This window comes from Streptomyces sp. NBC_00354 (assembly GCF_036106915.1).
Lineage (GTDB): Bacteria > Actinomycetota > Actinomycetes > Streptomycetales > Streptomycetaceae > Streptomyces.
This window is the reverse complement of sequence record NZ_CP107983.1, coordinates 3893573-4343508: the sequence shown is the minus strand read 5'-3', so window position 1 is coordinate 4343508 and position 449936 is coordinate 3893573. Positions and strand designations below refer to the sequence as shown.

At 71.4% G+C, this 449936-nt stretch carries 440 protein-coding genes, 3 tRNA genes and 7 pseudogenes (1 of these 450 cut by a window edge); 193 read left to right on the top strand and 257 right to left on the bottom strand.

Going from position 1 to position 449936, the window contains the following annotated elements:
• The first annotated feature begins 62 nt into the window (after positions 1-62).
• Both OHT74_RS19695 and OHT74_RS19690 read left to right on the top strand, forming a co-directional pair.
• On the top strand, positions 63-590 hold the full coding sequence (locus OHT74_RS19695; RefSeq protein ID WP_266672870.1) for a peptidylprolyl isomerase: 528 nt from the start codon (positions 63-65) through the stop codon (positions 588-590).
• 132 nt (positions 591-722) lie between these two features.
• Entirely contained in the window at positions 723-1598 is an 876-nt protein-coding gene (locus OHT74_RS19690; RefSeq protein WP_328620936.1) for a rhomboid family intramembrane serine protease, read from the top strand.
• A 142-nt stretch (positions 1599-1740) separates the two neighbouring features.
• On the opposite strand, the gene crgA is transcribed toward OHT74_RS19690, so the two are convergent.
• Positions 1741-1995, bottom strand: a complete 255-nt coding sequence (gene crgA, locus OHT74_RS19685; RefSeq protein WP_030153143.1) for a cell division protein CrgA — start codon at positions 1993-1995, stop codon at positions 1741-1743.
• Positions 1996-2086: 91 nt separating this feature from the next.
• On the opposite strand from crgA, the gene OHT74_RS19680 reads away from it, so the two are divergent.
• From OHT74_RS19680 to OHT74_RS19655, 6 genes are all read left to right on the top strand, one after another.
• Positions 2087-2875, top strand: coding sequence for a DUF881 domain-containing protein (locus OHT74_RS19680; protein WP_266665721.1), 789 nt, complete (start codon positions 2087-2089; stop codon positions 2873-2875).
• A complete protein-coding gene (locus tag OHT74_RS19675; protein WP_328620935.1) occupies positions 2847-3617 on the top strand; it encodes a class E sortase in 771 nt (256 codons plus the stop codon). The genes OHT74_RS19680 and OHT74_RS19675 overlap by 29 nt, the downstream gene beginning before the upstream one ends.
• 91 nt (positions 3618-3708) lie before the next feature.
• On the top strand, positions 3709-3885 hold the full coding sequence (locus OHT74_RS19670) for a hypothetical protein (protein WP_328620934.1): 177 nt from the start codon (positions 3709-3711) through the stop codon (positions 3883-3885).
• Positions 3882-4520 (top strand): aminodeoxychorismate/anthranilate synthase component II, encoded by a 639-nt coding sequence (locus OHT74_RS19665; RefSeq protein ID WP_328620933.1) that lies wholly within the window; start codon positions 3882-3884, stop codon positions 4518-4520. Before OHT74_RS19670 ends, OHT74_RS19665 begins: the two co-directional genes overlap by 4 nt.
• Complete coding sequence (locus OHT74_RS19660) at positions 4517-5326, top strand: class E sortase (RefSeq protein ID WP_443047442.1); 810 nt, start codon at positions 4517-4519, stop codon at positions 5324-5326. Before OHT74_RS19665 ends, OHT74_RS19660 begins: the two co-directional genes overlap by 4 nt.
• 13 nt (positions 5327-5339) lie before the next feature.
• Positions 5340-6059 (top strand): class E sortase, encoded by a 720-nt coding sequence (locus tag OHT74_RS19655; RefSeq protein ID WP_266665719.1) that lies wholly within the window; start codon positions 5340-5342, stop codon positions 6057-6059.
• Between the two features lie 100 nt (positions 6060-6159).
• Here OHT74_RS19655 and pknB read toward each other — a convergent pair whose 3' ends face one another.
• From pknB to OHT74_RS19625, 6 genes are all read right to left on the bottom strand, one after another.
• Positions 6160-8190 (bottom strand): Stk1 family PASTA domain-containing Ser/Thr kinase, encoded by a 2031-nt coding sequence (gene pknB / locus OHT74_RS19650; RefSeq protein ID WP_266665718.1) that lies wholly within the window; start codon positions 8188-8190, stop codon positions 6160-6162.
• A 213-nt stretch (positions 8191-8403) separates the two neighbouring features.
• Positions 8404-9873, bottom strand: coding sequence for a peptidoglycan D,D-transpeptidase FtsI family protein (locus tag OHT74_RS19645; protein WP_266665717.1), 1470 nt, complete (start codon positions 9871-9873; stop codon positions 8404-8406).
• Positions 9870-11294: an FtsW/RodA/SpoVE family cell cycle protein gene (locus OHT74_RS19640; protein WP_266665716.1), complete on the bottom strand. Its 1425-nt coding sequence runs from the start codon at positions 11292-11294 to the stop codon at positions 9870-9872. Before OHT74_RS19640 ends, OHT74_RS19645 begins: the two co-directional genes overlap by 4 nt.
• Before the next feature lie 34 nt (positions 11295-11328).
• A complete protein-coding gene (locus OHT74_RS19635) occupies positions 11329-12789 on the bottom strand; it encodes a PP2C family protein-serine/threonine phosphatase (RefSeq protein WP_266995794.1) in 1461 nt (486 codons plus the stop codon).
• A gap of 144 nt (positions 12790-12933) precedes the next feature.
• Entirely contained in the window at positions 12934-13440 is a 507-nt protein-coding gene (locus OHT74_RS19630) for an FHA domain-containing protein FhaB/FipA (RefSeq protein ID WP_266627537.1), read from the bottom strand.
• 10 nt (positions 13441-13450) lie between these two features.
• Positions 13451-14266, bottom strand: a complete 816-nt coding sequence (locus OHT74_RS19625) for an FhaA domain-containing protein (protein ID WP_266665714.1) — start codon at positions 14264-14266, stop codon at positions 13451-13453.
• 293 nt (positions 14267-14559) lie between these two features.
• Here OHT74_RS19625 and OHT74_RS19620 point away from each other — a divergent pair.
• From OHT74_RS19620 to OHT74_RS19595, 6 genes are all read left to right on the top strand, one after another.
• A tRNA-Leu gene (locus OHT74_RS19620) sits at positions 14560-14642 on the top strand.
• Positions 14643-14904: 262 nt separating this feature from the next.
• The gene (locus OHT74_RS19615; protein ID WP_443047711.1) at positions 14905-16572 is read left to right on the top strand and encodes a sensor histidine kinase; all 1668 of its coding nucleotides are present in this window, start codon (positions 14905-14907) and stop codon (positions 16570-16572) included.
• Positions 16573-16580: 8 nt separating this feature from the next.
• On the top strand, positions 16581-17240 hold the full coding sequence (locus OHT74_RS19610; protein ID WP_323139570.1) for a response regulator transcription factor: 660 nt from the start codon (positions 16581-16583) through the stop codon (positions 17238-17240).
• Between the two features lie 73 nt (positions 17241-17313).
• The gene (locus OHT74_RS19605; protein WP_328620931.1) at positions 17314-18783 is read left to right on the top strand and encodes a DUF2252 domain-containing protein; all 1470 of its coding nucleotides are present in this window, start codon (positions 17314-17316) and stop codon (positions 18781-18783) included.
• 85 nt (positions 18784-18868) lie between these two features.
• Complete coding sequence (locus OHT74_RS19600; RefSeq protein WP_266665712.1) at positions 18869-19675, top strand: hypothetical protein; 807 nt, start codon at positions 18869-18871, stop codon at positions 19673-19675.
• Between the two features lie 36 nt (positions 19676-19711).
• The gene (locus tag OHT74_RS19595; protein ID WP_266665711.1) at positions 19712-20056 is read left to right on the top strand and encodes a rhodanese-like domain-containing protein; all 345 of its coding nucleotides are present in this window, start codon (positions 19712-19714) and stop codon (positions 20054-20056) included.
• An 18-nt stretch (positions 20057-20074) separates the two neighbouring features.
• On the opposite strand, the gene OHT74_RS19590 is transcribed toward OHT74_RS19595, so the two are convergent.
• From OHT74_RS19590 to paaA, 6 genes are all read right to left on the bottom strand, one after another.
• A complete protein-coding gene (locus OHT74_RS19590) occupies positions 20075-21217 on the bottom strand; it encodes an acyl-CoA dehydrogenase family protein (protein ID WP_328620930.1) in 1143 nt (380 codons plus the stop codon).
• A 111-nt stretch (positions 21218-21328) separates the two neighbouring features.
• Positions 21329-22456: a 2Fe-2S iron-sulfur cluster-binding protein gene (locus tag OHT74_RS19585; RefSeq protein WP_266665709.1), complete on the bottom strand. Its 1128-nt coding sequence runs from the start codon at positions 22454-22456 to the stop codon at positions 21329-21331.
• Complete coding sequence (gene paaD, locus OHT74_RS19580) at positions 22457-23002, bottom strand: 1,2-phenylacetyl-CoA epoxidase subunit PaaD (protein WP_399250720.1); 546 nt, start codon at positions 23000-23002, stop codon at positions 22457-22459.
• The gene (paaC, locus tag OHT74_RS19575; protein WP_328620929.1) at positions 22996-23736 is read right to left on the bottom strand and encodes a 1,2-phenylacetyl-CoA epoxidase subunit PaaC; all 741 of its coding nucleotides are present in this window, start codon (positions 23734-23736) and stop codon (positions 22996-22998) included. Before paaC ends, paaD begins: the two co-directional genes overlap by 7 nt.
• Positions 23733-24017, bottom strand: coding sequence for a 1,2-phenylacetyl-CoA epoxidase subunit PaaB (gene paaB / locus OHT74_RS19570; RefSeq protein WP_030292728.1), 285 nt, complete (start codon positions 24015-24017; stop codon positions 23733-23735). The genes paaC and paaB overlap by 4 nt, the downstream gene beginning before the upstream one ends.
• A complete protein-coding gene (gene paaA / locus OHT74_RS19565) occupies positions 24014-25042 on the bottom strand; it encodes a 1,2-phenylacetyl-CoA epoxidase subunit PaaA (protein WP_328620928.1) in 1029 nt (342 codons plus the stop codon). Before paaA ends, paaB begins: the two co-directional genes overlap by 4 nt.
• A 249-nt stretch (positions 25043-25291) precedes the next feature.
• On the opposite strand from paaA, the gene OHT74_RS19560 reads away from it, so the two are divergent.
• The 3 genes from OHT74_RS19560 to OHT74_RS19550 all read left to right on the top strand — a co-directional run bounded on the left by OHT74_RS19560 (position 25292) and on the right by OHT74_RS19550 (position 28024).
• A complete protein-coding gene (locus OHT74_RS19560; protein WP_443047440.1) occupies positions 25292-25966 on the top strand; it encodes a DUF5819 family protein in 675 nt (224 codons plus the stop codon).
• Positions 25963-27138: an HTTM domain-containing protein gene (locus OHT74_RS19555; protein ID WP_328623348.1), complete on the top strand. Its 1176-nt coding sequence runs from the start codon at positions 25963-25965 to the stop codon at positions 27136-27138. The genes OHT74_RS19560 and OHT74_RS19555 overlap by 4 nt, the downstream gene beginning before the upstream one ends.
• 124 nt (positions 27139-27262) lie before the next feature.
• On the top strand, positions 27263-28024 hold the full coding sequence (locus tag OHT74_RS19550) for a TrmH family RNA methyltransferase (protein ID WP_266665705.1): 762 nt from the start codon (positions 27263-27265) through the stop codon (positions 28022-28024).
• On the opposite strand, the gene paaN is transcribed toward OHT74_RS19550, so the two are convergent.
• Positions 28021-29703, bottom strand: a complete 1683-nt coding sequence (gene paaN / locus OHT74_RS19545) for a phenylacetic acid degradation protein PaaN (protein WP_328620926.1) — start codon at positions 29701-29703, stop codon at positions 28021-28023. The two genes, OHT74_RS19550 and paaN, sit on opposite strands and share 4 nt — an antisense overlap.
• Positions 29704-29870: 167 nt before the next feature.
• Here paaN and OHT74_RS19540 point away from each other — a divergent pair, with 167 nt between their 5' ends.
• From OHT74_RS19540 to OHT74_RS19530, 3 genes are all read left to right on the top strand, one after another.
• Positions 29871-31370: a 3-hydroxyacyl-CoA dehydrogenase gene (locus OHT74_RS19540; RefSeq protein ID WP_266665703.1), complete on the top strand. Its 1500-nt coding sequence runs from the start codon at positions 29871-29873 to the stop codon at positions 31368-31370.
• On the top strand, positions 31367-31960 hold the full coding sequence (locus OHT74_RS19535; protein ID WP_266665702.1) for a TetR/AcrR family transcriptional regulator: 594 nt from the start codon (positions 31367-31369) through the stop codon (positions 31958-31960). The genes OHT74_RS19540 and OHT74_RS19535 overlap by 4 nt, the downstream gene beginning before the upstream one ends.
• Positions 31961-32074: 114 nt before the next feature.
• Positions 32075-33760, top strand: a complete 1686-nt coding sequence (locus OHT74_RS19530) for a PKD domain-containing protein (protein WP_328620925.1) — start codon at positions 32075-32077, stop codon at positions 33758-33760.
• A gap of 80 nt (positions 33761-33840) precedes the next feature.
• On the opposite strand, the gene OHT74_RS19525 is transcribed toward OHT74_RS19530, so the two are convergent.
• On the bottom strand, positions 33841-34395 hold the full coding sequence (locus tag OHT74_RS19525; protein WP_266995814.1) for an Lrp/AsnC family transcriptional regulator: 555 nt from the start codon (positions 34393-34395) through the stop codon (positions 33841-33843).
• A gap of 202 nt (positions 34396-34597) precedes the next feature.
• Here OHT74_RS19525 and pdhA (OHT74_RS19520) point away from each other — a divergent pair, with 202 nt between their 5' ends.
• The 3 genes from pdhA (OHT74_RS19520) to OHT74_RS19510 are packed head-to-tail and all read left to right on the top strand — an operon-like array spanning position 34598 to position 38009.
• On the top strand, positions 34598-35734 hold the full coding sequence (gene pdhA / locus OHT74_RS19520; RefSeq protein ID WP_266665699.1) for a pyruvate dehydrogenase (acetyl-transferring) E1 component subunit alpha: 1137 nt from the start codon (positions 34598-34600) through the stop codon (positions 35732-35734).
• Positions 35731-36729 carry an alpha-ketoacid dehydrogenase subunit beta gene (locus tag OHT74_RS19515; RefSeq protein WP_030292747.1) on the top strand — a complete coding sequence of 333 codons (999 nt, stop codon included), beginning with the start codon at positions 35731-35733 and terminating at the stop codon, positions 36727-36729. The genes pdhA (OHT74_RS19520) and OHT74_RS19515 overlap by 4 nt, the downstream gene beginning before the upstream one ends.
• Positions 36729-38009, top strand: coding sequence for a dihydrolipoamide acetyltransferase family protein (locus OHT74_RS19510; protein ID WP_328620924.1), 1281 nt, complete (start codon positions 36729-36731; stop codon positions 38007-38009). The genes OHT74_RS19515 and OHT74_RS19510 overlap by 1 nt, the downstream gene beginning before the upstream one ends.
• Positions 38010-38159: 150 nt before the next feature.
• Here the strand turns inward: OHT74_RS19510 and OHT74_RS19505 are convergent, their stop codons facing one another.
• From OHT74_RS19505 to OHT74_RS19460, 10 genes are all read right to left on the bottom strand, one after another.
• Complete coding sequence (locus OHT74_RS19505) at positions 38160-39137, bottom strand: NAD(P)H-quinone oxidoreductase (protein ID WP_328620923.1); 978 nt, start codon at positions 39135-39137, stop codon at positions 38160-38162.
• Between the two features lie 57 nt (positions 39138-39194).
• Entirely contained in the window at positions 39195-40295 is a 1101-nt protein-coding gene (locus OHT74_RS19500; protein WP_266665696.1) for a potassium channel family protein, read from the bottom strand.
• Positions 40283-41596 (bottom strand): molybdopterin molybdotransferase MoeA, encoded by a 1314-nt coding sequence (locus tag OHT74_RS19495; RefSeq protein WP_266665695.1) that lies wholly within the window; start codon positions 41594-41596, stop codon positions 40283-40285. The genes OHT74_RS19500 and OHT74_RS19495 overlap by 13 nt, the downstream gene beginning before the upstream one ends.
• A complete protein-coding gene (locus tag OHT74_RS19490; RefSeq protein WP_328620922.1) occupies positions 41593-42462 on the bottom strand; it encodes an NTP transferase domain-containing protein in 870 nt (289 codons plus the stop codon). The genes OHT74_RS19495 and OHT74_RS19490 overlap by 4 nt, the downstream gene beginning before the upstream one ends.
• Positions 42463-42571: 109 nt before the next feature.
• Positions 42572-43105 (bottom strand): bacterial proteasome activator family protein, encoded by a 534-nt coding sequence (locus OHT74_RS19485; RefSeq protein ID WP_030292759.1) that lies wholly within the window; start codon positions 43103-43105, stop codon positions 42572-42574.
• 93 nt (positions 43106-43198) lie between these two features.
• The gene (locus OHT74_RS19480; RefSeq protein ID WP_328620921.1) at positions 43199-46018 is read right to left on the bottom strand and encodes an FtsX-like permease family protein; all 2820 of its coding nucleotides are present in this window, start codon (positions 46016-46018) and stop codon (positions 43199-43201) included.
• The gene (locus OHT74_RS19475) at positions 46015-46794 is read right to left on the bottom strand and encodes an ABC transporter ATP-binding protein (RefSeq protein WP_266665692.1); all 780 of its coding nucleotides are present in this window, start codon (positions 46792-46794) and stop codon (positions 46015-46017) included. The genes OHT74_RS19480 and OHT74_RS19475 overlap by 4 nt, the downstream gene beginning before the upstream one ends.
• Before the next feature lie 29 nt (positions 46795-46823).
• Positions 46824-47471 carry a PadR family transcriptional regulator gene (locus tag OHT74_RS19470; RefSeq protein ID WP_266665691.1) on the bottom strand — a complete coding sequence of 216 codons (648 nt, stop codon included), beginning with the start codon at positions 47469-47471 and terminating at the stop codon, positions 46824-46826.
• Between the two features lie 96 nt (positions 47472-47567).
• On the bottom strand, positions 47568-48167 hold the full coding sequence (locus tag OHT74_RS19465) for a hypothetical protein (protein ID WP_328620920.1): 600 nt from the start codon (positions 48165-48167) through the stop codon (positions 47568-47570).
• Positions 48168-48293: 126 nt separating this feature from the next.
• Positions 48294-49982: a protein kinase domain-containing protein gene (locus tag OHT74_RS19460; protein WP_328620919.1), complete on the bottom strand. Its 1689-nt coding sequence runs from the start codon at positions 49980-49982 to the stop codon at positions 48294-48296.
• A gap of 261 nt (positions 49983-50243) precedes the next feature.
• Here OHT74_RS19460 and OHT74_RS19455 point away from each other — a divergent pair, with 261 nt between their 5' ends.
• Positions 50244-51794: a protein kinase domain-containing protein gene (locus OHT74_RS19455; RefSeq protein WP_443047439.1), complete on the top strand. Its 1551-nt coding sequence runs from the start codon at positions 50244-50246 to the stop codon at positions 51792-51794.
• Between the two features lie 73 nt (positions 51795-51867).
• Here OHT74_RS19455 and OHT74_RS19450 read toward each other — a convergent pair whose 3' ends face one another.
• Entirely contained in the window at positions 51868-52284 is a 417-nt protein-coding gene (locus OHT74_RS19450) for a pyridoxamine 5'-phosphate oxidase family protein (RefSeq protein ID WP_328620918.1), read from the bottom strand.
• 89 nt (positions 52285-52373) lie between these two features.
• Complete coding sequence (locus OHT74_RS19445) at positions 52374-53036, bottom strand: response regulator (RefSeq protein ID WP_266665686.1); 663 nt, start codon at positions 53034-53036, stop codon at positions 52374-52376.
• A gap of 325 nt (positions 53037-53361) precedes the next feature.
• On the opposite strand from OHT74_RS19445, the gene pdhA (OHT74_RS19440) reads away from it, so the two are divergent.
• The 4 genes from pdhA (OHT74_RS19440) (at position 53362) to OHT74_RS19425 (ending at position 58081) form a co-directional block, all read left to right on the top strand.
• Positions 53362-54585: a pyruvate dehydrogenase (acetyl-transferring) E1 component subunit alpha gene (gene pdhA, locus OHT74_RS19440; protein ID WP_266665685.1), complete on the top strand. Its 1224-nt coding sequence runs from the start codon at positions 53362-53364 to the stop codon at positions 54583-54585.
• Positions 54585-55565, top strand: a complete 981-nt coding sequence (locus tag OHT74_RS19435) for an alpha-ketoacid dehydrogenase subunit beta (protein ID WP_266665684.1) — start codon at positions 54585-54587, stop codon at positions 55563-55565. The genes pdhA (OHT74_RS19440) and OHT74_RS19435 overlap by 1 nt, the downstream gene beginning before the upstream one ends.
• Before the next feature lie 12 nt (positions 55566-55577).
• Positions 55578-57023 carry a dihydrolipoamide acetyltransferase family protein gene (locus OHT74_RS19430; RefSeq protein ID WP_328620917.1) on the top strand — a complete coding sequence of 482 codons (1446 nt, stop codon included), beginning with the start codon at positions 55578-55580 and terminating at the stop codon, positions 57021-57023.
• 122 nt (positions 57024-57145) lie between these two features.
• A complete protein-coding gene (locus OHT74_RS19425; protein WP_266999502.1) occupies positions 57146-58081 on the top strand; it encodes a GNAT family N-acetyltransferase in 936 nt (311 codons plus the stop codon).
• On the opposite strand, the gene OHT74_RS19420 is transcribed toward OHT74_RS19425, so the two are convergent.
• Positions 58069-59337 (bottom strand): hypothetical protein, encoded by a 1269-nt coding sequence (locus tag OHT74_RS19420; protein ID WP_328620916.1) that lies wholly within the window; start codon positions 59335-59337, stop codon positions 58069-58071. The two genes, OHT74_RS19425 and OHT74_RS19420, sit on opposite strands and share 13 nt — an antisense overlap.
• A 192-nt stretch (positions 59338-59529) precedes the next feature.
• Between OHT74_RS19420 and OHT74_RS19415 the strand changes: the two genes are divergently transcribed.
• Positions 59530-60294 (top strand): hypothetical protein, encoded by a 765-nt coding sequence (locus OHT74_RS19415; protein ID WP_328620915.1) that lies wholly within the window; start codon positions 59530-59532, stop codon positions 60292-60294.
• Positions 60295-60300: 6 nt separating this feature from the next.
• Here the strand turns inward: OHT74_RS19415 and OHT74_RS19410 are convergent, their stop codons facing one another.
• Together OHT74_RS19410 and OHT74_RS19405 are read right to left on the bottom strand one after the other, a co-directional pair.
• Positions 60301-60717, bottom strand: coding sequence for a PPOX class F420-dependent oxidoreductase (locus OHT74_RS19410; RefSeq protein WP_266665680.1), 417 nt, complete (start codon positions 60715-60717; stop codon positions 60301-60303).
• An 80-nt stretch (positions 60718-60797) separates the two neighbouring features.
• Positions 60798-60995 carry a hypothetical protein gene (locus OHT74_RS19405; protein WP_328620914.1) on the bottom strand — a complete coding sequence of 66 codons (198 nt, stop codon included), beginning with the start codon at positions 60993-60995 and terminating at the stop codon, positions 60798-60800.
• Positions 60996-61096: 101 nt separating this feature from the next.
• Between OHT74_RS19405 and OHT74_RS19400 the strand changes: the two genes are divergently transcribed.
• A complete protein-coding gene (locus tag OHT74_RS19400) occupies positions 61097-62509 on the top strand; it encodes a hypothetical protein (RefSeq protein WP_328620913.1) in 1413 nt (470 codons plus the stop codon).
• A 45-nt stretch (positions 62510-62554) separates the two neighbouring features.
• Here OHT74_RS19400 and OHT74_RS19395 read toward each other — a convergent pair whose 3' ends face one another.
• Both OHT74_RS19395 and OHT74_RS19390 read right to left on the bottom strand, forming a co-directional pair.
• Positions 62555-63757, bottom strand: coding sequence for a DUF1266 domain-containing protein (locus tag OHT74_RS19395; protein WP_328620912.1), 1203 nt, complete (start codon positions 63755-63757; stop codon positions 62555-62557).
• An 11-nt stretch (positions 63758-63768) separates the two neighbouring features.
• Positions 63769-64173, bottom strand: coding sequence for an ATP-binding protein (locus OHT74_RS19390; protein WP_328620911.1), 405 nt, complete (start codon positions 64171-64173; stop codon positions 63769-63771).
• A gap of 213 nt (positions 64174-64386) precedes the next feature.
• Between OHT74_RS19390 and OHT74_RS19385 the strand changes: the two genes are divergently transcribed.
• The 3 genes from OHT74_RS19385 (at position 64387) to OHT74_RS19375 (ending at position 66936) form a co-directional block, all read left to right on the top strand.
• Positions 64387-65274 (top strand): helix-turn-helix domain-containing protein, encoded by an 888-nt coding sequence (locus OHT74_RS19385; protein WP_328620910.1) that lies wholly within the window; start codon positions 64387-64389, stop codon positions 65272-65274.
• A complete protein-coding gene (locus tag OHT74_RS19380) occupies positions 65271-65441 on the top strand; it encodes a DUF397 domain-containing protein (RefSeq protein ID WP_328620909.1) in 171 nt (56 codons plus the stop codon). Before OHT74_RS19385 ends, OHT74_RS19380 begins: the two co-directional genes overlap by 4 nt.
• 340 nt (positions 65442-65781) lie before the next feature.
• Positions 65782-66936 (top strand): IS701 family transposase, encoded by a 1155-nt coding sequence (locus tag OHT74_RS19375; RefSeq protein WP_266665674.1) that lies wholly within the window; start codon positions 65782-65784, stop codon positions 66934-66936.
• Positions 66937-66988: 52 nt separating this feature from the next.
• On the opposite strand, the gene OHT74_RS19370 is transcribed toward OHT74_RS19375, so the two are convergent.
• Positions 66989-68920, bottom strand: a complete 1932-nt coding sequence (locus OHT74_RS19370) for a helix-turn-helix domain-containing protein (RefSeq protein ID WP_328620908.1) — start codon at positions 68918-68920, stop codon at positions 66989-66991.
• A gap of 295 nt (positions 68921-69215) precedes the next feature.
• Between OHT74_RS19370 and OHT74_RS19365 the strand changes: the two genes are divergently transcribed.
• A complete protein-coding gene (locus tag OHT74_RS19365) occupies positions 69216-69956 on the top strand; it encodes a class I SAM-dependent methyltransferase (RefSeq protein WP_266665672.1) in 741 nt (246 codons plus the stop codon).
• A gap of 23 nt (positions 69957-69979) precedes the next feature.
• The gene (gene pabB, locus OHT74_RS19360; protein ID WP_328620907.1) at positions 69980-72142 is read left to right on the top strand and encodes an aminodeoxychorismate synthase component I; all 2163 of its coding nucleotides are present in this window, start codon (positions 69980-69982) and stop codon (positions 72140-72142) included.
• Here the strand turns inward: pabB and OHT74_RS19355 are convergent.
• Positions 72069-73058: a transaldolase family protein gene (locus OHT74_RS19355; RefSeq protein WP_328620906.1), complete on the bottom strand. Its 990-nt coding sequence runs from the start codon at positions 73056-73058 to the stop codon at positions 72069-72071. The two genes, pabB and OHT74_RS19355, sit on opposite strands and share 74 nt — an antisense overlap.
• A gap of 338 nt (positions 73059-73396) precedes the next feature.
• On the opposite strand from OHT74_RS19355, the gene OHT74_RS19350 reads away from it, so the two are divergent.
• Genes OHT74_RS19350 through OHT74_RS19330 form a run of 5 tightly spaced genes read left to right on the top strand, consistent with a single transcriptional unit; the run spans position 73397 to position 78297 of the window.
• Positions 73397-74566: a 3-deoxy-7-phosphoheptulonate synthase gene (locus tag OHT74_RS19350; protein ID WP_266665669.1), complete on the top strand. Its 1170-nt coding sequence runs from the start codon at positions 73397-73399 to the stop codon at positions 74564-74566.
• 30 nt (positions 74567-74596) lie between these two features.
• Entirely contained in the window at positions 74597-75367 is a 771-nt protein-coding gene (locus OHT74_RS19345) for a 2,3-dihydro-2,3-dihydroxybenzoate dehydrogenase (protein ID WP_266665668.1), read from the top strand.
• A gap of 58 nt (positions 75368-75425) precedes the next feature.
• Positions 75426-76106, top strand: coding sequence for an isochorismatase family protein (locus OHT74_RS19340; RefSeq protein WP_266665667.1), 681 nt, complete (start codon positions 75426-75428; stop codon positions 76104-76106).
• On the top strand, positions 76103-77986 hold the full coding sequence (locus OHT74_RS19335; protein ID WP_328620905.1) for an anthranilate synthase family protein: 1884 nt from the start codon (positions 76103-76105) through the stop codon (positions 77984-77986). Before OHT74_RS19340 ends, OHT74_RS19335 begins: the two co-directional genes overlap by 4 nt.
• Before the next feature lie 2 nt (positions 77987-77988).
• Positions 77989-78297, top strand: coding sequence for a hypothetical protein (locus tag OHT74_RS19330; protein ID WP_266999504.1), 309 nt, complete (start codon positions 77989-77991; stop codon positions 78295-78297).
• Between the two features lie 64 nt (positions 78298-78361).
• Here the strand turns inward: OHT74_RS19330 and OHT74_RS19325 are convergent, their stop codons facing one another.
• Entirely contained in the window at positions 78362-78841 is a 480-nt protein-coding gene (locus tag OHT74_RS19325; protein ID WP_266665665.1) for an AtaL-like protein, read from the bottom strand.
• Positions 78842-79063: 222 nt separating this feature from the next.
• Between OHT74_RS19325 and OHT74_RS19320 the strand changes: the two genes are divergently transcribed.
• The 4 genes from OHT74_RS19320 to OHT74_RS19305 are packed head-to-tail and all read left to right on the top strand — an operon-like array spanning position 79064 to position 82715.
• Complete coding sequence (locus tag OHT74_RS19320; protein ID WP_266665664.1) at positions 79064-79765, top strand: SDR family oxidoreductase; 702 nt, start codon at positions 79064-79066, stop codon at positions 79763-79765.
• Between the two features lie 16 nt (positions 79766-79781).
• A complete protein-coding gene (locus OHT74_RS19315) occupies positions 79782-80234 on the top strand; it encodes a transketolase-like TK C-terminal-containing protein (protein ID WP_328620904.1) in 453 nt (150 codons plus the stop codon).
• Complete coding sequence (aroA, locus tag OHT74_RS19310) at positions 80231-81496, top strand: 3-phosphoshikimate 1-carboxyvinyltransferase (RefSeq protein WP_328620903.1); 1266 nt, start codon at positions 80231-80233, stop codon at positions 81494-81496. Before OHT74_RS19315 ends, aroA begins: the two co-directional genes overlap by 4 nt.
• A gap of 25 nt (positions 81497-81521) precedes the next feature.
• The gene (locus OHT74_RS19305) at positions 81522-82715 is read left to right on the top strand and encodes a 3-hydroxybenzoate 6-monooxygenase (RefSeq protein ID WP_266665661.1); all 1194 of its coding nucleotides are present in this window, start codon (positions 81522-81524) and stop codon (positions 82713-82715) included.
• Here the strand turns inward: OHT74_RS19305 and OHT74_RS19300 are convergent.
• From OHT74_RS19300 to OHT74_RS19290, 3 genes are all read right to left on the bottom strand, one after another.
• The gene (locus tag OHT74_RS19300) at positions 82699-84033 is read right to left on the bottom strand and encodes a hypothetical protein (protein ID WP_328620902.1); all 1335 of its coding nucleotides are present in this window, start codon (positions 84031-84033) and stop codon (positions 82699-82701) included. The two genes, OHT74_RS19305 and OHT74_RS19300, sit on opposite strands and share 17 nt — an antisense overlap.
• A 44-nt stretch (positions 84034-84077) precedes the next feature.
• A complete protein-coding gene (locus tag OHT74_RS19295) occupies positions 84078-85313 on the bottom strand; it encodes a hypothetical protein (RefSeq protein WP_328620901.1) in 1236 nt (411 codons plus the stop codon).
• A 133-nt stretch (positions 85314-85446) separates the two neighbouring features.
• Positions 85447-86388 carry an NADP-dependent oxidoreductase gene (locus OHT74_RS19290; RefSeq protein WP_328620900.1) on the bottom strand — a complete coding sequence of 314 codons (942 nt, stop codon included), beginning with the start codon at positions 86386-86388 and terminating at the stop codon, positions 85447-85449.
• A 118-nt stretch (positions 86389-86506) separates the two neighbouring features.
• Here OHT74_RS19290 and OHT74_RS19285 point away from each other — a divergent pair, with 118 nt between their 5' ends.
• Both OHT74_RS19285 and OHT74_RS19280 read left to right on the top strand, forming a co-directional pair.
• On the top strand, positions 86507-87511 hold the full coding sequence (locus OHT74_RS19285; RefSeq protein WP_328620899.1) for an aldo/keto reductase: 1005 nt from the start codon (positions 86507-86509) through the stop codon (positions 87509-87511).
• Positions 87512-87513: 2 nt separating this feature from the next.
• Positions 87514-88368: an arylamine N-acetyltransferase family protein gene (locus OHT74_RS19280; protein ID WP_328620898.1), complete on the top strand. Its 855-nt coding sequence runs from the start codon at positions 87514-87516 to the stop codon at positions 88366-88368.
• A gap of 217 nt (positions 88369-88585) precedes the next feature.
• Here the strand turns inward: OHT74_RS19280 and OHT74_RS19275 are convergent, their stop codons facing one another.
• The 5 genes from OHT74_RS19275 to OHT74_RS19255 form a co-directional block, all read right to left on the bottom strand.
• Entirely contained in the window at positions 88586-89071 is a 486-nt protein-coding gene (locus OHT74_RS19275; RefSeq protein WP_266665655.1) for a hypothetical protein, read from the bottom strand.
• Between the two features lie 187 nt (positions 89072-89258).
• Positions 89259-90101 (bottom strand): arylamine N-acetyltransferase family protein, encoded by an 843-nt coding sequence (locus tag OHT74_RS19270; protein ID WP_266995873.1) that lies wholly within the window; start codon positions 90099-90101, stop codon positions 89259-89261.
• The gene (locus OHT74_RS19265) at positions 90098-91501 is read right to left on the bottom strand and encodes an FAD-binding oxidoreductase (RefSeq protein ID WP_266665653.1); all 1404 of its coding nucleotides are present in this window, start codon (positions 91499-91501) and stop codon (positions 90098-90100) included. Before OHT74_RS19265 ends, OHT74_RS19270 begins: the two co-directional genes overlap by 4 nt.
• Positions 91502-91530: 29 nt before the next feature.
• Positions 91531-92745 carry an MFS transporter gene (locus tag OHT74_RS19260; protein ID WP_266665652.1) on the bottom strand — a complete coding sequence of 405 codons (1215 nt, stop codon included), beginning with the start codon at positions 92743-92745 and terminating at the stop codon, positions 91531-91533.
• 75 nt (positions 92746-92820) lie between these two features.
• Positions 92821-94500 (bottom strand): carboxylesterase family protein, encoded by a 1680-nt coding sequence (locus OHT74_RS19255; RefSeq protein WP_328620897.1) that lies wholly within the window; start codon positions 94498-94500, stop codon positions 92821-92823.
• Positions 94501-94751: 251 nt separating this feature from the next.
• On the opposite strand from OHT74_RS19255, the gene OHT74_RS19250 reads away from it, so the two are divergent.
• The 4 genes from OHT74_RS19250 to OHT74_RS19235 all read left to right on the top strand — a co-directional run bounded on the left by OHT74_RS19250 (position 94752) and on the right by OHT74_RS19235 (position 99502).
• Complete coding sequence (locus tag OHT74_RS19250; protein WP_328620896.1) at positions 94752-95543, top strand: arylamine N-acetyltransferase family protein; 792 nt, start codon at positions 94752-94754, stop codon at positions 95541-95543.
• A gap of 107 nt (positions 95544-95650) precedes the next feature.
• Positions 95651-96754, top strand: a complete 1104-nt coding sequence (locus OHT74_RS19245) for an AMP-binding protein (protein WP_266665649.1) — start codon at positions 95651-95653, stop codon at positions 96752-96754.
• Entirely contained in the window at positions 96754-98154 is a 1401-nt protein-coding gene (locus tag OHT74_RS19240; RefSeq protein ID WP_328620895.1) for an aldehyde dehydrogenase family protein, read from the top strand. Before OHT74_RS19245 ends, OHT74_RS19240 begins: the two co-directional genes overlap by 1 nt.
• Positions 98155-98287: 133 nt before the next feature.
• On the top strand, positions 98288-99502 hold the full coding sequence (locus OHT74_RS19235) for an acyltransferase family protein (protein WP_328620894.1): 1215 nt from the start codon (positions 98288-98290) through the stop codon (positions 99500-99502).
• 128 nt (positions 99503-99630) lie between these two features.
• Here OHT74_RS19235 and OHT74_RS19230 read toward each other — a convergent pair whose 3' ends face one another.
• The 9 genes from OHT74_RS19230 to OHT74_RS19190 form a co-directional block, all read right to left on the bottom strand.
• A complete protein-coding gene (locus OHT74_RS19230) occupies positions 99631-100851 on the bottom strand; it encodes an NAD(P)/FAD-dependent oxidoreductase (RefSeq protein ID WP_328620893.1) in 1221 nt (406 codons plus the stop codon).
• Positions 100848-102239, bottom strand: coding sequence for an FAD-dependent oxidoreductase (locus tag OHT74_RS19225; RefSeq protein WP_328620892.1), 1392 nt, complete (start codon positions 102237-102239; stop codon positions 100848-100850). The genes OHT74_RS19230 and OHT74_RS19225 overlap by 4 nt, the downstream gene beginning before the upstream one ends.
• A complete protein-coding gene (locus OHT74_RS19220) occupies positions 102236-104365 on the bottom strand; it encodes a molybdopterin oxidoreductase family protein (protein WP_328620891.1) in 2130 nt (709 codons plus the stop codon). Before OHT74_RS19220 ends, OHT74_RS19225 begins: the two co-directional genes overlap by 4 nt.
• Positions 104358-105749 carry a nitrate/nitrite transporter gene (locus tag OHT74_RS19215; RefSeq protein WP_328620890.1) on the bottom strand — a complete coding sequence of 464 codons (1392 nt, stop codon included), beginning with the start codon at positions 105747-105749 and terminating at the stop codon, positions 104358-104360. The genes OHT74_RS19220 and OHT74_RS19215 overlap by 8 nt, the downstream gene beginning before the upstream one ends.
• Positions 105750-105839: 90 nt before the next feature.
• Entirely contained in the window at positions 105840-107291 is a 1452-nt protein-coding gene (pcaB, locus tag OHT74_RS19210) for a 3-carboxy-cis,cis-muconate cycloisomerase (protein ID WP_328623347.1), read from the bottom strand.
• Positions 107292-107302: 11 nt separating this feature from the next.
• On the bottom strand, positions 107303-109300 hold the full coding sequence (locus tag OHT74_RS19205; protein WP_328620889.1) for an FAD/NAD(P)-binding protein: 1998 nt from the start codon (positions 109298-109300) through the stop codon (positions 107303-107305).
• Positions 109297-110502: an FAD-dependent oxidoreductase gene (locus OHT74_RS19200; RefSeq protein WP_328620888.1), complete on the bottom strand. Its 1206-nt coding sequence runs from the start codon at positions 110500-110502 to the stop codon at positions 109297-109299. The genes OHT74_RS19205 and OHT74_RS19200 overlap by 4 nt, the downstream gene beginning before the upstream one ends.
• A complete protein-coding gene (locus tag OHT74_RS19195) occupies positions 110502-112124 on the bottom strand; it encodes a class I adenylate-forming enzyme family protein (RefSeq protein ID WP_328620887.1) in 1623 nt (540 codons plus the stop codon). The genes OHT74_RS19200 and OHT74_RS19195 overlap by 1 nt, the downstream gene beginning before the upstream one ends.
• Positions 112125-112194: 70 nt before the next feature.
• Positions 112195-112746: an SRPBCC family protein gene (locus OHT74_RS19190; RefSeq protein WP_328620886.1), complete on the bottom strand. Its 552-nt coding sequence runs from the start codon at positions 112744-112746 to the stop codon at positions 112195-112197.
• A 183-nt stretch (positions 112747-112929) separates the two neighbouring features.
• Between OHT74_RS19190 and OHT74_RS19185 the strand changes: the two genes are divergently transcribed.
• From OHT74_RS19185 to OHT74_RS19175, 3 genes are all read left to right on the top strand, one after another.
• On the top strand, positions 112930-113589 hold the full coding sequence (locus tag OHT74_RS19185; RefSeq protein WP_266665637.1) for a TetR/AcrR family transcriptional regulator: 660 nt from the start codon (positions 112930-112932) through the stop codon (positions 113587-113589).
• 332 nt (positions 113590-113921) lie between these two features.
• Positions 113922-114476: a DUF6232 family protein gene (locus OHT74_RS19180; protein WP_328620885.1), complete on the top strand. Its 555-nt coding sequence runs from the start codon at positions 113922-113924 to the stop codon at positions 114474-114476.
• Positions 114473-114829 carry a hypothetical protein gene (locus OHT74_RS19175; protein WP_266665635.1) on the top strand — a complete coding sequence of 119 codons (357 nt, stop codon included), beginning with the start codon at positions 114473-114475 and terminating at the stop codon, positions 114827-114829. Before OHT74_RS19180 ends, OHT74_RS19175 begins: the two co-directional genes overlap by 4 nt.
• 134 nt (positions 114830-114963) lie before the next feature.
• On the opposite strand, the gene OHT74_RS19170 is transcribed toward OHT74_RS19175, so the two are convergent.
• Both OHT74_RS19170 and OHT74_RS19165 read right to left on the bottom strand, forming a co-directional pair.
• A complete protein-coding gene (locus OHT74_RS19170; protein WP_328620884.1) occupies positions 114964-115152 on the bottom strand; it encodes a hypothetical protein in 189 nt (62 codons plus the stop codon).
• 111 nt (positions 115153-115263) lie between these two features.
• On the bottom strand, positions 115264-116154 hold the full coding sequence (locus OHT74_RS19165; protein WP_266665633.1) for a pirin family protein: 891 nt from the start codon (positions 116152-116154) through the stop codon (positions 115264-115266).
• A gap of 273 nt (positions 116155-116427) precedes the next feature.
• Here OHT74_RS19165 and OHT74_RS19160 point away from each other — a divergent pair, with 273 nt between their 5' ends.
• The 6 genes from OHT74_RS19160 to OHT74_RS19135 all read left to right on the top strand — a co-directional run bounded on the left by OHT74_RS19160 (position 116428) and on the right by OHT74_RS19135 (position 123693).
• Positions 116428-117006 carry an NADPH-dependent FMN reductase gene (locus tag OHT74_RS19160; protein ID WP_266665632.1) on the top strand — a complete coding sequence of 193 codons (579 nt, stop codon included), beginning with the start codon at positions 116428-116430 and terminating at the stop codon, positions 117004-117006.
• Between the two features lie 278 nt (positions 117007-117284).
• The gene (locus OHT74_RS19155) at positions 117285-118268 is read left to right on the top strand and encodes an NADPH:quinone reductase (RefSeq protein ID WP_328620883.1); all 984 of its coding nucleotides are present in this window, start codon (positions 117285-117287) and stop codon (positions 118266-118268) included.
• A 90-nt stretch (positions 118269-118358) separates the two neighbouring features.
• Positions 118359-119903 carry an MFS transporter gene (locus tag OHT74_RS19150; RefSeq protein ID WP_328620882.1) on the top strand — a complete coding sequence of 515 codons (1545 nt, stop codon included), beginning with the start codon at positions 118359-118361 and terminating at the stop codon, positions 119901-119903.
• A gap of 282 nt (positions 119904-120185) precedes the next feature.
• Positions 120186-121220, top strand: a complete 1035-nt coding sequence (locus OHT74_RS19145) for a hypothetical protein (protein ID WP_328620881.1) — start codon at positions 120186-120188, stop codon at positions 121218-121220.
• A gap of 175 nt (positions 121221-121395) precedes the next feature.
• Positions 121396-123336 (top strand): C1 family peptidase, encoded by a 1941-nt coding sequence (locus tag OHT74_RS19140; RefSeq protein ID WP_328620880.1) that lies wholly within the window; start codon positions 121396-121398, stop codon positions 123334-123336.
• Positions 123337-123354: 18 nt separating this feature from the next.
• Positions 123355-123693: a protease inhibitor I42 family protein gene (locus OHT74_RS19135; protein ID WP_328620879.1), complete on the top strand. Its 339-nt coding sequence runs from the start codon at positions 123355-123357 to the stop codon at positions 123691-123693.
• Here OHT74_RS19135 and OHT74_RS19130 read toward each other — a convergent pair.
• Complete coding sequence (locus OHT74_RS19130; protein ID WP_328620878.1) at positions 123671-124855, bottom strand: DUF418 domain-containing protein; 1185 nt, start codon at positions 124853-124855, stop codon at positions 123671-123673. The genes OHT74_RS19135 and OHT74_RS19130 overlap by 23 nt on opposite strands.
• A 145-nt stretch (positions 124856-125000) precedes the next feature.
• Here OHT74_RS19130 and OHT74_RS19125 point away from each other — a divergent pair, with 145 nt between their 5' ends.
• Positions 125001-125666, top strand: coding sequence for a GntR family transcriptional regulator (locus OHT74_RS19125; RefSeq protein WP_266665625.1), 666 nt, complete (start codon positions 125001-125003; stop codon positions 125664-125666).
• Positions 125663-126964, top strand: coding sequence for an MFS transporter (locus tag OHT74_RS19120; protein WP_266665624.1), 1302 nt, complete (start codon positions 125663-125665; stop codon positions 126962-126964). Before OHT74_RS19125 ends, OHT74_RS19120 begins: the two co-directional genes overlap by 4 nt.
• 153 nt (positions 126965-127117) lie before the next feature.
• Here the strand turns inward: OHT74_RS19120 and OHT74_RS19115 are convergent, their stop codons facing one another.
• The gene (locus OHT74_RS19115) at positions 127118-128149 is read right to left on the bottom strand and encodes a helix-turn-helix domain-containing protein (protein WP_328620877.1); all 1032 of its coding nucleotides are present in this window, start codon (positions 128147-128149) and stop codon (positions 127118-127120) included.
• 181 nt (positions 128150-128330) lie between these two features.
• The gene (locus OHT74_RS19110; protein ID WP_266995926.1) at positions 128331-129161 is read right to left on the bottom strand and encodes a maleylpyruvate isomerase family mycothiol-dependent enzyme; all 831 of its coding nucleotides are present in this window, start codon (positions 129159-129161) and stop codon (positions 128331-128333) included.
• A 149-nt stretch (positions 129162-129310) separates the two neighbouring features.
• Between OHT74_RS19110 and OHT74_RS19105 the strand changes: the two genes are divergently transcribed.
• The 3 genes from OHT74_RS19105 to OHT74_RS19095 all read left to right on the top strand — a co-directional run bounded on the left by OHT74_RS19105 (position 129311) and on the right by OHT74_RS19095 (position 131702).
• Positions 129311-130090: a carbon-nitrogen family hydrolase gene (locus tag OHT74_RS19105; RefSeq protein ID WP_266665621.1), complete on the top strand. Its 780-nt coding sequence runs from the start codon at positions 129311-129313 to the stop codon at positions 130088-130090.
• Between the two features lie 258 nt (positions 130091-130348).
• On the top strand, positions 130349-131152 hold the full coding sequence (locus OHT74_RS19100) for a hypothetical protein (protein WP_328620876.1): 804 nt from the start codon (positions 130349-130351) through the stop codon (positions 131150-131152).
• Positions 131153-131180: 28 nt separating this feature from the next.
• Complete coding sequence (locus tag OHT74_RS19095; protein ID WP_266665619.1) at positions 131181-131702, top strand: DUF4240 domain-containing protein; 522 nt, start codon at positions 131181-131183, stop codon at positions 131700-131702.
• Here OHT74_RS19095 and OHT74_RS19090 read toward each other — a convergent pair.
• The gene (locus OHT74_RS19090) at positions 131699-132277 is read right to left on the bottom strand and encodes a Uma2 family endonuclease (protein WP_328620875.1); all 579 of its coding nucleotides are present in this window, start codon (positions 132275-132277) and stop codon (positions 131699-131701) included. The genes OHT74_RS19095 and OHT74_RS19090 overlap by 4 nt on opposite strands.
• A 127-nt stretch (positions 132278-132404) precedes the next feature.
• On the opposite strand from OHT74_RS19090, the gene OHT74_RS19085 reads away from it, so the two are divergent.
• The gene (locus OHT74_RS19085) at positions 132405-134243 is read left to right on the top strand and encodes an NHL domain-containing thioredoxin family protein (protein ID WP_328620874.1); all 1839 of its coding nucleotides are present in this window, start codon (positions 132405-132407) and stop codon (positions 134241-134243) included.
• 44 nt (positions 134244-134287) lie between these two features.
• On the opposite strand, the gene OHT74_RS19080 is transcribed toward OHT74_RS19085, so the two are convergent.
• From OHT74_RS19080 to OHT74_RS19065, 4 genes are all read right to left on the bottom strand, one after another.
• On the bottom strand, positions 134288-134692 hold the full coding sequence (locus OHT74_RS19080; RefSeq protein ID WP_328620873.1) for a hypothetical protein: 405 nt from the start codon (positions 134690-134692) through the stop codon (positions 134288-134290).
• Positions 134693-134755: 63 nt separating this feature from the next.
• A complete protein-coding gene (locus tag OHT74_RS19075) occupies positions 134756-136048 on the bottom strand; it encodes a M18 family aminopeptidase (protein WP_266665616.1) in 1293 nt (430 codons plus the stop codon).
• 101 nt (positions 136049-136149) lie between these two features.
• Complete coding sequence (locus tag OHT74_RS19070) at positions 136150-136899, bottom strand: hypothetical protein (RefSeq protein ID WP_266995937.1); 750 nt, start codon at positions 136897-136899, stop codon at positions 136150-136152.
• Between the two features lie 153 nt (positions 136900-137052).
• Positions 137053-138879, bottom strand: coding sequence for an acyl-CoA dehydrogenase (locus tag OHT74_RS19065; RefSeq protein ID WP_266665614.1), 1827 nt, complete (start codon positions 138877-138879; stop codon positions 137053-137055).
• A gap of 285 nt (positions 138880-139164) precedes the next feature.
• Here OHT74_RS19065 and OHT74_RS19060 point away from each other — a divergent pair, with 285 nt between their 5' ends.
• Together OHT74_RS19060 and OHT74_RS19055 are read left to right on the top strand one after the other, a co-directional pair.
• Complete coding sequence (locus OHT74_RS19060; RefSeq protein WP_266665613.1) at positions 139165-139629, top strand: SseB family protein; 465 nt, start codon at positions 139165-139167, stop codon at positions 139627-139629.
• Positions 139630-139754: 125 nt separating this feature from the next.
• Positions 139755-140741: a pirin family protein gene (locus OHT74_RS19055; protein WP_266665612.1), complete on the top strand. Its 987-nt coding sequence runs from the start codon at positions 139755-139757 to the stop codon at positions 140739-140741.
• Between the two features lie 28 nt (positions 140742-140769).
• On the opposite strand, the gene OHT74_RS19050 is transcribed toward OHT74_RS19055, so the two are convergent.
• The 8 genes from OHT74_RS19050 to OHT74_RS19015 form a co-directional block, all read right to left on the bottom strand.
• On the bottom strand, positions 140770-142038 hold the full coding sequence (locus OHT74_RS19050; RefSeq protein WP_328620872.1) for an ABC transporter permease: 1269 nt from the start codon (positions 142036-142038) through the stop codon (positions 140770-140772).
• Positions 142039-142055: 17 nt separating this feature from the next.
• Positions 142056-142811, bottom strand: coding sequence for an ABC transporter ATP-binding protein (locus OHT74_RS19045; RefSeq protein WP_266665610.1), 756 nt, complete (start codon positions 142809-142811; stop codon positions 142056-142058).
• Positions 142808-144328 carry a peptidoglycan-binding protein gene (locus OHT74_RS19040; protein ID WP_328620871.1) on the bottom strand — a complete coding sequence of 507 codons (1521 nt, stop codon included), beginning with the start codon at positions 144326-144328 and terminating at the stop codon, positions 142808-142810. The genes OHT74_RS19045 and OHT74_RS19040 overlap by 4 nt, the downstream gene beginning before the upstream one ends.
• A 19-nt stretch (positions 144329-144347) precedes the next feature.
• Complete coding sequence (locus tag OHT74_RS19035; protein WP_328620870.1) at positions 144348-144896, bottom strand: hypothetical protein; 549 nt, start codon at positions 144894-144896, stop codon at positions 144348-144350.
• Entirely contained in the window at positions 144893-145864 is a 972-nt protein-coding gene (locus OHT74_RS19030; RefSeq protein WP_328620869.1) for a hypothetical protein, read from the bottom strand. Before OHT74_RS19030 ends, OHT74_RS19035 begins: the two co-directional genes overlap by 4 nt.
• A gap of 67 nt (positions 145865-145931) precedes the next feature.
• Positions 145932-146237 carry a hypothetical protein gene (locus tag OHT74_RS19025; protein WP_266665606.1) on the bottom strand — a complete coding sequence of 102 codons (306 nt, stop codon included), beginning with the start codon at positions 146235-146237 and terminating at the stop codon, positions 145932-145934.
• 310 nt (positions 146238-146547) lie between these two features.
• Positions 146548-147627, bottom strand: coding sequence for an AI-2E family transporter (locus OHT74_RS19020; protein WP_266672855.1), 1080 nt, complete (start codon positions 147625-147627; stop codon positions 146548-146550).
• A 113-nt stretch (positions 147628-147740) separates the two neighbouring features.
• Positions 147741-149897 (bottom strand): SpoIIE family protein phosphatase, encoded by a 2157-nt coding sequence (locus OHT74_RS19015; protein ID WP_328623346.1) that lies wholly within the window; start codon positions 149895-149897, stop codon positions 147741-147743.
• A 135-nt stretch (positions 149898-150032) separates the two neighbouring features.
• Between OHT74_RS19015 and aspS the strand changes: the two genes are divergently transcribed.
• Positions 150033-151850 carry an aspartate--tRNA ligase gene (gene aspS, locus OHT74_RS19010; protein ID WP_266665605.1) on the top strand — a complete coding sequence of 606 codons (1818 nt, stop codon included), beginning with the start codon at positions 150033-150035 and terminating at the stop codon, positions 151848-151850.
• Positions 151851-151924: 74 nt separating this feature from the next.
• On the opposite strand, the gene OHT74_RS19005 is transcribed toward aspS, so the two are convergent.
• Complete coding sequence (locus tag OHT74_RS19005) at positions 151925-153541, bottom strand: VWA domain-containing protein (protein WP_328620868.1); 1617 nt, start codon at positions 153539-153541, stop codon at positions 151925-151927.
• A gap of 293 nt (positions 153542-153834) precedes the next feature.
• Between OHT74_RS19005 and OHT74_RS19000 the strand changes: the two genes are divergently transcribed.
• Positions 153835-155937: a PhoX family protein gene (locus OHT74_RS19000; RefSeq protein ID WP_328620867.1), complete on the top strand. Its 2103-nt coding sequence runs from the start codon at positions 153835-153837 to the stop codon at positions 155935-155937.
• A 108-nt stretch (positions 155938-156045) separates the two neighbouring features.
• Here the strand turns inward: OHT74_RS19000 and OHT74_RS18995 are convergent, their stop codons facing one another.
• The 4 genes from OHT74_RS18995 to OHT74_RS18980 form a co-directional block, all read right to left on the bottom strand.
• Complete coding sequence (locus tag OHT74_RS18995) at positions 156046-157320, bottom strand: sensor histidine kinase (RefSeq protein WP_443047437.1); 1275 nt, start codon at positions 157318-157320, stop codon at positions 156046-156048.
• Between the two features lie 24 nt (positions 157321-157344).
• Positions 157345-158064 carry a hypothetical protein gene (locus OHT74_RS18990; RefSeq protein ID WP_328620865.1) on the bottom strand — a complete coding sequence of 240 codons (720 nt, stop codon included), beginning with the start codon at positions 158062-158064 and terminating at the stop codon, positions 157345-157347.
• A 92-nt stretch (positions 158065-158156) separates the two neighbouring features.
• On the bottom strand, positions 158157-160154 hold the full coding sequence (locus tag OHT74_RS18985) for an FUSC family protein (RefSeq protein ID WP_328620864.1): 1998 nt from the start codon (positions 160152-160154) through the stop codon (positions 158157-158159).
• Positions 160155-160263: 109 nt separating this feature from the next.
• Positions 160264-161091 carry a hypothetical protein gene (locus tag OHT74_RS18980; RefSeq protein WP_266665599.1) on the bottom strand — a complete coding sequence of 276 codons (828 nt, stop codon included), beginning with the start codon at positions 161089-161091 and terminating at the stop codon, positions 160264-160266.
• Positions 161092-161238: 147 nt separating this feature from the next.
• Here OHT74_RS18980 and OHT74_RS18975 point away from each other — a divergent pair, with 147 nt between their 5' ends.
• From OHT74_RS18975 to OHT74_RS18965, 3 genes are all read left to right on the top strand, one after another.
• Positions 161239-161778, top strand: coding sequence for an RrF2 family transcriptional regulator (locus OHT74_RS18975; protein ID WP_328620863.1), 540 nt, complete (start codon positions 161239-161241; stop codon positions 161776-161778).
• A 14-nt stretch (positions 161779-161792) separates the two neighbouring features.
• Complete coding sequence (locus tag OHT74_RS18970; RefSeq protein WP_328620862.1) at positions 161793-162191, top strand: RidA family protein; 399 nt, start codon at positions 161793-161795, stop codon at positions 162189-162191.
• A 76-nt stretch (positions 162192-162267) separates the two neighbouring features.
• Positions 162268-162675, top strand: coding sequence for a hypothetical protein (locus OHT74_RS18965; RefSeq protein WP_328620861.1), 408 nt, complete (start codon positions 162268-162270; stop codon positions 162673-162675).
• A gap of 62 nt (positions 162676-162737) precedes the next feature.
• Here OHT74_RS18965 and OHT74_RS18960 read toward each other — a convergent pair whose 3' ends face one another.
• The 7 genes from OHT74_RS18960 to OHT74_RS18930 form a co-directional block, all read right to left on the bottom strand.
• Positions 162738-162920 carry a hypothetical protein gene (locus OHT74_RS18960; RefSeq protein ID WP_266995957.1) on the bottom strand — a complete coding sequence of 61 codons (183 nt, stop codon included), beginning with the start codon at positions 162918-162920 and terminating at the stop codon, positions 162738-162740.
• A 58-nt stretch (positions 162921-162978) separates the two neighbouring features.
• Positions 162979-163353: a hypothetical protein gene (locus OHT74_RS18955; RefSeq protein ID WP_328620860.1), complete on the bottom strand. Its 375-nt coding sequence runs from the start codon at positions 163351-163353 to the stop codon at positions 162979-162981.
• Positions 163354-163509: 156 nt separating this feature from the next.
• Positions 163510-164091 carry a class F sortase gene (locus OHT74_RS18950; protein WP_266665593.1) on the bottom strand — a complete coding sequence of 194 codons (582 nt, stop codon included), beginning with the start codon at positions 164089-164091 and terminating at the stop codon, positions 163510-163512.
• A 246-nt stretch (positions 164092-164337) separates the two neighbouring features.
• A complete protein-coding gene (locus tag OHT74_RS18945; protein WP_328620859.1) occupies positions 164338-164982 on the bottom strand; it encodes a hypothetical protein in 645 nt (214 codons plus the stop codon).
• Between the two features lie 48 nt (positions 164983-165030).
• Positions 165031-165276: a hypothetical protein gene (locus tag OHT74_RS18940; protein ID WP_266665591.1), complete on the bottom strand. Its 246-nt coding sequence runs from the start codon at positions 165274-165276 to the stop codon at positions 165031-165033.
• A 21-nt stretch (positions 165277-165297) separates the two neighbouring features.
• A complete protein-coding gene (locus tag OHT74_RS18935) occupies positions 165298-166053 on the bottom strand; it encodes a CbtA family protein (protein WP_266665590.1) in 756 nt (251 codons plus the stop codon).
• A gap of 30 nt (positions 166054-166083) precedes the next feature.
• A complete protein-coding gene (locus tag OHT74_RS18930) occupies positions 166084-166296 on the bottom strand; it encodes a CbtB domain-containing protein (protein ID WP_030152990.1) in 213 nt (70 codons plus the stop codon).
• A gap of 190 nt (positions 166297-166486) precedes the next feature.
• Here OHT74_RS18930 and OHT74_RS18925 point away from each other — a divergent pair, with 190 nt between their 5' ends.
• On the top strand, positions 166487-166939 hold the full coding sequence (locus OHT74_RS18925; RefSeq protein WP_266665589.1) for a histidine phosphatase family protein: 453 nt from the start codon (positions 166487-166489) through the stop codon (positions 166937-166939).
• A 105-nt stretch (positions 166940-167044) separates the two neighbouring features.
• On the opposite strand, the gene pucL is transcribed toward OHT74_RS18925, so the two are convergent.
• Both pucL and OHT74_RS18915 read right to left on the bottom strand, forming a co-directional pair.
• Positions 167045-167962, bottom strand: a complete 918-nt coding sequence (gene pucL / locus OHT74_RS18920; protein WP_328620858.1) for a factor-independent urate hydroxylase — start codon at positions 167960-167962, stop codon at positions 167045-167047.
• A gap of 255 nt (positions 167963-168217) precedes the next feature.
• Positions 168218-169570 (bottom strand): aspartate aminotransferase family protein, encoded by a 1353-nt coding sequence (locus tag OHT74_RS18915; protein WP_266995966.1) that lies wholly within the window; start codon positions 169568-169570, stop codon positions 168218-168220.
• 446 nt (positions 169571-170016) lie between these two features.
• On the opposite strand from OHT74_RS18915, the gene OHT74_RS18910 reads away from it, so the two are divergent.
• The 3 genes from OHT74_RS18910 to OHT74_RS18900 all read left to right on the top strand — a co-directional run bounded on the left by OHT74_RS18910 (position 170017) and on the right by OHT74_RS18900 (position 173834).
• Positions 170017-170913: a sigma-70 family RNA polymerase sigma factor gene (locus OHT74_RS18910; RefSeq protein WP_328620857.1), complete on the top strand. Its 897-nt coding sequence runs from the start codon at positions 170017-170019 to the stop codon at positions 170911-170913.
• A gap of 379 nt (positions 170914-171292) precedes the next feature.
• Positions 171293-172801, top strand: a complete 1509-nt coding sequence (locus OHT74_RS18905) for an APC family permease (RefSeq protein ID WP_328620856.1) — start codon at positions 171293-171295, stop codon at positions 172799-172801.
• 76 nt (positions 172802-172877) lie between these two features.
• Positions 172878-173834 (top strand): hypothetical protein, encoded by a 957-nt coding sequence (locus OHT74_RS18900; protein ID WP_323139567.1) that lies wholly within the window; start codon positions 172878-172880, stop codon positions 173832-173834.
• A gap of 66 nt (positions 173835-173900) precedes the next feature.
• Here the strand turns inward: OHT74_RS18900 and OHT74_RS18895 are convergent, their stop codons facing one another.
• The 8 genes from OHT74_RS18895 to OHT74_RS18860 form a co-directional block, all read right to left on the bottom strand.
• A complete protein-coding gene (locus tag OHT74_RS18895; RefSeq protein WP_328620855.1) occupies positions 173901-175712 on the bottom strand; it encodes a GmrSD restriction endonuclease domain-containing protein in 1812 nt (603 codons plus the stop codon).
• Positions 175713-175843: 131 nt separating this feature from the next.
• The gene (locus tag OHT74_RS18890; RefSeq protein WP_266665584.1) at positions 175844-176320 is read right to left on the bottom strand and encodes an iron chaperone; all 477 of its coding nucleotides are present in this window, start codon (positions 176318-176320) and stop codon (positions 175844-175846) included.
• Between the two features lie 96 nt (positions 176321-176416).
• Entirely contained in the window at positions 176417-176869 is a 453-nt protein-coding gene (locus OHT74_RS18885) for a pyridoxamine 5'-phosphate oxidase family protein (RefSeq protein ID WP_266665583.1), read from the bottom strand.
• 101 nt (positions 176870-176970) lie between these two features.
• Positions 176971-177594, bottom strand: coding sequence for a glyoxalase (locus tag OHT74_RS18880; RefSeq protein WP_328620854.1), 624 nt, complete (start codon positions 177592-177594; stop codon positions 176971-176973).
• Positions 177595-177599: 5 nt separating this feature from the next.
• Positions 177600-178046 (bottom strand): helix-turn-helix transcriptional regulator, encoded by a 447-nt coding sequence (locus OHT74_RS18875; protein WP_266665581.1) that lies wholly within the window; start codon positions 178044-178046, stop codon positions 177600-177602.
• Between the two features lie 179 nt (positions 178047-178225).
• Positions 178226-178636: a VOC family protein gene (locus tag OHT74_RS18870; RefSeq protein WP_266627282.1), complete on the bottom strand. Its 411-nt coding sequence runs from the start codon at positions 178634-178636 to the stop codon at positions 178226-178228.
• A 52-nt stretch (positions 178637-178688) separates the two neighbouring features.
• The gene (locus OHT74_RS18865) at positions 178689-179177 is read right to left on the bottom strand and encodes a DUF5990 family protein (RefSeq protein ID WP_328620853.1); all 489 of its coding nucleotides are present in this window, start codon (positions 179175-179177) and stop codon (positions 178689-178691) included.
• Positions 179178-179209: 32 nt separating this feature from the next.
• Positions 179210-180208 (bottom strand): alkylmercury lyase family protein, encoded by a 999-nt coding sequence (locus OHT74_RS18860; RefSeq protein ID WP_328620852.1) that lies wholly within the window; start codon positions 180206-180208, stop codon positions 179210-179212.
• Between the two features lie 111 nt (positions 180209-180319).
• Between OHT74_RS18860 and OHT74_RS18855 the strand changes: the two genes are divergently transcribed.
• The gene (locus OHT74_RS18855; protein ID WP_328620851.1) at positions 180320-180766 is read left to right on the top strand and encodes a heavy metal-responsive transcriptional regulator; all 447 of its coding nucleotides are present in this window, start codon (positions 180320-180322) and stop codon (positions 180764-180766) included.
• Between the two features lie 13 nt (positions 180767-180779).
• On the opposite strand, the gene OHT74_RS18850 is transcribed toward OHT74_RS18855, so the two are convergent.
• From OHT74_RS18850 to OHT74_RS18840, 3 genes are all read right to left on the bottom strand, one after another.
• Entirely contained in the window at positions 180780-181745 is a 966-nt protein-coding gene (locus tag OHT74_RS18850; RefSeq protein WP_266665577.1) for an NAD(P)H-dependent flavin oxidoreductase, read from the bottom strand.
• Positions 181746-181868: 123 nt separating this feature from the next.
• Positions 181869-182030, bottom strand: coding sequence for a hypothetical protein (locus OHT74_RS18845; protein ID WP_328620850.1), 162 nt, complete (start codon positions 182028-182030; stop codon positions 181869-181871).
• A gap of 32 nt (positions 182031-182062) precedes the next feature.
• Complete coding sequence (locus tag OHT74_RS18840) at positions 182063-183016, bottom strand: alpha/beta fold hydrolase (RefSeq protein ID WP_266995986.1); 954 nt, start codon at positions 183014-183016, stop codon at positions 182063-182065.
• Positions 183017-183144: 128 nt separating this feature from the next.
• On the opposite strand from OHT74_RS18840, the gene OHT74_RS18835 reads away from it, so the two are divergent.
• Both OHT74_RS18835 and OHT74_RS18830 read left to right on the top strand, forming a co-directional pair.
• Positions 183145-183780, top strand: a complete 636-nt coding sequence (locus OHT74_RS18835) for a TetR/AcrR family transcriptional regulator (protein WP_328620849.1) — start codon at positions 183145-183147, stop codon at positions 183778-183780.
• A 249-nt stretch (positions 183781-184029) separates the two neighbouring features.
• Positions 184030-185298 carry an ATP-binding protein gene (locus tag OHT74_RS18830; protein ID WP_328620848.1) on the top strand — a complete coding sequence of 423 codons (1269 nt, stop codon included), beginning with the start codon at positions 184030-184032 and terminating at the stop codon, positions 185296-185298.
• Here OHT74_RS18830 and OHT74_RS18825 read toward each other — a convergent pair.
• The 4 genes from OHT74_RS18825 to OHT74_RS18810 form a co-directional block, all read right to left on the bottom strand.
• Entirely contained in the window at positions 185295-185567 is a 273-nt protein-coding gene (locus OHT74_RS18825) for a hypothetical protein (protein WP_328620847.1), read from the bottom strand. The genes OHT74_RS18830 and OHT74_RS18825 overlap by 4 nt on opposite strands.
• A 50-nt stretch (positions 185568-185617) precedes the next feature.
• Positions 185618-185884: a hypothetical protein gene (locus OHT74_RS18820; protein ID WP_266665572.1), complete on the bottom strand. Its 267-nt coding sequence runs from the start codon at positions 185882-185884 to the stop codon at positions 185618-185620.
• 95 nt (positions 185885-185979) lie between these two features.
• Entirely contained in the window at positions 185980-186168 is a 189-nt protein-coding gene (locus OHT74_RS18815; protein ID WP_328620846.1) for a hypothetical protein, read from the bottom strand.
• A 5-nt stretch (positions 186169-186173) separates the two neighbouring features.
• Complete coding sequence (locus tag OHT74_RS18810; RefSeq protein ID WP_266665570.1) at positions 186174-186749, bottom strand: DUF5994 family protein; 576 nt, start codon at positions 186747-186749, stop codon at positions 186174-186176.
• Positions 186750-187042: 293 nt separating this feature from the next.
• Here OHT74_RS18810 and OHT74_RS18805 point away from each other — a divergent pair.
• Positions 187043-187293, top strand: a pseudogene (locus OHT74_RS18805) (DUF5994 family protein); the annotation flags it as partial.
• A 107-nt stretch (positions 187294-187400) separates the two neighbouring features.
• Here OHT74_RS18805 and OHT74_RS18800 read toward each other — a convergent pair.
• Entirely contained in the window at positions 187401-187598 is a 198-nt protein-coding gene (locus OHT74_RS18800) for a hypothetical protein (protein ID WP_328620845.1), read from the bottom strand.
• A 119-nt stretch (positions 187599-187717) separates the two neighbouring features.
• Between OHT74_RS18800 and OHT74_RS18795 the strand changes: the two genes are divergently transcribed.
• Positions 187718-188527 carry a hypothetical protein gene (locus OHT74_RS18795; protein ID WP_328620844.1) on the top strand — a complete coding sequence of 270 codons (810 nt, stop codon included), beginning with the start codon at positions 187718-187720 and terminating at the stop codon, positions 188525-188527.
• A gap of 24 nt (positions 188528-188551) precedes the next feature.
• On the opposite strand, the gene metK is transcribed toward OHT74_RS18795, so the two are convergent.
• Entirely contained in the window at positions 188552-189760 is a 1209-nt protein-coding gene (gene metK / locus OHT74_RS18790) for a methionine adenosyltransferase (protein ID WP_328620843.1), read from the bottom strand.
• A gap of 533 nt (positions 189761-190293) precedes the next feature.
• On the opposite strand from metK, the gene OHT74_RS18785 reads away from it, so the two are divergent.
• From OHT74_RS18785 to OHT74_RS18745, 9 genes are all read left to right on the top strand, one after another.
• Positions 190294-191070 (top strand): IclR family transcriptional regulator, encoded by a 777-nt coding sequence (locus tag OHT74_RS18785; RefSeq protein ID WP_328620842.1) that lies wholly within the window; start codon positions 190294-190296, stop codon positions 191068-191070.
• Positions 191058-191822, top strand: a complete 765-nt coding sequence (locus OHT74_RS18780; protein ID WP_266665567.1) for an IclR family transcriptional regulator — start codon at positions 191058-191060, stop codon at positions 191820-191822. Before OHT74_RS18785 ends, OHT74_RS18780 begins: the two co-directional genes overlap by 13 nt.
• A 295-nt stretch (positions 191823-192117) precedes the next feature.
• Positions 192118-192996 (top strand): class I SAM-dependent methyltransferase, encoded by an 879-nt coding sequence (locus tag OHT74_RS18775; RefSeq protein WP_266665566.1) that lies wholly within the window; start codon positions 192118-192120, stop codon positions 192994-192996.
• The gene (locus OHT74_RS18770) at positions 192993-194231 is read left to right on the top strand and encodes an ATP-grasp domain-containing protein (protein WP_328620841.1); all 1239 of its coding nucleotides are present in this window, start codon (positions 192993-192995) and stop codon (positions 194229-194231) included. The genes OHT74_RS18775 and OHT74_RS18770 overlap by 4 nt, the downstream gene beginning before the upstream one ends.
• Positions 194204-195442, top strand: coding sequence for an ATP-grasp domain-containing protein (locus tag OHT74_RS18765; protein WP_266665564.1), 1239 nt, complete (start codon positions 194204-194206; stop codon positions 195440-195442). The genes OHT74_RS18770 and OHT74_RS18765 overlap by 28 nt, the downstream gene beginning before the upstream one ends.
• 4 nt (positions 195443-195446) lie before the next feature.
• On the top strand, positions 195447-197273 hold the full coding sequence (gene asnB / locus OHT74_RS18760; RefSeq protein ID WP_266665563.1) for an asparagine synthase (glutamine-hydrolyzing): 1827 nt from the start codon (positions 195447-195449) through the stop codon (positions 197271-197273).
• The gene (locus OHT74_RS18755) at positions 197270-198307 is read left to right on the top strand and encodes a PrpF domain-containing protein (protein ID WP_266665562.1); all 1038 of its coding nucleotides are present in this window, start codon (positions 197270-197272) and stop codon (positions 198305-198307) included. The genes asnB (OHT74_RS18760) and OHT74_RS18755 overlap by 4 nt, the downstream gene beginning before the upstream one ends.
• Complete coding sequence (locus tag OHT74_RS18750) at positions 198286-200841, top strand: acyl-CoA dehydrogenase family protein (RefSeq protein WP_328620840.1); 2556 nt, start codon at positions 198286-198288, stop codon at positions 200839-200841. The genes OHT74_RS18755 and OHT74_RS18750 overlap by 22 nt, the downstream gene beginning before the upstream one ends.
• A complete protein-coding gene (locus OHT74_RS18745) occupies positions 200841-202094 on the top strand; it encodes an MFS transporter (RefSeq protein ID WP_328620839.1) in 1254 nt (417 codons plus the stop codon). Before OHT74_RS18750 ends, OHT74_RS18745 begins: the two co-directional genes overlap by 1 nt.
• Positions 202095-202628: 534 nt before the next feature.
• On the opposite strand, the gene OHT74_RS18740 is transcribed toward OHT74_RS18745, so the two are convergent.
• Positions 202629-203279 carry a LysE family translocator gene (locus tag OHT74_RS18740; protein WP_328620838.1) on the bottom strand — a complete coding sequence of 217 codons (651 nt, stop codon included), beginning with the start codon at positions 203277-203279 and terminating at the stop codon, positions 202629-202631.
• Between the two features lie 77 nt (positions 203280-203356).
• Here OHT74_RS18740 and OHT74_RS18735 point away from each other — a divergent pair, with 77 nt between their 5' ends.
• Positions 203357-204316, top strand: a complete 960-nt coding sequence (locus tag OHT74_RS18735) for a LysR family transcriptional regulator (RefSeq protein ID WP_328620837.1) — start codon at positions 203357-203359, stop codon at positions 204314-204316.
• Positions 204317-204918: 602 nt separating this feature from the next.
• Here the strand turns inward: OHT74_RS18735 and OHT74_RS18730 are convergent.
• A complete protein-coding gene (locus OHT74_RS18730) occupies positions 204919-206694 on the bottom strand; it encodes a hypothetical protein (protein ID WP_328620836.1) in 1776 nt (591 codons plus the stop codon).
• Between the two features lie 316 nt (positions 206695-207010).
• Here OHT74_RS18730 and OHT74_RS42150 point away from each other — a divergent pair.
• From OHT74_RS42150 to OHT74_RS18715, 3 genes and pseudogenes are all read left to right on the top strand, one after another.
• Positions 207011-207229, top strand: a pseudogene (locus OHT74_RS42150) (IS982 family transposase); the annotation flags it as partial.
• Between the two features lie 350 nt (positions 207230-207579).
• The gene (locus tag OHT74_RS18720) at positions 207580-213726 is read left to right on the top strand and encodes a DNRLRE domain-containing protein (RefSeq protein ID WP_328623345.1); all 6147 of its coding nucleotides are present in this window, start codon (positions 207580-207582) and stop codon (positions 213724-213726) included.
• Positions 213727-213811: 85 nt separating this feature from the next.
• Complete coding sequence (locus OHT74_RS18715; protein ID WP_266665547.1) at positions 213812-214252, top strand: hypothetical protein; 441 nt, start codon at positions 213812-213814, stop codon at positions 214250-214252.
• 1160 nt (positions 214253-215412) lie between these two features.
• Here OHT74_RS18715 and OHT74_RS18710 read toward each other — a convergent pair.
• A complete protein-coding gene (locus OHT74_RS18710; protein ID WP_189738544.1) occupies positions 215413-215751 on the bottom strand; it encodes a MerR family transcriptional regulator in 339 nt (112 codons plus the stop codon).
• A gap of 996 nt (positions 215752-216747) precedes the next feature.
• Between OHT74_RS18710 and OHT74_RS18705 the strand changes: the two are divergent.
• Together OHT74_RS18705 and OHT74_RS18700 are read left to right on the top strand one after the other, a co-directional pair.
• Positions 216748-216897: pseudogene (locus tag OHT74_RS18705) on the top strand (PRC-barrel domain-containing protein); the annotation flags it as partial.
• Positions 216898-217058: 161 nt separating this feature from the next.
• Positions 217059-217418, top strand: coding sequence for a hypothetical protein (locus OHT74_RS18700; RefSeq protein ID WP_328620834.1), 360 nt, complete (start codon positions 217059-217061; stop codon positions 217416-217418).
• 108 nt (positions 217419-217526) lie between these two features.
• Here the strand turns inward: OHT74_RS18700 and OHT74_RS18695 are convergent, their stop codons facing one another.
• The 5 genes from OHT74_RS18695 to OHT74_RS18675 form a co-directional block, all read right to left on the bottom strand.
• Positions 217527-217838 carry an SCO5918 family protein gene (locus tag OHT74_RS18695; protein ID WP_328620833.1) on the bottom strand — a complete coding sequence of 104 codons (312 nt, stop codon included), beginning with the start codon at positions 217836-217838 and terminating at the stop codon, positions 217527-217529.
• Between the two features lie 41 nt (positions 217839-217879).
• Entirely contained in the window at positions 217880-218284 is a 405-nt protein-coding gene (locus OHT74_RS18690; protein WP_328620832.1) for a CBS domain-containing protein, read from the bottom strand.
• A 46-nt stretch (positions 218285-218330) separates the two neighbouring features.
• A complete protein-coding gene (locus OHT74_RS18685) occupies positions 218331-219845 on the bottom strand; it encodes a DEAD/DEAH box helicase (RefSeq protein ID WP_328620831.1) in 1515 nt (504 codons plus the stop codon).
• A gap of 312 nt (positions 219846-220157) precedes the next feature.
• A complete protein-coding gene (locus tag OHT74_RS18680) occupies positions 220158-220361 on the bottom strand; it encodes a cold-shock protein (RefSeq protein ID WP_031143202.1) in 204 nt (67 codons plus the stop codon).
• 491 nt (positions 220362-220852) lie between these two features.
• On the bottom strand, positions 220853-221116 hold the full coding sequence (locus OHT74_RS18675) for a hypothetical protein (RefSeq protein WP_266996048.1): 264 nt from the start codon (positions 221114-221116) through the stop codon (positions 220853-220855).
• 120 nt (positions 221117-221236) lie between these two features.
• Here OHT74_RS18675 and OHT74_RS18670 point away from each other — a divergent pair, with 120 nt between their 5' ends.
• Positions 221237-221407 carry a hypothetical protein gene (locus tag OHT74_RS18670; RefSeq protein WP_266944027.1) on the top strand — a complete coding sequence of 57 codons (171 nt, stop codon included), beginning with the start codon at positions 221237-221239 and terminating at the stop codon, positions 221405-221407.
• Positions 221408-221678: 271 nt separating this feature from the next.
• Here OHT74_RS18670 and OHT74_RS18665 read toward each other — a convergent pair.
• Positions 221679-221749: transfer RNA gene (locus tag OHT74_RS18665), tRNA-Gly, on the bottom strand.
• A 481-nt stretch (positions 221750-222230) separates the two neighbouring features.
• Between OHT74_RS18665 and dcd the strand changes: the two genes are divergently transcribed.
• Genes dcd through OHT74_RS18650 form a run of 3 tightly spaced genes read left to right on the top strand, consistent with a single transcriptional unit; the run spans position 222231 to position 223744 of the window.
• Positions 222231-222818: a dCTP deaminase gene (gene dcd / locus OHT74_RS18660; RefSeq protein ID WP_266996052.1), complete on the top strand. Its 588-nt coding sequence runs from the start codon at positions 222231-222233 to the stop codon at positions 222816-222818.
• The gene (locus OHT74_RS18655) at positions 222815-223207 is read left to right on the top strand and encodes a phosphoribosyltransferase (RefSeq protein ID WP_328620830.1); all 393 of its coding nucleotides are present in this window, start codon (positions 222815-222817) and stop codon (positions 223205-223207) included. Before dcd ends, OHT74_RS18655 begins: the two co-directional genes overlap by 4 nt.
• Before the next feature lie 39 nt (positions 223208-223246).
• The gene (locus tag OHT74_RS18650; protein ID WP_328620829.1) at positions 223247-223744 is read left to right on the top strand and encodes a phosphoribosyltransferase; all 498 of its coding nucleotides are present in this window, start codon (positions 223247-223249) and stop codon (positions 223742-223744) included.
• Positions 223745-223837: 93 nt separating this feature from the next.
• On the opposite strand, the gene OHT74_RS18645 is transcribed toward OHT74_RS18650, so the two are convergent.
• The 7 genes from OHT74_RS18645 to OHT74_RS18615 all read right to left on the bottom strand — a co-directional run bounded on the left by OHT74_RS18645 (position 223838) and on the right by OHT74_RS18615 (position 228464).
• Positions 223838-224638 (bottom strand): aminoglycoside phosphotransferase, encoded by an 801-nt coding sequence (locus OHT74_RS18645; protein WP_328623344.1) that lies wholly within the window; start codon positions 224636-224638, stop codon positions 223838-223840.
• Positions 224639-224720: 82 nt separating this feature from the next.
• Entirely contained in the window at positions 224721-224852 is a 132-nt protein-coding gene (locus OHT74_RS18640; protein ID WP_328620828.1) for a hypothetical protein, read from the bottom strand.
• 14 nt (positions 224853-224866) lie between these two features.
• A complete protein-coding gene (locus OHT74_RS18635; RefSeq protein WP_328620827.1) occupies positions 224867-225982 on the bottom strand; it encodes a radical SAM protein in 1116 nt (371 codons plus the stop codon).
• Positions 225963-226778 carry a hypothetical protein gene (locus tag OHT74_RS18630; protein ID WP_328620826.1) on the bottom strand — a complete coding sequence of 272 codons (816 nt, stop codon included), beginning with the start codon at positions 226776-226778 and terminating at the stop codon, positions 225963-225965. The genes OHT74_RS18635 and OHT74_RS18630 overlap by 20 nt, the downstream gene beginning before the upstream one ends.
• A complete protein-coding gene (locus OHT74_RS18625) occupies positions 226775-227182 on the bottom strand; it encodes a hypothetical protein (protein WP_328620825.1) in 408 nt (135 codons plus the stop codon). Before OHT74_RS18625 ends, OHT74_RS18630 begins: the two co-directional genes overlap by 4 nt.
• Positions 227183-227404: 222 nt before the next feature.
• Positions 227405-227605 (bottom strand): DUF397 domain-containing protein, encoded by a 201-nt coding sequence (locus tag OHT74_RS18620; RefSeq protein WP_328620824.1) that lies wholly within the window; start codon positions 227603-227605, stop codon positions 227405-227407.
• Positions 227606-227615: 10 nt separating this feature from the next.
• Positions 227616-228464 (bottom strand): helix-turn-helix domain-containing protein, encoded by an 849-nt coding sequence (locus OHT74_RS18615; protein ID WP_328620823.1) that lies wholly within the window; start codon positions 228462-228464, stop codon positions 227616-227618.
• Positions 228465-228711: 247 nt separating this feature from the next.
• Between OHT74_RS18615 and OHT74_RS18610 the strand changes: the two genes are divergently transcribed.
• Complete coding sequence (locus tag OHT74_RS18610) at positions 228712-229149, top strand: ATP-binding protein (protein WP_328620822.1); 438 nt, start codon at positions 228712-228714, stop codon at positions 229147-229149.
• Positions 229146-229346, top strand: a complete 201-nt coding sequence (locus OHT74_RS18605; RefSeq protein ID WP_328620821.1) for a hypothetical protein — start codon at positions 229146-229148, stop codon at positions 229344-229346. The genes OHT74_RS18610 and OHT74_RS18605 overlap by 4 nt, the downstream gene beginning before the upstream one ends.
• Positions 229347-229814: 468 nt before the next feature.
• Here the strand turns inward: OHT74_RS18605 and OHT74_RS18600 are convergent, their stop codons facing one another.
• From OHT74_RS18600 to OHT74_RS18420, 37 genes are all read right to left on the bottom strand, one after another.
• Positions 229815-230069 carry a hypothetical protein gene (locus OHT74_RS18600; protein WP_215021421.1) on the bottom strand — a complete coding sequence of 85 codons (255 nt, stop codon included), beginning with the start codon at positions 230067-230069 and terminating at the stop codon, positions 229815-229817.
• Positions 230066-230323 (bottom strand): hypothetical protein, encoded by a 258-nt coding sequence (locus OHT74_RS18595; RefSeq protein ID WP_328620820.1) that lies wholly within the window; start codon positions 230321-230323, stop codon positions 230066-230068. Before OHT74_RS18595 ends, OHT74_RS18600 begins: the two co-directional genes overlap by 4 nt.
• Positions 230324-230391: 68 nt before the next feature.
• On the bottom strand, positions 230392-231198 hold the full coding sequence (locus tag OHT74_RS18590; RefSeq protein ID WP_328620819.1) for a peptidoglycan-binding protein: 807 nt from the start codon (positions 231196-231198) through the stop codon (positions 230392-230394).
• Between the two features lie 49 nt (positions 231199-231247).
• Positions 231248-231493, bottom strand: a complete 246-nt coding sequence (locus tag OHT74_RS18585) for a hypothetical protein (protein ID WP_328620818.1) — start codon at positions 231491-231493, stop codon at positions 231248-231250.
• Positions 231494-231513: 20 nt separating this feature from the next.
• A complete protein-coding gene (locus tag OHT74_RS18580; protein WP_328620817.1) occupies positions 231514-233118 on the bottom strand; it encodes a phage tail protein in 1605 nt (534 codons plus the stop codon).
• A gap of 36 nt (positions 233119-233154) precedes the next feature.
• A complete protein-coding gene (locus tag OHT74_RS18575; RefSeq protein WP_328620816.1) occupies positions 233155-234003 on the bottom strand; it encodes a hypothetical protein in 849 nt (282 codons plus the stop codon).
• A complete protein-coding gene (locus tag OHT74_RS18570; RefSeq protein WP_328620815.1) occupies positions 234003-235109 on the bottom strand; it encodes a hypothetical protein in 1107 nt (368 codons plus the stop codon). The genes OHT74_RS18575 and OHT74_RS18570 overlap by 1 nt, the downstream gene beginning before the upstream one ends.
• Positions 235110-235120: 11 nt before the next feature.
• Positions 235121-236029, bottom strand: a complete 909-nt coding sequence (locus tag OHT74_RS18565; protein WP_328620814.1) for a hypothetical protein — start codon at positions 236027-236029, stop codon at positions 235121-235123.
• An 85-nt stretch (positions 236030-236114) separates the two neighbouring features.
• Positions 236115-237023: a phage distal tail protein gene (locus OHT74_RS18560; RefSeq protein WP_328623343.1), complete on the bottom strand. Its 909-nt coding sequence runs from the start codon at positions 237021-237023 to the stop codon at positions 236115-236117.
• The gene (locus tag OHT74_RS18555) at positions 237023-239437 is read right to left on the bottom strand and encodes a phage tail tape measure protein (RefSeq protein WP_328623342.1); all 2415 of its coding nucleotides are present in this window, start codon (positions 239435-239437) and stop codon (positions 237023-237025) included. Before OHT74_RS18555 ends, OHT74_RS18560 begins: the two co-directional genes overlap by 1 nt.
• A 233-nt stretch (positions 239438-239670) precedes the next feature.
• Positions 239671-240159, bottom strand: coding sequence for a DUF7426 family protein (locus OHT74_RS18550; protein ID WP_328620813.1), 489 nt, complete (start codon positions 240157-240159; stop codon positions 239671-239673).
• Positions 240159-240680 carry a phage tail tube protein gene (locus OHT74_RS18545; RefSeq protein WP_328620812.1) on the bottom strand — a complete coding sequence of 174 codons (522 nt, stop codon included), beginning with the start codon at positions 240678-240680 and terminating at the stop codon, positions 240159-240161. Before OHT74_RS18545 ends, OHT74_RS18550 begins: the two co-directional genes overlap by 1 nt.
• A gap of 8 nt (positions 240681-240688) precedes the next feature.
• Complete coding sequence (locus tag OHT74_RS18540) at positions 240689-241120, bottom strand: minor capsid protein (protein WP_328620811.1); 432 nt, start codon at positions 241118-241120, stop codon at positions 240689-240691.
• Positions 241117-241464, bottom strand: coding sequence for a hypothetical protein (locus OHT74_RS18535; protein WP_328620810.1), 348 nt, complete (start codon positions 241462-241464; stop codon positions 241117-241119). Before OHT74_RS18535 ends, OHT74_RS18540 begins: the two co-directional genes overlap by 4 nt.
• On the bottom strand, positions 241461-241781 hold the full coding sequence (locus tag OHT74_RS18530; RefSeq protein ID WP_328620809.1) for a hypothetical protein: 321 nt from the start codon (positions 241779-241781) through the stop codon (positions 241461-241463). Before OHT74_RS18530 ends, OHT74_RS18535 begins: the two co-directional genes overlap by 4 nt.
• The gene (locus OHT74_RS18525) at positions 241775-242173 is read right to left on the bottom strand and encodes a hypothetical protein (RefSeq protein ID WP_328620808.1); all 399 of its coding nucleotides are present in this window, start codon (positions 242171-242173) and stop codon (positions 241775-241777) included. The genes OHT74_RS18530 and OHT74_RS18525 overlap by 7 nt, the downstream gene beginning before the upstream one ends.
• A 2-nt stretch (positions 242174-242175) precedes the next feature.
• Positions 242176-242424 carry a hypothetical protein gene (locus OHT74_RS18520; RefSeq protein WP_328620807.1) on the bottom strand — a complete coding sequence of 83 codons (249 nt, stop codon included), beginning with the start codon at positions 242422-242424 and terminating at the stop codon, positions 242176-242178.
• Positions 242424-243434: a major capsid protein gene (locus OHT74_RS18515; protein WP_328620806.1), complete on the bottom strand. Its 1011-nt coding sequence runs from the start codon at positions 243432-243434 to the stop codon at positions 242424-242426. Before OHT74_RS18515 ends, OHT74_RS18520 begins: the two co-directional genes overlap by 1 nt.
• 18 nt (positions 243435-243452) lie before the next feature.
• The gene (locus tag OHT74_RS18510) at positions 243453-244052 is read right to left on the bottom strand and encodes a hypothetical protein (protein WP_328620805.1); all 600 of its coding nucleotides are present in this window, start codon (positions 244050-244052) and stop codon (positions 243453-243455) included.
• Between the two features lie 80 nt (positions 244053-244132).
• The gene (locus tag OHT74_RS18505) at positions 244133-244303 is read right to left on the bottom strand and encodes a ribosome modulation factor (protein WP_328620804.1); all 171 of its coding nucleotides are present in this window, start codon (positions 244301-244303) and stop codon (positions 244133-244135) included.
• Between the two features lie 9 nt (positions 244304-244312).
• Positions 244313-246568, bottom strand: a complete 2256-nt coding sequence (locus tag OHT74_RS18500; protein WP_328620803.1) for a phage minor capsid protein — start codon at positions 246566-246568, stop codon at positions 244313-244315.
• 17 nt (positions 246569-246585) lie between these two features.
• Entirely contained in the window at positions 246586-248061 is a 1476-nt protein-coding gene (locus OHT74_RS18495; protein ID WP_328620802.1) for a phage portal protein, read from the bottom strand.
• Positions 248048-248497, bottom strand: a complete 450-nt coding sequence (locus tag OHT74_RS18490; protein ID WP_328620801.1) for an HNH endonuclease signature motif containing protein — start codon at positions 248495-248497, stop codon at positions 248048-248050. Before OHT74_RS18490 ends, OHT74_RS18495 begins: the two co-directional genes overlap by 14 nt.
• Positions 248498-248565: 68 nt before the next feature.
• Entirely contained in the window at positions 248566-249798 is a 1233-nt protein-coding gene (locus OHT74_RS18485) for a PBSX family phage terminase large subunit (protein ID WP_328620800.1), read from the bottom strand.
• The gene (locus OHT74_RS18480) at positions 249798-250247 is read right to left on the bottom strand and encodes a helix-turn-helix domain-containing protein (RefSeq protein ID WP_328620799.1); all 450 of its coding nucleotides are present in this window, start codon (positions 250245-250247) and stop codon (positions 249798-249800) included. The genes OHT74_RS18485 and OHT74_RS18480 overlap by 1 nt, the downstream gene beginning before the upstream one ends.
• A 65-nt stretch (positions 250248-250312) precedes the next feature.
• A complete protein-coding gene (locus OHT74_RS18475) occupies positions 250313-251128 on the bottom strand; it encodes a sulfite exporter TauE/SafE family protein (protein ID WP_328620798.1) in 816 nt (271 codons plus the stop codon).
• 196 nt (positions 251129-251324) lie between these two features.
• A complete protein-coding gene (locus OHT74_RS18470) occupies positions 251325-252104 on the bottom strand; it encodes a hypothetical protein (RefSeq protein ID WP_328620797.1) in 780 nt (259 codons plus the stop codon).
• Complete coding sequence (locus OHT74_RS18465; RefSeq protein ID WP_328620796.1) at positions 252101-252466, bottom strand: hypothetical protein; 366 nt, start codon at positions 252464-252466, stop codon at positions 252101-252103. The genes OHT74_RS18470 and OHT74_RS18465 overlap by 4 nt, the downstream gene beginning before the upstream one ends.
• Entirely contained in the window at positions 252463-252654 is a 192-nt protein-coding gene (locus OHT74_RS18460) for a hypothetical protein (RefSeq protein WP_328620795.1), read from the bottom strand. Before OHT74_RS18460 ends, OHT74_RS18465 begins: the two co-directional genes overlap by 4 nt.
• Positions 252651-252893, bottom strand: coding sequence for a hypothetical protein (locus OHT74_RS18455; RefSeq protein WP_328620794.1), 243 nt, complete (start codon positions 252891-252893; stop codon positions 252651-252653). Before OHT74_RS18455 ends, OHT74_RS18460 begins: the two co-directional genes overlap by 4 nt.
• Positions 252890-253702: a zinc finger domain-containing protein gene (locus OHT74_RS18450; protein WP_328620793.1), complete on the bottom strand. Its 813-nt coding sequence runs from the start codon at positions 253700-253702 to the stop codon at positions 252890-252892. The genes OHT74_RS18455 and OHT74_RS18450 overlap by 4 nt, the downstream gene beginning before the upstream one ends.
• Positions 253699-254025, bottom strand: a complete 327-nt coding sequence (locus OHT74_RS18445) for a hypothetical protein (protein WP_328620792.1) — start codon at positions 254023-254025, stop codon at positions 253699-253701. Before OHT74_RS18445 ends, OHT74_RS18450 begins: the two co-directional genes overlap by 4 nt.
• A gap of 780 nt (positions 254026-254805) precedes the next feature.
• Positions 254806-255888 carry a DNA cytosine methyltransferase gene (locus tag OHT74_RS18440; RefSeq protein WP_328623341.1) on the bottom strand — a complete coding sequence of 361 codons (1083 nt, stop codon included), beginning with the start codon at positions 255886-255888 and terminating at the stop codon, positions 254806-254808.
• Positions 255888-256802, bottom strand: a complete 915-nt coding sequence (locus tag OHT74_RS18435) for a recombinase RecT (protein WP_328620791.1) — start codon at positions 256800-256802, stop codon at positions 255888-255890. Before OHT74_RS18435 ends, OHT74_RS18440 begins: the two co-directional genes overlap by 1 nt.
• The gene (locus OHT74_RS18430; protein ID WP_328620790.1) at positions 256799-257857 is read right to left on the bottom strand and encodes a YqaJ viral recombinase family nuclease; all 1059 of its coding nucleotides are present in this window, start codon (positions 257855-257857) and stop codon (positions 256799-256801) included. The genes OHT74_RS18435 and OHT74_RS18430 overlap by 4 nt, the downstream gene beginning before the upstream one ends.
• On the bottom strand, positions 257854-258129 hold the full coding sequence (locus OHT74_RS18425) for a hypothetical protein (RefSeq protein WP_328620789.1): 276 nt from the start codon (positions 258127-258129) through the stop codon (positions 257854-257856). Before OHT74_RS18425 ends, OHT74_RS18430 begins: the two co-directional genes overlap by 4 nt.
• A 14-nt stretch (positions 258130-258143) precedes the next feature.
• On the bottom strand, positions 258144-258272 hold the full coding sequence (locus tag OHT74_RS18420; protein WP_328620788.1) for a hypothetical protein: 129 nt from the start codon (positions 258270-258272) through the stop codon (positions 258144-258146).
• A 206-nt stretch (positions 258273-258478) separates the two neighbouring features.
• On the opposite strand from OHT74_RS18420, the gene OHT74_RS18415 reads away from it, so the two are divergent.
• The gene (locus tag OHT74_RS18415; protein WP_033214554.1) at positions 258479-258925 is read left to right on the top strand and encodes a helix-turn-helix domain-containing protein; all 447 of its coding nucleotides are present in this window, start codon (positions 258479-258481) and stop codon (positions 258923-258925) included.
• Positions 258926-259313: 388 nt separating this feature from the next.
• Here the strand turns inward: OHT74_RS18415 and OHT74_RS18410 are convergent, their stop codons facing one another.
• Positions 259314-261059 carry a recombinase family protein gene (locus OHT74_RS18410; protein ID WP_328620787.1) on the bottom strand — a complete coding sequence of 582 codons (1746 nt, stop codon included), beginning with the start codon at positions 261057-261059 and terminating at the stop codon, positions 259314-259316.
• Between the two features lie 35 nt (positions 261060-261094).
• On the opposite strand from OHT74_RS18410, the pseudogene OHT74_RS18405 reads away from it, so the two are divergent.
• Positions 261095-261388 (top strand): annotated as a pseudogene (locus OHT74_RS18405) (phosphoribosyltransferase); the annotation flags it as partial.
• A 69-nt stretch (positions 261389-261457) separates the two neighbouring features.
• Here the strand turns inward: OHT74_RS18405 and OHT74_RS18400 are convergent.
• Positions 261458-262381 carry a Yip1 family protein gene (locus OHT74_RS18400; protein ID WP_266665526.1) on the bottom strand — a complete coding sequence of 308 codons (924 nt, stop codon included), beginning with the start codon at positions 262379-262381 and terminating at the stop codon, positions 261458-261460.
• 267 nt (positions 262382-262648) lie between these two features.
• Between OHT74_RS18400 and OHT74_RS18395 the strand changes: the two genes are divergently transcribed.
• Positions 262649-263644, top strand: coding sequence for a hypothetical protein (locus tag OHT74_RS18395; RefSeq protein ID WP_328620786.1), 996 nt, complete (start codon positions 262649-262651; stop codon positions 263642-263644).
• Positions 263645-264296: 652 nt separating this feature from the next.
• Here OHT74_RS18395 and OHT74_RS18390 read toward each other — a convergent pair.
• Both OHT74_RS18390 and OHT74_RS18385 read right to left on the bottom strand, forming a co-directional pair.
• A pseudogene (locus OHT74_RS18390) lies at positions 264297-266504 on the bottom strand (heterodisulfide reductase-related iron-sulfur binding cluster); the annotation flags it as partial.
• Positions 266505-266614: 110 nt separating this feature from the next.
• On the bottom strand, positions 266615-267238 hold the full coding sequence (locus OHT74_RS18385) for a sugar transferase (protein WP_328620785.1): 624 nt from the start codon (positions 267236-267238) through the stop codon (positions 266615-266617).
• Between the two features lie 430 nt (positions 267239-267668).
• On the opposite strand from OHT74_RS18385, the gene dnaK reads away from it, so the two are divergent.
• Genes dnaK through OHT74_RS18365 form a run of 4 tightly spaced genes read left to right on the top strand, consistent with a single transcriptional unit; the run spans position 267669 to position 271883 of the window.
• Positions 267669-269513 carry a molecular chaperone DnaK gene (gene dnaK, locus OHT74_RS18380; RefSeq protein ID WP_266665520.1) on the top strand — a complete coding sequence of 615 codons (1845 nt, stop codon included), beginning with the start codon at positions 267669-267671 and terminating at the stop codon, positions 269511-269513.
• Complete coding sequence (grpE, locus tag OHT74_RS18375; RefSeq protein WP_266665518.1) at positions 269513-270190, top strand: nucleotide exchange factor GrpE; 678 nt, start codon at positions 269513-269515, stop codon at positions 270188-270190. The genes dnaK and grpE overlap by 1 nt, the downstream gene beginning before the upstream one ends.
• 39 nt (positions 270191-270229) lie before the next feature.
• Positions 270230-271411 (top strand): molecular chaperone DnaJ, encoded by a 1182-nt coding sequence (dnaJ, locus tag OHT74_RS18370; RefSeq protein WP_328620784.1) that lies wholly within the window; start codon positions 270230-270232, stop codon positions 271409-271411.
• A gap of 1 nt (position 271412) precedes the next feature.
• Positions 271413-271883 (top strand): heat shock protein transcriptional repressor HspR, encoded by a 471-nt coding sequence (locus OHT74_RS18365; RefSeq protein WP_266665514.1) that lies wholly within the window; start codon positions 271413-271415, stop codon positions 271881-271883.
• Between the two features lie 97 nt (positions 271884-271980).
• Here the strand turns inward: OHT74_RS18365 and OHT74_RS18360 are convergent, their stop codons facing one another.
• The gene (locus tag OHT74_RS18360; RefSeq protein ID WP_078987796.1) at positions 271981-272994 is read right to left on the bottom strand and encodes a helix-turn-helix transcriptional regulator; all 1014 of its coding nucleotides are present in this window, start codon (positions 272992-272994) and stop codon (positions 271981-271983) included.
• Positions 272995-273096: 102 nt separating this feature from the next.
• Here OHT74_RS18360 and OHT74_RS18355 point away from each other — a divergent pair, with 102 nt between their 5' ends.
• Together OHT74_RS18355 and OHT74_RS18350 are read left to right on the top strand one after the other, a co-directional pair.
• Positions 273097-273324 (top strand): hypothetical protein, encoded by a 228-nt coding sequence (locus OHT74_RS18355; RefSeq protein ID WP_266665510.1) that lies wholly within the window; start codon positions 273097-273099, stop codon positions 273322-273324.
• The gene (locus OHT74_RS18350) at positions 273321-273635 is read left to right on the top strand and encodes a hypothetical protein (protein WP_030152895.1); all 315 of its coding nucleotides are present in this window, start codon (positions 273321-273323) and stop codon (positions 273633-273635) included. The genes OHT74_RS18355 and OHT74_RS18350 overlap by 4 nt, the downstream gene beginning before the upstream one ends.
• Positions 273636-273777: 142 nt before the next feature.
• Here the strand turns inward: OHT74_RS18350 and OHT74_RS18345 are convergent, their stop codons facing one another.
• Positions 273778-274191: a pyridoxamine 5'-phosphate oxidase family protein gene (locus OHT74_RS18345; protein WP_266665506.1), complete on the bottom strand. Its 414-nt coding sequence runs from the start codon at positions 274189-274191 to the stop codon at positions 273778-273780.
• A gap of 144 nt (positions 274192-274335) precedes the next feature.
• Here OHT74_RS18345 and clpB point away from each other — a divergent pair, with 144 nt between their 5' ends.
• Positions 274336-276936: an ATP-dependent chaperone ClpB gene (clpB, locus tag OHT74_RS18340; protein WP_266665504.1), complete on the top strand. Its 2601-nt coding sequence runs from the start codon at positions 274336-274338 to the stop codon at positions 276934-276936.
• Positions 276937-277147: 211 nt separating this feature from the next.
• Positions 277148-277690 carry a YbjN domain-containing protein gene (locus OHT74_RS18335; protein WP_266627182.1) on the top strand — a complete coding sequence of 181 codons (543 nt, stop codon included), beginning with the start codon at positions 277148-277150 and terminating at the stop codon, positions 277688-277690.
• Between the two features lie 13 nt (positions 277691-277703).
• On the opposite strand, the gene OHT74_RS18330 is transcribed toward OHT74_RS18335, so the two are convergent.
• Together OHT74_RS18330 and OHT74_RS18325 are read right to left on the bottom strand one after the other, a co-directional pair.
• Positions 277704-278912 carry a hypothetical protein gene (locus tag OHT74_RS18330; protein WP_328620783.1) on the bottom strand — a complete coding sequence of 403 codons (1209 nt, stop codon included), beginning with the start codon at positions 278910-278912 and terminating at the stop codon, positions 277704-277706.
• A 95-nt stretch (positions 278913-279007) separates the two neighbouring features.
• Complete coding sequence (locus tag OHT74_RS18325; RefSeq protein WP_328620782.1) at positions 279008-280198, bottom strand: pyridoxal phosphate-dependent aminotransferase; 1191 nt, start codon at positions 280196-280198, stop codon at positions 279008-279010.
• Between the two features lie 121 nt (positions 280199-280319).
• Here OHT74_RS18325 and OHT74_RS18320 point away from each other — a divergent pair, with 121 nt between their 5' ends.
• The 7 genes from OHT74_RS18320 (at position 280320) to fbaA (ending at position 286800) form a co-directional block, all read left to right on the top strand.
• The gene (locus OHT74_RS18320; protein ID WP_328620781.1) at positions 280320-280559 is read left to right on the top strand and encodes a hypothetical protein; all 240 of its coding nucleotides are present in this window, start codon (positions 280320-280322) and stop codon (positions 280557-280559) included.
• A gap of 333 nt (positions 280560-280892) precedes the next feature.
• The gene (locus OHT74_RS18315) at positions 280893-281435 is read left to right on the top strand and encodes a DUF2617 family protein (RefSeq protein WP_266665498.1); all 543 of its coding nucleotides are present in this window, start codon (positions 280893-280895) and stop codon (positions 281433-281435) included.
• Between the two features lie 139 nt (positions 281436-281574).
• Positions 281575-283215 (top strand): polyamine aminopropyltransferase, encoded by a 1641-nt coding sequence (locus tag OHT74_RS18310; RefSeq protein ID WP_328620780.1) that lies wholly within the window; start codon positions 281575-281577, stop codon positions 283213-283215.
• 47 nt (positions 283216-283262) lie between these two features.
• Positions 283263-284147: an SRPBCC family protein gene (locus OHT74_RS18305; protein ID WP_328620779.1), complete on the top strand. Its 885-nt coding sequence runs from the start codon at positions 283263-283265 to the stop codon at positions 284145-284147.
• A 35-nt stretch (positions 284148-284182) separates the two neighbouring features.
• Positions 284183-284992 (top strand): aldose epimerase family protein, encoded by an 810-nt coding sequence (locus OHT74_RS18300; protein ID WP_266996073.1) that lies wholly within the window; start codon positions 284183-284185, stop codon positions 284990-284992.
• Between the two features lie 10 nt (positions 284993-285002).
• Positions 285003-285542 (top strand): orotate phosphoribosyltransferase, encoded by a 540-nt coding sequence (gene pyrE, locus OHT74_RS18295; RefSeq protein WP_266665490.1) that lies wholly within the window; start codon positions 285003-285005, stop codon positions 285540-285542.
• 235 nt (positions 285543-285777) lie between these two features.
• Positions 285778-286800 carry a class II fructose-bisphosphate aldolase gene (fbaA, locus tag OHT74_RS18290; RefSeq protein ID WP_266665488.1) on the top strand — a complete coding sequence of 341 codons (1023 nt, stop codon included), beginning with the start codon at positions 285778-285780 and terminating at the stop codon, positions 286798-286800.
• Between the two features lie 103 nt (positions 286801-286903).
• Here the strand turns inward: fbaA and OHT74_RS18285 are convergent, their stop codons facing one another.
• Positions 286904-288136 (bottom strand): IS701 family transposase, encoded by a 1233-nt coding sequence (locus OHT74_RS18285; RefSeq protein WP_266665486.1) that lies wholly within the window; start codon positions 288134-288136, stop codon positions 286904-286906.
• Between the two features lie 198 nt (positions 288137-288334).
• On the opposite strand from OHT74_RS18285, the gene OHT74_RS18280 reads away from it, so the two are divergent.
• The 4 genes from OHT74_RS18280 to OHT74_RS18265 all read left to right on the top strand — a co-directional run bounded on the left by OHT74_RS18280 (position 288335) and on the right by OHT74_RS18265 (position 292043).
• The gene (locus tag OHT74_RS18280) at positions 288335-288748 is read left to right on the top strand and encodes a DUF3151 domain-containing protein (protein ID WP_266665484.1); all 414 of its coding nucleotides are present in this window, start codon (positions 288335-288337) and stop codon (positions 288746-288748) included.
• 202 nt (positions 288749-288950) lie between these two features.
• The gene (locus tag OHT74_RS18275; RefSeq protein ID WP_030299170.1) at positions 288951-289796 is read left to right on the top strand and encodes a tryptophan 2,3-dioxygenase family protein; all 846 of its coding nucleotides are present in this window, start codon (positions 288951-288953) and stop codon (positions 289794-289796) included.
• On the top strand, positions 289789-290991 hold the full coding sequence (gene kynU, locus OHT74_RS18270) for a kynureninase (protein ID WP_328620778.1): 1203 nt from the start codon (positions 289789-289791) through the stop codon (positions 290989-290991). The genes OHT74_RS18275 and kynU overlap by 8 nt, the downstream gene beginning before the upstream one ends.
• Before the next feature lie 167 nt (positions 290992-291158).
• Positions 291159-292043, top strand: a complete 885-nt coding sequence (locus OHT74_RS18265; protein ID WP_328620777.1) for an alpha/beta hydrolase family protein — start codon at positions 291159-291161, stop codon at positions 292041-292043.
• On the opposite strand, the gene OHT74_RS18260 is transcribed toward OHT74_RS18265, so the two are convergent.
• A complete protein-coding gene (locus OHT74_RS18260; RefSeq protein WP_266665478.1) occupies positions 291968-292444 on the bottom strand; it encodes a hypothetical protein in 477 nt (158 codons plus the stop codon). The two genes, OHT74_RS18265 and OHT74_RS18260, sit on opposite strands and share 76 nt — an antisense overlap.
• Positions 292445-292568: 124 nt before the next feature.
• On the opposite strand from OHT74_RS18260, the gene OHT74_RS18255 reads away from it, so the two are divergent.
• Entirely contained in the window at positions 292569-293426 is an 858-nt protein-coding gene (locus OHT74_RS18255; RefSeq protein ID WP_328623340.1) for a helix-turn-helix domain-containing protein, read from the top strand.
• Entirely contained in the window at positions 293423-293665 is a 243-nt protein-coding gene (locus OHT74_RS18250; protein ID WP_328620776.1) for a DUF397 domain-containing protein, read from the top strand. The genes OHT74_RS18255 and OHT74_RS18250 overlap by 4 nt, the downstream gene beginning before the upstream one ends.
• 291 nt (positions 293666-293956) lie before the next feature.
• On the opposite strand, the gene wrbA is transcribed toward OHT74_RS18250, so the two are convergent.
• Complete coding sequence (gene wrbA / locus OHT74_RS18245; RefSeq protein ID WP_328620775.1) at positions 293957-294568, bottom strand: NAD(P)H:quinone oxidoreductase; 612 nt, start codon at positions 294566-294568, stop codon at positions 293957-293959.
• 100 nt (positions 294569-294668) lie between these two features.
• Here wrbA and OHT74_RS18240 point away from each other — a divergent pair, with 100 nt between their 5' ends.
• The 3 genes from OHT74_RS18240 to OHT74_RS18230 all read left to right on the top strand — a co-directional run bounded on the left by OHT74_RS18240 (position 294669) and on the right by OHT74_RS18230 (position 298652).
• Complete coding sequence (locus OHT74_RS18240; protein WP_328620774.1) at positions 294669-295283, top strand: TetR/AcrR family transcriptional regulator; 615 nt, start codon at positions 294669-294671, stop codon at positions 295281-295283.
• 102 nt (positions 295284-295385) lie between these two features.
• The gene (locus tag OHT74_RS18235) at positions 295386-297053 is read left to right on the top strand and encodes a PKD domain-containing protein (protein WP_328620773.1); all 1668 of its coding nucleotides are present in this window, start codon (positions 295386-295388) and stop codon (positions 297051-297053) included.
• Between the two features lie 105 nt (positions 297054-297158).
• Positions 297159-298652: a PKD domain-containing protein gene (locus tag OHT74_RS18230; RefSeq protein ID WP_328620772.1), complete on the top strand. Its 1494-nt coding sequence runs from the start codon at positions 297159-297161 to the stop codon at positions 298650-298652.
• 72 nt (positions 298653-298724) lie between these two features.
• On the opposite strand, the gene OHT74_RS18225 is transcribed toward OHT74_RS18230, so the two are convergent.
• Both OHT74_RS18225 and OHT74_RS18220 read right to left on the bottom strand, forming a co-directional pair.
• On the bottom strand, positions 298725-299222 hold the full coding sequence (locus OHT74_RS18225) for a DUF4232 domain-containing protein (RefSeq protein ID WP_328620771.1): 498 nt from the start codon (positions 299220-299222) through the stop codon (positions 298725-298727).
• A gap of 239 nt (positions 299223-299461) precedes the next feature.
• Entirely contained in the window at positions 299462-300745 is a 1284-nt protein-coding gene (locus tag OHT74_RS18220; RefSeq protein ID WP_266627135.1) for an adenylosuccinate synthase, read from the bottom strand.
• Positions 300746-300929: 184 nt separating this feature from the next.
• On the opposite strand from OHT74_RS18220, the gene OHT74_RS18215 reads away from it, so the two are divergent.
• On the top strand, positions 300930-301724 hold the full coding sequence (locus tag OHT74_RS18215; protein ID WP_443047710.1) for a diacylglycerol kinase: 795 nt from the start codon (positions 300930-300932) through the stop codon (positions 301722-301724).
• A 61-nt stretch (positions 301725-301785) separates the two neighbouring features.
• Here the strand turns inward: OHT74_RS18215 and OHT74_RS18210 are convergent, their stop codons facing one another.
• On the bottom strand, positions 301786-302292 hold the full coding sequence (locus OHT74_RS18210; RefSeq protein ID WP_328623339.1) for a GbsR/MarR family transcriptional regulator: 507 nt from the start codon (positions 302290-302292) through the stop codon (positions 301786-301788).
• Positions 302293-302367: 75 nt separating this feature from the next.
• On the opposite strand from OHT74_RS18210, the gene OHT74_RS18205 reads away from it, so the two are divergent.
• Both OHT74_RS18205 and OHT74_RS18200 read left to right on the top strand, forming a co-directional pair.
• A complete protein-coding gene (locus tag OHT74_RS18205; RefSeq protein ID WP_328620770.1) occupies positions 302368-303384 on the top strand; it encodes an ABC transporter ATP-binding protein in 1017 nt (338 codons plus the stop codon).
• Complete coding sequence (locus OHT74_RS18200; protein WP_328620769.1) at positions 303381-304955, top strand: ABC transporter permease; 1575 nt, start codon at positions 303381-303383, stop codon at positions 304953-304955. The genes OHT74_RS18205 and OHT74_RS18200 overlap by 4 nt, the downstream gene beginning before the upstream one ends.
• A gap of 204 nt (positions 304956-305159) precedes the next feature.
• On the opposite strand, the gene OHT74_RS18195 is transcribed toward OHT74_RS18200, so the two are convergent.
• The 7 genes from OHT74_RS18195 to OHT74_RS18165 all read right to left on the bottom strand — a co-directional run bounded on the left by OHT74_RS18195 (position 305160) and on the right by OHT74_RS18165 (position 312744).
• A complete protein-coding gene (locus OHT74_RS18195) occupies positions 305160-306356 on the bottom strand; it encodes a cytochrome P450 (protein ID WP_266665463.1) in 1197 nt (398 codons plus the stop codon).
• A gap of 76 nt (positions 306357-306432) precedes the next feature.
• Positions 306433-307092, bottom strand: a complete 660-nt coding sequence (locus tag OHT74_RS18190; protein ID WP_266665461.1) for a response regulator — start codon at positions 307090-307092, stop codon at positions 306433-306435.
• Complete coding sequence (locus OHT74_RS18185; RefSeq protein WP_328620768.1) at positions 307089-308450, bottom strand: sensor histidine kinase; 1362 nt, start codon at positions 308448-308450, stop codon at positions 307089-307091. Before OHT74_RS18185 ends, OHT74_RS18190 begins: the two co-directional genes overlap by 4 nt.
• Before the next feature lie 87 nt (positions 308451-308537).
• The gene (locus OHT74_RS18180) at positions 308538-309218 is read right to left on the bottom strand and encodes a response regulator (protein WP_266996099.1); all 681 of its coding nucleotides are present in this window, start codon (positions 309216-309218) and stop codon (positions 308538-308540) included.
• Positions 309215-310516, bottom strand: coding sequence for a sensor histidine kinase (locus OHT74_RS18175; RefSeq protein ID WP_328620767.1), 1302 nt, complete (start codon positions 310514-310516; stop codon positions 309215-309217). Before OHT74_RS18175 ends, OHT74_RS18180 begins: the two co-directional genes overlap by 4 nt.
• 10 nt (positions 310517-310526) lie before the next feature.
• Positions 310527-311738, bottom strand: a complete 1212-nt coding sequence (locus OHT74_RS18170) for an acyltransferase family protein (RefSeq protein ID WP_328620766.1) — start codon at positions 311736-311738, stop codon at positions 310527-310529.
• Positions 311731-312744 (bottom strand): alpha/beta hydrolase, encoded by a 1014-nt coding sequence (locus OHT74_RS18165; RefSeq protein ID WP_266665452.1) that lies wholly within the window; start codon positions 312742-312744, stop codon positions 311731-311733. Before OHT74_RS18165 ends, OHT74_RS18170 begins: the two co-directional genes overlap by 8 nt.
• Positions 312745-312974: 230 nt before the next feature.
• Between OHT74_RS18165 and OHT74_RS18160 the strand changes: the two genes are divergently transcribed.
• Positions 312975-313490 carry an HIT family protein gene (locus OHT74_RS18160; RefSeq protein ID WP_328620765.1) on the top strand — a complete coding sequence of 172 codons (516 nt, stop codon included), beginning with the start codon at positions 312975-312977 and terminating at the stop codon, positions 313488-313490.
• A gap of 39 nt (positions 313491-313529) precedes the next feature.
• Here OHT74_RS18160 and OHT74_RS18155 read toward each other — a convergent pair whose 3' ends face one another.
• The 3 genes from OHT74_RS18155 to OHT74_RS18145 form a co-directional block, all read right to left on the bottom strand.
• Positions 313530-313931: a nuclear transport factor 2 family protein gene (locus tag OHT74_RS18155; RefSeq protein WP_328620764.1), complete on the bottom strand. Its 402-nt coding sequence runs from the start codon at positions 313929-313931 to the stop codon at positions 313530-313532.
• Between the two features lie 100 nt (positions 313932-314031).
• On the bottom strand, positions 314032-314508 hold the full coding sequence (locus tag OHT74_RS18150) for a MarR family winged helix-turn-helix transcriptional regulator (RefSeq protein WP_266665447.1): 477 nt from the start codon (positions 314506-314508) through the stop codon (positions 314032-314034).
• On the bottom strand, positions 314501-315130 hold the full coding sequence (locus OHT74_RS18145) for a DJ-1/PfpI family protein (protein WP_266665446.1): 630 nt from the start codon (positions 315128-315130) through the stop codon (positions 314501-314503). The genes OHT74_RS18150 and OHT74_RS18145 overlap by 8 nt, the downstream gene beginning before the upstream one ends.
• A gap of 189 nt (positions 315131-315319) precedes the next feature.
• Between OHT74_RS18145 and OHT74_RS18140 the strand changes: the two genes are divergently transcribed.
• From OHT74_RS18140 to OHT74_RS18125, 4 genes are all read left to right on the top strand, one after another.
• Complete coding sequence (locus OHT74_RS18140) at positions 315320-316702, top strand: aspartate aminotransferase family protein (RefSeq protein WP_266665444.1); 1383 nt, start codon at positions 315320-315322, stop codon at positions 316700-316702.
• A 108-nt stretch (positions 316703-316810) separates the two neighbouring features.
• The gene (locus OHT74_RS18135; RefSeq protein WP_266665442.1) at positions 316811-317491 is read left to right on the top strand and encodes a GntR family transcriptional regulator; all 681 of its coding nucleotides are present in this window, start codon (positions 316811-316813) and stop codon (positions 317489-317491) included.
• Entirely contained in the window at positions 317488-320016 is a 2529-nt protein-coding gene (locus OHT74_RS18130) for a glycosyltransferase (protein WP_328620763.1), read from the top strand. Before OHT74_RS18135 ends, OHT74_RS18130 begins: the two co-directional genes overlap by 4 nt.
• A gap of 153 nt (positions 320017-320169) precedes the next feature.
• Positions 320170-320820: a hypothetical protein gene (locus OHT74_RS18125; protein WP_133897356.1), complete on the top strand. Its 651-nt coding sequence runs from the start codon at positions 320170-320172 to the stop codon at positions 320818-320820.
• A gap of 216 nt (positions 320821-321036) precedes the next feature.
• Here the strand turns inward: OHT74_RS18125 and OHT74_RS18120 are convergent, their stop codons facing one another.
• Complete coding sequence (locus OHT74_RS18120; RefSeq protein WP_266665436.1) at positions 321037-321801, bottom strand: SLATT domain-containing protein; 765 nt, start codon at positions 321799-321801, stop codon at positions 321037-321039.
• A gap of 255 nt (positions 321802-322056) precedes the next feature.
• Here OHT74_RS18120 and OHT74_RS18115 point away from each other — a divergent pair, with 255 nt between their 5' ends.
• The 7 genes from OHT74_RS18115 (at position 322057) to OHT74_RS18085 (ending at position 328214) form a co-directional block, all read left to right on the top strand.
• On the top strand, positions 322057-322401 hold the full coding sequence (locus OHT74_RS18115; RefSeq protein ID WP_266665434.1) for a YbaB/EbfC family nucleoid-associated protein: 345 nt from the start codon (positions 322057-322059) through the stop codon (positions 322399-322401).
• A 39-nt stretch (positions 322402-322440) separates the two neighbouring features.
• Positions 322441-323040 carry a recombination mediator RecR gene (gene recR, locus OHT74_RS18110; protein WP_030152816.1) on the top strand — a complete coding sequence of 200 codons (600 nt, stop codon included), beginning with the start codon at positions 322441-322443 and terminating at the stop codon, positions 323038-323040.
• The gene (locus OHT74_RS18105; RefSeq protein WP_266665432.1) at positions 323033-323689 is read left to right on the top strand and encodes a DUF5063 domain-containing protein; all 657 of its coding nucleotides are present in this window, start codon (positions 323033-323035) and stop codon (positions 323687-323689) included. The genes recR and OHT74_RS18105 overlap by 8 nt, the downstream gene beginning before the upstream one ends.
• Before the next feature lie 150 nt (positions 323690-323839).
• On the top strand, positions 323840-325114 hold the full coding sequence (locus OHT74_RS18100; protein ID WP_266665430.1) for an aspartate kinase: 1275 nt from the start codon (positions 323840-323842) through the stop codon (positions 325112-325114).
• On the top strand, positions 325111-326187 hold the full coding sequence (locus OHT74_RS18095) for an aspartate-semialdehyde dehydrogenase (protein ID WP_266665427.1): 1077 nt from the start codon (positions 325111-325113) through the stop codon (positions 326185-326187). Before OHT74_RS18100 ends, OHT74_RS18095 begins: the two co-directional genes overlap by 4 nt.
• A gap of 171 nt (positions 326188-326358) precedes the next feature.
• The gene (locus tag OHT74_RS18090) at positions 326359-327123 is read left to right on the top strand and encodes a SigE family RNA polymerase sigma factor (RefSeq protein ID WP_443047429.1); all 765 of its coding nucleotides are present in this window, start codon (positions 326359-326361) and stop codon (positions 327121-327123) included.
• Complete coding sequence (locus OHT74_RS18085) at positions 327120-328214, top strand: hypothetical protein (RefSeq protein WP_266665425.1); 1095 nt, start codon at positions 327120-327122, stop codon at positions 328212-328214. The genes OHT74_RS18090 and OHT74_RS18085 overlap by 4 nt, the downstream gene beginning before the upstream one ends.
• Here OHT74_RS18085 and OHT74_RS18080 read toward each other — a convergent pair.
• Together OHT74_RS18080 and OHT74_RS18075 are read right to left on the bottom strand one after the other, a co-directional pair.
• The gene (locus OHT74_RS18080; protein WP_328620762.1) at positions 328186-328998 is read right to left on the bottom strand and encodes an SURF1 family protein; all 813 of its coding nucleotides are present in this window, start codon (positions 328996-328998) and stop codon (positions 328186-328188) included. The two genes, OHT74_RS18085 and OHT74_RS18080, sit on opposite strands and share 29 nt — an antisense overlap.
• 78 nt (positions 328999-329076) lie before the next feature.
• Positions 329077-330894 (bottom strand): prolyl oligopeptidase family serine peptidase, encoded by a 1818-nt coding sequence (locus tag OHT74_RS18075; protein WP_443047428.1) that lies wholly within the window; start codon positions 330892-330894, stop codon positions 329077-329079.
• A gap of 102 nt (positions 330895-330996) precedes the next feature.
• Between OHT74_RS18075 and OHT74_RS18070 the strand changes: the two genes are divergently transcribed.
• The 17 genes from OHT74_RS18070 (at position 330997) to OHT74_RS17990 (ending at position 349738) form a co-directional block, all read left to right on the top strand.
• Complete coding sequence (locus tag OHT74_RS18070; protein WP_159047224.1) at positions 330997-331161, top strand: hypothetical protein; 165 nt, start codon at positions 330997-330999, stop codon at positions 331159-331161.
• A gap of 89 nt (positions 331162-331250) precedes the next feature.
• Positions 331251-331418 (top strand): hypothetical protein, encoded by a 168-nt coding sequence (locus OHT74_RS18065; RefSeq protein WP_328620761.1) that lies wholly within the window; start codon positions 331251-331253, stop codon positions 331416-331418.
• Between the two features lie 79 nt (positions 331419-331497).
• Positions 331498-332793 (top strand): cytosine deaminase, encoded by a 1296-nt coding sequence (gene codA, locus OHT74_RS18060; protein WP_328620760.1) that lies wholly within the window; start codon positions 331498-331500, stop codon positions 332791-332793.
• 11 nt (positions 332794-332804) lie between these two features.
• The gene (locus OHT74_RS18055; protein WP_328620759.1) at positions 332805-333395 is read left to right on the top strand and encodes an HD domain-containing protein; all 591 of its coding nucleotides are present in this window, start codon (positions 332805-332807) and stop codon (positions 333393-333395) included.
• A gap of 9 nt (positions 333396-333404) precedes the next feature.
• Entirely contained in the window at positions 333405-333926 is a 522-nt protein-coding gene (locus tag OHT74_RS18050) for a DUF5956 family protein (RefSeq protein WP_328620758.1), read from the top strand.
• A gap of 548 nt (positions 333927-334474) precedes the next feature.
• Complete coding sequence (locus tag OHT74_RS18045; RefSeq protein WP_266665416.1) at positions 334475-335257, top strand: hypothetical protein; 783 nt, start codon at positions 334475-334477, stop codon at positions 335255-335257.
• Positions 335257-335580, top strand: a complete 324-nt coding sequence (locus tag OHT74_RS18040) for a PqqD family protein (RefSeq protein WP_328620757.1) — start codon at positions 335257-335259, stop codon at positions 335578-335580. Before OHT74_RS18045 ends, OHT74_RS18040 begins: the two co-directional genes overlap by 1 nt.
• Positions 335581-335644: 64 nt before the next feature.
• On the top strand, positions 335645-337696 hold the full coding sequence (locus OHT74_RS18035; RefSeq protein ID WP_328620756.1) for an AfsR/SARP family transcriptional regulator: 2052 nt from the start codon (positions 335645-335647) through the stop codon (positions 337694-337696).
• 125 nt (positions 337697-337821) lie between these two features.
• Positions 337822-339129 carry an adenylosuccinate lyase gene (gene purB / locus OHT74_RS18030; protein ID WP_266665410.1) on the top strand — a complete coding sequence of 436 codons (1308 nt, stop codon included), beginning with the start codon at positions 337822-337824 and terminating at the stop codon, positions 339127-339129.
• Positions 339116-339520, top strand: a complete 405-nt coding sequence (locus tag OHT74_RS18025; RefSeq protein WP_266665408.1) for a GNAT family N-acetyltransferase — start codon at positions 339116-339118, stop codon at positions 339518-339520. The genes purB and OHT74_RS18025 overlap by 14 nt, the downstream gene beginning before the upstream one ends.
• Before the next feature lie 66 nt (positions 339521-339586).
• A complete protein-coding gene (locus tag OHT74_RS18020; protein ID WP_328620755.1) occupies positions 339587-341371 on the top strand; it encodes a hypothetical protein in 1785 nt (594 codons plus the stop codon).
• A complete protein-coding gene (locus OHT74_RS18015) occupies positions 341361-342818 on the top strand; it encodes an amidase (RefSeq protein WP_266665404.1) in 1458 nt (485 codons plus the stop codon). The genes OHT74_RS18020 and OHT74_RS18015 overlap by 11 nt, the downstream gene beginning before the upstream one ends.
• Positions 342815-344386 (top strand): glutamine synthetase family protein, encoded by a 1572-nt coding sequence (locus OHT74_RS18010; protein ID WP_266665402.1) that lies wholly within the window; start codon positions 342815-342817, stop codon positions 344384-344386. Before OHT74_RS18015 ends, OHT74_RS18010 begins: the two co-directional genes overlap by 4 nt.
• Complete coding sequence (locus OHT74_RS18005) at positions 344364-346283, top strand: FAD/NAD(P)-binding protein (protein WP_328620754.1); 1920 nt, start codon at positions 344364-344366, stop codon at positions 346281-346283. Before OHT74_RS18010 ends, OHT74_RS18005 begins: the two co-directional genes overlap by 23 nt.
• On the top strand, positions 346283-347791 hold the full coding sequence (locus OHT74_RS18000; protein WP_328620753.1) for a lyase family protein: 1509 nt from the start codon (positions 346283-346285) through the stop codon (positions 347789-347791). The genes OHT74_RS18005 and OHT74_RS18000 overlap by 1 nt, the downstream gene beginning before the upstream one ends.
• Before the next feature lie 49 nt (positions 347792-347840).
• A complete protein-coding gene (locus OHT74_RS17995; protein WP_266665396.1) occupies positions 347841-348515 on the top strand; it encodes a thymidylate kinase in 675 nt (224 codons plus the stop codon).
• On the top strand, positions 348515-349738 hold the full coding sequence (locus OHT74_RS17990; protein WP_266996145.1) for an MFS transporter: 1224 nt from the start codon (positions 348515-348517) through the stop codon (positions 349736-349738). The genes OHT74_RS17995 and OHT74_RS17990 overlap by 1 nt, the downstream gene beginning before the upstream one ends.
• Before the next feature lie 203 nt (positions 349739-349941).
• Here the strand turns inward: OHT74_RS17990 and OHT74_RS17985 are convergent, their stop codons facing one another.
• From OHT74_RS17985 to OHT74_RS17930, 12 genes are all read right to left on the bottom strand, one after another.
• Complete coding sequence (locus OHT74_RS17985; protein ID WP_328620752.1) at positions 349942-351120, bottom strand: GNAT family N-acetyltransferase; 1179 nt, start codon at positions 351118-351120, stop codon at positions 349942-349944.
• 82 nt (positions 351121-351202) lie between these two features.
• Complete coding sequence (locus tag OHT74_RS17980) at positions 351203-352252, bottom strand: methyltransferase (protein WP_266665390.1); 1050 nt, start codon at positions 352250-352252, stop codon at positions 351203-351205.
• Positions 352249-353154: a TauD/TfdA family dioxygenase gene (locus tag OHT74_RS17975; protein ID WP_328620751.1), complete on the bottom strand. Its 906-nt coding sequence runs from the start codon at positions 353152-353154 to the stop codon at positions 352249-352251. The genes OHT74_RS17980 and OHT74_RS17975 overlap by 4 nt, the downstream gene beginning before the upstream one ends.
• Entirely contained in the window at positions 353155-354498 is a 1344-nt protein-coding gene (locus OHT74_RS17970; RefSeq protein ID WP_328620750.1) for a biotin carboxylase N-terminal domain-containing protein, read from the bottom strand.
• 19 nt (positions 354499-354517) lie between these two features.
• Complete coding sequence (locus tag OHT74_RS17965; protein WP_266665384.1) at positions 354518-355279, bottom strand: metallophosphoesterase; 762 nt, start codon at positions 355277-355279, stop codon at positions 354518-354520.
• Positions 355276-356388, bottom strand: coding sequence for a phosphonopyruvate decarboxylase (gene aepY / locus OHT74_RS17960; protein WP_328620749.1), 1113 nt, complete (start codon positions 356386-356388; stop codon positions 355276-355278). Before aepY ends, OHT74_RS17965 begins: the two co-directional genes overlap by 4 nt.
• Positions 356385-357212 carry an isocitrate lyase/phosphoenolpyruvate mutase family protein gene (locus OHT74_RS17955; RefSeq protein WP_266665380.1) on the bottom strand — a complete coding sequence of 276 codons (828 nt, stop codon included), beginning with the start codon at positions 357210-357212 and terminating at the stop codon, positions 356385-356387. The genes aepY and OHT74_RS17955 overlap by 4 nt, the downstream gene beginning before the upstream one ends.
• Positions 357213-357238: 26 nt before the next feature.
• Complete coding sequence (locus OHT74_RS17950; protein ID WP_266665378.1) at positions 357239-357940, bottom strand: class I SAM-dependent methyltransferase; 702 nt, start codon at positions 357938-357940, stop codon at positions 357239-357241.
• A gap of 95 nt (positions 357941-358035) precedes the next feature.
• Positions 358036-360219 (bottom strand): asparagine synthase (glutamine-hydrolyzing), encoded by a 2184-nt coding sequence (gene asnB / locus OHT74_RS17945; RefSeq protein WP_328620748.1) that lies wholly within the window; start codon positions 360217-360219, stop codon positions 358036-358038.
• A gap of 350 nt (positions 360220-360569) precedes the next feature.
• Complete coding sequence (locus OHT74_RS17940) at positions 360570-361166, bottom strand: DUF4352 domain-containing protein (protein ID WP_328620747.1); 597 nt, start codon at positions 361164-361166, stop codon at positions 360570-360572.
• A gap of 233 nt (positions 361167-361399) precedes the next feature.
• Positions 361400-361473, bottom strand: a tRNA-Pro gene (locus OHT74_RS17935).
• Between the two features lie 164 nt (positions 361474-361637).
• A complete protein-coding gene (locus OHT74_RS17930) occupies positions 361638-362576 on the bottom strand; it encodes a metallophosphoesterase (protein ID WP_266665324.1) in 939 nt (312 codons plus the stop codon).
• 67 nt (positions 362577-362643) lie between these two features.
• On the opposite strand from OHT74_RS17930, the gene OHT74_RS17925 reads away from it, so the two are divergent.
• Complete coding sequence (locus OHT74_RS17925) at positions 362644-363105, top strand: GatB/YqeY domain-containing protein (RefSeq protein WP_266627006.1); 462 nt, start codon at positions 362644-362646, stop codon at positions 363103-363105.
• A 75-nt stretch (positions 363106-363180) separates the two neighbouring features.
• Here the strand turns inward: OHT74_RS17925 and OHT74_RS17920 are convergent, their stop codons facing one another.
• On the bottom strand, positions 363181-365475 hold the full coding sequence (locus tag OHT74_RS17920; protein ID WP_328620746.1) for a transglycosylase domain-containing protein: 2295 nt from the start codon (positions 365473-365475) through the stop codon (positions 363181-363183).
• A gap of 397 nt (positions 365476-365872) precedes the next feature.
• Between OHT74_RS17920 and OHT74_RS17915 the strand changes: the two genes are divergently transcribed.
• Positions 365873-366223, top strand: a complete 351-nt coding sequence (locus OHT74_RS17915; RefSeq protein ID WP_030299276.1) for a WhiB family transcriptional regulator — start codon at positions 365873-365875, stop codon at positions 366221-366223.
• 63 nt (positions 366224-366286) lie between these two features.
• On the opposite strand, the gene OHT74_RS17910 is transcribed toward OHT74_RS17915, so the two are convergent.
• Together OHT74_RS17910 and OHT74_RS17905 are read right to left on the bottom strand one after the other, a co-directional pair.
• Complete coding sequence (locus OHT74_RS17910; RefSeq protein ID WP_443047427.1) at positions 366287-367630, bottom strand: ArsA family ATPase; 1344 nt, start codon at positions 367628-367630, stop codon at positions 366287-366289.
• A 47-nt stretch (positions 367631-367677) separates the two neighbouring features.
• Positions 367678-368658 (bottom strand): ArsA family ATPase, encoded by a 981-nt coding sequence (locus tag OHT74_RS17905; protein ID WP_266665316.1) that lies wholly within the window; start codon positions 368656-368658, stop codon positions 367678-367680.
• A 99-nt stretch (positions 368659-368757) separates the two neighbouring features.
• Between OHT74_RS17905 and OHT74_RS17900 the strand changes: the two genes are divergently transcribed.
• The 5 genes from OHT74_RS17900 (at position 368758) to OHT74_RS17880 (ending at position 371599) form a co-directional block, all read left to right on the top strand.
• On the top strand, positions 368758-368919 hold the full coding sequence (locus tag OHT74_RS17900) for a DUF4177 domain-containing protein (RefSeq protein ID WP_007264966.1): 162 nt from the start codon (positions 368758-368760) through the stop codon (positions 368917-368919).
• Positions 368916-369389 (top strand): RidA family protein, encoded by a 474-nt coding sequence (locus OHT74_RS17895; protein WP_266665314.1) that lies wholly within the window; start codon positions 368916-368918, stop codon positions 369387-369389. Before OHT74_RS17900 ends, OHT74_RS17895 begins: the two co-directional genes overlap by 4 nt.
• A gap of 268 nt (positions 369390-369657) precedes the next feature.
• Positions 369658-370470, top strand: coding sequence for an NUDIX hydrolase (locus tag OHT74_RS17890; RefSeq protein ID WP_266672835.1), 813 nt, complete (start codon positions 369658-369660; stop codon positions 370468-370470).
• Positions 370467-371312, top strand: a complete 846-nt coding sequence (locus OHT74_RS17885; RefSeq protein ID WP_266665313.1) for an MBL fold metallo-hydrolase — start codon at positions 370467-370469, stop codon at positions 371310-371312. Before OHT74_RS17890 ends, OHT74_RS17885 begins: the two co-directional genes overlap by 4 nt.
• Positions 371309-371599, top strand: coding sequence for a hypothetical protein (locus OHT74_RS17880; RefSeq protein WP_266665311.1), 291 nt, complete (start codon positions 371309-371311; stop codon positions 371597-371599). Before OHT74_RS17885 ends, OHT74_RS17880 begins: the two co-directional genes overlap by 4 nt.
• 8 nt (positions 371600-371607) lie before the next feature.
• On the opposite strand, the gene OHT74_RS17875 is transcribed toward OHT74_RS17880, so the two are convergent.
• Together OHT74_RS17875 and OHT74_RS17870 are read right to left on the bottom strand one after the other, a co-directional pair.
• The gene (locus OHT74_RS17875; RefSeq protein WP_328620744.1) at positions 371608-372408 is read right to left on the bottom strand and encodes a nucleotidyltransferase domain-containing protein; all 801 of its coding nucleotides are present in this window, start codon (positions 372406-372408) and stop codon (positions 371608-371610) included.
• A gap of 118 nt (positions 372409-372526) precedes the next feature.
• Positions 372527-373201 (bottom strand): Crp/Fnr family transcriptional regulator, encoded by a 675-nt coding sequence (locus OHT74_RS17870; RefSeq protein ID WP_003981529.1) that lies wholly within the window; start codon positions 373199-373201, stop codon positions 372527-372529.
• 353 nt (positions 373202-373554) lie between these two features.
• Here OHT74_RS17870 and nth point away from each other — a divergent pair, with 353 nt between their 5' ends.
• From nth to OHT74_RS17855, 3 genes are all read left to right on the top strand, one after another.
• The gene (nth, locus tag OHT74_RS17865; protein WP_389590642.1) at positions 373555-374322 is read left to right on the top strand and encodes an endonuclease III; all 768 of its coding nucleotides are present in this window, start codon (positions 373555-373557) and stop codon (positions 374320-374322) included.
• 162 nt (positions 374323-374484) lie between these two features.
• On the top strand, positions 374485-375282 hold the full coding sequence (locus OHT74_RS17860) for an NUDIX hydrolase (protein WP_328620743.1): 798 nt from the start codon (positions 374485-374487) through the stop codon (positions 375280-375282).
• Between the two features lie 13 nt (positions 375283-375295).
• Complete coding sequence (locus tag OHT74_RS17855) at positions 375296-376498, top strand: MarP family serine protease (RefSeq protein ID WP_266665303.1); 1203 nt, start codon at positions 375296-375298, stop codon at positions 376496-376498.
• Between the two features lie 356 nt (positions 376499-376854).
• Here the strand turns inward: OHT74_RS17855 and OHT74_RS17850 are convergent, their stop codons facing one another.
• The 5 genes from OHT74_RS17850 to OHT74_RS17830 form a co-directional block, all read right to left on the bottom strand.
• Positions 376855-377814: an alpha/beta fold hydrolase gene (locus tag OHT74_RS17850; RefSeq protein ID WP_266626991.1), complete on the bottom strand. Its 960-nt coding sequence runs from the start codon at positions 377812-377814 to the stop codon at positions 376855-376857.
• Positions 377811-378269: a phage holin family protein gene (locus OHT74_RS17845; protein WP_266665300.1), complete on the bottom strand. Its 459-nt coding sequence runs from the start codon at positions 378267-378269 to the stop codon at positions 377811-377813. The genes OHT74_RS17850 and OHT74_RS17845 overlap by 4 nt, the downstream gene beginning before the upstream one ends.
• Before the next feature lie 96 nt (positions 378270-378365).
• Positions 378366-379832, bottom strand: a complete 1467-nt coding sequence (gene nhaA, locus OHT74_RS17840; RefSeq protein ID WP_443047426.1) for a Na+/H+ antiporter NhaA — start codon at positions 379830-379832, stop codon at positions 378366-378368.
• A gap of 180 nt (positions 379833-380012) precedes the next feature.
• Complete coding sequence (acs, locus tag OHT74_RS17835) at positions 380013-382010, bottom strand: acetate--CoA ligase (protein WP_266665296.1); 1998 nt, start codon at positions 382008-382010, stop codon at positions 380013-380015.
• Positions 382011-382233: 223 nt separating this feature from the next.
• Positions 382234-384783 carry a SulP family inorganic anion transporter gene (locus OHT74_RS17830; protein WP_328620742.1) on the bottom strand — a complete coding sequence of 850 codons (2550 nt, stop codon included), beginning with the start codon at positions 384781-384783 and terminating at the stop codon, positions 382234-382236.
• A 232-nt stretch (positions 384784-385015) separates the two neighbouring features.
• Between OHT74_RS17830 and OHT74_RS17825 the strand changes: the two genes are divergently transcribed.
• Positions 385016-386329: a hypothetical protein gene (locus OHT74_RS17825; protein WP_266665292.1), complete on the top strand. Its 1314-nt coding sequence runs from the start codon at positions 385016-385018 to the stop codon at positions 386327-386329.
• Here the strand turns inward: OHT74_RS17825 and OHT74_RS17820 are convergent.
• Positions 386283-387323: an ATP-binding protein gene (locus tag OHT74_RS17820; RefSeq protein ID WP_328620741.1), complete on the bottom strand. Its 1041-nt coding sequence runs from the start codon at positions 387321-387323 to the stop codon at positions 386283-386285. The genes OHT74_RS17825 and OHT74_RS17820 overlap by 47 nt on opposite strands.
• Before the next feature lie 109 nt (positions 387324-387432).
• Here OHT74_RS17820 and OHT74_RS17815 point away from each other — a divergent pair, with 109 nt between their 5' ends.
• The gene (locus tag OHT74_RS17815) at positions 387433-388254 is read left to right on the top strand and encodes an oxidoreductase (protein ID WP_328620740.1); all 822 of its coding nucleotides are present in this window, start codon (positions 387433-387435) and stop codon (positions 388252-388254) included.
• A gap of 1222 nt (positions 388255-389476) precedes the next feature.
• Here the strand turns inward: OHT74_RS17815 and OHT74_RS17810 are convergent.
• A complete protein-coding gene (locus OHT74_RS17810) occupies positions 389477-390313 on the bottom strand; it encodes an HAD family hydrolase (protein WP_328623338.1) in 837 nt (278 codons plus the stop codon).
• Between the two features lie 573 nt (positions 390314-390886).
• On the opposite strand from OHT74_RS17810, the gene ssd reads away from it, so the two are divergent.
• Positions 390887-392029: a septum site-determining protein Ssd gene (ssd, locus tag OHT74_RS17805; RefSeq protein WP_266665286.1), complete on the top strand. Its 1143-nt coding sequence runs from the start codon at positions 390887-390889 to the stop codon at positions 392027-392029.
• A pseudogene (locus tag OHT74_RS17800) lies at positions 392026-392608 on the top strand (ATPase, T2SS/T4P/T4SS family); the annotation flags it as partial. The gene ssd and the pseudogene OHT74_RS17800, both read left to right, overlap by 4 nt.
• A 181-nt stretch (positions 392609-392789) precedes the next feature.
• Here the strand turns inward: OHT74_RS17800 and OHT74_RS17795 are convergent.
• From OHT74_RS17795 to OHT74_RS17780, 4 genes are all read right to left on the bottom strand, one after another.
• Positions 392790-393149, bottom strand: coding sequence for a hypothetical protein (locus tag OHT74_RS17795; protein WP_328620739.1), 360 nt, complete (start codon positions 393147-393149; stop codon positions 392790-392792).
• Between the two features lie 419 nt (positions 393150-393568).
• Positions 393569-393775, bottom strand: a complete 207-nt coding sequence (locus OHT74_RS17790) for a hypothetical protein (protein ID WP_328620738.1) — start codon at positions 393773-393775, stop codon at positions 393569-393571.
• Positions 393775-393981, bottom strand: coding sequence for a hypothetical protein (locus OHT74_RS17785; protein WP_328620737.1), 207 nt, complete (start codon positions 393979-393981; stop codon positions 393775-393777). The genes OHT74_RS17790 and OHT74_RS17785 overlap by 1 nt, the downstream gene beginning before the upstream one ends.
• Entirely contained in the window at positions 393974-394117 is a 144-nt protein-coding gene (locus tag OHT74_RS17780; protein WP_328620736.1) for a hypothetical protein, read from the bottom strand. Before OHT74_RS17780 ends, OHT74_RS17785 begins: the two co-directional genes overlap by 8 nt.
• Positions 394118-394295: 178 nt before the next feature.
• On the opposite strand from OHT74_RS17780, the gene OHT74_RS17775 reads away from it, so the two are divergent.
• Complete coding sequence (locus OHT74_RS17775; RefSeq protein WP_328620735.1) at positions 394296-395639, top strand: hypothetical protein; 1344 nt, start codon at positions 394296-394298, stop codon at positions 395637-395639.
• Between the two features lie 150 nt (positions 395640-395789).
• Here the strand turns inward: OHT74_RS17775 and OHT74_RS17770 are convergent, their stop codons facing one another.
• The 46 genes from OHT74_RS17770 to OHT74_RS17545 all read right to left on the bottom strand — a co-directional run bounded on the left by OHT74_RS17770 (position 395790) and on the right by OHT74_RS17545 (position 425492).
• Complete coding sequence (locus OHT74_RS17770) at positions 395790-397304, bottom strand: hypothetical protein (RefSeq protein ID WP_328620734.1); 1515 nt, start codon at positions 397302-397304, stop codon at positions 395790-395792.
• A gap of 617 nt (positions 397305-397921) precedes the next feature.
• Positions 397922-398269 carry a hypothetical protein gene (locus tag OHT74_RS17765; protein WP_328620733.1) on the bottom strand — a complete coding sequence of 116 codons (348 nt, stop codon included), beginning with the start codon at positions 398267-398269 and terminating at the stop codon, positions 397922-397924.
• Between the two features lie 13 nt (positions 398270-398282).
• Positions 398283-398549, bottom strand: coding sequence for a hypothetical protein (locus tag OHT74_RS17760; protein WP_328620732.1), 267 nt, complete (start codon positions 398547-398549; stop codon positions 398283-398285).
• Between the two features lie 3 nt (positions 398550-398552).
• The gene (locus OHT74_RS17755) at positions 398553-399389 is read right to left on the bottom strand and encodes an N-acetylmuramoyl-L-alanine amidase (protein WP_328620731.1); all 837 of its coding nucleotides are present in this window, start codon (positions 399387-399389) and stop codon (positions 398553-398555) included.
• A 63-nt stretch (positions 399390-399452) separates the two neighbouring features.
• On the bottom strand, positions 399453-399893 hold the full coding sequence (locus OHT74_RS17750) for a hypothetical protein (RefSeq protein ID WP_328620730.1): 441 nt from the start codon (positions 399891-399893) through the stop codon (positions 399453-399455).
• A 9-nt stretch (positions 399894-399902) separates the two neighbouring features.
• Positions 399903-402632, bottom strand: a complete 2730-nt coding sequence (locus tag OHT74_RS17745; protein WP_328620729.1) for a hypothetical protein — start codon at positions 402630-402632, stop codon at positions 399903-399905.
• A 15-nt stretch (positions 402633-402647) separates the two neighbouring features.
• Positions 402648-404978 carry a phage tail tape measure protein gene (locus OHT74_RS17740; RefSeq protein WP_328620728.1) on the bottom strand — a complete coding sequence of 777 codons (2331 nt, stop codon included), beginning with the start codon at positions 404976-404978 and terminating at the stop codon, positions 402648-402650.
• A 153-nt stretch (positions 404979-405131) separates the two neighbouring features.
• Positions 405132-405545 carry a hypothetical protein gene (locus OHT74_RS17735; protein WP_328620727.1) on the bottom strand — a complete coding sequence of 138 codons (414 nt, stop codon included), beginning with the start codon at positions 405543-405545 and terminating at the stop codon, positions 405132-405134.
• 9 nt (positions 405546-405554) lie between these two features.
• Positions 405555-406061 (bottom strand): hypothetical protein, encoded by a 507-nt coding sequence (locus OHT74_RS17730; protein ID WP_328620726.1) that lies wholly within the window; start codon positions 406059-406061, stop codon positions 405555-405557.
• The gene (locus OHT74_RS17725; protein WP_328620725.1) at positions 406061-406471 is read right to left on the bottom strand and encodes a hypothetical protein; all 411 of its coding nucleotides are present in this window, start codon (positions 406469-406471) and stop codon (positions 406061-406063) included. The genes OHT74_RS17730 and OHT74_RS17725 overlap by 1 nt, the downstream gene beginning before the upstream one ends.
• A 6-nt stretch (positions 406472-406477) precedes the next feature.
• Positions 406478-407212, bottom strand: a complete 735-nt coding sequence (locus OHT74_RS17720; protein WP_328620724.1) for a hypothetical protein — start codon at positions 407210-407212, stop codon at positions 406478-406480.
• Positions 407213-407216: 4 nt separating this feature from the next.
• Positions 407217-407666, bottom strand: coding sequence for a hypothetical protein (locus OHT74_RS17715; protein WP_328620723.1), 450 nt, complete (start codon positions 407664-407666; stop codon positions 407217-407219).
• A 9-nt stretch (positions 407667-407675) separates the two neighbouring features.
• Complete coding sequence (locus tag OHT74_RS17710; protein ID WP_328620722.1) at positions 407676-408269, bottom strand: phage gp6-like head-tail connector protein; 594 nt, start codon at positions 408267-408269, stop codon at positions 407676-407678.
• A gap of 9 nt (positions 408270-408278) precedes the next feature.
• A complete protein-coding gene (locus OHT74_RS17705) occupies positions 408279-408572 on the bottom strand; it encodes a hypothetical protein (RefSeq protein ID WP_328620721.1) in 294 nt (97 codons plus the stop codon).
• Positions 408573-408588: 16 nt separating this feature from the next.
• Positions 408589-408987 carry a hypothetical protein gene (locus tag OHT74_RS17700; protein WP_328620720.1) on the bottom strand — a complete coding sequence of 133 codons (399 nt, stop codon included), beginning with the start codon at positions 408985-408987 and terminating at the stop codon, positions 408589-408591.
• Between the two features lie 65 nt (positions 408988-409052).
• Positions 409053-410318, bottom strand: a complete 1266-nt coding sequence (locus OHT74_RS17695; RefSeq protein ID WP_328620719.1) for a phage major capsid protein — start codon at positions 410316-410318, stop codon at positions 409053-409055.
• Positions 410319-410529: 211 nt separating this feature from the next.
• Positions 410530-411201 (bottom strand): HK97 family phage prohead protease, encoded by a 672-nt coding sequence (locus OHT74_RS17690; RefSeq protein ID WP_328620718.1) that lies wholly within the window; start codon positions 411199-411201, stop codon positions 410530-410532.
• A gap of 10 nt (positions 411202-411211) precedes the next feature.
• A complete protein-coding gene (locus tag OHT74_RS17685; RefSeq protein WP_328620717.1) occupies positions 411212-412486 on the bottom strand; it encodes a phage portal protein in 1275 nt (424 codons plus the stop codon).
• A gap of 13 nt (positions 412487-412499) precedes the next feature.
• Positions 412500-414053: a terminase large subunit domain-containing protein gene (locus OHT74_RS17680; RefSeq protein ID WP_328620716.1), complete on the bottom strand. Its 1554-nt coding sequence runs from the start codon at positions 414051-414053 to the stop codon at positions 412500-412502.
• Positions 414010-414294: a hypothetical protein gene (locus tag OHT74_RS17675; protein ID WP_328620715.1), complete on the bottom strand. Its 285-nt coding sequence runs from the start codon at positions 414292-414294 to the stop codon at positions 414010-414012. The genes OHT74_RS17680 and OHT74_RS17675 overlap by 44 nt, the downstream gene beginning before the upstream one ends.
• Before the next feature lie 162 nt (positions 414295-414456).
• Positions 414457-414735: an HNH endonuclease gene (locus OHT74_RS17670; protein ID WP_328620714.1), complete on the bottom strand. Its 279-nt coding sequence runs from the start codon at positions 414733-414735 to the stop codon at positions 414457-414459.
• A 94-nt stretch (positions 414736-414829) separates the two neighbouring features.
• Positions 414830-415273: a DUF732 domain-containing protein gene (locus OHT74_RS17665; RefSeq protein WP_328620713.1), complete on the bottom strand. Its 444-nt coding sequence runs from the start codon at positions 415271-415273 to the stop codon at positions 414830-414832.
• A 149-nt stretch (positions 415274-415422) separates the two neighbouring features.
• Positions 415423-415602: a hypothetical protein gene (locus tag OHT74_RS17660; protein ID WP_328620712.1), complete on the bottom strand. Its 180-nt coding sequence runs from the start codon at positions 415600-415602 to the stop codon at positions 415423-415425.
• Between the two features lie 14 nt (positions 415603-415616).
• The gene (locus OHT74_RS17655; RefSeq protein WP_328620711.1) at positions 415617-415874 is read right to left on the bottom strand and encodes a hypothetical protein; all 258 of its coding nucleotides are present in this window, start codon (positions 415872-415874) and stop codon (positions 415617-415619) included.
• A gap of 219 nt (positions 415875-416093) precedes the next feature.
• Positions 416094-416738 (bottom strand): hypothetical protein, encoded by a 645-nt coding sequence (locus OHT74_RS17650; RefSeq protein WP_328620710.1) that lies wholly within the window; start codon positions 416736-416738, stop codon positions 416094-416096.
• Position 416739: 1 nt separating this feature from the next.
• Positions 416740-417039, bottom strand: a complete 300-nt coding sequence (locus tag OHT74_RS17645; protein WP_328620709.1) for a hypothetical protein — start codon at positions 417037-417039, stop codon at positions 416740-416742.
• 11 nt (positions 417040-417050) lie between these two features.
• Positions 417051-417215 carry a hypothetical protein gene (locus OHT74_RS17640; protein WP_328620708.1) on the bottom strand — a complete coding sequence of 55 codons (165 nt, stop codon included), beginning with the start codon at positions 417213-417215 and terminating at the stop codon, positions 417051-417053.
• A gap of 49 nt (positions 417216-417264) precedes the next feature.
• Positions 417265-417645, bottom strand: a complete 381-nt coding sequence (locus tag OHT74_RS17635; RefSeq protein ID WP_328620707.1) for a hypothetical protein — start codon at positions 417643-417645, stop codon at positions 417265-417267.
• A complete protein-coding gene (locus tag OHT74_RS17630) occupies positions 417642-418004 on the bottom strand; it encodes a DUF6907 domain-containing protein (protein WP_328620706.1) in 363 nt (120 codons plus the stop codon). Before OHT74_RS17630 ends, OHT74_RS17635 begins: the two co-directional genes overlap by 4 nt.
• Positions 418001-418279, bottom strand: a complete 279-nt coding sequence (locus OHT74_RS17625) for a hypothetical protein (RefSeq protein ID WP_328620705.1) — start codon at positions 418277-418279, stop codon at positions 418001-418003. Before OHT74_RS17625 ends, OHT74_RS17630 begins: the two co-directional genes overlap by 4 nt.
• On the bottom strand, positions 418276-418434 hold the full coding sequence (locus tag OHT74_RS17620; RefSeq protein ID WP_328620704.1) for a hypothetical protein: 159 nt from the start codon (positions 418432-418434) through the stop codon (positions 418276-418278). Before OHT74_RS17620 ends, OHT74_RS17625 begins: the two co-directional genes overlap by 4 nt.
• Before the next feature lie 108 nt (positions 418435-418542).
• Entirely contained in the window at positions 418543-418776 is a 234-nt protein-coding gene (locus OHT74_RS17615) for a hypothetical protein (protein WP_328620703.1), read from the bottom strand.
• Positions 418777-418823: 47 nt separating this feature from the next.
• Positions 418824-418994: a hypothetical protein gene (locus tag OHT74_RS17610; RefSeq protein ID WP_328620702.1), complete on the bottom strand. Its 171-nt coding sequence runs from the start codon at positions 418992-418994 to the stop codon at positions 418824-418826.
• A complete protein-coding gene (locus OHT74_RS17605; protein ID WP_328620701.1) occupies positions 418976-419635 on the bottom strand; it encodes a hypothetical protein in 660 nt (219 codons plus the stop codon). The genes OHT74_RS17610 and OHT74_RS17605 overlap by 19 nt, the downstream gene beginning before the upstream one ends.
• Entirely contained in the window at positions 419632-419829 is a 198-nt protein-coding gene (locus OHT74_RS17600; protein WP_328620700.1) for a hypothetical protein, read from the bottom strand. The genes OHT74_RS17605 and OHT74_RS17600 overlap by 4 nt, the downstream gene beginning before the upstream one ends.
• A gap of 31 nt (positions 419830-419860) precedes the next feature.
• Positions 419861-420385 (bottom strand): single-stranded DNA-binding protein, encoded by a 525-nt coding sequence (locus OHT74_RS17595; protein WP_328620699.1) that lies wholly within the window; start codon positions 420383-420385, stop codon positions 419861-419863.
• Positions 420386-420436: 51 nt separating this feature from the next.
• Complete coding sequence (locus OHT74_RS17590) at positions 420437-420775, bottom strand: hypothetical protein (protein ID WP_328620698.1); 339 nt, start codon at positions 420773-420775, stop codon at positions 420437-420439.
• Positions 420772-420954, bottom strand: a complete 183-nt coding sequence (locus OHT74_RS17585) for a hypothetical protein (protein ID WP_328620697.1) — start codon at positions 420952-420954, stop codon at positions 420772-420774. Before OHT74_RS17585 ends, OHT74_RS17590 begins: the two co-directional genes overlap by 4 nt.
• Complete coding sequence (locus tag OHT74_RS17580) at positions 420951-421457, bottom strand: hypothetical protein (protein WP_328620696.1); 507 nt, start codon at positions 421455-421457, stop codon at positions 420951-420953. The genes OHT74_RS17585 and OHT74_RS17580 overlap by 4 nt, the downstream gene beginning before the upstream one ends.
• A 220-nt stretch (positions 421458-421677) precedes the next feature.
• Entirely contained in the window at positions 421678-422889 is a 1212-nt protein-coding gene (locus OHT74_RS17575; RefSeq protein WP_328620695.1) for an AAA family ATPase, read from the bottom strand.
• Positions 422886-423794, bottom strand: coding sequence for a bifunctional DNA primase/polymerase (locus OHT74_RS17570; protein ID WP_328620694.1), 909 nt, complete (start codon positions 423792-423794; stop codon positions 422886-422888). The genes OHT74_RS17575 and OHT74_RS17570 overlap by 4 nt, the downstream gene beginning before the upstream one ends.
• A gap of 73 nt (positions 423795-423867) precedes the next feature.
• Positions 423868-424134, bottom strand: coding sequence for a hypothetical protein (locus tag OHT74_RS17565; RefSeq protein WP_328620693.1), 267 nt, complete (start codon positions 424132-424134; stop codon positions 423868-423870).
• Positions 424131-424319, bottom strand: coding sequence for a hypothetical protein (locus tag OHT74_RS17560; protein ID WP_328620692.1), 189 nt, complete (start codon positions 424317-424319; stop codon positions 424131-424133). The genes OHT74_RS17565 and OHT74_RS17560 overlap by 4 nt, the downstream gene beginning before the upstream one ends.
• A complete protein-coding gene (locus tag OHT74_RS17555; protein WP_328620691.1) occupies positions 424316-424537 on the bottom strand; it encodes a hypothetical protein in 222 nt (73 codons plus the stop codon). Before OHT74_RS17555 ends, OHT74_RS17560 begins: the two co-directional genes overlap by 4 nt.
• Positions 424534-425184, bottom strand: a complete 651-nt coding sequence (locus OHT74_RS17550; protein ID WP_328620690.1) for a DUF6907 domain-containing protein — start codon at positions 425182-425184, stop codon at positions 424534-424536. The genes OHT74_RS17555 and OHT74_RS17550 overlap by 4 nt, the downstream gene beginning before the upstream one ends.
• Positions 425185-425207: 23 nt before the next feature.
• Positions 425208-425492: a helix-turn-helix domain-containing protein gene (locus tag OHT74_RS17545; RefSeq protein WP_328620689.1), complete on the bottom strand. Its 285-nt coding sequence runs from the start codon at positions 425490-425492 to the stop codon at positions 425208-425210.
• Positions 425493-425630: 138 nt separating this feature from the next.
• Between OHT74_RS17545 and OHT74_RS17540 the strand changes: the two genes are divergently transcribed.
• On the top strand, positions 425631-426590 hold the full coding sequence (locus OHT74_RS17540; protein ID WP_328620688.1) for a helix-turn-helix domain-containing protein: 960 nt from the start codon (positions 425631-425633) through the stop codon (positions 426588-426590).
• On the opposite strand, the gene OHT74_RS17535 is transcribed toward OHT74_RS17540, so the two are convergent.
• A complete protein-coding gene (locus tag OHT74_RS17535; RefSeq protein ID WP_328620687.1) occupies positions 426591-428090 on the bottom strand; it encodes a recombinase family protein in 1500 nt (499 codons plus the stop codon). It abuts the gene before it with no gap.
• A 36-nt stretch (positions 428091-428126) separates the two neighbouring features.
• Between OHT74_RS17535 and OHT74_RS17530 the strand changes: the two are divergent.
• The 6 genes and pseudogenes from OHT74_RS17530 to OHT74_RS17505 all read left to right on the top strand — a co-directional run.
• Positions 428127-428705, top strand: a pseudogene (locus OHT74_RS17530) (CpaF family protein); the annotation flags it as partial.
• Entirely contained in the window at positions 428702-429586 is an 885-nt protein-coding gene (locus OHT74_RS17525) for a type II secretion system F family protein (RefSeq protein ID WP_328620686.1), read from the top strand. The pseudogene OHT74_RS17530 and the gene OHT74_RS17525, both read left to right, overlap by 4 nt.
• The gene (locus OHT74_RS17520) at positions 429586-430362 is read left to right on the top strand and encodes a type II secretion system F family protein (protein WP_328620685.1); all 777 of its coding nucleotides are present in this window, start codon (positions 429586-429588) and stop codon (positions 430360-430362) included. The genes OHT74_RS17525 and OHT74_RS17520 overlap by 1 nt, the downstream gene beginning before the upstream one ends.
• A gap of 85 nt (positions 430363-430447) precedes the next feature.
• Positions 430448-430645 (top strand): DUF4244 domain-containing protein, encoded by a 198-nt coding sequence (locus tag OHT74_RS17515; RefSeq protein ID WP_030299318.1) that lies wholly within the window; start codon positions 430448-430450, stop codon positions 430643-430645.
• Entirely contained in the window at positions 430632-431009 is a 378-nt protein-coding gene (locus OHT74_RS17510) for a TadE family type IV pilus minor pilin (RefSeq protein WP_266665277.1), read from the top strand. The genes OHT74_RS17515 and OHT74_RS17510 overlap by 14 nt, the downstream gene beginning before the upstream one ends.
• Positions 431006-431371, top strand: a complete 366-nt coding sequence (locus OHT74_RS17505; RefSeq protein WP_328620684.1) for an Rv3654c family TadE-like protein — start codon at positions 431006-431008, stop codon at positions 431369-431371. The genes OHT74_RS17510 and OHT74_RS17505 overlap by 4 nt, the downstream gene beginning before the upstream one ends.
• 189 nt (positions 431372-431560) lie before the next feature.
• Here OHT74_RS17505 and OHT74_RS17500 read toward each other — a convergent pair whose 3' ends face one another.
• A complete protein-coding gene (locus OHT74_RS17500; RefSeq protein ID WP_266665273.1) occupies positions 431561-434014 on the bottom strand; it encodes a DEAD/DEAH box helicase in 2454 nt (817 codons plus the stop codon).
• A gap of 81 nt (positions 434015-434095) precedes the next feature.
• Between OHT74_RS17500 and bldG the strand changes: the two genes are divergently transcribed.
• The 10 genes from bldG to OHT74_RS17450 all read left to right on the top strand — a co-directional run.
• Positions 434096-434437 (top strand): anti-sigma factor antagonist BldG, encoded by a 342-nt coding sequence (gene bldG, locus OHT74_RS17495; protein ID WP_030152678.1) that lies wholly within the window; start codon positions 434096-434098, stop codon positions 434435-434437.
• Between the two features lie 117 nt (positions 434438-434554).
• Positions 434555-434995 carry an ATP-binding protein gene (locus OHT74_RS17490; protein WP_266665270.1) on the top strand — a complete coding sequence of 147 codons (441 nt, stop codon included), beginning with the start codon at positions 434555-434557 and terminating at the stop codon, positions 434993-434995.
• A 320-nt stretch (positions 434996-435315) separates the two neighbouring features.
• On the top strand, positions 435316-437721 hold the full coding sequence (locus tag OHT74_RS17485) for a sodium-translocating pyrophosphatase (RefSeq protein ID WP_328620683.1): 2406 nt from the start codon (positions 435316-435318) through the stop codon (positions 437719-437721).
• A 184-nt stretch (positions 437722-437905) separates the two neighbouring features.
• Complete coding sequence (locus tag OHT74_RS17480; protein ID WP_266665266.1) at positions 437906-438472, top strand: small secreted protein; 567 nt, start codon at positions 437906-437908, stop codon at positions 438470-438472.
• A 196-nt stretch (positions 438473-438668) separates the two neighbouring features.
• Positions 438669-440174 (top strand): class I SAM-dependent methyltransferase, encoded by a 1506-nt coding sequence (locus OHT74_RS17475; RefSeq protein WP_266665264.1) that lies wholly within the window; start codon positions 438669-438671, stop codon positions 440172-440174.
• Positions 440175-440376: 202 nt separating this feature from the next.
• Entirely contained in the window at positions 440377-440574 is a 198-nt protein-coding gene (locus OHT74_RS17470) for a hypothetical protein (RefSeq protein WP_266665262.1), read from the top strand.
• A 313-nt stretch (positions 440575-440887) separates the two neighbouring features.
• Positions 440888-443710, top strand: coding sequence for a type I DNA topoisomerase (gene topA / locus OHT74_RS17465; RefSeq protein ID WP_266665260.1), 2823 nt, complete (start codon positions 440888-440890; stop codon positions 443708-443710).
• Positions 443711-443897: 187 nt separating this feature from the next.
• Positions 443898-447158 (top strand): dTMP kinase, encoded by a 3261-nt coding sequence (gene tmk / locus OHT74_RS17460; protein WP_328620682.1) that lies wholly within the window; start codon positions 443898-443900, stop codon positions 447156-447158.
• Positions 447159-447259: 101 nt separating this feature from the next.
• Positions 447260-448471 (top strand): DNA polymerase III subunit delta', encoded by a 1212-nt coding sequence (locus tag OHT74_RS17455; RefSeq protein ID WP_328620681.1) that lies wholly within the window; start codon positions 447260-447262, stop codon positions 448469-448471.
• A gap of 186 nt (positions 448472-448657) precedes the next feature.
• A protein-coding gene (locus OHT74_RS17450; protein ID WP_266996223.1) for an alpha/beta hydrolase crosses the window boundary here: on the top strand, positions 448658-449936 show its 5' portion. 290 nt of this gene lie beyond the right edge of the window; the window shows 1279 of its 1569 coding nt (coding positions 1-1279); it begins with the start codon at positions 448658-448660; its stop codon lies off the right edge, out of view.

Sequence of the window (449936 nt, the reverse complement as noted above, 5' to 3'; positions counted from 1 at the left end):
TGCCGTGCAGCCCTCCGTGGGAGGATCTGGAACCGACAGTGATGACTATGGAAGGCAGATCCGTGGCCGAGAAGCTCTACGCCACCCTGAAGACCAACCACGGCGACATCGAGATCGAGCTGCTGGCGAACTTCGCCCCGAAGACGGTCAAGAACTTCGTGGAGCTGGCCACGGGCGCCCGCGAATGGACCCGTCCCACCGACGGCCAGAAGACCACCGATCCGCTGTACGACGGCACCGTCTTCCACCGCGTCATCAGCGGTTTCATGATCCAGGGCGGCGACCCGCTCGGCAACGGCACCGGCGGCCCGGGCTACCAGTTCGCCGACGAGTTCCACCCGGACCTGGCCTTCACCAAGCCGTACCTGCTGGCCATGGCCAACGCCGGCCCGGGCACCAACGGGTCCCAGTTCTTCATCACCGTCGCCCCCACTGCCTGGCTGACCCGCAAGCACACCATCTTCGGCGAGGTCACCGACAAGGCCAGCCAGAAGACCGTCGACGACATTGCCGGCCTGCGGACGAACCCGCGCACCGAGCGCCCCCTCGACGACGTGATCATCCAGTCCGTCGTCGTCGAGAAGCGCTGACCGCACGGCCCCGGCTGCCGCAGCGGCCCCGGCGGCCGCGCCCCGGGAACCTTTCCGCCCCGCCCGTCCGTACTGGATGTGTACCGGACCGGCGGGGTGCACCCCCTGCCCCGCCGCTGATCGAGGGGACCGATGGACACCGACCGTCTGCCGGGCTGCTACCGCCACCCGGACCGCGACACGGGGATCCGCTGCACGCGCTGCGAGCGGCCCATCTGCCCCGAGTGCATGATCAGCGCCTCGGTCGGCTTCCAGTGCCCCGAATGCGTCCGTGACGGCTCCGGCACCGGCCACGGCCCGGCCGTGAACGCGCCGCGCACCGTGGCGGGCGGGGTGGTGGCCGCCGATCCCCACCTCGTCACCAAGATCCTCATCGGGATCAACCTCGCGCTGTTCCTGGTGGGGCAGCTCGCTCCGGCGGTCGTCGTCCAGCTGGAGCTGCTCGGGCGGTACGTCGAGTACTTCGGCGGCCCCGTCGAGGGCGTCTCCACGGGCCAGTACCACCGGCTGCTGACCTCGGTGTTCCTGCACGTGGAGTGGTGGCACATCGGGGGCAACATGCTGGCCCTGTGGGTGATCGGCGGCCCGCTGGAGGCGGCTCTGGGCCGGGTCCGCTACCTCGCCGTGTTCCTGCTGTCGGGGCTGGGCGGAAGCGCCCTCGTCTATCTGCTGACGGCGCCGAACACCCCGACCATCGGCGCCTCCGGCGCGATCTTCGGCCTGCTCGGCGCGACCGTCGTGCTGGTGCGCCGGCTGCGCTACGAGATGCGGCCGGTGATCACCATGGTCGTGCTCATGCTGGTGCTGACCTTCGTGCCCTTCGGCGGCAGCCTGTCCGTGTCCTGGCAGGCCCACATCGGCGGCCTGGTGACCGGCCTGCTGGTCGGTCTGGGCATGGTGGGACCGGCCGCCGGCAGGAAGCGCACGCTCGTCCAGTGGGGGACCTGTGCAGCGGCATTCCTGCTGGCAGCGGCGGTGGTCCTGATCCGTACGGCCGAACTCACCTGATCACACCGGCGTCAACACTCCACAGGGTTATCCACAGATCTTCTGTCTTTTCCTCAGGTGTGGATGACGCTGTGGATAACTCATGGGGAGAGCTTGTCGGACCCGGTGCGCCTGTGCTTGCCGGCGCTCGGACCGGGCCCGGTTACTTCCACTGAGTGGAGACGCCGAACCCCGCCGCGATGAAGCCGAAACCGACCACGATGTTCCAGTTGCCCAGTGCCTCGATCGGCAGCTGGGTCTCGGTCACGTAGAAGACGACGATCCACGCGAGACCGATCAGGAAGAACGCCAGCATGACCGGGGCGACCCAGCTGCGGTTGGTCAGCCTGATGGTCTGCGCCTGCTTCGCCGGCGGCGGCGTGTAGTCGTCCTTCTTGCGGATACGTGACTTCGGCACGAGGGGCTCTCCTGTCGATGCGCTGGGGACCTTGCCTGCCCCGGGCGTCCGTTAGCGTAGTGGACCTGTGGCGTTGAAGGAGAAGGGTACGTTGAGCAATTCCGACGACTCCTCCGCGGGTCCCCGTCGCCGGGCCAGACCGGTCCGGCTGCTGACGGCCGCCGTTTTCGCTCTGGCCGGCCTCATCTTCGTCACCAGCTTCAACACCTCCAAGGGTACGAACATCCGGACGGACGCCTCGCTCCTCAAGCTCTCGGACCTCATCCACGAGCGCAGCCAGAACAATGCGCTGCTCGAGCAGAGCACCGCGGCCGTCCGCAGCCGGGTGGACGCCCTCGCAGAGCGTGACGACGGCAGCACCAAGGCCGAGGACGCCAAACTGGCCGCCCTGCGTGTCGCCTCCGGCACCGAGCCGCTGTCCGGCAAGGGACTCACGGTCACCCTGAACGACGCCCCGCCGAACGCCACGGCCCGCATCCCCAACGTGCCCGAACCGCAGCCCAACGACCTGGTGATCCACCAGCAGGACCTCCAGGCCGTGGTGAACGCCCTGTGGCAGGGCGGCGCCCAGGGCATCCAGGTCATGGACCAGCGGCTGATCTCCACCAGCGCGGTGCGCTGCGTGGGCAACACGCTGATCCTCCAGGGCCGGGTCTACTCGCCCCCGTACAAGGTGACGGCGGTCGGCGACCCGGCCGCGCTGCGCAAGGCGCTCGCGTCCTCCCCGGCCCTGCAGAACTACCAGCTGTACGTGTCGGCGTACGGGCTCGGCTGGAAAGTGGACGAGCACAAGGAGCTGACACTCCCCGGGTACTCCGGCACAGTGGACCTCCACTATGCGAAGCCGCTGGATGCCTCTTCCGCGACCAGTACGCCGTGACGTCGTACTGCGCCTGGTGGTGCGGACCTTCAGCGAGGTGTGCCTGACGGCGGGCACGCTGATCGTGCTCTTCGTCGCGTACGTCCTGCTGTGGACCGGGGTCAAGGCCGACCGGGCCATGGACGGGGAAATGGCCCGGATGCGCGACCGCTGGGCCTCGGCCGCCGCCCCCGCGGCCGCCGCACCCGCCCCGGCCGTGAGCCCGGCCGCCCCGCAGCCCGCGCCGTCCCGGCCCGCGCAGGACGGGCCCGCGCAGGACGGGCCCGGATACGCACCGGGCCAGGCCTTCGCCGAGATGTACATCCCGCGCTTCGGCCCGGACTGGAACAAGCCGGTCCTGGAGGGCACCGGTACGGAACTGCTGAAGAAGGGCCTCGGCCACTACGCGGGCACGGCCCGCCTCGGCGGCACCGGGAACTTCTCGGTGGCGGGCCACCGGCGGACCTACGGCGACCCCTTCAAGGACTTCCCCGAGCTGCGCCCCGGCGACGCCGTGATCCTCAAGGACGCGGCGGCCTGGTACACGTACACGGTCCGCAGCGAGCCGCTGCGCACGCTGCCCACCGACGTCGGGGTGGTCGACCCGGTGCCGCGCAGGTCGCCGTTCACGGGCCCCGGGCGGTACCTGACGCTGACGACCTGCGATCCGGAATGGGGCCACAGCCACCGGCTGGTCGTGTGGGCGGAGCTGACCCAGACCCGGACGGTCGCCCAGGGCCGCCCGGAGGGTTTGCCGAGCTGACCCACCGGGCCGGGCCGCTGCCTTTAGTCTGTTTGCGTACCGCCCCCGCGGTGCGGTGGGTTGTTCGTGGACGGATAAGGAAACAGACGGCATGTACGGCTGGATCTGGCGGCATCTGCCGGGCAACGCGTGGATTCGCACGCTGATCTCCCTCGTACTGGTCTTCGCGGTGGTCTTCGTGCTGTTCCAGTACGTCTTCCCGTGGGCCGAGCCGCTCCTCCCGTTCAACGACGTAACGGTGGACGAGGGATCGGGAGCCACTCCGTGAGCGCGCGCATTCTGGTGGTCGACAACTACGACAGCTTTGTCTTCAACCTGGTCCAGTACCTGTACCAGCTCGGCGCCGAGTGCGAGGTGCTGCGCAACGACGAGGTCGAGCTCGCCCACGCGCAGGACGGCTTCGACGGCGTGCTGCTGTCGCCCGGGCCCGGAACGCCGGAGCAGGCGGGCGTCTGCATCGACATGGTCCGCCACTGCGCCGACACCGGGGTCCCGGTCTTCGGCGTGTGCCTGGGCATGCAGTCCATGGCCGTGGCGTACGGCGGCGTCGTGGACCGGGCGCCCGAGCTGCTGCACGGGAAGACCTCGCCGGTGGTGCACGGGGGCCTCGGCGTCTTCGAGGGGCTGCCTTCGCCGTTCACCGCGACCCGCTACCACTCGCTCGCGGCCGAGCCGGGGACCCTGCCGGACGTGCTGGAGGTCACCGCGCGCACCGAGGACGGGATCATCATGGGGCTGCGGCACCGGGAGCGCGACGTCGAGGGCGTGCAGTTCCACCCCGAGTCGGTGCTGACCGAGTGGGGCCACCGGATGCTCGCGAACTGGCTGGTGCGCTGCGGGGACGCGGGGGCCGTCGAGCGCTCGGTGGGGCTGGCCCCGGTGGTGGGCAAGGCCGTCGCGTGACCGCGGTCGCGCCGTCCGCGCCCACGCAGGGCCGGGCCGCGCGGCGCAGGGCAGCTCAGGAGGCCGCGAAGCGCTCGCGGAGGCGGGGCGGACGGCGGCGCAGGCGGCCCGTGTCGGGCGGCCCGGTGGTCGCCCTGAGCCGGCTCGCCGGGGAGCTGTTCATCACGCTGGGCGTGGTGATGCTGCTGTTCGTCGCCTACCAGCTCTGGTACACGAACGTGCTGGCGGAGCGTACGGCGAACGGGGCGGCGGGCTCGCTGCGCCAGACCTGGGAGCGGGACCCGGGCGGGGCCGCCGCGCCGCCCGTCTCGGCGTTCGAGCCGGGGCAGGGGTTCGCGATCCTGTACATCCCGAAGCTGGACGTGAAGGTGCCGGTGGCGGAGGGGATCAGCAAGCCGAAGGTGCTCGACAAGGGGATGGTCGGGCACTACGCGGACGGCGCGCTGAAGACGGCGATGCCGGCCGACCAGCAGGGAAATTTCGCACTGGCGGGCCACCGCAACACCCATGGCGAACCGTTCCGCTACATCAACCGCCTGGTGCCGGGCGACCCGGTCGTGGTCGAGACGCGGGACGCGTACTACACGTACGAGATCACCTCGGCACTGGCGCAGACACCGCCGACGAACGTGTCGGTGATCAGACCGGTGCCGGAGGGGTCGGGTTTCACCTCCCCGGGCCGGTACATCACGCTGACGACCTGCACCCCGGAGTTCACGAGCACCTACCGGATGATCGTATGGGGCAGGATGACCGGTGAACGCCCGCGCAGCCAGGGTGCTCCGCCCGCGCTGACCAGCCCGTAAGGACGAACAAGCAGTGTCACGTGCCGCACCGCCGCCCCACCAGAGCCGCAGTGTGCTCGCCGGGTTCCTGAGCCTGCTGGGCGAGTTCCTGATCACCGTGGGCCTGGTGCTGGGCCTGTTCGTCGCGTACTCGCTGTGGTGGACGAACGTCCTCGCGGACCGGCAGGCCTCGGCGCGCGGCGACGACGTCCGCCGGCAGTGGCAGAGCGCCCCGGGGGCGAACGCGCCCGCGGCGCCGGGGGCGCTGGACACCATGGACGGCATCGGCTTCCTGCACGTGCCGGCGATGAAGAACGGCGAGGTCCTGGTCAAGCGGGGCACGGCGCCGGACGTCCTCAACGACGGCGTGGCCGGGTACTACACCGACCCGGTCAAGGCGGCCCTGCCGTGGGAGCCGTCGGGGAACTTCTCGCTGGCGGCGCACCGGGACGGGCACGGGGCGAAGTTCCACAACATCGACAAGGTGAAGAACGGTGACGCGGTCGTCTTCGAGACGCGGGACACTTGGTACGTGTACAAGGTCTTCGCGGAGCTGCGCCAGACCTCGAAGTACGACGTGGACGCGATCTCGGCGGTCCCGAAGGAGTCGGGGCGGACGGCTCCGGGCCGTTTCATCACCCTGACGACCTGCACGCCGGTGTACACGTCGAAGTTCCGGTACATCGTGTGGGGCGAGCTGGTGCGCACGGAGAAGGTGGACGCGAAGCGCACGCTCCCGGCGGAGCTGCGCTGACCCGGGCCTGACCTCACGTGGACACGGGAAAGCCCCTGTGAGCGGCTCTGAGGCCGCTCACAGGGGCTTTCGTGCGTCTCCGCGCGGAACGGGCCGTCGGCTAGCGCCGGCCGCCCGTCAGGCCGCCGAAGAACGTCCCGCCGTTGTTGTTGCCGCCGTCCTGCTGGCCGGCCATCGTCTGGACGTTGATGACCCGGCCCGCCTCGACGGGCGTGCCCGCCGGCGGATCGGTCTGCATGACGATCGCCTTGTCGTCCGTCGGACCCGCGATGACCTGGAGGGTCAGACCCCGGCTCGCGAGGTCCGCCTTGGCCTGGGCGACGGTCTTGGTGATCAGCTGCGGGACCTGGGTCTGCTGTCCGGCCTTGGCGATCTGGACGTTGACCGCCGTGCCCACGGCGAGCTGTTCGCCCGCCTGGAACTGCTGCTGGACGATCGTCTTCGGCGGGGCACCGGGAGAGTCGACCTCCGTCACGCTGCCCAGCTTGAGCTTGGCGTCGTTCAGAGCCTTGACCGCTGCCTCCCTGGTCTTCCCGAGGAGGTCCGGCATCTCGGACTTCGACTGCTCCTTGGCGACGGTCAGCGTGACGGTCGAACCCTTCGCGGCCTTGCCGCCGCTCTTCGGGGTCTGGTCCAGGACGGTGCCGGCGGTCCGGTCGGACTCCTGGGTCTTCTTCTCGACGGCGAAGCCCTTGTCCTTGAGCGCCTTCTCCGCGTCCTCGAACTTCACGTTGAGGACGTCGGGCACGGCCACCTCCCCGGGGCCCGAGGAGACCTTGACCTTGACCGTCGAGCCCTTGGCGACCTTGGTGTCGGGCTCCGGGTTCTGCGAACAGATGTTGCCCTTGGGCTGGTTGTCGCAGGCCTCGTCGGCTTCCTTCTCGACCTTGAGGCCGACGTTGTCGCCGGTCTTCTGCGCCTGCTCGAGGGTCACGCCGATGAGCTTGGGCACGCTGGGCCGGTTGTCGGCGCCGCCGCTGAAGAGGGAGCGGCCGATGAGGATGGCGCCGACCAGGACGAGGATGCCGGCCGTGACCAGCAGGATCGTCGAGGCCTTGCTCTTCTTCTGCTGGCGGCGGCCGTGACCGCCCTGGTCGTAGCCGCCCTGGCCCTGGTCCCCGTAGCCGTAGCCGCCCTCGCCCGGGGGCATCGGCGGGAGCATGGAGGTCTGGCCGGAGTCGGCGGCGCGCAGGGCGGTAGTGGGCTGGTCGTAGCCCTGGTGTCCGTAGCCGTGGCCCTGGTCGGGGTAGCCGTACCCGGGGGCGCCCATGGCGGCGGCCGCGGCCACGGGCTGGCCCTCGAGGCAGGCCTCGATGTCGGCACGCATCTCGTCGGCGGACTGGTAGCGGTAGTCGGGGTCCTTGACCAGCGCCTTCAACACGATCGCGTCCATCTCGGGCGTGATCTCGGGGTCGAAGTTCGACGGCGGCTGGGGTTCCTCCCGTACGTGCTGGTACGCGACGGCGACCGGGGAGTCGCCGATGAACGGCGGCCGGACGCTGAGGAGTTCGTACAGCAGGCAGCCCGCGGAGTAGAGGTCGGAGCGCGCGTCGACCTGCTCGCCCTTGGCCTGCTCCGGGGAGAGGTACTGGGCGGTGCCGATGACGGCCGCGGTCTGCGTCATGGTCATGCCGGAGTCGCCCATGGCACGGGCGATGCCGAAGTCCATGACCTTGACCTGGCCGGTGCGGGTGAGCATCACGTTGGCGGGCTTGATGTCGCGGTGGACGATGCCGGCGCGGTGCGAGTACTCGAGGGCCTGGAGGATGCCGATGGTCATTTCCAGGGTGCGCTCGGGCAGCAGCTTGCGGCCGGAGTGCAGGAGCTCACGCAGGGTGGAACCGTCGACGTACTCCATCACGATGTACGGGATGGAGATGTTGTCGACGTAGTCCTCGCCGGTGTCGTAGACGGCGACGATCGCCGGGTGGTTCAGCGACGCGGCCGACTGGGCCTCGCGCCGGAACCGGGCCTGGAAGGACGGGTCGCGGGCGAGATCGGCGCGCAAGGTCTTGACGGCGACGGTACGGCCGAGCCGGGTGTCGTGGGCGAGGTAGACCTCGGCCATGCCACCGCGGCCGAGCACGTGGCTCAGCTCGTACCGGCCGCCGAGGCGACGCGGCTCTTCCATAACGTTGCAGCCCTCTCCGTCAGTCCCGACCGCACCCGTGTGTGGTCCGGCGGTGTGCTGTTCGCGCAAAGGCTACCGGCCGATCGTCGGTGATCGGTTCGTGACCACAGGCTGATACCGGACCGGTACCGTACGCTCGGATCCGGGCGGGAACAGTGATGTGGATCACTCCAGTTCGGCTCTTGCGCCCCTGTCGGCCTTTGCGCTCCCCCGTCAGCCCTGGTTCTTCAGGACGGCTTCCATGACGGCCTTCGCGACCGGGGCGGCGAGGCCGCCACCGCTGATGTCCTCGCGGTCGGCCTCGCTGTCCTCGATGACGACGGCGACGGCGACCGGGGAGCCCTTGTCGGTCTTGGCGTAGGAGATGAACCAGGCGTAGGGGCGCTTGGCGTTCTTCTCGCCGTGCTGGGCGGTGCCGGTCTTGCCGCCGACGGTGACGCCCTTGATCTTGGCCTTGCCGCCGGTGCCGTTCTCGTTCTCGACGACGTTGACCATCATCGCCTGGAGCTTCTGCGCGTTGGCGGGGGAGAGCGGGCGGCTCATCTCCTGCGGTTCGTGCTTCTCGATGACGTCGAGGTTGGGGGCGGTGAGCATGTCGACCATGTACGGCTTCATCAGCTTGCCGTCGTTGGCGACGGCCGCGGCGACCATCGCCATCTGGAGCGGGGTGGCGGCGGTGTTGTACTGGCCGATCGCGGAGAGCGAGTTGCTCGGCCGGTCCATGTTCTTGTCGTAGACGCTGGCGAACGCCCGGACCGGGGTGTCGATCTTGTCGTTGTTGAAGCCGAACTTCTGCGCGGTCTCCAGCATCTTGTCCTTCGTCACCTTGTCGGCGACGTTGGCGAAGACCGAGTTGCAGGACACCTGGAGCGCGAAGTTGAGGGGCGCCTTCTCGCAGCCCTTGGCGTGGTTGACCATCGGGGTCTTGGTCGTCGGCAGCAGGAACGGCTCGGGGGTGTCCGTCGGCGCGTTGATGTCGGTGACGACGCCGTGCTCCAGCGCGGCCGCGGCGGTGACGACCTTGAAGGTCGAGCCGGGCGGGTAGGTCTCGCGCAGGGCGCGGTTGACGAGCTTCTTCTCCGCGCTGTCCTTCAGCTCGACCCAGGCCTTCTCGTCGGTCTTGGAGTTGCCGGCGAAGCTGGACGGGTCGTACGAGGGGGTGCTGACCAGGGCCAGGATGGCGCCGGTGCGCGGGTCGATCGCGGCGACGGCGCCCGTCCTCTTGCCGAGCTGGTCGAAGGCGGCCTGCTGGGCCTCCGGCATCAGCGTGGTGACGACGTTGCCGCCGGCCTTCTTCTCGCCGGTGAACATGCCGATCGTGCGGTCGAAGAACAGCCGGTCGTCGTTGCCGGTGAGGATCTTGTCCTCGAGGGACTCGAGCTGGGTGGAGCCGAAGGCCTGGGAGGCGTACCCGGTCACCGGCGCCCAGAGCGCTCCGTCGGTGTAGGTCCGCTTGTACTTGTAGTCGCTGCCGTCGGTGGTGTCGGACCCGGTGATGGCCTTGCCGCCCGCGACGATGATGTTGCCGCGCTGGGTGGCGTACTGGGCGATCTGGACCCGGCGGTTCTCCTTGCGGGTGCTGAGTTCTTCGGCCTGGACGTACTGGAGCCAGTTGGTCCGGATCAGCAGGGCGAGGACGAGCAGCCCGCAGAAGATCGAGATGCGGCGCAGGGGCTTGTTCATGACGGGCGGACCACCTGGGTCATCTCGGAGTCGGGGGACGGCGCCGGGGCCGGGGCGGGGCGGCGTGCGGTGTCGCTGATCCGGATGAGGATCCCGATGAGCGCCCAGTTCGCGAGGACGGACGAACCGCCGGATGCAAGGAAGGGCATGGTCATGCCGGTCAGGGGGATGAGGCCCATGACGCCGCCGGCGACCACGAAGATCTGCAGGGCGAAGGCGCCGGAGAGGCCGATGGCGAAGAGCTTGCCGAAGGGGTCGCGGGCGGCGAGGGCGGTGCGCACGCCGCGCTCGATGATCAGGCCGTAGAGCAGGAGGAAGGCCATGACGCCCGCGAGGCCGAGCTCCTCGCCGACCGTGGAGAAGATGAAGTCGGAGTTGGCGGCGAATCCGATGAGGTCGGAGTTGCCCTGGCCCCAGCCGGTGCCGAGGACCCCGCCGGAGCCGAAGCTCATGATCGACTGGCCGACCTGCTCGCACGCGCCCGACTTGGAGTAGCAGGCGAAGGGGTCGAGCCAGGCGGTGACACGGACCTTGACGTGGCTGGCGGTCGCGCCGACGACGGCGGCGCCGGCCACGCTCATGACCAGGCCGATGACGATCCAGCTGGTGCGCTCGGTGGCCACGTACAGCATGATCACGAACATGCCGAAGAAGAGCAGGGAGGTGCCGAGGTCGTTCTCGAAGACGAGGACGAGCAGGCTCATCGCCCAGATCATCAGGATGGGGCCGAGGTCGCGGCCGCGCGGCAGGTAGAGGCCCATGAAGCGGCGGCTGGCCAGGGCGAGCGCATCGCGCTTCACCATCAGGTAGCCGGCGAAGAAGATCGCGATGACGATCTTCGCGAACTCACCGGGCTGGATGGAGAAGCCGCCGACGCTGATCCAGATCTTCGCGCCGAAGACGTCGGCGCCGAGGCCCGGGACGACCGGCAGGATCAGCAGGACCAGCGAGGCGGCCATGGAGATGTACGTGAAGCGCTGCAGAGTGCGGTGGTCCTTGAGCAGCAGCAGTACGCCGGCGAACAGGGCGATGGCCACCGCGGTGTACATCATCTGGCGGGGGGCCGACTCGGAGAAGTGGCCGAAGCTGCGCTTGGCCAGGTTCTGCAGCCGCTCGGACTGGTCGAGCCGCCAGATCAGGACGCAGCCGAGCCCGTTGAGCAGTGTCGCGATCGGCAGCAGCAGCGGGTCCGCGTACTTCGCGTAGCGGCGCACCACGAAGTGCGCGATGCCGGCGAGGACGGCGAGGCCGCCCCCGTACGCGACCATGCCGGGAGGCAGCTTGCCGTGGATCGCCAGGCCCACGTTGGCGTAGGCGAAGATCGGGATGACCACGGCGAAAACGAGCAGCAGGAGCTCGGTGTTCCGCCGGCTCGGCAGCTCGATGGCGCCGATGGTGGTCGTGTTGGTGACAACGCTCATGGTGTGGCAGGCCCCCTGTGCCCGCGGGTGTCTACTACTGCTTGCCGCAGAGGCCGACCAGCGACTGCTCCGTGGGAGTCAGGCTGGGGCCGGGTGCTGGTGGGTTCTGCGCTTCCGCGGCGCGGCGCTCCTCGTCCTTCTTGCAGGCGGTGACCTGGGCGCCGAGTTCGTCGATCTTCTGACGGGCGCCGTCGAGGCTGGTCTCGGTGATGGTGGCCTCGACCAGCTTGCGCTTGAAGGGCGGAAGGTACTTCAGTTCGATGTCGGCGCGGTCGGTCTCCACCTTGGAGAGCTCCAGCGGGCCGAGGTTCTGGCTGATGCCGCGGAACAGTGCGACGTGCTCGCCCTTGACGCCGATGTAGAACTGGGTCTGGGTCCAGCGGTGGGCGGCGTAGAGGCCGCCTCCGACGACACCCGCGACGATCAGCAGGATCAGGGTGCGGGTTGTCCACTTGCGCCCTTTGCTGCGGCGCCGGCGGGGGTGGTCGTACGTGTCGTCGTAGCGGGAGTCGTCGTCGTACGGATCGGGTTCGCCGAAGCTGCCGTACGCGCCGCCGCCCTGGCTCTGGTCGGGGTATCCGTAGCCGGGGGCCTCGCCGCTGCCGGGGGGCCCGAAGGCACCGGCCGGCGGGGGGGCCTGGCGGCCCAGGCCGGAGGCGCGGCCCGCCGGGGTCTGCATGGCGTTGCCGTCGAAGAGCTGGTGCTGGTTCTCGGCGACCGCGCCGACGACGACCGGGGTGTCGCTCAGCTGGGCGGCGAGGGTGTCGCCGCTGTCGGTGTCGAGGACGTCCGCGACGATGCAGGTGATGTTGTCCGGTCCGCCGCCGCGCAGGGCGAGCTGGATCAGGGCCTGCACGGTCTCGTGGGGGCCGTGGTAGCCGGCGAGCGTCTCTTCCAGCGTCTGGTGCGAGACGACGCCGGACAGGCCGTCGGAGCAGATGAGGTAGCGGTCGCCGGTGCGGACCTCGCGGATCGAGAGGTCGGGCTCGACGGTGTCACCGCTGCCGAGCGCCCGCATGAGGAGCGAGCGCTGCGGGTGGGTGGTGGCTTCCTCTTCGGTGATGCGGCCCTCGTCGACGAGGCGCTGTACCCAGGTGTGGTCCTGGGTGATCTGCGTGAGGACGCCGTCGCGGAGCAGGTAGGCGCGGGAGTCGCCGACGTGGACGAGTCCGAGGCGCTGGCCGGTCCACAGGAGCGCGGTCAGGGTGGTGCCCATGCCCTCGAGCTGGGCGTCCTCCTCGACCATGACGCGCAGCTGGTCGTTCGCGCGCTGCACCGCAGTGGCGAGCGAAGTGAGGATGTCGGAGCCCGGGACGTCGTCGTCGAGCTGCACGAGCGAGGAGATCACCTCGGAGCTCGCGACCTCGCCGGCGGCCTGGCCGCCCATGCCGTCGGCGACGGCGAGGAGACGGGGCCCGGCATAGCCGGAGTCCTCGTTGCCCTCGCGGATCATGCCCTTGTGGGATCCGGCGGCGAACCGCAGGGACAGACTCATGCGCACCTGCCCAGTCGACGCTTCCTCCGGGTACAACCGGTCTCGAGCCACACTGCCCACCCTCCGGTCGGGAGCGCGCTCGGGTCCGTGTCCTGGGTGGGCCGGACTGCCGCGGCTCGCTCGCTCCGCTCGCTCATTCTCGTACTACTTCCGCAGCTCGATGACGGTCTTGCCGATGCGGATCGGGGCGCCCGGCGGAATGGGCGTCGGGGTGGTCAGCCGGGTCCGGTCGAGATACGTGCCGTTGGTGGACCCGAGATCCTCGACGATCCACTGGCCGTCACGGTCGGGGTAGATCCTGGCATGGCGGCTGGAGGCGTAGTCGTCGTCCAGCACGATCGTGGAGTCATGTGCCCGGCCGAGCGTGATCGTCTGGCCCGCCAGGGCAACGGTGGTGCCCGTGAGGGTGCCCTCCGAGACGACGAGCTTGGTAGGCGCTCCGCGGCGCTGGCGCTGCTGCGGCGGCGCGGCGGTCTGCCGGCCTCCGGCCTGCGCCGGCGCTCCGGACGCGGCGCTGCCGCGGCGCGAGCCGCGCTGCGTGACGCGCGTACCGAAGAGGTCGCTGCGGATGACCTGGACGGCCACGATGACGAACAGCCACAGAACGGCCAGGAAACCCAACCGCATGACCGTCAGGGTCAGCTCTGACATTGCCCCCGCTTCACCCTTCGGCTTGCCGGTAAATGATGGTGGTACTGCCCACGACGATCCGCGAGCCGTCGCGGAGCGTAGCGCGGGTGGTGTGCTGCCCGTCCACCACGATGCCGTTGGTGGACCCGAGATCCTGGATCGTCGAGGGCGTTCCGGTCCGGATCTCACAGTGCCGGCGCGAGACGCCGGGGTCGTCGATCCGCACGTCGGCTTCGGTGCTTCGGCCGAGTACGAGCGTGGGGCGCGAGATCTGGTGGCGGGTGCCGTTGATCTCGATCCAGTGGCGCCTGGTGCCGCCCGCGGTCGGTACGGGGGCCGGCCCGCCGGCGCCCGGCCGGCGCGCGCCAGGACCGCCCGGGGGCGGTCCTGCCGGCATCGGCGGTGCGGCGACCGGAGGGTAGCCGTAGCCGCCCTGCTGGTTCGGGGGGGCCGACGGCTGCGCCTGGGAGGTGCTGGAGGCGAGCGTACGGCTGCGGACCCGGTAGAGCCCGGTGTCGAGGTCGTCGGCCTTCTCCAGCTGGACCTTGATCGGGCCCATGAAGCTGTAGCGCTGCTGCTTGGCGTAGTCGCGGACGAGGCCCGCGAGCTCGTCGCCGAGCTGCCCGGAGTAGGGGCTCAGGCGTTCGTAGTCGCCGACGCTGAGCTCGACGATGAAGTCGTTGGGGACAACGGTCCGCTCGCGGTTCCAGATCGTCGCGTTGTTGTCGCACTCGCGCTGGAGCGCGCCGGCGATCTCGACGGGCTGGACCTCGGACTTGAACACCTTGGCGAAGGTGCCGTTCACCAGACCTTCGAGTCGCTGCTCGAACCGCTTCAGGACTCCCATGGGGCACCTCCTCCGTCGTTGTCGCCCTGTACTGCTTACTGATCGTATCCACGCGTGGCGGATTCGGCTGGTTCCCCCTGGGTCCCATGCGCAGGAGTGTTGGTCCTCACAAGCGATCGTAGGGGTGCTCGGGGAACAGTGTCCCGCACCGGACGTGCGGTGCGGGAGGGGCATTCGGAGCCGGGTCGACGGGGGCGGGGAAAGCGATGTGAATCCACCCCGTCCGACGTGCTAATGTTTCGACGTCGCCAGGGGAACGGACCGAAAAGGGAAGATCCACTGGGGAGCTGCTCGGGCGAGTGGCGGAACGGCAGACGCGCTGGCTTCAGGTGCCAGTGTCCTTCGGGACGTGGGGGTTCAAATCCCCCCTCGCCCACATCGACGAAACGGTCGTCATCGCGAAAGCGATGGCGGCCGTTTCGCTTTTCCCGGGCCCTGGTGGGGTGTTGATGTCGAGCGGGTCGTCCTTGCGGACCGCCGGCGGGCCGATTCCGGGCCGTGTGCCGGGAGTTGGGGGTCGTGACCGCAGCGGCCGCGGTGTCGGCCTTACGACTTTCGTCACGCAGGGCGCGACGAAAGAGGGCGGCCGGGCGGGAGTGCGGGTGTCTAGGGTCGGTCGCGTGGATGCGACGGCGAGGATGCGGGCGGGCTGGGACTGGCTGACGGGCCCCGAGCCGTGGACCCGGCGGATGCTGGCGGGCGACCTGGTGATCGCCGGGCTGATCGCGCTGCTCGGCCTGGGGGTCGAGGAACTCGACAACGGCAGCGTGCAGCGGATGATCGGCAGCGCCGCGGCTGTGGTGCTGCTCACGCTGCTGCGGCGCCGCCTGCCGGCGGCGACCCTGGTCGTGGCGGCGGCGGTGTCCCCGTTCCTGCCCGGCTCGTTCCTGGTCATGATCCTGCTGGGCTGGTCGGCGGGGCGCAGGATCGTCGGGGTGGGGCGGGCGCTGATCGCGTTCACCCTGGCTTTCCTCGCCTCGGTCGGCTTCGGAGTGTTTCAGGCGTGGTCCGACAAGCGGCCCCTCCTGGTGATGGTCTTCTCCACGCTGATGTTCCTCGCGATGACGGTGATGCCGGGTCTGGCCAGCCGCTACTGGTCGCAGCGCCGGACCCTGCTGCAGGCGCTCCAGGAGCGCAACGGGCAGCTGATGCGGGAGCGCGCGATGGTCGCCGGGCAGGCCCGGCTGCGCGAGCGCCAGCGGATCGCCCAGGACATGCACGACAGCCTGGGCCATCAGCTGGCGCTGATCTCCGTGCACACCGGCGCCCTGGAGGTGGATCCGCAGCTCACCGACCGCCAGCGCGAGACCGTGGGGGTGCTGCGGCAGGCCTCGGTCGCGGCGATGCACGAGCTGCGCGAGGTGGTCGGGATCATGCGGGACGGCGTCGAGGCGCCGGTGCCCGTCGAGGAGGCCCAGCGCGCGGCGCGCGGGGTGGCCGGGATCGCCGGGATCGTGGAGGCGGCGCGGAGCGCGGGGACCGACGTACGGATGACCTCGGCGGGGCGGCCGAGGCCGCTGGTCGCGGCGTGCGACCACGCGGCGTACCGGATCGTGCAGGAGGCGCTGACCAACGCGTACAAGCACGCTCCGGGGGCGCCGATCTCGGTGGAACTGCGGTACGAGGACGACTCGCTGGTGGTGGAGATCGCCAACGGGCCCGCGGCAGGGCCGGGCACGGGCGAGGTGGTGTCGGGCGGGCAGGGGCTGACGGGGCTGCGCGAAAGGGCCCGGCTGGTCGGCGGGATGGTGCACGCGGGCACGACCGACGGCGGCGGGTTCCGGGTGGCCGGGGTGCTGCCGTACGGGACGGAGCCGGCGGGCGTGGAGGACATCGCCGACGACTTCGGGCAGCAGGCACAGGCGCAGGCTCTGGGGCTCGCGGGTGCGCCGCCGATGGACTGGGCGGCGGTGGACCGGGAGCTGGCCGTACGGAGCCGCAGCCGGTCCGGGGGCATCGCGATGGGCTGCGGGATCGCCTTCGCGGCGGTGGTGCTGCTGGTGATCGTGCTCGGGGCCGGGGTGGTGCTGCTGCTGGGCACGGCGGGCAGCGCGATGATCAGCCGGGACGACTACGACAGGGTGCAGGTGGGTGAGCCAGAGGAGGCGGTCCGCAGCCGGCTCCCCGACGGCGAGAGCTTCCTCACCGACGGCCTGGACCGGAAGGGACCGGAGCGGCCGGAGGGCGCTCAGTGTCTGGCACTGCTGTCGTCGGACGGCTCGGGGCTGTCCACCGATACCGTTTTCCGGTTCTGCTTCAAGGACGGCAAGCTCGTCGACAAGCAGGCGTACGAGGTCGAGCAGTAGGAGCGCGGGTGACAGCCAAGGTGATCAGAGTGGTGATCGCTGACGACGAGCCGCTGATCCGGGCCGGGATCAGGATGATCCTGACCTCGGCTGCGGACATCGAGGTCGTCGCGGAGGCGGCGAACGGCCGTGAGGCCGTGGACCTGGCCCGTGCGCACACGCCGGACGTGATGCTGCTGGACATCCAGATGCCGGTGATGGACGGCCTGACCGCGCTCGGCGAGCTCGGGCGGGCGGCACCGGAGGTCCGGGCGCTGATCCTGACCACCTTCGGGGAGAAGGAGAACGTGCTGCGGGCCCTCGGCTCGGGCGGCGCGGGGTTCCTGCTGAAGGATTCGGCGCCGGGCGAGCTGATCGGCGCGGTGCGGGCGGCCGCGGCCGGGGACGCGTACCTCTCGCCGGGGGCGACCCGGCACGTGGTCGACCAGCTGGCCTCGGGGCGGGCCGCGGGGCGCGGCGAGGAGGCCCGGCGGCGGGTGGCGGAGCTGAGCGAGCGCGAGCGCGGGGTGCTGGCGCTGCTGGGCGAGGGGCTGTCCAACGCGGACGCGGGCCGGCGGCTGCACATGAGCGAGGCGACGGTGAAGACGTACGTGAGCCGCATCCTGGCGAAGCTGGGCTGCGAGAACCGGGTTCAGGCCGCCCTGCTGGCCAGGGACGCCGGGCTCTAGATACGGTCGGGCCGAATTGATGATGTCGGACGGGACGGTCCGACGAGTACGGGTACGGGCGGGGGCGGCGCGGATGGTGGCGGTACCGGAGCAGCGGGTTGCGGAGCCGGACGGGACGACGGGCGGTGCGCCCGGCGGGCGGATACCCGTGGTCGGGGGGTTCGCCCCGCGGGCCGTGGTGGGCTCGCCCAAGGAGGCCGGCAGGGCGCTGCGCACGCGGGTGCCGCGCTCGGCGCACGCGCACTTCGAGGCGCCGGCCGGGCGGCCGGACGCGGTGCAGGCGGTCGAGCAGTCCAACGTCGGGCGGGTTCCCGACCTGGCGCCGATCCGGGTGGGCCGGATGGCCGCGAACCCCTTCGCGTTCCTGCGCGGATCGGCCGGGCTGATGGCGCACGACCTGTCCGGCGGCCCGGTGACCGGGGTCGGTGCGCAGATCTGCGGCGATGCCCATGCGGCGAATTTCGGCCTGTACGGGGATGCGCGCGGCCGGCTCGTCATCGACCTGAACGACTTCGACGAGACCGTGTTCGGCCCGTGGGAGTGGGACCTGAAGAGGCTGGCGACCTCGCTGGTCCTGGCCGGGCGGGTGGCCGGCGCGGACGAGGACACCTGCCGGGCCGCGGCGCACGACACCGTGGGCGCGTACCGCCGCACCATGCGGCTGCTGGCCAAGCTGCCGGCGCTGGACGCCTGGAACGCCATCGCCGACGAGGAGCTCGTCTCCCACACCGACGCCCGCGACCTGCTGGGCACACTGGAGCGGGTCTCGGAGAAGGCCCGCAACAACACCTCGGCGCGGTTCGCCGCCAAGTCCACCGAGGCCTGCCCCGACGGCGGGCGGCCCCGCGGCGGAGCCGCTGACCGACGCTTCGTTGACGCCCTGCCGGTGCTGCGCCGGGTCGGCGACGCCGAGGCGGCGGCCGTGGCGGCCTCGCTGGGTCCGTACCTGAAGACCCTCCAGGGGGACCGGCTGCCGCTGCTGGCCCGCTACGCCATCCACGACGTGGCCTTCCGGGTGGTCGGCACCGGGAGCGTCGGCACCCGCTCGTACGTGGTGCTGCTGCTGGACCACCGGGGTGAGCCGCTGGTGCTCCAGGTCAAGGAGGCGCGGCCGTCCGTGCTGCTGCCGTACCTGCCCGCGCTGGGCTTCGAGTCCGCGGTCGAGGAGCACGAGGGCCGCCGGGTGGTGGCCGGGCAGAAGCGGATGCAGGTGGTCTCCGACATCCTGCTGGGCTGGACCACGGTGGAGGGGCGGCCGTACCAGGTGCGGCAGTTCCGCAACCGCAAGGGCAGCGTGGACCCGGCGGCGCTGGCGGCCGACCTGATCGACGACTACGGCCGCATGACCGGCGCCCTGCTGGCCCGCGCGCACGCGCACAGCGCCGATCCGCGGCTGCTGGCCGGGTACTGCGGCAAGAACGACGAGCTGGACGAGGCGATGGCCACCTTCGCGGTGGCGTACGCCGACCGGAGCGAGGCCGACCACGCGCACCTGCTGGCGGCGGTGCGGTCCGGGCGGATCGCGGCGGAGGCCGGGGTCTGAGCGGGTCACGGGCACGGGGTCACGGTCCCGGGTCGATGTTCCACGTGAAACATCGACCCGGCCCGACCGGCCTTAGGGTGGCCGGGTGAGCGAGCAGCAGACTGAAGAGACCGGCGACGAGCGTCCCGAGGCGCGCCTTGAACGGGCCGTGCGGGCCGCCGAGCAGGCGCTGATCGAGTTCGAGATCGCCGTGGAGACCTTCCGGGTGGAGGTGGAGAACTTCTCCCGCCTGCACCACCAGAAGCTCGGCCCGATGTACTCGAGGCTCGACGAGCTGGATGCGCTGATCGCCGAGGCGAAGGCGGCGCGCAGCGGCGATGCCGAGGATCTGCGACGGGCCCGGGAGGCCCGCGCGCTGGTGATGCCGATGCCGGGCGTGGACGAGCTGTTCCACGACTGGATGGGCTCGGAGGGCATCTCCGACGACGCGTCCGCGATGCTCACCGACCGCCCGGTGCGGCCCCCGGAGCGGGTGCGGCCGACGGAGGAGGTACGCCGGCTCTTCCGCGAGCTCGTCCGCCAGGCGCACCCGGATCTCGCCCGGGACGAGGCCGAGCGGGAGCGGCGCGATGCGTTCATCGTGCGGGTCAACGCGGCGTACGCGCGGGGCGAGGAGCAGGTGCTGCGCGAGCTGGCCGAGGAGTGGGCGGCGGGTCCCGTGCCGGAGGCCGTGCGGCAGCTGAACGAGAGCGAAGAGCTGTACGCCCGGCTGGAGTGGCTGGCGCGGCGCAAGGAGCTGCTGTCGGTGCTGGCGCGGGAGCTGGAGGACAGCGCGATCGGGTCGATGCTGCGGATGGCGCCGGAGGATCCGGACCGGCTGCTGGAGGAGATCGCGGAGCAGTTGCTGGCCCAGGTCTCCGAGCGGGAGTCGGAGCTGGCGGAGTTTGGATAGGTTGGGAGTCAGATCTGCGATGAGAGAAGGCGACGTATGAACTTCGGACCGCTTCCCTCGGTGGACGCCGCCGCGGTGCCCTCCGAAGGCTTTGTCCTCGACGTCCGTGAGGACGACGAATGGGCTGCCGGACACGTGGAAGGCGCCCTGCACATCCCGATGAGCGACTTCGTGGCCCGCTTCGGTGAGCTGACGGAGGCCGTCGACGACGGCCGCCGCGTGCACGTGATGTGCCGGGTCGGCGGGCGCTCCGCGCAGGTCACCCAGTACCTGGTGCGCCAGGGCCTGGACGCCGTGAACATCGACGGCGGCATGCAGGCCTGGGACGGCGCCGGGCGCCCGATGGTGACCGACAGCGGGAACCCGGCCTTCGTGCTCTAGCGCGCCGGGCGTCGGCCGTCAGGCGAGGGCGTGGGCGGCCAGCAGGTCGCCCAGCGCCTCCTCGTGCGCGGCGGCCGGGCCCAGCTGTAGCTCCAGCTGCTTGGCCCACGCGTGGTAGCGGTGCAGCGGGTAGTCGGTGTCGGCGCCGAAGCCGCCGTGCAGGTGCTGCGCCGTCTGCACGACCCGGCGTACACCCTCCGAGGCCCAGATCTTGGCGACGGCGACGTCCCCGGCGCTCGGCAGCGGGCCGCCGGCTCCGCCGGTCGCCGCGTCGAGCCGCCAGGCGGCCTGCCAGAGGGTGACCTCCATGGCGCGCAGGTCGATGTAGCGGTCGGCGGCCTGGACGGCGACGGCCTGGAAGGTGGCCACCGGGAAACCGAACTGCTCGCGCTTGCTGGTGTATTGGCTGGTCATCGAGAGGACGCCCTCGCCGAGTCCGAGCGCCAGGGCGCAGGTTCCGGTGGCGAGGAGCTGGCGGAGCCGCTCCCAGGCCCCCGGGTTGTCGATCAGGTGCGTCGCGGGCACCCGTACGCCGTCCAGGGCGAGTTCGGCGAGCCGTTCCCCGCTGGTGGAGACCTGCTCGGCCAAGGTGAGGCCCTCGGCGGCGCGCGGGACGAGCGCGAGCACGGCCTCGCCCTCGCCGGTGTGGGCCGGTACGGCGATCCAGTCGGCGCCGTGCGCCCACGGGACGGCCGTCTGGACCCCGTCGAGGGTCCACTGCGTGCCCTCGCGGCGGGCGGTGACGGCGAGTTCCGCGGGATCGTGGCCGCTGCGCCCGTGGGCGGCGGAGGTGAGGACGAGCGTGCCCCGCCCGGCGTCGGGCAGCAGGGCGGCGGCCAGTCCGGGGCTGCCGTGGGCCTGGACGGCCATGGCGGTGGCGCAGTGCTCCAGCAGCGGAACCCGGGCCAGCACCTTCGCCGCCTCGCGCAGCACGAGGCACAGGGCGATCGCGTCGAGGCCTGCCCCGCCGTGCTCCTCGGCGAGGACCAGGCTCAGCAGGTCCGACGCGGCGAGCTTGGCCCACAGCGGCCGGTCGAAGTCCTCGGCGACGGCCCCCGGGGTCAGCGCGGGGCTGGGCACGCCGTCCGGGGCGACGTCCGCGAAGACGGCCTTCGCCGCCTCGACGGCGGCCTGCTGCTCCTCGGTGAAGGTGAAGTCCACTGCCTGTCCTCCCGCGCGCACCGGATCCCGGTCAGGCCCGGTCCGGACCTGACGGTGCGTCAAGATAGAGCACGCGGTGGAAAATGCACAGGGAAGGAAATGGACGGCGCCTCAGCGGTCGAAGTCGATCTCCACTTCCTCGGTCACCGCGTGCGACTGGCAGGCCAGCACGAAACCGGCCTCCGTCTCCTCCGCCTCCAGCGCGAAGTTCCGGTCCATCCGGACCTCGCCCGTGACCAGGAACGCCCGGCAGGTGCCGCAGACCCCGCCCTTGCAGGCGTACGGGGCGTCCGCGCGGTTGCGCAGCACGGCGTCCAGCAGGGACTCGCCGTCCTGCACCGGCCAGGTCCCGGAGCGGCCGTCGAGCCGGGCCGTGACCCGTACGTGGGAAGGAGCCGCGGCCGGAGCCGGCGGTGCCGTGTCCTCGACGTGGAAGATCTCCTCGTGGATCCGGGTCCGGACGACGCCGAGCGTGCCCAGCGCCCGCTCCGCGCCCACGACCAGGCCGTACGGGCCGCACAGGAACCAGCCCGTGACGTCCGCGACCGGCAGCAGCGCGGGCAGCAGGGCCTTCAGCCGCTCCTCGTCGAGGCGGCCGGACGGCAGCCCGGCCTCCTGCTCCTCCCGGGACAGGACCGTCACCAGCTGGAAGCGGTCCGGGAAACGGTCCTTGAGGTCGGCGACCTCGTCCAGGAACATCGTCGACGCCGCCGTACGGTCGCTGCGGACCAGGCAGAACCGGGCGTCGGGCCGCGCCGCCAGCAGCGAGGCGGCGATCGACAGCACCGGGGTGATCCCGCTGCCGCCGACGATCGCCGCGTAGTGCCCGGCGGCCGGCGCGGCGGCCGGCGCCAGGACGAACCGCCCGGCCGGGACCATCACGTCCAGCACGTCCCCGGCGGCGATCTCCTTGTGCGCGAACGTGGAGAACTCGCCGCCCTCCACCAGCCGCACGCCCACCCGCAGCGCCGCCGGGCCGGGGCCCGCGGGGTCCGGGGCGGGGGAGCAGATCGAGTACGTACGGCGGATCTCTTCGCCCTCGGGGGTGCTGCGGCGCAGCGTGAGGTGCTGGCCGGGGGCGTGCAGGTACTCGCCGCGCAGCTCCTCGGGGACGCGCAGGGTCAGCGCCACGGAGTCGTCGGTGAGCCGGTCGACCGCCGCCACCGTCAGCGGGTGGAAGGCGCCGTGGCGCGCGGGGCGCCCGGAGCCCGACGTGGGCGACGGCGTGGACGCGGCCATCTACAGCTCCTTGAAGTGGTCGAACGGTTCACGGCAGGCGGTGCAGCGGCGCAGCGCCTTGCATGCGGTGGAGGAGAACCGGCTGAGCAGCTCGGTGTCGGTCGATCCGCAGTTCGGGCAGCGGACCGAGAGGGTGACCGGGACCGGCCCGCCGGCCGCGTGCGGCCTCGGCGGGGCGATGCCGAACTCGGCGAGCTTGCGCCGGCCCTCGGCGCTGATGTCGTCGGTCGACCAGGCCGGGGCCAGGACGGTGCGCACCTGCACGTCCGGGATGCCGTGGCCGGTCAGGACCCGCTCGATGTCGGCGGACATGGCCTCGATGGCGGGGCAGCCGGTGTAGGTCGGGGTGAGGGTGACCTCGACGTGCCCGTCCTCGTGCATCCGCACGCCGCGCATGACGCCGAGCTCGGCGAGGGTGAGTACGGGCAGCTCGGGGTCGGGCACGGAGCCGGCGAGCTCGGCCAGCTCCGCCTCCAGGCGGGTCATGGCCTCGGGGGCCTCGGGCCCGCCCGTCGGGGCCGGGGCGCGGGGCGTGTCCGTCACCATGACGCCCCCGGATGGCTGCGGTGCAGGTGCTGCATCTCGGCGAGCAGCCTGCCGAACGACTCGGTGTGCAGGCCCTGCCGGCCGGCGCCGGCCACCCAGGCGCCGGTGCGCGGGCCTTCGGGGAGCGCGAGCCCGGCCCGCTCCAGTACGCCGCCCACGGCGGCCAGCCAGCGGCCTTCCAGGGCGGCCCAGTCGACGCCGTCGATGCCGTCCACCGGCTGGAACATCTCGCCGGTGAACTTCCACAGCGCGTCCAGGGCGGCCTGCATGCGGGCCTTGCTCTCCTGCGTGCCGTCGCCGAGCCGCAGGGTCCACTGCTCGGCGTGGTCGCGGTGGTAGGCGGTCTCCTTGACGGCCTTGGCCGCGAGCGGGGCGAACGGGCCGTCGCCGACGGCCAGTTCCGCGTACAGCTCGTGCTGGTGGAAGGAGAAGAAGAGCTGGCGCGCGATGGTGTGGGCGAAGTCCCCGTTGGGCTGCTCGACCAGCTGGAGGTTGCGGAAGGACCGCTCCTCGCGCAGGAAGGCGAGCTCGTCCTCGTCCCCGGCCAGGGACAGCAGGATGCGCGCCTGGCCGAGCAGGTCGAGCGCGATGTTCGCGAGGGCGACCTCCTCCTCCAGGACGGGGGCGTGCCCCGCCCACTCGCCGAGGCGGTGGGAGAGGATCAGGGCGTCGTCCCCCAGCGCGAGGGCTGCCGACCGGACGATATCGGGCTGAACGGCATCGGTGCTGGTCACAGGTGGTGCACCCCCTCGGGGATCTCGTAGAAGGTCGGGTGCCGGTACGGCTTGTCGGCCGACGGGGCGAAGAACGGGTCCCGCTCGTCCGGCGAGGACGCGGTGATCTCGGTGGAGGGCACCACCCAGATCGAGATGCCCTCGCCGCGCCGCGTGTAGAGGTCGCGGGCATTGCGCAGGGCCATCTCCGCGTCGGGCGCGTGCAGGCTGCCCGCGTGCGTGTGCGAGAGGCCGCGGCGCGAGCGCACGAACACCTCCCACAGTGGCCAGTTCTGCGTCATACCCCTGCCTCCTCGTTCGTTGCCGTGCTCTGTACAGCGGTGTGTGGGGTCCGGGCGGTGTGCTTCTCCGCGTACGCCGCGGCCGCCTCGCGGACCCAGGCGCCTTCCTCGTGCGCCCGGCGCCGCTGGCCGATCCGCTCTTCGTTGCACGGGCCGTTGCCCTTGAGCACGTCCCAGAACTCGGCCCAGTCGATCGCACCGAAGTCGTGGTGCCCGCGCTCCTCGTTCCACTTCAGGTCCGGGTCGGGCAGGGTCAGGCCCAGCGCCTCGGCCTGCGGAACGGCGATGTCCACGAAGCGCTGGCGCAGCTCGTCGTTGGAGTGCCGCTTGATCCGCCATGCCATGGACTGCGCGGAGTGTGCCGACTCGTCGTCCGGCGGGCCGAACATCATCAGCGAGGGCCACCACCAGCGGTTCACGGCGTCCTGCGCCATCGCGTGCTGCGCCTCCGTGCCCTTGGAGAGGGCCATGAGGAGCTCGAAGCCCTGGCGCTGGTGGAAGGACTCCTCCTTGCAGATCCGGACCATCGCGCGGGCGTACGGTCCGTACGAGCAGCGGCAGATCGGCACCTGGTTGGTGATCGCCGCGCCGTCCACGAGCCAGCCGATCGCGCCGACATCGGCCCAGGTCAGCGTGGGGTAGTTGAAGATCGATGAGTACTTCTGCTTGCCGGAGTGCAGCTTGTCGAGCAGCTCGTCGCGGCTGGTGCCGAGGGTTTCGGCGGCGCTGTACAGGTAGAGGCCGTGGCCGGCCTCGTCCTGGACCTTGGCCATCAGGATCGCCTTGCGGCGCAGCGAGGGCGCACGGGTGATCCAGTTGGCCTCGGGCTGCATGCCGATGATCTCGGAGTGGGCGTGCTGGGCCATCTGGCGGACGAGCGAGGCGCGGTACGCCTCGGGCATCCAGTCGCGCGGCTCGACGCGCTCGTCGGCCGCCACGGCGGCATCGAAGGCCGCCGCGAGCTGTGCCCCGAGGTCAGCCCCGAGGCCTGAGTCCTGCCCCGTTTCCGGGGTCACTGCCACCATCCCGGCTCCCTGCCAGAGATTGTTGACCGCCCGACCGACCGATCGTTCGGTTCGTACTCTTCAATGGTGGGTCGGCGGCCCGTAGGGTGTCAACCTCTGAGGTCAACCCTGTGGACGCCGGACGATCGGGGCGGGATGGATTCGAACGCGCGCGAGCCCGCGGAAGATGCTGTTCCGCCGGTCGTTCCGCCGGTCGATCGCCTGGCTGTTCCGTCGGCGCGCCCGCCGGTCGATACGGAGGCCGAAACGGTGGCCGATACGGCGGCCGAGGCTCCGGGCGAGGTGCCGGCCGGTCCGGTGGCGCCCCGGGCGCCCGGGATCGCCGGCCTGTCCGCCCCGTACCGGGTCGTCACGGCCCTCGCCCTGGCGGCCGTGGGCCTCACCGCCTGCGGGCACTTGGCGCTGGTCTTCCTGCACGTCGCCCCGTCCAACACGGTGAGCAAGCAGCACGCGCAGACGGTCGACGACTGGATCTACCCCGAGTTCGAGCAGAACTGGAAGCTCTTCGCCCCCAACCCGCTCCAGCAGAACATCGCGGTGGAGGTACGGGCGGAGGTGCGCACGGCAGCCGGCGGCGAGCCGGTCGCGAGCGGCTGGCGCGACCTGTCGGCGGAGGACGGCGCGGCCATCCGGCACAGCCTGCTGCCGAGCCACGTGCGGCAGAACGAGCTGCGCCGGGCCTGGGACTTCTTCACCGGCTCCCACGACGAGGACGACAAACCGATCGGCGAGCGCGGGGAGCTGTCGGAGCAGTACCTGAGGCGGATCGCGCTGGACCGGCTCGCGGACGACGGGGTCGTCGCGGGCGAGATCGTACGGATCCAGCTGCGCTCGGCGACGCGGGCGGTGGCGGCGCCGCCGTGGAGCGACGAGAAGACCGACACCCAGACCTACTACCGGGAGCTGCCGTGGTGGACGGTGTGAGGCGGGCGCGCGCCGCCGCCGGCCGGGCGGTCGCACAGGTCACCGGGCGGTCGCTGGGCCCGTACCAGAGCGCCGTCGTCCGCATCGGCTTCTCCGCGACCTGGCTGTTCTTCCTGCTGAGGGAGTTCCCGAACCGGCACGAGCTGTACGGGCCGGACGGGCCCTGGAGCTTCGGGCTGGCGGAGCGGCTGATCGACTCGAACCACGCCTTCACGGTGCTGATGTGGTCGGACTCGACGCTGTGGTTCGAGATCGTCTACGCGGTGTCGGTGCTGTCGAGCGTGCTGCTGATGCTGGGCTGGCGGACGCGCGCGATGTCCGTGGTGTTCATGGCCGGGGTGCTGTCGCTGCAGAACCGCAGCGTGTTCATGGGCGACGGCGGGGACAACGTCATCCACCTGATGGCGATGTACCTGGTGCTGACGCGGTGCGCACAGGTGTGGTCGCTGGACGCGCGGCGCGCGCGGCTGCGGGGGTCGGCCTCGGCGGGGGCGGCCGGGCCGGTGCTGTGGGGTGTGCTGGGCGCGGTGTTCGCGTACGGGGCGGTGGCGGCGCGGTTCAGCTACGGCTGGCTGGCGGCCTTCGCGGCGCTGTGGGTGGTCTGCGCGGTGTGGTGGATGGTGGACCGGTACGAGCCGGAGGGCGAGGGGCGGGCGGTCCTCGACGTCCTGGCGAACCTGGTGCACAACGCGGGGCTGCTGGTGATCATGGCGGAGGTCTGCCTGATCTACGCGACGGCCGGCTGGTACAAGATCCAGGGGTCGCGGTGGCAGGACGGGACCGCGCTGTACTACCCGCTCGGGCTGGACTACTTCGCGCCGTGGCCGGGGCTGTCGTCGGTGGTGGCGGGGAGCGGGACGCTCGTGATGCTGCTGTCGTACGGGACGGTGGCGGTGCAGGTGGCGTTCCCGTTCACGGTGTTCAACCGGCGGATCAAGAACGTGCTGCTGGGGGTGATGATGCTGGAGCATGCCGGGATTGCGGTGCTGCTGGGGTTGCCGTTCTTCTCGCTGGCGATGATCGCCGCCGATGCGGTGTTCCTGCCGACGGGCTTTTTGGTGTGGCTCGGGGCCAGGACCTCCGGGCTGGTGGGGGCGGCGGGGTCTGCGCCGGTTCCGGCGCAGGCCGGGCGGGCCCTTGCACCGGCGGAGCCGAGCGCCGGCGTGCAATGACCGGACGGGCTGAACGTTTCAGCCCGTCCGGCGTTCGAGGACGGGGTCCGGGCAGCGCCCGGGGAACGGGCGAAGGGCGGGCAGGGGACAGAACCCCCAGGCCACGGCCCGTACGCTCGTCGGTATGACTGAGCAGCACGGGCGCCCCGACGAGACCGCACGGCAGTGGCGGGAGGCCGCCGAGCGGGGGGACCTCGTACTCCTCGACGGGTTCCACGCGCTGAAGCACGCCCTGCGGTTCGGGGCCGATGTGCGGGTCGTTGTCGCCGACGATCCGGATGCCGTGCGGGTGCTCGCCGGCGAGCTGGCTCCGGATGTGGCGGGCGAGGTCGGGCGGCTGGTGCGGAAGGCGGAGCTGCGGACGCTGCTGCCCCGGGTCCACCCCACCGGGGTCGCGGCGCTGGCGGTACGGCCCGACCGGGCCGAAGGGCGGGCCCGGCTCGAGCGGCAGCCCCGGACCGCGCCCGTCGTCGTGCTCGACAACCCGCGCAACCTCGGCAACGTCGGCGCCGTGGTCCGGCTCGCCGCGGGCTTCGGCGCCACCGGCGTGGTGACCCGCGGCGACCTCGACCCCTGGCACCCGAACGTGGTCCGGGCCGGGGCCGGGCTGCACTACGCCACCACCGTGGACCGGGTGGAGATCGACACCCTGCCCGCCGGGCCGCTGTACGCGCTCGACCCGGAGGGCGAGGACATCCGTGCCCTCACCCTCCCGGACGACGCCCTGCTCGCCTTCGGCTCGGAACGCCACGGAATCTCGCCCGAGCTGCGTGACCGGGCCGATCATCTGGTGTCCCTGCCGATGCGGCCGCAGGTCTCCAGCTACAACCTGGCCACCAGCGTGGCCATGACCCTCTTCCACTGGGGCGGACCCCGCGAGGACTAGGCCTGGCGGCGGATCTCCACCATGCGGAAGCGGTTCGAGACGAAGGCTCCGTCGCACAGGGCCGCGTTCGCCGCCGGGTTGCCGCCCGAGCCGTGGAAGTCCGAGAAGGCCGCGGTCTGGTTGACGTAGACCCCGCCCGTCAGGTTCAGCGACAGCTGCGCCGACTCCTCGAGGCAGACCTCCTCGATGGCCCGCTCGGTGTCCGCGGACGTCGTGTACGCGCCGACCGTCATCGCGCCCTTGTCCCGCACCGTGCGGCGCAGGAGGTCCAGGGCGTCCGCCGTGGAGTCCACGGCGACCGCGAACGACACCGGACCGAAGCACTCCGAGAGGTACGGGGCCTCCGGGTCGGGCTTGGACGCGTCCAGCTTCACCATCACCGGGGTACGGACCACCGCGTCCGGGAACTCCGGGTTCACCACCTCGCGGGAGGCCAGCGCCACCTCGCCGAGGCCGGCCGCCGCCTCCAGGCGGGTCTTGACGTCCGGGTTGACCAGGGCGCCGAGCAGCGCGTTGGCCCGGGCGTCGTCGCCCAGCAGGCCGCCGACCGAGGCCGCGAGGTCGGCGACGAGCTCGTCGTACGACTTGTGGCCGGCGTCCGTCTCGATGCCGTCCCGCGGGATCAGCAGGTTCTGCGGGGTGGTGCACATCTGGCCGCTGTACAGGGAGAGGGAGAACGCCAGGTTGGACAGCATTCCCTTGTAGTCGGAGGTCGAGTCGACGACGACCGTGTTGACGCCGGCCTTCTCCGTGTAGACCTGCGCCTGGCGGGCGTTGGTCTCCAGCCAGTCGCCGAACTCGGTCGAGCCGGTGTAGTCGATCAGCCTGATCTCGGGGCGGACGGCCAGGGTCTTGGCGATGCCTTCGCCCGGGCGCTCCACGGCCAGCGCCACCAGGTTCGGGTCGAAGCCCGCCTCGGCGAGGACCTCGCGGGCCACCTTCACCGTCAGCGCCAGCGGGAGCACGGCGCGCGGGTGCGGCTTGACCAGCACCGCGTTGCCCGTGGCCAGGGAGGCGAACAGGCCCGGGTAGCCGTTCCACGTCGGGAACGTGTTGCAGCCGATCATCAGGGAGATGCCGCGCGGGACGGCCGTGAAGGTCTTGCCGAGCTCCAGCGGGTCCTTCTTGCCCTGCGGCTTCGACCAGTCGGCCTGGCTGGGGACGCGGGTCTGCTCCTCGTACGCGTAGGCCACCGCCTCCAGGCCGCGGTCCTGTGCGTGCGGGCCGCCCGCCTGGAACGCCATCATGAAGGCCTGGCCGCTGGTGTGCATGACCGCGTGCGCGAACTCGTGCGTCCGCGCGCCGATCCGGGCCAGGATCTCGATGCAGACCAGGGCGCGCACCTCGGGACCGGCGTCCCGCCAGGCGCCCATGCCGGCCTTCATCGCGGGCAGCAGTACGTCGGGGTCGACGTGCGGGTACTCGACGCCCAGCTCGGGGCCGAAGGGGGACACCTCGGCGCCCGTCCAGCCGTCCGTGCCGGGCTGGCCCAGGTCGAGCCGGGTGCCGCGGACGGCCTCGAAGGCGGCCAGCCCGTCGGCCGGCGCGGTCTCCCCGTAGGCCTTGGGGTGCTCCGGATGCGGGGACCAGTAGGCGCGGCTGCGGATGGCCGCCAGGGCCTGGTCCAGGGTGGACCGGTGTTTGTCGGACAGCTGGGGGACGGTGAGCTCGGCGGCCATCAGGGACCAACTCCTCGTTGAGCCGGGCAAGATCAGGCTGGGTCGCAGACTGAGATCAGGCAGGGGCGGGTGAAGAAGAGCAGACTGGAGTTAGAGTAACCGAACGATCGGTCGGGACAAGAGGGCCCGGCAGGCCTGTGGATAACCCGGTGCGGGAGGATCAGGACATGACAGCAATCGAGCGGTCCCGCACTGTGGCGGTCGTCGGCGCCGGCACCATGGGGCAGGGCATCGCCCAGGTCGCCCTTCTCGCAGGTCACCGGGTGCTGATCTACGACATCAATGCCGAGCTCGCCGCCGGCGGCGTGGGCATCGTCCAGGACCGCGTCGACCGCATGGCCGCGAAGGGCCGTCTCGACCCCGCCGAGGCCGAGGACGCGATCGGCCGGATCGATGCGGCCTCCGCCCTCGCCGACCTCGCCGGCGCCGCACTCGTGATCGAGGCCGTCGTCGAGGACGCCGCCGTCAAGCGCGCGCTCTTCGAAGCACTCGAAGAGGTGGTCGCCCCGGACGCCCTGCTGGCCACGAACACCTCCTCCCTCTCCGTGACCGAGCTCGCCGCCGGCCTCGCGCACCCCGGCCGCTTCCTCGGCCTGCACTTCTTCAACCCGGCCCCGCTGCTCCCGCTCGTCGAGGTGGTCAGCGGTTTCGCGACCGACCCGGCCGCCGCCGAGCGCGCGTACCGCACCGTGCTGGGCTGGGGGAAGACGCCGGTCCGCTGCGCCGACACCCCCGGCTTCATCGTCAACCGGATCGCCCGCCCCTTCTACGCCGAGGCCTTCGCGGTGTACGAGGAGCAGGGCGCCGACCCCGCCACCATCGACGCCGTGCTCCGCGAGTGCGGCGGCTTCAAGATGGGCCCGTTCCAGCTGACCGACCTGATCGGGCAGGACGTCAACGAGGCCGTCACCCGCTCCGTGTGGGAGTCCTTCTTCCGGAGCCCCAAGTTCACCCCGTCCCTCGCGCAGCGCCGGCTGGTCCAGTCGGGCCGCCTGGGCCGCAAGTCGGGGCACGGCTGGTTCCCGTACGGCCCGGACGCCCAGCCCCAGGCCCCGCACACCGCCGGTCCCGAGGACGCCCCGGAGAAGGTCACCGTGGTCGGCGACCTCGGTCCCGCCGCCGGGCTCCTCGAGCTGCTGGAGGAGGCCGGGATCGCGGTCACGTCCACCGAGCACGGGGGCCCGTACATCCAGCTGCCCGGCGAGGGCCAGCTGGTGCTCGCGGACGGCAAGACCGCGATCGAGTTCGCCGACGTCGTCTACTTCGACCTCGCACTCGACTACCGCGGCGCCACCCGGATCGCGCTGTCCGCCGGCGAGGACACCAGCGAGCGGACCCTCGCCGAGGCGGTCGGCCTGTTCCAGAAGCTCGGCAAGCAGGTCTCCGTCATCGGCGACGTGCCCGGCATGATCGTGGCGCGCACGGTCGCGATGCTGATCGACCTGACCGCCGACGCCGTCGCGCGCGGCGCGGCCACCGCCGAGGACATCGACACGGCGATGCGGCTCGGCGTCAACTACCCGCTGGGCCCGTCCGAATGGCACGACCGGCTCGGCCGCGACTGGGCGTACGACCTGCTGCACCACCTCGACGAGCGCTGTCCCGGCGGCCGCTACGCGCCCTCGCTGGCGCTGTTCAAGCTCGGCTACGCGGAGGATGCCGAATGACCACCGTCAGGCGGGACACGTACACCCCCGAGACGCTCCTGTCGGTCGCCGTCCAGGTCTTCAACGAGCGGGGCTACGACGGCACCTCCATGGAGCACCTCTCCAAGGCGGCGGGCATCTCGAAGTCCTCGATCTACCACCACGTGGCGGGCAAGGAGGAGCTCCTGCGCCGGGCCGTCAGCCGCGCGCTCGACGGGCTCTTCGCCGTCCTGGAGGAGCCGGGCGCGGTACGCGGCCGGGCGGTCGAGCGGGTCGAGTACGTCACGCGGCGCACGGTCGAGGTGCTGGTCGCCGAGCTCCCGTACGTGACGCTGCTGCTGCGGGTCCGGGGCAACACCAGGACCGAGCGCTGGGCCCTGGAGCGCCGCCGCGAGTTCGACCACCAGGTCGCGGAGCTCCTCAGTGCCGCCGCGGCCGACGGGGACCTGCGCGCGGACGTGGACATCCGGCTGGCCACCCGCCTGCTGTTCGGCATGGTGAACTCCCTGGTGGAGTGGTACCGCCCGCACCCCGGCACCACCGCGGACCAACTGGCCGACGCGGTCGTCCACATGGCGCTGGACGGCCTGCGGACCATACGCGGTCGGTGACCGGCCATGATCCGTTCGATCTGGCCGCATATTTTCTGATCGATCGCCGTGCGGGTCTGTACGATGAGCACGCTTTCGAACATGTTCAAGCAGTAATAGAAAATGGGGGGGCCGGTGCGCAGTCGCCGTCTCGTAGTTTCCGCTGCCGTCGTCGTCGCGGCCAGCGTTGGTTTCATCCCGGGCATGGCCCAGGCGGCCGGTCCGGCCGCGGGTCCGTCCGCACCGGTGGCCAAGGGGGTGCCCGCTCCCGGAGCGGACCTGGTCAAGCTCGGTGCATCCGAAGTCAAGAAGTTCCACAGCCCCGCGGAGCACTCGGTCCGCAAGGCCCTGCCGGCGGCCAAGGGCAAGACGGCCGCAACCGCCCAGAGCGCCGAGGCCGCCGCCGGCAACCCGGACCTGGGCCTCGTCCTCGACGCGCAGAGCACGTCCGCGCACGGCATCGAACTGCGGGCCCAGGTCCTCAGCTCTCCGGGCGCCACGCTCCGCGTCACCTACAACTGGGGCGACGGCACGACCGACGGCGTCGACGCCTTCCCCGGCCAGGAAGTGTCGCTCAAGCACAGCTACGCCGAGCTCGGCGAGTACAACGTCAAGGTCACCGTCACGGACGCCGTGAACCAGGCCGAGGTCGTCAACGAGCTCCCGCTGTCGACGGTCGGCTCGGACTTCACCCCGTACGCCCCGACCCGTCTCCTGGACACCCGGACCGGCACCGGCGCCCCGATGGGCATGGTCCAGGCGTACTCCTCGGCCAAGGTGAAGATCGCCGGCAACGGCAAGATCCCGGCGGGCGTCACGGCCGTGGCCCTGAACGTCACCGTCACCAACGCCGCCAACCCCGGGCACGTCACGGCCTTCCCCGGCGGCACCACGCGTCCGACCACCTCGAACCTCAACTTCGAGGCCCGCCAGACCGTCCCGAACATGGTGGTCGTGCCGGTTGGCAAGGACGGCACCGTCGAGCTCTACAACGGCAGCTGGACGCAGGTCGACCTTATCGCCGACATCACGGGCTACTTCACCCGCACCGCGGCCAGCGGCTACACGCCGATGACCCCGGTCCGCGCCGTGGACACCCGCTCCGGCCAGGGCGCGCCCCAGGGCCAGGTCCCGGGCCGCGGCACGATCGGCGTGCAGCTCGGCGGCTGGTACGTGCCCGCCAACGCCACCGCCGTGGCGCTGAACGTGACCGCCACCAACCCGCGCGAGGACGGCCACCTGACGGCGTACCCGAGCGGCCAGCAGGCCCCGAACACCTCGAACGTGAACTTCGCGGCCAAGCAGACCGTCGCCAACTCGGTGATCGTCCCGGTCGGTCCCGACGGCAAGGTCAACGTCTTCAACGGCGCCTGGGCGGGCACCGACGTCATCGTCGACGTCGTCGGCTACTACAGCCCCGACAGCTCGGGCTCTTTCATGGCGATCGCCCCGAACCGGAGGTTCGACACCCGGACCTGGGACGGGCCGATGCACCCCCGCGGCTACATCTGGTCGGCCATCTCCCACGGCGAGCAGGGCATCTCGGGCTACGTCCTGAACGCCACGGTGACCAACACCAAGGACGCCGGCTTCCTCTCGGTCGCCCCGGACACGAACACGCCGGACCAGTACAAGAACCACACCGAGGCGCAGCAGACGCGTCCCACCGCGTCGGCGATGAACTGGACGGCGGGCAAGACCGTCGCGAACCTGGTCCAGGCGAGCTCCGGCGGGGTCAACGGAGTCGTCGACTTCTGGAACCAGAGCTGGGACACCACCGACCTGATCGTCGACATCTTCGGCTACTACGAGACCAAGTGATCTAGCCCCGGCGCTCGTGCACACCGCCCCGGGAACGGCCCTCCAGGCCGTTCCCGGGGCGCTGCCGTTTCTCCCGCCGGCTACTCCTCGGAGATCGCCGGGCCGCCGATCGGGCCGGCGTCGAGCAGGTCGGTCTCCTCGAAGACCAGCAGCGTGCGCGTCGAGAGGACCTCCGGGATGGACTGGAGGCGGGTCAGCACCAGCTCGCGCAGGGTGCGGTTGTCCGGCGTGTGGACCAGGAGCAGGACGTCGAAATCGCCGCTGACCAGGGCGATGTGTGCCGCGCCCGGAAGTTCGCGGAGCTTCTCGCGGACCGTGCGCCAGGAGTTCTGGACGATCTTCAGGGTGATGTACGCGGAGGCGCCCTGGCCCGCTCTTTCGTGGTTGACGCGGGCCGTGAACCCGCGGATCACCCCGTCGTCGATCAGCCGGTTGATCCGGGCGTAGGCGTTCGCCCGTGACACGTGGACCTGCTCGGCCACCGACCGTATGGACGCGCGGCCGTCCGCCTGGAGCAGCCGCATGATCGAACGGTCGATGGGATCCAGGGCGCGGGGCGGGGCCTGTGGGGCGGAAGGTGCACCTCCCGGTGGGACCGGTGCGGAACCCGCTGCGGCCATTTGTTCATCCGGCATTGCCCACTGCCTCCCTCTCCTGGACGTCCTGCACCCATCCCAGGGCCCCGGCGCCACTTTGTCCACAGCCTGGAGCCGCCTGTAGCCAAATTGCGCCATCGACCGAACAATCGGTTGGTGAGGCGCCTCACAATCCCCCGGCTACCGCGGGGGGTACCCCCCGGGCGCCCAGACGACTTCCCACGAGGAGGTGTACGCCGCCATGACGGTCCAAGAGCTGCCCGGTGCCGGTGCGTCCTACCGATCCACCCCGCCGCCCGCCTGGAGGCCCCGTACGGATGCCGCCCCGCTGCTCCCGGACCCCGAGCCGTACCGGGTGCTGGGCACGCCGGCCGCCGAGAAGCTCGATCCCGAGCTGATGCGCCGCTGCTACGCCGAGCTGGTGCGCGGCCGCCGCTACAACGCCCAGGCCACCGCCCTCACCAAGCAGGGCCGGCTCGCCGTCTACCCCTCCACCGTCGGCCAGGAGGCCTGCGAGATCGCGGCCGCGCTGGTCCTGGAGGAGCAGGACTGGCTGTTCCCGAGCTACCGCGACACCCTCGCGGCCGTGGCGCGCGGACTCGACCCCGTCCAGGCGCTGACCCTGCTGCGCGGCGACTGGCACACCGGCTACGACCCGCGCGAGCACCGGATCGCCCCGCTGAGCACCCCGCTCGCCACCCAGCTGCCGCACGCGGTCGGCCTGGCGCACGCGGCCCGGCTGCGCGGCGACGACGTGGTCGCCCTCGCCCTGGTGGGCGACGGCGGCACCAGCGAGGGCGATTTCCACGAAGCCCTGAACTTCGCGGCCGTCTGGCAGGCCCCGGTGGTCTTCCTCGTGCAGAACAACGGCTTCGCCATATCCGTCCCGCTCGCCAAGCAGACCGCCGCCCCCACCCTGGCCCACAAGGCCGTCGGGTACGGGATGCCCGGCCGCCTCGTCGACGGCAACGACATCGCCGCCGTGCACGAGGTGCTGTCCGAGGCGGTCCGGCGGGCCCGGGCCGGCGGCGGACCGACGCTGATCGAGGCGGTCACGTACCGCATCGAGGCCCACACGAACGCCGACGACGCGACCCGCTACCGCGGTGACGCAGAGGTCGAGGCGTGGAAGGCCCACGACCCGGTGCAGCTGCTGGAGCGCGAGCTGACCGCGCGCGGGCTGCTGGACGAGGCGGGCATCCAGGAGGCCAAGGACGCCGCCGAGGCGATGGCCGCGACCCTGCGCGAGCGGATGAACGCCGAGCCCGTGCTCGACCCGATGGACCTGTTCGAAAACGTCTACGCGGAGCAGACCGGCCGGCTCCGCGAGCAGGCGGAGATGCTGCGCGCCGAGCTCGACGCGGAGGAGCAGTCGTGACCACGGTGGCCGTGAAGCCGGCGACGATGGCGCAGGCCCTGGGACGGGCCATGCGCGACGCGATGGCGGAGGACCCGACGGTCCACGTCATGGGCGAGGACGTCGGGACGCTGGGCGGGGTCTTCCGGATCACGGACGGCCTCGCGAAGGAGTTCGGCGAGGACCGCTGCACGGACACCCCCCTCGCGGAGGCCGGGATCCTGGGCGCCGCGGTGGGCATGGCCATGTACGGGCTGCGGCCGGTCGTGGAGATGCAGTTCGACGCGTTCGCGTACCCGGCGTTCGAACAGCTGATCTCGCACGTGGCGAAGATGCGCAACCGCACGCGCGGCGCGATGCCGCTGCCGATCACCATCCGGGTGCCGTACGGCGGCGGGATCGGCGGTGTGGAGCACCACAGCGACTCCTCCGAGGCGTACTACGTGGCCACTCCCGGTCTGCACGTGGTGACCCCGGCGACCGTCGAGGACGCGTACGGGCTGCTGCGCGCGTCGATCGCGAGCGACGACCCGGTGGTCTTCCTGGAGCCGAAGCGGCTGTACTGGTCGAAGGCGCAGTGGAACCCCGAGACGCCGGCGGCCGTGCCGGGGATCGGGAAGGCACTCGTCCGGCGTACCGGCACGAGCGCCACGCTGATCACGTACGGGCCCTCGCTGCCGGTCTGCCTGGAGGCGGCCGAGGCGGCGCGCGAGGAGGGCTGGGACCTGGAGGTCGTGGACCTGCGCTCGCTGGTCCCGTTCGACGAGGACACGGTCGTGGCGTCCGTACGCCGCACCGGGCGCGCGGTGGTGGTCCACGAGGCCAACGGCTTCGGCGGACCGGGCGCGGAGCTCGTCGCCCGTATCCAGGAGAAGTGCTTCCACCACCTGGAGGCGCCCGTGCTGCGGGTGACGGGCTTCGACATCCCGTACCCGCCGCCGATGCTGGAGAAGCACCATCTGCCCGGTGTGGACCGGATCCTGGACACCGTGGCCCGCCTGCAGTGGGAGAACTGATGCCGCAGGTAATGGAGTTCAAGCTCCCCGATCTCGGGGAGGGACTGACCGAGGCCGAGATCGTCCGCTGGCTGGTGGCGGTGGGCGACGTCGTCGCCATCGACCAGCCGGTGGTCGAGGTCGAGACGGCCAAGGCGATGGTGGAGGTGCCGTGCCCGTACGGCGGTGTGGTCACCGCCAGGTTCGGGGAGGAGGGCACGGAACTCCCCGTCGGAGCACCGCTGATCACGGTGGCGGTGGGTGCGGGCGCGGACGAGGTGGTGGAGCCCGAGGACTCCGGCTCGGGCAACGTCCTGGTCGGCTACGGGACGGACCACTCGCGCACGGCGCGTCGGAGGCGGGTGCGACCTGGCTCCGCAGCGCCGGCCGTCGCCGCTGCTCCCGCACCCGCTCCCGCTCCCATTGCGACCGGTCCCGTCGCGGTGATCTCGCCGCTGGTGCGCAAGCTGGCGCGGGACCACGGGATCGACCTGCGCGCGCTGCGCGGGTCCGGGCCCGAGGGCCTGATCCTGCGCGCGGACGTCGAGGCGGCGCTCCGCGCGCCGGAGCCGGCTGCCGTCCCTGCTTCCGCCCCCGTGGCGGCCGCGGTGAGCGGTGAGCGGATTCCGCTGAAGGGCCTGCGGGGCGTGGTGGCCGAGAAGCTGTCGCGCAGCCGCCGGGAGATCCCGGACGCCACGTGCTGGGTCGACGCCGATGCGACCGAGCTGATGGCGGCGCGGGCCGCGATGAACGCCGTGGGCGGGCCGAAGATCTCGGTGCTCGCGCTGCTGGCCCGGATCTGCACGGCCGCGCTGGCGAAGTTCCCGGAGCTCAACTCGACCGTGGATCTGGCGGCGAACGAGATCGTGCGGCTGCCGTCCGTGCACCTGGGCTTCGCGGCGCAGACGGAGCGCGGCCTGGTCGTTCCGGTGGTCCGGGACGCGCAGACGCGCGGCGCCGAGTCCCTGTCGGCGGAGTTCGCCCGCCTCACCGAGGTGGCCCGGGCCGGGAAGCTGGCTCCGGCCGACCTGACGGGTGGGACGTTCACCCTGAACAACTACGGGGTGTTCGGCGTGGACGGCTCCACGCCGATCATCAACCACCCGGAGGCCGCGATGCTCGGCGTCGGCCGGATCGTGGCGAAGCCGTGGGTGCACGAGGGTGAGCTGGCGGTCCGGAAGGTCGTTCAGCTGTCGCTGACCTTCGACCACCGCGTCTGCGACGGCGGCACGGCCGGTGGGTTCCTGCGGTACGTGGCCGACTGCGTGGAGTCCCCGGCGGTGCTTCTGCGTTCGCTGTAACGGGGGCCCCGCGGGGGCTTGTCCCCTACCTGCCCTTCCCCCGTTCCTGGGGCTCCGCCCCGGACCCGGCGTTTGAGGACCGGGTCCGGACTGAGCCCGGTGAACGGGAGAAGGGCGGGGCGGGGAGAGAGCTCCGCGCAGCGGGACCCGTCAGGTGGTCAGGAGCAGCTTGCCCACGTGCGTGCTCGATTCCATCGTGCGGTGGGCCTCGGCGGCGTCCCGCATGGGGAACGTGGCATGGACCACCGGGCGGACACGGTCCGCAGCAACCAGCGGCCATACATGCTCCCGTACGGCCGCGACGATGGCCGCCTTCTCCGCCGCCGGCCGCGCCCGCAGGGAAGTGGCCGTGATCGCCGCCCGCTTCGCCAGCAGCGCGCCCAGGTTGAGCTCGGCCTTCACCCCGCCCTGGAGCCCGATCACCGCGAGCCGGCCGTTCACGGCCAGGGCGTCCAGGTTCCGCGCCAGATACTTCGCGCCCATGATGTCCAGGATCACGTCCGCGCCGGCGCCGCCCGTCGCGGCCCGCAGCTCCGCCACGAAGTCCTGCTCGCGGTAGTCGATCAGGATGTCCGCGCCCAGGTCCTTGCAGCGGGCCAGCTTCTCCGGGCCGCCGGCCGTCACCGCGACCGTCGCGCCGACCGCCTTCGCCAGCTGGATCGCCATCGTGCCGATGCCGCTGGAGCCGCCGTGCACCAGCACCGTCTCGCCGGGTCGAAGCCCCGCCACCATGAACACGTTCGACCACACGGTGCAGACCACCTCGGGCAGCGCCGCCGCCGTCACCAGGTCCACGCCGGCCGGGACCGGCAGCAGCTGGCCCGCCGGGACGGCGACCCGCTCCGCGTACCCGCCGCCGCCGAGCAGCGCGCACACCTCGTCGCCCACCGCCCAGCCGGACACCCCCGGCCCGACGGCGGCGATCCGCCCCGAGCACTCCAGTCCGGGGTAGCGGGAGGCGCCGGGCGGGGGATCGTAGAACTCCTGGCGCTGGAGGATGTCGGCGCGGTTCACGGCGCTCGCCGCGACGTCGACGAGGACCTCGCCCTCGCCGGCCACCGGATCGGGTACCTCGGCCCAGACGAGGGCCTCGGGGCCGCCGGGCTGTTCGATGGTGATCGCATGCATGGCCCGGAGAGTACGCCAACCCGGCGCCCCGTCGGCCAAGCGGCCTCGGGACAGCCCTTAGTCGGCGGGTCCCCTCGTCATCGGAGGCGAGGCGAGCGGAGCCGCGCGCACGATGGTGATGAGACGGTCCGTCAGCTGGAGCGGACTCGCGTGCGGGTCGTCGTACGCGAGCAGCCGGTGCCCGCGCAGCACGCTCACCACCAGGTCCTCCGTCTCCCGTACGCCCTTGCCGGCCTCGGCCTTCCTCACGGGCCGTTCCACCAGGTCCAGCCCGCTGCCCTGGTGGATCAGGTCCTCCATCACCGTGCCGGCGCTCGGGCTCAGCACCGAGAGCCCCAGCAGCCGGCCGGCCGCGCTCGCGCTCGTGATGACCGCGTCCGCACCCGACTGGCGCAGCAGCGGCGCGTTCTCCTCCTCGCGGACCGCCGCGACGATCTTCGCGCCGCGGTTCATCTGCCGAGCCGTCAGCGTGACCAGCACGGCGGTGTCGTCGCGCTGCGTGGCGATGACGATCTGACGGGCCTTCTGGAGCTCGGCACGGAGCAGTACATCGGAGCGGGTGGCGTCCCCTACGACTCCGGTGAAGCCCTCCGCGTTGGCCGTGTCGATCACCTTGGCGCTCGGGTCCACGATGACGACCTGCTCCTTCGGGAGGCCGGTGGCCAGCAGCGTCTGCAGGGCAGAGCGGCCCTTGGTGCCGAAGCCGACGACGACCGTGTGCTCACGCAAGTTCTTCCTCCAGCGGCTCAGCCGCCACTCTTCGCGGGTCTTCTCGGTCAGGACTTCCAGTGTGGTTCCGACCAGGATGATCAGGAAGAGCACGCGCAGGGGCGTGATGAGCAGGATGTTGGTCAGCCGCGCGCTGTCGCTGTACGGGACGATGTCGCCGTAGCCGGTCGTCGACAGGGTCACCGTGGCGTAGTAGACGCAGTCGAGGAAGTCGACCGTCTCGTTGGCGTTGTCGTGGTACCCGTCGCGGTCGAGCCACACGATCAGGACCGTCAGGAACAGCACGAACAAGGCCATCAACAGGCGTTTGCCGACCTGCCGGAGCGGTTTCTCCACCACGCGCTTGGGCAGTTTGATACGCCGTGAGGCGAGTTTCTCGTCTGCGCCACGGGCCATTGCGTCCTGGCCGTGGAGTTTCACGTGAAACATCCTCCCGAGACCCACGGCAGATCCAGGATCTCGAGGTCCTGCCCGTCGTGCGCTCCGTGCGGCGGTACGACGGCCAGCCCGTCGGCGGCGGCCACCCCGCGCAGCATCGCGGGGCCGTTGTAGCGCAGCGGTACGGCGTGCTCGTCGGTCAGCAGGACGGGCACGAGCCGGGTGTCGTACGGGTGGCCGGGTACGTCGCCCTGCACCGGGACCGTGTACCGGGGCCGCTGGCGGCGGCCGGCGAGGGCGCGCAGCAGCGGTTCGGCGAGGGTCAGCAGCCCGGAGACGGCGGCGAGCGGGTTGCCGGGAAGGCCGACCAGGTGGCGGACCGGGTCCTGGCCGCAGGCCCTGTCACCGAGCCGGGCCAGCAGCATGGGGTGCCCGGGGCGTACGGCGACCCCGTCGACCAGCAGCTCGGCGCCGGCCTCGTGCAGGACGGGGTGGACGTGGTCGACGGGGCCGGAGGCGGTCCCGCCGGTGGTGAGGACCAGGTCGGCGTCGGAGCACGTGATGGCGTCCAGCAGGGCCTTGGCGCCGGCCGGGTCGTCGCCGAGCTGCCGGGTGGCGGTGACCTCGGCGCCGAGCCGGGTGAGCCAGGGGCCGAGCATGGGGCTGAGGGCGTCCCGGATCAGCCCGTCGTGCGGGCGGCCTTCGGTGAGCAGTTCGTCGCCGAGCACCAGGATCTCGACGCGGGGCCGGGGCCGGGTGGTGAGTTCGTCGTACCCGGCGGCCGCGGCGAGCCCCAGGACGGCCGGGGTCACGAGGGAGCCGGCGGGCAGCAGCAGATCGCCGGAGCGGCACTCCTGGCCGCGCGGGCGGATGTCCTGGCCGGTGAGGACGGCCCGGTCGGCGTGCAGCTGGGTGCCGGACTCGCGGGAGTGCTCGCTGCGGATCACGGCGGTGGTGTCGGCGGGGATCCGGGCGCCGGTGGCGATGCGTACCGCCTCGCCGTCGGCCAGCGGCTCGGGGCGGTCGGAGCCGGCCAGCACCCCGCCGCCGGGGCGGACGGTCCAGGGGCCGGGGCCGGCGACGGCCCAGCCGTCCATGGCGGAGGTGTCGAAGGACGGCAGATCGGTGAGGGCGTCCAGGGACTGGGCCAGCACCTCGCCCAGCGAGTCGGCGAGGGGGACCCGGTGGGTGCGGGGCCGGACGCCGGAGCCGGCGCGGGCGGCGGCCTCCCGGGCCTGCGGCCAGGCGGCGGCGCGGTGGGCGCCGGCCGCACCGGACCGGGGATCGCGGCTGACCAGGGCCAGGGCCTCGTCGAGGGCCCGGAGGGCGTGGTCGGCGTCGGTGGGGGTCATCCTGAGCCGTTCTGTTCGGCCTCGGCCTCGGCTTCGGCGGCCCAGCGCAGGGCCAGGTCGGCTGCCTTGCGGGAGGCCTCGGCGACGGCGGTGGCGGGGTCGGTGCCGGTGGCTTCGGCCTGGGCGGCCGCGTAGCCGACCAGGAAGGTGGTCAGGGGGGCGGCGGGCCGGGCGACACCGTGTGCGGCGTCGCGGGCGAGGTCGAGCAGGGTCTTGGTGTCGACGGCGAGGTCGATTCCCAGCTCGGTCTTGACGGCGGTGATCCATTGGTCCAGCACGCTTCCATGCTCCCTGATCCTGGCGCGGGCAGATGCGAGATCGTCCCAGGTGTCGCAGTCGAAGGAGGCGAGTGGCGCAGTGTCCGTCACCTTTGCCAGATCCAGCTCGGCGGTGAGGGCGCGCAGGGGGAGGCCGGAGAGGCTGCCGTGCTCGGTCGCCAGGAGGGCGATCTCGCGGCGCAGGGGTTCGGCGCGGTAGGCGGCGACGAGCGGCTGGTCGCGGCCGGTGGGGTCGCGCAGGAGGGCGCCGTCGCCTCCGGCGGCGGGGGCGTGGAGGAGGGCGTGGACCGTGGCCCGGTCGAGGAACGGGAGGTCGGCGGAGAGTACGAGGACCAGCTCGGCGGTGGTCTGGCGCAGACCGGCGTCGAGGGCGGCGACGGGGCCGGCGCCGGGCGGGTCCTCCCGGGTCCAGTGGACCGGGCGGGAGGTGGGGCGGCGGCCGCCGACGACGACGGTGGTGGTGGCGTCCGTGCAGGCGTCCAGGACGCGGTCCAGGAGGGCGCGGCCGCCCACGTGGAGGGCGGGTTTGTCCGCGCCGCCGAGTCGTCTTGCGGCGCCGCCGGCCAGGACGATCGCGTCGTAGGTCATACCCATGAGTATGCGCGGGCCATGTCCCCGGTGGGGAGACGTACTTACCGGAGGCAAAACGCCGGCGGGGCCGGAAGCGCGCACGCTTCCAGCCCCGCCACGCCGTTGCTTACAGGTACGGGCCCGAGCGGATGGCGCCGTGGGCGTCTTCCTCGTCCGTCGGGGCGCCCGGCGGGAGGGCGCGGCGCATCTGTTCCAGCTGGGCCCGCGCTGCCATCTGCTGCGCGAACAGGGCCGTCTGGATGCCGTGGAACAGGCCTTCCAGCCAGCCCACCAACTGGGCCTGCGCAATGCGCAGTTCCGCCTCGGAGGGGATCGCTTCCTCCGTGAACGGGAGCGACAGGCGCTCCAGTTCCTCGACCAGTTCAGGAGCCAGACCGTCCTCCAGCTCCTTCACGGACGCTGCATGGATGTCCTTGAGACGGACCCGGCTGGCCTCGTCCAGAGGTGCGGCGCGGACCTCTTCCAGAAGTTGCTTGATCATGCTGCCGATCCGCATGACCTTGGCGGGCTGTTCGACCATCTCCGTCACCGGGACCTCGCGCGACTCGTCATCGGCGCCGCCGACCGGCATCCCGTCCTGTCCCACGATCAGGCCGTGCGGGGGGCTGTCCTGCGACCGTTCACTCCTCGGCATCTCCATGCCGTCATTCTCTCGCACACCGTCGTACTCACACGGTGTGCCCCCGTACGGGCGTGATCCACCCTGTACGGGGGCGTGAACGCACAGTGACCGTCAGCCCGCCGCGCGCCGGGCCATGGCGCCGCTGGACTTGGTGACCAGGGCCGCCAGCAGGGCCGCGCCCAGCGGGACCACGACGAGCAGCCCGCCGAGGGTCTCCCACGGCACCGCGATCGGCACGTACAGCACGTCCCTCGCGTCGCCGGCCATCTCCAGGAGGTGTTCCGACTCCCGCCGCTGGACGAGCCGCAGGCCGACCGCCGGCAGGATGCCCGCCACCGAACCCAGGACCACGCCCATCAGGGCCACGACCCCGCACTGGAAGCCGCTGAGCGTCCGCCGCACCCGCGGCGGTGCACCGACCGCCGCCAGGGTCTTCAGATCGGCCTCGGCATCGGCCTGCGCGAGACCGGTGGCGATGCCCGCCGCGCCGATCGTGACCAGGCCCGCGAAGACGGTGAGGGCCAGCATCGTGATGTCGGCCTCGGCCTGGTAGCCGGCCTCGATGGTGACGGGGGCCTCCACACCGATCTGGTCGATCCGCCCGGCCACCCGCTGCTTCTGGCGGCTGGTGGCCGTGCCGTCCAGGGTGAAGTACGAGGCGAACGGCACGGTGGTCAGCCCGGCGCCCTTGGCCGCGGCGGGCGGCAGGATGAGCTCCAGGCCGTACCCCTCCGTGGTGTCGGACGCCTGGTGGACGGCGAAGACCTTGTCCTGCCCCTTCGGATCGACCCCCGGCTCGAAGGCGTCGTTCTTGTTGTCGATCAGCCGTACGGTGACCTTGCCCTCCTTGATGTTGCGCTTGTCGAAGGAGACGCCCTTGCCCTCCTTCAGGGCGGACGCCGCGCCCGGATCGGTGACCGCGAGCGCCGTCAGCAGCTTCTCGTCGGCGACGACCACGACGAACTGCGCGGAGTGGCGGTTGTACTGGCACCGCGGGTCCTTGCGCAGCGCCTTCTTCTCCGCCTGGCTGAACGCGTCTGGATCCTTGGCCTCGTAGAGCGGGCAGCGCTGCTCCTTGGGCCGCATGATCTCGGCCCGGCCGCAGCCATCGCGGCCGGTGAACTTCTCGCAGCCGGGCTTGCCGTACGAGATGTAGTCCACGTCCGCCCGTACGGCCAGCGGGAGTTCCTGCGCCACCGCCTCGCGGACGGCGCCCATGTCCTTGCTGCGGCCGAGCTCGTGGATGGTCACCATTCCCGCGCCGTCCGGGAGTGCGGCGATGTACTCGTGGCGGGCCTGCAGCTCCATGCTGTGCTGGTACGTGGCCACCGCGACGGTGCCGGCGACGGCGGCCAGGACGGCTGCCACGGCGGGGGCCGTGCGGCCCCGGTTGCGTACGGCGTCGCGCAGGGCGAGCCGCGGAGACAGCGGCAGCCAGCGCCCGAGCCGCCCGAACAGGCCGACCAGCACCGGGGTGAGGGCGACGATGCCCAGCTCGGCGATGGCGCTGCCGCCCGCCACGACGGTGGCGCCCATCGCGGAGGCCGTGCCGTAGAGGGCGATCGCGGCGCCGGTGGCGAGGGCGATCAGACCGAGGACGGGCAGCACCCGGTTGGCCCGGCGGACGCCGCGACGGCCGGTCAGCGAGGCCAGCACGGTCTGCCGGGAAGCGGTGACGGCCGGGACGATCGCGGCCAGCAGGCCGGTGACGACGGCGAGCAGGGCGATGCCGAGGATTTCCAGCGGGCGGAACGTGAATCCGCCGAAGCGCGCGCCGAGATTCTCCTCCAGCACCGGCCGCAGCCCCAGGGTGAGGGCGACACCGAGGACCGTGCCGGTGACGGCGGCCGCGGCGCCGATGACGAGGCCGCCGGAGAGCACGATGGCCCGGATGTGGCGCCGGTCGCCGCCGTTGGCGCCGACCAGGCCGAGCTGGCGGCGCGAGCGCCGGGCGCCGACCGCGAAGGCGGGTCCGGCCAGCAGGCAGATCTCCAGCATCGCGAGGCCGACGACGGTGGCCAGGACGGCCAGTTCGGTGATCGGGAGATCCTTGTCCCCGTAGTAGTAGCCCAGCTCCCTCTGCTGGACGATGTACGGCACCTCGGATTCGGCCGGCGGGTCGAGGTGCACGGCGCGGGAGACGACCTGCACGCTCTTCGCGTTGAGCTCCTTGACCATGTTCCACGTGAAACCATCGCCGCCGACCTTGACCAGGTAGGTGTCGGTGGCGACCACCCCGGGGACCCCGGCGGCCTGGAAGGCCTTGTCGAGCGGGGTCAGCAGGGTGCCGGGCAGGGCGAGGACCTCGGTCTTCTTGAGCTCGGACGGCAGCTCGTACGCGCCCACGATCCGGTACCAGGCGTCCGAACCGCGTGCGCGGAACTCGGAGCCCACGAAGAAGCCGGAGTCCTTCAGGAAGGCGGTCGTGGCGACGACCTCGCCCGCCTCCTGCGGCAGCCGCCCCCGCTTCATCTCGATCATGCCCTTGACCAGCGGGCTGGCCGCGTCGATCTCCCGCAGGTCGGCTTCCATCAGGCCGTACCGGGTGCGGATCTTGGAGTGCGCGGTGCTGTCCTTGAGGGACTGTGCGCCTGCCGGGATCACCGAGGTCAGCAGGTTCGGATTCGACTCCGCGCCGGGGACGTACTTGTCGTAGCCGCCGACGGGCGTCGAGTTCCTGCCCTCGACGTCCTGGTAGACGGGCCCGTTGAGGTTCGAATCGCTCAGCCGGGCGTCCGCCGTACCGATCTGACGGGACACCGTCTGTTCGGGGGAGAGCTGGGCGCTGCGCGTGGTGAGGTCTGCGGCGCTCACACCGACGATCGGCAGGGCGATCATCGCGAGGACGAGGGCGCTGCGTCCCTTGGCCCGCCAGGCGTCGCGGCGGGCGATCCGGATGGCCGCGATCCATGCGTGGTACGAGGATCTCACCGGCCGGCCGCCTGCCCCGAGAGCAGCGAATCGGCCTGGCTGCGCAGGGTCTCGTCGACCACGCTGCCGTCGCGCAGGAAGACCACGCGGTCCGCCCAGGCGGCGAACCGCGGTTCGTGGGTGACGAGGATGCCGGCGGCGCCCGCGTCGCAGCGCGAACGCAGCAGGGCGAGGACGGATTCGCCGGTCTCGGAGTCGAGGGCGCCGGTGGGCTCGTCCGCGAGGACCAGGCGGCGGTCGCCGACGAGGGCGCGGGCGATGGCCACGCGCTGCTGCTGGCCGCCTGACATCTCGTCGGGGAACCGGTCGGCGAGCTGCCCGAGGCCCATCTCCTCCAGGGCGGCCAGGGCCGAGACACGGGCCTTGCGGGCGGAGGTCCCGTCGAGTTCACGCGGCAGGGCCACGTTCTCGGCGGCGGTGAGGGCCGGGATCAGGTTGTAGTCCTGGAAGACGTACCCGATGCTGCGGCGGCGCAGCGCGGCCAGCTGCTTGCGGCTCGCGGTGGTGATGTCGGTGCCCTCGACGATGACATGGCCGCTGGTGGGCGTGTCGAGGCCGCCGGCCAGGGTGAGCAGCGTGGACTTGCCGGAGCCGGAGGGGCCCATGACGGCGACGAGTTCGCCGGGGTACACGGCCAGGTCGATCCCGCGCAGGGCGTGCACCTCGGTGGCGCCGCTGCCGTGCGTACGGGTGAGCTTGTCGAGCTGCAGCACGGGATGAGCGGGCCGTGCGGGCGGTACGGGCTGTATGTGGGGCGCGGACTGCTGGTCAGGCATGGGAGGTCCCCCCTGGGACGGTGATGGCGTCAGCTCCGCGGCGTGCGGGAGGCGCGGGGCTGGGGTGCGGTGACGGCGGCGTCGTCGGTTTCGGCGGCCTGCGGCGGTTCGGGCTCGGCTCTCCGGTCGGCCGGCAGGGAGAGCCGTACGAGCCGTGATTCCGAGTGGTCGAGCCAGCGGGCTTCGGCCTCGGTCTGGAAGATCAGCTGTTCCAGGACCAGCAGCCAGGCCACGTCGTCGCGTTCGCGGGACTTCCCGCTGTCGATCGCGACGAGCGCCTGCGCCTTGAGCCGGGTGTAGTCCTGCATCGCCTTGATCGTGGCGTGCCGCTGGGCCTGGATGACGGCGCGGATGTCCACGCCGGGGGCGCCCACGGCCATGGCGAGCTTGATGGACAGCTCGTCGCGGGGCGGGTTGGTGCGGTCGACGGGGCGCTCGTACCACTGGTGCAGTTCGGCGCGTCCGGAATCGGTGATGGCGTAGAGGGTGTGCCCGGCGGAGTCCTCGCCGCCGGGTGCGACGAGGCCGTCGCGTTCCAGCCGGGCGAGGGTGGTGTACACCTGCCCGACGTTGAGCGGCCAGGTGGAGCCGGTGCGGGATTCGAACTCGGTACGCAGCTGAGAGCCGTACCGAGGACCCCTTTCCAGCAGGGCGAGAAGGCCGTGGCGGATCGACATACTCAGTATGTATACCGAGTATGCCGACCGCCGCAACCGTCCTGAGGAGTAGGCCGGAAGGGGGAGGAGGGGCCTCGCGTCCCACCCGGGGCGGGGTCAGATGCCCTTGCGCAGCCGCATCCCGAGGTAGCCCAGACCCAGCCCCATCAGGGCGAATCCGGTGCCGAGCGGCAGTATGTGCGCGGCCAGGTCGGCGGCGCGCTCGTTCGGCCCGGTGCCGAGCGCGGTGACCGTGGACGGCGGGCTGGGCGGTACCGGGGGCACCGGGGGCACCGGCTGGACCGGCTTCGGGCCGGCCGGCCGGTGGTACGGGCGCACCGGGAGGGGGCGGGCGGCCAGCACGGTGTCCGGGTTCGCGGGCTCGGCCGCCGGCCGCCCGGGCCGCTCCCGCCCGACCCCGGCGGCGCTGCCGGCGAGCTCCTCGTACGCCTCGTGGGGTACGTCGGCCACCGGGTCGGTGCCGGCGGTGTCGCCGGTGTCGCCGGTGTCGTCCGGATCGGCCTTCGGGGCCTTGCCGGGAGCCCGGGCGGAGGAGTCCGCAGCGGCCGGCGCGAGCGGGCGTACGGCCGCGGCGAGGCCGGCGGGGGACGACGCGGCGGCGGACGAGGCCGACGAGGCGGACGCGGCGGGGGACAGCGTGGCGGCGGCCACTGCGGCCCCGGCCAGCCAGCGCTGTGCGCGGAGGCGTTGAGTCACGGGGGCCCCTCCCGTCCCGAGCGCCGAGATGTTGTGCTCAGGTTGCCACGGTGGAACAAAACGGGCATCCCGGGCGCCCCGTAGGGTTCGCCCGGGATGTCGTCCGGTTGATCCTTGTTGCCCCGACTACTCCGGATTGCCGGTCGACACGGTCAGCGTGTACTCCGTGCCTTCCTTGTCGATCTTGTCGCCGGGCCGCGGGTTCTGGTCGAGCACGGTGTCCTTGCCGTACACGGCCTCGTCCTTCTCGACGATCTTGTACTTGCCGCCGGAGGCCTGGATGCACTCCTTGACCGAGAGCAGGTTCTTGTAGCGCAGGTCGGGCGCCGTGTACTTGGTGGCGTCGCTGTAGTGCTTGCTCGGCTCCTTGCACTTGGACGACTCGATCGTGCGCGAGAGGTCCGGTCCCTTGAAGCCGGCCTTGGCCGAGGCGGACGTGGAGGCCCCGGGCGACGCGGAACTGCCGTCGGCCTTGTCCTTGTCGCCGTCGCCGTTCATCGAGATCGCGGCGATCAGACCGCCGACGGCCAGCACCGCCACCGCGATGGCGCCCACGATCACCGGCATGTTCCGCTTGTCGCCGCTCCCGGAGCCCCCGCCGGCCGGGGCCGCGGTGGTCGCCGGCGAGATCGTGAACGGCGGCGGGGTCTGCGGCGCGTAGTGCTGCTGCTGGTGCGAGACCGGCTGCTGCTGGGGCGGGTACGCGTAGCCGCCCTGCCCGTGCGGCTGCGCCACCGGCGGCGGGGTCGGCGCGTACGGGGACGGCGCCGGAGTCGGCGCGTACGGCTGCTGCACCGACTGGGCCGGGGGCGTCTGGAACCCGGAGTCCACCGGCGGGAACACGGCCGAGCCCACACCCGCGCCGCTGGCTCCGGTGTGCGAGCCCGGGACGATGACCGGGGCACCGGTCTGGCCGGCCGACAGCACCCGCGCGAGCTCGTCGCGCATGGCGGCGGCCGTGGGGAAGCGCTCGTTCGGGTTCTTCTTCAGGGCGCGCGCCACCAGGGCGTCCATCGCCGGGGTGACGGAGCGGTTGATGGAGGACGGGGCGACCGGCTCCTCCTGTACGTGCGCGTACGCGATGGCCAGCGGCGAGTCCGCGTCGAACGGGATCCGGCCCGTCAGCAGCTGGAAGAGCATGATGCCGACCGAGTACAGGTCGGAGCGGGCGTCCACGCCGCGCCCCAGCGCCTGCTCGGGCGACAGGTACTGCGGGGTGCCGACGACCATGCCGGTCTGCGTCATCGAGGTGACTCCGGACTGCATGGCCCGGGCGATGCCGAAGTCCATCACCTTGACGATGCCGCGCTTGGTCATCATCACGTTGCCGGGCTTGATGTCGCGGTGGACGAGGCCCATCTCGTGGCTGACCTCCAGCGCGGCCAGCACGTCGGCCGTCACCTTCAGCGCCTTGTCCGCGGGCATCGCCCCGTACTGGCGGATGTCCGTCTCGAGCACGGAGCCGAGCGGCTGGCCCTCCACGTACTCCATCACGATGTACGGCATCACCGCGGCGTCGCCGGCCCCGCGGTTGCTGAACGTCACTTCGCCTTCGCCCGTATCGAAGACTGAGACGATGTTCGTGTGCGACAGTTTCGCAACAGCCTGTGCCTCACGGCGGAAGCGCTCGCGGAACGACTGTTCACGGCCGAGATCGCTGTGCAGGGTCTTGATGGCGACCTGCCGGTCGAGCGCCGAGTCGTACGCCAAGTACACGGACGCCATACCGCCCGCACCCAGCAAGTCCCTTAGCTGGTAACGGCCACCGGCCAGAGAGCCGCCCGCGTACTGGCCCTGAGTGCCGTCCTGGCTCATGACTGTTGCTTCCCCTCGGGATGTGTCCCTACGCCTCTGGCTGAGCGCATGTCGGGCCCAGTCTGCCGGAGGGCAAGCACACGTCAAGCCGGGTGCCCGTTCCGTGACCACGGGTCACGGCGCGCCATTGTCCGAACGGCGACCTGTTCCGAGGCTGTAGCGTTCATCGGAGCACCCGAAAAGGACCTACCGCTGAGCGGCGGCCGAGAGAGACGACGGCGAGGACTGATGGCACCCGAACCCGAGGGAAACGGCGCCGGGATGGCCGATGGTCCTGAGCATTGGGGAGCCGGCGGCCTGGTCGGCGACGGCCGCTACCGGCTCACCCACCGCCTGGGGCGCGGCGGCATGGCGGAGGTGTTCGCCGCCGAGGACGTACGCCTGGGCCGGACCGTCGCCGTGAAGCTGCTGCGCGCCGACCTCGCCGAGGACCCGGTCTCCAAGGCCCGCTTCACGCGTGAGGCGCAGTCGGTCGCCGGGCTCAACCACCACGCCGTCGTCGCCGTGTACGACTCCGGCGAGGACAAGGTCGGCCCCAGCACCGTCCCGTACATCGTCATGGAGCTGGTCGAGGGCCGCACCATCCGCGACCTGCTGATCAGCGCCGAGGCCCCGGGTCCCGAGCAGGCGCTCATCATCACCTCGGGCGTGCTGGAAGCCCTCGCGTACTCGCACCAGCACGGCATCGTGCACCGCGACATCAAGCCCGCGAACGTCATCATCACCGAGACCGGCGCGGTCAAGGTGATGGACTTCGGCATCGCCCGCGCCCTGCACGGCGCCCAGTCGACGATGACGCAGACCGGCATGGTCATGGGCACCCCGCAGTACCTCTCCCCCGAGCAGGCGCTCGGCAAGGCGGTGGACCACCGCTCCGACCTGTACGCGACCGGCTGTCTGCTGTACGAACTGCTCGCGCTGCGTCCCCCGTTCACCGGCGAGACCCCGCTGTCGGTGGTCTACCAGCACGTGCAGGACGCGCCGGTCCCGCCCTCGCAGCTGCCGGAGGGCCACCACATTCCGCAGGAGCTCGACGGCCTCGTCATGCGCTCCCTCGCGAAGGACCCGGACGACCGGTTCCAGAGCGCCGAGGAGATGCGCGGGCTGGTCCAGTACGCGCTGCAGATGCTGCACGACCAGGGGCCGAACACGGGCACCTGGAACACCGGCCCGGTCAGCATGGCCCTGCCGCACGGGCGCGGCGGCGCGGCGCAGACCACGGCGATGCCGCTGGGCCCGGCCGGCGGCCAGCAGAATTACCCGGCGCACGCCATGACCTCGCAGTTCCAGCAGCCGATGGTGCCGCCGCTGAACCCGGACGACGGCTCGGCCTTCCCCGGCGGGGGCGGGTACGACAACCACGGCCACGGCGGTGGACCGGGCGGCCAGGGCGGCTACGACGGCTACGACGACCGCGGCAGCAGCCGGTGGAAGCTGTGGCTGTTCGCGGTGCTGGCGATCGTCGCGATCGCGGGCGGCGTGGCGTACGCCGTCAGCTCCGTGTCGGACAAGAACAAGGACGACAGCGTTCCGTCCACCGTCCAGAGTTCCTCGAGCGGCCAGCAGACGACCCCGTCCCCGCAGCAGAGCACGCCGTCGCACGACACGCAGCCCTCGCGCTCGTCGGAGGAGTCCGTGCCGCAGCCGAGCCGCAGCAAGTTCACGCCGAGCTTCAGCCCGTCGACGTCGCCTTCGACCAGCCCGTCGACGTCGGCGTCGAGCAGTCCGTCGAAGTCGGCGTCGAAGTCGCCGCCGCCGTCGAAGAGCGTGAGCCCGCCGGTGGACCCGCCGAATCCGGTTGACGAACCTTAGGCGTTACGAGTGAACGGGCCCGGCGGAATTCGATTCCGCCGGGCCCGTTCGCGTTGATCGGTGAATGCGCAGCTCAGAGGGCGTGCTGGTACTCCCGGTCCGGATTTCCGGCCAGCGCGTGCACGGTGACGAACTGGGGCTCGATGCGCATGTAGACGGGGTCGAAGACCGCGCCGTCCACGAAATGCGGGACCGGTCCGAACAACTCGAGTTCAGGGGCGGTCGGCTCGACGATCCGGGCCGTTCCCGTGAACTGCACGGACCACAAGCCGCGGTCCCGGGAATTGAAGTTGTCGGCGCCATAGGCCACCACGCTGCCGTTGCACGCCTGGTGATAGCCGAAGCCGGCGTGCATTCTCAGGACCACCTCGCCGTCCACCACGACGTGGCGGGCGAGGGCGAGGAAGGGGAGCGCGCGCAGGCTGGTGGCCACCCTGCCGTACGGCACCCGGCGCAGCAGTTCGATGGCGTGGAGTTCCTCCGGTGACATGCGTCCACTCTCCGGTGCGGATGCTCCGCCGGAAAAGAGGAAGGCGCCCCGACGATCTGGGACGTTGGTCCCGAGTGGACGGACCGGGGTCAGGCCCGCTTCTCGGCCTGCAGCCGGGCCACGTACGCGGCGGCCTGGGAGCGGCGCTCCATGCCCAGCTTGGACAGCAGGCTGGAGACGTAGTTCTTGATGGTCTTCTCGGCCAGGTGCAGGCGCTCGCCGATGACGCGGTTGGTCAGGCCCTCGCCGATCAGGTCGAGGATCTTCCGCTCCTGCTCGGTGAGGTTGGCCAGGCGGTCGTCGCCCCTGCCGTTCTTGCCGTCGCGCAGCCGCTCCAGCACGCGCGCGGTGGCGACCGGGTCCAGCAGCGACTTGCCGGCCGCGACGTCCCGTACGGCGCTCAGCAGCTCATTGCCGCGGATCGCCTTGAGCACGTAGCCCGAGGCCCCGGCCATGATCGCGTCGAACAGTGCCTCGTCGTCGGCGAACGAGGTCAGCATCAGGCACTTGATGTCCTCGTCCTGGGAGCGGACCTCACGGCAGACCTCCACCCCGCTGCCGTCCGGCAGGCGCACGTCGAGGACGGCCACGTCGGGCCGGGTGGCGGGGATACGGACCAAGGCGTCCGCGGCGGTGCCCGCCTCGCCGACGATCTCGATGTCCTCTTCGACCGAAAGGAGCTCATGGACCCCGCGACGTACCACTTCGTGGTCGTCCAGGAGGAATACCTTGATTTTTCCGTCTTCGCGCACGAACTCAGTTTCACACACTCACCCCTTCCCTGACGTCGTTACCCGGGATAACGTGCCGTTGTTCCGGCCCCCTGCAAGGCTGTGACCAGTGGTTGTTCCCCGCACTGCGGATTTACTTGGAAATCCAAGCAAAAACGCAGGTCAAGTGGGGTTTCGCGGATATGCGGCGCACTGGGTAACGTGCATTGCGCAGGGCACTTGCCGGGGCACCTGTCACGCTCGAATCCGCACACGACGCGCACCCACCCCGTGCGCTGGTACGGATCCGGGTGAGCCGCACTGGACCCCGGAGAACCCGGGAGCCGGACCGACGGAGGAGCAACACGTGACCGTGGAGAGCACTGCCGCGCGCAAGCCGCGACGCAGCAGCGGCACCAAGCGGGCGGCAGGCGCGGAGAGCGCCGCCAAGGCCCCCGCTGCCAAGGCTGTCGCCACCGCGCAGAACGCCGAGCCCCAGCTCGTACAGCTGCTGACGCCCGAAGGGGAACGGGTCAGCGCCGCAGACAATCCCGATGCTGCGGAGTTCCTGTCCTTCGTCGAGGACATCACCACCGAGGACCTGCGCGGGCTCTACCGCGACATGGTCCTGACCCGCCGTTTCGACGGCGAGGCGACGGCCCTGCAGCGTCAGGGCGAGCTGGGTCTGTGGGCCTCGCTGCTCGGCCAGGAGGCCGCGCAGATCGGCTCCGGCCGGGCGCTGCGCGACGACGACTACGTCTTCCCGACCTACCGCGAGCACGGTGTGGCCTGGTGCCGTGGTGTCGACCCGACGAACCTGCTCGGCATGTTCCGCGGTGTGAACCACGGTGGCTGGGACCCCACGATCAACAACTTCCACCTGTACACGATCGTCATCGGCTCGCAGACGCTGCACGCGACCGGTTACGCGATGGGTGTGGCCAAGGACGGCGCCGACTCGGCGGTCATCGCCTACTTCGGCGACGGCGCGTCCAGCCAGGGCGACGTGGCCGAGGCGTTCACCTTCTCGGCCGTCTACAACTCCCCCGTGGTGTTCTTCTGCCAGAACAACCAGTGGGCGATCTCCGAGCCGACCGAGCGCCAGATGCGCGTGCCGCTGTACCAGCGCGCCCAGGGCTTCGGCTTCCCGGGCGTCCGCGTCGACGGCAACGACGTCCTGGCCTGCCTGGCGGTCACCCGCTGGGCGCTGGAGCGGGCGCGCCGCGGCGAGGGCCCGACCCTGGTCGAGGCGTTCACGTACCGCATGGGTGCGCACACCACCTCCGACGACCCGACGAAGTACCGCCGGGACGAGGAGACGCAGGCCTGGGAGGCGAAGGACCCGATCCTGCGCCTGAAGACGTACCTGCTGGCGAGCGGCGGGGCGGACGAGGCCTTCTTCGAGGCCCTGGAGGCCGAGAGCGAGACGCTGGGCAAGCGGGTGCGCGAGGTCGTGCGCGCCATGCCCGACCCGGACACCATGGCGATCTTCGAGAACGTCTACGCGGACGGGCACGCGCTCGTCGACGAGGAGCGCGCCCAGTTCGCCGCCTACCTCGCTTCCTTCGAGTCGGCCGAGGAGGGTCACTGATGGCTGCCCTGAAGATGTCGATCGCGAAGGCGCTCAACGAGTCCCTGCGCAAGGCCCTGGAGACGGACCCGAAGGTCCTGATCATGGGCGAGGACGTGGGCAAGCTGGGCGGTGTCTTCCGGATCACCGACGGCCTGCAGAAGGACTTCGGCGAGGAGCGGGTCATCGACACCCCGCTCGCCGAGTCCGGCATCGTCGGCACGGCGATCGGCCTGGCGCTGCGCGGCTACCGCCCCGTGGTGGAGATCCAGTTCGACGGGTTCGTCTTCCCCGCGTACGACCAGATCGTCACGCAGCTCGCCAAGATGCACGCGCGTTCGCTGGGCAAGGTCAAGATGCCCGTCGTCGTCCGCATCCCGTACGCGGGCGGCATCGGCGCGGTGGAGCACCACTCCGAGTCCCCCGAGACGCTGTTCGCGCACGTCCCGGGCCTGAAGGTGGTCTCCCCGTCGAACGCGAGCGACGCGTACTGGATGCTCCAGCAGGCGATCCTCAGCGACGACCCGGTGATCTTCTTCGAGCCGAAGCGGCGCTACTGGGACAAGGGCGAGGTCGACACCGACGCCATCCCCGGCGAGCTGCACAAGGCGCGCGTGGCGCGCGACGGCTCCGACATCACCCTGGCCGCCTACGGCCCGATGGTGAAGGTCTGCCTGGAGGCGGCGGCCGCGGCGGCCGAGGAGGGCAAGTCGGTGGAGGTCGTGGACCTGCGCTCGATGTCCCCGATCGACTTCGACGGGCTGCAGGCCTCCGTGGAGAAGACCCGCCGGCTCGTGGTCGTCCACGAGGCCCCGGTGTTCCTGGGCACGGGCGCGGAGATCGCCGCCCGCATCACGGAGCGGTGCTTCTACCACCTGGAGGCTCCGGTGCTGCGCGTGGGCGGTTTCCACGCCCCGTACCCGCCGGCCCGCCTGGAGGACGAGTACCTGCCGGGCCTGGACAGGGTGCTCGACGCCGTCGACCGCTCGCTGGCGTACTGAGGAGCCACGTTCATGACCATCCGCGAATTCAAGATGCCCGACGTGGGCGAGGGCCTCACCGAGGCCGAGATCCTCAAGTGGTACGTCCAGCCTGGTGACACGGTCACCGACGGCCAGGTCGTGTGCGAGGTCGAGACGGCGAAGGCGGCCGTGGAGCTGCCGATCCCGTTCGACGGGGTCGTGCACGCGCTGCTCTTCGAGGAGGGCACCACGGTCGACGTCGGCCAGGTGATCATCTCCGTGCAGACGGGTCCGGCCGAGGCGGAGGCCCCGGCCGCTGCGGTGGCCGCCCCGGCTGCGGCCGCGGCTCCCGCCGAGGCGCCGGCCGCTGCGGCCCGTCAGCCGGTCCTGGTGGGCTACGGCGTCTCCGAGGCCTCGACGAAGCGCCGTCCGCGCAAGGCGGCGCCCGGCGCGTCCGCCGCGGCGGCGCCCGTCGCGCCGGCCGCGCCCGCCGCCGCACAGAACGGCACCGCCGCCGCGGCCGCCGGGCTGAACGGCAACGGCCACGCCGGCGGGGAGCGCCCGCTGGCGAAGCCGCCGGTGCGCAAGCTCGCCAAGGACCTCGGGATCGACCTGGCCTCCGTGGCGCCCACCGGGGAGGGCGGGGTCGTGACCCGCGAGGACGTGCACGCCGCCGCCGCGGCTGCGATCGCCCCGCAGGCCGCGGTCGCGCAGGCTCCGGCCGCCGCTGCCGCCGTGCCCGCCCAGGCCCAGGTCCAGGCCGTGGCTCCCGCCTCGGTTCCCGGCGGGGCTACGGCCCGCGAGACCCGGATCCCGGTCAAGGGCGTCCGCAAGGTCACCGCGCAGGCCATGGTCGGCTCCGCGTTCACCGCGCCGCACGTCACCGAGTTCATCACCTTCGACGTGACCCGCACGATGAAGCTGGTCCAGGAGCTCAAGGACGACCCGGACCTCGCCGGTCTGCGGATCAACCCGCTGCTCCTGATCGCCAAGGCCGTCCTCGTGGCCGTCCGCCGCAACCCGGACGTCAACGCGTCCTGGGACGAGGCGGCCCAGGAGATCGTGCTCAAGCACTACGTCAACCTGGGCATCGCGGCGGCCACCCCCCGCGGCCTGATCGTCCCGAACATCAAGGACGCCCACGCCAAGACGCTGCCCGAGCTGTCGGCGGCCCTGTCCGAGCTGGTCACCACGGCCCGCGACGGCAAGACCTCCCCGGCCGACATGCAGAACGGCACCATCACCATCACCAACGTCGGCGTCTTCGGCGTCGACACCGGTACGCCCATCCTGAACCCCGGCGAGTCCGCGATCCTCGCGGTCGGCGCGATCAAGCTCCAGCCGTGGGTCCACAAGGGCAAGGTGAAGCCGCGCCACGTCACCACGCTGGCGCTGTCGTTCGACCACCGGCTCATCGACGGCGAGCTCGGCTCCCGCTTCCTGGCGGACATCGCGGCCGTCCTGGAGCACCCGCGCAGGCTCATCACCTGGTCGTAGCGGCACCTGCTCACAGGCGCGCATCCGAAGGCCCCCTCGCCACCGCACTGCGAGGGGGCCTTCGGCGTACCGGAAAAGTCTTGGCCAGGGGCTCTGCCCGGTGTGATCATCAGGCCGTGACCGTGACCTACCGCGCTGCCATCGCAGACCCCACCGACATCGACCGCGCCGTCGCCTACCCGGCCGACGGGCCCGTCGAAGCCCTGTCCGCCGACAAGATCCGCGAGGAGCTCGCCGAGAACCGGTTCCGTCCCGAATGGATCTGGTGCGCCGAGGACGAGAACGGCGAGATCCTGGCCCGCGCACTGTGGTGGGGCCGCGCCGACAGCGAGCGCCCCATCGCGCTCGACTGCCTCCAGGTACGGGAATCCGTCGCCGACCCGGCGGGCGTCGCCGCTGCCCTGCTGGCCGCCGGGCACGAGGCCTTCGGGAACCTGCCGCTCTACAACGTCTCGCTGCCCGGCGACTGGCGGACCCGCCCCGACCTGGTCGAGGCCGTCGCCTGGCGCCAGGAGGCCGCGTACGAGGCGGGGCTGACCCGGGAGATCGAGCGGCTGCGCTACGAGTGGAGCCCGGCCGCCGGGACCGCGGAGCCCACGGGGCGCCTGGTGTTCCGCGAGGGCACCGACGAGGAGTTCCTCGAGGCCTTCGTCCGGCTCTCGGCCGGCAGCCTGGATCTGCACACACAGAACGAACTGCGCTCGATGGACGCCGAGCAGCTGGCCCGCGAGGACGTCGAGTTCTACCTCGACTGCCCCGGCGAGCGCTCCTGGTGGCGCCTGGCCGACCTCCCGGACGGCACCCTCGCGGGCATGGCCATCCCCTCCGCGACCCCGTACCACCGCAACGTCGGCTACCTGGGAGTCGTACCGGAGCAGCGCGGACGGGGCCTGATCGACGAGGTCCTCGCGGAGATCACCCGCTTCCACGCGGCCGCGGGCGCCGAGCGCATCACCGCGACCACGGACACCGTCAACGTGCCCATGGCCGCGGCGTTCGACCGCGCCGGCTACGAGGTCACGGAGATCCGCCTGGTGCTGGAGGCTCAGGAGGTGTAGTACCCCTGCACGTCGACGACCAGGTCGGTGCGGCCGTGCGGGTTGTACAGCTCGATGTAGCCGTCCGCGCTGACCGGGACGATCGTCATGGAGGCGACGTCCGTGCGGGTCCGGTAGTTCAGGTTGGACGTGCTCGGCGCGGGGGTGCCGGCGGCGTGGGCCGTGATGTGGCCGTCCTCGGTGGCGTTGGTCGAGGTCAGGTTGACGACCACGGCCGCGACGTTCGCGGGGACGCCGTTCAGCCCGGTCACCTTGACGCGGGTGCTGGAGCCCGGGCCGGCCTTGCCGGCCGGGGCGCCCTGGCCGATGCGGGTGTCCAGGACGCGGGTCGGGCTGGCGGGGACGAACAGGCCGCTGGTGCCGGCCTCGCCGTCGGGCACGTGGCGCTTGAACCGGCCGATGTAGTCGACGATCAGGTCGACCTCGCCGGCGTTGTTGTACAGGCCGAGGCCGCCGCGGCCCACGTCCATGTACGAGATGTTGGTGACGGTCTGGCCGGGCCCGAAGTTGAGGTCGGAGGTGTTCCAGACCTGCTGCCCGGCCGGGTAGACGGTGACGTGGCTGGCCTCGGTCGGCGCGGTGGCCGTGACCTGGAGGGCGAGCTCGGTGTCGGGCTGGGACGGGTCCATGACCGACGAGACGTCCGCGGCGAGCGCGTTCTGCTCGCCGGCGCCCACGCGGCCCTGGCGGTCGCCGATGGCGGTGCGGGTGTCGAGCAGTCGCTTGGGCGTGCCGATCGTGAACGTGGCCCCCGGGTAGGCGCCGTTGGCGCCCTTGGCGGTGTAGAAGCCCTGGAGGTCGACGACCAGGTGGGCGCTGCCGACGTGGTTGTAGAGGTCGACCACCCCGTTGGCGCCGACCTGCACGGTCACGCGGTTGGTGGTGACGGTCCGGCCCGCGGTGAAGTTGAGGCTGGAGACGACGGGCCTGGCCTGGCCGTCCGGGTAGGCGGTGACGAAGCTGTCGACGGTCGGGTCGACGACGGTCACGTTCATGACTACGGCGGTCGGGACGGCGCCGCTGCCCAGACGGAACGCATTGGCTATGTCGATCTTGGTGACGCTGTCCGTGCCCACCTTGCCGGACGGGGCTCCGTTGCCGACCCGGGTGTCGACGAGGCGGTAGTTGGACACGGAGAAGTAGGTGCTCTCGACCCCCACCTGCGGACCGCTCGCCGCAGCGGCGGTACCGATGGGCAGCAGGGTGCTGCCGGCCAGAACGATGGCGGCCAGCGCCGCGGCGCCGGATGCGCGCATGAGTTTCCCCCCAGGAAAATGGTGATCACGTGATCATGTGATCGCGCCAGCCATCTCATCACATGGCCTGTCTCCACGGGGTGATTTGACCTGGGAGCCGTCCCTGGGGCGGTGGGCGGTGGGCGGTGGGCGGTGGGCGGGGGGGCGGGGGCCGGTGAGAGGTAGCCTCCCGCCCGGGGAAGGGGGGCCGGGGTGGCCATCGCCGAGTTGCAGGTGTACTCCGTCGAGGAGGCCGACGTCACGGGCGGCGTGTGCGTGGTCCGCTGCCTCGGCGGGGTCGCGCGCGCCGGACAGGTCTACGCCGCCGGGGAACTGCGGCTCGGCCTGCGGCGGATCGAGCGGTACGGGCGCTCCGTGGCCTTCTTCGACGCGGGGCACGTGGCCAGGGTCCACCTCACGGGCGCTCTCGTCGCGCTGCTCACCCGGGGTCAGGTGCTGACCGCGGTCCCGCCCGGGGGGCATGCGCTCGAGGACATCGAGGCCTGGCTGGCCACCGACCCGCCGCTGCAGGACGAGCCGCATCCGCTGACGCTGCGGACCCTGGCCGTGGGCCGGATGCAGGGGGACTGGCTGCCCGAGGAGACGCGGCTGCGCTGGGGCCGGGTGGCGCTGGCCGCGACCTACCGCAAGGCGGAGTGGGCGGGGTCGCACGAGCTGGACCGCGCGGTCGAGGTGGCCGCCGTACGGGGCTACCTGATCCGGCAGTTCGGCCCGGGCCGCGGCGGCGACCCGGTATCCCTTTGCCGCGACGCGCTGGCGGTGATCGACCTGACCCCGGCCGAGGCGGCCGCGGAGGCCCGCATCTGGCGGGACCTGCCGCGACCCCGCATCCGGCACCTGCGGCGCATCAAGCTCCTGCTGCCCTGGACGGCCCTCGCACGACACCACCTCCCGGACGGAGACCCCCTCGCGGAGGCGGTGGACGCCTGGTCGGAGGTCAGGGCGCTGCTGCCCTAGCCGGCTCTAACCGGCCTTGGCGGCGTTGCCGAGCACCTTGGTCGGGGTGATGCGCACGACGACGCGGACGTTCTCGGACGGTGCCTCGGCGTACTCCTTGCCGGCGCCCGGCCCCAGGTACTGCTCCGAGATGCGGATGGCGACCTCGCGGCCCGCGTCCTCGGCGAGGGTGGCCGTCCCGCGGATCTCGACGTAGAGGAAGGGGTTGGCGGTGTCGAAGACGGTCAGCCCGACGCGCCCGTCACGCGCGATGTTCCGCTCCTTGCGGCGGCCCTGCTCGGTGGACACAAGCACATCGGCCCCGTCCCGGGCCACCCAGACCACCGAACTCTGAGGACTGCCGTCGGGGTTGAGGGTGGAGAGCACCGCCGGGTGCGGGGAGTCCAGCAGGCCGCGTACGGTCTCGTTCAACTCAATCGTCATGCGGGCGAGGCTAGTTGGGGGCTGCCGAGTCCGTACAGGAATGCGCTCCGACTGGGCGAAGTCGGGGCGGGGTGCCCCTGTCAGTCGATGGGTTCGCCGTCGTGTTCGCCGTCGATGCACGTCCACAGGCCCGTTGCGGAGTTGTACTCCACAGTGCCCTTGCTGGCGAGACATGTGGGCGCATCGACAGCGGGCGCGGCGGCTTGTGCGGCAGGGCTCATGACGCCGAGAACGGCCAGGATGACGGCGGCGGCGAAGCCGAGAAGTCGTGTATGCATGGGGACCTCCTGTGAGGCGGGCCATGGGTCATGACGTTACTCCGATCGGGTGCGGGCGCACTCCAGAGGCGTTCACCGGCATACGGCGGCAGACTGGTGTCATGGCGAGCACATCCGTGGTGGCCGTAGATCGACCGAATGGCCTCGGCTGGCGGCACGTCACCGTCGACGGCAAGGACGCGGGGAATGTCCGCTCCATCAAGGAGCTGGGAAGACTCATAGACCGCGCCGGCCTGGAATCCGGATACGACATCCATTGGATCGGCGGGGACTGCACGGTCTGGCCGGACAACCCGCGTTACCGGTATACCGTCGGCGGTCTGATGGCACTCGGCCTCTTGGCGACAGCGGGCATGCTCTTCTTGATCGGCATGATGGACATCTTCGGCGCCCTCACCTACTCCGGACGCATCACTGGAATAATATTCCTTCTTGCCGCCGCGCTGGAAATCGTTGCCGCACTGGCCGCTGTTGACTATTGGCACAAGCGCAAAGTGGCCCATTCCGGGATGATCACTTTGATCGGCGCGTTGGGCTCTATTGCCGTCGGCTCGTTCATGCTGCTCATGCAGTTGATCGAGGGAGGGACATACACGTGGTACGTGCCGCTTTGGGTGATTTTCACCATGCTGTCCGTGGGGGCTCTGGTCATACTCGTCCGCGACCGGGTGTGGAAGGCGATTCCCCATCCGAAGCGCATAGTGGCCGGGGTGATCATCTCCAGCCTCCTTGCCATCCCCAACGTGACGTATACGCAAATATATCTCCCCTACGCGACATCGCCGGTCGTGAACAGTGCAGCCACCTTCGGGAAACCGAGTCTGAACGAGGGGGAGACGAAGATGTATCTGCCGGTTCATCTGTCGGTGAAGAACGCAGGCCAGATTCCCGTCTACATCCTCGGCAGTATCTACTGGGTCCACGGCTGGATCCCGGCCAAGAAGAAGCCGCACTTCGAACTGATCCGTGACGGTGAGTTCATGATGCCGCCGGGGCGGACATTGAATCCGGGTGAGGAATTCTCGGAGGACGAGGTCGCCGAGATCGCGGTCAATGAGTCGCATGAGTCGAAATACGAGAAAGTAAAGGTCGAGGCCGAGCTGTACGCGATCAGGAAGGACCGGATGGTGATAGTTGGCAACTATGAGCGCTCTGGCAAGAATCTGAGGCAGCTCATAGAGGAAGGGGAGGAAAGGGATCCTCGGGGGCCGGACCAGGCGGACCAGCCGGGCCAGGCGGATCAGCACTACTTCAGGTATCAGACCGACATCTCGAACAGCAATGAGATCCTCAATGCAACTCGAGGCCGTCAGCGTATAACTCTGTGGTATGTGCACAAAAAGGACTGGCCGTACATTTATGTGGTTGTGGAGCCGCCTGGCTTGAAGGTTGATTTTGACCTGAGGGACCCTAATCGAAACAAGAAAGCCATTGATCGGTACGGTCTGCAACAGGTGCGCGGCTCAATGCAGCAGAAACCCCTCGCGGAACTTACGGACATGGCCGAGCACTAGCCCTCCGCCTATGAATCGCCCACGCCTACGAAGTGATGAAGTACCCTAGTTCCACGGGATGTTGAGCCAGGGGCTCGACGGTTCGGTGGTCAGCGTCAGGTGCGTGGCCAGGGAGCCGGCGTACCACTCCCCGAACTCCTCCTCGTCGAAGTGCAGGCACCGGCCCAGCAAGTAGCCGGCGGAGAACTCCGCCCAGGAGCGGTACGTGTCACCGGCCGCCTCCCCGGCGCGGAGCACCGCGCGCTCCGCCTCCTCCAGCGTGCCATAGCGCGTGCCGAGGCCCCAGCGGGCCATCTGGGAGGCCCGGCCGATGTCCCAGCCCTCGACGGAACGTACGTAACCCCCCTCGGGGAGCAGTCCGTCGGCCCGGAAGCGCTGCTCGTACCGGGCGATGCGCCCGATGAGGCGCTGTACGCCGGCGACCTCGCCCTCGACCTCCGCGGTGGGGCGCGGCTGCGCGACCGTGACCCCGTCGGGGGTGAGCTGCGGTTCGGCGGCCTGTTCGGCGCTGCGGCGCAGGCTGGCCTCGGCGGCGTGCCGCCAGTGCTCGACGTCGACGGGCCCGGCGAAGTCGGAGGCGAGGATCCGGCGGATGCGCAGGACGAACTCCCAGACGGGGCTGACGATCTCGGCGTTCAGCATGCGGTGCAGGACGTCGAGCCAGTCCTCGCGGGTGGTGATGCCCCAGGACTTGCGGAGGCGTTCGCGCTCGCGGTTGTAGCCGCTGCCGTGGTAGGCGAGTGCGTTCCAGAACTCCCCGTTGCTCACCGCGAGATGGGCGCCCACGGCCAGTCCGCGGGCGACGGGCCCGTGCAGGGGCCCGCCGGTGTGCAGGGCGTGCACGGCGCCGGGCGCCAGGCCCCAGGTGGTCGCGGCGTCCCAGTGGGCGCGCCAGCGGGCGAGGTCGGCCGGGCCGGTGGTGAGGTAGGCCTCGGCGGGGCTGCCGGGGTTCACGGCGAGGTACGGGGGGTCGCGGTGGTCCCAGGCGTTGGCGAACCAGGCCAGGCTCTGACGTACGAAGGCGGTCTCGGGAGTGGGGACGGGCAGCATCCCGCGGGTGTAGACGGGGAGGGTGTGGCCGACCGGGTGGAAGCGGGCCTGGGTGGGCTCGGCGTCGATCTGGGTGCGGGGCTGGGGGAGGAACAGCTCGGCGCGGGCGAGTACGTCGAGGTACCGGCCCCACTCGCCGGCGCTCTTGGCCTCGTACAGTTCTCTCTCGACGGCGCTCGGCGCGATCCAGGTCCCCATACGAGCCAACCCTAACGGGGCCCACCGACGCAGAGCTCGGCCCATACCGTCTTGCCGATGACCCTCTCGGAGTCCCCCCACCGCTCCGCGACGGCGCCCACGATCTGCAACCCCCTGCCGTACTGCTCATCGTCGGCCGCCGCTCGCAGTTCGGGCCGCCGCTCGCCTTTCGGATCGGTGACCGCGATGCGGAGCACTGCTCCTGTGAGCTGTACCTCGACCCGTAGGTACCGGTCCCGCAGCGAGCCGTGCAGCAGCGCGTTGGTGGTGAGCTCGCTGGTCAGCAGCGCCGCATCCGATGCCAGCTGGGGCAGCCCCCACGCCACCGCGAGCCAAGCGGCTCGCCGCCGGGCCGCGGGCACCGAGTCCTGCCGGGGCGGGTAGTTCCGCACGTCGCATCGCGTCGGCTCGTCCATGTGTACGTGCACCTCCGATGGGCGGTGGCTCCGCCGTGCGGGCAGCACGGTGCACTTCCGCCAACTGAGCTTGGGCAGTGAGCAGTTCGTCACCGACGGTAGGGGTTGCCGAACTTTTTGCGCAAGCTCTTCCGGAGATATCTATCCCCAGGTGGTAGTTGTGCCGAGCGAGTGGCGCGGGAAGACTGCTTCCGGTACATGGAGGTGGTTCAAGTGGCGGCAAGTCAGACAGCGTTGGGCAACCGGGTCTCTACGGTGCTGGCACGACGGCTGGGTGGTGAGCTGCTTCGCCTCCGGGACGCGGCGGGCCTGACTCAGCCGCAGGCGGCGCAGGTGCTCAGCGCGACGGCGGCGAAGGTCGCCAAGATGGAACGCGGCTGGGTCCCGTTCAGGGACCCGGATGTCGTGGCTCTGTGCAAGCTCTATGGGGAGACGGACGAGGCAGTTGTCGGCGGTCTGCTCGCTTTGGCCAAGCTGGATCGCGAGCGTCGGAAGGCCAAGGGCTGGTGGCAGCACTCACCTGATGCCGGTTCGATGGCGGAGTACATTGCGATGGAGGACGTCGCGACCAAAGTGCGCACCTGGCAGCTGTCCCTGATCCCCGGCCTGCTCCAGACCGCCGACTACGCCCGTGCCCTCGCCGTGAGCGACGAGTTCTGGCAGGACCCGGACGACATCGAGCGCGTCGTCGCCATCCGTGTGAAGCGTCAGAACCGGCTGTGGAGTGACGTGCCGCTCCAGGTCCATGCGGTGATCTGGGAGGGGGCACTGCGACAGGAGGTCGGCGGCGTCGCAGTGATGAGTGCGCAGCTTGCCCACTTGCTGCAACTGGCCGACATGCCGAACGTTCACGTGCAGGTGCTGCCGTTCCGTGCAGGTGGGCATCCGTGCATCGTCGGGCCCTTCAATGTCATCTCGTTCGCGGAGGCGGACGCAATGGACGTCGTCCACGTCGATGTCATCGGATCCACGGTCTGGGTCGAGAGCCGTGAGCAGAGTGCCGAGTACAGCCGGTACTTCGACCGCACGGCCAGGATGAGCCTGGCTCCTCGTGACTCCATCGATCTGATCGACAACATTCGTAAAGGGTTTCAGGCATGACGCAGTTCGAGTTCGTGAAGTCCAGCTACAGCGCTTCCAGCGGGGAATGCGTCGAGGTGGCCACGAACGTGGCCGGGACCGTCGCCGTCCGGGACAGCAAGCGGGCCGACGGGGCGGTCGTCGAGATCACCGACCTGGCCTGGGCGTCCTTCGCTCGCACGCTGTGATCTGAGCTGCCCAGTGGTGGGCCGGTCACCACGCCAGGGCCGTGGCGTGGTGGGGCGGGCACCTCTGGCGGCGTATGCCCCGGGCGTGGGGCGGGTGGGGTGGGTGGTCCACCTCGGCTCCAGCGGGGCTCGACCCGGCTGCGAATCGTTGCTGCCCTGGCCAAAGGGTTGTGGTGCGCTGCATCGAATGATGATTCGGGTTCGCCTGGTTCTTTCGGGCTGATGGTCCGCCGTGCATGCCGGGCCGAATGTGTGTGACGGGTCCACCTGGTTCTCCCGCCTCCCCCGACCGCAGGGTTGAGGGGCTGGAGAGAACGTCGGGGGAAGGGATGTATCCGTCATGAGCGCACCGAGTCTCGAACGCCTGGAGACCCTGAGCAGCCGGTTCGTACCAGACCTGGTCGTGGCCGAACTCTGCGCCGAGCTGTTCGCCTCGCTGCCGCGCAGCGACCAGCGGCGCAAGGGGGAGGTGTACCTGCGCGGTCTCCTGAAGGCCGAGGGGCGCAAGTCGATACGCAACATCGCGGCGCATGTCGGCGACCGGGCGGCCGAGCAGAGCCTGCACCACTTCGTGGTCTCGTCCACCTGGGACTGGGGTCCGGTACGGGCGGCCCTCGCCCGGTATCTCGAGCGGGCGCTGCGCCCCCGGGCCTGGGTCGTGCAGCCGGTGGTCATCTCCAAGGCCGGCACGGAGTCGGTCGGGGTGGCCCGCCGTTTCGTGCCCGAGCGGGGCCAGATGGTCAACAGCCAGGTGGCGTTCGGGGTCTGGTCCGTCGGCGAGGAGCACAGCTGCCCGGTGAACTGGCGGCTCGCGCTCACCCAGAAGTGGCGCGACAGCGTCGGCCCCCTCTCCCCCAACGTCCATGAGTCGGAACTGGCGACGAGCCCGCTCGAATGCGCCGCCGGAGCCGTCGAGGAACTGCGCGACTGGGTCGGGCAGATCCGCCGCCCGGTGGTGTTCGACCTGCCCGACGTCGATCCGGCCGCGGTGGCCCGCCGGTTCGGGCCGGCCGGGACGCACTTCGTGGCCTCGGCCCGCGGCTCGATGCGGGTCCGCTGCGTGGACCCGGTCCTGCCGAGCAGCGGCAACCGGGAACTCGCGGCGCACCAGCTGCTGTTGATGGCGGGCACGCTACGCCGCCCGGTGACCTGGGTGGACCCGCTGACCCTCCAGCAGCGCACCACGCTGGTGGTCGGCGTACGGGTGGAGCTGCCGCAGGCGCCCAGGCCGCTGCTGCTGTTCGGCGAGTGGAGCGATCCGCGCGGCTGGCCCGAGCAGTGCTGGGTCACCGACATGACGCAGGCGCCTCCCGGCGGGCTGCTGCGGCTCGCGAAGCGGGCGCAGAACGTCGAGGCGGACTTCGCGAACGTCTCGCAGAAGGTGGGGCTCACCGACTTCGGTGGCCGTTCCTTCGGCGGCTGGCACCGGCACACCACCCTGGCCTCCGCCGCACACGCGGTGCGGGTGCTCACCCAGGGGGCCGGCGAGCGGTAGGCCGCCGGCCGCCGGCCGCCGGCCGCTGGCCCAGCCGGAGGCCGGCCGGCGGTCAGCCGATGGTCTGCCGGGGCTGGTCGCCGCGGGGGCCCTTGTTCAGCGCCTGCCGGGTCCGCTGGAGCTGGAGGGCCAGCTGCACCTGGAGGGCCTGGTTCGGCTTCTGCCAGTCCTCGCCCAGGATCTCGGTGATCCGCTCCAGCCTGCGCGAGACCGTGTTCGGGTGGACGTGCAGGGACTCGGCCGCCCTGGAGGGGCTGTTGGCCGAGGCGAAGTACGCCTCCATGGTGCGGATCAGCTCGGTGTACTGCTGGTCGTCGTAGTCGAGGACGGGGCCGATGGTGTCGTTGATGAATCCGGCGATGTTCGGCTTCTCGGAGAGCAGGACGCCGAGGAAGCCCAGCTCCCCGGGGGACGCCGTGCTGCCGGGGCCGGTGAGCGCCGCGACCGCGTCCAGGACCCGGCGGGCCTCCTGGTACAGGTGGACGATGCCGGCCGGATCGTCGACGGGACCGGCGGAGCCTGCCGTGACGGGCTTGCCGAGCACCTCGGAGAGCTCCTTGGAGGCCGTACGGGCGATGGACCCGGCCTGGGTGCCGGGCAGCAGCAGCACCACGATGTCGCCGTCCACGCTCTTGAGGCCGTGGTGGCGGTTGGCGTACGAGGCGGCCCACGCGAGCACGCGGCCCTGGACTCCGCCCTCGGGCCGGGCGATCACGATCACGTGGGGTTCGTCGAGGTCGAGCGCGAGGCGCCGGCTCTGCTCCGCGATCTGCACCGGGGACAGCGAGGTGCCCCGCAGCAGGTCGTGGAAGAACTCGTCCCGCATGTGGCCCTCGGCGGCGGCCATGCCCTGCTCCATCAGCAGCACCACGGCGGTGACCTGGGCGGTGAGTGCGAGGAGCTGGATCTGGCGGTCGGTGACCGGCTCGTCGCAGACCAGGATGAGCGTGCCCAGCATCTCGTCGCCCGCGGCGACCGAGGCGACCCACACCCCGTCGCCCGTGCTGCGCGGCTGCCGGTCGGTGTGCGCGTCCAGCAGGACGGTGCGGATCTCGGACTCGTCCAGCTCGGGGGGCTCGCCGCCGGGGCAGGCCAGGTTGCGGCCGGCCGCGTCCCGTACGAGCAGCGTGCCCTCTAAGCCCTTGACCGCCTCGGCGGCCAGATTGCCGAGGCCGCCGCCCTGGAGCACCAGGTCGAGCAGGCGGCCGTGCGTCTCGCGGAGCTGGCGGGCGGTGGTGGAGGAGTCCAGGGCCCGGGAGGTGTCCTGCTCCAGCTCCACGACCTCGTACCGGGTCTGCTCCAGCAGCCGGGCCTTTTCGATCGCAACGGTGGCGAGGTCGGCGAGCGAACTCATCAGCGACACCTCGTCCGGGGTGAAGTGCCGGACGTTCCGGTCCGCGACGTACAAGGCGCCCAGGGTGGTTCCGGCGTGCCGCAGCGGGACGGCCATGACGGCGTGCAGGCCCTCGGCCTGCACCACTTCGTCGATGACGGGGCTGTGCTGGAAGGTTTTGTCACTCATGTAGTCGGCCGACCAGAACGGGGCCGATCCGTCCGCGGCGCGCTTGCCGACGCCCCCGCCGGTCAGCGGAATGGCGAACCCGATGGTGAGCGCGGAGGCATGGCCGTCGGCCGAACGCACCCTGGAGCACTGCGCGTCGAGGTCGTCGAAGCTGACCCAGGCCATGTCGAGCCCGAGCAGCAGCCGGGCCCGTCGGGTGATCACCTTCAGCAGCTCGTCGAGGTCGTACGGCAGGGTCAGGTCGCGCGCGGTGTCCACGAGGGCGGCGAGGCCGGCCTCGCGCTGCTGGCGGCGTACGAAGAGGGCCCGGATGCCGAGACTCTGGTCTCGGGCCCTGGTCAGCTGGGCGAGGGCGGCCCCGGACAGGCCGGACTCACGGGCTTTGCGGACCACGTCGTCGAAGGCAGCCGCGGGCGCCTCTCTGTTCAGCAGTTCCAGCATTTCGTAAGCGTGGTCAACCACGACTTCTCCCCCGACCCCCATAAAAGCCGTTCACGATTGCACCAACCCGAGTGCAAGCAATCCCTGGCCTGCCTGAAAGTATCTCTTGGGGCAAGAACCGGTCAAGAAACACTCGAGAAGCGATCCAGGTCAGCGACGCGGAGGGTGATCGGATCACCACGGTCCATGAGTGATGCTGTCACGTGAACACCTTCTGGTCGAGGCTGACTCAAGGGCAGGCTGCTCACTGAGCGTTCCGGTGCCGGCACCACCATCGGCACCACCAACAGCCTGATGTTTCCTTGGGGGAGTTCGCATGTCTCAGGTGTCACAGCTGTCTCAGCTCCAGAGCTACGAGCGGTCGCTGCTGCGCAGCCGGCTGTCGCTGACCCGGCAGGACCGGCCGCGGGTGTTCACGCTCGGCGACCGCGAGTGGGACCTGTTCGACGAGGTCTTCGCCCCCGTCTACTCCCCTTCGACGGGTGTGGCCCTCGAGCTGCTCGATCTCAACAAGCTTGCACCAAGCCCGCGTTCGGGTTCATTCCTGGAGATAGGGTGCGGCACCGGCGTGATCGCCGTGACTGCCGCGCTGGCCGGATATGAGCGGGTCGTGGCGGCCGACATCAGCCCCTCCGCCGTGGAGAACGCCTCCGTCAACGCGGAGCGGCACGGGGTGGCGGACCGTCTGCAGGCGCTGCACAGCGACCTGTTCTCCGGACTGCGCGAGAGCGAGCGGTTCGATGTCGTCTTCTGGAGCTCCAACTACGTGATGGGGCCCGAGAGTTACGAGTACAAGTCGGTGCACGAGCGGGCATACGTGGACACCGGGTACCAGGCCCACCGCCGGTATCTGGAGCAGGCCGTGCACTGGACCACCCCGGGCGGCCGGGTCCTGCTCCACTTCAGCGACCGCGGCGACCTGGCGGCACTGCACGAGATGGCGGACGGAAGCGGCCGCGAGTTGTCGACCGTGGCGAGCCACCGGGTCCGCGAGGGGGAGTACGGAGAGGACATGGTCGAGCACATGCTGCTCGAAATCAAGCCAATCTCGGCCTGATTCAGACGGGGGGATATTTCATCATGCGCACGCTGCTCGTGGACAACTACGACTCGTTTACCTATAACCTCTTCCACTATCTGACCGAGGTCAATGGTCAGGAGCCGGAAGTCGTTCGAAATGACGACCCGCACTGGAAGATGACGGAACTCGGCGCGTTCGACAACGTCGTGGTCTCGCCCGGCCCCGGCACCCCGTGCAGGGCGGCCGACTTCGGCATCTGCGCCGAGATCGTCGAGCGCTCCCCGCTGCCGCTGCTGGGCGTCTGCCTCGGCCACCAGGGGATCGGGCACGTGCACGGCGCCACGGTCGCCCGTGCGCCGGAGCCCCGGCACGGCCGGACCTCGCCCGTCCTGCACGACGGCACGGGCCTGTTCGCCGGGCTGCCCTCCCCGATGGAGGTGGTCCGGTACCACTCGCTCGCCGTGACGGACCTGCCGGCCGAGCTCGAGGCCACCGCGTGGACGCCGGACGGCATCCTGATGGGGCTGCGGCACCGGACGCGGCCGATGTGGGGAGTGCAGTTCCACCCCGAATCGATTTGCAGTCAGTACGGGATCGAGCTGCTTGCAAACTTCGCCGGTCTGACCCGCGCGCACCAGGCGAACCAGGCGCATCACACGAACCACAAGCACCACGAGCGCCACGCGACGCGGGCCCGCCGCCCCGCCGCCGCACCTGCCACCGCACCCGCCGCCGACACCGCTCCCGCGCCCGCCGCCGAGGTCCCGGTCCGCCGGCTCCGGCTGGTCACGCGCGAGCTGCCCACCCGCTGGTCCCCCGAGACCGTCTACGACCAGCTCTTCCGCGGCAACAACCATGCCTACTGGCTGGACAGCAGCCTGCCCGGCGGCGACCGCGGCCGGTTCTCGGTCATGGGCGACGCCACCGGGCCGCTCGCCCGGGTCGCCACGGCCGACGTGTGGAGCGGGTGCGTCACCGTCGAGTCGGCGGGCGGCGCGAGCGAGCTGGTCGCCGCCCCCTTCCTGGAGTGGGTCGACCGCGACCTGCGCTCCCTGCACACCGAACTCCCCGAGCTCCCCTTCGACTTCGCGCTCGGCTGGGTCGGCTACCTCGGATACGAGCTCAAGGCCGAATGCGGCGGCGATCTCGTGCACCGCTCGCCGGTGGCCGACGCCACCATGGTCTTCGCCGACCGCGCCCTGGTCTTCGACCACGTCGGGAACACCACCCACCTGCTGGCCCTGGTGGAGGGGACCGCGGAGGAGTCCGCCGCCGCGGCCGACGCCTGGCTGATCGGCACGGCGGAGCGGCTGGCCCAGCTCGCGGGCCTGAGCCTGCCGGCCCCCCGGCCGACCGCCCCGAGCGGGGAGATCCGGCTGCGCCACGACCGCGGCGCCTATCTGGACCTCATCGACTCCTGCCTGGAGGAGATCGCCGCCGGCGAGACGTACGAGGTCTGCCTCACCAACATGGCCGAGGCCGAAGCCCGCCTCGACCCCTGGGCCGCGTACCGCACCCTGCGCCGCACCAGCCCGGCGCCGTTCGCCGCGCTGCTCCAGTTCGGCGAGCTGTCCGTGCTCAGCACCTCGCCCGAGCGGTTCCTGCGCGTCGCCCGCGACGGGCTCGTCGAGTCCTCGCCCATCAAGGGCACCCGGCCGCGCGGCAGCACCCCGCAGGAGGAGGCGGAGCTCATCGAGGACCTGCTGACCGACGAGAAGGACCGCTCCGAGAACCTCATGATCGTCGACCTGGTCCGCAACGACCTCGGCTGCTGCGCCGTACCGGGCTCGGTCGAGGCCGAGGAGCTGTTCCGGGTCGAGACGTACGCCACCGTCCACCAGCTGGTGAGCACCGTACGGGCGCGCCTGCGGCCGGAGCTGTCGGCCGTGGACTGCGTACGGGCCGCCTTCCCGGGCGGGTCGATGACCGGGGCCCCCAAGATCCGCACGATGCAGATCATCGACCGGCTGGAGGCGGGTCCGCGCGGGGTGTACTCGGGGGCCATCGGCTACTTCTCGCTGTCCGGCGCCGCGGACCTGAGCATCGTGATCCGTACCGCCACGGTCACCGCCGACCGCGTCCGGTACGGGGTCGGCGGGGCCGTGGTGGCCCTGTCCGATCCGGCCGCCGAGTACGAGGAGACGGCCGTCAAGTCGGCTCCGCTGCTGGCGCTGACGAATACCCGGTTCCCGGAGAGGCGGCGAGACCGGATCCCGTCCTGACCCCCCAGCCGTGCTGGAGGCGGGTGAGCTCCTCCGTCTCCAGCACGGCTGCGACCTGACGGGCGGGTACGCCGAGCCGCTCCAGGGCCCGGAGGGCGCACGCCGCCTCCCCGTCGGCGTTGAGGAGGGTGTCACCGGTCAGCTCCGGCTTGCCGGCGGCGGCCTCCAGGGTGTCCACGGACAGGGCGAGCGCGGTGTTCCAGCCCACCAGGGCGCCCACGCCGCCGTCGGCGCCGGTACCCCACAGCAGCCGCGGCTGCGGGGCGCCGTTGGCCCGGAGCACCCGCCACCAGTCCCCGGACAGCCGTTCCTCGCGCAGCCGGTACATCGTGCGGGCCACGGCCAGCCCCGCGGCGCCGCGCACCTCGTGCCGGGGGCCGACGCTGAGCTCGTCCAGCCGGGCGTCGACCGCCACGTCGAGCAGGCCCACCGGGAAGGAGGCCACCATCGGGGCGGCGCCCAGCGGCCGGCCGCAGGAGAGGGACCGCTCCAGCCCGTCGAGGTAGCCGTCGAGCACCTCGGCGTACCGCTCGTCCGAGAAGACCATCGAGGCGTGCACCCCGATCCCCTCGGCGAGGCAGTCGGACAGCACCCGGGGACCCGCCGGGGTCATGGGGATGCGGACGAGTGCGTTGGGGCGGTCCACCGCCCGGTGCACCGCGCGGGCCGCCTCGCCCATCGCCGTCACGTCATGGGCGCGGCGCGGGGAGACGGGCACGGAGACCTGGCCCACCGCGCCCTTGCTGATCTCGTACACGGGCAGCAGGACATCGCAGGCGCGGCGGAGCTGGGCCACGCTGCTGCCCGCGGGCGCGAGGGCGTTGTGGAAGTGGGCGCCCAGGGTCGGGTACCGGGCTCCGGCGTCGAAGTCCCCGGGGTCCTGCGTGCTCAGCCACGGCGAAACCCCCTCGGACACCAGTTGCTTCAGCAGCGCTCCAGCTCCTTGACTAACCACGAACACGACCTTAGAACGTCATGACATCTGTATGAACTGAACTGTTGATGGTGTGTCAAGTACCGGACCTTCCAGGTCCCGTGTCCTCTCACGTGTGCGGACCTTAAAGGGTTCGACGGCGACCGCGGCCCTACGCCCGGGTACTGCGTCAGGTTTATTTCGGGCCCTTGCTTTCAACCTGACCGAATACGGCCCCACCTGACGTAGTGGCGAATCTCTTGTGGTTCCCCCGAATGCCTGTTTCACAGACTTCTGGCTGCATCTGATGTCACGGCAGGTTCAGCACTGGGAGGTGCCGCATGCACGGTGTTGCACGCTGGAAATCATTGCCCGCGGGCCAACAGCCCGTTTGGCCGGATGAAGACGCCCTGGAGAACGCCAGGGCCGAACTCGCCGAAGCGCCCGCACTCGTTCGTCCTCAGGACGTCGAAGCCCTTCGCGTCCTGCTCGCCGCGGCCGCGCGGGGCGAGGTGCAGGTCATCCAGGGCGGGGACTGCGCGGAGGACCCCGCGGAGTGCACTCCCGGCTATGTGGCGCGCAAGGCGGCGCTCCTCGACGTGCTGGCCGGTGTCATGAAGACGCGCTCGCTCAAGCCCGTCATACGGGTGGGCCGGCTGGCCGGCCAGTTCGGCAAGCCGCGCTCCCAGCCGACCGAGACCGTCGGCGGCATCGAGCTGCCCGTCTACCGCGGCCACATGGTCAACAGCCCGGAGCCGGACCCCGAGCTGCGCCGTCCCGACCCCCGGCGCCTGGTCGCCGGCTACCGGGCGGCCGCCGGGGCCATGGGCTGGCTCGGCTGGCACGGCGAGGGGCGCCCCTCCGCGGCCGAGGCCCCGGTGTGGACGAGCCACGAGGCGCTGCTGCTGGACTACGAGGGCCCGATGCTGCGCACCCAGCCGGACGGCTCGGTGCTGCTGACCTCGACGCACTGGCCGTGGGTCGGCGAGCGCACCCGCGAGCTGGACGGCGCCCACATCGAGCTCTTCGCGACCATCGCCAACCCGGTCGCCACCAAGGTCGGTCCGAAGATGACCCCGGCCGAGCTGGTGGAGCTGTGCGGGAGGCTCGACCCGGAGCGGGAGCCGGGCCGGCTCACGCTGATCTCCCGGATGGGCCAGGGCACGGCCGCCGAGAAGCTGCCGGAGCTGGTCCGCGCGGTGCACGACGCCGGGCACCCGGTGCTGTGGCTGTGCGACCCGATGCACGGGAATACCGTCAGCCTGCCGGGCGGCGTCAAGACCCGTTATGTGGAAACGGTCGTACGCGAGGTCGAGGAATTCCAGAAGGCCGTCGTCGACAACGGCGGAGTGGCGGCCGGGCTCCACCTGGAAACGACCCCGGACCTGGTCCACGAATGCGTTTCCGACAAATACCACGTCGACGAACTGGGCGAGAAGTACACCTCGTTCTGCGACCCGCGCCTCAATGTCGACCAGGCCGTCGAGGTCGCCTCGGCCTGGCGCGGCTGAGACCGAAGAGAAAGAGGGGGTTTCTCCATCATGGAAGGAAAGATCGCTCTGGTCACCGGAGCGGCCGGCGGCATAGGCGAGGCGATTGTCCGCGCCCTGGCCTCCCGGGGCGTCCGGGTGGCCGCGGTCGACCGGGACGCCCACCGCCTGCGCGACGTCGCCAAGTCCGTCGCGGAGGAGGGCGGCCGGGTCGATCCGTTCCCGGCCGACGTCACCTCCAGCGCCGACGTCGAATCGCTCGTCGACGACGTCGAGGCGCTCGTCGGTCCGCTCGACTTCCTCGTCAACGCCGCCGGCGTGCTGCGGCTGGCCGAGGCACGCACCCTGACCGACCAGGAGTGGAGCACGACGTTCGCGGTCAACACCACGGGCGTCTTCTTCGTCTCCCGGGCCGTCGTCAACCGCATGGTGCCGCGCCGCCGGGGCGCGATCGTCACGATCGCCTCCAACGCCGCGGGCACCGCCCGTACCGAGATGTCCGCGTACGCCGCCTCCAAGGCCGCCGCGACGATGTTCACCAAGTGCCTGGGGCTGGAGGTCGCCAAGTTCGGCATCCGCGCGAACCTTGTGGCGCCGGGCTCGACGGACACCCCGATGCTCAGCTCCATGTGGCAGGACGAGAGCAGCGCGCGGGCCTCCATCGACGGGGTTCCGGACGCGTACCGCGTCGGGATCCCGCTGGGCAAGCTGGCGCGTCCCGAGGACGTCGCCGAGGCGGTGGTCTTCCTGCTCTCCGACAAGGCCGCCCACATCACGATGCACGACCTGACCGTCGACGGCGGTGCGGCGCTCGGTGCCTGAGACCGGTGCAACCAGTCAGCGAACCGTGAACGAGAGCGTGAACGAGAGGGAGAAACGCATGGCAGGCATACCTGCGATCAACCCCTATCCGATGCCGTCGGCGGCCGACCTGCCCGCCTCCGGCGTCGACTGGGAGATCGATCCGGACCGCGCGGTCCTGCTGGTGCACGATCTGCAGAAGTACTTCCTGGCCCCCTTCCCCGCGGGCGAGCAGCCCGTCGTGGACCTGTCCCGCAACGCCGGCGCGCTGCGCGTACGCGCGGCCGAGCTCGGCATCCCGGTCGCGTACACCGCGCAGCCGGGCGGTATGACCCCCGAGGAGCGCGGACTGCTCGGGGACTTCTGGGGCCCGGGCATGCAGCCCAGCCCGGAGCACCGCCAGGTCGTGGACCCGGTGGCGCCCGCCGCCGGTGACTGGATGCTCACCAAGTGGCGCTACAGCGCCTTCTTCAAGACCGATCTGCTGGAGCGGATGCGCGCCCAGGGCCGCGACCAGCTGATCCTCTGCGGTGTGTACGCGCACGTGGGCGTGCTGGTGACCGCGGTCGACGCGTTCACCAACGACATCCAGCCCTTCCTGGTCGCCGACGCCGTCGCCGACTTCAGCTGGGAGGAGCATCGGATGGCGCTCGAGTACGCCGCCGGCCGCTGCGCCCGTCTGATCACCACCAAGGAGCTCCTGACGGCCCTCCCGGACCGGGTGGCCGCCTATGCGGGAGCGGGAGGGGAATCCGCATGACCGGAGACCTGCTGGGCCGGATCCTGACCGGCCGACCGCCGGCCTTCGCGCTGATCCACCGTCCGGAGACCACCGTCACCGGGCACCTCGACCTCTTCCTCGGTGAGTTCGCCGAGGCGGCCACGCTCGCCGACATCCCGCTGCGGGACGTCGAGGCGGGCGCCGGCGTCCGCCAGGACGTGCTCACCCTGGTCCCGTACCGGCAGCTCGCCGAGCGCGGCTTCGAGGCGCCCGACGACGGCACCCCGCTGCTCGCCATGGTGATCGAGGAGCAGGCGCAGGTGCCGCTCGCCGCCGTCCTGGCGGGGATCCCCGACGCCCCCGTCCACCTCGCGACGGGCGGCGACTTCGACATCGACGACGACACCTACGCCGAAACGGTTCGCCGCGTCATCGCGGACGAGATCGGCACCGGCGCAGGCGCCAACTTCGTGATGAAGCGGTCCTTCGTGGCCGACATCAGCGAGTACTCCACCGCCGCGGGGCTGCGCTTCTTCCGCCGGCTGCTGGAGCGGGAGACCGGCGCGTACTGGACGTTCATCGTGCACACGGGCGAGCGCACCCTCATCGGTGCCTCGCCCGAGCGGCACGTGAGCCTCTCCGGCGGCCGGGCCGTGATGAACCCGATCAGCGGCACGTACCGGTTCCCCGCGTCGGGGCCCGAACTGCCCGGCGTCATGGACTTCCTCGCCGACCGCAAGGAGGCCGACGAGCTGTACATGGTCGTCGACGAGGAACTGAAGATGATGGCCCGGATCTGCGCATCGGGCGGCCGGGTCGTCGGGCCGTACCTCAAGGAGATGGCCCGCCTCGCCCACACCGAGTACTTCATCGAGGGCCGTACTTCCCGCGACCCCCGCGAGATCCTGCACGAGACCCTGTTCGCACCGACGGTCACCGGGTCCCCGCTGGAGAGCGCGGGCCGGGTCATCAAGAAGTACGAGCCCCAGGGCCGCGGCTACTACAGCGGTGTGCTGGCCCTGATGGGCCAGGACGAGAACAGCGAGCGGACGCTGGACTCGGCGATCCTGATCCGCACCGCCGACATCGACGCCGCCGGCCGGATGCGCATCGGCGTCGGCGCCACCCTCGTGCGCCACTCGGATCCGCTGTCCGAGGTCGCCGAGACCCGGGCGAAGGCGGCCGGCCTGCTCGCGATGTTCGAGCCGTCGGGGCCGCGCCGCTTCGGCGACCACCCGGACGTACGGGCGGCCCTGAGCCGGCGCAATGCGACGATCGCCGGGTTCTGGCTGGACGACGACACCTCCCGGGCCCGGCCGGTCCCGCTGCTCATGGGCCGCAAGGTGCTGGTGGTCGACGCGGAGGACACCTTCACCGCGATGATCGAACACCAGCTGAGGGCCATGGAGGCCGACGTCACGGTCCGCCGGTTCGACGAGCCGCACAGCTTCGCCCCGTACGACCTGGTCGTGATGGGGCCGGGGCCGGGCGACCCGCGGGAGGTGGACGACCCGAAGATCGCGCACCTGCGGTCCGCGGTGGACACCCTCCTCACGGAGGGGCGGCCGTTCCTCGCGGTCTGCCTCAGCCACCAGGTGCTCAGCACGAAGCTGGGCTTCGCGCTGAAGCGCCGGGAGCAGCCCAACCAGGGCGTGCAGCGGGAGATCGAGCTGTTCGGGCGGCGCGAGCGGGTCGGCTTCTACAACACCTTCGCCGCGCAGAGCGCCTCGGACACCGTCGAGGTGCCGGGGATCGGCACGGTCGAGGTGTGCCGGGAGCCGGGGACCAGGGAGGTGCACGCGCTGCGGGGGCCCGGCTTCCGCTCGATGCAGTTCCACGCGGAGTCGGTGCTCACGGAGGACGGCATCCGCATCGTCAGCGAGGCCCTGTCCGGACTGCTCCAGGAGCAGACCGTATGAGCATGAAGGCGACTGTGGCCTGGTGGGACCTGAAGGGCTCGGGGCACAGCATCGACTCGCTTCGGGCGTACCTGCGCGATGAGGCGGTCGACCGGTTCGCCGCGGTCGAGGGGCTGCGGCTGAAGTTCTGGATCGCGGACCCGGCGACGGAGCGCTGGGGCGCGGTGCTGCTGTGGGAGTCCGCGGAGGCGGCGGCGCAGCCGCTGGCCCCGCGGGCGGCCGAGCTGATCGGGCGGGCGCCGGTGCAGTACACGGTGTTCGACGTGGAGGCGACGGTCGAGGGCGTCCACACGCTGCCCGGGACGGTGTGAAGCACGAGAGCGCGTACGGCCCCTCACGGCCCGCGGGGGCCGTGAGGGGCCGTACGCGTGGGTGTCACGCCCTCCGGTCCGCCCCTGTGGTCATCACCTGGCGCAGGACCTCCGTCATGGCGTCCAGCGTGCCGTGGAAATCGCAGTCCAGGTCCCGCAGATAGGTGTTCTGCGCCAGGATCGCGGCCGCCGGGCGGTCGGTCAGGGTGATGCTCAGCGTGAGCGTGAGCCGGCCGTCCTCGTCCTCTCCGATCTCATTTCGTATCTCTGCGATATCGGTGTCGTCCAGATGCCGGTAGGTAATGCGACCGGCGCTCTCCTGCGGAGTGACGCGTTGCAGGAAGGTCAGCCCCCCGCGCCGGATTTCCCTGAGGAATCCATCGGCGTACCGTTCGTCGATCCGGCAATCCGTAATGGCCGGAACATAGCCGGTGGGGAACTCCGCCTTGTGTAGCAGAGCCTGCCACAGGCTCTCCCGCGTAGGAGCCGGACACCCCTCCTGAACTGCGCCGACGACCGGACGAGTCCACGAAAGCGTCAGCATTGATCTCCCCTTTCCGCAGCTAAGCCGGCGTGCAGCATCGGTCGGGCGGACAGCGGTGTCAAAGCCGGGCGGAGTATTGCGTCACCTGCCCCCGGGACCTGACGGAATGAGAGAAGGCCACTGCCTCACCGGCTGTTGTTTCTTGCAGGGTGACGGTTGGTCGGTGGCGTTCCGCAGAGCGCCTTCCCGTTAAATCCGAAGCGGAGAATCAGGAGAACGCTGATGTCTGAACGGTTCGACGGCCAGGTCGTCCTCGTCACCGGAGGAGGCGAAGGCATCGGCCGGGCAGCGGCGGTTGCCTTCGCCCGGCTCGGCGCACTGGTGGTGGTCTCGGGCCGCCACCCGGAGACGCTCGAAGGAACGGTCAAGCTGATCCGCGACGCGGGCGGGCAGGCCGACAGCGTCGTCGCCGACGTGTCGGAGACGACGGCCGGTGCGGACGCCGGCGCCGCGTACGTCGTCGCCGAGACCGTGCGCCGGCACGGCGCCCTGGACGTGGCCTTCAACAACACCACCGAACTCGGCCCGCACCAGTCCGTCGCGGACATCGACGAGACGGTCTGGGCCCACACCCTGACGGCCAACCTCACCGGCGTCTGGCTGTCCATGAAGCACGAGATCGCCCACATGGAGACCGCCGGCGGCGGGGTCATCGTCAACACGGCCAGCAACATCGGCGCCCAGGGCATGCTCCCCGGCCTCGGCGCGTACGCCGCGTCCACGGCCGCCGTCAGCGCCCTGACCCGGACCGCGGCCCGCGAGTACGTCGCCCAGTCGATCCGGATCAACGCCATCAGCCCCTGCCCGCTCGGCCGGGGAGCCAGCGTCGAGGAGATCGCCGACACCGTGGTCTGGCTCTGCTCCGACGCGGCCGCGTACATCGTCGGGCACGACCTCGTGCTCGACCGCAAGACCAGCGAGTAGAGCGGTGGCCCGTCCCATGCAGACATCCCCCCGTCCCTACGACGATCCCGGCGAGCCCGGCTGGTCCAAGCGGGACAGCGTCGTGGCCGAGGTCGTGGCCGAGGCCGGTGCCGAGGCCGACGCCGAGGGCGCCGCGCCCGACGTGGTGCTGATCGCCACCGGCAGCGAGATGCGCATCGCCCTCGACGCCCGCGCCATCCTGCACCGCGAGGGCATCGCCGCCCGGGTGGTGCCGATGCCCTGCCCCCAGTCGACGCCCGGCGTCCGGGCCCGAGTGTCCGTGGCGGCCGGCTCCGCGCTCGGCTGCTACGAACTGCTCGGCGAGGCCGGCATCCCGGTCCGGCTCGACCAGTGCGGCGCGCGCGGCCCCTACACCGCGCTGCATGGGCAGCACGGCTTCAGCGCCGCCCGGGTGGCCGCCACCGCCCGGGCCGGGCTGGCCCGCGCCGGACACCGGGAGAGCGCGTGAACACGGCCGTACTGACCGCCCGCATCCCGGGCTCTAAGAGCATCACCAACCGGGCGCTGCTGCTGGCCGCCGCGGCCGACGGGGTCTCGCTGCTGCGGGCCCCGCTCGTCAGCGCGGACACGGCCGCCTTCCGGGAGGCGCTGTCCGGCCTCGGCGTCCCCGTCGTGGAGGGCGACGACGGCTGGAAGGTCACCGGCAGCGGGCGCGCCCCGGCCGGCGGCGGCGCGGTGTGGTGCGAGGACGCGGGCACCGCGGCCCGGTTCCTGCCGCCGTTCGCGGCGACCGGCGCGGGCGCGTTCACCTTCGACGGCACCGAGCAGCTGCGCGCCCGGCCGCTGAGGCCCCTCGCCGAGGCGCTGGGCCGGCTCGGCGCGGACGCCCGGGTCGCCGAGCCCGTCGGCGGCCTGCCGCTGACCGTCGCCGCCCGGGGCCTGACCGGCGGCGAGCTGACCGTGGACGCCTCGCTCAGCAGCCAGTACCTCACCGGCCTGCTGATGGCGGGACCGCTGATGCGGCAGCCGCTGACCGTACGGGGCGAGGGGCTGGTCAGCCGCCCGTACATCACCATGACCCAGGAGCTGATGCGCCACTTCGGCGCGTACGTCGACGAGTTCGAGGGCGGCGCGATCCAGGTGCTGCCCGGCGGCTACCGGGCCGCCGAGCTCGACATCGAACCCGACGCCTCCACCGCCTCCTACTTCTTCGCGGCGGCCGCCGTCACCGGCACCACCGTCACCGTGCCCGGCCTCGGCCGCGGCAGCGTCCAGGGCGACCTCGGCTTCGTGGAGGTGCTGCGCCGGGCGGGCGCCCGGGTGGAGATCGCCGACGGGGCGACCACCGTCACCGGCACCGGGCCGCTGCGCGGCGGCTTCGCCGTCGACATGGGCGACATCTCCGACACCTTCATGACACTGGCGGCGGTGGCCCCGCTCGCCGACGCGCCGATCACCGTCCACGGCATCGGCCACGCACGGCTCAAGGAGTCCGACCGGATCGCCGCGGTCGAGGAGAACCTGCGGGCCCTCGGGATCCGCACCGAGTCAGGACCGGACCGGCTCACCGTCCACCCGGGCCGCCCCACGGCCGCCCGGATCGCCTGCCGCCGGGACCACCGGATCGCCATGGCGTTCTCGGTACTGGGCCTGCGCGTCCCCGGCATCACGCTCGACGACCCGTCCTGTGTCGGCAAGACCTTCCCCGGCTTCCACGCCGAACTGGGACGGCTCTTCACGGCCCACCGCTCGGGCACCCACAGTCACTGACAACGAAAGGGATGTGAGAACCCCCATGGCCGACATACTCATCGCCGGCGGTGGCATCGGTGGCCTCGCCGCGGCGCTCGGACTCGCGAAGCGTGGACACCAGGTCACCGTCCTGGAGCGCAGGGACGTCTTCACGGAGGTCGGCGCAGGCATCCAGCTCGGTCCGAACGCCTTCCACGCGCTCGACCTGCTGGGCGTGGGCCAGGAGGTCCGCGACCGCGCCGTCTTCATCGACGAGCTGCGTTTCATGGACGGCACGACCGGCGAGAAGGTCGCCGCGATGCCGGTGAAGGCGAAGTACCGGGGCCGGTTCGGCAACCCGTACGCCGTCGTCCACCGCGTCGACCTGTACCTGCCGCTGCTGGAGGCCGCCCGCCGCCACCCCGGCATCGAGCTGCTGGGCCGCCACCACGTCGTCGCGTACGAGCAGAAGGCGGGCGCCGTCTCCGCCGTCCTCGCCGACGGCCGGCGCGTCACCGGCGACGCGCTGATCGGCGCCGACGGACTGCACTCCGCGATCCGGCAGCAGATGGTCGGCGACGGGTCCCCGCGGGTCTCCGGGCACACCATCTACCGCTCGGTGATCCCGATGGAGGAGGTGCCCGAGGAGCTGCGGTGGAACACCGTCACCCTGTGGGCCGGCCCGAAGTGGCACTTCGTCCACTACCCGATCGCGGGCGGCGAGCACTTCAACCTGGCCGCGACCCGGGACGACGGCGCCACGGAGGCCGTGGCGGGCCTGCCGGCGGAGCACGACCACGTGGTGAACTCCTTCCCCGAACTGTCCGGCGCCGCACGGCGGTTGCTGGAGCTCGGCCGGGACTGGAAGTCCTGGGTGCTGTGCGACCGCGATCCGGTCGACCGCTGGACCGAGGGCCGGGTGGCGCTGCTGGGTGACGCCGCGCACCCGATGCTCCAGTACGCCGCGCAGGGCGCCTGCCAGGCGATCGAGGACGCGGTGCTGCTGAGCGGGCTGCTCGACGGCTGCCCGGCCGATTTCGAGCAGCGGCTGGAGAAGTACAACGCCGCGCGGCGCGAGCGGACCGCGCAGGTGCAGCTGGTGGCCCGGGAGATGGGGCGGCAGCTGTACCACGCGGCGGGCGAGGCGCGGGTCGAGCGCAACGCGATGCTGGCCTCCCTTTCGGACGACGACATGTACGACAAGGTGGCCTGGCTGCACGGCGCGTACGACTTCGACCGCCTCACGGCAGGCTCTTGACGTAGGCCTCGATGGCTGCGGTGACGCGGTCGCGGTCGGCGGTGGAGATGTTCGTGCCGGCCGCCTGCTGGAGGAAGTAGTAGACGAGCGAGGCCGTGCAGATGTCTGCCTGCTCCTTGGGGAGCAGGCAGATGAGACGGCTCGTGACAGGGCGTTCGCCACGGAAATTCAGGAGGCGAAGGTAGCCCTTGACGTCGGTCCCCACGGACTCTCGGATGGTTCCGACGTAGAGACCCGGGACGCCGGTGGGGAGGTTCACCGTCTTTCCCGTGTCCTGTGCCTTGCACGTGCTCTCCGTGGCGTCCGGGTCCCCGTCCAGGTACTTCAGCAACTCGGGCGCGGTCTTGCCGAAGTCGGAGCAGTCCAGGGCCACGCCGGTCACCACGTCTTCCATCAGACCCACCCCGAAACCCTCGAAGTCGAGCGGGGTGTCACCCACGTGTACCTGCCGGTACACCGCGGAGTCGTAGAAGACGAGAGTGCACGTCTTGCCCGCCGGAGCCATCAGGTAGGTCTTCGGATCCGCCGCGTACACCTGGGCGCCTGCCGGCACGGTGAGCCGGCTCGGCAGGCGGACCGAAGGCGGCGGGGGCGCGGGTGTTCCTTCCAGGGGCGTACCGGTCCGCGAGCAGGCGGTGACGGAGACCTCCTGGGAGGGCACCTCGACCGGCTTCGCCTCGGGCAGCGTGGGGACCACGAGCTTCTTGAGCACCGCGTTCAGTTCGGCGGCGTCCTGCGGGAACTGCGGTGCGGCGGCCTTGACCGCCGAGGCGAGCCGGGTCAGGACCTCCTGATCGGCGGCCGGCACGCGGTAGCCGACGAACCGGAACTCCAGCTGCAGACCGAGGGCGTCCATCCGGTCGCGGACCCTTTTGTTCATCGCGGCCGGGTCGCCGCCGCAGCCGTCGGTGCCCTGCGTGGTGACGACGACGATGCGGTTGCGCTTGCTGCCGCGGAAGGGGTAGCGCCCGGAGAAATCGTCGATCGCGGCCAGGAGCCCGCTGTTCAGCGTCGCCTTGCCGCCGGGGGTCAGCGTGTGGGCCGCCTCGCCGATCCGTTTCCCGTTCCCCCGCCCGCTGCCGACGAGCTCCTCCGTGTTGCCGGAGTCGCCGCAGTCACCGCCGAAGCGGCGCAGGGAGAGCGCGTCACCGTCTCCGGCGTTCCGGACCGCCGCGCCGACCGAGTCGGCGAGGGCGCCGAAGTCCCGCTGCGCGTCGGAGGTGTCCACCAGGAACGCGGTGCGGTACTGCGGGGTCGACCGTACGACGTACACGACGGTCGCCGCGGCTGCGATCACCGCCACCGCGAGGACGGCCAAGGTGATCCGTAACCAGCGTCTGCGCGGCCGGCCGGGCGGGGCCGTCACCGGGCCGCCGGGGCCTTGGCGCGCAGGGCGGCGAGTGCCTTGTTCATCGCGTCCACCTGGGTGTTGTAGTCGGAGGCGGCCTTCTCGAAGGCCTCGTGCCGCGCGTTCAGCGAGGCCTTGTCGCGTGCCGCCTCCAGCATGCGGTCGGCGGCGTCGAGCACGGTCTTCTGCTGCTCGCGCAGCTGCGCGGCCCGGTCGTTGATGTCGCGCCCTTCGGGGGTCTTCGCCCGGCCGCCGAGGTCCTCGAACTCGGTGCCGATGTGCGGTTCCCGGGCCCGGTCCAGGTTCTGGCCGGCCTCCCCCAGGCGGCCTTCGTCGATCTCCCGTACAGCGGTGTTGATACGGGTCACGGCCGGGTTGAGGACGTCCACGATCTTCGTGGCGTTGCGCAGGACCGGTTCGGTGTTGGTCGACCATTCCAGGGCTGCGTCGAGGTCCGCCCGGGTGTGCGCGAAGACCGGCTCGGCCGGGTTGGAGCCGGCGGTGGCGATCGACTTCAGACTCTCGCTCTGGTCCTCGGGGACCTGGTAGCCGATCAGCCGGAACTCGATCTTCAGGCCTGCCGCGCGGATTCGGTCCGCGATCTCCCGCCGTACGAAGTCGGTGTCGTCGTCGCACGCGTCCTTGCCGTGCCGGGTGACGACGACGATGCGGTTCACCTGCTTGGCGCGCTGGTCCGCGCCGAACGCGAACGTGCCGGAGAAGTCGTCCACGGCCTGGACGATGCCCCGCAGCAGGGTGGCCCGGCCGCCCACCGGGGCCTGCTGGGCGGCCCGGACGATGTCCTGCCGGTTGTCGGTGCCGAAATCCACCAGCTGCGCGGTGTTGCCGCCCGTACCGCACTCGCCGCCGAACCGGCGCAGGGCCAGGGCGTCGGAGTCGCCCGCGTTCCCCACCACGGTCCTGAGGGAGGCGGCGACGGCGTCCGCGTCCCCGGAGTCCGCGACGGCGGTCGTGTCCATGAGGAACTGCGTCTTGTAGGTCGGGGCGTAGGCCGGCAGCACCCAGCGCACCACCGCCCAGGCCCCGCCGCCGAGCAGCGCCAGGACCACGAGGATGAGGAACGCGTTCCGGATGCTGCGCGGGATGCGGATGTCGAAGATGCGCAGGTCGCGGCCGGCCTGGTAGACCCGGGCGTCGCCCGACGCGGTGGCCTCCTGCCGCACCCCTGCCCGTTGCGCCTTGGCGTCGTCGTCCGCGCCGGCGGAGTCCGCTGAGGGAGATCCCGTCATGCCGACCATCGTCAGTTACAACACATGATCACTTTAAGTGGCCGGACGGTTTGTTTTCGTCGCGGTCACCGCCGCCGCGCGCCGCACCGACCGCGAGGGCGGCCGGTGCGGCGCGCGGCGCCGTCCGGCCGGGTCAGACCGTGAGGACGATCTTGCCCGTGGTGTGGCGGGACTCGCCGTGCTCGTGGGCCTTGCGCACGTCCTGGAGGGGGAAGGTCTCCGCGATCACGGGGCGCAGCCGGCCCGTGTCCACGAGGGTGGCCAGTTCCTGCAGGACCATGTGGTCGGGGGCCACGTTGACCGTGATGGCGCGGACGCCCGCCGCGGTCGCCTTCGCGGTGATCTCCTCGATCCCGAGGGGGTTCGTCACGCCGATGTAGAGCCCGCCGGGGCGCAGGGTGCGCAGGGAGCGGTCCTCGTACTCGCCGCCGACCAGGTCGAGTACGACGTCCACGTCCTGGACGGCTTCGGTGAAGTCCTGCGCCGTGTAGTCGATCAGCTCGTCGGCGCCCAGCCCGCGCAGCAGCTCGTGCTTGGCCGAGCTGGCCGTGCCGATGACGTACGCACCGCGGGACTTGGCGATCTGGACGGCCAGGTGGCCGACGCCGCCGGCCGCCGCGTGGATCAGCACCCGCTGGCCCGCCTGCAGGTCCGCGCCGTCGACCAGGGCCTGCCAGGCGGTGGAGCCGGCGAGCGGCAGGGCGGCCGAGGAGACGTGGTCGAGGCTGCCCGGCTTGCGCGCGAAGTGGCGCGCGGGCGCGGCGACGTACTCCGAGTACCCGGCGGCCTCGTCGGGGAAGGAGGGGAGGCCGAAGACCTCGTCGCCGACCTTGAACCGGTTCTCGCCCGCCGCGACCGCCACGACGGTGCCGGAGACGTCCCAGCCGACGCCGAAGGGCGGGGTCATCCACAATCCGAATGCACGGATCTTCCAGTCGATGGGATTGACGCCGGCGGCGTGGGTCTTTACCAGAATTCCGGCGGGACCGGGAATGGGGAGCGGGGAATCCGTCAGGTTCAGTACTTCGGTGCCGCCCAGGACGTCCTGGCGGACCGTGCGCATCGTTTCTGTCATGCAGTCGATGATCGCAACTCGCAAAGCCGAATCCCCATCGATATTCGGCCATTCGCGACCTGACAGACCGGCCCGGAATGGTTTTTGCGCCGAAGGCGGCTGCTCAATGCTGGGGTATATGACTTCGCTGCGATCACTTGGTTCGGCCGGCCCTGAGGTTTCCGCTCTCGGCCTCGGCCTGATGTCCATGTCCGACTTCTACGGCCCTGCCGACCGGGCCGAGGGAGTCGTCACCGCGCACGCCGCCATCGACGCCGGGATCACCCTCCTCGACACCGGCGACTTCTACGGCAGCGGCCACAACGAGCTCCTTCTGCGCGAGGTGCTGCAGAGCCACGACCGCGAGCAGCTCACCCTCAGCGTCAAGTTCGGCGTCCTGCGCGACCCGTCCGGCGGCATCCTCGGCGTCGACTGCCGTCCCGAGGCCGTCAAGAACTCCCTCGCCCAGACCCTGCAGCGGCTCGGCACGGACTACGTGGACGTCTACCGCCCGGCGCGCCTCGACCCGGCGGTGCCGATCGAGGAGACCATCGGCGCCATCAAGGAGATGGTGGAGGCCGGCCACGTCCGGCACATCGGCCTGTCCGAGATCGGCGCGGAGACCCTGCGCCGGGCCTCCGCCGTGCACCCCATCTCCGACCTCCAGATCGAGTACTCGCTGCTCTCCCGCTCCATCGAGGACGAGATCCTGCCGACCGCGCGCGAGCTCGGCACCGCCATCACCGCGTACGGGGTGCTCGCCCGCGGCCTGCTGTCCGGCCGCTGGAACCACCAGCGTGCCGCCGCCTCCGACGACGGCCGCAGCAACTTCCCGCGCTTCAGCGGCGAGAACCTGGACCGCAACCTGCAGCTGGTCGCGGCCCTGGGCAAGGTGGCCGAGGCCAAGGGCGTCACCACCTCGCAGCTGGCGATCGGCTGGGCCATGGCCCAGGGCGTGGACATCGTCCCCGTCGTCGGCTCCCGCCGCCGTGACCAGCTCACCGAGGCGCTCGGCGCCCTCACCCTCGAGCTGACCGCCGAGGACGTCGCCGAGATCGAGCGGGCCGTCCCCGCCGAGGACGTCGCAGGCACGCGCTTCGACGCCGAGGGCATGGCCATGCTCGACAGCGAGAAGAAGGGCTGAGCATGAGGCCGTTCTTCAGTGCCGCCCAGTGGCAGGCCGAACTCCTCGACGTCGAGGCGTACCTCGACCGCCTCGGCATCAGCGGGCCGCTGGAGCCGGATGCGCAGACCCTGCGCCGACTGCACCGGGCGCACGCCCTGACCATCCCGTTCGAGAACCTCGACATCCTGCTGGGGCGGGGCATCGACCTCGACGTGGACGTCATGCAGTCCAAGCTCCTGCGCAGCAGGCGCGGCGGGTACTGCTACGAGCACAACATGCTCTTCGCGGTGCTGCTGGAGCGGCTCGGGTACGAGGTCACGCGGCTGTACGCACGCCCGCTCCTGGACGCGCCCAAGCCGCTGCCCCGGACCCACCTGATGCTGAGCGTGGCCGTCGGCGAGGAGACGTACCTCGCGGACGTGGGCTTCGGCGACGACGGCCCGCTGGAGCCGATCCGGGTCTCGGACGGGACCGTCTCGGACCAGGGCGGCTGGGTGTACCGGCTGGCCCGCGAGGAGGGCACCGACAAGGAGTGGGTGCTCTCGCTGAAGCGGGACGGGGGCTGGTTCCCCCTGTACTGGTACGCCACCGAGGCGCACCACCACATCGACTGCGTGGTGGCGAACTACTTCATCTCCACGCACGCCCACTCGCCGTTCACCGGCCGCGTCTTCCTGGAGCGGATCGCGGAGGACTGGAGGCTGAACCTCAACCACCGCAAGCTCACGCTGACCCAGGCCGACGGCACCGTGGAGGTCCGGTACGTGGCGGACGGGGAGGTGCGCGAGCTGCTGGCCAAGCAGTTCGGGATCGAGCTGACCGAGGAGGAGGCCGCGGTGGTCGTCGCCGCGCTGCCGGCCCCCGAGCCCTCCTGAGCTCCCGTACGGTCCCTGCGGGGCCCGTGGTGCGCACCCCGGCCGGGGTGCGCACCACGGGCCCCGTTCCGTTGGCGGTGCGGGCGCCCGTACGCGACAAAGCCGTACGGGCCCGGCCGGGGGGAGCCGGGCCCGTACGGCGGACGCCTGAGGGGGGCGCCGAGGGGGTGAGTGCGGTGCAGGGGGTGTGCGGGGGAAGTGCGGGGGAAGTGCGGGGTCAGCGGGGCTGGACGGCGATGCGGGTGGCCTTGCCGGTCGAGGCGCCGCTGGTGACGAAGGAGCCGTCCAGGTTGTTGATGGTGAAGGCGAAGTCGAAGTTCGCGGTGTTCTTGCCCGTCACCGAGATGTTGGCCTTGAAGGTGATGGTGGAGGCGGCCTTGCCGTCCGCGCCGATCAGGAAGGCGACGTCGGTGTCGGAGTAGGTGCCGCAGCCGGTCTGGCGCCACTCGCCGTGCGAGGCGGTCGTGGTGTTGTTCGGCGAGGTGAAGTTGACGACGCCGGCGGTGGCGGTGGCGCTGCCGTAGTAGCTGCCGAGGAAGGTCTCGTGGGTGTTGTCGTCGACGACCTTCCAGCTGCCCGGCAGGGTGTAGCAGCTGCTGCCGCCCTCGACCGCGGCGTTCGCGGAGCCCGTGACGGCCGTCGCGGTGGCGAGCGCGGCGACGCCCGCGAAAACGGCGACCTTGATACGGGTGCTCTTGCGCATGTGATTGTCTCCCATGGAATTGATGAGTATTCCTGCAATTCCTATGATGGCGCGGTGAATTCGCGAGAGGTATGGACCAGATGTCGATCCGTCAGGTCGGCCCGATGTGTTCGCCGTGGCAGAAAAACCCCTGTGCCGCACACGAAATGCGTGCGGCACAGGGGTGTGGATATCAGGGAAAGGATATTCAGTCGATCTGCATGACGATGCGAATGGCCGGGTCGACGTCCGGCTGCTTCGGCATGGCGGCCGGGTCGATGACCAGGCCGAAGTCCTCCTCGTACGCGGCACGCAGGGCGGCGTCGTCCGCAAGCTCCACCGTCACGGTGCCGTTCTCGTCCGTACGCGTCAGCTCCCGGCCGTTGACGGTGACCCGGCCGCCCTCGTTCTGGATCGAGCAGATGAGGTTGTGCAGGAACACCGAATCGGGCGCCGTGCGGTACCACCACAGCGTCGGGTAGAAGTCCTCGATCCGCACCGGCCGCTCGTCGAGCCGGTACTGGATCTCCCCGTTCAGGTGGACCTGGAGGAAGCCCTCCTCGGGCCGGGTCACCCGGTAATCGCCGTGCGGGTCCTTCTGGACCTCCGCCGACCCGGTCTCCAGCGGGAACCGGCTGTTCTTGCCGAAGCCCACGTCGATCAGCCAGTCCCGGTCCTCCAGGCGCACGCGCAGCGCCAGGTGGCACAGCGGCGCGCCGAACTCGCCGCCGAGGAAGACCTGGCCGGCGAGGATCTCCACGGAGAAGCCGAGCGCCTCCAGGAGGTGCCCGAAAGCGGGGTTCAGCTCGTAGCAGCCGCCGCCGCGCCGGCGGGTGACGATCTTCTCGTACAGGAAGTCCCGCTCGAGGCCGAGCTCGGCGCCTTCGACGTGGTAGTCGATGTTCTCGAAGGGCACCGACAGCACATGGCGCTCCTGGAGGTGCCGCAGGGCGTGGATGTCGGCCTTCTCCGGTCGGCGCGCGCCGATGCGCTCCAGGTACGCGTCCACCATCGCATCGCTGAGCATGGTCTTCGTCCTCTCCTCGGTCATCGGGACCAGCCGGTCGGCGGGATGTTGTGGTTCACCCGGAACACGTTCTGCGGGTCGTACGCGTCCTTGACGGCGACGAGCCGGGCGTACGTCGCCCCGTCGTACGCCGAGCGCAGGTGCTCGGGCGTGCTCTCCAGGGCGCTGATGAAGCTCAGGAACGGGCCGCCGATGCGCCAGGGCTCCATCGTCTCGATCAGCCGCTCCTGGAACTCCCGTACGTCCTGGATGTGTTCGGGCCAGACGGGGGCGCCCGCGAACAGCGTGTACGCGGTCTCGCGGTGCGGCAGCGCGTTGGGGTGCTCGGGCTGCCGGCCCAGGGCGCCGCCCAGGTGGCGCAGCTCGATGCCGGGGCGGACCGCGTCCACCCCCTCCTTGATCAGCGGCAGCAGGGTGTCGATCGCCGCGTCGTCGAGCTCCCGGATCCGGGTGGAGCGCTCGTAGTAGACGAACGGGACGGTCGGGTCCATGTTGATCTCGGCGACCCGGGTGTACGGCATGTCCGCGACGGTGTCGAGGACGGCCGGCGCGATCTCCCGCAGCGGGCGCAGCAGTTCCTCGCCCTCCGCGACGGGCCCGTTGTAGGCGATCCGGATGTGCGCGAGGAAGCGGCCGCGGACCGGCTCCGGCAGCACGTCGATGTCGGGGAAGCGCATCACGGCGATCGAGGACTGCATCGCGTCGGGGACGGTCCGCGTCCAGTCGCGCCAGGTGTGCAGGATCTCGTCGATGTGCTCGCCGGGGAGGAACAGGCCGCCGCCGTAGAGCCGGGCGACGGGGAAGAGGCCGATCTCGATGGAGGTGACCACGCCGAAGTTGCCCTTGCCGCCGCGCAGCGCCCAGAACAGGTCCGGGTGCTCCTCGGGGGACACGAACCGCAGCTCGCCGTCCGCGGTGACCAGGTCGATGTTCTTCACGTGGTCGGCGGAGTAGCCGTACGAGCGGCCGAGCGGGCCGAGGCCGCCGCCCAGGGTGTACGAGACGACGCCGACGCCGGGGGAGGCGCCGTTGAGCGGGGCCAGCCCGAAGGCGGCGGCCTCCTCGATGACCCGGCTCCACTGGACGCCGGGCTCGATGCGGGCGGTGCGGGTGCGCGGGTCGATCCGGACGCCGTCGAGGTTGCGGGTGCTGATCAGCAGGGCGCCGTCGGCGGGCAGCGCGACGCCGTGCCCGGTGGCCTGGACCGCGACCGCGATGCCGTGGCGCGCGGCGAAGCGCACCGAGGCGAGGATGTCGGCGGTGCCGTCGGCGAGGACCACTGCGGCGGGCCGGGCGTCCGGCAGGATCCGGTTGAAGCCGAGCGCCTCGTCCTGGTACGCGTCGGTGCCGGGCAGCAGCAGCGGCCCGCGCAGCTCGGACGCGAGCGCGGCGAGGTCGTCGGTGGTCACGGCGGTGGTGGTCACTGAGGAGGTTCCTTTCGCTGACGGGGTGCTCACTCGGCGGCCTTGCCGGCGGTGCGCAGGCTCGGGAGGGTGAGCGCGGTGAGCAGCACCACGACGCCGCCCAGCCAGGCCACGGTGATCAGCTCTACCTGGTCGACGATCAGACCGCCGACGAGCGCGCCGAGCGCGATGGCCAGGTTGAAGACCGACACCCACAGGGCCGAGGCGGCCTCCATGGCGTCGGGCGCGGACTTGAGCATCCAGGTCTGCAGGCTGACGGAGACCCCGCCGAAGGCCAGGCCCCACAGGATCAGCAGGGCGATGCCGCCGGCCTGGCTCTTGCCGAGCAGCGGGAAGAGGAGCATCGCGGCGGCCAGCGCGACGATGATGACGGCCATCGTGCGGCCCAGGTTCTTCGCGACGGCCGCGCCGGCGACGAAGTTGCCGATGATGCCGGCGACGCCGAAGCCCAGCAGCAGGACGCTGATCAGGTCCTCGTCGATGCCGGAGACCTGCTGGAGCATCGGGCTGACGTACGTGTACGCGGCGAGGTGCCCGGTGACGATGAGGCCGGTGGCGATGATGCCCGAGCGGACGCCGCGGTTGGCGAACTGGCCCATCAGCTCACCCACGCTGACGGGCTTGGTGGCGGGCAGCGAGGGCAGCAGGACCAGCAGCGCGACGAGGACCGCGAAGGCGAGGACGCCGAGCGTGGCGAACGCGGTGCGCCAGCCGGCCAGACCGCCGATCAGGGTGCCGGTCGGCACGCCGAGGACGTTGGCGGCGGCGACGCCGCCGAAGATGAGCGCGGTGGCCCGGGGGATCGCCGCGGGCTGCACCAGCCGGAACGCGAGACCGCCGGCGACGGCCCAGAAGCCGCCGATCGTGACGCCGACGAGGACGCGCGAGGCGAGCAGGATCCCGAAGTTGGGCGCGAGGACGGTGACCAGGTTGGCGACCGCCATCACGGTCATCAGGCCGACGAGCAGGAAGCGGCGGTCCATGCGGCCGACGACCACCGGGATCAGCGGCGCGGACAGCGCGGCGACGAGGCCGGGCACGGTCACCATGAGGCCGGCCGTGCCCTCGGAGACGTGCAGGGCGCCGCCGACCGAGGTGAGCAGGCCGATGGGCAGCTGCTCGGCGGTGACGAGGGTGAAGATGCCGACGGCGACGGAGACGACGGCCAACCAGCTCTTCAGGGACGTGCGTTCCGGTGCCTGCGCCGGTGCGGCGGTCTCGGCGGGTGTTTCGAGTGTTGCCATGACAAGAACCTCATTCGTGTCTCTGGGGGCGGGGGGCCGCGCCGCCGGGAGCCGGCAGGTCGGCCGCGGGGCAGGTCAGGTGCGCGGGACCCAGCCGGACTCGTCCCAGAACCGCAGCTGGCGCAGCTTCGACGTGGTGGCGATCTCCGCGACCTGCTCACCGCCGAGGACCAGCGTGCTGGGGTGCTCGGGGTCGAAGACCGGCCATGCGGGGCTGCCGTGGCCGGTGGGCACGCCGTCGCGGGCGAAGGCGGCCACCAGGTCCATGAAGGTCTCGGAGACGGCGCGCTCGTGCGGTCCGTCGTGGAACAGGGGCACGGTCTCCGGCACCGGGTAGGTGGCGGAGATGGCCGAGGGGTCGCCGTACGTGCCGAACAGGAACGGCGAGGTCGCCTCGTGCGGGGTGCCGTGGTGCGGCGGCCGTACGGGGTACGCGAACTCCATGACGTACTGCGGCGATCGGCCGTGCCGGGCGTGCCGCTCGGACAGCCGCATGATCTGGTAGCGGAACAGCGCGTCGCCCCAGATCTCCGTCCACAGCGACAGCGGGTCCAGCGGGAGCCCGTCGGCCTCGGCGGCCTCGCGGTAGGCGGCAATGCAGGCGTCGGCCAGCTCGTACGGGGCCTTGTCCATCCCCTTCTCCAGTACGCCGCGCACGGCTTCGCGGAGCTCGGCCGCGTCGGTGGGCGGCGGGGTGGGGGTGGGCTGCGGGGGGCAGGGGCCGGTGTAGAACGAGCCCTCGGTCCGGGCGTGGACGGCCAGGATCGGCACGTCGGGGGTGGGCAGTTCGTAGTCGAAGGCGCTCATCCAGCGGCCGTCGACGACCGGGCCGCGGAACTCGCGGCCGCCGGCGACCTCGCGCTCGCCGGGCAGCCCGCCGAACACCTCCTCCCAGGCGCCCATCAGGGCGGCCGCCGGGACCTCGCGCAGGCCCGGCACCGTCGTGCCGAGCCTGCGCGCGACCGACTCGTACGCCCGGCGGGAGTCGGCGGGGGACAGCGAGGTGGACGGCTCCCACACGTGGCAGGCGCTGATCGGGACGATGCGGCGGATGATGCCGCGCAGCTCGGGCAGGAGCGCGAGCTGCCAGGTGCTCGCCCCGCCGGCGGAGGTGCCGGCGACGGTGATGTTGCCGGGGTCGCCGCCGAAGGCCGCCGCGTTCTCGTGGACCCAGCGCAGCAGCGCCACCTGGTCCTGCAGGCCCCAGTTGGCGAAGTCGCCGGTGTCGGGGTCGGTGAACTCCTCGTGCAGGCCGAAGCCGAGCGCGCCGAGGCGGTAGTTGAAGGTGACGACGACGAGGTCGCCGCGGTCGGCGAGGCGGGCGCCGTCGTAGACGGGCAGGCTGCCGCCGCCGACCATCCAGCCGCCGCCGTGGATGTAGACGAGCACCGGCCTGGCGCCCTCGGCGTCGGTGTCCTCTTCGGCGTCGGAGGCGCTGCCCGGGTCCTGCGCGGGGGGCGCGGCCGGCGTCCAGACGTTGGCGTACAGGGAGTCCTCGGCGCTGCCGGGGATGATCGGCTGGAGCGACTCGGGGGCGAACGCCGTGGCGTCGCGCACCCCGCTCCACGGGACGGCCGGCCGCGGCGAGGCGAAGCGCAGGCCACCGACCGGCGGCGCGGCGTACGGGATGCCGCGGAAGACGGACAGCCGTCCGCAGCGTTCCCCGGCGATCACGCCGGCGCTGGTGTGCGCGAGCACGGATCCGGCTTCGGCATCGTTTTCTGGCGAAGGGCGGTGGGCGGCTGAGGTGGCCATTGCCGTGGGTTCTCCATCGTCATCGGCGGGCGGTCAGTCACGCCGACTCCACGGTGACCATTCGAACCGAATGTGCCGCGTCGGATGACTCCGGACCATCCGATGCTGGTAACCGCGCAAGAACCCCGCAACAAGCGGAACGGCACTGTGTCAGGTACCGGGTTGTCCGTCAGATCGATTCGGCAACGACGGGTGGCCGTGTATTTTCATTCGGCGTACGCTGCCGGGTTCGAATCGTCAAGGAGAATGCGATGCTGGACGACGCAGGAGTGGCCGAATATCTCGGGCGGATCGGCGCGAAAAGGCCGGAGAAAGCCGATCTCGAGGGTCTGCGCCACCTTCAGGAGCGGCATGTCCTCTCGGTGCCCTTCGAAAACATCGACTACCACCTCGACCGCGAGATCCACCTCGGCGAGCAGGTCGTCGACAAGATCGTGCGACAGCGGCGCGGCGGCGGCTGCTACGAGGTGAACACGGCCTTCGCGGTCCTGCTGGAGGCCCTCGGGTACCGGGTCGAGATCCTGCCGGGCCGGGTCTACCGGCCGGACGGGCTGGGGCCGGCGATGTGCCATCTCGCGCTGCGGGTGACCCTGGACGAGCCCTGGCTGGTCGACGCCGGATTCGGCCGCAACAGCCGCCACCCGCTCCGCTTCGCCACCACTGACGTGCAGCGGGACCCGAACGGGGAATACCGGGTCACGCCGGCCGAGGGCGGCGGCTTCGACGTGTCCCTGGAGCGGAACCCGCTCTACCGGATCGACGACCGCCCCTGCCGCCTCGAGGACTTCGGGCCCACCCTGTGGTGGTGGCGCAGCAGCCCCGACTCGCCGTTCCTCCAGGAGCTGTTCTGCTCGCTGCCGCTCGCGGACGGCCGGGTCACGCTCAAGGGGAATCGCCTGGTCAGGGTCGAGGGCGGGGCGCGCACGACCGAACAGCTGGAGGGCGACGAGCAGATCCTGGCCGCCTACCGCACCCACTTCGGAATGCTGCTCGACGAACTCCCGAAGACGGTGGCGCAAACCGGACCGTCGGGATCCAGCTGACCTGACACAGACAGTTGACGGACTCATCCGAATGCCGTGGACCGGCTGCTGCGGCGAGGCGCACGATGCGAAGAGTACGGCGTTACTCCGTATCCGGAAGGAGCATTGTGTCCATCGTTGATCCCTTGCTGGAATTTCCACTCGACACCCAGCCGGACCCCGACGAATTCCTGCGCGCCGCCCTGCGGTGGCATTTCTCCCCGGAAACGGGTTCGCCGTTCTGGCTGGAACGCGCAGGAACTCTCGGATTCGATCCGCTGACCGACATCGGCGGATTCGCCGACCTGGGCAAGTTCCCCAACCTCGCCAACGAACTGCGCCACGTACGGGCCGAGGACCTCATACCCCGCGGTTACGGCGAGAAGCCCGAGGTCGTGGGCGTCTACGAGAGCGGCGGCACCACCGGCGCCCCCAAGCGCATCGTGCTGCTCCGGGAGTGGCTGGACCGGCTGCTCACCTGGAGCAGCGCCCAGCTGGACCGCCACGGCGTCCCGCAGAACGTGAACTGGCTGGTCGTCGCCCCGACCGGGCCCCACATGGTCGGTGACGTGATCAAGCGGCAGACCGCCTTCCGCGGCGGCCTCGCCTTCACCGTCGACCTCGACCCGCGCTGGGTCAAGAAGCTGATATCCGACGGCAAGGGCGCCGAGGCCGGCGCGTACGCCGAGCACATCGTCGACCAGGTCGCGTTCCTGCTGCAGACCCAGGACATCGGCGTCCTGATGTGCACGCCGCCGGTCCTGGAGCGCCTCGCCCGCCGCGACGACCTCGCCAAGCTGATCGACGAGAAGGTCAAGGCGATCAACTGGGTCGGCACCCAGATGGACGCCGACACCCGCTACCTGTACCGCACCGAGGTCTTCCCCAAGGCCCACCTGTACAGCGGCTACGGCTCGACGATGATCCTCGGCAACGCCAGCGAGCGCCCGGGCCTGTCCGACGACGACCCGTGCATCTACGACCCGTTCTCCCCCCACATGATCTTCGACGTGGTCGACCCCGAGACCCGCGAGACCGTCCCGTACGGCGAGCGCGGCCAGGTCGTCATGCACCACATCAGCAAGAGCCTGTTCATGCCGAACAACCTCGAGCGCGACTACGCGACCCGCGTGCCCGCCCCCGAGGGCATCTGGCAGCTCGGGGACTCCGTGGCGGACATCGCGCCGGTCCAGGAGTTCGACAACGAGACCGTCATCGAAGGGGTCTATTAATGAGCGCCGGGAGCGCCGACAGCACCGGGAGCGCCGGCCTGATCACACTGGACGCACTCGGGCCCGCCGGACCGTTCCGCGCCCGCAAGCGCATGACCGTCACCGATGTGACGGGCGCCCCGGTCGCCGAACTCAGCCTGGTCCCGAAGCTGTTCGTGACCCGCGCGATGGACGCCCTGCGCAAGGCCGGCTCGCTGCCGGCCGGCGAGCGGACGGCTGCACTGGCCCGCGCCGGGAAGATCTTCGCCGAGGAGACGATCGACGGGCTGTCGTTCGCCGAGTACGAGCACACGGTCGCCCGGGTCTCCGGCGTGCCCATCGGCGTCGTGCAGGCCGCGACCGCCGCCATCATCGAGGCGACCGAGCAGTCCCGGTTCGCCGCGTACCAGGCCCGGCCGACCGGCGCGGTCGACGACTGGCGCGCCGGGGAGACCCGTACGGGCAGCGCCGTGTGGACCCGGCGCGGCGACGTCTTCGCCGTGCACGCCGCCGGCAACCACCCCGGCCCGCACTCGCTGTGGGTCGAGGCCCTCGCCCTCGGCTACCGCGTCGCGGTGCGGCCCTCGCGCCGCGAGCCGTTCACCCCGCACCGGCTGATCTCGGCGCTGCGGGCCGCTGGCTTCGGCAACGACCAGGTGGTGCTGCTGCCCACGGACTACGAGGCGGCGGACGAGATCCTGCGCAGCGCCGACTACGGCCTCGTGTACGGCGGCGACGACGTCGTGCGCAAGTACGCGGGCACCAACGTGCTGCCGCAGGGCCCCGGCCGCTCCAAGATGCTGGTCCCGGCCGGTGTCGACTGGCGCGACCACCTCGACACCATCGTGGACTCCATCAGCCACCAGGGCGGTGTGGCCTGCATCAACGCCACCACCGTGCTCGTCGACGGCGACCCGGCGCCGCTCGCGCAGGCCATCGCCGAGCGCCTCGCCACGATCCCCAGCCTGCCCCCGCAGGACCCGAAGGCCGTCCTCGCGGTGCAGCCGGTGGAGGGGGCGCGCGCCATCGAGAAGTTCCTGCTGGCCAAGGCGGCCGGGACCACCGCGCACCTCGGCGGCGACGGCATCGTCGAGGAGCTCGGCGACGGCAGCGCCGTACTGCGCCCGGCCGTGCACCAGCTGACCCGGCCGGACGCCGAGCAGGCCGGCATCGAACTGCCCTTCCCCTGCGTGTGGGTGGCCCCGTGGTCGCCCGCCGACGGGATCGGCCCGCTGCGCAACTCGCTGGTGCTGACGGCGTTCACCGAGGACGAGACGCTGATCGACGCGCTGCTCCAGGAGCCCACCATCAGCAACGTCTACCTGGGCGACCACCCGACGTACTGGATCAGGCCGGGCGTTCCGCACGACGGCTACCTCGGCGAGTTCCTGATGCGGACCAAGACCGTCATCCGCGACTGACGCACCGAACGGGTCCGGGCCTCGGCCCGGACCCGCTCACGCACGGCACACCGGCGCGCAGGCACAGGTCTCCCGCCTTCCCTTTCTTCCCGTCGCCCAGTCATCCCGTCACCCACAAAGGAGCGTATTTGTCATGTCCATGAATGGAACGGTCGGTTCCAGACCTGTGAGACCGCCACGGCTCCCCTCGCTGACCGGACTCCGCTTCCCCGCGGCCCTCCTGGTCTTCTTCTTCCACGCCTCCCTCGGGGTGCCGTGGATCCGGCTCTTCGAGGACGACGCGGCGAACGACGCGTTCGCCAAGTACGCCTCACAGGCCGGCGCGCTCGGCGTGACCTTCTTCTTCGTGCTCAGCGGCTTCGTCCTGACCTGGTCGGCCCGCGACCGGGACACGATGCGGGCCTTCTGGCGCCGCCGCTTCGTCAAGATCTACCCGAACTACGTGATCACCTGGGCGCTCGCGCTGCTCACGTTCGCGGCGGTCATGACGAAGCCCTGGCAGGCCGTGGTCAACCTGCTCATGGTGCAGGTGTGGGTGCCGGACTTCGCCACCAACTTCAGCGTGGACCCGCCCAGCTGGTCGCTCGGCGCCGAGGCGATCTTCTACCTCGCCTTCCCGCTGCTGTTCCTGCTGATCAAGAAGATCGACCCCGCGCGGCTGAAGTGGTGGATAGCCGGCGTCGTCGCCGCCATCTGCCTCACCCCGACGCTGACCTACGCGGTCATCCCGGGCGGCGGCATGCAGATGCCCGGCGCCGACGGCACCTCGACCGTGCAGTACTGGTTCGCGTACGTCCTGCCGCCCGTCCGGCTGCTCGACTTCGCCCTCGGCATCCTGGTCGCCCGCGCCGTGATGGCGGGCCGCTGGCGCAACATCGGCACGACCTGGTCGGCGCTGCTGCTGGCCGTGAGCTACGCGGTCGCCATGAACGTGGAGCACCTGTACGCGCAGCGCTCGGTCACCCTCGTCCCGATCGTGCTGCTGATCGCGGCCGTCGCCACGCGCGACGCGGAGAACAAGCCGACGCCGTTCAACAACCGGTTCATGATCTGGCTCGGCGAGATCTCCTTCGCCTTCTACCTGCTCCACTACATCGTCCTGGCCTACTCCCGGGAACTGCTCGGCGACCAGCTCTACTCGACCCCGGTCGCCGTCGCCCTGATCGCCGCCCAGATCGTCGTCGGGGTGCTGCTGTCCTGGGCGCTGTACGCCTGGGTGGAGGCGCCGATCACGCGCCGCTTCTCCAGCTCCCGCAAGGCCAGGGCGGCGAAGGCCGCGGCTGCCGAGGCCGCCGTCCAGGGCTCCGGCCCGTCCGACTCCGAGGGCCGCACCCTCGAGACCGTCTGACACACCGTTGCGTTCCACCGCACGGCCGCGCCGGCCCCACCGGCGCCCCCCACCGGCCCTGCCCTGCGCCGCCCTTCGGGTTCCCGGACCCCGAAGGGCGGCGTACTGCGTCCTGCGTTCTGCGCTCCTCAGGCCGCCCCGGCCAGCAGCCGGTGGCCCGCCGCGGGGAGGCCCAGTCCGACGTACGGGCGCAGCTCGCCGTAGGCGCGGGCGTCACCGACGAGGATCCCGCCGAGCAGGGTGCGGCAGTCCGCGTCCAGCACGAGCTTCGCGTAGGTACCCGCCGCCTCGTCCAGCCGGCTCAGCTCCACCGCGCCCACGGCCGCCGCATGGGCGTCGCCGAAGCTCGCCACCTCCACGCCGAGCAGCTTGAGCCTGGTCGACAGGTCGGCCTCCCCGAACGGCTCCCCGCCCAGGCCCAGCAGCTGCCGGGCGACGGAGGCCGCCATCCGGTAGCCCGGTGCGGCCAGCCCGTGGCAGCGGCCCGACACGGCCGCGCACTCGCCGATCGCCCAGATCCGCTCGTCCCGCGTCCGGCACAGCTCGTCGACCAGGAACCCGCCGCGCTCGCCCGTGGACAGGCCCGCCGGGCCCGCGAGCTCGTCCCGTGGCCGCACCCCCGCCGAGAACACCACGACGTCCGCCTCGAGGGTGCTGCCGTCGGCCAGTACCACCGAGGCCACCCGGCCGTCCGGGCCTGCCTCGAGCGCTGCCGTCGCCACACCGCAGTGGATCCGGAGCCCGCGCTGCGCCACGCGCCGCCCGAGGACACCGCCGCCGGCCGCGTCCACCTGCAACGGCATCAGCCGCGGGGCGAGTTCCACCACGTGCGGCTCCATGCCGAGCAGCCGCAGCGCGTTCGCGGCCTCCAGGCCGAGCAGCCCGCCGCCGATCACCACGCCGGGGCGGCCGGGCACGGCGGCGGCGCGGATCGCGTCGAGGTCGCCGAGCGAGCGGTACCCGAAACAGCCGCGCAGGTCGCGGCCCGGCACGGGCGGCACGAACGGCCGCGAGCCGGTGGCCAGGACGAGCGCGTCGTACGCGACCACGTCGCCGGCGGTGGTGGTCACGGTGTGCGCCACCCGGTCCACGGCGGCCACGCCGGTGCTCAGCCGCAGCTCCAGCAGCGGATCGTCCAGGAGCCCGGGCCCGGCCAGGGCCAGGTCCGCCGCGCTGCGGCCGTCGAGGTACGAGGACAGCGCGACCCGGTCGTACGCGGGATGCGGCTCCTCCCCGAGCACCACGATCCGCCAGGCCCCGGCGGCATCGAGGCCCCGCAGTTCGGCGACGAGCCGGTGCCCGGCCATGCCGTGCCCGGCGACGACGAGGGTACGAGCGGTACGGGTCATGGCGTGCTGCCCCCTTCGGGCCGTACGGCGGCACACAGCGCGCGGACGACGTCCGTGCAGCCTCCGCAGCCGGTGGTGGCGCGGGTGGTCGCGGCGATCTGCGCCAGGTCGGCGGCGCCGGCCCGGCAGGCCTCGGTGACGGTGTGTTTCGTGACGTTGTTGCAGCGGCAGACCACCGCGTCGCCGGGGAGTTCGCCGGCCCCCGGCGCGGCCGGTGCAATGCCGAGCAGGAGCTCCAGCCGCCCGGCCGGCACCGGCAGGTCGAGCTCGTACAGCCGGCTCACGGCGGCGATGGCCCGCGGCAGCCCCAGCAGGACCGCCCCGGTGATCCGCTGCCCGTGCAGGGTGAGACGGGCGTACCGGCCGCGCGCCGGATCGGTGAACGCGACCACCTCCGCACCCTCGGGGGCCGGCCCGCCCCGGCCCAGGCGGACCAGGTCGACGCCGGGTACCCGCAGCCGGGTGATCTGCCGGGTGCCGGCGTACGCCGCGGCGCTGCCGGTGAGCTGCCGGGCCAGCGACTCCGCCTGCGCCCACGCGGGTTCGAGGTGCCCGGCGGTGTCCCCCGGGTGCTCGGCGCAGTCGCCGATGGCGTGGATGCGCGGGTCGTCGGTGCGCAGCAGCCCGTCGACGACCACGCCGGCGGCGACGGTGAGCCCGGCCCGGCGGGCGAGCGCGGTCTCGGGGACGGTGCCGGTGCACAGCAGCAGGGTGTCGGCCGCGAGCACCAGACCGTCGTCGAGGGTGAGCTTGCCGGGGCAGTACGCGGCCGCCGTCCGGCCCGCGTGGACGTCCACCCCGAGGTCCGCGAGGCGCCGGGTGAGCAGCGCGCCCGCGGCGGCGTCCAGGTGCCGGTGCAGGGGATGCGGCCCGCGGTGGACGAGCGCCACCTCGTGCCCGGCCCGGCGCAGCGCGGCGGCCGCCTCGACCCCGAGCAGTCCGCCACCCAGGACGACGGCGGCCCCCGGGGGCGCCGCGGCGCACCGCTCGGCATCGGCGAGGGTCCGCAGCGCCGTTGCACCCCCGGCCGGCAGCCCCGGGATCCGGGGGACGGCCGGGCGGGACCCGGTGGCCAGGACCAGCGTGTCGTAGCGGTGCACGGAGCAGGCCGTGCCATCGGTGGAGTGTACGAGTCGGCGCGCGCGGTCGATCCGGGTCACGGTGACCCCGGTGTGCAGGCGGATGCCCGCGGGCAGCGCGGGCAGGGCGAGGGCGGGGGCCGGCAGCGTCCCGTCCAGGACGGAGCCCAGCAGCGCCCGGTGGTACGGGGCCTGCGGCTCGGCGCCGAGCACGGTGATGCCGCCCCGGTGCCCGTGGTGGTGCAGTCGCTCCGCGAACCGCTGCGCGGCCGGGCCGCCGCCGACCACCAGCACCTCGCCCGCGCTCACGGCCCCGCCTCGGCCGGCTCGATCCGTACCGCGCACACCTTGAACTCGGGCATCTTGCTGCGCGGGTCGAGCGCCGCACTGGTGATCAGGTTGGCGCGGCCCGCCCCGGCGAAGTGGAACGGCAGGAACACCGTGTCCGTCCGCAGTGAGGGGACCAGCCGAGTCCGGGCCAGCGTGCTGCCGCGCGCCGAACTCACCCGGGCCCACCCGCCGTCGGTCAGCCCGCAGCGCCCGGCCGTGTCGGGGTGCACCTCCACGAACGCTTCCGGCGCGGCCGCGGCCAGCTCCGGGACCCGGCGGGTCTGCGCACCCGACTGGTACTGGGCGAGCACCCGCCCGGTCGTGGCGTACAGCGGGAACGCGGCGTCGGGCGTCTCGGCGCCGTCGCGGTGCTCGACCTCGGCGAACCGGGCCAGCCCGTCCGGGTGGGCGAAGGCATCGAGGAACAGGCGCGGGGTGCCGGGGTGCGCCGCCGCGCCCTCGGCGGTCCCGTTCTCGAGGGGCTGGGGGCACGGCCAGTACAGCGCCTCACCCGCGTCGAGCCGCTCGTAGCTGATGCCCGAGTAGTCCGCGCGCCCGCCGCGCGAAGCCCGCCGCAGCTCCTCGAACACCTCGCGCGGCGCGGTCGCGAAGCGGCCTGCGGGCTGGCCGAGCCGGACCGCGAGGCCGTGCAGGACGTCCAGGTCGCTGCGTGCCTCGCCGGGCGGGGACAGCAGCCGCCGCCTGCGCAGCACCCGGCCCTCGAGGTTGGTCATCGTGCCCTCCTCCTCGGCCCACTGGGTCACGGGAAGGACGACGTCCGCCAGCTGCGCGGTCTCGGAGGGCACGAAGTCGGCCACCACCAGCAGGTCCAGGGACTTCAGCCGCTCCCCGATCCGGGCCGCGTGCGGCGCCGAGACCACCGGGTTCGATCCGAAGACGAGCAGCGCGCGCGGCCCGCCGTCCGTGCCGAGCGCGTCGAGGAGTTCGTACGCACTGCGCCCGGGGCCCGGCAGCGCGTCGGGCTCCACCCCCCACACCGCGGCGACGTGGGCGCGCGCGGCGAGGTCGGTCAGCATGCGGTAGCCGGGCAGCTGGTCGGCCTTCTGGCCGTGCTCGCGCCCGCCCTGGCCGTTGCCCTGGCCGGTCAGGCAGCCGTAGCCGCTGCCGCCCCGGCCGGGCAGCCCGAGGGTGAGGGCGAGGTTGATGAACGCGGCGACCGTGTCGGTGCCCTTGCTGTGCTGCTCGGCGCCGCGCCCGGTCAGTACGTACGCCCGCTCCGCGCCGGCCAGCAGCCGGACCGCCTCGCGCATGTCGGCGACCGGGACCCCGGTGACCCGCTCCACCCGCTCGGGCCACCAGGCGGCGGCCCGCGCCCAGGCGGCGTCGAAGCCGGTGGTCCGCTTGTTCAGGTAGCCCTGGTCGGCGTGCCCCTCGACGACGGCGAGGTGGAACAGGCCGAGGGCGAGCGCGAGATCGGTGCCGGGCGTCGGCTGGAGGTGCAGGGCGGCGCCCTCGGCGGTGGGGGTGCGGCGCGGGTCGATGACGATCAGGGCCGCCCGGTTCAGGTGGCGCATCAGCGGCGGCATGGTCTCGGCCGGGTTGGCCCCGGCGAGCAGGATCACGTCCGCACCGCCGAGGTCGGTGACGGGGAACGGCAGGCCCCGGTCGAGCCCGAAGGCCGCCACGCCTGCGGCCGCCGCCGAGGACATGCAGAACCGGCCGTTGTAGTCGATCTGGCTGGTGCCCAGCGCGACCCGGGCGAACTTCCCCAGCTGGTAGGCCTTTTCATTGGTGAGCCCGCCCCCGCCGAACACGCCGACCGCGTCGGGGCCGTGTACGGCGCGGATCTCCCGCAGCCGGGCGGCGATCGTGTCGAGCGCCGCCTCCCAGGTGGCGGGGGCGAGGACGCCGTCCGCGCCGCGCACCAGGGGCCGGGTGAGCCGCCCCGGGGTGTCCAGCAGTGCGGGCGCCGTCCAGCCCTTCTGGCACAACCCGCCCTGGTTCACCGGGAACTGCGTCGGCTCGACGGCCGTACGGCCTGCCGCGCGCGTGAGCCGCGTACCGCACTGCAGCGCGCAGTACGGGCAGTGCGTGACGGCCTCGGAGGATGCGGTGGTCTCGGAGGACCGGGTCGTGTCAGACACGGGAGGCCCCGGTCCGCACGCGCTCCGGTGCGCTCTGGCCGGCCGGGCGCCTGCGCAGGTAGACCGCCCAGGTGACCAGGACGCATACCAGGTAGAAGCCGAGGAAGGCGGTGAAGGCGGGCTCGCCGGACCCGGCGGGGCCGCTGTACGCGCTGCGGAAGACCAGGTTGACCCCGACCCCGCCGAGCGCGCCCACCGCGCCCGCTATGCCGATGACCGCCCCCGACAGCCTGCGGGCCCGGGCGAAGGCGGCCGCCGCGTCGTGGCCGGAGGTGACCTCATCCTCCGCCTGCCGGGCGAAGACGGCCGGGATCATCTTGTACGTCGAGCCGTTGCCTGTGCCGGTCAGTACGAACAGGACGGTGAAGCCGGCGACGAAGAGCCCGTACGAGCCCTGCGCCGAGGCCAGCAGCAGCACCGTGGTGCCCGCCGCCATCGCGCAGAACGTCAGCAGCGTGACCCGGGCCCCGCCCCAGCGGTCGGACAGCAGCCCGCCCACCGGCCGGAACAGCGAGCCGAGCAGCGGCCCGAGGAAGGTGTACGAGGCGGACTCGAGCGGGGTGGCGCCGAACTGGCTCTGCAGGACCAGCCCGAAGGCGAAGCCGTAGCCGATGAACGAGCCGAAGGTGCCGACGTAGAGGAGCGAGATCCACCAGGTGTGCGGGTTGCGGGCGGCCTCGCGCTGGGCGCCGGGGGCGCTGCGTACGGCCGCGAAGTTGTCCATCTTCAGGGCGGCGAGCAGCGAGGCCGCCACGATGAGGGGGAGGTAGACGGCGATGACGTACGCGGGGTGGGTGCTGCCCGCGGTGGCGATGACGAGCAGGCCGATCAGCTGGATCGCGGCGACCCCGAGGTTCCCGCCGCCCGCGTTGATGCCGAGGGCCCAGCCCTGCAGGCGCTGCGGGAAGAGGGCGGTGATGTTGGTCATCGAGGAGGCGAAGTTGCCGCCGCCGACTCCGCCTGCGGCGCCGATCATCAGGAACACCCACAGCGGGGTACCGGGGCGCTGCACGAAGTACAGGGCGGCGAGGGTGGGGACGAGTAGGACGGCCGAGGCGAACACGGTCCAGTTGCGGCCGCCGAAGCGGGTCACGGCGTAGCTGTAGGGGAGCCGGAGGGCGGCGCCGACGAGGGTGGGGACGACGACGAGCAGGAACTTCTGGGCGGGGGTGAAGCCCAGGCCGATCTCGGGTGACATGAAGAGCACCAGGACCGACCACATGCTCCACACCGAGAAACCGATGTGCTCGGAGAGGACGGAGAGGATCAGGTTGCGGCGGGCGGTCTGCTTGCCGGAGCGCTGCCAGAACTCCTCGTTCTCGGGGTCCCAGTCCTCGATCCAGCGTCGGGTTGCCGGCCGTGCGGGCCGTGCGGGCGGCGTCATGGCTTCTCGGCTTTCTGTTCGGCGGCTAACCCTATGAACTATACAGTTCAGTTCAGTTAATCTCCATGGCTGGTCCGGGGATTCCGGAGTTCAGTTCGGCCGGGTCAGCGCGCGGTCCACCAGCGGGCCCGCGCCCCCGGTGTACGTCCCGGGATCGCACAGCCGCGCCAGCTCGTCCGTGCTCCGGCTGCCCTTGAACACCGGCTCCTCGGCGAGCAGTTCGTACAGGGGCCGGCCGCTCTCCTCGGCCGCGGCCGAGACCCTGGTCAGCAGCTGCTTCGCCGCGGCCTTGCCCAACTCCGGTGCGAGCACGGCCGCGATCCGCTCGGAGACCACCTGACTGCCGGTCAGCAGCAGATTGGCCCGCATCCGCTCCGGCCGGGCGGTCAGCCCCTCGGCGAGCTCCACCGCGGTGTGGGCGGCGCCGCCGACCAGCCGCAGGGACTCGCGCAGCAGCTGCCATTCGGCGTGCCAGGCCCCGGCCGAGCGCTCGTCCTCCGAGACCAGGCACTGCACGAGCCCGGTGGCCAGGACCGGGACCTGGAGGGCGGCGCTGCGCAGCAGCGTGCTCAGGACCGGGTTGCGCTTGTGGGGCATGGCCGAGGAGCTGCCGCGGCCGGCCACGGCGGGCTCGGCGACCTCGGCGACCTCGGTCCGGGCCAGGTTCTGCACGTCGATCGCGATCTTCCCGAGGGCGCCGGCGGTGAAGGCGAGCGCGGCGGCGAGATCGGCGATCGGAGTGCGCAGTACGTGCCAGGGCAGGGCGGGGCGGGCGAGTCCGGTCTCGGCGGCGAAGGCTGCGACCAGGTCGTCCAGGTACGCGCCGGGCTCGAGCGGGCGGTCCGCGCCGTCGATCCGGGCGTATTCGAGGTAGCCGGCCAGCGTGCCCGCCGCGCCGCCGAGCGACACCGGCAGCCCGCCGTCCTGCACCCGGGCCAGGCGCCGGTCGGCGTCCAGGACCAGCTGCCGCCAGCCGGCCGCCTTCAGCCCGAAGGTGGTGGGTACGGCCTGCAGGGCCAGCGTCCGGCCCGCCATCGCCGTGTCCCGGTGCTCACCGGCCAGCCGGGCCAGGGCCTCGGCGGTGCGGGCCAGGTCGGCCCGGATCAGCTTCAGGGTGCGGGCGGCCACCAGCATGGCGCCGGTGTCGAAGATGTCCTGGCTGGTGGAGCCGCGGTGCACGTACTCGGCGGCTCCGGTGCCCCGCGTGTCCTGTTCCGCGACCACCCGGGTCAGCGCCTGCACCAGCCCGACCACCGGGTTCGCGGTCTCCCGGGCGGCCAGGGCCAGCGCCCGCAGGTCGAGGTGCTCGGCCCGGGCCGCCGCGGTGATGGCCTCGGCGGCGGCCCCCGGGAGGGTGCCGAGGCCGGCCTGGGCCCGGGCCAGGGCGGCTTCGGCGTCGAGCATGGCCTGGAGCCAGGCCAGGTCGCAGACGGCTTCCTCGGCAGGGGTGCCGGCCCGTACCGGCGACAGCAGCCCCGCGTCGGTGAGCGCGTCCTGCGGCGCCCGGTTCGTACCAGCCGTGCTCGTACCGGCCGTGCTCATACCGGCCGTGCTCATACGAGGACCCCGGTCAGGTCGGTCTCGGTCGGCAGCGGCGCGACACCGCTGGGGACCATGCCCGCCGCCGGGAGGGCGAGGACGGAGCGGGCGATGGCGTCGGAGTCGCCGAGGGTGACCGAGTCGACGCCCGGGCGGATGCCGGCCGCGGTGACCCAGTGCACGGACTCGGTGGGCACCCCGTACGCGAACCGGCGCGGGTGGGCCCGGCCGCGGGCGTCGAGCAGCCGGTACGGGCGCTCGGTGACGGCGAGGCCGCCGGACTCGTAGCTGCTGCCGTCGGCGCCGGCGATCCGGTACGTCGTGCACTGCTCGGTGTCGAGCAGGTGGCGCAGCAGCGGGTCGTCGGTGCGCCGAAGGTCGGGCTCGGGCAGCCGGGCCTCGATCAGGACGGTGGCGCGGACCGCGGGGCCGGGCACGGTACGGGACTGCGCGATGAAGGTCGCGTCGGCGCCGGCGGCGGTGTCGACGCGGATCTCGGTCCCCGGACCGGTCAGGACGAGCACCCCGGCGTCGATGAGGGCGATCATCTCCTCGATGCGGGAGGCCGGCGGGCCGATGGAGAGGAAGGCGTTGAGCGGCGTGTACCAGCCCTCGAGGTCGTCGCGGTGCGAGTCGCCGTCCAGACCGCCGTGGTCGACGGCGAGGCGGATCTCGTTGCGCAGGTCGCGCATCACGTCCAGGGCCGCCTTGAGCGGGCCGCTGAGGTTGCCGGCCCTGGCCTCCGCGACGTCCTTGGCCAGGTACGCGACCAGCCAGTCCCGGAACTCCTCGCGGCTGGTGAACTCGCGGTCGCCGTAGGGGCGGGAGAGCTTCTCCCAGTCCCAGCGCTGCTCGTCCTCGATGCCGTAGACGTCCAGCAGCGAGCCCCGGTCCCCCGCCGACTCCAGCGACAGGTAGCGCTTGGTGAAGCCTTCGCGCTCGGCGCCGCGGCCGCGGCTTTCCAGGAGGGTGCCGTAGTACACGCTCTCCGTCTCGCGGGAGATGAGCGGCCACAGGTCCGTGGAGAAACTGATGCCCTCGCCGTCCTCGGAGCGGCGGCGCATCTCGGCGATCTTCTGCGGGGTCAGCAGGCGGGGCAGGTAGCGGCCGTACGCGCCCTTCTCGTTCTCGCCGCGGGCGTGGTACGGGATGCCGCGCCGCGAACTGGCGTACAGCACCGGCTCGTTGCCGGAGGGCCGGTAGACCAGGCGGCCGTCCTCGGCGCGGACGAAGGTGCCGCCGCGGCCGGCGGTGAAGAGCGCCATGTGGTCGAAGAAGTTCAGGCCGAGGCCGCGCAGCAGGACGTTCTCGCCGGGCCCCACGACGTTCAGGTTCAGGTCCGCCGGGTTGGCGGGCGTGACGTAGGTGAGGTGGTGGATCCGGGCGAGGCTCGCGGTCTTCGCCTCGCGAGGGGTCAGCCGGGCCGGTACGTGGCCCTGCGCCATCACGATCGCGTCGAGGTCGTTGAGCCGGGTGCCGTTCTCGAGGCGGACGCCCTGCTGCCCGCCGGTGCTGCCGTGCGTGTCGGCCATGGCCACGGCCCGGGAGCGGTGCACCTCGATGGTGACGTGGGCGGGGGCGTTCTGCACGACGCGCTCGAAGGTGGCGCGCAGGTAGCTGCCGTAGAAGGCGCGGGTGGGGTAGGTGTTCGGGCCCAGCCGGCGGGCCTCGGCGAGGGTCGCCTCGTCGGCGGAGTCGCAGGCGATGTCCTGGGCCCATTCGTACAGGCTCGGGCCGGGCTCGATGGGCCCCTCGGTGCGGACGCTGTCGTCGGTGTAGATGGTGATCTGGGAGGCGACCGTGTTCATCAGCAGGTGCTGGGACTGGTCCGAGCGCCAGACCTGGCCGGCGCCCGGAGCCGACGGGTCGACCACGTGGACGGTGACCGCGGAGTGCCTGGGGTTCCTGCGCTCGTTGGCGCACAGGCGCTCCAGGACGGAGAGGCCGCGCGGGCCGGCTCCGATGATGGCCACCTGGTGCTGTCCCTGCTTCTGTCCCTGGGGCTGGTTCATCGCTGCTCTCCGTTCGGGGTGGTGTTCTCGTCGAGGGTGCGGGCGCCGTGCATCCAGGCCACGTAGTCGTGGAGCTCCTCGGGGGTGTACGAGGACAGCTGGTCGTTGCGGGCCGTGGCGGCGGCTCCGGAGGTGTGCCAGAGCTTGATGCTCTCCCGGGCGAGGAGCTGGATCCGGCCGGTGCGCTCGCGCCGCTCGGCGTTGAACTTCTCGAAGCGCTCGGGGAGTTCGTCGGCGCCGCAGTCGAGCAGGTCGCCCAGGATCACGGCGTCCTCGAGGCCCTGGCAGGCGCCCTGCGCCACGTAGTGGAGCATCGGGTGGGCGGCGTCGCCGAGCAGGGCGACCCGGCCGTCGGTCCACGTGTCGACCGGGTCCCGGTCGACCAGCACCCAGGACTTCCAGCCCTCCCCCAGGGCGAGCAGGCGCTGTGCGTCCTCGCCGAGGGCGGCGAACTCGCGGCGGATGTCGCCCGGGGAGGCGGGGACCCCGGCGAGCGTCTCGGCCGCGTTGTTGTCGCTGCTGGCCGCGAGGTTGAGGTACTTGCCGCCGGCGATCGGGTAGTGCACGAAGTGGCAGTGGGGCCCGGTCCACCAGGTCACCGAGGTGAGGTGGCGCAGCTCCTCGGGGACCTGCTTCATCGGGATGACGGCGCGGTAGACGGTGATCCCGGAGTTGCGGGGCGCCCCGTCGCCGACGAGCTGGGCGCGGATCGCGGAGTGGATGCCGTCGGCGCCGATCAGGGCATCGCCGGTGATCCGCTCGCCGTCCTCCAGGAGGACCGAGGCGCCGGTCTCGTCCTGCTCGTACCCGATGGCGGTGGCAGCGCTGCGCAGTTCGATGGAGTCGTCCGCCTGGCAGGCCTCGAGCAGCTTGGTGTGCAGTTCGGCGCGGTGGACGACGGCGTACGGGTTGCCGAACCGTGCGCGGTAGCGCTCGGTCAGGTCCATGCTGACCACGTGCCGGCCGGTGACCCCGTCCATGAACCGGAGCTCGTCCATCTGGACGGCGGTGGCGCGGACGGCGTCGCCGAGGCCGAGGCGGTCGAGGGCGTGCAGGCCGTTGGGCGCGAGCTGGATGCCGGCGCCGATCTCGGCGAACTCGGGGGCGCGTTCCAGGACGAGGACGCGGTGTCCCTGGCGGGCGGTGGCGAGGGCGGTGGCCAGCCCGCCGATCCCGCCGCCGACGATGATCAGCTTCGACATCAGACGTTCTCCTGGGTGCGGTCGGCGGTGACGCCGGCGGTGGCTCCTGCGGTGGTGGCGGTGGCTCCGGCGGTGAGCAGCCGGGCGAGCTCCAGCCGCTTGATCTTGGTGGTGGCGGTCTGCGGCAGTTCGGACTGGCGCCACTGGACGGGCTCGGCCATCGCCGGCAGTCCGGCGACGGCGGCCTTCCAGGCCACGGGGTCGAGGGGCTTGTCGTCCTTGGTGCAGACGACGGGGACGGCGCGGCCGCTCTCGTCGGGGATGATGATGACCTCGGCGAGCTCGTCCAGCCGGGTGAAGAGGGTGTCCTCGGCGGCGAGGGTGGAGCCGAAGCCCTCGATCAGGTCGACCTCGCGGTCGAGCAGGTGCACGCAGCCCCACTTGGTGCGGTAGCCGACGTCGCCCATCCGCCACCAGCCGTCGTTGACCTGCTTGTCGTAACGTTCCTGCTCGCCGAGGTAGGTGACGATCCGGCCGTCGCTCTTGACCTCGATGAAGCCCGGGTTGGTCTCGGAGGGCGGCAGTCCGTTGCGGCTGACGACGCGGACGTCCGTCATGCCGGGGAAGGGCATGCCCACGCAGCGGCCGTCGGCGTCGAGCCCGCGGCGCTTGGAGAAGGAGCGGGCGACGGCCGGCCCGATCTCGCTCTGCCCGTACAGCTGGCCGAAGACCGGGGCCTTGCGCGTCGTCGCCTTGAGCAGCCGCTGCACGGTCCGCGGGTGGATGGCGTCGAAGGTGCTGCTGAAGAGCTTGACGTTGGCCAGCGGCCGCCGGGGGTCGTCGGCCAGCTCCTCCCACTCCATGAAGGAGTTGGGGTGGGCCTCCAGGATGCCGGGGCGCAGCTGGGCGAAGAGGTCGGCGGCCTGCTTGGGGTCGGAGTCGGCGAGGACGACGATCGGGAAGCCGCGGAAGAGGGAGATGGCGAGTGCGGTGATGAGCCGCGAGTGGACGAAGGAGACGTGCATGGCGATGGTCTCGCGGCCCGGTATGAGCGGCTTGGTGATCGCGGCCTGCGGGCGGTAGCGCGCCTCCAGGGTGGCGCCGGTGTGGACGGCGAGCTTGGGGGTGCCGGTGGTGCCGGAGGTGTGCGTGATCAGGGTGGGGTGCTCGGGCGGCATCGTCACGGCGGGGACCCGGGGGACTCCGGCGAGCGAGGCGAGCTCGGTGGCGTCCTGGTAGCTGCCGGAGGTGAGCAGGACCTGCCCGGCCTCCTGGAAGACCGAGGCGGGCAGTTCGGTCTCCAGCTTGTTCTGGTCGGTGAGCAGGTAGGGCTGGTCGGTACGGCGTACGAGTTCGGCGACGGTCTCGCCGTCGAGCTTCGGCGACAGCAGCACCGGGACGGCGCCGATGCGGGCCACGGCGCAGGCCAGCAGGGTGATGTCGAAGCCGTCGGACTTGTAGACGACGACCCGGCGGCCGGGCCGTACGTCGGCGGCCCAGAGCCTCGAGGCCATGTCGTCGATCAGGTCGGCCACCTCGGCCACGGTCGCCCGGCGCCCCAGGCCCGGGGCTATGTCCAGGTCGTGATCGAGGATCACGACGTTCGACGGGTGCTTTCTCGCGGCCCGCTCGAAGAGCGTTCCGAGCCGGATTCCCTTGTTCCCGATGCGCTGCAGAATCATCGCCTTGACCTTCCCAAGTAAGTTGCAATGACGATCAGTTACGGAAGAGGAGAGGAGAGGAAGAGGAAGCTCAGGAGCCGGTCGCGCGCAGTTCCGTCTCGATGACGACCTTGATGCGCTCGAGGGTCGCGGCGAGGTCGCCGGCCACCTTCTCGCCCCACTCGGCGAAGAACAGCTGCTTCTGCTCCACGTCCATCTCGGCGGTGATGCCGCGGATCCCCTCGGTGGCGGAGCCCATCCGGAAGTGGTGGACCAGGAGGCTCTCCTTGCCGTCCGGCTCGATGGAGAAGCCCCAGACGCTGTCCTGCTTCTCGCCGGAGCTGTTGTGCATGGCCCACTGGAAGGTCCGGCCGGGCTCGGCGGCGACGACCTCGGCGTACGTCGTCCACTTGCCGCGCACCACCGGCGCCCAGGAGACGACGTCCTCGCTCCGCTCGTTCTCGCCGCGGAACACCGAGCCGACCGCGCCGGGGGCGCCGGTGGTCCACTCCCCGCCGAGGCACTCGGGGCTCCACTCGCCGCTCCGGGCCAGGTCGCTGACGACGGCGTACACCTCGGCCGGCGCGGCGGAGACGTGGATCTGGGCCCGGGACCGGAAGAGGGGAGTCTGGGTGTCGCTCATGGGGGGTGACCTCCTGTTGCTGAACTGTCTCGAGTGCTTGCTTGCCGACTTCAACTGCGGTGCCCGGCGCCTTGTTTGGCGCTCTCAGCTAGATGAACCATACAGTTCAGTTCAACTGAACGCAACGGTACAGTTCAGTTGGGTCCTAGACTGGGCCCGCACCTTCGAGGAGTAGGGATCGACATGACCGCAAGGATCAGCGCCACCGAAGCCCGGCAGCAGCCCGTTCCCACCGGCGCGCGCGCAGCGCGCAAGCGCGAGGCCATCCTGGAGGCGGCCCGCACGGTGTTCCTGCGGGAGGGCTTCGGAGCCGGAGTGGACCAGCTCGCCGCAGAGGCCGGCGTCTCGAAGGTCACCGTCTACAACCACTTCGGCAGCAAGGAGAACCTGTTCAACGCCGTGATCGGGCAGACGCTCGACGAGGCGCTGGAGGTGGCCCAGTCGGTGATCCAGGCCCGGCTCGCAGAGTCGGACGACGTCCGCACCGACCTGCTGGAGGCCTGCCGCACCTGGGTCGCCGGCCTCACCACCCCGGAGGTGCTGGCGCTGCGCAACGTGATCGCGGGCGAACGCCACCGCTTCCCGGAGCTCGGCGCCACCTGGCAGGAGGAGGGTCCGGGCCGCCAGCACGCCGCCCTGGCCACGGCCCTGGGCCGCCTCGACGACCGCGGCCTGCTGCGCATCCCGGACATGGAACTGGCCGTCCTTCAGCTCTCCGGCCTGGTCCTCTCCCCCCACCTGGTCTACGGCGCCTACGGCACGGCCCTGGACGAGGACCTGGCGGAACGCCTCGTCCAGGGCGGAGTGGACATGTTCCTCCACCACTACGCAGTGAATCCCTAGCCCGGCCGGGGCGTACGCGCGCGGACCCCGGCGGGACGTCAACCGGAGTCCCCGTCAGCCCACTTGGCGCGACGAGATCTTGCCCCGTCCCCCGCCGCCATGGTTAATGGATGGTCGCCGGTCGATGACACGGCGCCACCTTGCAGACCAGGGGGACACACCACATGGAGAACTCGCAGCCGACGGGCGGAGCGCCGCAGGCGCCGCCGCCCGCCGGATCCCGGAACGCGCCGCAGTCCGGGCAGGGATACGGTTCCTTACCCGCGGGGCCGAGCGCCCCGCCTCCGCCGCCCTCGGCGCCGCCTGCGTCGGCGCCCGCGTCGCCGCCTTCGATGCCGCCGCAGGGCCACGGCATCGAACTACGCATCAGCAGAAGGATCCTGTGGGTGGGCGGCGCCGCCTACCCGCTGGAGAACATCGCCCGGGTGTACACCTTCACCCTGCACCCCAGGCGCAAGGACGCCACGATCCGCTTCCTGCGGAACCTCGCCGTCGTCCTGGCCAGTGCCTTCACCCTGACCATCCTGGCCGGGCTGACATCGCTCGCGGACCGCGACGCGGCGGAGACCATCCTCAGCTTCGTCTGGCTGGGTGCGGCAGCCGCCCTGGTCTGGTCCCTCGTGGAGTGGCTGTCGGTCCTGACGGCTTCGTCGCACTACGTGCTGGCGGTCGAGACCTCGGGCCCGTCGATAGCGGTGGTCACCAGCAAGGACCCCGGCACACTGCACCAGCTCGTCGGCCAGATCACCCATGCCATCGACAACCCGGACACCGAGCTCTACGGGGTGCGGGTGGACACCATCGTGATCAATCCGAGGAACTACCACTTCGGCGACAACGTCAACATGTACGGCGGTTCCAACAACGTGGGGATGGGGACCCGGTGAGCGGCGACAACTACTACTTCGGCGACAACGTCAACATGACCGGCGGCACCGGCAACACCGGCATGGTGAAGAACGTGGGCGCCCCGGCCGCCGCGGCCGGACCGCATCCGGAGCTGGCGGCGGCCGTCGATGAGCTCCGCCGGCTGATCGGTGAGCTGCGCGCGCAGCTCCCGCCGGCGAGCGCCCAGGTGCTGGACGCCGCGCTGCCCGCCGCCACCGGCGAGGCGCCGGTCCCCGCGGAGTCGCGGCAGAGCGCGCTGATGTCGATCGCCGGCATCGCCGCCGTGGTCGGCCCGCTGGGCCAGCCGATCGTCGAAGCCGTGACCAGGATCCTCGACCTGCTGGCCGCCTGATCCCTGCGGTCGCGCCGGGTCGTGGCGTGCCCGGCCCCGGCGCGGCCGGAGGGCCTACCCGTGGTGGTCCGAGACGCCCGAGCTGTTCGTCCTCACCATCAGGGGCGGCTGCTCGGCGTGCTACGGATCGCCGGTCAGTGCAGGGACAGCCAGGTGATGCCGGCGGTCGCGGTCGCGGCGGCTGCGGCCAGGGCGGCAGGCTTCCAGCGGCGGAGTGTGTAGGCGAGGAGCAGGGCGGTGAGGACGACGGCCAGTGTGCCGATCGTGGCTCGCAACGGTCCCTGGCTGTAGGCGTATTCCTCGAAGTGCCGTATGAGCCACACTAACCAGGCCAGCCTCATGGCGCCCCCCTTTGTCCCTTTGTGAACTCGGGAAGGGTAACCCGGCAGAACGGCGACCGGGGGCGCCCGGGTTCGGCGGCGCCCCCGTTGTGGTCAGTCCTCGTAGCGGCCCAGGCGGTCCGCCGCGTAGTCGTCGAAGGCCTGGTCGATCTCCTCGGGGGTGTTCATCACGAACGGGCCGCTGCGGAAGACCGGCTCGCCGATCGGCTCGCCCGTCAGGAAGAGCAGGTCGGCGCCGACCGGGCCGCCCTCGACCCGCACCGTGTCGCCGTCGTCCCCCAGGACCGCCAGTTCGCCGTCGGCCAGCTCGCTCGAGGCGACCCTGCCGCTGCCGGACAGGACGTACACCGCCGCGTTGCGGCCCGTCGGCGCCGGGAGCTGCGCGCTCGCGCCCGGGGCGATCGACGCGTGCACGACCGTCACCGGGACCTGGGTGTCGAAGGGGCCGGTCACGCCGAGCGCCGAGCCCGCGATGACCTTGAACCAGGAGCCGTCCAGGTTCCGGACCACCGGGATCTCCGCAGCGCCGTGGTTCTGGGTGCGCGGCCGCAGCCCCTTGCGGGCGGCGGGCAGGTTCACCCAGATCTGCAGGTTGTGCTGGAGGCCCCCGGCCGCGCGGAAGGCGTCGGTCGGCTGGGCCGAGTGCACCACGCCGGCGCCCGCCGTCAGCCACTGCACGGCGCCGGGCGGGACGACCCCGCGGTTGCCGGTGGAGTCCGCGTACTCGATGTCGCCCTCCATCACGTACGCGATGGTCTCGAAGCCGCGGTGCGGATGGTCGGGTGCGCCCTTGGGCTCGCCCGGGCCGAGGTCCACCGGGCCGACCTGGTCGACCATCAGGAAGGGGTCCAGCTGCGGGATCTGCGGCGTGGGGAAGGGACGGCGGACCGGGAAGCCCTCGCCCTCCAGGGTGTGGACCGGCTGCAGTACGTCGATCACCGAACGGATCGCGGTGGTCTCGACAGCGGAAACCTGCGTGGTCATGACGCCTTCTCTCTATCGTTCGGGGCCGTCGTTCTGCGGGATACATGAACCATACAGTTCAGTTCAGTTCGATGTCAGTTATACGGGAGGGCCCGTCCTCGATCAAGCCCTGCGGACCGACCCGCCCGCGGATAACTGACAGATACCGCCCACCGCCGTTGTCGGCGCATCCCGTGCGCGGCCAGACTCCTGCTCATTCACCGACGTTCACCTCGCAGGGGCATGCCGGATTCGGCATTCGCTGCGCATGTCACCTTTGCGGAAGGACAGTTCATGCCCGAGCTCAAGATCCTGGCCATCTCCGGCAGCCTGCGCGGCGCCTCGTACAACAGCGCCCTCGTGCGCGCCGCCCAGAAGTTCGCCCCCGGTGACCTGGCCATCGAGATCTACGAGGGCCTGCGCGACATCCCGCCCTACGACACCGACCACGACGTCGAGCCCGCCCCGGTCGCCGTGGCCGACCTGCGGCGCCGCATCGCCGAGGCGGACGGCATCTTCATCGCCACCCCCGAGTACAACTACGGGATCCCCGGTGTCCTGAAGAACGCGCTGGACTGGGCGAGCCGCCCGGCCCTCAACTCCTCGCTGACCGGCAAGCCGATCGCGATCGCCGGCGCCGCGCAGACCAACTTCGGCACCGTGCGCGCCCAGCTCGCGCTGCGCCAGATGTTCCTGTGGACGGACTCCAAGGTCGTCGGCAAGCCCGAACTCATGATCTTCCGCGCCCAGGAGCGTTTCGACGACGCCGGCAACCTGACCGACGAGACCACCGTCGAGATCCTGCAGGGGCTGCTCTCCGCGCTCGGTACGAAGATCCGCGAGACCCGCGCCAACGCTGCCGCCAACCTCTGATCGGTCCCCGCCGATCCGTCCCGCCGATCCGTCGGCTGATCCGCCCCACCGGCCGGAGTCGCCAGCTCCTGCACGTTCCCCCCTCTCCGAAGGGCCGCTCACACCCCCGTAGCGGCCCTTCGGCCTTTCCGGGATCCGGTACGGGACCTCGTACGGGACCTCGTACGGAACCCGTGCGCGACCCGTTCGGAACCCCGTCCCCGCATCCCGCCCCGGGAGTTGACGAAGCCTTCGCGGTGCTGTGCGCGAACCCCGGGGGGCCTTGCGAGGATCGCCTCATGCGTGCAGCTTTCATCGAAGAACTGGGCCCCGCCGAGAACATCCGCTACGGCGAGATGGCCCCACCGGCCCCCGGCCCGACGGATGTCCTGGTCGAGGTCGAGGCGGTGTCCGTCAACCCGGTGGACACCTTCGTGCGGTCCGGGCTGTTCCGCACCCCCGTCGAGTTCCCCTTCGTGATCGGCCGCGACCTGGTCGGTACGGTCGTGTCGGCCGGCCCCGGAGCGGCGGGTTTCGCCCCGGGCGACCGCGTCTGGTGCAACAGCCTCGGCCACGGCGGCCGCCAGGGCGCCGCCGCCGAACAGGCCGTGGTCCCGGCCGACCGCCTCTACCGGCTGCCCGCCGCCACGGACGCCGCCGAGGCCGTCGCGGTCGTGCACCCCGCGGGCACCGCGTACCTCGCCCTGTTCACCCACGGCCGGGTCCGCCCCGGCGAGACCGTCCTCGTCGCCGGCGCCGCCGGGAACGTGGGGAGCGCCCTGATCGTCATGGCCGTCGAAGCCGGCGCCCGGGTCGTCGCCACCGCCGCTGCGCGCGACGCCGAGCACTGCCGGGCGCTGGGCGCCGAGACCGTCCTCGACTACAAGGACCCTGAACTGAGCGCCCGCATCCGCGAGTTCAGCCCGCAGGGCATCGACGTCCACATCGACACCTCGGGTACGAACGACCTGGCCGCCGCCGTCGAACTCCTCGCCCCCCGCGGGCGGATCGTGCTCCTCGCCGGCGCCCGCTCCCAGCCCGTCCTGCCCGCCGGGCCGCTCTACATGAAGGACGGCTCCGTGGTCGGCTTCGTGATCTCGCACGCCACTTCGGCCGAACTCGCCGAGGCCGCCGGGTCGATCAACCGCCTGCTGGCGAACGGCAAGCTGCGCGCCCGCTCCGTCGAGCGGGTCCCCCTGTCGGAGGCCGCCCGTACGCACCGGCGCATCGAGGACGGCGAACTCCACGGCAGCCGCGTGGTGTTGCTGCCGAAGGAGTCCTGACGGCTGAGGCGTCGGCAGACCCGACGGCAGACCTGACGGACTGGCCTCACGGCGCCTCCCGCCGCTGAGGGCGGCTGCCAGACTCGCGGCATGGACGACTCCCCAGAGGCCCCGGCCCAGGTGAAGGCCCATGCCCCTGCCCACGCCGAGCCCCTGGCCGCCCCGCCTCCGCGGAACACCTGGGCGCGGTTCGCGATCCTCGGGGCCCTGCAGCTCATGCTCAACGCCTCGGTGTCGGTGACGTTCGCCGCCGGTCCGGCCATGCAGCGGGAACTCGGCCTGAGCCGGATCGACCTCATCATCGACAGCGCCGCGTACGGCCTGGCCTTCAGCGGGCTGCTGCTGCTCGGCGGGCGGCTCACCGACCGGATCGGGCAGCGCCGGCTGTTCACCCGGGGCACGGCCCTGTTCGCCGTCGCCTCCCTCGCCGCGGCGCTGGCCCCCAGCTCGCACACCGTCCTCGCCGCCCGCTTCCTCCAGGGCTGCGGGGCCGCACTCGCCGCCCCCGCGGCCATGGCCCTGCTGCGGGTCGTCTTCCCCGAGGGCAAGGCCAGGGCCACCGCGCTGGCCCGCTGGGGTCTGCTGGCCAGCCTCGGCGCCGCCGTCGGCATCGTGCTCAGCGGGGCGCTCGTCGCCTGGCTGAACTGGCGTTGGAGCTTCGGACTGCTCGCCGCCGCGGCCGTGGCCGTACTGGCCCTCACCCCCCGGTCGCTGCCGGCCGGGCCCGCGCCCGTACGGGTCCCCGTGGACCTGTTGGGCGCGGTGCTCGGCACCCTCGCGCTCTCCACCCTCGGCTACGGCTTCGTGATGGTCGGCCCGCACGGCTGGGCCGCGCCGCAGGTCCTCGCCCCGCTCGCGCTCGGCGCGGTCCTGCTCGCGGTGTTCGTCGCCGCCCAGCAACGCGTCCGCGCCCCCCTGCTGCCGCCCGGCTTCCTCGCCTCGCGCTACCGCGCGACCGCGCTGGTCTGCGCGCTGCTCGGCCCGGCGATCGGCGCGAGCACCGCCTTCCTGCTGGCCCTCTACTTCCAGCAGGTACGCGGCTATTCGGCGCTGCAGAACGCGCTGGCCTTCATCCCGTACAGCGCGATGCTGCTCGGTGTCGGCTTCGTCGCGGGCCGGATCGTCGCCCGCCTCGGGATCCGCGCGGTGGCGGTGGGGGGACTGGCGGTCATCGCCGCCGGCCTCTTCCTGATCGGCGGCGTGGGGCTGCGCACTGGCTCGACGCCGTACGTCCTCGCGGGCCTGGTCATCCTGTCGGCCGGCATCGGCACGCTGATGTCCGCCGCGGTGCCGGGGGCCGTCAGCGGGGTGCCGGAGGAGCAGTCCGCACTCGCCGGGGCGGTGGTCAACACGGCCATCCTGGCCGGGCCGACCATCAGCCTGGCCCTGATCACCTCGGCAGCCGACGCCCGGACGGCCTCCCTGCTGGCCGCCGGGGACCCGGCGGCCGCGACGGGCGGGTACGCGTTCGCCTTCGAGGCGGCCTGCGCGGTGTTCCTGCTGGCCATCGGCCTGGCGCTGTACGGGCTCGCGCCCGCCCGCCAGGCCCGGCGCGGCGACGGGATCGACCAGCTCGGTCACCCCGCCCCGAGGGCCGCCGACCGGCAGGCAGAGCACTCCTCCACTCCGGCCTGACCAAGGGGGGGCAGGCCGGGGTGGGGGTCCCCACAGCCGCCGCGATCACTCAGGGTGAGGGTGTCACGAGGGTGCAGCACAGCTGAAGAGTGAACCGATCCGTGCAGGTCACAGGTGTGGATGCGTCGAATTCAGGGCGTTTCACCGGGGTGTGTGCGCCGGCCTCCGGTTGCCGGATGTGACGGAGTGGCCGTGAGTGGACAGGGGCAAGTCCCGTGCCCCCGACATGTCCCGTGTCCCACGTCCCATGTCACCGCTCTGCCCCTGAACAGGAGAGAGATCTTGCACCGCATCACCCGCTACACCCTCCCCGCCGCCCTCTGCGTGACGCTGCTGTCCGCGTCCCCCGGTCTGGCGGGTGCGGCCAACGCCCCCGCCAGGCCGTCGGCGCCCGTGGCGAAGAAGTCCATCCCGGGTACCGAGGCGCTGACCGCGCAGGTGCAGGCCCTGGGCTCCGCAGGCGTGCTGATCACGCCCGTCACCAACTTCCTCGGGGAGGTCCTCAAGTCGCCGGACGGGAAGCTCCCGGAGGCGGACCTGGCCGCGCACAAGCAGAAGATCGACGCGGCGCTCGCGGGCCTGAAGCAGACGTTCGCGGCGGTTGCCCCGGCCGCCCCGGCCGCGCCCACCGCACCCCAGGCCCCGGCCAAGCCCCCGGCCGACGCCCCGGCGGCCCCGGTGGTCCTGCCGAAGCCGCCCGCGGAGGTGGCGAAGCCCCCGGTCGAGGCGGCGAAGCCCCCGGCGGAGGTGGCCAAGCCGCCGGCGGAGGTGGCCAAGCCCCCGGCCGCGGTGGCGAAGCCCCCGGCTGACGCAGCGAAGCCGGTGGAGGCGGCGAAGCCGGTGGAGGCGGCCAAGCCCCCCGCCGAGGCGGCGAGGCCGGTGGAGGTGGCCAAGCCCCCGGCGGAGGTGGCGAAGCCCCCGGCCGACGCGGCGAAGCCGGTGGAGGCGGCCAAGCCCCCCGCCGAAGTGGCCAAGCCCCCGGTCGACATGGCCAAGCCCCCCGCCGAGGTCGCCAAGCCCGTCACCCTCCCGGCCGCGGCCCCGGCGCCCCTGCCCGCCGTCGCCCCCGTCTCCGCGCAGGCTGCCAGGGCCGGTGCCCCCCTCGACCTCGTCGTCGCCGCGGTCGACCACCTCAAGGCCTCCGTCGACGAAGTCGCCAAGGCGGCCGGCCCCTGCGGCTGCACGACCAACGCCAAGGACAAGGCCACGGACGTCGTGAACGACCTCGGCACCACCGTGGTCGCCCTGTTCACCGGTCTCGGCCTGCCCGGCATGCCGGCGGCGGCCCCGGCCCCCGCCCCGGACCCGGCCGAGTAGCTCCGCGCCGAGCCCCCGTCCGCCCCCGGTGTCCCTCCGACACCGGGGGCGGACGCGCGTACCCCGTACGACCCCCTGTGCGACTGCGCGACCTCGCGGACACCCTTGACGCGCCCCGCCCCCGGATGGACGCTCCCGGATCTCGCATCCGAACGGTTGCAGCTGGGGGGCCGGTATGCCGGAGCAGTCTGTCGAGCCTGAGTCCGATTCTGTCCAGACGGCGGGGGAACTGCGCGCGCAGCTCGTGGAGCACGGAGCGCGCTGGTCCGTCATCGAGCACCTCGCCGACGAGGAGGCCGTGCCCCGGCCCTCCCTCGGCCTGGAACCCGGGGCGAACCTCACGCCCGCCGAGGAGGTGGGCGCCGTCGATCTGCGGGGGCTCATCGGGCACGAGAGCGGCAATCCGCACCTCACCCGGCGCCGCGCCGCCCACGGGCTGCTGCCCGAAACACAAGGCGGGCCGGTCGTCGGAGCCCGCCCCGCCGCCGTCGACTGGCGGGCCCGCTGGGGCTGGCCCTGGATCACCAAGGTGAAGGACCAGAACCCGTGCGGCTCCTGCTGGGCCTTCGGGGCCGCGGGCCTCGTCGAGTCCATGGCCCGCATCGAGCACAACGTCTGGGCGGAGCGGTCCGAGGGGGACGTCCACGACGGTCTGAAGTTCACCTGCGGCCAGGGCTCCAACCCCGAGACCGCCCTCGACTGGGTCAAGACCAACGGCGGCCTCGCCGATCCGGACTGCTGGCCCTACTCTCCGCCCCCCTCCACCGTCCCCGCGGACCGCCGCGACGCCTGGCGCGCCGAGTACACGCCCAGCTGGGACCGGTCCGGCCGCACCGTCCGGATCACCGGCTACGTCCGCCTCGGCGACGTCGAGCAGCAGAAGGTCTGGCTCGACACCGTCGGCCCGCTGACCGCCTGCTTCGACGTGTACGACGACTTCTTCGGCCTCGGCTCCGGCGTCTACCACCGCACCAGCGACCGCCTCGCGGGCGGCCACTGCGTACTGATCGTCGGCTACGACGACGCCGCCGGCTGCTGGCTGTTCAAGAACTCCTGGGGGACGGGCTACCACGTCGGCGGGTACGGGCGGATCGCCTACGGCGAGGTCAAGATCGACTACTGGGCCAAGTGCGGTCTGCGCGGTACCAACATCGACCCGTGGAGCAAGCGCCGCCTGCACACCGGCAACGTCTACGAGAGCGGCAACGGCCGCGCCCACCGCAACTTCGAGATGCTCGCCACCGCCGGCGGCGGCCGCCTCCAGCACTGGTGGCGCGAGGGCGACGCCCCCTTCCCGTGGGCCCGCGCCCGGAGCTACGCGAACGACGCCTCCGGCCAGCCCGCCTTCACCGGCACCACGTACAACCGGAACATGGAGTCCCTGCACGTGACCACCGGCGGCCGGCTGCGCCACTGGTACTACGAGCAGTCCGCCGGCGTCTGGCGCGACGGCGGCGCCTTCGGGCCGGGCGACGCCGCGATCGGCTCGACCCCGGCGTTCATCCAGAGCGACTACGGCAAGCCGGGCAACTTCGAGGCGGTCGTCCGCACCGCCGACGGCCGCCTGAATCACTGGTGGCGGATCAACGGCGCCCCCTGGACCTGGAACGACGGCGGCCGCTTCGCCTCCGGCATCGCCTACTACGGGCCCGCCCTGATCCAGACCCGCAGCCGCCACCTCGACCTCGTCGCCACCCGTACGGACGGCCGCATGCAGCTGTGGTGGCGCGACGACCCGAACGGCTTCGCCTGGCGCCCCGGGGAGGTCTTCGGCAGCGGGATCACCTCCGCGCCCTGCCTGATCGAGGCGCAGTACGGGGCGGCCGACGAGGACACCGCCGGGAACTACGAGCTCTGCGCGGTCGGCGCCGACGGGCGCGTCGAGCACTGGTGGCGCGGCAACGCCTCCGGCTCCGCCTGGAGCCGCAGCGCCGTTTTCGGCCACGACGCGCTCGCCGTCACCGGGATGCTCCAGGGCAGCTTCGGGTTCAACCTGGAGGTCATCGTCCTGCGCACGGACCGGCAGCTGCAGCACTACTGGCGTGGGGGCACCTCCCGGTCGGAGACTGGGGGAGGGGCAGGCTGGCACGAGGGGCCGGTGATCGGCCCCGCCTGAGCCGGGAGGCCGTCGCGGGTGGAAGTACGCAAGGTCGCCCTCGCCGCCGGTGAGTCGTACGAGCTGCGGCTCACCGGGCGCGGGGCGCGCGGGTACGTGTGGACCTGGCAGGTCACGGGGGATGCGGACGCCGTTTCGGTGAGCGATGTGAGCGATGTGAGCGACATGGGCGAGGCCCCGCCGCCCGCGGACGTCCTCCCCGGCGCCCCGCTGGAGCGCACGTACGTCGTCCAGGGCCGCTGCCCGGGCGGGCGGGCCCGGATCCGCTTCGCGCAGATCCGCCCGCCCTACCCGCAGGAGGCCCCGTACGACGAGTTCGTCCTGGAGGTGGAGGTCACCGGCGGCCACGCGAGCTGAGCGCCCAGTGCTGTACGGCCTCCAGCGGGCCCCGGTCGAAGCGGCGCAGCCAGAGCCGGGAGCCGGCGACCAGGACGAGGCTCACCGCCGCCCACAGGCCCATCACCCACCAGGGCCCGCTCCCGCCCAGCCGGTCGGCGAGGCCCAGCCCGATGCCGTAGCAGAGCAGCATGCACAGCAGGTTCTGGCCGACGTAGCAGGACAGCGCGGTCCGCCCGACGGAGCCGAGGGCCCCGGCCCCGGGGACCCGGAACCGGTCGAGGGCGCACCCGATCAGGCCTATGTACCCGACGGCGACCAGCGGGGCGATGCCGTACCGGCCCAGGGCGAAGAAGTCGTGGCCCCCGAGCGCGGCGGCGGCGCCCAGCGGCAGCCCGAGGCCGAGGCCCCAGGCGGCCATCCGGACCCGGATCCGGCGCCCGTCGGCGCTCGCTGCGAAGGCGCCCGCGCGGTGCAGCCGGACTCCGAGGAGGAAGAGGAAGACCAGGAGCCCGAAGGAGAAGACGGGCTCGATGCGCAGCGCGCGGGCGTGGTCGAGCCGGAACGCGATCTGCTCGAGGTAGCCGCCGTGGGCGTACAGCCGGACCGCGGCCGGATCCGGGGACTGCGGCGGCCCGGATTGCGGCTTCGCCAGGTTCCCGAGCGTCACGAGGCCGATCAGCGTCAGGTGCAGCCCGCCCGCGGTCCACATCGCCACTCGCCGCACCCTCTCGGAGCGGGCCAGCAGCCAGGCCACCAGCAGGGCGGTGACGGCGTACCCCATCAGTACGTCCCAGGCGAAGATCAGGACGAAGTGGACGGTCCCCTCCAGGAAGAGGAACGCGGCCCGCCGCGGATAGCGCCCGGGCCACGGCTCGCCGCGCCGTGCGGCGGAGTCGTACTGGATGGCCAGGCCCACTCCGAACAGGATCGTCAGCAGGGACAGGAACTTGCCGTCGGCGAGGAACCGGAACACGGTCTCGGCGATGTTGGCTGCGGACGGGTCGGCGACCGGGTCGGGCAGGTCCAGGCCGCCCTGGAGCACGCCCCACTCGGAGCCGGGGGAGGCGAAGATCCAGACGTTGGTCATGAGCGTGCCGAGGATGGCGGCGCCGCGCAGGACGTCCAGGAGCGGGAGCCGGGTCGAGGTCACCGCGGGGGCGACGAGGGTCGTGTGGGCCATGACTTCAGCGTCGCGGCGCGCGGGACCCCGTACGTCCTGCGGGTGGACGAAGCCCGGGTACATCCTTCGATGCAGTGGCGCGGGGCGGCGGTCCACATCCCGGACGGGGTGACCGGTGCACCCTTCATGTATCTATCCTGTGCGCATGCCGTCAGCCGCACCCCCCGCCCCGACCGCCGCCACCGCTGCCGAACGCGTCTACCGACACGTCAAGCAGGCCGTGCTGATGGACCGCCGTTACGAGGGCGGCACCCTCCTCACCGAGGGCGAACTCGCCGACGCCGTCGGGGTGTCCCGCACGCCGGTCCGCGAGGCGCTGCTGCGGCTGGAGACCGAGGGGCTGCTGAAGCTGTACCCGAAGAAGGGCGCGCTGGTGCTGCCGGTCTCCGCGCAGGAGATCACCGACGTCATCGAAACCCGGCTGCTGGTCGAGGAGTTCACCGTACGCAGGGCCGTGCCGGCACCGCCCGGCCTGCTGGAGCGGCTCGCCGGACTGCTGGAGGAGCAGCGCCGGCACGCCGCCGAGGGCGACCTCGCGGCGATGATGGCCGCCGACCGGGGCTTCCACGCCGAGATCGTGCAGAGCGCCGGGAACGCGATCCTCTCCCGCCTCTACGACCAGCTCCGCGACCGGCAGCTGCGGATGGGCGTGGCCTTGCTGCACGCGCACCCCGAGCGCGTGGAGCGGACGCTCGCCGAGCACGCGGAGATCCTGGAAGCGCTGCGGGCCGGGGACGCGGAGACCGCCGCCGCCGCCGTACGGGGCCACGTGGGCCGGGTCGAGGCCCTGGTGCGGGGGCCGGGCCGGTGACCGGGCCCGTGGTGTTCAAGGATCCTCCGGGGGGCCGGAAGGCGGTGACGGTCTGGTCCATCGGCGTTGCGGTCTACTTCGTCGCGGTGATCTTCCGTACCAGCCTGGGCGTGGCCGGACTGGAGGCGGCGGACCGCTTCCACGTCAACGCCTCCGCCCTCTCGACCTTCTCCCTCCTCCAACTCCTGGTCTACGCGGGCATGCAGATCCCCGTCGGCCTGCTGGTGGACCGGCTCGGCACCAAGAAGGTGCTGACGCTGGGCGCGGTCCTCTTCACGGCCGGCCAGATCGGCTTCGCGCTCTCGCCCTCGTACGGGATGGCCCTCGCGGCGCGCGCCCTGCTGGGCTGCGGCGACGCGATGACCTTCATCTCCGTGCTGCGGCTGGGCACCCGGTGGTTCCCGGCCCGGCGCGGCCCGCTGATGGCGCAGCTGGCGGGCCTGGTCGGCATGGCCGGCAACCTGGTCTCCACGCTGGTGCTGGCCCCCGTCCTGCACGGGGTCGGCTGGGTCCCGGCGTTCGCGGGCAGCGCGGTGGCGGGTGTGGTCGTGCTGATCCCGCTCGTCCTGTTCCTGAAGGACCACCCGGAGGGCCACGAACCGCAGGCGTCCCCGGGCGGCGGCGGGGGCTTCGTACGCCGCCGGATCCGGGACTCCTGGAAGGAACCCGGGACCCGGCTGGGCCTGTGGGTGCACTTCACGACCCAGTTCCCGGCGATGGTGTTCCTGCTGCTGTGGGGGATGCCGTTCCTGGTCGAGGACCAGGGGCTGGCGCGGACCACCGCGGCGGGGCTGCTGACGCTGGTGGTGGCCTCGAACATGTGCTTCGGCCTCCTGTACGGCCAGCTGATCGGCCGCCGCCAGTCGGCCAGGATCCCCCTGGCGCTCGGCACGGTCGCCCTCACGGCGGTGCTGTGGGCCTCGGTCCTGGCCTACCCCGCCCCCCACGCCCCGATGTGGCTCCTGGCCACGCTGTGCGCGGTGCTCGGTACCTGCGGTCCGGCGTCGATGATCGGCTTCGACTTCGCCCGCCCGGCGAACCCGGCGGAACGCCAGGGCACCGCGTCGGGCATCACCAACATGGGCGGCTTCCTGGCCTCGATGACGACCCTGCTGGCGGTCGGCCTCCTGCTGGACGCCACCGGCGACGACTACCGGATCGCCTTCTCGTCGGTCTTCGCGGTCCAGCTCCTGGGCCTGACCCAGATCCTCCGCCTCCGCCCGGCGGCCCTGACGGCCGAACGCACCCGCGCACCGGCCCCGGCCCCCAGCCGCACATCCAGCCCCGCCGGCGTTTGAGGCGCGGGGGTGCGGGGGCAGAGCCCCCGAAGGCCCGGGCGGAGCCCGGGGGCGCTTGCGCGGCGGCGCGGCACCCGAATCCGGTCCGGCCCCCGGCGGGGCCCGGCGGGACAGACCCCCGTCCAGTCCCGCCCGGCCCGGGCCATGCCGACCCTACGGCCGTGCAACGCCCCCGGATGTGCCTGGTGCGCACGGCCCGTTGATGTTGCGCGCAAGCGAAAGGGCCTCCCGAACCGCCCAGTGCCGGAACTCGGTGGGGCTCGTCCCGTACGCCTCCCGGAACGTCCTGCTGAACACGGAGGCGTTGGTGAACCCCCACCGCCGCGCCACGGTGTGGACGGGGCTGGTGAGCAGCCCGGGGTTCCCGAGATCGGCCCGGCACCGCTCCAGCCGGCGCCGCCGGATCCCGGCCGCCACCGTTTCGCCCCGGTCCCGGAAGAGCTGCTGGAGGCGGCGCAGCGAGATGCCGTGCCGGGCGGCGACGGCGGACGGTGTCAGCTCCGGATCGCCGAGGTTGTGGTCGACGAAGACCTCGATCCGCTCCAGCAGGGCACGGGTGCGGGCTTCGGGCGAGAGCTCGTCCTGCGCGCCGAGCTGCCCGGCCAGGCAGGCGCCGACCAGGTCGTGGGCGACGGTTCCCAGCCGTTCCAGCTCTGCCGGCCCGCAATCGGCCGCGTGCGCCGCCAGCGACTTCATGTACTGGGCGAGGATCGCCCCCATGCCGTGGCCGCCCGGGATCCGGTGGGCCAGCAGCTGTTCGACCCGGGCGCCGCGCAGCGGCAGCGCATCGCGCGGGAAGGACAGCACGATCGCCCGGATCCGGCCCCCCTCCACATCCGGGACGGCGTCCGACTCCATCGGCATCGAGGTGTCCCAGAGCACCATGTCCCCGGTGAACAGACCCGATTCGCCCCGGTTCTGGGCGAGCGACATGGCCCCGGTGGTCACGAGCCCCAGCTGGTACTGCTCGGGATCGCTGCGCCGCACGTGGGCGGCGGTGCGCTGCGAGCGCAGCGAGCTGAACTCGAACGACGACACCTGCACGCCGCCGAGGTCCAGGACGGACGCCTCGGCCCAGAAGTCCCGTACGCGTTCACTGCGGATCGCCGTGGGCACGAGCTCCTGCGCGATCACATCGGTGAACCAGTCGAGCCGCTCCGGCGCCGGTACCGCGGCAGCCGACATCCTTGACCACACCCCCGGAAACCTCCTTCTCCTGCTGTGCGTTGTCCCGCCCATGACATGGACGTGACATTGACAGGAGCGGTTCTCGGCCGCGATGAGAGGCGAGAGGGGGCCGTCGTGAGGGGGACGAGCGAGCGGGGGCGGGCGGAGGGCGCCGTGCGCAGCCCGGGCCGCCCGGCGGCTACGGGGTGACGGCGAAGTTCGCCAGGATGGCCGCGGCCAGCTCCGGGTCGCCTTCCGTCTTCACCCGGTCGGCCACGGCGTGGGGCCGGACCCGCCCCGCCGCGAGGCGGACGTACGTCTCCCAGTCCATGGTCAGTGTCACCGCAGGCCCCAGCGACGGCGTCCCGTCCACCGTCCCGCGCCCCTCCGCGTCCACCCGTACCGTCCGCATGAACTCCACCGGACCGTGCACGTCGATCACCACCGCCGAGTTCGCCGGCGCCCCCGCCAGCTTCGCGACCACCTTCGGCAGCCCGGCCAGCAGGATGTCCCGCGCCACGTACGCCCCCGGCGAGTCCCAGTTCCCCGGCACGCCCAGCGTCGCCCGCAGGTCCTGCTCGTGGATCCACACGTCGAACGCCCGCAGCCGCAGCGCGAGCTCCAGCGTCACCTGGTCGCCCAGCGGCCCCCGCACCATGGTGTCCGGATCCCGCTTCTCGTTGCGCAGCTGACGCGACCGCCGGATGATCGTGTACTCGAGCTCCGAGGTCATCTCCGGCGCGGTGTGGTGGCGCCGGACGTCGACCTGCACCTCCATGTACCGGCTGAACTCGTCGACCACGTGCCGCAGGTCCCTCGCGACGGTGTGGATCGGCCGCGGATCCCCCAGCTGCTCGCATTCGATGCCGATGATGTGTGACACCACATCACGGACGGACCAGCCGGGGCACGGCGTCGCCCGGTTCCACTCGCCCTCCGTCAGGGGGAGGACCAGCTCGGATATCGCCTCGATGGAGTGCGTCCACGCGTCGGCATAGGGCTGGAGGCTGGGATGCGGCTGGACGGTCAACGGGACCCCTCGCGTGCTGTTCAGTGGCGCGTTTTCTGGAAGCGTGTGGACTGCTTCCAAAACTACGCTGCCGGTGAGCACCCCGGCAGTGCTTTCGTGTGACGATCGTAGGCCCGAGTTGACGGCTTGAATGCCAGGACGGTGGTACTGTGCGCGCCTCGCTGATCCAAATCGCGGTGACCGACGGGGAGTCGGTCACTTCCCGACGTGCCCGGGTGGCCGATCTCGTACGGGACCAGGCCGGCTCGGATCTGGTCGTCCTGCCCGAACTGTGGACGGTGGGTGCCTTCGCCTACGAGCAGTTCGAGACCGAGGCCGAGCCGCTGGACGGCCCGACGTACGAGGCGATGTCCAAGGCGGCGCGCGACGCCGGGGTCTGGCTGCACGCCGGTTCGGTCGTGGAGCGCGCGGGCGACGGCTCGCTCTACAACACCGCCCTCGTCCTCTCCCCGTCCGGCGAGCTGGCCGCCACGTACCGCAAGATCCACCGCTTCGGCTTCGACCAGGGCGAGGCCGTGCTGATGACGGCCGGCGACTCCCTGACCACCGTGACCCTGCCGGAGCAGGTCCTCGGCATCGCCACCTGCTACGACCTGCGCTTCCCCGAGCTGTTCCGCGGCCTGGTCGACGCCGGGGCCACGACGATGGTCGTCGCCGCGGGCTGGCCGGCCCGCCGCCGCGCCCACTGGACCCTGCTGAACCGGGCACGGGCCGTCGAGGACCAGTCGTACGTCCTGGCCTGCGGGCTGGCCGGTACGCACGCGGGCGTCGAGCAGGCCGGGCACAGCCTGGTGGTCGACCCCTGGGGCGAGGTCCTGGCCGAGGCGGGCCCCGCCGAGGACGTCCTCACGGTCGACCTGGACCCGGCAAAGGTCGCCGAGACCCGCGACCAGTTCCCGGCCCTGAAGGACCGCCGCCTGGGCCGGTAGACCCCGACCCCGACCCCGACGCCGAAGTCCTGCCCGGCCCGGCCGTGTCGTCAGTCCACGGGCCGTAGTGCCCGCTCGGACCGCAGCGCCGCCCAGGAGGCCACGGCGGCCACGGCGGCCACGGCGGCCACGGCGGCCACGGCCGCGACGCCGCCCAAGTGCAGACGACGCGACCCGGCGAATCGACGAGTCTGGTCGGCGTTTTGTCCCGAACCGGGTATTTCATACCCGCATCGACGCCCGCGATAGGTTGCCGCCATGCCTCTCCTCTATGTGACCGACCTGGCGTACCCGGCGCGCGGCCGCCGGTACTGCGACGAGGACATCCTCCTCACCTCCCGCCTGCGCGAGCACTTCCCGCTGGCCCTGTGCCATCCGCTGGACGCGGCGGGCATGATGACGGGCTTCGACGCGGTGATCGTCCGCAACAGCGGCCCGGTCCTGCACTACCAGGAGGCGTACGACTCCTTCCGCGCGGCCGCCCTCGCCGCCGGCACCCGCGTCTACAACCCGCTCACGGGCCGCGGCGACATGGCGGGCAAGCAGTACCTCCTCGACCTCACCGCCGCCGGCTACCCGGTGATCCCCACGATCGACGACCCCGCGGACCTCGCGCTGCTCCCCTCGGTCCCCTCGTACGCGGTGAAGCCGAAGCAGGGCGCGGACTCCATAGGCCTCACCTTCACCCCGCACCCGGTCGGCCCGGCGGGCGAGAACCTCATCCAGCCGCGCATCGACTTCGCGTACGAGGTCTCCTTCTACTTCGTCGACGACGCCTTCCAGTACGCCCTCTACGCCCCGGACCCGGCCCGCCGCTGGGAGCTGAAGCCGTACGAGGCCACGGCGGCGGACCTCGGCTTCGCCCGCAGCTTCATCGAGTGGAACACCCTCTCGCACGGCATCCAGCGGGTGGACGCCTGCCGCGCCCCCTCCGGCGAGCTCCTCCTGGTCGAGCTCGAGGACCTGAACCCGTACCTCTCCCTGGACCTCGTGCCCCCGGCGACCCAGGAGGCCTTCATCACCGCTCTCACAGAATCCCTTCACTCCTTCCTCACCGTCTGATGTCAGAGGCAGATGCCACGCTTCCCCCATGGACAAGCAGACGTTCTGGAAGCTGATCGAGACGGCCCGGTCCGAGGCCGGACCGGACCAGGTGGCGGCCCGCGCCTCGGAGTTGCTGGCGCGCTGCCCCGAGGCCGAGATAGCCGCCGCCCAGCAGGTCCTGTGGGACCTGCTGGCGGAGTCGTACCGCAGCCCCCTCTGGGCCGCGGCCTACATGATCAACGGCGGCTGCTCGGACGACGGCTTCGACTACTTCCGCGGCTGGCTCCTGACCCAGGGCGAGGAGGCCTTCGCCCGCGCCCTGGCCGACCCCGACTCCCTTGCGGAGCACCCCGCGGTCCGCGAGGCGGCGGCGGAGGGCCTGGAGCTGTGGGACGAGGAGGCCCTTTCGATCGCCTGGACGGCGTACGAATCGGCCACGGGCCGCGAGCTCCCGTCGGACTCCTTCACGATCAGCTACCCGCCGCTGGACCCGTCCTGGGACTTCGACTTCGACGACACCACGCAAACCGCCCCCCGCCTCCCCCGCCTGAGCGCCCTCTTCGACTAGAGCCCGCTGGTGTCGAGGTCGAGGCCGAAGGGCTCCGGCAGCCGGACCGGCTCTCCGAACGGGTGCGGCCCTTCGACCCCGGTGTACCCGAGCCGCCCGGGCCCCGAGAACAGGGTGACGGTCTTGTCGAGCCGGTCGACCAGCAGGTACAGCGGCGCACCGTACTCGGCGTACCGCCTGCGCTTGACTACCCGATCGGTCTCGGCGTTCGACTCCGACGTCACCTCGACGATCAGCAGGGTCTGGTCGGGGACCAGCGCTGTGGCGCCGTTCGCGAGCTCCTCCGGGACCACTGCGAGATCCGGCACGTACCAGTTCGGCGACCGGGGGAGGTCCAGGTTTCCCGAGCCGGTGATACAGCCGAGCTCCCGTACACGGGTCAGGATCTGGTACCGGATCCTCTCGGCAGCCCGCTCGTGATCCCATGTCGGCGTCATGACCTCGCCGTTTCCCCCCTGGATGACCCCCTCGATGATCTCCACCCGGTTACCCTGCATGTGCTGAATGGCGTACTTCAGAGCCGATTCGGGATCCACACCCTGGGTGTAGTCGCCGGGCTCGGCGGCGGTGGCCATCAGGCAGCTCCTTCCGTCACGGTTCCACGCTCGCACGCCGCCCGCCCCGGAGTCTCCCAGTGGCGGGGTCGATCACCCGTCCGGGTGGAGCCGCCGGGCCGGGAGGGCGGGATGGCAAGCTTGAACCATGAACGATGCCGCCCCGGCGCACACCCCCGCGCCCCGCCGTGCCCGTCTCCGTGCCCCCGAGCTGATCGGCAAGGGGGGCTGGCTGAACACCGGAGGCAAAGAGCTCACTCTCGCCGACCTGCGAGGTAAGTGCGTTGTTGTTGATTTTTGGACCTTCTGCTGCATCAACTGCCTGCACGTCCTGGACGAGCTGCGGGAGCTGGAGGAGAAGCACCGCGACACCGTCGTGATCATCGGGGTGCACTCGCCGAAGTTCGTGCACGAGGCCGAGCACGCGGCCGTCGTCGACGCCGTCGAGCGGTACGAGGTGCACCACCCCGTGCTGGACGATCCCGAGCTGGCCACCTGGAAGCAGTACGCCGTACGGGCCTGGCCGACGCTCGTCGTGATCGACCCCGAGGGGTACATCGTCGCGCAGCACGCCGGTGAAGGGCATGCGCATGCCATCGCGCGGCTCGTGGAGGAGCTCGAGGCCGAGCACGAGGCCAAGGGGACGCTGCGGCGCGGCGACGGGCCGTACGTGGCGCCCGAGCCGGTGGCGACCGACCTGCGGTTCCCCGGGAAGGCGCTCGTGCTGCCGTCCGGGAACCTGCTCGTGTCGGACTCGACGCGGCACCAGCTCGTGGAGCTCGCCGCCGACGGCGAGAGCGTCGTACGGCGCATCGGCAGCGGGGAGCGCGGGTTCGGACCGGACGCCTTCAGCGAGCCGCAGGGGCTGGCGCTGCTGCCCGACGGGTCCGTCGTCGTCGCCGACACCGTCAACCACGCGCTGCGGCGCTTCGATCCCGGGACGGGCGCCGTCGAGACCGTCGCCGGGACCGGGCGGCAGTGGTGGCAGGGGGCGCCGGCCTCCGGTCCGGCCCTGGACGTGGACCTGTCCTCGCCGTGGGACGTGGCCTGGTGGCAGGGCAAGGTGTGGATCGCGATGGCGGGCGTGCACCAGCTGTGGACGTGGGATCCGCAGACCGGGACGGTGGCCGTCGCCGCGGGGACGACCAGCGAGGGCCTGCACGACGGGCCCGCGCTCGAGGCCTGGCTCGCGCAGCCGTCCGGACTCGCGGCCGCCGGGGACCGGCTGTGGATCGCCGACTCCGAGAACAGCGCCCTGCGGTACGTGGAACCCGGGGGCGAGGGGGCCGACGGGTACGCAGTACGGACCGCCGTCGGAAGCGGCCTGTTCGACTTCGGGCACCGGGACGGCGACGCCGGCCAGGCCCTGCTCCAGCACCCGCTCGGAGTGACCGCCCTGCCCGACGGCTCGGTCGCGGTGTGCGACACGTACAACCACGCCCTGCGCCGCTTCGACCCGGCGACCGGCCAGGTCTCCACGCTGGCCACCGACCTGCGGGAGCCCAGCGACGCCGTGCTGGTCGGGGAGGACATCGTGGTCGTCGAGTCGGCCCGGCACCGGCTGACCCGGCTGCGGCTGCCGGAGGAGGCGGTGCGGGTCGACGCCGTCGCCCACCGCACCCAGCGGGCCGCCACCGAGGTCGCCCCGGGCACGCTCCGGCTCGACGTGGTGTTCCAGGCGCCGACCGGGCAGAAGCTCGACACCCGCTACGGGCCTTCGACACGGCTGCTGGTCTCCTCGACCCCGCCGGAGCTCCTGGTGGAGGGCGAGGGGGCCGGGACGGACCTGTTCCGGGAGCTGGCCCTGAACCCGGACGTCACCGAGGGGGTCCTGCACGTCTCCGCCATGGCGGCCTCGTGCGACGACGACCCGGCGAACGAGTACCCGGCCTGCCACGTGCACCAGCAGGACTGGGGCGTGCCGGTGACCGTCACGGCGGAGGGCGCGAGCCGCCTGCCGCTCGTCCTTGCCGGCATGGACGCCTAGCGATGGCCGGCCGGGGCCCCGCAGCGGGCCCCGGCCGGACGGGCTCAGTCCTCGTGCTTCCAGTGCTTCCCGTTCTTCCCGGGCTCCGACTTCTCGTTCTTCCCGACGTCGGCGACCAGCAGGTTCGGGTCGACGCCCGTGAGGAAGGCGGCGCCGGGGACGTAGACCCTGTGGTGGCGGACCGCCACCGAGGTGGGGCCGGACAGTCCGTCCTTCCCGGTCAGCACGACGGTGTGGGTGCCGTCCGGCCGAACCAGGGCGAGCTCGCTGTCGGTGTTGTTCAGCGCGGCGAGCACCGTCTTGCCGTGCCCGGCGAACGCGAAGTCGTCGATCCCCGTCAGCCCGGTGGCGTGCGTCCTGATGGTCCCCGCGGACCCGTCCTCCTCGACCGGGATCCGCAGCAGCGTGCCCCGGTCGTAGTTCGACACCCAGACGGCGTGGTGGCGCATCTTGATGCCCGGCCGAAGCCCGCGCCGCCTCCCTGGTCCGGGAGGCGGCGCGGCGGCACGGGGTCAGCCCTCCAGGAAGGCCACCAGCGCGTTCGCGAGCAGGTACGGGTCGTCCGCACCGCACAGTTCGCGGGCGCTGTGCATCGAGAGGATCGCGACGCCGATGTCCACCGTCTGGATCCCGTGGCGGGCGGCCGTGATCGGGCCGATCGTCGTGCCGCAGGGCATCGAGTTGTTCGAGACGAAGGTCTGCCACGGCACGCCGGCCCGCTCGCACGCCGCCGCGAACACCGCACGCCCGCTGCCGTCCGTCGCGTACCGCTGGTTGACGTTGACCTTCAGGATCGGGCCGCCGTTGGCGCGCGGGTGGTGCGAGGGGTCGTGCCGCTCCGCGTAGTTGGGGTGCACGGCGTGGCCCGTGTCCGCGGACAGGCAGATGGTGCCGGCGAAGGCCCGCGCGCGGTCCTCGTACGTGCCCCCGCGCGAGAAGACGGAACGTTCCAGCACGTTGCCCAGCAGCGGTCCGTCCGCGCCCGTGTCCGACTGCGAGCCGCTCTCCTCGTGGTCGAACGCGGCCAGCACCGGGATGTGGTCCAGTTTGTCGGCGGTCGTGACGGCGGCCAGCGCCGCGACGCCCGCGTGCACCGAGATCAGGTTGTCCATCCGCGGGCCGGCCACGAGCTCGCGGTCGCGCCCCAGGTACGACGGCGGCTCGATCGAGTGGACCATCAGGTCCCAGCCGGCCACCGAGCCCTGCGGCAGGCCCTCTTCCTCCTCCAGGAAGGCGATGAGGTCGCCCTCCCGGACCTCGCCCAGGCCCCAGATCGGCTGCATGTGGCGCTGCTTGTCGAGCTTGAGCCCGTCGGTGTTGACCGACCGGTCCAGGTGCACGGCGAGTTGGGGCACGCGCAGCAGCGCGCGGTCCACGTTCACGAGCCGCTCGCTGCCGTCGCGCAGGCTCAGCCGGCCCGCCAGGCCCAGGTCCCGGTCCAGCCAGGTGTTGAGCAGGGGGCCGCCGTAGATCTCGACGGCGATCTGCCGCCAGCCCTGTGAGCCCGTGTCAGGCAGCGGCTTGACGCGGAGGTTGGGGGAGTCGGTGTGTGCGCCGACGATCCGGAACGGGGTGTGCGCGGTCGCGCCCTCCGGGACGAACCAGGCGATGAGCGCTCCGCCGCGGAGGACGAACCGGCCCCCGCTGCCCGAGTCCCAGGCGTCCGTTTCCGACAACTGCCTGAAGCCTGCCTTTTCCAGCCGCTCGGCCGCGTTGGCCACGGCGTGGTACGGCGACGGACTGGCCGTCAGAAAGGTCATCAGATCGTCGGTGTGTCCGCGGTCGAAGCGGGCGGGAGAGCTCATGTGGTTCACCTTAACGACGGTCGTGTTCGCCATGGTCGGACTGCGGCGGATGGCCGAAACGCCGGGGCCGCGGGCTGTGTGGTCCACGTCCCGGCGGCTTTTCAGCCCGGCGGGCGCTCGAATCGGCGCTGCAGCTGCCTGCGCTCGCCCCGGCGGATGCGCGGGAGCATCTCCGGGGCCGTCGCGGAGCGCTGCGCGCGTCTCTTGCGTCCGGCGCAGAAGATACAGGCCTCACCGGGCGGCGCGTCCGGATCGATGGGTGCGCCGGGGTGCTCGGAGCAGCCGGAGGCGTTGCGTGGCCGGGACAGTTCGCGGGCCACGATGAACGCCCGGTGGAGATCGTCCGCGATCCGTACGAACTCCTCGGCGGGGGAGGAGAAGCCCAGGTGGAAGCGGCGGTCCTCGACGGTGCGGAGGTGGTCGCGCAGGGCCTGCAGGGTGTACGGGGGGTCGGGCACGGGATAGCCCAGCCGGCGCTGTTCCCCGGCGGGCGGGGCGGCGGCGGCCGCGCGGGCGCCGCGGGCGCCCTGGGCGCGCAGCCCGAGGCGGCGCCGGTCGTTGCAGATCAGGCAGCGGCCCCAGCCGTCGGGGGCCTCGGGGTCGAGGGCCCCGTTGGGGTGCTCGGAGCAGCCGGTGTAGCTCTTGGCGGGGGCGAGCCCGGCGGCGGTCTGGAAGGCGGTGTAGAGGGCGTCGGCGACGGCCTCGTACTCCGCGGGGTGGGCGCCGTCGTACAGCTCCCGCAGATGGTCGCCGAGGCTGCCCAGGGCAGCCTGCAGCTCCTTGAGGGCGTACGGCCGCCCGGTCGGGACGGAGTACCCCCTGCTGTTGCCGTGCTGCTCTGCTGGGCTCATACCTACGAGCGTCCCATGAACCACCGACAACCTGTGAATGCCGCCGGCAGGCCGCCGGTACGCCGTCCGCGCGCCGCAGGTACGCCGACGGCCGGACCCCTGCAGAGGGTCCGGCCGCCGGTGTGCGACTGGCGATGCGGCGCAGCCGGGTGGCTAGAACGCGGCCTCGTCGAGCTCCATCAGGGTGTTGTCGACGGCCTCGGCCAGCGCGCGGGCGACCGAGACGTTCGGCAGGACCTGCGAGGCGAAGAACTTCGCGGCCGCGATCTTGCCGGTGTAGAACGGGACGTCCTTCGCGGAGGCGGTGGCCAGCTTCTCGGCGGCCACGGCCGCGCCCTTGAGCAGCAGGTATCCGACGACCACGTCACCGGACGCCATCAGCAGGCGGGTCGTGTTCTGGCCGACCTTGTAGATGTTCTTGACGTCCTCGCCGGTGGCGGTGAGGTCGACGATCATCTGGCCGACGATGGCCTCCAGGTCGACCGCGGCCTTGGCGAGCGCGTCGCGGGCGCCGGCCAGCTCCTCGCCGCCGACGGCCTCGGCCAGGAACTTCTTGATCGTCTCGGAGAGGACGTTCAGCGAGGCACCCTGGTCGCGGACGATCTTCCGGAAGAAGAAGTCCTGGCCCTGGATCGCCGTGGTGCCCTCGTAGAGGGTGTCGATCTTGGCGTCCCGGATGTACTGCTCGATCGGGTATTCCTGGAGGTAGCCGGAACCGCCGAAGGTCTGCAGGGACTGCGCGAGCTGCTCGTAGGAGCGCTCCGAGCCGTAGCCCTTCACGATCGGCAGGAGCAGGTCGTTCAGGCCGATCTCGGCGGAGGCGTCCTCGCCCGCGGCCTGCTTCAGCTGGATCGCGTCCTGGACGGAGGCGGTGTACAGGACCAGGGCGCGCATGCCCTCGGCGTACGCCTTCTGCGTCATGAGCGAGCGGCGCACGTCGGGGTGGTGCGTGATGCTGACCTTGGGCGCGGTCTTGTCCATGAAGTTCGCCAGGTCCGGACCCTGCACGCGCTCCTTGGCGTACTCCAGGGCGTTCAGGTAGCCGGTGGAGAGCGTCGCGATGGCCTTCGTGCCGACCATCATGCGGGCGAACTCGATGATCATGAACATCTGGCGGATGCCGTCGTGCTTGTCGCCGATCAGCCAGCCCTTGGCGGGGTGCTGGTCGCCGAAGGTCATCTCGCACGTGTTGGAGGCCTTGAGGCCCATCTTGTGCTCGACGTTCGTCGCGTAGACGCCGTTGCGCTCGCCCAGCTCGCCGGTCTCCCAGTCGAAGTGGAACTTCGGGACGAGGAAGAGGGACAGGCCCTTGGTGCCGGGGCCGTGGCCCTCGGGGCGGGCGAGGACGTAGTGGAGGATGTTCTCCTCCATGTCGTGCTCACCGGACGTGATGAAGCGCTTGACGCCCTCGATGTGCCAGGAGCCGTCCGCCTGCTGGACCGCCTTGGTGCGGCCGGCGCCGACGTCCGAACCGGCGTCCGGCTCGGTGAGGACCATGGTGGAGCCCCAGCGCTTCTCGACCGCTATCTGCGCGACCTTCTTCTGCGCCTCGTTGCCCTCTTCGAAGAGGATGCCGGCGAACGCCGGGCCGGAGGAGTACATCCAGATGGCCGGGTTCGAGCCGAGCAGCAGCTCCGCGTAGGCCCAGATCAGGGAGCGGGGCGAGGTGGTGCCGCCGATCTCCTCGGGCAGGCCGAGACGCCAGTACTCGGAGTCCATGAAGGCTTCGTAGCTCTTCTTGAAGGACGCCGGGACGGGTGCGGTGTTGGTGGCCGGGTCGAAGACCGGCGGGTTGCGGTCGGCGTCCGCGAAGGATTCGGCCAGCTCGTTCTCGGCGAGGCGGGCGATCTCGGACAGGACGCTCTTGGCGGTGTCGGTGTCCATCTCACCGAACGGGCCGGTGCCGTACAGCTTGTCGCGGCCGAGCACCTCGAAGAGGTTGAACTCGATGTCGCGGAGATTCGACTTGTAGTGCCCCATGGCGACGGCTCCGTTAAGGCTCGGGAAGACAGGTTCCTCGTACATACCAATCGGTAACAACATGATGCTACCCACCGGTAATAAGGGCAACCCTTCCGTCCCGACTGTGACCAGGGTCAAAGCTCGCACCAGGCGGTCCTGGTATCCGGGCCCCGGGTGACGCCCCGGCGCGGGGGCGCTGAAGGCCGGGGAGCTTCCCGCCCGACGTCGGCCCTGCGCCCACCCCTGGAGGGGACTGGCCGGTACCGGCCGGTATGGGGGCGGTCGCTCGGTAGTCTGTGCCGCATGTACGGCTACGACCAGACTCCGGGCGCCCAGCAGCAGTACGCGCCGCCGCAGCCCCCGCCGCAACAGGGCTACGCGCAGCAGGCGCCGCTGTACCCGGAGCCCTCGCCGCCGTCGCTCGCCGACGCGGTGCGGGCCTTCACGACCGGGTCGCTGTCCGCCGAGGACTTCCAGCAGATCTTCGCCACGTCGAAGGTCTACTGCCCGCGCGGCGAGACTCCGGGCTTCCTGGCGCTGCACAACACGCAGCAGCCGGTGATCCCCATGTTCACCACGCTCAAGGAGCTCCGCCGGTACGCCGGCAAGGAGTCCAAGTACTTCGTGATCACCGGTGCCGAGGTGATCGACCTGCTGCCGACCGGCTATGGCTTCGTCCTCGACATGGAGGGCGACCACCGGATGGTCTTCGACGCGAAGGCCGTGGAGCAGATGGTCGACTTCGCGATGCGCCGCATGTACGGCTAGACGCCGCAGGTGCAGGTGAGCGGCTTCGGGCCCCGGGGAATTAACCCCGGGGCCCCTTCTGTTCTGTGGGGTGTGGCAGAAAGTTCGAGTTTCAACTAAACTCGACGCAGAAGGAGGTTCCGACCATGCCTGCAGTGACTGTGGAGAACCCGTTGACGCTCCCCCGCGTCGCCGAGCCCGCCCCGGAGACCGCCGCCCGTAAGGTGCTGGCCGTTTCGACCGCTCCCGGTGGGTTCGAGGGCGAGGGGTTCCCGGTGCGCCGCGCGTTCGCCGGGATCAACTACCAGCACCTCGACCCGTTCATCATGATGGACCAGATGGGCGAGGTGGAGTACGCACCGGGCGAGCCCAAGGGCACCCCGTGGCACCCCCACCGCGGCTTCGAGACCGTCACGTACCTGATCGACGGAACCTTCGTCCACCAGGACAGCAACGGCGGCGGCGGAGTCATCAACGGCGGTGACACCCAGTGGATGACCGCCGGCTCCGGCCTCCTGCACATCGAGGCCCCGCCGGAGTCCCTCGTCGTGTCCGGCGGCCTCTTCCACGGCCTCCAGCTGTGGGTGAACCTCCCCGCCTCCGACAAGATGATGCCCCCGCGCTACCAGGACATCGGCGGCGGCCAGGTCCAGCTGCTGTCCACCCCCGACGGCGGCGCCCTGCTCCGCGTGATCGCCGGTGACCTGGACGGCCACGCCGGCCCCGGCATCACCCACACCCCGATCACGATGATCCACGCGACCGTCACTCCGGGCGCGCAGGTCACCCTCCCGTGGCGCGAGGACTTCAACGCCCTCGCGTACGTCATGGCCGGGCGCGGCAGCGTCGGCACCGACCGGCGGCCCGTCCACACCGGGCAGACGGCGGTCTTCGGCGACGGCGGCTCGATCACGGTGCGGGCGGACGAGGCCCAGGACGCGAACACCCCGGACCTGGAGGTCATCCTCCTCGGCGGGCGCCCGATCCGGGAGCCGATGGCGCACTACGGGCCGTTCGTCATGAACAGCCGGCAGGAGCTCCAGCAGGCCTTCGACGACTTCCAGGCGGGCCGGCTGGGGACCATCCCCACCACCGCCCGGGAGCGCACGAAGTCGGCGGAGCAGCACTCCTGACCGCGGCGCCGGCGGACACCCCACACCCCTAGCGGCGCAGGGCCTCCGCCGGCTGCGTACGGGAGGCCCGCCAGGCCGGGTACAGGCCGGCCAGCACCCCGGTGACCAGTCCGATCAACGGCGCCACGGCGACGGTGAGCGGCGACATCACCGGGGTCCAGTCGCGCAGCGCCGACACCCCGACCACGGTCAGGGTGCCGAGCGTGGTGCCCACCAGGCCGCCCATCGCGCCCTGCGCTGCGGACTCGGCCAGGAACTGGGCGGTGATGTGCCGCCCGCGCGCCCCCAGGGCCCGGCGCAGCCCGATCTCCCCGGTCCGCTCCAGCACCGCGACGAGCGTGGTGTTGGCGATCCCGACCGCCCCGATGACCAGGCAGATCGCCGCGAGCAGCAGGAACAGCTGGTCCAGGTCGGACGTCACCCCCGCCCGCAGGGTCTTCGGGTCCGGCGGCGGTGCGGGCGTCAGCCAGTCGGGATGGTCCGGGCGCAGTGCGAGCGGGAGTTCCGCGGCCACCTGCCGGGCCGCGCCGAGCTCGGTCACCACCAGCATCCGGGCCCGCTGGGCGTTGTCCGGCGGCCCCCACAGCTTCTCGGCGGTACCCCGGGGCACGATCACCGACAGCAGCAGGTCCGGCTTGCGGTCCGCCCCGCTCGCGATGCCGATCACGGTGAACGGGTGCTCGCCGATGAACACCGCGGGGCGGCTCTCCAGCGTGGTGATGCCGAGGCGGGCCGCCATCGCCGAGCCCACCACCGCGACCTGTTCGGTGCGCCCGTCGTGGAAGGCGTCGTACGCCCGGCCCGAGCCCAGCGTGAGCCCGGCCGCGCGCAGCATCCCCGGGGAGGCCGCGACCACCGGGATCCGCTCGCCCGTCGCCCCCGCGACCGGGGCGGACCGAACCGTGGTCTCGCCCAGCGGCACCGGCCAGAACACCCCTGCGGCGCGTACCCCGTTGAGCGTGCCCGCCCGGGCGTCCGCGTCGCGGGGGAAGGCGAGGGGCACCTGCCGGGCGAGCTGGGGATCGCCGCCGCCGGCGGTGTCCTGGACGCCGACCTCGGTGGCCGTCAGCGCGTTGAAGCGGCTGTCGATCTGCGAGGAGGCGGTGGCCGTGAGGCCGAGGATCGCCACGAAGGTGCCCACGCCCAGGACGGTGCCGAGGCCGGTCAGCGCGGAGCGGGCGGGCCGCTGGAGCATCCCGGCCAGGGCCTCGGAGAGCAGGTCGCGCAGGGACAGCCGGGAGGGCGTGATCCCGGTGTCGGCCCGCCGCCTTCGCTTGATGCTCCCGATGCTCCTCATGCGGGCACTGATGCTCCTCATGCGGGGACGACCTCGCTCAGGACCCCGTCGCGGATGGACACCGTCCGCCGGCCGCGGGCGGCCACGTGGGGGTCGTGCGTGATGACCAGCAGGGTCAGCCCGTCGGCGTGCAGCACGTCCAGCAGGGCCAGTACGGCGCCCGCCGTGGCGGTGTCCAGGTTCCCGGTGGGCTCGTCGCACAGCAGCAGCGAGGGTTCGGCGACCAGGGCGCGGGCGATGGCCACGCGCTGGCGCTCGCCGCCCGACATCCGGGTCGGGAGATGGCCGGTGCGGTGGCCGAGGCCGACCCGCTCCAGCGCCGTACGGGCCCGGTCGGCGCGCTCCGCGCGCGGGATGCCGTTGTAGACCATGGCGAGGCGGACGTTCTCCAGGGCGCTGCGGTGCGGCAGGAGATGGAAGGACTGGAAGACGAAGCCGATGCGCTGCCCGCGCAGGGCGGTCCGGTCGCGGTCGCGCAGGGCGCCGGTGTCGATGCCGTCGAGCAGGTACCGCCCCGTGGTCGGGGCGTCGATGAGCCCCGCGACGTTCAGGAAGGTGGACTTCCCGGAGCCGGAAGGGCCGACCACGGTGACGTACTCGCCGCGCTCCACGGTCAGTTCGCAGGGCCGCAGTGCCTGGACGGGCGGCGGTCCGGGGTAGGTGAGGCCGACGCCCTCGAAGCGGACGACCGGGGCGGGGTCGGGCGCGGCGCCCGGCGCGGCCTCCGAGGCGGCTTCCGAGGCGGCTTCCGCGGCCGGGTGGGCGGCGGTCATGGCTTCGCCTGCGCTACCAGCACCCGGTCGCCGTCGGCGAGCGCGCCACCGCCGACCGGCTCGACCTGGACCATTCCGTCGGCGGACATCCCGGCCCGGACCTCGACCCGGCGCCGGGCGTCCGCGGCGGCGGGGTCCTTGCCCAGCACCGTGACGGTGGTCCGGCCGTCGGCGCCCGCCGAGACGGCGGAGAGCGGTACGACGAGCACCGGCTCCCCGGACGAGGCGGCGGTCACGGTGAGCCGTACGCCCTGGCCGGAGAGCCGGGGGTCGAGGGCCTGGTCGGGCTTGACGGTCAGTGCGTACCCGCCCGCGTCCTGTGCGGTGGCCGGCGGGTTGTCCCCGGAGCCCGCGCCGGACCCGGCTGCGCCTGCGCCGCCCGCCGGGGAACCGGCCGCGGCCGGGGTCGGGTCGGTGGCGACCGAGCCGACGGTCCCGGTGGCCGTGAGCCCGGTGGCCTCGGACAGCACCTCGACCTTCATCCCGGCCTTGACCAGGTCCTTCTGGTGCGCCGGAAGCGAGGCCCGAATCACCGGAGCGCCCGCCGAGAGGGTCAGCAGCCCGTCCGGGACGGGTTCGCCGACCGCGGCCTTGACCGCGTCCACGCGGGCCGGAAAACCCTTGACGAAGACGAGCTCGTCCGCCGGGACCATGGGGCCGGCCGCCGCGCGGGCCGCCTCCAGGCGGGTGGTCGCCTTGGCCAGGTCCTGCTGGGCGAAGACGAGCTGCTGCTGTGCCTCGGCGGTGTCGGTGCCACCGCCCGCCTTGGCCTTGGCGAGGGCGCTCTTGGCGGTGGTGACCCCCCGCTGGGCGGTGTCGGCGGCGTCCTCCGCCGCCTGGAGCTTCTCGGCGTCGGCGGGGTCGGCCGGCCGCGGGGTGTAGCCGAGCGCGGCGTAGAGCGCGGTGACGGCGGCCTTCGTACCGGCGCCGTACGTGCCCGCCGGATCCTTGCCGGTGGCGTGGCCGAGCGCCTTGAGCCCCTCCTGGAGCTGCCCGACGTCCTTGCCGGTGGCCCCGGGCTTCAGGTCCCGGTACCCGGGCAGGGCCCCGGCCAGCGCGAACACCGGCCGCCCCGACACCTCGACCAGTACCTCGCCGGCCTGCACGGCGGCCCCGGGCTGTTTGTTGACCCGCGTGACCACGGGCTTCCCGCCCGTCCCGGCGGCAGCGGTGGCCCCGGCCCCCGGGGACACCGCCAGCGACTGCTCGGCGGTGACCGTGCCCCGTACGACCACGGAGGAGGTGAGCACCCGCCGTTCGACCCGGTCGGCGAGGACGGACGCGGGCGGCGCCGCGGCATCGGCCGCGACCTGGGCGGGCGAGCGGATGGCGCCGGCGAGGACCACCCCGGCACCGGTGAGGGCGACGGCGCCCGCGACGACCCAGATCAGGATCCGGCGCCGCCGGCCGAGCGAGGCCCGTACGTCATCGGGCCCGCCTGCGGCGTCCGGCTTCCCGGCGGCGTCGTTCCCGGCGGTGTCCGGCTCCTCGGGGGCGGCGGCCTCTTGATGTTTCACGTGAAACCCACTTCTTCGTTCAGCAGTTCTCGCCGAGCACCTCGAGGGAACTCACCTTCCACGGGGCGCCCTCCTTCTCGCGGGTCAGCGTGAAGGCGCCCATCTGGGTCGGCTTGTCCTGGAGTTGGTCGACGGGCTGACCGGTCTTGGCGTCATGGATGAGCCAGCGGTCCAGATCGACGCAGTCGTGCAGGATCCGGGTCTGTGCGCCGGGGGTCTCCACGCCGTCGATCCGGTGGCCCACCTCGCCGAGCAGCACCTGGCCGCCGGTCTTCGAGTGGGCGAGGTTGTCGCGGAGCTCCTGCAACTGCTGCCCGGTGGCGACCCGTTCGACGGCCGGATCCTGGGGATCGGGCGCCCGGTTCGCCGCCAGCCACGTGGCCCAGTACGTGTCGTACGCCTGCTGCACGTCCGGGCTCGGCGGCTCCAGCGCCGACCGGGTGCTCGCACCGGCCGGGGAGGCGGCGGAATCCGCGGTGCACCCGGTCGCCAGGAGGAGCGCCAGAGCCGCCGCCAGGGCCGGCAGCAGGCCGGAAACCGCGACCCGCGGGCCGGCCGGGGCCCTCACGCCGAGCCGTCCTTCAGCACCTTCTCCGCATATGTGACCTGTTCGTCCAGGCGCTTCTTCTCCTGGTCCAGATCCTGCTTGCGCCGTTCGATCAGGCCCTTCTGGTAGGCCGTCAGGACCGCGCTCCAGGTGTCGGTGAGCTTCGTCTTCTGCTTGCAGGACACGTCCGTGGTCGCGGCGGTGATCTCCTCGGAGGTGACGGGCCCGGTCCACCGGGTGCCCTCCATCTGCTGGAGCTCCCAGGGCGTCTTCACCTGGAACCCCGCATCGCGCATACACGTGCTCCACTGCGTGATGCCCGCGACGATCCGGCTGTCGCCGCGCGCCCGGTCGCCGGCCTGCTGCGTGAGCTGGTCGACCAGGCTGTTGCCGGCCGGGGCCGCGGACGGGCCGGTGGTGCTCCTCGGGTACAGCTTGCGGTCGGCCTCGCCCGAGCAGCCGCCCTCCGGGGCGCCCGGATGGGCCGGTCCGCCGTCCTGCGGGCCGAACAGGGCGGCCGTCTCGTTCGGGTCGCGCTTCTTCTCGCCGGCGGCGTCGCGGTCCGGTAATGCGCCGGACCGGTACCCGTACTTCTTCGCGGATTCGGCGTCGACCAGGCCGATTCCGGTGGTGGCCCGGTGCGCACCGGCGCTGGTGACGTAGGTGCTCGCGTTCTTGAAGGAGGCGAATCCGATGCGGTGCATACAGGTCTCGGTGAGCAGGTCCTGTGCCTGCCGGAGCACCTTCGCCTGGTTCTGGTCGAAGGCGTAGGCGTCGAGCGGGAGTACGGCGTTCGCCGGGTCCGCCTGCGGTGTGACGCTCACCTGAGGTTCGGCCGTGGGACCGTCCGATCCCCCTTGTTTCGCCGACGGTTCGGCGGTGCAGGCGCCGAGCGCTGCGACCGCGAGGGCACCGGCCAGCAGCAGGGGCAGCCGTTGGCGTGCGTGGAGCACGATCAGCCTTTCCGTGGTGGTCTGGTGGTCGTACACTGCCCGGCACGCCCGGGGCCGGGACCGATTCCAGCGGTCCCGGCCCCGGGCGGCGCCGAGCGCCCGATCAGCAGTGATTGGCCGCCCACTTGGTGAGCAGGGTCATCGAGCTGTAGCCGGTGACGCCGGTGTTGTTGTTCTTGTGCCGGTCCCACCACTGGTTGCCGTTGATCACGGTGCCCGACTTGTAGCAGATGGGCGTGATGGTGTGGCTTCGGTAGCCGAGGCCGTTCACGGAGGCCGAGGTGCTGGAGTTGGAACGGATCCGGACCCCGTCCTCGGTGTAGTCGCCGGCGTGGGCCACGGTCACGGAGCCCATGACGATCGTTGCGGCGGAGAGTGCCACTGCGGTGAACCTTGCTGCCTTGCGCACGCTGTCTCCTCTTGGATATCGGACACGTCGTGGTGCAGCCGGGAGGAATGCTCCGCGGCACAAGTGCTGCAGCGGCCCCCCGGTCCGGTGAAAGACGATGGCACGAAGACGAATGCCGTACCAGGGGGATCCGGGCGTGTGGCGGAGACCGGCTTGAATGCTGCGTTTCGGGGCGCGTGGCCGGTTACACGGACTCTTCAGATCCTTTTGGGCATTTCCGCAGGAGGGGGCGGTGGCCGGAAAACGGACCCCTCGGGTTCTCCGCGAACGGATGATCGAGGACCGCTTCGCGGTTGTCCTGAAACCCTCGTTACTCGGGCTCCTCGTGTTCCTCGGGGCGCTCGGCCCCCGTGTAGCGCCCCCGAAGCTCCGACACCACGCCGAACGCGGCCGCCGTCAGCGGCACGGCCAGCAGCATGCCCAGGATCCCGGCGACGCTGGCGCCGGCGGTGATGGCGAGCAGGACCACGGCCGGGTGCATCTGCACGGTGCGGCTCTGGATCACCGGCTGCAGGACGTGCCCCTCCAGCACCTGCACGGCGAGCACCACGCCCAAGGCCCACAGGCCGATGACCCAGCCCCGCTCGGCGAACGCGACGAGGACGGCCACCGCGCCGGAGATGAAGGCGCCGAGGTACGGGATGTACGCGCCGACGAACACCAGGGCGCCGAGGCCGACGGCCCCGGGGACGCGGAGCACGAGCAGGCCGACGGTGATGAAGAAGGCGTCGATCAGGGCGATGAACGTGGTTCCGCGCATGAAGCCCTCGACGGCGGCGAAGGCGCGGCGGGCCATGGCCTCGACGGTGTCGGCGGTGGCGGCGGTGTCGCCGGTGGCGCGCGGCGCGAGCGAGCGCAGGGCTGCGGAGGCGCGGTGGGAGTCGCGCAGGAAGAAGAACATCAGCAGCAGGGCGAGGACGGCCGTGGCGAGCATCTCGCCGACGACGCTGATGCCGGCGATGACGCCGGAGGCGGCCGTACCGCCGTACTTGGCGAGCAGCTCCTTGGCGTTGGAGGCCAGGTCCTCGAGGGAGGTCCCGGCGGCCCCGAAGTGCTTGGCGAGGACCTGCCCGGCCTGCTTGAGGGAGCCGACGATCTGATCGCCGGTGCTGATCAGGGCGTGGACGACGACGTACGTGGCGCCGCCGAACACCACGAGCACCGTGAGGCAGGTGAGCGCGGCGGCGAGGGAGCGCCGCACCCCCGTCCCCACGAGCCGCCGGTACATCGGCCCGAGCAGGGCCGCTCCGAGCAGCGCGAGCAGCACGGGCGTGACGACCGGCTTGAAGGTGATGCACAGCCACACGCCGACGGCGACCACGCCGGTGACGAGCAGGACGGCCGCGCACCACGCGGCCAGTCGCCTGACCGGCGGGGGAAGCAGAGTCAGCACAAGTGCATCCAATCACGGCATTCCGGTGCAGATCGGGCACGCCGCTCGCGCCGAAGGTCCCGGCTGGAACGGGCGGTCGTCCCTTACCGGCCGGGACGGGCGGTCGTCCTTCAGCCGTCCTTCGCCGGTTCGTACATCTCGAACCAGATCGACTTGCCCTCGCCGCGCGGGTCCACGCCCCAGGTGTCCGCCAGCATCTCCATCAGCAGGACGCCCCGCCCGCTCGACGCCATCTCGCCCGGATGCCGCTTGTGCGGCAGCTCGTCGCTGGCGTCCGCCACCTCGATGCGCAGCCGCCGCGTCCCCAGCTCGCCCACCGCCTCCGCGACCAGCAGTGCGTCGCCGTCCGTGTGCATGAGGACGTTCGTGATCATCTCGGAGACGATGAGCACCGCCGAGTCCACCTGCTCCTCGTCCGCCCAGTCGTGCAGCAGCTCCCGGATCTGCCGGCGGGCGCCCGCGATCCGCTCCGGCTCCGCCTGCGCCACGGTCAGGACCGTGCGGCGCGTGGGCCGGGTCAGCTGCGCCGCCGGGGCGCCGCAGCCGCAGCCCGCGCCGTCCCGGCACAGCAGGACGACGGCTATGTCGTCCTCGCGCCGGTCGGCCAGCGGGCCGGTGGTGTGGTGCGACGAGGGCCCGTGCACGGCCTGGACCAGCAGGTCGGCGAGCTTCTCCAGGTCGTCGGACCCATGGGTCCCGGGATCGTGGGTCTCGGATTCGAGGATCGCCCGCAGCCGGGCCCAGCCCGTGTCCAGGTCGTGCCCGCCGGTCTCGATGAGCCCGTCGGTGCACAGCATCATCGTCTCGCCGGGCTCCAGCGTGAACTGCGTCGTCGGGTAGTCCGTGTCCGGGACGATGCCGAGCGGGAGGCCGCCGGCGGTCGGGCGCATCAGCACCGTGCCGTCCGTCATCCGGATCGCGGGGTCGGGGTGGCCGGCGCGGGCCACCTCCAGCAGCCCGGTCTCCGGGTCGCACTCCACGTACAGGCAGGTCGCGAAGCGGGGGCTGTGGAAGTCGGACTCCTCGTACGAGTCGGCCCCCTTCGAAGAACACAGCCCGGCAAGGAAGCGGGAGGCGCGGGAGAGCACGGCATCCGGCCGGTGGCCCTCGGAGGCGTACGCGCGCACCGCGATCCGCAGCTGGCCCATCAGCCCGGCGGCCCGCACATCGTGCCCCTGGACGTCCCCGATGACCAGCGCGAACCGTCCCGAGGGCAGCGGGATCATGTCGTACCAGTCGCCGCCGACCTCGAGCCCGCCGCCGGTGGGGACGTACCGCGCGGCGATCTGCATGCCCGGGATGTCGGGGCCCAGCATCGGCATCATCGACCGTTGCAGGCCGGAGGTGAGTTCCCGCTCGGATTCGGCCACGCCGGCCCGCTGGAGGGCCTGGGCCAGCATCCGGGCGACCGTCGTCAGGACGGACCGCTCATCCGGGGAGAAGGACACCGGGTGCTTGAACGCGGCCATCCAGGCGCCCATGGTGCGCCCGGCGACGATCAGGGGCAGGAAGGCCCAGGAGATCCGGCCGAAGCGCTGTGCGAGCGGCCAGGTGGCCGGAAAGCGCCGTTTGTAGTCCTCGGGGGAGGGCAGGTAGATCGCCCGCCCGGTCCGGACGACCTCGGCGGCCGGATAGTCCGTGTCCAGCCGCATGTCCGTGAAGGGGTCCTCGTCTCCGGGACCGTGCCCGTGGTGCCCGATGATCGACAGCCGGTCCCCGGCCACCCCGAAGACGGCCAGCCCGTCGGGGCTGAAGCCGGGCATCGAGAGCGACGCGGCGACCCGCAGCACCTCGGCCGTGGACCGGGCTTCGGCGAGCGCCCGCCCCGCGTCCAGCAGGAAGGCCTCGCGGGAGCGCCGCCAGTCGCCGGTGATCGGGGTGTGCACGGCGGTGGTGCCGGGCTGCGGCTCGGCGATCTCCTGGATGGTGCCGATCAGCTCGTAATCGACGCGGCCGTCGACCGAGCGGTTCTCGAGGGGTCTCGAGCGGCTGCGTACGGTGCGCAGCACCCGCCCGTCCTTGTCCATGATCCGCAGCCGGGCCTCCGCGAGGGTGCCCTCGGCCACCGCGAGATTGACGATCCCGTTGATCTCGTTCCAGTCCACCGGGTGAAACCGCGACCGTACGGCGACCTCCGGCAGGACGACGGGCTCCGCAGGCAGCCCGAGGAGCCGGGCGGCCTCGCTGTCCAGAGTGACCGTCCCGGAGGCGTTGTCCCATCGCCACAGGCCGGTCGCGATGGCGGCCAGGACGTCCTCGGTGCGCACCCGGTCATCTTTACAGGTCATCCCCCCGGCGTGCCTGTTCACGGGGCTGCCGGGCACTCCCGCACGGTCCCCGGCCCGGACGGTAACCTTGTGAGGGTTGAATCCACCCTGGTATCGCGAAGAACTGGATGACTGATGCATCGGTACAGGTCCCACACCTGCGGCGAGCTCCGCGCCTCTGACGTCAACACCGACGTCCGGCTGAGCGGCTGGCTGCACAACCGTCGAGACCTGGGCGGCATCCTCTTCATCGATCTGCGCGACCACTACGGCATCACGCAGCTCGTCGCCCGCCCCGGCACCGCCGCGGCCGCCGTCCTGGACAAGCTCTCCAAGGAGACCGTCGTCCGCGTCGACGGCAAGGTCGTCTCGCGTGGCGCCGACAACGTCAACGCCGACCTGCCCACCGGCGAGATCGAGATCGAGGCCGTCGAGGTCGAGGTGCTCGGCGCGGCGGCCCCGCTGCCCTTCACCATCAACACCGACGACGGTGTGAACGAGGAGCGGCGCCTGGAGTACCGCTTCCTCGACCTGCGCCGCGAGCGCATGCACCGCAACATCATGCTGCGCTCGGCCGTCATCGCGTCGATCCGCTCCAAGATGGTGGCCCTCGGCTTCAACGAGATGGCGACCCCGATCCTCACCGCGACCTCGCCCGAGGGCGCGCGTGACTTCGTCGTCCCGTCCCGCCTGAACCCGGGCAAGTTCTACGCCCTGCCGCAGGCCCCGCAGCAGTTCAAGCAGCTGCTGATGATCTCGGGCTTCGACCGGTACTTCCAGATCGCGCCGTGCTTCCGCGACGAGGACGCCCGCGCCGACCGCTCGCCGGGCGAGTTCTACCAGCTCGACGTCGAGATGTCCTTCGTCGAGCAGGAGGACGTCTTCCAGCCGATCGAGCGCCTGATGACCGAGCTCTTCACCGAGTTCGGCAACGGCCGCGAGGTCACCTCGCCGTTCCCGCGGATCCCGTTCCGCGAGTCGATGCTGAAGTACGGCAACGACAAGCCCGACCTGCGCGCCAAGCTGGAGCTCGTCGACATCACCGACGTCTTCGAGGGCTCGGAGTTCAAGGCGTTCGCCGGCAAGCACGTGCGTGCGCTGGCCGTCCCGGACACCGCCGCGCAGCCGCGCAAGTTCTTCGACGGCCTCGGCGAGTACGCGATCTCGCTGGGCGCCAAGGGCCTGGCGTGGGTCCGCGTGGGCGAGGACGGTGCGCTGACCGGCCCGATCGCCAAGTTCCTCACCGAGGAGAACGTCAAGGTCCTCACCGAGCGACTGGGCCTGGTCCCCGGCCACGCCGTGTTCTTCGGCGCGGGTGAGTTCGACGAGGTCTCCAAGATCATGTCGGGCGTCCGTGTCGAGGCGGCCAAGCGCGCCGGCCAGTTCGAGGAGAACGTCTTCCGGTTCTGCTGGATCGTCGACTTCCCGATGTACGAGAAGGACGAGGAGACCGGCCGGATCGACTTCTCGCACAACCCCTTCTCCATGCCGCAGGGCGGCATGAAGGACCTCGAGGAGAAGGACCCGCTCGACATCCTGGCCTGGCAGTACGACATCGTCTGCAACGGCATCGAGCTGTCCTCCGGCGCCATCCGCAACCACGAGCCCGAGGTCATGCTGAAGGCCTTCGCGATCGCCGGTTACGAGGCCGAGACCGTCGAGCGCGAGTTCGCCGGCATGCTGCGTGCCTTCCGCCTCGGCGCCCCGCCGCACGGTGGCATCGCCCCGGGCGTGGACCGCATCGTGATGCTGCTCGCCGACGAGCCGAACATCCGCGAGACCATCGCCTTCCCGCTGAACGGCAACGCGCAGGACCTGATGATGGGCGCGCCCACGGTCCTCGAGGAGTCCCGCCTGCGCGAGCTGAACATCGCGCTGCGCAAGCCGGTGGAGACGAAGCCGGCGGAGGCCAAGCCGGTCGCCGAGGCCGTCCACCCGGACGCCGCGCGGTAATCGTTCGCAGCTGAGACGAAGGGCCCGGGATCCGATGGATCCCGGGCCCTTCGTCGTCGTACGTACGGCGGGGCTCAGAAGCTCTGGAGCAGCCCCTTGACCAGTGCGCCCGACGTCAGCTCGGCGGGGGCGGGGCCGGCGTGGAAGAAGCCGGCGTTCTCGGCGTCCAGCTTGCGCAGGAAGTCGAAGGCCTTGGCGTCGTGGTCGCCGAAGGCGACGAACTGCCAGTGGACGCCGGGTGCGGAGGCGGCGGCGTCGGCGAGGGCCTGCTTCGCGGGCCGGACGCTGTCGGGGGCACCGTCGGTCTGGAACACCACGAGGGCGGGGTGGTCGCCGCCGTCCTTCTGGTAGCGCTCGACGACCTGCTCCACGGCGCGGTGGTAGCTGGTGCGGCCCATGTGGCCGAGTTCGGCGTGGTGGGCCTCGACCCAGGCGCCGTCGTGGGCGTCGAGGGTCAGGTCGGCGGTGCCGTCCACGTCCGTGGAGAAGAACACGGTGTGCACGGTCGCCTCGTCGTCGAGGTGGGCGGCGAGGGCGAGGGCGTGGTCCGCGAGGTGCTGGGCGCTGCCGTCCTTGTAGAACGGGCGCATAGACCCGGACCGGTCCAGGACCAGGTACACCTTGGCCCGCGCACCGGCCTTGCCCTTGCCCCGGAGCACCTGCCCGGCGGCCTTGTAGGCCCCGGCCACCCCGGGCGCCTGCCGCTTCACGGCAGCCAGCGCATGAGCCGGCCCCTCCTCGCCGACCGGCTCCGCCACGATGTCCTCGACCTCGGCCTCGACCTCGGCCACCGGCTTCGCAACCGGGGCTTCGGCCTCGGCTGCGATGACCTCGACCTCGACCTCGACCTCGGCTTCGACCTCGACCTCGGGCTCGGCCTCGGCTTCGACCTCGGGCTCGGCCGCGGGGGCTTCGGCCTCGGCCGCCACCGGCTCGGCCACGGCCTCTTCGGCCGCCTCCGGCGCGGGCGTCCCGGCCTCGGCCGCAGCCGCCTCGATGACGACTTCCTCGGGCTCGGCCTCGACCACCGGCTCCGCCACGGCGCTCTCGGCCTCGGCAGCGACGACTTCGGCCACGGGGGCCTCGGCCTCGGCTGCGATGACCTCGACCTCGACCTCGGCTTCGGCCTTGACCTCGGGCTCGGCCGCGGGGGCCTCGGCCTCGGGCTGTACCTCGGCCACCGGCTCGGCCACGACCTCTTCGGCCGCCTCCGGCGCGGGCGTCTCGGCCTCGGCCACGACGGCTTCCGCCTCGGGCTGTACCTCGGCCACCGGCTCGGCGGCGACCTCGGCCACCGGCTCGGCGGTGACTTCCTCCGGCTCGGCCTCGGCCACCGGCTCCGCCGTGGGGGTCTCGGCCTCGGCCGAGACGGGCTCGGCTGCCGGTTCGGCAACCGGCTTCGCCGCAGCCGCAGGTTCCTGCTGAACCGACCCCGGCATGGGGCGGCGGGCCTCCGGGACCGTGGGGTCCGGCGCCGGGGCGGTGAGAAGGGTCCCCGGTTCACGGTCCCGCGGAGCGGACTGCGGGGGAACCGTCGGATTGTCGAAGGACGCCGCGACCAGTTCGGCCGCCACGTCCAGGGGGGTGCGTTCCGCCTGGTTCGGGACGGCTGCCGAAGTGCCGTCCGTCGTCTCCGGAACCGGCTCGGCAGACCGTCCGAACACCTTGCGCAACAAGCTCCGAATACCCATGGGCCAGGCCTTTCGCATGAGTGCGTGCGTCATTTGTCCGTGCTGCGCGGTTGATCCCTGCCCAGAGTGGACACGTAAGGTTATCGGCCGCTTGGCTGGAACTTCGGCAGGGGCGCCCTTCGTGGCGCCCGGCCCGCCCAGCACACACCCCATCTTGCCGAACTCCCGCACCGACGTGCCCGGTTCACCGGGCGTTCATCCCGCCGCCGCCGCATCGGCGCAACTCGCGCCTAGCGTCACGGCTGGATTCGACCGACATGATGTCGGCGCCCGTGCATCTACGGAGGACATTCGTGCGCAAGCTTCTGCCGCTCATAGGCAACCCGCATGGGGGCGGCCGTTCCGCCCTCACCTGTCGCTACCGCTGTGGGGACGCCTGCTTCCACGAGGTGCCGAACAAGAGCGACAACGAGTACGTCGGCGACGTCATCGCCCGCGCCTACTCCCGCCGCTCGATGCTGCGCTCCGCCGCCGTCGTCACGGTCGCCACCGCTGCCGGTACCGCCGTCACCCTCGGCGGCAACGGCTCCTCGGCCACCGCCGCCCCCGCCGCCGACGCCCAGGGCGCCGCCGCGGACGCCGCCAACGCCGCGGGCGCCCGCGGTCTGCGCTTCAAGGCCGTCGCGCCGAACACCGACGACCGGGTCACCGTCCCCGAGGGCTACGAGCAGAACGTGGTCATCCGCTGGGGCGAGCCGATCGTCAAGGGCGCTCCGGGGTTCAACGCCGACAAGCAGACCGCCGCCGCCCAGGCCGGCCAGTTCGGCTACAACAACGACTTCCTCTCGCTGCTCCCGCTCGGCAGCGACTACGAGCGCCAGCAGCTCCTCGTGGCCAACCACGAGTACACCGACGAGATCCTCATGTTCAAGGGCTACGACCCGGCGAACCCGACCCGCGAGCAGGTCGAGATCGCCTGGGCCGCGCACGGTCTCGGCGTCGTCGTCGTCCAGGAGGACCACCGCAGCGGCAAGCTGACCGCGGTCAACCGCCACCAGCTCAACCGCCGCCTCACCGCGACCAGCGAGTTCAAGCTCACCGGCCCGGCCGCGGGCAGCGCCCTGGTGAAGACCTCCGTCGACGCGACCGGCACCAAGGTCCTCGGAACGCTCAACAACTGCTCCGGCGGCACCACCCCCTGGGGCACCACGCTGCACGGCGAGGAGAACTTCAACCAGTACTTCGCCAACGCCGGCCAGGTCACCGACCCCGCCCAGGCGGCCCGCCTGAAGCGCTACGGCGTCACCACCGGCGCCACCGAGCGCAAGTGGGAGCGCTTCGACAAGCGCTTCGACGTGCTCCAGGAGCCCAACGAGCCGCACCGCTTCGGCTGGGTCGTCGAGCTCGACCCGTACGACCCGAACTCCACCCCGCGCAAGCGCACCGCGCTGGGCCGCTTCAAGCACGAGGGCGCCCAGCCCCGCCTGACCGAGGACGGCCGTCCGGTCGTCTACATGGGCGACGACGAGAAGTTCGACTACTTCTACAAGTTCGTCTCCTCGAAGCAGATGAAGAAGGGCAACTCGCGCGCGGCGAAGGAGCACAACCTCACGCTGCTCGACGAGGGCACCCTGTACGTCGCCAAGCTGACCGGTGACTCCCCGGCCGCGGAGATCGACGGCTCCGGCAAGCTCCCCTCCGACGGTCAGTTCGACGGCTCCGGCGTGTGGATCAAGCTCCTCACCTCCTCCCCCTCCGGCAACGTCTCGCACGTCGAGGGCATGACCGCCGAAGAGGTGGCCGTCTTCACGCGCGAGGCCGGCGACAAGGTGGGCGCGACCAAGATGGACCGCCCCGAGGACATCGAGCCCTCGCCGCGCACCGGCCGCGTGTACGTGGTCCTCACCAACAACAGCGACCGCGGCAAGGCCGGCAAGGCCGGTGCGGACGAGGCCAACCCGCGCAACCTGAACAAGCACGGGCAGATCCTGGAGCTCGCCGAGAACTTCGACGACCCGGCCGGTGACGGCTTCGCCTGGCGTCTGTTCCTGGTCGCCGGTGACCCGAAGGACCCGTCCACCTTCTTCGCGGGCTTCCCGAAGGACAAGGTCAGCCCGATCTCCTGCCCGGACAACGTGACCTTCGACCCGCACGGCAACCTGTGGATCTCCACGGACGGCAACCAGCTCGGCTCCCACGACGGCCTGTTCGGTGTCGCCACCGCCGGTGACCGCCGCGGTGAGCTGAAGCAGTTCCTGACCGTCCCCCGCGGCGCCGAGACCTGTGGCCCGCTGGTCCAGGACAAGCGCGTCCTGGTGGCCGTCCAGCACCCGGGCGAGATCGACGGCGCGTCCGTCGAGAAGCCGCAGTCGGTGTGGCCCGACGGCCCCGGCAAGATCGTCCGTCCGGCGGTCGTGTCCGTCTGGCGCAAGGACGGCAAGAACATCGGCGTCTGATCGGGCCGGTAGGCCCGGTCGGTTGCCCGGTTGAATCCACCCCTGGGTGGGCCGTGTTTCACGTGAAACACGGCCCACCCAGGGGCATTTCACCCTAATGTTCGCGTGTCAGGCGTCCGTCAGACGTCCGACGGGGAGCCTGAGCGTGGTCACCGCCCCGCCGTCGGGTGCGTTGCCGAAGCTCAGGGCGATCTCCAGGACCGCCGCCTGGCCGGCCGCGATCGTCAGGCCCAGCCCGTGGCCCCGGCCGCGGCCCGGGTCCCCGGTGCGGAACCGCTGCGGGCCCTCCTCGATCAGCTCGGGCGGGTAGCCGGGCCCGTGGTCGCGCACCACCACCACCGGGCCCTCGACGGTCACCTCGACCGGTGGTTCCCCGTGCTTGTCGGCGTTGACCAGCAGATTGGCCAGGATCCGGTCCAGCCGCCGACGGTCGGTGAGCACCACGGCGTCCCGGATCACCCGTACCGAGGCCTCCACGCGGGTCGCCGTGACGGCCCGCTGCACCGCCTGGCCGAGTTCCACCCGGGCCACATCCGCCTGCTCGACGCCCGACTCCAGCCGGGAGATCTCCAGCAGGTCCTCGGTGAGCAGGTGCAGGGCCTTGAGCCGGTCGTTGATCATCTCCTTGGGGCGGCCCTCCGGCAGCAGGGCGGCCGCGGCCAGCGAGCCGGTGAGCGGGGTGCGCAGCTCGTGCGCGACGTCCGCGGTGAAGCGCTTCTCCGCCTCGATCCGCTTCTGGAGGGACGCGGCCATGGAGTCGAGCGCCTGCGCCACGTCCCCCACCTCGTCGCGGTGGCGTGGCAGACGCCGGCCGCTGCCCTCGTACGCGCCGCGCGTGCCGTCCTCCTCGGTGGGGAACCCGACGCGCGCGTCCAGGTCGCCGGCGCTGATCCGGCGGGCGACGGCGGCCGTGGTCGTCAGCCGCCGGCTGATCCGGTGGGCGAGGAACACGCCGGCCAGCGCGACCACTCCGGCCGCGAGCGCCGAGGAGGCGAGGATCGCGGTGTCGATGTCCCGCAGCCGGTGGCGGGTGCTCTCGTACGGGATCCAGACGGTGAGGGCCTTGCCGTCGGCGGGTGCGGCGGCCCACATGACGGGTACGTCGTCGTGTTCGCCGACCATGCTGCCGGTCAGGCCGTGGGCGACCAGTTTCCGCAGCGGCCCCGGCAGCCCGGGCGGGTCGAGGGCGAGGTTCACGTCACCGTGCGCGGTGCCGTACTGGTAGTGGGCGAGGGCGTGCTCCAGCTCCCGGTCCGCGTCCTTGCGCACCTCCCCGACGATCTGCCGGGCGACCACGTTGTGCACGAGGATCCCGAGCGCCGCCGCGACCGCGCAGCACACCGCCGCGATGGTCAGGGCGATCTTCCAGCGCAGGCTGCTCATGACCCGCATCGCGGCCCGGCCCCCTCAGACCCTGCTCGTCGAGCACGGGATGGCGCTGTCCTTCGTGCCGGCGCATTCGTCGAGGGTGAGCTGGGAGAGGTTCATGATCCCGGCCTTCGGGTCCCACACGTAGTCGGAGACGGAGACCTTGTCCGGGTTCGAGGTCGGCTCGCGGACCGCCAGGTGCTCGGCGGCCACCTCCACGCCCTCCAGCACCCCGCGCCGGGACAGGATCCGGGCGATCGACCCGTCGTCGCGGACGGTGTAGACGCGCAGTTCGCTGACCCGGCCGTCGACGTCCAGGGCGGTGATCAGCTCCTCCCGGCCGTTGCCCGTCACGTCGCGCAGGACCGCGGGCCGCACCGGGCAGTACGGACCTCCGTCCACAGCCTGTGTACACAGCGCGATCCGCTGCACCGCCCGGGGGTCGACGAGGCGCCCGGTCCCGCCGTCCTCGGCGGTCGCGGCGGTGACGTCGGCCCGTACGACGTCCACCGCGTTCACGCCCCGCATGCTGAGGTTCGCGACCTTGGGCAGGCCGGGGACCACGGCGGCCTTGCCGGGCTCCTGGCCGGGGCCGGGCGGGTCCGGGTGGATGTTCTCCCAGAGGGTCTCCGGGGCGTGCACCGTGCCCAGGTCGCCGTCGCTGCGCAGCCCGTCCACGTCGGCGCAGCCGGCCGTCGCCGCGAGGACGGCGGCGAGGACCGGGGCCGCGGCGCGGCCGCGCGGGGAGAGGCGCCTCATGCACCGATGCTCTCCCGTCCCGGCCGTACGGGCCCGGCCCCGGGGCCATTCGGGCGACGGATGCGGTCCGGTGCCCGGTGGACGGTCGGGCGTCAGTGGTCCGCGGATGCGATCGCGCGGGCCGCCGCGACCTCCTGGCGCACCGGGGCCAGGACGGAGGTCTCGTCCCCGGGCCGCGGGGCCGCGGGCCGCAGCTGGGCCGGGGTTCGGGCGCTGCGCACCCCCTCGGCGAGGGCGCGCAGGTCGGTGATGACGCTCGCCACCTCCTCGTCGCGGGGGGCTTGGGCGCCGTGGTTGACCCGGACCCGGGCGGCGGTGGTCGCGTCCACGATCCGCTCGACGGCGACGACCAGCGGCCACCAGGCGGCGGCCCGTGCCCCCGTCGGCGGCGGCTCCGTCAGAGCCCGCTGGAACTCGTTCCGTACGCCGGACATGTCCCGGTAGATCCGCCGCCGGGCCTGGAGCCGGGCGGTCCGGGCGGCCTGGCGCCCGGCCTCCGTCTCCGGATGGCCCCCGAAGGCCCGCTCCACGTACCGGGCCGCATCGTCAACGGTGTCGGCGAGGCGGTCGCCGATCCGGGTGTGCCAGCTCTCGGGCCACAGCAGATAGCCGAAGACGAGGGTGATGGCGCAGCCGATCAGGCTGTCCAGCAGCCGGGGCCGGATCAGGTCGAAGCCCTGGTGGTTGAGGAGGTCCGAGAGCAGCAGGATCACCGGGGTGATCGCGGCGGTCTGGAAGGCGTACCCCTTGACGGAGAACGCGGGGATCAGTGCGGCGAGCACCACCATCACCGGCACGTCCCACCAGCCGCGCGGCACCTCGGCGAGCACGGCGGCGGCCACGACCAGCCCGGCCGCCGTCCCCAGGGCGCGCAGCAGGGCCCGGGAGAACACCGAGCCGAAGTCGGGCTTGAGGACGAAGGTGACGGTCAGCGCGACCCAGTAGGACCGCTCGACCGGCACCAGGGAGACCAGTGACTGGGCCAGCCCGATGCACAGCGCGAGGCGCAGCCCGTACCGCCAGGAGGCGCCGGACAGCATCATGTCGCGCACGGCCCGCCGGGCCCGGACCGTCAGCGCGGCGGGCCGGCCGAGCCGGTCGTCGACGTTGTGCAGGTCCGGGTCGGGCAGGTGCACGATGGCCGCCGCATGCCGCAGGGCCGCGTCGAGGGCCCGTTCGGCGGGGGTGTGCGGCGCGGGCAGCTCCAGTACGGGCTTCCCGGTGCGGCCTTGTTCCACGGCCTGTGCCAGGTCCCGTACGGTCGCCGGGATCTCGGGCGGCAGGGCTCTGCCGCGCAGGTGCATGGCGGGTGCGGCCTCGACCAGCGGGATCACCACGTTCAGCTGGGCCAGCATCCGTACGAGGGAGGGGCTGCGGCCGTGCACCCGGGCGCGGCGGCCCAGGACCAGGTCGTAGGCCTGGTTCAGGGCGTGCGTGACCTGCCGGCGGCGCTCGTCGTAGTCCGGTCCGCCCGCGGCTTCCAGGGCGTCGGCGAGGGCCCGGTAGGTGGTCGCCACGGCCGCGCGCTCCGGTTGCCGCCCGCGCAGCGGCCAGCCCAGCAGGGTCAGCAGGAGGACGAACAGCCCGCCCGCGGCGAGCAGCAGAGGCGCGGTCCACCAGGGCCGGGGGAGCGGCAGGCCGGCGCCGACCACGGCGTTGAGGAGCAGCAGCAGTCCGGAGACGGAGGCGACCGTGCCGATCGAGGAGATCATCCCGGAGACGAGGGCGATCAGGGTGAGGGCGCCGACGGCGAGCCAGCCGTGGCCGAAGACCAGGGTGCCCAGGGCGACTCCGATCGCGCCGAAGAGCTGCGGCACGGCGATGTTCAGGATCCGCATCCGGTAGGCGTCGGCGGTGTCGCCGATGACCCCGGACAGGGCGCCCATCGAGACGAGGGCCCCGTACTCGGGCTCGTTGAGGGCGAAGCCGACGGCGAGCGGGGCGGCCATCGCGACGCCGGCTCGCGCGGCCGCGGCCCAGGGGATCGGGGCGGTGCTCGGCCGCAGTCCCTTGAGCAGCCAGGCGGGCGGAGCCAGCGGACGGTGCCGGGATCGCCCGGAAGGTATCTGTTCGGTGCGTTCGGTGCTCATTCAGCTTCCGTGCGGCCGCTCGTGAATCGGTTCTTCTGCGCTGTTCCGTGGTCTTGCGTTCTTCTTGCGTTCTTCTGGGGCGGTCTGAGTGCGTTGGTACCTTCCGAGCTTATGGGGTGCGACGCAGTCGGCCCGTCAACCAGGCGGCAACAGCGGCGGCGAGCCCGATCGCCAGAATCACCCAGGCGGTGGTGCGCAGGAACGCGGTGAGCGCGTCGTACACCGCCGCGGCGGCCGCCCGGTCGATGTCGGCCGGCAGGTCGTCCAGCGTGAGCCGGCGGCAGACGGCCACCGCGATCCACAGCAGGACGGCGCCGACGGCGACTCCCAGACCGGTGGCGATCACGGCCCGGCGCCGGTGGACGGCGACGCCGATCGCCGCCGCGGCCAGCACCACGGTCAGCACGGGAAGCCAGATGCCGGCGATCTGCAGCATGTGGAAGCCCTTCCTGAGCGCGCCGAGATTGTCGTACTCCATGACCTTCACCGAGACGTGGGTCACGGGGATGCGGTCGGCGAACGGCACCCCGTCGGCGACGAGTTCCCCTTTGATCTGCTCGATGACGGGAGCGAGGTCGATGGTGACGGCGTCGCCGTCGCCGGTGGTGAGGGCCTGGAGGAACGCGGCGTGCGCGGCGCGGTTGGCCGCGTCCCAGGCGGTGCGGTAGGCGGGGGTGCCGGCGAAGGAGCGCAGGGCCTCGCCGAGCAGGGCGTCGACCCCGCCCTGGAAGGGGCCGGCGTCGATCTGCCCGGCGAGGGCGCGGCTCGCCTGGGTGACGACGACGCCCTGGACGGCCGCGTTCTCGGCCAGCGGGGACATGGCGGCGGTGTACCGGTCGGCGTTGCCCAGCTCGCGGTCGGCCCAGTACGCGACGGCGCCGGCGGGCACGAGGACGGTCACGAGGACGACGAGTACCGCCGAGAGGAAGGTGCGCACGTCACCAGGGAAAGCCGGGACGGTGCGGGGCGCGAGCGGTGCTGCTGCGGGCGGGTGGCGGGCGTTGGGACGGGGCCGGTGGTGGTGCCGCGGCGCGCGGCACCCTTGCGCACCAAATTCTGGATGGCTAGTGTCCAGGTTATGAGGATGAGCGAGGGCGTCGAGTGGGCGCTGCACAGCTGCGTCAACCTGGCCTGGGCCGGTCCCGGGCGCGCCGTCCCGGCGGCGCGGCTGGCCGCCTGGCACGACCTTCCGGCGGCCTACCTCAACAAGCAGCTCCAAGCGCTGGCCCGGGCGGGCATCGTGACCTCCACGCCCGGGCCCCGGGGTGGCTTTCGGCTGGCCCGCCCGCTCGCCGAGATCACGCTCATGGACGTGGTCGCCGCCGTCGAAGGCACCGAGGAGGCCTTCCGGTGCACGGAGATCCGGCAGCAGGGGCCGGGCGGCGCGCCGGCCGGGGACGACGCCCCCGCATGCGCGATCGCGCACGCCATGAGCCGGGCCGAACTGGCCTGGCGCCAGGCCCTCGCCGCGGAAGACCTCGACGGGATCCGGCGCCGTGCCGAACTCCAGGCGCCGCATGCCGCGTCCCGGCTGCGCGCCTGGCTCGCGGCCGGGGTCGGCGCCGGGGGCCGGTCGCCGGGCGGCGATCGGCCCACCGTACGACCGACCGACCAGGACAACTGACTCTGGAGCTTGGAATGACGCGCAGCATCACCAACCCGGCAGGACTCCACGACCCCACCGGCTTCGGCTACAGCCACATCGTCTCGGCCCCCGGCGAGCAGGTCTTCGTAGCCGGCCAGTACGGCTCCGACGGGAACGGCCACGTCGTCTCCGAGGACTTCGGCGACCAGGTCGAGCAGGCCTTCGCCAATCTCCGGACCGCCCTGGCGGCCGTCGGCCTCGGGCCCGCCGACGTCGTCCGGCTCGGCACGTACATCGTCGGGCACGACCAGCAGAAGCTGGAGATCCTGCTCAAGCACCTGCACGCCACGTGGGGCACCGAGCTGCCCGCCCAGACCCTGATCGGCGTCGCCTCCCTCGCCCTGCCCGGGATGCTCTTCGAGATCGACGCCGTGGCGGTACGCGGCCGCTGATCCACCGATCCGCTGATCCACTTGCCGGTCGGGGGCGGCGGGTGTGCCCTGGATGATGGGAGAGAGGAGCCCTGTCATGGCACATGCGGCACCCACCGCCCCGATGAGGCGGCACTGGCAGGCGACCGGCACGGACGACGCGATCAAGGGCCAGCTGACGCGGGCCCTGCTCCTCGGACTGGTCTACGGCGTCTGGGCGGCCTTCATCAGGCGCGACACGGGCGGGGTCGACGCGGGCAACGTCTTCTACGGGATCCTGTGCGGCGCCGTCTTCGCCGCCATCATGTTCACGCTCGCCCGTGTCGGCCCTCGGCTGATGCGGGAGTTGCACGCCACGGCGTACGGCGCCTTCGCCGGTATCGCCGTGGGCTACCTGTACAGCCTGGCCGACCACTCGATCCTCCGCTCGTGCTGGGTCGGCTTCATCACCGGCGTCGGCATCGGGCTGGCGGCGTTCTACCGCTACTACACGCGCGAGCCCTGACCGGAAAGCCGGGGCAGGCGCCGGTCCCCGTACGGGAACCGGCGCCTGCCCGTATTGCGGGGTCAGTCCTCGGGCGAGGACTCGGAGCCGGTGGCGGAGGTGGCCACCGCGGCCACGGAGGATGCGGGGGCGGGGGTGTCCTCGCTATCGGTCCCACGGCTCGACGGCTTCGCGGCCGGCGGGGTGTAGCGGGTGACCTCGGCGCGGAGCATGGCGTTCAGGGCGGCGTACGGGTCGATGGGCATGCCGGAACCTCACGGTGTTCAGGGGGTGTGTGGGGGTACGCGCTGCTGCTCGGCCCGCTCAGCAGCGCAGGACCACACCCCGCACCGTCCCCGCGGACGGCACCGGCCCGGCCGTCCCGAACGAATCGGCGCGCATCGCCTGACGGGCCTGTTTCACGTGAAACACCGGCCGCGGCAGCTGCCGTACACCGGGCAGTCCGCGCACGACCAGGCGTACGGCGGGCCGCACTTCGGGATCCGTGGCCGGATCGGACTCCCCCTCGACGGGGGCGCCCGGCTCGCTCGGCGCGGCGGACCCGGTGCGCTCGAGGGCGGCGGCCGCCGCAGCGGCCGTCGTGACGGCGGGACCGGACGCGAACAGGCACAGCAGCACGACACAGGCCGCCGAAAGGGCCCTGGCCAGTGCCGCGCGTGCATGCCGTGTCCCACTCATGCGAGGGGTCTGCCCCGACACGCCGGGTGACTCCCCGACCGGACCGCAGAAGCCCCCGACCGGGGGACGAAGACACCCCCCTCGGATGACAGGACGCCGGGGCGGTTGCCGGTGCGCGGGGCGGTCGGGGGGCGGTCGGGGGCGGCGTCGGCGGGGTCAGCCGGTGCGGTGGCGGCCGGTCAGCCGCGCCAGGACCGTGGTCTCACCGCTGACCAGCCGCAGTTGGGCCCGCCCGGGCCGCTGGCCGCGACCGCTGAAACTGCCGGGCGAGACACGGTCGACGGTGAAGACGGCGGTACGGCCGTCCGCGCGCGCGATCTCGACGGTCAGCCCGCGTCGCAGCTCGGCGAGGCGCACATCGGCGGCCGTGACCACGGCGGTGCCGGCCGAGCCCGGGGCCGGGGTGTCGTGGTCCCAGGAGGCCTCGTCCCCGTCCCCGCCCAGCGGCAGGTCGACCCCCAGACTCGGGATGTGCAGCCGCAGCGGTCGTGCGGCCCGCAGCGGTGTGATGGCGGCGGCCCGCGCGGGTCGGGGCCCCTTGGCGGCGGCGTGCTGGCCGGAGTGCTCCAGCTGCTCGACGAGCCGGCGGTGACCGGACAGGCCCAGGGCCCGCGAGGGCAGCGCGTCGGCGGCGGTGGCGGCGGTGGGCCGCGCGCCCTCGGTGCTGCGCAACATCCCTATGCCGGTTCCCAGCAGAGCCACTGTCAGCACGCCGACCACCCACTTGGCGCGGGGCATGGAATTCCCTCCTGGTCCGATCCCCCCGGCTCCGGCGGCCGGGTCTCCTGAGAGCAGTGGAACCCCTCCCTGCCCGTCAGTACCGGTTACAACGCCGAAGACTGACGCCACGTCACAGGCGTGTCGGCGCCCCGCCCCGGACGTCTTCCCAGCTGGTGACGGGTGCACCGGCCCTGTCCCGAGGATTGCGCCAGATACGGCCGAACGAGTGCACCACGCACCGCGCACGGGTGGACGGCAGACCGGCTACTGCGGCCGCGCAGCGCCGTCCGGGTCGTTGAGGATCAGCTCGGCCATCCTCAGCAGACGCCGGAAGTACGTGCATGCCGCGTCGTGCGGGGATGGCAACGAGGCCCACCGGCGCAATCCCGGCAGACACTCCGCGACCGCATCCAGCCGATGCCGGTCCAGACGGCCGCCGGCCATCAGGTACGAGAGGACGTGCCCGCACACCACGAGGTCGAGGCCGGCCGCCCCGGTGGCCCCCGCCGGCCGTTCGGGAACCGGCCCGGCGTGAGCGCGCCAGAGCCGGGCGACCTCATGGACCGCCGCCCGATGCCCGTCGGGCCCGGGCCAGCAGGGCCCCCGAAAGAACTCCGTGTCGGCGGCCGAGGGACGCTGCCGGTGCAGGATCCGCTTCTCCTCGCGCCGCCGCTCGGCGAACGCGGCCCGCTCGGCAATCCCCGCGTCCCGGCTCGACTCGAGCTTCTTCAGCGCCCGCAGCAGCGCGTCCCCGTCCCGGTCCAGGTCCCCGACGGTGCCGAGGTAGGACCAGGTCGCCCGGAACCCGAAGGGCTTGAACAGGACGACGGCGCTGCGCAATGCGCTCCGCCGGTGGGCGTGCGGCAGCGTGTGGTCCCGCACCCGCCGGGCGTACACGCTGAAGCTCATGGACCCGACCCTATGAGTCCGGGGCGGGGGCCCCGGGGGCGGGGAGGGTCAGACGAGGACGAAAGCGATCGCCGCCGCCCCCATGAGGGCGGCGGCGAGGTGGATGGCCGGGTGGCCGTAGTCGCCGAACCAGAGGTGGCGGGCCAGGCCGCCGAGGGCGGCCAGGGCCGTGATGATGCCGACCTGGGCCAGCAGCGTGGCGGCGGTGAAAGGGGCCAGGAGCAGCAGAACGGTGTTGAGCCAGAACGGGACGGCGCCCGTCCAGCCGCGCCATTCCCAGATCGCCGTCTGCATGTACTACCGGCCCCCTCATCGTCAGCTCGCGGGCAGTACAGCCTCCTGGGGTGCGGCGGCCGGGGCAAGGGCCCGTTCGGCAAGAAAACCGAAGGCCAGGCCGAAAGTCGTCCACATCGCGACCTGGATGGCCACGGTCGCGAGGCGGAACTGCCAGATCAGGGCGGCCGGGAAATCCGCCGGGACCTCGTTGATGCCGGGCAGGGCCGCGTAGGCGATGGCGACCACCGCGACGAAGCCGACCGAGGCGACGATCGAGGCGTTCCAGTTCCCGAGCTTGGGCGCCAGGCGCCGGCCCAGGATGAGCGCGCCCGCCGACAGCAGCACGCTCAACGCGATCATCAGGATGTAGAGGGTGGTCCTCCGGACGACGGTGTCGGGGTCCCCGACGGCCGGCGGGTTGGACGGGTACTTGAGGAACGGCACCAGGTTGAAGGCGACGAACAGGCCGCCCGAGACCAGCAGGGCCGTGGCCCGCGGGCCGAAGCGGCCGATCCGGCCCAGGGCGTAGCAGAACACGAGCGCGGCGATGCCGCCGAGCGCGATCCCGTACAGGAGCGTGCCGGTGCCGAGGCCTGCCGTGGCCTGGAGGGCCCGGCTGACCGGGGCCGCCTCCTCGCCGTGCTCGTGGGCGGCGTGGCCCGCCTCCTCGATGGCGATCGCCGCGTCGACCTTGGCCTCACCGAGGACGTACGCGACGAGGAACGCCGCCACGCCGGCGAGCAGCCCGGCCAGCATGCCCCGCACCAGCAGGACGCGGGGGGAGATGGAGTTCATGGTTCGGGTCTTCCCTTGCCGAGGCGGAGATCAGTGGCAGGGGAAGCCGAGGAGGTGGCGACCGTCGTGCATCCACTCGTGGACGGTGTCGCCCTCGAAGAGCGCGGTGGCGCCCTGCTCGGCACCGACGAGGTAGAGCAGGACCAGCATCAGGACACCGACGAACAGGGCCCAAGGGGCGAGCGCGGAGAGCGAGATCGGGGCGACGGCAGGGGCCGTCGTGGGCACGGCGGAGTGAGCCATGGCAGAACCTCCAGAGGGAACACGCGTCCCGGTCAGTGGTGCTGGTGACGACATGGCGGGTCTGACTTCTCCTCCCCCTCCGGGAGGATTCACAGTGGCGCGACCGTGCCGGATTTTCACCGGTACTTCCGTCATACCGTCGTCTTTTTTAGGTTGTCGTCCGAGACCGTACCGCGTTTACGCTCCCCTTATGAAGAGCGACGTAGTACGAGTTCAGTTCGTGAGACGTCCGTTCGGGGACGCCTCACGACAGGTGCGCTTCGGCCACGGCGACCCCTGCCCGCAGTACGCGGGCCTGCAGGGCCCGGACACGGGGGAGTGGGCCGGGCGGACCCTGGACGAGGTCGCCGCCGAGGATCCGGCCGCCGTCCGGAGCTGGCTGACGGACCCCGACTACGCGCCGCCCGGCGGGGAGTCCGTCACCGCGCTGATCGCCCGCGTCGGCGCCGCCCTCGCCGCCCTGCCCACCGGCACGCATCGCGCCGTGGTCGACCAGGCCGTCGTACGGGCCGCCGTCGTGTCCGCGCTGGAGCTGCCGGCCGCCGTGTTCTGGCGCCTCGACGTACGGCCGGACACGGTGACCAGCCTCACCGGGCGGCTGGGGCGGTGGAACCTCCAGCTCGGACAGCCGGTCGGGAAGTAGCCGGAGCAGAACGGGCCGAAGGCAGCAGAACGGCCCGGACCCCGCGACGCGGTCCGGGCCGAACGTATGCAGGAGCCGTTGCGCGACTTACGCGGCTTACGCGACTCAGGCGACGATCCAGTCGCTCGTCGCGATCACCGGCTGCACGCCGTCGCGGTGCACGGTGCCCTCGATCAGGCCGTACATCCGGTCCGCCGCGAAGTAGACCTCGTTGTCGTTCTTGAGGCCGAAGGGCTCCAGGTCGACGAGGAAGTGGTGCTTGTTGGGGAGGTTCAGGCGTACCTCGTTGACCCGCGGACAGTGGTCGAGCACCCGCTCGGCCATCTGGTTGAGGGTCTGCTGCAACGAGTACGAGTAGGTCTCCGCGAACGCTTCCAGCATGTTCTTGCGGACCTTCTTGTACGACTGGTCCCAGTCGTACGCGGAGTCGTCCGCGGCCAGCGCCGAGTGCGCCCAGCGCGCGGTGACCTTGGTCGCCAGGATGCGGTCGTACGCCTCCTTGAGCGTCGTGTACTTGTCCTTGATGTAGCCGTGGAACTCGGAGTTCGTCGAGTTCATCACCGTCAGGTCCTTCAGACCCGAGATGACCTGCAGGCCGGTCGTCTCGCTGTACGTGATCTGCGCGGTGCGCACCTCCTGGCCCTTGTGGACGAAGGAGTGCTGCTCCTTGCGCGTCGGGACCGGGATCCGCTCCCAGGCGTACTCCTCGATCCGGATCTGCGCCTCGCGGATCGGCGACTGGGAGGAGACGAAGTGCTTTGCGAGCAGGATGCCGAAGGCCTCGGGGGAGGCGATCCCGTGCTCCTTGCCGAAGGCGTACACCGTGTTCTTGGTGGTGTCCGTGGGCAGGCAGTTGGCGTTGTCGCCGGTCAGGTGGACGTCGCGGAACTCGCCGCGGAGCGCGACCGAGACGTTGAGGTCGCGGATCTCGTGCCAAGACCCGTCGCCGCCCTTGCGGGTGACCTTGACGATGCGGTTCTCGGCCTTGCCGTACTGGTTCTGCGCCAGGACGTGCTTGCTCATGGTGTCTTCCTTCGGTGCCTCGGGAACACGGAGTCCGGTGGTCTGGATCCCGTACGCCCGGCGTCCAGCGCCCGCCCCCGACCGCAGGACGTCCCGCTCCCCGCCGTTCGGCCCCGAGGGGCCGCCCCGGGACTGACGTGCATCCCGGTCCGTAGGTGCTGCTTCGGATTGCAACATGCGTGAACGGCGTTGTTACCCGTACAGATCATCCGAACACCGGCGCCCACGGCTTGGGCGACCGCACAGCGCAGCAGGTCAGACGGTGTGCGTATCCGCGACCGACAGCGCCTCGTCGAGGATCGCGAGGCCCTTGGCCACGTCCTGCGGGCCGATGTTGCAGGGCGGGGCGATGTGGATGCGGTTGCCGGCGGTCAGCGGCCACAGCCCGCCCTTCTTGCAGGCGGCGGCGAACTCGGCCATCGGTGCGTTGTCCGCCCCGGAGGCGTTGTACGGGACGAGCGGCTCGCGCGTCTGCCGGTCCCGTACGAGCTCCAGGGCCCAGAACGTGCCCAGACCGCGGACCTCCCCGACCGACGGGTGCTTCTCGGCGAGGGCGCGCAGGCCCGGCCCCAGCAGCTCCGCGCCGGTGCGGGCGGACTGCTCGACGATGCCCTCCTCCTCCATGACGTTGATCGTCGCCACGGCGGCTCCGCAGGCCAGCACGTGCCCGGAGTACGTCAGCCCGCCCGGGTAGGGCCGGCGGGCGAAGGTCTCGGCGATGGCGGCCGAGATGGCGACCCCGCCGAGCGGGACGTATCCGCTGGTCACGCCCTTGGCGAAGCAGATCAGGTCGGGGGTGACGCCCCAGTGCTCGGAGGCGAACCACCGACCGGTCCGGCCGAAGCCGACCATGATCTCGTCGAGGATGAAGACGATGCCGAAGCGGTCGCACAGCTCGCGCACGCCCGCCAGGTAGCCGTCGGGGTGCACGAGCACGCCCGGGGCGCCGCCGACGGTCTCCAGGATGATCGCGGCGATGGACTGCGGGCCTTCGAAGACAATGGTGTCCTCGAGGTGGCGCAGGGCGCGCTCGCACTCCTCGGCCTCGGTGGCCGCGTAGAAGGGCGAGCGGTAGGCGAAGGGCCCCCAGAAGTGCACGACACCGGCGGTCGCGCTGTCGTTGCCGAAGCGGCGGGCGTCACCGGTCAGGTTGATCGCGGTGGACGTGGCCCCGTGGTACGAGCGGTACGCGGACAGCACCTTGGGCCGGCCGGTGTGCAGCCGGGCCATCCGTACGGCGTTCTCGACGGCCTCGGCGCCCGCGTTGGTGAAGAAGATCTTGTCGAGGTCGCCCGGGGTGCGCTCGGCGATCAGCCGGGCCGCTTCCGAGCGGACGTCGACGGCGAAGCCGGGCGCGACGGTGCAGAGCTTGGCCGCCTGCTCCTGGATGGCCGCCGTCACCTTGGGGTGCTGGTAGCCGATGTTGGTGTAGACGAGGGCGCTCGAGAAGTCGAGGTAGCGGTTGCCCTGGTAGTCCCAGAAGTACGAGCCCTCGGCCCCGGCCACGGCGAGCGGGTCGATGAGCTCCTGCGCCGACCAGGAATGGAAAACATGCTTCCGGTCGGCGTCTTTCACGGCGGCGAGCGCGTCGGCAGCTTCTGCGTTCATGTCCCGAGCGTAGTTGTCCACGATGCGGACCCCGGGGAGGGTCGGTACCCCGTGCGCCAGCCGGTGCGGGCGGTGTTTCACGTGAAACACCGCCCCGGTCCGGCCTGTCAGCCCCCGGCAGCGCCCGGCGCAGCCGCGACACCAACGCCTGGAGCGACACCGACGACGTCCCCGGACCCGGACCCGGACCCGTCCCTGGATTCGTCCCCGGACCCGTTCCTGTCCCCGCCTCTGTCCCCGTCCCCGGTCCGAACCTCCAGGGCCCCAATATCGCGATCCGCATGATCGCCATTGTGCGGCCCGTACGCGGCTCACCTCGAGCCCCCTGCGACAGTCACCGCAATGGGCACCGGGAGGACATCCGGCCGGAATCCACGCGCACATGACGCACCGTCCGGTTACCGTCCATGCGTGTACCGACGATCAACGACGCGAGGACGTGACAGGTGAGCGAGCAGGACGCCCTGGCCCGGCGCTTCGAGGAGTACCGCCCCCATCTGCGGGCCGTGGCCTACCGGATGCTGGGCTCGATCAGCGAGTCCGAGGATGCCGTGCAGGAGGCCTGGCTGAAGCTGAGCCGCTCGGACGTCACCGCCGTGGAGAACCTGGGCGGCTGGCTGACCACCGTCGTCGGCCGCGTGTGCCTGGACATGCTGCGCTCGCGCACCACACGGCGCGAGGATCCGCTGCAGGACCAGGACGGGTACGTCCGGCTGCCCGACCCGGTCGTCACGGGGCTCGCAGCCGTCGATCCGGAGCAGGAGGTCCTCGTCGCCGATTCCGTGGGCATCGCGCTTCTGGTGGTCCTGGAGACCCTGGCTCCCGCCGAGCGGCTCGCCTTCGTCCTGCACGACCTGTTCGCGGTCCCCTTCGACGAGATCGCCCCGGTCCTCGGCCGTACCGCCGCCTCCACCCGGCAGCTCGCCAGCCGCGCCCGCCGCCGGGTCCAGGGGGCCGCGCCCGCCCCCGACACCGACCTGGTGCGCACCCGGGAGGTCGTGGAGGCCTTCCTCACCGCCTCGCGCGGCGGGAACCTCGACGCGCTCGTCGACCTCCTCGACCCCGATGTCGTGGCCCGCTCCGACGGCGGCGCGCTGCGCCCCAGCGCGGTCCGGCGCGGTGCGACCGACGTCGCCTCGAACGCCGTCATGTTCGCCCGGTTCGCAGCGGCCGCCCACCCGGTCTTCGTCAACGGCTTTCCCGGGGTGCTCGCCATGGCGGAAGGCGAGCCGCTGTCGCTCATGGCGTTCACCGTCCAGGACGGAAAGATCGTCGCGCTCGACATCCTCACGGACCCGGAGCGCCTCGCCCGGATCGATCTGGGGTCCGTCCTGGGCGACTGACCCGCACCCGCCGAACCGCCGGGCCCGGTTCCGGTCTTGTCGAGGATCACCAGTGAATCCTCGGTGGACCGGGAAAGCTTGCATTGATTCGAATATCAATAACCGGGTCGATCGTCGGTATCTTCGCTCGAACCCTTGCGCTTCCTGGGCGGTTTGGGCAGGATCTGGTTCCTGTTCAGCCGCCCGGTCGTGCGATCCGCAACCGGGTCGGCTCGGCAAGGGCCGGGAACGCCACCGCGAAGCCGCCCGAATTTCCGACGCGCCGGGCATCCCCACGAATTTGTCCCGGCCCCGTTTACCGCCCCCTCTCCCGCCTCCCCTTTCCTTTTCCTCTTTCCATCCCCCTTTCCCTTGGTACGCCTCCAGGAAAGACGTGATCGTGAGCAAGCACTCTGGTGCCGGAGGGAGTCTGCGGGCCGACGCGCTGGGCACGTTCGACTCCGTCGTGATGGCCGTGGCGGGCTGCGGTCCGGCCTACACCATCGCGGGCACCTTCCCCGCACTGATAGCCGCCGTCGGCGTCGCCGGCCCGGCCGTCCTCCTGTACTGCGCCCTCCCCGTCCTCGGCATCGCCCTCGCCTTCCGCCACCTGGGCCGCCTCGACCCGAACGCCGGGGCCTCGTACGCCTGGACGGGCCGGTCGCTGCATCCCTTCCTCGGCTTCCTCAGCGGCTGGGCGCTCGTCGTCTCCGCCACCGTGTTCATGGCCTCCACCGCCCTGCCGGCCGGCGCCGCGACGCTGTCCCTCTTCGGAGTCCCGGCGGCCGGCCACACCGTCCTGGCCACGGCCGTCGGCGCCGGCTGGTTCCTGCTCGTGGCCGGCGTCGTGATGTACGGCGCCCGGATCAGCGCCCACGCCCAGACCGCCGTCACCGGGACGCAGCTCGTACTGCTCCTGGCCTTCGCCGTCGCCGCCCTGTCCACGGACGGCAACGTGGCGGACTTCTCCCTCTCCTGGTTCGGATTCGGCCACTTCGACGGCCAACACCACTTCGTGACCGGTGCGTTGATCGCCGTCTTCGCCTACTGGGGCTGGGACGTGACCAGCAACCTCGGCGAGGAGACCCGCGGCGGCCGCCGCAGCTCGGGATTCGGCGGAGTGATCGGCGTCGTGACGTGCTTCGCGCTGTTCGTCGTCTTCACGGTCTCCGTCAACATCCTCGTCGGCGCCGACGTCGTACGGCAGAACCCCGAGTCCTTCCTGACCGTCCTCGGGGACGCGGTCTGGCCCGGCTGGGGCGGCCGGCTGCTCGTCCTCGCGGTGCTGCTCTCCACCGTCGCCACGCTGGAGACCTCGCTCATCCAGGCCACCCGCACCCTCTTCGCCATGGGCCGTGACCGCACCCTGCCCCCGGCGTTCGGCCGCATCCACTCCCGTCGGCAGACGCCGTGGACCGCCACCGCGGTCGTCGCGGGCGTCGCGCTCGCCTTCACCGTCGCGGCCAACCTGGGCTCCGGCCCGGGCTCAGGCTCCGGAGCGCGGCTGCTCGCCGACGCGGTCAGCGGCGTGGGCCTGCTGATCTGCTTCTACTACGGCCTCGCCGCCTTCTCCGCCGTCGTGGTCCACCGCAAGCAGCTGTTCGCGTCCGTGGGGAACCTGCTCCTCGTCGGCCTGTGGCCGCTGGGCGGCGGGCTGTTCATGGTGTGGATCTTCGTCCGGTCGCTGACCGAACTGAACGCCCTCGCGCTCGGCATCGGGCTCGGCACGCTCGTGCTGGGCGTCGTGCCGATGCTGAGGTACCGGCAGCACGGCCGCTCGTACTACGAGGCGGTCCCGCTGGACCCCGAACGCGCCCGGGCGGTGGACGCCTCGTACGGAGTCACCGACCTCGACCCCTCCTCACGGGCCGACACGGGCCGGCCCGACGAACTCCTCACCGACTTCTGAGCCGTCGGCCCGTACGTCCGCAGTCCCGCAGGTCCCCAGATGGTTGGTCCGTCGATCCGAGGAGGGTCCTGTCCGCATGGCCATGGCCTGGAAACGCCGCCGCTCCCCGGCGGCACCGCAGTACGATCCCGCATTCGGCGACAAGGCCCTGTCGGAGGCCTGCCAGGACGTCGCCGCCGGCCGCTGGCAGGGCCTGCGCGACCTGCTCGCGGCCGGTGCGCCCCGCGACTGGGACCGGCGCAGCCACCGGATCCGGCTGCTGGCCGACGCCGCCGCGGACCGGCGGGTCGCGGAGGCCTGGCAGGCCTCCGAGCCGGACAGCCCCGACGCGGTCGTGCTCCGTGCGGACATCGAGGTGATGCGGATGTTCGCGGTCGCCCGCCGCGGGACCATGCCGGCCGTGAACCGCCTCGACTGGACCGCCCGGATCTGCCTGCAGGCCTCCGAGGCAGCCCCGGAGGACCCCCATCCGTGGGTCTCGCTGGTGACCCTGGCGCGGCTGTACGAGGGCGGGCACGCCTCCATGGGGCGGTGGTGGCAGGAGGTCTGCGCCCGCGACCCGTACCACCGGGAGGCGCACCACCAGGGGCTGCGCTACATGTCCGCCCGCTGGCACGGCTCGCACGGCCAGGCGTACAACTTCGCGCGGGACCGCGCGGCCGCCGCCCCGCTGGGCTCGCCCCTCGCGGTCCTGCCGCAGGTGGCCCGGGCGGAGCAGTACCGGCACCGGGCGGAGAGCGAGGGCAGGAACAGCCTGGACCTGCTGCACCACTGGAGCGGCGACGCGGGACGCTGGGACCTGCGGACGACGATGGAGCGCTGGATCTGGTCCCGCACGGCCCCGCAGGCCCAGGACGTGGCCGACCTCAACCACCTGGCCCACGGCCTGGTCCACGCCGACATGCTCGCGGACGCGGCCACGGTCTTCGAACTCCTGGACGGCCGGGCCACCCGCGTCCCGTGGGCGTACACCGGCGACCCGGAGGAGCAGTACGTCCGCTGGCGAACCCGCGCCCGCGCCGCCACCCGCTGACCGGGCGGCGGCGGGAGGAGGCCGCCCCGCTCCTCCTCGACCCCAACCGGTGGGCCGGCTGCGGACTCAGGACTCCCAGGCGGCGTCGGCGTCGGACTCGGCGTCCGTCAGGATCGCCTTGCCCATCTCGCCCGAGATCGCGGCGAGCAGGGCCGCCTTGCGGGCGGAGAAGAAGCCGTCGAAGTCGTCGGCCCGCATGAGGGCGGGGCCGGCGACGTGGGTGCGGACGTGCGCGTCCAGGTCCTCCGGGCCGATCTCGGCGGTCTTCGCCAGCTGAGCGAGGTAGGCGGAGGGGGCCTGGCTGCCGATGATCCGGTTCGTTCGCGCGGTCAGGGGGGTCTTGTTGACGATGGAGTTGTAGATCTCCGGCTTGAACCCGTTCTGCTCGCACCACGCCTTCGGGAAGACGTGGTGGATGTCGACGGCCTCGTCGAAGTAGTCGGTGACCTTCACCGGCTCGCCCGTCCGCCAGTCGGCCGCCCCGGCCTTGAGCAGCAGCGCGTAGATGCCCTTGTACGCGGCACTCTGGCGGGTGCGCAGGGTCAGCAGCCGGCCCGGTGCGAACTGCGCGGCCGTGACCGTGCGCGGCTCCTGGTCGCTGCCGCGGATCCACTCCACGACGTCCGGCAGGTCCTGGCTGAACCGGGTCTCGGTAGAGCCTCCGTAGAGCTCCCCGAACACTCCGCACCAGTACCAGCGGGCGAGCTTGCGCTGGGCGCCGGCCGGATCGGCCGCGTTCCCGGCGGCGGCCAGGACTGCGGCGAGGGGGATGAGCTGGGTGCCGTACGGCAGGAACTTCGTGTCGAAGAAGTGCTGCTGGTGCAGGAACTTCGCGGCCTTCTTGAAGCCCTCGACGACGGCCGGCGCATGCTCCTCGTAGTCCTTCAGGGAGAGCGCGAGCATGTCCTTGCGCTTGCAGCCGACCCGGGGAAGGCGGTCCTCCTCGGTGACGTGCGCGGCTTCCGCCACGCGCCGCCGGTAGGTGGCCAGCAGGGTGACGGCCTGGAGGAAGTCGGTGTTGGAGACCTCGCGCAGGATGCGGTACTCCGGTGCCTGCCATGCGGCGCGGCACACGCGCTCCCAGTGGTCGCGGAGATCGAACTCGTCCGCCGCGTAGGTGGCGGTCAGCAGCTCGAAGACGGTCAGAGTGACACCGCCGGTGTTGACCTTCTCGAAGACCTGGCAGACGGCCTGCCGTTCGGTCGCCTTGCCGAGCTCGATGACAGGGACGTGGTAGAGGATGAAGGGCTTGATGAAGGCCTTGTCGAAGTCCTTCCAGAGCCGGCGCATGGCCCTGTCGTCATCCCAGTACTCCTCGAAGCCCTCCTCCCAGTCGTCGGAGTTCAGCACGGAGTTGAGGGGGAAGAAGAGGGCCTCGTACTCCTTCTCCCGAGTGGAGAGGTCGATCTGCACCTCGCTGCGGAAGTTGACCACCTTGCGGGATGCGGGCAGGAAGCGGATGGCGTCCTCGCGGTCGGTGAAACCGTCCAGGACCTTGCGCATGTCGACGTAGAACCAGCCGGACACGGCCTGCTTGCGGACGTCCTGTGTGGCGACAGGCCGGTTGAGCTTGAGCGACTGGAAGAGGGAGGTCAGCCGCTGCTGCCCGTCCAGGACCAGCGACTCCGGCTCCCGGGGCCCCGGGAGCGTGGCGCCTTCGATCGGGCGGTACTTGAAGCGGACGTCGCCTCCGGCGCGGAGCGTCATGAGGGTGCCGAGGGGGTAGCCGAGGGATATCGAAGCCAGCAGACTCGCGATGTTCGGGTACGGCCAGACCCAGCCGCGCTGGAACTCGGGCAGCTGTGCCCGACCGTCCTCGACCTGCTGCAACAGGTCGCGCAGCGGTCGCTTGTCGATGCTGAATGCTTCCTCGGCCACATCGGCTCCTTCGGGCACGGCTCGCGCGGCTCACGGCATGACGCGCCCGACAGTACTGGGAGTGTGCCGGCGCGGGGCGGGCATCGTCGCAGCTGCCCGCCCGGCAGGCTCCCGGCCTGGCTGGACCCGCTTCAGCCCGCCGCCTTCTCGATCAGTGCGCCGATTCGTGCCTCGTCGGCGGGGGTGAGCTCCGTCAGGGCGTAGCTGGTGGGCCACATGGTGCCGTCATCGAGACCCGCCTGGTCGCTGAAGCCGAGCGTCGCGTACCTCGACTTGAACTTCTGCGCGCTCTGGAAGAAGCAGACGACCTTGCCGTCCCTGGCGTACGCGGGCATCCCGTACCAGAGCTTCGGCGAGAGGCCCGGCGCGCCGGCCTTGACGATGGCGTGGAGCCGCTCGGCGAGGACGCGGTCCGCGTCCGGCATCTCGGCGATCTTCGCGAGGACGTCGCCCTCCGCGTCCGCCTTGGCGGCGCGCGAACCGCGGCGCGCGGTCGTCTTCAGCTCCTGGGCGCGCTCCTTCATCGCGTCGCGTTCCTCGTCCGTGAATCCTTCGTACTTCTTGTCGGCCGCGCCGGTGCTCTGGGTGGACGTCTGCGTGTTCTTCATTGCAGGTTTCCTCTCGCGGGTTCTCGGAAGCCGACCGGTTGCGGTCCGGGCGGGGGCAGCGGGTGCAGCGGGTGCAGCGGGTGGGCGGCGCGGCGGTCAGCCGAGCCAGCGGCCGTCGCGCATGAGGGTGCGTCCCTGCAGCTCGTCGGCCTCGCGCCAGGCCTGGATGCGCTGCGGCCGGATCAGGAAGTACTGGTACGGCTCGTCGAGTTCGCGCGGGTCGAAGCCGGTCTTGGCCGCGAACGCGTCGCCCGTCTTCGGGGCGAGGCCGGCGAGGTCCACCGGCTCGGCGGTGCCGTCGACGAGCACGACGTCGCGGGTCGGCCCGAGGCCGAGCCGCACCCGGCCGTCCGCCAGCAGGTTGCGGCCGGTGACCGAGGAACGCGGCGTCGAGATCAGGAATGCGGTCCCGTCCCAGAGGTACGAGAGGGGGATCAGGTGGACGCCCGGGGAACCGGGCGTCGCGACCCAGAGATCGACGTCGGTCTCCAGTCGCGCGCGGGTGTCCCGCAGCCTCTCCTCGAGCCCACGCGGCGGCGCGCTTGTCATGCTTCCTCCAGTCGTACGGTGCTCATCGGTCGGCGGTGACGTTTCTGCGGTGCCCGGATGTGCGGTGCCCGGACCTGTGGTGCCGGATCTGCCGTGCCGGATCAGATCGTGGGCGCCATCGACGCGGCTTCCCAGGCGAACCCGTCCGGGTCGGTGAACGCGCCGGCACCGCTGCCCAGTACGAGCCGGTGGGATCCGGCGCCGTCGGCGGGGACGCCGAGGTCCTTGGCGAGGGCGCTGCGCCCGTACAGCGCCAGCTTGATGCCGCCCGAAGGGGCGTCGAACTGGACGTACTTGCTGCCGAAGCTCTTCGCGACGGCGAGGCCGTGGCCGACGTAGAACCGCTTGCTCGCGGACACGTCCGCCGTTCCCAGCAGGAGCACGATCTCGTCGATCTGCCGGGTGTCCGGGCCGGTGTCCTTCTTCGCCGACGTGGCGATCTTCCAGATCGTCCCGTCGGGGGCCCGTACGACGCCGCCATAGCCCCAGAAGGACTTCGAGGCGGGCTTCACCGTCGTGGCACCTGCGTCGAGGGCGGCGCCGATCAATGCGTTGACGGTGGCGGGCTGGGACACCGTGAGCGCCAGGGCGAACCCGCGGAAGCCGGATGTCGGTGCCTCCGAGGCCTGCAGGCGCACCTGGGCGCCCAGGCCGAAGGCGGTGTAGAAGCGGTCGGCGGCCGTGTGGTCGGCCACCTCGAGGGTGACGGATGCGAGGGAGTTCATGCCGATCACGCTAGTTCCGGCTCGGTCGCCGGTGCTTCTCGATTCCTGACCGGTCTGGTGACCTGCTTCGCCACGCACGACGGTATGCCCGCAGCCCCGTCCGCCGCGCGGCGCCGGTAGACGCTGGGCGGCATGCCGACCAGCTCGGCGAAGCGGGTGCTGAACGTGCCCAGCGACGAGCAGCCGACCGCGAAACAGACCTCGGTGACGCTGAGGTCGCCGCGACGCAGCAACGCCATCGCGCGCTCAATGCGCCGCGTCATCAGGTATGAGTACGGCGACTCGCCGTAGGCCAGCCGGAACTGGCGGCTGAGGTGCCCGGCCGACATGTTCACGCCGCGGGCGAGCGCCTCGACGTCCAGAGGCTGCTCGTACTCCCGGTCGATCCGGTCGCGAACGCGGCGCAGCCGGGCGAGGTCGCTCAGGCGCTGCGCGGCGGTAAGTGCGCTCATCCACGCAGGATGGCACATGAGGTAACTCCGTTCATCGATGTTCGCGATCACCGGGCCGGCCTGCAACTGGCAGGCGGGGGTGGGGTGTTCACCGGTGAGGGGGGAGCGGGCGGTGGTGGCCTGCGTCGTGTGCGACGCCGGCCGGCGAAGGCGGTGGAGCGGTCCGGCGGCGGCCGGGGTCAGCGCAGCTCTTGGATGCGGACCAGGTTGCCCGCGGGGTCGCGGAAGGCGCAGTCGCGTACGCCGTACGGCTGCTCGGTCGGCTCCTGGACGACCTCGGCGTCGGTGGCCTGCACCTTCTCGAAGGTGCCGTCGAGGTCCCGGGTGGCCAGCAGGATCCAGCCGTACGTTCCCTTGGCCATCATCTCGACGATGGTGCGGCGCTCGTCCTCGGTGATCCCGGGGTCGGCGGCCGGCGGCGCCAGGAGGATGGACGTGCCGGGCTGGCCGACGGGGCCGACCGTGATCCAGCGCATCTTGCCCTGGCCGACGTCGCTGCGGACCTCGAAGCCGAGGGCGTCGCGGTAGAAGGCGACGGCGGCGTCCGGGTCGTCGTGCGGGAGGGCGGTCGTGTGAATGGTGATGTCCATGACCATCACGCTAGCCGCGGAGCAGTGGCCGGGCTTCTCGATTCCTGACCTGTCAGGACACGGGTCGGGCCACCGGGTCCGGCCATTGAGCCGGGGCGGACCACTCGACGAGCGGAGGCCGCACCTGGGCGCACAGCGGCCGCCCGCATGCATCGGTGAGGCGCAGGCGCGCGAGCAGACGTCCGGAGCGCAGCGCGGCGGCGGTGGTGTCCGGATCGACGGCATCGAGCATCAGCTTGGCGCGGCGGAACATGGCGAAGGTCCCCGCTTCGTCCACGCTGCCCCAGCTCAGGTAGATGAAGCGAGCCGCGGGGCGGCCCTGGATGTACGGCCCCTTGAGGTCGAAGCCCGCCGCGGTCGGCGTCGCCGTGCACTCCAGCGTCCATGTCGCCGAGACGGCGTCACCGGGGTACGGATCCAGCAGCTCGTCCCTGCGGTCGCGCCGCTGGACCGCGACGTGGATGTTGCGGTAGCCGGGGAAGTCCGGGCCGGCGCCGCAGGTGCTGCCGGGCAGGTCGACGGCTTCGACCCGAATCTGCACGGGGCCACCCTCCTGGGCTGCGGGACGTGACATCAGATCGCCGGACCTGACGTCAGAGGACCGTACGCGGAGTCGGGGCTCGACCGTGGCACCGTGGCCAGCAGCGGTCCGAAGGTCCGCCGGCCCAGTTCCTCGGCGCGGTCCTGGCCGACGATGTCGCCGCGTACGTCCGGATGCCGCTGCGACCAGGTGGTGGCGGAGGTGCGGCTCGTGAAGAAGTTCAGCGCGCCGCAGCACACCGCCTCGGCCGGACCGGCGACGGCGCGGTGGCCGACGAAGACCACGGCCGAGGCCGGCTCCCACACCGTCGTCCCGTCCGTCGACGTGACCGTGACCGGCTCGCCGGTCACCGGGTCGGTGGAGGAGATCACCGTGTTCCGGCCGAGCATGGCCGCAATGCCGAGGGCGTCGACGGCACACATCGACCACACCTCCGCCCCGCCGTCGATCCGTACCCGGTGCGGGGTCGGTACCGCGCAGAACGGGTACGCCGCCCGGACCTGGCCGTCTTCGTCCAGGGTCAGGAAGTCCTCCCGGTCCAGCTCCGCCGGCACGTCCCCGACCGTCCGCCCGGCAGCGGCCGCGACGGGCTCCAGCGCATCCGCCCCGGGGGCCCGGCCGGTCGTCGCGAAGTGCCGGAGTACGGCCTGGTGGGCGGCCCGCAACCCGCGCTCCGCCGGAGCCACCCGGCCGCGGCCACCCCGCCCGATCGGATCGAGCGGGTCCGGCTCGAGACCGGCGTCGGCGAGGGCCGTACGCAAGGCGGCCACGCTCGGCGCCCCCTCCACCCGGCCGCCGTCGCGGTAGACACGGCACGAGATGCTCGGCGTCGCCCCTGCCACCGCGAACGGGTCGACCCCGTCGAGCAGGACGGTCGGGGAGCCGGTCATGCCCAGGCGGGCGGCGTCGGCCTCCTCGCGCACCTCGACGCACTCGACCTCGGCGGCCCGGCCTGCCAGCGCGGCGGCGATCCGCTCCTGCGCGACCGGCCCGTTCGGGCAGTCCGGAACCGTCAGAACCGTGATCCGCATGGCAACGTCCTCCCAGCTACCGGCCCCCAGCCCCCGGCTCCCAGCTCCTGGCCCCTGAACCCGACCGTAGACCTTCCACTGCGCTGGAAGGTCAAGAGCTACCCTCGAAGCATGCGCATCGGGGACCTCGCCTCCACCAGCGGGCTGACCGCCAAGACCGTCCGCTACTACGAGCAGGCCGGCCTGATGCCCGCCCCGCCGCGCACGCCCGGCGGCTACCGCGACTACCCGGCCGAAGCCGCCACCCGCCTCGCGTTCATCCGCGAAGCCCAGCACGCCGGCCTCACCCTCGCCGAGATCCGCGGCATCCTCGCCCTCCGCGACAGCGGAGAAGCCCCCTGCGGCCACGTAGCCGACCTCATCGACCAACACCTCGAAGAGATCGACCGGCGCATCGCCGAACTCCGCACAACCCGGACCGCACTGCGCGACCTCGCCCACCGCGCCGCCGAGACCGACCCGGAAACCTGCACTGAGGACGGCATCTGCACCATCTTCACCCCCCAGCGCCCACCCCCCCAGCGCCCAACCCCCCGGCCCGTCACCGCAAGCGGCTGATCGCCGGGTACGGTCACCGGCCGATGGCGTGGGCCGCTGCCGCCAGTGCCGCCTCGGCTTCCCGTACCGTCCGGCGGACGATCTCGCCGGCAGGCAGGACCTCGTGCACGAGGGCGGCCGACTGGCCGGTGAAGGGGAGGTACTCCTCGCCGCCGCCGGCGCGGATCGCGGCCATCACGCGGGGCACGATCTCCTCGGGGTCGACCTGGTCGGGGTGCTCGCGCAGGGCGTCCAGCAGCGGAGTGCGCAGGCAGCGCGGTACCCCGGAACTGCCGGGGCGGTTGAACGGCGGCAGGATCCGCTCGCTGTTGACGACCTTCACCGCGTCCCTGGCAGCGGATTCGACGATCCGGTCCTTCCACGCCTGCGACACGTTCATCTCCGACGAGGCGAGGAAGCGCGTCCCCATCAGCACACCCTGCGCGCCGAGCGCCAGAGCCGCGGCCAGGCCACGCCCGTCGGCGATCCCGCCGGCCGCGAGTACGGGTACGTCGTCCGCCAGGTCCACGACGTCCGGGACCATCACCATCGTGCCGACGTCCCCGCCGTGTCCGCCCGCCTCGCCGCCCTGCGCGACCAGCACATCCGCTCCGGCCCGCAGCGCCTCGTCGGCCTGACGGAGGTCGGTGACCAGCTGGATCCAGAGGATGCCGGCGTCGTGGGCCCGGGCGATCAGGTCGGGCGGCACCGCCAGGTGGAAGGAGATCGCGGCCGGCCGCTCCTCGATCGTGGCCTGGAACGCCTCCTCGTTGAGGGGGCGGGTCGTGTGGTTGATCGCGAACGGCCGATCGGTCAGCTGCCGCAGCCGGGCCCACTGCTCCTTCAGGTCCGGAAGGGGCCGGACGGCGGTGCCCAGGCTGCCCAGGCCGCCCGCCCGGCACACCGCCGCGGCCAGATCGACCTCCTCCCAGGGGCCGAAGGCCGCGCAGACGACCGGGGCGTCGATACCGAGAAGTCGACATACAGGGGTGGTCAGCATCCAGCACCTCCAGCAGTGCGCCCGGCCTCCGCGCTGAGCGGCGTCGTCCGCGTCGCATGCTCCTGTGCCCATCGTCTCGCGACCGAACGTACGTGTCCCCCTGGGCATCCCGGCGGGCGCGCGTCAGCGGCCGGACGTACTCCAGCGGGTCTCACCGTCGACCAGCGCGTCGGATGCGGTCAGTCCGAGGGCGCGGGCCACGCCCGCGGACGCGGCGTGTTCCGGGTGGATGTAGGCGGCCAGGGCCGACACCTCACGGGCGCGCAGCCACGCGGCCACGGCCACGGCCCCCACGACCGGCCAATGAGCGGACGGAGTCATCCGTCGACCGCGGCCGGGTCGAGGGAGTCGATGTCCTCCATGAAGCTCAGCATCCGGGCGTTGACCACGTCGGGGTGGTCGATCTGCGGTCCGTGACCGGTCGCGGCGATGATCTCGGCGCGGGCCCCGGGGATCAGGCGCGGTACGCGTTCCAGCTGCCGCTTCGGGTGCAGGAGCAGGCTGTGCTTGCCCATGATGACGTAGAGCGGGGTCCGGATGGATCGCAGCGCGTCCTCGGCGAGCGGCAGGGGTGCGGGGCGGCGGATCCGGTACGCGCGGGCGCCGAGCTGGATCCACTCGCGCATCTCGGGGATGGCGAGGACCGGCTGGTCCAGCCAGGCGGCGAGGCGCGGGCGCAGGGCCTTGGGGGCGAAGGTGGCGAACAGGCTGATGAAGATCCAGGCGAAGAAGCGCAGCCCCACCTTCTCCAGGCCGCCCGGGTCGAGGGCGGTGACCGAGGCGAGCCGTCCGGGTCGGCGGTGGGCCTGGTTGAGCACCAGCCAGCCGCCGTAGGAGGAGCCGACGAGGTGGACCCGGTCGAGCCCGAGTGCGTCGAGGGCCTCGTCCATCCACTGGGCGGCGCGCTCGGGCTGCCACATGGGCTCGCGGTGGATGCTGCGCCCGGCGTCGCCGGGGGTGTCGAGGGCGTAGACGGGGCGGTCGAGGCTGAGCCCGGGGGTGTTGGGGAACCACATGGCGGAGGAGTAGGCCGCGCCGTGGATCAGGACGATCGGCGTACGGGATTCGGCCGCGGGGTCCACGGGGCCGTACCGGTAGACGTGCGTGGTGCCGAAGCTGGTCTCGACGTCCGTCTCGGAGCGGATGGGCGCCCCCATCGCGTAGAGCACGTCGCCGGCGGCGAAGTAGCGGTCGCGCAGCTCGTCGTTCACGTAGCGGCCGACGTCGCGGCGCACACGGGTCACGCTCTCAGGTGCAGGGGTCTCGGGCACGGGGCACCTCCGGGAAGATCCGTTCTTCGTGATACGAGCGTACCATGATGTTGATACGACGGTACCATAAAGAACGTCCGGCAAGAGCCGGACCGGGAACTCACCACTGACGGGCGGAGACGCGGCAGATGCCTAAGCGCGTGGACCACGAGGAACGGCGCGCCCAGATCGCCGAGGCGCTCATCCAGGTCGCGGGGCGGCGAGGGTTGCACGCTGTCGGCATGCGCGACGTGGCCGCGGAGGCCGGCGTGTCACTCCGGCTCGTGCAGTACTACTTCGAGACCAAGGAGAAGCTGCTCTTCTACGGGCTCCAGCACCTGACCGACCGCTTCACCGCACGGGTGGGCGAGCGCCTGCGCGCTGCCGGTGCGGACCCGGGCCCGCGCGCGACCATCGAGGCGCTGCTGCTGGCCTCACTCCCGACCGATGAGGAGAGCCGGACCTTCCATCTCCTCTACAGCTCCTACTCGATCCTGTCCGTGACCGACGAGGCGCTGGCCGCCCAGCCCTTCATCGACAACCCCGACGCCGCGGAGAACGCCCTGACCGGCCTGCTCGAACAGGCCCAGGCGTCAGGCCTGGCCGATCCCGGTGTCGCCGCGCGCACGGAGGCGATCAGCCTGCTCGCGATGACGGCGACCATGGGCACCAGCATCCTCGTGGGCCAGCGCAGTCCGGAGTCGGCCATCGCGGTACTCCGGCACCACCTGGACCGGATCTTCGCGGCCACCGGGACGACGGCGAATGGGACGGGCTCAATCTGACGCGCTGTCAAGGCGCTTGTGACACGCGAATGGCGCGCGGGCTCCGAGACCCACGACCCGGATTCCCCGGCCGGGCCGCTTCACGCAGGGCTTGCACGTCTGGTTCCGTCGCGCGCCGGCAGGGCCCGACCGGCTGCTATCAGGCCTTTTCCTGCCCGCCGTAGTTGCCGCCGGCCTGAAGGGGCCGAGGTGCGCGTCCCGCGCACCTCGGCCGATGATGGGAGTACGGCCGAACACGCGGAGCTGACCATGACGGGTTGGCGTGTCAGGGACTACACCCAGGACGATCTCGAAGCGGTGATCCGAGTCGATGCGGAGAGCGGCACGGCTGAGGAGCCACCCCTCTTTCCGCTCTCGGACGCCGTGGCCGCCCTTCAGGCTCCGCACCCGGCGGTGGTGGCCACCGTGGACGAGGTGGTGGTCGGCGCCGCGGTGAGCAGAGTGGAGGGTGACAGGGCGTGGATCCTGCGCATCAGTATGGGGCCCGCATGGCGGCACCAAGGTCTGGGCAGCGACCTGATCACGGCCCTGGAGCACCGGTTGTTCGCCGGTGGAGTCCGTACCGTGCACGCGGTCCTGCCCGACGGTGAGACCGGTGCCGCCGCCCTGGACAACTGCGGCTTCGGTGCCCGCCCGGGCCTGGTCTTCTTCGAGAAGCGCGGGCGAGTGACGCCTCAGGCGGTCAGCATGCTGTCCTCGCTCGGAGCGGAGCTGCCGCCCGGGGGACTGTGGCAGAAGGTCGCGGGAATGCAGAGGGAGAAGGAGCTCATCGAGCGGCGCCTGGTCCTGCCGCTGGCCCATCCCGAAATGGCCGCCCAGCACGGAGTGGAGCTGCCGCGGGCGGTGATGCTGTTCGGGCCGCCCGGGACCGGGAAGAGCACGTTCGCGCACGCGATCGCCAGCCGCCTGGGCTGGCCCCTCCTCGAACTGTTTCCCGCCCGTCTGGCCGCCGAGTACGGGCTGGCGAGCGGGCTGAGCCGACGCTTCGACGAGATCGCCCAGCTCGACCACGTCCTGGTCTTCATCGATGAGGTCGAGGAGATCGCCGGGACGCGCAGCGGTGCGGACGCGACCGCGGTCGGCGTCGTCAACGAACTGCTCAAGGCGATCGTCCGGTTCCGAAGCCAGGACGGCCGACTGCTCGTCTGCGCCACGAACAACGTGACCACGCTCGACTCCGCGTTCCTTCGACACGGCCGTTTCGACTACGTGCTGCCGATCGGCCCTCCCGACCACCGGGCCAGGACCGCGCTGTGGGAGAGCTACCTGCTCCGAGCGGGTGCGGAGGCCGACAGCGCGGCGCTGGCGTCCGCCAGTGAGGGGTTCACTCCCGCCGACATCGCCCATGTGGCGCGCACCGTCTCGCAAGTCCAGTTCGAGCGCACCTTCGACACCGGAACCCGGACCCGCCCCGCGACCGACGACTACCTGGGCATCATCAGCGGCACCAAGCCCACGGTCAGCGCCGCCATGGCCCAGGAGTTCGCCCACCAGACCGAGACGTTCGCCCGCATCTAGGCCGTCTCTTCCTCCTCGGTCTCCATGCGCCGGATTCCCTCGTGGGTGAGGGTGACCATCGCGGGGGTGTTGCCCGGTTCCCAGTCGACGGTGATCAGGCCTTCGCCCGCGAGGTAGGTGCAGGCGGCGGCCAGGTCCTGTTCCGGTACGTGGAGGTCGCGTCGCAGCTGTGCTCCGGTGATGCCGAGGAGACGGTTGCCTTCGACGGCTTCGTACAGGACCCGGAGCACCTGTTCGCGGTAGGTCTTGCGTTCGTGCAGTGTCGCCATGACCGCGTCCTTTCGTGTGCGGGAGTGGGCTCCGGGGCCCGTCGGGGCGCTCAGGTCTCGTCGGAGTGGGCGCCGGCGCCGACGGGGGTCCTGCTGGTGGCCAGCCAGGAGCGGGCGGGCCCGGCCGGTGTTGCCGTGTCCACGGTGAGGTGGAGGCGGGTGTCTCCGTCGAGGCCGGGATAGCTGCGCTGTTCCGGCCCGGCGAAGCAGCCGCGAAGGGCTTCCGCGACCGCTCGGGCGGCTTCGGGCGTGTGCGCGATGATCCGCACCTCGGCGTGCCCGAGCGACGGCAGTGTCTGCGTCTCGATGTACTTCACGTGGGCGTGTTCCCTTTCGGAGTGGGCGAAAAGCCGACGGGCGGGGGCGCCGTGGCGCCCCGCCCGCTGCTCCCGGTCGGAGGAAGGCCTGTTCCTCACCGGTCGGCATCCGTGCGGTGGGCTCGACGACTGGTGTCGTCCGGCAGGCCGGGAGGTCTTGGCAGGGCGTCGCTGAAGTGGTAGGCCGCGATCCGTGCGTCGTGCTGGGCGTTGAGCAGGTGGATCCAGCGCATCCCGATGCCGATCGCGAGGACGATCACCGCGATGAGGACGAGGGTCTCCACGGAGCTCACCGCCAGCCGTTTCCGGGCAGCGGGAGGGCGCTTCGGTCCATCGCGTCCCCGAAGGGGGACATGCAGGCCCCGCCTTCGCCCTCCCAGGTGGCTTCCCTGCGTACGGCGTCGCCGATGCCGCGTCCGATGGCGGTTTCGTTGGCCATCAGGACTCCGGCGGTGAGGGCGCTACCGGGGATCGTGGCGGCTGCCATCAGGCGGGCCGCGGCGGCGGGTGCGGTTTCGGGCGGGATGACGAGGAGGTCCCAGCGGCCGACGGTGTAGGAGAGCAGGATGAGCTTGTCGGGGTCCTGTTCGGCGAACCAGCCCACGTGCAGCGTGCGCCCGTCCACGGCAACCGTGTGCGGTACGACGGGCCAGCGGGTGGGGTTCACGGTGACGCGGGTGACGCGACCCCAGGGTTCCTCCAGGGCGGCGGCGAGCGGTGGGAGCTCGGCTTCGAGGTCGCGGGAGTAGGGCCACCAGGCCCCGTCCAGCCGGCCGGCGAGCGTGGTCTCGGGGGTGAGGGACAAGCGTGCCGGGAGCTCTGCGGCGAGGTCGCGGGTCGCGGTCCGGTCGAGGGTCGTGGTCATGATGCGGACCTGCCCCCGGACTGCCCGTCGGCAGCCCGGTTTTTAGGCGATCACCGGAAATGGCACCCACGTGAAAGCGGGTGCGCGAAGTACTCCCGGTGCTTTGACTGTACGCCTGTTCGGCGGGCTATGACCCGCGTGACCAGGTATTTCTCCGGAGGGTGGCGGAGCGGGCGGCGGGAGTACCGTGAAGCGACGGCGGGCTCGTGCACGTCGCCGACCGGGCATCGGCGTCGGCATGGACGCCGACCTGCGGTGACGCATGGCCGTACCCCGTAGACGGGCGGACCCGCATGACTGACTCCGACACCCCCCACAGGCCATCCCAGCTCCTGCCGGATGCCATCCACCAGGCGATCAAACCTGGCACGGCCCTGCTGCGGCTGGAGACCACGCGGTCCCGGGAGGGGCTGCTGGACGGCGCGTGGTGGCCGCGCACGCGCGACATCGAGACCGAGCTGCCCCGCTGATCAGCGTGTTGACCGGGCATCTCGGGCCGATCACCCGGGTGGGCGTGGACGCGTCCGCCTGGAACGGGCTCCCGCCACCGAGGCCGCTCAGATCCTCATCGCCACCACACCCGAACCCGAGGACAGCGCCGCCGATGCGGCGGGCTGACCCCGAATCCTCAGTGGCCGAGTGATGCGCCGGTCAGAGCCCCTCGTCGTGCAGGTCCTCTTCGCGCAGAAGATCGTCCTCGCGGTGGCGCGAGGTCTCCTGCTGACCGGGCTTGTGCCCCTTCTCGCGGGACTTGCCGGGCTGGGGCCGCGCGGGGTCTCCGGGGCGATGGTGTTCCTGCGCCTCGTGCCCCTTGCCCGGCTCCTGGCGCTTGTCCTGCCTACCGTCCATGACGGCGACTCCTCTTGATGCGTGGGGTAAGGATTCCTCTCCGATCACGCTGACACGCGCCGCGACGGTCTGCATCATGTCGACTGCGAAGCGAGGCAGACGGATGACGCCTCTCCCCGGTGCGGCAGCGCCGAAAGGGTGTCGGCCTCACCCCCGGCGCGCCCGGTCCGGTGGCGGGGTCGGTGGCCGTCCTGGCCCCGGCCCGGCCGGTCCCGCCGCTGGGCGTGCAGCCCACGCCGTACTACGGCCCGCGGCGTGATGTCACGCTCGTCAGCGGTACGCGCGTCGTGGCGGTCAGGGACGGACGCATCCCGTTGGTGGAGCTGCGGATGCGGCTGCCGCTGGGTGCGTCAGGGTGGCAGCGTCCGGAGGATGTCGACGCGCTGGTCCATGTGCTGGCCGGGCGCACTGGAGTAACAGGCCGTGCGGAGGAGCGGGGCGGCTCGGTCCACCTGTCCACCGACGGCCAGTGGCTCGACATCAACGGTTTCACGCCCCCGGACGGGGTCACGCACTGGCCGGGGCTCCTTGGCGAGCTCGCGGTCCCGGTGGGCGCTGTCGTGCCGCTGCGTACACCGTCGCGCCGCCGGGACCCCGGGGCGGTCGCCGATACCGCGTTGCGCGGGCATTGGCTCGCCCACTCCGCCTCGTCGCGCGACGAACAGGGGGCCTGCTCCCAGCACATCGAGACGGCCATCGGGCGTCCGCTTCCGTACGAACAGATCCTGATGGAAGCGATCCGCGCGGTCGACGAGCGGTTCGCGTCCGCCCACGAGTGGCTCAACGCATGCGGCTACCGCGCCGACGTTGCCGCCACGCGGCGGATCCACCCGGCCGCGATGGACTTCCGTACCTGGCTGGAGCTGACCGGCGCTGCCCGGATCGTGGCGTTCCTGGACGCCCAGCGGGGAGAGGTGCCGGGCGCGTGAGCGGCCAGAGGCTCCGGGGTGGGGTCAGTCCTGGACGGCCTTCTTCAACTGCTCGACGCGGTCGGTGCGCTCCCAGGTGAAGTCCGGCAGCTCGCGGCCGAAGTGGCCGTAGGCGGCGGTCTGGGAGTAGATCGGCCGCAGCAGGTCGAGGTCGCGGATGATCGCGGCAGGGCGGAGGTCGAAGACCTCGGAGACGGCCTTCTGGATGGTGAGGACCGGGACGGTCTCGGTGCCGAAGGTCTCGACGAACAGGCCGACCGGCTCGGCCTTGCCGATGGCGTAGGCGACCTGGACCTCGGCGCGGCGGGCGAGGCCCGCGGCGACGATGTTCTTGGCGACCCAGCGCATCGCGTAGGCGGCCGAGCGGTCCACCTTGGACGGATCCTTGCCGGAGAAGGCACCGCCACCGTGGCGGGCCATACCGCCGTAGGTGTCGATGATGATCTTGCGGCCTGTCAGGCCGGCGTCGCCCATCGGGCCGCCGATCTCGAAACGGCCGGTCGGGTTCACCAGCAGCCGGTAGCCGTCGGTCACCAGCTTGATGCCCTGCTCGGCCAGCGCCTTGAGCTCCGGCTCCACGACGAACTCGCGCACTTCCGGGGTGAGCAGCGACTCCAGGTCGATGTCGGGGGCGTGCTGGGTCGAGACGACCACGGTGCCCAGGCGGACGGCCTCGTCGCCGTCGTACTCGATGGTGACCTGGGTCTTCCCGTCCGGACGCAGGTACGGGATGGTCCCGTTCTTGCGGACCTCGGTGAGGCGGCGCGAGAGGCGATGCGCCAGGGTGATCGGCAGCGGCATCAGCTCGGGGGTCTCGTCCGAGGCGTAGCCGAACATCAGGCCCTGGTCGCCGGCGCCCTGCGCGTCGAGCGCGTCGCCGGTGCCGCCCAGACGCTGGTCGTAGGCGCTGTCGACGCCCTGCGCGATGTCCGGCGACTGCGCGCCGATCGAGACCGAGACGCCGCAGGACGCGCCGTCGAAGCCCTTCTTGGAGCTGTCGTAGCCGATCTCCAGGATCTTGTCCCGGACGAGCTGGGCGATCGGCGCGTACGCCTTGGTGGTCACCTCGCCGGCCACGTGCACTTGGCCGGTGGTGATGAGCGTCTCCACTGCGACCCGGGAGGTCGGGTCCTCGCGGAGGAGCGCGTCGAGGATGGTGTCGCTGATCTGGTCGGCGATCTTGTCGGGGTGGCCCTCGGTCACGGACTCCGAAGTGAACAGACGGCGGGACATGCTCCTCCTGATGGTTGACGGTGTGTCGGGTGAATGGCGGGCCGCAGACGGCAGCGGCGGGTGCTCACAGTGGGCGGGGCCGGTGCGGCGGGGGATCGCGGCGCGGGCGGCCGGGCGGCCGGCCGCGTCCTGCGCCGGTCGCGTCCCGTGCTGTCGGGGGGCGGCGCGTGTGCGGTGCGGCCAAGGCCGTGGAGCCCGGCAACGGAGGACCCTACCGTTGATCAACACCGGCATCCGTGTCGGGAATGTCACACGGGCGGACGGCTGCCGCGGCCGCACCAGATCCGGACGCCGGGTGCTCCGACGGCTTTCCCACGGCCTTCGCGGGGCGGCCGGAAGGTCTGTCGTCGGTGCGCGATATAAGTCTTGCTTGGTGCCCGTCGCGGCCAAACCCGGACAACTCCCGGCATCGCGTGGAACTATTTCGCCAGGTGCATGTCGAGATAGTTATGGTCTCCTCGGCCCTGGTCGCCCCGCCGTAATTCGGGTGGGTGTGTCGTCAATCCGGGCGCCACGGGGAAACGGGGGTTCGGATGCAGTTGGTGAAACGTGCGCTCGGGGTGGTCACCGCCTTGTCGCAGGAGTCGGCGGGGCTGACCCTCCAACAACTCGCCGATCGGCTGGAGATTCCGGAGGCGAGCATGTACCGCCTCCTCGCGGTCCTGAAGGAGGAACACTTCGTCACCCGGGCGGAGGGCAGCCGGCGCTACTTCGCCGGGCCGGCCGCCTGGGAGGTGGGCAACAGCACCAGACGCTCCGGCCATCTGGCGGAACGTTCCTCCGTGGTGCTGGCCGAGCTGGCCGACACTGTGGGCGAGCCGGTGCTGTTCACCGAGCTGGTCGGCCGGAACGCCGTCTGCACCGGCCGGTTCGGCCCCGAGCGCGAGGCCCCGCTCTCGGCCCGGGTGGGCCGTACCCTGCCGTTCCACGCGGCCACGGCGGCCCGGACGCTGCTGGTCGGTATGGAGGAGCACCGGATCAGGCGCCTGCTGTGCGGAAGCGACTTCGCGCGCTACCGACCGCGGACCCCGCGCGGGGTCCACGACGTCCTCCACCACCTGTTCCTGGCCCGCAGGAACGGCTACGGGGTCTCGTACGACGAGTACGACCAGGGCATCTGGGCGGTGTCGGCGCCGGTGCGCGGCGGGACGGGCCACGTGCTGGCCACCGTCACCGCGGCCGGCAGCGAGCACCGGATGAACCAGGCGGCTCGCCGCCGAGCCCGGCAGCTGGTCCTGGAGGCGGCACACACCCTGGGGTCGGAGCTGGGCCACCGCGGCACCGGGGGGCACCGGCCGTGCGCCTCGTAGTCAGGGCGATGGGCGTCCTGCGGGCCGTCGCGGCCGCCGACGACGGGCTGACTCTGCAGGAATTGCAGTCCGGTCTGGATATTCCGGCCGCCAGTCTGAACCGGTTGCTGGCCGCGATGGAATCAGAACTGTTCATCACCCGATCTCCGCTGAACCACCGATATTTCCTCGGCCCGGCGGCGTGCCATTTGGCGGGCGATTCCGCGCCCGCGCGGGCGCGGCTCATCGCGCCGCATCCCGCGGTGACCGAACTCGCCGAGAAAACCGGTGAAACCGTATTCCTCACCGAGCTGTTCGGGGACCGTGCGGTGTGCACCGCGCTGATCGAGCGGACCAGGCCGCTGATGCTGTTCGTCAACGTCGGGCAGGAGCTCCCGTTCCACGCGGCCGCCGCCGCCCGGGTGCTCCTCGCGTACGAGGACGAGTACACCGCGCGGCGCGTGCTGGAGAGCCGGTCGCTGACCCTCTTCACCAGCCGTACGCCACCCTCGGTGGAGGCCACGCTGGAGCACCTGGAACTGGTGCGGGCCCGGGGCTACGACATGTGCGACAACGAGCTCGACCGCGGGGTCCGGACCGCGGCCGCACCGGTGCGGATGTCCACCGGCCGGGTCACCACGAGCGTGACGCTCGCCGTTCCCGCGAGGCAGACCGACCCCTGCGCCGAGGAGCTGCGGGACCTGGTCGTGGTGACCGCCGCACGGATGTCCGCGGAGCTCGGGTACGCCGAGCCGGGCGCCGGCCCGCGTTGAGCGGTGCCGGGCGGCGCTGATCGTTCCCGCTGTCCGGAGGATTGCCCAGAACTGAGGGCGGATGGCGGAACAGGCCCTCAGATCTGACGCGAAGTCGTTCCGGCCCTGTGCCGGTGCGCGGCTTCCCGCGGATGATCTCGGCTGTGAGTCGAATATCCGTCCTCGGCCGGTTCGCCCGAACGGCGTGCCCGTGGGGCCGCGGATGATCTCGCCTGTCAGTCGAATATCCGTCCTCGGCCGGGCCGCCCGAACGGCGGGACCGCGGGGCCGGTCACCCTCACGGAAATGAAGATCAATGCCCGAACTCGGAGTAATCGGCGTATCCGGCTGGAAGTCCATGGGCCCGCAGTGGGAGAAGTACACACCCCCGGTGCGGCCGTCGGAGCAGGACATGCTCACCATCCGGGAGCGGCTGGAGCGGGTGCTCGCCGAGACCGGCGCGACCGAGGAGCGCAAGGCCCAGGTCCTGGTGCTCGGCTCGACGCCCGAGACCCGCAACATGCTGGCCGGGCTCCCGAACGTGCGCGTCACGCTCATGGACTACATGCTGCAGATGACAGTGGCCATGACCGAGATGGTCACCGCCGACCCCTTCGACGAGGTGTGGATCAAGGGCGACTGGCTGAACGCGCCGCTGCCGGAGCACTACTTCGACGCGGTGATCAGCGACCTCGTACTGTCCAACCTGCCGCCGGCCAAGCACGCCGGGCTGGTCGACCGCGTGCACGCCGCGCTCAAGCCGACCGGCCGCTGGCTCAACCGCACCGACTGCGTGGACGCCAACAGCCGCATCGAGGACCTGGACGCGCTGCTCGACCGGTTCCTGCTCATTGAGGAGCCCACCCAGGCCGACATCTGCTCGCTGCGCTGCGCCGCCGGGCTGCGTCACTGGGATCGGGAGAGCAGCTTCCTCTCCTGGGCCGACCTCGGCCGGGAGCTCGAGAAGTACCGCGACGACACCGGCTTCGTCCACCCGGACCCGCGTGCCAACTCCCTGCTGGAGGGCCTCTGGGAGGTCACCGCGCCGTTCGACAAGCCGTACTGGCTGCGGACCAAGGAGGACCTGGAGGAGGAGCTCGGCCGCCGCTTCCGGATCGAGCACGAGGTCCGGGACGTCACCGTGCTGCAGCACCACGAGCGCGGCTACTACTTCTACGACCTCGCGCCCCGGTGACCACCGCGGCGGCCCCGCGCGTGGCGGTCGTCGGCGGCCCGTTCCCGCTGCTGCGCCACGCCCGTGACCTGGGTGTCCGGGTGCTGCTGGTGCAGCACCCGGACCGGTTCGACGAGCGGCACCGGCAGTACGCGGACGAGGTGCTCCTCGTCGACTACGCCCGCCCGGACGAGCTGCTCGCCGCCCTGACCCCGCGGCACGCGGCCGACCCGTTCGCCCTGGTGCTGTCGCTGACCGAGCCGGGCCTGCTGCCGGCCGCCGGGGCGGCGGCCGCGCTCGGCCTGCCCGGCAACCCGGTCTCCTGCGTCCGGATGCTCGGTGACAAGTCCCTGATGCGGGCCGCACTCGACGACGCCGGGCTCAGCCCGGTGACCGCCCGGGTGGTGCGCGACGCGGCCGGGATCGCGGCCTTCGTCCGCCGGTACGGCCCGGCCGTGGTGAAGCCAGTCGACGGGACCGGCAGCCTCGGTGTCCATCGGGTCGACGAGCCGGGGGCCGCCGCGGCGGTCTGGGAACGGCTGGCGGCGGCCGGTCACCGGCAGGCGCTCGCCGAGGAGTTCCTCACCGGCCCGGAGATCAGCGTCGAGGCGTTCAGCCGGCACGGTCGGCACACCGTCCTCGCGGTCACCGACAAGACCGTTCAGGACAACTTCGTGGAGACCGGGCACCTCGTCCCGAGCCGGCTCCCCGAGTCCCTGCTGGCCGAGGTGAAGGCCTTGGTGCCGGCCTTCCTCGACCTGGTAGGCCTGTGCGAGGGGCCCTCGCACACCGAGATCAAGATGACGCAGACCGGTCCGCGCATCGTCGAGTCGCACCCCCGGTTCGGCGGCGACAAGATCCGGGTCCTGGTGGACCGGGTCTACGGGGCCGACCTGGCCAGGCTCGCCGTGGCCGTGCCGCTGGGGCTCGCCCCGGCCCCCGAGGCGGTCGAGCCGAACGGCGCAGCCGCGATCGTGTTCCACACCCCGCCCCCCGGAGTGGTCCGCGCCGTCGAATTGCCGGCCGACCCGGGCCCCGACGTGGAGATCGAGGTCGACGTCGCGGTGGGCGACCTCGTCACGCCGGTGGCCGGTTCGGACGACCGGGCCGCCCACGTGCTGGCCTCCGGGCCCGATGCCGAGAGCGCCCTCGCCCGGTGCCGGCAGGTACTCGCCGGCGTCCGGATCATCACCGAAGACCAACCAGACGGAAGACAGAACGCATCCGCATGCGCAAGAACGTCAAGAACGTACTGATCGTCAACTCCCGGAAGCCGATCCTTCCCGAGGTCCTACACAGCGACCTGTTCGGCCGGGTCACCGTCATCACCGAGCCGGCCTTCGTCGACTGGTACGACGAGCGGGTCGAGGTGCGCACCGTCCCCAGCATCGACGACCTGCTCGCGGTGAAGAACGCGGCCCTCGACGTGCTGGCCGCCGGGCCGGTGGACGCGGTGGTCTCGCCCGCCGAGCACGGCATCGCGACGGCCGGTTTCCTCCGCTCCTACCTCGGCCTGCCGGGCCTGGGCTACGAGGCCGCCAACTCCTTCGCCAACAAGCTCGTCATGAAGCAGCGGCTCGCGGCGGCCGGACTGCCCACCGCGCCGTTCGGTCCGCTGTACCGGCTGGAGGACCTCCCGGAGCGGGCCGAGGAGCTCGGCTGGCCCGTCGTCCTCAAGGCGGCCTTCGGCACGGGCTGCATGAGCGTGTTCGCGCTCGGCTCCCCTGAGGAGTTCGAGCTGTTCGCAGCCGGGGAGGAGGCCGAGCGGCTGCGGGAGGCCCGCTGCCCGCTGCTGGTCGAGAAGTTCGTCGGGATGTCCGGCGAGTACCACTGCGACGGTGTGGTCCACGACGGCGAGGTCCGCTTCCTCGCCGCGTCCCGGTACTTCATGCCGCTGCTCGGCCGCTTCGACGAGTTCACCGGCTCGTACTTCCTGTCGCCCGACGACCCGGACCGGGCCGTCGTCGAGGACCTGCACCGCCGCGTGGTGAAGGCGCTCGGGATGCGCTCCGGCGTGACCCACCTGGAGCTGTTCAAGACCGACGAGGGCTTCCTGGTCGGCGAGATCACCTGCCGGCCCGGCGGCGGAGGGATCGTCGAGGCCGTCCGGCTCGGCCACGGCGTGGACCTCTGGCAAGCCTTCCTGGAGACCGCGCTCGGCCAGGAGCCCACTCTGGACCCGAGCCCGGACGAGCGGATCGTGGTCAACGTCGACCTGCCCATCCGGCAGGGCCGGATCGTCGAGCAGACCCCGGCCGAGGTGCTGGAGAAGCTGCCCGACGTGCTGAAGGTGCGGATGCTGCACCAGGCCGGAGACGTCGTCGGCTACCGGCTGTACTCCTCCGCGGCCAACGGCATCGTGTTCCTCGCCGTGCGCAGCGAGGACGAGGTCGCGCAGCGCGTCGCCGGCATCGCCGCGACGTACTCGGCCGTGGTCGAGTCCGTCCCCGCTCCCGGGGTGGTGTGAGCCGATGTGCCGCATCCACGGTCACTTCAACGCGGGCATGACGCCGCACGACCTCCGCACCGTCGCGGCGGTCCAGCGCCACGGCGGACCCGACGCGCAGTCCAACGCGTACGGCCCGGGCTGGGCGCTCGGCAGCAACCGGCTCGCGATCACCGACCCGGGCGGCGGTGACCAGCCGTACCGCCTGGGCGACTCGATCACCGTCGTCTTCAACGGCGAGATCTACAACCACGACGAGCTCCGGCGCGACCTGGCCGCCCGCGGGCACGCCTTCCGGGACCGCTGCGACGGCGCGGTGATCCCGGCGCTGTACCTGGAGTACGGCCTGGACTTCACCGAGCACCTCGACGGCATGTACGCGATCGCGGTGATGGACACCCGCGCGGAGCCGACCCTGGTCCTCGCCACCGACGGCGTCGGCATGAAGCCGCTCTACTACCACTGGGACGCGGCGCGCGCCCGGCTCTGCTTCGCCTCCGAGATCCCGGCGCTGCTCGCTTTCGGCACGGTCGGCGCGGTGCCCTGGGAGTACGGGCTGGACGCCTACCTGGCCACCAAGACGCCGTTCGGCGAGCAGACCATGTTCCAGGGCGTCCGGGTGCTGCCGCCGGCCGCCACCGCCGTGGTGTCCCGCTCGCGCGGGCTGCGCGTGTTCCGCCGGGAGAGCGCGCCGGTCACGGACCCCGGGCTGACCGAGGCGGAGGCCGCCGAGCGGACCCGCGAGCTGCTCCGGCGCGAGGTGGCGAGGCTCAGCGTCGCCGACGTGCCGGTGGCCGCGATTACCAGCGGCGGGCTCGACTCCAGCCTGGTGACGGTGCTCGCGGCCGAGCGGGTCGCCGACCTGCACGCCTTCAACATCGCCTACCGGGGCACCTGGCCGGCCGACGAGCGGGCGTTCGCCCGCGAGGTGGCCGAGGGCTGCGGCGCGACCTACCACCAGGTGGAGATCGACCCGCGGACTTTCCCCGAGCTGCTGCCCGAGGTCGTCTGGCACCTCGGCCAGCCCAATGCCGACCCGATCACGCTGAGCACGTACGCGCTCTTTGACGCGGTCCGGGCGGCGGGCTACCGGGTCGCGCTGACCGGGGACGCCGCGGACGAGCTGTTCGGCGGCTACGACCGGATCAGGGCCGCGCTGCGGGTGCCCCCCGGCGGGGACTGGGTCACCGGCTACGTCGAGGAGCTGGCGGCGGTCCCGCGCGCGATGCGCGAGGAGCTCTACTCCGACGACTACCGCGACCTGATCCGCCGCAGCGGCTCCGACGCCGATCACATCGCCGCCCTGCTGCGCGAGGCCGACGCCGCCTCCGGGGCCGGCGGCGACCGGCTCGCGGCGATCACCGCCTTCGAGGTGGGGTCCCGGATGCCCGCGTACCACCTGCGCCGCGTGGACCACCTGAGCATGTCCGCCTCCGTCGAGGTCCGGCTGCCGTTCTGCCAGCCGTCCGTGGTCGACCTCGCCCGGGCGCTGCCCGGGTCCTACAAGGTGGCCGGCGACCGGGGCAAGCGCGTCCTGTACGCCGCGGCGGCGGGCCGGCTGCCGGCGTCGGTGCTCGACCGGCCGAAGCAGCCGTTTACGCTGCCGATCACCGCGATGCTCGCCCCGGGGCAGCCGCTGATGGCCTTCGCCCGGGACCTGCTCGCCAAGGACCGGCTCGCCCGCCACGGCCTGCTCGACCCGGTGCGGGTGGACGACCTGCTGCACCGTCAGGCCGAGCACCCCTCGGCCCGCGCGGCGCTGGCCATATGGGCGCTGCTCGTCCACGAGCTCTGGCTGGACCAGTTCTGCGACAGCAAGGCCGCGGCTCCCTGTACCGGGGGGCCGAGATGATCGCCCGGTTCGCCCTGGCCGAGGGCGCGCCCTGCCCCACCCTGGTGCTCGACCGGACCCGGCTGTCCGGGGACGAGCACGAGCTTCGCGCCGAACTAGCCGTCATCCGGCGGCAGTTGCGCGAGGTCGACGCCGCACACGTGTTGAAGCTCGCGCTGGTCGCACCGTCCCGGCACCCGATGTTCGACTTGGACTACCGCTTCGTCCAGTGCCTGCCGGGCGGCGACGACCGGTTCGAGTTCCGCGGCAGCTGCGGCCACTCGATCCTCGCCGCGGTGGTGGCCGAGGCCGGTCGGACCGTCTCGCTCGTCCCGGGCGGGCGGGTCCGGGTGCGGGTGCTCAACAACGGCGACCACGTGGTCTGCGAGCCGGACGAGGCGGGGAGCGGCAGCTTCACCGTGCACTTCGTGCAGTCCCCGCAGACCCCGCTGGCCCGGCTCCTGCTCACCGGGAACGCCACCGACACCCTGGCGGTGGGCCCGCGTTCGTACGAGTCCTCGCTGGTCTCGATGGGCAACCCCTATGTCTTCGTCGACGCGCGCAGCCTCGGGCTCACCAGCCAGGAGCAGCTGTTCGGCGCGGGTGACGAGGTGTTCGCCCGGATGGCGGCGATCCGCAACAGCGCTGCCGAACTGCTGGGGTGGCCGGTCGACGGCACTTTCCCCAAGATCGCACTGGTCGGCGCCTACCACCCCGGCCGGCTGGCCGTCCGGGCCATCTCCGTCCCCAGCTGGCACCCGACGCTCGCGCTGACCGGGACGACCTGCCTCGGCGCCGCGGTGTCGGTCGAGGGGTCCGTGCCGTACCGCCTCGCCCGGGCGGCCGGCTGCGACCAGGGCCGGGTCGAGGTCGACACCCCCGGCGGCACGACCAGCGTGACCAGCCTGGTGACCGCGGACGACGCCGGCGAGGCCAACCTGCACTGGGTCAGTGTGGGCCGCAAACGCGCCTACCAGCTCGGCGATCTGACCCTCCGCCTGGGCGGAGGACGTGAACGAGAGGAGTCTCCCGCATGGCTGCCAGCCTCCCTGTGACCGGTGCCGACGACGGGCTCGACCGGCTCCGCGAGGTCCTGCGCCGCACCTCGGCCGAGGCCGACGCCACCGGTGCGCCGGTGGCCGAGGCCCTGGCGGAGCTGCGCGCCTCCGGGATCCTGGCGGCGGGCGTGCCGATCGCGCACGGCGGCCGGGGCGGTGACGCACTGGTCACCAACCGGCTGGTGGAGCGGGTGGCCGCGGTGGACCCGTCGGTCGCGATCGTGCTGTTCCAGCACTACGCCGTGACCGCCAGGATCGTCGAGTGGGGCAGCCCGGAGCAGCAGGCGGCCGTCCTGCCACGGCTGGCGAGCGGCGAGTGGCTGGTCGCCTCGGCGTGGAGCGAGGAGGGCGCGGGCGCGGACAAGCGCAACGTCGCCACCACCGCGGACCGCCGCGGCGACGGCTGGGTGCTGGACGGCACGAAGGCCTTCGTCACCGGTGCGGGCGTCGCCGACCTCTACCTCGTGCTCGCCCGGAGCGCCGGTCCGTCCGGTGGCGCCGACGGGGCCGGGGGCTTCTACGGCGGTGACGGCCAGACGTTCTTCCTGGTCGAGGCGGCGAACCCCGGGCTGCGCCCCGGCCCCGCCCTCGACCTGGAGGGGATGCGCGGCTCGGCGACCGGATTCCTGGAGCTGCGCGACTGCGCCGTTCCCGGGACGGCCGTGCTCGGCCCGGTCGGCGGCGCCGCGCGGATCATCGCCGGAGTCCGCGAGTCCGGCGCCACGCTCGGCGCGGTCTCGGCCGGCATCGCCGCGGCCGCCCAGGAGCTGGCGACGGCCCACGCCACGGCCCGCGGACTGCTGGAACACGGCGACACCACCCACCGCCTGGTCGGCCTCGCCACGCAGGTCGAGACGGTCCGCGCGGTCGTGGAGCGAGCCGGCCGCCGGGACAGCGGGGCGGCCGGAGCCACCACCCTGCACAGCAAACTGGCCGCGACCAGCATCGCCGAGGACGTCTGCCAGGAGGTCCAGCGGCTGCTCGGCGGCTCGGGCTACCGGCGCAGCAGTCCGATCAACCGGTTGCTGCGCGACGCCCGCGCGGTGGCGCTGATGGGCCCCACGAACGCCCTCTGCCGGGAACTCCTGCGCGTCGGCCGGGCCACCGCGGCGCCGCCGGAGGAGGCCGCGCCGCGACTGCCCGCCGTGCCGCAGCCCGCTCCGGCGGGTCGCCCGCCGGTCCCGAGCACCCCCCCGACCCGTGAGGAAGCCATGCCAGCAGCAACACCGGAACCGATGCCGGACGCCATGCCGCAAGCGGTGCCGGAAGCCACGCCCGCCGTGACCCATGTCCTGGTCGGCTTCAGCGCCGGACTGCTGGCCGATCTCGACCGGCTGCTCCCGGCCCGGTCCGTGCTGGTGCTGGAGGAACCGGCTGTGATCGCCGCACGCAACGCCGGTGAGCTGGCCGCCCGCTACGGCTGCGTGGCGGAGCTGCGGCCGGCGCCGACGCAGGACGAGGAGCGGCCCGAGCGGCTCGTCGCGGCCGTCCCCCGCCCGCCCGCGCTGCGGGCCGTGATCCCGGCGGTCGAGTACGGCGTCGTCGGCGCCGCCGCCCTCGCCGAGGCCTGGGACGTCCCGGGCGCCGGAACGGCAGCGGCCCGAGTCATGCGCGACAAGGCGCTGCTGCGCGGTACCGCGGGCCCCGGCGGCGTCGACCAGCCGGACTGGGCGCCGGCCGAGGGGCCGGACGACGTGCAGCGCTTCCGCGCCCGGCACGGCGGCTCGTGCGTGCTGAAGCCGGCCAACCGTCAGGCCAGCCTCGGGGTCCAGCTGCTGGGGCCGGCGGACGACATCCACGAAGCGTGGGCCGGGACGACGGCCGCGGACGAGCCGAAGCTGCGGGTCGGCTACTCGGGCGCCGCCCGCTACCTGGTCGAGGAGCGGCTGCACGGTCCCGAGGTGAGTGTGGAGCTGCTGGTCGTGGACGGGCGGCCCGGGTTCGTGAACGTCACCGCGAAGAGCGTGCAGGACTCCCGCCACCCTGTCGAGACCGGCCACGTCGTCCCTGCCGGGCTGCCCGCCGGTACCGTCGCGGCGCTCGAATCCGCGATGGCCGCGCTGGTACGGGCCACGGGTTTCCGCTCGGGTGTGCTGCACGCGGAGTGGATCCTCCACCAGGGCCGGCCGCACCTGGTCGAGTGCGCCGGACGGCTGCCCGGCGACAGCATCGACACCCTGATCGACCTGGCGTACGGCGGAAGCATCCTCGGCGGGCTGTTGGCCGTGCTGGAGGGCCGTGGGGCACCCGCTCCCCGGCCGGCCACGGCCGGTGCCGCGATCCGCTTCCTCTCCGCCCCGGCCGGCACCGTGACCTCGGTCGACGGGGAGGAGGAGGCCCGGACCGCCCCCGGGGTGCACACGCTGCACGTCTCGGCCGTCCCCGGCACCACCACCCGGGCCGCCACCAGCTCCTGGGAGCGCGCCGGCTTCGTCGTCGCCACCGGCCGCGACGGCGCCGAGGCCGCGGCGAACGCCGCGCACGCGGCCGGGCGGGTGGCCATCCGTACCGGCGCCGGCGGGGCCCGGTGATGGGCCTCTCGCTGCGCGACTACGTCCCGGCCACCGCGGCCGGGCGCACCTTCGCCCTGACCTCGCTGATCAGCGCGACGGGCACGGGGCTCTTCCTCGCCGGGTCCGCCGTCTTCTTCGTCCGGTCGGTCGGGTTGAGCAGCGAGCAGGTGGGGGTCGGGCTGGCCGTCGCGGCGGCCGTCGGCTTCCTCACCACGGTGCCGATCGGGGCGCTGGGGGATCGGATCGGCGTGCACCGCACGCTCATCGGCCTGCAGCTGTGGCGGGCCGCCTGGTTCGTCGTGCTGGCCTTCGTCGACGGGCCGGTCGCCTTCACCGTGGTCGCCTCCTGCCTGGCGATGGCCGAGGCCGCGACCTCCCCGGTGAGCCAGGCGGTGGTGGCCGCCGTCACGGGCGACACGGACCGGACCAGGACGGTGGCGGTGATCCGTACCGTCCGCAACGTCGGCTTCTCGCTGGGCTCGCTGCTCGCGGTGCCGCTGCTGGCCGGGGGCGGTGTCTGGTGCTACCGGATGATCGTCCTTGGCAACGCCGCGGCGTTCGTGTTCTCCGCGACGCTGCTCGGCCGGATCGACGTGCCGCGCTCGGCTGCCCGGCAGCGGGCGGAGGGCCCGTTGGCCGGCATCCGGGGGTTCCGGGACTGGCGGTACATCGCGCTCACGGCGGTCAATGGCGTGCTCACGCTGCACATGACGATCCTGTCGATCGGTATCCCGCTCTGGGTGGTGCAGGCGACCGCCGTACCCGGCGAGTACGTCCCGCTCGTGGTGCTGGCCAACACGGTGCTCGTCGTGCTCCTCCAAGTGCCGTTCGCCAAGGGGGTGGAGCGGCCCGGCGGAGCGCTCCGGGCGCTGCGGCTGGGCGGGTTGGCGCTCGCCGCGTGCTGCCTGTGCCTCGGCCTCGCCGCGGATCGCGCGCTGCCCGCCGCGTTCGCCCTGGTCGCCGCGGCCGGTGTGCTGATGACGCTCGGTGAGCTGTGGCAGTCGGCCGGAGGCTGGGAGCTTTCCTACGAGTACGCGCCGGAGCCGCGGCGCGGGATCTACCTTGCCGTCTTCAGCCTCGGCACCACCGGGCAGGAGATCGTGGGGCCCGCGCTGATCACCTCGGTGGTGATCGCCACCGGGCTGCTCGGTTGGGCGGCGCTCGCCGTGCTGTTCTGCCTGGCCACCCTGCTGGCCGGCCCGACCACCGCGGCCCTGAACCGCCGGTCGGCCGGTCTTCCGGAGCCCGTCCCCGTGGGCGGCCCCAGCTAGCCGGCTGGTCCGGGAGCCTCCCGATCCGGCGCCGGACAGCCTCGGCTGCGGGTCGCGGCCCAGTGTGTGGGCCCGGGTGTACGAGGCCTCGGCAGCCGCCAGGTCGCCGCGCCGGCGCTGGATCCCCGCGGTCACGTAGACCGCGTCCACTGCCATGCGGGTCTCGTACGGCAGCAGCTCCGCGCAGGTCACGGCGGCCTCGTCGGCGGCGCGGGCCGAGTCCCGGGTCGTTCGCACCGGCGAGGAGGAGGACCGGGGCCGGGTTGTCCTTCACCCGCTCGTGGAAGTGACGCGCGCCCAGGAATCCAGGTACGCGCGCAAGGCCGTCGCCGAGGAACGTTCCACCGAGCGGCTCGTGAGATGGCCGTGCACGGTGCCGGAGGTCACCGGCGATCAAGTCTCGCCATCGCCGTCGGGCCAGGGCAACGCGACACCCCGCGCCGCAGACGTTCGCTGCCGGAACGCGCCCCGAGGACAACGAAGAAGGCCGTCCGGAGGGGGCACGGATGGGGCAGGGGGCCAAGTGGCCGTGGGTCAGACGCCGGCGGCCACGGTCACGCCGAGCAGAAGCAGCACGACCCCTGTGGCAACCCTCAGCCCTCGGTCGACCACCGGCCTGGACACCAGGTCGCGCCCCCGGCTGACGGCCCAGGTGAACAGCAGATACCAGCAGGCGGTGACGAGCGCCCACACCACTCCCAGGCCGAAGCTCGACAGGAGTACCGGGCCCTGAGCCGTGACGAACTGGGGCAGTACGGAGATGGCGAAGACGCCCGCCTTGGGATTGCCCAAATTGGTGCCGAGGCCCATGGTGTACGCGCCCCAGAAGCCGCTCCTGTGCCCACCTCCGGGGGCCGGATGGGGAGAAGCGGTCCCTCGTGAGGCTCTCAGCGTGTTCACCCCGAGGGCGATCAACACGATGCCGCCGACGATGCGCACAACGGCGTACGCGGTGGGATCGGCCAGGAGAACGGCCGATAGCCCGGCCGAGGCGGCGGTGGACCAGATCAGCAGTCCGGTCGCGTTGCCGGCGATGGTGGCCCGGGCCGTGCGAAGGCCGCCCTCCAGGGTCTGCCGGGTCATGAGCGCAAGACTGGCACCGGGCAGCATCGCCAACAGCCAGGTCGTGATGAGGAATACGGGCAGACGGGTGGGCACCTCGATGCCTTCCAGATCGCAGGTCACTGTGTCGCGCCTCAGGCTGCCCGGTGGCTGACCATCGGAGAAGTTAGTGATCTGGCGCCTGGTATTAAGATTTATGAATGCCCGTGGATCCTGGACAGCTGAGGCTTATCGCGTTGATCGAGCGGCACGGCTCCCTCACGGCAACGGCTCACGTCCTGGGGCTCACTCCGGCCGCAGTGACTGGGCAGCTGCTCCGGGCGGAGCGCGACTGGAAGGCGCCACTGGTCATTCGCGGCCCGCGGGGAGCCGTACTCACCGAGGCCGGCGCTCTGCTGGCCGCCCACGGACAGGTGGTCGAGGAAGAGACCGACAAGGCCGCGGCGGGACTGTCCGCCTTGCTGGGGCACCTGTCGCGGCGCCTGCGTATCGGTACGTTCCAGGCGGCCGCCCTGCATCTGTTGCCACCGGCCCTGACGGCTCTGCGCCACCGCCACCCGGACGCGGACGTGACCGTCGTGGACGTGGTCTCCGGGCGCGGTGAGGACGAGGTCATCGCGGGGCGCCTGGATGTGGCGGTCATCGCCACGTGGGGCACGCCGTTCACGCCGCCGCCGCAGGTCTCGGTGCACCCGCTTCTGGTGGATCCGATGGTCGTGGTTCTCCCCGACGATCACCCACTGGTCTCAGGACGGTCCCCCGGCGCCGCCCTGCGCCTGGAACAGTTGCGCGACGAGTCCTGGGTCGCCATTCGGGCCGGCCATCCCGCCCGCGACCAGTTCGACAGGGTCGCGACCGCCGCGGGCTTCCGTCCCCAAGTGCGGTTCCAGACCGAGTCCTACGACGTGGCGCAAGCACTCGTCGGCACCGGAGTCGGTGTTGCCTTGGTCTCCCGACTGGCGCTGACCGGGGTTCCCGGCACCGTCCATCGCGCACTGGTCCAACAGGGCCCGCATCGTCGGCTCCATGCGGTGGTCCCGGCCGATACCACCCTCACGCCACTGGTGGACGTATTCCTCGGACTCCTCCGAGATGTCGCGGAAGACATCATCACCACCTGGAACGAGGCCCCGCTCGGCTCCGCTCGGTCCAGGCCGTGAAGATCACTGCGCAGGCGCCTCTGCGATGAGGACCCATGATCGCGGCGAGCAAGAGATGTCTCCCCGCCCCCATCCGCGAGGCGCGTACGCACAAGTGGCACAGGGCGCGGATGAAGTTGGGCATGCGCGGACCACGAGCGTCAGAAGGATGTCGCCGGCGGACTGGACGGGATGGTGCGGGCCGCCCGGCAGAAGGCCGCAGAGCAGGCTGGTCAGGGGTCAAGTGGTGCGCAAGTGGTGCGGGACTCCTGAACCGGTCTAGACAACGAAGAAGGCCCAGGTCTGTGACCTGGGCCTTCGTTCAAGAGCGGATGACGGGAATCGAACCCGCGCTATAAGCTTGGGAATCTGTGACGCGCAAGGTGCTCACATGGCGTCTGACCTGCGTCGATAGGCCGACGAACGGCCTATCGTGAGGACCCGCCCGTACCGCTTTCGACCGCTGTTTACCGCTCTGAAGGGCACGGCTGGGGCACGCGTCTTTCGCACGTCAGGACGGGACCGTTCCGGGCAACGCACCGATCGTTCCTAGGCGCCGTGCCGACGCTGCACACGCAGTCGTGGGCCCAATTTGGCCAGCTGCATGTTGACCGGGAGGCCAACTATGCCTGGGCGGCCTCGTCTCCTGAGCGCATTCGCTGATGGAGTACTGCGGCTGCTACCCACTGGTGCCCGAGAGCCCGGATACGCTGCCCTGCTGTGTGGATACTGGCAGTACAGCGGTAGCGCTGCTCGGAGCGTTGAAGCACTCCGATCCGGGCAGAGGCCAAGAATTCAAGGGTTTCCACGACGGCTTCTTCTCCGACGCGGTACCCGCGGGTCCGAAGCTCGCGTCGGACCGAGGTGAGATCGAGCCAGCCACCCTCCTCAAGCGGATCCTCTGCTTCTACATTCAGGATGTCGACAAGCGCGTATTCGAGCTGGCCACGGATCTCCTGGGCCTCCCAGTACCCATGCATGGCATCTTCACGCTGGGCTGCATGAAGGGCTGGATCGACGAGGGGAGCCAGTTGGGTCAGGGTGAGCGGCGTCTGTTCCTGGCGGCGGACTACCTCGGCCAGTAGCCCGGTGCTGATGACGGCGATGGCGGGGTCGTCGTTGGCTTCCTTGAGCATGCGACGTTCGAATCCCGGGCCGATGAGGAGATGCACATGCGCCCCGATCTCCGCGCGGTGTTCCGCCAACCCGAACAACGACTGATCCACAACGCGACCTGTGGCCGACGTCTTCGCCTCGATGGCCAAGATCTGCGAGTCCGCGCCAACACCGAATCTCACGTGACCATCTACTGCTCCGTTGCCGCCCACATGCTTGCCTGGCATGCCCAGGTAGCCCAACGCGACGACGGCGGCCTTTTCCAAACGCTTGGGGTTCGCACTGTCCCGCGCGGCACTCTCCAACTCCGCTGCGATGTCCGATCCCGGTGAGTTGGAGTGCTGAATGTTGTCAAAAGGACTGGCGCCGTGCTGGTTCACGGCGTCGCCGTCGGCTGGCGTGCGAGATATGGTGTCGTCCGCGAGGGAGCAGGGCAGCGACTCCTTGAACGCTCGACCGAGAGCCGTTGTACGGTAAGCGGTCTGCGAGAGCCGGGTGACGAGGCCACAGGCCTCCAGCAAGTTCAGGCGGGTATTGACCGCGCTCCGGTGCAGTGGCTTTCCACGATTGGGGAGGTAGCGCGCGCTGCGTTCCGCAAGCGCGCCGGTCGTGGGCCGACCCGGCTTGTCCAGCTCGCCCAGCACCTCGCCGAAGAAGCCAATCGCTGCATGAACCGTGCGCGCAAGGTCCAGCGGTTCGCCCGACTCGACCCAAGCAAGGGCAGCCGGCGTGACGGCCCAACTCTCGGATGATGTCCGTTGAATAAGCCCGAGAGCCTTCAGAGTGTCTTTCGCGGTACGTGCTGTGGCTACAGTTTGGGCCTTGGGAAAGGTTCCTTGCACGAACCGCACGAATTCTGCGTCAGTGATCGAGTGTATGGCCGCCTCGGTGAGCACCTGAAGTGCGTCCAGCGTGCCGCCGTTTGCGGAGGTTCCGGGGACGTAGAGATTCGCGCCATCTGCCCTCTCCCTGAGGGCGTCCTCGTCGAGCTGCTCGATGAGGTGGGCGACGGCTTTGGCAGTGGGAGGGAGCTGTACGGCCGTGTCGGTTCCGTCGGAGTCGGGCCTCCCCAGCGCGATGGTTGCCAACACGCTGCGGCCTGCTTCCGTCAGGTGGATTTGGCGGTCGAAGAGTTCAACCATCCCCGTGACTGCGAGCCACGACGTCCGATCGCGTACAGGAGCCGTGGTGTCCCAGCGTAGGTCGAATTCTTCACTGGCCAGGGCGAGCAGCTGCTCGTGTGTGCGAGGTCCGGAGGCAAGGGCGGCCATGGCTTCGCCCACGAACCTGACATCGCAGTGGATTGCTTGCACGAGCACGGCTGGGTCGCCACTTTGATACCAGTTGAGTGCAGCGGCGCTTGGCATCTCCCATAGCCGTGGACAGTACCTGCATCATGGCAACGGTGAGGTCGACTCTTGAAGTCTTGATGACCTACGTTGCAGCAGTCATTTCGAACATCGCGCCCTGCTGGCCGGCCTCCTCCTAAGCGACGGCCGCCGACACATGGACTTGGCTCTGCTGAGGATCTCCTCATCGACGCTCTGCGAGGTGCGCTGGGGTGGAGCCGGGCAGCAGACGCCTTGTTTCTGCATCGGGCGGGACGTGCTGGCCGCGGTGCTGGACCGCGAGCCGCACCTGGCCATGGACCGGACGGGGCTGCTCGTGTTCGCGGACAAGGGCTTCGCATCCATGGAGTTCGAGGCTGATCTGGCCTTCCGGAGCGCGGAGTTGCTGCGGCCGTCGTTCAAGCGCGAGAAGAAATGTAAGGGCGAGAACCTCCTCAAGTCGGTGCGGCAGTTGCCAGAACCCCAGAATTTCAGTGATCTTCCAGGGCTGACGGCACCTGAAGTGTGTGTGGCGGGTTTGTCCGTGTCGGAAGGCGGGCGGAGGCGGGTTCCGCTCGGCCCGTGTCGCGACCTCGCTACCGATCGGTTTATCAAGATCCCGCAACGATGCCTCGGCCATGATCTGATTCTGGCCGATTAGGGATACTTTTCAGCCGCGCCGGAACATTACATTCCCCTTGCCGTCTGTAGATCACATGCGGTCAAGCGCCTGCTTGAAGCTCATTTCTTGGGGGGAACTTGCTTTCCCAGTCACACCGGTACGGCCCACCCGGCCGTACCCCCTCCCGCCGCGTCACCGCGGTGGGCCTGGCGGTCCTGATGGCCGCCACGTCCCTCTACGGCGCTGAGTCCGCGCTCGCCACGGTCCGCCCGCAGGCTGTCGACCGTGCACCGGTGCCGAGCAGGCCCGCGCCGGCCTTCGCCGCCGACATCCCCTCCGCCCGCGTGGCGGCCCGGCTCTCCGGCAAGCGCGTCGAGGCGTTGTCCGAGCGCACCGAGTCCTCGACCACCTGGGTCAACAAGGACGGCTCGCTGACGACGGAGCTGGCCGCCGGGCCCGTGCGGTTCAAGGACGCCGAGTCCGGCGAGTGGCGTGATGTCGACGTCGACCTGACGGCCCTGTCGGACGGTTCCGTCGCCTCCAAGGCGCACCCCCGTGGGCTCCGGCTCTCCGGCAAGTCCGACGCCAAGGCCACCGACCTGGTGACCCTCGGCTCCGGGGACGAGGCGATCACCCTTCAGTGGCGGGGTGGCCTTTCCGCGCCGAAGCTGGATGGCACCCGGGCCACGTACGCCGACGCCGTGCCCGGCGCGGACGTGGTCGTGGAAGCCACCCGCACCGGCTTCGAGCAGTTCGTGGAGGTCAAGGCCAAGCCCGTGGCGGGCTTCTCGTACACCCTGCCGCTGAAGGCCAAGGGCCTGAAGGTCACGCAGCAGGCCGACGGCAGCGTGGTGTTCACCGACAAGAAGAACGAGAAGACCGCGGTGATGCCGGCCCCCGTGATGTGGGACGCCACCGTCGATCCGGTCTCGGGTGAGCACACCCGCCGGGTCGGGGTCGACCTGAAGGTGGTCCAGAAGGGCTCCTCGATCGACCTGGTCGTCACGCCGGACGCGAAGTTCCTGGCCGACCCCGCGACGAAGTACCCGGTCACGGTGGACCCGTCGACCTCGGCGCTCTCGAGCGTCTTCGACACCTACGTCCAGCAGGGCGAGACGGTCGACTGGTCGGCCGACACCGAGCTGGACCTCGGCAACCCGGGCACGAAGAACGGCGACGGGACCTTCCGTACCGCGCGTTCCTTCATCTCCTGGAACACCGCGCCGATCTCCGACGCGCTGGTGATGGATGCCGACCTGAGCCTCTGGAACTTCCACTCCGGCAACACCGCCTGCACCGCGCAGTCGTGGGAGGTGTGGTCCGCCGGGGCCGCCTCCACGTCCTCGCGCTGGACGGCGCAGCCGGCCTGGACGGCCAAGAAGGCGACCTCCACGGAGACCAAGGGCAATCCCGCCTGCACCTCCGCGCCCGACGGCTGGATCAACGCCGACGTTACGACGCTAGTGCAGGAATGGGCCTCCGCGAAGGCGGCCAAGGGCAACATGGGTCTGCGCGCCACCGACGAGTCGGTGTCCGCCCCGTGGAAGCGCGTGAACTCCGCCAACGCGGCGTCGAACGTGCCGAAGCTGACGGTGACCTACAACTACCGTCCCCGCACCGGCACCAAGCAGGAGGCCGGCCCGCCGTACTTCTCCTACGGCGGCGCCTACACCGTCAACACGGTCACCCCGACGCTGCGTGACACCTTCACCGACGTCAACGGCGACAAGGTCAACGGCACCTTCGAAATCCGAGACTCGGTCACCGACACCCAGGTCGGCAACTACCTCGTCTCCCCCTGGGTGAACTCCGGGCAGGTCGCCCCTGTGACCGTCCCGGCCGGAGTGCTGGCCAGCGGCAAGACGTACAAGTTCCGCACGTCCCCGTACGACGGCGCCCACTACAACCTGGGCTGGTCGGAGTGGAAGACCTTCACGGTCGACACCACCGCCCCCTCCGCCCCCACCGGCATCACCTCGACGGACTACCCGTCCAGCGCCTGGGTCAAGGGCGCCGGACAGGCCGGAACGTTCAACGTGACGCCGCCCGCTGCCGACCACAACTGGCTCGAATGGTCCCTGGACGGCGTGACCTGGACCAAGGTCGCCACCGGCGGCGCCGGCGGCGCGAAGGCGATATCCGTCGCCCCGCCCAAGGACGGCACGCACACCCTCCGGGTTCGCACGGTCGACAAGGCGGACAACAAGTCCGAGCCGATCGAGTACACCTTCCACGCCAGCCCCGGCGGCTTCGTCCAGCCCGGCGACGGCGAGATCACGGCACGCCGGCTCCCGCTCGTCGCCGAGGCCGACGCCACCAAGTACGACCAGGTGTCCTTCTCCTGGCGCCGCTCCGAGGCCGACCCCTGGGTGCAGATTCCGGCCGGGCACGTCACCTCCGCAGGCACCCCGCTGACCGCCTGGCCCGTCCCGCTGACCGGTGGCAAGAACGCCCCTCTGGTATGGAACGCCACCGACACCGTCAACCCCGACGGCACCGTCCAGATCAAGGCCGTTTTCACCGGCCCCAACAGCGCCTCCGGCAGCACACAGCCGCTCACCGCGGTCATCGACCGCAACGCGGAAGGCGCCGACTCGGACGAGATCGGCCCCGGCACGGTCAACCTGCTGACCGGCGACTACACGCTCTCCGGCACCGACGTCTCCGCCCTGGGCCTGTCGGTCTCCCGCACAGCCTCCTCCCGCACTCCCGGCAAGGGCGCGGAGCAGGAGGGCCAGGCGGCCATCTTCGGCAAGGAATGGGTCTCCGGAGCCACCGCCGAGCGCGTCGAGTCCGACTACACCTACGTCCGCCGGGTCTCCGACACGGCCGTGGACGTCGTGACCACCGGCGGCGACTCGATCCACTTCACCGCGAACGCCGCGCAGAACGGCTGGATCCCCGAGCCCGGCGCCGAGCAGCTGGTGCTGACCGGCAGCGTCACCGGCTCCTTCACGCTCACCAACAACCAGGGCACGGTCACCACCTTCACCAAGACCGACCCAGCCGTCGCCACCTGGCAGGTCTCCAGCATCGTCCAGGACGGCCTGACCAACTCCACGACGACCACGCTCTCCGAGACCATCGTCGTCAACGGCAAGACGTACGCGCGCCCCAAGCGCATCGCCGCCCCCACCTCGGCGGCGAGCGCCGGAACCTGCACCTCGGCGCCGAACACCAAGGGCTGCCGGGTGTTGGAGTACGTCTACGCCAACACCACCACCGCGACCTCCCTGGTCTTCGGCGACTTCGCCGGCCAGGTCAAGGAGATCAAGGTGTGGTCCACCGAGCCCGGTGCGGCCACCGCGACCGCCAAGACCGTCGCGAACTACCTCTACGACGACGCGGGCCGGCTGCGCCAGTACTGGAACCCGCAGATCAGCCCCGCGCTGAAGACCGAGTACGGCTACGACTCGGCGGGCCGCGTCACTGGGCTCACCCCGGCCGGCGAGCTGCCCTGGACCTTCACCTACGGCCAGGCAGGCAGCTCCGCCACCGCCGGTGACGGCATGCTGCTGAAGGCGTCCCGCTCCGGGCTCGCCCAGGGCAGCGCCGATGTGGAGCAGGGCACTGCCCAGATCTCGGTCGTCTACGAAGTGCCGCTGACCGGTGCGAAGGCCCCGTACGCGATGGGCGCCACGGACGTCCGCACCTGGGGGCAGGTGGAGGCGCCCACCGACGCCACCGCCGTCTTCGCTCCCGACAGCGTCCCGGCCGCCAACTCGGGCGACGCCCTCAGTGCAACCTCCTACGGCCGCGCCGGAATCCACTACCTCGGGGTATCCGGCCAGGAGGTGAACACGGCCGCCCCCGGCGGCCACATCACCAGCCGCGAGTACGACCGGTTCGGCAACTCCGTGCGCGAGTTGACCGCCGCCAACCGCTCGCTGGCTCTCGGCCTGACCGCCTCGGACCGCGCCAAGCAGGCCGAGCTGGGCATCGCGCAGCTGGCGTCCGAGGAGCGCGCCAACCTGCTGTCCGCCACCTCGGTCTACGACGGCAGCGGCATCCGCGAACTCGAGGAGTTCGGCCCGCTGCACCGGATCGACCTCACGGCGGACCTGAAGGACGGCGCCACCGTCCTGGTCCCCGCCGGCACCTCCGTCACCGCCCGCTCCTGGACGGTCAACGAGTACGACGCGGGCCGCCCCACCGACGGCACCGCCAAGGTCAAGAACCAGATCACCAAGGTCACCACGGGCGCCCAGGTGCGTGAGCACCCGACCGTCCAGGGCGAGGCCCGCGTCGCCCAGACGGTCTACGACTGGGCCAGGGGCCTGCCCACCCAGCAGATCAAGGACCCGGCCGGACTGGCCATCACCGAGAAGACCGAGTACGACGCCCAGGGCCGCGTCACCAAGAAGCTGCTGCCCGGCGCCACCGGCACCGACGCCGCCACCCGCGTGACCACCTACTGGTCCGGCACCGGCACCGGCACCTGCCAGGGCCGCCCGGAGTGGGCCGACCAGGTCTGCACCACCGGTCCGGCGGGCGCCATCACCGGCGGCGGCACCAACCCCTCGCAGCTGGCGACCACCACCACCGAGTACAGCTGGTGGGGCACCCCGGCCAAGAGCACCGAGACCGCGAACGGCACCACCCGGACCACCACCACCACGTATGACGCGGCAGGTCGCCCGACCAAGGTCACGATCACGGCGGGCATAGGCCAGGCCGTCCCCGAGGCGACCACCGAGTACGACACGGCCACCGGCCGCCCGGTGAAGACCACCTCCCCGACCGGGGGCACGATCACCAGGGCGTACGACAAGCTGGGCCGCCAGATCTCGTACGGCGACGCCGATGGCGGCACCACGACGACCGAGTACGACCTGCTCGGCCGTCCCGTCAAGATCACCGACAACGCGCCGTCGACCACCACACTCACCTACGACACCACGGCCGACCCCCGCGGCATGGCCACCGCGACCAGCGACTCCGTCGCCGGCGCCTCCGCGATCACGTACGACGCGGACGGCCTGGTCAGCACCGAGAAGCTGCCCGGCGGGTACACCCTCGGCATCGTCACCGACTCCACCGGCGCCACCACCGCCCGCACCTACACCCGGGACAGCGACGGCATGACCGTCTACACCGACACGGTGGCCCAGTCCGCGCACGGTCAGGTCGCCACCCACGCGGGCTGGTCCGGACAGTCCTACGGCTACGACGCGGCCGGCCGCCTCAAGACGGTGGACGACACCGCCGACACGGTCTGCACCCGGCGCACGTACGCCTTCGACAACCGCAGCAACCGCACCTCGCTCACCCGCGCCGTCGCCGCCCCCGGTGCTGACTGCACGTCCACCGGAGCCACCTCCACCACCTTCACCTACGACAGCGCGGACCGGATCGTCGACGCCGGTTACGGCTACGACAACCTCGGCCGCACCACCGCCGCCCCGGGCGGCACCAACGCGTACTACGCGAACGACCTCGCCCACCAGCAGACGGCCGGCACCCTGCGCCAGACCTGGCAGCTGGACTCCGCGCTGCGCTACCGCTCGTGGACGACCGAGAGCGGCAGCGGCTCCAACTGGACCCAGACCGCGTCCAAGGTCAACCACTACAGCGGTGACGGCGACAGCCCGCGCTGGATCACCGAGGACATCACCACCGGCGCCGTGACCCGGCACATCACCTCCGCGACCGGCGCGCTGGCGGCCACCACCGGCAAGACCGGCGACGTGGTCCTCCAGCTCACCAACATCCACGGCGACGTCGCGATGCTGCTCCCGCTCGACACGTCCAAGGCCCCGGTGGCCCTGGACGCCGACGAGTTCGGAAACCCGCGCACCGGACAGCAGTCCGCCCGCTACGGATGGCTCGGCGGCCAGCAGCGCTCCTCCGAGACGGTGACCGGCACCATGCTGATGGGCGTGCGCATGTACAGCCCGACCACCGGGCGTTTCCTCACCTCGGACCCGGTGTACGGCGGTTCGGCCACCGCGTACGACTACGCCAACCAGGACCCGGGCAACCAGTTCGACCCCTCAGGCCGGATGGCGTACGTCCGCACCTGCGGAACCAGCTGGAGATGGTGGGGGTACACGTTCTCGTGCACCTTCTACGTCACCCGATTCCACACCAAGATGCTCAAGGAGGACCTCGGCACCCTGGGCGCCGCCGGCGCGGCAATCGCCGAGGCCTACCTGTGCCAGCGCCTCACCCACCCCGTGGCGATCGGCGTGTGCGTCGCGCTCGCCTGGGCCTACACCTGGTGGGCGGTCCACCACATCAACGCCGCGGCGGAACGCGGCGGGTGCTTCACCTGGCAGATGGGTGCCACTTACAGCTACGGATGGGTCTGGGGCTGGGCCCGGCCCGGCAACGTGAGCTCCGGAAACCGCAACTGTAGGGGGTAGCCGAGTGGGGCGTGGGGGCCCGGTCGGGCCCCCACGCCCCACCACCCCCAGCAAAGGAAAGGCAGGTGATGCCGCGGTGCGGCACATGGAAGGAACCGTCGAACTGCGGCTGACCGCCGCACAGGTCGCAGTCCCGGTCGTCCTGGGCATCGCCCTGGCGACGGGCCTGCTCCAGCTGGGCCTGCGGTGGACCGCGGACCCCATGACGGCCGCCGAACTTCGGGACTGCGCGTACGCGGCCGGCGCGGGTGCCGTGGGCGCGCTGGTCCTGCCGCGCCTCAGGGGGGCCCGGCTGACCCCCGAATACCTGGTGACCTTCACGGCCTTCGGGCAACGGGAGCGCCGCATCCCCTGGGCGAACGTCTCGGGCATCGACATCCACCGCACCGCCGGGGTGCGCCGCGTGAGCGTCTGCCTCGTGACCGGTGAATGCCTGACCCTGGCGGCCCCGATGTCGTTCCTCGACCGCCGGTTCGACGCCCGCGTGGCGGAGCTGACCGGCTGGTGGGAGACCCATCGGCCATGAGCGGCATGCAACAGGCCCCCTCCGGGCGATGCCCGGAGGGGGCCTGTTGTGCCTACTCTTGTGGCGCGGGTCACTGGGAAGTCGTCTCGTAATTCGAGACGGCTTCGCGTTCATGTGGTGCAAGCGGTGCACCAGAGGCCCTCCGAGCAGGGCATTCCCGCGAGTTGGGGCACGCGGAGGGCACTGCAGGGTCGGAGGGGCCTAGACAACGAAGAAGGCCCAGGTCGCTGACCTGGGCCTTCTTGCAAGAGCGGATGACGGGAATCGAACCCGCGCTATAAGCTTGGGAATCACCCGGCACTTGGGTGTGTGTATAGCGCCTGACCTGCGAGAACGCCCACCGAGAGGTCGTGTCGGCTAGTCCCGGCGAACCCCGTGGAGACCGCTGTTTACCGCCCCTACTGGCACGTTGTGGCACGGCCTCCCGCAGGGCTGACGTCGTGCACTCGGGCCGTCCTGGTGACCGCGGTATGGGCGGGCTGCTGCCCAGCGGCCCTTGTTCATCGGCGCCGGCGGTACCCGTTCCTGCCCTCAAGGCCGTCCGCCGGGCCGAGCAGGCCCTTGCGCGGGCGCAGGCGCACCTCAATCGCACGGTGGGCCGGATCGGCTCCGCCGACCGCTACGGGCAGAAAGCTGCGGCAGGCCGCCGCGTCGGCTGGTCCCGCCAGCACGTCACCACCCTTGCCAACGCCTACCGTGCGCGCGAACTTGACCAGGAGGAGAGGACCGAAGCCGCATGTGCACCGCGCCCCAGCCGTCCGCCATCCCGCAGCCGCCCGCCCAGCCCGAGGCGATCCGCGCCGCCCTCGCCCAGGTAGCCCCGCAGCTGCTCGCCGACTTCGACCTGCCCTCTCTGATCGTGGACACACGCGATCTCCACCCCCGGGAGGCCTCCCGGGCCCTGGTCGCAGCGGTGCTGCACCTCACAGCGGCCGCCTTCAGGACGACGCCACGGTCATGTGTCTGGACTGGCACGGCACCCATCAGGACACGCGCAGCGCTGACGCCGGGGCGGACCTCACAGAAGCATCAGCGCCTGAATAGCACTCCGCCCACCACCCGGCTTGCAGCACGACCGATGATGACGACCGAAGCGGGGCGGTCGCGCGAACGCCGCCCTGGGGGCGTGCGGCCCGCCGATGCCGGCGGGCACTCTCATCTCAGGCCGAGGACGGCGGCGCGGATGATTCGGCGGCGCGGCGGTATTCGGCGTTGATGCGCTGGGCTTCTTCGAGCTGGTCCTCGAGGATGATGATGCGGCAGGCGGCCTCGATGGGCGTGCCCTGGTCGACGAGTTCCCGCGCGCGGGCGGCGATGCGCAGCTGGTAGCGGGAGTAGCGGCGGTGGCCGCCCTCGGAGCGAAGCGGGGTGATGAGGCGGGCTTCGCCGATGGCGCGGAGGAAGCCCTGGGTGGTGCCGAGCATCTCGGCGGCCCGGCCCATGGTGTAGGCGGGGTAGTCGTCGTCGTCGAGACGGCCGAACGAGTCGTCTGCTGTCATTGAACCTCTCTCATGGAACGCATGGAGGGGCCCTGGTGCCGTACGGCACCAGGGCCCCGAAGGAACTACTACACCATCTGTCGGCCCTGATACTGCGCCGACCCTGTGTTTCCGCCGACCCGGCCGACACGCTGCCGGGAGTGCGGGGATCGCGGTTGCTTGACCGGAGACCACCTCACTATCGATGTCCTGCGGTACCCGGGCTCAGATTGCCGCCCGGGCGATCCTGATGGCGCTCGGCTCCTCCGTTCTTCCCTCGGTTATCGATTGCCTACTGCTGGTACCGCTCTACTGCGTACTGCTGGTGGCCTGACCCAGCGCCACTCTTCGGCAGCCAGCCCCGTCGCCCATCGTGCGTCTGCTCTGGCTTAGAACCCCACTGCCGAACTTCCCGGTGCGCGCGTCCGCAGCCGACGCCTTCATCGAGGTGCTGCTCACTGACTTCACTGCTGGGTACTGCACTTACGGGTACTGCCACTGCGTCAACTGCGGTACTTCTGACGGCGGCCCCTGATCACTGCGGGCCACCCGGTCCGGTCGTCAGTCCCGTCGCCGTCCTGCAACATCCCTGGCTTCGGAACTCCACCACCGCACCGTCCTGCGCACTGCAACTGCGGGTACTGCTGCCCGGCAGTTCGTCTCTGCCGGGCCCTGCTGTCTCTCTGGGCTACGAGAGAAACCATAACCACGCCACCGCCCAATGTCTACTCCGGCCGTCATAGATTTCCGCGTGTTCGACGGTGAGGTAATCGACCTCGAACGGCAACGGGGCAAGGAGTGAGGCCACACCGGGCACGGGACACCCGCCACGGCTCGGAGCGGCGCCGCTGGGGCTCCGCGCGCGATGAGCCGGAGAGCACAAGGAAACCGGTCGGTGACGTCGTGGCCGGCCGCCCGGGATGGAGCCGCGGGCGATCAGGCTGGTGTGGGCGGGCTTTGCGGGCAGGCTGGAAGGGCACCGGATCGGGTGCACCGGCGTGCGAAGGGACGCCGGGGATGATCCAGAGCGCGGATGTCCGTGAGTGGCGGACCCACGACGTCGTCGACGCCGGCGGCCATAAGATCGGCACGCTGGAGGCCATCTACGTGGACACCAGCACCGACGAGCCGGCCATGGCCACCGTCCAGGTAGGGCTGCCCACCCGCCGCTGACCTGCTGATCATCGGCATCGTGGTGTTCGTCGCCGCCCTGGTGTACCTGGTCTTGCACATCCGACGCTCCGGCCGGCATCACCGCACACTGCGCTGAGAGCCGGTAGTGCGACCGCCCGAGCAGGCGGGACGGCCGGTGAATAGAATCCGCTTTCATGTCGAAGCCTGACGAGCTGCTCGTTGACGTCGCCACCCTGGTGGAGTCCGGGCAGAGCAATCAGATGTCCCTGACCGTTGTCACCGGTGGCGCTGTCATCACCGGTCGGCTGGCTCCCGAAGCCGTGTGGAGGCAGCGGGTGTCGGAGGTCCTGACGGACTCGGCCCGCCTGGGCGAGTTCGCCGCCATCTTCACCGCCACGACACCCCGGGAGGGGCCGCCCACCCATCTGCACTTCCATGTGGCCCGCATCCTTCAGGGCACGGTGGGGATCCCGGAGACGGGTGGGATGTACCGCGTCTCGATCGCGGACATCAGCGCCTGGACCATGGGCGACTTCAGCTATTCCGACCACTGACCCGGCGTCGCGTAGGAAACCCCTGGGTACGCGGGAGGGCCCGACCGGCGCGCTTGCCGGTCGGGCCCTCTTCGCTGTGCGGGTGTCGGCTCGCACCGGTCCTGCCCGTCAGACGGTCACCGGGATGCCGAGCATCGCGGAAGCCTGCTGGAGCGGGCTGAGGACATGCGTGGGCACGGCGGCCCGGGGAAGGCCGCGGCAGGTGAACCCGAGCTGGGTCATGGCCCGGAGGACTTCACCGGCGCTGAAGTCACGGCGGTCCTGGCGGGTGATGACCTGACCGACCTGCTTGACGGGGTAGGTACGGCGGCCGATGATCACGGACTCGCCGGTGACCTGCTCGGGCTTGACGCCCTTCATCGACTCCAGGACACCGCTCTTGGTCAGGTCGAACGGGAAACGGGCGATGACACAGCGCATGTTGCCTCACAGGAAGAAGAAGGGGACGGTCGTGAGGCGGTTCAGCGGGCAAGGGCGAGGACGCCCAGAGCGCTGCCTTGGTCATCGACGACGGGCAGGGCATCGAGCCTGCGGTAGCGCATCGCGTGTTCGGCTTCGGCCATCGTGGTCATGGGCGAGGTGAACGGCTCACGGTCGCCGAGAACATCGCGGAGACGGACCTGGTCGGTGTACGCCGCGCTGTCGCGGATGGCCGTGAGCTGAGCCTGCGTGACCAGCCCGGTGCACAGGCCGTCCTCGTCGCAGACGAGCAGATGACCCGCGCGGGCGCCGGCCATGACGGCCAGGGCCACCTCGACCGTCATGTCGTCACAGACCTGTGGACCGGCCGCCTCCATCGCGTCGTCCACCGTCCGGTGCACAGGGTTGGCGTCCGCCGAGCGGGGCTGCATCTGGACCAGCGTCAAAACGTGCCTCCTGCAGAGATGGGTCAGTTTCCTGATCACGTGGTTCTCAGGCCGCCGCATCGAAGGCGGACTGCCGCCCGCTCACACGCCGGACCGTCGAAGCGGGCCGTCGCCTGCCACGGGAGGCCGTGCTGCGCTTGGCGCGTTCGACGACCGGTGCGGTGATGACGACGGGGATGCCGGAGGGGGCCTGGGCGCCGGTGATCCGGCTCAGGGCCTCTTCGCCCGAGCGGACCTGGGTGGTCTGCGGGGTGATGCCGGCGGCCTGCATGAGGCGGGTCATGTCGCGGCGCTGGTTGGGGGTGACCAGGGTGACGACGCTGCCGGACTCGCCCGCGCGGGCGGTGCGGCCGCCGCGGTGGAGGTAGTCCTTGGGGTCGGTCGGCGGGTCCACGTTCACGACGAGGTCGAGGTTGTCGACGTGGATGCCGCGTGCGGCGACGTTGGTGGCGACCAGCACGGTGACGTGTCCGGTCTTGAACTGGGCGAGGGTGCGGGTGCGCTGCGGCTGCGACTTCCCGCCGTGCAGGGCGGCGGCCCGGACACCACTGTTCAGCAGGTCCTGGGTCAGCCGGTCGACGGCGTGCTTGGTATCGAGGAACATCATCACCCGGCCCTCGCGCGCCGCGATCTCGGTGGTTGTCCGGTGCTTGTCGGCGCCGTGGACGTGCAGCACGTGGTGCTCCATCGTCGTCACCGCACCGGCCGAGGGATCCACCGAGTGCACGACCGGGTCGGTCAGGTAGCGACGGACCAGCAGATCGACGTTGCGGTCCAGGGTGGCGGAGAACAGCATCCGCTGGCCCTCGGGGCGCACCTGGTCGAGCAGCGCGGTGACCTGCGGCATGAAGCCCATGTCGGCCATCTGGTCGGCTTCGTCCAGGACGGTGATCGCGACCTGGTTCAGGTGGCAGTCGCCGCGGTCGATGAGGTCCTTCAACCGGCCGGGCGTGGCTACGACGACCTCTGTGCCTCCGCGCAGCGCTCCGGCCTGCTTGCCGATCGACATGCCGCCGACGACGGTGGTCAGGCGCAGCTTCACGGCGCGGGCGTACGGCGTGAGCGCGTCGGTCACCTGCTGGGCCAGCTCGCGGGTGGGGACGAGGACCAGGGCGAGCGGCTGGCGGGGCTCGGCGCGCTGCCCGGCGGTGCGGGCCAGCAGGGCGAGGCCGAAGGCCAGGGTCTTGCCGGAGCCGGTGCGCCCGCGGCCGAGCACGTCACGGCCCGCAAGGGTGTTGGGCAGGGTGGCGCCCTGGATCGGGAAGGGCACGGTCACGCCCTGCGCGCCGAGAGCGGCCAACAGCGCGGCCGGCATGGCCAGGTCGGCGAAGGCCTCGACGGCGGGCAGCGCGGGAGTGATGGTCTTCGGCAGGGCGAACTCGCCCTGTACCGCGGCGGGTCGGCGGCCGTAGCCGCCGGAGCGGCTCGGACCTCCGGAACGGCTCGGGGCCGACGAGCCGAAGCGGCTGCCCCGCCCCGAACCGGCGGCAGCGCCGAAAGCGGGGCCGCCGGTGCGGCCGCGGGTGCGAGAGGAACGGTCGTTCGTACGAGTGCGGTTCATTTGGAACCTTCCTTGATACGGCACGTATCAAGGAATTCCCGCAGTGGAAACGGAGCGCAGGGAATCGCAAGAACGGGCCGAATGGAATGCAAAAGCGACTCTGGACTACAGAGATTCTGTCCGGTCGCAGGCGCTGAGATGGGGTGGCGTCATGTGGACGCGAAATCCAGAAAAGTCGAGTGGGGTTGAAGCTCCGAAGAGGCTGTAACCCTGAATGCTTCGTCCCGCAGGTGACACCACTGCGGGAAATGTGTGCAGCTGGGGCCCGCACCCCGAGGGATGCGGGCCCCAGCTACGAAATGCGCGTCAGCGTCAGGCGGGAACGATGTTCTCGGCCGTCGGGCCCTTCTGGCCCTGCGCGATGTCGAAGTTCACCTTCTGGCCTTCCAGCAGCTCGCGGAAGCCCTGGGCGGCGATGTTCGAGAAGTGGGCGAAGACGTCGTCGCCGCCACCGTCCTGCTCGATGAAGCCGAAGCCCTTTGCCGCGTTGAACCACTTCACGGTGCCAGATGCCATGTCATATCTCCTTTGGGGCAGTACACCAGCGTCCGCACTGTACGGACACCGTGTCGCCGCGATGATGCCCCGCCGGAAACTGCCCGGAAATATGAAGTGCTCGAATGTGGCGCGAAGGCCGACTGGAGCACTTGAAGTTTTTGGGTACCAAAACTGCAACCGAGATCGACACTAGCACGCCGCAGCGGTTGGTGTGCGCGAAATATCTCCATCGTGTGCGGCGCGGAAAAACTCTCCCTGCGGGGTCCATTAAACTCTCTGACCGCGGGGACAGATATTGATTCCCCCCGAGTGCAGCGTTTCGGGGGCAAGGGTGTCCGCCAGTTGCGACGTGCAGTCCATCGGGACGCGAGCCTGCGGGCTGGGTGCGCAGCGCCTTCTCGAAGGGATCAGCAGCTCGCAGGTGCTCCATGGCGGTCGCTGGGGCGCCCACGGCAGTGAGGCGCGACCAGCCCCGCACTTGCTACACGGCTGTTCATAGCTTCTGACCGTCACTGCGGTCGTTCGCGAAGCCGCTCTCGCAGGTGGAGGAGAACCTCGGTGTCGGCGACGTCGACCAAGGCTGCCAGCAGGATCCGGATGCGAACATCATCGCCATCGTGCACAGCCCGCACGATGGCCTCGACGGTGGCGGCCGCCTCAGCGGGAAGGCATGGTGGGCCGGCCGTGGCCCACACGTGAACGGCAGGACCATCCGTGCCCGGCCGCTCTGCCGGAGTGTCCTGCTCAGGGTCACTGCCTTCATCCATCGGCACTCGCGGGAACCTCCTGGCGAGACGGTCCGCATCAGTGGAGACCGGTGTGTGAAGCGTGTCCCGCCGGGAGGCGTGGCACTCTCGTCGCGAGCACCGTTGGCGGGGAAGGTGGCGTGGGTGATGGCTGAGCTGAAGTTCGAAACCGTCGTGTGCCCGCACTGCGCGGCCTGCCCGGCCACTGGGCAGGCCCGTACCATCGCCGCCGACCGGCGCTGGGTGACGGTGACGTGGCATGTCCCTACCTGCCCGCACTACGCCGCCGATCGCGTGTTGGCGGGGAAAGAGGACTAAGTAGTCCCGTCGCGGGTCTGCCCCGGACCCTTCCGGCCAACCGCCTCTTTGGGAAAGCGAATTCGCGCGGCAGGGGCAGTGGTGTGACGCAGGCCATCGAGAATGCGTCTCGCGATCCGAGATCGGCGGCGCCCGTGTGGTGCAAGTGGTGCGCGGAAGACCCTCCGAGCAGGGCGTTCCCGCCAGTTGGGGCACGTGGAGGGCACGGGAGGGCCTAACAGGTCTAGACAACGACGAAGGCCCAGGTCGTTGACCTGGGCCTTCGTTCAAGAGCGGATGACGGGAATCGAACCCGCGCTATAAGCTTGGGAAGCTCATGTTCTACCATTAAACTACATCCGCATAACGTTCCAGTTGCCTGGATCAGTAGCGTTGCACACTCTACCCCATGATCGACCCCCGGTGAATCGGCCGCGGGGTCGTCGTCGTGTGTGGGGTACACCGAGGGTCGTGGGGGCGGGAGTTGGGGCGTACCGTACGGGTGCGCAGTGGTGCTCGAGGACCGCTGGAGTGGCGGCTGGAGCAGGTCGCGATCATCCCCTAATGTGGCGATTCGTCGCAGTACGGCAGGTTGGGGAAAGGGACTCGATGGAGAACACCGTCGTCCGTTGTGCCGAAGGGCACGTTTTCAGTACCGCTTCGTTCCCGCTGCAGCACCTCGGTGCCGGCCGGATCGGGCCCGGGCGGCTGCTGCGGTGCCCGCGGTGTGCGCGGCTGAGGCATGCCGTGCCCGTCGGTGCGGCCGTCAAGCGATAGTCCGACAGGCGCGCGGGCGCCCGCTCTCGATTGCGGGACGCCCGCGCGCACTGCGTATCCTCGGGACGTGCTTCTCTCAGACAAAGACATCCGGGCCGAGATCGACAGCGGACGGGTTCGCATCGACCCGTTCGAGGAATCGATGGTGCAGCCCTCCAGCATCGATGTACGTCTCGACCGCTTCTTCCGGGTGTTCGAGAACCACCGCTACGCCCACATCGATCCGGCGGTCGAGCAGCCCGACCTGACCCGGATGGTCGAGCCGGAGGGCGACGAGGCCTTCATCCTGCACCCGGGGGAGTTCGTACTCGCCTCGACGTACGAGGTCATCTCGCTGCCCGAGGACATCGCCTCCAGGCTGGAGGGGAAGTCCAGCCTGGGCCGCCTGGGGCTGGTGACGCATTCGACCGCCGGGTTCATCGACCCCGGGTTCTCGGGGCACGTCACGCTCGAGCTGTCGAACCTCGCCACCCTCCCGATCAAGCTGTGGCCCGGGATGAAGATCGGGCAGCTGTGCATGTTCCGGCTCAGCTCGCCCGCCGAGTTCCCGTACGGGAGCGAGCGGTACGGATCGCGGTACCAGGGACAGCGCGGCCCGACGGCCTCGCGCTCCTTCCAGAACTTCCACCGCACCCAGGTGAGGCACGACGCATGAGTGACGCAGTACGCGAGAACCTGAACTACGAGGGCTTCGGGCGCGCCGTCCGCGAGCTCGCGCAGACCATCGCCGACGACGGCTACGAGCCCGACATCATCCTGAGCATCGCCCGCGGCGGCGTCTTCGTCGCCGGCGGTCTGGCGTACGCGCTCGACTGCAAGAACATCCACCTCGTGAACGTCGAGTTCTACACGGGTGTCGGGACCACGCTGGTTGTCCCGAGCACGACCTCGTGTAGTGATCACCGGAGCGAACTCGGGACCACGTTGGTTGTCCCGAGTAAATCACACGGTCGGGCGCACGGGGGCGTGTCTCGTAAGGCCACTCGTCGCCCCGTCGCGGCCCGCCGCTGCACCCTGGGCCGCCCGTCGGCCGCTCGTATCTGAACTACCACCGACGGCAGCTTCTGGGCTGCGGGAGACACCGTGAGCGACGTACGCGAGAACCTGAACTACGAGGGATTTGGTCGGGCGGTGCGCGAGCTGGCGCAGACGATCGCCGATGACGGGTACGAGCCGGACATCATCTTGAGCATCGCCCGCGGCGGCGTGTTCGTGGCCGGCGGTCTGGCGTACGCGCTCGACTGCAAGAACATTCACCTCGTGAATGTTGAGTTTTACACCGGTGTGGGTCAGACGCTTGAAATGCCCGTTATGTTGGCCCCTGTGCCCGAGGCGATCGACTTCACCAACAAAAAGGTGCTGATCGCCGACGACGTCGCCGACACCGGCAAGACGCTCAAGCTCGTGCACGACTTCTGCCTCGGGCACGTCGCCGAGGTCCGGTCCGCGGTCATCTACGAGAAGTCGCACAGCCTCGTGAAATGCGAGTACGTGTGGAAGAAGACCGACGAATGGATCAACTTCCCCTGGTCGGTCGAGCCGCCCGTGGTGAAACGCGAGGGCCAGGTGCTCGACGCCTGACCGGCGCCCGCCGCTGAACATGACTCCGCCCGCCGAGCGCATCCTGCGCTGGCGGGCGGTGGCATGTCGGCGGCCTGGTCGCTCGGTCCGTTGTCAGTTGCGGCGGTAGTCGGCCCACTGCTGCGCGGCTGTGGCGAGGTTTTGTTTCCATGCGATCTCGGGCGCGCCGGCCGCGATGCTGGCCCATAGGCGTTGCTGCGCCGTGGCGAAGACGTCGAGCGCGCGGGCGGGTGCAGTGGCCCATGCGGGGGTCTTGGCGGCCCACAGCTCGGCGTCTGCGGGCATATGGCCGGCGGCGACGAGCCACACGACCCAACAGGCTGCGTCGATCCATGCGGCGCCGCGGGTGGGCCATGCCCAGTCAATGACGCGGGCGGTGTCGTTCACGATCAGGACGTTGTCGGGTGTCCAGTCGGTATGCAGCAGCGTGTCGCCGCGGAGCAGCGCGACGTCGTCGGGATCGTCGACGTAGTCCGCGAGCCGCTGCTCGATCTCTTTCAGCTCGACGTCGGCGGGCGCGCGCACGGTGGAAAGGGTGATGATCGCCTCGGCGACGAGGGGGAGGTCGTTCGCTCCGGGGCGGTAGTCGGCGGGGCGGCCGTCGAGGTGCTCGAACCCGAGCAGGTTCCACTCGTCGGCCTCGACGGTCCAGAGCAGGCGTGGCGCGAGCGGGGTCACGTGCGGGTTGATCGTGGCCTCGCGCTTCTGCGTCCACACGCGAGGGTGATCACGGCGCAGCCCCTTGACGAAGATGAGGCCCGCGCGGGTGTCGAGGGTGGCGGCGATCTCGCTGTTCTGCCCGCTGTCCGCGGTTGTGGCCGCGTAGATAGGCCCGGTGTGGGCGGCGACGGCGGCGCGGGTGCTGGTCGGTAGGTCTTCCCAATGCATTCTCATGGTCACCACGGCGGGAGTGTAGGGCTGGAACGGTGCCGGGGCCGCCCGCGTGATGCGGACGGCCCCGGGGTGGTGTGGCGGCTTAGTACGGGTTGTCTTCCCCGCAGCCGCGCATCACCTCGTTGCCGGCGACGGCGTCGAGGTCGGCGACGAATTCGATCTCATCGTCGACGGCCGGACGCGCCGTGATCTGAACGGCGACAGCAATGCTCATGGGTCCACCTCCTTTCAGGCGTGTTGGCAGTAGCGGTTCAGGGGCGAGTCGGCCTTGCGGTGCAGCTTCACGAGCGGCATGCAGGTGGTGCAGCTCTTTTGGAGGCTGCACCCGGTGCAACCGCCCTGACGCTGTAGTGCTTGGTCGGCGTAGCCTCCGAGCCGGGACAGACCCGCGACCCCGTCCCGCAGGAGCGGAATCGTGTGGTCGCGGGAGATTTTGCAGACGCTCGCCATGCCGAAGGGGGACACGTTCAAGGACGTGTGGCCGGCGTCGCATCCGGTGAAGGGGGTGCGAGGGTTCAGGTACTCGGGAGCTTGCAGCGCGAGAGGCTCGGCGCCGCCGTCGAAGCCTGGCGACATGTGGCTGTACTCGCGGACACGGGGCGCGTACTGCGCGGCGAGTGCGCGCATGGCGGGGGCCTCGTGCGCATTGTCACGCGTGACGACCACACTGAGGGACAGAGGCAGGCCGGCCTCGCGTGCGGCGGACAGTCCGCGCATGAACTTCTTGAACGCGCCGCGGCGCCCGGTGAACGCGTCGAACGTTGCTTCGGTGGCCCCGTAGACGCTCATAGTGACGCGGTACGGGCGACGGGTGGTGAGCAGGTCGAGCATGCGCGGCCGGAACAGGGTCGAGCCGTTGGTGAGGATCTCCACCATCATGCCGAGGTCGTAGGCGAGCGCGTACGTCTCAGGGAAGTAGCGGTCGATGGTGCACTCGCCGCCGCCAAGCTCGATCCACAGCACGCCGGCATCGCGCAGGACGTGCAGCAGCTTCTGCCGGGGTTCCCACGGCAGACCCTCGTGCCGCTTGTCGCCGTAGATGCAGTGATCACATGCCCAGTTGCATCCGTTGTTGACCTCGTACGAGGCGCGGCCGTGCCCGTGTGGGGAGTAGTCGCGTACGAGTAGGGCGCTGCTCGACAGCTTTCCGTCGAGGTCGAGGCCCCACTGCCTACGCGCTGCGGTGTGCAGCCATGTGGGAATGGGACTGCTGTCCTCGGCGGCCTGGCGCAGTTCGAGGTAGTGGTGCCCCTTGATCTTGACGCCTCTCGCGTCCCCCGGGCGTAAGACGAGGAACTGATCGAGGAACGGGGCGACGATCAGTTCATGAGTAGGTACCGGCATGGGCCCCCCACGTGAGAGTGAACAGGGTCAGGGTGTGCAGCTCGACGCGGTCGGGCGCCCATGAGCGCCACAGTGCGATGAACGCGGCGTCGTCCTGGGGCAGGTCGAGATCAGGCTGTGCGCGGCGGGCGCGGGTGCGCAGAGCGCGGTCTGCGTGGGGGTACAGGGAGAAGTCGCCCGTGTAGTCGGCGACCGCCGCGGCGGCAGTCCACGCGCCGAGCCTGCGTACCTCGCACAGGGCCTTGAAGAGGCGGTCAGGTTCGAGGGTCGCCCACTCGTCGGCGTTGTCGACGTAGGCCCGAGCTGCTGCTCGCAAGAGCGGCTTGTAGAAGCGGAGACGGATCGCGTCGAACCCTTGATCGCTGAGGTGCAGGACCGTAGCGGCCGTGGGGGGCATGGCCAGGGGACCGGCGAACGTGTCGTGAGAGCGCCCGAACGTTGCGCACCACCTGCGGTAGAGCGCGGCGCCCTGCTTGTCTCGGCCGAAGTGATGGAAGATCGCCGCGGTGATCGAGTCCCACAGATCTGGCGTGGTGAGTCGGGCGACCGTGCCGAGCCGCGCGAGGCTCTGCGCGAGGCGGTCCTGCTCACGTTCGCGGGGAAGCATAATCGCCGAGGTGTAGCTGATCGTCGGCGCCTCGGCGTCGTCCGTCCCGAGGGGGCGCAGCACGAGGCCGGCGCCCTGCCAGTGAGCGAGCCAGGGAACTCCCTTGTACTCGACGACCCGCAGCGCTTCCCCGTTTAGGCCCGGGGGCATCATCCACGCCGGGTGATCAGTTGCCAGGGTGGTGCTCAACGGCGTAATTCCCTACGTGTGATGGGGCGTTGGGCTAGGGCCTCGGTCGGTGCGGCGGGGTACACCTTCACCGGGCGTATGACCCATTCCAGGTACTCGCCCTGAGGGAGCTTCACCCGGAATCCGCACGGCTCATTGCGCGCAAGCGCACCAAGGGCTTGCACCCATCCGTCTTCCAACCACGCTGCGGCGCGGGCGAGTTCGGCGATGTCGAGGCCGAAGGGCGCGTTCTGTCGTAGCTGTAGGCGCAGCAGACGCATTGCGGACATCGGGTCAGGCAGCAGGCTCAACGAACGCGGTTCGGGCAAGCGATCCACGTCGGCGTGGTGCAGCAGGGCCTCGCACCAATATTCGCGGGTGGCAGCAAGCATGGGCTGTTCAGCTGTGGCGAGTTGAGCGAACACGGCTTACCTCCTCCGCGGCGGTGGGGCGTCCATCGCTCCCTTTCCGGCACGCGGCAAGGGAGTGTCGTCACCGATGGCTTACGGGCCGTCACCGATGCAACATCGGGACGACGGTAGCGCCATTGGGACGGGCGTAGCAATGGTGCGCCGTCCCAAAGTTGTACCGGCATATGACAAGCGCCCCTCACCGAAGTTGGTGAGGGGCGCGGGCGCTTGGGCGCGTCAGATCAGGTGGTCGAACTCCCCTGCCTTCACACCGAGGATGAACGCGCGAAGCTTCGCGACGGACGTCGTGACGATCACGTCAGGGTCGTCGCTCTCCCGCATCGCGATCGCGCCGGCGACAGGGGCCAGCTCGACGCAGCTCTGATTGTCGTCGGCTCCCGAGAATGAACTCTTCTGCCAGTTGATTTGATCGGTCATGCGCCTTGACTCACATTTCCTGAGCGATGCGGTGAATGAATTTACGCGACGCCTCGGTTCCGAGAGAGATCGACTTGATTGATTCGAGTAGCTCTCGGTACCGGGCGAGTTGCGGTTCGGCGTCCAGAAAGCCGCTATCGAAAGCGCTGTCGATCTGAACTGTGTCGAGCGCCGGAATGGTCGCTCCGGCGTAGAGGATGGAATGGACTGATCCGGTGATCTGGCGCTCGAATGGAATGACGTGAATTTTCACGGACGGCCACTCCGAGACCTCGCAGAGAAATGCGAGCTGCTCCCTCATGGTTGAGGCGTCGCAGTACCGCATGCGCAGGGCTGCCTCGTGAATGAACGCCGTGAACGGTGTTGGGTTGGGCCGATCAAAGATGATGCGGCGTCGCATGCGGTGCTCGACGCGAGTGCTCACCTCGCTTGCCGCGAGGTCGGAGACACCGCTACGAATAAGCCCTCCTGCGTACGCTTCAGTCTGGATCTGACCAGGAATGTGAAGCATCTGAATGATGTCAAGGGATGAGGCCCAGAATTCTAGCTCGGCAACGTCCAAGAATCCCGGGGAGAGTATGCCGCGGTAGTCATCCCACCACCCCTTCGAGCGCTCCTCTGCCATTCTCGCGAGAGCGTCGATAAGGTAGCGATCCGTTGCTCCGTAGTGGGCTGCGAGACGCCGAACTCGTTCGTCACTGACGCCGTATCGACCGGATTCGATGTGGCTGATCTGGGCGCGTTCACCGCCCAGGAACGCGGCAGCGGTGGCTCCGTTCATGCCAGCGCGCTCGCGCAGTTTGCGCAGCTCGGCGCCCAGCCTCTTCTGCCGGGCGGTTGGGTAGCTCCTCGGCGGCATTGCCCTCCCTCTCTTCCGCGTATGAGTGTGCCGTCCCGACGGCGTCGCGGTCCACCCGTCTTGATGCGACGGCCGTCCCACTGTTGCGCCGTCCCTATGTTGTGCCCTAGCTTCGAGGCGGCGCCTCACTGCGTGCGGCGGTCCGAAGTGCAGCCACCTGTACGCCTGTTGAGGGCGCCCCGGGGATGGTGGTCAGGGACACGGACCGTTGCCCACACGCGCCCCGACCGCGTTGGGAGACGACGAGATGACAACTAGCGCTTTACCTCCTGCACCCCCGCCCGACCTGGGGGTTAGCTACAGGTTCGTTGCGCCCCGTGCAGCGACGACGCCGAGGATTCTTCGCGACCTAGTGGCCGTGCTGGTGATTGCCTTCGGGCACGAGGACATTGCCGAGCAGCTTCGGGTGTGCGTGTCCGAGGTGGTCACGAATGCCTACCAGCACACGCGTACCGCCCTGATCACCGTAGACGTCTCCCTTGGCTCAACCGGGGTCACTGTTTGGGTGAACGACGATCGCCCCGAGTGGCTACCCCGGCCGCCCCGCACCGCGCCACCGTGGCGAGCAGAGCACGGCCGCGGTCTGCTCCTCCTGTCGCGGCTTGCAGACCGATGGGACGTCAGCACCAACGGCACCGGTACGAAGCGGCTCGGATTCAGCATCGACTACGAGGGGGCGGCGTGAAGATCGAACGGCCCATCGGGGCTGTCTTCCGCCCCGGGGCGGTCAGTGGCGAGCCCGTCTTGTGGCTTGTCGACGGCAGGAATATTCCGGTCTGCGAGGTGCCCGAGGCGGACGCGCGCAGCCTGCTGTTTGAACTCGCCGAGCTGTTCGGCAAGTCCATCTGTGACCACGGTGCAGTGAGCGAGGTAGCCGAGTGATGTTCACCCCTGTGATCGTCGGTTGGATCTCGATCGCCGTGAGCCTTGGTCTGCTCGTCCTCGTATGGGTGTGGGCCTCGATGCCGAGTGCTCGGCGCGCGGTGACGCCGGCGCCGGATCGCCCCGGACGCAAGTACCGCTGCTACTGCTGGAAAGAGCCCGTACTCGTGCTCGTCGAGGCGCATGTGCCACCGGACGCCGAGGCGTCGCCGGTTGGGCGTAGGCGACACGCGAGGCCATCCAGCACAGACCACGCCGCCCGCCCGGATAGTGCCTCCCACGCGGGGGCGGGCGGCGGTGGAAGGGGAGCACATCCCGTGCACGCGGTCGCCTAGATCGCCTGCACGGTGATTCCCGAGCAGGGGGCCCTCGACGAGTGCACCGTCGAGGGCCCCCCTGCTTTTGCCTGCCAAACGAAAAGAGCGCCCCCGCCACCGGCCACGAGGCCGGGGCGGGGGCGTGTCGCGTTCAGTGGGCGGCGGTCTGCCAGAGGGTGAGGGCGAGGCCGATCACGGCCACGAGGGCGAGCACGCTCGGGAGCGGCCACCGGGACTTTTCGAGTGCGTCGAGTCGGGCCTCGTGGTCGGCGAGCTGCCGGTCGACCTGGTCAGACCGCTGCACGAGCAGGGCGAGGCTACCGTCGATGCGGGCGAACCCTGCCTCGACGACGCCGCGCAGCCTTTCCAGTTCGAGGGCGACGTCGGACGGGGAAGGGTCGGTCACGGGCGCCCCTGCCGGTCGAGGGCGAGCAGCTCGGCGTCGCGGTCGGGGGCGGCGCGCAGCCATGCGGGCAGCAGGGCCTCGACCACGGGCAGGGCCATGACGCGGGTTACGCCGCCCGCGACGGCGAGGGCCAGGCCGACGCCGGCGGCGGCCTGCGGGATGCCCGCGGCGTCGATGATCAGGGGGAGTCCGGCGGCGAGGGCGAGCACGGTCTGCACGACGGTGCGCAGGGTGCGGCGGGAAGCGTCAGTCATGGGGATTCCTTATCCACAGGGTGGGGACGGCCCGCCCGCGGTTGCGGGCGGGCCAAGGGCGCGGGGGATCAGACCTTGGGGACCTTGAGCGCGGCCCACGAGGTCGGGCCCGGCCATCCGTCGGCGTCGTCGCCGGAGTAGCCGAGGTGGCGCTGCCACCGGGCGTAGCTCTGCCTGTCGCTCTCGGTCCACTGGGGGCCGGGGCCCTCGCGGTAGGCCGAGCAGCCCTCGGCGACGAGGCGCCGACCCATGGCGGTTACGACAGCCGAGCGGGGCGACCGCTTGAACCATGCGACCCCGGGGAACGGTTCGAACTGCTGCGCCGGGGTGCCGCCCCCGCCACCGGGGCGCGGGGCGCCGCGCTGCACCCATGCGTACAGGGGGCCGCCGGGGCACGCGGTCGGGTGTCCGTCACGGTGTCCCTTGATCTCGGGTCCGGCGTCGCCCTCGGCACGCAGGTAGTCGATTGCGTCCCGCAGGCCGGCGAGCTGTGCGTCGGTCGGCTCGGTGAGACCTGCGGACCCGAGCAGCGCGCACACTGCGTAGTGCTGCGAGTTGAGCGCCGCCGTGCCGTTGGCGCCGGTCTTGCGGTGCGCGCCGCGGCCCTCGAACACGCTGCCGTGCGGGCAAACGAGCAGGTTGTATGCGATGTCGCTGTAATCCTCGTCGTCGTCCGCGAGGTGGCTCGCCTGTATCGACCGGACCCGCGCTGCGCACTGTCCGTGCGCGTCCGCGGCGGCGAGGGACGGGGGTACGAACGTCCCCTCGTAGTGCACCTTCACCCCACGGGTGTCGGCGATGTAGGCGAGCTTGTACCGGCTCGGTCGAGCGCCCCACTGGGCGCGGCTGATGAACTGCAAGGGTCCTCCGGACATGAAAAAAGCCCCCATGGTGGGGGCTGCGGGTAAAGGGAGCGGGGCGGGTCTACCGGCGGGCGACCTCGGCCGTGGTCTCGGTGATCAGCTCGCCGACCACGTGCACGAATCGGGCAGGCAGCGCGGCGACCGCGGCGGTCAGTGCGGCGGTGAGCACGCTCTCGCGCTCGGCATCGGTCAGGCCGTCGTACGGGGTAACGCCGACACGGTCGGTGAACTGGACGTCGAGGTACGGGGCGATCTTCGATTCGTCGCTGCTGATCGCGGTCTTGAGGGTGGCGGCGCTGATGGTCATCGAAGGTGTCTCCTTGGGGGTTAGCTGACTGCGGCCCAAATGGCGTTGGCGTCGTAGGTAAGGGCCGAGGCGGGGGTGAAATTGGCGGGCAGGCTGGTCTGCCCGGTGGCGGTGAGCCGTGCCGCGCGGCGGAAGGCGCCCGGCATGGCGGCGGCGCCCGCGGGGCTCGTGCCGAGGTTGGCGCCGCGCGCGAGTACGGGCCCGTTGTAGGGGCTCGCGGTCTGCCCGTTGGTGACGATGGCGACCCAGTAGTTACCGGCGGGCGCCGAGTACGGCGAGGCCAAGGGACAAACCACCGTCGAGCCCTCGTTCGCGGTGAAGATCGTCGAGAGCGCGGCCGTCACGCCGACGCGGACCCCGGCGGCGCTGTAGAGGCCGGCGAAGCTGGTCGCGGCCAGTGTCCCGCCCCCGTACCCGCAGGAGTAGAAGCACACGTTCGTCACGGTGGTGGGCACGCGCAGGGTGATCCCGCACAGGTAGACGTATCCGGCGAGCAGGTTCTGCCCGCTGTTGGACACGGCAGGGTCGAACGCCCAACCGCTGAATCCGAGATCGGTCGGAAGCCAGGACCCCCCGCCCAACGCGTCTACGTAGCTCTTGCGGGCGAGGTGAGTGTCGGCGGTCGGCGCGACGCTCGACGAGGGGACGCTGCTGAAAACCTTGGCGCCCGCGATGGTCTGCGCTCCGGTGAGGAGTACCGCCGTGCCCGTGGGCTGCGCGCCAACGTCCGCGGCGACGAGGCTGATTGCGGTTCCCGTCTTACCGGCGACGGTGATCACGACGTCGGGGCCGGCGCTCCCGTTCACCGTGGATACCGAGCCTGAGCCCGGGTCACCCTTCGGGCCCTGTGGCCCGGGTACCGTGCTGGCGGGGCCGGTGTCGCCCTTCGGGCCCTGCGGTCCGGGTACGGTGCTGGCCGCGCCGGTCGCTCCGACGGGGCCACGCAGGTTCCCCACGGCCGTACCCCACCCGGACGCGCCGCGCTGCCACAGGTCGCCGGTATCGGTGCGCAGCAGCAAGTCACCCGGCCGGGTGCCCGTGCTCGGCGTGCTCGCCGTGTTGACGTACCAGGCTGCGCCGCGGATGTCGCCGCCGAGCTGCGCCCATGCTCCGGTAGTGCGCTGCCACGTCGAGACGGTGGTCGAGGTGACGCCGAGGACCGTCGAGGATTCGTAGCGCACGTAGAGGTCGCCGTCGACGCCGAGGCCGACCGCGGGCGCGGCGGCGCCGCTGTAGATCCGCGACCCCGGGGGGCCGGTCTGCCCGCGCTCGCCCTGCGGGCCCGGTACGCCAACATAGTTGGGCTTCGCCGGGTCGGTCGGGGCGATGTCGGCGAGGTCGACCTCGGGCTGCGCCCGGGGCAACAGCACGTTGTACGAGCGGCCGAGCGGGATTCCGCCAAGCTGCTCGGTCACCATGTACGCCCACCCGATCGGGTCCATGTCGGGTGAGTCCGTGGCGGGCAGGGTGACCTCGACCCCTCCCTGCGCGTCGAGAGGGACGCTCACCGGTCCGCCGAGAATGACGTCGGCCTGCGGGAAAGTCAGGGTCGCGGGTGCCCGGAAAACGAGAGCCCCCGACAACGGCGTGCCGTCGGGGGCCAGGAAGCGACCGCGTACGGTCACGGTGGGTATGGACGGGGGCAGCAGGGCGCAACCTCCTTAGTCGTCGATGGTCCGCAGGCCCTGCTCGGGCTGTGGCATTCGCGCGGCGGGCGGCGGGGATACGGCGGCAGCCGCGGCCGGGGGCGTGCGGTTGGGAAGGCTCGGCGCTTCACTGGGGTTGAAGGTGTGTCGGCCCCACGCGTAGAACAGCCGCGTCTCGATGTCGCGGTTCGGCTGCTGGTTGCGGTGCTCGATCGTCCAGTCGACCCACTGCATGTACTCGATGCCGTGCATGGGCTGCTGAATCTCGCGGTTCGTCCATGTGCCGGCCGGGCAGTCGTATTCGGCGAGGGTGACGGGGGGCATGCCGTCGGGTTCCATGATCACCCTGACCTGTCCCCCGCCGGTGCCGGCGTAGGTGCTGAGGCCGATGTGCGCGACGGCGTGCGTTGCGGGCCCGGTGCCCCACCACGCCGTTTCCCATTGGGTCGAGGCTGTGTGCTGTCGTTCGGTGGGGTGGAGCTGAATGGGGAGCAGGGGGCGGCCGAGGAAGCGGTCGGACCATGCGTCATCCATCATGAGCACCTTGTCGGGGGCGTCCTTGTCCCTCGACCACACGCGGATCATCTGATCGTCTTCGAGGATGTCGTCGCCGACGGTCAGGGCTCGGGTGCCGTCGGCGCGACGGAGGAAGAGCCCCCAGTCCCCTTGCGGGGTCTGGCCGACTTTCAGGGTCACGACGCCTTCGGGTGTCTGGGCAATGAGCTGTCCGCCCTCGCCGATGCGGATGTCGCCGTGCAGAATCTGATCGAGGGCGGGCCTCATCTGGGCGCGGCCGGTCAGCTCGCGCACCTTGCGTTCGAGTTCGCGGATGCGGTCGAGCAGGTCGAGGGGGATCGCTGCCATCAGGCGGCCTCCAGGAGAAGTTTCGCGGTCTCGGGTCGACCGCGTAGGGGTGGATTGACGACCAGGCCGACGACGCGATACCGGCGGTCGAGCCCCTCGGCCCACCAGTCATCCCGGATGCGCACGCGGACGGTGGCGCCGAGGAGTGCGGGCGAGAGCGGAACTCGGTCGAGGGCGACGGTCACCTCGGGAATCGGCCGCGGGTCGGTGGCGGCGGCCAGGTCGGCGCGCGCGTGCGCGGCAAGGGTGGCCGGCTCGGTCACGGTGGAATAGTCCGAGGTGCCGTCGAGGCGCGGCCATCCGGCGGCGAGCTGCTGCTCGTCGACGAGTAGCTCGGTCATCAGGGGCAGGCTCTCGGCGGTCTGGTTCCGGTTGTCCGAGGCGCCCCTGCTCTGCCAGGTGTTGGCGCGCACGGTCGCGTCGATGGGCCACCCGTAGGAGAGGATCGGGCCCGGGTGGTCGAGAACGATCTCTGTCTCGCCCGTGCGGATCACGGGCGCCCCGAGTTGAAGCTGTTTGATCCGCCGGCCGCTGGTCGGGTCGCGGTGGCTCGCGATCCGCCACTCGAAACCCCCTTCGGTCGAACCAAGTTGGTCGATGACCTCGCGTATGCGCGGTTGGTCGTAGCGGCGGTACGTGCGGTCGCGGAGGGTCCCCGAGAGCTGCTCGTCGTCCCACTCGATCCCGATGTCGCCGCCCGCCAGTTCGGCGGAGTAGGCGAGCAGGCCACGCACGATGTCGAACTGATCGACGGCGGTCGCCTGTTGGGTGTGGAGGATCGCTCTGTGGTCGAGGTAGGACGCCCATCCGGCGGCTTGAATCCGCAGGCCGAGCCGCCCTCGTTCATTGCTCGTGAGATCGGCTGTCCACGGGATGCCGCCCCACCAGATTTCGCGACCGCGCTCGATCCACATCGCGGTTCGGCCGGTTTCGAGGGCGGCACGGGCACGGGCGGCGAGCTGCCGGTTCGGCAGGGGCACGGTCGCCGAGGCAGTACCGATCTTGCCGATGTAGTCGTCGAGCGACACGTCGCTCACGGGCAGGATGTCGAGCACCTGATCGGTTCGCAGGTCGCACAGGATGACCCGGTACGCGGGAGCGATCACCTGATCACCCCCTATCCGTCGAGTGGGTAGATCAGCCCCGACAGGGCGGCCCATGTGGTCAAGCCGGCACTACCGACGAGACGGAGATGCCCGTTCGTCTGGCAGTCGACCTTGATCGGTACGCCACCCGCGGCGATCGACGCCGAAGTGAGCAGCGCCGGACGGACCGCAGCCGGGAGCGGCGCGGCAAGCGGCTGACCACTGGCGGGCGGCGCGGCGTTGGTCGTCCACGACACGCCCCCGCGCCATTGCAGGTGGGGAACGCCGCCGAGCGTGATCGCCCGGTACCGCAAGGGGCCTTGGCTGTTACCGCCGTTGGTGTAACCGGCGGCGAGGGCGGGCGAGGTCCACCCGATGACCGGGTCGAGGGTCTGCCACGCCGAGCCGTCCCACCGATCGAGGCCGATCCCGTTGTCGCGGTACTGACCCACGTAGGCGCCGGCGAAGCTGAGCCCCCACCCTCGGGGGATGATCCCGCCGTATGCGGAGGTGTAGCGGCGGCGGTCGGCGAGTGCGCTCGCCCAGGTGATCCCGCCGGTACCGGCCGAGGTGCCGGCGGGAACGGTGATCTCCCACAGGCGCAGGGTCGCCGCAGGCAGGTTCGGGGCGACGGGGGTCGCGGTGGCGGCGCCTTGGAGGATCTCGACTCGGGCGACGGTCTGCCCGCTCGTGTCGTACAAGGAGTCGTAGACGCGCAGCACCACGGCGTCGATGCGCCCGTACTGCGCGTGTCCGTCGGCGATGGTGAGGGTCTCCGGCGCCGTGACGGCGACCGGGTAGGCGCCTTGGACGTCGGTGCCCTGTACGAGGGCGCGGCCGACGGCGATCTGCACCTGCATGGCGGCGATCCCCGTCGCAGCGAGGGCGGTCCCGCCGGCGATCACGCCGTCGCGGGAGACCATCGCGGACTCGGGTGCCATGACCCCCAGTGGCGCAAGTCGTGTGTCTTCGCGGGTCTGTCCTGCGGGGAGCAGCCATCCGGCACGGACGGTCAAAGGGTCCTCCTTACCAGTGGGCGGAGCGCCATCGGATCGAGCACGAGGCGCGGGGGTCGGCGCTGCCGGGCGCCGCGCGGAACAGAAGCGAGGTCGTACCGGACGGGAGCACGAACAGGTTCTCGGGCGTGCTGCGCGCGGTCGCGGTGTAGAGCCGCGCCGCGGTCCGGTTGAGCGTGACCGTTCCGGCGGCGGCGTCGATGATCAGCTCGTCGTCGGCGGCGAGGTCGAGGTCGTACTCGATCGCCTCGCCCGTCGCGATGTTGGTCACGGAGGGAAGAGAGACCGGGCCCCGGATCGAGATCACAGGATGGCTCGGCGCGTCCCCTTCGTTGACGGTGAGCAGCGAGCCGGTACTGCCCGGGGTACCGAATCCGATCGGGTAGAGGAGCCGTTCCGGGCCCGGGGTCACCTGCCAGTCGAGCCCCGGCTCGGCCGCCGGTAGCCGGGCCTCGACCTGCTGCTCGACGAGGCTGTATCGACGCGGGTCGCTCGCCTCGAACTGGAGCGCCGCCCCCTGCACCAGGCCGAGCGCGTACCCGCCCACTCCGACGGGGATCGAGCGGCGCATGCAGCGGGCGAACACGAGCAGGGGCGGCTCGTCGTCGAGCTGCACGACGAGCGGCTGCTCGTCGTCGCGGAGCGCGGTCGCCGTGCGCAGGGTGCGCACGGCGGCACCCATCTGGCGCGGCTCGGTACGGATCACCATGTCGTCGAGAGTGATCGTCCGCGGCTGTGCCAGCAGCCGGCCGGGGTAGGCGCCGTGGCCGTCGGACCGGTTGACGCTGCCCGAGTCGATGCCGGGGGAGTCCTCCCAACCGTCGAGGGTCCGCCACCGGTAGGGGGTGTGAGGGCCGAGCAGCAGCTCGCCGAACTGGACGTGTCCGGGGATGCCGACGAGGTCGCCCGCGGCCATCATCACCCCCTGCCCTTGGCGTGCCAGGCGAGCGCCGCCGCGGTCTGATCCGCGGTCGCGCTGCCTGCGTGCCAGTTCTCGATGTGGACGGCCGGACCGCCCGAGCCCCAACCCCCGCCCGCGCCCGCGCTGTTGGCGGTGGCGCCTGCGGCGGCGAACTGCGGGGCGGGCACGGTGACGAGTCGGCGCATGGTGCGGTCGATCGCGGGGGCACCTGCTTTGATGCCCTCGACGATTCCCGCGGGAATGAACTTTCCGATCTTGTCTCGCATGAGGCGCGACGGAGAGTGAATTCCGAGCGCCTTGGCGATCGGCCCCGGGATCAGATTTTTGGCCCAAGACATGAGGGTCGACCGCAGCCAACTTCCCATGGCCCTAATGCCGTTCCACAATCCGGTGACCAGATCTCGGCCCTTGTCGTAGAGCATCGAGCCGAAATTGCCGAAGTAGCCGGATATCATTCCGGGCAGTCCGCGCACCCAATCCAGCATTTCGCCGGCCTTGCGAACGGTTCCGCTCTTGATGGAATCCCAGTGCTTGATAATGAGGCCGACGAGCGTCCAGTTCAGGAAGAAGTCGATGATGCGCCCCGGGATTCCCTTGACCCAATCCACGGTGGCGTTCCACGCGTTGACCGTTCCCGACTTGATTGAATCCCAATGCTTGATGATCAGGCCGACGAGCGTCCAGTTCAGGAAGAAATCGAGGATTGCCTGACCGACCCACTTGAGTTTTCCCCACACCCAATCCCAAGCGGCCGACGTCGCCGAAACGATCGTGTCCCAGTTGGCGACGACAAGCGCGACGATGCCGACTACCGCGGCGATGATCAGCCCTACCGGGCCCATCGCGAGAAGCCAGGCAGCGGCCATCCGCGCGCCTTGAATTAGGGATTGCGTGCCCATGAGGACCCATGCGCCGACCACCCGCAGCGCCGCAGCAGCCGCGCCCGCGCCCTGCGAGAGCCATCCGGCGAGCATCATCACGTTGAGCGCGACGAACCGCGCCGCGGCTACGACGCCAGCCGCGGTCTGCGTGGCCCATCCGGTGACAACGGCGGTGGTCGTGGTCCATGCGGTGATTCCGAGCGCGACGAGCGTCGGAATCATCAGGATCGTGATCACGCCGGCGGCGATCGAGAGCGCCGTCGAGTGCTCGGAGATCCACCCGACGGACGCGCGCAGCGCGCCGCCGAGGCCACCCTCGCCGATGAAATCTGCGGCCTTTTCGAGGGCGGGTACAACGTGATTTCCGAGGACGGTAACGACTTTGTCGATTGCCGCCCGCTTGAATACCTCGAATTTCGTTGCGGCATTATCGCGCATTGCGTCGCCCGCCGCGTCCGTCGCGCCCTTGACGTTTCCGAGAGCGGCGACGGCGGTCTTAGGGTCGAGCTTAAAAAGCGCGGATTGCAGATCCTCAGCCTTGGTGCCGAACAGGGCGACCGCGGTTGCATTCCGTTCGGCAGGGTCCTTGATTGCCTTGATGCGGGTAAGGACTTCCCCGAGAGCCTTTGATGCCTCGGGTCCACCCTTGGTGAAAGTCTTCGCCATCGTGTCCGCGTTGAGGCCGATAGCCTGGAAAGCTTCCACGCTTCCCTTGCTCATGTCCTTCGAGCGGATCGCGAATTCCTTCAAGGCGTCGCCGACGGTGTCGGCATCGCGTGCGCCCCCTTGCAGACCCTGCTGCATCAGGCCCATTGCGGTCTGTGCGTCGAGCCCCAAATCCTTGAACTGGATCGGGTATTCAGAGAATGTGTCGAGGAGATCCTCGGCCGCGTTGGTGCCCGACTGGCTGCCCTTTACTAGGACGTCCATTGCCTCTTCGGCGTTTTTCGCGATGCCGGATTTCAGCATCACGCCGACCGCGCGCGAGACTTTCCCGACGTCCTCACCCAGGACCGAGGCCGTGTCCGAGACACGCGTCGCCATGTCCTTGATCTGGCTCTGCGTCGCCTCGGGCGGTAGCAGGCCCTGCTGCGCGATCCCCTTCAGGATGTCGGCGCCGTCGGCGACCGACTCGACGATCGCGCCCGAGTACAGCGCGCCGGCTACCTTGCCGTACTCCTTGGCGACGGGGCCCGAGGTGCCGAGCTGCGCCTGTAGCTTTCCGGCGACCTTGCCGCGGTCCATGGCTTCGGCGATGCCGCCCATGAGCGCGGTACCGATCGCCCCGCCAACTGCCGCGGCGGCGAAACCTTTCAGCGCGGCCCCCATGCCGGAGGACGCGCGCTCGCCGCCGTCGGCCGCGCCCTCGGCGAGACCGTCGCCGAGGGCGTCGCCCGCTTCCTGCCCTGCTCGGTCGGCCGCGGCGGCGATCTGATCGCCGCCCGCCTGCACTGCGGCGCGGGCGCGGGCCATGCCGGCATCTGCGCCCGAGTCGTCGATCGTGATCGTGGCGGCAAGCTCGCCAACCATGAGGGCCACGGGTGGTCACCTCCTGGCGGTCGTCCCTCCCGTGGGGGAGGAGTCAGGCGGAGGGGTGAGCACCCGGGCGAGGCGAGACTCGGCCGAGAGAAGAGCGAGGATGCGCACGCGCAGCCACCGCCAGGACCGGGCTTGCAACAGCCCGGGAGTGCTGAGGTCGATCCCGTAGACCTCGTGCAGGTCGGCCTCGACGAGCGGCCACTCGGCGAGGATCGCGGCCCATGTCAGTGACGCTTGCGGGCCTTCTTGCCCGCGCCGCGGGCGTGATCCTTCGGGCCACTCGTACCACTCGAAGAGCCCCGAGACCGGGTCGAGTTCGCCGCACCCGACTGGCTGCGGCGGTCCGCTCGGTTCGGGGCCAGGCGAGAAGGGTCGCCGGCCGCGGTCCAGTACCGCTCTGCGGCGGTCTTGTCCTGAGCGATCCACACCATGGCGGTGATCGCGGCGTGCTTGAGGGTCGGCCACTTCACGCCGTCGGCGATCATCTCGTCGTGAGCGGGGCCGAGTACGTCTCGGTAGAGGTCGCGCTCGGCGGCGTCGCCGAGCACCTGCTCGTCGGCGCGTCCGCCGTCCGCGGCGACCGCGGCGGCGTGGATGAGGGCCTGTGTCCGCAGGCCGATCTCGGCCGACGGGGCGGGCACGGTGTAGAGGCGGCCGGCCACCGGTAGCTCGATCGATTCGTCGAGCAGCTCGCCCAGTTCCTCGAACGCCACTACGCGTCACCCCCCTTGGCGGCGAAAGTCCCGCCACCGGCCGCGGGGTTGGTGATCTCGGCGAGCGGGCCGGATCCGGTAAGCGTGATCTTGATCGTGTCGACTTCATCCGGGCCCCCGCCGTCGGGCTCCCACGTCACCAGGGCGAGGCCCTGCTGCGCGTCCGGGGCGCCGTTGCGGTCGTAGTAGCGGATGTTCACGTACGACTTGGCGCCGAACGAACGGGACGCCTTCCGCAGGGCTTCCTGCGCCGCGTTGAAAACCCCGGTCACGGGGTGGGCGCGGTGCGCGATCGTGGTCTCGATCGACCACGCGAGCATGGTCACAGCCTGCTCGGCCCACCCGTCGGCGTCGTAGGTGGTCACCTCCTGCTGAGTCGGTTCGATCTTCGGCGTGAACTCGGTGACTCCGGGGACCAAGGCCCACGCGGGGGTACCGGGCGTCGTGCTCATATCCAGTTCGAGGCGGTAGCGGCGGGCGAGCGCGGTTACGGTCTCGGCCGGGGGCGTCGGGGTGCTCAAGGCGCCTCCTATTCGAGGTGGGGGTGCGCCCGGTGGGCGCGGGCGTAGTAGTTGGCGGACCGCTCCCAGCGGCCCGAGGCGTCGGCGCCGATCGGGGCGGCCGAGACGCGGTAGACGAGCTGCACCCGGACCGAGCCGAGCAAGTGCGGGCCGCTGCCGTGCAGCACCTCGTGCACCTGGTCGTCGAGGGCGTCGACCTCGCGGGGGTCGGCCCCCGCGCGGGTGCGCGCCTGAATCCCGGTGGTCGTGTCGGTGAGCACGGGGGAGTCGGTGACCGGGTAGGCGGCGAGGCAGATCACGCGGTCGGGGACCGGGGGAAGTGCGGCGATGGTGATCGCGGTCTCGCCCGCGGAGTACACGCCGTCGGGGCGGTAGATGCCGACGCCGGCGGAGTGCAGCAGGCGGGCGAGACCGTCGAGCAGGTCGACGGTGTAGGTCATCGCAGCGCGCGCCGAATCTGCGCGGCGATCAGTTCCTGCACGGCGCCCGCGGTCTCGGGCAGCACGCTCTCGACGTACTTCGCGGAGCGGCCGGGGGAGTGCCGGGCGGTCATGTCCTCGTGGACCCTGCGCGCGTATGGGGTGTCGTAGGAGACGGCGGCGGTCATGGTGGCCTCGTCGACCGAGGTCGCCCCGGAGCGTTCGAGGGTGCCCTCGGCGATCGGTACGCGCTGCCTGCTCGCGCCGAGTACGTGCTCGGCGCCGAGCAGCAGTCCGCGCACCGCGGCCTGCCGGATCGCCGCGGTGGCGACGTCGCCGGTCCAGCGCAGGCGGGCGCGGCTCACTCGGTCATCACCTCCGTGGATGTGGGGACCGGTAGGCCGGGGGCGGTGTGGCCCGTGGAAACGAGGGCGGTCGTGATCCGTCCGTCGGGCAGGGTGACCCGCGATCCGGGCGGGCAGTCCAGACCGGGCGCGGCGATGATCTGCGCGGTACTCGTGACGGCTCGGCCGTCGGCCGCACGGATCATGCGGACGGTGTGACTGACGAGGGCGGGGTGCACGACGAGCGGCCCGTATGCCGGGCCGTACGCGCCGTCGCCGAGGTACGGCTCGACGCCGATCCGGTGTCGGAGCAGGGACGGCGGGACGCGGGTCACCATGCGGCCACCCACCCCGGGGTAAGCCCTGCTCGGCGCAGCTCTCGGGCCGCGCGCGGGGCGAGTTCGACGCCGCTCGCGCCCGGGGTCGAGGCGGTGCGCCCCGAGAGGGACACGGGGCCGATCGAGACCGAGTCCCATCGGCCCTGCGCACCGGTGCCGTCGTCGCCGGCGGCGACCCAGTACTCGACCTGCGCGCAGCTCGCCGCGGCCAGAGCGGCGGCGATCTGCGCGTCGAGCGGGTCGCCGTCCTCGTCGACGGGATAGACGGCGGTGAGCAGGGCCGAGTCGATGTCCTCGCCGGCTCGGGCGAGCAGCCGTTCGGCGTCGGGCGGCGCGGGTTGTCCGGTGTAGGTGGCGAGCTGCTCGGGGGTCGCGTACGGCTGTCGCGCCACGATCACCCCCTCTTGCTGCGGACAGCAGAACGGCCCGCCGACTTCTCGTCGGGCGGGCCGTCCTGCTCGCTGCTCTGCTCGGTATCCGGCGGATCGTCGCCGAGGGGCTCGACCGTGTAGCCGGCCCCCTGGCAGTAGCCGATCACTGCCGGATCGCTCGTCGTGGCAGTGCCCTCGGTGAACTGGACGCCGGCCGGTCCCTCCCCGGTGAAGTCGGCGACCGGGGCCGTGATGCGCATGATCATGGGCATCACGCGCTCTTGATGTTGCGGAACACGGCGGCGGCCTTGGTCGCCTTGAGGACGGGGGCCACGGGCCCCATTTCGACTTCACCGGTCTTGACGGCGCCGGAGCGGTCGAACTCGGGAAGCCACGTGGACACGAGCGGGGCGCCGCCCCCGACCGAAGCGCCGTGGAATCCGTCGAGCCCGTAGCGGACGGCGTACAGATCGCCGAGGCCGGTCACGTTCCCGCCCCCGCCGGCGCCGTCCGGATCGCGGGTCACCAGGCCGATGACGTCCACGTTCGCGCCGGCCTTGCTCTTGAGGTCGACGAGCGGGATTCCGTTGTACGCGGTGACCGGGCGGCCGAACACGTCCGTACCCTTGTCGAGTTGATCGGTCCACGCGGCGATGGTCTTGAAGAGCGACAGGGTCTTGCGGTTGCCGTAGATGACATCGGGTGCGTCATCCATCGTGGCGAGCCAATCGTCGATGTGGCGCTGCGCGGCGAGGGCCGAGCCCTTGTCGGTGATCGTGGTCCAGTCGACGAAACCGGCTGTCACGCCGTTGTTCAGCGGCAGGTACTCGGTCGAGCTGCCGGTGAGGATCTTCGACAGGCCGTCGAAGCCCTTCGCGTCGGTGGCCTTGTCGCCGTTGATCACGGCGTCGGCGAACCGCGCGCGGCTCGCCTTGATGAGCTGCTGCATGTTCAGGGTGACAGCGCCCGAGGCGGCCGGCCCGATACGGGCGATTACGCGGTCGATCTGGAAGCTACCGCCGAGCGGTACGAGATCGACGGTGTAGCGCTGCGTCGAGACCTCGGCCGGCACGTACTCGCTGTTGATCGCGCGGAAGTCGGCCGACCGCTGGCTGATCAGGCGCCGGTATCCGTAGGTGAGGGTGTCGCCGCCGGTCGGGCTTACGACGTTGTCGAAGGTGAGTCGGTCGAGGATGTCGGACGACTTGCGGAACTCGTCGATGACCTGCACGTCGACGTCGTCGGTCGCGTTGTTCCGGGCCTCGCTGAGTGAGGTGGGCAAAGGTTTCTCCTAGATCGTTCAGCCGCCGAGGCGGGCGGCGACGGCGTCGTGCAGGGATGCGGCGCGGCGCTCGCCGGCCGGTGCGCCGTGGAACTCGGCGCCGCCGCGGGGCGGCCCTGCGGGCGCGGCGCGGTAGAGGTCGGGGTCGGCCGTGACTGCTGCGGTGATCGCGGCGGCGAGCTTGCTGTCGAACCCGACGTCGTTCGGGTCGAGGTCGGCGAGGCCGGCGAGGAAGCTGCGGGAGTTGAGCAGCCGGTCGCCGCGGGCCCCCGCATCGGCGGCGGCGCGGGCGACGGCGAGTTCGACGCGGGCGGAGCGCAGTTCGGCGGCGTGGTCGGCGAGCAGCCGGTCGCGCTCGGCGACCGCGGCGGCGAGCTTGGTCGGGTCCTGCTCGGAATCGGGATCGTTGGGGTTGAGCGCGCGGGTCACGGCATCGAGGGCGGAGCGCAGTTCATCGCGCTCGGCCGCGGCCTGGTCGGCGCGGGTGGTCGCCTCGGCGAGCTGCTGCTCGGCGCCCGCGGCAGGGGCGGGCGGAGCGCCCGGAGCGGGGTTCGGCGGGGCGGCCGGGTCGCCTGCGGGCGGGGTGACGGTGCCGGGGTCGACGGGGTTCTCGGGCATGGCGGGATAGCCCTCCGGGGCTCGTGCGGGCAAGGGAAAAGGGCCACCGGATCGGCGGCCCTATATAGAGGAGAAAGGGGCTACGGCTCGGGCGGTGCGAGCTGCTGCTCGGCGGCGACGTAGCCGCGCACCCATGCGGCGCGCAGCAGCGGCTCGTCGCCGCGGTGCGGGCAGTCGGTCGCCGGACGGTCGGCGACCGCGGCGGCGGCGCCGGCCTCGCGGGCGCGCACGGCATCCTCGCGGAACCCCACGATCACCCCCTAGAACTTGTTGCGTTGGTCCTCACGGGCGGCGCGGGCGGTGTCTCCTGCGGCGGTCCGGGCGCCGGTCACCTGCTCGGTGAACTCGGTCAGCGTGACGCGCGGTGAGACCTCCTCCCAGAAGCGGATCAGGTCCTCACTCGCCCTCGCGTAGGCGACGTGGGCGGGGCCGCTGAACAGGGCGAAGGGATCGACGCCGGCGGCGCGTGCCTTGCGGTTCAGCATGAATCCGCGGGTGTAGTCCTCGGCGGCGAGCACTTGCAGATAGACGTGCTCCCGGTACATCTCGCGGATTTCCTCGCGGCTGTACGCCTCGCGCGCCGCCCGCTGTTCGAGTTCCCGCTCGTACGCCCACCGTTCGACGGCGGACATGTGCTCGGTCCCGTCGGGGCCCCGTTCGAGGTCGCGTCCGTAGGCGCCCCACTGGTCGGGGTCGGCCGGCGGCGGGTCGTCGAGGCGTACGGGCTGCATGGCCTCGTCGAGAGCGGCCCGGGTGGCGAGGGTGTCGGCGACGCGTGCGCCCGCGGGGGCGGGCAGCGGCGTGGCGGGGTACCGGCGGTCGATCTCGGCGGCGATCCGGGCGGCGTCCGTGGGGGAGGCGTAGCGCACCCCCCACACGAGCAGGTCGTCGCTGAACGGGGAGAGATCGGCAGCGAGGTTACCCGCCGGTAGCAAAAACTCGAGCGCGGCTCGGCGGTGAATTTCGGCGCCGATCGCCGCCCGGTCCTCGGGAACGTTGCGCGCTCGGGTGGCCAGGTCGCGCTCGGACATGCCGACGAGGTCGCGCCGGATGCCGGGCATGGCGGCGTCGATGTCGCGCCGGTCCATCTCGCCCATGATCCGCAGCATGTCGTCGTCGCCGAGGTGGACGGCGACGGCGGCGAGTTCGTCGTCGCTGAACTCGGCGAGGTTGTCGGTGAGCTTGCCGTTCGGTCGGATGCGGTCGAGCAGCACCTGCTCGTCGCGGCGCTCGGCTTCGCCGCGGATGCGGTCGAGGTCGCGCTGATCGAGCACGCCGGGCCGGATCGCGGCGCCGAGCTGCTCGTCGGTCATCTCCGGCAGGGTGCGGTCGTCGCCGGAGCGGACGCGCGCAGCCTCGACCGCGTCCTGCGGCGGGCGCGGCGCCGTGCTCGGCAGGTTGCCGGCGCCGGGCTGCTCGCGCTCGCGGCGCCGGATGAGTTCGGGGTGCTCGGCGAGGTGGGCGCGCTGCTTGGCCTGCCACTGCCTCACCTTGGCTTCGGCCGCCCGCCGGGCCTCGGGGCTCGTCGCGGCGGCGGCGCGGTTCTTGTACTTCCTGATCCCGCGCTCGATCGCCCTCTGTCTCTGTGTCGCCTCGTATCCGTCAGGGTCCTCGGACGCCTCGGCCGCCGGCCGGGTCACCCCGGGCAGGTAGGCGGCGACCGAGTGCCTGCAATTCGGATGCTGGAAACCGCGCTGCCGTGCCTCGTCGAGGCTGCCCGCGATGTGCACCTGCACGGTGCGGCCGTCCTCGACGGCGTGCTCGACCTCGACCGTGCGGGCGCCGCCCGGTCCGTCGAGGCTCAGTACCTTGCCCTCGAACGGGGCGCAGATGGGGCACTCGTGCGGGGCGTTGCTGACGATCACGAGGTCGAGGCCGGCGGCGCGCAGCTTGTCGCCGTGGGCCTCGACCGCGGCCCTGCCGACCGCCGTCCGTACGGCCATCTCGGCATAGCTCGTCATCTGCCACGCGCGCCCGCCGCGGTCAACGAACGTCCGCAGACCACGGTCGGCAAAACGCTCCATGGCGGATTGGGTGGCCTGCCTGCGGGTGTCGATGCCGAGCAGGGGCGTTGCCGACACCTCGGCGATTACCTGCCGGTAGTTGTCCTCGACGCCGCGGAGAATCCCGCGATGTGTGGCGGTGACGAGATCGAGTGTCTCGGCGGCGAGGCGGTCGACGGCGCGCGTCGCCGGCGTGGTCTCGGCGATCCGGCGCAGATCGTTGTCGTGCAGCGCACCGAGTTCGGCGAGGCCGGATCGGGCGCCGATGCTGTACGCCTCGGCGACCGCGTCGAACACGTCGAGCTGTACCGCCTCGGCGAGGGCGTCGACGACACCCTGCGCCCCGCGGCGCAGCGCCTGAATGTCCCTGAGTTTGTTGGTTGCCCACCCCGGGGCCTCGAACCCGTCGGTCAACTGGCGGGCGACGATGCCGAGCAGCCGTTGCTCGGCGTCCGCGTAGAGGTCGCGGACGCCAGCCGAGAGATCCTCGACCATGCCGGGGTGGATCGGCATCACACCCCCTCACACGGTCAGACGAGGGCGCCCACCTGCATGGGGTCGGGCACGGCCTGCCCGGTCTCGGTGAGAATGCGGCCGACCTCGGCCTGCACCTCGTCCTCGTCCCATCCGGGATGGAGCATCCGAACTTTGGTGTCGACGCTGACGGCCTGCGCCTGCTGGTACAGGGAAAGGGTCTGCGCGAGGGTGGTGGGGTCCTCGCTGACGAAGCCCCCAAAGTCGATCCGGGGACGCTCGGGCACGATGCCGCGGCCGAACATGAGCCGGTCGAGCAGCAGCATGACGTGCAGCATCTCGCCGAGGGGCGGCGACCAATACCTGATCTTCTTGCCCCTGGTCGTAATGCTCCGGCGCTCCTTGGCCTTGACCTCGGTTGCCGTGATCGCGGCGCCCTGGTCGTCGATGCCGAAGGTCTGCGCGGCGTAACCGGCCGACCGCACGGCCTGCCGAGTCGTGGCCTCGGACGTCCGCTCGTGCTCCTCGACCCTGATCGCGAACTGGCTCAGGGTGATGCCGCCCTGCTCGGTGGGCGGGATGTTCAGGAGCTGCCAGATTTCCCGGTCGGCATCGAAGCTCGCACCGTTGCCGGGGCCGTGGTCGCGCAAGTAGGCGTCGGGGATGATCAGGCGGGCGCGCGCGAGGCGGATGTCGCGAATCCACGAGGTCCATGTCGTATCGAGCGCGTCGAACAAGTCGTACAACGGGGCGGCGTAGTCCGAGCGACCGAGGTCCGAGCCGCGGTGCTTGCGGTTGGGTCCGATGTTGCGGACGTAGGCGGCGGTCAACCGGTCGATGCCGGTCTCGATCGACTCGCCGTCGGGGCCGAGCGCCTCGGCGAGAGGTGCGACCGCGGGGTGCTCGGTCAGCGGGACGCGCCGGCCGAGGCTGTCGGCGGTGCCCTGGTAGAGCCCGTGCAGGATGCGACCGCGCTCGTGCCGTTCGAGGTGGCGGAGCACGCTCGCGCCGTCCGAGGCGAGTTCGTGCCAGAAGGTGACGGCGCGCAGCAGGCCGAACGAAAACTCGGGCACGGCGGCGTCGGCGTGCACGGTGGTGAGCAGCGGCCGGTCGACGAGCGAGTGATCCCAGGTGATCCGCAGGTACACCCCGCCGAGGGCGGCGGCGACCTCGGCGCCTTCGAGCAGCGTGTTCGCGATGCCGTCGGCGTCGCTCAACTCGTTCAGCCGGTCCTGTGTCGCGGTGTCCCCCACGGTGAAGGTGGGCGGCTCGCTGAACAGCAGGTCGGCGGACGCGGTGGCGATGTCGCCGGCGAGGGGGATGTGCAGGCGGTTGTCGCGCTTGCCGGGCTGCGGTGCGCGGCGGCGCCCCCACAGGCGGGATGCGCCGCTCTTCCTGCTTGGGTTGGTGGAGTAGGCGGCGGTCAGCTTGGCGGGTTCGCCGGAGTACCAAGCGTCGTCGACGCGCATCTCGGCGAGGGAGCGGGCGAGGTGCGGCGGGGGCCAGGAGATGTTGTTGTCAGGCAGCGGCACAGTCCACCCCCGTCCTGCTCCGAGCGCGCGTGCGGGCGCGGGTGCGCGCGGCCGTCCGGCATGTGCGGCACTTACGGGTGCCGTTGCCGGCCCGGTAGGTGTTGGCCTCGTCGAACGGGTGGCCGTGGATGCATTCGGTCTGACGGGCGCGGGCGGCGACGTGCGACTCGCCCCGCAGCACATTGACTCGCTGCGTGACCGGTTCCAAGTGGGAGGGGTTCACGCACCCGCGGTTACGGCACAGGTGGTCGATCACGAGGCCGACGGGTATCGGCGCGACGAGGGCCTCGTACGAGGCGCGGTGCGCGTACTGACGCTCGCCGTCGATGGTGAAGCGGGCGTATCCGTTGGGCATGAGGTAGCCGGTCCACTGCCAGCAACCGGCCGGGGTGTCGGTGACGCGGGCGAGGAAGCGGTCGGTCCAGTCGGCGCGCATGGCGGCCCCCCTTGGGCATGGCAAAGCCCCCGCGCCAACTCGGCGGCGGGGGCCGTGGTCGGGTTGGGTTACGCGGCGTGCGCGAGCAGGGGGCGCCACTCGTGCGCCGTCGAATGGATCACGTAGCGCAGGGCGTCGACGCTGTGATCGTCCTTCTTCACCGGCTTGTCTTCACCGCGGGCGGCGGCCTCTTCTGACCACACGTAGTTGGGCAGTTCGCCGAGCAGCCCCTCGCACGAGCGATGGATGCGCAACAGGCCGGCGTCGAGGGCGTTCGAGACGCTGCGGATGCCGTCGATCACGTCGTTCACCGCGCGGGTGACGCCGGGGTGCCCATCGGCCCAAAGCTGAGTGGAGTACGAGGCGGCGCTCGGGTCGATGAACGTCCATTCGGGGACGACGTCCAGCTCGGCGAGCCAGTCGCGGACGGCGCGGCTGTACTGCGCGTCGGTCATCTGGCGGTGTGCGAGGCGGGAGTCGTGGCGCCACTCGCTGACCACGTACAGGCGGTCGTCGTCGCCGAGGCCGAGTAGCAGTGAGGCGAAAGGATTCGCCGTGCCGTAGTCGATGCCGACCCAGTAGCGGCGCATCGGGGGCAGCTCGTCGACGACGTGCTGCTGCTCGTCGTACGCGTCGTAGATGGAGCCCTCGGCGACGACCCACTCGCCGAGGATCATCCGCCGGCGCCAAAGGCCGGTGAACTCGGCGGCGAGCGCGGCGACGTACGCCTCGCTCAACGAGGGGTTGTCGGCGAGGCGGAAGTGAAAGGCGGCGAGGTCGAGGTCGCCGGCGCGGTCGAGGTAGTCGGTCCGCAGCCAATGCCGGGGCGAGTCGGGGTTCGTGGTCCCGATCAGCTTCGCGCCGGGGGCGGAGAGGCGGGCGAGGAGCTGTCGGAAGAACGCGGCGGGCAGCAGCGTGACCTCGTCGCAGTAGGCGAGCGAGGCGGTCATGCCGCGCAGGCGTCCCTCGGCGCGCGCGTCCGAGGCGCCGACGAGGTGAACGACGCGCCCCAGGATCACGGCCGTGGTGGCGCCGCGGGTGTGGTGGACCTCGGCCGCAACGTCGCCGAACAGCGTCGGGTCGGCGAGGACGTCGAGACAGTTCCGCTCGATCGTCTGGAGCGACCGACCGCAGATGACGATCAGGCCCGACGCGGGGGCGCGCCGGATCATGAGCAGGAAGCAGACGAGACTCGCGATCGTCTTTCCCGACCTGACGCTGCCGTGCCAGATGTTGATACGGGCGGTGGCGCCGCGGATCGAGTCGACCTGTTTGGGGGAGAGCGGGGCGAGGGTGGTCACTACACCCCCTCGCGGTCACCTCCGGCCGGGGGCCCGAGCAGGGCGTCGGCGAGGCGGTCGAGCATTGAGCCGCCGCTGCTCCCGCTGCTGCTGTGGCGTGCGAGCTCGGCGACGCGGGCGTGTACCTCGGTGAGGGCGCGGGCGGCGGTGGCGTGATCGCGGGCATCGCGCGCCGACTCGGCGCCGGCCGTGCGGGCGACCTGGCCGAGGGCGCCGTCGAGGGCCTCGTCGGCGAGCTGCTCGCGGCGTGCGGCAGCGTCTGCTCGTCGGGCATCGGTCGCGGCGGCGACGCGGGCGCCCCCTGCGAAGGTGAGCCCCTCGGCCTTTGCGATCTTGCTTACGGTCGCGGCGCTGCGCCCGGTGAGTCGGGCGATCTCGTTTCGGCTCTTGCCCTCGGAATGGAGGCGGCGCACCTGCTCGCGGTCGCGCTCGCGGATTGGCTCGGCCACGGGATCACCTCCTGCCCGGGTTGCGCTGCTCCGAGTCTCGGCGCGAGCCGAGGATGTGTAGCCCGTCAGGCGTGACGGGCGAGCTTGACCGCAGAAACGAGGAGGATTACAGCCAACGCAGGGATGAGGAACAGGTCGGGGAACACACCGAGGAGCAGGCCGCCCAGCACAGCGCCGGCGATCGAGCCTGCGGCCATGGTCATGGTGAACCGGAGATTCGCGCCGAGGACAGCGAAGCTGCCGTCGCGGCTGTAGCGGGCGAAGGCCACCAGCATGGTCGGCAGGGAGACCACCAGCGAGAGGCTTCCGGCGGTCTTGATGTCCTCCCCGAAGAGCAGCACGATCGTGGGAATCAGCAGCTCGCCGCCAGCCACGCCCATGATTGCGGCCACGACCCCGATACCGAAGCCGGCCACCACCCCGCAGGGCACCTGTGCCCACAACGGCAGATCAAGCGTGCCGAGGCTGGTGGTGTGCGTGACCACCAGGGCGACAGCCATCAACACCATGAGTCCTGCGAGCACCTTGTAGAGGGTGGATGAGCGCATTCGGACCGCCCACGAAGCCCCCGCCCAGGCACCGAGCAGGCTGCCTGCTAGCAAGTTGACTGCGACTGGCCAGCGCGCGGCGACTTCCGCGGCCGGGACCGCGGCGAGCCGTGCCGGCAGCGCCACCAGAACCACGACCAAGCTCATGGCTTTGTTGAGAATGACCGCGGAGAGAGCGGCGAATCCGAACAGGCCGATCAGCAGAGGCAGCCGGAACTCTGCACCGCCCAAGCCGATCATCCCGCCCAGTACACCGATGCTCGCTCCCGCACCGAACACCACGGGTGCCGAGTGGGACGAGCGGGCAGAAATCAGGCTTTGGTCAGAGTTCACGACGAGCATCCTCGCCCGTCGCCGTTGTCGCTTGCTACAGCGGAACCCCGACTTCATGGAAAGGCACGGTCGGCACGCACCGGATTCGTCAGGACGTCCGATCGCCGCAGCACGCGAACGCCCCGCCACGGGGGGTGTGGCGGGGCGTACGGGATCGGGGGTTTCCGGGCACGCCGGAGACGCCTCGAACAATAGGTCACGAACCGATAACGGCGCAAGCGTGTTCGGCGGCGCTCTCTCCCGACTCCATCGCGGCGGCGAACAGGGCGAGCAGCGGGCCCATGTCGGACCGCTCCCACACCCGGTGACCGTCGAGGTCGAGGGGGACCGGCGCCGAGCAGGACGCACCGCCCGAGCAGGTAATGCGCCGCACGTCCCCCGACGCCGAGTACGAGGTGAGGGGGGACGCGCACCACGGGCACGGGTACCGGCTGCTCGCCGACCGCTCGTCGTGGCGCAGGGTGCGCAGTACGCGGTCGGCGCACTGCCTCGCGACGCGGTGCGCCTCGTGCAGCGCCCATCCGGGCAGAGGGGCGAACAGCGGGTCGGGCCCATCGGTCTGCTCGCCGAGCACGCGTCCCTCGACGTACACGCTCGCCCAGTGAGCGCCGGCCGTGCGCGATCCGTGCCCGTGGTGCGTGCGGTAGTTCCAGCGGTGCAGCTCGTCGAGGGGGGTGTGCTCCTGCGTCACGGCGGCGCAGGTGTCGGCGAGGTCGAACAGCATGTTCTCGACGGCGACCACGGCATCGTGGGCGGTGAGGTTCAGCGGGGCGGGGTGCGCGCGCAGGGCGTACGGCTCTCGGTCCTCGACGAGCAGCGGCCCCTCGGCGACCTTGTCGAGGAATCCGGTCGTCTCCCTCGGGGGCCAGTCGGCCGCGGTGGGCGGCGCCTCGACGGCGGCGAGCAGCGCGCCCCACTTGTCGCGCACGAGGCGCAGGGCGGCGACGGTCTGATCTGTGGCTCGGGTCTGGTTCATCGGTCCCCCTCGGTGACGGCCTGGTGCTCGACGAGCTGCTCGCGCAGGGCCGCGGCCTCGGTGAGGGCGAGGTCGAGGTCGGCCTCGGTCTCGACGAGGGCCTGCTCGGCGGCCTCGATCCGGGTGTGTAGGCGCATCGCTGCTGCCTGCTGGCCGGCGGCGCTGCGGCGGTGGGTGTCGCTCTCGGCGACCTCGGCCTCGACGTCGGCGCGCAGGGCGGCGCAGTCCTCGGGGGTGAGCACGCCGCGGTCGGCGCGGGCGAGCAGCAGCAGGAAGCGCTCGCGCCGGGCCTCGCGGGTGAGTTCGCGGACGAGGACTCGGCCGCGGCGGGAGTCGGTACGGGTACGGGCGTGCAGCGTCATGCGGGCGTGTCTCCGTTCGAGGCTCGGCGGGCGGCCGACGAGCAGGCGGTGCAGTAGGGCGGGCAAGGCAGTGAGGCGAGGGTGCGCGCCTCGCGGTCGAGGCGACCGCCGAGCCGCAGGGAACCGACGAGGGCGGCGACGAGGACGAGGGCGAGCGCGCCGACGAGGGCGAGCAGGGCCGAGGTCATGCGGTCGTCTCTCCGTCCGTACGGGCACGACGCAACCACCGGACGAGGGAGCGCCGAGCGCGCGGTTCCCGCGCGCGAGGCGCGACCGGTCGCGCGTAGTGGTTGCTGTTGATCTCCCATCCGTCGATGGCGAGGCGGTCGAGGAGGGATGCGGCGGTGAGCGTGGCGAGGTGGGGGTGCACGTCGAGCGTGTCGGTCAGGTGGGCGGCGATCGAGGCGCGGGCGGCGGGCGGGGTCATCGGCGTATTCCTCCGGCGGTGTGGCGGGCGCGGTTCTCTCGCGGGGTGGGCGGGGTGGACATGAGGCGGGCGAGGCGGTGCTGCTCGGCCTCGTCGTCCTCGGCCGCGATTGCCCGGATGCGGGCGGGGTGCGGCTCGGGTGCGGTGCAGTTCCGGCCGGGGTCGGCGCCGCACTCGGGGCAGGTGGCGAACTGGACGGCGTGCGCGTCGCGGCGGCGGCCGTGGACGGTGGCACGCAGTTCGACCCCTGCGCCGCGCTTGCAGAGGCGACGAGGTGCTGCTCGGCAGGTCTCGACCGGGCAGGGGACGGCGAGGGCGGGCAGGGTGGCCCGTTGGGTGGGCAGGGTCGAGCGGATCGCGGACCGCTGCTCGGGGCTGATGTACGGGCGCGCCTCGTCATCGACGGGGCGGCCGACTCCCGCGGTCAGGGCGAGGACGGAGCGCGGCGGGGTGGCGTCGAGTGCGTAGCCGATGGACTGAGGTGGCAGGGTGCCGTCGGCCGCGGCGGTGAGCTGCTCGCGGCGGCGTGCGGCGAACTCGGCGCCGGTCTCGGTCGGGTTGCCGTTGTAGACCGGGTGGGCGGCGCCGATCCGGGTCTCGCGGATACGGGTACGGATGCGACGGACGTCGGCCGGGGTCGCCCGGTCCTTGGTGACACCGTAGTGGTCGGCAACGGCCTGCCGGGTGTCGTCGTCGAGGGGGACGTCGCGCAGGGCGTAGGCCCATGCGCGGGCGTCGGATTCTCCGATGGTCCGCTGATCCCATGCGGCACAGAAGGTCAGCAGTTCCGCGGCGTCTGCGGGGGTCATTGGGCGTTCTCCTGTTCGCGAAGTTGGGCGGCGAGGTCGAGGCCGGCGCGCACCCGCTGATCGGTGGTCGAGGGGCGGGCGGCGCCGGGGTTGAGCGGGACGACGGTCGGGCCGGCCCCGGGGGCGCGCGGGGGCGGGGTGGGCAGGGAGCGCCACCCCGAGATGAAGTAGCGGGCGGAGCGAGGGCGGGTGCGTGCGGCCTGCCAGGCACCGCCGGCGTGGTCGACGAGGACGTGTACGCCGCACCGCTCGATCAGGGCGTGCAGCAGCAGCCACTCGGCGGAGGAGAGTTCCCAGGAGACGACCATTCCGGCGGCGCTCATGGCATCGACGAGGGGCCGTACGGGCTCGGCGATCCGGGGCCCGTCCGGGCTAGCTGGTTTCCCAGTACTTCCGTAGGAAGTACTGGGGTAAGGCTTGGTGCTGGCTTGGGGGGCTGTGACGCTATCGACGGCGTCACGGTGTGACACCCCCTCTTGACCTGCGTCTCTCTCCTGAAACAGGGGTGTGTTTCGCTCTCGATTCGTCGCCGATCCGCGCTCGTTTCGCGCACGATCCGCGGCCGATTCGTCGACGGTTCGAGCCTCGTTTCGCGTGCGGCTCTTCGCCTTACGCTCCGCGGCGGCGGCCCGGTTGGCCTCGACCTGCGCCCGGGTGCTGTTGCGACCGCCCTCGAAGAAATCGTGCACCATGAAGTCGCCGACGGGGGGCTGCGGGCAGCGCGGGCAGGTGTGCCCGTGCTCGTGCCACAGACCGACCGTGACCAACTTCCGGGCCTGCGGGGCGGTCCCGTACTGGCGGGCGACCACGGCGGGCACGGTGCCCTCGGTGAGGTGCTGCGCAGAGTAGGCGCCCGCCCGAACCCACAGACCGAGGGCGGCGTTACCGGCCTTGACGATCTTCGGGTGCATGTGCGAGCTGTCGTCGATCTTGAACCACGCCACGGGGTGACTCCTTCCTGATCTGTGGGGGCGGGGTGCCCGGCTCGGGCCGTCCGGCGAGGGCGGCGGGGGTGTGCCGGGGGCAGCGGTGGCCGGTGATGTACCGGCGGGCGCCCGGGGCGAGGCAGTAGCGGCGCCTCGGGCCGTCCCAGTGCTGGCAGTTCATGCGGCGAGGAGCAGGCCGGCCCGGTCGAGGAGCAGCCGCAGCGCAGCCTCGGCCTGCTGGACAACGACGCCGTTCCCGAGGGCGCGCAACTGCGCCTTGCGGCTGAGACCGGGGACGCCGGTCACATGGCCTTCGGGTAGGCCGAGCATCCACTCGACGAACTCGGGGGAATGCCGGCCTCGATCGTCAACTGCCCGCGGGGCGGGGCGGGTGAGTCGCTCCCACTGCTCGACGGCGGGCCGGTAGGGGCCCCACTGGAAAGCAGCGGCAGCAGCAGCGGCAGGGGAGGGGTTCCGATCCCGACCCCGTACCGATCCCGCATCCGCTCGCGCCGCGCTGTCCAGAACTCCAGTTCGACCCCATCGTCGTGCCGAGTCGAGATCGGCGTCGGCAGCAGACGGGCGATGAACGTCACGAGGTCGCTCCCACCCGCGCCGGGCCTGTTCGCCCGTGCGTAGTCCGGTCCGCGCTCCGCATCGGCTGCTACCGGCGTCGGCAGGCCACGCGATGACGAATACGCGCTCGCGCTGGTGGGGAGCGCCGATCTCCGAAGCGCGTACGCAGCACCATTCCGCATCCCACCCGATGCGGGCCAGGTCCCCGAGAACGGCGCCGAGAGCGCGAAGAGTTCGAGCCCCTCCGGAGTGCGCATCCACAACCGGGTCATCTGGTCCCATGCCGCGATCGGCCGTCGCCGAGAGAAGTCCGCGCACATTCTCGATCACCACCAATCGGGGTTGTAGAGCTTGAATGGACCGGGCCACGTGCAGCCACAGGCCCGAGCGGGTGCCCTCGGCGATGCCCGCACCCTTGCCTGCGACGCTCACATCGGTGCACGGAAAACCGGCGGTCACGATGTCGACCCCGTCGGCCTGGTCGTCGGCCTGGTCGTCGAACCGAACGGCTTTCAGGTCGCCCAAGTTCGGTACGTCCGGCCAGTGATGCGCGAGGATCGCCGAGGCCCCGGGATCGTTCTCGACGTGCCAGACGACCGAGCCGCCGAGCACCGACCGCACCGCCATGTCGAGACCGCCGTACCCCGAGCACAGAGACCCGATCCGCGGACCGTCCGCACTCATCACGCACCGACCGATGCGGCGCCCGGCTCGGCGGCCTCGGGCCATCCGACGAACTGCGAGGGCACGTCCTCGACCGAGGGCTGCTCGCCGCCCGGCATGGACGGCTGCTCGACGATCTCGCCCTCGATGTACTCCCCAGGCACGTCGAGACCCTCCGGAGAGGCATCGCGCCGCACGGTCCCGTCGTGCGCGACCGCGCGGGCAAGCTCGGCCGACTTCGGCAGCATCTTGAACAACTGCCGTACGCACGTCTTCCGGGCCATCGCGTCGTAGTCCGTGGACCACGGACCGAAGTCCTTCGCCTTGCTCCGCTTGCGGATCGCCTCGACGTCGTCGACGTCGAGCACCACGAACGCGTTACCGCCGTTGGCCAGTCGGGCAACCGCGTAATAGTGCGTCGCCGGACCCTTCGCCGAGCCGCGCGCGGGGATGTGGCGCAGCTTCGGCGCGAGACCGTACTCGTACTCGAACTCGTCGCCCTCGTGCACGGTGTGCGTGTCGAGGCCGGCGGCGAGCGGGTGCTGCCAGTAGAGCCGGATCATGCCCTGGTAGCCGATGACGAGCTGTACCTCGTACCCGCGGATCTTCTTGTTCCAGAACGGCAGCAGGTACGCCTCGCCCGACACGCCGCCCGGCTCCAGCCCGAGGGCCGAGCAGGTCATCAGGGCGCCGGCGAACGACTCGCGGCTGCACTCGGCGAGGTGCTCGACCCTGCGCAGCTCGGTAAGAGCGATCCGAGCGATACGGTCGGCGCCGCCCATGTGCGCGGGCAGCGCGCGCTCGATCTCGGGGCGCATCTGCTGGACGAACTGCACGAGCGTGGTTGCCGGTTGGGGGGCGCGGGTGGCGGGTACGGCGGGCGTTCGGGTCTGCGCGCCTCGGGTGGCGACGCGGTCGGCAAGGTTGCTGGTCATGCTGCGGTGCTCTCTTTCGGGACGACGAGGCGTCGGGCGCGGTGCGCCCGGAACTCGTCGGGGCGCTCGGCGGCGAGGCGCGCGGTATCGAGCGCGTCGACGCGGTGCGTGTACTGCTGCGCAAGATCGGGATGCGCGGTGGTGAATCGTTTCTGCGAGAGCGGGCCGTTCTGCTTCCACGTGAACGCGGTCCGGCCCTGCGTCTTGACGACCTCGGCCTCGCCCGCCGTTGCTTTCAGCAGGTTGTCGACCTCGCGCAGCTCGTCGGCGGTGCGCTCCTCGCGCGCTTTCAGTTCCCGGCGGCGCTCAAGCAAGGGCAGCACCTCGGCAGGGTCGACGACCGTCACGGCGCCGGCCTTGACCGAGTAGAGGTGATCGAGCAGCGACTCGGTCGCCTCGGAACCGTCGATCGGCGGCGGAACACGGTCGAGCACGCCCTGCCAGAATCGGCCGACGATCTCGACGAGGTGCTCGACGAGGGCCTCGTCGCGCTCGACGCGATGAATCAGGAGTCGGTTACCGCCGAGCAGCGCAGCAACGTGTGCGTGCTCGTACCCGGTGACGGCGAGGTACCAATGCGTCTGGAGTGCCGGACCGTCCGGCACGCCGAGCAGCCACTCGTCGAGCTGAAAGGCGCTGCGGGTCTTGATCTCCAGCAGGCTCGACGGCGTCGAGGCGCCCTCGGCGAGCACGTACCGGTCGACGTTCGCGAGCATCCACCGGCGCTCGATGTGCGCGAGCGTCCCCGGACCCTCGACCACGCCGAGACCGCTCCGCGCCGAGAACACGCGGGCGACGGTCGGCTCGTGCTCGTGCCCCCAGAACGCGGCCTCGGCGAGGATCGGGTCGAGCGGGCGGTCGAGCGGCAGCTCGCCGACCTTGTCGAGGTAGACCTCGGTCGGTGACGTGTACTTGCTCATTCCCAGAATCGCGGCGACCTCGGAACCGCCAACTCCTCTACGCCGCAGGGTCAGCCACTGCTCGCGGTCGAGACCGGGCGGTGCGACGACAACCCCCGTGGGCGTGACGAGCGAGGGCGCCGACGCGCCGCTCACTCCCCACCCCCGATGTACCGGGCATAGACGCGGTGTTCGGTCGAGCCGCCCGAGGTGATCGTGCGGGCGACCGCCTCGAAACTTCCCGCCGGCCCGTAGGCGGGGAGGCGAGCGTTACGGATGGCCTGCGCGGCGGACGACGCTCGGGTGACGCTGGCCGGCTTGCCGACCACTCCCCACACGTTCGGGTGCGCCCGCAGGTCCGCGGCGATCCGGGAATGCTTGGTGTTCCGCTGCTTGGGCGGCGGACCAACGAACTCAACGATGCTCACGTGCTGTTCTCTCCTCACGCTGCGGACTGCTGCTCGGCTCGTGCTCGGTGGATGTGCGGGGCGAGAAGTCGGCGGATCAAGTCGATCTGCTCGGCACTCGGCGACCCGTTGTCGTCCGGCTCGGGCGTCTCATCAGCGGTCACGGCTCCCCCTCCGCTTGTTGCAGATATCGAACAGCCAAGGGCGTGAAGCGGTGCATAGCGCCCGGTTGGTTGTTGCAGATGTCGAACAACGGCAACCGTAGGCGGCCGAAAAGTGCACGTCAACGAGTTACTTCGATGTGCAGTTCGAGGCAATGGCTGATTAGATGAGAGTGTTCGAGTTATGCAACAAGAACAGGAGTAAGAGAGTGTCGGAGACCGACACCCCCTTCCGCGCTCCGTACGGCACCCCGTTCGGGGATCTGCTGCGCGCTGCGAGAGAAGAGACGGGGCTTTCGTATCGCAAGCTCGCCGCGCGGGCGATCGACCCGACCACCGGGGTCGAGGTGGGATACACGACTCTGCACCGCATCGCGGCGAACAAGTCGATCATGCTCTCGCCCGGCGTCGTCGGTGCAGTCGCCGCGGCTATCGGTCGGCCCGAGCGCGACGTTCGAATCGCCGCATCACAGCAATACTGCGGACTCGTCGCCGACGACCCGTTCGGGATGAGCGACGACGAGACGACAGTCGTCGTCGTGCACGCCCCGGGTATGGGGCGCAAGGACATGCCGAAGGTCGAGGCGCTCCTGCGACGCTATGCGGCGGGTGAGCTTCCGCCGGAACTTTCCGAGGGGGATCGCTCGTCTTCCTAGGCGATCACCCGGTGTCGTATGCGCGTGACCTGCGGTGTTGGGATGAGTAAGGTGGATCGGGCGCCTCGACTCGTGCACGTGTTCGAGTCGAGGTTCGTCATGCCACGAGGGGGGCACCACCTTGATCCGCGTCATCCGCACCCAACTCGATACCGGAGCGATCACCGTAGTCCGCGCCACCGAACACGGACTCACGATCGATATGGACGGCCGCCACATCACCCCCACAGGTGCGGCAAGCCTCCAGCAAGCCTTGAACGGCCTCGCCCCCCACTCGGACACCGAGTCAGGCGACGTGCGCGCACACGAGGCCGATAGCGCCGGACGGCGCGGGTAACAAAGAGGGCCGCACGGCATCCGCCGCGCGGCCCTTCCGCTGTTCGTCCTCTCACGCAGCCTTGGCGAGCTGCCCCTGCTCCGTCACGGTCGGCCGCAACGACTTGCGGACCACAGTCACGTACGAGCTGATCGCCACCCCCGCCCGGCTGTGCCGGCCCTTCCCGACCGGGTGCAGCTTGATTTCGAGCAACGACTCGATGACGAGACGCTGCTGCGGAAGCGTGAGCCGCTTCCAAGCCTGCTCGACTTCCTTGCGCGACGGGGCAACGAGATCCTTTACCACGTCAGGTGTCCGGAGCGATGCGGCGACCTTCTCGGCCTCGGCGATCTTCGGGGCGAGACCGGCCTCGATCGCCGCGAAGCTGTCCGCAGACAGCTCGCCCGCGATGGCCTTGTCGCGGAACTCGACCAACCGGGCGTTGAGTAGTTCCGCGTCGGCCTCGGCCTCGGCGATCTTCTCCTGCAACTCCTTGTCGCCCGCGGTATACGCCTCGACGAAGTCGGGCGAGGACAGCCACCCGAACAGCTCGCCGAGCACGTACGCGTCGATCGGCTCCTGCTTCCCGCTGACGTGATACCCCGTGCTGCCGTTCTCCCCCTTGGTCTTGCACTGGTAGTTCATCCCCCAATCCGTTGGATTGGAGACCACGGGAACCCGGCACTCCGAGCAGCCCATGATCGCCGACAGGAGATACCGCGCCATGCCGGGCCGTGAGTTGGTCGACTTGCTCGCCCGCGCCTTGATCACAGACTGGCACTTGAGATAGATCCGCTTCGACACGATCTTTGGCCATGCGCCGTCACTCGTCACAACCCCATGGTGCGTACGGGCCCCTGTGTACCGGACGTCAGTCGCAAAGTCCTTGATCGTCGCCCCATGCCAGACCGCAGCGATCAGAGGCTCGTCACGCTCGTTGAAGTCCTGCGCAATCGCGAGACTCTCCTCGCCCCGAGCAAGCCGCGCCACGGCCTCTTCGAACAGCGCCACGTGCGCCGCGGCCACCGTTTGGAACCGAGACAGGCGGACAACCATGCCCTTGGTCCAGCGCAGCGCCGGGGCAGGTACGCAACGCTTCATGAGGTCTGCCGCGATTGCCTTGTACGCCTCGCCGTTCGCCACCCGGATACAGATTTCCTTGACGATGGGCGCCTGCTGCGGGTCCTTCTCCTCACGCAGGAACGCGCCCGTCTTCTCGTCGTACACGCGCCGGTACCCGTACGGAGAGATCCCGTGCGGCCGGCCCGTGACGGCGTTCGCGCGCAACGTCCGCTTGACGTTGTCGCGCAGCTCGTCGACCTCGCGCTCACCGATCAGAGCGTCGAGGCCCGTGCGGAAACGGTCGTCCTTGTTCGACAGGTCGTAGACCTTGCCGCCGTAGCACCACAAGACGCCGTGCTTCGCACACGCGTTACGCAGTCGCGTATACACGTCCAGCTCGCGCTGGAGTCGGCTGGACCCCCACGCGAAAACGATGTCGAGCTTGCCCTGCTCGATCCACTCGATCATTCGCTCGAACTCTTCGCGCTCGCGGTCGCGGAAGCGAGAAGCCGAACGGTCATCGTCGACGAAATCCTCGACGAGGTTCACGCCGAGGCGGCCGGCGTCGTCCGCCGATCCTGTGAGCTGCTCGCGCACCGAGAACCCTCGGCGCCCGTTCTTCCCTCGGTAAGCACTCTTCCGCGCGTACCTGCCACCGCGCAGACCGGCGAGAGACCGAGGACCCTCGCCCCCACCCCGGTTTAGAACCAGCGAGCCGGGGATCTCGCGCTGACCAGTAACAACGGATGTTGTCATGCCCCACCCTCACACTTCAGGAGTGGGTCTTGCACGGGATTACTCTGGAGATGCCGGTCATGCTGGCGCCCGTGCCCGAGGCGATCGATTTCACCGCCAAGAAGGTCCTCATCGCCGATGACGTGGCCGACACCGGGAAGACGCTGAAGCTCGTCCACGACTTCTGCCTGGGCCACGTCGCCGAGGTCCGGTCCGCCGTGATCTACGAGAAGTCGCACTCGCTCGTGAAGTGCGAGTACGTGTGGAAGAAGACCGACGAGTGGATCAACTTCCCGTGGTCGGTCGAGCCGCCCGTCGTGAAGCGTGAGGGTCAGGTTCTCGACGCCTGATCCGGGTCAATGGATGGAAGGAGGGGCCCGGCGCTTGCGCGCCGGGGCCCCTCCTTCGTAGCCGGTTGCCTACAGCGTGCCCAGCTTGATGATCGACAGCAGTGCGACCAGCTGGATCGCGGACGCGCCCAGCGCCTTCGGCCACGGCAGGTCGTGCGACTTGCTGACGAGCGAGGTGAACAGGGCGCCGGCCGCCAGCCAGGTGACCCAGCCCAGCACCTGCACGAACATGTTGTCGCCGCCCAGGAACACGGCGAAGAGCAGGCGCGGCGCGTCCGTGATGGACATGACCAGCATCGACAGGCCCACGGTCGGCTGCCATGCGCCGTCGCCGCCCAGCTGGCGGGCCAGGGTGTGCGTGACGCCGCCCAGGATCAGCCCGCAGATGACGAAGGCCACGCCCGCGCTGAGGACGATCGGGACGGCGTTGGCGAGGGTGGCGTCCATGACGTCCTTGCGGGCGTCGTCGAGGCCGAAGACCGCGAGCAGCCCGTACAGGAACGTCACGATCAGCGCCGGGCCCCAGACGGCGTAGTCGCGCATCTGAAGGAACGTCGGCCCCGGCCGCATCACGATGCCGCGGAGCAGTTCCTTCCACGGCAGCCGTGGGCCCGTCGGCGCGGCCGCCGCGGCGCCCGCGTGGTACGTCGCGCCCTGGTTGTACGGGTCCTCGCCGTACGCGAAGACCTGGGTGTGCCCCGGGTTGTCGTTCGCGTACGAGCCGCCGCCCGCGCCTCCCTGGCCGTACGGGGGCTGCTGCTGCCCTTGGGGAGGCGGCTGCTGCTGTCCGTACGGCTGTCCGTACGGGTCGAAGTACTCGGGCTCGCCATGGCCTCCGGCGGCGGGCTGCTGAGGCCACTGCTGCTGGGGAGGGTAGGGCTGCTGGCCGTACGGCGCCTGCTGCGGTTGCTGCTGACCGTACGGCTGCTGCCGCGGGGGTTGTTGGGGAGCGCGGTTGTTGTCCCTGCCGCGTCCGATCCTGAATCCAGCCACGTGATCGAACGTACCTGGTCCGGGGAGCGGTGGTGGGCGGGCCGCCGGAATAAGCACCCTTTGCGGCTGACCTGTGACATCCCCTAGGGGAACCCCGGGGGGCTGTCCCCACCGCGGGGGAGGGATGGGAATTGTCTGGTTTACATGGTTGCGGTGGAGTCTGTTGTGGGTCGTTACATTGCCTACGGAATACGTAGATATCGGGTCCGTAGCTTCGTGTCTGTCGCCGACGAGCCATGAGCACCGAGCTACGAGAAGAGCCCCCACATGCGCAGCACTCGCCGCACCACCCTTCGCACCGCCGCCGTCCTCGCCGGCGCGGCCACCGTTCTGGCCCTCCCGGTCGGGTCCGCGTTCGCGGACTCACCGTCCGTGCCCGGGCCGGAGGTTCTGCCCGGGGTCGAGCAGCCCGCGACGGACCCGACGGACCCGGTTCCGCCGGTCGACCTTGTGCCCCCGGTGGATCCGGCCGTGCCGGCGGTGGACCCGACGGTCGACCCGACCACGCCGCCGGTCAAGCCGGAGAAGCCGACCCGGGCCTTTGTGGCCACGGTCAAGCTCGCGGACGGGTCGATCGCCAAGGTCTACAAGATCAGCGGCAATCACTTCGAGGCCGAGATCTTCGCAGGGTCGACGAAGCTGGACACGCTGGTCAGCAAGGGGGGCAACCCGGCGTACGGGCAGAACAACGGCCTGCACGTCGTCCTGCAGCCGAACGGGACCGTGACCTCGTGGGTGGAGGGGGAGCAGAAGCCGAAGCCGGTGGAGAAGCCGAAGCCCGTCGAGAAGCCGAAGCACGAGGTCAAGGAGGTCAAGAAGGAGAGCTCGGTCCGGATCACCATGCCGGACGGTCGGATCGCGAAGCTGATCGACGGCCCGAAGGGCAAGCGCGTCGAGATCTCGATGGCGAACGGGAACCTGCTCGGGACGGTCGACCTGAAGCACCCGAGCGCGCTGAACGACGGCTGGACGTACCGGATCGTCCAGGACGGGAAGCGCGTGAAGTTCGTCGTCATCGACGGGAAGGGCGGCGGGAGCAGCTGGGTGTACGACTTCGACGGGAAACTGATCGAGAAGTACACCGCCGAGGGGGCGGGCGCGGGGGAGCGTGTGGTGCCGAAGGGCGGCGTGAAGGCCGGGGCGGAGGGGGCCTCTACGGGTGACAGGCCGATGCTCGTTGCCGCCGGCGGGGGGTTGGCTGCCGTGGGGGCGGCGGGGCTGGGCTTCGCACTGCTGAAGCGGGGCCGCGCCGACCAGTCCTGACCGGGCCGGGGCCGGGCCGGCCGCTGCGCGGGGCCTTCTCCCCCACCCCGCCCCTTCCCGGAACCGGGGGCTGCGCCCCCGGGCCCCCCCCGAACGCCGGAACGGCCGGTCCCCTGAGTGGGGACCGGCCGTTCCGGCGTCGCGTTCTGCCGACGGACTACTTGGCGTTGCCGCCGTCGGCCGACGCCTTCGGCTCGGCCTCGGCTGCCTTCGCCTCGCCGGCCTCGGCCTCGGCCTCCGGCTCGGCCTCAGGCTTTGCGGCGGCGTCAGCGGCCGTCTCGGCCTCGGCCGCAGTCGCCGTCTCGGCCTTCGCCTCTGCGGTGGCCTCCGGCTCGGCGTCCGCCTTTGCCGCAGTTTCGGTCTCCGCCTTGGCTTCGGCGTCCGCCGTGGCCTCGGTCTCGGCCGTTGCAGCAGCCTCCGCCTCCGCCTCCGCCTCCGCCTCGGCCTTGGCCTTCGCGGCAGCCTCCGCCTCCGCCTTGGCCTCGGCGTCGGCGTCTGCCTTGGCCTTGGCCTCGGCGTCCGCCTTGGCCTTCGCCGCGGCTTCTGCCTCCGCCTTCGCCTTGGCTTCCGCTTCCGCTTCCGCCTTCGCCTCGGCCTCCGCCGCCTGTTCGGCGGCCAGGGCCTCGGCCGCCAGTTCTGCCTCCGTCGGGGCCGGGGCCTTCACCGACTCCAGGAGGAGCTGGGCCACGTCCACGACCTGGACGGATTCCTTCGCCTGGCCGTCGTTCTTCTTGCCGTTGACCGAGTCCGTCAGCATCACCAGGCAGAACGGGCAGGCCGTCGAGATGATGTCCGGGTTCAGGGACAGGGCCTCGTCGACGCGCTCGTTGTTGATGCGCTTGCCGATCCGCTCTTCCATCCACATCCGCGCGCCACCGGCGCCGCAGCAGAAGCCCCGCTCCTTGTGGCGGTGCATCTCCTGCTGGCGCAGCCCCGGCACGGCCGACATGATCTCGCGCGGCGGCGTGTAGACCTTGTTGTGCCGGCCCAGGTAGCAGGGGTCGTGGTACGTGATCAGACCGTCCACCGGCGTGACCGGCGTCAGCCGGCCCTCGTCGATCAGGTGCTGGAGCAGCTGCGTGTGGTGGATGACCTCGTACTCGCCGCCCAGCTGCGGGTACTCGTTCGCGATGGTGTTGAAGCAGTGCGGGCAGGTGGAGACGATCCGCTTCGCGGACTTCGGCTTCTTCGTCGACGGGTCGTCGTCGTCCTCGCCGAAGGCCATGTTCAGCATGGCCACGTTCTCCTGGGCCAGCTGCTGGAACAGCGGCTCGTTGCCCAGGCGGCGCGGGGAGTCACCGGTGCACTTCTCGTCGCCGCCCATGATCGCGAACTTGACGCCCGCGATGTTCAGCAGCTCCGCGAAGGCCTTCGTGGTCTTCTTCGCGCGGTCCTCGAGAGCGCCCGCGCAGCCGACCCAGTACAGGTAGTCGTACTCGGAGAGGTCCTCGGCGTCCTTGCCGACGATCGGGACCTCGAAGTCGACCTCCTTGGTCCACTCCACGCGCTGCTTCTTGGCCAGACCCCAGGGGTTGCCCTTCTTCTCCAGGTTCTTGAGCATCGTGCCCGCCTCCGACGGGAACGCGCTCTCGATCATCACCTGGTAGCGGCGCATGTCGACGATGTGGTCGATGTGCTCGATGTCGACCGGGCACTGCTCGACGCAGGCACCGCACGTCGTGCAGGACCACAGCACGTCCGGGTCGATGACGCCGTTCTCCTCGGCCGTGCCGATGAGCGGGCGCTCCGCCTCCGCCAGCGCCGCCGCCGGGACGTTCGCCAGCTGCTCCGCCGTGGCCTTCTCGTTGCCCTCCATGTCCTTGCCGCCGCCCGCGAGCAGGTACGGGGCCTTGGCGTGCGCGTGGTCGCGCAGCGACATGATCAGGAGCTTCGGCGACAGGGGCTTGCCGGTGTTCCACGCCGGGCACTGCGACTGGCAGCGGCCGCACTCCGTACACGTGGAGAAGTCGAGGATGCCCTTCCAGGAGAACTGCTCGACCTGGGAGACGCCGAAGACGTCGTCCTCGCCCGGCTCCTCGAAGTCGATCTCCTTGCCGCCGCTCGTCATCGGCTGGAGCGCGCCCAGCGCGGTCGCGCCGTCGGCGTTGCGCTTGAACCAGATGTTCGGGAAGCCGAGGAAGCGGTGCCACGCCACACCCATGTTGGTGTTGAGCGAGACGACGATCATCCAGATCAGCGAGACGCCGATCTTGATCATCGCGGTGAAGTAGATGGCGTTCTGCAGGGTTCCGAGCGAGAGGCTCTTGAACGCCAGGACCAGCGGGTACGAGGCGAAGTACGCCGGCTCGTACGAGTCCACGTGGTGGATCGCGCCCTCGAGACCGCGCAGCGTCAGGATCGCGAGGCCGATGGTGAGGATCACGTACTCGACGAAGTACGCCTGCCAGGCCTTCGAGCCGGTGAAGCGCGACTTGCGGCCCGCCCGGGACGGCAGCGACAGCAGGCGGATGACGATCAGCACGGCGATGCCGAGGATCGTCATGATGCCGATGAACTCGATGTAGAGCTCGAACGGCAGGAAGCCGCCGATGATCGGCAGCGTCCAGTCGGCCTCGAAGAGCTGTCCGTACGCCTGGACCAGCGTCGGCGGCAGCGTCAGGAAGCCGATCGCGACGAACCAGTGCGCGAAGCCGACGATGCCCCAGCGGTTCATCCGGCTGTGGCCGAGGAACTCCCGGACCAGGGTGAGCGTTCGTGCCTTCGGGTCGTCCGTACGGCTGCCTGCCGGTACGGGTTGTCCGAGCTTCACGAAGCGGTAGATCTGCGCCACGGCTCGGGCGAGCAGCGCGACGCCGACCACGGTCAGGACCAGCGACACGATGATCGCGGCGAGTTGCATGGGAGGGCTCCTCGGGCGGGACTTACTAAGCGGTAACTTATTGAGTCAAGGCTTGAGGTTACCCATTCCCCGCGCCGCAATGTAGGTGAGCGTGCGGTGATCTGTGTCGCTCAGGCATGCCTCTGTCGGCACCGCTGTCGGTAGGCCGCCCGAGGGGTCTGAGCCAGGATCGCGAGATCCATCCCCAGCCAATGGCTCTCCACATAGTGCCGGTCCAGCAGGGCCATCTCCTCCCAGGGGAGGTCGGATCGTGCGCTGACCTGCCACAAACCGGTCATTCCGGGCCGTACGAGGAGCCGGTCGGCCCGGTCCGTACGCGGCTCCGCGCGCGGCCCGACCAGTGACATCTCGCCGCGGAGCACGTTCAGCACTTGCGGGATCCCGTCCAGGGCGCACCGCTCCACGGCCGCGCCGAGCCGGCCCGCCGCGTCCGTACGCAGCCGCCACGTCCGGAACGGCCGTCCGGCCAGCCCGGCCGCCGGCTCCCGTACGAAGGCCCGGCCGCCCTGGGCTGCGTACAGCAAGGCGGCGGCGAGCAGCAGCGGCGCCGCGAAGACCCCGAGCAGCACCATGGCCCCGAGGAGGTCGGCCACCCGCTTCGCCGAGAGGTCCGGGCGGTACGGGAGCGAGAGCAGGGACGGGGGCGGGGACGGGGACGGGGAGGGGCGCGGAGTCGCGGGTCGCCGCCGCACGAGGCGCCGGATCGGGGGGAGCGTGAGCGGCGGCAGCGGCATGGGGGCACCCTGCATGCGCCTCCGGCGGTTTCCGTGATGCCGCGCAGTGGACCACCCCAGCGTCGCCCGCTCGGCCCCCCGGTACGGCCCGATGCGACCCCGGCGCCGCCCCCATGCGGCCCCCGTGCGGCCCCCGTGGGGCCTGCCGCAGGCGCCGCCGCGACCCCTGCGGCCCTACCGTCACCCGGTCGGCTTCGAGTGGCCCTGGAGCGCTTCCGGACCGCCTCGCCCGCCCGCCCCCGTGGGGCGTTTCCGCAGGTGGGGCCCTCGCGCCCGGCCGTCCCGCGGCTGCGCGGCGCCGCCCGGGAGGCCCGCGTGAGCGTAAGTCCGGGATAAAAGTTGAGCCCCCTCCACTCACCTCTGTTGACGCCAGCGCAGCGTTACGGCATGGTTGAGTCTGTTCCACTCAAGTCAGCTGGAGGAAATTAAAATGGCACGTGCGGTCGGCATCGACCTGGGCACCACTAACTCCGTCGTCAGCGTTCTGGAAGGCGGCGAGCCCACCGTCATCACCAACGCCGAGGGCGCCAGGACCACGCCGTCCGTCGTCGCCTTCGCCAAGAACGGCGAGGTCCTCGTCGGCGAGGTGGCCAAGCGCCAGGCGGTCACGAACGTTGACCGCACCATCCGCTCCGTCAAGCGCCACATGGGCACTGACTGGAAGATCAACCTGGATGGCAAGGACTTCAACCCGCAGCAGATGAGCGCCTTCATCCTGCAGAAGCTGAAGCGCGACGCCGAGGCCTACCTGGGTGAGAAGGTCACGGACGCGGTCATCACCGTCCCGGCCTACTTCAACGACTCCGAGCGTCAGGCGACGAAGGAAGCCGGCGAGATCGCGGGTCTGAACGTCCTGCGCATCGTCAACGAGCCGACCGCCGCCGCCCTGGCCTACGGCCTGGACAAGGACGACCAGACCATTCTCGTCTTCGACCTCGGTGGCGGCACCTTCGACGTGTCGCTCCTCGAGATCGGCGACGGCGTCGTCGAGGTCAAGGCCACCAACGGTGACAACCACCTCGGTGGTGACGACTGGGACCAGCGCGTCGTCGACTACCTGGTGAAGCAGTTCGCCAACGGCCACGGCGTGGACCTCTCCAAGGACAAGATGGCGCTCCAGCGTCTGCGCGAGGCCGCCGAGAAGGCGAAGATCGAGCTGTCCTCCTCCACGGAGACCACGATCAACCTGCCCTACATCACGGCTTCCGCCGAGGGCCCGCTGCACCTGGACGAGAAGCTCACGCGCGCCCAGTTCCAGCAGCTGACCGCGGACCTCCTGGACCGCTGCAAGACCCCGTTCCACAACGTCATCAAGGACGCCGGCATCCAGCTGTCCGAGATCGACCACGTGGTCCTGGTCGGCGGCTCCACCCGCATGCCGGCCGTCGCCGAGCTCGTCAAGGAGCTCACCGGCGGTCAGGACGCGAACAAGGGCGTCAACCCGGACGAGGTCGTCGCCATCGGCGCCACCCTCCAGGCCGGTGTCCTCAAGGGTGAGGTCAAGGACGTCCTGCTCCTCGACGTGACCCCGCTGTCCCTCGGTATCGAGACCAAGGGCGGCATCATGACCAAGCTCATCGAGCGCAACACCACGATCCCGACCAAGCGGTCCGAGATCTTCACGACGGCCGAGGACAACCAGCCGTCCGTGCAGATCCAGGTCTACCAGGGTGAGCGCGAGATCGCGGCGTACAACAAGAAGCTCGGCATGTTCGAGCTGACCGGCCTGCCGCCGGCCCCGCGTGGCGTCCCGCAGATCGAGGTCTCCTTCGACATCGACGCGAACGGCATCATGCACGTCACGGCCAAGGACCTTGGCACGGGCAAGGAGCAGAAGATGACCGTCACCGGCGGCTCCTCGCTCGGCAAGGACGAGGTCGACCGCATGCGCCAGGAGGCGGAGCAGTACGCGGACGAGGACCTGCGCCGCAAGGAGGCGGCCGAGTCCCGCAACCAGGGCGAGCAGCTCGTCTACCAGACGGAGAAGTTCGTCAAGGACAACGAGGACAAGGTCCCGGCCGAGGTCAAGACCGAGGTCGAGGCCGCCGTCTCCGAGCTGAAGGAGACCCTCAAGGGCGAGGACACGGCCGCGATCCGCACCGCGACCGAGAAGCTCGCCGCGGTCAGCCAGAAGCTCGGCCAGGCCATCTACGCCGACGCGCAGGCCGCCCAGGGCGCAGCCGGCGGCGGCGAGGGCCAGCAGGCCAAGCCCGAGGACGACGTCGTCGACGCCGAGATCGTCGACGAGGACAAGCCGAAGGGCGGCGCTGCCTGATGTCGGAGGAGACCCCGGGTTTCGACGAGAAGCCCGAAGTCCCCGCCGGCGCCACGCCTGACGACGCCGCCGAGCCGAAGGCCGCAGCTTCCTCCGAGGAGGAGGCCGCGGCCCCGGCCGGGGACTCCGGAGCACCGTCCGCTCAGGAGACGGCTCTCCTGGCGCAGCTGGACCAGACCCGTACCGCGCTCGGCGAGCGCACCGCGGACCTCCAGCGGCTCCAGGCGGAGTACCAGAACTACCGCCGCCGGGTGGAGCGGGACCGGATCGCCGTCAAGGAGATCGCGGTCGCGTCCCTCCTGACGGAACTGCTCCCGACCCTGGACGACATCGGCCGGGCGCGGGACCATGGCGAGCTGGTCGGCGGCTTCAAGTCGGTGGCCGAATCGCTGGAGACCGCGGCGGCCAAGATGGGCCTGCAGCAGTTCGGCAAGGAGGGCGAGCCCTTCGACCCGACGATCCACGAGGCCCTGATGCACTCGTACGCGCCGGATGTCACCGAGGACACCTGCGTGGCGATCCTGCAGCCGGGCTACCGGATCGGCGAGCGTACGATCCGCCCCGCGCGGGTCGCGGTGGCCGAGCCCCAGCCGGGCGCGGCCCCGGCCGCCAAGTCCGAGTCCTCGGAGGGCGAAGCACCGTCCGACAAGGACACGGATGCCCCCGAAAAGGGCTGACGCAGTACACGTAGAGGAACGAGAGGAGGGCCACCGGGGATGAGCACGAAGGACTTCGTCGAGAAGGACTACTACAAGGTCCTCGGTGTCCCGAAGGACGCCACCGAGGCCGAGATCAAGAAGGCGTACCGGAAGCTCGCGCGCGAGTTCCACCCGGACGCCAACAAGGGCGACGCCTCGGCCGAGGAGCGCTTCAAGGAGATCTCCGAGGCGAACGACATCCTCGGCGACGCCAAGAAGCGCAAGGAGTACGACGAGGCCCGCGCCCTGTTCGGGAACGGCGGCTTCCGCCCCGGTCCCGGCGGGGGCGGCTCGTTCAACTTCGACCTGGGCGACCTCTTCGGCGGCACCCAGCCGGGTGGCGGCGCGGGCGGCGGGTTCGGCGGCGGCGGTCTGGGCGACGTCTTCGGCGGACTGTTCAACCGCGGCGGCGCGGGCCCCGGTACGCGTGTCCAGCCGCGCCGCGGCCAGGACATCGAGTCGGAGGTCACCCTCTCCTTCACGGAGGCGGTGGACGGGGCCACGGTCCCGCTCCGGATGTCCTCCCAGGCGCCCTGCAAGGCCTGTTCGGGCACCGGCGACAAGAACGGCACGCCGCGCGTGTGCCCGACCTGCGTCGGCACCGGCCAGGTCTCGCGGGGCAGCGGCGGTGGCTTCTCGCTGACCGACCCGTGCGCCGACTGCAAGGGCCGCGGCCTGATCGCGGAGACCCCCTGCGACGTCTGCAAGGGCAGCGGGCGGGCCAAGTCCTCCCGCACCATGCAGGTCCGGATCCCGGCGGGCGTCTCCGACAGCCAGCGGATCCGGTTGCGCGGCAAGGGCGCTCCGGGCGAGCGCGGCGGTCCCGCCGGCGACCTCTACGTGGTCGTCCACGTGGACAGCCACCCGGTGTTCGGCCGCAAGGACGACAACCTGACGGTCACCGTCCCGGTGACGATCGCCGAGGCCGCCCTGGGCGCCGACATCAAGGTCCCGACCTTGAACGGCCCCTCGGTGACGCTGAAGCTCCCGCCGGGCACCCCCAGCGGCCGCACGATGCGGGCCCGCGGCAAGGGAGCGGTCCGCAAGGACGGCAGCCGCGGGGACCTGCTGGTGACGGTGGAGGTCGCTGTTCCGGCCTCGCTGTCGGACAAGGCCCGCGAGGCGCTGGAGATGTACCGCGACGCGACGGAGTCGGAGGACCCGCGCGCCGTGCTGTTCGAGTCCGCGAAGGGAGCATGACATGGACGGCCGCCGACGACCGCCCCGGTTCGGCAACGGGGCGTACGAACTGACCGACGAGACCCCGGTCTACGTGATCTCGGTGGCCGCCCAGCTCTCGGGCCTGCATCCGCAGACCCTGCGCCAGTACGACCGTCTCGGCCTGGTCTCTCCGGACCGGACGGCTGGCCGCGGCCGGCGCTACTCGGCCCGCGACATCGAACTGCTCCGCACGGTGCAGGCGCTGTCCCAGGACGAGGGCATCAACCTGGCCGGCATCAAGCGGATCATCGAGCTGGAGAACCAGGTCGCCGCGCTCCAGCAGCGCGTGGCCGAGCTCGCGGCGGCGGTGGACGGCGCGGCGGCCGTGCTCCAGCAGCGCGAGGCCCAGGTGCACGCCTCGTACCGGCGAGATCTGGTCAAGTACCAGCCGCCGGTACCGGGCAACGCCCTGGTCGTCTGGCGCCCCGCGCCGAAGCGCCAGAGCGACTGACCTCGGCTTCCTCCGGCTGCACGACGCGCAAGCCCTGCATGCACGCACAGGCCCCGCCCGGGATCCCCGGGCGGGGCCTGGCGCGTTCCGGTGCGTTTCAGTCGCCCTCGTCCTCGAGGATCCCGGAGCGGGCGATGAGGAAGCCGAGTTGGGCGCGGCTGCCGCTGCCGAGGGTGCTGGCGAGCTTCGCGATGTGCGCGCGGCAGGTCCGTACGTTCATGCCCAGCCGGCGGGCGATGGCCTCGTCCACGTGGCCCTCGATGAGGAGCTGCGCGATGGTGCGCTGCACGCCCGAGATGCCGCCGCGGGTGTGCTGGTACGTGACTTCCTCCTGGAGGGGCACAGCGCGGTGCCACAGCTGCTCGAACACCTTGATGAGGTAGTCGACCAGGCCCGGGTGGCGCAGCTCCAGGGCGACCTGGCGGTCGTCGCTGGCCGGGATGAAGGCGACGGTCCGGTCGAAGATGATGAGGCGCTCGAAGAGCTCCTCCAGCGTGCGCACCTCGACCTTGCCCGCCTTGAGGAGGTCGACGTACGCGAGCGTGCCGCGGCTGTGCCGGACGGTGTGCTGGTAGAGGGTCCGGATCCGGACACCGCGGTCGGTCAGCGGCTGGTCGCGCTCCAGGGCCTCCGTGAGCTCGAGGCTGGGGCGGGCGCCGCCGGGCTGGATGGTGAGCATCTCGGTGTGGCACTCGGCGGTGGCGAGGTTGAGGGCCGCGTTGATGGGGTCGAAGCCTTCGAGCACGGTGATGGCGTGGGTGCTTGCCGGATTCTGCGCACTGATGGCGAGAAACGGCTCGAAAGCCTCGGACAGTTCGAGAGAATCCCGGCGTCTGTCGCGGATTTCCCGTTCGATCGGATGCAGCCGCTGTGCGAGTGCCACCGCCGGTGGAACCGGACGGAGCGAATTGGCGTCATCAGGGTCTGGCTGCAACAACGCCAGATCGAGCAGGCAAGGTGCCGTTTTGACGTCCCCACGTGCGATACGTCCGGTCCGCAGCGCGCTCGTGTAGAGCCGTGCCCCCTCGCTGCACAGCTCCGTGACCGAGTGGGGATGTGTCGCTTTTGTTCTGTTTATGGTCAAATCTCCACCCCCCAGGGTCCTGAACATGCAAGAACATGATGCATCGTCCCTGTGGCAGTGATGTGCCTGAATGAGCCATCGTCTGACAGGCGGGGGAGAGGATTTCATCAAGTGAGGACGAAGCCGACCATGAACAAGAGAATGCTTCGCTCGGCGCTTGCCACCGTCATCTTCTCGGCTGTGGCCGGTCTGGGACTTGCGGGGGTCACCCTGGGGGGCGCCGAAGGGGGTGCCGCAGGCCTGCGGGCGGCACCGCTCGAGGACAGCGGATGGCGCGCGGCACCGATGGACAGCGGATGGCGCTCGGCCCCCGTCGACGCCGATGCCGGCACCCTTGCCGGGGAGACCGCGGTATGACCCCCGACGACCGCGGATTCCGTCGCGAAATGGCCTCTGCCTACCGCTCCGGCTGGCAGTTCATCGACCTCGCCACGGCCATCCCCCACGCCGGCGACTCGTTGATGGTCACCCTGTTCGGACAGCCCATCGTCATCACGCGCGAGGAGGACGAGGACGTCCGGGCGTACCGGTGCCTGCGCCGCCCCCGCGGCGCGCCGCAGCCCGTCCGCTGCGAGGTGCGCTACGGAATGGTCTTCGTCAACCTTGATCAGCGCGACCACCAGCTCTTCGAACCCGATATCACCACCGCCACCCCCCGCAGTGCCTGAAGCGATTCCCCCGTCGTTGCAGATCGCTCCAGGTGCTTCCCCCACACAACGGCGCCATCGTGGACCTGACCACGATGGCGCCGTTGTGATGTCCGCGTCCAGTCCCTGAACCGGACAAGGTGAAAGCTGAACTGTTTTCGGTTCAGGCGCGGCCCATCGCCCGGTCGAGGGCGATCTCCATGACGACCCGGTCCGGGTTGGGCGAGGGCGTCCGCCCGTAGCGCTCCGCGTAGCGCGCCACCGCCTCGGCGACCGAGGCCTCGTCCGTACGGATCACCGCGTGCCCCTCCAGAGTCGCCCAGCGGCGTCCTGCCATCTGGCACACCGCCACCCGGGCCGGGCCCTGCTCCGTCCCCTGGGCCGCCAGCACGTTGCGGATCTTCTTGCTGTTCTTGTTGCTGATCACCCGGGCCAGGCCGGCCTCCGGGTCGTACGTGACGCCCACCGGCACCACGTGCGGGGTCCCGTCGGGGCGCGGTGTGGTCAGCGTGCAGACGTGCCGCTCCCGCCAGAAGGCGAGGTACTCGGGCGTCGGGTTGAGTACGTCAAGAGCCATGGCCCGAGGGTACGGGAGGGCGCCGATACTGCCCTTGAGTGGAATAGACTCAACTTTGCGCACGCTGCCATAGTCAAAGAGCGAGACTCGAAGAGCGAGAGACCCAAAGCCTGTGTCTGACCTGTCTGAGAGGAGAAGTCGCACGTGGATGCCGAGCTGACCAACAAGAGCCGGGACGCCCTGAACGCGGCCACCAGCCGGGCCGTGAAGGACGGCCACGCGGATCTGACCCCGGCGCACCTGCTGCTGGCCCTGCTCGCCGGCGAGGACAACGAGAACATCACCGACCTCCTCGCGGCCACCGAGGCCGACCAGGCGGCGGTCCGGAACGGCGCCGAGCGGCTGCTGGCGGCCCTGCCCAGCGTCACCGGCTCCACGGTCGCGCCCCCGCAGCCCACCCGCGAGCTGCTCGCCGTACTCGCCGAGGCCGACCAGCAGGCCGGGAAGCTCGGCGACGAGTACCTCTCCACCGAACACCTCCTCATCGCGATCGCCGCCAAGGGCGGCGCGGCCGGTGAGGTCCTTTCCACCCAGGGCGCGACGGCGAAGAAGCTGCTGGACGCCTTCGAGAACGCACGAGGAGGACGGCGGGTGACCACCCCCGATCCCGAGGGCCAGTACAAGGCCCTCGAGAAGTTCGGCACGGACTTCACGGCGGCCGCGCGTGAGGGCAAGCTCGACCCCGTCATCGGCCGCGACCAGGAGATCCGGCGCGTCGTCCAGGTCCTGTCGCGCCGTACGAAGAACAACCCGGTGCTCATCGGCGAGCCCGGCGTCGGCAAGACGGCCGTCGTCGAGGGCCTCGCGCAGCGCATCGTGAAGGGCGACGTCCCCGAGTCCCTCAAGAACAAGCGGCTGGTCTCCCTCGACCTGGGCGCGATGGTCGCGGGCGCGAAGTACCGCGGCGAGTTCGAGGAGCGGCTGAAGACGGTCCTCGCAGAGATCAAGTCCAGCGACGGCCAGATCATCACCTTCATCGACGAGCTGCACACCGTCGTCGGCGCGGGCGCCGGCGGCGATTCGGCCATGGACGCGGGCAACATGCTCAAGCCCATGCTGGCCCGCGGCGAGCTGCGGATGGTCGGCGCGACCACGCTCGACGAGTACCGCGAGCGGATCGAGAAGGACCCGGCGCTGGAGCGGCGCTTCCAGCAGGTGCTGGTCGCCGAGCCGTCCGTCGAGGACACCATCGCGATCCTGCGCGGGCTCAAGGGGCGCTACGAGGCGCACCACAAGGTCGTCATCAACGACAGCGCGCTGGTGGCCGCCGCGACCCTCTCCGACCGGTACATCACCTCCCGCTTCCTCCCCGACAAGGCCATCGACCTGGTCGACGAGGCCGCGTCCCGCCTCCGCATGGAGATCGACTCCTCGCCGCTGGAGATCGACGAGCTGCAGCGCTCGGTCGACCGCCTGCGGATGGAGGAGCTGGCGCTGAAGAACGAGTCCGACCCGGCCTCGATCGAGCGCCTGGAGAAGATCCGCAAGGACCTGGCGGACCGGGAGGAGGACCTGCGGGGCCTGACCGCCCGCTGGGAGAAGGAGAAGCAGTCCCTCAACCGCGTCGGCGAGCTGAAGGAGCGTTTGGACGACCTGCGCGGCCAGGCCGAGCGCGCACAGCGCGACGGCGACTTCGACACCGCCTCCAAGCTGCTCTACGGGGAGATCCCGACGCTGGAGCGCGAGCTGGCCGAGGCCACCGAGGAGGAGGAAGAAGCCTCCAAGACCGGAACCTCAAAGGGCACCATGGTCAAGGACGAGGTCGGCCCCGACGACATCGCGGACGTGGTCGGCGCCTGGACGGGCATCCCGGCGGGCCGTCTCCTCGAAGGGGAGACGCAGAAGCTGCTGCGCATGGAGGACGAGCTGGGCCGCCGCCTGATCGGCCAGGGCGAGGCCGTACGGGCCGTCTCGGACGCCGTACGCCGCACCCGGGCCGGGATCGCGGACCCGGACCGCCCGACCGGCTCGTTCCTCTTCCTGGGCCCGACGGGCGTGGGCAAGACGGAGCTGGCCAAGGCCCTCGCGGACTTCCTCTTCGACGACGAGCGGGCCATGGTCCGCATCGACATGTCGGAGTACTCCGAGAAGCACAGCGTGGCCCGCCTGGTCGGCGCCCCGCCCGGGTACGTCGGCTACGAGGAGGGCGGCCAGCTCACCGAGGCCGTACGCCGCCGCCCGTACTCCGTGGTGCTCCTGGACGAGGTCGAGAAGGCCCACCCCGAGGTCTTCGACATCCTGCTCCAGGTCCTGGACGACGGGCGCCTCACGGACGGCCAGGGCCGCACGGTGGACTTCCGCAACACGATCCTGATCCTGACCTCGAACCTGGGCAGCCAGTTCCTGATGGATCCGGTGAGCTCGGCGGAGGAGAAGCGCGACCGGGTCCTGGAAGTGGTCCGGGCCTCCTTCAAGCCGGAATTCCTCAACCGCCTCGACGACCTGGTGGTCTTCTCCGCGCTGAACGAGCAGGAGCTGGCGAGGATCGCCGAGCTCCAGATCGGCAGCCTCGCCAAGCGCCTGGCGGAGCGCCGCCTGACCCTGGACGTCACCCCCGACGCCCTGGCCTGGCTGGCGGACAAGGGCAACGACCCGGCGTACGGCGCCCGCCCGCTGCGCCGCCTGATCCAGACGGCGATCGGCGACCGCCTGGCCAAGGAGATCCTGGCGGGCGAGGTCCGCGACGGCGACACCGTACGGGTCGACGTGGCCGGCGAGGACCTCATCGTCGGCAAGGCCCTCTGAGGTCCGCCCGGGAGCCCCGGGCTGCGGCGGCCTGCGCGGCCGCGCCCGGGGCCCTCACCCGCCGCATGCCGCTGCGTCCTGCCATACGTCCCCCTGTCGGCCTTATCGGCGGTTTACTCCTGTCCGCCCTGCGCGGATCGTAGGTGCGGGGGTGGACAGGGGGTGGGAGCCATGGGGGAGGATGACATCATCCGCACGAAGGGAAATCACGGTGAGCATCGACCCGGCCTCGATTCCGAACTTCGGAGGGCAGCAGCCCGATCCGCAGGCCACAGGACCGGCGGGCCCCGTCGTCCCCGACCAGGATCTGGTCAAGCAGCTGCTGGAGCAGATGGAGCTCAAGTACGTCGTCGACGACGAGGGTGACCTCGCGGCGCCGTGGGAGGAGTTCCGTACGTACTTCATGTTCCGCGGCGAGGACGAGCAGCAGGTCTTCTCGGTGCGGACCTTCTACGATCGTCCGCACGCGATCGAGGACAAGCCCCAGCTCCTCGAGTCGATCGACGACTGGAACCGCCGCACCCTGTGGCCGAAGGTCTACAGCCACACGCACGACGACGGCTCCGTCCGCCTGATCGGCGAGGCGCAGATGCTGATCGGCACCGGCGTCAACCTGGAGCACTTCGTTTCCTCCACGGTCAGCTGGGTCCGTGCCTCCATCGAGTTCGACAAGTGGCTCGTGGAGCAGCTCGGACTGGAGAAGGAGATCGACTCCACCGACGGTGACGAGAAGGACGGGGACGACGACAACTAGTCGTCGCCACCCGTCACAGCGGCACGCGGGCGATCAGCAGCAGGTACAGCCCGTAGCCGTACGAGAGCCCGGCCAGCCCCGCGGTCACCACGACCGCGGAGCGCGGCCGGGCTCGCGCCATTGCGGCGGCGACCGGCAGGAGCAGCGGGAACGCCGGCAGCAGGAAGCGCGGCTTCGACTCGAAGTAGCCGGCCCCGCCGTAGGTGATCAGCAGCAGTACGGCCGTGTACACGAGCAGCGCCGGCGGCATCCGGTCGAGCAGCAGGAGTACGGCCAGGAGCCCGGCCGCGGCCAGCACGGCCACGGTCACGACGGTGGCGAGGGGTACGTGCCCCCCGGTCAGGACCCGCCAGACGGTGCCCGTCGTGTACGAGCCGAAGTCGAAGCGGGAGCCCCAGCGCCGCTGCACGGTGAAGTACCCGGCCGGATCCCCCGTGCGTATCCCGACGGCGAGGACGTACGCCGCCCAGCCCGCCGGGGCCAGCAGTGCGGCCGCCCACACCTCGGGCGCGCGGGATCTGCGGACGAGCAGCGCGTGCAGGGCGATGGCGGACACGGCGGCGGCGACGGCGATCCCGGTCGGGCGGGTCAGCCCGGCGAGCACGGCGAGGCCCGCGGCCCACAGCCAGCGCCCGCGCAGCACGGTGTACAGGGCCCAGGCGGCGAGCGCGGCCAGCAGCGGCTCGGTGTAGGCGAGGGTGAGCACCACCGCGTGCGGGCTCGCCGCCCACAGCGCCACCAGCAGCACCCCGACGCGCGGGCCGAGCACCAGCTCCCCGACCCGGTACACCCCGACGGCTGCCACCGCGGCGGCGGTCCAGGCGACGAGGAGCCCGGCCCAGGGGGTGGCTCCGGCCAGCCGGACGAGCAGCGGGTACAGCGGGAAGAAGGCGTAGTCGCTCTGCACCAGCCCGGACCCGGCCCACATCTGGGTGCGGCCGTAGCCGTGCACGGCGATGCCGAGGTACCAGACGGAGTCCCAGGAGTGCCCGAGTACGCGGACGGGGCTCCGCCCGGCCCACCACGCCCCGACGGTGAGCACCAGCGCCCCGCCGGCCCGGACGGCGGCGAACACCCCGAGCGCGACGAGGGCGGCGGGCACCCTGCCGGTCCGGAGCTCCTGCGGCCGCACGGAAACCGACGTACTGCCCGTCGCCGTCATGAACCCCGTCTTCCCGCGCTGCGTGCGTACGCCCATCCCGACGAGGAGAGCCTCGGGCACCCTAAAGCTCACCACCTGCGGCAGGGCGTGAATGCCCCCGGAATCTCCGGTGAAATCAGCCCGGCCCGGAGGCGTCCCCCCGATGAGCCCCCGCCTCAGAGCCGCCGCAGGCGCGCGGCGGCCTCTTCGAGGACCTCGGTCTTCTTGCAGAAGGCCCAGCGGACCTGGGTGGCTCCTGCGGACCGGTGGTCGTAGAAGACCTGGTTGGGGATGGCGACGACGCCGCAGCGTTCCGGGAGGGCGCGGCAGAAGGCGAGGCCGTCCTTCTCGCCGAGCGGGGCGATGTCCGTGGTGATGAAGTACGTGCCCCGGGGGCGGAAGACCTCGAAGCCGGCCGCCGCGAGGCCGTCGGCGAGGATGTCGCGCTTGGCGGCCAGGTCGGCGCGGAAGCCCTCGTAGTAGCTGTCGGGGAGGTACAGGGCCTCGGCGATGGCGTACTGGAAGGGCCCCGAGGAGACGTACGTCAGGAACTGCTTCGCCGAGCGGACCGCCGAGACGAGCTCCGGCGGGGCGGTGATCCAGCCGACCTTCCAGCCCGTGAAGGAGAACGTCTTGCCGGCCGAGCTGATGGTGACCGTGCGCTCGCGCATGCCGGGCAGCGAGGCCAGCGGGACGTGGGCGCCCTCGAAGACGAGGTGTTCGTAGACCTCGTCCGTGACGACGAGGAGGTTCCGCTCCACCGCCAGTTCCGCGATCGCCGCGAGCTCGGCCGGGGTCAGGACCGTGCCCGTCGGGTTGTGCGGGGTGTTCAGCAGGAGCAGCCGGGTGCGGGGGGTGACCGCGGCGCGCAGTTCGTCGAGGTCGAGCGTGAAGGCTCCGGCGTCCGGGCGCAGGGTGACCGGCACGCGGGTGGCGCCGGCCATCGCGATGCAGGCCGCGTACGAGTCGTAGTACGGCTCCAGGGCGATGACCTCGTCGCCCGGTTCGAGCAGGGCGAGCAGCGAGGCGGCGATGGCCTCCGTCGCGCCGGCGGTGACCAGGACCTCCGTGTCCGGGTCGTAGGCCAGGCCGTAGAACCGCTGCTGGTGCCGGGCGATCGCGGTGCGCAGCTCCGGGATGCCGGGGCCAGGCGGGTACTGGTTGCCCCGGCCCGAGAGCACGGCGCGGGAGGCCGCCTCGGCGATCTCGGCGGGGCCGTCCGTGTCGGGGAAGCCCTGGCCGAGGTTGATCGACCCGGTGGAGGCGGCCAGGGCCGACATCTCCGCGAAGATCGTCGTACCGAAGGACGCCAGGCGGCGGTTCAGGAGGGGGCGGCTGCCGCCCACGGGTGCGCTCATGGGCGCCATCCTGCGGGGAACCTCTGGACTTGCTCAAGTGTGCTTTGGCCCGGGTGGCGTGCGGGCATCCCCCCTTCACACCCCGGGGGACCGGGGCGATGAACGTGAACGTGAACGGGGGTTGGGTGTCATGTCTGTCTTCGCTTTGGTGTTCGTGGCGCTGGTCGTCCTGGGCTTCGTGCTCCTGGTGCGGAAGGTGGTCCGCGCCTTCACCGGGGCCGATTCCGGCTCGGGCTCCCGGTCGTCGTGGTGGGCGAACGGCGGCGGGTCTTCCAGCTCGTGCGGGGGCGGCTCCTCCTGCGGTTCCTCCTCGTCGTGCGGTGGAGGATCGTCCTCCTGCGGCGGCGGCGGAGGTTGCGGTTCCAGCTGACACGGGGCAGCTGGCGCCGCGTGCGTCGGGGCGTCCGGCGGTTCTCATTTCCGTCGGGCGCCCTCATGTTCGAACTCCCTGGTCCCTCGCCGAGCGACGCGCGGGACGCGTGTGGCTGAACACGTGAACTGTGTAGCCCCCGGGGGGATGTAAACCCAATCAAGTTGGGTAAAAACGCTGTGAGTGCCGTGCCTTTCATGATTCCCTCGGTTGAGTAGACCAGTCCTCGGACCTCCCTGGACTTCCTGTGGACCCGTGCCGGTGTCCCCCCACCCGTTGACTACCGCTGGCGGGCCCCGGCCCCTCTCCCTCGCGCGTTTGCGGAGCCGACTCATGCTCACGACCCTCCAGACCACCTACACCGACACGCGTGCCGCCGATCTCGCCTGGGCCCTGGGTCGGGACCGACTGCCCGCCCTGGCCGTACTGAACCTCGAACTGGCGGGCGCGAAGGTCGAGTTGCGCCTGCTCGGAGCCTCGCACCAGGTGCTCCTGGAGGAGGGCCGGGTGCTCTGCTCGGAGACGGTCGCCTGCATGCCCGGCAGCAGTACGCCGCTGCCGCTGGGCGTGGCCAAGCGGATGGGGGACTGGGAGTACGAGTTCGCCGCGCGGGTCGAGACCCTGTCGCAGGGCTCCTTCGCGGGACGTGCGCAGGAGCTGCTGGCGCTGGTCGCGGATCACCCGAACGGATTGGCCGGAACCTTTCCCGGGAGCCCGCACGCCTTCACCGCCATGCTCGCGCAGCGCCACGAAGGCCAGGTGCGCTGGCGGACCTGGCACGCGTACCCACAGGAAGGCCAGTTGGTGGCCACTCGTACGAGGGTCGGCGGGCGCATGGGCGCACCCGGGGGCGCCCTGGAGTCCGCCGCACGGTAGTGCGGGACTGGGCTGGGCGTTCCGGGGCGCGGGCGCCGCGGACGTCCCCACGCGGTTACGCCAACTGGCTGGAACCGTACGCCACTTACACTCATGTGGGTGACGGGGTGCGAGTGGGCGGTGACGTACCGTTCGCTTCATGATCGACCGTTCCGTCCCGCGCCGGGTGCTCCCGGCTCCGGAGCCGAGGGGCGTGGCGACCCTCCCGGCCGCCCTGCCCGTACGGCCCCGGACCGGCCGACTCCTCGTCCTGGCCACCGTGTTCGTCTGCGCCGCCTGCGGGCTCGTGTACGAACTGGAGCTGCTCGCCCTCGGCTCCTACCTCATCGGCGATTCCGTCACGCAGGCGTCCGTCGTGCTGTCCGTCATGGTCTTCGCGATGGGGGTCGGCTCCCTGCTGGCCAAACGGCTTCGCAGACGGCCCGCGTTCGGATTCGCCGTCATCGAGGCGGGCCTCGCCCTGCTCGGCGGGCTCTCGGCGATGGCGCTGTACGCGAGCTTCGCGTGGCTGGGCGAGTCCCGGCCCGCCCTCGTGGCCTTCTCCTTCGCGATCGGCGTGCTCATCGGCGCCGAGATCCCGCTGCTGATGGTCCTGATCCAGCGGATCCGCAGGCAGGACGCGGGCGGCGCCGTCGCAGACCTGTTCGCCGCCGACTACGTGGGCGCCCTGGTCGGCGGGCTGGCCTTCCCGTTCCTGCTGCTGCCGGTGCTCGGCCAGCTGACCGGCGCCATGCTGACCGGCACCGTCAACGCGGTCGTCGGCGCGGGCCTCGTCCTGTGGCTGTTCCGCCGCGACCTGAGCCGGCGCTCCCGCTGGCTGCTCATCGCCGCGAACGTCACCGTGCTGGCCGTGCTCGCCTGCGCGACCGTCCTCGCCGACGACTTCGAGCGGGTCGCCCGGCGCGCCGTGTACGGCGCCGAGGTCCGGGTCGCGCAGCAGACCGGCGTCCAGGAGCTCGTGCTGACCGGCCCCGCCACCGGCTCCCCGCGCGCCCTCGACCTGTTCCTCGACGGCCGGCTGCGGGTCAGCGGCTACGACGAGTACCGCTACCACGAGGCCCTCGTGCACCCCGCGATGACAGGCCCGCACAGCCGGGTCCTGGTCCTCGGCGGCGGCGACGGGCTCGCGGCGCGCGAGGTGCTGCGCTACCGCGACGTCGCCTCCGTCACCGTCGTCGAGCTCGACCCCGGCGTGGTCCGCCTCGCCCGCACCGACCCGATGCTGTCCGCGCTCAACGGCCGGGCGTACGAGGACCCGCGCCTCGGGGTCGTCACGCAGGACGCGTTCCGCTGGCTGCGGGGGCCGGCCGCCCGGGACCGGTACGACGTCATCGTCTCCGACCTCCCCGACCCGGGCATCACGCCCAGCACGAAGCTGTACTCGCAGGAGTTCTACGGGCTCGCCGCCCGGGCCCTGCGCCCCGGCGGGCGGCTCGCCGTGCACGCCGGACCGCTGGCCACGCGCCCGCGCACGTACTGGACGGTCGAGGCGACGTTGCGCGCGGCCGGCCTGCGCACCGCGCCCTACAGCGCGGGCGGCCGGCTCTCCGGCTTCGCCGCCGGGCCCGACCGCAGCCTCGGCACGACCGACGCGCCGCCGCAGGACTGGGGCCTCGTACTCGCCGCCCGGGACCAGGTCCCCGAGCTGCGCGTGAACCGCGACACGCCGTGGCCGCGCTCGCTGTCCACGCAGTCCCTGCGGGACGCCGCGCGCGACGCCGAGCGCACCCGGGTGGCGGGCCTGGCGCCCTCGACGCTCCCGCACCCGCGGTATTCGTAAGCGCCGGACCGGGTGCGGGAGGGTCTCTCGTCGGTAGGCTCGACCACATGGAGCATCAGGTGTTCGTTCCGGTACCGGCAGACGACCTCCGCGCCGTGCTGCGCGACCCCGCCCGGGTGGCCCGCTGCGTACCCGGGCTCCAGCAGGACGCCGACGCCGCGTCCGGGCCCGTGTCGGGCCGCCTCAAGCTGCGGGTCGGCGGGAACACCGTCACCTACCGCGGGGCCCTGTCCGTCACCGAACGGGATCCGTACGTCTTCACCGTCGCCGGTGAGGGTACGGAGATCCGCGGCAGCGGGACCGTCAAGCTGTCGCTGGCGCTGCTGCTGACCCCGGTGGACGAAGGGACCCGGCTGGGGTTCACCGCCGAGGCCGCCGTCGACGGGCGGGCCGCCGCCTTCCCCCCGGAGGCCACCGCGACCGCCGTCCAGCGGCTCCTGGACCGGGCCGCCGAACAGCTCGCGGCGCTGGCGGCCGAAGCGGCGGAGCCGGTGACCGACGTCATCGCCGAGGCCGAGGAGGCGGAGGGCGATGCACCCGACGAGGAGGACGGCGGCGTCACGGAGGTCACGGCCTCCGTCTTCGACACCGACGTGCCGCCACCGTCCCTGGACCCCTTCATGGACGGCGACTTCGAGGGCCTCCCGGACTTCGGCCGGATCGGGGAGGGCGGCGAGAGCGGCGAGACCGGGGAGATCGACGGGTTCGGCGCTGCCGCGCAGCCCCCCGCCGAGGCCGCCCACGCCCGCCGCACCATGATCGGCCGCAGCGCCGAGGAAGTGGACCACGCACCCCCGCGCGGCCGCTACGCCCCGGTACCGGCCCCCGCGACCGCCGGCGCCGGCGCGAACCTGCGCTGGATCGCCCCGGCCGCCGCCCTGGCGCTGGCCTCGGCGGTCGTGGTCGGCCGGGCCCTGCGCCGCCGCCGCTGACCCCTCCTGCCTCGTCCCTCGTTAGAGTCGGCCGCATGAGTACGCAACTGAGCGCAGGCGGCGCCGAGGTGACCGTCGACCAGGAGAACGGCTGCCGGATCAGCAGCCTGCGCATCGACGGCACGGAGCTGCTCCGTCAAGGCTCCCACTACGGATGCTTCCCGATGGTGCCGTGGTGCGGGCGCACGGCGAACGGGCGGTTCCAGGACGGGGCCGTCGTCCACCAGCTGCCGATCAACCAGCCGCCGCACGCCATCCACGGCTTCGGCCGCGACGCGCCCTGGCGCCCCGCCCGCGTCACCGCCGCCGAGGCGGCGTTCACGTACGACCTCGCCGAGCCCTGGCCGTACCCGGGCCGGGTCACGCAGATCGTCGAGCTGGGCCCCGACTCGCTGACCCTCACCCTGGGCGTCGAGACGTACGGGGACTCCTTCCCGGCCCAGGCGGGCTGGCACCCCTGGTTCCGCCGCAACCTCGGCGCCGGCGGGGAGGACGTACGCCTCGACTTCGCACCCGCCTGGCAGGAGGAGCGCGGCGCCGACCACCTGCCCACCGGCAAGCGCATCGACCCCCTGCCCGGCCCCCGGGACGACTGCTTCGGCATGCCGGAAGGCGTCGAGGCCACCCTGACCTGGCCCGGCGCGCTCGAACTGAAGATCAGCAGCCGGGCGGAATGGGTGGTCGTGTACGACGAGCAGCCCGAGGCCGTCTGCGTGGAGCCGCAGTCCGGCCCGCCGAACGGGCTGAACACCCTGCCGCGCCTGGTCAGCCCCGTGGACCCGCTGGAGATCTCCACGACGTGGACCTGGCGGCGGCTGTCCCGGCCCGGGTCCGTGCACAACTAAGCTCGGGGCCATGAGTGACGTACGCGATGCGCTTCTGCAGCAGATCAAGGACAAGGCCGTCGTGCACGGCAAGGTGACCCTCTCCTCCGGCAAGGAGGCCGACTACTACATCGACCTCCGCCGGATCACCCTGGACGGCGAGGCGGCCCCGATGGTCGGCCAGGTCATGCTCGACCTCACCGCCGACCTGGACTTCGACTGCGTCGGCGGTCTGACCCTGGGCGCCGACCCGGTCGCGACCTCGATGCTCCACGCCTCCGCCGCGCGCGGGGGACGCCTCGACGCCTTCGTCGTCCGCAAGGCGCAGAAGGCCCACGGCATGCAGCGCCGTATCGAGGGCACCGACGTGAAGGGCAAGCGCTGCCTGGTCGTCGAGGACACCTCGACCACCGGCGGGTCCCCGCTGACCGCCGTCGAGGCCGTCCGCGAGGCCGGCGGCGAGGTCGTCGCCGTCGCCACGATCGTGGACCGCGGGGCCGCGGACGCCATCGCCGAGGCGGGCCTGCCCTACCTCACCGGCTACCGGCTCGCCGACCTCGACCTGGCCTGATCCCGCCTGATCTCGCATTCTGGCCCCCCGGAGAACTGGTGACTCAGGTCCCCAGGGCTCCGGGCACAGGTCCTGACCTGCTCTTTCCCGGCCGGACCGAATGTTTCACGTGAAACGGTCGAGCCGGCACGGGTGGAGTGTCGCGCAGAGTCTGGAAGGATGAGCCCGACGGTTACGTCGCCCCCAGGTCAGGGCCAGCAATCGCACACTCCCCGCACATCCAAGGAGCGGACAGATGCCCATCGCAACCCCCGAGGTCTACAACGAGATGCTCGACCGGGCGAAGGCAGGCAAGTTTGCCTACCCGGCGATCAACGTGACCTCGACCCAGACCCTGCACGCTGCACTGCGCGGCTTCGCGGAGGCCGAGAGCGACGGCATCATCCAGATCTCCACCGGTGGTGCGGAGTTCCTGGGTGGCCAGTACAAGAAGGACATGGTCACGGGCGCGGTCGCCCTGGCCGAGTTCGCGCACATCGTGGCGGCGAAGTACGACGTCACCGTCGCGCTGCACACCGACCACTGCCCCAAGGACAAGCTGGACGGATACGTCCGCCCGCTGCTCGAGGTCTCCGCCGAGCGTGTGGCCAAGGGTCTGAACCCGCTCTTCCAGTCGCACATGTGGGACGGCTCCGCCGAGACCCTGGCCGACAACCTGGCCATCGGCCAGGAGCTGCTCGCCAAGGCCGCCGCCGCGAAGATCATCCTCGAGGTCGAGATCACCCCGACCGGTGGCGAGGAGGACGGCGTCACCCACGAGATCAACGACGAGCTGTACACCACCGTCGACGACGCGATCCGCACCGCCGAGGCCCTGGGCCTGGGTGAGAAGGGCCGCTACCTGCTCGCCGCCTCCTTCGGCAACGTGCACGGCGTCTACAAGCCGGGCAACGTGGTCCTGCGTCCCGAGCTGCTGAAGGACCTGCAGCAGGGTGTCGGCGAGAAGTACGGCAAGAGCAGCCCGTTCGACTTCGTCTTCCACGGCGGCTCCGGCTCCTCCGAGCAGGAGATCGCCACCGCGCTGGAGAACGGCGTCGTGAAGATGAACCTCGACACCGACACCCAGTACGCCTTCACCCGCCCGGTCGCGGACCACATGTTCCGCAACTACGACGGTGTCCTGAAGGTCGACGGCGAGGTCGGCAAGAAGTCCACCTACGACCCGCGCACCTGGGGCAAGCTCGCCGAGGCGAGCATGGCCAAGCGCGTCACCGAGGCGTGCGCGAACCTGCGCTCGACGGGCACGAAGCTGAAGTAGTACCCGCTCCACCCGCTCCACCCGCTCCACCCGCTCCACCTGCTCCACCTGTTGTGCCGAAGGGCCCGGCCCACCGTCCTGCGACGGTGGGCCGGGCCCTTCGTCAGCGGGTGGCCAGGGTCGGGTGGTGGGGGCGCGGGCGGCGGACCAGGCTGTGCCGTGCGGGAACCGGAGGGGCCGCCGGCTCCAGGCTGCGGGCGGCGTGGGCCACCGACGCCAGGGTCACGTGCCGGTGCCAGCCCGGCAGGGAACGGCCGGAGAAGTCCCGGAGCCCGATCTCCTGCACGCTGAGGCCGGCCGCGGCCGACACCCGGTGCGCCGTCTTCGTCATCCGCACCAGCGCCCCCGGATCCGTCCGCACCATGTCCGTGACCCACAACTGCGTCGGCAGCCGCCGGGCCGACTCCCACTCGCCGAACAGCAGCACCTCGCGCCGCCGCCCCGGAGCCGGATCCGGCACCATCACCCGGACCGCCGCCACCAGCGAGGTCCGCCGTGCCCCCGGAGCGTCGGGAGCAGCCCACTCCACCGGCATCCGCAGCCCCCTGACGTTCTGCAGGATGTCCCGCGCGGCGAGCGTCCCCGCGCCGAAGCCCGGCAGCCGCGGGTCCGTCACCAGCAGCCGCGCCTCGGGGCTGATCCGCCCCACCACCGGCACCCGCGCCTCGGCGAACCGGTTCAGGGTGGCCCGCGTCGCGATGTCCCGGATGTCCAGCACCACCGGCCGCGGCTCCAGGCCCGACTCCCGCAGGGTGTCGAGCACGCCCGTCACCGCGCACTCCTCGTAGCCCTCGTACGACTCGGTCTGCGCGGCTTCCGGCTCCTCGCCGAGGAACAGCCGCCATCCCACCGGCGTGACCACCCCCGGCGACGTGAACCACATCCCGAACGCCTGCTGCCCGCGGAACATCTGGCCCCGGTGCGGGTCGAAGCGGTGCCCCGCCCCCACCGAGTGCTCCCCGCCCTTCGGGATCGCCATCGGCTGCGCGACCCACACGTTGAGCGGAGCCGCCTGCCCCAGGTACTGCGCCAGGGCCGCGCGGATCGGCTGCCAGTCCCACGTCGACGCCGCGATGAAGTGGTGCAGGCTCTGCTCCGCCGCCGTGGCGCCGGCCCCCGACCCCAGCTGCTGCGCGATGTTGCGGATCGACTTGCGGCCCTCTGCCGCCAGCAGCCCGCGTACGTACTGGCGTCCCCGCTCCCGCTGGTCCTTGCGCCGCAGAGACGTGAACACCGCCGCGCACAGCTCCTCGACGGCCTCGTCCGCGAGCTTCCGTCGTCCCGCCCGGACACCCTGGTACGTACTGCTGCTCGCGCTGCTGATGGTGGTGTTCACGACTCCCCCTTCGTCGATGGCCCCCCTACCGTCCGCCCGCGGCCCCCTCGCCGGGGAGGTGTGCCGGGCACACGACTGGGCCGACTGGTGGTGGGGCGCCCACCACCCCTCACCCCCGGGAGCCGCAGCGGTGGTTGGACCACCGTCCGTACGCACCACCGCGCACCGGGGAGGGGCCCGATACCCCAGACTTGGACCATGTCCATTCACCAGAACCTGCTCGGGGGCCCCGCCCCCACCCACCTCCCCGACGAGCCGGGCCGCCAGGCCCTGGCCGCGGGCACGCCCGCCGTCGAGGTGGCCGCCGCGCACCCGACCTCCTCCCTCGCCTGGGCGACCCTCGCCGACGAGGCTTTCGCCGCCGGCCGCACCGTCGAGTCGTACGCGTACGCCCGTACGGGCTACCACCGCGGCCTCGACGCCCTGCGCCGCGCGGGCTGGAAGGGCCACGGTCCGGTGCCGTGGGAGCACGAGCCGAACCGCGGCTTCCTGCGCGCCCTGTACGCCCTGTCCCGGGCGGCCGAGGCGATCGGCGAGAAGGAAGAGTACGAGCGCTGCTCGACCTTCCTGCGCGACTCGTCCGAGACGGCGGCGGACACCCTCGGCGCCTGATCTGCGCGCATATGTACGTGGTCGGGGCCTCGCACCGGGGCCCCGATCGGCCACAGTGTCCCAAAAGTGACTGTGACCCCGGTCACACTTCGCTGGAGGGAATCCGGCAACCGGTCCTATGATGCGGGCAGGGGACCGGGGCTCCACTCACCCATCGGAAGGGGCGGACCGCTACCCGGAAGCACGTGTCGAGGAGACAGCGATGTCGAACACCCTTGATGCCTCCGGAGCCGGTTCGGACACCCCGAACCTCGACTTCGCCGGCACGACCCCGTACGAGGACTACGTCCAGGCGGACGTCCTCACCCACCTCCAGCACCTGCGCTCGGACGACCCGGGCGAGATGGTCTTCCTGGTGACGACCCAGGTCATGGAGCTGTGGTTCACGGTCATCGTTCACGAGTGGGAGACGGCCGCGAAGGCCCTCCGCGAGGACCGCATCCCCGTCGCGATGGATGCGCTGAAACGATCCCTCCGCGAGCTCGAGGCCCTCAACGCCTCCTGGCGCCCGCTCGCCCAGCTCACCCCGGGCCAGTTCAACGCCTACCGCGCCGCCCTCGGCGAGGGTTCCGGTTTCCAGTCGGCGATGTACCGCCGGATGGAGTTCCTGCTCGGCGAGAAGTCGGCCTCCATGCTCGTCCCGCACCGCGGCGCCCCGCGCGTCCACGCGGAGCTGGAGAAGGCCCTCCAGGAGCCCAGCCTCTACGACGAGGTGCTGCGCCTGCTGGCCCGCCGCGGCCTGCCGGTCCCGGCCGAGGTCCTGGACCGCGACCTCTCCCAGCGGTACGAGCCCTCGCCCGAGGTCGAGGCCGTCTGGACCTCCCTGTACGCGGACCCCGACGCCCAGCTCGACCTCCACCGCCTCGGCGAGGTCCTCACGGACGTCGCGGAGCTCGTCTGGCGCTGGCGCAACGACCACCTGGTCGCCACCCGCCGCGCGATGGGAGCCAAGACCGGCACGGGCGGCTCGGCCGGCGTGACCTGGCTCGAGAAGCGCGCCACGAAGAACGTCTTCCCCGAGCTCTGGACGGCGCGAAGCCATGTCTGAGCAGACGAAGACCGACCTGGCGGCCCGCGCCGCGGAACTGGACACCGCCGACGAGCTCGGCAAGCTCCGCGACCGCTTCACCCTCCCCGACGGCGTCGTCTACCTGGACGGCAACTCCCTCGGCGCCCTCCCGACCGGCGTCGCGCAGCGCATCGCCCAGGTGATCACCCACGAGTGGGGCACGGAGCTCATCCAGTCCTGGAGCACCGGCACCTGGTGGACCGCCCCCGAGCGGATCGGCGACAAGCTGTCCCCGCTCATCGGCGCCGCCCCCGGCCAGACGGTCGTCGGCGACTCCACCAGCGTCAACCTGTTCAAGGCCCTGGTCGGCGCCGCCCGCCTGGCCCGCCCCGGCCGCACGCAGCTGCTCGTGGACGCGTCCACCTTCCCCACCGACGGCTACATCGCGGAGTCGGCCGCCCGGATGACCGGCCTCACCGTCGTCCCGGTCGACCCGTCCCACGCTGCCGAGGCGATGGGGGAGGACACCGCAGCCGTCCTCCTCAACCACGTCGACTACCGCACCGGCCGCCTCCACGACCTCCCGGCCCTCACCGCGGCGGCCCGCGCCGCCGGGGCCGTCACCGTCTGGGACCTCTGCCACTCGGCCGGCGCCCTCCCCGTCGACCTCGACGAGCACGGCGTCGACCTCGCGGTCGGCTGTACGTACAAGTACCTGAACGGCGGCCCCGGTTCGCCGGCGTACCTCTACGTCGCCGCACGCCACCAGGCCGCCTTCGACTCCCCGCTCCCCGGCTGGAACGGCCACGCGGAACCCTTCGCGATGACCCCGGACTACGCCCCGGCGGCCGGCGCGATACGCGGCCGGGTCGGCACCCCGGACATCCTGTCCATGCTGGCCCTGGAAGCTGCCCTCGACGCCTGGGACGGGGTCCCGGTGGAAGCCGTACGGGCCAAGTCCCTCGCCCTGACGGACTTCTTCCTGGAGTGCGTGGCGGCGTACGTCCCGGCCGGCAAGGTCGAATCGGTCACCCCGGCCGAGCACGACCGGCGCGGCAGCCAGGTCTCGCTGCGCACCGAGAACGCCCGGGAGGTCATGGACGACCTGATCTCCCGCGGTGTGATCGGGGACTTCCGTGCCCCGGACGTCCTGCGCTTCGGTTTCACCCCGCTCTACGTCGGTTTCGCCGATGCGGAGCGTGCCGCCCGGACGCTGGGTCACATTTTCGGGTGATGTAGGGGCGAAACGTCACGGCAACCGGGCGGGCGGGGCTTCGGCTCCGTCCGCCCCTGCACATCCCCTCCGTAGTCGCCTCCCACCACGGAAGGTCGTGTTCCGGCCTGATACGGTCCCGCTCTGCCGGAACACCAGTCCCCACGCGTTACCGAGAGGTTGAGCCGATGACGGACCCCGCAGTCGAACGGGACGCCGCCGAGGCCGCCTCGGCCTTCTCCCACCCGCCGGTCGCCCCCGACGCGACCGGGTCGTACGGGGACCACCCCGACCAGGTGATCGACTTCTACGTACCGCGCGGCGCCACCGCGGCGGGCGCGGCCCCGCTGGTCGTGGTCCTGCACGGCGGTGCGTGGCGGGCCCCGTACGACCGGCACCACATCACCCCGCTCGCGGACTTCCTGGCGCGCCGGGGTTTCGCCGTCGCCAACGTCGAGTACCGGCGCGGCAGTTCCCTGCCCCGCCAGAACGCCGAGGGCCACGTGGCCGGCCGCTGGCCGGAGACCTTCGACGACGTCGCCGCCGCGATGGACGCCCTCCCGGGCCTGGCCTCGGCCCACCTCCCGCAGGCCGACCCCCGCCGTACGGTCATCACCGGCCACTCGGCGGGCGGCCACCTCGCACTGTGGGCGGCGGCGCGGCACGTCCTGCCGCCCCAGTCCCCGACCGCGTGGAGGCTGCCTTCCCCGCCGCTGCTGCGCGGCGTGGTGGCGCTGGCCCCCATCGCGGACTTCGTGGCCGCGGAGGAGTTGGGTGTGTGCGGAGGTGCGTCCGCGCAGCTGCTGGGCGGCGCCGACCAGTGGGCGGAGCGCCTGCCGTTCGCGGACCCGGCGGCGCTGCTGCCGACCGGGATCGCGACGACCGTCGTCCACGGCCGCGAGGACATCGTGGTCCCGCCGTCGGTGGCCGAGTCGTACGTGGCTGCCGCGGCCAAGGCCGGGGAGACCGTGGGCCTGACCCTGCTGGACGGCATCGGTCACTTCCCGCTGATCGACCCGGCCGCGGACGCCTGCGCGGTGGTGGCCGAGGAGATCTCGCAGCTGGCCTGGTAGAGGCCGGCGGCCCGGTACAGCAGCAGGGCGTGCACGAACCGGTCCTCCCGCGTCGGCGGACACCGCCAGGCCAGCGGCCAGGCGCCGTCGAGGGCCGGGACGGGGATGTACGTGGTCCGGCGCGGTCCTGACGCGAGCCGCGTGAAGCCCGGTGGCCAGATCCGGTAAGCGGCACTCCCGACCGGGATCAGGAAGTACACGGGCCGCTTGCCGTTGGCCTGGACGACGATCGGCCCGGGGTCACCGCCAGTGAGCGTGACGAGGAGATCGGCCAGGTCGCGTCCCATGTCACCGTCCACACGTACGGCGTCAAATAGCACTCCTGCCTTGCGGATTCCGATACCGGTGGCCGGAATCCAGCTGGGCGTACGGGAGTTGGGCGCGTGACTTTCAGTGTTCATGGACCAAGCGTGATGGCTCAGGTCTACCGTTTTCTACGTCTCGGACTTGATAGGTGAGAAGTCTGGGAGGGCGCGCCATGCGCTGGAGACCATTTGAGTTCGCTTCGTTTCGGGGGTGTTCACCATGCCGAAGGCTGCCGCCAACAAGGACAAGGAAAACGACAACGAAGACGAGCGGCCGACGACCTCGTACGTCGCAGAGATCGCCCGCATCCTCCGGCTGGAGAAGAAGCTGACGCAGGTGGCGGTGGGGGAGATGACCGGCTACACCGGCTCGGCGATCAGCGCCATGGAAACGGGTGCACAGCCGGTGAGCGACAAGATGCTGGTGGGCCTGGAGGTGGCGATCGGTGACCGCCGTGGCTTCTTCGAGACCGCGCGGAAGTACGTCCTGATGGAGAAGTACCCGGTCCGGTTCCGGAAGTTCTCGCAGGTGGAAGCCGAGGCCCTGATGCTCTCCTCGTACCAGACGATGGTGATGGACGGCCTGTTCCAGACGGAGTCGTACGCCCGGGCGGTGTTCAAGGGCAGCTATCCGCCGGTGTCGGACGCCAGGGCGGAGGAGCTCGTCGAGGCCCGGATGGCGCGTAAGTCGCTGTTCGATCGCGACCCGATTGCGATGCTCGAACTGATCGTCGAAGAAGGGGTTCTCGAGCGTCCGTACGGGAGCTGGGGCGTTCAGCGAGGGCAGCTTCTATCGCTCGCGGAGGATGCCCAACGCGACAACGTATCGGTGCAGGTCCTGTCCAAGCACCGGGGCCTGAAGGGCTCCCACGCGGGTGAGCGCGGCCCGATGAAAGTGGTGGAAACCGGGGATCACCAACACGTCGTCTACATGGAAATCAACGACGAGGGCATCCTCGTCAGCAACCCGGCAAAGGTGTCCCGACTGGCGCAGCGGTATGCGAAGATCCGCGCACAGGCGCTGAGCCCCGATGAATCTCTGGAACTCATCCAGCGGTTGGCAGGAGTACGGAAATGAGCACCAGCACCTTGCAGTGGTTCAAGTCCAGTTACAGCGACGGCGGTGGCGGGGACTGTGTAGAGGTCGCCTACGACTGGCACAAGTCGAGCTACAGCGACGGCGGTGGTGGGGACTGCGTCGAGGTGGCCACCTGCCCGCACGCCGTGCACGTCCGGGACTCCAAGAACCTCACCGGCCCGACCCTGGCCGTGGCCCCGTCGGCCTGGGCCGACTTCGCCGGCTGGGCGGCTACGTAGCCGGAGGTTCGCGGGCCTGGCCTCGGCGGCGGACGGCCCGTCCGCGACCGCCGCGCCCGTCCGGGCGGAGCCCGGGCAGACCGCACGGAAGACGTATCAGAGCCCTGCCGACCGTGCCGTCCGCACGACGCTGCCCGCAGCCGGGAACAAGGCTGTGGCCGCTCAGGCCCAGTCCGCAGCCGGCCCTCGACACCGCCGGCTCCACCCGTACCGCGCTCGGCCTTGAGGCCAAGTTCACGATCACGAGCGAGCCGACGGGCCCCTCCCCTGTCCTGCGTACTGCACTCGGTGTCAGGTGAGGTCGGCCGTGGCGGCCAGGCGGGCGGCGAAGGTGGCCAGGCGCTCGCCCTGGTAGCGGGCCGCGGTCAGGGTCTCCTCGCTGACTGCGCCGCTGCTGGCCGGGTGCGAGGTGCCGTACGGGTTGCCGCCGGCGCCGAAGACGACCGGGTTGGTGAAGCCGGGCGAGACGATGACCGAGCCCCAGTGGTGGAACGTGTTGTAGAGGGCGAGCAGCGTGGACTCGTTGCCGCCGTGCGCGTTGTGGGCGCTGGTGAAGCCGGTGGCCGGCTTGTCGGCGAGGGCGCCCTGCTGCCAGAGGCCGCCCGTGGTGTCGAGGAACTGCTTGAGCTGGCCCGCGATGTTGCCGTACCGGGTCGGCGAGCCGATCGCGTACGCGTTGGCCCAGACGAGGTCGTCCAGGGTGGCGACCTCGACGTCCCTGCTGTCCTCGACGTGCCGGCGCCAGGCCGGGTTCGAGTCGATGGCCGCGTCGGGGGCGAGCTCGGGCACCCGGCGCAGGCGGACCTCGGCGCCCGCCTTCTCGGCGCCTTCGGCCACGGCCTTCGCGAGCTCGTGGACGTTTCCGGTGGAGGAGTAGTAGACGACCGCGACCTTGGCGCTCATGGTGAGGACCCCATCTGTAAGTGGATTGCTATCCGGTTCGATGGGTGAGAGTAAAGCGGATAGTCATCCGCTTTGCAAGGGTGTCCGGTAGCCTCTGGGTATGAGCCGCATCGAACTCCCGGTCACGGGACAGGCCCCGCCCGAGCGCGCGGACGCCGCCAGGAACAGGCGGAAGATCCTGGACGCGGCCGCGCGGCTGGTCGCCGAGCAGGGGCCGGACGCCGTGACCATGAACGCCGTCGCCCACGCCGCCTGCATGGGGGTCGGGACGGTCTACCGCCGCTTCGGCGACGTGAGCAGCCTGCTGTTCGCGCTGCTCGACGATGACGAGCGGCGCTTCCAGGAGGCCTTCATGAGCGGGCCGGCCCCGCTCGGCCCCGACGCGCCGCCCGCGGTCCGGCTGCGCGCCTTCCTGCACACCCTGGCCGAACGGCTCGTCGAGCAGCGTGCGGTGATGGCCGTGGCGGAGGCCGCGTCACCGGGCGCCCGGTACGTCAGCGGTGCGTACCTGACCATGCACACGCACGTCGCGATGCTGCTGCGGCAGACGCGCCCGGAGGCGGACGCGGCGGTGCTGGCGCATCTGCTCCTGGCCCCGTTCGTCCCGAGCCTGTTCGAACACCTCACGGCACGCGAAGTGCCGATCGGGCAGATCAAAGCGGGCATCGACGCCCTGCTCGGCACGGGGCAGGAACCCAGTGGATCAAGCCACTGACGGGTCTGTACGCTGAGCGGGATTTCGAACCTGTTCAAGGTTCGCACCAGACCTAGGGGGGGAACGGTGCTCCGTCGCCGTCTCATGTTTTCCGCTGCCCTTGTGGCGGCCGGTGTTGTTCTCGTTCCCGCGGCGGCGGCTCATGCGGCGGGTCCCGTCGCGCCCGCCGCCCACGGGGCGGCCGCGTCGCCGGGCGCGAACCCGGGCACGGGCGGGACGCTGCCCGGGGGCAAGACCTTCTCCAGCCCTGCGGACCGTACGGTCCGCACACCGCTGCCCGGATCCGGGGCCGGGGCGGCCACCGCGCGGGCGCAGGACGCGTCGCGTGACGCCTACCTCGCGGTCGACCTGGAAGCCACCGCGTCCACCGCGCACTCGATCGACCTGCGGACCCTCGTCACGGGCGAACCCGCCGAACTCGACATCACCATCGCCTGGGGCGACGGGGCCACGGACCGGCTCACCGCCTCCAGCTCGGGCTCCGACTGGCGCAACACCGTGCACAAGTACGCCAAGGTCGGCACGTACCCCGTCACGGTCACGGTGAAGGACACCACGAACGGCGTCCAGGCCGTGAACCAGCTCGACTTCGTCACCTCGGGCAGCGAGTACACCCCGCACGCGCCCACCCGGCTCCTGGACACCCGCGGGGGCCTCGGCGCCGCGCAGGCCAAGGTCGCGGGGCGGGGCTCGGTGGTCCTGAAGGTCGCCGGCGCCGCCAAGGTCCCCGCCGGGGTCAGGGCAGTGGCCCTCAACGTCACCGCCACCAACGCCACGGGAGCGGGCCACGTCGTGGTCCAGCCCCACTCGTACGGCTTCGACGAGGGGTCGAACCTGAACTACGTCGCGGGGCAGACCGTTGCGAACCAGGTCATCGTGCCGGTCGGCGAGGACGGCTCCGTGCAACTGATCAACGGCGGCTGGGACGCGGTCGACCTGATCGCCGACGTCACCGGTTACTTCACGGCGTCGACCGCCAGCGGCTACACCACGCTGGACCCGGTCCGCGCCGTCGACACCCGCGAGGGCGTCGGTACGGCGAAGGGCCAGGTCCCCGGCTACGGCACCTTCGGGGTCGACATCGCCGGACGCGGGGGCGTACCGAAGGGCGCCACCGCCGTGGCGCTCAACCTGACGGCCACCAACCCCCGGGCGGCCGGGCACCTGACCGCGTACCCGAGCGGGCAGGCGGCGCCGGCCACGTCGAGCGTGAACTTCGCTGCCGGTCAGACGGTCGCCAACTCGGTGATCGTGCCGATCGGCCCCGACGGGAAGATCACCGTCCGCAACGGCAGCTGGGACCGGGCCGACGTGGTGGCCGACGTCGTCGGCTACTACAGCACCGACAGCAGGTCCGCCCTCGTGTCCATCGGGGGGCCGTACCGGATCATGGACACGCGCAAGGACAGCTGGGGCGGCCGGAAGGCCGGGCCGATCCCGGCCCGCACCTTCCTCCCGGTGCGGCTCGACGGTGATACGACGAACTCCGACATCGACGGCTGGGTGCTGAACACCACGGTCACCAACACCACCGGGACGGGCTTCCTTTCGGTCGCCGCCGACCCGAACACGTGGCCCGACTACCTGAAGGGCACCGCGGTCACACCGCAGCGGCCCGTCTCCTCGTCCCTGAACTGGACGGCGGGCGCGACGGTCCCGAACCTGGTGCAGACGTCCGGGGGCAAGGGGGGCATGGTCGACTTCTGGAACCAGGGCTGGCAGGACATCGACCTGGTCTTCGACCTGCTCGGCTGGTACCAGACGGTCTAGCTCCGCACTCCGCGCTGCTTCACATTGCACGCTTCACACTTCATGCGCTCACAGAAATATGGGGGGCCGGTGCGCAATCGCCGACTCGTAGTTTCCGCTGCCCTCGTGGCAGCCGGTGTTGGTCTCTTCCCCACGACGGCGCTGGCCGCGCCCGCGGCGGGCAACCCGGACCTGGCCATCGCGCTGAACGCCCGCGCGCGCAGCGCGCACAGCATCTTCCTGTCGTACGACATCTCCAGCGTCGCCGCCGCGCTCGACGTCACCATCGCCTGGGGCGACGGCACCACGGACAAGGCCACCGCCGCCGGTGCCGGCCGCCACAACACCCACCACTCGTACGCCGAGGTGGGCTCGCACACCGTCACGGTCACAGTGAAGGACACCGCGCACGACATCACGGCCGTGAAGGAGATCAAGGCCGCCCCGGCCGGTACTGAGTTCACCCCGCACGCGCCCACCCGGCTGCTGGACACCCGTTCGGGCCTCGGCGCGGCCAAGGCCAAGGTCGGGGGGCGCAGCTCGGTGGCCCTGAAGGTCGGCGGCGCCGCGCAGATCCCCGCTGACGTCGTCGCCGTGGCCCTCAACGTCACCGTCACCAACGCCACCGACGCGGGCCACGTCGCCGTCCAGCCCGGCAAGGAATACATCGGGTCCGAGGCGTCGAACCTCAACTACGTTGCAGGCCAGACCGTTCCGAACCTGGTGATCGTCCCGGTCCGGGACGGGCATGTGCAGATGTTCAACGGTGGCTGGGCGCCCGTCGACCTGATCGCGGATGTCACCGGTTACTTCACTGCGTCGGCCGCCAGCGGCTACACCTCGCTGGACCCGGTCCGCGCCGTCGACACCCGGGAGGGTCTCGGTACGGCGAAGGGCCAGGTCCCCGGCTACGGCAGCTTCGAGGTCGACATCGCCGAGCGCCACGGTGTGCCGATGGGCGTTACCGCGGTGGCGCTCAACCTGACGGTCACCAACCCGCAGGAGGCCGGCCACCTGACCGTGTACCCGAACGGGCAGGCGGCGCCGTCCACCTCCAGCGTGAACTTCGCCGCCGGTCAGACGGTCGCCAACTCCGTGATCGTGCCGGTCGGCCTCGACGGGAAGATCACCATCCGCAACGGCAGCTGGAGCGCGGCCGATGCCGTCATCGATGTCGTCGGCTACTACAGCCCGGACAGCCGGGCCGCCTTCCAGCCTCTTGTGGAGCCGTACCGGGTGCTCGACACCCGTGAGAAAAGCGGATACCGCGAGAGGGGGCCGATTGCGGCCCGCGATTACCTCGCACTGCCACTTCAGGTCTATTCACCTTCACCCGATCCGGCCGACGGCATGGTGCTGAACGCCACCGTCACCAACACCAAGGGCGCGGGCTTCCTGTCTGTCGCCCCCGACCCGAACAGGTGGGCCGACTACGGCTTGGGCGTCGCGGTCAAGCCGCCGCGTCCGGTCGCCTCCGCCCTGAACTGGACGGCGGGCACGAGCGTCCCGAACCTGGTCCAGACGTCTGGGGGCAAGGACGAACTCGTCGACTTCTGGAACCAGGGCTGGGAGGACGTCGACCTGGTCGTCGACTGCCTCGGCTTCTACGAGAGCGACTGATACGACGACGGGTAGCGAAAAGGGGCGGTGCGCCACACGGTGCACCGCCCTCGGCACACCCGCGGGCGGCGGTCAGTCCGCAGCTTCCACCGGGCTGATCTCGAACATCCCGCACACCCGCAGGGCGTAGGCGATCTCCTCGGCCACGCCGCTGTTCGGCGGGTAGACCTTGACGTAGGTCGACTTGGGCCGGCAGTTCGGCGCCACGGACCGGCTGTTGGTACGCATGACGGCGGTCACGGTTTCGTCGGGGGCGACGAGCACCGTGCTGATCGGCTCGCCGGTGCGGATCGCGGAGGTGCCGATCTGGCGGTGCCGGGCATCCGTGACGCTGACGCCCGGGTATCCGCGCAACGCGCAGTTGTGGCCCGTGGTGTTGGTGAACAGGATGGGGTAGTCGATCGCCCCTCCGGCGCGTTGCGGCCCGCCGACGGCCAGCTCGAGGTCGGCCACACGGCAGGTCGGGGCCATCGGCAGAGCCGATGACTGGGTGGCGCCCACCAAAGCGCCGGTGGTTGCCAGGAGGGCTGCGGCAGCCAGGGCCGCCGCCCGGGGCAGGACGTTGCTCATGGCAAACTCCTGTGCCAGCTAAGGGAGTTGCCCGCTACCGGCGCGACGTAGTGCGCATGCCTTCTGAGGGAGAAGTACTCGCACCCTCGCGGAGGTTCGACCGAGCGGTGCGCCCCCGCGGCTGAACAGCGCGGGCCTGATGGCACCATTCTACCGGCCAGGGGCCCCCGCGACCTTTCGGCGGCGGACATGCCGGAGGGGCGGTGCGCCACACGGCCCACCGCCCCTCCGCGGTCCTGCTACAGGAACGAGTTGATCTCGATCGTCTCGGTACGGCCGGGGCCGACGCCGATCGCGGAGATCGGGGCGCCCGACATCTCCTCGAGGGCCTTCACGTACGCCTGGGCGTTCTTCGGGAGGTCCGAGAACGTCTTGGCCTTGGTGATGTCCTCGGACCAGCCGGGGAGGTTTTCGTAGATCGGCTTCGCGTGGTGGAAGTCCGTCTGCGAGTACGGGAGCTCCTCGACGCGCTTGCCGTCGATCTCGTACGCGACGCAGACCGGGATCTGCTCCCAGCCGGTCAGCACGTCCAGCTTGGTGAGGAAGAAGTCCGTCAGACCGTTCACGCGGGTGGCGTAACGGGCGATCGGCGCGTCGAACCAGCCGCAGCGGCGGTCGCGGCCGGTGGTCACGCCGCGCTCGCCGCCGATGCGGCGCAGGTCCTCGCCGTCCTGGTCGAACAGCTCGGTCGGGAACGGGCCGGCGCCGACGCGGGTCGTGTAGGCCTTGAGGATGCCGATGACGCGGCTGATCTTCGTCGGGCCCACGCCGGTGCCGGTGCAGGCGCCGCCGGCGGTCGGGTTCGAGGAGGTGACGAAGGGGTACGTGCCGTGGTCGACGTCGAGCAGGGTGCCCTGGCCGCCCTCGAACAGCACGACCTTGTCCTCGTCGAGCGCGTTGTTGAGGATCAGCGTGGTGTCGGCGACGTACGGCTTGATCTGCTCCGCGTACTGGAGCATCTCCTCCACGATCGCGGCGGCCTCGATGGCGCGGCGGTTGTAGAGCTTCGCGAGGAGCTGGTTCTTGCCCTCGAGCGCCGCTTCGACCTTCTGGACGAGGATCGACTCGTCGTACAGGTCCTGGACGCGGATGCCGATGCGGTTGATCTTGTCCGCGTACGTCGGGCCGATGCCGCGGCCGGTCGTACCGATCTTGCGCTTGCCGAGGAAGCGCTCGCCGACCTTGTCGAGGGTGACGTTGTACGGCGTGATCAAGTGCGCGTTACCACTGATCAGCAGCTTGGAGGTATCGATGCCGCGCTCGTTCAGACCGCGCAGCTCGGAGAGCAGGACGGCCGGGTCGACGACGACGCCGTTGCCGATGACAGGGGTGCATCCGGGGGAGAGGATGCCGGAAGGGAGAAGGTGCAGTGCATACTTCTGGTCGCCGACGACGACCGTGTGGCCGGCGTTGTTGCCGCCCTGGTAGCGCACTACATAGTCAACGGATCCACCGAGCAGGTCGGTGGCCTTTCCCTTGCCCTCGTCACCCCACTGAGCTCCGAGCAGCACAAGAGCGGGCACAGGCGTACACCTCTTCCGGATGGGGCATGTCCAAGGTCAGGGGGCGTACGACGATGTACACCGCAGGCTGAGCCGTCGGACCGGTGCCCCGGAATAGACGAAGGCCCTGGCGCAATAGCGCAAGGGCCTCTTGCACAAAGATGCTACCCGAGGAAGGACCGAGGTGTCGGCTCCAGAGCCCACCATGAGCCATGCGGGCGCGCCGGTAGGCGGCTTGCTCGTGCTCGTCGACCCGGTCGCCCGCCGTCTTGACGGCGAGTCCGTGCGGATCGCGAAGGATGTTCTGTCAGCGGGCGCGGCAGCGAAAATCTGCCTCCCGGACTCGCAGGAGGAGTTTGCGCGGGCACTTGCCCGCCGGGGCCATCGGCAGCCGGTGATCGTGGGCGACGACCGGGCGCTGGTACGGGCCGTGGGGCTGCTGTACCGGGCGCGGGGGCTGGGCGAGGGCGCCCTGTCGCTGGTCCCGGTGGGGCCCGCGGGCTCGCTGGGGCTGGCCCGGTCCCTGGGCGTGCCGCTGTCCGCGGTGGCGGCGGCGCGGTCGGTGCTGGACGGGTCCGTCCGGACGCGCGACCTGCTGGTGGACGACAGCGACGGGGTGGTGCTCGGGGATCTGCGGATTCCACCCGTCCGGGCGGTAGCGAGGCCGTCCGTCTGGAGTGCGTACCGCTCGCTGGTGCGGACGCTGGTCCCGTCGGGGGCTGCGGCGGGTCACCGGCTGCGGGTGGAGGTGGACGGGCGGGTCCTGGTGGACGTGGACCGGGTGGTGGAGGACCTGCGGGTGGTGCCGGTGTCGTCCGACGGCGTGGCGGAGGTGACGGTCCGGGTGGCCGGCGGGCCTTCGCTGCTGGCGAGGGCGGGTTCGGTGACGGTGTCGGGGTCCGACTTCCGCTACCGGGCGGACGCGCTGGTGGCGGGCCCGGTCCGGCGCCGCACCTGGACCCTCCGCCCGGCGGCCTGGTCCCTGACGGTCCCCCGCTGACCCGTGTGCCCGGCGGGGCCTGCCCGCCGGGCACTCCGGCCCGCCTGGGCACTGCCAGGGGCTACGGGAGGTTCAGGGTGGCCCGGTGGGCCCGCCAGCGGTCCATCATCCCGGCCATCTCACCCTGCAGGAACTCGAAGAACTCCGCCGTCTCCGCCATCCGCACGCCCGCCGGGCTGTCCGCGCCGAGCCCGGCGACACCGTCGCGCAGCGTCTTCTCGAAGAGGGTCAGCACCTGGTCCCGCCGGGTGAACGTCGCGTACCAGAGCTCGTTGTGCAGCACGTACCGGTCCCGCCGTGAGCCCGGTTCCCGCTCCCGGCTGATCATGGTCACCTGCGTCAGGTACGCCACCGCCCCCGACACCGCCGCCGGACTGATCTGCAGCGCCTCGCTCAGCTCCGCCGACGTCATCGCCCCGCTGTCGCTGGCGAGCAGCTGCGCGAAGACCCGTGAGGCCATCCGCTGCATCCCCGCCTCGGTGAGCTGCGCGGCGAACCGCTCCACGAAGCGGGAGACCGCTTCCTCGCTCCGTACGTCGTGCGCCTGAGCCTGCGCCTGTACATCCATGTCGTCCGCCACCCTCCCGACTTTATACGTTTTCCGAGCTTCACAAATTTGTGAAAGTAGCGTACGTTCAGAATCATGACGAAGGCAATCAGTGTCGCCGGACTGCACAAGGCGTTCGGCCGCACCCACGCACTGGACGGACTCGACCTCTCCGTCGCCACCGGCGAGGTCCACGGCTTCCTCGGCCCCAACGGCGCCGGCAAGTCCACCACCATCCGGGTCCTGCTGGGCCTGCTGCGCGCCGACTCCGGAACCGCCGAGCTGCTCGGCGGCGACCCCTGGGCCGACGCGGTGGAACTGCACCGGCGCGTCGCCTACGTCCCCGGCGACGTCACCCTGTGGCGCAACCTCTCCGGCGGCGAGGTCATCGACCTCTACGGGCGGCTCCGTCAAGGCGGCCGCGCGGAGCGCGTCGGGCAGGGTGGCGGCGGGCGACGGGCGGGCGGCCTGGACCGGGCCCGGCGCGCCGAGCTCGTCGAGCGGTTCGAGCTGGACCCCACCAAGAAGGGGCGTACGTACTCCAAGGGCAACCGGCAGAAGGTCGCGCTCGTCGCCGCCTTCGCCTCCGAGGCCGAGCTGCTCATCCTCGACGAGCCCACCTCCGGGCTGGACCCGCTGATGGAGGAGGTCTTCCAGGCCTGTGTCGCCGAGGCGCGCGCCGCCGGCCGGACCGTCCTGCTCAGCTCGCACGTGCTCAGCGAGGTCGAGGCCCTCTGCGACCGGGTCAGCATCATCCGCAAGGGCCGCACGGTGGAGACGGGCACGCTCGCCGATCTGCGGCACCTGACCCGTACGTCGATCAGCGCCGAGCTCGCCGGCCCGCCGAACGGCATCGCGCACCTGCCGGGCGTGTACGACGTGGAGGTGCAGGGGCTCAAGGTCCGCCTCCAGGCCGACACGGACAAGCTGGACGCCGTGCTGCGCTCGCTCGCCGAGTCCGGTGTGCGGTCGCTGACCTCGACCCCGCCCACGCTCGAGGAGCTCTTCCTGCGGCACTACGCGGACGACGCGAACGGGAACGGGAACGGGAACGGGAGCGGGAACCGGAACCGGAACGGGAACGGGAACGCGAAGGCGGGCGTGTCGCGATGAGGAACCAACTGGCCGGCACCGGAACGCTGCTGCGGCTCGCGCTCCGCCGCGACCGCGTGATGATGCCCGTCTGGATCATGGTCGTGGCGATGGCGGTGCTCAGCCTGCCCGCCTCGCTCGAGTCGGTGTACGGGACGGCCGCCGAACGGGCCCGCCTGATCGGCACGATGAACACCAACGGCTCGCTGCGCGCCCTGTACGGCCCGGTCTTCGGCGACTCGATCGGCGCCCTGACGGCATGGCGCGGTGGGATCTTCGCCGGGGTGCTCGCCGGGATCATGAGCCTGGTCGTCGTGGTCCGGCACACCCGCGAGGAGGAGGAGACGGGTCGTCAGGAGCTGCTCTCCGCCGCGATGGTGGGGCGGCGGGCCCCGTTGACGGCCGCGCTGCTGGCGGCCCTGACGGCCAATGCGCTGGCCGCGCTCCTGGTGACGGGCGGACTCGCCGGGCGCGGTGCGGGCGGTGCACTCGCCCTCGGGCTGGGCATCGGCGCGACCGGGATGCTGTTCGCGGGCCTGGCCGCCATCGCCGCGCAGCTCACCGAGAGCGCGCGGCTCGCCAAGGGGCTCACAGGTGCACTGATCGGCGCGGCGTTCGTGCTGCGCGCCGCCGGGGACGCCGGGAGCGCCGGGGGTTCGAGCGCGCTGACCTGGGTGTCGCCGCTGGGCTGGCTGGAGCACGTACGGGCCTTCGCGGCCGAACGCTGGTGGGTGCTCGGCCTGTTCGCGGCGGCCGTGGCGGTGCAGGTGGCGGCGGCGTACGCGCTGGCCGGCCGCCGTGACCTCGGCATGAGCTTCCTGCCGGCCCGGCCGGGCCCGGCGGAGGGTCGGCTGGGCAGCGCGGGGGCGCTGGCCTGGCGGCTCCAGCGGGGCAGCCTGATCGGCTGGAGCCTCGGGTTCCTGGCGGCCGGGGTGGTCTTCGGCGGGATGACGGACGGGGCCACGCAGCTGGTCGGCGACAACGACCGGACCCGCGAGATCATCGAGCGGATGGGCGGGCAGAGCGGTATCGCCGATGCCTTCCTCGCGACGATGGCCGGGATGCTCGGCATGGTCGCCGCCCTGTACATCGTCTCGGCGGTACTGCGGCTGAGCGGTGAGGAGTCGGGGCAGCGCGCCGAACCGCTGCTCGCGAATGCGGTCGGCCGGCTGCGGTGGGCCGGCGGCCACCTGGCCGTGGCGTTCGGCGGCTCGGCGCTGATCCTGCTGCTGGCAGGGCTGGGGCTCGGCATCGGGCACGGCCGGGGCGTCGGGGCGGCGGTGGGCGCGACGCTCGCCCAGCTCCCGGCGGTGTGGGTGATCGGCGCCCTCGCGGCCCTCCTGCACGGCGCCGCGCCGAAGTACGCGGTGGCCGCCTGGGCGGTGGCCGGGGCCGCGCTGACGCTGGGCTGGATCGGCCCGGCGCTGAACCTCCCGCAGGCCGTCCTGAACCTCTCGCCGTTCGCCCACCTGCCCAAGCTGCCGGGCGCGGAGGCCCTGGCCTGGGCCCCGTTGCTGGTGCTGACCGCGCTGGCGGCGGCCCTGCTGGCGGCCGGCCTGACGGCACTGCGCCGCCGCGACCTGGCCGCCTAGGCCCTGTCGTCGAAGTGGCGCCTGGCCCGCGACGCTCCCCCAGCTACCGCTGGGAGGTACCCCCAGGCACCGCACCGCACCTCGCCGCGTTGTCGGGGCGCCCGAGTACGTCCGGTACGCGGGCGCCCCTCCGCCTTGCGATGCACGGCGCCGGACGCCACGGGCCTGACCGGCGCCACTTTGACGACAGGACCCAGGGCTCCGTCAGAACTCCACGAGGAGTTCTTCCAGACCGCGGATGACGTACCCGTCCCGCCACCGAGGCTCCCGTACGAGCTTCAGGGGCGGGACGCCGTCTGCCAGCAGGGCCCCGAACGAGGCGGTCAGCTCGCGCCGGGCGAGCGGAGCGCCCAGGCAGTAGTGGATCCCGGCCCCGAAGCTCAGATGCGGATTGTCGGCCCGTACGAGGTCCAGGGCGTCGGGGTCGTCGAACCGGGCAGGATCCCGGTTCGCGGACCCGAAGAGCAGCGCGACCTCGGCTCCGCGGGGGACGACCGTGTCGCCGATCCGGATGTCGTCCAGCACCCAGCGCTCGAACATCTGCAGGGGAGTGTCGTAGCGCATGAGTTCATCCACAGCTGTGGACAACTTTTCGGAATCGAGCGAGGCGCGCTGCTCGGGGTGCCGGAAAAGGGTCCACCAGCCGTTGACGGTGGTGTTCACGGTGGCCTCGTGGCCGGCGTTCAGCAGGAGCACACAGGTGGAGATCATCTCCTGCTCGCTGAGCCGGCCCTCCTCATCGTGGGCGGCGATCAGACCGGAGATCAAATCCTCGCCGGGCTCCTTGCGCCGCTCCGCGATCAGCTCGCGCAGATAGGCGCTGAACTCCACGCTCGCCCGTACCGCCCGCTGCGCGGTCTCCTCGTCCGGCCGGAGCTCGAACATCCCGCAGATGTCCGCCGACCAGGGCCGCAGCAGCGCCCGGTCCGCCTCCGGCACCCCGAGCAGCTCGGCGATCACCGCCACGGGCAGGGGCTCGGCGACGACGGTCAGCAGGTCCCCGCCCCCGTCGGCGAGGAGCTGCCCGACCAGCTCCCGGGCGAGCCGGTCCACGGCGGGGGCGAGCTGCTCCACGGTCCGCGGGGTGAACGCCTTGGACACCAGCCGCCGCACGCGTGCGTGGGCGGGATCCTCCAGGTCCAGCAGGCCGTTCCCGTTGAGGACGTGGAAGGGCTCGTGCTCCGGGGGCGGGGCTTCACGCCCGAACTCCTCGTGCGAGAACCGGTGCAGGTAGGTCCGGCCCAGCCGGCGGTCGCGCAGCAGCGCGCTCACATCGGCGTGGTGCGGCACCAGCCACTGCCCGGTGGCCTCGAACCACAGGGCACGGCCCTGCTCGCGCAGCTCCCGGTAGGCGGGGTACGGATCGGCGACAAACGCGGCATCCCACGGATCAAAGCCCATCCCAGAAGCCTAGGACGTCGCCCCGTACAAGGTGTGACTCGTCGTCATGTTGCCCACGCCGTCATGCTGCTGTTGCTCACGCCGGCGTCACCAGACGGGTCTCGTAGGCGAAGACCGCGGCCTGAGTGCGGTCGCGCAGGCCCAGCTTCACCAGGATCCGGCTCACATGCGTCTTGATCGTGGACTCCGCGACGATGAGCCGGTCCGCTATCTCCGCGTTGGACAGCCCCTGCGCGATCAGCACCAGCACCTCCGTCTCCCGCTCCGTCAGCTCCCCGACCCCGGCCGGATCCGCGACCTTCGGCGGGGTCGAGAGCTTCGAGAACTCCAGGATCAGCCGCTTGGTGACCGTGGGCGCCAGCAGCGCCTCACCGGACGCCACCACCCGCACCCCGTCGGCCAGCTGCCGCGCCGAGGCGTCCTTGAGCAGGAACCCGGAGGCCCCGGCCCGCAGGGCCTGGTACACGTACTCGTCGAGGTCGAAGGTCGTCAGGACCAGCACCTTCGCGTCCGTGTCGGAGGCGACGATCTCCCGTGTCGCCTCCAGCCCGTTCATCACCGGCATCCGGATGTCCATCAGCACCACGTCCGGCCGCAGCGCCGCCACTTGGGCGATGGCTTCGCGGCCGTCCACCGCCTCGCCGACCACCTCGATGCCGTCCATCGCGTTCAGCAGGACGGAGAAGCCCTCCCGGACCATCATCTGGTCGTCGACGATGAGGACCCTGATCGTCATGCCGGCTCCCCCGATTCCTGCCCTGACTCCTGCGCCGACTCCTGCGCCCCGTTCTGCCGTCCGCGCACCGGTATGAACACCGCCACCTCGTACCCGCCCGCCGCGGTCGCCCCGGCCGTCATCTCCCCCTCCAGCATGGCCACCCGCTCCTGCATCCCGGTGATCCCGTGCCCGGCGCCCGCCGAGGGCCGCACATCCCCGGTCGCCGCCGCATTGACGACCCGTATGCCCAACCCGCCCAGCACGTACGACACCTCGACCGAGGCCGCCGCCCCCGGCGCATGGCGCAGCGTGTTGCTCAGCGCCTCCTGGATGATCCGGTACGCCGACAGCTCGACGCCCGGCGGCAGCTCCCGCACCGCACCCGTGACCGTCTTCTCCACGCTCAGCCCGGCCTCCCGCACATTGGCCAGCAGCCCGTCCAGCGAGGCCAGCGTCGGCTGCGGGGCATCCGGCGCCTCGTAGTCCGCGGAGCGCACCACACCCAGCACCCGGCGCAGCTCCGTCAGCGCCGCCACCGCGTTCTCCCGGATGGTGACGAACGCCGCCTCCAGCTCCGGCGGCGGATTCTTCACCCGGTACGGCGCGGCCTCCGCCTGGATCGCCACCACCGACATGTGGTGGGCCACCACGTCGTGCAGCTCCCGCGCGATCGTCGTCCGCTCCTCCAGCAGCGTCCGCCGGTCCCGCTCGACGGCCGTCACCTCCTGCTGCGCGCTGACTTCCTGCTCCGCCTCCCGGCGGATGTTGCGGACCGTGACCACCAGCAGGGAGACCGCCAGGAGGAAGGCCATGGGCATGATTTCGACGGGCTCCCCCCGGCCGAGCACGACCGGTATCGCGAGCCCGATCCCCAGGGTGATCACCCACATCCAGCCGGCCGCCCGGGGCCTGGTCCGCATCGCCGCGATGGTCACCGTGACGAAGTAGCAGGCGAAGGCACCCGGCGACCAGGGCCATACGTCGTTGTTGGAGCCGACCACCGCGAGCACCCCGGTGGCGGCCCCGGCCGCCCAGAACGCCCCCACGGGCCGCACCAGGGTCATCAGCACCGGCGTGGCAGCGATCAGCCCCATCACGAGCGAGCTGCTCGGTGCGACGAACTCGCCGGTGCTGGTGGACGTGAGCATCACCACGAAGAACGCGAGGAAACCCACGACCGCATGCGGCAGATGGGCCAACGACGGCCGTATCCGCTCCGGCAGCCGCCGCGTCACCGGCCCGTCGGTGCGCATCGGCGACAGCGGCCGGTACGCGAGGGCGTCCGTGATCAGATCCTGGCGCAGGCTCTGGAGCAGGCCGGAGGCCATCCGGAACTCGGGTGTCCGGGGGGTCGCCCGGGAGGTCGTCTCGGTCATACACACACCGTAGGTCGGCCGCCCCCTCGTCCGCGTCGCCGCTGAAGGGGATATCCCGGCCTCCCTCTCAGGTACTACCCGGGCTGCTCAGTAGCCCGTCGGACGGATCAGCCCCGTCTCGTACGCGAACACCGCGGCCTGGGTGCGGTCCCGCAGGCCCAGTTTCACCAGGATCCGCCCCACATGGGTCTTCACGGTCTGCTCGGCCACGACCAGGTGCCCGGCGATCTCCGCGTTGGACAGGCCCTGGGCGATCAGCGACAGCACCTCGGTCTCCCGCTCGGTCAGCTCGTCGATCCGCGCCTTCGAGGGCGCACGCGGCGCCCCCATCCGGGAGAACTCCGTGATCAGCCGCTTGGTGATGTTCGGCGAGAGCAGCGCCTCGCCGGCCGCCACCACCCGGACCGCCTCCGCGAGCTGGTCGGCCGATGCGTCCTTCAGGAGGAAGCCGGAAGCCCCCGCGCGCAGCGCCTCGTACACGTACTCGTCGAGGTCGAAGGTGGTCAGCACCAGCACCTTGACCGTGGCGTCCGGGGCGGCCGTGATGACGGAGGTGGCCTCGATGCCGCCCATCCCGGGCATGCGGATGTCCATCAGGACCACGTCCGGGCCGAGTTCGCCGACCTTCGCCACCGCGTCGGCGCCGTCCACGGCCTGGCCGACGACCTCGATGTCGGGCTGGGCGTTGAGGAGGACGGTGAAGCCCTGCCGGACCATCATCTGGTCGTCGGCGATCATCACCCTGATCGGGTCGGCCGGAGTGCTCATGCTTCCTCTTCGTCCTTCTTCGTCTCGGGATCCATGGGGAGCACGGCGCTCACCTCGTACCCGCCGCCGGGGCGTGGACCGGCGGCGAGCTCGCCCCCCAGCATGCCCGCCCGCTCCCGCATCCCCAGCAGACCGTGCCCGGCGCCGTGCGAGGGCGGCGCCGGCCGGGTCGGGGCGCTGTTGGCGATGCACAGGTGCAGTTCGCGCGGCCCGTACGCGATGCCGACCTCCACCCGCGAACCGGGGGCATGGCGCAGACAGTTGCTCAGCGCCTCCTGCACGATCCGGTACGCGGTGAGCTCGACGCCCGGGGCGAGCGGCCGCCGGATGCCCGCGATCTCGGTGGTGACGGCCAGCCCGGCACTGCGCACGTTGTCCACGAGGCCGTCCAGTTCGGCCAGGGTGGGCTGCGGATGGTGCGGGTTCGCCGGATCGTCCGGCTGCTCGGAGCGCAGCACGCCCAGCACCCGGCGCAGTTCCGTCAGGGCCTCCAGGGCGTTCTCCCTGATGCCGGCCAGGTTTTCCCTGAGCTCCTCGGAGGGGTTCTCCACCAGGTACGGGGCGACCTGCGCCTGGATGGAGATCACCGACATGTGGTGGGCGACGACGTCGTGCAGCTCGCGGGCGATCCGGTTGCGCTCCTCCAGCAGGGTGCGCTGGGCCCGCTCCTCCTCGGTGAGCGTCTCCTGCTCGACGAGCTTGCCGCGGGCCAGGCGCGTGGCCCGCAGGGCGTACCCGAGGATGCCAACGAACCCGAAGAGAATGGCCACGCCCGCGACGACGGTCTGGCTCTGCGGCGGCCTGAGCACGGCCTCGGCCAGTCCGGACAGGGCGAGCGTGATGCCGATGACCCAGACGGTCACCCGGGGCGGCACCCGCAGCGCGACCATCAGGATCAGGGGCGCGAACGTGAACGGCCCGGAGGGCGTCCAGGGCCAGGACTGCCCCTGACCGACGTGGTCGTGGACGGCCCAGGCGACCAGAGCCGCGGTGACGAGGCCGAGCCACCATGCGGCGATCGGCCGGACCATGCTGAGCAGGACCGACGCGGACGTCAGCAGCGACAGCCCCAGCACAGCCGCGCCGAGGACCCCGTAGTGGTCATTCAGCTGCATCCCCGTCAGGACCCCGCAGGGGATGGCCGCGTAGGTGAGGACCACATGCGGCAGCCAGGCCAGCCAGCGAGGCCGGGACATCTTCGGGAGGGGATCCCGCTTCAGCGTGAACAGCTCCCGGGCCAGGCCGTGCAGCAGGAAGGTGCGGTGCTCGGCGGCGGGCGGCTCGGTCTGCTGGTTCACGTCGCCCAGCCTAGGCATGGCTGATCACCTCTTCGGCTGCTGCCCGGGACCGGGGCACCGTCCGGGAGCCCGTGACCGGGCGGGAGGAGGTGGTCCGCTTCGGCCGCCTGGTCTGCTCGTACGTGCGGAACGCGGCCCAGCAGACGCCCAGCGCGGCGGCGAACACCGGCAGCCACAGCAGCCGGGCGGCTATCCACTGCGCGGAGTCGGGCACGGTGTGCAGTCCGGGCAGATCGGCGGGGGCCAGCAGCCCGAGGGCGGTGACGGCCATCATCGCGGTCTGGTGCCACAGGAAGATCGTCATCGCGGACAGGTTCATCAGGGCCACCTTCGCCCAGGCCCGGGGCCGCTGCATGGCACGGTCCAGCGGCCCGCGGAGCAGCAGGGCCAGCCCGCACTGGGCCAGGCCGAAGGCGACGGCGGCCAGGGTCGGCGGGTTCAGGTTCGATATCGGGGCTCCGGGGACGCCGACCATGGACGCCGGATACCCGCCCCACATCACCAGCGCGGCGGTGGCGGCCGCGCCCCCGGCCACCAGCAGCGCGGCCGGGGTCCGCCGGGCGAACGCCCCGCGGGACCAGGCGGCGCCCAGGGTGTAGGGGACGAGCCAGCCTGCGGCCACATTGACCCAGCCGATCCACTCGGGCCCGCCGAGGCCGAACCGCCACACGTCCACGCCCGCCACCACCGCCAGCGGCCACAGTGGATTGAGCCGGGCCACGAGCGGGGTGGCGGCGGTGAGCACGGCGAAGACGAGGAGGAACCAGAGGGGGGAGAGGACGAGCTTGACCAGGGTCTGGACGGTGCTCACTTCGGCCCCGCCGAGCAGCATCCCGCCCGCAGTGACGGCCCAGAGGGCGAGCACCGCGGCGACCGGCCGGAACAGCCGGGACAGCCGTTGCCCGACCCACGCCCCGTACGGGATCCCGCGCTCCCGCGCCGAGGCGTGGCCGCGGGCGGCGACATGGCCGCCGACCAGGAAGAACACGGCCAGCGTCTGGAACAGCCAGGACACCGGCGCCAGCCAGGGCAGGTGGGCCAGCGGACTGGTGGTGCTCAGGCCGCCGTCGGCGGTGGTCAGGGCGGTCACCAGCCAGTGGCCCAGCACCACGCCGAGGATGGCGAAGGCCCGCAGCGCGTCCACGGTCCGGTCCCGGTCGGGCGGTGTGCCGGCGTCGATGCGGTCCGCGAGGACGGACCAGCGGGCGCGGAGCTCAAGCACGGGGCACCTCCGGGGTGGTCGGGGCGGCGGTGGCCAAGGCGATGCGGGTCAGGCTGTCGAGGGACGCGGTGCCGGGCTTGAGGTAGTCGCTGTGCCCGCCGGAGCCGGCGTCGAAGGGCCGGGCTCCGAAGGCGGGGTCGACGGGGTCGGTGCCGAAGCCGACCCCGCCCAGGCGGACATGGGGGACATGGCCGATCCAGTCGGCGCCGCCCCGCCCGGCCCAGACCCGGGCGCCGGTCGGCAGCTCGGCGGCGGATCCGGCGCCCGTGCCCGGACTGCCGAAGAGGGCGATGTCGGTGACCTGGGGGCCGGTGCCGGTCCGGGCGCAGACCACCGAGCCGTACGAGTGGCACAGCAGCGAGAGCCGGGCGCCGGGTGCGGCGGCCTGCCCCAAGCGGTCGAGGAAGGGACCCAGTTCGGCGGCGGCCGCATCCGCCCGGTCCGCGGTCAGGACGGTCGTGCTGACCGTGCCGGGGGTGTCGTACCCGAGCCAGGCGACCACGGCGGAGCGCGGGTGCTCGGCCTGGAGGCGCTGCTGCAGGGCGACCGCTCCGGCACGGAACCTCTGGTAGGTGTCCAGCGTGGTGTCGGAACCGGGCACCAGGACGGCGACCCGGTCGGCGGTCTCCAGATCGCCGATCACCTCGACGGCCCGCCCCTTGCGGCGGCCGTCGAAGGCGAGGAACCGGGCCGTCCCGTCGGCCTCCATGGCACGCAGCTTCGCGGCGCGGCCCGTGCGGCCGGCGTCCTGCGCCATGCGGGCCGCCTCGGCGAGGTTGGCGCGGTTGCCGGCGTACCGGTCCGGGAGCGCGGTGTGTTCGGCGAAGGCGACGGGCGCGGGTGCGGGGACATCGGGAGAGGCGGCGGCGGACACGGGGAGCACGACGGCCGCGGCGACGAGGCCGGCCAGCAGGGTGCGACGCAGACGGCCGCGGGGGCGTCCGGCACGGCCGCCTTCGGGGCGACCTGCTGTGCGTCCTGCGAGGCGTCCTGCGGGGCGGGTCATGTCGGGTCCCTGTTCCTTCGCTCGATCCAGAGGGGCTGAACGCGCGAGGGGCTGACCTCGCGTCTTCTCTGGTACCGAAGTTAGGAATTGAGGGGCATCGTCGGCGTCCCGCTGGGGAGCGGCCTTTTCGGATAGCTCTCAGGTATGACAGGGGAAACCTGAGAGCCACGGGAGCAGCGGGCGGTCATCCTTCGGGAGGTATCCCGCAGGCGGTCGACTAAGGTCCCGGGATGACCAACGGCAACAACGGGAACCACAACGCCAGTCACCCCGCCGACTGGCGCAACGACCGTATAGGCAGCGCACATCGGGGCGAGAACCCGACCGTCCTGCGCCGCCTCGACCAGGGATTCGCCGTGATCGGCGACCGGCAGTTCCTCCCCGGGTACGCGGTGCTGCTGACCGACGACCCGTCGGTGACCCGGCTCTCGGACCTGCCCCGGGCGCGCAGGACGGCGTACCTCGCCGACATGGACCGCCTCGCCGAGGCCGTCGAACGGGCCTGCCGCCGGCTCGACCCCGCCTTCCGCCGGGTGAACATCGAGATCCTGGGCAACACCGACCCGTACCTCCACGCCCACATCTGGCCGCGCTACGAGTGGGAGCCCGCCGACATGGTCCGGATGCCGGTGTGGCGCTACGAGCAGGAGGAGTACTGGAGGGGGAGCCGGTACGAGCTGGCGGACCGGCACGACGCGCTGCGCGTAGCCATCGGGGAGGAGCTGGACCGGCTTGCCGAGAGCTGAGCCCCGGACCGTACGCCGCACGTACTGCGACTACGCGGCTCAGTCCGCCACCAGCGGCTCCGCGAGCGGTTCGACGAGGGCCGCGCGCCAGCGGGGGGCCGGGTCCTGGCCGGGGCTGGTCCAGTACTCGCGGGCGCCGACGATCTCTCCGTCCCGGACGGTCCACAGCGACACGGCGCGGTAGACGACGTGCTCCTGGGGGATCTCCACCTCGGTGACGACGAGGTCGCCGTCCGCGAGGATGCGCAGGAGTTTGACGGATCTCTCGTCGGTGTAGGCCTCGTCGCTGTTCACGGCGATGAAATTGTCCCGGCCGACGATGCGTTCGCCGCTGACGGGCCATTCGATGACTGCGTCCTCGGCGATGAGACGGGATACGGCGGGCCAGTCGCGGGCGTCGATTCGCTCCCACAGTTGAGTTATTACGGTCAGCGGCTCCATGGGGGGCAGTGTGCGGTGGGGGCGACGGGGGCAACAAGCTTTGCCTGCAGGATTATTGACCTCGACATAATCCGGTACGGCGGCCGTCCGCCGCCCCGCATCACGCGTCGGCCAGCAGCGTGTCCACGGCCTTCGTGAGGCGGTCCAGGACCTGGACCGTTTCCGCGAAGGCGGCCTCGCCCAGTTCATCGGCCAGGCGGGCGGCCAGGGCGGCGTGGGCCGGGGTGATGCGGGCGACCGCGGCGCGGCCCTCCTCCGTCGGGCGGAGCAGTTTCGCGCGCCGGTGGGCCGGGTTCGGGACGTACTCCGCGAGACCCTTGGCCGCCAGCAGGTCCGCGATGCGCTGGACGCTCTGCCGGGTGATGCCCATGACCCGGGCGATGCCCGCCACCGGAAGGGGCTCCCGGAGCACCGCGCCCAGTACCTGCCACCAGGCCGCGGTCAGCCCGGCCGGCCGGGCCAGTTCCTCCGAGAGCGCGAGGAACCGGCCGTTCAGCCCGAACACCCCGAGCGCGGTGCGGCTCAGCAGGTCCTGCCGGGCCCGTACCGACAGGGGTTCCGGCGGGGAGTCAGGCATCCCCGCGCTCCGCAGCCGCCATCAGGACCGGGAACGCGCTCGCGTCCGAGTCGTGGAACAGGCGGTACCAGGCGTCCAGGACATCCGGCTTGTAGACGTCCAGCCGGGCGAAGACCTCCCGGGCGAAGGCCACCGGTTCCGTCGGGCCGGCCGTGATCAGGTCGCCGTCCGTCACCGCGTCGGCCTCGGCGTACCGCTCGGCGCCCGCGTAGCCCGGCTGCTGCGCCAGGTAGAAGGAGGCCGCGCTGGTGTGGGCGCGGGCGTCGAGCAGGCCCTCCCGGGCGAGCCCTGCCGTGGCCCCGCAGATCGCCGCGACCGGGACCCCGGCCGCCAGGAACTCGCGCGCCTTCGCCGCGAAGGGGGCCAGGTCGTCGCCGGAGTCCCACAGCGAGGCGCCGGTCAGGATGAGGAGCGAGGAATCCTCGGGGGAAAGGTCCGCGAGGGCCAGGTCGGGCTGGATGCGGACGCCGCCCATGGTGGTGACCGGCGCTCCGGCGGCGAAGCCGACCGTACGGACCTGGTGGCCGCGCTGGGCCAGGTGTGCCGTGGTGTGCCCGGTCTCCCAGTCCGCGTACGTGTCGTAGACCGCCAAGTGGACCGGCCTGGTGGTGGGAGTGGTCATCTCGTCGCCTCCTCCATCTGCACTTCCTGGTGTATGACAGTAGGCTGTCATGACGGCAGTGTGCTGTCAATGTGCTGTCAATCAATGCCATCCGTGCAGACACGTGCAGACAGACTGCCGAGGCCCGGCCCCCACCCGCAGACAGTCCGCCGATATCCCTTCCCACCTGCGCACTTCTAGCGTGGCCGGATGACCCCTCACGTCGCCTCCGACGCCCTCGGCACCTCCCGCGCCGACGGCGCGGCCGTCAAGGCCGCCGACCGCGCCCACGTCTTCCACTCCTGGTCCGCCCAGGCCCTGATCGACCCGCTCGCCGTCGCCGGGGCCGAGGGGTCGTACTTCTGGGACTACGAAGGCAACCGCTTCCTCGACTTCTCCTCCCAGCTGGTGAACACCAACATCGGCCACCAGCACCCCAAGGTCGTCGCCGCGATCCAGGAGCAGGCCGCGCGGCTCTGCACCCTCGCCCCCGGCTTCGCCGTCGACGTCCGCTCCGAGGCCGCACGCCTCATCGCCGAGCGGACCCCGGGCGACCTGGACAAGGTGTTCTTCACCAACGGCGGCGCCGAGGCCGTCGAGAACGCCGTACGGATGGCCCGGCTGCACACCGGCCGCCAGAAGGTGCTCTCGACGTACCGCTCGTACCACGGGGCCACCGCCGCCGCGATCAACCTGACCGGCGACCCGCGCCGCTGGCCCTCCGACACGGCCGCCGCCGGGGTCGTGCACTTCTGGGGCCCGTTCCTCTACCGCTCGGCGTTCCACGCCGCCACCGAGGCCGAGGAGTGCGAGCGAGCCCTCGCGCACCTCGCCGACACCATCGCCTTCGAGGGGCCGGCGACCATCGCCGCGATCATCCTGGAGAGCGTGCCCGGCACCGCCGGGATCATGACCCCGCCGGCCGGCTACCTCGCGGGCGTACGCGAGCTCTGCGACCGCCACGGCATCGTCTTCATCCTCGACGAGGTCATGTCCGGCTTCGGGCGGACCGGCAAGTGGTTCGCCGCCCAGAACTGGGGGGTCACCCCCGACCTGATCACCTTCGCCAAGGGCGTGAACAGCGGGTACGTGCCGCTCGGCGGCGTCGCCATCTCCGGCGCCATCGCCGAGACGTTCGCCACGCGCCCCTACCCCGGCGGCCTGACGTACTCCGGCCACCCCCTGGCCTGCGCGGCCGCCGTGGCGACGATCAACGCCATGGAGGAGGAGGGCGTCGTCGAGCACGCCGCCCACCTCGGCGAGAACGTGATCGGCCCGGCGCTCGCCGAGATCGCCGAGCGGCACCCCTCGGTCGGCGAGGTCCGCGGCCTGGGCGCCTTCTGGGCCCTGGAGCTCGTACGGGACAAGGAGACGCGCGAGCCGCTCGTCCCCTACAACGCGGCCGGTGCCGACAACGCGCCGATGGCCGAATTCGCGGCGGCCTGCAAGGCCTCCGGCCTGTGGCCCTTCGTGAACATGAACCGGACGCACGTCGTCCCGCCGTGCACCATCACGGAGGCGGAAGCCAAGGAGGGCCTGGCCCTGTTGGACGAGGCGCTGACGGTCGCGGACCGGCACACCACGTCCGCGTGATCGGCGGCAGCTGACCGACAACGGTCCGCGAACGGTCCGCGTTCGATCGGTTTCAGCCGCGCTGCCTGGCCTAAGGTGTCCGAAGTTCACTTAAGGAGACGGACCCTTATGTCAGGCAGCGGCGCTGTCACCCGCAACACACTTCGCCAGCAGATCGCGGACGCGCTGCGTGACGAGGTGCTCGCGGGACGCCTGCCACCGGGCACCGAGTTCACGGTCAAGCAGATCGCCGAGCAGTACGAGGTCTCCGCGACCCCCGTGCGCGAGGCACTGGTCGACCTCGCGGCCCAAGGGCTGCTGGAATCGGTACAGCACCGGGGCTTCCGCGTGCGCGTCTACACCGTGGACGACTACCGGGGGATGATCGAGGCCCGTACGCTCATCGTGGACGGGATCTTCCGGCGGCTCGTCGAGCGCGGCACCGCGCCCGGCTCCGGCGAAATGCTGGTGTCGGTGCGCCGTCGTGCCGAGGAGGCGTGCCGGGCCGCGCAGAGCGGCTCGCTCGAAGTGCTGATCGGCTACGACCTGCGCTTCTGGAGGGAGCTGAGCGGGCTGGTCGGCAACACGTACATCTCGGAATTCCTGCACCGGATCCGGGTGCAGTGCTGGGTCTTCGCCGTACCGCACCTGAAGGCGGCGCCGGATCTCCACACCGGACTGTGGTCCGGCCACAACGAACTGGTCGACGCGGTGACCCGCGCCGACGCCGACGAGGTACGCAGCCTCGTGTACGCGTACAACCAGCACGGGCTGGACTGGGCCGCGGGCCTGAAGGCGGTCGGCGCATGACCGGCCGGGCAGCGACCGGCGCGACCGACACCGGCGCGACCGACACCGGCAGCGAAGCCGCGCCGGCCTGGCTGGGCGCCGTCGGGCTCTCCGTCGTCATCCCCGCCCACGACGACGAGCACCGGATCGGCGCGACCCTCGACGCCGTCCGCGAGCACCTGGACGCCCGCCTCGGCACCGGACCCGGAGACTGGGAGCTCCTCGTCGCCGACGACGGCTCCGCCGACGCCACGGCTGCCGTCGTCGAGGCCGCGGCCGCCGACGAGCCCCGCATCCGGCTGGTCCGCTCCGAGCACCACCGCGGCAGGGGCGCCGCGCTGCGCGCCGGAGTACTGGCCTCCGCCGGGGAGCGGGTGCTGCTGACCGACGCCGGGCTCAGGACGCCCCTGGCCGAGCTGGACCGGCTGGAGCAGGCCCTCGGCTGGAAGAGCCAGAAGAGACATGAGGGCCAGGAGGGCCAGAAGAGCCAGGAGGGCCAGGAGAACCGGAGTGGCAGCGAGCCCGCGGCCGCCGCCCTCGGCCGGACGGGAAACCGCCTGGTCCGAGCCCTGGGCATCCCCGGGATCCCCGGCTTCCGCTCCGACACCTGCGGCTTCGCGCTCTTCGACGGGGACCGGGCGCGCGCCGCCTTCGGTGCCTCCGTCCTCGACGGCCCGGCCATCGACGCCGAGGTGCTGCGCTGGGTGCGCCGCCAGGGCCGGCCCGTGGCCGAGGTACCCGTGCGCCGCACTGCGCAGCCGACGCCCGAGCCCGAGCCCGCGGCCACGCCCCGCCGGACCGCCGGCGACCGGCGCCGCGCGCTCGCGGAGCTGTTCCGGCTGAACGCCGGCGGCCTCGCCGTCGCCGCCGTCTTCCTCGTGCTCTCCGGTTACGTTTTCCACGGCCTGTGGGCGGATCTCGACGGCCGCTACCTGAAGGACGCGCTCCAGGACCAGAACCAGTGGGAGTGGTTCGTCGGCGTCGCCACCGACAACATCACCCACCTGCGCAATCCGCTCTTCACCACCGCCCAGGGCATGCCCGACGGCGTGAACCTGATGGCCAACGCGACCATGCTCGGCCTGACCGTCCCGCTGATCCCGGTCACGCTGCTGTTCGGGGAAACCGTCACCTTCGCGCTGGTCCTCACGCTCGGCATGGCCGCCGGCGCCTGGACCTGGTACTGGCTGATCCGCCGCCGCTTCGTGCACAGCCGCTGGGCCGCCGCCGCGGGCGGGGCGCTCGCCGCGTTCGCGCCGCCGATGGTCTCGCACGCCAACGGCCACCCGAACTTCGTCGTCCTCTTCATGATCCCGCTGATCATCGACCGGGCCCTGCGCCTGTGCGAGGGTCGCAACGTGGTCCGGGACGGCGTCCTGCTCGGCCTGTTTGCGACGTACCAGATCTTCCTCGGCGAGGAGCCGCTGCTCATCGCCGCACTCGGCATGCTGGTCTTCTCGCTGGCGTACCTGCTGGTCGACCGCCGGCGAGCCCTCGAGGCCGCGCGGCCGCTGGGCCTCGGCCTGGTCATCGCCGCCGGCGTCTGCGTGCCGCTGCTGATCTTCCCGCTGTACTGGCAGTTCTTCGGCCCGCAGAGCTACCACTCGGTGCTGCACGGGGACAACGCCGGGAACAGCCCGCGCGCCCTGGTCGAATACGCCGCCCGCTCCCTCTTCGGCGATGCCGAGACGGCGGGCCGGCTCTCGCTGAACACCACGGAGCAGAACGCCTTCTACGGGTGGCCCCTGCTGGCCTTCGGCGTGGCCGTGTGCGTGTGGATGTGGCGGCGTACGGTCGTCCGCGCGCTCGCGATCACCGGCGCCGTGGCGCTGCTGCTGTCGCTCGGGCCGTGGGTGCCCGTGCCGCGGACGGACGTCGTCCTGCCGGGGCCCTGGCGGCTGATGGTGAAGCTGCCGCTGTTCGAGTCGGTGATCGAGGGGCGCGTGGCGATGGTGTGCGCCCCCGTACTGGGCGTGCTGCTCGCGCTCGCGCTGGACCGGATCGTACGGGTCCGGACGCGCGAGCTGCGCACGCTCGGCCTGCTCGGGGTGGCGGCCGCGCTGATCCCGGTGCTGCCGCTGCCGCTGGCCGTACGGGAGCGGGCGCCGGTGCCGGCGTTCATCGCCTCGGGCGCGTGGAAGGGCTACGTCAAGGACGGCGAAGCGCTCGTTCCGGTACCGCTGCCGGACCCGGGCCAGGCGGACGCGCTGCACTGGCAGGTCGAGGCGGACTTCGGCTTCCGGCTGGCCGGCGGCTACTTCAACGGCCCGTGGGGGCCCGACCGGATCGGCATCTACGGGGCCACTCCGCGGCACCTCTCGAACGTCCTGCGGGACGTCCGGTACGGGGCGCAGCCGCCGGAGATCACCCCGCAGTGGCGGGAGCAGGCCCGGCAGGACCTGGAGTTCTGGAAGGCGGGCGCGGTCGTGCTGCCGTTCCCGGACCGGGAGGCCGAGCTGCGGGGCATGATCAGCGAGCTGCTGGGTCAGCAGCCGGAGAAGGTGCAGGACGTATGGGTCTGGAGGGTGGGTCCGGGGCGGGTGTAGCGGGCGGCTGCGGAGCGGGTTCTGCCTGGTTGTGGCCCATGTTCCGCCGCCGGTTCGCCGAGGGTTCCGCCACAGGTTCTGCGCAGCCCTTCGCGGAGGGTGTTCGGCGCACTACGCTGGCCGGATCGGCGACAACGACTGATCGGAGCCCGCGTGGCCTGTGACCTGTGGCTGGTCCCCCTTGTCGACGTGCTGTGCCACAGCCCCGACAACCCCTTCGCGGAAGAGATCGCCTCGTACGACAAGGCGCTGGGCGAGGCGGGGCTGCCGTCCGTGCCCGTGTTCGCGTACATGCCGGGCCTGAGCGGGGACGTGGCCCCCGTCGCCGGCTTCGACTACGACGCCCTGCACTTCCTGCGGCGGGCGTACCTGCTGCAGATCTGCGGGCTGCCGGTGACGCCGGTGGACGAGCTGGGCGGGGACTACGAGCAGCTGCTGGAGATGTTCGAGCCGACGGCGCAGCAGTCGCATCTGGTGTGGCACTACGACCATGCCGGGGCGTACGTGCCGGTGGACTTTGCGGTTCCGCTGGCCAACGAGGAGCTGTTGGCCGGGGGCGGGCCGCTGGGATCGGCGCAGGGGTTGCTGCGGGAGCTGATGGTGGTGGCGCCGGCGATCGGGATCGACCCGGGGAATCCGCCGGTGGCGCCGGTGGCGCCGGGGCGGGCCACGTCGTTGGAGGAGCCGGCGGGGCCGATTCCTTATGACGAGAGTCCGTTCGCGCGGGAGCGGCATGTCTGGCTGGGGCTGCATGCGGCTGCGACGCGGAGCCTGGGCCAAGGATCGATGATCATCTTCAGCTGAGCCGACCGCTGCCGCCGCCCCTTTCCGCGGGGGCCGCCGGGGCGGGGGCACGGTTTCCGCTGCGCGGAGCCTCTCCCCGCCCCGCCCTTTCTCCGTATCCCGAGGCCCTCCCCCGAACCCCGCGTCCGGCTGCGGCGCCGCTGTCGGGGGCCGGCCCCCGACAGCGGCGCCGCAAACGCCGCGGGGCCGGAATTGCCGGGCGCCGGTGGGTCCGGGTCAGCGGGGTTGTTCCGGGGGGCGCTGGCGGGGCATGTTCGGGCGGGTGCCCGGAGGGAGGGGGAAGCGGGCCGGGGGGAGGCCTGCATCGGCCCGGGACGACGGGGCGCCGAGCGACTGCATCACCAGCGGCGCCGGGCCCGAGGAGAACTCCACCATCCACTCCGCGGTCTCGGACCGCACCAGCTCCGTCACGTCCTCCGAGAAGCGCCGCAGGACGGTGAGGCAGCGCTCCGCCGCCTCGCTCGCCGTGCCCTCCGTGGGGCCCAGGACCTCCCGTACGTTCTCCGAGGCCCAGTCGAACTGGAGCGTCTGGAGGCGGCGCTGGACCGCCTGCGCCGTCGCCACGTCCCGCATCCAGCCCGACGTCAGGCCGAAGAAGCGGTCGCAGGCCAGGCAGGCCGCGGCCAGCAGCAGCGACAGGTAGCCGTACGGCATCGCGCCCGTGGCGCCTCCCGTGAGCTCCAGCAGCGGCATCGAGGCACCCGCGACCGCCCCCACCGCCGCGCCGACCCGCAGGATCCGCGCGCCCCGGCGCTTCCAGGCCCGGTCGGACAGATACCACTCCGCGGTGCGCAGCGCATCGGCCTCGACCCGCCGGTAGAGCTCGTCCAGCCGCTCGGCCGGCTCGCCCCAGTCCCCGAGGGGGAACGGCCCGCCGGTCAGATCGCCCCCCGCCATCGGTCCGCTGCCCTCCTCCCGGGAGTCCCGGGGTTCCCGGGGATCCCGGGGTGGCCCCTCGGGCTGCATCTCCGGCTGGCTCACCCGGCACTCCCTCTGCCTGCGCTGACGTGTGGTGGTGCGCGTGTGCGCAATGATGCGCATGCTCTTCCTACCTTCGAATGGCGGTCGATGGGCGACGAATCCCCGGTTTTCCGCCCGCAAGGAGGTCTCCATCAGGTACGCGCATGCCCCGTCTCTCACTCGAAAGAGTTGGTCCTCACGGCGTAGGGCGCGTGGCGCGGTGAGCACGTAGGCTCGGATTGACCAAGCGTCCCGATGCTACGGAGTGAGTGACCTGTGATTCCCGGTGGTGGCCAGCCCAACATGCAGCAGCTGCTCCAGCAGGCCCAGAAGATGCAGCAGGACCTCGCCGCGGCGCAGGAAGCGCTTGCGCAGGCCGAGGTCGAGGGTCAGGCCGGCGGCGGCCTGGTGAGGGCGACCGTCACCGGCTCCGGTGAACTGCGTGCACTGGTGATCGACCCGAAGGCCGTGGACCCGGCGGACACCGAAACCCTCGCCGACCTGGTCGTCGCGGCGGTCCAGGCGGCCAACGAGAACGCCCAGGCGCTGCAGCAGGAGAAGCTGGGCCCGCTGGCCCAGGGCCTGGGCGGCGGCAGCGGCATCCCCGGTCTCCCGTTCTGATTCCTCCACCCCCGATCCCATACCGAAAGAAGGCAGTCCGTGTACGAAGGCGTGGTCCAGGACCTGATCGACGAACTGGGCAGGCTGCCCGGCGTCGGGCCCAAGAGCGCGCAGCGGATCGCCTTCCACATCCTGCAGGCGGAGCCCACCGACGTCCGGCGCCTCGCGCACGCGCTGCTCGAGGTCAAGGACAAGGTCCGGTTCTGCGCCGTGTGCGGGAACGTGGCGCAGGAGGAGCGGTGCAACATCTGCCGCGACCCGCGCCGCGACACCACGGTCATCTGCGTGGTCGAGGAACCGAAGGACGTCGTCGCGATCGAGCGGACCCGCGAGTTCCGGGGCAGGTACCACGTCCTCGGCGGCGCGATCAGCCCGATCGAGGGCGTCGGCCCGGACGATCTGCGCATCCGCGAGCTGCTGGCGCGCCTCGCGGACGGCGAGGTGACCGAGCTGATCCTCGCCACCGACCCGAACCTGGAGGGCGAGGCGACCGCCACGTACCTCGCCCGCATGATCAAGCCCATGGGCCTGAAGGTCACCCGCCTGGCCAGCGGGCTCCCCGTCGGGGGAGATCTGGAGTACGCGGACGAGGTCACGCTCGGGCGGGCCTTTGAAGGAAGGCGACTTCTCGATGTCTGACGCAACGCTGCACGCCCTGGGCCAGGATCCGGACGACTTCGCCGTCCAGATCTCGGACCAGATCGAGTCCTTCATCGTCGCGGTCACCGAGGTGGCCAAGGGCGAGGACCCGGACAGCGCGGTGCCCTTCCTCCTCCTGGAGGTGTCCCAGCTGCTGCTGGCGGGCGGCCGGCTGGGCGCGTACCAGGACGTCCTGCCCGACGAGCGCTACGAGCCCGACCTCGGTCCGGAGCCGGACGTGGAGGAGCTGCGCGAGCGCTTCGCGTACATGCTGGAACCCGTCGACGTGTACTCGGAGGTCTTCGACCCCTACGAGCCGCGCAAGGCCCCGGTCGCGCACCGGATCTCCGACGACGTGGCCGACGTGGTGGCCGATCTGCGGCACGGGCTGGGGCACTACCGGGCGGGCCGGACGACCGAGGCGCTGTGGTGGTGGCAGTTCTCGTACTTCACCAACTGGGGCCCGACGGCCTCGGCCACCCTGCGCGCCCTGCAGTCGCTGGTCGCGCACGTACGGCTGGACCAGCCGCTGGAGGCCCTGGACGGCCTGGACACCGACGAGGACCTCGCCGAGGACGACCTCGCCGAGCAGGCCGGACGGGTGATGGCCGAGGAAATCGGTGCCCGGCTGGGCGTGCACGGGACGTAGGGCCACGGGAAGCAGGGAACCCCCGTCGGAACCCGCCGAGCGGGAACCCAAACTTTGATCTGTTCGTCTCATGATGCGGTACGAAGCGGTCGGATCGCGGCCGCTCGTTACACTGCACCAGCAATGAGACGGACTGAGCGAGGAGCGCACGTGGGCCTTGTCGTGCAGAAGTACGGAGGCTCCTCCGTAGCCGATGCCGAAGGCATCAAGCGCGTCGCCAAGCGGATCGTGGACGCCAAGAAGAACGGCCACCAGGTGGTCGTCGTGGTTTCCGCGATGGGCGACACGACGGACGAGCTGATCGATCTCGCCGAGCAGGTATCCCCGATGCCTGCCGGGCGCGAATTCGACATGCTGCTGACCGCCGGAGAGCGTATCTCCATGGCCCTGCTGGCCATGGCGATCAAAAACCTGGGCCACGAGGCCCAGTCGTTCACCGGTAGCCAGGCAGGCGTCATCACCGACTCGGTCCACAACAAAGCGCGCATCATCGATGTCACGCCGGGCCGGATCCGCACTGCGCTGGACGAGGGCAACATCGCCATCGTCGCCGGCTTCCAGGGCGTGTCGGCGGACAGCAAGGACATCACCACCCTCGGCCGGGGCGGCTCGGACACGACCGCCGTCGCGCTCGCCGCGGCGCTGGACGCCGAGGTCTGCGAGATCTACACCGACGTCGACGGCGTCTTCACCGCGGACCCCCGCGTCGTGAAGAAGGCCCGGAAGATCGACTGGATCTCCTCCGAGGACATGCTGGAGCTCGCCGCCTCCGGTTCCAAGGTGCTGCTGCACCGCTGTGTCGAGTACGCACGCCGATACAACATCCCGATCCACGTCCGGTCGTCCTTCTCGGGACTGCCGGGCACCTGGGTCAGCAACGAGAATCCGCAAGGGGACGAGCAGGTGGAGCACGCCATCATCTCCGGAGTCGCTCACGACGTCTCCGAAGCCAAGATCACGGTCGTCGGCGTCCCGGACAAGCCGGGCGAGGCCGCGGCGATCTTCCGCGCCATCGCTGACGCCGAGATCAACATCGACATGATCGTGCAGAACGTGTCCGCCGCGTCCACGGGCCTGACGGACATCTCCTTCACCCTCCCCAAGGCCGAGGGCCACAAGGCCATCGAGGCCCTGGAGCGGGCGAAGGGCAAGATCGGCTTCGACTCCCTGCGCTACGACGACCAGATCGGCAAGATCTCCCTGGTCGGCGCGGGCATGAAGACGAACCCGGGCGTCACCGCCTCGTTCTTCCAGGCGCTGTCCGACGCAGGCGTGAACATCGAGCTGATCTCGACCTCCGAGATCCGCATCTCGGTCGTGACCCGCCAGGACGACGTCAACGAGGCCGTCCGCGCCGTGCACACGGCCTTCGGCCTCGACTCCGACAGCGACGAGGCCGTCGTCTACGGAGGCACCGGACGATGACCGCGACCCGGTCGACCCCGGCTCCGGCGCTCGCCGTGGTCGGGGCGACCGGAGCAGTCGGCACCGTGGTGCTCCAGATCCTGTCCCAGCGGGCGGACGTCTGGGGCGACATACGCCTGATCGCCTCCCCGCGCTCGGCCGGCCGCATGCTGGCCGTGCGCGGCGAGGAGAGCGAGGTGCTCGCCCTCACCGAGGACGCCTTCGAGGGCTTCGGGCAGGGCGACGTGGTGCTGTTCCTGACCCCGGCCGAGGTCTCGGCCCGCTGGGCTCCCGTCGTCGTCACGCGCGGAGCCGTCGCCGTCGACCAGTCCGCGGCCTTCCGGGAGGACCCCGAGGTACCGCTGGTGGTGCCCGAGGTCAATGCGCCGGCCGTACGGACGCGGCCGCGCGGGATCGTCGCGAGCCCGGACTGCGTCACCGCCTCGATGATCGCGGCCCTGGGTGCCCTGCATGCCGAGTACGGGCTGGCCGACCTGACCGTTTCCTCGTACCAGGCCGCGAGCGCGGCCGGCCGGGCCGGCACCGAGGCGCTGCGCCGCCAGCTGTCGCTGGTCGCCGGGACCTCCCTGGGGGAGCAGACCGGGGACGTGCGGCGCGCCGTGGGCGAGGACGCCGGCCCCTTCGCGGCCCCGCTCGCCCTGAACGTGGTCCCGTGGTCCGGTGAGCTCCGCGAGGGCGGCTGGTCCTCGCACGAGCTGGCCGTGCGGGCGCAGACCCGCCGGGTCCTGCACCTGGACGCGCTGCCGGTGGCGGTGACCTGCGTACAGGTGCCGGTGCTGACCGGGCATTCGCTGAGCGTACGGGCGCGGTTCGAGGCCGAGGTGGACGCCTCGCACGCCCGGGAGATCCTGGAGGCCGCACCCGGCGTGGTCGTCGTGGACGACCCGGCGGCGGGGGAGTTCCCGACTCCGGTGGACGCGGCGGGGACGGATCCGGCATGGGTGGGGCGGCTGCGGGCCTCGCTCGACGATCCGCGCTCCCTGGAGTTCTTCGTGTGCGCGGACAATCTGCGCAACGGGGCCGCCCTGAATGCCACTCAGATCGCGGAACTGATCGCTGGTGAATTCGCGTAATTCACTTTGTAGGATCAGTGCTGATCCCTTGATCAAGGTGATGGCCTGACTGCCGCCTGGGGACGGGCGGGGCAATCAGGAAGAGCGGGTACGCATGAGGGCAATAGGGATTTTGCTGGTGAGGCTGCCTCGCGCGTACAACCCTGGTGGGGGGACGCGTGTCCAACTGGCGTGGCAGAGGCACTTCTCGACTTCGCCGTCGTACCGGCGCGCAGCGCAATCAGTGCGCCGCGCCGGCGTTCCCGTGTGCCCGCGTCCGGCGGCTACCCGGTGATCGTTCCCGTCCCGCAGTCCGCGGCGGCGCCGGTCGCCGCGCCCTCCGCCCTGCCGACCCGGGGCGGCCGCGTGCCCGCACCCCGCGATAGCGCGGAGGCCGGGGGGAGCGGGGAGGAGGCGTCCGCCGCTGCCGAGCCCGTCGCCGCCGAGCCGGCCGTCACCGCCGGCACCACGGTCGACCACCTCACCGAGACCTACCAGGCCCACTACCGCTCGCTGCTCCGCCTGGCCGCGCTGCTCCTCGACGACACCGCCTCCTGCGAGGACGTCGTCCAGGAGGCGTTCATCCGCGTCCACTCGGCCCGCAACCGGGTTCGCGATCGGGACAAGACACTGGCGTATCTGCGCCAGACCGTCGTCAACCTCTCGCGCTCCGCGCTGCGCCGCCGCATCCTCGGCCTCAAGCTGCTCTCGAAGCCGATGCCGAACATGGCCAGTGCCGAAGAGGGCGCGTACGACCAGCTGGAACGGGACGATCTCATCAAGGCGATGCGCGGACTCCAGCGGCGTCAGCGTGAGGTGCTGGTGCTGCGGTACTTCGCGGACATGACGGAGGCCCAGGTCGCCGAGACGCTCGGCGTCTCGCTCGGCTCGGTCAAGGCGTACGGATCGCGGGGCATTGCCGCGCTGCGGGTGGCGATGGAGGCTGCGCAGTCATGATGGACGACCACACTCCGCCGGGCGGCGCGGGCGAGGAGCAGGCGCTGCGGAACCTGCTGCGCGGAGCCGTCGAGAGCCTGGAGCCCTCCGAGGGCGCGCTCGAGCGGCTGCGGTACGCCGTCCCCGTACGCAGGACCCGCAAGCGCCAGGCCCTCGTCGGGGCGGCGGCGGCCGTGCTGCTGGCCGGCACGGCGATCCCGGCGGCCCTGCACCTGCACATCACCGGCGGCGACGGCGGCGCGGCCGACCACTCCGCCATGGCCGGGCACGGCGAGGAGCCCGCCACGGGGGGCGGCAGCACCTCCGACCCGCACCAGAACGGCTCGGGCTCCCCGTCCAAGTCCGCCGAGGCCGCGGGCAAGGGCGTGGAGACGGGCGGCGCCGGCGTGCAGCCGGAACCGGAGTACGGCGGATCCCCGACCGGCGGCGCTGCGGCCGGCCCGGCCACCGCGGGAGCCTCGGCGGGCGCCTCGGCCGGCACCGGTCCGATGCCCCCGACAGCGGCGCCCGGACTGCCCGGGTGCAGCGCGGAGCAGCTCGGCGTGCAGGGCGCGGCCAAGGCCCCGGAGGCCGACGGCAAGGTGTACGGCAGTTTCAAGGTCACCAACGTCTCGGCGCGAGGCTGCACCGTCACCGGCCCGGACACCGTGACCGCGGCCTCGGTGACGGCCTCGGCGCCCGGCACGGGCTCGGGGGTCACCGTGGTCGGCCACACGGCGGGGGATCCGGCGGCCGGGCTGCCCGACCCGTCGGCGGAGACGCCGCTGCTGCTGCTCCAGCCGAACACGGCGTACGAGGTCCGCTTCGCGTGGGTGCCCTCGGCCCAGTCCTGCCCGGCGGCCTCGCCCGACCCGGGGACCAAGCCCCCGGTGGACGGCGCCCGGGACACCGGTCAGCGCGCGTCGGGCGCCGCTGCGGCGGGCCCGGAGCCGGACGCCGGTAGTCCGGCCCCCAGCACCGGGGTGGAAGTGACCCACAAGCCGAACACGGCGCCGGCGGGGGCGCCGGCCACGCAGACGACGATCCCCGCGGCGTGCGGGGGGACGGTCTACCGGACGGGCGTCATTCCGCTGGACGCGCCGAAGCCGTAGCCGGGGCGGCGGCCGGCTCCTGCACGGCAGGCTCCGGCAGCAGCCCCGCCTCCGCGTCGCGCAGGGTCTCCACCTCGCGGCGGTAGAGCCGGAACCACATGAACAGCACGAAGGCGGCGAAGACGAACCACTCGCCGGTGTAGCCGAGGTTCTGGAAGGCCTTCAGATCGAGCCCGGTGTTGCTCGGCGCCTGCGCGGGAACCGGGGTCAGCCCGTCCGCCGGGGTCTGCACCGTCAGCCAGGCGTCGTACAGCCCGTACGGCACGAGGTTGACCAGCGAAGCCGACCCGATCACGCCGAGCTGCCCGGCCGGAAGCCCGCCCGAGGCGTACACGCCCTTGCTGCCGGCGCTCTCCGACGCCTGGAGCGCACCGGTCACCTCGACCCGCCCGGTCGGTGCGGCCGGAGCCCGGGCCGCGTCCGCCGCGCCCGGCAGCCAGCCCCGGACCACCGGGACGGCCTTTCCGGTGTCGGTGCGCAGCAGGGTCAGCACGTAGAAGCCGGACTTCCCGTCGAGCCGCCGCTCGGGGACGAGCAGCTGGTCGGCGTACTCGCCGGAGACGGAGGCGAGGCGTCCGGAGGTCTTCTTGTCCACCGGGAGCAGCGAGTCCAGCGGTGCGGCCACCTGGTCGGCGGGGCGCGCGCCGGCCGCCTCCTTGTGGCTGTCGACGCGGTCCTCGAACCGGCCGAGCTGCCAGGTCCCCATGAACAGGCAGACGGGAACGGCGAGCGCGACGAAGACGTTGATCCCCCACCACCGCGGGGTCAGGAGAAACCGGTGCACCCCACCACCGTACGGGGGGTGCACCGGATCGCCGGGGCCGGGGCCACCGCCGGGCCACGGCCCCGGCCGCGTCACGTCTTACTGCGGCAGGTGCTTCTGCACGAACTCGAGCTCCATCCGGACCTGCTTGATCCGCTCCTCCACGACGAGCGAGCCGTGCCCGGCGTCGTACCGGTACACCTCGTGCACCGCCCCGCGCGCCGCCAGCCGGTCGACGTAGTTCTCGATCTGCCGGATCGGGCAGCGCGGGTCGTTGACGCCCGCCGCGATGTGCACGGGGGCCTTCACGGCGTCGACGTACGTGAGGGGGGAGGACGCCTCGAACCGCTCCGGGACCTCCTCCGGCGTGCCGCCGAAGAGGGTGCGGTCCAGGGACTTCAGCGCCTCCATCTCGTCGTGGTACGCCGTGACGTAGTCGGCGACCGGTACGGCGGCCAGGCCCACGGCCCAGGCCTCGGGCTGCCTGCCCAGGCCCAGCAGGGCCAGGTAGCCGCCCCAGGAGCCGCCGGAGAGCACGAGGCGCGCCGGGTCGGCGAGGCCGGAGGCCACCGCCCATGCGCGGACGGCCTCGATGTCCTCGAGCTCGATCAGGCCGACGCGGTGCTTGAGGGCGTCGGTCCATTCGCGGCCGTACCCCGTCGAGCCCCGGTAGTTGACCCGGACGACCGCGAAGCCGTGGTCCAGCCAGGCCGCCGGGGTCGCCGCGAAGGAGTCGCTGTCGTGGTGGGTGGGCCCGCCGTGCACCTCGAAGACGGTCGGGAAGGGGCCGTCTCCGTGGCCCTGGGGCCGCTGCGCCAATGCGTGGATCCGCCCGCCCGGGCCGTCCACCCACACGTCCTCCACCGGCACCGAGCCGGGCGGCCGGAACATGGGGGTCCCCCCAGCGGTAGCTGGGGGAGGGTCCAGGACGATCCCGCCCGCGGTGGACCGTACGGAAGAGGGCTCGGCCGCCGAGGACCACTGGTACTCGACCGTGCCGTCGGGCCGGGCCGTCGCGCCCGAGACCGTGCCGGGCGGGGTGTCCACCCTGGCGAGCTCCTGCGCGGCCAGGTCGTAGCGCCAGAGCTCGCTGCGCGCCTCGAAGCTGTGCGCGATCAGCAGTGCGGAGCCGTCCGGGTACCACTCGGCGCTCACATCGCCCGGCAGCTCGATCACCAGGTCCTGCTGGGCGCCGGTGGCCACGTCCCACACCATCGGCTCCCAGCGGCCGCGCCGCTGGTGGCCGACCAGCAGCCGGGTGTCGCCGGCGACCGGCGCGAAGCCGAGCACCTCCAGGCCCAGCTCCACCGTGCCGCCGCGGGAGTCGTCGAGATCGGCGACCGTGGCGCCGTCGAGGGTGACCACGCGCAGGGCCGAGTGCATGGCGTCGCCGTGCTCGGTGTGCTCGATCGCGATCAGGGTGCCGTCGTGGGAGAGGTCGCCGACGCCGGCCGACTCCCGGTGCCGGTAGATCACCACGGGCTCGGTGCCGTCGGGCCGCACCACGTGGATGGTCGAGCCGTCCTCGTCGGTGGAGCGGCCGACGACCGAGGTCCCGTCGCGCCCGATGGCGAGCCCGCCGGGGTACGAGGGCTCCAGCCCGGGGGTGGCGGGCTCGTCGGGACCGCCCGCGAAGGGCTGGCGCACCCAGGTGCCGAACTCGTCGCCGTCGGTGTCGGAGAACCACCAGATCCACTCGCCGTCGGGGGAGAGGGTTCCGTCGGTGGTCCCGTTGGGTCGGTCGGTCGCCTGTCGCTGCGTGCCGGTGGCGCGGTCCCAGGCGTAGAGCTCGTAGGTCCCGGTCGCGTTCGAGACGAAGAGCGAGCGGTCCGGGGCGTCCTCGGCCCAGTCGGGCAGCCCGACGCGCGGCGCACGGAAGCGCTTCTCCCAGTCCGGCATGGCCGTGTTGTCAGTCATACCCCTCATGTAACCCGATTGGCGCTGCCGGATGGTCGTGAAGGGCCGGAGGGGGCAGCGTGGGCGGGGTCCCACCCAGCCGTTTTCCAGTGAGGAGCGATCATGGCGAAGAAGCGCAAGGAGTCGACTCAGGAGAACCTTCGGTCGTCGGAGTCCGGGACCCCGCAGAAGCCGGCGCAGCTGATCGAGGACGTCCGACAGGCCCAGACGGAGGCCATGAAGGAAGACCGGATGCGCGAGCAGCGCCGTAAGGGCGGGCGCGGCTGACCCTGGCCCTTGCCCCGGATGCCGCCTCCTCCGAACGGAGGGACAGTGGAGGGCGTAGGCCCTCCGGCGTGTCCCGAGGAGGAGTGATCATGGCCAGGAAGGCTCGTGCCGGCACGGCACAGGCCGCGGAGCGCGCGCACGAACGGGCGAAGAACACGGCGGCCGAGGCGCGCGCCAAGGCCGCGGTCAGAGACGTGCAGTCCGTGTCGGCGAAGACGAGGGGCATGCAGCAGAAGGCCCAGGCCAAGCGCGGCTGAGCCGCTGCCGTTGCCGATTCACCGGTCGTGGCCTGTGGTTTCCCCCGGAAACCACAGGCCACGGTCGTAGGGTGGCCGCATGCGGATGATCGTCCGGGGTGCCCGGCTGCTGCACACTGACGGCCTGTACGACGTCGAGGTCGCCGAGGACGGCCGGATCGCGCGGGTGGTCCCGTACGACGACCAGAAGGAGCCGCCGGCCACCGGCGTGCTGATCGAGGCGCACGGCGGGTTGCTGTCGCCCCCCTTCGTCGAGCCGCACATCCACCTGGACACGGCCCTGACCGCCGGCGAGCCGCGCCCGAACGCCTCCGGGACGCTGTGGGAGGGCATCGCCTGCTGGAGCGAGCGCAAGGCGACCCTGACCCGGGAGGACGTCGTCGCCCGGGCCACGCAGGTGCTGCGCTGGCAGGCGGCCCAGGGCGTGCTGCACGTACGGACGCACTGCGACGTCACCGACCCGGCACTCACCGCGCTGGACGCGCTGCTGGAGGTCCGCGACCGGGTCCGGGAGTTCCTGACCCTGCAGATCGTCGCCTTTCCGCAGGAGGGCATCGTCTCGTTCCCGGACGGCGAGGCGCTGCTGCGCGAGGCGGTCGCACGCGGCGCGGACGTCGTCGGGGCGATCCCGCACTTCGAGGACACCCGCGAGGACGGGGTGGCGTCGCTGGGCATCGCCTTCGCGGTGGCCGAGGAGCACGGCCTGCGCGTGGACGCCCACTGCGACGAGATCGACGACGAGCAGTCCCGGTTCGTGGAGGTGCTGGCCACGCTCGCGCTGCGTACGGGGCTGCGGGAGCGGGCGACGGCCTCGCACACGACGGCGATGGGCTCCTACGGCGGCGCGTACAGCTTCAAACTCCAGCGGCTGCTGTCCCGTTCCGGGATCAGCCTGGTCTCCAACCCCTTCGCGAACCTCAACCTCCAGGGCCGCTTCGACGGCTACCCCAGGCGGCGCGGCCTCACCCAGGTCAAGGAGATGCTGGCGGCCGGGGTCAACGTGGCCTTCGGCCACGACGACGTGATGGACCCGTGGAACGCGCTCGGCACCGCCAACCCGCTCCAGACCGCCCTCGTCGGGCTGTACGCGGCGCAGCTCACGGGAGCGGACGAGATCCCGGTGGCGTTCGAGATGGTGACGGAGCGTGCGGCGCGGGTGCTGGGGCTGACGGCCTCGGAGTACGGGATCGCGGAGGGCGCGCCCGCCTCCTTCGTGCTGCTGCCGGCCGAGACCCCCGCCGAGGCGCTCCGCCGCCAGGTCCGGCCGCGGTACGTGGTCTCGCGCGGGACGGTCCTCGCCGAGACGCGGCCGGCGCCGACCCGGCTGAACTGGCCGGAGGAACCGCCGTCGGAGGTGGATTTCCGCCGCACGTAGGCTCACGCCCCATGACGACATGGACATGTGACACCGCATCGGGCCGGGCGGCTCTGGAGATCGCCTCCGAGTACGCCGGTGCGAGCCTGCTGAACCACTCGGTCCGCTCGTACGCCTTCGGCGCGCAGTACGCGGCCCGGCACGGGCTCTCGTACGACGAGGAGCTCTTCTACGTCAGCGCGCTGGTCCACGACCTGGGGCTGAGCGCGCCGTTCGACAGCCACACGCTGCCCTTCGAGGAGGCGGGCGGCCATGTCGCCCGCGTCCTGACGGCGGGCCTGGGCTGGCCGGCGGACCGGCGCGCCCGCGCGGAGGAGGTGATCGTCCGGCACATGCGGGACGACGTCACCGCGGCCGAGGACGTCGAGAGCCACCTCCTCCAGGTCGGCACCAGCGCCGACGTCTCGGGACTGCGCGTCGCCGAGTTCGACCCGGCGTTCACCGCGGAGCTGCTGGCGGCGCATCCCCGGCTGGATTTCGGCGCGTCCTTCCTCGCCCTGGTCGAGGACCAGGCCGTCCGCAAGCCCGACTGCGCGGCCGCGGCCTATGTCGCGGGCGGCGCGGCGCAGCGGATCGGCGCCAACCCGCTCGACCGGCGATAGCCTGCGCGCATGTCGTGGGACGAGGACGGAACACCGCACCCGCTCGCACTGCGCCGCACCGGCCGCAGCGAGCAGGAGCCGGACAGGCTGCCCGAGGTCCGGGAGCTGGAGGTGCTCGGCTGGGAGCCCGCCCCCGAGGACATGCTGTGGGTGTTCCTCCCGTACGTGTGGCCCCCGGCGGCCCGGACCTGGATCCCGGACCGCTCCACCCACTGGGCGGTGGAGACCCGGCTGGACGGCCACGGGCACATCACCGGCGTGGAGGCCGCCCCGCTCGCCGAGCCCGACCTGCACGACCTCGACTGGGAGGCCGAGGAGGTCCTCACTGAGCTCGGCCTCCCCAACCGGCCGCCGGGCCGCCTGTGGCTGCTGCGCCCGCTCGGCTCCCTCCCCACGGTCGGGACGGTCCTCGACCGCCTCCGGGCGGTGGCGGAGGAACGCGGGGTAGAGGTTCGGGCGTCGGCTGCCTTTCTCGCGCTGACCCGGGACGAACTCGCCGCCCTGGCCGCCGGGTCCGGCAGCGACACGTAGGCCAGGACCGGGTAACCCGCCGATTTCGCCCGTGGATCCTCGCCACCGGTGGCGAGAACCTGTACTCGCCCCTGCGCTGCCCGTGCCTGCGCGGGGCTCACCGCGGCGCCGCCGCAGCGGCCGGGGCGGGGCCGGGTCCACCGTGCGCCCGCGGATTGCAGCGGGTCGTCGGGCCCGCACCGCATTCCTGATGCTCTCCTTACAGACCCCATGGCGCCTGCAATGTAAAGTCCAATTCTCGCCACGAGTTGCTTCTGGACGCAGTTGAAGAAGCGTCAATATGCTGGCCTGCAAGGAAGTTCAAGTGTTGTGTAATGTGACTGACGTCGCATCATTCGGACTGCCGCGGCGTTAACGATCATTGCTAGAGTCCAAAAATGGCCAGCCGATTTTTCGGGTGTGCCGGAATTGACCTCGGGATCGGAGATCACCTTTCCGAGGCGCGCCGCCCGTTCGGACTCCGTGGCGGCGACCCAAGTGGAACCAGAGCGCGCCGCCGGCCGATGATCTCGGTCGCGGCGGGCCGAGACGGGGAAGGGCCGTGCCTCATGACGTATGACACCTCCGGGGTAATCGCTGCGTTAGGGAGCCGCAACCTGCTCCCGGACGAGTACGAGACGGTGTTCGCGAGCGGGTCCCTGATCAGAGGCTGGGGCAACCCCACCAGCGACCTCGACGTCCACGTGGTCACCAAGGACGTCTGGGTCAGCACGATCGACGAGACCAACCACGTCGCGCTCGAACCGAACACGCTCCAGTACGAGGGCACGTTCGTCGACGGCCGCCGCTGGGACATCGAGTACTGGACCTCGTCCCAGCTGGAGCAGGTCCTCTCGAAGGTCTCCCAGGAGCAGTTCGCCGAGGATCAGGGCACCTGGCGCACCCTCAGCTACCACGAGATCGCCATGCTGGAGCGGCTTCCGTACGCCGCCGCAGCCGACGACGGCGCCTGGCTGGCGGCGACCCGCGAGCGGCTCGCGGCCTCGGCCCACCGGTCGGTGCTGATCGTGAACTCGCTCAAGCAGGCCGACAGCTACACCGAGGACGCGGCCGGCCAGATCGCCCGGGGCGACCTGTACAGCGCGGTCATCGCGACCAAGAACGCCTTCAACCACGCCGTCGACGCGCTCCAGGCGAGCCTCGGCCAGTTCGGCAGCCTGTGGCCGAAGTGGCGGGCCCGGCGGATGGAGATCCTGAACCCCGGGCTGCTGCCGTTCGACGCGTACTGGGCCATCGAGACGATGCGCTCCTTCGACCCGGACAACCCGCAGAAGTGGGTCGAGGAGACCATCGCCGTCTGCCAGCGGATCTCCATGGAGGTGTCGGTCTGATGCCGCTCGAAGAAACTCCGATCGGTAAGAACCTGCAGGTGGGGCCCGGCTCGGTGGCCTCGCTGCCGCTGAACGTGAAGATCCGCAACCACCGCGGCACGACGGTGGTCGGCGGGTACGAGCACTTCTTCGAGCTGACCGCGTCCGCCGCCCACATCTGGCGGCAGATCGACGGAAAGCGCACCGTGAGCGATATCGCCGCGCTGATCGCCGAGGAATACGAGATCGATCAGGAATCCGTGGTGCAGGACATTGTCGAGCTCTTCACGGAACTCGCGCAGCACGATGTCGTGAACATTGCGCAAGGCGATTCTCGGAGCTGAATTCCACAAGGGGCCACCGCCTCCTGCACATTTGCCCGTGGGTTTGAAATTTCGGGGGCATCACATGCTGGACGATCTCCAGTTCGATGTATTCGGTCCGCTGACAGTACGGCGGAACGGTGAGTTATTAGAGATTCCGCAGGCGAAACACCGGGTCGTGCTGGCGGCCCTGCTGCTCCGCGCCAACCGCACCCTCACCGCGGAGGAGCTCATCCAGCAGCTGTGGGGCGGCGAACCCCCGCTGACCGCACGCAAGACGCTCCAGGGGTACATCGCCCGCCTGCGCAAGGTGCTGGGCGCCGACGTGGTCGCCAGCCGGGCCTCCGGCTACGCGATCGCGATCGACGGCGAGCGGCTCGACCTCGACCGGTTCAATGTCCTCCTGCACAAGGCGGAACTCTGCACCGAACCGGCCGAACGCGCCCGGCTGTTCCGGTCGGCGTTGGAGCAGACCAATGGCACCCCGCTCGTCGACATCCCCTCGGAATACCTCCACCAGGGCGACGGTGCAGCCTTGCTTGAACGCTGGTTGAATGCCACGGAAAGCTGGGCCGACGCCGAAATGGCGGTGGGGCGCTGCGCCGAGGTCCTGCCCCGGCTCAGGGCCCTCGTATCCGAACACTCATTCAGGGAAAGCGCGTGGCGCCGTCTGATGACGGCCCTGTACAAGGCGGGCCGCCAGGGCGAGGCACTCGCCGCGTACCAGGAGGCCCGGCGCCTGCTGTCGGAGGAACTCGGCGTGGAACCCGGCGAGGAACTCCGCGCCGCCCACCGGCAGATCCTCGCCGGGCCCGCCGCCCGGTCCGACGGGGAGCCGGATCAGGCGCCGCGCGCCTTCGCCGCAGCCGGCAGCGGCAGCGGCAAGGGCGGCGGTGGCGGTGGCGGTGGCGGTGGCCTGCGCCCGGTCGCCGGCGCCGCCGGGAGTGCGGCCTCCCCGTACACCCTCCCGCCGCGCCTCGCGGAGTTCGCCCGGCCCGGCATCGAGGCCGAGCTGATCCAGCGGCTGCGGGACGTCGCCCGGGACGGTGCGGAGCGCACCGTCCCGCAGACGCTCAATCTGTACGGGGCCGCCGGGGTCGGCAAGACCACCATGGCGGTCCGGGTCGCCCACGCCGTCAGCCCCGTCTTCCCCGACGGCCAGCTGTACGTCGAACTCCAGCGCGGGGACGGCTTCCGCGAGCCGGCGGACGTGCTCGGCGAGCTGGTGCGCGCACTCGGGGTGGCCCCCGGCGCCGTGCCGGCGGAGTTCGCCGAACTGGTGGCCCTGTACCGGGGGCTGCTCTCCCACCGGCGCGTGCTGATCGTGCTGGACGGGGCGCGCGACGAGGCCCAGGTACGGCCGCTGCTGCCGGCCTCGCCGACCTGCGCGGCCGTGGTGACCAGCCTGGAGATGCTGTCCACTCTGGGCGGCACCCGGCACGTACGCCTCGGGCTGCTGTCGGCGGAGGAGTCCCGCGAGATCCTGGCCCGGATCATCGGCCGCGAGCGGGTGGCGGCCGAGGAGGGGGCCGCGCAGGACCTGGTGCGGCACTGCGGGCGGCTGCCCCTGGCCATCCGGATCGTCGGCGCGCGGCTGCTGGAGCGGCCGCACTGGCGCCTGGAGACGCTCGCCCGGCGGCTGGAGTCGGACCGCAGAAGGCTCGACGAGCTGGTGGTCGGCGACCTCGGCGTCCGCGAGAGCCTGGCGGTCGGCTACGCCGCCCTGGACGCTCCGGAGCGGCGGGCGTTCCGGCTGCTCAGCCTGCTGGAGATGGCCTCGTTCCCGGTACGGGTGGCCGCGGCCGCGCTGGGGCTGCCGGACGACCGTGCGGAGGAGACCCTCGAGCGGCTGACCGCGCAGCACCTGCTGGACGCCGACTTCGTCAAGGGCAGCGGGGTGCGCTTCTCGTACCACCCGCTGGTCCGGCTGTACGGGCGGGAGCTCACGTTCGACGTGGACTCGATGCAGAGCCGGCACGGCGCGGTGCAGAACGCGCTGGCCGCCTGGTACACGAGGCCGGCCGGAGCGCTGGTCCCGCTGCGGGCCACCGCGCCCGCGACCGGACCGGCCGTGCGCGCCGGAGCCGCCGCCTTCCCCGCTGCCGCCCTGCCACCGGAGCTCGGCTTCACGGCCTGAGCCCCACGACCCCACGACACACCACGATCCCCACACCCCCCACGTCCCGTCCCCCGCCGTGCCGCCCGAGGTGTGTCCGCCCGCCCCTGGTCCCGGCCCACGGGGAGATCCGAGGAGAACCGACGTTGATCGAACGCTATTCCACTCCGGAGATGGCCGCGCTCTGGACCGAGGAGCACAAGTACGAGACCTGGACGCGCGTCGAAGTGCTGGCTACCACGGCCCAGGTCGAACTGGGCGTCGTGGACCAGGGCAGCCTGGACGACATCCGCCGCGCCCCCGTCCCCGCCGTCGCCCGCATCCGGGAGCTGGAGCTCACCCGCGACCACGAGATCCTCGCCTTCCTCGCGGCCTACACGGAGACGATGCCGGCCGCTTCCGCGCGGTGGGTGCACCACGGGATGACGAGCTACGACCTCGTCGACACCTCCCTCGGGCACATCCTGGCGCGCAGTTGCGACCTCGTGCTGAACGCCGCCCGTACGTTCGCCGAACTGCTCGTGGAGCGCGCCCTGGAGCACTGGGACACGGTGTGCATCGCCCGCACCCACGGCATCCACGCCGAACCCACCACCTTCGGGCAGAAGCTCGCCGTGCACGCCTTCGCCCTGCACCGCAGCATCGCCCGGCTGACCGCGGCCCGCGCCGCCGTCGCCGTGGGCACCATCTCCGGTCCCGTGGGCACGTACGCGCACATCTCCCCGTACGTCGAGGAGTGGGTCTGCGGCCGGCTCGGGCTCGGCGTCGAGCCGATGCCGACCCAGGTCGTGGCGCGCGACCGGCACGCCGAGCTGCTCTCCGCGCTCGCCGTGACGGGGGCCGTCGTCGAGCAGTTCGCCCTCGAGATGCGGATGCTCCAGCGCACCGAGGTCGGCGAGGTCGACGAGCCGCGGACCAGCGCGTACCAGGGGTCGAGCGCGATGCCGCACAAGCGCAACCCGACGACGAGCGAGCGGCTGTGCGGCCTCGCCCGGATCCTGCGCTCCCACGCCGGGGCGGCCTACGAAAACGTCGCGCTGTGGCACGAGCGGGACCTCGCGCACTCCTCGGTGGAGCGCGTCATCCTGCCCGACAGCCTGACGGTGGCCCACTACCAGCTCGTCTCGGCCGCCGGGCTGCTGCGCGGGCTGCGGGTGTTCCCCGAGCGCATGGAGCGCAACATCGACGCCACCCGGGGCCTGGTCTACAGCTCCGAGGTGTTCCTGGACCTGGTCGACCGGGGCCGGGACCGCGAGGAGGCCTACCGGCTGGTCCAGGCCGCGGCCACCGAGGCGTGGGAGACCGGCACGAGCCTCGCCGAGGGCCTCGGCTCCCGCGGTGTGGACGTCACGGTCGAGCAAATGGACCCGCGGCGCTTCCTCGGCAACCGCGACCACCTGAAGTCCCGACTGATCGAACTGAGCAAGGAGCTGCAAGACCATGTGGAAGTGTGAGCCCGTCGTCGGTGCCAGCCTCGACGTCACCGAAGTCACCGCCCTCTACCGCGCGTCCACCCTCGGCGAGCGCCGTCCCATCGAGGACGTCGAGCGGTTCACCCGGATGCTCGCCGGTGCCAACCTCGTGATCACGGCCCGCCTCGACGGCCGGCTCATCGGCATCGCGCGCTCGATCACCGACGGCTCGTACGTCACGTACCTGAGCGACATCGCCGTGGACGCCGAGTTCCAGCGGCGCGGCGTGGGCCGGGACCTGATCCGGGCCACCCGGGAAGCCGCGCCGCAGGCCAAGCTCGTGCTGCTCTCGGCGCCGGCCGCCGTCGCGTACTACCCCCACATCGGGTTCACCCGCCACGAGTCCGCATGGACCATCGATGCGCTCGGCTGAAGCCGGGCCCCGCGGGGTCGGCCGTCCCTCCCCGATCCCGAACCGCCGTCGAATGACGTTCCGTAGGTGACGACAATGCAACTGAAGACGCCCGGATTCGATGCCCAGGTCAAGGCGGCCGCCGAGCGGGCCCGTGCCTGCGCCCTGGCCGCCGACGCGATACGGATAGCGGCCACCCTCGACGGGATGGTCCCCGAGCAGGTCGGCCGAGCGGCCATGGGGCTCGGTGAGCGCGTGTACACGGAGATCGCCGAGTCCCAGGTGGCCGGCTTCGCCCCGACCGGCGGCCCCGAGGCCGAGGCCGAGGACGGGGCCGGTGCCCCGGCCCGGTCCGAAGCCGGCACCGGTACCGACAGCGGCGCCGGTGACCTGCTGATGCTGACCGGGACCGGGCGGCTGCGCGTCGTCCCGGCCGGTACGCAGCCCGCCGGGACCGAGGAGGGCGAGCCGCTCGGCACCCTCAAGTGGCAGTCCCGGCCCGAATCCCTGGGCAGGCTGTGGGCCCTGGCCCAGGACGTCCAGCGGCTGCAGTTCGAGGAGATCCACCGCTGGCTCGCGCAGCAGGGCGCCGAGTCGGTCCGCGAGCGGATCGACGCCGTCGCCCACGCGCTGGTCCACATGGCCCCCGTGCTGCTGTACGTCGGCGACCGCTTCTACAGCAACCTCGGCAAGTTCAGCAATCTGCCCGGGCGTTCGATGGCCCCCGGGGCCGAAGGGTCCGTGCTCACCGCGCTCCGGGAGACCCCGGCCGCGCGCTGGTCCCCCGAGGACGCCACCTTCGTCGTGTGCATGTACGCGCTCATCAGCTCGGGCTCCCCGGTCCGGGCGGAGGAGTTCAACGGCGTGCAGCTGGCCCCGGACCAGCTGGCGGACTTCCTCCGCGAGCGCATCGAGGCGTACGGGGCGGAGCTCCCGGACCTCGCCGGCGAGCCGACGGGCGCCGCGCTCGACGCCCTGGCCGCGGCCTGTGCCGGCGGGCGGGCGGAGCTGTTACGCCGCGGCGCCGTGTTCTACCGCGAGATCAACGGCGCCTCCCTGCACAAGCGGGAACGGATCATGGCCGAGCCGCTCGGCTGGGACGAGCTCCCGGCGCCGGTGGCGGGCCTGCTCTCCGGCGTCGCGGGGCGGCCCTTCCCCGTCGCGGCCTCGCCCGAGACGGTGCGGGCGTACGCCGAGGAGGTCGTGGAGCGCGTCGTACGGCTGGCCGCGCCCGCCGGGTTCACCAGCGCGTACGAGGGGTTCCTCCACCGGTTCTTCGAGACGCTGGCCGACGCCCTGGACTGCGACGTCGTGATGGGCCGCGGCCCCAAGAGCGTCGCCGTGCTGCACAGCGACCACCCGGCCGAGGACCGAACAGCCCTGGCCACCCGCGACTTCTACTGCTGCGTCGCGCCCGGCGCCGCCTTCGCGCGGAAGTTCGCCGACGACCGCGCCGGCCTCGCCCGGACCCTCTCCGCGTACAGCGCGCGGATGCGCTACAACACCTGGCACTACCTGCCGCACAGCATGTCCTGGACCGAGGAGTCCCCGGGCCGCGACGACTGGTTCTTCGCGCCGATGACGGCCGACATCACCAACTGGTCCGACCAGCACCACACCGGGCACGTCGCCTTCGGCGTCCGGCACGCCCTGCGCGTCCCGCTCGGCATCGTGCTGGAGGGCGCGTACCGCCCCGGCCTGTACGACCTGCGGCTGCTGCGCACCTCCGGCGCCGAGTTCGAGCTGCCCCACCTGCGGGCGGCCATGGTGACGGGCCGCGTCCAGGCGCTGCTGCACCAGGCGGCCGCCGACCGGGGCCTGGAGGTCGCCGCCTTCGACAACAGCTGGTACCGGGCCTTCCATGGCGCCTGACCTGCTGTACGCCGACATCCGCAGCCTCCGCGCGGCGTACGGGGACGGCAGCCTGCTGCCCTCGGAGCACCTGGCCGCCACCTTCGCGCAGCTGGACCGGTGGGAGCCGAGGATCGGGGCCTTCCTCACCCTCGCCCGCGAGCGGGCCACGGCCGAGGCCGAGGCAGCGGACCGGCTGCTCCACCGGTACGGCAAAGCCGTATGGGAGGACCGGCCGCTGCTCGGCATGCCCGTCTCGGTCAAGGACCTGACCCCGACGGAGGGCATCCGGACCACCCGCGGCTCCCTGCTGCACGCCGACGCCGTGCCCGACCGGGACGCACCGGCCGTGGCCCGGCTGCGGGCCGCGGGCGCCGTGGTCATCGGCAAGACCAACACCACCGAGGGCGGGTGGAGCGCGGCCGGCGTGAACCGGCTGCAGGGTCCGACGCGCAATCCGTGGGATCCCGCCCGCACCCCCGGCGGCTCCAGCGCCGGTGCTGCCGCCTCGGTGGCCGTGGGCATCGGCGTGGGAGCCACGGGCACCGACGGCGCCGGGTCGATCCGCATCCCCGCGTCGTTCTGCGGGGTCGTCGGGTTCAAGCCCTCGCTGGGCCGGATCCCGTACGTGCCGCAAAGCCCCGAGGAGCTGTCCCATCTGGGGCCGCTGACCCGGACGGTGGCCGACGCGGCCCTGCTCACGCAGGTGATGTCCGGCTACGACGCGGGCGATCCGCTGTCCTTCGGGGTCCCCGGCGAGCCGACCGGGGACCCGGAGGCCGCGGCCGGGCGGCTCCCGCGGCTGCGCATCGGCTGGATCCCCTCGCTGGGCGATCCCGCGCCGCAGCCCGGCATCGCGGCCGCCGCCCGGCGGGCGGTGGAGGCGCTGGCCGCCCGGGGGCACACGGTCGAGGAGATCCCGCCGCCGTTCGAGGACCCGTACCCGGCGCTGGAGACGATCCTGGCGGGCTGGGAGGCGGCCGCCCACGCGGGCGACCTGGACGAGGTCGCAGACCGCCTCGACCCCGGCCGGCTCGACGTCATCCGGTACGGGCGCGGGCTGAGCGCCGCCCGGCTGGCCGCGGCGTACGAGGCGCGTGCCGTGCTGCGGGCCCGCAGCCAGGCCCTGATGGAGCGGTACGACCTGCTGGCCATGCCGACCGTGGCCATCGAGCCGTTCGCCGCCGAGCTCCACGAACCGCCGGACCCGGTCCGCAAGGGCGCCCTGTCCTGGCTGGCGTGGGCGCCCGAGGCCTACACGTTCAACCTGACCGGCCAGCCCGCGGTGTCCGTCCCGGCGGGGCGCTCGCCCGGGGGCCTGCCCGTCGGCCTGCAACTGGTGGGCGGGCGCCACGACGACCTGCGGGTCCTGGCCGCCGCGTACCAGCTGGAGCAGGCACACCCCTGGCACCACCAGTACGCAGCACTCACTGCACAACGCCCGGAAACCGAAGGGGAACCGACATGACGAAGCCCACCACCGCGCGGGAAGCCGGCGAGCGCCGCTACGCCCGCTTCGCGACCGGCAGCGTCGGCTTCGTCGAGCGGCACGGCCTGTGGAACGCGGACCAGCGAGCCGCGGCGGACGCCCTGGAGGAGACCCTGTCGGAGCTCGAGTTCGTCCGGGTCGGCTTCGGCGACCCGCACGGGCTGATGCGCTCCAAGACCCTGACGGTCGACGCCTTCCGCACGGCGCTGCGCAACGGCATCGACATGAGCCCGGGCCCTTTCGTCTTCGACACCGGGCACGCCGTGGGCGTCGACTTCTTCGCACCCGGCGGCGGCATCGGCATCCCCGAGCTGACCGGTGCCGGCGACTTCCTGATCGTCCCCGACCCGCTCACCTTCAAGGTGCTGCCGTACACCGAGGCGGCCACCGGCTGGGTCATCGCCGACGAGTACCTGCGCGACGGCAGCGCCCACCCGCTCTCCAGCCGCGCCGTGCTGCGCCGCCAGTGCGCCCGCGCCGCCGAGCGCGGCCTGAGCTACGTCGTCGGCCTGGAGGTGGAGTGGTACGTGACCCGGCTGGCCGGTGTCGCGGAGCACGGCCCGGCGGCCGCCTCGGCCACGGCCGCCGCGGCGGTGGGCGGGTTCGGCGTGCAGGGCGAACCGCCCGCCGTCGAACCGGTCAACAGCGGTTACCAGTTCAACCTCGACTCCTTCACCGACGGCCTCATGCACGTCATCACCCCGCTGGCGCGCGCCCTGCGCGAGCTCGGCCTGCCGCTGCGCACCGTCGAGCACGAATCGGGGCCGGGGCAGCTGGAGTTCACCTTCAGCCCGATGAACGGCCTCGACGCCGCCGACGCCATGCTGCTGTTCCGTACGGTCGCCAAGCAGATCTGCGCCCGCCTCGGCCACCACGCCTCCTTCATGGCGCTGCCCCGGCTGGAGCGCTTCGACCCGAGCGGCTGGCACCTGCACCAGTCGCTGTTCGACACCGCGGCCGACCGCAACGCCTTCGTACCGCAGGAGGGCACGGCCCTGCTGTCGGACGAGGGGCTCGGCTACGTCGCCGGGCTGCTCGAACACGCCGCGGACATCGCGCTGTTCGCCGTCCCGACCGTCAACGGGTACCGCCGGCTCGACGAGCAGTTCTCGCTCTCCCCGGATCGGGTCGTGTGGAGCGCCGAGAACCGGGGCGCCCTGGTCCGCGTGCTCGGCGGCCCCGGCGAGGAGTCCACGCACCTCGAGAACCGGCTCGGCGAGCCCTGCGCCAACCCGTACCTGTACCTCGCCTCGCAGCTCGCCGCGGGCCTCGACGGCGTCGAGCGCGGGCTGCGGCCGGGCGGTCTCGCACAGGACCCGCACGCCCCCACGGCGGCGGCCCTGCCGCGCGACCTGGCCGAGGCGGTGGCCGCGATGGAGGGCAGCGCCCTGGCCCGGGAACTGCTGGGCAAGCCGCTCCACGACTGCCTCGCGCAGCTCAAGCGCAGCGAGGTGTCCCGGTTCGGGGACTGGCTGGCCGGGTCGGGGCCCGCCGGACCGGGCGAGACCACCGTATGGGAGCACCGTGAGTACTTCGGCGCCTACTGACGCACGCCCGCCCGGGGACGGCCGGTGGACGGTCTGCATCGTCGGGTCCGGGCCGCGGGGGCTGTCCGTCCTCGAACGGCTCGCGGCCAACGCGGACGAGCTGCTGCCGGCCGGGGTGCGGCTGCGGGTCCACCTCGTGGACCCGCAGCCCGGCAGCGGGCAGGTGTGGCGCTCCGACCAGTCGGAGCTTCTGCTCATGAACACGGTCGCCTCCCAGGTGACCCTCTTCACCGACGACAGCGTGACGATGGACGGCCCCGTGCGGCCCGGTCCCAGCCTGGCCGCATGGGCCGCGGCCGAGGAGGGGCCGGGCCCCGACGCCTATCCCACCCGGGCCCTGTACGGGCGCTACCTGGAGTGGGTGCTGCGCAGCGTGGTCCGGTGGGCCCCGGCGGACATCCGTACGCACGCCGCGCGCGCCGTCAGGCTCGACGCGGACCCGGACCCCGGCGCGGACGGCCGGGACCGGGTGACCCTGGACGACGGCACGGTGCTGTCCGGGCTGGACGCGGTCGTGCTGGCCCAGGGGCACCTGCCGGTCTCGCCGACCCCCGCGGAGACCGCCTTCGCGCGGTTCGCGGACCGCCGGGGGCTGTTCTACCTGCCCCCGGGGAACCCGGCCGATGCCGGGCTGGACGGGATCGGGGCGGGCGAGCCGGTCCTGCTGCGCGGTCTCGGACTCAACTTCTTCGACCACGTGTCCCTGCTGACGGAGGGCCGCGGCGGCGCCTTCGAGGCCAAGGACACCGGCCTGGTCTACCACCGCTCCGGCCGCGAGCCCGTGCTGTACGCCGGGTCGCGCCGCGGTGTGCCGTACCAGGCCCGCGGGGAGAACCAGAAGGGCGCGCACGGCCGGCACGTCCCCCTCGTCCTCACCCCGGCCGTGCTGGACCGGCTGCGCCGCAGGCCGCGGCTGACGTTCCGGCGCGACATCTGGCCGCTGGTGTCCCAGGAGGTGGAGACCGTCTACTACGCGGCGCTGCTGCGCGCCGACGGCCGCCCCGGGGCCGCGGCGCGGCTGCTCGCGCTGAGCGCCTCCGGGCCCTGGACCGCGTACGCCCGCGACCGGCTGCTCGACGCGCTGGGCGTGGCCCCCGGGCGGCGCTGGGACTGGGAGCGCGTCGCCCGGCCCTGCGCGGACCGAGTCTTCGCCGACCGCGCCGAGTTCACCGGCTGGCTGCTGGAACACCTGCGCCGGGACGTCGCCGAGGCGCATGCGGGCAACGTCGACGGGCCGTACAAGGCGGCGCTCGACGTACTGAGGGACCTGCGCAACGAGGTGCGGCTGCTGGTCGACCACGGCGGGATATCCGGTGCCGACTACCGCGACGAACTGACCGGCTCGTACCGGCCGTTGAACGCCTACCTGTCCATCGGCCCGCCGCCCCGCCGGATCCAGGAGGCGATCGCGCTGATCGAGGCCGGCGTGCTGACCGTGCTCGGCCCCGGTGCCGAGTTCGCCGCGGACGAGGCCGTCGGCCGTTTCACGGCCCGCTCGCCCCGGGTGGGCGAAGACGCGGTGCACGCCCGGGCGTTCATCGAGGCGAGGCTGCCCGAACCCGATCTGGTGCGCACCGGGGATCCGCTGCTGGGGCACCTGTACGCGACGGGCCAGTGCACCCCGTACGTCATCGACGACGAGCACGGCCCGTACCGGACCGGCGGGATCGCGGTCACGCAGCGCCCGTACCGGATCATCGACGCGGCGGGTGCGCCGCACGAGCGGCGCTTCGCGTACGGGGTGCCCACCGAGGGCGTGCACTGGGTGACGGCCGCCGGGGCCCGGCCGGGCGTCGACTCGGTGATCCTCGGCGACTCCGACGCGATGGCCCGCAGCATCCTCGGCCTCGCCTCCCGGGCCGGCCGCCCTTTCGACACCCTGACGAGGAGCACGTGATGGACGGCCTGAAGACGATGCCGGACCGCCGACCCGGCACCGGAGCCGAGGCCGGAGCGGACACCGGCCTGCTCTCGCCCGTCCGGGCCGGTACCGCCACCGAGGCGGCCCTGACCGACAGCGCCTGGGCTCAGGCGATGCTCGACGCGGAGGCCGCCCTGGCCCGGGCCCAGTCCCGGCTCGGCACCGTGCCCGCGAAGGCGGCCGAGACCATCACGGCGTGCGCCCGGGCCGAGGCGATCGACCTGCCTGCACTGGCCGTTCGGGCGCGCGGCGCCGGCAACCCGGTGGTCGCCCTGGTCGAGGAGCTGACGGCGGTGGTCGCGGCCGAAGACCCGGCGGCGGCGGAGTACGTGCACCGCGGCTCCACCAGCCAGGACATCCTCGACACCGGCGCGATGCTGGTCACGGCCCGCACCCTGCGCCTGGTCCGCGCCGAGCTCGACCGGACCGCCACGGCCCTGGCCCGGCTGGCCGATGAGCACCGGGGCACGCCGGCGGCGGCCCGTACCCTCGGCCAGCACGCCGTCCCCACCACGTTCGGCCTCAAGGCGGCGGGCTGGCTCGTCGCCGTGCTCGACGTACGGCGCCGGGTCGCGGCCCTCCTCGACGGGGGGCTGCCGGTCCAGCTCGGCGGGGCCGCGGGCACCCTCGCGGGCTACCTCGCCTACGCGCAGCAGGCCCCCGCCGAGGGGGACGGCCGCAGCCGGCCCGACAGGGACCCCGGCGCGTACACCGGGGAGCTGATCAGCCTCTTCGCCGCCGAGACGGGCCTCGCGGAGCCCGTCCTGCCGTGGCACACCCTGCGCACCCCGATCACCGACACCGGGGCCGTCCTCGCGCACGCCGCGGTGGCGCTGGGCAAGTTCGCCACCGATGTGCAGACCCTGGCCCGCACGGAGCTCGCCGAGGTGGCCGAGCCCGCGGGGGTCGGCCGGGGCGTCTCCTCCGCCATGCCGCAGAAGCGCAACCCGGTGCTCGCCGCGATGATCCGCTCGGCCGCGCTCCAGGTGCCCTCGCTGGTCCTGACGCTGACGCACTGCGCGGCCGCCGCCGAGGACGAGCGGCCCGCCGGTGCCTGGCACGGCGAATGGCAGCCGCTGCGCGAGGCGTTGCGGCTGGTCGGCGGGGCCGCCTGCACGGCGGCGGAGCTGGCCGAGGGGCTGGAGGTGTACCCGGCCCGGATGGAGGCCAACCTGCGGCTCACCGGCGGGGCCGTGGTCACCGAGCGGCTGGCCGCCGTACTGGCCCCCGTGCTCGGCAAGGCCGGCGCCAAGCGGCTGGTGAGCCGGGTGGCGGTGGGCGCAGGGACCGCGGGCTCCGGAGCCGCGGACTCCCTCGTGGACAAGCTCCTCGCCGACGCGCCCGAGCTGGCCGCGGAGTTCACGGCCGGCGAGCTGGCGCGCCTGCTCAGCCCGGCCGAGTACACCGGCGCCGCCGAGGCGCTGATCGAGCGGGCCCTCGCGTACCACCGCAGCACGCTCGGCACCGGCGGCACCACCGCATGACTTCCGTACGGCGACGGCCCGTGGCGGACCTTCCGAAGGGATTTGAACAGTGATCGTTGCGATGGACGGACCCGACGGCGCGGGCAAGAGCACACAGGTCAAGCGGCTGCAGAGCTGGGCCGAGAGCCAGGGCCTGTCGTTCCGTGTCGTGGGCAAGTGGCAGGTCTTCGAGGAGGCGCAGGTACCGCAGGCCCGCTTCCTGCGCGGCACCACCCTCGACGAACTGCGGGTCTGCATCGCCGAGATGCCGAACCCGGCCCGGATGCTCTTCCTCGGCTGGCTCAACACCCTGGCCGCGGAACGCGCCCGCCAGGCCGAGGCGGACCTCGTCGTCCTCGACGGCTACTGGGTCAAGCACGCCGCCACCGAACTGCTGGCGGGCTGCCCCCAGGCGCTCGTGGACGCGATCGTCGACGCCATGGCCCCGGTGGACACCGTCGTCTTCTTCGACGTCACGCCCGAGGAGGCGCTGCGCCGCAAGAAGGGCGACATCACCCCGTACGAGTGCGGCCGGGACCCGCAGTGCCGTCCGGAGAGCTTCCTGTCGCACCAGACGGCCACCCGGGAGGTCATGCTCGACTGGGCGGACCGGCGCGGCTGGGACGTCGTACGGGCGAACACCGCCGAGGCGGCGGCGCAGCAGCTGCGCAAGCTGCTCGCGCCCAAGCTGGGAGTCGAGGTCAACCCCCGTCCCGCGGCCGCCGACGCCCCGGCCGGACACTGATGCTCCGCGACGGGCAGGGACTGCGGCGCGGCCTGGCGGCCGCGCTGTTCGTCCGCTACCTCGGGGCGGGCAGCTGGGCACCCCTCCAAGTCCTGTTCTTCGTCCGGTCCGTGGGCCTGTCCACCGGCAACGTCGTCATGGGGCTGACGGCGGCCGGACTGGCGGGCCTGGTCGCCGGGCCCGTCGTCGGCCGGCTCGCCGACCGGTTCGGGCCGCGCGAGGTGGGCATCGCCGGACTGGTCGCCCAGGCGGGCGCCGCCGGCGCGCTGCTGCTGGTGGAGGGCATGCCGGGGTTCCTCGTGGTGATCACCCTGATCGCCCTGGGGCGCGGCGCCTTCCCCGCGATCAGCGGGGCGCTGATCGCGTACGTCGGCGGCGAGGACCGCGTTGCGTACCGGGCCCGGATCTACTCCCTGCAGAACCTCGCCATGGTCTCCGGCTCGCTGCTCGGCGGGCTGGCGCTGCAGGCCGACACCCGGACCGCGTATGTGATCGCGATCTGCGCCGACGTCGTCTCGTACCTCGTCGCCGCGCTGCTGGTGGCCCGGCTGCCGCACCTGCCGCCGGTGCCCAAGGAGCCGGGGGGCGGCCGGCGCTACGCCCTGGCCGACCGCCCGTTCCTCGCCGTCAGCGTGCTCGCGGGGACCCTCGTCATGTTCGACGTCTTCATGACCGTGCTGATGCCGGTGTGGATCGCCGAGTACACGGACGCGCCGCGCTGGACGGTGTCGCTGGTCTTCGCACTCAGCTGCGCGCTCGTGGTCCTGCTCCAGACCAAGGTCGCCAAGGGGGTCGAGACCCCGCGCGACGGGGCGCTGGCCATGCGGCGCAGCGGTCCGGTCATCGCGCTGGCCATGGGGCTGGTCTTCGCCGCCGCGCACGTCCCGATGTACGCGGCGATGGGGCTGATCCTGATCGGCACGGCGGCGCTGACCTTCGGGGAGATGCTGTTCACGGCGGGGGAGTACGCGCTGTCGTTCGGGCTGGCTCCCGAGCACGCCCAGGGCGAGTACCAGGGCGTGTTCTCCGTCGGCGTCGGCATCGGCGGGGCCGTGGCGCCGGCCGTGCTGAACGCGCTGTGCCTGAGCGCGGGCCCGCTGGGGTGGGTCGCGCTCGTCGCCATCATGGTCACGGCCGGGGCGGCGGTGCCGCCGGTGGCGGCGATCGCCGAACGCGGCCGGGCCCTGCAGGAGAAGGACCGGGAGCCCAGACCGGCCGGGTGAGCGTCGCGGCCGGCCTGGGCCCGTCTTCGGGTGGGTGCGGCCTTGGGGGGGGCTTGCCGATCAGGCCGGGCTCGCGGCGTCCGGCACGCACGCTCGCCGCGTTCTCGTCGCTCGCCGACACTCCGCGTCGACTCCCTCCTCGGCCTTGCGATCGCACGCACCGGACGCCGCTCCCTGATCCGGCCCGATCGACAAGACACCCCCTACCGGCCGCGCGCGTCCACCAGCTGTGCCACCCGCGACTCGATCCCCGGGTCGTGGGAGGCGAACTCCGTGCGCCGGGCCTTCTCCTCGGCGCGTACGCGGTCCAGGACCGGCCCGGTCCACGGGGCGTCGAGGACGACGCCCCACAGGGGCCGCAGGCGTGCGGCCCGGGACACCTTGGCCTGGAAGGCGTCGCAGCTCAGGTCCACGGAGCGGTAGCCGTGGGCCGCCGCGTACTGCACGGCTTCGTAGTAGGTGAGGTTGAAGTAGAGCTTGGCCTCGCGGGCGACGGAGTCGTCCAGCCCGTGCGAGCGGGCGTACATGGTGTCGCCCCAGAAGAAGTACTGGGTGAAGCCCACCATCCGGTCGCCCTGGTAGGCCGCCAGGATCCGGCAGTTGTCGTCGAACAGCGTGGCCTGCTGGGCGAACCGCTCCGACTCGCTCGCGTCGGTGACGGGATGCCCGTAGCGGATCAGGACCTGCGCGGAGAGCGGGCCGAGCAGCTGGTGGCACTCGGAGAGGCGCTTCACCTCGGTACGGCAGCCGGCGTCCGTGTAGCGGCGCATCTCCCGGCGGATGGAGGTGAACTGGTGCGAGGTGAACCGCCTGCGGTACCCCTCCAGACCGTCGGGGTCGACGGGCAGGACCGCGGTCGCGTCCATCATCACCACCTGGTCCCGGGGGCCGAGCAGCGGCAGCAGCCGCTCCACCGACTCGTCGGTGAGGTAGAGCAGGGCGGCCTGCCCGCCGTCGGCGGCGCCCAGGGCGCGGAAGCGGTCCAGTACGGTGCGCACGCCCGCCGTGGCCAGCGGCTCGGCGGTGCCCGGGGCGACGATCACCTCGCTGGTGTAGCCGAGGCGGGTGCCGCCGAGGAGCAGCGGGCGCTCGGGCGTGGCCGGCTCGGCGGCGCCGGGGAACAGGACGGCGGGATCGTAGAAGTGCGGGACCTTCCCGGTGAAGCGGTGGGTGGGCAGGCCGGCGACGTACGAGCCGCCGGAGGAGGCGACCAGATGACGGGAGCCGGAGTCGTGCAGCTCCTCGCCGTAGAGCAGCCAGCGGTGGCTCGAGTAGAGGGCGGCGTCACCGGCGAGTGCGTTCCACTCGTCGACGTCCGCGTCGCGTATCGAGGCGAGCTCGACGAGCTCCGGGTCCCGCGGGTCCTGCGTACCGTCTGCCACGCCGTCCGTCCCTGCCGTCACGCTGTGCGTCCTTCCCGATCGTGATCGAATGCATCGAATGCGCTGGTCGTGCAGGCCAGCTTCACCCGGGCGCCCGGTCGAGGATGCGAAAGTCGGCCATTCCTTCGTCGATGCGCAGATAGGCGAGCCGGGCGGCGCTCGCGCCGCGGCAGGCGTACATGCCGACGACGGCGGCGGTGAGTTCCCCGGGGTCGGCCTGCGGGTCGGTCTCCAGGTGGTCCGACACGGTCGTCTGGACGAGGTCGGAGTCGGCGTCCACGGCCATGCGCTCGGTCAGCGTGACCGTGAGGCCGTAGCCGTTCTCCGCGGCCCAGGCGCGCAGTTCGCCGTCGATGACGAGCTCCTGGCCGGCCTGGAGGAGGAGCCCGGTCAGATGGGCCGTTCCGCCCGCGCCCAGGTGCCGGGGCAGTCCGGCGAGGACCCGGCGGCCGATGCTGAACCCGTCCTCGCCGCCTTCGTGGGCGGCCTCCTCGCCCGGGGCGGAGAGGGTCGGCAGGAAGGGGATGTTGGCGATGACGTGGTCGTACGGCTCCACCCCGGCCGGGAGCGGGTCGTACAGGTCGCCGACGAGGACCTCGATCCGGTCGCCCATCCCGTTGATCTCCGCGTTGAGCCGGGCCACTCCGGCCGTCTCGGGCAGCAGCTCCACCAGCGTGGCCCCGGCCCCCCGCTGCGCGGCCACCAGCCCCTGGAAGCCCGGCCCGGAGCACAGGTCGAGGACGCGGTCCCCCGCCCGGCAGCCCGTTCGCCGGGCCAGGGCGACGGAGTCCCGGCCGAAGTAGTGGCGTACGGGGAACGGGCTCGGCGGCTCCGCGAAGAGCCACACCCCGGCGGAGCGGAACAGGCTGACGTCGACGAGCCGGACCCCGTCTCCGCGCCGGACGGCGACACCGCTCTCGACCAGGGCGGGCAGCGCCTCGGCGAGGGCGGTCGGCAGCCGGTCGGCCGCCATGGGCTCCCCGAGCAGCAGGAATCCGGCGAGGGCGCGCAGCTCCCCGTCGAGGCCGCGGGTGGCGGCGGCCCACTGGAGGCGGTCCACCGAGTCGCCGGGGAAATCGGCCAGGAACTCGGCGAGTCCGGACCGTTCGAGCGCGGTGACGAACCGCGTCACAGGACGGCCCCGGCCGTGCCCTCGGCGTGTTCCGGGAGCCCGATCCAGGTGCGGAGCATCAGCCGGCCGCCGTCGACCGGCTGCTCGTCGTCGAACGCGGTCCGGCCGTGCACGATCGACCGGTTGTCGATGAAGATCATCTCGCCGGGCGCCAGCCGCCCGTGCGTCTGCAGATCCCGCCGGTCCAGCAGCGAGTCCAGCAGGTCCAGCGCCTTGACCTGCTCGGGCGTCAACGGCCGTACGTGCGGGTGCCGGTGCCCGATCTCGATGTAGTCCCGCAGGTAGTACATGCGCTCCCGGCCGCCCCTGAACTCCAGGACGGGACGCTCGGTCGTCAGCGGCACCCCCGGGGTGTCGTCCCGGGTGTCGAAGTGGACGGGCAGCCGCAGCGCCGCGAGCTCCTCGGGGTGGGCCCGCAGGATCTCCAGCAGATCGCTCACGTGCACCGTGACCAGCGCTCCGCCGCTGGAGGCCTGCCGGAAGCAGAACAGCGTGAAAATGTCCGGAAGCCGCCCCGGCCGGTGCGCCGCGTCCGTGTGCAGACTGCCGCCCTGCCGGCTGTCCGAGTAGCGGCCCGTCGCACCCTCGCCGAGCCGCACCCCCCGGTCCCGTACGTCCCGCAGCAGGGCTCCCGCACCGTCCTGCGGCAGCAGGTCCCCGGCCAGCCGGGAGACCGCCACCGTGAACCGGCGCGCCTGCTCCTCGGTGAGGTGGTCCAGGCCGCCGAGCACGAAGTACCCCGGCCGGGCGTCGAGGTGGCGCCGTACGTACTGCCGGACGCTCTGCCCGAACTCCCGGTACCAGTCCGTGCGTACGTCGTCCTCCCCGCTCTCGGCGACGGCCGTCGCCAGCGCGCGGTCGACGGGGTGGCGGACGGTCGAGAACGGATCGTTGCTGTTCATTCAGACTCCCAAGGCCTGGCTGCCGAGACGTTCCGGGACCAGTCCCGAACCGCGCAGCCACACGGCTATCTCTTCCGCGCAGTGCGCGACCCCCGAAACCCCGCTGCCCCCGACGGCCCGGAGCACCGCCCCGGCGGCCGCGCCGCGGCTGTCACCGCAGGCCAGGACCTGGGTGACGATGTTGTCGAGCACGACCGGCCTGCGCACGTCGAGGGCGCAGTTGTACGTCACCCCCGGCTCCGGGGCCAGCTCCAGGGCGGTGATCAGGCCGGGCGCCCCGCCCGCCGCCGGCTCGATGAACAGGCGGGCCTCCAGACAGTGCGTGTCCCGGTCGACGCGGATGCGGCCGGGGGCGGGCACCGCGCCCTGCGCCAGCTCCATCTGGAGGGCCACCACGTCCAGGCCGGTCTGCGCCTCGCACATCCGGTAGGCCAGCGGCAGCCGGCCGTTGACCTCCAGGAAGTAGTGGCCCCGGGCGCCGACGATGAACTCGACCGTCGCCACGCCCCGCAGCCCCATCCCGGTGACGAGCCGGGCCGTGTCCCTGCGCATCCGCTCCAGCAGCTCCGGCGCCACGCCCTGGACCGGGGAGGCCTCCAGCAGCTTCATGCTGCCGTCGACCAGCAGGCTCTCCCGCTCGCCGAGCGGGTGCACGGCGGCGGCGTCGTCGACGGCGACGGTGACCCCGACCACCCGCCCCTGCTCCACGTACCGCTCGGCGTACCAGCCGGTGCCCTCGGCGCCGGCCGGGCCCGCGTGCCCGCCCGAGGCCTCGTCTTCGGCCTCGTCTGCGTCAGCGTCCTCGGCGATCAGGGCGAGTGCCTGCTCCGCCTCGGCCTCCGTCTGCACGATGCGCACGCCGAGGCCGCCGCAGCCGGTGACCGGCTTGAGGATGACGGGCAGCCCGATCTCCTTGACCAGCCCGGCTATCTGCCGGTGCCCCGTCGCGTGCGGCAGTACGGGCAGGCCGAGCCGGTCGGCGGTGGCGACCGCGTGGTCCTTGTCGCGGGCCGCCTCGAGCACCTCGGCCGTCGGCCCTATGAAGGCGATCCCGGCCGCAGCGAGCTGCCGGGGCAGCTCCGGATCCTCGGCAAGAGCCCCGTAGCCCGGGTAGACCGCGTCGGCGCCGCAGCGCCGGGCCGCCTCGACGATCCGGCTCACGTGGTCGTACGTCTCCGCGAGCCCGGTGCCTTCGAGGTACTCGCACCCGTCCGCGGCGAGCGTGTGGAGCCGCTGGGGGTCCGACAGGGCGACGACGGCGATCGGTGACCATCCCAGCGTGCGGAAGGTGTCGACGGCCCGGGCCGCGATCGCACCACGGTTGGCGATCAGGACTCTCTTCATGGCCTCTCTCAGCCTTCTCTCAGTGGTCGGGATGCGGCCGGCCGAGCGCCCGGTAGTGCGTGACCAGCCGCCGCTGATCGTCGAGTACGTGGAACGCCAGCGCCGGGGCCAGCTCGTAGTCCACGGCGGGCCGGCCCTCGAAGGGCAGCGGGACGGTCGAGGCCACCCCGGGCGCCACCAGCAGCGGAAGGCCCGCGAACGTCGTGGCCGCGGCGACGTGCGCATGACCGCACAGCAGGGCCACGACCTGCGGGTGCCGTTCCAGCACCGCCGCGAGGCGCTCCTCGCCGAACTGCCGGACCCGGTCCACGTACGGGGTGTGCAGGTCGACCGGCGGGTGGTGGAAGCAGACGAGGACGGGCAGTTCGCGGCCCTCGGCGGCCAGCGTCTCGTCGAGCCACCGCAGGGTGAGGTCGCTGAGCAGGCCCTCGTCGCTGCCCGGGATCGTCGAGTCGCACAGGACGAAGACGGCTCCGGGCGTGCGGACGACCTGGTTCAGCTCCTCGTCCTCCGGCTTGCCGTCGAGCAGACCGGTACGGAACGCACCGCGCTTGTCGTGGTTGCCGGGCAGCACCAGCACCGGGTACGGCAGGTCGAACAGCTTGCGGGCCTGCGCGTACTCGTCCGCCGTCCCGTGGTCGGCGATGTCCCCGGAGACCAGGACGGCGTCCAGGGGGCCGGGGAGGTCGCGCAGGTAGTTCATGACCGTCAGCGCGCGCTCCGTGGCGCGCTCCGAGAGGTCCAGGTGCAGATCGCTGACATGGGCGATGACGGTGGTCACGGCAGGTCGTCCTTCCGGGATGCGGTCGCCGCGGCCTGGAAGCGGGCCCTGACCTCGGCGTTGGTGTGCGCCGACGTTACCCGCGGAGGGGTGGCCCCACCCCTGCCGATGTGCAGGGCCACCAGGTGCGGGCCGGGCAGCCCCTCGATCTCGGCCAGATGCGCGGTGACTTCCTTGGCCGTGCGGCAGACCCGTCCCGTGCGGTATCCGGCCGCGAGCGCCAACTCGTCCCAGCGCATGGCCACATCGCGGGTGCGCTGGCCGCCGGTGGAGTCGTACGCGCCGTTGTCGAGCACGAAGTGGGTCAGGTTCGCGGGGCGCCGTTCGCCGACGAGCGCGAGCCCGCCGAGGTGCATCACCGCTGCGCCGTCGCCGTCGATGACCACGACCTGCTGGTCGGGGCGGTTCAGGGCCGTGCCCAGGCCGAGCCCGATGGCGTGCCCCATGGAGCCCTGCATGTAGAAGTTGCGCGGGTTGTCGACGATCCCGAACAGCTCCCGGCTGATCATGCCGGTGGTGCTGTAGACCAGTGCGCCGCCCAGGTGCCCGGCGATCGCGGACACCGCTTCCCGCCGGTCCATCTGCGCGTCCGAGGCGGCCGCCGGCACCGGGTGGGCGTCGACGGTCTTCGCCGGTACGAGGACGACGAACGACCGGTTCTCGCGGCGGGCCTCCTCCGCGCGGTCGAGGAGCCCTCCCAGGCTCTCCTCGGCCGGGTCGAGGATGCCGTGGGCGACCCCGACGGACTCCAGAACGCCGATGGTCCCGGCGCCCATGGCCGCGTGGTGCGGCTCGTCGTCCTCGGCGTTCGGCCAGCCCCGCAGGCTGACGAAGAGCAGCAGCGGGATCTCGTACGCCATGGTGAGCGAGGTGAGCGGGTCGAGGAGGTTGCCCAGCCCCGAGTTCTGGGCCAGCACCACGGCCTTGGTCCCGCCCAGCTCGGCGCCGGCGGCCATCGACAGGGCGATGCCCTCGTTGGGCGCCGGTACGTAGCTGTCGCGCTGCTCCAGCAGCGCGAACGGGCCCTTGAGGAAGGAGCACGGCACCCCGCTGAAGAACCCGTACCCGCGGCGGTCCAGCTCCGCGCAGAAGAACTCGGCGCTGATCATGCGCTCCACTCCTCCCACCGGTTGACCTGCGTGAGACCGAACAGCTCCTTCATCGGGGCGATGGTGTCCTCGACCCCGCCGGTCCCGCCCTGCAGCCGGATCTCCCCGAGGACGTCGCGCATGGCGGAGACCGAGGCGCGCAGCGCGTGGTTGGCGTAGATCACCATCGAGACGCCCGCGGCCTGCGCCTCGGCGAGGTCCCAGTGCGGATAGGTGGTCGGTACGACGACCACGGGCGTGCGGGCCTGCCAGGCCCGGAGGAACTCCAGGATCTCGGCCGGCGTGGACTCCTTGGAGTGGATCAGGATGGCGTCGGCTCCCGCGTCCGCGTACAGGTGGGCGCGGCGCAGTGCCTCCTCGAGCCCGGCCCCGGCGATGAGCGCCTCGACCCGGGCGACGACGGTGAAGTCCCCGGTGGTCCGGGCCCGTACGGCGGCCTGGATCCGGCCGGCGAACTCGCCCGCGTCCTCGAGGTTCTGGCCGCCGCCGAGGAAGCTGTTCCGCTTGGGGAACACCTTGTCCTCGAGGCAGATGCCGCCGATGTCCGCCGCCTCGAACTGGCGGACCGTACGGACGACGTTGATGTTGCCGCCGAAGCCGGTGTCGCAGTCCGCCAGCAGCGGCAGCGAGGTCGCCTGGTTCACGTGCGAGGAGGCTTCGAGCAGCTCGGACATGGTCAGCAGGCCCAGGTCGGGCAGGGCCCGGGACGCGGAGATCTCGAAGCTCGACGCCCACAGGCCGTCGAAGCCCGCCTCCTCGACGAGCAGGGCCGTCAGCGCGTCCCTGGATCCGACGATCCGCGCTATCTCTTTACGCTCCAGCAACTCGCGCAGTCGCGCCGCTTTCGACACTATTCCCCAGCCCTCTGCGCGAAGCGGCCGTGGTTGGTGCCGGCCACGTCCTCCCCGGGCAACTCGAAGACGCAGTGCCAGTGGAAAGAGCCGGGCTTGGCGTGCTCGGCGTCGGTGGCACTGAGCAGCCGGAATCCCGCGTGCAGGCGCAGCAGGTCGGCCGCGTCCACGTACATGTGCGGGTGCACCTTGTCGTCGGTGGCCTCGGGCTGGCGGAAGGTGTTGGGGCTGACCTCGTTGCCGCGCCCGAACTCGCCGTTGCGCTTGGAGAGCATCGTGGACTGGTAGACGCCGCCCGGGCGCAGCACGCGCCGGACCTCGTCGAGCACCTTCCCGAGGCCGGCCTCGTCGTTGTGGTAGACCACGTTGAAGGCGAGGACATAGTCGAAACTGTCGTCCGCGTAAGGAAGTTCGCCGAAGTCGCCGACTTCGAGGCCGACCTGCACCCCGCGCTTGACGCTCTCGTCCCGGGCCGCCAGGACGGCCGCCTCGCTGGCGTCGGTGCCGGAACTGGTGAACCCCGCCTCCGCGAACCAGAGGGCGTGCCGGCCGACGCCGCAGCCGAGGTCCAGTACGTCCACGGCGCCGAGCTTCTGCAGCCGGGCGGCCTCGTCCACGACCCACGGGTGCGGCCGCGACCAGTCGCCTGTGCGCCCGCTGTCGGTGCGCCAGACCTCGTCCCAGTAGAGATGGGCTGTCATCGGGGTGACCTCACTCGTGATTACTTCCGTACATCCACATCCGGATGCCGATTTCCAATGGGGGGACCGAACGGCGCGGTGCCGGCACCGCGCCTTCAGGCGCTGTCGACGGTCTCCAGCAGGCCCGCCTCGAGCGATCCGTCCAGCAGCGGACGCATCGTGTCGAGTTCGCAGCCGGCGGCGGCGAGCGCCTCCGACAGCGGCCGGCGCCCGTCGAAACCACGCAGCAGCCGCAGCCAGTCCGCGTGGGTCAGGTGGTCGATGACGAACCGGATCCCGCCGTCGACCAGGACGTACGAGGTGTTCGCCTCCGCCGCGTCGTCGAGTACGAGCACGCCCTCGGCGAGGCGGAACACCGAGGTGCCCTCGATCCGTACCTGCGGGAACAGCTCCTGGACCTCGGGGCCCTCGAAGTCCGTGACGCGCAGCTCGTACGGGGCGGGCCCGGACGGGGCCCGGCTGCCCGGGACGTCCACGGCCATCAGGTCGAGGATGCCCAGGTTGACCACGCGCAGCAGCAGTTCGACGTGCCCGGAGCTCTGGTCCCGCTCCAGCCTGCGCAGGGCGCGGTGGATGTTCGCGCCGTCGAGGTACTGGGCGGCACGCGGCGAGGACAGGGCCTGCTCCACGAGCTCGTCGCCGTTCTGCGCGAGCATCCGGGTGAAGGTGCGGTGCGTGTGGCGCACGCCCTCGCCCTCGTAGAAGGCGAGCTTGGGCCGGCTGATCACCTCGGCGGGCAGGATGTCCCGTACGGCCTCGCGGATGACCTGCTTGTCCCAGAACAGCCGCTTGCGGTAGGCGCGCGGCACGGTCGCCAGCAGCTCGATGATCCGGTGGTCCAGGAAGGGCACGCGGGCCTCGACGCCGTTGCCGGAGGCGGTGCGGTCCTCGACCCAGAAGTTGTACTGCTGCATGTCCCGGAACTTCCAGGCCAGGTAGGAGCCGTACGGGTCGTCCACCGCGCCGGGGGCGTACGCGCCGACCGCGTCGTCGCTGAGCAGCGGCAGGTCGGTGCCCTCCCACCAGACGGAGAGGGAGGACTGCGAGCCGAGGGCCTTGCGGCGGGCCATCGTCCGCAGGTTGCCCTCGAAGTCCTCCCAGTCGCCGCCGCCGGAGAGGGCGACGCTGTAGCCGCCGCTGAACTCGTCGGCGCCGGAGCCGAGCAGGATCGCTTTGAGCTCGGGCCGCTCGGCGCGGGCGAAACGATACATCTCGCTCTTGTAGAACTGCTCGGGGCCGCACTGCGGCGTCTCCATCAGCCACAGCAGGCGCCGCCACTCGTCGGGCGAGGGCACCCGGTCGGCCCCGAAGGCCACCTGGTGGTTGGGCAGTCCGAGCAGGTCGGCGGTGGCGCGGGCGTACTGCGCGTCCTTGTTGACGACGGTGGCGCCGGTCAGCGCGGAGAAGGTGTGCAGCCCGGTGTGCGCCGACAGGGCGGTGATGGCCGCGGAGTCGAGGCCGCCGCTGAGGAAGACGCCGATCTCGGCGTCGGCGATCAGGCATTCCCGTACGGAGGAGGCGAGCAGGTCGCCCATGCTCTGCACGAAGAAGCTCTCGGGGAGCGCGTCGGCCTCGGCCGGCGTGGGCAGCTCCCAGTACCGGTGCACGCGCGTCGCGCCGTCACGCAGACTGATGTTGACGATCGCCCCTGAGGGGACATGGTCCACGTCCTTGAACCAGGTCACGGGCTCGTCGTCGCTCATCACGGGCGCGGCGCTGAGCCCCTGGTCGGCGAGGGCGCGCGCCCAGTCGAGCTCGCGCGGGCAGTCGGGGTGCGCGAAGAGCGCCTTGACCTCGGACCCGAAGAGCACGGTGTCGCGGTTGCGGTGGACGAACAGCGGCTTGATGCCGAGCCGGTCGCGGGCGAGCAGCAGCCGCTGCTCACGCAGGTCGATGACGGCGATCCCGAACATCCCCCGCACGTCATCGAGAAAGGCGAGCCCCTTCTCGAGATAGAGATGAAGCAGCACCTCACAGTCGGACTCACTCCGAAAGCGAACCCGCCCCTCGAACCCCTTCCGCAACTCCCGGTAGTTGTAGATCTCGCCGTTCGCCGCGAGGATGACGTTCCCGTCCTCGCTGATGAACGGCTGCCGCCCGCCCTCGGGGTCGATCAGCGCGAGCCGCGTGAAGGACATACACGCCTGCCCGGTGTGGTGGAACTGCATGTCGTCCGGCCCGCGCGGCCGCAGCGCATGGGCCATGTCGCGGAGAATCGCGTCGGCCGACCCCGCGAGGGCGCTTCCGTCGGTGTGGGCGAATCCTGCAATTCCGCACATATGGCTTCCGATTCCCCTGTGACGTGGTGACTGGAGCGGACATGCCACGCCCCCCGGTCCGGGAGGCGTGGCATGTGGGTCGCTACTAGCGGACAGCGGCGACGATGGTGCCCTGGTCGACCTTCTTGGCCTCCGGCTTGATGTAAACCTTCATTTCTTTCACCTCCGCTCGGCGTCAGTGGTCATTTGCTGTTGAAGAGCATCCACCGCCCCGGTGTTGCCCCGGTGGCGCGAGGGTGGCGCCCAGGCGTCCCGGCCCGCGCCGGCGTGTGCGGGGCGCCGGATCACCGAGGCCCGGGCAGCAGAGCGCCCCACCCCCGGGCGTGGGGATGGGGCGCCAAAGGGGGGCGTCAGGACACGTCGGCGCGGATCGCCTTGCCGATCAGACCGTCCGTGTACGTCACCGTCTTCGCTGTGAACGCGCCCTTGCCGGTGATCGCACCGGTCACGTTCTCACCGGGGGCCAGCTGTACCGTGGCGATCTGGTCCTCGTCGGCGGCGAGTTCGGCCATGTGCTTGGTGCCGTTCGTGTCGGTGATCGCGAAGTAGAGCGGGTTCACGTCGATCGGCTTGCTGCTGTTGTTCGTGATCGTGACGGACACGCTGGTGTAGGCGTCGCCCTGCGCGATGATGCTCTTCTTGAACTCCGCCTTCTTCGCCACGACATCGACCGCAGCCTTCTTCTCAGGTGCGGCGGAGGACGGCTTGGACTCGGGGGCCTTCGACGGCGTGGACGTTGCAGCGGCCGGCGGTGCGGCGTCCTTCGCCGTCTTGTCACTGCTCCCACCGTCGAGGACCGCCCCGATGACGCCGAGGAGCACGACTAATCCCACGATGCCCAGACACGAGAAGCCGACGATCTTCCCCGCGCCGGACTTCTTCGGCGGCGGGGGCGGGTAGCCGTACCCGGGCTGCGGCTGGCCGGGCGGCGGGAACTGCTGAGACATGGAAACCCCTACAGGGACGGGTGCGAATCCGGTCACCGTATGGGGACGTGTGCGCGCGGGTGCGGAAATGTCCGAACCGTGACAATCGAACGTTCAACCACCGGCCGCCGACGCGACCGCCATGGGTGGCACCTTCAAGATCGACCCAAGGGTGTGGTCACCCGGCCGGTCACGCAGAAAGTAGGTCAGGCCACCTACTGAATTAGTAGGTGGCCTGACCTGGTACTACAGCGTCGGGGTGGCGGGATTTGAACCCACGACCTCTTCGTCCCGAACGAAGCGCGCTGCCAAGCTGCGCTACACCCCGATCGCCGCCTGGCGGTGTTGCTGTCCTGGCGACATCGATTACTTTAGCGGACCCTTGGCCGGAGACGAAATCCGGTTTTCGCGAGGGGCGCGGCGGGGGCCGTCCGCCGTGACCCGGGCCGGGCCCGGCGCGGGGAAGGCCCAGGTCACGGCGGACGGCGGTGGCTACGCCTTCGGGGTCAGGGTCAGGAGGGTGGCTTCCGGGGGGCAGGCGAAGCGGACCGGCGTGTAGCGGTTCGTGCCGCAGCCCGCCGAGACGTGGAGGTAGGCGCGCTTGCCGTCCGTCTCGTACGTGGAGAGCCCCTTCACCCGCTTCGTGTCCAGGTCGCAGTTGGTGACGAGCGCCCCGTAGAAGGGGATGCACAGCTGACCGCCGTGCGTGTGCCCCGCCAGGATCAGCGGGTACCGGTCCGCGGTGAAGGACTCGAGGACGCGCAGGTAGGGGGCGTGCACGACGGCCATCGAGAAGTCGGCGTCCGCCTCCGGACCGCCCGCCACCCGCTCGTAGCGGTCGCGCTTGATGTGCGGGTCGTCCAGCCCGGTGAAGGCCAGTTCCAGGTCGGGCAGTTTCAGGCGCCCGCGCGTGTTGGTGAGGTTCACCCAGCCCGCCGCGTCGAAGGCGTCCCGCATCTCCTCCCACGGGTTGTGCACGGCGCCGACGACCGGCTTGTTGCCGTTCAGCCCGTGCCGCCCCTGGACCTTCTCGATCAGGTAGCGCCCGGGGTTGCGCAGCCGCGGCCCGTAGTAGTCGTTCGACCCGAAGACGTACACGCCGGGGAAGGACATCAGCGGGCCCAGGGCGTCCAGTACCTCCGGGACGCCCTCGGTGTCGGAGAGGTTGTCGCCCGTATTCACGACGAAGTCCGGGCGCAGGCCGGCCAGCGACTGGAGCCAGGCGCGCTTCTTGTGCTGCCCGCCGACCATGTGGACGTCGGAGACCTGGAGTACGCGCAGCGGGCGCATCCCGGCGGGGAGGACCGGCACGGTGATCCGGCGCAGCCGGAACGACCGCGCCTCGAAACCGGCGGCATAGGCCACACCGGCGGCCCCGACCGCCGCGATCGAAGCCGTGACCTTCAGGGGTACTCCGTAACGCGCACGCATGGCCCCATGGTCGCAGACCCGGAAAACCGGCGGGCGCCACTGCCCCTCCACCTGGCAGACTCAGGTCATGACCACGCTCAAGGCCAAGCTCCAGGAAGACCTCACCACCGCCATCAGGGCGCGCGACGAGCTGCACTCGTCCACGCTGCGCCTGACCCTCTCCGCCATCACCAAGGAGGAGGTCGCGGGCAAGGAGGCGCGCGTGCTCTCCGACGACGAGGTCCTCAAGGTGATCGCCAAGGAGGCGAAGAAGCGTCGCGAGGCCGCGGACGCCTTCGCGCAGGGCGGTCGTCCCGAGCAGGCCGCGCGCGAGACGGCGGAGGGCGAGTTCCTCGACACCTACCTGCCCAAGCAGCTCAGCGACGAGGAGCTCGGCGCGATCGTTGCGCAGGCCGTCGAGGAGGCCAAGGCCGCGGGCGCCGAGGGACCGCGGGCCATGGGTGCCGTCATGAAGATCGTGAACCCGAAGGTGGCCGGGCTGGCGGAGGGCGGCCGCGTCGCCGCCGCCGTCAAGAAGCACCTCGCGTAGACAGATGGATGGATAAATAGAGGGAGGGCCCGCTCGCGCATGGTGCGAGCGGGCCCTCCCTCTTGTTCATGCCGCCTACGGGCCCTCCGGGCCGCCGATGAAGCCCGGTTCCAGGCTGATGTCCGGGAACGGGTTCGTCGGGGTGTTGCCGCCCGTCGCGCCGCCCGTGGCACCGGCTGCCGTCTGGCCGCCGGGGCGGCCGCCCGGCTTGCCGTCGCCGCCCGGCTTGCCGGGCTTCCCCGGCTTGTTCGGGTTCTGGTTCGGGTTCGGGGTGGGACGGCCGCCACCGGCCGGCATCCCGCTCTCCGGGATGGTCACCGTGGTGAAGGGCGGCGCCTCCCGGCCTTCCAGCGCACCCGAGACCGCCTGCTTCCAGATCGGGCCGGGCAGCCCGCCGCCGTAGACCTTGTCGTAGTACTGGCCGCCGATGGTGATGTTCTCCATCGACACCTGCTTCGAGCCGCCCGAGCCGACCCACGTCGCGCCCGCCATGTTCGGCGTGTACCCGACGAACCAGGCGTTGTAGCGGCTGTCGGTGGTGCCGGTCTTGCCCGCGTTCTGCCGGTCGGTCAGACCCGCGGCGGTACCCGTACCGGAGTCGATCACGCCGAGCAGCAGCGTATTGACGGTGTCGGCGGTCTTCTCCGCCATCACGCGGTCGCACTGGGACTTCGGCACGGCCAGTGCCTTGCCGTGCGCGTCGGTGATGGACTCCAGGGCGACGGGGGTGCAGTACACGCCGCGGTTGGCGAAGGTCGCGTACGCGTTCGCCATGGTCAGCGGGGACATGCCCTCGGTACCGAGCGCGATCGCCGGGACCTCGGGGAGCTTCGTGCCGTCGGCCGGGATCACACCGAGCTTGGTGGTCATCTCGGTCACGGGGCAGAGCCCGAGCGCGTTGTCGGAGATCATCTCCACGAAGTACGTGTTGACCGACTTGGCCATCGCGTCCCTCATGCCGTACGGGCCGATCTCGGACTCCGACTCGTTCTCCACCCGGTCGTGCGAGGTGTTGACCCACGGCTTGTCGCCACAGGTCTGCACCGGGCTCGGGTATTCCATGTCGTGAGGGGACGGGTACGTCTTGCCCGCCGACACCCCCCGCTCCAGGGCCGCGGCCGCGACGAACGGCTTGAAGGTCGAGCCGGTCGGGAAGCCGAAGTTCGATCCGCCCATCCGCTTGTCCACGGAGAAGTTGATCTGCGTCTCGTTCTTGCCGAAGCCGTACGGCTTGGACTGGCCCATGGCGAGCACCCGGCCGGTGCCCGGCTGCACCAGGGTGACGGCCGTGGCGACCTTGTCGTCCTGGTTGACGTGGTCCTTGATCGACTCGTTGACGGACTCCTGCGACTGCGGGTCCAGCGTCGTACGCACGGTCAGGCCGCCCTGGTTCCAGAGCTTGGCCCGCTCCTCGCGGGTCTTGCCGAACACCGGGTCGGTCAGGAACGTGTTGCGCACGTAGTCGCAGAAGAAGCCCGCGCCCTTGACCGCGGTGATGCAGCCGTTCTTCGGCCGCGTCACCTTCAGCGTCACCGGCTTCTTCTTCGCCTCGTCCGCCTCGGCCTGCGAGACGTCCTTCATGTCGGCCATCCGCTGGAGGACGACGTTGCGGCGCTTCATCGCCTCCTGCGCGTCGTTCACCGGGTCGAACCGGCTCGGCGACTGCACGACGCCCGCCAGCAGCGCCGACTCGTCCAGGGTCAGGTCCTTGGCTGGCTTGCTGAAGTAGCGCTGAGCGGCGGATTCGATTCCGTATGCCTGCTGGCCGAAGTAAGTGATGTTGAGGTAGTTCTCGAGGATCTTCTTCTTCCCGAGTTCCTCCTCGACCTGGATCGAGTACTTCAGCTCGCGGATCTTGCGGCCCAGGCTCTTCTCCTGGGCCTCGCGCACCTTGGTCTCGTCGTCGCCGGCCTCTTCGACGAACACGTTCTTCACGTACTGCTGCGTGAGCGTGGAGGCGCCCTGCGCGGCTCCGCCCTCCTGCGCGTTGCGGTTGACCGCGCGCAGGATGCCCTTCGCGTCGATTGCGCCGTGCTCGTAGAAACGCGAGTCCTCGATCGCGACGATCGCCTTCTGCATGTACGGGGAGATGGCCGTGAGAGGCACCACCTGCCGGTCCCGTGAATAGACCGTGGCGATCAAGCCACCCTCGGCGTCCAGAATCGTCGTGCGCTGGCTCAGCGGCGGTGTCTTGAGATTGGCCGGGATCTCGTCGAATCCCTCGACCGTGCCCTTGGCGGCGAGCCCCAGGGCGCCTGCGCCCGGGATCGCGATGCCGGCCAGTACAACTCCGGAGAGAACGGACACCCCGAGGAACTTGGCGGCCTGCTGCGGCCCCGTGAGCCCGGCGCCCGAGCGCTTCTTTCCCATGGAGGGCAGCCTACGTTCTCATTCGCCGGACACGCGCGAATGCCTTGGCCTAAGCTGTCCCCAACTGTCACAGCAGTGCGGTGCGACATCAACCCCTCGGCTTGATTTTCACCCTTCCCGAATGGGGTGGACTTATGTCCGAATCTCGCCCCTCACTCTGACGGTCGCGCGTCCAAGGTCCGCCGATTCCACCCGAATTGCCGGAATGGTCGGGCATGTCGCCGGATCACTCCGTCGGGTGATCTGCCGCTTACCCATAGTCCGTTCGGACCATTCAAGATTGGGCCCGTCGGGGGTGTTGCACTGTCCCCGCCTTCCGTAACGTCCTCAACTGGCAGCGGTGAATATGCCGCTACCGCCGTGGGGGAGCCTCGATTCGGGAGAGGACGGCGCCGGGATGGGCTGGGTTACCGACTGGAGTGCGCAGGCAGCCTGCCGCACTACCGATCCGGATGAACTGTTCGTTCAAGGAGCGGCACAGAACAGGGCCAAGGCGGTGTGCACCGGATGTCCGGTGCGGACCGAGTGCCTGGCCGACGCGCTCGACAATCGTGTCGAGTTCGGAGTATGGGGCGGAATGACCGAGCGGGAGCGTCGCGCATTGCTGCGCCGGCGTCCCACCGTCACCTCGTGGCGACGGCTGCTCGAAACCGCCCGCACTGAGTACGAGCGCAGCACAGGCATCCTCACCGTGGATGTCGATGCGGAGATCGACGTTCCGTACGAGACGTACGCGGCAGCCGGGTAGACCCACCCGCGCGGTCCCGCGTACGAACGCCCCCTCACCCGGAGGCATTCGTCGTACGAACGCCTATGCTCCGGCCGGAACCCCGGCCGCGAGTCGCTCTCCGATGGCCCGCAGCCCGGCGAGGTCGTGCACATCGCCGGGCAGGGCGGCCACCTCGGCCACCGCCACCTCGGGGTGCAGCGAGGTGAAGCGATCGCGTGTGCGCTGTTCGCGCGCGATCACCTGCATCCGTTCGGCGTGCAGGCGCAGCAGTCCTGCGGTGATCTCGTCCACGTCGGCATCGGCGTCGGGGTCGGCTCCGGGGTCTGAGTCTGCGTGGGCATGGGCGTCGGCACGGGTATCGGCATCGGGGGAGCCGGTCTCGGTCCCGCTCTCGGGAGTTTCGGGAGTTTCCGTGGCGTCGGCGGCCTCCGCGGCCGCGTCACGAAGTCCAGCTTTCCCGGACTCCTGATCGACAATGCCGCGTTCTTCAAGATTCTCTGCGGCGGCCAACGCCCGCTCTGCGGACAGCTGGTCGGCACCGCTGCCGTGCACCCGGTTCAGTACGAGCCCGGCCAACGGCATCTGTTCCGCGGCCAGCCGCTCCACGAAGTACGCCGCCTCCCGCAGCGCGTCCGGCTCGGGCGCCGCGACCACCAGGAAGGCCGTACCCGGAGCCTGCAACAGCCGGAACGTCGCGTCCGCGCGGGTACGGAAACCGCCGAACATCGTGTCCATCGCCGCCACGAAGGTCTGCACGTCCTTCAGCAGTGAGGCACCCATCAGCTTGCTCAGCGTGCCGGTCATCAGGGACATGCCGACGTTGAGGAACTTCATCCCCGCCCGGCCGCCCACCTTCGCCGGCGCCATCAGCACCCGGATGAACTTCCCGTCCAGGAAGGACCCCAGCCGCTTCGGCGCGTCGAGGAAGTCCAGCGCGGACCGGCTCGGCGGGGTGTCCACGACGATCAGGTCCCAGTCGTCCCGGGCCCGCAGCTGGCCCAGTTTCTCCATCGCCATGTACTCCTGCGTGCCCGCGAACCCGGCCGACAGGGACTGGTAGAAGGGATTGGCGAGGATGGCCTCCGCCCGCTCGGCGTCCGTGTGACCCTCGACGATCTCGTCGAAGGTCCGCTTCATGTCGAGCATCATGGCGTGCAGTTCGCCGCCGTCGACCCCCTTCACCTTGCGCGGGGTGTTGTCCAGCGAGTCGATCCCCATCGACTGGGCGAGCCGCCGCGCCGGATCGATGGTCAGCACGACCACCTTCCGCCCGCGTTCCGCCGCCCGTACGCCCAGGGCCGCGGCGGTGGTCGTCTTGCCGACCCCGCCCGCACCGCAGCAGACGATGATCCGCGTCCCCGGGTCGTCCAGCAGCCGGTCCACGCCCAGCCGCGGCGGAGTGTCCATGCCGATGCCCCCCTTCATGCCCGCGTTTGCAGCCGTACTGGTGCTCGTACGCGTGGTGGCCCCGCTCATTCCTCGCCCGCCTGCTTCCGCAGCTCCGAGGCCAGCTCGTACAGCCCGGCCAGGTCCATCCCCGCGCCGAGCAGGGGGAGTTCGTACGTCGGCACGTCCAGCTGCCCCAGTACGGTGCGCTGCGCGCGCTCCAGCTCCACCCGGCTCGCGTGCTCGGCGGCCTGCGCGAGCAGCGGGTCCACCAGCCGCTCCGCGAGCCCGCCGCGGCGCGCACCGCCCAGGCCCGCCCGGGACAGGGCCTTGGCCACATCCGCGCGGCGCTCGCCGGCGGCGGCGCGCAGGGCGTCCTCGTCCAGGTGATGCGGGCGCACCATGTTGACGACCACCCGCCCCACGGGCAGTCCGGCCGCCTCGAGTTCGGCGATCCCGTCCGCGGTCTCCTGGACGGGCATCTCCTCGAGCAGCGTGACCAGATGGACAGCCGTCTCCGGGGACTTGAGCACCTTCATGACGGCCTGCGCCTGGTTGTGGATCGGCCCGAACCGGGCCAGCCCCGCCACCTCGTCGTTGACGTTCAGGAAGCGGGTGATCCGCCCGGTCGGCGGGGCATCCATGATCACGTGGTCGTAGACGAACCGGCCGGCCTTGTCCTTGCGCCGGACCGCCTCGCACGCCTTGCCCGTCAGCAGTACGTCCCGCAGCCCGGGCGCGATGGTCGTCGCGAAGTCGATGGCGCCGAGCTTCTTGAGGGCGCGGCCCGCGGAGCCGAGCTTGTAGAACATCTGGAGGTAGTCCAGCAGGGCCCGCTCGGCATCGATGGCCAGGGCGAACACCTCCCCGCCGCCCGAGGCGACGGCGATCTTCCGCTCCTCGTACGGGAGCGCCTCCGCCCCGAAGAGCTGCGCGAGCCCCTGCCTGCCCTCGACCTCCACCAGAAGCGTCCGCCTGCCCTCGCGCGCGAGGGCGAGCGCGAGTGCCGCGGCGACCGTGGTCTTTCCGGTTCCGCCCTTGCCGCTGACCACCTGGAGCCTGCTCACAGCGTCTGAGCCTAACCACTCGCCCATCGGGCTGCGCATGAGCCTCCCCCAGCCTACGGCCGGGGGAACCCCACGCTCTCACGCGTTACGCTCGCCCCCATGACCAAGAAGTTCGAATACGCGACGGTCCCGCTGCTGGTCCACGCCACCAAGCAGATCCTGGACACCTGGGGCGAGGACGGCTGGGAGCTCGTCCAGGTCGTACCCGGCCCCAACAACCCCGAGCAGCTCGTGGCCTACCTCAAGCGGGAGAAGGCATGAGCGGCGCTGTCGAGGCGAAGCTGGCCGAGCTCGGCCTGACCCTGCCCGAGGTGGTCCCGCCGCTGGCCACGTACCAGCCGGCCGTGCGGTCGGGCGCGTACGTGTTCACCGCGGGGCAGCTCCCGATGGTCAAGGGCAGCATGCCGGTCACCGGCAAGGTCGGCGCCGAGGTCTCGGCGGAGCAGGCCAAGGAGCTGGCCGCGACCTGCGCGCTGAACGCGCTGGCCGCGGTGAAGTCCGTGATCGGCGACCTCGACAAGATCGCGCGCATCGTGAAGGTCGTCGGCTTCATCGCCTCGGCCCCGGACTTCACGGGCCAGCCGGGCGTGCTGAACGGTGCGAGCGAGCTGCTGGGTGCGGTCCTCGGCGAGAAGGGCGTCCACGCCCGCAGCGCCGTCGGCGTGGCGGTCCTCCCGCTGGACGCCCCGGTCGAGATCGAGATCCAGGTCGAGCTCGTTCCCGGAGCCTGACCCGTACGACTTCCCGTGCAGCCCCCGCCGACTCCCGGCGGGGGCTGTACGTGTTTCCGAGTGCTCGGTTGCAGGCCCGGCCGGGCGGGACGCGGCCTCGGGCAGGGGAGTGGGCCTCGAACATCGGGGCGGATGGCCGTAGCATCCCGCCATGCCCAACGGTGAGCAGGGACAGCAGCAGACACCCGGAGTTTCCGGAGCGCACGGCGCCACCCCCGCCGGGGGCCAGTGGTACCCGCCCGAGTGGCCCGACCGGATCCGCGCGCTCATGGACGGCTCCCTCACCCCGGTGGAGCCCCGGCGCGCCGCGACCGTGATGCTGCTGCGCGACACCCCCGACGGCCCCGTCGTGCACATGCTGCGCCGCAAGGCCTCCATGGCCTTCGCGGGCGGCGCGTACGCCTACCCCGGGGGCGGGGTCGACCCCCGCGACGAGGACCACCTCGTCGGCTGGGCCGGCCCGAGCCGGGAGGAGTGGGCCGCCCGCCTCGCCACCGACCCCCGGACCGCCCAGGCCATCGTCTGCGGCGCCGTCCGCGAGACCTTCGAGGAGGCGGGCGTCCTGCTCGCCGGCGAGACCGCCGACACCGTCGTCGGCGACACCACCGGCGACGACTGGGAGGCCGACCGTACGGCCCTCGTCGCCCGCGAGCTGTCCTTCGCCGAGTTCCTCGACCGCCGCGGCCTGCGGCTGCGCTCCGACCTGCTCGGCGCCTGGGCCCGCTGGATCACCCCGGAGTTCGAGCCCCGCCGCTACGACACCTGGTTCTTCGTCGCCGCCCTCCCCGCGGGCCAGCGCACCCGCAACGCCTCCACCGAGGCCGACCGGACCGTCTGGATCCGCCCCGCGGAAGCCGCCGACGGCTACGACAAGGGCGAGCTGCTGATGATGCCGCCCACCATCTCCACCCTGCGCTCCCTCGAGCCGTACGGGAGCGCGGTCGACGCCCTCACCGCGGCCGCCGCCCAGGACCTGACCCCCGTACTCGCCCAGGCCTCGCTGGAGAACGGCGAACTGGTGCTCAGCTGGCCGGGCCACGACGAGTTCACCAAGCGAGTCCGCCCCGGAGGCACCCCGTGACGAATGCGGCCGCTCTGCCCGGACAGCCCCGCGGAATCGTCACCTCAGGGCCCGCCACCGCCCGCGCGGTCAACATCCTGGCCCCCAACGCCTCGGCGATGACCCTGGACGGCACCAACACCTGGCTCGTCTCGGAGCCGGGCTCCGAGCTTGCCGTCGTCATCGATCCCGGCCCCCTCGACGACGTCCACCTGCGCGCGGTCGTGGAGACCGCAGAGCAGGCGGGCAAGCGGATCGCCCTGACCCTCCTCACCCACGGCCATCCCGACCACGCCGAGGGCGCGGGCCGGTTCGCCGAGCTCACCGGCACCAAGGTCCGCGCCCTGGACCCCGCCCTGCGCCTCGGCGACGAGGGGCTGGCCGCCGGCGACGTGATCCGGACCGGCGGCCTGGAGCTGCGCGTCGTCCCGACCCCCGGCCACACCGCCGACTCGCTCAGCTTCCACCTGCCCGCCGACCGGGCCGTCCTGACCGGCGACACGATCCTCGGCCGCGGCACCACCGTCGTCGCGCACCCCGACGGCCGCCTGGGGGACTACCTGGACTCCCTGCGCCGGCTGCGCTCGCTGGCGGTCGACGACGGCGTGCACACGGTGCTCCCGGGGCACGGACCGGTCCTGGACGACGCGCAGGGCGCGGTGGAGTTCTACCTGGCCCACCGCGCGCACCGGCTCGCCCAGGTCGAGACCGCGGTGGAGAACGGCTTCGTCACCCCCCAGGCCGTCGTCGCCCAGGTCTACGCGGACGTGGACCGCTCGCTGTGGCCGGCCGCGGAATGGTCCGTACGCGCGCAGCTCGAGTACCTTCAAGATCACGGACTGATCCCGGGAGGCCCTGAATGACCACGCTGTTCCTGCTGCTCGCGCTCATCGCCACGGCCGCGTGGATCACCTCGACGGTGACCCTGCGCATGAAGGCCCTCGAACGGCGCTCGGAGCGGCTGGAGCGGCGGCTGGGCCTGGTCCTGGACCACTTCGGCATAGCGGAGCCGGAGCCGGCCGGGCTGGACGACGTACGGGCGCTCGTGCGCGACGGCCGCACGATCGAGGCCATCCGCGTCTACCGGCGCATCACCGGGGCGGACCTGCTCGAGGCGAAGCAGGCGGTCGAGGCCCTGACGGACGTCTGAGCCCCCCCTCAGCGGGGCGTCTTGGTGCCGTGCCGGGCCGTGTACTCGTCCGCGAGCCACGGGCCGAGGTCATCCAGGTACGCGTGCAGCACGGCCGGGTCCTCGGCCGGATCCAGTGCCACCGCGGCCGCGGCCCGCATCTGCGCCGCGCGCTCGGGGTAGTACCGCCCGAAGATCTCCGCGGACTCGGCGAGATCGCTCGTCCAGCCGCCCCACCGGGGCATCACGAGGGTGAACCCCGTGCGCACCAGGTGCCGCGAGAAGTGCCGGCTGAGTTTGCGGTACTCGGCGGGGGTCGACGCGGCTTCCAGCCTGGCCCGCCAGCGGGGCAGTACGGCGGCCAGGTCGCCGTTGGTCTCACGGGCGAGCAGGCTGTCCGGGCGGTAGCGCGGGAGGTGCTCGGCCAGGTCCGCGCCGAGCAGCGGGGTGCACAGGCAGGCGAGGAACCAGCCCAGGTCGTCCCGTTCCTGCTCGCTCAGCAGGGTGTTCTTGCCGTAGAGCAGGATGCCGACGCCGTCGATCTCGGCGAAGTCCTGGTCGAGCCCGCGCGCCAGCACCTCGGCGGTGTCCCGGTCCTCGTCGGCGGCCTCGTGGTGCAGGGCGAGCAGCAGGTCGAGGTCGGAGCGCCCCGGGCGCGCCGTCCCGCGCGGCACGGACCCGTACAGGTAAGCGCTGTGCAGCCGCTGCCCGTACGCCTCGCCGATCCGCTCGCGCGCGGCGGCGACGACCGGCCCGAAGACGCCCTGCACCCGGCCGAGCGACCCCTCGCGCTCGAAGTACCCGTACGGATCCAGCCCTCTGCGCTCCATGCCCCACCCTCCTGTCGCTTGCCCGCGCCACATCCCGCTCGCGCAGCGGCGCCGCACCCGGAAACGGCGGAGGGGCCCCGCCCGACCGGGCAGGGCCCCTCTGTACGAAGCCAAGGCGTCAGCGGGACCGCTTCGCCAGCCGCTCCACGTCCAGCAGGATCACCGCGCGAGCCTCCAGACGCAGCCAGCCGCGGCCCGCGAAGTCGGCCAGAGCCTTGTTCACGGTCTCGCGCGAGGCGCCGACGAGCTGTGCGAGCTCCTCCTGGGTCAGGTCGTGCACGACGTGGATGCCCTCCTCCGACTGCACGCCGAACCGGCGCGACAGGTCGAGGAGTGCCCGCGCCACACGGCCGGGAACGTCCGAGAAGACCAGGTCGGACATCTGGTCGTTGGTCTTGCGCAGGCGCCGTGCCACCGCACGCAGCAGCGCGGTCGCGACCTCGGGCCGGGCGTTGAGCCACGGCTGGAGGTCGCCGTGGCCGAGGCCGAGCAGCTTGACCTCGGTCAGGGCGGTGGCGGTGGCGGTACGCGGGCCGGGGTCGAAGAGCGACAGCTCGCCGATCAGCTCGCCGGGGCCGAGGACGGCCAGCATGTTCTCGCGACCGTCGGGGGAGGTGCGGTGCAGCTTCACCTTGCCCTCGGTCACGACATACAGCCGGTCGCCGGGGTCGCCCTCGTGGAACAGGGCGTCACCGCGTGCGAGGGTCACCTCGCCCATGGAGGCGCGGAGCTCCGCGGCCTGCTCGTCATCGAGCGCCGCGAAGAGCGGGGCGCGCCGCAGAACGTCGTCCACGAGTCTCTCTCCTATGTCGACCAGCTCAGGGGACCGTGCTCCCCATTTTGCCGGACGGCTCAAACAGTGCGATCAATCACAAGGATGCCGGACGTACGGGCGTGCTGTGCGGCGAGAGGCCAATCAGAGTGGTGTTACCTGAGGTCCAGGCGGGTGTCAGCGCCCGGCCTTAGGCTGGCCGGGTGTCCAATAAGCCGGTGAGAGCACAGGCCAAGGGGTCCGCAGGAGTGACGGGCGGCCCAAATTCAGCTGTGGGCGAACAAGCCCCCGAGAAGGCGTCCGGGAAGCCCCGGAAGGCCCCGCCGAGCCCCCAGGGCAAAGCTTCGGCCAAGAAAACGGAATCGCGCCTGGCGATGGTGCGCCGGGCCCGCCGCATCAACCGCGAGCTGGCCGAGCTCTACCCGTACGCCCATCCCGAGCTCGACTTCCGGAATCCCTTCGAGCTGCTGGTCGCCACGGTGCTCTCCGCCCAGACCACCGACCTGCGCGTGAACCAGACGACCCCGGCCCTGTTCGCCGCCTACCCGACCCCCGAGGACATGGCCGCGGCCGTCCCCGAGGATCTGGAGGAGCTCATCCGGCCGACCGGGTTCTTCCGGGCCAAGTCGCGGTCCCTCCTCGGCCTCTCGCAGGCCCTGCGGGACAACTTCGGCGGTGAGGTCCCGGGCCGGATCGAGGACCTCGTGACGCTGCCCGGAGTCGGCCGGAAGACGGCCAACGTGGTGCTCGGCAATGCGTTCGGCGTCCCGGGGATCACCGTGGACACCCACTTCGGCCGACTGGTCCGCCGCTGGAAGTGGACCGAGCAGGAGGATCCGGAGAAGGTCGAGGCGGAGATCTGCGCGATCTTCCCGAAGAGCGAGTGGACGATGCTCTCGCACCGCGTCGTCTTCCACGGCCGCCGGATCTGCCACGCCCGCAAGCCCGCCTGCGGCGCCTGCCCGATCGCCCCGCTCTGCCCGGCGTACGGGGAGGGCGAGACGGACCCGGAGAAGGCGAAGAAGCTGCTCAAGTACGAGAAGGGCGGCCAGCCCGGCCAGCGGCTGAGCCCGCCGCCGGACTACCCGGGCCTCCCGGCCCTGCCGCTGGGAGGCGGCCAGGCGGCCTCCACGGCCTCCTGAGCAAGGGGCGCGAGCGCACAGCACGAGCACGCAGCACGAGCACGCAGCAGGGCCGCGGGCCGCCGACCAGCGGCCCGCGGAGGAACGAATCCGGCCCGGGGCTGCGTTGTCCCCGTATCGGGACGGCGACGGTGTCGGCAACGGCAGGGAGCAGGGGTGCCTATGACGCGCGGAGCGCGGGACGAGAGCAGCGTGGCCCAGGCGGCCGCGCCGCCGCAGCAGGGCAAGCCGCACAGCACGCCGCCGGGCGTGCCGCAGGCCGCGCCGCGGGGCAACCCGTACGAGGACCACGGCGCCCCGCGTGTGAGCATCCAGGGCCTGCCCGGGTGGCTCGATCCCGTCGTGGAGGCCGTGCGGACGGTCCGGCCGACCCAGCTCAGCCGTTTCCTGCCGCCCGAGGACGGCCGCGGCCGCCAGTCCGCCGTGCTGATCCTGTTCGGCGAGGGCCCGCGCGGCCCCGAGCTGCTGCTCATGGAGCGCGCCGGGAGTCTGCGCTCGCACCCCGGCCAGCCCTCCTTCCCGGGCGGCGCCCTCGATCCGGAGGACGGCGATCCGCACACCGCCGGCCCGCTGCGCGCCGCCTTGCGCGAGGCCGAGGAGGAGACCGGGCTCGACCCCGCCGGCGTCCAGCTCTTCGGCGTCCTGCCGCGCCTGTACATCCCGGTCAGCGAGTTCGTCGTGACCCCGGTGCTCGGCTGGTGGCGCGATCCCAGCCCGGTCGGCGCCGTGGACCCGGCCGAGACCGCCCGCGTCTTCACGGTTCCCGTGGCCGATCTCACGGATCCCGATCATCGGGTCACGGCAGTCCACCCGAGCGGCCATCTGGGCCCCGCTTTCACCGTCGAATCGGCTCTGGTCTGGGGTTTTACCGCCGGAGTGATCGACCGGCTGCTGCATTTCTCGGGATGGGAGCGCCCCTGGGACCGATCCAGGCAAGTCCCGCTCGACTGGCGCGCATGAGACGGTGACCCTCGTGAACGTGCTGGACATCCTGTTGCTGGTCGCCGCCGTCTGGTTTGCGATCGTCGGCTACCGCCAGGGGTTCGTCGTCGGCATCCTGTCGGTGATCGGCTTCCTCGGCGGTGGTCTCATCGCCGTGTCCCTGCTCCCGCTGATCTGGGACCGGGTGACCGACAACGGCACCCAGGTGTCCACCACGGTCGTCGTGATCGCCGTGGTCGTGATCATCGTCTGTGCCTCGATCGGGCAGGCCTTCACCACCCATCTGGGCAACCGGCTGCGCCGCCACATCACGTGGTCGCCGGCCCGCGTGGTCGATGCGACCGGCGGGGCGCTGGTCAACGTCGTCGCGATGCTGCTGGTGGCGTGGCTGATCGGCTCGGCGCTCGCCGGGACGTCACTTCCCACGCTGGGCAAGGAAGTCCGCAATTCCAAGGTGCTGCTGGGCGTCTCGCGGGTGCTGCCCGCGCAGGCCAACACCTGGTTCTCGGACTTCAGCTCCACCCTTGCGCGCAGCGGCTTCCCGCAGGTGTTCAGCCCGTTCTCGAACGAGCCGATCACCGAGGTGAAGGCGCCCGACCCGGCGCTCGCCCGCAGCCCCGTCACCGAGGCGGCCAAGCGCTCGATCGTGAAGGTCGTCGGTACCGCGCCGAGCTGCAGCAAGGTCCTGGAGGGCACGGGCTTCGTCTTCGCGCCCGGCAAGGTGATGACCAACGCGCATGTCGTCGGCGGGGTCGGCGAGCCGACGGTGCAGATCGGCGGCGAGGGCAAGCTCTACGACGGCAAGGTCGTGCTCTACGACTGGGAGCGCGACATCGCCGTCCTGGATGTGCCCAAGCTGAAGGCGCCCGCGCTGGAGTTCACCGACAAGGACGCGGTGAGCAGCAGCGACGCGATCGTCGCCGGCTTCCCGGAGAACGGCTCGTACGACGTCCGCGCGGCGCGCGTCCGCGGCCGGATCAACGCCAACGGCCCGGACATCTACCACCGCGGCACCGTCCGGCGCGACGTCTACTCGCTGTACGCGACGGTCCGCCAGGGCAACTCCGGCGGCCCGCTGCTCACGCCCGACGGCAAGGTGTACGGGGTCGTCTTCGCGAAGTCGCTCGACGACCCGAACACCGGGTACGCGCTGACGGCGGACGAGGTCCGCGACGACATCCGGATCGGCAAGGTCTCCGACCGGCGGGTCGACAGCCAGGGCTGCGCCCTCTGATCCGTACGGGCACCTTGCCGGTACGGAACGGGGCGCCGCGCCCGGCTACGTCCGTGGATGCCGCAGGCGGGCCGAGACCCAGCGGGCCCGGCGGCGCAGGATGCGTGGGATCCCGAGGCGGGGGTCGTGGCCGTCCCGGCCCGACCTCCCGTGTGTGCCCGGCGTCGCTGCCGGGCGGCGTTCGCGTGCGGTGTCACCGTAGTCGTGCGTCCAGCCCATACAACGAGCTGTGCCCGGGGCCCAAGGTCGGTAACCCCGTCCGGGGCGGCCAATTGGCCTATGCGCCGGGCAATTGAATGGTCGTAAGACAGTCGTACCGGCCGCCGTGTTGACGGTCGGTCAGGCGGTTAGCATGGTCAGCGGTCCGGCTCGGGGTCCTTGAGCCAGTTCACCAGCTCGGTCGAGAACGCGGCGGGATCCTCCTCGTGGGGGAAGTGCCCGAGGCCGTCGAACAGCCGCCACCGGTACGGGGCTTCGACGTACTCCCCGGAGCCTGCCGCGCTCCGGGTCCGCATCACCGGGTCGAGCGAGCCGTGCAGATGCAGCGTCGGCACGCGCACCGGCCGCTTCATCCGGCGGTTGAACTGGAGCCCGTCCGGCCGGGCCATCGACCGCATCATCCAGCGGTACGGCTCGATCGAGCAGTGCGCGGTGGACGGGATGCACATCGCCCGCCGGTACACGTCGAGGTCCGCCTCCTCCGGGGGCACGGGCCCGGACCAGTCCCGGATCAGCTCCCCCACGAGCGCCCCGTCGTCGGCGACGAGCTGCCGCTCGGGGATGAACGGCCGCTGGAAGCCCCAGATGTGCGAACTGGCCCGCGTCTGCCCGAAGTCGGACAGCATCGCCGAGCGCCAGCGCCGCGGGTGCGGCATCGAGGAGACCACGAGCCGGCGCACCAGCTTGGGCCGCATCACGGCCGCGGTCCAGGCGAGGTAGCCGCCCAGGTCGTGTCCCACGAGGGCGGCGTCCGGCTCGCCGAGGGACCGTACGACCCCGGTGATGTCGAGCGCCAGGTTCGCGGGGTCGTAACCGCGCGGGGTGCGGTCGCTGCCGCCCACCCCGCGCAGGTCCATCGCGACCGCCCGGTACCCGGCGTCGGCGAGCGCGGTCAGCTGGTGCCGCCACGTCCACCAGAACTGCGGGAAGCCGTGCAGCAGCAGCACCAGCGGTCCGTCGCCCATCTCGGCGACGTGGAACCGCGCCCCGTTGGCCGCGACGTCCCGGTGGGTCACCGCCCTCCCGCCGGGCACATCGATCCGGACCGCCGTCGCGGCGGTGGGCGGAGTGCTGGAGTCCGGTGAGGGCGCTGTCATGAGGACGAGCGTGCCACACCCACGGCCTGGTCACTCACCGACCGCGGGTGCGGCTTGACGGTCCCGACGAGCGCCGCCGTCTCCTTGACGGAGGCGATGGTCCTCTCCGGCGGCTTGACCTTCTTGAACTTCGACATGGCGATCAGCGCCAGCACGCCCGCGAGCAGCAGGAACGCCACGCCGACGATGAGGAAGGACCAGGCGAGCCCGAGCCCGAGGTTGTGGATCCCGTACGCCGCGGCGAAGCTCAGCACGGGCAGGGAGAACAGGGCGAACACTCCTGCGATCCCGATGGCGGTGCCGCCGATGCCCACGCGCTTGACGTCCTGGCGGATCTCCGCCTTGGCGAGGGCGATCTCGTCGTGCACCAGGGCGGACATCTCGGCGGTGGCCGAGGCGACCAGCTGGCCGAGTGTGCGCTCGGCTCCTTGCGCCCCTTGGTCCACTGCGGTCATCGCTCTCTCCCTCTGTCATCTGCCGTCGTCTGGCGTCGTCTGCTGTCGGCGCCGTGGGCGGCGGCTGTCCTGCGCCCGTCACAGCGTCAGTTCAGATCATGCCGGACGGTCGCCCTCGGCGCTGGACCCGGTGGCCGCTTCGAGCGCGGCGGCCGCGGCGGTCTCGGCCTTGCGGCGGTGCTCCGCGGCCCTCTCCTCGTAGATCTTCGCCATCCGCAGGTGGTACTCGGGCTTGTCCTGCTCGTAGATGTCCGGGATGCCGTCGCGGTCCTCGTCGCGCTCCTCGTCCTCGGTGAGCGCCCTGTACGTGCGGTTGCGCAGCTTGAGCATGACGCCCGCGACGACGGCGGCGATGAGGGAGCCGAACAGGACGGCGGCCTTGACCTCGTCGGTGAGGGTCTGGTCGCCGGTGAAGGCGAGTTCGCCGATGAGGAGCGAGACGGTGAAGCCGATGCCGGCGAGGGAGGCCACGGCGAGTACGTCCGGCCAGGCCAGGTCCTCGTTCAGCTCGGCCCGGGTGAAGCGGGCGGCCAGCCAGGTGCCGCCGAAGATGCCCACGGCCTTGCCGACGACCAGGCCGAGGACGACGCCGAGGGTCTCGGGCCGGGTGAAGACCTGGGCGATCGACTTGTCGGAGAGGGAGACCCCGGCCGAGAGCAGCGCGAAGAGCGGCACGGCGAGGCCGGCCGAGACGGGCCGGACGAGGTGCTCGATGTGCTCGCCGGGGGACGTGCGCTCGCCTTCCTTGCGGGAGCAGCGGAGCATCAGGCCCATGGCGACACCGGCGATGGTGGCGTGGACGCCGCTGTTGTACATCAGGCCCCAGATGACCAGGGCGAGCGGGATGTAGACGTACCAGCCGCGGACGCCCTTGCGGAGCAGGAACCAGAAGAGGACCAGGCCCACGACCGCGCCGCCGAGGGCCAGGAAGTCGATCTCGCTCGTGAAGAACACCGCGATGATCATGATGGCGAAGAGGTCGTCGACGACCGCGAGGGTCAGCAGGAAGGCGCGCAGGGCGGACGGCAGCGAGGTGCCGATGACCGCGAGGACGGCGAGGGCGAAGGCGATGTCGGTGGCGGTCGGGACCGCCCAGCCGTTCATCGAGCCGCCCCCGATGGTGTTGACCAGTACGTAGACCAGCGCGGGCACGGCCATGCCGCAGAGGGCGGCGATCACCGGGAGGGCGGCGGCCTTGGGGTCGCGCAGATCGCCCGCGACGAGCTCGCGCTTGAGCTCGATGCCGGCGACGAAGAAGAAGATCGCGAGCAGGCCGTCGGCCGCCCAGTGCTGGAGCGAGAGGTCCAGGCCGAGGGAGGCGGGGCCGATGTGGAAGCTGCGGACGCTGGCGTAGCTGTCCGCGAGGGCGGGGATGTTCGCCCAGAGCAGGGCGGCGATGGCGGCCACGAGGAGGAGCACGCCGCCGACGGTCTCGGCGCGCAGGGCGTCGGCCACGAAACGCCGCTCGGGCAGGGAGAGTCTGCCGAGGAACTTGCGGCTGTGGCGGTCGGTGGGGCTGGGCGCGGCCACGAGGGGACACCTCCGGGGTGGGTTGGACGGCATGGCGGAACTCGTTGCCGACCAGACTTCCCGGCGCACCCTGAGAGATTGCGTACGTCAAATATTGACGTTTCTCCTATTTTACAGGGTCGCCGTCGTATCCGGTGATCTTCACCTTAAACGGGCGGAGGGTGTCCGGCGCGCCATGCGCCGGACACCCTCCGCCACCCGGAACCGGGCCTGTCAGTCCTCGCTGGAAGCGCTGGGCAGCTTGTTCTGGATCAGGTCCATGACCGAGGAGTCCGCGAGCGTGGTGACGTCGCCGACCGCCCGGTTCTCGGCGACATCGCGCAGCAGACGCCGCATGATCTTGCCGGAGCGGGTCTTCGGCAGCTCCTGCACCGGCAGGATCCGCTTCGGCTTGGCGATCGGGCCGAGCGTGGCGCCCACGTGGTCGCGCAGCTCGGAGACCAGGCCGTTGGTCTCCGAAGCGCTGCCGCGCAGGATCACGAAGGCCACGATGGCCTGACCGGTCGTCTCGTCCTTCGCGCCCACGACGGCCGCCTCGGCGACCGACGGGTGGGAGACGAGCGCCGACTCGACCTCGGTGGTCGAGATGTTGTGGCCGGAGACCAGCATCACGTCGTCCACCCGGCCCAGCAGCCAGATGTCGCCGTCCTCGTCCTTCTTGGCGCCGTCGCCCGCGAAGTACTTGCCCTCGAAGCGGGACCAGTAGGTGTCGATGAACCGCTGGTCGTCACCCCAGATGGTGCGCAGCATCGACGGCCACGGCTGGGTGAGGACCAGGTAGCCGCCACCGCCGTTCGGGACCTCATGGCCCTCGTCGTCCACGACCGTGGCGCCGATCCCGGGCAGCGCGCGCTGCGCCGAGCCCGGCTTGGTCTCGGTGACACCGGGCAGCGGGGAGATCATCATCGCGCCGGTCTCGGTCTGCCACCAGGTGTCCACGATCGGGCAGCGGTCGCCGCCGATGTGCTTGCGGTACCAGATCCAGGCCTCGGGGTTGATCGGCTCGCCGACCGAGCCCAGCACGCGCAGGCTCGACAGGTCGAACTTCGCGGGGATGTCGTCGCCCCACTTCATGAACGTACGGATCGCCGTGGGCGCGGTGTACAGGATGGTGACGCCGTACTTCTGCACGACCTCCCAGAACCGGCCCTGGTGCGGGGTGTCCGGCGTGCCCTCGTACATCACCTGGGTGGCGCCGTTGGCGAGGGGTCCGTAGACGATGTACGAGTGCCCGGTCACCCAGCCGATGTCGGCGGTGCACCAGTAGACGTCGGTCTCCGGCTTGAGGTCGAAGACCGCGTGGTGGGTGTACGCGGCCTGCGTGAGGTAGCCGCCGGAGGTGTGCAGGATGCCCTTGGGCTTACCCGTGGTCCCCGAGGTGTAGAGGATGAACAGCGGGTGCTCGGCGTCGAAGGCCTGCGGGGTGTGCTCGGCGGACTGGCGTCCGACGATCTCGTGCCACCAGACGTCGCGGCCCTCGGTGAAGGCGGTGTCCTGGCCGGTGCGCTGCACGACGAGCACGTGCTCGACCTGCGGGCACTTGGCGACGGCCTCGTCGATGGCGGGCTTGAGGGCGCTGGGCTTGCCGCGGCGGTAGCCGCCGTCGGCGGTGATGACCAGCTTGGCGTCGGCGTCCTGGATGCGGGAGGCCACGGCGTCGGCGGAGAAGCCGCCGAAGACCACCGAGTGCGCGGCGCCGACGCGGGCGCACGCGAGCATCGCGACGACGGCCTCGGGGATCATCGGCAGGTAGACCGCGACCCGGTCGCCGGCCTGGACGCCCAGCTCGGTCAGGGCGTTGGCGGCCTTGGAGACCTCGTCCTTGAGCTCGGCGTAGGTGATCGCGCGGCTGTCGCCGGGCTCGCCCTCGAAGTGGATGGCGACACGGTCGCCGTTGCCGGCCTCGACGTGGCGGTCCACGCAGTTGTACGCGACGTTCAGCTTGCCGTCGGCGAACCACTTGGCGAAGGGCGGGTTGGTCCAGTCGAGCGTCTCGGTCGGCTCGACGTCCCAGGTCAGGCGACGGGCCTGGGCGGCCCAGAAACCCAGCCGGTCCGCCTCGGCCTCGGTGTACGCAGCCTGTGTCACATTGGCGGCGGCGGCCAGATCGGCAGGCGGTGCGAACCGCCGCTCCTCCTTGAGCAGATTGGCCAGGCTTTCATTGCTCACGACATCTCCCTTTCCCAGGGTGTCCGTTGTGTCCCCGGGCATAGCTCATCAGTCGGCGGCCCCGGTGACAAGGGGTAGCCGAAAATTGGTTTAGACCTATACCACGGCTCGGGCCCACGCCGGCCCACGCGCAGAGTGGCCCCTTCCCGCTGCAGGGTGCGGAAAGGGGCCACTCTGTGGCACGGATACCGGAGAGTATCGGTTCAGCCGCTCCCTTGATCCAGATCTGCCGGAGACGGCGATCCGGTCATCATCCGGTCATCATTCAGACGTTCAGTCCGACGCTGTCGAACACCCGGCAGTCGAAGAAGTCCTCGCCTTCGGACAGCAGGTACGCCTGCGCCTCGCCCACGTGGAAGTACATCCCGTGCAGCTCCAGCGTGCCCTCCGCGAGCCTCCGGGCCACCGATTCGTGCGCCCGCAGGTGCTCCAGCTGCTGCACCACGTTCGTCAGGCACAGCTGCTCCACGGCATCCGCCGGGAGCCGGCCCGCGATCCGCGCCCAGGCGTGGTGGCGGCTCGCCATCCGCTCCAGGCTGGGCAGTCCGTGCCGCAGCCACCGGCGCAGGGGGGTCATCGGGGCCCCGGGCGTGGAGTTCAGCAGCGCCTGCATGGCCCCGCACCCGGAATGCCCGCACACCGTGATGCTGTCCACCTTGAGGACGTCCACGGCGTACTCGATGGCCGCCGCGACCGAATCGTCCGTGGCCTCGGCGCCCGGCAAGGGGACCAGGTTGCCGACGTTGCGGACCGTGAACAGGTCGCCGGGGCCGCTGGCCGTGATCATGCTGGTCACCAGGCGGGAGTCCGCGCAGGTCAGGAAGAGCTGCGAAGGGCGCTGCCCCTCCCGGGCCAGCCGGGCCAGCTCGTCGCGCACGTGGGGCGCGGTGTCCCGCTGGAAGGCGCTGATCCCGCTGGCGAGTCGGCCGGCGCCGCGGCGGCGCGGGGCCGGTGTCTCCGCCGCCTCCACCACCTCCGCCGCGTCGGGGGCCGCGGCCGCGCCGGGGATCGTGTGCCCGCCCTCCGGCCGGTGGTCGCAGTGGTTCGTCCAGGGGGTCCAGGGGCGGCAGCAGTGGTGCCCCCCGCGCGGGGACCTCTCGACGCGTTCAGGCCGGTCGGCGCGGTCCGCCTTCTCGGCGTGATCCGGTGCGCGGTCCGTCCGGCCGTCCGGCCGTCCGGCGAGGTCAGGCCGGTTCGCCCCGGCCGTCCGGGTGGTGGAGCGGCCGGTGACCTCCAGCGAGCCCCCGTGCACCAGATGGGAGTCCTGCCAGTCCTGGAGCGTCTCGTACGCCGCGTGGTCCATGAACGAGCCGTCCAGCTCGACCACCACGCGCCCGCCGGGCGGGATCTGGTTCAGCACCCGGCTCAGCCGCGGCACCGCGAGGAAGGTCAACTGCCCGCGCGCACACACCCGGTGGACCCCGCCCTGCACGTCGACCGTGATCCGGGTCCGGGCCAGCCGGTGCAGAGCCATCGCGACGGCCACGGCGATGCCGATGGCGACGCCCGCCAGCACCCCGCCGAGTACGACCGCCGCGATCGTCGTCGCATAGACCAGGATCTCGCGGTGCCGGGTGACCGTACGCAGATGGGTGGCGCTCACCATCTGCACGCCCACCGCCATCACCAGAGCGGCCAGTGCGGCGAGCGGGATCAGGTCGAGGACCGGGACGAGCAGCGCGGCCGCGAGCAGGACCCAGAGCCCGTGCAGCATGACCGACCGTCGGGTGGCGGCCCCGGACTTGACGTTCGCCATGCTGCGGACCGCCCCGCCCGCGATGGGCAGCCCGCCCAGCGCTCCGGACAGGATGTTCGCCGTCCCCTGGCCGTGCAGCTCCCGGTCGAGGTCGGCACGCGGCGGGCGGCTGCCGGTACGCCGCTGGGAGGCGATCAGCTTGTCGGTGGCGACCGCGGACAGCAGGGATTCCACGCTGCCGACCAGGGTGACCGTCAGGACGGCCGCGATGATGCCGAGAACGGGGCCCTCGGGCAGCTCGGGCAAGGCGTGGCTGCTCCAGGACGGCAGGTCCACCCGGGGCAGGGTGAGCCCGGCCAGCGCGGCGAACGCCGTGGCCGTGGCGACGGCGGCGAGCGCGGCCGGCACCTTGCGCAGGGCGAGCCCCACCCGACCGGGCAGCCGCGGCCAGCCGAGCAGCACGACCAGGGTCACGGCGCTGACGCCGAGCGCCGCCGGGTGCGGATGGGCCAACTGGTTCGGCAGCCCGACGACGTTGGCGACGGCGGAGCTCTGCGGGGTGCCGCCGAGGACGATGTGCAGCTGGGCCAGCGCGATCGTGACGCCGACGCCCGCGAGCATGCCGTGCACGATGGCCGGGCTGACCATGAGCGCGGACCGGGCGGTGCGCAGCGCGGCGAGCCCGAGCTGGCAGCAGCCGGCGAGCACCGTGATGGCGCAGGTGGTGCGCCATCCGTAGCGCTGGATCAACTCGGCGGTGACGACGGTCAGTCCGGTCGCGGGCCCGCTCACCTGGAGCGGGGCACCGCCCAGGCGCCCGGCCACGATCCCGCCGACGGCCGCGGCCACCAGGCCCGCCTGGAGCGGGGCGCCGGTGGCCAGGGCGATGCCGAGGGAGAGCGGCAGGGCGATCAGGAAGACGGTCAGGGAGGCGGAGAGATCGGCGTGGAAGTCGGCGCGGTGACCCCTGCGGGGCGCGCCGCCGGCCTTGCTGCCGGTCGTGCTGCCCGCCTTGTCGCCGGCGTTGCTGCCGGCCGTGCCGTCGGGCGTGCCGCAGGGATTGCTGTCGGTCGTGCTGTCGAGCTCTTCGGCTGCGGGCAGGGGGGAGGTGGCTGTCATAGGTTCCCGTCTCCTCTACGGAGGGATGAAGCGGCGGGAGTCTCAACACTCAGTAAATGAAAGGTAATGGAGAGTAAAGGATCGCGGGAGGCAATAGGGGCAAACGGTCCACGAAATAGCACTCAAGGGTGATTAAGCATTTTGTACGGCTTGTCACATCATCTTCATGGCGGACCGCATGGGACGTTGCGGCGCGGAAGACCCGCAATGAACCGCGAGGAGAGGTGGACGGATGATCGCCGCCACGAAGAAGATCGCCGGCGGCCTGGTCGCCACGGCGCTGGTGCTGGGCGTCGCCGGGTGCAGCACCTCGGAACCCGCCAAACCCCCTTCCCCCGGGGGCCCGAACGCCAAGAAGGGCGCCGCCGCCCCGGAGGCCGCCCCCGGCAGCGTCAACCGGCTCATCGGCGACGGCTCGACCGCGTACACGGGTGCGCAGCCGAACGTGCAGAAGCCGCAGAAACTGAAGCCCGGTGAGAAGCCGCCGCAGTTCGTGGTGTTCTCGTGGGACGGGGCCGGCGAGGACAGCCAGAAGCTCTTCTCGCACTTCCGCGAGGTCGGCAAGAAGTACAACGCCCGGATGACGTACTTCCTCAGCGGCGTGTACATGCTCCCCGAGGAGAAACGTTCCCTCTATACGGCCCCGCAGCACGAGTCCGGCCGCTCCGACATCGGCTTCGGCGACCTCCAGGGCATCAAGGACACGGCCACCCAGGTCCGCGCGGCCTGGCTCGAGGGCAACGAGATCGGCACCCACTTCAACGGCCACTTCTGCGGCCCCGACGGCGGCGTCGGCACCTGGTCCGTGCCGGAGTGGAAGAGCGAGATCAACCAGGCGAAGTCGTTCGTCAAGAACTGGAAGACCAACACGCCGGACCTGAAGGGCCTGGAGCCGCTCCCGTTCAACTACGACAAGGAGCTCATCGGCGCCCGGACCCCGTGCCTCGAAGGCCAGAAGAACTTCATGCTGGCGGCCAAGGACATGGGATTCCGCTACGACTCCAGCGGCATCAGCAAGCAGATCTGGCCGAAGAAGACGGACGGACTCTGGGACGTCCCGCTCCAGCTGGTGCCCATGCCGGGCCGCGCCTTCGACACCCTGAGCATGGACTACAACTACCTGGTCAACCAGTCCGGGACGACCACTCAGGGCGACCCCTCGCAGCACGCGTACTGGGGCGAGCAGATGCGCGAAGGCCTCCAGCAGGCCTTCGACCGCGTCTACCAGGGCAACCGCGCGCCGCTGATCATCGGCAACCACTTCGAGTCCTGGAACGGCGGCACGTACATGAAGGCCGTCGAGGACTCCATCCAGTCGATGTGCACGCAGAAGGAGGTTCGCTGCGTGCCGTTCCGCGAGCTGGTCGACTGGCTGGACGCGCAGGACCCGAAGGCACTGGAGTGGATGCGCGGCCTCGACGTCGGCGAGGCGCCCAAGGAGGGCTGGACGAAGTTCCTGACGGCGGGGCCGCCGGCCAAGCCGGCCGCCCCCGCCGGGGTCAAGCCGGCTGCGGAGCCGGCTGAAGAGGGTGCGGACGAGGACTGACGAGGTCCGGGGCCGCCGGCGCACAGCCGGCGGTCTCCCGCAGGACGAAATCGGGGTCGACCTGGGCGGCCAGGTCGACCCCGGTCTTGGTGTTGCCCCAGCTCTCCGCGTTCCGCAGGTGGAAGTGGACCATCTGCTCGGTGTACCGCTCCCAGTCGCGGTGGGCGTACGAGTCGTCGGCCGCGTCCTGGAGGGCCTGCAAGGCCAGCCGGTTGGTCGCCTCGAGCAGCTCGAACGCCGCCGGCCGGCCCTTCTCCATCGCCCGCACCCAGTCGGAGTGCCCGACGGTGACGAGCAGGTCCTCTCCGACCTCGTCCTGGAGGAACTCGATGTCGTCCGTGCCCTGCACCTTGTTGCCGACGACCTTGAGCGCGACCCCGAAGTCCCGGGCGTACTCCTTGTACTGGCGGTAGACCGAGATGCCCTTGCGGGTCGGCTCGGCGACCAGGAAGGTCACGTCGAAGCGGGTGAACATGCCCGAGGCGAAGGAGTCCGAGCCGGCGGTCATGTCGACCACGACGTACTCGTCCGGGCCGTCGACCAGGTGGTTGAGGCAGAGCTCGACCGCCCCGACCTTGGAGTGGTAGCAGGCGACGCCCAGGTCCGCCTCGGTGAACGGCCCGGTGGCCATCAGCCGTACGGGCTCCCCGTCGAGCAGCAGCGTGCGCGCGCAGGCCTCGTACACCGGGTTGTCCTCGGTGACCCGCAGCAGGCGCGATCCGGCGCCGGGCGGAGTGGTCTTGATCATCGTGTCGGCGGAGGCGATGCGCGGGTTGGAGCCCCGCAGGTACTCCTTGATCAGGGGCAGGTGCGCGCCCAGGGCGGGCAGCGCGGCGGCCTCGTCCTCGCCGAGTCCGAGCGCGGCGCCCAGGTGCTGGTTGATGTCGGCGTCCACCGCGACGACGGGGGCCTCATTGGCTGCGAGATGGCGGATGAAGAGGGAGGACAGGGTCGTCTTGCCGCTGCCGCCCTTTCCCACGAAAGCGATCTTCATGTTCACCAAGAGTAGTCTGTTGGTCGCTTTCCGTGGTGCCGGTACGTGAAGAACACCACTCCAAGGAGGGGTCGGTGACGAGGACGTCCAGTGCGTAGGCTCCTTACTTATGAGTAGCGCATCTGACCCGCTGGCCGCCCTGGGTTCGCTCCCGGACGTCGCCGAATCCGTGGATTCCGTACGCAAGGCCGTGGACCGCGTCTACGGGCACCGGGTGATGCGCCGGCGCAGCGGGGAGATCACCTCGGAGGCCGCGCTGCGTGGGGCCCGTGGGAGCGCGGCGCTGTCCGGGGCGGACTGGGCGCTGGAGGAGGTGCGCCGCCGGACCGACTTCGGGGCGGAGGCGGAGGCGCGCACGGTGGGCGCCGCGCTGCGTCTGACGGCGGAGGCCGGGCAGCTGCTGAGCATCTGGCGCCAGTCGCCGCTGCGGGTGCTGGCGCGCCTGCACCTGGTGGCATCGGGGTCCACGGCCGAGGGTGACGTGGTGGGCCGCCCGCGGCTGGCGGGCGAGTCGGTGGACGAACCCCTGATCACCCTGCCGCTCCCGAGCGCGGAGGAGGTGGCGGGCCGCCTGGACGGCCTGTCCCGGCTGATCATCGCGGGCGGCTCGGCTCCGGCGCTGGTCACGTCGGCGGTGGTGCACGGCGAACTGCTGGCGCTGCGCCCGTTCGGCTCGTACAACGGGCTGGTCGCGCGGGCGGCGGAGCGGATCGTGCTGATCAACAGTGGTCTGGACCCGAAGGCGATCTGCCCGGCGGAGGTCGGCCACGCGGAGCAGGGCCGGGACGCGTACCTGGCGGCCTTCGAGGGCTACGTATCCGGGACCGCGGAGGGAATGGCGGCCTGGATCGCGCACTGCGGCCGCGCGATCGAACTCGGCGTCCGCGAGTCGACGGCGGTCTGCGAGGCCCTGCAGCGCGGCGCGGCGTAGGGGCTGCGAGCTCGCCCTGCCGGGACACAGGGTTGCGGCGACACAGGGTTGCGGCGACACCGTCTTGCTTTGGTGTCGCCGCTGGCATTTACGCCCAGTTACCAAGCGTCCTCGATATTTGCCCATCAGGTCGGGGACTTTGCCCGTCACCTGGTGCAGCTGGCCCGTAATCGACGGGTCGACGTCGCGTGGGTGCTCGGCGTTCATGCTTCGGTCCGTGGGCCTTACTGCGTTTTAAAGATGATCCTCTCGGATGTTCTTTGGTCTCGCGGGCCGTTGACTCCTTTGTACTCCGCTTCGGTGACAAGCGGAACCCCTCCCCACTTTTTTTACTTTCCAGGACGTCTCGGAGCGAACCGGACATCCTGCATCGGCGCAGCTCAGCGGCCCTGAGCCACCCCTGGCCACCCGCCCGCCCACCCCCGGTGGCGCTCGCTCACCCGGCCCTGCCGGAGGGCGGCTCACCCTGCTCTGCGGGTCGGCATTCCGGGGCCTGTCGGAGTCGGCTCACCGTGCTCTGTCGGTCGGCGTTCCGGGGCCTGTCGGAGTCGGCTCACCCTGCTCTGCGGGTCGGCATTCCGGGGCCTGTCGGAGTCGGCTCACCCTGCCTTGCCGGTCAGGCTATCCGGCCCAGGCCCCTCCGGACCTGGCATACGCGGCTTCGGACGCTCGGTGCACCAGGCCCCGCCGGAGCCGACATGCAGCACCGGTCTGGCCCACCCAGCCAGCCCGGTGGGGCGGGCATCCCCGCTGGGCCGGCACACCTATCCGCCCGGCAGGGCCGGCATTCCCACCGGGCCGGCACACCAAGGCCGTTGGGGCCGGTACGTCCGGCTCCGCCGGTGTTTGAGGCGCGGGGGTCCGGGGCGGAGCCCCGGGGTCTTGGGGCCCGGCGGGCGATGGCGGCGCTGGTCCGGGCGGAGCCCCGGGTCTTGGGGCCCAGCCGGCGATGGCGGCGGGTCCGGGCGGGACCTCGCGGTCTTTGAGCCCGGCGGGTGAAGCCGGCGCGGGTTCGGGCGGAGCCCGGTGAACGGGAGAAGGGTGGGGCGGGGAGAGGAGCCCCGCGCAGCGGCAGCACGCAGCGGCGGCACGCAGCGGCGGCACGCAGCGGCGGCACGCAGCGGCGCGCCGCCCGCCGGGATCCGCTGCCGCCTGGCGGGGTCGGCCGCCCCGGCGGGGTCCGGCCGCACGACGGGATCGGGGCTGCAGCCCCGGGGACCGGTCAGGCAGACGCGGCGGCAGCCAGAGCGATCGCCCGCCGCCGACTGGCGTACCAGACCAGCCCGGCGGTAGCCGCAGCCGCACCCACCGCCGCCGCAGCGACCAGCGCCGGCCGCGCCGGCATCGACAGCCCCGGCAGCCGCTGCTTCAACCGCACCGGCCGGTTGAACACCAGCACCGGCCACTCCCGCGCCACCGCCTCCTTGCGCAGCGCCCGGTCGGGATTGACCGCGTGCGGATGCCCGACCGCCTCCAGCATCGGGATGTCCGTCACCGAGTCGCTGTACGCGTAGCACCGCGAGAGGTCGTACCCCTCGGACTCCGCGAGCTCCCGCACGGCCTCGGCCTTGGTGGGCCCGTAGGCGTAGTACTCGATCTCGCCGGTGAAGCAGCCGTCCTCGCCGATGACCATCCGCGTGGCGACGACCCGGTCCGCACCGAGCATCTCGCCGATCGGCTCGACGACTTCCGCGCCTGACGTCGACACGATCACCACATCGCGGCCCGCGGTGTGGTGCGCCTCGATCAGAGACGCGGCCTCGTCGTAGATCAGCGGGTCGATGAGGTCGTGCAGGGTCTCGGCGACGATCTCCCGCACCTGCTGGACGTTCCATCCCTTGCAGAGGGAGGACAGGTACTCACGCATCCGCTCCATCTGATCGTGGTCGGCGCCGCCGACCAGGTAGATGAACTGGGTATACGCAGTGCGCAGCACGGCTCGGCGGTTGATCAGGCCGCCCTGGTAGAAGGACTTGCTGAACGTCAGAGTGCTTGACTTCGCAATGACCGTCTTGTCCAGGTCGAAGAAGGCTGCGGTGCGGGGCGACGAGTGCGGCAAGGGCTGGATTTCCACGCCCCGAGCATATGCGCCCACCATTCGGCGTAAGGTGTGGCGCGTGGGTTTGCCTGAGAAGGCTCTCGGGTACACCATGGAAGTCACGGATCGTTCGCGACCGTGCTAACCCGGTCTGGCTCCTCCCCCCCCGAGTCGGACCGTGGGGACGACCCCCGCTCTCCCCCCCGGCGGGGGTCGTCGCATGTCCGGACGCAGTTTGCGTCCCTGCCTTCGGCCCCAAGTGACCATTCCTGCAGCCCTCCTTCCTCGGCGGGCCCTGCGTGGCGAAGGCCCTCACCCCCTCGGACGCGTGACGGTGCGTAGTCGTTCCGCCGCGCTCTGGAACTCACCTGTTGGGGTGATGGGGTTATTCACAGGGCGCCCGTTGTCCACAGTTTTGGAGCAAGATCCACTTCTTTTTCCGGATCGCTGCACGGTGATTCCAGCCGCGAAGTCCGCGGTGCTGGGATTTGCAGTGAGAAGGGGGCGGAGATCGTGGCTGGATCGAAGTCGTGTGAACTGTCGGAGCGTGCGGAAGCAGGCGGAATCAGGCCATTGGGCGCTCCGGGCGGGCTGATGCCCGCCGGTGGGCGTCCGCTGATCATCACCGAGGACCCGCTGCTGCTCGACGATCTGCTGCGGCTGTGCGCGGCTGCGGGCGCAGAGCCGCATGTGCACCACGCGGTGCCGGAGCAAAGCGGAGGCGGTGGTGGCGGAAGCGGCGGGAGGGGTGAGGGCGGTTCCGGGGACGCCGTGGAGGCGCGCGGAAGCGTCGGATGGGAGTCCGCACCGCTCGTGCTCGTCGGGGACGATGCCGCCCGCCGGGTGCGCGGTGCTCCGCGCCGAGACGGGGTGCTGCTCGTCGGCAGGGATCTGGACGACCCCCTCGTATGGCAGCGGGCGGTGGAGATCGGCGCCGAGGAGGTGCTCCGGCTGCCCGACGCGGAGAGCCGGCTCGTCGACCGCATCGCCGATGTGGTGGAGGGAGCCGGGAAACCCGCCCTCGCCGTCGGGGTGATCGGCGGCAGCGGCGGGGCCGGGGCCTCCACTCTCGCGTGCGCACTCGCCCTGCGGGCCGCCCGTGCCGGGGAGCGAACCATCCTCATCGACGGGGACCCCCTCGGCGGCGGTATGGATGTGCTGCTCGGCGGCGAGAGCGCCGAAGGGCTGCGCTGGCCGGACTTCGCGGGCTCGCGGGGCCGGGTGGGCGCCGGGGCGCTGGAGGAGTCGCTGCCGGAGCTGCATGCGCTCCGGGTGCTCAGCTGGGACCGCGGGGACCGGGTGGTGGTGCCGCCCGCGGCGATGCGCTCCGTGCTGGCCGCCGCGCGCCGCCGGGGCGGGGTCGTGGTGGTCGACCTGCCCCGGAGGGTGGACGAGGCCGTGGCCGAGGCGCTGGCGCAGCTGGACCTGGTGCTGATGGTGGTGCCGGGCGAGTTGCGGGCCGTGGCCGCCGCAGGGCGGGTCGCGGCCGGGGTGCGGATGGTGGCCCGGGATGTCCGCGTGGTCGTACGGGGCCGCTGCCCGGGCGGGCTCGAGCCCGAGTCGGTGGCCGGGCTGCTGGGGGTGCCGCTGGCCGGCGAAGTGCCGGTCGAGGTGGGGCTGCCGGGGCGGGTCGCCGAGGGGGAACCGCCGGGCGGGCAGGGGCGGGGCGCGCTGGCCCGGTTCTGCGACGGCTTCTGGCGGCGGGCGCTCGGCCCCGCCCAGGGGGTGGCGGCATGAGCGCCGTGCTCCTGGACGCGGTGCGGCAGCGGCTCGCCGAGAGCGGGGCGGAGCCGACCCCGGCCCGGGTGGCGGCGGCCCTGCGGGCGCAGGGCCGGCTGCTCGGGGATGCGGAAGTGCTGGGTGTGGCGGCCGAGTTACGGTCCGAACTGGTCGGAGCCGGACCGCTGGAGGCACTGCTCGCCGACCCGGAGGTCACCGATGTCCTGGTGGCTGCCCCGGACCGGGTGTGGGTGGACCGCGGCGGCGGGCTGGAGCTGACCGGTGTGACGTTCGCCGACGCCGATGCCGTGCGCAGGCTCGCCCAGCGACTGGCCGCCGTAGCGGGCCGGCGCCTGGACGACGCCCGGCCCTGGGTGGACGCCCGGATGCCGGACGGCACCCGGCTGCATGCCGTGTTGCCGCCGGTGGCGGTCGGCTCGGCCTGCCTGTCGCTGCGGGTGGTGCGGCCGCGGGCGTTCACGCTGGAGGAGCTGGTCGAGGCGGGCACGCTGCCGCCGGGCGGTCAGTCGCTGCTGCGGGACATGGTCGAGGCCCGGCTGTCGTTCCTCGTCTCCGGCGGGACCGGGACCGGCAACCCGAAGCTAGGGCTAAGACACCCCAAAGGTGATGTAACCCGGAGTCACGCTGGAGAGGAAAAGTCGACGAAACCGCCCCCGCGACTGGCGTCTGCGGATGGTCGACGCGATCGGCGTACCCTCGCGGACCTGGTCAGGGAGTAGCCCCGACCGGGTTCCTTCCGGCCGGGGCTACTGGGCTGCTAGCCCTCCATGTGTCCACAGTTGTTGCAGATGAACAGCGGCACATTCGTGGGGTTGCCCTGGTCGTCGGTCTCGACGCAGCGGTACATCGTGCCGCTACAGCTCGGACAGCCGCGGGTCTGGATCGTCTGGCCCATGGTGGACTCCATCTCATCAGTCATCTGACGGTCGGTGTCGCGCTGCTCCTCAGCCCCCGGGGCCCGCTGCGCGGCACGCTCGGCGATCACCGCGTCGAGCATCGCCAGCACGCCACGAGTGCCGGCCTCCCGGGCCTGAACGGCCGCCAGGGGCTCCTCGGGATCCCGCCACGCGCCACACCGGCACCACCAGCGGTCGCCGTAAGCGGGGAGCTGGTACATCTCTGTACCGCAGCGGTGGCAGGTCACGGGGTGACGTCCTCTACGTGGCCGCAGCCGGCGCACACTCTCACATCGCGCTGCCGCCACATGGTGCGACGGCAGCGGGGGCATCCGGTGGTCTGGATGCCGTGCGGGCCGTATGGGGGTGGGTCGGGTGTCGTCGCGGCGTACTCGACGATCCGGTCTCGGAGCCGGTCATCGGCGGTGGCCGCCATGCGTAGGAGGCGGGCTACTCGTGTGCGGGCCTCGTCTGCGAATTCGGTGGTCATCTCGGGCGCAGGGTACGCGTTCCGGGGCCGTCCGGGGGTGCGCGTGCACTCGAATGGCCCACACGAGTCAGCTGCATGTGACGCCCACGACGAGGATCACGCCGGCCGCGGCGAGGACGACCCAGTACACGACCTGACGGGCCCGGGCGCTCACCGGCCCACCCCAGGGGCAGGGCAGGACCGGACGTCAGCGTCCAGCAGCATGCCGCCCTCGCGGCCCAGGACCACCCCGCGGTACACGGAGCCGGCGCCGAGCCGCGCACCGCAGGCAACGCATGCCAGGCCGCGCGTCTGCTCGATTGTCAGCTGCTCGTAGTTCGGCAGCGGCACGTCGGTGCAGGCAGTTCCTTGCGCCATCAGATCGCCTCGATGTTGCCGGCGGCCGTCGACAGCTCGAGACCCGACGGGAGGCGGATGTACGCCAGGTCCACCCAGTGCTCAATGCCGGTCGTCGAGACGTTCTCGCAGAGCACGGCCATGAGCACGCCCTCGGACCCGGACGCGATGTCACGGACCCGCTTGCGGAGCAGCCGGTGAGGAACGCCCTCGTAGACGTCAGTCATCGTTCGGCTCCCCGCGGGAGCCGGTGAACTGCTCCCAGCCGGTCAGGGCCCGGTCGAGAAGCTCGGCGCTGGGCTGACCGACGGACGACGTGGCCCAACTGCGGCTGTATCCGTCCGGGGTATCGATGCTCAGCACGCCGCGAGGGCAGCTGTCAGGCGGGCTGGTCACGGGTCACTCCCTACCGTCGTCATCGAGCGTCCAACTTCCGCTCGAACACCGCTTGCTGTGACGAGGTAACCCCAGGTGCCCCCTCCGCGAGTACCGTTGGAGAGTCGGAGAAGTATGCAAGCCATGCACTTGTCGGGAGCTGCACATGGCGCAACACTCACGCACACCCAATGCCGGCCTGGAGAACCTGCTTGAGCAGGCTGGATGGTCTCGAGCCCAGTTCGCCTTGATCGTCAACCGCATCGGCGCGGAGGCTGGGCTCACCCTCAAGTACGGGCAGCCAGCTGTGTCCCAGTGGGTTGCCGGGCATCAGCCTCGAGCGCAGGTCAGAGCCATCGTCGTGGAGGCGTTCGAGCGGAAGCTCGGCCGACCGGTCACCTACGCGGAGGCTGGCCTCGTGCCGCCTCCCGAGGCCGAGCAGGCGGACACTGTCCGGGACCTCGTAGACCTCGGAAGGGCAGACATGGACCCATCCCGACGCCGCATCATTGCGGCTGGCGTCTTCTCCGCCGGACTTGCCATCCCACTGTTTCCGTCGCTGGCCCGAGCTGACAGCCCCGACCCGATAAGGCCAGGGAAGGCGACCACCCGCGTTGGCCAGGCGCAGGTTGCTGCCATCCAGACGATGACGGACCGCATTGCCGACATCCTCGACGAGCTCGGCGCCGGGCACGCTCGGCCGATGGCAGCGGCGTTCCTCGTCAACACGGTGGGCCCGTGGCTCAAGGCCGAGGCTGCCGCACCCGTGCGGCGCAGCATGCTTGCCGCGGCCTCGGACCTCGTCTACCTCACGGGCTGGATGGCTATGTACGAGCGGCAGCATCGGCTCGGCCAGGAGTACTACGTGTCCGCCCTGAAGCTGGCAGGCGAGGCGGAGGAACACGTGACCTACTGCCGCACCCTGCGCGGCATGTCCCTGCAAGCCTCGAACTTGGGCTACGGCCGGAGAGCTTTGGAGCTGGCCGACTCCGCGGCCGAGGCAGCGCCAGCCGCTGGCCCGCGCCTGGTCGCCTTCCTTCGCGGGCAGCAGGCTCACGGCGCTGCAATGGTGGGGGACAAGCGGCAGGCGTTTGCACGGCTGCGCGAGGCCGAGGAAGCGCTGGCCCGCGCCGACGACCGCAAGGAGAGCATTGGAGGCTACGACCGCACCGCGTACCTCTTTCATGTGGCGCACGTGCAGAACGAAACGAAGGACGTGCCTGGGTCGGTGCGCACCTTGCGTGAGTCGATCCGCGTGCAGCCCGCGAACGAGCGGCAAGGACGCCTGCACGCTTATGGCCTCTTGGCCCAACGGCAGTTGTCCATCGGCCATGTGGAGGCAGCGTGCGAGTCGTGGGGCAGGTTCCTCGACGATTACGAAGCGCTGTCGTCCGCCCGGGGTGACGAGCACTTCGAGGTCATGAATCTCCGTTTGCGGCCGCACGGCAGCATCCGGGCAGTTCGGAACCTGCGGGAGCGCGCGCAGCTGGTTGGCGCGCTGAAGGGCTGACATGGCCGTGGGCCTCCGCTGTCGGGAGCAGGAGGCCCACGGCTTCAGCGTAGGGCCGGACGCGCGGCGATGACGAGCCCTTGGCAAAGGTTAGTCCGGAAGCACGAAAGCGCCCCCTCCCGCCCGTAGGCGAGAGGGGGCGTTGTGCTGTCAGGAGACCCCGTACCACTGCGAGGCCCACCCGGTGTTGATGATGCTCGTCGACTGCGACGACAGAGTCAGGCTGGACGGTAGCGACGTCTGCCCGGTCAGGATGTTGGAGAACCGCAGGGCGCCGGCGGACAACCCCGCGTTGACGGAGATGCCGGCTCCCGTGGCCTTGAACGTCAGCGAGTTCGTGGCCCACGTGCCGTTCAGGAGCATGGCGATGTAGTAGAAGCCGGGTGGCGCCGTGAACGGCGAGGCCAACGCGAGTGGCTTCGCGATGGCGCTGGTCATCAGGCTGGACGAGATGTCCGCTGTCGTGCCCATCAGCGTGCCTGAGGAGTTGTACACCCCGAGGTAGCAGTTCGTGAGGCTGGCGCCTGCGTCGAGGCCGCTGAGCCCGATCCAAATGTTCGACCAGGTGATCTGCTCGCGGATCGGAATCTGCACCAGCGTGATCCGCCCGGCCACCCCCGCGTTGGACTGCGCGGTGACGTGCCCTGCGTCGTTCGGGTCACCGGTCCAGGCCAACAGGTTCTGGTCGCTCGGCAGCCTCCCGTACTGGCCAGCGGTGGAGCTGTTCACGATCAGCCCGACGCTGGCCAGCGCGGCCAGCAGGCTGGCCAGCGCGGTCCCGTCTGTGCGGTTGCCTGTGACGGTCTGCTGAGCGACTGGTGTTGCCCCGTACAGGCCGACCGTGTTGGCGGCCCCGTCGAGGCGGTGCCGGACCGCCCCGGCTGCGCCCTCGACTCGTAGGTCGGTGTTGATGACCCGCGCCGTGCCGGTCGAGTTCAGCCCGGCAAGGAAGGCTGTGCCGCCCTCGATCGCCGCGACGCGGGTCAGGACGTCGTTAACGTAGGTGTCGAGGGAGTTCCCCGAGGCCAGTGGGTAGAACTGGCCGGTGGACCAACTGCGGTCGCCGTGCGGATCGCTGGCGACGGTGTGCGCCGACACCTGCGCCGCGGCCCCGGCCGGAGTCTCGGCGCCGATCGCCGCTGGGGTGACCGGGTCCGTCCCACCCGATGCATGTGAGGCTGCGTGCGCCGTCGGCGTCCGCGCGTTCGTGGTGGTCGGGTCGTCGCTCTTCAGGGCAATCGTCGGGCCCGCGCCAGCCGCACCGAGCGCGGGCTGGGGACCCGCCGGCCCCGTAGGCCCTGTGGCACCGCGGGTGTATCCAGGCAGGGCCGGGTCCGCGACGACGAGGTCTGTGATGTCGATGGATCCGACACCCGCATCGAGGGCGAACGCCCGGCGCCGGTACGGTTGGTCGGTGATGCGTTCCTCGACGATCCAGGTACGGCCAGTGGCCGGCTCGACACCCGCGGCGTCGGTAGTCACCAGCGTCACGGAGAACGCGCCGGCGACGAGAGTAACGGTTGTGCCCCCGGTGAGGACCTGGTCGCCGGTTTCGTCGGTCCACACCTCCGGGTACGGGGTGAAGACGACCCGGCCGGTGGCGTTCGCGCCGGTGGCCGGGTTGACGTAGTGGCCGGTCACGACGCGCGTCGTGGGCAACGGCATGACGGCCTCCTAGTACTGGCGGCGAAACGGATCCAGGCCAACGGGCGACGGCGCAGGGTCCTGGGGTGACGGAGGAGCGCTGGCCCGGCGGCACACCAGCGCGTCGGGGTCATCGGGGGGCGGCTGGAGCGAGTAGCCCTCGGGGCAGGGTTGCCCGTCACGGCCGTCCGCCCCCGGCGGGCCCTGCTCGCCCTGGGAGCCAGCCGGGCCGGGTGGGCCCTGCGGCCCGGCCGGACCGACTGTGCCCTCGCCGGGAATCCCCGGGGCGCCGGACGGGCCGGGGCTCCCCTCCGGACCGGTGGGCCCGGGCGGACCGGTGGGCCCGGGGGATCCGGCGGCCCCGGTAGGACCGTCCTCACCGCTGGGTCCCTGCGGTCCCTCGGCGCCCTTGCCGGGCTCACCCCGGCTACCTGGGGGCCCGGCTATCGGCGACTGGCCCAGCCGTTGCACCTGTGTGGCGAGGGCGTCGCGTGCTTCGTTCGCGGCGCGCAGGTCGTGGCCGAGTCCCTGCATGAGGATGATGAGGAAGGCGAACCCGGCCAGTCCGAGCAGTACGACGACGGCGAACGCGAGATCGGTACGCCGAGGGTGAGGAGCCTTGTCGGTCCCATGTCGTCTCACGCGCCAGCCCCCCGTGCGTTGAGGTACACGGTCAGCAGCAGCATGAGCACCGGGGCGATGATCGCCGTGAAGGCGAGGCGCCGGTCAGCTGCCCGGCGGTCGGCGAGCTTCTGCTCGTCCTGCTGCTTCTTCTCCGCTTCCAACTGGCGGGCCCCCTCGATGGCCTTGACCCGCTCCAGCACGACCGCGGCCGCGCTGTCGCGGGCCTGCTGCTCCAGCTGGTACCGCTCCATGCTGACCTTGCTGTCGAGCCGCAAGCCCAGCTCTCGGAAGTCCTCCTTCAGGTCCTGGCGGACATCTTCGAGGCGACGCATCACCTCGCCGAGAGTCGGGTCATCGGCCACGTGCACGCTCCGTTCAGACGCCCTTGGCGGTCGACGCGCTGTTCGGGTCGCCGATGAGCCGGGCGGCGAGGCCCTTCACGAGGGTGCCGGCCGCGATGATGCCCGCCACCCCTGCGGACTTCCAGAACGAGAGGTGCAGCATGTCGGCCGGGCCGGACGCGACGAGCAGGCCGCCCACCGCGGTGGCCGCGGTCCAGATGGTGCGCTCGGCAAGGTCCTTGGCGTAAGTGGCCGCAGTCTTCACGAGGGTGTCAGCGCCGGGCAGGGAAAGATCGGACATGGGTCAGGCCTCCTTGGTCTTGGCCAGGGCCTCGACGGCCGCGACGAGCTTGTCGAGCTTGGCCTCGACGGCCGTGATGTGGTTGAAGAGCGCGAGGTGCCGGTTGTCGGTCCAGGCGAGGATGTCGCCGGCGGAGACCTTCCGGCCGTCGGGGATGTCGACCTGGTATGACCAGAGGTCCTTGGCGGTGGGCATGTCGTCCTCCTCGGACGGGGCAGGGTTCGGGGTGTGGCCCAGCCGCGCGGCAACCCGGTCTCGCATCGCGGCCATGGTGAATCCACGCGGATCGTTCTTGTCGTCCGACCACTCCAGGTGGCCGATGACGCTCTTTGCTGTCCAGCCGTAGAGGCGACAGATCGCTGCAGACACGCGCTCGATCGCATCGAGCTGGGCGTCGGGCCACGGGTCCTTGCCGTCGCCGAGGTTCTCGCACTCGAATCCGTAGAAGCGAGCATTCCCGTCGATGCCGTCTACGTTGCCGACGTTGGGTACCGGCGGCCGGGTGCCGTAGTCCTCGGCGATTACCGCGGCGAGGGTGTCGGGGTCGCCGCCGCCGGCGTGGTTGGTGCGGCCGTAGCCGACGAGGTGAACGCGGCCGTCCTTGGTGATGACACCGTGGCAGAGCGGCCCGGGCAGCTCCGGCGCATACCCGTCTCGACAGAGAGCGACGGTGTAGGCGGAGCCCTTGCTCACGGTGTGGTGGATCATCACGCCGTGCACCGGGCCCCAGGGCCCCTTGTGGTTGCGGTTGTGTGTCCGCCAGGAACCGACCTCGACCACGTGCACGCCCTCGGCGAGCAGCGCGGCGAGGAACCGGTCAGCGGACTGTGGATCAGCCATGGCGCCTCCAGGGCATGAGAAAAGCCCCGGCCGGACGGCACGGGGCGGGCGGGAGATGCAGGGCTACGGGCAGCCCTGGAGCAGGATGTTCCGGTAGTCCATGGTGGCCGTGCCGCCGCTCACCTTGTGGACCATCGTCACCGTCAGCGTCTCGCCAGGAGTGAGACCGGTGAGGCGATGCGACAGGTCCACTGGCGAGTTGGCCGTGCCGGTCACGATCAAGGCAGCGTTGTCGTTCGCGGTGTACACGGCTCCCGATGTCGACCCGCTGGCATTCCACGAGGTGATCGTGTTGGTTGCGCCGGAGTTCCGCTGCGTCGAGCGAAGACTCACGATCACCGTCCCCGACGCTGGCACCACGACAGCCGCGGTGAACGCGCCACCAGTTGCGGCATTCGCGTATGTACCCGACGTCGAAGTGCGAGACGTCGTGTCCTCGGACTGCGCCGTCTCAACCGCCAATTTCGCGGCGGTGATGCGCTGCCCGGCCAGCCAGTGGGACATGAGGCCTCCCTAGTACGAGACGAACGCAGGATGAGCAAGGCGCACGTCCGCGCCCGAGAGATGAGACTTGACGACGCCGTTTACCGACCGGGCGCTGACCGTGAACGTCTGCGGCGAGACGGCGCCGCTGATCGCCGACACCGTCATGATCTCGCCTCCGATCTGGATGTCGAACGGCACCTCGGCGCCGGCCGTGCTCCAGAGCGGCCCGCTGGTGGTCGCCACAGACAGGGACGTCGCGGACGAGGAAACACCCGAGGCGAGCTGGGACCCCGCGGTGTCCGCCCGGGCGAGCGTCGAGTCGTTGGTGACCGCGACAGTCCACGGTCCGGCCGGGCTGCAGTTCAGGACGATGTCCCAGCCGTTCGGGTGCCCGATCGTCTCGGTGTAGCCCTCGACGATCAGATCGATCGGCCCCGGCGGCAGCCAGGACGGAGGGTTGATGATCTGGATCCGGTCGCCGATGTCTAGCGCCAGGATCGCCGGGATCAGGGACGGGGCCGCGGCGAGGTTCACGTGCACGGTGGGGTAGCGGGCCTCGTCCCACGTGCCCAGGTGGAGCAGCCAGCCAGCGATATCCGCAGGCTGACTGTCGTACCCCAGACTCAGTGTCCGGGAGTCGTCGTACACGCCGACACCGGCTGGCGGGGCCTGCGTCGACAGCGGGCTCGTGGTGTCCACGGCGCGCGCCGACGAGCCGCCGTCGCGGACCACCGTTCGGTCGTTGCGTACCCGCTGGTCGTCGTCGACAGGCTCCAGCGGCGGGGCCACATGACCAGCCGTGGCGTAGTCCAGCGTCAGCGCCACCGGCTGGTTGTAGTAGCTGGTCCGGGCCCGGAAGCGCAGGCCCAAGTTCTCGCGGTCCTCGGAGAGGACGCCGAGGTCGGCGGCCTCGGCCTTGCCGAGGAGCGCGAGCAGGGTGTCGGGGACCTGCGGGCCGAGTGCGGTCTCAGCACGCTCCGCCGCAACGGTCACGCCTTCCTCGCTGCACAGGCGGGTGATACGCGCGGACGCACCCTCACCGAGGTAGCCGTCGTCTGCCCCGTCGTAGGCGGTGCCGGCGCTGCTGGGGAAAACGCCGAGGTGCCCGAGGCTGACGCCCTCGGCGAGAGGTCCGAAGGTGGTGGAGACTGCGGTGATAGTGCCCGCGGTCGCGGCCACCGTCGTGGTGTCTCCCCACCCGTCACCGCTGATGTTGGCCCAGGCTACGCGGTAGTCGACGTTCCCGCCGGAGGTGACCGCAGTGATCTCCAGCCGGTTCCAGGCCCCGTAGAAATCGGTGCCCGCGGTGAGTACACCGCTGGAGAACAGGGTGGCTCCGCTGGAGGTCAGCCCTTCGAACAGGATGCCCGAGGATTGTCCGGTCAGCCGGATTCGGTCGGCCGATCCGCTCGTTCTGAATTCGAGCAAGACGGTGTCCGAGGCTGGCGCCGCTGGCCAGTAGAAGACGCAGGCTAGATTCCAAGTGCCGGTGGATGCGTAAGCCGGTACGGCACCGGACATTGACGCGGCAGCCGACAGTCGCGGCAGCGGGTCCGACCCGAGCAGGCTCGAATCGGCGGCGTACTGAAACCCGACCGTGGTCAGCGGCACCACACTGGTCACGGGCGAATACGCCTGCGTCGCGAGCCGCCCCTCCTCCATCGGCCAGTACGCGATCGGGTTTCCCGCACGGGGGATCCGGCGGCGCAGCGTCGACGCGAGAGGCTTCGCGCCCTGCCCGAGACGGCGCAGGATGCCGGCTGCCTCGGCCGGGACGTACACGTCGCGGCCTGACTCGTCCCAGCGAGGCGGCCATGCCGACACCTCGGCATACGCCCGGTACTCCCGCTGGCTGATCGAGGCCTGCCCGGTCAGCGTCCACGCCCGTCCGGCCGAGTCGGACCAGGAGGTGGTGCCTGCGGCCAGTGCGGTGAACGTAGGGTTCGCGACAGCCGAGCCGCCGATGCCATTGCGGACCTCGGCCGCGTAGAAGCGGCGGGCGACGTTGGCGAATCCCAGGCTGCTGATGTCGCCGACCTGCAACGCGGCCGTCGAGTTGAAGATGCTCGTGACGCCGACACCGGTGACCGGGTCGCCGAGCTGCACCCAGGTGCCGGCCAGCGTGGCCGCGGTGTAGAAGACGACGGTCCACCCGCCGGCCCCGTTGTTCACGTCGAGTGTCGCGCGGATCGCGCCGCGCTGCCGGCCCCGAAAGGACACCGCGACCGTCGACTCGGCGAGCAGCACGTTCGTACCGTCCGCGCTCCAACGGACCTGGAGCACGCCGGTGTCGCGGACGAGCAGCCCCCAGGACCGCTGGTTGCCAGTGGTCGTGTACTTGGCCATGACCTCCCAGTAGCTGTTGGTGACGTTGCTCGCCCACACGTCCGGACGTAGGTCCGCCCGGACATCGATGTCGCCGGTGATGTCCAGCGCGGCTACATCCGGGGTCGACGCTGCCGCCGCCGCAGCCGGGAGGCTCATGTACGCCTCGGTCGCTGGGAGGCTGAACCTGACCGGGGTGTTCCGCCCGATGCGCCCGTAGTTGGGGCTGCTCGGGGTCCGCGGAGAGTACGCGTTCGCACGATTGTTGAGCTGGAAGCTGACCCTGGCCGGGTCCACGCGGGCCGCCTCGTCCGGGCGGCCCCGCTCGATGGTGAGCGGGGCGCGCGCGTACAGGTCCGCGGTGATGTCCGTCCAGACGCCGCCGATCTGCATTTCGGCGAGGAGCTCGATCGGGGTCTGCGGGAACGCCACGGGGTGGCTCCTCTCCTACTGGCCGAACGCGGTCTGCACGCTGCCCTGCCCGATGACGCGGACGCTCTTGCGGAGCGCGGTCGCGAAAGCGGACTCCACCGCGGCATCAATGACGAGGCGGACCTCGACGGGGACCGGCCCGTACCCGGGCCGCGTGAGCGGGCTGCCTGCGCCGCCGGCCATCTGCTGCCCGGCCGCCGACGCGAGGCCAGATGCCGGGGGCTGGACAAGGCCAGACATTGCGGCAGCGACGTCGCCCTGCCGGGCCTCGATACCGACCACGACACCAGCGGGGATCCACTGGCCGATCTGCTCGGCCATGAGCTTCGACGGGGAGCCGATGCCGAGTGCCTTCGCGATCGGCCCGGGGATCAGGTTCCGGGCCCAGCCCATCAGGGTGGAGCGGAGCCAGCCCCCCATGGACTGGATGCCGCGCCACAGACCCGAGACGACGTCCCGGCCGTGGCCGACGAGGAGGGACCCGAGATCACCGAGCGCACCGGTGATCATGCCTGGCAGGCCGCGCAGCCAGCCGACCATCGACTGCGCTTTGGCGATGGCGCCCTGTTTCATGCTCTCCCAGTGGGAGATGAACAGGCCGATGAGCGTGAAGTTCAGGAACGCGTTGTAGAGCCAGCCAGGGATCTGAGACAGCCAGCCGACGATCGCGTTCCATGCGGTCATTGCGCCCTGCTGGATCTGTGCCCAGTGCTGCCAGATGATCCCGCCGAGCATCCAGGTGAGGAAGAAATTCCAGATCTGGTCGACGGCCCATTTGATGCCGCCCCAGATCGCGCCCCACGCGGCGACCGTGAACGCTTTGATCTGGTCCCAGTACGTGTAGATCAGCGCGGCCAGCGCGATCACCCCGAGGATGATCCAGCCGATCGGGCCCATCGCGATCAGCCACTGCGCGGCCATTACCGCGGCCCAGGCAATTGCACGCGCGGCCATCATCACGAACTGGCCGACAGCGACCGCGCCCGCGCGCAGGACGGCCAGGACCCACGTACCGATCGAGGTCAGCGCCGAGCCGACCCACGCGCCCGCGGTGGTTGCCGCGGACACGACGGCGGCGCCTGCGATACGGGCGTAGGCCATCAGGCCGATGCCCATCATCCGCAGCCAGTTCCCAATCACACCCCACGCGGACGCGGAGATGATCGCGTTGGCGCCGGCCACGACCGCGGACACCGCGGAGTACACCATCATCGCGCCGCGCACCACGAGGACCGTCGCCGCGAGCGCCATGAACGTGTACATCAGAGGCTCGAAAACGGTCTGGTGTTCCATCGCGAACTTGACGAATCCGCCGCCGACCTCGGTCAACTTGCCGAGTGCCTTCCGCTTGAACTCCTCGAGCTTCGCGCTGGCGCTGTCGCCCACGGTCGCAACGAGCCTGTCGGTGGATCCGGCGGCATGATCCATGCCGGCCGCGGCCGCAGCGCTCGCGGGGTTCAGTGCGAACAGTGCCGCACCCAGCACGTTGCCCGGGTCGCCGAACAGCGCGGCCGCCGCGTTCAGCTTGACCTGCTCGTCCTTGGTCCCGCGCATCCCGTCCATCGTCATCTGGAGGGCGCGCTTCGCCTGGTCGCCCCCAGCGCCGATCATTTTCGCCATCGTGTCCGCGTTCAGACCGATGGACTTGAACGCGTCCTCGACCGGCTTGCCGCCTGCCAACGCTCGCTCGCCGAACTGACCGATCGCGTCGGCGACCTGGTCTGCGTCACGTGCACCAGCGTTGAGTCCCTGCACGAGGAGACCCGTCGCGGTCTGGCCGTCGAGGCCGATGCGCCGCCATTGCGTCGAGTACTCGTTGAGGGTTTCGAGGAAGTCGCCTGACTTGTCCACCCCGGCTTGGAACCCGGTGGTGATGATGTCGAATGCCTCGGTCGCGTTGTCGGCGAGGCCTGTTTTGAGGAGCTGGGCCACGGCCGCCGTGGCCGTCGAGACGTCCTGGTCGAACGTGCTGGCCAGAGCCATGGCCTTGATCGTGACGCCTTCCAGGCCGCCGTCCGAGTCGTCGATCTCACCGAGCTGGAGCTGAACGCCCTTGATGGCCTCGTTGACGTCAGCCGTTGATTCGCCCCACGCCTGCGAGTAGATGCTCGCCGATACCTTCGCCATCTCGGCGGCCTCGGCCGGGCCGAGACCCAGCTGCGCCGCCAACTTGTCGTTCGCGGCCTCAACGTCCATGGCGTTTGCGATGCCCGCGCCAAGGGCTGCCCCGACGCCGGCGCCGATCACAGCCGCCGACGCGCTGAACTTCTCGCCGACCTTGTCCATGACCGCCGACGCACGGTCGCGCGCGATCAGGTTGAACACGAGCGAGGTGTCCGAAGCCACGGGATCACCTCCGCTTCATCTGCTCATGTGCCTCGCGCTGGGCGTTCTCGTATGCGTCGAGCCAGGCGAGGACGTGGTCGGCCTGTTCGACGGTCATGAGGTCCCACTCCCACGGTCGGACGCCGAGGAGGTGTGCCGCGTCGCCGAGTCGCCTCAGCCGACGATCGGCAGCTGGGCTTTTCCCTCGCCATCAGCGCTGTCGTCGAAAGCCTCGGCGATGGCCTTGTCTAGGCCGGCGAGCATCGCCTCACGCTGATCGGGTGAGGCGTGTTCTGCTGCCTGCTCGCGGATCAGCTGGAGTTCGCTGCGGGTCTGCTCCAGGCTGAGCTCGTCCCACGCGAAATCGACGTCCTCGTACCGCACGCCGGGGTGGTCGCGCTTGAGGAACATGTGCAGGAGCGCCCGACGACACTGCGAGTTGCCCTTCAGCACGGCCTGCGTGAAGTCCGAGAAGTCGCGCCCCGTGCGCTTCTCCAGCGCTTCCCGTTCTGCGCTCATCAGCTTGCGCGGGTCGTACTGCCAGCGGTGTGGCTCGTCGTTGCCCTCGGGCTTGTAGACCAGGTACATCGGTGTCCCCTATCCGGCCCGGGACGCGATGCGCCGGGCCATGTTCTCCATGGCCTCGTGCACGGCCTGGGTGTAAACGTTGGTGTCGCCCTCCATGGCGTGGTCGAACCAGAGGGTCTTGCCGTGCTGCTGCACCCACGGCTCGCGGCCGTAGGTCAGGTGTCGCCAGCCGCGTGCGCGGTTCGTGCGCTTGGGGGCGTTGGCGAAGCCGCGGACGTTGCGGGTCTTGAAGGCCTTGATCCTGGCCCCGCTCCAGTTGCCGCCGAGCTTGACCTCGGGGCGGATCTTCTTGGCGATGGCCGAGCGCAGGGCGGGCGCCGTCCCGGGGCCGGTGGAACCCATGGCCATGATTCCGCTCTTGGCCTGGACGGCCGCGGGCTTGAGCGCGTCCCGCATCCCCTTGGCCAGCTCCTTGCGGAGCTGCTTGCCGTCCTGCTCGGCACGGATCGCACGGACCAGCGCGTCGAGGCCCTCGTGCGTGCAGGAGAGTTCGAACGGCGGCCCGCCGCCGGCCATCAGGCCGTGGCGCGGGTGACGGCGCCGGAGGTGGGGAAGGTGAGACCCACGGACGCCTCGTCGCCCACCGAGCCTTCGATCGGGTTCCAGCCCTTGATCAGCACGCTGCCGGTGTACTTCGGGTTGGAGGCGCCGACCGCGGCGGAGTCAGCGCGAACCTCGAACGTCACGACGGTGCCGAGCAGCGGCCACATGATGCTGTCGATCTTCGTCGCGGCCACGTCCTGGAGGAACTCGACCGCGAGCTCGCCGGACTTCAGCCCGCCCAGGACGGCCTTCCAGCCGAGGCTGCCGTAGGTCGTGACGTCCTTGTCCTCGACCTCGATCGTCAGCTCGGCCTTGCGGGTGTAGTCGGACAGGTCAGTGCCGTTGATCGCGAGGTACTGGGAGAGAAGGACCATCTTTGCCATGGGTGATCACCGGATTCCGAAGCTGGTGGCGAACAGGAAGGAGGGGGTGGTGCCGGAGATCGTCCACGCGACCCGGAACCAGGTGTCCGTGATGGCCGTGCCGGTGGTACGCAGCGCCTCACCGCCGGCGGCCGTGGCCGCAGTGAACGTCAGCTGCGTGGTGGGACTGGCGAACGTGTTGTCGGCGTCCGATTCGATCCGCGCGGTGATGCTCGGTGTGGTGCCGGATACCGAGAGGACGTGCAGCGCGGCGTACAGCCGCTTGCCGGTGGTCACCGCTCCGAGCTGGACGCCGGTGCCGGTGCCGGTCGACGTGCGCGCGGTACCGGCCGGATGGGCCATCTGCCCGCGCACGAGCGGCCACGCGGAGGCGCCCTTCCCGGACCAGGGCGCCACGTCGCCGATGGATCCGCCGAGGGAGTAGCTGGAGCGCAGGCACTGGGTGATGTACGCGAGGTCGCCCACCGTCGCGCTGGCGGGGCATGCGGTCCACGGGCCGACACCGCCGAGCTGCGACCAGGATGCGTCGTCAACGAGGCTGGAGTCCCCGGCTTCCCACTGCCCTTCGGCTGTGGCCTCTGCCGAGCCGAGTCCGCCGAGCAGCTCTTTGTACCCGTTGCTGTAGTAGTTGGTGGTCTCTTTGTCCTCGTGCTCAGCGGTCAGCTCGATCTTGTTCGAGGCGCCGGTAAGGTCCGCGCCCACCGCGAACAACCGGCAGTTGAGCAGTACGAACTTGCTCACGGGGTCAGCTCCTTCCGTCGCCGATGATGCGGATGATCAGTTCGGCCCCGACGTACTGCGTGCCCTGGTGCTCGTACCAGCGGTAGCCCTGCACACGGGTCACGTGGAGGTCGTGGGCCAGGCCGCCGAGCGCGTATTCGCCGGGGGCGCCGCGCGCGGCTTCGATCGCGGCCTTGAGCGACGAGGGCCCTGCCCCCGCCAGCAGCGCGTCGAGGGTGCGCTGCGCAGACACGTCATCTGCGCGGCCGACCAATACACGGCACGTCAGCTCGGCCTCGTCGAGCGCACGCCCCATGGCTTTGTCGAATTCGAGGGTGTACTCCGCGGCGAAGAAGCAGGGGGCCGGCACGGAGTCGGGCGTGTAGCCGAAGCAGGTCAGCTTGGGCAGCCCGGACGGGAGGACGACGGCGCGGGCCGCGGTCGCGATGGCCTCGCGGATGGCGGACATCTGCATGGCCGCCCCCTATCCGAAGCCGGGCAGGACGTAGTGCTCGATGAGCGCCCACACGTCCGGGTCGCGGCGGGACAGGCGGACGACGCCCCACTCGGCGGAGCCGGTCACGCCCTCCGGGCTGTCCTTGCGCTTGAACAGCCGGGACGCCTGAATCACGGTGGCCTGCACGATTTCGTCGGGCACCGTCGGCCATCCCCACTGCGCGGTCACCCGGACGCGGGTCGGGCCGCGGCCCCAGCTTGCCGTGCCCTGGAGCAGGGACACGATCGGGCGGCCGCGGGCGAGCGCGTTGTCCGGCCCGGTCTCGTACCCGGTGACCGCCGTCCAGGACCCGGCGGCCCCGGTCTCGACCAGCGTCGGGGCAACGCCCGCGTCGTCGATCAGGAGACGCTCGCCGTCCTCGCCGCACACCGCGCGCCCCGCCGGGTTGTAGGTGCGGGCGCTCGCCTCACCGTCGAGCCAGAAGCGCCGGCCGCACGCGGTATCGATGCTGCGCGAGGCGGAGGAGAGAGCCGCGGCCAGCAGGACATCGCGTGTGTCGTCGTCGTCCTCCAGGCCGAGAGAGGCCTTGAGCACGGACAGGTCTGCGTACTCGTTGGCCACCGGCCTGCCTCACTCTCGGACGATGTTGCCCTGGTCATCACGCGGCTTGCGGGGACGGCCGCGGCCGCGACGCTCGTCGGTCTGCGGTGCAGCCGCATCCTCGGCCGCGGGCTGCTCGCTGGTCTCTGGCTCCGGGGCGGTCGCGGTCTCCACGGTCGGCGCCTCCTCGGGAACCCGTTCCGCGATCCCGGCACCGACGAGGTGCGCAGCCTCGGCGGTCGGCAACTCGGCGACCTCGCCGCGCTTGGGCCACGGTTCGCCGTTGCGGGTCCCGGACATCTCGACGTTCATACGGATGCGCATGCGGTGCTCTCCTTTGTCAGTGGACCGGGGCGTACCGGGGAGCGCCGAGGAGGATGCCCGCGCTGAAGATGCCGCCAGTCGTCGCGGTGGAGGTCACGGCCACCACCCGCAAGTAGCGGCGGGTCACGGCGACTCCGACCTCGTACACGACGTCGTCGTTCGCGGCGACGACCGTGGGCGCGGCAGCGCTGAGCTGCTCGGCCGGGACGGCCTGCCAGTCGGTGCTGCCGTCGTCGGAGTCCTGGATGGCGAAGACGTGAGAGCCATCGGTGATGGTGCCGGTCGACACCAGGACGACGGCGTCCTGCATGCCGCCGTTGACGGCCCGGTCGACGGCCACGCCACTCGCAGTGCCGTCGGTACGAAGCGCCGGCGACAGCGAGCGCTTGAACAGGGTCTGGTTGTACGTGGACATGGAGGGTCTCCTATCCGGGGCAGGGCAGCCCCCGGGGACGGTGGGGGCTGCCCTGCCGCGGGCTCTTAGGCGGTGCCGCCGGTGAAGGTCTTGATGGCGCCCGTCAGGTCGACGAGCGCGGCGTCCGCACGCATCAGCGCCCGGAAGGTGACGAGGTCATTGCCGAAGGCGAACTCGTCGGACCGCTCGAAGCGGATGCCGCCCGCGAGGCGGACGAAGTACTGCGAGAAGTCGCCGAACGCCACGGACTCCGCCGAGGCGGCGATGGCCGGCATGTTGGGGTCGGTGAGGACCGGCTTGCCGAGGATGGTGTCCGGCTGCCCGGCGATGACGGACGGCTGCCAGATGTACTGACCCTCGGACGTCTTGATCTTCCGAACCGCGCCCGCAGTGCTGTCGGCCATCAGCCACCGGCAGGATCCGGACATGCGGTAGGGGGAGATCACCGAGTGGAACAGGGTGATGAGCAGGTCCGCGCCCTGGCCCGCCGTAGCCTGCACTCCGAAGCCGCCCACGGGGGTTGCCGCGTTCGGACCGGTCGCACCGGCCGAGGCATCGGTGAGGATGCCGCGGGGCTTGGACGATCCGTCGCCGGTGATGGCGTGTGCGCCGAACGCGTTGCCCAGCGCGCGGCCGGCCTGCATCGCGAGGTATCCCTCCAGGTCCACACCGGTGTCGGTGAGGAGCTCGCGGGACACCTGGATGAGGGTGCCGTACTTGAATGCCCCGAGGGAGACCTGGCCGAACGCTGGGTCGGACTCGCCGATGGATCCGGCCTCGGTGACGATCGCCGCCGAGCTGTGCGCGGTGGTCTTCGGGATCTGGATGACCTCGCCGCTTGTGGTGTTCAGGACGGTGGCACCGGCCTGGAGGATCGCCGAGGACTCGATGAGGTGGGCGACGAGCCGGTCGTAGAACGACGTCGGCACGGTCGCTCCGCCGGCGCCGGACGACAGCTTGGACAGGTCACGGAAGTTGACCGGCCCGCTCGGGTTGACGTCGATGGCGCGCGGACCTTCCCCGCGCAGGAAGTTCCGGAGCGCGACGTCGCCGCCCTCCGGTCCGCCCTGACCGCTGGCGCCTCCCTGCCTGCGCGGCTCACCGCGCAGCTGGCTCATGGCGTCCTCGGCGTCCTTGGCCCGCTGCTCACCGTCGAGCACGGCCTTGATCCGCACGTCGAGCGCGTCGAGCTCACTGTTCAGTGCGACCCAGGACTTCTCTTCCTCGCCGGAGAACGCGCGGTTCTCGTCGGACGCGCGGTCGGCCAGTTCCTTGGCCTGCTCCCACACGTTGGCCCGGCGCTCGCGCAGCTTCTTGGCAACTTCGGACATGGAAATGCTCCCGTCGGGATGTAGCTGGACGGGAGCCCACGACGCCCCGCACCAAGGTCTGGTGCCTGCGGCCGACGCGTGCTGCAATCGGCGGTCGTCTGATCACTGCTCCGTGCTGCACGTGCCGACGGGGTCTCCAATCGGCAGGCCCGGCGGGATGCCGGGCCCCCGCCGCTAGGCGGGCGTACCTTGTGCTTGCTGCGTCCCACGCTCAGGCGTAGGGGTCGGTCTTCCGAGCGAGGAGCGCCATGCGGGCGGCCGCGCCGTAGCTGGCCTTCTCCTGCACCTTGGGCTTGCCCGTGGTGGGGTCTGTGCGGACGAAGAACTTGCGGAGCTCGTCCTGCTCGGCGAGCTTGCGCACTTCCTCGAAGTCCGCGTCCATGTGCCGTGCCAGCGAGCGCAGGCCCGCCGTGCTGTCGGGATACGCGGGCGTGTTGACCGGGGCCACATCGACGAGCTGCACGCGGAGCAGGGTCCGCATCGGGAACCCCTGGTCAGTGGTGCCCCACTCGTCCTCGATCGTGCGGAACGCGAAGCTCGACTTGCGGACGTCGCCGCGCTGGACGAGTTCGAGGATGTCCGCGCGCGCCTTCGGCGGGTCCACCTCGTAATCGAGGCCGGTCCCGTCCACCATGATCCGCAGTGTGCCGGACCCGGTGGAACCGAGCAGCATGTTGTCGTCGTGGTTGTAGCGCGCGATGACGTCCGGCCAGCCGTCGCCGCGGGACGCATTGAACGCGGCCGGGTCGACGACCTCGACGAACCCGCCAAGGTTGCTGCTCTGCCGGTTGAAGACGGCCGCGTACCCGCCGATGGTCTTCCGGTCTGCCTGGGCCCGCAGCTCGACGGGCACCTTGGTAAAGCGCCGCTCGGTGTCGGTCACCGGGGCCTCCTCACTCAGATGGGTTGCCGCCCGCCGGCTCTTCGTCGGGCTGGGATTCGGCCGCGGCCAGGAGCGCCACGGGCATATAGGTGTCGCCGTGCTGCCCAGGTGGCAGCGGCGACAGGTCCTCGATCGCACGGACTTCATCGCGGTTGCGCCAGCCGTCCCGCAGCGCAACGGAGTGGGCCTGGTAGCGGGTCGTCAGGTCGACGCGGATCATCGCGTCCACGTTGAAGCGGACGAACTCCTTGCCCGGCATGAGTGCGGACAGCTTGGCTTCCAGCCGGGCGAGCCACGGCCGCAGGGTGAAGCCGACGAAGTTGATCGCGTTCTGCTCGACGTTGGCGTATGTCATCGAGCCGCCGGAGTCGCCGCCCACCATCTCAGGGGGGACGCCGTAGATCGCGGCGATCTGCGACGCATTGAGCCGCATCGTCTCGATGAACTGCGACTCCTCGGGGCTAACTTTCAGCGCCTCGAAGTCCCAGTCACTGCCGAGCACCAGAGGCTTGCGGGCGCGGACTCGTGCGGACAGCCGGTCACTGATTTCCGCAGACTCGTCCGGCGTGATGGTCTTCGCCGAGTTCTTCAGCACGCTCGGCGGGGTGCCCCCATTGTCGAACCAGCTGAGGCCGTACTCGGTGGCGGAGAGGCCCACGCCGATGGTGTGAGCGAAGTACGCCACGGGGGACAGCCCGACGACCTTGCCGGGCATGACTACCCACGGGATGTGGACGATCTGCTCGCGCGGTACCTCGACGCCCTTCCAGTAGAAGATCGGCAGTGTCGGCCGGGACTCGTCGACCCACACGTCGTCGGGGCTCAGCCACTCGATCATCGTGGGAAATCCGAAGTCGTCCCGCTGCGTGATCAGCCCGTATGCGTTGCCACGCAGGGCGAGCGACACCACGCACTTGTGGATCCACTCGAAGAGGTTGTCGCGGGCGGCCGGCGCGAACAGCAGCGACGGCACGAACGTCAGCACCTCCCGCGAGGCGCCGTTCTTCCGGTACGTCTGCACCGGCAGGGAGGCGATCGAGTCGGCGAGGATCCGCACGCAGGCGAACAGCGGGATCAGCTGGAGCGCGCGGGCCGCCGCGGTGGATTGCGCCGATGCGCCGCCCCCGCTGAGCCAGGGCAGCGAGGTGATTGCCCGCTTGCTGACACCGCCCATCCAGCGGAACGGCGCGGCCAGAACGCGCCCCATGCGGCGCCAGCCGCCAGGCTCGGACGGCGGGGCGCCGCCCGGGTACCACACCCCATCGGGGCCGAGAGTCGGGCCCATCAGATCCCCCTCCTCACAGCACCGAGCTGAGTACGTCGTAGTCGTCGCGGACCAGCGGCCCGCGGGTGAGCAGCGCCCACCGCGCCTGCACCGCAGCTACGAGCGGCGACACATCTGACAGCGACTTACGCCGATCCAGGACCCATGCATCACCGACCGGCCGGGTCATCGCCCCGGACACCGCAGCAGTCAGCGGTGCCTGATTGATGTGCCGCACCGTGCCCTGCGTCATCGCGTCCGCCATCTGCCCGGACGCCTCCACCATGTCGCCGGTCCGCATCACCACCAGGTGGCCCGGGAGCGGGTGTTCCTTCTCGTCACCCTCGGGCGCCCGGATGCCGGCGGCCACCAGGTCATCGATCAGCGACGAGGACGGGGACCCGGACGCCGAGATCGCCACGGCCACCGGATCGTGCAGCTGCCGCAGCCGGACGAGCGCAGGAACCACCCAGTCCGTACCGGCCCGGCGGTCGATGACCTCGAGGTGCACCAGGCCGTCCGGCCGGAGCCCGGCCAGTGCGATCGTGGACGTGGTCCGGTCTTGTGACACCTCGACGGCCAGGGCCAGTTCGCTGCCGGGCCGGGACCGCTCATCGGCCAGCCCAGGCCACGCAGCTTTGGGCACGTTCGGGTCGCTCGGCGGCGCAGCCTTCCGGGTCCGGTTGAGGTAGGCCCGGTCGAACTCGCCCGGGTCCAACTTCTCCAGCTCTGAGCGGATGACCGCCTCAGTGACGGTGTAGCCGAGCGCGGGCAGGGTCGCCGCCCACGTGGCTGGATCGTCGCGCGGCATGTCATCCGGAGCGAACCACTCGAAGTAGGCGACGGACGGCCGGGGGCCGCCGTCCCACAGGGACTCGATGAGCTCGCGGCCGGCGGCGCGCTTCTTGTTCAGCCACACCGACTTCTCGGTGCCGCCGGCGGACGCCCACCAGAGCTGCGCCATCGGCCGGGTGAGCATGGCGGGGGAGAACGCTTGCTCCAGCCGGTCGTCCTCGTGGGCGAACGCCTCATCGATCACGCCGAGGTCGAGAGCCGGACCGTGTCCGGCCTTCTCAGTGTTCGAGGTGATGCCCAACTTCGAGCGCGTGCGCGTCCAGATGATCGCCTCGTTCCCGTTGCTCTTCCGCGGCCGGATCCGGGGCGCCAGCGACGAGCCCTCCATCGTGACGAGGAACTCGTCTTCCCAGCGCTGCCTGGCCATCGATCTCGTCTGCGCTGCGTACACCACGTTCTGCCGCTGCCACGCCGCGATGCGGTGCGTCATCAGCGCGAGGATCTGCTGCGTCTTGCCCTGCTGCCGCGGCACGGACAGGCCGACCTCGCGGTGCGCGAACAGCCCGGTCTCGGGGTTGATTTCCAGGCCGACGTCCAGGACGTACCGCTGCCATGGCATGGGTTCGAATCCGAGCGCCCGCATCACCTTGCAGGCTTGGGGGCCCAGGCTCGGCCACTCCGGGCGGCGGGGCGTGCCCCACAGCGGCGGGCAGTCCAGCCCGTACAGCTCGCGCAGCTGCTCGGCGAGCTCAGACGGGGGACGCCAGGTCTCCGAGCTCGTCCTCGTCGTCATCGGCGGCCCGTCCCTCCAGCAGCTGAGCCAGGGTCTGCCGAAGCTCGCGGGTCAACTGGGGCAGGGTCTTGCCGGTGTCCCCGGTCGGCACCGACGAGCCGCAGGTGTCGCACTCGCCAGAGGCCAGCACGTCAATGGAGTGGGCCAGCGTGTAGGCGACTTCGGCCAGGGACGGCTCAACGCCGTTGAGGTCGCCGAGCAGCTCGACATCGTCGCGGACGGTTGTCTCGACGGGGCCCACGGGCGCACCTCCAAGATCGTCCCGGTGGCATCCGGACCGGGGAGAGAAAAATAAAAGCTGGGCGCGGGGCTGGGAAGATGATCTTCCCAAAAAATCGGGCGAGCTCCTGACCTGCGGCTTTGTGATCATCGCGTTCATGCAGGTCAGAGACTTGCGATATTGCTACGCGTACCAGTCTCGTGAGGTCTTGAGCCCGCTGGTCAGCGGCTTGTTGCTCCGCTCCCCGTTGCAGTTCCGCCCGCAGGTCGGGCAGCGCTTCACCCCGTGGGCCGGCGCCTGGTTGTCGGGGTCGAGGGGGTCGCCGCCTCGGCTCACCGGTGTGAGGTGGTCGATGACGTCGGCGCCTGCGTGGCCGCAGATGTGGCAGACGTCGGACTCGGCGAGGAGGCGGGCGCGTTGCTTGCGGTAGGCGTAGGTGGTGAGGTCACGGCGCTTGGCCATGGCTCGCCTCCTCCGTTGGCAGGTTGCCGCCCGGGGCCCTCGTCCCGGGCGGCTGCACCCACGCCCATCCGCACCGGATGGTCTGGTGGCCCCGTCAGTAGGTGGGGCAGAGGTTGGTCTGTACGGCGGCGAGGATGAACGCGGCCTTGGTGGGGCCGAAGCCGTCCGGGTGGTTGGGGCCGATGAAGCGTCGGTTCGTGGACTCGACCCGCTTGGTCGGGTCCTTCTCGTCCTTCATGGACTGGCACTGGCTCAGGCCGCGGCTGATCGCCTTGTCATCCTTGCCGTTGACGATCTCAGGGTCGATCTTGTTGAGCGCGGCGAGGTAGATGGCGCGCTGCTCGGGGGCCGGGCTGGGCGGGATGCCGGCTGCGGCGGCCGCGGAGTTGAGCGCCTCGGGGGCAATGCTCTGCTGGGAAGTGGGCGTGGAGGCGGTGGGCTTCGCGTCGGGCTTGGGTTCGCTGGTCACGGTGGAGCAGCCGGTGAGGGCGAGGAGGCCGGCTGCGGCGAGCAGGGTGATGGCGTGGTGTGTGCGCATCGGGACAGCCTCGCTGCGCGGTGGCTTCCGCGGTGTGGTCGTGACTCACCTGTGACGTGCGAGAGCCCCGCACGGTGGCGGGGCTCTCTGAGGTCTTTATCCGGGCACGCCAGATGTGCCCTCACTGTTACACCTCTGGCTAATGCTGGTCAAGCGGCCTGAGGCATTAGGCGGGCCTGGAGTTCGTTGAGATCGACGAGGGTTCGGCCGGCCTTGTCGTGGCCGTGGTGGGTGAGGTGTCCGCGGTGGAGCCAGACGCGGATGGTGCCGGGTCGGATTCCTGTGGCGGCGTGGGCGGCGTAGGGGTCGACGAGGAGCGGCTCGGGCATGGCTCCAGTGTGGCTCAGAGGCGCAATCCGTAGGTACGGCAGTGAGCCTCGATCCGACCCTGGATTTCGGCGAGCCGCTCGCGTCCGCTCTCCTCGAGGCGCACGCTCATCTCGTCTGCCTCTTCCTCGGAGTAGCGGCCTGTGGCCACTTCTTCTTCGAGGTTCTCGCGGAACCAGTCGTGGTTTTTGTTGGCTTGCCGGTACTCGTCTTTGAGCTGTTCCAGCTTGACCATCTCGGGGCGGTCTTCGTCTGTTTCAAGGTCGTTCGTCACCGCGGCTCCTCCGGCTTGCGGGTGCCCGAGTGCACCCTGCACTGCTCATCCTGAGTGATCGCTTTCGGCGGCGGAAGGGCGTGTGTTCTCAGTGGCTGTGCGGCGGGTACCACCAGCCGCATATCTCGCAGTAGACGGTCGTGTGGGCGATCCCCAGCCTGTGGATGAGGGCGTGGATGTGGCGTCGCATCGGCTTGTCCTGGTGGTCTACGGCCCGTTCTACGGGCGGTCTACGGCCCCTTCCGGAGGGCGCTGACCTGCGTCTACATCTTCGGAAGGGGTTGACGGGGTTTCGCAGGGGAGTAGGGCTTCGATGTCGGTGGCCTTGATGCCGGACAGGCCCGTGACGGTGCCGATGCGGATCTTCTGGATGGGCACTCCGCAGTGCACGAGGAGCGCGCGGATCCGAGCGTCGTCGAGGTGCTGGCCCGCCGGATTGGAGCGGATGGCGCCGTACAGCTCCCGGAGGTGGATGCCGGGCCGGTCCCCTATGAGGTCGAGAAGCCCGTCGAGGAAGTCGGCTTGGAGCTCTTCGAGGTCGGGCGGGACGGGCCGCCCTGCGCGCCAGGCGGCGACGGTCAGGGCGGCCGCGGCGGCCGGTCCGGCGAAGGGGAGTTCCGAGAGCGCGTGGCCGGCGTGGCCCAGGGCGTAGGCCGTCGCCCCATAGCGGAGGGCGAGGCTGCCGATGGTGTCGCCGGCCAGGCGGCGGCCGAGCTCTCGGGCGATGGCCCGGCCGCCGTCGGTGAGTTGCTGGGCGTGGTCGGCCCGCCGGTGGAACCAGCACGGGCAGGGCGGCCCCGGCGCCTCACGGAGTGACGCGAGGTCGTCCGTGAGGTCGAGGGTGTCGTCCTCGGGCCCGATCACGTCAGGCGTTGCCGACGAAGGTGGCGAGCATTCCGCCGACGCTGCCGAAGAGGCCAGCGACCATCGTGCCGACTTGGGTGCCGGAGAGGGACAGGCCGAGGCCGAGGCAGACGAAGCCGGGGAGGAGGTGGAGCTTCTTGGTGTCCTTGCCGTGCTTGTGCATCTGCCAGGCCCAGCCGGCGAGGACGATGACGAGGAGGACGGAGATGGGCACGGAGCCGCTCTGTCCGGCGGGCGCGTTGGGGGCGGCCATGGTGTGTGCGCCGGCGGTGTCGATGGCGGCGAGCAGGTGCGTCTTCACGTGTGGGTCCTTCAGTACGAGAGGGCGACGATGGCGGTGGCGAGCGCGAGGGCGCCGAGGATCAGACGGGCGAGGAGCTTGTGGGCGCGGCTGCCGGTGGGCAGGAGGCGCAGGAGGGCGAGGGCGGCGGGGACGGTGAGCAGTCCCCAGTAGCCGAGCCCGTGGTAAGTGATCATGGATGTCCGCCCTGTGGCGCATCGGTGGATGGGGTGGCGCATGCCTGGCTCAGGCGGTGGCGCACGGGTAGTACTCGGCGAATGCGTCGGCCTGCGCCGCGAGTGCGTCAGCCGCGTTGCGGAGTGCGCCACACCAGCGCCGGGCGGTCTCGTCGTCGGTGATGGTGTGGCTGGGCCGGGCCTCGATGACGGCCTGAACTGCGGCGCTTGCCTGGCGCACCGCTTCCTCGGCTTGCGCCAGCCGGGCGGCGCGGCGCTGCGCCGGTGTCTCAGGTGGCGCTTCGACTGGCGCATCCGACTGGCGCAGGTCGCGGAGCACGGTGTCCTTGGAGACGCCGAGCTCGTCGGCGATCTGCCGGGAGGATGCGCCACTCTGCGCCAGCTGGCGCACCCTGGCGCGCCGGGTGGCTACCTCGGCCGGGCTGGTCATCGCTCACCTCCGTGAAGGAGGGCGTCGAGCTGGCCGGCGAGGGTCCGCAGGTGCACGGCGTGAACGGTGAGGGTGGCGGCGAGCTGCCGGAGTCCGGCAGGGTCGAGGGTGCGGGCGAAGCCGGCTTCCTCGACGTACAGGCCGGTCTCGCGGCTGCCGCTGCCGAAGGGGTACTGGGTGAGCATCGCCTTGAACAGTTGGTCGCCGTCGAAGCGGAAGGCGTGCTCGGGCCCGGTGTGGCTGAGGTCGGCCTGGTACTGAGGCAGGCGGGTGTCATGGCCGGCGCACCATGCCGGGCAGGTGAGGGTGAGCAGCCCGTGGTCGATGGTGGGCACCGTGATGGTGCGGGGGCTGGTCACGCGGTCACCCCCTGGGCGGCGAGGCGCAGCTGGGCGGCGTACTCGTCGCGGGTGACTCCGGCCCGGACCTGGGGGGCCCAGCCGAGGATCTGCTGCTCGGCCTCGTCGACGAGCGCCATGTCGTCGCCGAAGCGGGCGACGGCGAACTGGCGGGCGAGGAGGAGTCGGGAGGCCTCCCACATGGCGTGGGTGGGTCGGGCGCGGGCCAGATAGTCGGCAATGGCGACGAGGAGCTCGCGGCAGTCCTCGGTGGGGGTGGCGATGATCTCGCTCATCGGGCACCGCCGGACTGGGTGGCGCGGACGCGGCGGGGGGCTTCGTCGGGGTTCGGGTCGCTGTCGCCCGGGTGGTGGGTGCCGGCGGCGGTCAGACGCCTGCTGGGCATGGGGGCGGGGGCGGGCTGGTGAGCACGCGTCGTAAGCTTCGGCATAGCCGAGTCCTCCTGGTTAGGTCAGGACGTGCTGGGTTAGGGGGTCGGGCGACGCGCGCGCCTTCCGGGTGTTCCACCACCTGGAAGAGCTGTCGTCCGGCTCCCGCTCTATTCGGTTGTGTCGGGGCCCGTTCCACTTGGCCCGTTCTTCTTGATCGCCTTGTCGATGGCGTTCCAGCTCTTGCCCAGCGTCCGAGCCACTTCGGCTACGGATCCGAGTTCGGCCACGCCTTCGAGTAGGGCTTCTGCTCTGCGTTTGGCGGCTTGCGACACCTGGAATTGGAGCTGTTCCACCAGCTCGTCTTCCTGTCGGACGCGGTCCCGCCAGGGCTTCGCTTCCATCGCGCATAGCGTATCCAACCCAGGGTTAGATCGCAAGGTGATGGCGCTCAACTGTTGTGCTGCTTAGGAGCGTTGGCCTGAGCTTCGCGCACTGTCCGAATGGCGGCCCCGTAGTGGCGAATGCAGATCAGGGCCTCGCCGTCCGGGTCGATGGCCTCGCCGGTGCAGCGGTGGCCCCACCGGTCCGTCATCCGGCACGTCACGATGCGCTCTGCCATTGCCCCGCCTCCTGTTCGTCGTGCTCGATGAATGCGCGGAGGCCCTGCCAGGTGGCCGGTGGGAACGCGCACCCGCACCAGGAGCAGACGACCAGCTTGGCGCCGGGCTGGTAGCGCAGTACGGCCCCGCAGATCACGCCGCCGTCGTCGACCGCCGGGCAGGTGCCGACGCGGGTGCCGCGCTCGCTGCGGTCGGCAGGGTCGACGACGGAGGTGATGCCGCGCTCGAGGTCGCGTATCTCCTCGGCGAAGGTGCCGGCGTCCGGCCAGGACACCGCGATCCAGGGCATGTTCGCGGACAGTCCGTCGACGGCGGCGCGCAGCCGGGACTCCACCGACCCGACCGGCGTCACCGGCTGCATGCAGCGTGCGTCGCGGACCGCAGCCAGCCAGTCCTCGACCACGCCCACCACGCCGCCGGGCCCGCGGAGGCTGAGCACCACCTCGGAGACGGGCAGCGGGGCCGAAACGGCGGACGGGCGGCGGACGGTGCTGCCGCCGCTCCCCGGGGTGAGGAACGGCAGCAGCTCGTCGTACAGGCCCGGCAGGGAGGTCAGCCGTCCGACGGTGGCTTTCGTGCAGCCTGGGCAGAGGTAGCCGCCGGTGTCGTCGGGCTGTTCGCACAGCAGGCAGTCGGTCACGGCGTCTCCCCGCCTACGAGGATGCCGCGCCATCCGTCGGTCGCTCTGTACTTCAGAGCCCGGGTGGCGGTCGCCTCCGCGTATGCCTTGGTGCGGCAATTTTGCCGCGTGGTGCTGACGGCCAACGCGATCACGCAGAGCATGACGCCGAGCTGTGCGCCGGTGAGGAGCCAGCCCACTTCGGAAGCGGTCATTGGCGTTACCTCTCGTCCTGGTCGTCTCGGGCTAGAAGGGCGGTTCGTCGGAGGCGCCCCCGGCCGGCGCCGCGGCTGGGGGCGCCGACGGCTGGGCGGGCGCCTGCTGACTTCCCCAGCCGCCGCCCTGCTGCGTGGGCCGAGCTCCCGCCCAGCCGTCGGCGGCAGGTGCGGCCGACGGCTGGCCACCCGCGGTGTTCTTCGTGACGACGGCGCTGGCTCGAAGGAGCGACGGGCCGACCTCGTCGGCGTCGAGCTCGTACACGGTCCGCTTCACCTGCTCGCGGTCCTCGTAGGAGCGCTGCTTCAGGCGGCCCTGGACGATCACGCGCATGCCGCGGGCGAGGGTGGCGGCAGCGTTCTCAGCGGCCTGGCGCCAGACGGAGCAGGTGAGGAACAGGCTGTCGCCGTCCTCCCACTCGTTGGTGGTCTTGTTGAAGACGCGGGGGGTCGAGGCGACGCGGAACTTGCAGACGGCGGCGCCGGCGGGGGTGAAGCGGAGCTCGGGGTCGTCGACGAGGTTGCCGACGATGGTGATAACGGTCTCGCCTGCCATGGCGGACTCCTTCGGGTTCGGTGGTGAGGCTGTCGCTTTGGGGGATGTCGGTCAGGTGCCGTTGGCCCCGGTGATGTCTTCGACTACCTCGAGGTCAACCTCGGCGGCCCAGGCGCCGAGGGAGTGCATCGCCGTCTCGGGCAAGGTGGACGCAAGTCGTTCGCTGATGCCGCAAATGGCAGCCGCGGCGTATCCGGGGCCGACGGCTGCCAGCGTCGCCGCCAGAGCTTCTCGGTGCGCGACTTCCTCGTCGACGGCTCCCTGTGTGGCGTAGTGGTGGGCGATGCCGTAGGCCTCGGTGGCGCGATCGAGGAGGCGCCGATAGGCCAGGGCGGACATGGGGTTCGCCGGGTCGTCGACGAGGACCAGGAGCTGTTGTGTCGTAGTCATGGGGTCTCCCTCTCTGGGGTGGCGTACCGGCGGTAGTTGGCGGTGCGCAGCTTGGCGGCATTGCGGATGGCGACGCCGCGTTTGCGGGCGGCGGCACGGGCGGCGCGCTGCTTCTTGGCGAGCTCGGCGCGGGCCCGGGCGGCCGCGATCCGCTCGGCTATGACGTCGTCGACGTTCACGGCAGGAGCCGGAGCGGCGGCGGGCTGACTCGCACGCCGATCGACTCGGCGGGAGATCCGCGGTCGATGGCCTCACGGATCATGCGTGCGGTCCAGCGGACGCCGACCGGGAAGGTGTTCGCGCGGCCGTCGTCGGCCTGCACGGTGGGCAGTGCCTCGATCCGGTCGAGCTCGTCGAGGACGACCCTGTCGGTGTCGCGGCCGCCGCGGAGGCAGAACGGGCAGTCGCAGCTGTGGGTCTCGAACTCGACGGCGTGCTCGATCAGCTCGGACAGCGCGGCGCCGGCGGGCGCGGCAACCAGCCCGGCCCACTTGCCCTCGGCCCGTTCCTGCTCGACGGCCTGGCGGACGGCCTTGACGATGCTGTCGATCTCGTCGAGGCGGGCAGCGACGTGGTCCGGGTGCTCGGTCAGGTAGCCGCGGACCCGGGTGTCGCCGTAGTCGGACGCCACTGCGGCAGCGGCGACGGCGAAGCGGTACATGAAGTGCTCGGTCTCGGACATGTCCCTCTCCCTACACACAAAGTTGATTGAAAAGATTGGTGAGAATGGGGGTGACCAGGGGTTTTCGGGTGACGAAGATGGTGACGAGATTGGGGATCGGGGTGACGAGATTGGTGAGATTGGGGAGCCCATGTTCGTCACCAATCTCGTCAATCTCGTCAGCCCCACGTGCGTGAGACGTCGCAGGTCAGGCCCAATCTCACCAACGGCACCATGTACGTCAGGGCGTGTGTGGTGAGCTGGCGGGATCGCCCTCGTCGACCCACGCGGAGGGCAGGAACCAGTGCGAGGTCCGCTCCTTCCCGAACCCCTGCTGCCGCGACCGGATGGCCAGCTTCTTCTTGGCCCGGTCGACCGAGGAGTCGCTGAAGGTCTGGGCGCGAGCCGCCTTCTTGATCTCCCGCGCCTCGTCGGAGCCGCCCAGGTCGGTGAGGTAGCCCTGCAGCCACTCGACGACCTCGTTTGAGGACCCGTTGGTTTCGCCCGTGGTCTCGGCCCGCATGACCTCCCGCACGGACGTCGTCGACTCCGGCCCCAGTACGAACCGGGAGACGTAGGACGGCCCCTCGTCGGTGTCGACGGTCACCGGCTGGATCGTGTAGGCGTGGGACGGGAGGCCGAGCCGGCCGAGGTTGTTCTTCTCGAGGCTCATGACGAACTCCTCGGTGCCGTCCTCGCCTTCCTGCTTGGCGAAGGCGATCAGGGACCGGATCATCTGTCCGAATGCGCCGGAGCCCGCAACCCTGCTCAGGGGATCCGAGCCACCAGCCTTCGTGAAGTGCGCGAGACCGAGGATCGTGAAGCCGTACCGGTCTGCCGCCGCCACCAGGGGCTCCAGCGCAGACCGGACCTCGGCTGCCCGGTAGTCGTTGATGCTGCTGTCGATCATCGACAGCAGCGGGTCGGCGACCAGCAGCGCGACGCTGTACTCCTCAGCCGCCTTCCCCATGAGCGAGATGTCCTTGGGCAAGGTGAGCCGCGCGTGCAGCTCCTCGTCGTCGGCCACGTCGACACGGAAGACGCGGTCCATGTCCGCGCCGGCCGCGACCAGCCGGGGCGCGATGGTGTACGACCACGAGTCCTCGGTGGCCGCGTAGATCACGCCGCGGGGCTTGCCGTACAGCTCGCCCGGGAGGGTGCCCGTAGTGATCCGGGCGGTCACCCAGCCAGCGAACTGTGACTTGCCCAGGCCCGGCCCCCCGGCAGCGATGCCGAGGGAGTTGAGCGGGATGCGGCCGTGAGAGGTAGGCGGGGCCTCGGCCGGGGTCGTGTCCCAGAGCCAGCGGACGGGCTTGATGCGGATGGTGGACGCCGGAGTGAGGATCAGTCGGCGGGCCGCGGTCGGCTCGGGCTGATCCGCCGGCGCCTCGGACGGCGGTTCCTCCTCGCCCCAGAACCGGGCCGCGGCTTCGTCGAAGTCGGTGGCCGTCACGCCGCCGCCCGAGTCTTGTCGGACGGACGGCGGCCGGCGCTCTGGATGGTGGCGAGCACTTCCCGCTCGTCCAGGCCGACCGAGCACCCGGCCGACATGAGCGCGGTCTCGGCCTCGTACAGGTCGAGGAACCCCTGGGCCGCGGTCTCCTGGGCGCGGCAAGCGGCGAAGTACAGGCTCCTGTTGCGGTTGCCGTCGGCCGAGTCCATGACGTGCTGCACGAGGTTCTCGACGGTCCAGTGCTTGCCCGGTCGGCGGATGCCGGACAGGGACGGCTGTCGGCGGGCCTGGCCGGGGATCTGCGGGCGCTCCTTCCGGGGGAGCAGGGCGCTCGGCCAGGCGACCGTCGGCAGGTAGAAGCGGCCGTCGCCGTACCAGCGGTACCGGGCGCCGGAGGAGTGGAGGGAGGGCGCCAGCACGATGTAGTTGTTGTGCTTGAACTCCACCCCGGGGAAGGGCTCGCCGGGGAGGTCGAAGCCGGGGGACAGGTACAGGATGTGGAGGCCGTCGCCGCCGGTGATCTGCATGGCCGTGCCGGGCAGGACGCCTACGCGCTGCTCAATGCCGCGGAGGGACAGGTGGCCGCCGTGCCGGGGGTCGATGTCGAGGACTGCCCAGCCGTTCAGCTTGCAGGGGGCGCCGATGTTGGCGTCGGGCTCCTCGGTCCACCAGCGGCGGATCAGGTCCGCGTCGGTGGTCGCCGACCAGAAGCCGTGACAGGTCGGCACCCCGCACTGACAGTCCTCGGGACGGTGCTTGATGTAGGCGCTGCTCTTGATGTCGCAGCGGGAACAGTTGGCGTAGGGCGCCTTGTCGCGCCGGACGCGGAAGACCTTGACGCCGATGGAGGCGTAGGCCAGGGCGGCATCCAGCGGAGCCGGGGGGATCTTGATGCCGACGTTCACGAACGTGCTCTTCTCTCCGAGCTGGGTTGGGGTCCGTGAAGGGCGGGCGCACCGGGTACGCCCGCCCGTACCGTCAGGCGCTATTCCGCAGGAGCGCGGCGCTGACGTCGTCGGTCATGGCGGTGATGGCGTCGTGCCAGCGGCGGGCGGCCGCGCGGACGCAGGCCGGGCTGGGCTGCTCCTCGAGGTCGGCCCGCACCGAGTTGAGGGTGATCTCGATGCGGGCTCGCTGGGCGTTCACCCGCTGCCGCAGCTCGATCTCGTCGGCGGTGTAGCCGTCCTGCAGCGCGTCGAGGTCGACGGGCTGTGTGACGGGCCAGTCGCCCGGGTGCGTCGTCATGCTGCTGCCTCCTGGCGATTGGCCTGCTGGAAGATGCCGCGCAGTCGCGCGCGCTGGATGTCTGTGAGCGGAGGGGCGGCCGCGGCGATGGCGTCGATGCGCGCCCAGTAGGCGGCGTTGCGGTCCGGGTCCGGGTCTCGGACCGGGCGGTCGGCGGCGGCCGGAGCCGTCTGGGTGCCGGTCACTGCCCGTCCTCGTTGCGGTCGAGGACGGCGAGGGTGAAGTCGAAGACGGTGTCAGGGTCGCCGCTCTGGACGACCAGGTGCGCGAGGCCGTCGAGGAAGCGGGCAACGGCCGGCTCGGCGTCCTGCTTGGCCTCGGCGATGTTCACCAGCGCGCGGATGACCTTGGGGGTCAGCGCCGATTGGGCCTGAATGCTGAGTGTGCAGTCGGTGGCGGTCACGCCTGCTCCTCCGTCTTCGGCGTGCGGGGCTGGTTCATGACGCGGTGCAGGTGCCGGAGCCCGTCGAGGAACGTGTCGAGGCTGTCGATGGCGCGGCCGAGGGTGTCCTGGTCGAAGGACAGGCCGTCGTTGTCGCCAGCCCAGATGAAGGCGCTGGCCTTGTAGTCGATGAGGTTCTCGTCGCTGCCGAGTTCGGCGCGCAGGCGCAGCACCTCGTGCCCGTCGGTGAGCTCGGCGGTGTACGCGGGGCCGCGGTGCTCGGTGAGTACGGCGCCGTCTTCGTAGCGGTGGGGGATGCACTTGTCGACGTGGCACCAGGGGTGGTGGCCGGCCTGTGCGGGCGGTGTGGCGGCGAGGGCTTCGGCCGCTTCGCGAGCCAAGGTCAGCGGCGCGCCGGTGACGATGTGGTTGATGACGAGGCTGAGGCAGTCGAAGAAGGGGCGGACGACGTGCGTGTCCTGCTCCTCCACTGCCGTCGCGGCGGCCTGGTGAACCTGGCCGCTCGCCACGGCCAGCACGGCCTCGTCGATGACGGCTTGACCGGCGCCGGACTCGGTGAGGGCCTGCCGGACGGTGGCCAGAAGCGGACCGCCCAGCTGGCCGGGCTCCGTCTTGGTGGCCTGCGGCTGGTCTGCAATGATGGTCATTGAGCGTGTCCCTATCTCTGCTGCTACGCGGTGTGGGTGACGTGCTCGCTCGAAGCCGTTGCGGTTGCCTCCGCGGCGGCTTCGCTGTTGTCGGCGTTCAGGCTGTCCAGCCATGCGTCCACGTGGACTCGACGGGCGCGAAGGTGCTTGCCGACCCGGGTCCATGTGGGGCCCAACCCACGGCACTTCCAGCCGTAGATCGTGGACTTGGGGATCTGGAGCTCGTCGGCCAGATCGTCGACGGTGACCCACGTGTGATCACACCGGCCCACCTCGCCCGCGCTCCGCACCAGCTCATCAGTTGGCATCAGTTGCCGTCCTCCAGAGTTTGGTTTCTGACGCTGCAAACGATCCCCCTGTTGGGTTGCGGATGTCAAGCGTTCGCATCTGGACGCTCCATGCCTCGCGTCTGGCGCCAAACGCTGCAAGCCGCCTACGGTGAGGGCATGACTAAGGACGGCAAGCCACGGCCACTAGCGGCCATCGTTGGTGAGCGGCTGCGACTGCTTCGCGCAGAGAAGGACCTCCGCCAGGACGACGTCGCGGAGGCAGCGAAGCACTTCGGCCTGACGTGGGGTAGGAGCAGTGTCGCCGCGCTGGAAGGCGGAAACAGGGACCTGAAATTCGAGGAGCTAGCCCTGCTGCCATCCATCGTCAAACGACTTGGCGGCTGGAGTCAGCCTCTACTTCCACCGGATGAGCAGGTTCTACTTGGGGAGTCGGTCTGGATCGAGGCGCACCGCCTTGGCCCGGCCATTACAACCCTCACCTTTGGCGACCCCTTCGGCGGTGCGTCTGCGGCGGAAGCCACTGCTGACAGCGATGAGTTTTTTGAGCTCGGGGCAATTGAAGGCGAATCCCCAGAAGACCCCTTCGAGACGCTGAAGGATGCGTCGCGGAGAGTCACGTTTTACAACCACCTACTCGCGACGTTGTGGCCGACTAAAGCGCACCTAAGTGGGGCTACCAACAAATTCCTGGGCAGTGAGCTGTCTCGCCGTCTAGCTGAGCGGTTGACCTCGCCTGACGACACGCTGCCGGTCGACCATGTGCTGGTCGAAACAATTGCGACGGGTATGTGGGGAAAGAGCGTCACGGAAGAGCGGGATAGTCGCGCTGCGCAACGAGGGGAGTATGAAACAAAGCGCGCCCTTCAGAGCGCGCGAGGGCATGTGACCCGTGAAATCTTGGACGAGCTGCAGGGCGAGCTCAATTTGAAGTGGTCGGAAATCTCCCGCAAGTACAAGGAGCTATGCGATGCAATGGTCGGGGAGGCGGAGCTGAAGGCGTGGCGCGAAAAGGTCTACACGACAGAGATTGAAAGGGATCTGAGCGCGGCATATGAGGCGCTTGCTGATCGGCCTCGGAAGAGGTCTCTCTTCAGTCGCGGAAAGCACCGGTCGTGATTATGTGCTTCCGGGGCCCCGCCTCCAGTCGAACTTGACGGCGTCGTAATCGAAGCGCCCGCCGTCGGGCAGCGGGCCGAGCCTCGGAGGCGTCAGCGTCACGGTGACGAGCGTGCGCAGGACGCCGCGCTGCTCCTCCAAGGGCAGGGCGTGCCAGGCCTTCCCCACGTCCTTCGCGCCGACGAGCTTCACCAGCGGGTCCTTCACTGCAGCCCGCGACATCTGTTGCTGAACACCATCCAGCTGAGCGCGGGCGACGTCCGAGCCCTCAGTGAACTGCTGCATGTCGATCTGCCCCGACCCGAACAGGGCGGCCAGGTCGGTGAGGCGCCGGCGGATCTGCTCGCTCTCCACCTGCAGAGCGGCGACGTTCACGTCCGACGGGCCGGGCAGCAGCAGGTCGGCAGCGTCCGGCCGGGACAGCCGGGCAATGACCGTGTCCTGCACGTACTCGTCGACCTTCGCCGCCTGGCGGCCGCCACCATGCGCGGTCTTGCACCGGTAGCTCGGGTACCGCCGGCCGCCCGACTGGGTCACGTACACGGTCTCGGTGCACTCGCCGCGGCCGCACCGGTACAGGAGGGATCCCAGCCACTTCGGCTGAGCGCCAGGAGTGGTCCGCCGGTTCGGGTCCATGAGGACGGCGACGACGGCGCGATGCTTCTCCTCCGGAACGATCGCCGCCCAGCTGCCCGGCCCGATCTCCTCGCCCCTGTAGATGGCGATGCCGGCGTTCCGTGCGCGCATCAGCATCTCGCGGCCTTCCGTGTGCCCGATCGGGTTGCCGCGCGTTGTGGTCAGTCCCTTGTCGGCGAGCCACCGGACCCAGCCCTTGATGGTGCCGCCCGACAGGATCATGTCGATGCCGGTCTCGATGGCTGCGGCTTCTTCGGGGACGAGCTGGTCCATGTCGAGGACGGGCACCTCGATCTCCTCACCCGTCGCCCGGTCGACCTTCTTCCGCGTCTCGCCGGTGGGCATGCCCCACCCGAACGGCCTAATGCCCCCGCCCCACTTTCCGGCCTTTGCCTTCTGGAGCCGGGCGCGCGACACGCGCTCTGCCTTGTGCTCGGACTCGTGGCGGGCGACAGCGCCATGGATACGAGCGGTCATGCGCCCCGACGAGGTCGACAGGTCGAGGTCGCCAGCCTGCACGGTGTGGGTATCCACGCCGCGGCGCTGGCTGATGTCGATGTACTCCTCCAGCTCCGTGGGGGAGCGGTGCAGCCGGTCGGTGTGCCAGGAGACGACGACCGTGGCCACGCCCTGCTCGAGGTCGTCGAGCATGCGTCGGTAGTTGGGTCGCCGCTTGCCGGAGTAGGCCGAGATGTCGTTGTCGACGTAGGTCTCGACGACGTCCCAGCCCTTGCTCGCGGCGAGGGCCTCACAGTCTTCCCGCTGACGGTCGACGCCGAGGTGGGCGCCGGTGCGGTCCTGCGAGATGCGGACGTAGATGACGGCGCGGATCAGCTGGCCAGCTGTGGGCCGGATGGGCTTCATCGCCCAAGTCTGGCACCACTGGGGTGTCTTAGTCAGGGGTTCGGGAAGACCACCCTGCTCAGTGCCCTGTTGGGGCTGGTCGGCCCCGGCGAGCGGATCGTCCTCGCGGAGGATTCGGCCGAGCTGCGGCCCGACCATCCGCATGTGGTGCGCCTGGAGAGCCGACCGGCCAACCAGGAGGGGGCGGGCCTGGTCACCCTGGCGGATCTGGTCCGGCAGGCGCTGCGGATGAGGCCGGACCGGCTTGTCGTCGGCGAGGTCCGGGGCGCCGAAGTGGCCGATCTCCTGGCGGCTTTGAACACGGGCCACGAAGGGGGTTGTGGCACGGTCCATGCGAATGCCGCCGCGCATGTGCCGGCCCGGCTGGAGGCGCTGGGGACGGCGGCCGGGCTCGACCGGGCTGCCCTGCACAGCCAGTTGGCGGCCGCGCTGACCTTGGTGGTCCATCTGGTCCGGGACCGGGCCGGGCGGCGCCGGGTGGCCGAGGTGCATGTGCTGGAGCGGGATGCCGCCGGGCTGGTGGTCACCGTACCGGCGCTGCGCTGGTCCGCGAGGGGGTTCGCGCGGGAGCGGGGCTGGGAGCGGCTGCGTCCGCTGCTGCGGGGTGCGCGGTGAACGGCGCGGCCGCGGTGCCGGTGCCGCTGTTCGCCGGGGTGCTGTGCGCCGGGACGGCCGCCTGGGCCCTGGCCGGGGGAGACCGGGTGTCCCGGCGGGCCCGGGTGGTGCTGGCCGGGGTCGGGCCCGTGGTGCCCCAAGGCCAGCTGCGCCGCGAGCGGCTGGTGATCGCCGTACGGGTACGGGCCGCACGGTGGCGGGAGTGGTCCTGCCTCGGGGCCGGGCTCGTGGTCGCGCTGCTGGGCGGGTCGGCGATCCCGCTGGTGCTGGGTGCGGCCGCGGTGCCGCTGGTGCGGCGGTGGCTGCGGGTCCGGCAGCGGGAGCGGGAGCGCGGTGCACGGGCCGCCGAGGTGATCGCGCTGTGCGGGGCCGCGGTGGGCGAGCTCCGGTCGGGCGCCCAGCCCGGGCAGGCGCTGACGGCGGCGATGCGGCGGACGGTCGCGGGCCCCGGTGGGCCGGGCGCCGCCGAGGCGGGGGTGCTGGCCGCCGCGGCGTTCGGCGGGGATGTTCCGGCGGCGTTGCGGCAGGCGTCACGGGAGCCCGGCGCGGAAGGGCTGGCCGGGATGGCCGCCTGCTGGCGGATCTCGGTGGACGGAGGTGCGGGGCTCGCCGCCGGACTGGACCGGCTGGAGGGGGCGTTGCGGGCCGAGCGGGACCGGCAGGAGTCGCTGCGGGCCCAGCTGGCGGGGGCCCGATCGACGACGGCGGTGCTCGCCCTGCTGCCGCTGGTCGGCCTGCTGATCGGCACCGGGCTCGGGGCGGATCCGCTCCGCGTGCTGCTGCACACCCCGGTCGGGTGGGGCTGCCTGCTGGCGGGCGGGGTGCTGGAGGCGCTGGGGCTGCTGTGGTGCCGACGGATCGTACGGGCGGGGGAGCGGTGATGGGGGGCTTCGCGATCCACAGGCTGGGGATGGCGTTGTGCGTCGCGGCGGCGGTGCTGTGCACGGCTTCGGCGGTGGCGGCGCAGCTCCGGGCGCGGGCGGCCCGGCGCAGGATCGCCGCGCTGCTGTCGGCGGAACCGGGGCGGCGGGCACCGGTGTTCGGGTCCGCGATACGGGCGGCGGTGGCCGCATGGGCCGGCCCGGCCGGGGCGCTGCTGGCGGCCTGGGTGCTGGTCGGCGGGCTGCCGGGGGTGCTGGCCGGCTGCGGTGTGGCGATCGGGGTGTGGCGCTGGCTGCGGCGGGCGCGGCCGCCGGCCGGGGTGGATCCGCAGGAGGTGGAGCGCCAGCTGCCGTTCGCAGCCGATCTGTTGGCCGCCTGCCTGGCGGCCGGTGCGGCGCCGGTGGAGGCCGCGGAGGTGGTGGGCGAGTCGCTGGGCGGCCCGGTGGGCGAGCGGCTGGCGCTGGCCGGGGCGGAGCTGCGGCTCGGCGGCGAACCGGGGGATGCGTGGGGGAGGTTGGCGGAGATACCGGGTGCCCGGGCGCTCGCGGAATGCCTGGAGCGGGCCGCCCGGACGGGGGCTCCGGCCGCGGAGCCGGTCTCCCGCCTTGCGACGGCCCTCCGGGAGGACCGGGCCCGGCAGGCCGGAGCCCGTGCCCAGCGGGCGGCGGTGCTCGTCACCGCTCCGGTGGGGCTGTGTTTCCTCCCCGCGTTTCTCGCGGTCGGAGTGGCCCCGGTGGTGATCGGAATGGCCTCCGGTCTCCTCAGGGGCACCTGAAGTCACTGCATGAACTCGGACCTCAACTCCGGGCCTGAAATCACAACTGAGATCACGTCGAGAACGAAATCAACGGGAGGTCGTCATGAGGATCATCTGGTTGCGCCTGCGGTCCGCGCTGAGCGGTCGGGCGAACGACGCGGGGATGTCCACTTCCGAATACGCCATGGGCACGATCGCGGCGTGTGCATTCGCGGCCGTTCTGTACAAGGTGGTGACGAGCGAGGTGGTCTCCACGGCACTTCAGTCGACCATCGGAAAGGCACTCGATGTGCCCTTCTGAGGAAAAGCGCCGGCGACCGGGCGACCGGGGATATGTGACGGCGGAGGCCGCCCTGGTGATCCCCGCGCTGGTGCTGTTCGCGGCCCTGCTGGTGTGGGCGCTGATGGCAGCGGCCGCGCAGATCCGGTGTGTGGACGCGGCCCGGGCCGGGGCCCGGGCGGCGGCCCGGTCGGAGCCGCCGGGCGTGGCGGTGGCGGCGGCCCGGGCGGCCGCACCGCCGGGGGCGGAGGTCGGGGTGGAGCGCGAGGGAGACCTGTGGCGCGTCCGGGTGGCGGCGCCGGCGCCGGGCCCGGGCGGGCTGCCGGTGCGGCTCGGGGCGCAGGCGGTGGCGCTGGCCGAGGACAGCGTGGGGCCGCCGCCATGAGCCGGGACCGGGGTTCCGCGACGGTGTGGGCGGCGCTGGTGGCCACGGTGCTGGGGGCGGTGTTCGGCGGTGTGCTGCTGCTCGGCCAGGCCGTCGTCGCCCGGCACCGCGCGGCGGCGGCCGCCGATCTGGCGGCCCTCGCGGCCGCGGCGACCTGGCCCCACGGCCCGGAGGCCGCCTGCGCCGCGGCCCGCAGGGTCGCCGGGGCCCAGAGCGCGGCCGTGACCGCCTGCACCGTCCAGGGCGAGGTGGCCGAGGTGGCGGCCCGCCCTGCGACGGGCCCGTTCGCCCCGACGATCAGCGCCCGGGCGGGACCGCCCCTGCCGGCCGGGGCGGGACCGCCCCTGCCGGCCGCCGGCTGAGGATCGGCCCCCGTACGAGTCCGGGCGGGCCTTCCCGGGCCTGTACCGCCGGGGGCTCAGGAAGCTGAGGACCGGCCCCGTACGAGTCCGGGCAGGCCGTACCGGGTCTGTACCGCCGGGGGCTCAGGAAGCTGGGGACCGGCCCCGTACGAGCCCGGGCGGGCCTTCCCGGGTCTGTACGCCGGAGGCTCAGGGCGGTGGGGCCTGCGCGAGGAGGCGGGTGAGCAGGCGGATCGCGCCGCGTTTGTGGAGGGGGTCGTTGCCGTTGCCGCACTTGGGGGACTGGATGCAGGAGGGGCAGCCCGCCTCGCATTCGCAGGCCGCGATCGCATCGCGGGTCGCCGTCAGCCAGGCGCGGGCCGTGTGGAAGGCGCGCTCCGCGAAGCCGGCGCCGCCGGGGTGGCCGTCGTAGACGAACACGGTCGGGAGGAGGGTGTCGGGATGCAGCGGGACGGAGACCCCGCCGATGTCCCAGCGGTCGCAGGTGGCGAACAGCGGCAGCAGGCCGATGGAGGCGTGCTCGGCGGCGTGCAGGGCGCCGCCGAGGATCTCCGGGTTGATCCGGGCCTCGTCGAGCTGGTCCTCGGTCACGGTCCACCACACGGCCCGGGTGCGCAGGGTGCGGGGCGGCAGGTCCAGCTTGGCCTCGCCGAGCACCTCGCCGGTGATCAGTTTGCGGCGCAGGTACGAGACCACCTGGTTGGTCACCTCGACCGAGCCGAAGCAGAGCCGGGCCGGGCCCCAGGGGATCTCGGTCTCGGTCTCCAGGACGGAGATGGAGGTGGTGTCGCGGGCGGTGGTCGAGAAGGGCGGGCTGGACTCCTCGACCAGCGCGACCGAATCCTCCAGGTCCAGGTGCTTCACCAGATAGGTGCGGCCCTGGTGGAGGTGGACGGCTCCGTCGTGGACGGCGGTGTGGGCCGCGGACTCGTCGACCGTGCCCAGCAGGCGCCCGGTGGCCGCCTCGACGATCTGCACCGGGCGGCCGCCCCCGCCCCGGATGTCGGTCAGGTCCGAGGCCCGCTCCCGGCGGGTCCAGTGCCAGGCCGTGGCCCGCCGGCGCAGCAGCTTCGCCGCCTCCAGCTGCGGGATCAGCTCCCGGGCCGCCGGGCCGAACAGGGCGAGGTCCGCCTCCGTCAGCGGGAGCTCGGCGGCGGCAGCGCACAGGTGCGGGGCCAGGACGTACGGGTTGTCCGGGTCGAGGACGGTGGCCTCCACCGGTTGGCGGAACAGGGCCTCCGGATGGTGGACCAGATACGTGTCCAGGGGGTCGTCCCGGGCGATCAGCACGGCCAGGGCGCCCTGGCCGGAGCGCCCCGCGCGGCCCGCCTGCTGCCACAGGGAGGCCCGGGTGCCCGGGTACCCGGTGATCAGGACGGCGTCCAGGCCCGAGACGTCCACGCCCAGCTCCAGGGCCGTGGTGGCGGCCAGGCCGAGCAGCTCGCCGGAGTGCAGGGCCCGCTCCAGGGCCCGGCGCTCCTCGGGCAGGTAGCCGCCCCGGTAGGCCGCGACACGCCGGGGCAGGGACCGGTCCACCTCGGCGAGCCGCTCCTGGGCGATCACCGAGATCAGCTCCGCGCCGCGCCGGGAGCGGACGAAGGCGACCGTACGGACCCCCTGGACGACCAGGTCGGTCAGCAGGTCGGCGGTCTCGGCCGTGGCGGTGCGGCGTACCGGGGCGCCCTTCTCGCCCCGCAGATCGGTCAGCGGCGGCTCCCACAGGGCGAAGACGACCTCGCCGCGCGGGGAGGCGTCGTCGGTGACCTCGGTGACCGGGACGCCGGTCAGCCGGGACGCCGCGGCCGCCGGGTCGCTCGCGGTGGCGGAGGCCAGCAGGAAGACCGGATCGGCGCCGTAGCGGGCGCACAGCCGCCGCAGCCGGCGCAGCACCTGGGCGACGTGGGAGCCGAATACGCCCCGGTAGGTGTGGCACTCGTCGATGACCACGTAGCGCAGGGAGCGCAGGAAGGAGGACCAGCGGGGATGGGCGGGCAGGATCCCCCGGTGGAGCATGTCGGGGTTGGTGAGGACGTAGTTCGCGTACTGGCGCACCCATTCGCGTTCCTCGACCGGCGTGTCGCCGTCGTAGACCGCGGGCCGGACGGCGTTGCCCAGGGGCGCGGCCAGCGATCGTACGGCGCGCCGCTGGTCGGCTGCCAGAGCCTTGGTCGGCGCCAGGTAGAGGGCGGTTGCACCCCGCCCGTTCGGGGCTTCCGCGCCGTCCGCGAGGGCGGAGAGCACCGGCGCGAGGTAGGCCAGCGACTTGCCCGAGGCGGTTCCGGTGGCGACGACCACCGACTCGCCGTCCAGGGCGTGCTCGGCCGCCGCGGCCTGGTGTTCCCACGGATGGTCGATCCCGGCGGCCTGAATTGCGGCTACGACATCCGTTCGGATGCGGTCGGGCCAGACTGCATGACGACCCGCCCGAGGGGGCAAGTGCTCCGTATGGGTGATGCGCGCAGCTCGAGAAGGCCCCCGTGAGAGGCGGTCCAGAACCGTGCCGGGGGTGGGTCGTGGGTCCTCGGGTGCCGTGGGCCGACCGGGACGGTGAGTATTGGCCATTGGAAGCGAGTGTGTCACCGGCGTGCGGGACAATGGTCCGAAGGCGTCGTGCGCGCCTGCCGGTAAGTGATTGAATGCCATCGCGGCAGCCAATCCCTCCCCTGCCTACGGGTGGGGAGGCCCCTGGGGGGCGCCGCTCGATAGCAAGGTGCTGGAGGATCCGTGGACCTGTCCCTGTCGACTCGCACTGTCGGCGACCGCACGGTCGTGGAGGTCGGTGGCGAGATTGATGTGTATACCGCGCCCAAGCTGCGCGAGCAGTTGGTCGAGTTGGTGAACGACGGCAGCTACCACCTGGTTGTCGACATGGAGCGAGTGGACTTCCTCGACTCCACCGGGCTTGGTGTGCTCGTGGGAGGTCTCAAGCGCGTCCGTGCGCACGAGGGCTCGCTGCGGCTGGTGTGCAACCAGGAGCGCATCCTGAAGATCTTCCGCATCACCGGTCTGACCAAGGTGTTCCCGATCCACACGACGGTGGAAGACGCCGTCGCCGCCACCGACTGACGGCTCACCGTCCGCGGCGCCGCAGGGCGCCGCGGAGGGAGCCGAAGAGGAGCGGGGGCGCGGGCCGAAGCGGTCCGGGCCCCTGTAAGGCACGCCCGTAGTCCGAGGGGGACGCGCATGGCCATCGTTGAACTGCGCTTCAGCGCCCAGCCCGAACACGTCCGGACGGCCCGCCTGGTCGCGGCCGCCGTGGCACGGCGGGCCGGCGTGGACGAAGCCGTGCTCGACGAGGTCCGCCTCGCCGTGGGCGAGGCCTGCTCGCGCGCCGTCGGTCTGCATCTCAGCAACGGGCTGACCGCGCCCGTCCGGGTGGTCCTGACCGAGGAGGAGAAGCTGTTCTCCATCGAGGTCGGTGACAAGGTGCCCGGACCGGCCGGTGGCCCTACGGGCGCCGTGCCCGGCCTCGACGCCGCCCTGGACCCGGACACCGAAACCGAGGACGAGATGGGTCTCGCGGTCATCAGCGGGCTCGTCGACGACGTCGAGGTGACGAGCGGGGAATCGGGCGGGACCATCCGGATGAGCTGGCCGGTGTCCGCCACGTCCGATCTTCCGTAGCCCGGTCCCACGGCGGTCCCGTAGCCCTGCGGCCCCGTAGCCCTGCGGCCCCGTGGCCCGCATCCGGTGCGGAGATTCTTCCGATCTTAATGAAGGCCCTGCTGAGCAGGGCCTTTTTTCATACCCCCATGGCATTTCCTAGATCGATGACCGGGCGTCAATGCCTTTGCCCCATTACCTCTTTCGGGGGGTAATGGAGTGACGCGATCTATTGCTGAGGAGCAAGAGCAGGCCAATTCCGTTTCCCGCGCACTGTTTTGATCGGTGAGAGCTCCCTACAATCCGTCCACATCTTGAGCTCATCACGTCAAGGAGGACGAATGACGGGGCTCTTCACCCCCAACGCGCCGGTCGGAAACTCTGATCTGGCAGCCGCAGTACTCACCGATGACAATCGGCTCATCGTGATGGTGATCGCGGCCGTGGCACTTGCCGCACTCGTCGTCGCGCAGATCCTGGTCCGCCAGGTCCTCGCCGCGGACGAGGGCACCGACAGCATGAAGAAAATCGCCGCAGCGGTCCAGGAAGGCGCCAACGCCTACCTCGGCCGGCAGCTGCGCACCCTCGCGATCTTCGCGGTCGTCGTGTTCTTCCTGCTCTTCCTGCTGCCCGCCGACGACTGGACCCAGCGGGCGGGACGGTCCGCCTTCTTCCTCGTGGGCGCCATCTTCTCGGCGGCCACCGGCTACATCGGCATGCGGCTCGCGGTCCGCGCCAACGTCCGCGTCGCCGCCGCCGCACGCGAGGCCACCCCCGCCGAGGGCGAGCCCGCCAAGGACCTCACCGACGTCGCCCACAAGGCCATGCGGATCGCCTTCCGCACCGGCGGCGTCGTCGGCATGTTCACCGTCGGCCTCGGCCTCTTCGGCGCCTCCTGCGTCGTCCTGGTCTACGCCGCCGACGCACCCAAGGTCCTGGAGGGCTTCGGCCTCGGCGCCGCCCTGATCGCGATGTTCATGCGCGTCGGCGGCGGCATCTTCACCAAGGCCGCCGACGTCGGCGCCGACCTGGTCGGCAAGGTCGAGCAGGGCATTCCGGAGGACGACCCGCGCAATGCCGCGACCATCGCCGACAATGTGGGCGACAACGTCGGCGACTGCGCCGGTATGGCGGCCGACCTCTTCGAGTCGTACGCCGTCACCCTCGTGGCCGCGCTCATCCTCGGCAAGGCCGCCTTCGGCGACCTGGGCCTGGCCTTCCCGCTGATCGTCCCCGCCATCGGCGTCATCACCGCCATGATCGGCATCTTCGCGGTCTCCCCGCGCCGCTCCGACCGCAGCGGCATGACCGCCATCAACCGCGGCTTCTTCATCTCGGCCGTGATCTCCCTCGCGCTGGTCGCGGTCGCCGTCTACGCCTACCTGCCGGCCACCTACGAGGACCTGGTCGGCGTCGAGAACCCGGCGATCACCAACCACTCCGGTGACCCGCGCATCCTGGCCCTCGTCGCCGTCGCCATCGGCATCGTGCTCGCGGCCCTGATCCAGCAGCTGACCGGCTACTTCACCGAGACCACCCGCCGTCCCGTCCGGGACATCGGCAAGTCCTCCCTGACCGGCGCGGCCACCGTCGTCCTCGCCGGCATCTCCGTCGGCCTGGAGTCCGCCGTCTACACGGCGCTGCTCATCGGCCTCGGCGTGTACGGGGCGTTCCTGCTCGGCGGTACGTCGATCATGCTGGCGCTCTTCGCGGTGGCCCTGGCCGGCACCGGCCTGCTCACCACCGTCGGCGTCATCGTCGCCATGGACACCTTCGGGCCCGTCTCCGACAACGCTCAGGGCATCGCCGAGATGTCCGGCGACGTCGAGGGCGCCGGTGCACAGGTCCTGACCGACCTGGACGCCGTCGGCAACACCACCAAGGCCATCACCAAGGGCATCGCGATCGCCACCGCCGTGCTCGCCGCGGCCGCGCTGTTCGGCTCGTACAACGACGCCATCGCGGGCGCGGTCAAGCAGGTCGGCGCCAAGGCCGGGGAGATGAACCTCAGCCTGGACATCGCCCAGCCCAACAACCTGGTCGGCCTGATCCTGGGCGCGGCGGTCGTGTTCCTGTTCTCCGGCCTCGCCATCAACGCCGTCTCCCGCTCCGCGGGCGCCGTCGTCTACGAGGTGCGCCGCCAGTTCCGCGAGCACCCCGGGATCATGGACTACACCGAGAAGCCCGAGTACGGGCGCGTCGTGGACATCTGCACCAAGGACGCGCTGCGCGAGCTCGCCACGCCCGGCCTGCTCGCCGTCCTCACCCCGATCGCCGTCGGGTTCTCGCTCGGCGTCGGCGCGCTCGGCTCGTTCCTCGCGGGCGCCATCGGCACCGGCACCCTGATGGCCGTCTTCCTCGCCAACTCCGGTGGCGCGTGGGACAACGCCAAGAAGCTCGTCGAGGACGGCCACCACGGCGGCAAGGGCAGCGAGGCCCACGCCGCAACCGTCATCGGCGACACCGTCGGCGACCCGTTCAAGGACACCGCCGGTCCCGCGATCAACCCGCTGCTCAAGGTCATGAACCTGGTGGCGCTGCTGATCGCCCCGGCGGTCGTGCAGTTCAGCTACGGCCCCGACACGAGCGCGACCGTGCGTGCGATCGTCGCGGTCATCGCCATCGCCGTCATCATCGGCGCGGTGTACATCTCCAAGCGCCGCGGCATCGCCGTCGGTGACGAGGGCGACGGACCGGAGCCCGCGGAGCGGGTGGCCCAGCAGGCCGATCCCGCGGTGGTCTCCTGACCCGACGGGTGATTCGAGGGGCGACCCTCGGAGCAACCGGAGGGCCGACCGGCCCGAGGACTCGAAGGTACGCCCGAACGGCGGACAGGCGGCGCGGACTGACGCGCCGTCTGTCCGCCTTTCTGTGTGCCCGGATGGCGGGCGTGTATCTTCCGGGCCGAGAGCCTTCGAAGGGACCAATCCGGTGAACAAGAAGTTTGCGGCCGCGGTGTCGGGCGGTGCGGTACTGATGCTGGTGCTGTCCGGATGCGGCGGCGATGAGACGGACGACAAGGCCGGCGCCTGGGCCAAGAAGGTCTGCGACAAGTGGCAGCCCGAGCTGAAGAAGATCGAGACCGCCAGCACCGACATCAAGCGCGTGGCCACCCAGAGCAGCCAGCCAGACGAGGTGAAGACGACCGACTCGGCGGCGTTCGGGACGATGTCCGAGTCGTACAAGGCGATGGGGGCCGCCTTGCAGGGGGCGGGAGTTCCGCCGGTCGAGGACGGCCAGACGACGCAGGCCGCGGCGATCAAGAGCTTCGAGGAGACGTCCAAGGGCTACGCCGACCTGAAGACGAAGATGGACGGCCTGGACCCGCAGGACAAGACCAAGTTCGCGGCGGGCCTCAAGGAGGTGGCCGGCGGACTCGAGGCGGCCAGCAAGGGCGGCAAGGACGCGCTCAACACGCTCAAGTCCGGCGGTCTGGACAAGGCGATGAACAGCCAGAAGGGCTGCCAGGTCGCGGCGCCGTCGCCGTCGGCGAAGTGAGGTAGCGGGCGGCCGCCGTTGCCGACGGACGCAACGGTACGCAGGCCAGGGCGGCAGTACGCAGACCAGGGCGGCCGGGTTCGAGGAATCCGGCCGCCCTGCTCCGTGCCGGGCCACCGGCCGCGCGGGCAGGCAGCGGCGGGGCAACCGGCCGCGCGGGGCACGCATCTGCGGCGCCAGCCGACACAATGGACAGGTGAGTACCACCAGCCTTCCCTCGCCCGACCGCGCCGCCGAGCTCCGCACGGCCCTGCTCGCCGCCGGTTTCACCGCCGACGGCCTGCTCGACCTGCTCGGCGCCCCCGCCTACGCCGCGCTGGCCCGCAGCGAGACGGTCCCTGCCCTGCGCGCCACCCGCGGCAGCGGCGACGGCCCGCTCGCGAGCCTGGTCCGGCTGTTCCTGCTCCAGCAGCCGGAGCCGTACGTCCACGCCGCCGAGGCGCTGCCCGTCGAAGCGGCGCTGGCCGACGGGTGGCTGCGCCGGGAGGGCGACGAGGTGCACGCCACCGTCGACGTGCGCCCGTACGGCGGCCCCGACGGCGAGGACTGGTTCATCGTCTCCGACCTCGGCTGCGCCGTCGGCGGGGCCGGCGGGATCGGCAGCCGCGAGGAGGGTGTGGTCCTCGGCGTCGGCGGGGCCTCCACCACCCTCGCCGGGATCACCGTCCGCACTCCGGTCGCCACCGCCCTCGACCTCGGCACCGGATCGGGCATCCAGGCGCTGCACGCCGCCCAGCACGCCACCCGGGTCACCGCCACCGACGTCAACCCCCGGGCCCTGGAGTTCACCCGGCTGACCCTGGCGCTGTCCGGCGCCCAGGAGGCCGAGCTGCTCCTCGGGTCGCTGTTCGCCCCGGTCGGCGAGGCCACGTACGACCTGATCGTCTCGAATCCGCCGTTCGTGATCTCTCCCGGTGCCCGGCTGACGTACCGCGACGGCGGGATGGGCGGCGACGACCTGTGCCGGACCCTCGTCCAGGAGGCCGGGGCGCACCTCAACCCGGGCGGGTACGCGCAGTTCCTCGGCAACTGGCAGCACGTGGAGGGCGAGGACTGGCACGACCGGGTCCGCGCCTGGGTGCCGCGCGGCTGTGACGCGTGGATCGTGCAGCGTGACGTGCAGGACGTCACGCAGTACGCGGAGCTGTGGCTGCGCGACGCGGGCGACCACCGTAGCGACCCCGCCGAGTACGAGCGCCGTTACGAGGACTGGCTGGACGAGTTCGAGGCCCGCAAGACCAAGGCCGTCGGCTTCGGCTGGATCACGCTGCGCCGCAGCGACGCGGCGGAGCCGTCGATCGTGGTCGAGGAGTGGCCGCACTCGGTGGAGCAGCCGCTCGGCGACGCCGTGGTGGCCCACTTCGCCCGGCAGGACTACCTGCGGGACCACGACGACGCGGCCTTGCTGGAGGCCCGCTTCGTCTTGGCGGAGGAGATCGTCCAGGAGCAAGTCGGCGCGCCCGGCGCGGAGGACCCGGAGCACGTGGTGCTGCGGCAGAACCGCGGGATGCGGCGTGCGACCAAGGTCGACACGGTCGGGGCGGGCTTCGCGGGAGTGTGCGACGGCTCACTCACGGCGGGCCGGATCCTGGACGCGATCGCACATCTGGTGCAGGAGGATCCCGTCGTCCTGCGGGACCGGACTCCGGGGTCCATCCGGATGCTGGTCGAGCAGGGATTCCTGGTGCCGGCGGACAGCTGACCGGGCCCTGCCGGCGGCGCGGCCGCGGCCCCGTCGGCGGCGGCCCGGCCGTGGCCGAATCTGTGATGTAACCCGGGGTTCGCCTGCCGCTCCCCCTCGGCTGGCAGGCTCCCGCGCAGGGAGACGGCCAGGGGTCGGCCGGCGGATTCCGGGGGATCCGTCCGGGACCCCGAGAGTGGCCCGAGGGTAAGGGGGGAACGGCATGGAGAGCGGTCCGGCGATTTTCGCGGCGACCGTGTTCCTGCTGTTCGGGGCGGCTCTGCTGGGCTGGACGGGGGCGCGCGCCCTGCGCCGCGTGCCGGTGGCTGATGGTGTGCGCCCCACCGTCGCCGTACCGGTGGCGCTGCTCGCCTCCGGGGTGTCCCTGGTGCTGGGCGTGTGGTGTCTCGCGCGGCTCTGATCGCGGGCCTGGTGACCGGCTGATCACAGGCTGATGACCGGCTGATCGCCGACGCGCCGACCGGCCCGGATCCTCGTCGGAAACAGGACGTCAGACGGGGTGCGAGGGCGGGGCCAGACGGCCCCCCGGCCACTCGGCCCGGTGATCGCGACGGGTCCGGCGCGGTATCCGGGCGGCAGAAATGGCACTTGTCGGGTTACCGTTCGAGTGGCCGTTGCGGGCTTCTGCCGTTTGACACGGGGGCGGGTTGTACCGTCACACTCCGCAGCGTCGCCGTACCGCGACCGAGTGCCGACCGGAGAGAAGAGCCAAGTTGTCCCCGACTAGCGAGACCGCAAAGGGCGGCCGCCGACTCGTCATCGTCGAGTCCCCAGCCAAGGCGAAGACGATCAAGGGCTACCTCGGCCCCGGATACGTCGTCGAGGCGAGCGTCGGGCACATCCGCGACCTCCCGAGCGGCGCGGCCGAGGTTCCCGACAAGTACACCGGTGAGGTCCGCCGTCTCGGCGTCGACGTCGAACACGACTTCGCGCCGATCTACGTCGTCAACGCGGACAAGAAGGCCCAGGTCAGGAAGCTCAAGGAGCTGCTGGCCGAGTCCGACGAACTCTTCCTCGCCACCGATGAGGACCGCGAGGGCGAAGCCATCGCGTGGCACCTGCAGGAAGTCCTCAAGCCCAAGGTCCCCGTCCACCGGATGGTCTTCCACGAGATCACCAAGGACGCGATCCGCGACGCCGTCGCGAACCCGCGCGAGCTGAACCAGCGCATGGTCGACGCCCAGGAGACCCGCCGCATCCTCGACCGCCTCTACGGCTACGAGGTCTCGCCGGTCCTGTGGAAGAAGGTCATGCCGAAGCTGTCGGCGGGCCGCGTGCAGTCGGTGGCCACCCGTCTCGTCGTCGAGCGGGAGCGCGAGCGCATCGCCTTCCGCTCCGCCGAGTACTGGGACCTGACCGGGACCTTCTCCACCGGCCGCGCCGGTGACGCCTCCGACCCGTCGACCCTGGTCGCCCGCCTGAACACGGTGGACGGCAAGCGCGTCGCGCAGGGCCGCGACTTCGGCTCGAACGGGCAGCTCAAGAGCGAGGTCCTGCACCTCGACGAGGCCAATGCCCGGGCGCTGGCCGCCGCGCTGGCGGACACCTCGTTCGCCGTCCGCTCGGTCGAGTCCAAGCCGTACCGCCGCTCCCCGTACGCCCCGTTCCGTACGACGACGCTGCAGCAGGAAGCCTCGCGCAAGCTCGGCTTCGGTGCGAAGGCGACGATGCAGGTGGCGCAGAAGCTGTACGAGAACGGCTTCATCACCTACATGCGTACGGACTCCACCACGCTCTCCGACACCGCGGTGTCGGCGGCGCGGGCGCAGGTCACGCAGCTCTACGGGGCCGACTACCTGCCGGAGAAGCCGCGCGTCTACGCCGGCAAGGTCAAGAACGCGCAGGAGGCGCACGAGGCGATTCGCCCTTCGGGTGATCGTTTCCGCACCCCGGCCGAGACGGGCCTGACCGGCGACCAGTTCCGCCTGTACGAGCTGATCTGGAAGCGGACCGTCGCCTCCCAGATGAAGGACGCGGTCGGCAACTCCGTCACCGTGAAGATCGGCGGACGGGCTTCGGACGGCCGTGACGCGGAATTCAGCGCGTCCGGCAAGACGATCACCTTCCACGGGTTCATGAAGGCGTACGTCGAGGGCGCGGACGACCCGAACGCCGAGCTCGACGACCGCGAGAAGCGGCTTCCGCAGGTCGCGGAGGGCGACGCGCTGTCGGCCGAGGAGATCACGGCGGACGGCCACTCGACCAAGCCGCCGGCCCGCTACACCGAGGCCTCGCTCGTCAAGGAGCTCGAGGAGCGGGAGATCGGCCGCCCGTCGACGTACGCGTCGATCATCGGCACGATCCTGGACCGCGGGTACGTCTTCAAGAAGGGCACGGCGCTCGTGCCGTCCTTCCTGTCGTTCGCCGTGGTGAACCTGCTGGAGACGCACTTCGGCCGGCTCGTCGACTACGACTTCACGGCCAAGATGGAGGACGACCTCGACCGCATCGCGCGGGGCGAGGCCCAGTCCGTGCCGTGGCTGAAGCGGTTCTACTTCGGCTCCGAGGACGCGTCGGAGGTCGTACCGGCCGACGGCGACCACCTCGGCGGCCTGAAGGAGCTGGTCACGGACCTCGGCGCGATCGACGCCCGGGAGATCTCCTCCTTCCCGGTCGGCGAGGGCATCGTGCTGCGCGTCGGCCGCTACGGGCCGTACGTGGAGCGCGGTGAGAAGGACGCGGAGGGCCACCAGCGGGCCGATGTACCGGACGACATGGCTCCGGACGAGCTGACGATCGACTACGCGGAAGAGCTGTTCGCGAAGCCGAGCGGCGAGTTCGAGCTCGGCAAGGACCCGATCAGCGGGAACGAGATCGTCGCGAAGGACGGCCGCTACGGGCCGTACGTGACGGAGATCCTGCCCGAGGGCACGCCGAAGACGGGCAAGAACGCGGTGAAGCCGCGGACAGCTTCGCTGTTCAAGTCGATGAGCCTGGACACGGTCACGCTGGACGACGCCCTCAAGCTGATGTCCCTGCCGCGGGTCGTCGGCGCGGATGCGGAGGGCGTGGAGATCACGGCCCAGAACGGCCGCTACGGCCCGTACCTGAAGAAGGGCACGGACTCGCGGTCGCTGGAGACCGAGGACCAGCTGTTCTCGATCACGCTGGACGAGGCCCTCGCGATCTACGCGCAGCCGAAGCAGCGCGGGCGGGCCGCGGCCAAGCCGCCGCTGAAGGAGCTGGGCACGGACCCGGTCAGCGAGAAGCCGGTCGTGGTCAAGGACGGCCGCTTCGGGCCGTACGTGACGGACGGCGAGACGAACGCGACGCTGCGGCGGGACGACGACGTCGAGACGATCACGCCCGAGCGGGGCTACGAGCTGCTCGCGGAGAAGCGGGCGAAGGGCCCGGCGAAGAAGACGGCGAAGAAGGCTCCGGCCAAGAAGGCGCCGGCGAAGAAGGCCACGGCGACGAAGACGGCTGCGGCGAAGAAGACGACGACGGCGAAGAAGGCCGTCGCGAAGAAGACCACAGCCAAGAAGACGGCGACGAAGAAGACGGCCGCGACCGCCCCGGCGCCGTCGGACGACTAGCCTCCGGCTGCAAACGGACAGGGCCCGCGCGCAAGGCGCGGGCCCTGTCCGTTTCGCGCAGCGGGGCGGCGGGCGAAGCCCCGTGAGCCGCACAGCCGGCCAGGGCGGCGACAGTGGGGCCGGGGTCACACCGGATGGTTGTCCACAGGGCTCCGCACCCGCCAAGCGCAGCGGATAGGCTGGGCGGATGACGCGAGCCGAGCAGCCAACGGTCGTGACCGCCCCCGCGAACCCCACCTACGACGAAGCCCTCGCCGCGGATTCCCGCGAGCGTGCGGTGCGCGCACTGCTGCGCACCCCCAGGCTGCGCCGGCTGTGGAGCGCCCAGCTGGTGAGCGGCATCGGCGATGCCCTCGCCCTGCTGGTGCTGGTGCTGCTGGCCTTCCAGGCGGCGGTCTCCGAGGAGACCTTCGGCGGCGGCTACCAGGGCTGGGCCCTCGCCGTCGCCGCCGTCTTCGGGGTCCGGATCCTCGCCACCCTGCTCTTCGGCGCCGTACTGCTCGGTCCGCTGGCCAAGCTTCTTGCCCCCAAGGAGGCCGGCGGCAAGCTGGACCGCCGCTGGACGATGATCGGCGCCGACGGGGTCCGGCTCGGCCTGTTCGTCGTCGCCCCCCTCTGGCTCGACTGGATCCCGGCGCACGCGCTGACCGCGCTCCTGGCCACCGTCTTCGTCTCCGGCGTCGCCGAGCGGCTGTGGGCCCTGGCCAAGGACAGCGCGGCTCCCGCCCTGCTGCCCTCGCCGCCGCCGGAGGGGGCGACCGTACGCCCGCTGCCTGACCACCTCGACGCGCTGCGCCGGCTGACCCTGCGGACGTCCTTCGCCGCAATGCCCGTCGCTGCCGCCGTGCTGCTCGCCGCGACCCTCGTCGGCAAGGCCCTCGGCCTCGGCCTGGACTGGTTCGCCGAGAACCAGGCCGCCCTCGGCTCGTACGTGGCCTCCGGCCTCTTCGCGGCGTCCGTCTCGCTGCTACTCCCGCTGGTGCTGCCCGCGGCGAAGACCCCGCGCCCGCGCTCCCCGCTGGAGGGCCTGCGGGCCCCCAAGGCGGGGGACCGCCCGGAGAAGGGCCGTACGGGGGCCATTCCGCTGCTCGTGCTGGCCTGCGCCGCCGTCGCCGGAGCCGTGTCCAGCGCCGCCGCCGTGGCCGTCCTGCACGCCTTCGACCTGGGCGGCGGCCCCGCCACCTTCGCCCTGCTCGTCCTGGCCCTGCTCGGCGGTACCGCCGCAGGCATCCGCGCCACCCAGGCCGGCAAGGTGCTGCCCGCGCTCTCCCGGCGCCGCCTGCTGGCCCTGGCCATCGCGGTGGCCGGGCTCGCGCTGCTGCTGACCGGGCTGGTCCCGGACACGGCGACCGTGCTGTTCCTGTCGCTGCTCGCCGGCGCCGCCGCGGGCGTGGCCGCCAACACCGGGCACACCCTGCTGGACCAGGAGACCGAGGAGTTCCGCCGGGCCCGGGTCACCGAGCACCTGCAGGCCGTCGTACGGGTGGCCGTGGGCGCCGGCGCCGTCCTCGCCCCGGTCCTGGCCGCGGGGATCGGCCCGCACCGGCTGGCCGGCGGGGACGTCGTCTTCGCCCACGGCGGGGCCGCCTTCACCCTGATGCTGGTCGGCGCCCTGCTGCTGCCCGTCGGCGTGGTCGTGCTCGCCAAGGCCGACGACCGCAGCGGCGTACCGCTGCGCCGCGACCTGCGCGAGGCGCTGCGCGGCGGGGAGCCGGTGCAGGCCGCGTCCGACGCCGGGTTCTTCATCGCCCTGGAGGGCGGCGACGGCGCCGGCAAGTCGACCCAGGTCGAGGCGCTGGCCGACTGGATACGGGGCAAGGGCCACGAGGTCGTCGTGACCCGCGAGCCGGGGGCCACCCCGGTCGGCAAGAGGCTCCGCTCGATCCTGCTCGACGTCTCCTCGGCCGGGCTGTCGAACCGTGCCGAGGCGCTGCTTTACGCCGCCGACCGCGCGGAGCACGTGGACACCGTCGTCCGGCCTGCCCTGGAGCGCGGTGCGGTCGTCATCTCCGACCGCTACATCGACTCCTCGGTGGCCTACCAGGGCGCCGGGCGTGACCTGTCCCCGACCGAGATCGCCCGGATCTCGCGCTGGGCCACCGACGGGCTCGTCCCGAACCTGACCGTGCTGCTCGACGTCTCGCCGGAGGCGGCGCGCGAGCGGTTCACCGAGGCCCCGGACCGGCTCGAGTCGGAGCCGGCCGAGTTCCACCAGCGGGTGCGGGCCGGCTTCCTGACGCTGGCCGCGGCCGACCCCGGGCGCTACCTGGTGGTCGACGCCGGCCAGGACCCGGAGTCCGTGAGCACCGTCGTACGCCACCGCCTGGACCGGATGCTTCCGCTCTCGGAGGCCGAGGTCGCAGCCCAGGCCGAGGCCCGGCGCATGGCCGAGGAGGACGCCCGGCGCAGGGCCGAGCAAGAAGCGGCGCGCAAGGCGGAAGAGGAGCGGCTGCGCGCTGCGGAGGAAGCCCGGCTGAAGGCCGAGGCCGAAGCCGCCCGGATCAAGGCCGAGGCCGAGGCCGCCCGCAGGGCGGAGGAGGAGCGGCTGCGCGCCGAGGAGGAGGCCCGGGCCCGGGCCGAGGCCGAGCGGCTGCGCGTAGAGGCGGAGGAGAAGGCCCGCGCGGCGGAGCGCGAGCGGCTGCGCAAGCAGGCGGAGGAAGAGGCCCGGCTGCGTGCCGAGGCCGAGGAGCGGCGGCTGGAGAAGCAGCGGCGTGCCGAGGAGGCCCTGCTCAGGGCCGAGGAGGCGCGCCGGCTGGCGGAGGCCTCGGCGGCCGCGGCGGCTGCCCAGGCTGCGGCGGCGGCTTCGGCCCCTGCCGCGGCTCCGGCGCCTGCTCCTGCGCCTGCCCCTGCGCCGACTCCGGAACCGGCTGCGCCGGCTCCGGCCGCGCCCGAGGCTCCCGCCCCCAAGGTGGCGATGACCAAGGAGCCGCTCCCCGACGACGCCGTGACGGTGGAGACCCCGCTGGTCAAGCGGGTCGTGCAGCCGGACGACGTGACCCAGACGGTCCCCGTGCCGAAGATCGACCCGGCGGCGGAGACCTCGGTGCTGCCCGCGGTCCCGTCGGCCGGCCCGGCCGACGAGACGGCGGTGCTGCCGCCCGTACGCCCGTCCCGTACGAGTCCGCCGGCGGGTCGGGCTCCGGCGGGCCAGGCCCGCTCCGCCACGCGGCCGACGGCCCGGCGTCCGGAGGAGAGCCCGGCCGACCGGGTGCCGCCGGGCATCTTCCGGGACTCCGGCGACGACGTGACCCGCGAGCTCCCGCTCCTCGGCGACGACGGCGGCCCGAGCGCGCAGAGCCGGCCGAGTCAGCCGGCGCGGCCGAGCCGGCCGCGGTCCGCCTGGGCCGAGGAGACCCCGCTGGACGATCTGCCGACCCTGGCGGACGAGCTGCTGGGCCCGCGCCGGGACGACGAGGGCGAAGAGGGCGGTCCGCGCCGCCGCCGCTGACGGGGATTGTCAGTGGCGCACGCCACACTGGGGGCGGGCACGAGCAGGACGAGCGGCACGGACGGCCAGGGGAAGACGGCCGGTGAAAGGCGGTGGGCGGGATGCCCGTATGGGACGACCTGGTGGGACAGGAGCGGGTGCAGTCGCAGCTGGCCGCCGCCGCTCGTGACGCCGACGCCCTGGTCACCGCCGTCGTGGCCGGGACGCCGCCGCCCGCCGCGTCCAAGATGACCCACGCCTGGCTCTTCACCGGGCCGCCCGGCTCCGGGCGGTCCACCGCCGCCCGGGCCTTCGCGGCCGCCCTGCAGTGCACCAGCCCCGACCGCGCCCTCGGGGGCGAGCCGGGCTGCGGGTTCTGCGACGGCTGCCACACCACCGTGGTCGGTACGCACGCCGATGTGGAGATCGTCCGTACCGATCTGCTGTCCATCGGCGTGAAGGAGACCCGCGAGCTGGTCCGCCGGGCGCAGCTCTCCCCGGCCGTGGGCCGCTGGCAGGTCATCGTCCTCGAAGACGCCGACCGGCTGACCGAGGGCGCGGGCAACGTGCTCCTCAAGGCCGTGGAGGAGCCTGCTCCGAGAACCGTGTGGCTGCTGTGCGCGCCCTCCCTGGAGGATGTGCTGCCGACCATCCGCTCCCGCTGCCGCCACCTGACCCTGCGTACCCCGCCCGTCTCCGCCGTCGCCGATGTGCTGGTCCGGCGCGACGGCATCGAGCCCGCCGTCGCTGCCGCCGCGGCGCGCGCGACACAGGGCCACATCGGCCGGGCCCGCCGGCTCGCGCAGGACGAGGCCGCCCGGGCCCGCCGGGCCGCCGTGCTGAAGCTCCCGCTCCGCATCGACGACGTGGGCGGCTGCCTCAAGGCCGCCCAGGAGCTGGTCGACGCCGCCGCGGAGGACGCCAAGCAGGTCGCGGAGGAGGTCGACACCAAGGAGACCGAGGATCTGAGGGCCGCGCTCGGCGCCGGGTCCGGCACCGGCGGCCGCATGCCGCGCGGCACGGCCGGCGTGATGAAGGAGCTCGAGGACCGGCAGAAGCGCCGCCGCACCCGTACCCAGCGCGACACGCTCGACCTGGCGCTGACCGACCTCACCGGCTTCTACCGGGACGTGCTGGCCCTCCAGCTCGGCTCCTCGCTGGCGATCGCGAACGAGGAGATACGGCCCGACCTGGACCGGATCGCCCGCGCGTCCGGACCGGAGCGCACCCTGCGCCGGATCGAGGCGATCATCGCCTGCCGCGATGCCCTGGACCGCAACGTGGCCCCGCTCCTCGCGGTCGAGGCGATGACGATGTCCCTGCGCGCGGGCTGAGCCGCCTCGCACCGGGGCGGCCCCGCCTTCAAGCGCCGTTGACCGTTTCACCCGTATGAGCGATCCGCCGAGGTCGGGCCGGGTACTGCGGGATCAGGGCGGGGCTGCGGCGCCCTCGGGTGGCGGGCGGCCGGTCGGCGCGAACACGCCCGGGCCGGGTCGCCCGGCAGGACGTAGGCTCCGGGGATGGACACCAGTCGCCTGCTGCGTACCACCGGAACCGTGATCGCCGCTGCCGGGCTGCTGCTCTCCGGGTGCACCTCGGCCGGGTCGGGGGGACCGAGCGCCGCCGCGTCCTCGGCCGGGGGCGCTGCTCAGTCGGCCGCCCCGACCGCGGTCCCGGCCTCGCTGCGCCCGTACTACGAGCAGAAGCTGAGCTGGCGCGACTGCGGTGTCCCCGGGTTCCAGTGCGCCACGATGAAGGCCCCGCTGGACTACGCGCACCCCGAGTCCGGCCAGGACGTCGACATCGCCGTGGCGCGACGCCAGGCCACTGGCCCCGGCAAGCGGCTGGGCTCGCTGGTGGTCAACCCGGGCGGCCCCGGCGGCTCTGGCATCGGCTACCTCCAGGCGTACGCGGGCATCGGGTACCCGGCCCCCGTCCGCGCCCAGTACGACATGGTGTCCTTCGACCCGCGCGGGGTGGACCGCAGCAGCCCGGTCCAGTGCCTGACCGGGCCGGAGATGGACAAGTTCACGCAAGTGGACCAGACGCCGGACAACGCGGCGGAGCGGGCCGCGCTGGTGGCCGCGTTCAAGGAGTTCGCGGCCGGCTGCCAGACCCGCTCGCAGCGGGTCCTGCCGCATGTCTCCACCGTCGAGGCCGCCCGCGACATGGACGTGCTCCGGGCGGTGCTGGGCGACGAGAAGCTGACGTACGTCGGCGCCTCGTACGGCACCCTCCTCGGGGCGACGTACGCGGAGCTCTTCCCCGGCCGGGTCGGCCGGCTCGTTCTGGACGGCGCGATCGACCCCTCCCGTCCGGCCCTCGATCTGAACCGGGACCAGACCGGGGGCTTCGAGACGGCCCTGCGCTCCTTCGCCAAGGACTGCGCGAAGCAGCCCGACTGCCCGCTCGGCAAGGGCGGGCCGGAGGCGATGGCAGGGCAGCTCCAGGAGTTCTTCCGCAAGGCCGACGCCCAGCCCGTGCCCAGCGGCGATCCGGACCGCCCGCTGGGCGAGTCCCTCGCCACGACCGGGGTGATCGCGGCGCTGTACGACGAGAGCGCGTGGCCGCAGCTGCGCGAGGCGCTGACGGCGGCGATGAACGGCGACGGGTCCGGCCTGCTCGCCCTCGCCGACAGCTATTACGAGCGGGAGCCGGACGGCAAGTACGCGAACCTGATGTTCGCGAACGCCGCGGTGAACTGCCTCGACCAGCCCCCCGCCTTCACCGGCCCGGAGGCGGTCGACACAGCCGTGCCCTCCTTCCAGAAGGCCTCCCCGGTGTTCGGCGCGGGCCTCG

What these genes read in the sequence shown, in the direction of transcription:
- OHT74_RS19690 (WP_328620936.1), top strand. Translation starts at nt 723, where the DNA reads ATGGACACCGACCGTCTGCCGGGCTGCTACCGCCACCCGGACCGCGAC.
- OHT74_RS19675 (WP_328620935.1), top strand. Translation starts at nt 2,847, where the DNA reads ATGCCTCTTCCGCGACCAGTACGCCGTGACGTCGTACTGCGCCTGGTG.
- OHT74_RS19670 (WP_328620934.1), top strand. Translation starts at nt 3,709, where the DNA reads ATGTACGGCTGGATCTGGCGGCATCTGCCGGGCAACGCGTGGATTCGC.
- pknB (WP_266665718.1), bottom strand. Translation starts at nt 8,190, where the DNA reads ATGGAAGAGCCGCGTCGCCTCGGCGGCCGGTACGAGCTGAGCCACGTG.
- OHT74_RS19645 (WP_266665717.1), bottom strand. Translation starts at nt 9,873, where the DNA reads ATGAACAAGCCCCTGCGCCGCATCTCGATCTTCTGCGGGCTGCTCGTC.
- OHT74_RS19640 (WP_266665716.1), bottom strand. Translation starts at nt 11,294, where the DNA reads ATGAGCGTTGTCACCAACACGACCACCATCGGCGCCATCGAGCTGCCG.
- OHT74_RS19635 (WP_266995794.1), bottom strand. Translation starts at nt 12,789, where the DNA reads ATGAGTCTGTCCCTGCGGTTCGCCGCCGGATCCCACAAGGGCATGATC.
- OHT74_RS19630 (WP_266627537.1), bottom strand. Translation starts at nt 13,440, where the DNA reads ATGTCAGAGCTGACCCTGACGGTCATGCGGTTGGGTTTCCTGGCCGTT.
- OHT74_RS19625 (WP_266665714.1), bottom strand. Translation starts at nt 14,266, where the DNA reads ATGGGAGTCCTGAAGCGGTTCGAGCAGCGACTCGAAGGTCTGGTGAAC.
- OHT74_RS19615 (WP_443047711.1), top strand. Translation starts at nt 14,905, where the DNA reads ATGCGGGCGGGCTGGGACTGGCTGACGGGCCCCGAGCCGTGGACCCGG.
- OHT74_RS19605 (WP_328620931.1), top strand. Translation starts at nt 17,314, where the DNA reads ATGGTGGCGGTACCGGAGCAGCGGGTTGCGGAGCCGGACGGGACGACG.
- OHT74_RS19595 (WP_266665711.1), top strand. Translation starts at nt 19,712, where the DNA reads ATGAACTTCGGACCGCTTCCCTCGGTGGACGCCGCCGCGGTGCCCTCC.
- OHT74_RS19585 (WP_266665709.1), bottom strand. Translation starts at nt 22,456, where the DNA reads ATGGCCGCGTCCACGCCGTCGCCCACGTCGGGCTCCGGGCGCCCCGCG.
- paaD (WP_399250720.1), bottom strand. Translation starts at nt 23,002, where the DNA reads ATGGTGACGGACACGCCCCGCGCCCCGGCCCCGACGGGCGGGCCCGAG.
- paaB (WP_030292728.1), bottom strand. Translation starts at nt 24,017, where the DNA reads ATGACGCAGAACTGGCCACTGTGGGAGGTGTTCGTGCGCTCGCGCCGC.
- paaA (WP_328620928.1), bottom strand. Translation starts at nt 25,042, where the DNA reads ATGGTGGCAGTGACCCCGGAAACGGGGCAGGACTCAGGCCTCGGGGCT.
- OHT74_RS19550 (WP_266665705.1), top strand. Translation starts at nt 27,263, where the DNA reads ATGACTGAGCAGCACGGGCGCCCCGACGAGACCGCACGGCAGTGGCGG.
- paaN (WP_328620926.1), bottom strand. Translation starts at nt 29,703, where the DNA reads ATGGCCGCCGAGCTCACCGTCCCCCAGCTGTCCGACAAACACCGGTCC.
- OHT74_RS19540 (WP_266665703.1), top strand. Translation starts at nt 29,871, where the DNA reads ATGACAGCAATCGAGCGGTCCCGCACTGTGGCGGTCGTCGGCGCCGGC.
- OHT74_RS19535 (WP_266665702.1), top strand. Translation starts at nt 31,367, where the DNA reads ATGACCACCGTCAGGCGGGACACGTACACCCCCGAGACGCTCCTGTCG.
- OHT74_RS19525 (WP_266995814.1), bottom strand. Translation starts at nt 34,395, where the DNA reads ATGCCGGATGAACAAATGGCCGCAGCGGGTTCCGCACCGGTCCCACCG.
- pdhA (WP_266665699.1), top strand. Translation starts at nt 34,598, where the DNA reads ATGACGGTCCAAGAGCTGCCCGGTGCCGGTGCGTCCTACCGATCCACC.
- OHT74_RS19510 (WP_328620924.1), top strand. Translation starts at nt 36,729, where the DNA reads ATGCCGCAGGTAATGGAGTTCAAGCTCCCCGATCTCGGGGAGGGACTG.
- OHT74_RS19505 (WP_328620923.1), bottom strand. Translation starts at nt 39,137, where the DNA reads ATGCATGCGATCACCATCGAACAGCCCGGCGGCCCCGAGGCCCTCGTC.
- OHT74_RS19500 (WP_266665696.1), bottom strand. Translation starts at nt 40,295, where the DNA reads ATGTTTCACGTGAAACTCCACGGCCAGGACGCAATGGCCCGTGGCGCA.
- OHT74_RS19495 (WP_266665695.1), bottom strand. Translation starts at nt 41,596, where the DNA reads ATGACCCCCACCGACGCCGACCACGCCCTCCGGGCCCTCGACGAGGCC.
- OHT74_RS19490 (WP_328620922.1), bottom strand. Translation starts at nt 42,462, where the DNA reads ATGACCTACGACGCGATCGTCCTGGCCGGCGGCGCCGCAAGACGACTC.
- OHT74_RS19485 (WP_030292759.1), bottom strand. Translation starts at nt 43,105, where the DNA reads ATGGAGATGCCGAGGAGTGAACGGTCGCAGGACAGCCCCCCGCACGGC.
- OHT74_RS19475 (WP_266665692.1), bottom strand. Translation starts at nt 46,794, where the DNA reads ATGCCTGACCAGCAGTCCGCGCCCCACATACAGCCCGTACCGCCCGCA.
- OHT74_RS19470 (WP_266665691.1), bottom strand. Translation starts at nt 47,471, where the DNA reads ATGTCGATCCGCCACGGCCTTCTCGCCCTGCTGGAAAGGGGTCCTCGG.
- OHT74_RS19460 (WP_328620919.1), bottom strand. Translation starts at nt 49,982, where the DNA reads ATGAGCCAGGACGGCACTCAGGGCCAGTACGCGGGCGGCTCTCTGGCC.
- OHT74_RS19455 (WP_443047439.1), top strand. Translation starts at nt 50,244, where the DNA reads ATGGCCGATGGTCCTGAGCATTGGGGAGCCGGCGGCCTGGTCGGCGAC.
- OHT74_RS19450 (WP_328620918.1), bottom strand. Translation starts at nt 52,284, where the DNA reads ATGTCACCGGAGGAACTCCACGCCATCGAACTGCTGCGCCGGGTGCCG.
- OHT74_RS19435 (WP_266665684.1), top strand. Translation starts at nt 54,585, where the DNA reads ATGGCTGCCCTGAAGATGTCGATCGCGAAGGCGCTCAACGAGTCCCTG.
- OHT74_RS19430 (WP_328620917.1), top strand. Translation starts at nt 55,578, where the DNA reads ATGACCATCCGCGAATTCAAGATGCCCGACGTGGGCGAGGGCCTCACC.
- OHT74_RS19420 (WP_328620916.1), bottom strand. Translation starts at nt 59,337, where the DNA reads ATGCGCGCATCCGGCGCCGCGGCGCTGGCCGCCATCGTTCTGGCCGGC.
- OHT74_RS19410 (WP_266665680.1), bottom strand. Translation starts at nt 60,717, where the DNA reads ATGACGATTGAGTTGAACGAGACCGTACGCGGCCTGCTGGACTCCCCG.
- OHT74_RS19405 (WP_328620914.1), bottom strand. Translation starts at nt 60,995, where the DNA reads ATGCATACACGACTTCTCGGCTTCGCCGCCGCCGTCATCCTGGCCGTT.
- OHT74_RS19400 (WP_328620913.1), top strand. Translation starts at nt 61,097, where the DNA reads ATGGCGAGCACATCCGTGGTGGCCGTAGATCGACCGAATGGCCTCGGC.
- OHT74_RS19395 (WP_328620912.1), bottom strand. Translation starts at nt 63,757, where the DNA reads ATGGGGACCTGGATCGCGCCGAGCGCCGTCGAGAGAGAACTGTACGAG.
- OHT74_RS19390 (WP_328620911.1), bottom strand. Translation starts at nt 64,173, where the DNA reads ATGGACGAGCCGACGCGATGCGACGTGCGGAACTACCCGCCCCGGCAG.
- OHT74_RS19380 (WP_328620909.1), top strand. Translation starts at nt 65,271, where the DNA reads ATGACGCAGTTCGAGTTCGTGAAGTCCAGCTACAGCGCTTCCAGCGGG.
- OHT74_RS19375 (WP_266665674.1), top strand. Translation starts at nt 65,782, where the DNA reads ATGAGCGCACCGAGTCTCGAACGCCTGGAGACCCTGAGCAGCCGGTTC.
- OHT74_RS19365 (WP_266665672.1), top strand. Translation starts at nt 69,216, where the DNA reads ATGTCTCAGGTGTCACAGCTGTCTCAGCTCCAGAGCTACGAGCGGTCG.
- pabB (WP_328620907.1), top strand. Translation starts at nt 69,980, where the DNA reads ATGCGCACGCTGCTCGTGGACAACTACGACTCGTTTACCTATAACCTC.
- OHT74_RS19350 (WP_266665669.1), top strand. Translation starts at nt 73,397, where the DNA reads ATGCACGGTGTTGCACGCTGGAAATCATTGCCCGCGGGCCAACAGCCC.
- OHT74_RS19345 (WP_266665668.1), top strand. Translation starts at nt 74,597, where the DNA reads ATGGAAGGAAAGATCGCTCTGGTCACCGGAGCGGCCGGCGGCATAGGC.
- OHT74_RS19340 (WP_266665667.1), top strand. Translation starts at nt 75,426, where the DNA reads ATGGCAGGCATACCTGCGATCAACCCCTATCCGATGCCGTCGGCGGCC.
- OHT74_RS19335 (WP_328620905.1), top strand. Translation starts at nt 76,103, where the DNA reads ATGACCGGAGACCTGCTGGGCCGGATCCTGACCGGCCGACCGCCGGCC.
- OHT74_RS19330 (WP_266999504.1), top strand. Translation starts at nt 77,989, where the DNA reads ATGAAGGCGACTGTGGCCTGGTGGGACCTGAAGGGCTCGGGGCACAGC.
- OHT74_RS19325 (WP_266665665.1), bottom strand. Translation starts at nt 78,841, where the DNA reads ATGCTGACGCTTTCGTGGACTCGTCCGGTCGTCGGCGCAGTTCAGGAG.
- OHT74_RS19320 (WP_266665664.1), top strand. Translation starts at nt 79,064, where the DNA reads ATGTCTGAACGGTTCGACGGCCAGGTCGTCCTCGTCACCGGAGGAGGC.
- OHT74_RS19315 (WP_328620904.1), top strand. Translation starts at nt 79,782, where the DNA reads ATGCAGACATCCCCCCGTCCCTACGACGATCCCGGCGAGCCCGGCTGG.
- OHT74_RS19305 (WP_266665661.1), top strand. Translation starts at nt 81,522, where the DNA reads ATGGCCGACATACTCATCGCCGGCGGTGGCATCGGTGGCCTCGCCGCG.
- OHT74_RS19295 (WP_328620901.1), bottom strand. Translation starts at nt 85,313, where the DNA reads ATGACGGGATCTCCCTCAGCGGACTCCGCCGGCGCGGACGACGACGCC.
- OHT74_RS19290 (WP_328620900.1), bottom strand. Translation starts at nt 86,388, where the DNA reads ATGACAGAAACGATGCGCACGGTCCGCCAGGACGTCCTGGGCGGCACC.
- OHT74_RS19285 (WP_328620899.1), top strand. Translation starts at nt 86,507, where the DNA reads ATGACTTCGCTGCGATCACTTGGTTCGGCCGGCCCTGAGGTTTCCGCT.
- OHT74_RS19280 (WP_328620898.1), top strand. Translation starts at nt 87,514, where the DNA reads ATGAGGCCGTTCTTCAGTGCCGCCCAGTGGCAGGCCGAACTCCTCGAC.
- OHT74_RS19275 (WP_266665655.1), bottom strand. Translation starts at nt 89,071, where the DNA reads ATGCGCAAGAGCACCCGTATCAAGGTCGCCGTTTTCGCGGGCGTCGCC.
- OHT74_RS19270 (WP_266995873.1), bottom strand. Translation starts at nt 90,101, where the DNA reads ATGACCGAGGAGAGGACGAAGACCATGCTCAGCGATGCGATGGTGGAC.
- OHT74_RS19260 (WP_266665652.1), bottom strand. Translation starts at nt 92,745, where the DNA reads ATGGCAACACTCGAAACACCCGCCGAGACCGCCGCACCGGCGCAGGCA.
- OHT74_RS19255 (WP_328620897.1), bottom strand. Translation starts at nt 94,500, where the DNA reads ATGGCCACCTCAGCCGCCCACCGCCCTTCGCCAGAAAACGATGCCGAA.
- OHT74_RS19250 (WP_328620896.1), top strand. Translation starts at nt 94,752, where the DNA reads ATGCTGGACGACGCAGGAGTGGCCGAATATCTCGGGCGGATCGGCGCG.
- OHT74_RS19240 (WP_328620895.1), top strand. Translation starts at nt 96,754, where the DNA reads ATGAGCGCCGGGAGCGCCGACAGCACCGGGAGCGCCGGCCTGATCACA.
- OHT74_RS19235 (WP_328620894.1), top strand. Translation starts at nt 98,288, where the DNA reads ATGTCCATGAATGGAACGGTCGGTTCCAGACCTGTGAGACCGCCACGG.
- OHT74_RS19230 (WP_328620893.1), bottom strand. Translation starts at nt 100,851, where the DNA reads ATGACCCGTACCGCTCGTACCCTCGTCGTCGCCGGGCACGGCATGGCC.
- OHT74_RS19215 (WP_328620890.1), bottom strand. Translation starts at nt 105,749, where the DNA reads ATGACGCCGCCCGCACGGCCCGCACGGCCGGCAACCCGACGCTGGATC.
- pcaB (WP_328623347.1), bottom strand. Translation starts at nt 107,291, where the DNA reads ATGAGCACGGCCGGTACGAGCACGGCTGGTACGAACCGGGCGCCGCAG.
- OHT74_RS19205 (WP_328620889.1), bottom strand. Translation starts at nt 109,300, where the DNA reads ATGAACCAGCCCCAGGGACAGAAGCAGGGACAGCACCAGGTGGCCATC.
- OHT74_RS19200 (WP_328620888.1), bottom strand. Translation starts at nt 110,502, where the DNA reads ATGTCGAAGCTGATCATCGTCGGCGGCGGGATCGGCGGGCTGGCCACC.
- OHT74_RS19195 (WP_328620887.1), bottom strand. Translation starts at nt 112,124, where the DNA reads ATGATTCTGCAGCGCATCGGGAACAAGGGAATCCGGCTCGGAACGCTC.
- OHT74_RS19190 (WP_328620886.1), bottom strand. Translation starts at nt 112,746, where the DNA reads ATGAGCGACACCCAGACTCCCCTCTTCCGGTCCCGGGCCCAGATCCAC.
- OHT74_RS19185 (WP_266665637.1), top strand. Translation starts at nt 112,930, where the DNA reads ATGACCGCAAGGATCAGCGCCACCGAAGCCCGGCAGCAGCCCGTTCCC.
- OHT74_RS19180 (WP_328620885.1), top strand. Translation starts at nt 113,922, where the DNA reads ATGCCGCCGCAGGGCCACGGCATCGAACTACGCATCAGCAGAAGGATC.
- OHT74_RS19165 (WP_266665633.1), bottom strand. Translation starts at nt 116,154, where the DNA reads ATGACCACGCAGGTTTCCGCTGTCGAGACCACCGCGATCCGTTCGGTG.
- OHT74_RS19160 (WP_266665632.1), top strand. Translation starts at nt 116,428, where the DNA reads ATGCCCGAGCTCAAGATCCTGGCCATCTCCGGCAGCCTGCGCGGCGCC.
- OHT74_RS19155 (WP_328620883.1), top strand. Translation starts at nt 117,285, where the DNA reads ATGCGTGCAGCTTTCATCGAAGAACTGGGCCCCGCCGAGAACATCCGC.
- OHT74_RS19150 (WP_328620882.1), top strand. Translation starts at nt 118,359, where the DNA reads ATGGACGACTCCCCAGAGGCCCCGGCCCAGGTGAAGGCCCATGCCCCT.
- OHT74_RS19140 (WP_328620880.1), top strand. Translation starts at nt 121,396, where the DNA reads ATGCCGGAGCAGTCTGTCGAGCCTGAGTCCGATTCTGTCCAGACGGCG.
- OHT74_RS19130 (WP_328620878.1), bottom strand. Translation starts at nt 124,855, where the DNA reads ATGGCCCACACGACCCTCGTCGCCCCCGCGGTGACCTCGACCCGGCTC.
- OHT74_RS19125 (WP_266665625.1), top strand. Translation starts at nt 125,001, where the DNA reads ATGCCGTCAGCCGCACCCCCCGCCCCGACCGCCGCCACCGCTGCCGAA.
- OHT74_RS19115 (WP_328620877.1), bottom strand. Translation starts at nt 128,149, where the DNA reads ATGTCGGCTGCCGCGGTACCGGCGCCGGAGCGGCTCGACTGGTTCACC.
- OHT74_RS19100 (WP_328620876.1), top strand. Translation starts at nt 130,349, where the DNA reads ATGCCTCTCCTCTATGTGACCGACCTGGCGTACCCGGCGCGCGGCCGC.
- OHT74_RS19095 (WP_266665619.1), top strand. Translation starts at nt 131,181, where the DNA reads ATGGACAAGCAGACGTTCTGGAAGCTGATCGAGACGGCCCGGTCCGAG.
- OHT74_RS19090 (WP_328620875.1), bottom strand. Translation starts at nt 132,277, where the DNA reads ATGGCCACCGCCGCCGAGCCCGGCGACTACACCCAGGGTGTGGATCCC.
- OHT74_RS19085 (WP_328620874.1), top strand. Translation starts at nt 132,405, where the DNA reads ATGAACGATGCCGCCCCGGCGCACACCCCCGCGCCCCGCCGTGCCCGT.
- OHT74_RS19080 (WP_328620873.1), bottom strand. Translation starts at nt 134,692, where the DNA reads ATGCGCCACCACGCCGTCTGGGTGTCGAACTACGACCGGGGCACGCTG.
- OHT74_RS19075 (WP_266665616.1), bottom strand. Translation starts at nt 136,048, where the DNA reads ATGAGCTCTCCCGCCCGCTTCGACCGCGGACACACCGACGATCTGATG.
- OHT74_RS19070 (WP_266995937.1), bottom strand. Translation starts at nt 136,899, where the DNA reads ATGAGCCCAGCAGAGCAGCACGGCAACAGCAGGGGGTACTCCGTCCCG.
- OHT74_RS19065 (WP_266665614.1), bottom strand. Translation starts at nt 138,879, where the DNA reads ATGGGGCACTACAAGTCGAATCTCCGCGACATCGAGTTCAACCTCTTC.
- OHT74_RS19060 (WP_266665613.1), top strand. Translation starts at nt 139,165, where the DNA reads ATGTACGGCTACGACCAGACTCCGGGCGCCCAGCAGCAGTACGCGCCG.
- OHT74_RS19055 (WP_266665612.1), top strand. Translation starts at nt 139,755, where the DNA reads ATGCCTGCAGTGACTGTGGAGAACCCGTTGACGCTCCCCCGCGTCGCC.
- OHT74_RS19050 (WP_328620872.1), bottom strand. Translation starts at nt 142,038, where the DNA reads ATGAGGAGCATCGGGAGCATCAAGCGAAGGCGGCGGGCCGACACCGGG.
- OHT74_RS19045 (WP_266665610.1), bottom strand. Translation starts at nt 142,811, where the DNA reads ATGACCGCCGCCCACCCGGCCGCGGAAGCCGCCTCGGAAGCCGCCTCG.
- aspS (WP_266665605.1), top strand. Translation starts at nt 150,033, where the DNA reads ATGCATCGGTACAGGTCCCACACCTGCGGCGAGCTCCGCGCCTCTGAC.
- OHT74_RS19005 (WP_328620868.1), bottom strand. Translation starts at nt 153,541, where the DNA reads ATGGGTATTCGGAGCTTGTTGCGCAAGGTGTTCGGACGGTCTGCCGAG.
- OHT74_RS18995 (WP_443047437.1), bottom strand. Translation starts at nt 157,320, where the DNA reads ATGAGCAGCCTGCGCTGGAAGATCGCCCTGACCATCGCGGCGGTGTGC.
- OHT74_RS18990 (WP_328620865.1), bottom strand. Translation starts at nt 158,064, where the DNA reads ATGAGGCGCCTCTCCCCGCGCGGCCGCGCCGCGGCCCCGGTCCTCGCC.
- OHT74_RS18985 (WP_328620864.1), bottom strand. Translation starts at nt 160,154, where the DNA reads ATGAGCACCGAACGCACCGAACAGATACCTTCCGGGCGATCCCGGCAC.
- OHT74_RS18975 (WP_328620863.1), top strand. Translation starts at nt 161,239, where the DNA reads ATGAGCGAGGGCGTCGAGTGGGCGCTGCACAGCTGCGTCAACCTGGCC.
- OHT74_RS18970 (WP_328620862.1), top strand. Translation starts at nt 161,793, where the DNA reads ATGACGCGCAGCATCACCAACCCGGCAGGACTCCACGACCCCACCGGC.
- OHT74_RS18965 (WP_328620861.1), top strand. Translation starts at nt 162,268, where the DNA reads ATGGCACATGCGGCACCCACCGCCCCGATGAGGCGGCACTGGCAGGCG.
- OHT74_RS18960 (WP_266995957.1), bottom strand. Translation starts at nt 162,920, where the DNA reads ATGCCCATCGACCCGTACGCCGCCCTGAACGCCATGCTCCGCGCCGAG.
- OHT74_RS18955 (WP_328620860.1), bottom strand. Translation starts at nt 163,353, where the DNA reads ATGAGTGGGACACGGCATGCACGCGCGGCACTGGCCAGGGCCCTTTCG.
- OHT74_RS18950 (WP_266665593.1), bottom strand. Translation starts at nt 164,091, where the DNA reads ATGCCCCGCGCCAAGTGGGTGGTCGGCGTGCTGACAGTGGCTCTGCTG.
- OHT74_RS18945 (WP_328620859.1), bottom strand. Translation starts at nt 164,982, where the DNA reads ATGAGCTTCAGCGTGTACGCCCGGCGGGTGCGGGACCACACGCTGCCG.
- OHT74_RS18940 (WP_266665591.1), bottom strand. Translation starts at nt 165,276, where the DNA reads ATGCAGACGGCGATCTGGGAATGGCGCGGCTGGACGGGCGCCGTCCCG.
- OHT74_RS18935 (WP_266665590.1), bottom strand. Translation starts at nt 166,053, where the DNA reads ATGAACTCCATCTCCCCCCGCGTCCTGCTGGTGCGGGGCATGCTGGCC.
- OHT74_RS18930 (WP_030152990.1), bottom strand. Translation starts at nt 166,296, where the DNA reads ATGGCTCACTCCGCCGTGCCCACGACGGCCCCTGCCGTCGCCCCGATC.
- OHT74_RS18925 (WP_266665589.1), top strand. Translation starts at nt 166,487, where the DNA reads ATGAAGAGCGACGTAGTACGAGTTCAGTTCGTGAGACGTCCGTTCGGG.
- pucL (WP_328620858.1), bottom strand. Translation starts at nt 167,962, where the DNA reads ATGAGCAAGCACGTCCTGGCGCAGAACCAGTACGGCAAGGCCGAGAAC.
- OHT74_RS18915 (WP_266995966.1), bottom strand. Translation starts at nt 169,570, where the DNA reads ATGAACGCAGAAGCTGCCGACGCGCTCGCCGCCGTGAAAGACGCCGAC.
- OHT74_RS18900 (WP_323139567.1), top strand. Translation starts at nt 172,878, where the DNA reads ATGGCCATGGCCTGGAAACGCCGCCGCTCCCCGGCGGCACCGCAGTAC.
- OHT74_RS18890 (WP_266665584.1), bottom strand. Translation starts at nt 176,320, where the DNA reads ATGAAGAACACGCAGACGTCCACCCAGAGCACCGGCGCGGCCGACAAG.
- OHT74_RS18885 (WP_266665583.1), bottom strand. Translation starts at nt 176,869, where the DNA reads ATGACAAGCGCGCCGCCGCGTGGGCTCGAGGAGAGGCTGCGGGACACC.
- OHT74_RS18880 (WP_328620854.1), bottom strand. Translation starts at nt 177,594, where the DNA reads ATGAACTCCCTCGCATCCGTCACCCTCGAGGTGGCCGACCACACGGCC.
- OHT74_RS18875 (WP_266665581.1), bottom strand. Translation starts at nt 178,046, where the DNA reads ATGAGCGCACTTACCGCCGCGCAGCGCCTGAGCGACCTCGCCCGGCTG.
- OHT74_RS18870 (WP_266627282.1), bottom strand. Translation starts at nt 178,636, where the DNA reads ATGGACATCACCATTCACACGACCGCCCTCCCGCACGACGACCCGGAC.
- OHT74_RS18860 (WP_328620852.1), bottom strand. Translation starts at nt 180,208, where the DNA reads ATGCGGATCACGGTTCTGACGGTTCCGGACTGCCCGAACGGGCCGGTC.
- OHT74_RS18855 (WP_328620851.1), top strand. Translation starts at nt 180,320, where the DNA reads ATGCGCATCGGGGACCTCGCCTCCACCAGCGGGCTGACCGCCAAGACC.
- OHT74_RS18850 (WP_266665577.1), bottom strand. Translation starts at nt 181,745, where the DNA reads ATGCTGACCACCCCTGTATGTCGACTTCTCGGTATCGACGCCCCGGTC.
- OHT74_RS18835 (WP_328620849.1), top strand. Translation starts at nt 183,145, where the DNA reads ATGCCTAAGCGCGTGGACCACGAGGAACGGCGCGCCCAGATCGCCGAG.
- OHT74_RS18830 (WP_328620848.1), top strand. Translation starts at nt 184,030, where the DNA reads ATGACGGGTTGGCGTGTCAGGGACTACACCCAGGACGATCTCGAAGCG.
- OHT74_RS18825 (WP_328620847.1), bottom strand. Translation starts at nt 185,567, where the DNA reads ATGGCGACACTGCACGAACGCAAGACCTACCGCGAACAGGTGCTCCGG.
- OHT74_RS18810 (WP_266665570.1), bottom strand. Translation starts at nt 186,749, where the DNA reads ATGACCACGACCCTCGACCGGACCGCGACCCGCGACCTCGCCGCAGAG.
- OHT74_RS18800 (WP_328620845.1), bottom strand. Translation starts at nt 187,598, where the DNA reads ATGGACGGTAGGCAGGACAAGCGCCAGGAGCCGGGCAAGGGGCACGAG.
- metK (WP_328620843.1), bottom strand. Translation starts at nt 189,760, where the DNA reads ATGTCCCGCCGTCTGTTCACTTCGGAGTCCGTGACCGAGGGCCACCCC.
- OHT74_RS18785 (WP_328620842.1), top strand. Translation starts at nt 190,294, where the DNA reads ATGCAGTTGGTGAAACGTGCGCTCGGGGTGGTCACCGCCTTGTCGCAG.
- OHT74_RS18775 (WP_266665566.1), top strand. Translation starts at nt 192,118, where the DNA reads ATGCCCGAACTCGGAGTAATCGGCGTATCCGGCTGGAAGTCCATGGGC.
- OHT74_RS18765 (WP_266665564.1), top strand. Translation starts at nt 194,204, where the DNA reads ATGCGCAAGAACGTCAAGAACGTACTGATCGTCAACTCCCGGAAGCCG.
- asnB (WP_266665563.1), top strand. Translation starts at nt 195,447, where the DNA reads ATGTGCCGCATCCACGGTCACTTCAACGCGGGCATGACGCCGCACGAC.
- OHT74_RS18755 (WP_266665562.1), top strand. Translation starts at nt 197,270, where the DNA reads ATGATCGCCCGGTTCGCCCTGGCCGAGGGCGCGCCCTGCCCCACCCTG.
- OHT74_RS18750 (WP_328620840.1), top strand. Translation starts at nt 198,286, where the DNA reads ATGGCTGCCAGCCTCCCTGTGACCGGTGCCGACGACGGGCTCGACCGG.
- OHT74_RS18745 (WP_328620839.1), top strand. Translation starts at nt 200,841, where the DNA reads ATGGGCCTCTCGCTGCGCGACTACGTCCCGGCCACCGCGGCCGGGCGC.
- OHT74_RS18735 (WP_328620837.1), top strand. Translation starts at nt 203,357, where the DNA reads ATGCCCGTGGATCCTGGACAGCTGAGGCTTATCGCGTTGATCGAGCGG.
- OHT74_RS18720 (WP_328623345.1), top strand. Translation starts at nt 207,580, where the DNA reads ATGGCCGCCACGTCCCTCTACGGCGCTGAGTCCGCGCTCGCCACGGTC.
- OHT74_RS18715 (WP_266665547.1), top strand. Translation starts at nt 213,812, where the DNA reads ATGGAAGGAACCGTCGAACTGCGGCTGACCGCCGCACAGGTCGCAGTC.
- OHT74_RS18710 (WP_189738544.1), bottom strand. Translation starts at nt 215,751, where the DNA reads ATGACAGCAGACGACTCGTTCGGCCGTCTCGACGACGACGACTACCCC.
- OHT74_RS18700 (WP_328620834.1), top strand. Translation starts at nt 217,059, where the DNA reads ATGTCGAAGCCTGACGAGCTGCTCGTTGACGTCGCCACCCTGGTGGAG.
- OHT74_RS18695 (WP_328620833.1), bottom strand. Translation starts at nt 217,838, where the DNA reads ATGCGCTGTGTCATCGCCCGTTTCCCGTTCGACCTGACCAAGAGCGGT.
- OHT74_RS18685 (WP_328620831.1), bottom strand. Translation starts at nt 219,845, where the DNA reads ATGAACCGCACTCGTACGAACGACCGTTCCTCTCGCACCCGCGGCCGC.
- OHT74_RS18680 (WP_031143202.1), bottom strand. Translation starts at nt 220,361, where the DNA reads ATGGCATCTGGCACCGTGAAGTGGTTCAACGCGGCAAAGGGCTTCGGC.
- OHT74_RS18670 (WP_266944027.1), top strand. Translation starts at nt 221,237, where the DNA reads ATGGCTGAGCTGAAGTTCGAAACCGTCGTGTGCCCGCACTGCGCGGCC.
- OHT74_RS18655 (WP_328620830.1), top strand. Translation starts at nt 222,815, where the DNA reads ATGAGTGACGCAGTACGCGAGAACCTGAACTACGAGGGCTTCGGGCGC.
- OHT74_RS18645 (WP_328623344.1), bottom strand. Translation starts at nt 224,638, where the DNA reads ATGAGAATGCATTGGGAAGACCTACCGACCAGCACCCGCGCCGCCGTC.
- OHT74_RS18640 (WP_328620828.1), bottom strand. Translation starts at nt 224,852, where the DNA reads ATGAGCATTGCTGTCGCCGTTCAGATCACGGCGCGTCCGGCCGTCGAC.
- OHT74_RS18635 (WP_328620827.1), bottom strand. Translation starts at nt 225,982, where the DNA reads ATGCCGGTACCTACTCATGAACTGATCGTCGCCCCGTTCCTCGATCAG.
- OHT74_RS18620 (WP_328620824.1), bottom strand. Translation starts at nt 227,605, where the DNA reads ATGACCGATCAAATCAACTGGCAGAAGAGTTCATTCTCGGGAGCCGAC.
- OHT74_RS18615 (WP_328620823.1), bottom strand. Translation starts at nt 228,464, where the DNA reads ATGCCGCCGAGGAGCTACCCAACCGCCCGGCAGAAGAGGCTGGGCGCC.
- OHT74_RS18610 (WP_328620822.1), top strand. Translation starts at nt 228,712, where the DNA reads ATGACAACTAGCGCTTTACCTCCTGCACCCCCGCCCGACCTGGGGGTT.
- OHT74_RS18595 (WP_328620820.1), bottom strand. Translation starts at nt 230,323, where the DNA reads ATGACTGACGCTTCCCGCCGCACCCTGCGCACCGTCGTGCAGACCGTG.
- OHT74_RS18590 (WP_328620819.1), bottom strand. Translation starts at nt 231,198, where the DNA reads ATGTCCGGAGGACCCTTGCAGTTCATCAGCCGCGCCCAGTGGGGCGCT.
- OHT74_RS18585 (WP_328620818.1), bottom strand. Translation starts at nt 231,493, where the DNA reads ATGACCATCAGCGCCGCCACCCTCAAGACCGCGATCAGCAGCGACGAA.
- OHT74_RS18575 (WP_328620816.1), bottom strand. Translation starts at nt 234,003, where the DNA reads ATGGCAGCGATCCCCCTCGACCTGCTCGACCGCATCCGCGAACTCGAA.
- OHT74_RS18565 (WP_328620814.1), bottom strand. Translation starts at nt 236,029, where the DNA reads ATGGCACCCGAGTCCGCGATGGTCTCCCGCGACGGCGTGATCGCCGGC.
- OHT74_RS18560 (WP_328623343.1), bottom strand. Translation starts at nt 237,023, where the DNA reads ATGATGGCCGCGGGCGACCTCGTCGGCATCCCCGGACACGTCCAGTTC.
- OHT74_RS18555 (WP_328623342.1), bottom strand. Translation starts at nt 239,437, where the DNA reads ATGGTTGGCGAGCTTGCCGCCACGATCACGATCGACGACTCGGGCGCA.
- OHT74_RS18540 (WP_328620811.1), bottom strand. Translation starts at nt 241,120, where the DNA reads ATGACCTACACCGTCGACCTGCTCGACGGTCTCGCCCGCCTGCTGCAC.
- OHT74_RS18530 (WP_328620809.1), bottom strand. Translation starts at nt 241,781, where the DNA reads ATGGTGACCCGCGTCCCGCCGTCCCTGCTCCGACACCGGATCGGCGTC.
- OHT74_RS18520 (WP_328620807.1), bottom strand. Translation starts at nt 242,424, where the DNA reads ATGCCCATGATCATGCGCATCACGGCCCCGGTCGCCGACTTCACCGGG.
- OHT74_RS18510 (WP_328620805.1), bottom strand. Translation starts at nt 244,052, where the DNA reads ATGCCCGAGAACCCCGTCGACCCCGGCACCGTCACCCCGCCCGCAGGC.
- OHT74_RS18500 (WP_328620803.1), bottom strand. Translation starts at nt 246,568, where the DNA reads ATGCCGATCCACCCCGGCATGGTCGAGGATCTCTCGGCTGGCGTCCGC.
- OHT74_RS18490 (WP_328620801.1), bottom strand. Translation starts at nt 248,497, where the DNA reads ATGCGCGCCGACTGGACCGACCGCTTCCTCGCCCGCGTCACCGACACC.
- OHT74_RS18470 (WP_328620797.1), bottom strand. Translation starts at nt 252,104, where the DNA reads ATGAACCAGACCCGAGCCACAGATCAGACCGTCGCCGCCCTGCGCCTC.
- OHT74_RS18465 (WP_328620796.1), bottom strand. Translation starts at nt 252,466, where the DNA reads ATGACGCTGCACGCCCGTACCCGTACCGACTCCCGCCGCGGCCGAGTC.
- OHT74_RS18460 (WP_328620795.1), bottom strand. Translation starts at nt 252,654, where the DNA reads ATGACCTCGGCCCTGCTCGCCCTCGTCGGCGCGCTCGCCCTCGTCCTC.
- OHT74_RS18455 (WP_328620794.1), bottom strand. Translation starts at nt 252,893, where the DNA reads ATGACCCCGCCCGCCGCCCGCGCCTCGATCGCCGCCCACCTGACCGAC.
- OHT74_RS18450 (WP_328620793.1), bottom strand. Translation starts at nt 253,702, where the DNA reads ATGACCCCCGCAGACGCCGCGGAACTGCTGACCTTCTGTGCCGCATGG.
- OHT74_RS18445 (WP_328620792.1), bottom strand. Translation starts at nt 254,025, where the DNA reads ATGAGCGCCGCCGGAATGGTCGTCTCCTGGGAACTCTCCTCCGCCGAG.
- OHT74_RS18440 (WP_328623341.1), bottom strand. Translation starts at nt 255,888, where the DNA reads ATGAGTGCGGACGGTCCGCGGATCGGGTCTCTGTGCTCGGGGTACGGC.
- OHT74_RS18435 (WP_328620791.1), bottom strand. Translation starts at nt 256,802, where the DNA reads ATGACCAGCAACCTTGCCGACCGCGTCGCCACCCGAGGCGCGCAGACC.
- OHT74_RS18410 (WP_328620787.1), bottom strand. Translation starts at nt 261,059, where the DNA reads ATGACAACATCCGTTGTTACTGGTCAGCGCGAGATCCCCGGCTCGCTG.
- OHT74_RS18395 (WP_328620786.1), top strand. Translation starts at nt 262,649, where the DNA reads ATGCGCAGCACTCGCCGCACCACCCTTCGCACCGCCGCCGTCCTCGCC.
- OHT74_RS18385 (WP_328620785.1), bottom strand. Translation starts at nt 267,238, where the DNA reads ATGCCGCTGCCGCCGCTCACGCTCCCCCCGATCCGGCGCCTCGTGCGG.
- dnaK (WP_266665520.1), top strand. Translation starts at nt 267,669, where the DNA reads ATGGCACGTGCGGTCGGCATCGACCTGGGCACCACTAACTCCGTCGTC.
- grpE (WP_266665518.1), top strand. Translation starts at nt 269,513, where the DNA reads ATGTCGGAGGAGACCCCGGGTTTCGACGAGAAGCCCGAAGTCCCCGCC.
- dnaJ (WP_328620784.1), top strand. Translation starts at nt 270,230, where the DNA reads ATGAGCACGAAGGACTTCGTCGAGAAGGACTACTACAAGGTCCTCGGT.
- OHT74_RS18365 (WP_266665514.1), top strand. Translation starts at nt 271,413, where the DNA reads ATGGACGGCCGCCGACGACCGCCCCGGTTCGGCAACGGGGCGTACGAA.
- OHT74_RS18360 (WP_078987796.1), bottom strand. Translation starts at nt 272,994, where the DNA reads ATGTTCAGGACCCTGGGGGGTGGAGATTTGACCATAAACAGAACAAAA.
- OHT74_RS18355 (WP_266665510.1), top strand. Translation starts at nt 273,097, where the DNA reads ATGAACAAGAGAATGCTTCGCTCGGCGCTTGCCACCGTCATCTTCTCG.
- OHT74_RS18350 (WP_030152895.1), top strand. Translation starts at nt 273,321, where the DNA reads ATGACCCCCGACGACCGCGGATTCCGTCGCGAAATGGCCTCTGCCTAC.
- OHT74_RS18345 (WP_266665506.1), bottom strand. Translation starts at nt 274,191, where the DNA reads ATGGCTCTTGACGTACTCAACCCGACGCCCGAGTACCTCGCCTTCTGG.
- OHT74_RS18325 (WP_328620782.1), bottom strand. Translation starts at nt 280,198, where the DNA reads ATGGCGCCCATGAGCGCACCCGTGGGCGGCAGCCGCCCCCTCCTGAAC.
- OHT74_RS18320 (WP_328620781.1), top strand. Translation starts at nt 280,320, where the DNA reads ATGTCTGTCTTCGCTTTGGTGTTCGTGGCGCTGGTCGTCCTGGGCTTC.
- OHT74_RS18315 (WP_266665498.1), top strand. Translation starts at nt 280,893, where the DNA reads ATGCTCACGACCCTCCAGACCACCTACACCGACACGCGTGCCGCCGAT.
- OHT74_RS18310 (WP_328620780.1), top strand. Translation starts at nt 281,575, where the DNA reads ATGATCGACCGTTCCGTCCCGCGCCGGGTGCTCCCGGCTCCGGAGCCG.
- OHT74_RS18305 (WP_328620779.1), top strand. Translation starts at nt 283,263, where the DNA reads ATGGAGCATCAGGTGTTCGTTCCGGTACCGGCAGACGACCTCCGCGCC.
- OHT74_RS18300 (WP_266996073.1), top strand. Translation starts at nt 284,183, where the DNA reads ATGAGTACGCAACTGAGCGCAGGCGGCGCCGAGGTGACCGTCGACCAG.
- pyrE (WP_266665490.1), top strand. Translation starts at nt 285,003, where the DNA reads ATGAGTGACGTACGCGATGCGCTTCTGCAGCAGATCAAGGACAAGGCC.
- fbaA (WP_266665488.1), top strand. Translation starts at nt 285,778, where the DNA reads ATGCCCATCGCAACCCCCGAGGTCTACAACGAGATGCTCGACCGGGCG.
- OHT74_RS18280 (WP_266665484.1), top strand. Translation starts at nt 288,335, where the DNA reads ATGTCCATTCACCAGAACCTGCTCGGGGGCCCCGCCCCCACCCACCTC.
- OHT74_RS18275 (WP_030299170.1), top strand. Translation starts at nt 288,951, where the DNA reads ATGTCGAACACCCTTGATGCCTCCGGAGCCGGTTCGGACACCCCGAAC.
- kynU (WP_328620778.1), top strand. Translation starts at nt 289,789, where the DNA reads ATGTCTGAGCAGACGAAGACCGACCTGGCGGCCCGCGCCGCGGAACTG.
- OHT74_RS18265 (WP_328620777.1), top strand. Translation starts at nt 291,159, where the DNA reads ATGACGGACCCCGCAGTCGAACGGGACGCCGCCGAGGCCGCCTCGGCC.
- OHT74_RS18260 (WP_266665478.1), bottom strand. Translation starts at nt 292,444, where the DNA reads ATGAACACTGAAAGTCACGCGCCCAACTCCCGTACGCCCAGCTGGATT.
- OHT74_RS18255 (WP_328623340.1), top strand. Translation starts at nt 292,569, where the DNA reads ATGCCGAAGGCTGCCGCCAACAAGGACAAGGAAAACGACAACGAAGAC.
- OHT74_RS18250 (WP_328620776.1), top strand. Translation starts at nt 293,423, where the DNA reads ATGAGCACCAGCACCTTGCAGTGGTTCAAGTCCAGTTACAGCGACGGC.
- wrbA (WP_328620775.1), bottom strand. Translation starts at nt 294,568, where the DNA reads ATGAGCGCCAAGGTCGCGGTCGTCTACTACTCCTCCACCGGAAACGTC.
- OHT74_RS18240 (WP_328620774.1), top strand. Translation starts at nt 294,669, where the DNA reads ATGAGCCGCATCGAACTCCCGGTCACGGGACAGGCCCCGCCCGAGCGC.
- OHT74_RS18225 (WP_328620771.1), bottom strand. Translation starts at nt 299,222, where the DNA reads ATGAGCAACGTCCTGCCCCGGGCGGCGGCCCTGGCTGCCGCAGCCCTC.
- OHT74_RS18215 (WP_443047710.1), top strand. Translation starts at nt 300,930, where the DNA reads ATGAGCCATGCGGGCGCGCCGGTAGGCGGCTTGCTCGTGCTCGTCGAC.
- OHT74_RS18210 (WP_328623339.1), bottom strand. Translation starts at nt 302,292, where the DNA reads ATGGATGTACAGGCGCAGGCTCAGGCGCACGACGTACGGAGCGAGGAA.
- OHT74_RS18205 (WP_328620770.1), top strand. Translation starts at nt 302,368, where the DNA reads ATGACGAAGGCAATCAGTGTCGCCGGACTGCACAAGGCGTTCGGCCGC.
- OHT74_RS18200 (WP_328620769.1), top strand. Translation starts at nt 303,381, where the DNA reads ATGAGGAACCAACTGGCCGGCACCGGAACGCTGCTGCGGCTCGCGCTC.
- OHT74_RS18195 (WP_266665463.1), bottom strand. Translation starts at nt 306,356, where the DNA reads ATGGGCTTTGATCCGTGGGATGCCGCGTTTGTCGCCGATCCGTACCCC.
- OHT74_RS18190 (WP_266665461.1), bottom strand. Translation starts at nt 307,092, where the DNA reads ATGACGATCAGGGTCCTCATCGTCGACGACCAGATGATGGTCCGGGAG.
- OHT74_RS18185 (WP_328620768.1), bottom strand. Translation starts at nt 308,450, where the DNA reads ATGACCGAGACGACCTCCCGGGCGACCCCCCGGACACCCGAGTTCCGG.
- OHT74_RS18180 (WP_266996099.1), bottom strand. Translation starts at nt 309,218, where the DNA reads ATGAGCACTCCGGCCGACCCGATCAGGGTGATGATCGCCGACGACCAG.
- OHT74_RS18165 (WP_266665452.1), bottom strand. Translation starts at nt 312,744, where the DNA reads ATGACCCGCCCCGCAGGACGCCTCGCAGGACGCACAGCAGGTCGCCCC.
- OHT74_RS18160 (WP_328620765.1), top strand. Translation starts at nt 312,975, where the DNA reads ATGACCAACGGCAACAACGGGAACCACAACGCCAGTCACCCCGCCGAC.
- OHT74_RS18155 (WP_328620764.1), bottom strand. Translation starts at nt 313,931, where the DNA reads ATGGAGCCGCTGACCGTAATAACTCAACTGTGGGAGCGAATCGACGCC.
- OHT74_RS18150 (WP_266665447.1), bottom strand. Translation starts at nt 314,508, where the DNA reads ATGCCTGACTCCCCGCCGGAACCCCTGTCGGTACGGGCCCGGCAGGAC.
- OHT74_RS18145 (WP_266665446.1), bottom strand. Translation starts at nt 315,130, where the DNA reads ATGACCACTCCCACCACCAGGCCGGTCCACTTGGCGGTCTACGACACG.
- OHT74_RS18140 (WP_266665444.1), top strand. Translation starts at nt 315,320, where the DNA reads ATGACCCCTCACGTCGCCTCCGACGCCCTCGGCACCTCCCGCGCCGAC.
- OHT74_RS18135 (WP_266665442.1), top strand. Translation starts at nt 316,811, where the DNA reads ATGTCAGGCAGCGGCGCTGTCACCCGCAACACACTTCGCCAGCAGATC.
- OHT74_RS18130 (WP_328620763.1), top strand. Translation starts at nt 317,488, where the DNA reads ATGACCGGCCGGGCAGCGACCGGCGCGACCGACACCGGCGCGACCGAC.
- OHT74_RS18105 (WP_266665432.1), top strand. Translation starts at nt 323,033, where the DNA reads ATGTCTGACGCAACGCTGCACGCCCTGGGCCAGGATCCGGACGACTTC.
- OHT74_RS18095 (WP_266665427.1), top strand. Translation starts at nt 325,111, where the DNA reads ATGACCGCGACCCGGTCGACCCCGGCTCCGGCGCTCGCCGTGGTCGGG.
- OHT74_RS18085 (WP_266665425.1), top strand. Translation starts at nt 327,120, where the DNA reads ATGATGGACGACCACACTCCGCCGGGCGGCGCGGGCGAGGAGCAGGCG.
- OHT74_RS18075 (WP_443047428.1), bottom strand. Translation starts at nt 330,894, where the DNA reads ATGACTGACAACACGGCCATGCCGGACTGGGAGAAGCGCTTCCGTGCG.
- OHT74_RS18070 (WP_159047224.1), top strand. Translation starts at nt 330,997, where the DNA reads ATGGCGAAGAAGCGCAAGGAGTCGACTCAGGAGAACCTTCGGTCGTCG.
- OHT74_RS18065 (WP_328620761.1), top strand. Translation starts at nt 331,251, where the DNA reads ATGGCCAGGAAGGCTCGTGCCGGCACGGCACAGGCCGCGGAGCGCGCG.
- codA (WP_328620760.1), top strand. Translation starts at nt 331,498, where the DNA reads ATGCGGATGATCGTCCGGGGTGCCCGGCTGCTGCACACTGACGGCCTG.
- OHT74_RS18055 (WP_328620759.1), top strand. Translation starts at nt 332,805, where the DNA reads ATGACGACATGGACATGTGACACCGCATCGGGCCGGGCGGCTCTGGAG.
- OHT74_RS18050 (WP_328620758.1), top strand. Translation starts at nt 333,405, where the DNA reads ATGTCGTGGGACGAGGACGGAACACCGCACCCGCTCGCACTGCGCCGC.
- OHT74_RS18045 (WP_266665416.1), top strand. Translation starts at nt 334,475, where the DNA reads ATGACGTATGACACCTCCGGGGTAATCGCTGCGTTAGGGAGCCGCAAC.
- OHT74_RS18040 (WP_328620757.1), top strand. Translation starts at nt 335,257, where the DNA reads ATGCCGCTCGAAGAAACTCCGATCGGTAAGAACCTGCAGGTGGGGCCC.
- OHT74_RS18035 (WP_328620756.1), top strand. Translation starts at nt 335,645, where the DNA reads ATGCTGGACGATCTCCAGTTCGATGTATTCGGTCCGCTGACAGTACGG.
- OHT74_RS18025 (WP_266665408.1), top strand. Translation starts at nt 339,116, where the DNA reads ATGTGGAAGTGTGAGCCCGTCGTCGGTGCCAGCCTCGACGTCACCGAA.
- OHT74_RS18015 (WP_266665404.1), top strand. Translation starts at nt 341,361, where the DNA reads ATGGCGCCTGACCTGCTGTACGCCGACATCCGCAGCCTCCGCGCGGCG.
- OHT74_RS18010 (WP_266665402.1), top strand. Translation starts at nt 342,815, where the DNA reads ATGACGAAGCCCACCACCGCGCGGGAAGCCGGCGAGCGCCGCTACGCC.
- OHT74_RS18000 (WP_328620753.1), top strand. Translation starts at nt 346,283, where the DNA reads ATGGACGGCCTGAAGACGATGCCGGACCGCCGACCCGGCACCGGAGCC.
- OHT74_RS17990 (WP_266996145.1), top strand. Translation starts at nt 348,515, where the DNA reads ATGCTCCGCGACGGGCAGGGACTGCGGCGCGGCCTGGCGGCCGCGCTG.
- OHT74_RS17975 (WP_328620751.1), bottom strand. Translation starts at nt 353,154, where the DNA reads ATGAACAGCAACGATCCGTTCTCGACCGTCCGCCACCCCGTCGACCGC.
- OHT74_RS17970 (WP_328620750.1), bottom strand. Translation starts at nt 354,498, where the DNA reads ATGAAGAGAGTCCTGATCGCCAACCGTGGTGCGATCGCGGCCCGGGCC.
- aepY (WP_328620749.1), bottom strand. Translation starts at nt 356,388, where the DNA reads ATGATCAGCGCCGAGTTCTTCTGCGCGGAGCTGGACCGCCGCGGGTAC.
- OHT74_RS17950 (WP_266665378.1), bottom strand. Translation starts at nt 357,940, where the DNA reads ATGACAGCCCATCTCTACTGGGACGAGGTCTGGCGCACCGACAGCGGG.
- asnB (WP_328620748.1), bottom strand. Translation starts at nt 360,219, where the DNA reads ATGTGCGGAATTGCAGGATTCGCCCACACCGACGGAAGCGCCCTCGCG.
- OHT74_RS17940 (WP_328620747.1), bottom strand. Translation starts at nt 361,166, where the DNA reads ATGTCTCAGCAGTTCCCGCCGCCCGGCCAGCCGCAGCCCGGGTACGGC.
- OHT74_RS17930 (WP_266665324.1), bottom strand. Translation starts at nt 362,576, where the DNA reads ATGCGTGCGCGTTACGGAGTACCCCTGAAGGTCACGGCTTCGATCGCG.
- OHT74_RS17925 (WP_266627006.1), top strand. Translation starts at nt 362,644, where the DNA reads ATGACCACGCTCAAGGCCAAGCTCCAGGAAGACCTCACCACCGCCATC.
- OHT74_RS17920 (WP_328620746.1), bottom strand. Translation starts at nt 365,475, where the DNA reads ATGGGAAAGAAGCGCTCGGGCGCCGGGCTCACGGGGCCGCAGCAGGCC.
- OHT74_RS17915 (WP_030299276.1), top strand. Translation starts at nt 365,873, where the DNA reads ATGGGCTGGGTTACCGACTGGAGTGCGCAGGCAGCCTGCCGCACTACC.
- OHT74_RS17910 (WP_443047427.1), bottom strand. Translation starts at nt 367,630, where the DNA reads ATGAAGGGGGGCATCGGCATGGACACTCCGCCGCGGCTGGGCGTGGAC.
- OHT74_RS17900 (WP_007264966.1), top strand. Translation starts at nt 368,758, where the DNA reads ATGACCAAGAAGTTCGAATACGCGACGGTCCCGCTGCTGGTCCACGCC.
- OHT74_RS17895 (WP_266665314.1), top strand. Translation starts at nt 368,916, where the DNA reads ATGAGCGGCGCTGTCGAGGCGAAGCTGGCCGAGCTCGGCCTGACCCTG.
- OHT74_RS17890 (WP_266672835.1), top strand. Translation starts at nt 369,658, where the DNA reads ATGGACGGCTCCCTCACCCCGGTGGAGCCCCGGCGCGCCGCGACCGTG.
- OHT74_RS17880 (WP_266665311.1), top strand. Translation starts at nt 371,309, where the DNA reads ATGACCACGCTGTTCCTGCTGCTCGCGCTCATCGCCACGGCCGCGTGG.
- OHT74_RS17875 (WP_328620744.1), bottom strand. Translation starts at nt 372,408, where the DNA reads ATGGAGCGCAGAGGGCTGGATCCGTACGGGTACTTCGAGCGCGAGGGG.
- nth (WP_389590642.1), top strand. Translation starts at nt 373,555, where the DNA reads ATGGTGCGCCGGGCCCGCCGCATCAACCGCGAGCTGGCCGAGCTCTAC.
- OHT74_RS17860 (WP_328620743.1), top strand. Translation starts at nt 374,485, where the DNA reads ATGACGCGCGGAGCGCGGGACGAGAGCAGCGTGGCCCAGGCGGCCGCG.
- OHT74_RS17850 (WP_266626991.1), bottom strand. Translation starts at nt 377,814, where the DNA reads ATGACAGCGCCCTCACCGGACTCCAGCACTCCGCCCACCGCCGCGACG.
- OHT74_RS17845 (WP_266665300.1), bottom strand. Translation starts at nt 378,269, where the DNA reads ATGACCGCAGTGGACCAAGGGGCGCAAGGAGCCGAGCGCACACTCGGC.
- nhaA (WP_443047426.1), bottom strand. Translation starts at nt 379,832, where the DNA reads ATGCCGTCCAACCCACCCCGGAGGTGTCCCCTCGTGGCCGCGCCCAGC.
- acs (WP_266665296.1), bottom strand. Translation starts at nt 382,010, where the DNA reads ATGCCCGGGGACACAACGGACACCCTGGGAAAGGGAGATGTCGTGAGC.
- OHT74_RS17830 (WP_328620742.1), bottom strand. Translation starts at nt 384,783, where the DNA reads ATGACAGCCACCTCCCCCCTGCCCGCAGCCGAAGAGCTCGACAGCACG.
- OHT74_RS17825 (WP_266665292.1), top strand. Translation starts at nt 385,016, where the DNA reads ATGATCGCCGCCACGAAGAAGATCGCCGGCGGCCTGGTCGCCACGGCG.
- OHT74_RS17820 (WP_328620741.1), bottom strand. Translation starts at nt 387,323, where the DNA reads ATGAAGATCGCTTTCGTGGGAAAGGGCGGCAGCGGCAAGACGACCCTG.
- OHT74_RS17815 (WP_328620740.1), top strand. Translation starts at nt 387,433, where the DNA reads ATGAGTAGCGCATCTGACCCGCTGGCCGCCCTGGGTTCGCTCCCGGAC.
- ssd (WP_266665286.1), top strand. Translation starts at nt 390,887, where the DNA reads ATGCCCGCCGGTGGGCGTCCGCTGATCATCACCGAGGACCCGCTGCTG.
- OHT74_RS17795 (WP_328620739.1), bottom strand. Translation starts at nt 393,149, where the DNA reads ATGTACCAGCTCCCCGCTTACGGCGACCGCTGGTGGTGCCGGTGTGGC.
- OHT74_RS17790 (WP_328620738.1), bottom strand. Translation starts at nt 393,775, where the DNA reads ATGGCGCAAGGAACTGCCTGCACCGACGTGCCGCTGCCGAACTACGAG.
- OHT74_RS17785 (WP_328620737.1), bottom strand. Translation starts at nt 393,981, where the DNA reads ATGACTGACGTCTACGAGGGCGTTCCTCACCGGCTGCTCCGCAAGCGG.
- OHT74_RS17775 (WP_328620735.1), top strand. Translation starts at nt 394,296, where the DNA reads ATGGCGCAACACTCACGCACACCCAATGCCGGCCTGGAGAACCTGCTT.
- OHT74_RS17770 (WP_328620734.1), bottom strand. Translation starts at nt 397,304, where the DNA reads ATGCCGTTGCCCACGACGCGCGTCGTGACCGGCCACTACGTCAACCCG.
- OHT74_RS17760 (WP_328620732.1), bottom strand. Translation starts at nt 398,549, where the DNA reads ATGTCCGATCTTTCCCTGCCCGGCGCTGACACCCTCGTGAAGACTGCG.
- OHT74_RS17755 (WP_328620731.1), bottom strand. Translation starts at nt 399,389, where the DNA reads ATGGCTGATCCACAGTCCGCTGACCGGTTCCTCGCCGCGCTGCTCGCC.
- OHT74_RS17750 (WP_328620730.1), bottom strand. Translation starts at nt 399,893, where the DNA reads ATGTCCCACTGGCTGGCCGGGCAGCGCATCACCGCCGCGAAATTGGCG.
- OHT74_RS17735 (WP_328620727.1), bottom strand. Translation starts at nt 405,545, where the DNA reads ATGTACCTGGTCTACAAGCCCGAGGGCAACGACGAGCCACACCGCTGG.
- OHT74_RS17730 (WP_328620726.1), bottom strand. Translation starts at nt 406,061, where the DNA reads ATGGCCGGCGGCGGGCCGCCGTTCGAACTCTCCTGCACGCACGAGGGC.
- OHT74_RS17725 (WP_328620725.1), bottom strand. Translation starts at nt 406,471, where the DNA reads ATGGCAAAGATGGTCCTTCTCTCCCAGTACCTCGCGATCAACGGCACT.
- OHT74_RS17715 (WP_328620723.1), bottom strand. Translation starts at nt 407,666, where the DNA reads ATGCAGATGTCCGCCATCCGCGAGGCCATCGCGACCGCGGCCCGCGCC.
- OHT74_RS17705 (WP_328620721.1), bottom strand. Translation starts at nt 408,572, where the DNA reads ATGCGCATCCGTATGAACGTCGAGATGTCCGGGACCCGCAACGGCGAA.
- OHT74_RS17700 (WP_328620720.1), bottom strand. Translation starts at nt 408,987, where the DNA reads ATGTCCACGTACAACCAGACCCTGTTCAAGCGCTCGCTGTCGCCGGCG.
- OHT74_RS17695 (WP_328620719.1), bottom strand. Translation starts at nt 410,318, where the DNA reads ATGTCCGAAGTTGCCAAGAAGCTGCGCGAGCGCCGGGCCAACGTGTGG.
- OHT74_RS17685 (WP_328620717.1), bottom strand. Translation starts at nt 412,486, where the DNA reads ATGGGCCCGACTCTCGGCCCCGATGGGGTGTGGTACCCGGGCGGCGCC.
- OHT74_RS17680 (WP_328620716.1), bottom strand. Translation starts at nt 414,053, where the DNA reads ATGACGACGAGGACGAGCTCGGAGACCTGGCGTCCCCCGTCTGAGCTC.
- OHT74_RS17670 (WP_328620714.1), bottom strand. Translation starts at nt 414,735, where the DNA reads ATGGCCAAGCGCCGTGACCTCACCACCTACGCCTACCGCAAGCAACGC.
- OHT74_RS17665 (WP_328620713.1), bottom strand. Translation starts at nt 415,273, where the DNA reads ATGCGCACACACCACGCCATCACCCTGCTCGCCGCAGCCGGCCTCCTC.
- OHT74_RS17660 (WP_328620712.1), bottom strand. Translation starts at nt 415,602, where the DNA reads ATGCCCGAGCCGCTCCTCGTCGACCCCTACGCCGCCCACGCCGCCACA.
- OHT74_RS17640 (WP_328620708.1), bottom strand. Translation starts at nt 417,215, where the DNA reads ATGATCACTTACCACGGGCTCGGCTACTGGGGACTGCTCACCGTCCCC.
- OHT74_RS17635 (WP_328620707.1), bottom strand. Translation starts at nt 417,645, where the DNA reads ATGACCAGCCCGGCCGAGGTAGCCACCCGGCGCGCCAGGGTGCGCCAG.
- OHT74_RS17625 (WP_328620705.1), bottom strand. Translation starts at nt 418,279, where the DNA reads ATGAGCGAGATCATCGCCACCCCCACCGAGGACTGCCGCGAGCTCCTC.
- OHT74_RS17620 (WP_328620704.1), bottom strand. Translation starts at nt 418,434, where the DNA reads ATGCCGAAGCTTACGACGCGTGCTCACCAGCCCGCCCCCGCCCCCATG.
- OHT74_RS17615 (WP_328620703.1), bottom strand. Translation starts at nt 418,776, where the DNA reads ATGGAAGCGAAGCCCTGGCGGGACCGCGTCCGACAGGAAGACGAGCTG.
- OHT74_RS17610 (WP_328620702.1), bottom strand. Translation starts at nt 418,994, where the DNA reads ATGGCAGAGCGCATCGTGACGTGCCGGATGACGGACCGGTGGGGCCAC.
- OHT74_RS17600 (WP_328620700.1), bottom strand. Translation starts at nt 419,829, where the DNA reads ATGACCGCTTCCGAAGTGGGCTGGCTCCTCACCGGCGCACAGCTCGGC.
- OHT74_RS17595 (WP_328620699.1), bottom strand. Translation starts at nt 420,385, where the DNA reads ATGGCAGGCGAGACCGTTATCACCATCGTCGGCAACCTCGTCGACGAC.
- OHT74_RS17590 (WP_328620698.1), bottom strand. Translation starts at nt 420,775, where the DNA reads ATGACTACGACACAACAGCTCCTGGTCCTCGTCGACGACCCGGCGAAC.
- OHT74_RS17580 (WP_328620696.1), bottom strand. Translation starts at nt 421,457, where the DNA reads ATGTCCGAGACCGAGCACTTCATGTACCGCTTCGCCGTCGCCGCTGCC.
- OHT74_RS17565 (WP_328620693.1), bottom strand. Translation starts at nt 424,134, where the DNA reads ATGACGACGCACCCGGGCGACTGGCCCGTCACACAGCCCGTCGACCTC.
- OHT74_RS17550 (WP_328620690.1), bottom strand. Translation starts at nt 425,184, where the DNA reads ATGACCATCATTGCAGACCAGCCGCAGGCCACCAAGACGGAGCCCGGC.
- OHT74_RS17545 (WP_328620689.1), bottom strand. Translation starts at nt 425,492, where the DNA reads ATGCCAACTGATGAGCTGGTGCGGAGCGCGGGCGAGGTGGGCCGGTGT.
- OHT74_RS17540 (WP_328620688.1), top strand. Translation starts at nt 425,631, where the DNA reads ATGACTAAGGACGGCAAGCCACGGCCACTAGCGGCCATCGTTGGTGAG.
- OHT74_RS17535 (WP_328620687.1), bottom strand. Translation starts at nt 428,090, where the DNA reads ATGAAGCCCATCCGGCCCACAGCTGGCCAGCTGATCCGCGCCGTCATC.
- OHT74_RS17520 (WP_328620685.1), top strand. Translation starts at nt 429,586, where the DNA reads ATGGGGGGCTTCGCGATCCACAGGCTGGGGATGGCGTTGTGCGTCGCG.
- OHT74_RS17515 (WP_030299318.1), top strand. Translation starts at nt 430,448, where the DNA reads ATGAGGATCATCTGGTTGCGCCTGCGGTCCGCGCTGAGCGGTCGGGCG.
- OHT74_RS17510 (WP_266665277.1), top strand. Translation starts at nt 430,632, where the DNA reads ATGTGCCCTTCTGAGGAAAAGCGCCGGCGACCGGGCGACCGGGGATAT.
- OHT74_RS17505 (WP_328620684.1), top strand. Translation starts at nt 431,006, where the DNA reads ATGAGCCGGGACCGGGGTTCCGCGACGGTGTGGGCGGCGCTGGTGGCC.
- OHT74_RS17500 (WP_266665273.1), bottom strand. Translation starts at nt 434,014, where the DNA reads ATGGCATTCAATCACTTACCGGCAGGCGCGCACGACGCCTTCGGACCA.
- OHT74_RS17490 (WP_266665270.1), top strand. Translation starts at nt 434,555, where the DNA reads ATGGCCATCGTTGAACTGCGCTTCAGCGCCCAGCCCGAACACGTCCGG.
- OHT74_RS17485 (WP_328620683.1), top strand. Translation starts at nt 435,316, where the DNA reads ATGACGGGGCTCTTCACCCCCAACGCGCCGGTCGGAAACTCTGATCTG.
- OHT74_RS17470 (WP_266665262.1), top strand. Translation starts at nt 440,377, where the DNA reads ATGGAGAGCGGTCCGGCGATTTTCGCGGCGACCGTGTTCCTGCTGTTC.
- tmk (WP_328620682.1), top strand. Translation starts at nt 443,898, where the DNA reads ATGACGCGAGCCGAGCAGCCAACGGTCGTGACCGCCCCCGCGAACCCC.
- OHT74_RS17455 (WP_328620681.1), top strand. Translation starts at nt 447,260, where the DNA reads ATGCCCGTATGGGACGACCTGGTGGGACAGGAGCGGGTGCAGTCGCAG.